Source organism: Mesorhizobium sp. B2-8-1 (assembly GCF_006440955.1).
Lineage (GTDB): Bacteria > Pseudomonadota > Alphaproteobacteria > Rhizobiales > Rhizobiaceae > Mesorhizobium.
The window spans coordinates 112,262-560,547 of record NZ_VFTX01000003.1; the positions used below are offsets into that span (position 1 = coordinate 112,262).

A 448,286-nucleotide genomic window follows, 5' to 3' on the forward strand; every position below is an offset into this window, starting at 1 on the left:
CCTATGCCACGCCTTGCGGACGATTGCGTGACAGGAAGGGGCAGCGGGCCGCCTTTCGGGGCTGGTAGAGAGACATTCGAGGTTGGCGGCGGCTCTATGAAATCGTTATCAACCCCTGGGGAAAACCATAACGGGGGCGAAGCTCCGTCGCGGAGCCTGGATCCATTCCGTGGCATTGGCGGCGGTGGAGCAGAATTGCGAACCGTTGCGGCGCCTGCCGAGTCGCGGCATGGATCCTCGCGCCGCGTCGCTACGCTCCTTGCTCCGACGAAGTGATCGGCTGGCGCCTGAGCGACGGCAACAAAAACCCGCCTTGCGGCGGGTGGCCGGCGCAAATCAGCACCATAGCGAGAATAGTAGCATAGTTGCCTTCAACCTGTCAAGAAAAAATTCCTATCGGGTCAAGTGGACGCCATCGCCCGCTTTCGAGCGACTGCGCCGCCCCTCACTGTCCTGCCGGACATCTCTCCCCGTAGAACGGGGAGAGAGGGGCTGTTATCGCCGGTTTCGCCCATCACCAACGCTGCAAAAAGGGTGCCGAGGTTGCGGCCAGCCCCTTCTCCCCGTCACTATACGGGGAGAAGTGCCCGGCAGGGCGATGAGGGGCGGCACTGACTTCGATAGTTGAGCAAGCTGGTCCGAAGCGAGGCAGCCCCGCAGCTCGCCCGTTCACTGCTGTTCGGCGTACATCACCCTGGTCGGGGCGTCGGCAACCGCCGGCGATAGGTTGCGCTGGATCAGCGCCTCGACATGGTCGTTGCGCTGGCGGGCGCTGTCGGCGCCCATCACCACCACGATCAGCTGGCGGCCGTCGGCTTCGTAGGAGGTGACGATGTTGAAGCCGGAAGCCCTGATATAGCCGGTCTTGATGCCGTTCACGCCGCGCACGCGGCCGAGCATGTCGTTGTGGCCGCGCACCAGCCGGCCGCGGAACATGAAGTCGCTTTCGGAAAAATAGTGGAAATGCTGGGGGAAGCGCTGGTGCAGCGCCATGCCGAGCACCGCCATGTCGCGCGCGCTGGTGACCTGGCCGTCGTCGGGCAGGCCCGAGGCGTTGCGGAAAATGGTGCTGGTCATGCCGAGCTGGCGCGCCTTCGACGTCATCATGGCGGCGAACTGCTCCTCCGAGCCGCCGAGATATTCGCCCACCGCCACCGCCACGTCATTGGCCGACTTGACGACGATGGCGCGGATGGCGGAGTCGACGTCGATCGTTTCCCCGCGCCGGAATCGCAGCTTGGTCGGCGGCTGCGAGGCGGCATGGTCGGAGACCGGGATCTGCGTTTCCTTGGAGACGCGGCCGCTCTCCATCGCCTCGAACAGGAGGTAGAGCGTCATCATCTTGGTCAGCGAGGCCGGATAGCGCTGCGCCCTCGAATTGACCTCGAACAGCTGCTTGCCGCTTCTGATATCGACGACGATGGCGGCGTATTTCTGCGGCGGCGCCGGCACGGCGAGCACAGAGTCCGGCGGTGTCGTGGTCGAGCAGCCCGCAGCCATCAGCAACAGGCCAAGGGCGACGAAAAGTCTCTGGACGAGCGGAAGGCGACGCAAGGGGGACAAGGACAGGTCTGTTCTGGCTGGGCTGTTGCTGAGATGCGGCGAAGCTAACGTAACCCGCCGGCTGCGTCCATTTGGTTAATAGCGGTAGCCCCAGCTTTGTCTGCTTTCGCAAGCTTGCGTTCCTAGGATGATGCAAAATGCCGGTCGCGGCGCTTGCGCAACCGGCGGCGAACGGTTCTTGTTGCGCCTTCGGATTCGATGAGAGCGCTATGGATACGGTTACCCTCAAGGCACGCGGCATTTCGGTTTCGCTGGACACCACGGTCGGCCATGTCGCCGACATGGTGATCGAGAATGGCGGGCGCCAATTGCGGCCGCTGCACCGCGCACCCTGGGTCGGCGCGCCACGCGAGACGCTGCCGGCCGACTTGCCCGAGGGCACGGTGCGGCTGTCCGGCGATTTCCTGTGCGCGCCGTTTTCGCGCAGCGACGTCGAGGAAGCACCGCTGCATGGCTGGCCGGCCAACAGCGCCTGGGACGTCACCGAAAGCAGCGCCGTGGACGGCGGCTGGCGAGCCGTTTTCCGGCTGCGCCGCAAGGTCATGGGCGCGACCGTCGACAAGATCCTGACGCTGCGCGACGGCCATGCCTTCCTCTATCAGGAACATGTGTTTTCCGGCGGCCACGGCGCGATCTCGGTCGCCCATCATCCGATGACAGCGATGACGGATGGCGGCCGGCTGGCCTTTTCGCCAAAACGCTTCGCGGCCTCGCCCGCCGATCCGCTGGAGACCGACCCCGCGCGCGGCCGCTTCCTGCTCGCCTATCCCGGACGCAGCAGCGATCTCGGCCATTTTCCCGCCGCCGACGGCGGCACGCTCGACCTGACGGATTACCGCATGGATGACTGGCGCGAGGATTTTGTCACGCTGGTCGAGGCCGATCATGGCGGGCCGGGCTGGACGGCCCTGGCGCGCCGGGCCGAGGACGACTTAATTCTGGTGCTGAAGAACCCGGCGGAGCTGCCGGTCACCATGCTGTGGTTCAGCAATGGCGGCCGCGACTACGCGCCCTGGAGCGGCCGGCATCTGGGCGTGCTCGGCATCGAGGACGGGCGCACGGCGATAGGCCATGCCGCCTCGATCGGCGACAACTGGCTGACGCGCGAAGGCGTGGCGACGGCGTTCGCGCTCGGCGAAGGCGCCAGCGTCTCCTTCCGCCATGTCATCGGCGCACTGCCGCTGGCGGGCGGCGAGCCGCCGCAAGAGGTCACCACGGCGGAGGGCCGCATGCGGCTCTTGGGCGGAGGCTCGGCGCGGGAGGTGCCGTTCGACAGCGGTTTCCTGCGCATCGGGCAGGCTGCGGCTGGTTGAGTGGATGCTTCGAACGTCGGCTTTTCGACACTTGACCACCGCACCTTACCCAAAATGCCGGTTTGAAATTTCCGCCGAGTGCGGCCAGAATAACGGTCGCTCCAACCATCAGGGGCAAGCGAGGCCGCCATGTCCGAAATCGCCCATCTCGCGGCCACCATCTTCAAGCGCGCCGGCAAGGCAAAGCGCTTCGTCGTCGCCATTGCCGGGCCCCCGGGGGCCGGCAAGTCGACATTGTCGGCGAGCCTGCACGATCTGTTGCCGGAAGGCGCCGTGGAGGTCGTGCCGATGGACGGCTTCCACTATGACGACGTCGTCCTCAACCGGCGCGGGCTGCGCACGCGAAAGGGGGCGCCGGATACGTTCGACTTCGGCGGCTTCGAGACGCTTCTGAAGCGCATCCGGGCGGGAGAGCCCGACATCGCCATCCCGGTGTTCGACCGCACCATGGAACTGTCGCGCGCCGCGGCCGCGATCATCGGCGCGGAGACCAAATTCATCCTGGTCGAGGGCAATTATCTGCTGCTCGACGAGGAGCCGTGGTCGCGGCTGGCGCCACTGTTCGATTTCTCCATCTTCGTCGAGGTGCCGCGCAACGAACTCGAGCGCCGGCTGATGGAGCGCTGGCACGAACATGGCCGCTCCGAGGAGGATGCGCGCGCCTGGATCGCCTCCAACGACATGCCCAACATCGAACGCGTGCTGGCGCGGCGCCGGGCGGCCGACCTGGTGATTGGTTAACCTGCTTAATTGTCGGTATTTTTCGACGGGAACCTTAAGGGGTTTCGCACCGTTATGGCGGGGAACCGATTGTCCTGCGTAAGGGGATTTTGCAATGGCAACCAAGGCAAGAAAACCCGCGACCGCCAAGACCAGGACGACGAAGACGACGCAGGCGAAAGCCGGCGCTGGTCCGGCGATCGCCGAACGTTCGAAGGACGCCAAGCCCAGCTTCGGCAAGGCCGCGCCTCGGAAGGTCGCGGCCGCGGCCGCAAAGCCGGCCAGCGCGCGCAAGCCGGCGCCAGAGAAATCCGGCGCCGTCCGCACCGTGGCAAGCGTCGCGGCCGGCGCGGTGGTGGCGACGGCGCGCGGCGCCGCTTCGCTGGCGGCTTCCGTGATGGGCAAGGGCGGCCCGAAAGCCAAGGCGAAATAGCCCAGCCGAGTTACATCGGCTGAGGCGGTGACGTCTCCGCCGCCCCAGGCGGTCAGGCAGCTTCAGCCCTTTGCCGGGATTGTCAGGCCCTTCTGCACCGCCGGCCGCGCCAGGCCGCGCTCCAGCCATGCCGCCACATGCGCGAAATCATCGAAGCCGACGAGGTCGCACGCTTCATAAAAGCCGATCAGGTTGCGCACCCAGCCGATGAGCGAGATGTCGGCGATGGTGTAGTCATTGTCCATGATCCATCTGCGACCCTTCAGCCTGCCGTCGAGAACGCCGAGCAGGCGGCGCGATTCATCGCGGTAGCGCTCCAGCGGCCGCTTGTCGGCAATCTCACGGCCGGCGAATTTGTGGAAAAAGCCGACCTGGCCGAAGATCGGGCCGACGGCCGCCATCTGGAAGAACACCCACTGGATCGTCTCGTAGCGCCGCGCCGCGTCCGCCGGGAAGAGCAGGCCGGTCTTGTCGGCGAGGTAGAGCAGGATGGCGCCGGACTCGAACAGGCCGATCGGCTTGCCGTCGGGACCGTTCGGATCGATGATCGCCGGTATCTTGCCGTTGGGATTGAGCGACAGGAATTCCGGCGTCCAGCTTTCGTTTTTGCCGATGTCCACATAATGCGGCTCGTAGGCCAGGCCGATCTCTTCCAGGGCGATCGATATCTTCACCCCGTTCGGGGTCGTCGCCGAATAGAGCTGGATCCGGTCCGGATGCCTGGCCGGCCAGCGGGCGGTGATTGGAAAGGCGGACAGGTCGGCCATCGAGAACTCCTGGGCGGGGATTTCGCACCGAGCGGCGCGGTCTGGGTGGGGTCGGCAAAGAATTAGGCGCACGCCCCGGCACGATCAATGCGGCGTCAGGCGTTTGGCCGTGCACGCACAGTCAACAAATCGAATGATGCCGGCATCGGGAGCCGGCAGATTGACCTGCCGAGCAGTGCATGATCGCCGGGATCAGATCGCCTTGAACGCCAGCACCGCATTGGTGCCGCCGAAGGCGAAGCCGTTGCTGATGGCGGCGCGCACCTTACGCTCGCGCGCGACGTTCGGCGTCACGTCGAGATCGCAATCGGGGTCGGCCTCGCGGAAATTCGCCGTGGGCGGCACCACGCCCTCGCGAATCGCCATCACGCAGGCGATCATCTCCAGCCCGCCCGAGGCGCCAAGGCAATGGGCATGCATCGACTTGGTCGAGGAGACGGAAAGCGAGCGCGCGTGCTCGCCGAAGACGCGCTTGATCGCGGCGGTCTCGATCTGGTCATTGGCCTTGGTGCCGGTGCCGTGCGCATTGAGGTAATCGATGTCCTCGGGATTCAACCCGGCGTCCGCCAGGCAGAAGCGCATCGCCGCTTCCGGCCCTTCTATGGTCGGCGCAACGATGTCGGAGGCATCGGCCGAGAGGCCGGCGCCGACGATTTCGGCGAGGATGTTTGCGCCGCGCGCCACCGCGTGATCGTAGCTTTCCAGAACCGCCATGCCGGCGCCTTCGCCGAGCACCAGACCCTGACGATCGGCCGAAAACGGCCGGCAGGTATCGGGCGACAGCACGCGCAGCGCCTCCCACCCCTTCAGCACGCCCCAGACCAGCGGCGCCTCGGTGCCGCCGGCGACCATGACGTCGGCGCGGCCGAGCCTGATCTGGTCGACCGCCGATGCGATGGCGTGGTTGGCCGACGAGCAGGCCGAAGTGACGCCGAACACCGGTCCGCGCAGGCCGAGATGCATGCTGACCTGGCCGGCGGCGGCGCCCGGCATGACCTTCGGCACCGTGAAGATGCCGGCGCGATTCTTGCCCTCGATCAGGATGGCGCGATAGTTCTCCTCGACCGTCTCGAAGCCGCAGACGCCGATGCCGATAACGGCACCCATGCGGTAGGTATTGTCCGCATGGGCGGCCAAACCGGACTGCTGTAAGGCTTCGCGGGCGGCAATCACCGCCAACAGGCTGAAACGGTCCATCGAGACCAGCTGCTTGCGCTCGATGCCATGGTCGGGCAGCCCCTTGATCTCGCAGCCGATCTTGACCTTCAAATCGTGCAGGAACGGGTTATCGATGGGGCCGATCGCCGAGCGGCCGGCGCGCATCTCGGTCCAGATCGCCGGCACGTCGGTGCCAAGCCCGCACAAACCGCCGATGCCGGTAATGACGACGCGCTTGTGCATCCGGTCAGGCTTTTTTCGCGATCAGCGCGCGAACGGCCTCGACCATGTCGCCAACATTCTTCAGGTTGCTCCAGGCATCGACCGTGTTCATCTCGATCTCGATGCCATACTGCTCCTCGAGATCGAAGATGATCTCGGTCAGTTCCAGCGAATGGATGCCGAGCGCCGTCAATTCGGTGCTGGTGGTGATCTCCTCGCCGCCCGGCTCGGCATGAGCCTTGATCTTTTCGATGATTTCGGTCGCCAGTTGGTCAGCCATTCGGTTTCTTCCCCACTTTGTCGTTTCCCGACGCCAACTGAACAGCGCCTTTTTGTCCTCGATATCAGGCCGCGACCGTCGCCTTGGACCCCCGCCAGGCGTCGCATGAGCGTACCAAGGTGGCTCCCTCTATAGAAACGGAAACGCCATCAAGCAACAAGCTATATATCGACAAAACCGCCGCGGTGCTTAACCTGACGGCGTGGATACGATCGAACATACCGGATTTTCGGCCCCGCCGGCGCAGCGGGCGGCCGGACTGGCGCAGCTCGTCTGCGCCAGTCAAGACGGCCGCACACGGCTGCGCCGCCTCTATCAGGACGGTTCCGCCAAGATAAGGATGCCGGCCGTTTCCGGCGGCCCGCTGGAAGCCGTGCTGATCAACACCGCGGGCGGGCTGACCGGAGGCGACCGCCTCGGCTGGGAGATCGACGTCGGCGCGCATGCCAGCGCCACGATAACGACGCAGGCCTGCGAGAAAATCTATCGCGCCGCTTCCGACCGGGCCGAAGTCAGCGTCCGGCTAACGGTCGGCGAAAACGGCCGCGTCGCCTGGCTGCCGCAGGAGACCATCGTTTTCGACCGATCGGCCTTTGCCCGCACGCTCGACCTTGATCTTGCCGCCGGCGCCGAGGCGCTGGTGCTGGAAGCCACCGTCTTCGGCCGGACGGCGATGGGCGAACGCGCGGTCCAGGGCGGCTTTCACGACCGCTGGCGCGTCCGCCGGGGCGGGGCTCTCATCCATGCCGAGGATTTCCGCATCGGGCCCGACATCGCCGCGACCCTGGCGCGCCCACCGATTGCCGGCGGCGCCGTCGCCATGGCGACGGTGCTATTGATCTCGCCGCGGGCGGAAGCGCTTCTCGATCCGGTTCGGGAGATCATCGGCGGCCAGGGCGGCGCCAGCACCTGGAGCGTGCAGGAATCTGGCAAGCTTCTTGCGAGGCTGTATGCCGGCGACGGCTACCGGCTGCGCCAGCATCTGGTTCCGCTCGTCGGCTTGCTCAACGGAAAGGCGGGGCTGCCCAAAATATGGTCACTGTGATCGTGTCCGCATCATTTCAGGGAAACGCATGAACCTGACGCCGAGGGAAAAGGACAAGCTGCTGATAGCCATGGCGGCGGTCGTGGCGCGCAAGCGTCTGGAGCGCGGGGTCAAGCTCAATCATCCGGAGGCGATCGCGCTGATCACCGACTTCGTCGTCGAAGGCGCCCGCGACGGCCGTCCCGTCGCCGAGCTGATGGAAGCCGGCGCCCACGTCGTCAGCCGCGCCCAGGTGATGGAAGGCATCGCCGAGATGATCCATGACGTGCAGGTGGAGGCGACATTCCCCGACGGCACCAAGCTGGTGACCGTGCATGAGCCGATACGGTGAGGAGACAGATATGCTTGAGCTGCGCCCGAACTGCGAATGCTGCGACAAGGACCTGCCGCCGGAGGCGACGGATGCGCTAATCTGCACCTTCGAATGCACCTTCTGCGCCGATTGCGTGGAAGACGTGCTCGGCGGCGTCTGCCCCAATTGCGGCGGCAATTTTTCGGCACGGCCGATCCGTCCGCCGGCAATGCTGAAGAAGTATCCCGCTTCGACCAAGCGCGTCCTCAAAGCCGAGAGCTGCGGTCCGCGCGAGGCCGCGTGACCTCTGCGCTCACCAACGAAAGGCAAGTAGAATGATCCCCGCCAAACGCCTGTGCCTCTCTGCGATTCTGCTCATGGCAGCCGCAATGCCCGCCTACGCCCATGTCGGGGCCGGCACGACCTCCTCCTTCGCGGCCGGCTTCATGCATCCGCTCTCCGGCCTCGACCACATGACGGTGATGGTCGCGGTCGGCCTGTGGGCGGCACAGAAAGGCGGCAAGGCGGTGTGGGCATGGCCGGCGGCCTTTGTGGGCGTCATGCTGGTCGGTGGCGCGCTCGGCATGCTGCATGTGCCGCTGCCCTTCGTCGAGCCGGGCATATTGGCGTCGGTGGTGGCGCTCGGATTGTTCGTGGCGCTGGCCGTCGATCTTCCTGTCACGGCCGGCGTCGCCATCATCGGCGCGTTCGCGCTGTTTCATGGTCACGCCCATGGCACCGAGGTACCGGAAAATGCCGCAGGGCTTGAATATATGGCCGGCTTTGCCGTCGCCACGGCGCTGCTGCACGCCGCCGGCATCGCCGCCGGGCTTGGCCTCGGCAGGCGGTTTCGCGTGCTCATGCGGGCCGCTGGTGCCGCCTGCACGGCGATCGGGCTCGGCCTCGTCCTCGGCGCCGTGTGACGAACGATGATCCCGGGTGAAATCATTCCCGCCGACGGCGACATCGACCTGAACAAAGGCCTGCCGACGGTTACGCTCAAAGTGGCCAACAGCGGCGACCGGCCAATCCAGGTCGGCAGCCACTATCATTTCTTCGAGACCAATGAGGGCTTGAAATTCGACCGCGAACAGGCGCGCGGCATGCGCCTCGACATCGCCGCCGGCACCGCCATGCGCTTCGAGCCCGGACAGGAGCGCGACGTTACGCTGGTGCCGCTGGGCGGCAAGCGCGAGGTCTATGGCTTTCAGCAGAAGGTGATGGGCAGGCTGTGAGGCCGAGGGCGTCTCATGCGCGGCGTGCAAAGAGGGCAAAGGGCTTTCGGGCGAGCACGAAAGCGAGTTGTGCCCTCGGCTCAATCGGACGGCTTGGCCGCCGCATAGATGACGATTTTTCCGGGGTCGTCGAATTCCACGGCGAGAACGTCCTGCGCAAGCACGCGTCGCGAGTCGATGGCATTGAACAGCAGCGCGTTGGCCTCGATCTCCTTGCGCAGCTCCGCAATGTCGTCCTGATGCTGCTTGACCTTGGTTTCGATCGCCGGCGGCGGACCGCCTTCGGTGCGCGCGGCATCGGTCAGGAACACGATATCGACCTTGTCGAGCTTGGATGTCTTGCGCACCGTGCCGATGTTTTCACGCGTCCGATCAATCGCCCTGGCAACTTTGCCGGCTTCGGCATCGCTCCTGGTTTCTTCCTGCTTGACGTCCGAGCCGATGATCCGGTTGACGGTCTCAGGGCTTTCGAGCCCTTGTGCGTGAAGGGAGGCTCCGGGGCTGCCCACCGCCAGGAATGCCATGGAGGCGAAGGCATAGAGCCGTCTCTTGCCGGGATTGATCGCCATCGCTCGCTCCTGGACGGGTTCATTTCGCGGCGCCGTTCAGCGCCGATGAAACGAAACGGCTCCTGCCCGGCCAAGGTTCCCTTCCAGATAGCGCGGGCGGACCGGACGACGGCCCGCCGTGCAGGCGCGCCGTCAGCTCGCCTTCTTGGTGATCAGGGTCAGGGCGCCGTTGGGCTCCATGCTGGCCGCGACCACCTGCGCCGAGGTCATTCCCTTGGCCTCGAGGGCGGATTTGACCTTGGGCGTGGCATCGATCGAGCTGCGCAGCTTCTGCAGGCCGGCATCGCCGCGCTGGGCGATCACCTGGTTGACCTGCGTCTGCGTGTCCTTCGGCAGTTCGGTGATGTCGACGATGTTGACGCTCTGGATCGTCGGCGCGGCCTGCTGCCCGCCGGGGGCGGGCGCGGCCGGCGCTGCCGGAGCGGGCTGCTGCGCGGGCTGCTGCTGGGCACTGGCGGCACCCGCCAGCATCAGGGTGGCGGCAGCGGCGAGAACTATCGTTTTGCGCATGGATTTTCCTTCCATCGATTTGGCAAACGGTCGTTTTGGGGTGACCCTCCAACCTCAACCGCCAAATGGGATCAGAAGGTGTCGACCAGCGGGTCATTGCGTGACCATTGGATGGCAGCAATGTGCAGCCCGGTTTCACCAGCACCGCAATTCGGGAGCAATCACTGATGGCCAGAATAACCCGCGCCGCCTATGCGCAGATGTACGGGCCGACGGTCGGCGACAGGGTGAGGCTTGCCGATACCGAACTCTTCGTCGAGGTCGAGAGGGATTTCACCATTCATGGCGAGGAGGTGAAATTCGGCGGCGGCAAGGTCATCCGCGACGGCATGGGCCAGAGCCAGGTTTCCCGCGCTGAAGGAGCGGTCGACACCGTCATTACCAATGCGCTGGTGATCGACGCCAGCGCCGGCATCTTCAAGGCCGATATCGGCCTCAGGGACGGCCGCATCGCGGCAATCGGTAAGGCCGGCAACCCGGACACGCAGGATGGCGTCACCATCATCATCGGCCCCGGCACCGAGATCATCGCCGGCGAAGGCAAGATCCTTACCGCGGGCGGCTTCGACGCGCATATCCATTTCATCTGTCCGCAGCAGATCGAGGAAGCGCTGATGTCGGGCATCACCACGATGCTCGGCGGCGGCACCGGCCCGGCGCACGGCACGCTCGCCACCACCTGCACGCCCGGGCCATGGCACATGGCGCGCATGATCCAGTCCTTCGACGCGTTCCCGATGAATATCGGCCTGTCGGGCAAGGGCAACGCTTCCCTGCCCGCAGCGCTCGAGGAGATGGTGCTGGGCGGCGCCTGCTCGCTGAAGCTGCACGAGGACTGGGGCACGACGCCGGCCGCGATCGACTGCTGCCTGTCGGTCGCCGACGACCATGACGTTCAGGTGATGATCCATACCGACACGCTCAACGAGAGCGGCTTCGTCGAGAACACGGTGGCGGCGATCGGGGGCCGCACCATCCACGCCTTCCACACCGAAGGCGCGGGCGGCGGGCATGCGCCCGACATCATCAAGGTCTGCGGCCTGCCCAACGTCATCCCGTCCTCGACCAACCCGACGCGGCCCTACACGGTCAACACGCTGGCCGAGCATCTCGACATGCTGATGGTCTGCCACCATCTGTCGCCGTCGATCCCGGAAGACATCGCCTTCGCCGAAAGCCGCATCCGCAAGGAGACCATCGCGGCGGAAGACATTCTGCACGACATCGGTGCCTTCTCGATCATCTCCTCGGACTCACAAGCGATGGGCCGCGTCGGCGAGGTGGCGATCCGGACCTGGCAGACCGCCGACAAGATGAAGCGCCAGCGCGGTTCGCTGCCGCAGGAGACCGGCAACAACGACAATTTCCGCGTCCGCCGCTATATCGCCAAATACACGATCAACCCGGCCATCGCGCACGGGCTGTCGAAGGAGATTGGTTCGATCGCCGTCGGCAAACGCGCCGACCTGGTGCTGTGGAACCCGGCCTTCTTCGGCGTCAAGCCTGATATGGTGCTGATCGGGGGCATGATCGCGGCGGCGCCGATGGGCGACCCCAACGCCTCGATCCCGACGCCGCAGCCGATGCACTACCGGCCGATGTTCGGCGCCTATGGCAAGGCGCGGACCAACTCGTCGGTAACCTTCGTCTCGAAGGCGGCACTGGAGTCCGGTCTGCACGGCCGGCTCGGCGTCGACAAGCAGTTCGTCGCGGTCGAAAACACGCGTGGCGGCATCGGCAAGCATTCGATGGTGCTCAACGACGCCACGCCGCATATCGAAGTCGATCCCGAGACTTACGAGGTTCGTGCCGACGGCGAACTCTTGACCTGCGAACCAGCGACGGTGCTGCCGATGGCTCAGCGATATTTTCTGTTTTGATAAGATCGCCGCGAGCCATTGCCCTCGTTAAATGCGGCGGTGAGTGGGTTGTGCCGACTGCCCGAATGGGCCCACTCGTTCTCCGCGGACTTGGAAATTGTGCACTTTGGGAGCAATATCTCCTCAATGAACAAGATATTTCGCAAACAGCAATTGACGCCCTACGAGGCCGACTATGCTCAGTGGTGCGCCGAGCAGGGCGCGTTGCTGCGCGAAGGTCGTCTTTCCGACCTCGATCGTGAGAATGTTGCCGAGGAGATCGAGAGCTTGGGGCGGAGCGACAAAAGGGAAATTGCGAGCAGGCTTGGCACTTTGGTCCTTCACTTGCTGAAATGGGAGTTTCAGTCTGAGCAGCGCAAAACGGGCTGGTTGCTGACAATTCGGGAGCAACGGCTTCGGATTGAGGGCCTGCTTGATGAAAGTCCGAGCCTCAAAAAATATCCTGCGCAGGTGCTCGATCGAGAGTTCAAGATAGCAAGATTAAAGGCATTGGACGAAACAGGCCTGAGAGATCGGGATTTCCCTGTCCATTGCCCCTATGGGATCAAGGAAATCTTGGACGATGATTATTTCCCAGGATCACCGTGGTCTTCAGACAACCTTATGCGCGAATAGACTGATAGTGGTGTGTTGACGGACGTTCCATCACCTGGCGAGCATTCGGCATGGCCACCGAAATAGCTTCGCCCCACGACATCTTCCCGCATATCCGCATCGTCATGGGCATGGTGATCGGGCTCGGCGTCGCGCGCCTGTTGTCGGGGGTGGCGCGCATCGTCCAGCATCCCGGCCAGTACCGGCTCTATACGGTGCATCTGGCCTGGGTCGCTTCGGTGCTGTTGATGCTGGTGCATTTCTGGTGGTGGGAGTTCGGCCTCTACGCCATCGAAACATGGACCTTCGGCAAGTACCTGTTCATCATCTTCTACGCCATCACCCTGTTCCTGCTCTGCGCGCTGCTGTTTCCGGATTCGATGCTCGACTACACCAGCTATGAGGATTTCTTCTATTCGCGCCGCGCCTGGTTCTTCGGCCTGCTGGCCGCGACCTACGTGCTCGACGTGATCGACACGCTGCTGAAGGGGCCGGAGCATTTCGCCCGCTTCGGCAACGAATATCTGTTCCGCACGCCAGTCTTCGTCGCGCTGTGCATCGCCGCGATCCTGGTGCGCGACCGCCGCTTTCACATCGCCTTCGTCGCCGCGGCGCTGATCTATCAGATATCGTTCATCCTGCGGCTGTTCGACACGATCGTATGACGGCCGCGGATGCTCTAGGCTGACCGGGAAAGGCAGGGTTCAACCATGTACAAGGCCGTCGGATCGCGTGGATCCCGGGTCAGCCGTGTTCTGTGGATGCTCGAAGAACTCGGGCAGGCCTATGAATTCGTCGAAATTCCCCTGCGCTCGCCCGAAGCCTATGCGCTCAACCCCTCGGGCAAGGTGCCGATCCTGATCGACGGCGAGCTGACGCTGACGGATTCGGCGGCGATCTGCGTCTATCTCGCCGATAAGCACGCGGATAAGGGCATGGGCGCCAGTCCCGGTCTCGCAGGCCGCGCCGAAATGGATTCCTGGATGCATTTTGCCCAGAGCGAGTTCGAGGCGCCGCTGTGGAACAAATTGCGCCACCGCTTTCTGCTGCCCAGGGAGGTCCGGGTCGACGTCGGCCCCGCGGCCGCTTACGATTTCGCCTCCGAGGTCAAGGCGCTGGAGCGCCGGCTGGGCGACAAGCCGTTCGCGCTCGGCGACCGGTTCTCGGCTGTCGACGTGCTGCTCGGCGACATGGGCGGCTGGGCCAGAGCCGGCCGCTTTCCAATAGAATCCGAACGCGTCAACGCCTATTTCGACCGCGTGCTTTCACGCCCTGCCCGTGCCCGGGCGCAAGCCAATGGCGGAGCCATGAAATGAAGCTCAACCTCAACACCGACTTCACGAAGTTCCCGCGCGCCATCTCGGTGCTGACCTCCGGCAATGCCGGCACCACGGCGCCATCCGGTCGTGCCGTTCTTGCCCATGACGAGCGGCATCTGCGCCGCCGGGCGATCGAATTGTCCGACGGCAGCAAGGTGCTGGTCGACCTGCCGGAGCCCGTCGCCCTCAACGACGGCGACCGGCTGGTGCTGGAAGACGGCCGCCATGTCGAGATCATCGCGGCGCCGGAGGAGGTCTATGATGTCCGCGCCCGCGACGCCGTGCATCTGGCCGAGCTTGCCTGGCATATCGGCAACCGCCATCTCGCGGCGGCGATAGAGGCGGAGCGCATCCTCATCCTGCGCGATCATGTCATCAAGCCGATGCTGCAAGGCCTGGGCGCCACGGTGAGCGAGGTTTCCGAACCGTTCAAGCCGGTGCGGGGCGCGTATTCCGGCGGCCATGACCACGGCCATGCGCACGCCCATAGCCACGCCGAAGCGCACAGCCACGGCGGGTCGCATTCGCACAACCATTCGCACGACCACCATGATCACCATGACTGATCAGCCATCCGGCATCGCCCTGCTGCGATTGATGGCATGGCTGTCGCCGGTCTTTCCGGTCGGCGGCTTTTCCTACAGCCATGGCCTCGAACGCGCCGTGCATGATGGGCTGGTGACCGATGCGGCGGGCCTCGCCGCTTGGCTTGAAACGCTGGTTGAGATGGGCTCCGCCTGGAACGATGCAGTGCTGTTCGCGGTGAGCTGGCGCAACGCCCGCGATGGCGGCCATCTGGCCGAAGTCGCCGCACTGGCCGAGGCGTTGGCCGGGTCGCGCGAGCGCCATGCCGAGACGATGCTGCAAGGTGCTGCTTTCCTGAAGGCCGCGGCGGCGTGGCCCAACCCGGTGCGGGCGCGCCTGCCGGCGGAGTGTGCCTATTGCGTCGCCGTAGGCGCGGTCGCCGGCGGAAACGGCATCGCCTTGCCGGACGCCCTGTCCGCCTTCCTGCAGGCCTTCTTCTCCAATCTCGTCCAGGCTGCAATCCGGCTGGGTGTCATCGGCCAGAGCGACGCCGTGATGCTGCTCGCCAGCTTCGAAGTACTGGCCCTTGCGACCGCCGCCCGCGCATCCCGCTCGACAATGGACGATCTCGGCGGTTGCGCCTTTGTCTCGGACGTTGTGGCGATGCAGCACGAAACCCAGTATTCGCGATTGTTCCGCTCATGATTGTCCTTGCCTTCGTCCTCTCATTCGTCCTGCTGGTGATCACCACGTTGCACGTCTATTGGGGCATTGGCGGGATCTGGCCGGGCAAGGATGCAGCGTCCTGCGCGCATGCGGTCGTCGGCTTTCGCGGCGTCGACGAGATGCCGGCGCCGTTCGCCTGCTTTGCCGTCGCCGCCTGCCTGGCGCTGGCAACGCTCTGGCCGATGGCTCTGGAGGGTGTGTTTGCCTCGCCCTTTCCCAGGGAAGGCCTCGCCGCCACCGCGCTGCTGATCGGGCTGGTGTTTCTCGGACGCGGCATTGCCGGCTTCACGCCCCGGTGGCGCCGGCTGGCACCGGAACAGCCTTTCGCGCGGCTCGATAGGAGCCTTTATTCGCCGCTGTGCCTGCTGATCGGGCTCGGCTTCGCAGTTCTCGCCATCACGGAGTTCCCGACATGACGCAGCCCAACGGTCCCCTTCGCATCGGCATTGGCGGCCCCGTCGGTTCGGGCAAGACGACGCTCACCGAGAAACTGTGCAAGGCGCTGCGTGAGGAATTCTCCATCGCCGTCGTCACCAACGACATCTACACAAGGGAAGACGCCATGATGCTGGCGCGGCTGCAGGCGCTGCCGGAAGAGCGCATCGTCGGCGTCGAGACCGGCGGCTGCCCGCACACCGCCATCCGCGAGGACGCCTCGATCAATCTGCAGGCGATCGCGGAGCTCAACCGCAAATTCCCCGATCTCGACATCATCTTCATCGAATCCGGCGGCGACAACCTTGCCGCCACCTTCTCGCCGGATCTCGCCGATCTCACGCTCTATGTCATCTCCGTCTGCCAGGGCGAGGAGATCCCGCGGAAAGGCGGTCCGGCGATCACCCGTTCCGATTTCCTGATCATCAACAAGAGCGACCTGGCGCCCTATGTGAACGTCAATCTCGACGTGATGGAGAGCGACGCCACCCGCATGCGCGGCAAGCGGCCGTTCGGCTTCACCGACCTGTCGCGCGGCAAGGGGTTGCGGGAGGTGATCGATTTCATCGTCGAGCATGGCGGCTTGAGGCTCGGGACCGCCGCAAGCACGGCGGCGTGAGCCGGCTGCACCAACCGAAACCGGTTGCGGGCACAAGCAGGGCACGGCATTGTTCCTAAAACCCGGAGGATTTTTCGATGAGCATCGCCCGCCTGCAAAAGGAACCGCTGACCAACCTGCCCTTCTACGAGGAGCGCGTCGATCTTGCCTGCGCCTTCCGCTGGACGGCGCGGCTCAACATGCACGAGGCGGTGGCCAACCATTTCTCGCTGGCGGTCAACGAGGACGGCACAAAATTCCTGATGAACCCCAATCAGGTGCACTTCTCGCGCATCAAGGCGAGCGACCTTTTGATGATCGACGCCAACGATCCCGAGACGCTGTCCGGCCCGAATGCGCCCGACCCGACGGCGTGGGGCCTGCACGGCGCCATCCACCGCAACGTCCGTCATGCGCGCTGCGTCATGCATGTGCATTCCATCCACGCCACCGTGCTGGCCTCGCTCGCCGATTCGAGGCTGCCGCCGATCGACCAGAATTCGGCGATGTTCTTCAACCGCCATGTGGTCGACGCCCATTATGGCGGTCTGGCCTTCGAGGAAGAGGGCGAGCGCTGCTCGCAGCTCCTGACCGACCCCAAGGTCAAGGTAATGGTGATGGGCAATCACGGCGTGCTGGTCATCGGCGACACGGTGGCCGACGCCTTCAATCGCATGTTCTATTTCGAACGCGCCGCCGAGACCTACATCAAGGCGCTGTGGACCGGGCGGCCGCTGCGCACGCTTTCCGACGCCATCGCCGAGAAGGCGGCACGCGAAATGGACGACTATCCCGGCCAGGCCGAGCGGCATCTCAGCGAACTGAAGGCGATCCTCGACGAGCAGGAGCCGGTCTATCGGAACTGAGGTTTAAAGCCCCAGTTCAGCCCGCAATTCCTCGGCGCTGTTGATGACCACCGCACCGGGCGGGCCGTCCATCGGTTTTTCCGGCCAGAAGATCGTCTTCATGCCTGCCGCCAGCCCCGCCATGGCGCCCGGCCAGCTGTCGTCGACCGCCACCGCGTTCGCGGGATCGACATCGGCCAGATAGGCGGCGCGCAGGAACGGCTCGGCTTGCGGCTTGCCTTCGCGCACGTCGTTGCGGCTGATGGTCTTCATGCCTGGATAGATCAGGCCGACCATGTGCAGATTGGCGTCGACGATCATGCGGTCGGAATTCGAGACCACGGCCTGCTGCACGCCAAGTGCGCGCAATTCGTTGAAGATCTCGATCGCACCGGGGCGCGGCTTCAATGTCGTGACAAGCGGCAGATAATGCTCGTATTTATGGACGATCCACTCGTCGAAGGGCAGATCCAGGCCGAACTCGTCGCGCATCATCAGGTAGACCGGCCAGGCAGCGACCCCGAGAACGCGCTCATGCAGGTCGGGCGGAGGCTGAAGGCCGACATTGCGCATCGCCGCCACCAGGGCTGCTTCGTGCAGCGGTTCGCTGTCGACCAGCGTGCCGTCCATGTCCCAGAAAACCGCTTTCGGTGTCATGCAACGCTCCTTTTGGCGTTCCCTTAAAGGGTTTACCCCGCGAGATAAACCATCCGGACGGCAGAACGTGCCACCTGTCGGAACGGAAATCCTCCTTTTGCCTGCCGTGGAATCCCCAGGCCGCCGATGATCCGGCCGATCCCACGCCCGCATGCGCAAGCAATTGCCCTGGCGATTTGACAATTGCGCAGCGCGCGGTTCCCTGCGAAAGTAGGCGCGACCGGTTCCATGACCGGCGGTTTCGGGAGGCAGGACGTGAACAACCGGCAGGAGGGCGGCAGCAACAGGTTGGACGATGCCGCGCGCGCGGGCTGGCTTTATTACGTCGCCGGTAACACGCAGGACCAGATCGCCGCCACGCTCGGCATCTCCAGGCAGACCGCGCAGCGGCTGGTGTCGCTGGCAGTGTCGGAAGGCCTGATCAAGGTGCGCGTCGACCATCCGATCGCCAACTGCCTCGACCTCGCCGCCCGCCTGAAGTCGCGCTTCGCGCTCGACCTGGTGGAGGTGGTGCCGAGCGACCCGACCTCGTCGTCGACGACGATCGGCATCGCCGAGGCGGCGGCAGCGGAAATCGAGAGGCGGCTGAGATCGCCGGCGCCGATCGTGCTGGCGATCGGCACCGGCCGTACGCTGAAGGCGGCGATCGAGCAACTGCCGCCGATGGAGTGCCCACAGCACAAGGTGGTGTCCCTGACCGGCAATATCTCGCCCGACGGTTCGGCCGCTTTCTACAACGTCATCTTCACCATGGCCGACAGGGTGAAGGCGCGGTCGTTCCCGATGCCGTTACCGGTCATCGCCTCCTCGCCGCAAGAACGCGAGATGCTGCTCAGCCAGCCGATGATCCAGCCGACGCTGGCGCTGGCCGCGGAGGCCGACGTCACCTTCGTCGGCATCGGCGACCTCGGCCCGAAGGCGCCGCTCTATGAGGACGGCTTCATTTCCGACGCCGAGCTGAAGGCGCTACAGAAGGCCGGCGGCGTCGCCGAAATTGTCGGCTGGGTGTTCGATCGCGACGGCCGCATGATCGAGGGCATCACCAACGACCGGGTGTCGTCGGCGGCCCTGCCGTCACGCGAGAAGTCGCTGGTCATCGCGCTCGCCATGGGTGAACGCAAGCTGCCGGGCATCCTGGCGGCCGTGAACCGCCGGCTGGTCAACGGCCTCATCACCGACGAACGAACCGCCGCCGCCCTGCTGGCGAGCGGATGAGCCAAAAGCCTCGAGGCAACATCGATTTGCGATAAAATCCGGGCGGGCTATCCATGCCGTCCGAAGGGGTCGTTGCCGTCGAGGAAGCCAAGGTCCCGCCGCAAGTGCGGTGACAGGTCCCTGATGTCGAGATGCGCCTTTTTCCTGGTCGCGAACCAGCCGAATCCGTCCGCAAGCCATGAAATCCAGCGATGATCCGGAGCGGGAGTGCATTTTTGCTGCGCCATGGTCATGATCGTCAACCTTCGCTATCTTCAACCCGAGTGACGGGCTGAGGATGAATGTCGGTCTTGCCGGCCGCCTTTGCCAATCGAACGTCGATAAGGACCCATAAGGAGGCTTTATGCCGGATCTCAGCTCGCGACAGGTTGCGCAGCTTCCGCCGCTGCAGGCGATCCGGGTGTTCGAAGCGGTGGCGCGGCATCTGTCCTTCACCAAAGCGGCCGAGGAACTGGCGATGACGCAGGCAGCGGTCAGCTATCAGATCAAGGTGCTGGAGGAGCGGGTCGGCGCGCCGCTTTTCCTGCGCCGGCCGCGACAGATCGAGCTCACCGAAGCCGGACAGCGCCTGGCGCCGGCGGTCAGCGAGGCCTTCGCCATACTCGGCCAGGCCTATGCGGCGGCGCGCGGCGGGGCGGACGGTCTGCTGTGCGTCACCACGGTGCTGACCTTTGCCTCCAACTGGCTGGCGCATCATCTGGGTTCGTTCCAGATCGCGCATCCCGCCCTTGCCGTGCGGCTCGACACATCCAGCCGCCTGACCGATTTCGCCCGCGAGGATGTCGACCTTGCCATCCGCTCGGGCGGCGGCAAATGGCCGGGACTGGAGGCCTACAAGCTGCTCGACGCCGATTTCACGCCGATGCTGAGCCCCAAGCTCGCCGCGAGCATCGGCGGCGTCAAGGAACCGGCCGATCTGCTCAAGCTGCCTATCCTCGATCCCGGCGACATCTGGTGGACGCAATGGTTCGAGGCTGCGGGCGTGCAAAGCCATGACCTTGCCAAGCGCCCCGGCAGCAGCATGGGCGCGCAGGCCTATGAGGCCAATGCGGCCATCGCAGGCCATGGCGTGGCGGTCCTGACCAGGGCGCTGTTCAAGGCGGAACTCGCCGACGGCCGCCTGATCCAGCCCTTCGACCTGGTCGGCGACGACGGCCACGCCTACTGGCTGGTCTATCCGGAGGCGCGCCGCAACGTGCCGAAGATCCGCGCTTTCCGCGACTGGATCCTGGCCGAGATCGCCTGCTGACCGGCTAACTCCAGGATCAAAACCGCGCTCCATCCAGATCGCCGTTGTCGCCCGGTCCGCGCCTGCGGGACGGCCATTTGCAACGCGCCAGGTCGGCGCTCCTCCATCGAGTGTGCGCTGCACCATCGAATCTGGCTTGACATAATTCATTCTTAGTGAGTAATTGCTCACAGCCAAGGCAAATGCTCATCTTGGTCCATGGGAGGAATTTGATGAAACTTCGTACGCTCATCCTGGGCTTGTGCTCGGCCAGCGCGCTCGCGTTCGCGGCACATGCCGAATCCATCACCATCGCCACCGTCAACAATGGCGATATGGTCCGCATGCAGAAGCTGACCGACGACTTCACCAAGGCGAACCCCGACATCCAGCTCAACTGGGTGACGCTGGAAGAGAACGTGCTGCGCGAGCGCGTGACCACCGACATCGCCACCAAGGGCGGCCAGTATGACGTGATGACCATCGGCACCTACGAGGTCCCGATCTGGGCCAAGCAGAGCTGGCTGTTGCCGCTCGACAAGCTCGGCGACGACTACGACGCCAAGGACATCATCCCGGCGATCGCCGGCGGCCTCTCGGTCGACGGCAAGCTCTATGCCGCGCCCTTCTACGGCGAAAGCTCCTTCGTCATGTACCGCAAGGACCTGATGGAGAAGGCAGGGCTGAAGATGCCCGACGCGCCGACCTGGGACTTCATCAAGCAGGCCGCCGACAAGATGACCGACCGCGCCAATGGCGTGAACGGCGTTTGCCTGCGCGGCAAGGCCGGCTGGGGCGAGAACATGGCCTTCCTGACCGCCATGTCGAACTCCTTCGGCGCGCGCTGGTTCGACGAGAACTGGAAGCCGCAGTTCGACCAGCCCGAATGGAAGAACACTTTGCAGTTCTATGTCGACCTGATGAAGGCCGACGGCCCCGAGGGAGCGTCCTCCAACGGCTTCAACGAGAATTTGGCGCTGTTCCAGCAGGGCAAGTGCGGCATGTGGATCGACGCCACCGTCGCCGCCTCCTTCGTCTCCGATCCCAAGGCCTCGCAGGTCGCCGACAAGGTCGGTTACGCACTGGCGCCTGACAATGGGCTCGGCAAGCGCGGCAACTGGCTGTGGGCGTGGTCGCTGGCCATTCCCGCCGGCACGCAGAAGGCCGATGCCGCCGAGAAGTTCGTGTCATGGGCAACCAGCAAGCACTATGCAGAACTGGTCGCCTCGAAGGAAGGCTGGGCCAACGTTCCGCCGGGAACGCGCTCCTCGCTCTATGCCAATCCAGAGTACCAGAAGGCGGCTCCGTTCGCCAAGATGACGCTGGACTCCATCAATGCTGCCGACCCGACGCATCCGACCGTCAAGCCGGTGCCCTATGTCGGCGTGCAGTTCGTCGCCATCCCCGAATTCCAGGGCCTCGGCACCACCGTCGGCCAGCTGTTCTCGGCAGCCCTTGCCGGCCAGTCGAGCGTCGACGACGCGCTAAAGCAGGCCCAGGACGCCGCAACCGCGGCGATGACCGAGGGCGGCTACATCCAGTAAGGCTCCTCCCGGTGCCTAAGGCCGGTCGCCGATCATGGCCGGCAACGGCCGCCCGAAACCCAGTTCGGGCGGCCACTTCCGACAGCTCGAGAAAATTCCGTCCGATCCTTGAAGGGTGACCGTCATGGCTACTCAGCAGACCCGTTCGCTTGCCCGTTTCATGATGGCGCCATCCGTCGTCCTGCTGCTCGTCTGGATGGTCGTTCCGCTGGCGCTCACGCTCTGGTTCTCCTTCCAGCAGTACAATCCGCTCAATCCGATCCGCGACGGCTTCGTCGGCTTCTCCAATTACGCGTTGTTCTATTCCAACCCGGCCTTCCTGCAATCGATCCTGAACACGCTGCTGATCGTCGTCAGCGTGCTTGTGATCACCGTGGTCGGAGGCATCCTGCTGGCGCTTTTGATCGACCAGCCGATGTGGGGCCAGGGCATCGTGCGCATCCTCGTCATCTCGCCGTTCTTCGTCATGCCGCCGGTGGCGGCACTGGTCTGGAAGAACATGATCATGCATCCGCAATACGGCGTCTTCGCCGACATAGCGCGGTTCTTTGGCCTCCAGCCCATAGACTGGTTCGGACAATATCCGCTGACCGCCATCATCATCATCGTCGCCTGGCAGTGGCTGCCTTTCGCGACGCTCATTCTTTTGACTTCGCTTCAGTCGCTGGACGGCGAGCAGAAGGAAGCCGCCGAGATGGACGGCGCCGGCTTCATCAGCCGCTTCATCTACCTGACGCTGCCGCACATGTCGCGCGCGATCACCGTCGTCATCCTGATCCAGACGATCTTCCTGCTTTCGGTCTATGCCGAGATCCTCGTCACCACCAATGGCGGCCCGGGATACGCCTCCACCAACCTGCCCTTCCTGGTCTACCAGAAGGCGCTGCTCGAATTCAAAATCGGCCAGGCCTCCGCCGGCGGCATCATCGCGGTCATTCTCGCCAACATCGTCGCCTTCTTCGCCATGCGCGCCGTCGGCAAGAACCTGGACAGATAAGGGAGGAAAAGATGGCACGCGCAGTCACAACCCGGCACAAGACGATCGCGACGGCTGCCGCCTGGATCGTCGCCTTGCTGATCTTCTTCCCGATCCTCTACACGATCATCACCTCGTTCAAGTCGGAACAGGAGGCGATCCAGGGCTTCAACCTGATCCCGTCCGGGACCTTCGAGAGCTATTCCGAGGTCCAGGCGCAGAACGGCTATTTCAAGTTCTTCCTGAACTCGGTGCTGCTCTCGGTCGGCTCGACCATCCTGGCCCTGCTGGTCGCCATTCCGGCGGCCTGGTCGATGGCGTTCTCGCCGACCAAGCGGACCAAGGACATTTTGATGTGGATGCTGTCCACCAAGATGATGCCGGCCGTGGCCGTGCTGTTTCCGATCTACCTGATCTTCCGCGACACCGGCCTGCTCGACAGCCGCATCGGCCTGATGGTGATGCTGATGCTGATCAACCTGCCGATCGTGGTGTGGATGCTCTACACCTATTTCCGAGAAATCCCCGGCGAGATCCTGGAAGCGGCGCGCATGGACGGCGCCTCGCTGTGGAACGAGATCATCTATGTGCTCACACCCATGGCGGTGCCGGGCATCGCCTCGACCATGCTGCTCAACATCATCCTGGCCTGGAACGAAGCGTTCTGGACGATCCGGCTGACCACGACGGAAGCAGCACCCTTGACCGCCTTCATCAGCTCCTTCTCCAGCCCGCAAGGCCTGTTCTGGGCGAAGCTCTCGGCCGCCTCGACGCTGGCGATCGCGCCGATCCTGATCATGGGCTGGTTCAGCCAGAAGCAACTGGTGCGCGGCCTGACCTTCGGTGCGGTGAAGTAGGGGCGGCGCCGTGAAGTAGCAGCGTGCGCCAGGCGGCGGACGGAAATCCACCGGGAGGAAAGCATGGGAAATATCACGCTCAAGAACGTCTCGAAATCCTTCGGCTCGACGTCGATCATTCCGAACATCGATCTCGTCATCGAGGACGGCGAGTTCGTCGTCTTCGTCGGCCCGTCGGGCTGCGGCAAGTCCACGCTGCTGCGCCTGATCGCCGGCCTGGAGGACACCAGCGGCGGCACCATCAACATTGACGGTCGCGACGTCACCGGCGAGGCGCCGGCCAAGCGCAAGCTTGCCATGGTGTTCCAGTCCTATGCGCTCTACCCGCACATGACGGTGGCCAAGAACATCGCCTTTCCGCTGAAGATGGCGGGTGAGGACCAGGCGACCATCGACAGGAAGGTGAAGGACGCCGCGCGCGTGCTCAACCTCACCAATTATCTGGAGCGCCGCCCCGGCCAGCTTTCCGGCGGCCAGCGCCAGCGCGTCGCCATCGGCCGCGCCATCGTGCGCCAGCCTTCGGCCTTCCTGTTCGATGAACCCTTGTCCAACCTCGACGCGGCACTGCGCGGCACGATGCGGCTGGAGATCAGCGAACTGCACCACCAGCTCAAGACGACGATGATCTACGTCACCCACGACCAGGTCGAGGCGATGACCATGGCCGACAAGATCGTCGTGCTGAATGCTGGAAATGTCGAACAGGTTGGCTCGCCGATGGAGCTCTACAAGACGCCGAAGAACCTGTTCGTCGCCGGCTTCATCGGCTCGCCGAAAATGAACCTGATCGAAGGCGCCCCGGCGGCGAAGTACGGCGCCAAGACCATCGGCATCCGGCCCGAGCACATGGCGATCTCGACCACGGCGGGCGATTGGAAGGCAACAGTCGGTGTCGCCGAACACCTGGGATCCGACACCTTCCTGCATGTCCAGGCCGACGGTGTCGGCCCGCTGACGGTGCGCGCCGACGGCGAACTCAGCGTCCACCATGGCGACAGCATTTATCTCACCCCCGACAAGGCCAAGCTGCATCGCTTCGGCCCCGACGGCAAGGCATTGGCGCCGTGAGGCTGAAAGGCAAATCGGCGCTGATCACCGGGTCGGCGCGCGGCATCGGCAAGGCCTTCGCCGAAGCCTATGCCCGTGAGGGCGCTATCGTGGCGATTGCCGACATTGACCTCGGGGCTGCGCAAAAGACGGCCGCCGGGATCGGCGGCAAGGCCTACGCGGTGAAGCTCGACGTCACGGACCAGGCCTCCATCGATGCCGCGGTGCAGGCGGTGGAAACCAGGACCGGCGGCCTGGACATACTGATCAACAACGCCGCGATCTTTGACCTTGCGCCGATCGTCGAGATCTCGCGGGCGAGCTATGAAAAACTGTTCTCGGTCAATGTCGCCGGCACGCTGTTCATGCTGCAGGCGGCGGCGCGCTCGATGATCACGCGGGGAAAGGGCGGCAGGATCATCAACATGGCGAGCCAGGCCGGGCGGCGCGGCGAAGCGCTGGTCGCGGTCTACTGCGCCAGCAAGGCGGCGGTCATTTCACTGACCCAGTCGGCCGGGCTCGACCTGATCAAGCACGGCATCAACGTCAACGGCATCGCGCCTGGCGTCGTCGACAGCGACATGTGGGACCAGGTCGACGCGCTGTTCGCCAAATACGAAAACCGGCCCAAGGGCGAAAAGAAAAGACTGGTCGGCGAAGGCGTGCCTTACGGCCGCATGGGCAGACCGGAGGACCTCGCCGGCATGGCCGTGTTCCTGGCCAGCGACGAAGCCGAATATATCGTCGCCCAGACCTACAATGTCGATGGCGGCCAGTGGATGAGTTGAGGCGGGGGCGGCCTCTTCTCCCCGTGCCTCCGCGGGGAGAAGAGGCCAACATCAAGGTGGCGGCCGCATCGCCTCGGAAGGCATGTGCCGCTTCCTACCCTCTCCCGGTGAAGGGGAGAGAAGGGTAACGAAGGCCGCAACCCGGCCAAAGGGTAAACAGATGACCGTGAAACTCTCTTCCGCCAATCTCGCCAACCTGCCCGCCAGGGTCGCAGGTCCGAAATACGACCGCGCAGCGCTGAAGGCCGGCATCGTGCATTTCGGCGTCGGCAACTTCCATCGCTCGCACCAGGCCGTCTATCTCGACGAGCTGTTCAATTCGGGCGTCGGCCACGACTGGGCGCTGGTCGGCGCCGGCGTGTTCGAGGGCGAGACGATCGGCCGCGGCAAACTGGAAGAGCAGGACTGGCTGACGACGGTGGTCGAGCAGGACGAGGGTCATATGAGCGCCCGCGTCACCGGCGCCATGATCGACTTCCTGACGCCGGGCGATGCCGCCGCCATCATCGAACGGCTGGCCGATCCGGCGATCAAGATCGTGTCGCTGACCATCACCGAAGGCGGCTATTTCATCGATCCTGCCTCCGGCGTGTTCAACCCGACGCATCCCGATATCGTCGCCGATGCGCAGCCGGGCGCGACGCCGAAGACCGTGTTCGGCATCATCCTCGCCGGCCTGGTGCGGCGGCGCGGCGATGGCATCGCACCGTTCACGGTGATGTCCTGCGACAACATTCCCCACAACGGCCATGTCACGTCGGATGGCGTCATCGGGTTGGCCCGCCTGATCGACGAGGATCTGGCGGCCTGGGTCGGCGGCAATGTCGCTTTCCCGAACGCGATGGTCGACCGCATCACGCCGGCCACGTCGGACCGCGAACGCGCGATCCTGGCCAAGGATTTCGGCGTCGAGGACAATTGGCCTGTCTTTTGCGAACCCTTCCGGCAATGGGTGCTGGAAGACCATTTCACCGACGGCCGGCCGCCGCTTGAAAAGGTCGGCGTGCAGTTCGTCAAAGACGTCGCGCCCTACGAGCTGATGAAGATCCGCATCCTCAATGGCGGCCATGCCACCATCGCCTATCCGGCCGGGCTGATGGACATCCATTTCGTGCATGAGGCGATGCAGGAGCCGCTGGTGCGCGGCTTTCTCGACAAGCTCGAGCATGACGAAATCATTCCGACCGTACCGCCGGTGCCAGACACGGTCCTGGAGGATTATTACCAGCTCATCGAAAAGCGCTTTTCCAACCCCAAGATCGGCGACACGGTGCGCCGGCTCTGTCTCGACGGTTCCAATCGCCAGCCGAAATTCATCATCCCGACCATCGCCGACCGCTTGAAGGCGGGAAAGAGCGTCGCCGGCCTGGCACTTGAATCGGCGCTGTGGTGCCGCTACTGCTTCGGCACGACGGACAGCGGCGCGGTCATCGAGCCCAACGATCCGAACTGGGACCGCTTGCAGGCGACGGCAAAGGCGGCAAAGGACGCGCCCGCCGCCTGGCTTGCGATGGAAGACATCTATGGCGATGTCGGGCGCGCCACCGCGTTCGTCGAGGCTTTCGCGCATGCATTGAACCTGCTGTGGACGGATGGCACGCGCGCCACGCTGACGCGCTACCTCGCCGGCAAGCTCTGAAACGGGATCATGGCGCCGGAACTGGTCATCTTCGACTGCGACGGCGTGCTGGTGGACAGCGAGGCGCTGTCGGTCTCGGCGCTGCTCGGCATGATTGCGCTTGCCGGCGGCAGCATTGGCGAAGACACGGCCTACGAGCATTTCCTCGGCAAGAGCATGAAGAGCGTGCGCGAGATCCTCGCCCGCGACTTCGGCCTTCCCATCACCGATCAGCACCTGACCACGATGCGCGTCGAATTAATGCGCAAATTCCGCGAGGAGCTGAAGCCGATCGCCGGCGTCAAGGAAGTGCTGCCGAGGCTTGGCTTGCCGTTCTGCGTCGCCTCCTCGGGCACGCTCGACCGCATCCGCTACGCGCTCGACGTCACCGGATTGCTCGGATTGATGGAGCCGCATCTGTTCAGTGCCGGCATGGTGGCCAGGGGCAAGCCGGCGCCCGACCTGTTCCTTCATGCCGCCGCCTCGATGCGGGCGCATCCGCGCAAATGCCTGGTGATCGAGGACAGCCCCGCCGGCGTCGCGGCGGCGCGGGCGGCTGATATGCGCGTGTTCGCCTTCACCGGCGGCGCGCATGCCGGCAACCCTGCCCTGAAAGCGCGGCTTGCGTCGAGTGAGCCGGACTTTATATTCGCTGACATGCTGCAATTGCCCGATCTGATTGCAGGCCTGGGAGCGAGAGACAGAGCATCTTGACGAAACAGTTCGTTTGCGCGGTCGATGTCGGCACCGGGAGCGCCCGCGCGGGCATTCTCGACACCAGTGGCACCTTGCTCGGCCGCGCCGAGCACCCGATCGCCATGCACCAGCCGAAAGCCGATCACGCCGAGCATGATTCTCGCGATATCTGGTCAGCCGTGTGCGCCGCGGTGCGTGCGGCCCGCGAAAAATCCGGTGTTGCCGCCGAGGACATTGCCGGCATTTCCTTCGATGCCACCTGCTCGCTGGTCGTGCGCGACAGGCAAGGCGGCCAGCTCAGCGTTTCGGTGACCGGAGAGGAGCGCTGGGACACCATCGTCTGGCTCGATCACCGCGCCATCGCCGAGGCCGACGAATGCACGGCGAGCGGCCATGAGGTGCTCAACTATATCGGCGGCGTCATGTCGCCGGAAATGGCGACGCCGAAGCTGATGTGGCTGAAGCGAAACCTGCCGAAGACTTGGAATGAAGCCGGCTATCTATTCGACCTTACCGACTTCCTGACCTGGCAGGCGACGGGGTCGCTGGCCCGCTCGCAGTGCACGCTGACCGCCAAATGGACCTATCTGGCGCACCGGGAACCCGCATGGCAGCGCGATTTCTTCGAACTCGTCGGCCTCGGCGACCTCTTCGAGCACGGCAATCTGCCCGAAAGGGCCAGTCCGGTCGGCGCTTACATCGGCTCTTTGAGCGCGCAAGCAGCGGCGGAGCTCGGCCTGACGGAGACATGCCGGGTCGGCGCCGGGGTGATCGATGCCTATGCCGGTGCGCTTGGCGTGCTCGGCGGGTTTGCCGGCGACGAGCGGAATATCGGCCGTCATTTGGCGCTGATCGCCGGCACATCCTCCTGCGTCATGGCGATGTCACCCGATCCGCAGCCCTTCGCCGGGGTCTGGGGGCCATACTACGGCGCCGCTCTGCCGAAGCTGTGGCTGTCGGAAGGCGGCCAGTCGGCCACCGGCGCCCTGCTCGACCACATCATCCGCTGGCACGGCGCGGGCGGCGAGCCGAACGCGGCTATGCATGCGAGGATTGCAAGCCGCGTCGCCGAGCTGCGCGCGGCGGAGGGCGACGCCCTTGCCGGCCGGCTGCATGTGCTGCCCGACTTTCACGGCAACCGCTCGCCGCTCGCCGACCCGCATGCGGTCGGCGTGGTCAGCGGGCTTACGCTGGATTCCTCCTTCGACAGCCTGTGCCGACTTTACTGGCGCACCGCCGTGGGCATCGCGCTCGGCGTGCGCCATGTGCTGGAAGCGCTGAACGAGAACGGCTATCTCATCGACACGCTGCATGTCACCGGCGGCCACACCAAAAATCCCCTCTTGATGGAACTCTATGCCGACGCCACCGGCTGCACGGTGGTCGAGCCGCTGGCGGACGAGGCGGTGTTGCTTGGCACAGGCATGGTGGCGGCGACGGCCGCCGGGCTTTTCCCCGACCTCAATGCGGCCTGTCTGGCCATGCAGCAGGGCGGCAGGACCCGCGCCGCCAACCCGGCCGCCGGCGCCCGCTTCGATCGCGACTACCGGATTTTCCTGGAGATGCACCGGCAACGCCAGGCGCTCGACGCGATCCAGTAGAACGCGCCTTACCGTGTCAACAAGGATAGGCCGGACTTGGCATCGAACAGGTGCATATCCGATTCGTCAAACGTATAGCGGACATCGCTGCGGATAGTTGGGCAGACGCGGCTGGGAACGAGTGCGCTGATCTCCTTGCCGCCAAGAGCGAATGTCACCAGTGCATCGTTGCCATGAAACTCGATGAGATCGGCCGTTCCCGCCAGGAAATTTCCGGCGCTGCCGGGGGTCGCGGGCTTGAGATCCGGAGGCCTGATGCCAAGCACCGCCTGCTCGCCATGTTGTAGCTTGAAGCGCGAGCCGTCGAGGGTGAAGACAGTTCCGCCATTGGTCAGCGTCCAGCCATTTTCTTTCCGGGCCACCGTCACATCGATGAAATTCATGTTCGGCGTGCCGATGAAGCCGGCAACGAACAGATTGCCCGGCCGCTCGTAGATTTCCGCCGGCGAGCCGACCTGCTCGATGACGCCGTCCTTGAGCAGCACGATGCGGTCGGCGAGCGTCATCGCTTCGAGCTGGTCATGGGTGACATAGACGGTGGTTGTCTTCAGCGACTGGTGCAGCCGCGCGATCTCGACGCGCATGTGGTTGCGCAGCTTGGCGTCGAGATTGGACAGCGGCTCGTCGAACAGGAAGACTTTCGGCGTCTTGATCATGGCGCGCGCGATCGCCACGCGCTGCTGCTGGCCGCCGGAAAGCTCGGCCGGCTTGCGGCCGAGATAGGGTTCCAGCCCGAGCGTCCTCGACACCGCTTCGACCCGCTTCTGGATCTCGGCCGCCGGCACTTTCTGGCGCCGCAGCCCGAAGGCGATGTTGTCGAAGATCGTCATGTGCGGGTAAAGGGCATAGTTCTGGAACACCATGGCGATGCCGCGGTCGCCCGGATCGAGATCGTTGACCACCTTGCCGCCGATCGAGACCTCGCCGCCGCTGATGTCCTCCAGCCCCGCCAACATGCGCAGCAAGGTCGACTTGCCACAGCCGGACGGGCCGAGGAACACGACGAACTCGTGCTCCTCGATCGAGAGATTGAGGTCGCGGATGACCGTCGTGGTGCCATAGGCCTTGTCGACATGGGAACAGGTGATCGCGGACATGGTCAGCCCTTTTCGCCGCTGAGCAGGATCTGCAGCTTGACGTCCTGCGGATGCGCTGCCGCCGCCCGCTCGAAAGCCTCGATGCTGTCGGAGAAGGGATAGGTGCCGGTGATCAGCGGCTTGAGATCGACCTTGCCGGAAGCGATGAGCTGCAAGGCGCGGTCGAAGATGTTGGCATAGCGGAACACGGTTTCGATGCGGACTTCCTTCGATATGGCCGCCGGCACGTTGAGCGCTACCGGCTCCACCGGCAGCCCGACGAGCACCACCGCGCCGCCAGGGCGCACGACGTCGAACAAATCAGCGAAGGCCTTGGGGCTGCCGCTGGCCTCGAAGACGATGTCCGCACCCCAGCCGTCGGTGGCCGCGCGCACCGCATCGACCAGCGGCTGCTCGCCCATGTTGACCGGAACGACGCCGGGATAGCGCCCGGCAATTTCGAGCTTGGGCGCGGAGAAGTCGGAAATCAGCACTTTCGAGCAACCACCGGCCAGGGCGGCCAGCGCGATCATGATGCCGATCGGGCCACAGCCGACGACAGCCGCCACGTCACCCGGAACGATGCGCGCGCGCGCCGCCGCCTGCATGCCGATGGCGAAAGGTTCGACCATCGCCCCTTCGGCGAAGGAGACGTTGTCGGGCAGCCTGTAGGTGAACGCCGCCGGATGCACGGCTCGCGGCGCCAGAATGCCGTGCACCGGCGGCGTCGCCCAGAAGGTGACGTCCGGGTCGACATTGTAGATGCCGAGTTTTGTCGCCCGCGACGACAGGTTCGGTACGCCCGGTTCCATGCAGACGCGATCGCCGACCTTCAGCGTCCGGACATTGGCGCCGATCTCGACGATCGTTCCGGACGCTTCGTGGCCGAGCACCATCGGCGCGCGCACGACATAACTGCCGATGGCGCCATGGGTGTAGTAATGCACGTCGCTACCGCAGACGCCGACCGTGTGGATGGCGATCCTGACGTCGTCCGGCCCGACCTCGAGCGGCAACGCGATTTCGCGCAGCGACAGCTCGCCCTTTTTCTCAAGCACCAGTGCCCGCATCGTGTCGTCCTCGCTTCAAGTCTTTTTTTGCCGGAAAACGGAATTCAGGAAGCCGCTGAGCACGCCGAGAAACAACAGCGGCGGCAGCGACAGAAGCACGACCGAGGCGTTCAGGATTCCCCATGGCACGTTCATGCCTTGCTGGGAGAGTTCCGAGGCGACGATCGGCAAGGTCTTGGCGTTGGAGCTCGACAGCATCAGCGCGATCAGGAACTCGTTCCAGACCAGCACGAAACTGAAAGCCACCGCACCGATCAGCGAACGCGCCGCGACCGGCAGCGCAATCCTCCAGAACACCGAATAGGCGCCGTAGCCATCGACGAAGGCGGCTTCCTCGACCTCCTTCGGCACGGCCTGGAAGGCAGGAATGGCGAGCCACATGATCACCGAGATGGTGAGCAGGCAATAGGTGACGATCAGCGCGGCGAGCGTGTCGTAAAGCCCGAGCTGAAGCCAGATCACCATCAGCGGGATGGCGACCGCCACCGGCGGCAGGAAGCGAAGCGACAAAACGAAGAACTGGATGTCGCCGGCCCAGCGGTTCGGGTAGCGCGCCACCGCGTAAGCCGCCGGCAGGCCGAGCACCACGCCGATCAGCACCGCGCAACCGCAGGCGACGACCGAATTGTAGAGGCCGGTCATGACGCTGTCGCGGCCGACGATATAGCTGATGTTGGCCAGCGTCGGCGTGAACACCAGGCGCGGGACGCGGGTGATGATGTCGACATTGTTCTTCAGCGAATTGAGCGCCGTCCAGAGCAACGGAAACACGGCCATGAAACCGGCAAACGCCAGCACGGTCTTGCCGATCAGGCGGCCAGGTCTCATGCGATATGACCTCATGCCTGCACCCGCCTCCACAGCATGGTGAAGGTGATGACCGTGGCGATCATCATCAGCACCGCCATCGCCGAGGCGTAAGAGACCTTGCCGGACTCGATGAAGCCTTGCGAGAAGGCGTACATGTCGAGCGTCTCGGTTGCCACGCCCGGACCGCCGCGGGTCATCACATAGATCAGATCGAAGGAGCGCAGCGATTCGATCATCTTGACGAACATCAGGCTGACCAGCGGCGCCTTCAGCATCGGCAAGGTCACATAGGCGTGGATCTGCCAGCGTTTGGCATGGTCGAGCCGGGCCGCCTCGATCGGCTGCGGCGGCAGCGTTTCCAGGAGCTTCAGCACGATGACGGCGAAGAACAGGCCCCATTGCCAGACATCGACCGATGCGACCGCCAACAACGCCGTCGACGGCTTGGACAGCGGATCGAAGATCAGCCCACCGGTCAGCAGCCGGTAGGGGTAAGTGGCGATGCCGTAGAGCGGATGGTAGGCGAACTTCCAGACGAAGGCCGCCGAGACGCGCGGCAGCAGGACCGGGATGATGAACAGCAAGCAATAGACGTTGCGAAGGCGCGGCGAGGCGACCTCGAACATCAGGACGCCCAGTCCGATGGCGACCGTCATTGTCGCGATGACCGTGACGAATTCCCATTTCACCGACACCCAGACGGCGTTGAGAAAGCGGCGGTCGGCGAACAGGTCGGCGAAGTTCGAGAACCAGACATAGGAATAGGCTGTCGAGCTGAGTTCACGGTTCTGCAGGGCGATGACGACCGCGTAGAGCGTCGGCACCATCGACAGCACCAGAAGGATGGCGAGTGTCGGCACGACGAAGGTGACCGGCAGGGATGAGCGTCGCGGCATCTGTCTAATCTCTGCTGCGTCTCGAATGATTGAGCATGACTGACCTTTCGCGCGAAGGCTGACTCAAACCGCAATGATGAACCAAGACCTGCGGCGCACAGGTTCCGGCGCTCCACCGAATGCCGTGGACCGCGCGCCGCAGGGGGAGGATGGCTTATTTCTTCACCAGCTCGTTGGCATAGGCCTCGAGTTCGTTGAGGCCGCCCTTGATATCGGTGCGGGTGCCGGTGACCAGTTCCTCGAGGATGATGCCCCAGCGGTCGCCGAGATCGGGCCAGCGCGGGTCCTGCCAGAAATTGACCGCCGTGACCTTGCCGGTTTCGGCCAGTGCCTGGCCGAGATCGGCGCCGTAGATGCCGGCGAATTCCTTGCTGGCGAGGATGCTGGTGCGGTTCAGCTCGCCGAACTGGTGGGCGTCGAGCCGGCGCTTCTCGTTTTCCTTCGATGTTGCCCAGGCGATGAACAGTCCGGCGCATTTCTTCGAGGCGTCGTCGGCATTGGCCTTCGCCGCGATGGCGAGGCCATGGCCGTAACCGCCGCCCGGCAGTGGCGACGGCGGCGGCAGGAAGCCGATGTTGCCGACGACCTGCGAGGTCTTCGGGTCGACCGCCATGCCCGACAGCGGCGTCGATTCGACCAGGATCGCGACCTGGCCCGACAGGAAGGCGCCGGTCGATTCATCCCAGCTGCCGGTCTGCGTGCCGGGCGCCGAATCCTTGAACAGTTTCAGGTAGGTCTCGGTCGCCTTGACCGCGGCATCCGAATTGAAGGCCGGCTTGTCACCGTCGAACCACTGGCCGCCATAGGCCTTGAAGAAGGGCATCCAGCGCCAGACATTGGCGCCCGAACCGCGCGCGCCGCGCAGCGCGATGCCATACATGCCCTTGTCCGGATTGGTCAGCTTCGGCACGTCGGCGATCAGCTCGTCGAGCGTCTTCGGCGGCTGGATGCCGGCGGCCTCCAGCACGTCCTTGCGGTAGACCATCAGGTCGCCGCCGCCGGTCAGCGGTGCGAACCAGACCTTGCCGTCATAGGTGGCGACCTTCTGGCGGCCGGGGTCGAAGTCGGCATAGTCGTAGTCGGCCGGATAATAGTCGGCCAGCGGCACGATCCATTTCGAGGAAGCGAACAGCGCGACATTGGCTTCGTCGACATAGTAGACGTTGTAGTTGCCGACCGTCGACGCGTCGGCGCGCGATTTTGCGCGGCGGTCGTTCTCGTTGAGGTAATCGATCTGGAAGCCGGCGCCGGCAAGCTTCTCGAACTCGGCCTTGGAGTCCTCCAGAAGCGTCAGGCCGTCACGTGGTTGCGCCAGCACCTTGACCGGCGCCGAGCAGACCGGCGCCTGCGCCAAAGCGATGGTTGAAACGGTAGCGGAAAGCATGAAAGCTGCACCAAGGCTGGCAGCGAGCCGAATTGGTTTCATTATTTTCTCCTCCAGGAACACGTCGCAGGAAGCGGACGTCCTCGGGTTGCGCGATCCTCACCATCGCCCGAGCGACTTGCCACCCATCGCCAAAATGCGGAGTTGCAGCGGCTCGCGCTAGAAGCCCCGTTGCAGAAGACCTGTACTTTTATGCATTGTGCGGCGCAAAAACCGGCATCCGGTTGCGGCCAATCTCACATGAGTATCGATCGGACTCGGGGGCGGTGGTTTTTAGGGCGTGCTTACGCGCGCATCGCCAGCCGCTGCCGCGACAGCTTGCGATAGGATGACGGCGTCATCTTGTGCTTGCGCATGAAGGCGCGGTTGAAATTGGAGATGTTCATGTAGCCGACCTGGAAACAGATGTCGGTGATCGGAATATCGGTATCGGCCAGCAGCTTGCAGGCCTGCCAGAGCCTCAGCTTGGCAAGGTGGTCACTGAAGGAATTGCCGGTGTTCTTCTGGAAGAAGCGCGAGAATGTGCTCTCGGTCATTCCCGCGAGCGCCGCCACATCAGGCAGCTTCAGATCCTCGGCGAAATGCTGGAACAGATAGGTCAGCGTGCGCTGGATGATGTCGAGCGAGGCGGCATCCAGAACCGGGGAGAAATCCGGCGAGGACAACAGCTCGTATTCGTCGGTCCTGGCGAGGAGATCGACGAGATTCAGGAACAGGCAGAACCTGGTTAGCCCGCTGGCCTCCCCCATCCGTTCCATCAGCTCGGCGCCTTCCAATGCCGTGCGGCCATGAAAAACCATACCGCGCAGCGACCGCTCCAGGAACGGCTCCAGTTCGCGCAGTTCGGGCAACAGGCCAGCCGAGCCGCGCAGCCTCTCGGCATCGAACTGGAGGACGATGTCGCGGCCTTCGATCAGCTCGCCCGGCTGCACCGCCGTCACCCAATCATGCGGCAGCCCGCCGCCGACGATGGTCAGATAACCCGGCCCGAACTCGCCGATGTGGTCGCCGACCAGCACCACACCGGAGGATTTTCGCAAGAGGTGGATTTCGTACTCCGGATGGAAATTCCAGACATTGCGCTCCCAGGGATAGTCGTCCAGCCGCCACAGGAAACTGTCGCTCGCCTCGGTGACGATATGTTCGAAGGCCGGCGCCGTGCGAAGCGTCGCAACCGGATTCCTTCTGCGCCTGAACTGCATCCTGCCTCCTGCAAATTTGGGTTCCGTGGCACCTCGCTCGTCCTTGCAATGCGTAGCAGCCTTGGGGCCATGTGTGAAATGGGCCGTCGGAGAGCGTCGGTCACGAGGCTTCAGCGTCATCGGCGATCCGACTGGATCAATCCGTTCCCGCCCCTCCTCCCTTGCCTTCATGTCGCGTTTCGTACAAAAGCTGACGTAAACGCCGCGAAACCGAAGGTCTCGCCGTTTGCAATGCGGCTTCCGGCTTTTTTGCCGATGCGCCGCAACCTTGAAAGAGCGGAATAATGTCTGCGATCGAAGCCGGCGCTCGCGCGCCGGAAAATCTTTGGCGTCAGGAAATCAGGGCGACTTTGGCGCTCGCCTGGCCCATGGTGCTGACCAATCTCGGCCAGACCGCCATGACGGCCACCGACGTCATGATGATGGGCAGGCTGGGTGCGGACACGCTGGCCAGCGGCGCGCTTGGCGCCAATCTCTATTTCATGCCGCTGATCTTCGGCCTCGGCCTGATGCTGGCGACCTCGCCGATGATGGCGACCGAGCTCGGCCGCCGCCGTCATTCGGTGCGCGACCTGCGCCGCACCGTGCGCCAGGGCCTGTGGCTGGCGATCCTCATCTGCATCCCGATCTGGATCTTCCTCTGGCACGGCGAGAACGTGCTGCTCGCCATGGGCCAGGAGCCCGCTCTGGCGCATAGCGCCGGCATCTACCTGCGCTGGCTGGAATGGGCGGTGCTGCCCTTCTACGGCTATATTGTGCTGCGTTCCTTCATCTCGGCGCTGGAGCGGCCGGGCTGGGCATTGATAATCGTCTTTGTCGCCGTCGCCTGCAACGCGCTCTTCAACTGGGTGTTCATGTTCGGCAATCTCGGTGTTCCGGCCATGGGCATATCAGGCTCGGGCCTTGCCACCTCGCTGTCCTCAACGCTGATGTTCGTCGGCATGGCCGCCGTGGTGATGTGGGAGAAGAAATTCAGGCGCTATCATCTGTTCGGCCGCTTCTGGCGGTCCGACTGGCCGCGCTTCAAGGGCCTGCTGCGGCTCGGCCTGCCGATCGCGGGCATCCTCGCTTTCGAGGTGACGATCTTCAACGCCGCGGCGCTGCTGATGGGCCTGATCGACGCGGATTCGCTTGCCGCGCACGCCATCGCCATCCAGATCGCCTCGATCTCCTTCATGGTGCCGCTCGGTCTCAACCAGGCGGTGACGGTGCGCGTCGGGCTTGCGCATGGCGCCGGCAATCCGGAAGGCGTCTCGCGCGCCGGCTGGACCGCCTTCGTCATCGGCGTCTCGTTCATGGCCCTGATGGGCCTGGTAATGATCCTGTGGCCGCATCTCCTGATCAGCGCCTTCATCGATCTGACCAATCCGGCCAATGCCAGGGTGATCACGCTTGCCGTATCGTTCCTGGTCTTCGCGGCCCTGTTCCAGGTCTTCGACGGCGCGCAAGCGGTTGCCGCCGGCATGCTGCGCGGCCTGCACGACACCAAGGTGCCGATGATCTATGCCGCCATCGGCTACTGGGGCGTCGGCCTGCCGCTGGGCGTGCTGCTCGCCTTCCCGTTCGGCTTCCATGGCGTCGGCATCTGGATCGGGCTGTCCAGCGGACTGGCGGTGGTGGCGGCGCTGCTTCTGGCGCGCTGGCTACGGCGGGATCGCCTCGCGCCGCCGCTGGTGTTCGAACACTGATGCAGAGGGCCGCCGGGTTGTCCGGTGGCCTTTCCGTCATTGTCGGCGTCAGCTGTTTTTGAGCGCCGGGCTGAACACCATCAGGCTCAGTATTTCGAACAGCACCTGGGCGCCGGCATGCGCGGTGTTGGTGGTCGCATCATATTGCGGCGCCACCTCGACCACGTCGCCGCCGACGATGTTGAGGCCTTTGAGGCCACGCAGCAGTTCGAGCACTTCCCGAGTCGTCAGGCCGCCGACTTCCGGCGTGCCGGTGCCCGGCGCGAAGGCCGGATCGACGCTGTCGATGTCGAAGGAGACATAGGTCGGTCCGTCGCCGACTATTCTGCGCGCCTTCTCGATGATGGCGGGGATACCGAGGCCGGTCACCTCCTCGGCATGGATCACGGTCATGCCGGATTCGTAGGTGAACTCCCACAGATATTCGGCCGAGCCACGGATGCCGATCTGGATGGTGCGCGTCGGGTCGAGCACGCCATCGAGCACCGCGTTGCGGAACGGGCCACCATGGTGAAACTTGGTCATGTCGAACAAGCCGCTTGTATCGCAATGGGCGTCGATGTGGATGAGGCCGACCGGGGCCTTCTTGCCGACGGCCTTCAGGATCGGATGGCTGATCGAATGGTCGCCGCCGACCGACAATGGAATGACGCCGGCATCGACGATCTGGTTGGTGCGGCGCTCGATGTCCTCATGGCAGGTCTCGAGTCGGTAGCGGCTCTGGAACGGCACGTCGCCGATGTCGGCGACCCTGAGCTCATGCGTCGGTGCGCATTCCAGCACGTGATTGTAGGGGCCGATGCGCTCGATGGCGCGCAGCGCCCGCGGCCCGAAGCGGGAGCCCGGCCGGTTGGTGACGCCGAGATCCATCGGCACGCCTGTTATCGCCACCTGCAAATCGCCGAAATCCGGGTTGTCGGCCGATATTTCGCGATAGGGTGCGGCGAGGAAGGTGGGGATACCGGAATAGGGCGCCAGCCGCGTGCCTGACTTGGAGAATATCTTGTCGGCGACCTTGCGGAACTTCGGGTCGAACATCTCGCCGCCATGGCTCTCGCCATATTTGCGGCGCAACGCGTCGAGCTTGCCGCTGTCATAACCCATGTCGGTTTTCTCCTGTCTGTTTCTCCGGAGTGTCCGGTAGCGCTTTGGAAAAATCAATTGCGTTCGGACGGGTTGGCTGCCGCAGGTCTTTCTTTTTGTCGGGCCAGCCTGAAACCGGGCAGCGCTTTTGCCAATTCGATGCTATGAGGCCTGTCGCGATCATGGGCGGCAGGCAGCGAAGGCGGTAACGAGACATGGCCAGGACCGATATTGCGCGGCGCGTCTACAACCATACCTGGAAGCTCGACCCGATCGTGCGCAGCCTGCTGGACACGGATTTCTACAAGCTTCTGATGCTGCAGATGATCTGGGGCATGTACCCCAAGGTCGACGCCACCTTTTCGCTGATCAACCGCACCACTTCGGTGCGGCTGGCCGAGGAGATCGACGAGGGCGAGTTGCGCGAACAGCTTGACCACGCCCGCACCTTGCGCTTCTCCAAGAAGGAGATGATCTGGCTGGGGGGCAACAATTTCTATGGCCGCAAGCAGATATTCGAGCCGGAATTCCTGGCCTGGCTGGAGAATTTCCGGTTGCCCGAGTACGAGCTTTCCAGGCGCGGCGGGCAGTATGAACTCTCCTTCAGCGGCCCGTGGATGTACACCACGCTGTGGGAGATTCCCGCACTCGCCATCATCAACGAATTGCGCTCGCGCGCCGCCTTGCGGTCGTTCGGGCCTTTCACGCTCGACGTGCTCTACGCCCGCGCCAAGGCCAAGATGTGGGCCAAGACCGAACGGCTGAAGGCGCTGCCCGGCATCCGTATTTCCGACTTCGGCACGCGCCGGCGCCATTCCTTCCTGTGGCAGCGCTGGTGCGTGGAAGCGCTGAAGGAAGGCATCGGCGAGGCTTTCACCGGCACCTCCAACGTGCTTCTGGCCATGGACAACGACCTCGAGGCGCTGGGCACCAACGCGCATGAACTGCCGATGGTGCTTGGGGCGCTGGCCAATTCGGAAAAGGAATTGAAACAGGCGCCCTACAAGGTGCTGCAGGATTGGCAGCGCTACTATGGCGGCAATTTGCTGATCGTGCTGCCCGACGCCTTCGGTACGGCTTCCTTCCTGCGCGACGCGCCGGACTGGGTGGCCGACTGGACGGGCTTTCGCCCCGACAGCGCGCCGCCGATCGAGGGCGGCGAGAAGATCCTGTCCTGGTGGCGCGAGAAGGGCAAGGACCCCAGGCAGAAGCTGCTGATCTTCTCCGACGGGCTCGAGGTCGAGACCATCGAGGAGACCTACCGCCACTTCAAGGGCAAGGTGCGCATGTCCTTCGGCTGGGGCACGAACCTGACCAATGATTTCGAGGGCTGCGCGCCTACGGCAACCGACAGCCTCGACGCCATATCGCTGGTCTGCAAGGTGACCGAGGCCAACGGCCGGCCAGCGGTCAAGCTCTCCGACAATCCGGCCAAGGCGACGGGCGACCTCAAGGAGATCGAGCGGTATCTGCGCATCTTCGGTGAAAAGGACCGGGTGGAGCAGTTGATCAAGGTGTGAGGGCACCACCGGTGCTTCCGGCATCGCCATACGAGACGGCAAAGTCGGATAGGCTGAGTTCCTTGGCGCCCTCCTCTGTCCTGCCGGACATCTCCCCCTCAAGGGGGGAGATCATGCGGTCATCTTCGTCTTCGCGAACCTCCGGCGTTGCAAGGGAAGCGCCGACAGAGAAACCGCCAATCTCCCCCCTTGAGGGGGAGATGTCCGGCAGGACAGAGGGGGGCGCCGTAGAGTGCCGTCGTCGGTCATTAGCATCTTTGCCTATCGCTCTATTGCTCCTCTCACCCACCCCAGCCTTCGCCCACGCCTCGGACCGCGGCCACGTCCTGCTTCTCCCGACCGGCTATTACCTTGTCGGCGGCGCTTTCGCCGTGGCCGCCAGCTTCCTCGTGCTGGCGCTGCTGCCGGCGCATCGGCTCGATCGTTTCTGGCGGCGGCGCCTGCCACTGTTCACACTGGGTGATGATGCCCGCACCGCTGCCAGCCTGATATCCTTTGCCGGCTTTGCATGTCTCATTGCCGCGGGTTTTCTCGGCAGCCGCGATCCGCTCTCCAACCCGCTGCCTCTGGTGATCTGGACACTGCTGTGGGCCGGCTTCACGCTCCTGCAAGGTTTCCTCGGCGACCTCTGGTCCTGGCTCAATCCCTGGTACGGGCCGGTGCGTCTCCTGTCGCGCCTGGCCGGCAGGGGCGGTGAAGCGGCCAGGCGCCTTCCATCATGGCTCGGATACTGGCCGGCTGTCCTCCTGTTCTTCGCTTTTGCCTGGTTCGAGCTCATCGATCCGGCGCCCGACGATCCGACACGGCTGGCCCGGGCCGCCGGCCTCTACTGGTTGTTCACCTTGCTGGCGATGCTGTCGTTCGGTTATGGGGCGTGGGCCCGTAGCGGCGAATTCCTCACCGTCTTTTTCTCGATGGTGGCACGCTTCGCGCCGCTCGTGCGCGACGAGCGCGGCCGGCTTGCGCTATGCTGGCCGGGCGCCAAGCTGCTGACCGCCGCGCCTTTGCCGGCAAGCGGCGTGGCCTTCCTGCTGCTCGCCCTGTCCTCGGTTTCCTATGACGGCCTGTCGAAGACCTTCTTCTGGCTGGGCCTGTTCGGCATCAATCCGCTTGAATTCCCCGGCCGCACGGCGGTGATCGGCAGTGGCAGTTTTGGCCTCGTCCTGACATTCATGCTGCTTGCGGCGGTCTTCCTGCTTGCCGTGGTCGTCGGCCAGAAGCTCGCCGGCGACGGCCACAGGCTTGGCGAGGCGACGGGGCTGCTGGTCTGGTCGATCGTGCCGATCGCGCTCGCCTACCACATCGCGCATTACCTGACGGCGCTGCTGGTCGACGGCCAGTATGCGCTTGCGGCACTGTCCGATCCGTTTGCGCTCGGCTGGAACCTTTTCGGCACCGCCGACATGCAGATCGAAGCCGGCATCATCGCCGGCGCGGGCTCGGCATGGTGGCTGTGGAACATCCAGGCCGGTGCCATCATTCTCGGTCATCTGCTTGCCGTGCTCGTCGCCCACGGCTTCGCCGCACGCCTGCATCCGGTTCCCGCCCGCGCCGCGCTCAGCCAGTTTCCGCTCACCTTGCTGATGATCGCCTACACCGTCTTCGGCCTCTGGCTGCTCGCCACGCCGACCGTTGGCTAGACGCGGTGGAAATAAACCGGGATCCCCCTGGGGAAACGGCATTGCCGTGTCCGGACTTTGGTGATTTAGTTTGTACACATGCAATTTCGGCCGTCCGCAGGACGCGGTCTGCTACGTTCCAGCCATTGGTCAAAACTCAAAAACAGGGGAACTGCCGTGACTGACAAGAATGGGTTTTTCGATCTCTCCAAGGCCGGTCTCACCCGCCGCACCGCGCTGAAGGGTCTGGCCGCCGGCGCCGGCCTGGCGGTCGCGCCCGGTTTCGTCCGCTACTCCCAGGCGCAAAGCTCCGCCCCGATCAAGATTGGCTTCCAGTCGCACCGAACCGGCATCGGCGCCGCCTATGGCCGCTGGTACGAGAAGACCACGGCCGCGGCGGTCAAGGCGATCAACGCGGCCGGCGGCATCAATGGCCGGCCGGTCGAGGTCATCATCGAGGATGACGGCACCGATCCCGGCCGCGGTGCCGAGGTGGTCGGCAAGTTCGCCACCCAGCACAAGACCGACATCGTCTTCGGCACCTTGTTCTCGCATGTCGTCATCGGCTCGGCACCCGCCGCCGGCGAAGCCAAGATGCCCTATTTCGTCGTCAGCGAAGGCCACCATGTCGCCTCGACCAAGCTCAACCGCTATGTCTTCCAGCCCGGCATCACCGACGTAAAGAGCCAGATCCAGTCGATGGCGCCGTGGATCGCGGCCAATGCCGGCAAGAAGGTGACACAGATCTTCCCCGATTTTGCTTTCGGCTACGACCACCGCGACTACCTCCCGCCGGCGTTGAAGGCGCAGGGCGCAGAGGTCATCGCGCAAATCGCCATTCCACCGACGGAGAGCTCCTTCACCAAATACTTCCCGCAGATCCCTGCCGAGACCGAGGTGATCTACCACGTCATGGTCGGCCCGGCGGTGCTCACCTTCGTCAAGGAGCTTGGCGAGTTCTACGGCTCCAACCGGCCGCAGCTGTTCGGCTTCATCGATTCGCTCGAAGCCGTCGACATCAACAGCCCCGGGCTCGAATTCCTGGACGGCAGTCATTTCTGGGAAGGCTCGCCGCGTTATGCCCAGGCAGACGATTCCGAGGCGCAGAAGACCTATCGCGCCGCCGTCGGCATCGACGACAATGGCGCGGCCGTCGGCGACCCCAAGGATGTCTCCACCGCCGCGCACATGTTCGGCTGCTGGGAGACGCTCTACGTCGTCAAGAAAGCGATGGAAGACGCCGGCTACAAGGGCCCGGAAGACCGCGCCAAGCTGGTCGAGGCGACCGAGGCGCTGACCGAATTCGCCGAAGGTCCGGAGCATCCGCAGGGGCCAAAAACCTTCAACGGCAAGATCCACCAGTGCTTCGGCATCCAGAACATCTCCAAGGTCGACGGCGGCAAGCTCAAGGTGGTGCACAAGACCAAGATCGAGGACGGGCTTTACGAGGCCGAGGGGGATTATACGACGCAGGCGTTGTAGGCTTAGCCATCTAACAAGCGTGAGCGCCAAGCCGCCCCCCTCTGTCCTGCCGGACCCGGCCCTTCGCTGTCGCTCCGGGCGTTCGTCGTTCGGAAAGCCAAGCAATTGGCTTTCCGTCCGCTGCGCGGACCACTTCTCACCCCCCTCAAGGGGCGCGATTGCGCTATCGGTGAGTGCCTAACCCATGCATTTCGGACCCCACCTCCTCCTTGCCGCCCTCGAAGGGCTCGTCACATCCGCCGTGCTGGCGCTGACCGCGCTCGGCCTGTCGCTGGTGTTCGGCGTGATGCGCGTGGTCAACGTCGCGCATGGCGAGTTCTTCATGCTGGGCGCCGTGCTCGCCTGGGCGATCACGACTGCGATCGGAGGCCATCCGGCGCTCGGGTTCCTGGCGGCACTTATCATCGCACCGCTGGTCGTCGGCGCCCTTGCACTGGTGGCCGAGCGGCTGGTGCTGCGCCGGCTGAACTACAATCCGGAAGCCACCATCGTCGCCACCATCGGCATGCTCTACATTATCCAGCAGCTGGCGCTGACCTTCTATGGTCCGGAAGCGCGCCCGGTAGAGCCGCCCTTCAGCTATCGCATCCTTCTGCCGTGGTTCGGCTATTCGGGCTACAAGCTGTCGATCATCGCGGCATCCGTCCTTCTGCTCGTCGTGACATGGCTGGTGCTGACGCGCACCAGGGTCGGCCTCGTCATGCGTGCCACGCAGTATGACAGCGAGACGGCACAGGCCTTCGGCATCCCTGTCGATCGTGTCTATGGCGGCGTCTTCGCGCTCGGCGCCATGCTCGCGGCCATTGCGGCGGTGCTGATCGTGCCGATCAGCCAGGCGCATTATCTGATGGGGCAGGACCCGCTGCTGCTTTCCTTCATCGTCGTCATCATCGGCGGCCTCGGTTCGCTGCGCGGAACCGTCATCGCCGCCGTGCTGATCGGCCTGTCCGACGGTATCATCTCGATGTTCTTCTCGCCGACGCTGGCCAAGATCATCGCCACGCTGCTGGTCGCCATGGTGCTGGTGTTCCGGCCGCAGGGCCTGTTCGGGACGACGACGCGATGAGCGAGACCTCGCCGGCAAAAGCCTATGGCCTGCATCTCGGCGTCATTGCGCTGCTTTTTGTCCTGAGCTTCGTGCTGCCGGATTATCATCACGGCCTCGTCGCTCGTATCATGGTGCTGGCGGTCTTCGCCATGGGCTACAACATGCTGTTCGGCTATGTCGGACTGCTCAGTCTCGGGCATGCCATGTTCTTTGCCGCCGGCCTCTACGGCGCCGGCCTCGCCGTCATCCAGCTTGGTTGGAGCGTACCGGCGGCTTTGTTGAGCGGCATCGCGTGCGGGGCGGTGCTGGCACTGGTGATCGGGCTCTTGGCGCTGCGTACCACGGGCGTCGCCTTCATGATCGTCACCATGATGTTCGCGCAGGTCTTTTATCTCCTCATCCTCTATTTTGCCGCGTGGACCGGCGGCGACCAGGGCATGGTGGTGCCGCAGCCGGCACGCGTCCTGAATTTCGGCGCGACATCGCTCGATCTCACCAATCCGACGGTGCGCTACATGAGCGCGCTGGCGCTGTTCTCGCTCGTGCTTCTGGTCACGCTGGCCGTCGTCCGCTCCCGATGCGGCCGCGTGCTGGTCGCCATCCGCGAGAACGAGGAACGGACGAAAATGCTGGGGTACGACACCTTCTCCAACAAGCTCGCCGCCGTGGTCGTCTCCGGCGCCATCTGCGCGGCGTCGGGCGCTGCCTATGCGCTGCTGTTCGGCTATGTCGGCTCGAGCTTCGCCTCGGTACAGTACTCGATCCTGCCGCTGCTGTGGGTGCTGCTCGGCGGCGCCGCCACCACGCTCGGACCGCTGATCGGCACGCTGTTCATGTACTATGTCATCGACGTCACCAGCGGCTTCACCTCCGCCTACCTGTTGATCGTCGGCGTCGCGTTGATCCTGCTGGTGCTGTTCTTCCCGAAAGGCATTCTGGGCAGCATCCGGCAGCGCTGGCTCGGATGGCTGCCATGACGCCGCTTCTGACCACCAAAGGCCTGTCGCGCAATTTCGGCGGCCTGCGCGCCGTCGACAGCGTCGATTTCACCTTGGTGCCGGGCGAAATCCGCGCCGTCATCGGCCCCAACGGTGCCGGGAAGACCACTTTCGTCAGCCTGATCAGCGGCCGAATCCCGCCCTCGTCCGGATCGATCGTTTTCGACGGCTCCGACATCACCGGCCTGCCGGCCTATGTCAGGGTCCGCCAAGGCATTGCCTACACGTTCCAGATCACCAGCATCTATGCCAACCTGTCCGTTTACGCCAACGTCGCGCTGCCAGTGCAACTGACGCTACGGCATGGCCACTCCAAGAGCGCGATACAGGCCGCTGTCATGTCGGCGCTCGCACGCACTGGGCTGGCCGACCGCGCCCATATGCCGGCCGGTCAATTGTCCTATGGCCACCAGCGCCTGCTGGAGGTGGCGATGGGCCTGGCGCTGAAGCCGCGCCTGCTGATCCTCGACGAGCCGACGCAGGGGCTCGCCGACAGCGAGATCGACAATTTCATCGCCCTGGTGCGCGAGATCGCCAGCGACGCCACCGTGCTCCTGATCGAGCACAACATGCCTGTCGTCATGCAGCTTGCCGACCGCATCACCGTTTTCAACGCCGGCAAGATCCTGGCAGAGGGCACGCCGGAGGCGATCCGCGAAAATGCGGCGGTGCAGGAAGCCTATCTGGGGACCGCCCCATGACCGAGACGAGCAAGACGCAAGCGTTGCGGATCGCGGGACTGGACTGCTTCTATGGCGAGATCCAGGTGCTCTATGGGCTCGACCTGGTGCTGAACAAGGGCGAGGTGCTGTGCCTGTTCGGCCGCAACGGCGCCGGCAAGACGACGACGCTGAAAGCCATCATGGGACTGGTCCGGGCGAGTGCCGGTTCGATCAGCCTCGCAGGCCAGGAATTGACCGGTCTGGCCGCCCACGAGGTGCCCAAAGCCGGCATTGCCTATGTGCCGCAAGGCAGGCGGCTGTTCGCCGAAATGACGGTGGCGGAGAACATCGAGATCGGGCTGATGGCGCGCGGCAAGGGGAAGGCCGTGCGCGAAAACGTGCTCAACCTGTTCCCGCTGCTGCGCCAGCGGCTCAGGCAGCGCTCGGGCACCTTGTCGGGCGGCGAGCAGCAGATGCTGGCCATGGCACGCGCGCTCTGCCTGGAACCGCAGGTGCTACTGCTCGACGAGCCGACCGAAGGGCTGATGCCGTCGATGATCGCAAAAATCCGCGAGACGGTGGCCAAGCTGCGCGAACTGGGCGTTTCCACCATCCTGGTGGAGCAGCGGGTCGATGCCGTGCTGTCGGTCGCCGACCGCGTCGCCTTCATCGAGAATGGCCGCAACCGTGAGACGGTCGACGTAGAGGCGTTGCGCGCCGACCCGTCGGCGGTCAGGCGCTATGTCGGCGTAGGCTGAGGATTTGCCCTCCCCTTGTGGAAGGTAAGGGCCTGGCGTCCTCGCCGGCTCACCCGAAGAACAGGAAGCCCGCCATCAAGAACGTGGGGATCAGCACCGCGCCCGACCATGCCATGTAGCCGAAAAAACCCGGCATGTTCACGCCGCGGTGCCGGGCAATGGCGTAGACCATGAAGTTCGGCGCGTTGCCGATATAGGTGTTGGCGCCCATGAACACCGCACCCGCCGAGATCGCCGCCAAGGTCGAAGCGAGCTCCGTCATCAGATGCCGGGGAGCGCCGCCGGCCAGCTCGAAGAACACCAGGTAGGTCGGAGCGTTATCCAGGAAGGACGACAGCGCTCCGGTCAGCCAGAAATAGGCGAGATCGTTGGGCATGCCCTGCGCTGACGTGACGAGCGCGACCAGCGGCGCAAGCGCGCCTTCGTGGCCGGCCCTCAGGATGGCGACCACGGGCACGATGCAGACGAAGATGCCGGCGAACAGTTTCGCCACTTCCGCGATCGGCCCCCAGTTGAAACCGTTCGCCTGCCGATACTCCTTGCGCGAGACGGCCAGCGAAACGAAGGCAAGCGCCAGGATGACGACATCGCGCACAAGGTTCTGCAACTCGAGGTCCACCCCCTGAATGGAAAGACTGATGCCGGGCTTCCATGTGGCCGAAAGCAGGATCGCACCGATCACGCCGGCCAGCAGCGGCAGGTTGGGCAGGCCGCGGATGCGCACTTTCGTGTCCGGCGTCGGGTCCTTGATCTTTGGCGCGCCCATTTCGCGGCGATGCAGCGTGGTGTCGATCGCCAGGAAGACGGCGAGCACGACGACGCTGACGAACAGGGTCTCGCGCCAGAGGTTGGCGGTGGTCCAGAAGAAATCGACGCCGCGCAGGAAGCCGACGAACAGCGGCGGGTCGCCGAGCGGCGTCAGCGAACCGCCGATGTTGGACACCAGGAAGATGAAGAAGATGATGACATGGGCGTTGAACGCCCGGTTGTCATTGGCGCGGATGAGCGGCCGGATCAGGATCATCGAGGCGCCGGTGGTGCCGATGACGGAAGCGAGCAGGGCGCCGATGAGCAGCAGCCCGGCATTGACCAATGGCGTGCCGTGGATGTTGCCGGCCACGAGAATGCCGCCCGAAATGGTGAACAGCGCGAACAGGAGAATGATGAACGACATGTATTCGGTGAGCAGCGCATGCAGCACCGCTTCCGTTGCCACCGTCGTGCCGAAGGCCGATGCGAGCGGCACCACCACGAGAGCCGCCCAAAATGCAGCAATCTTGCCGTAATGATGCTCCCAGACATGGTTGAAAAGCAGCGGTCCCGTGGCGATCGAAAGCAACAGCCCGGCAAAGGGCAGCGCCCACCACAGCGACATCGTCCGGCCTGGCAGGCCGTGCTCTTCCGCGGCGAAGGCCGTTCCCGGTAACAGCATCGCGACAGCCACCACGGCACTTGCCGTCAAAGCCGTCGCCCCTATCGACCCCTTCTCTTCTCCCACGATGAGGTCAGTCCGCCGCGTGGTCTTCGAGCGTCACGCCTGCTTGGCGCATCCTTGCCAACATCGTCTCGACCGAACCGTTGAGGTCGATCCCGCGGCAGGCATCGAGCCTGACAGTGGTCCTGAACCCCTGCTTGACCGCGTCGAGCGCCGAGAAGGCGACGCAGAAATCGGTCGCCAGGCCGACCAGGGTCAGAGTGTCGATGCCGCGCTCCCTGAGATAGCCGGCAAGGCCGGTCGGCGTCGTGTGGTCGTTCTCGAAGAAGGCCGAATAGCTGTCGATATCAGGCCGAAATCCCTTGCGGATGACGAGCTCGGCCTTGGTCCAGGCAAGACCCGAGTGAAAATCCGAGCCGAGGCTGCCCTGGATACAATGGTCAGGCCACAATGTCTGCTGGCCGTAGGGCATCTCGATGGTTTCAAAAGGCTGGGCGCCTGGATGGCTTGAGGCAAAGCTCGAATGGCCGGCTGGATGCCAGTCCTGCGTCAGCACGACATGATCGGTTCGCCGGATCAGGTCGTTGACCAGCGGCACGATCTCGTCGCCGCCGGTCACAGCCAACGCGCCGCCAGGGCAAAAGTCGTTCTGCAGGTCGATGACGACAAGCGCTTCTTCGGCCATGGGGTTCCTTCCTGTCGGTATCGGGCGCGGGCTCCCAAGGGGATCCCGGCGAAAGAAAGCCGCTGGCGCGACCGGAGGGAGAAACTTGACCAGATGGCGGGCCGCGTCAACCATTAGAGCGCCGGGCGCAACCCCGAACGCGCAAAGGGCGCCCCAGCACCTAGATTTTGCGGAGAACAAATGCGTGGCGGCGGCAGCCGTGCGGGTGCTGCGCAAACTCCGGCTTTGACAATTTCCGCCGACTTGATATCATTTGCATACGAATGAATTTAAGCCGGGCCCGGACGCCGGCAAGTTCCCTCGGAAAGGCCCTTTTTCTGGGAAGGCAAAGCGTGATCCGTTACGCGAAACCCACCACGGTCGACGAGGCGCTCGCCCTGCTTGGCGAAGCTTCGTGGCGCATCCTTGCCGGCGGCACCGACTTCTACCCGGCGCAAGGCAACAAGCCTTTCCGCGACAATGTGCTCGACATCAACGGGCTGGCCGCGCTGCGCGGCATTGCGGAAACGGAAACGCACTGGCAGATCGGGGCGCGCACCAGCTGGACCGATATCGTTCGCCATCCCTTGCCGCCGGCCTTCGATGCGCTGAAAGCGGCCGCGCGGGAGGTCGGGTCCGTTCAGATCCAGAATGTCGCCTCGATCGCCGGCAATCTCTGCAACGCTTCGCCGGCCGCGGATGGCGTGCCGGCGCTGCTGGTGCTCGACGCCGAGATAGAACTGCGCTCGGCGCAAGCGGTGCGCCACCTGCCGCTCCGGGAATTCATCCTCGGCAATCGCCGCACGGACCTGCGGCCCGGCGAGATGGTAACCGCCATCCGCGTGCCGAAAGCGGCCGGCGCGGGTATGTCGGCTTTCGTCAAGCTCGGCGCGCGGCGCTATCTCGTCATCTCGATCGCCATGGTGGGGGCACGCCTGGTCGTGCAGGACGGCATCGTCGAGCAAGCGGCGGTCGCCGTCGGTTCCTGCTCGGCTGTTGCAAAGCGGCTCGGCGGGGTCGAGGCGGCCCTGCGCGGACTGGCGGCGGATCATGGGCTGGCCACAGCGGTCCTCGCCGCGCCGATGGAAGAGCTGTCGCCGATCGGCGACGTGCGCGGCAGCGCCGAATACCGGCAGGACGCGGCGCGCGAAATCGTTGTCCGCGCCGTGCTGGCGGCTGCGGGGCCGGTGAATGGTGACAGGACGGCGGCGGCATGAACAAAGCACAGCCTGACATCAGCCAAGGTCGACCCGGCGGAGCCCTTTCCGACAGTGACGCAGGTCAGCCCGGCCTCGCACGCGCCGAGATTACCTTCGCGGTCAATGGCGCCGCCGTCTCGGTCAACGTGCCGCCGCTGCGCCGGCTGTCCTCGGTGCTGCGCGACGAATTGCTGCTGACCGGGACCAAGGTCGGCTGCGACGCCGGCGACTGCGGCGCCTGCACGGTGCTGGTCGATGGCGATCCGGTCTGCGCCTGCCTGATGCCGGCGGCGTCGGCCGCCGGAGCGTCGGTAACGACGGTCGAAGGGCTCGCCAATGGCCGGCTGTCGGCACTACAGGCCTCCTTCCTGGCGCATGGTGCGGCGCAGTGCGGCATCTGCACGCCGGGCCTGCTGGTGGCGGCGACGGCCCTGCTGGACAAGAAAGCCAGGCCGAGCGAGATCGAAGTGCAGGACGCGCTTGGTGGTGTCCTCTGCCGTTGCACCGGGTACCGGAAGATCGTCGCTGCTGTGATGGATGCCTCCGCCCAGGCTGCAAGCCTGGATTTCCGTCTGCCTCGGTCCGGTCACGCCATTGGCTCCTCCCCGATCCGGCTCGATGGCGTGCCGAAGGTGACCGGCGGTGAGAAATTCGGCGGCGATTCGTTCCCGGCCGATGCGCTGGCGGTGCTGGTAATCCGCTCGCCGCACTACCATGCCAGTTTCGCCTTCGGCGACCTCGACGGCTGGGCAAAAGCTCGTCCCGGCATCGCCGGCGTCTTCACGGCGGCCGATATCCCGGGAAAGAACTGTTTCGGCGTCATCGGTCCGTTTGCCGACCAGCCGGCTCTCGCCGAAGGCTTGGCGCGGTTTCGCGGCGAGGCGGTGGCGCTTGTTGCCGGCGAGCGCGAGGCGATGCTCGATCTCGACCTGTCGGATTTCCCGATCCGCTGGACCGAATTGCCACACCTGTTGCAGCCTTGCGAGGCACAGGCCGAAGGAGCGGCGCTGATCCATGCGAACCGTCCGGCCAACCTTCTGACCAAGGGCTTCGTCGAACGCGGCGATCCCGAGACGGCGCTTGCCGATGCCGCTGGCACCGTGACCGGTGCGATCGAGACGTCCTATGTCGAGCATGCCTATATCGAGCCGGAAGCCGGCCATGCCTATATGGATGGCGACACGCTGGTCGTCGTCGCCTGCACGCAGGCGCCCTATATGGACCGCGACGACACGGCGAAGGTGCTGGGCCTGCCCGTCGACAAGGTGCGCATCGTGCCGACCGCGACGGGCGGCGGTTTTGGTTCCAAACTCGACGTGTCCCTGCAACCGCTGATCGGCCTGGTGGCGATGAGGACCGGGCGGCCGGCGGCGCTTGCCTACACGCGCAATGAATCGATGATGTCGACCACCAAGCGCCACCCGGCGCAGATGCAAGCGACCATTGGCGCCGACGCCGAGGGCCATGTCACCGGCATGATTTTCTCAGGCGATTTCAACACCGGGGCGTACGCGAGCTGGGGACCGACCGTCGCCAACCGTGTGCCGGTGCATGCCTCGGGTCCCTATGCGACCCCGAACTACCGCGCCGAAGGCCGCGCCGTCCATACGCATGGGCCGATTTCCGGCGCTTTCCGGGGCTTCGGCGTGCCGCAGGCGACGATCATGCAGGAGACCTTGTACGACGAGCTGGCCGGCAAGCTCGGCATCGACCGGCTCGACTTCCGCTTGAGAAACTGCCTTCGTAACGGATCCGAAACAGTCACCGGACAGAGACTGGAATCGGGCGTCGGCATTGCCGAATGCCTCGATGCCCTGCGGCCGCATTGGGCGCGTGCAGTGGCTGACGCGGATGCCTTCAACAGTGCCAACGTGGATAAAAAGCGCGGCGTCGGCATCGCCTCCTGCTGGTATGGCTGCGGCAACACCTCGCTGCCCAATCCATCGACCATCCGGGTCGGCATCGCGGCGTCAGGCGAGATCATCCTGCACCAGGGCGCGGTCGACATCGGCCAGGGCTCCAACACCGTCATCACGCAAATCTGCGCCGACGCGCTCGGCCTGCCCTTGGAAAGGTTCCGGCTGAAAAACGCCGACACCGCGATCACTCCCGATGCCGGCAAGACCTCGGCCTCGCGCCAGACCTTCGTCACCGGCAAGGCGGCCGAGAAGGCCGGCCGCGCCTTGCGCGAAAAAATCCTGCGCTTTGCCAATGTCTCGGAAAAAGCGTCGCTTCAGCTCGAAGGTCCGGCGATCGTCATCCGTGAGGGCGAGGCGGTCCGCCGTGTCGATCTTGGCACACTCGAAGCGGATATCCACGGCTTCGTCTTCCGCGCCGAGGAGACCTACGACCCACCGACGCTGCCGCTCGACGCCAAGGGCCAGGGCAAGCCCTATGCGGTCTATGGTTACGGCGCGCAGATCGCCGAGCTCGAGGTCGACCTCAAGCTCGGCACGGTCAAGCTGGTCAAGATCACAGCCGCGCACGATGTCGGCAAGGCGATCAACCCGCTGCTGGTCGAGGGTCAGATCGAGGGCGGCATCGCGCAAGGCATCGGCATGGCGCTGATGGAAGAGTATATTCCCGGCCGCACCGAGAATTTGCACGATTATCTCATTCCGACCATCGGCGACGTGCCGCCGATCGAGACGATATTGATCGAGGTGCCAGACCCGGAAGGGCCATTCGGCGCCAAGGGCCTGGGCGAACATGTGCTGATCCCGACGGCGCCGGCGATCCTCAACGCCATCCGCCATGCCACTGGTGTGCTGGTCACCAGAGTTCCGGCGACGCCGGCCCGGATCCGCGCCGCCATCCGCGAGAAGGAGGCATGCCGATGAGCGAGCTTGCCGAACGCTTCGAAACCCATGATCCCGGCGAGAAGCTGGTGGCGGAGAAGATCCGCTGCGATGCCTGCCCTGTGATGTGCTACATATCAGATGGCCGCACTGGCGCTTGCGACCGCTACGGCAATGCCGGCGGCCGGATCGTGCGCATGGACCCGCTGACCATTCTCGATCATACCGCCGAGATCGGCGGCGCTATCGTGCCCTTCGTCGCCGAGGGCGAGGCCTGGGACGGCGAACTGGTCAACACCGGCCGCCGCTTCGTCACGGCGATCGGGGCAGGAACCACCTATCCCGACTACAAGCCGGCCCCCTTCATCGTCAGCCAGCAGGTCGAGGGCATCGATCTCGTCACCGTCGTCACGGAGGGCATCTTCTCCTATTGCGGCGTCAAGGTGAAGATCGACACCGACCGTCATATCGGACCCGAAACGGCTGTCGTGCGGTCGCAAGGCGAGGCGATCGGTCATGTCACGACGGGCGAATATGGCTCGCAGATGCTATCGCTGGGCGGCGTGCATCATCTGACCGGCGGCTCCAAGGCCGAAGGCCGCGCCACCTGCGATGCGCTGCTCGATCTGTGCAACCGCAAGCCGGTGGAACTGACCATCGATGGCGGCGCCACCATAACGGTCGAAGCCGGCAAACCGCCCGTCATCGACGGCAAGCAGGAGCACCGCATGCGGGTCGGCTGCGGCTCGGCGACCATCGGCATGTTCGCCACCCAATGGCGCGGGCTGGTCGACGAGGTGGTGGTGGTCGACGACCACATAACCGGCGTCGTCTCGGAGCATCAGGCCGGCAAGGTGCTGGGCTGGCAGGACACGGGGATAAAGATCATCGGCCGCCGCTCGACGCCTGGGCGCTATTTCAAGGTGTCCGAGCCCGGTCTCGGCTGGGGCGGCACCAGCATATCCGACCCGCTGTCGATCCTGGGCGAATGGAACGCCAAGAAGGGCGCGCGGCCCGGCCTGTCGCTGCTGATGGTTTCGACCACCGGCGAGCAGTTCGCCTATTACGAACTCGACGACCAGTTGAAGCCAGTCGAAAAGCCATTCCCCGAACGATTGCAGAAATCCGTGGGGCTGATCGAGGATAATTGCGAACCGGCGCTGTGCACCGTGCTGTTCATCGGCGGCGCCGGCGGTTCGCTGCGCGCCGGCGTCACCGAGAATCCCGTCAACCTGACGCGTTCCGTGCAGGGCCTGACCACCTATGTGACGGTCGGCGGCGCGCCGGTCTATGTCTGGCCGGGCGGCGGCATCACGCTGATGGTGGATGTGACGCGCGTGCCGGAAGGCGCCTTCGGTTATGTGCCGACGCCGGCGCTGGTGGCGCCGATCGAATTCACGCTGCGCCGCGACGATTATATCAGGCTCGGCGGCTACGAAGCCGAGATCCGCAGCGTCGAGGATGTCGTCGCCAAGGGTGGCGAGTACCTGAACGCGCGTCGGGGCGACGGTGCGCCGGCCGGCAACCCATGGCCGCCGCTGGCGCAATTGCGGCGCACGCCCGCGAACGGGGTCGCGTGACGATGAACGGCCCGCAAGCGCATTGGCTCGGGGATGGCAGGCGGCTGCACCTCAATCACGGGCCGATCGACCTGATCGTCGAGGCCTTTGGGACGCCAGGCGAATGCCGGCGAGCTTATGAGCAGGCCGTGGCGCGATTCCAGACCATCCTGCCGGAACTGGTGGAGGAATTGCCCGAGTTGCGCCGGCCGGCCACGTTGCGCCCCCGCGCCTTCGCCGGCTCGACGGCGCGGCGCATGGAAGCGGCAGTTACCCCATTGGCGGACGACTTCATCACGCCGATGGCAGCCGTCGCCGGTTCAGTAGCCGACGAAATACTTGCCGCACTGATTGCTGGGCGAAAACTCGATCGCGCCTATGTCAACAACGGTGGCGACAGCGCGCTTCATCTCGGTGCCGGCCAGTCGATCACTCTTGCCATTGCCGGCACCGGCCATGGCCTTGCCGACCGCATCGTCATCAGCGCCGAGGACGGCGTGCAAGGCGTTGCCACCAGTGGCTGGCGCGGGCGCTCGTTTTCCCTGGGCATCGCCGACGCCGTCACCGTGCTGGCGAGGACCGGCGCAGAGGCCGATGCCGCGGCGACGCTGATCGCCAATGCCGTCGACTTGGCCAACCATCCCGCTATTCGGCGTGTGCCCGCGCATGATCTGGCGCCGGACAACGACCTTGGCGACAGACTGGTGACGCAGGAGGTCGGGCCGCTTTCTGCCACAGAGATTGCCACGGCGCTGGACAGGGGACTTGCCGTCGCCGAAGATTTCCGCCGCAGGGGACTGATCGCCGCGTCGGCGCTGTTCCTCGCCGGCAAGACCCGCATCGAGGGCTCCATGGCGCTTGCCGCGCCCGACAAAAGTCCAGGGAAGGAAGTTGCCCATGCCTGAGTTTCCGCTCCGCAAGATCGTGGTGCTGACCGAAGAGATCTTTCATGAGGGCGGGCCGGCGCCCAAGGTGCCGCGCCGCCGTGCCGCCGCCATGGCGCTCGTGAAGAACCCGTTCGCCGGGCGCTATGTCGAGGAATTGCAGAGCGCCATGGACGATCTGAAGCCGCTTGGCCTCCTGCTCGCCGACCGGCTGATCGCGGCATTGGGTGGCGACGTGAAGCAGATCGACGGCTATGGCAAAGGCGCCATCGTCGGCACATCGGGCGAACTCGAGCATGGCGCGCTTTGGCATGTGCCGGGCGGCTACGCCATGCGCGAGCGGCTCGGCGACGCCAAGGCGATCGTGCCGTCGGCCAAGAAGGTCGGCGCCTTCGGCTCGCGGCTGGATGTGCCTCTCGGCCACATCAACGCCGCCTATGTGCGCAGCCATTTCGATGCGATGGAAGTCGGCGTCAGCGACGGACCGCGTCCCGACGAGATCCTGTTCTGCCTCGCCATGACCTGCGGTCCGCGCGTGCACAATCGCATGGGCGGCCTGGCCGCCGACGACATCAAGGCATGGGACGGGCTGCGGTGAGCGGCGAGGACAATCTGCTGAAGCTGGTCGAGGTCGAGGAGGCGGACGATCAGGACTACCACCTGCAGGAGCAGGTCGGCTTCATCCTGCGCAAGGCGCATCAGCGCCACGTCTCGATCTTCGCTGCCCATATCGGCGACCTGACGCCACCGCAATTCGCGGCATTGGCCAAGCTGCGCGATGTCGGCGAGACTTCGCAGAACCAGCTCGGCACGCTGATCGCCATGGATGCGGCGACGGTGAAGGGCGTGATCGACCGGCTGAAGGCGCGCGGCCTTGTCGAGCTCTCCAAGCACGAGGGCGACAAGCGGCGGCTGCTGGTCAATTTGACCGCCGAAGGGCGCGAGGCGATCGAACGCCTGATCCCGCTGGCGCGCGAGATTACCGAGGAAACCTTGGCACCGCTCACGGCCAGGGAGATCGCCACCTTCATGAAGCTGCTGGCGAAATTGGCGTAGGCCGGCGACGAGGTCCTTTCCTCTCCCTCCGGACGGGAACCACCTGGCCACCGCCGCCGACGGATATTGAAAGGGGACCAGGGCGCAAGAACCTTCCTGCACCGCCCCAAGGGTCGACTCCCACTCCGTCGAGCTTCGCTCGACACCTCTCCCCCGATCGACGGGGGAGAGGAAGGGGCGCCAAGCTGTCCTGGGACGAAGAACCTGGACCTTGGGCCGGCGCTTATCTCCGGCGAAATCTCAGAGGCCGTTGTCCTTCAGCACCTGGGCGGCGTTTTCCTTGGTGATCTTCTGCGTCGGCAAGGTGATGGTCTTCTCCACCTTCTCGCCATTGAGGAACTTGATCGCCTGCCGAAGGCCCTCGGCGCCCGGGGTGACATAGGTGAAGGTCGCCGTCAGCTCGCCCTTGTTCACCATCTGCACGCCTTCGTTGGGCAGGCCGTCGATGCCGATGAACTTGATGTCCTTCTCGCGGCCGACATCCTTGGCGGCAAGATAGGCGCCATAGGCCATCGGGTCGTTGTGGCCGTAGACGAGATCGATCTTCTCGTTGCTCTTCAGCGCGTTGGCCATCAGATTATAGGCCTGGTCCTGCTTCCAGTCGCCCGACTGCTGGTCGAGCAGGTACTTGATGCCCGGCTCCTTGTCGGTGAACTCATGGAAGCCGTCATGGCGGTCATGCGCCGGCTGGGTGCCCATGCCGCCCCAGATCTCGACGACATTGCCCGATGCCTTGCCCTTGCCGCCGAGCAGCTCGACGGCATATTCGCCGGCCGCGCGGCCGATCAGCTTGTTGTCGCCGCCGACGAACTGGGTGTAGTCCTTGGTGTCGACATTGCGGTCGAGCACGAAGACCGGGATCTTGGCGTCGATCGCCTGTTGCACGACGCCGGTCAGGCCGGCCGATTCCTTCGGCGACACGAGCAACGCATCGACCTCCTGGCGGATCAGGTTCTCGACATCGGCAACCTGCTTCTCGGTCTTGTCCTCGCCGTCGGTGATGATCAGCTCGACCTCGGGATGCTTTGCGGCCTCGGCCAGGATGTCCTTGTTGAACTGCGCGCGCCAAGGCTCGATGGTCGTCACCTGCGAGAAGCCGATCTTCCACTTCTTGTCCTGGGCCAAGGCGTGGCCGGTGGAGAGCAGCGCGGTGGTGGTCAGCAATGCCGCGCCAAGGGCGGCAAGCTTCAGCGTGTCACGTCGTTTCATTTCTTGTTTCCTCCGAGATTGAGAGACCGGGTCTCTTGCGACGGCCGTTTTGCCGCGGCCGTTTCCTTGTGCGCCGCTCCGGGCAGGCGCAGATAGGCTAGGAGATCACCGGCATTGCGCTCCTGCACGAGCACTGTGCCGATGATGATCATCCCCTTCAGCACCAGCTGAAGGTTCGAATTGATGTTGTGGAGCTGCAATATGTTGGACAGCAGCCCGAAGATCAGCACGCCGCAGAATGTCCCCGTGAGGCTGCCGCGCCCACCCATCAGGCTGGTGCCGCCGATGACCACGGCGGCGATGGCGTCGAGCTCCAGGCCGGCGCCGGCATCGGGCTTGCCTTGCCGGTACTGCGCGACATAGAGCACCGCGGCAATGCCGGCGAGCAGGCCCGAAACGGCGTAGGTGACGATCTTGACCCGGCCGGCGGCGATGCCGGAAAGCCTGGCCGCCTCCTCATTGCCGCCGATGGCGTAGACATAGCGGCCGAACGGCGTGAAGCGCAGCACCGCGCCATAGATCAGGATGGCGCCGAGGAAGAACAGGCCGGGCATCGGAATGACGCCGAACACCATCGAGCGCAGCAGCTCGAAATCCTCGGTGGCGTTCGAGCCGGTATAGACCGGCAGCACAGCATTGTTCTGGCCGGCGGTCAGCCGGGCGATGCCCAACGCCGTCACCATCATCGCCAGGGTGACGATGAAGGGCTGCAGCCGCCCGGCAACGATGATGAAGCCGTTGAGCGCACCGAACAGCAGGCCCACGCATGGCGCGACCAGCAGCACGCCGAGGACGCCGAATTTGGGCTCGACCTGCGGCAGCAGGTACCACAGGGAAAGACAGCACAGGACCACGCCGACGATTGCCGGCGTGACCAGGCCGCGGGCGCGGCCCAGCCTTGCGTCGCGCGAGGCATCGGCGCCGGCGCGCGACTTTTCGAGATTGAGGAAGATGAAGCGGGTGACGATGAAGCCGAGGCAGAGCGCCACCACGGCGACGGTGGGCACGCCAAGCACCACTCCCGGCGTCACGCCCGGAACCGTCAGCAGCATGGCGCAGACCACCGAACAGATTGCCATCAGCGAACCGACCGAAAGATCGATGCCGCCGGTGATGATCACCGCCGTCATGCCGGTGGCGATCAGGCCGGTGGTCGACACCTGGCGCAGCACGTCGAGCAGATTGCCGTAGGACAGGAAGATGTTGTTGCCCTTGGAGCTGACCGGCGAGCCCAGCACGCCGATCAGGAAGATGGCGATCAGGCCCCAATAGAGCTTGGTGCGGGACAGGAGTTTCAAGGCGGTCATGCGGCAGGTCTCGAAATCGTGCGGCGCGGCGCGGCGAGACGCATGATGGCCTCCTCGCTCGCCGCATCGCGGGAAAGGATGCCGGTCTGGCGGCCATCGGCCATCACCAGAATGCGGTCGGAGAGGTGCAGCAGTTCCGGCAATTCGGAGCTGATGACGGCAATGGCCAGCCCGTCGCGCGCAAGCTTGAAGATGAGATCGTAGATCTCGCGCTTGGCGCCGACGTCGATGCCGCGCGTCGGCTCGTCGAGAAGAAGCACGCGCGGCCGTGTCGCCAGCCATTTGCCGATGACGACCTTCTGCTGGTTGCCGCCCGACAGCGTGCCGGCTGGCTGGTCGATGTCCTCGCAGCGTATGCCGAGCGCCCGGACCGCGTGGCGCGCCAGCTCCTGTTCGCCGGCCAGCGAACGGATGCCGAAGCGCGCCAGCGATCCGACCAGCGGCAATGCGACGTTGTCTGTAATGGAAGCCTGGAGATGCAGGCCTTGCGTCTTGCGGTCCTCGGCCACCAGCGCAATGCCGAGGCGCCTGGCATCGCGCGGCGAGCGTATCTCGACCGGCGCACCGTCGAGCCGGATCTCGCCGCCGGTGCGGCCATCGCTCGAGCCGAAGATCGCCTCCAGGATCTCGGTGCGCCCTGAACCCAGCAGCCCGCCAATGCCAAGGATTTCGCCTTCGGCGAGTTCGAAGTTGACGCCGTCGATCACGGTGCGCCAGCCATGGGCGTCGGGTTTCGTCAGCGACAGGTTCTCGACGGAAAGCACGACTTCGCCGATGGAACGGCGCTCCTCTTCCGAGGAGGCCAGCAGGTCTCGCCCGACCATTGCCGAAATGATGGCGTTCTCGTCGAGCTCGCCCATGGGCCGCGTCAGCACGTGGCGTCCGTCGCGAAACACCGTGACCCTGCCCGCCAGGTGCATGACCTCGTCGATGCGGTGCGAGATGTAGACGATGGCGACGCCGCTGTCGGCAAGCTGGCGGATGATGCGGAACAGCCTCTGGCATTCGGCTGGAGAAAGCGCCGAGGTCGGCTCGTCCATGATCAGGATGCGCGCCGACATCGACAGCGCCTTGGCGATCTCGACCAGTTGCTGTTCGCCGACGCGCAAGGCGCCGACGCGGGCTTCCGGGTCGAGCTCGATGCCCAGCCGCTGCAGAAGAGCGCTGGCGGCGCGGCTGCTCGCCTTGCGGTCGACGATCAGCCCGGCGATCAGCTTCTCGCGCCCGAGAAAGATGTTGTCGGCGACGCTGAGTTCGGGGACCAGGTTAAGCTCCTGGTGGATGATGGCAATGCCGGCGGCCTCGGCGTCGCGCACGCCGGCGAAATTCGCGGCTACGCCGTCGACGCGAACCGTGCCTTCATAACCCGTGTAGACACCGGAAAGGATTTTCATCAGCGTCGACTTGCCGGCGCCGTTCTCGCCCATCAAGGCGTGGACCTCGCCGCGCCGCAGCTCGAAACCGACGTCGACCAAGGCGGCAATGCCGCCGAAGCTCTTGGATACGTGCTCAGCGCTTAGGACGACATCCGAACGATCCGCCGCAACATCCCGACGCGCGATGGAATTTCCGTGCTCCATGACAAAGGCGGCCTCCCTTCCGTCGTCGTCTGACCTCATGAACGCTATTCTAAACGTTTCGATCCTGTCAAGCTTCTATCTGGTCACGTGAGATTGGCTCATTTCAATTCTTGCGAAAAACCGCGATATTCCGTAGGTATGATGCATAGAGAGGCGGCGAAACGTTTCGAAAATGGCAAGGTCAAGGCAGACAAGGCAGCGAAAATCGACGGCGCCGACCATGCTTCACGTGGCCGAAGCGGCGCGCGTGTCGGTCGCCACGGTTTCGGCGCTGATCAACGGCACGGCGACCGTCAGCCCGGAGCTCAGCCAGCGCATCGAGCAGGCGATCCGCGATATCGGCTACAAGCGCAATGCGATCGCCCGCAGCCTGAAAATGGGCACCACGCGCACCATTGGATTGACTGTCCCGCACATCACCAATCCGTTCTTCACCGATGTCGTGTCAGTCATCCAGCAGGCCTTCGACCGCGCCGGCTATGCGGTCATGCTGTGCTGCACGGACGAGGACCTCAACACCCAGGACGACCAGATCAGGCTGCTGCTCGACCGCATGGTCGACGGGCTGATCGTGGCGCGCGTCGGCGATGGGACGATCCTCAAGCGCATCGTCGACGACGCCAACGTGCCGGTCGTCCTGCTTGACCGCATCTGCGACGGCGTCGACACGGATGCCGTGGTGCTCGACAACCAGCGCGCCGTGTTCGACGCCATCACCTACCTGATACATCTCGGGCACCGGCGCATCGGCTACATCACCGGAACGTCGGATATCTCACCGATGCATGATCGCATGGCCGGATATCGCGAAGCGCTTCAGGCAGCCGGCCTGCCGGTCGCCGAGGAGCTGGTACGTTCCGGCAATTTTCACGAGATCGACGGCTATAACGCGGCCATGCAGCTGTTGTCGCTGCACGACAGGCCGAGCGCGATCTTCTCCGCCAACAATCCGATGGTGATCGGCACCATGAAGGCGATCCGCGATATCGGCCTGTCCTGCCCGGAAGATGTTTCGATCGCCTGTTTCGACGATTTTCCGTGGTCGGACGTGTTTGTCCCGCAACTGACCACGGTGGCACAGCCGGTGCAGGCGATCGGCGAACAGGCGGCCAATTTGCTGCTCGACCGCCTTGCCGGAAATCGCGACGCGCCGCCGCGCAAGCTGGTGCTCAAGGGCCGGCTGATGATCCGCAATTCATGCCGACCGCTGGGAGCGGTGGCGCAGAGCGTGAGTGCGTAGAGCGGTTCAGCGGTTGAATCGCTATCGGCAAGCGCTGAGCTGGAAATCTCACGCCGCTTGCGTCAGCGATTTGTGGGCGTCGGCCAGGATTTCGAAGGACCTCACCCGAGCCGCATGATCGAATATCTGCGCGGTGACCATCAATTCGTCGGCGCCGGTGCGGCGAACGAAGGCGTCGATGCCTTGCCGCACCGTTTCCGGCGAGCCGACGACGGCGCAGGACAGCGCCTGGCCGAGCATGGACTTGGCCATCGGATCGAGGTCGCGGTCATAATTCTCGACCGGTGGCGGCAATTTTCCGGGGCGGCCGGTGCGCAGATTGACGAAAGCCTGCTGCAGCGAGGTGAACAGCAGCCGCGCCTCAGTGTCGGTGGGCGCCGCAAAGACGTTGAGGCCGAGCATGACATAGGGCTTGTCGAGCTGTTCCGACGGCTGGAAGCGCGAGCGGTAGATGTCCAGCGCATGGTCTAGCTCGGCCGGCGCGAAATGCGAAGCGAAGGCGTAGGGCAGGCCGAGCATGGCGGCAAGCTGCGCGCCATACAGGCTGGAGCCGAGGATCCAGACCGGCACGGTCTGGCCTTCACCCGGCACGGCGCGCAGCCGCTGGCCCTCTTCCGCCGGCAGGAAATAGCCCATCAGCTCGACGACGTCCTGCGGAAAATTGTCGGCACCGGCCTCGAGATTGCGGCGCAAGGCGCGCGCCGTGTTCATGTCCGTGCCGGGCGCCCTGCCGAGGCCGAGATCGATGCGGCCGGGGAACAAGGCGGCCAGCGTGCCGAACTGCTCGGCGATGACCAGCGGCGAGTGATTGGGCAACATGATGCCGCCGGCGCCGACGCGAATGGTCTTGGTGCCGCCCGCGACATGGGCAATGACGACCGAGGTGGCGGCACTTGCGATGCCCGGCATGTTATGATGCTCGGCCAGCCAATAGCGCTTGTAGCCCAGCCGCTCGGCATGGCGGGCAAGATCGAGCGAATTGGCCAGCGACTGCGAGGCATCGCTGCCTTCGACGATCGGCGACAGGTCGAGGACGGAAAGGGCTGCCATGTCAGGTCTCCACGAGGTTTATCTCAAGCACCCTGCCTCGAAGGCCGTGCGGTCGGGAATGAGGATGCCAAGCCGCCCCCGAGCGCATCGGCAAATCCGCTGGCCGCGGCCATGCGTTTCTGCTCGGCGGGGCTGCCGCGATGATGGACAGGAAATGCAATCCCGGATCTGTCGACGCCAAATGTTGGCGACGCGCCCAGCCGCGCATCGCGCAAGCCGGCATGGCCGATGCGAGCGAAACAGTCGTCGAGGTCGAAGGAAGCATCGCTCATGGGAAGGGCACCGGCCATTGGACCGGCCGGATATAGGCATTCGAGCCAGGCGCCGCAAACCAGACGCGCGGCTTTATGCCGGAGCCTTACCTTCCTCGGTGGCCTCATCTTCCACCGCCGAGAGATGTTGTGCCGCCAGGAAGTTGCCGACATGGCTCAGACCGTCGAAGTGATCGCAGAACACCTTGATGAGGACCAGCAGCGGCACCGCCATCAGCGCGCCGACAAAGCCCCATAGCCATGACCAGAAGGCAATGGCGATGAAGATCGCCACGGCGTTGATCTCGAGCCGCCGGCCGACAACCATCGGCGTTACGAATTGGCCTTCGACGATGTCGCACAAAAGCAGGAAGGCAGGCGCCAACAACGCATAGGAGATCGTGTCGAAGCTGATCAGCGCGATGATCGTGACCACGATGAGCGTGATCATGGCGCCGACATAGGGCAGGAAATTAAGCAGAGCGGCCGTGGCGCCCCAGACGAGCGGGTTGGGCATGCCGAGTGCCCACAGACCAAGGCCAATGATCGTGCCGAGGCCGATATTGATGATGGTGACGGTGAGCAGATAGTGCGAGATTTCCCGTTCCACGTCGTAAACGACCCGCAGCGCCCGCTTCTTCTCGGTAAGGCTGGCGAAGGACTGGATGATCTTTTCATAGAACATCGTGCCTGAAGCGAGCAGGAACAGCGACAGCACGAAGATGATGGTCAGGCTTGTTCCCGCCGAAAGAATGTTCGAGGCCGCCGACGACAGGAAGCCAGACTGGGCTACCGCGACTTTCTGTATGCCCGGCTCCTGCGACGTCTCGGTGAGGCCTTCGATCTGATGTGTAACCTCCATGATCCTCTCGAGCGGAGGCCGCAAATGCGCCAGCCGCTCGGTCAGCCGCTGGCCGATCGACGAGGTGTTGTTGATGAGATCGATCACCGGGCCGCTCAGCAGGTAGCCGGCGCTGGCGAAGAGGCAGAGGGACAGAAGCACCAGAAGCGTCGCCGAAATCACCTCGGGGATGCCGCGCTTGCGCAGAAGCCTGACGATCGGCGTCAGCGTCAATGCCAGCAGAAAAGCCAGTATGACCGGCATGAAGAAGGCACGGGCGAAATAGAGCGCGTAGATGGCCATGAAAATGAAGATGCCGACGAGCAGCGAGCGTATCATATGGGTGTCGGCGCGGGCGGCGATGCGCGCCTCTTCTGCTTCGGAAACGCCCGCGACCGAAGCGGTGGGGTCAGCTTTCATCACGGTCCCTCGGCGGCGCACCGCAATTGGCGCAACCGCTGAGAAAACGCCCCTGCCGGTCCAAAGTTCCGTTAGCCGGCGTTGACGGCGAGCCCACGAGGCCCGCCGTCGCGGTTACTGTTCCCGCGCAATTTTTCGCGGAAGTGCAATACTACGCGGCAGGCGCCGGGGCCGGGACGGCGTCAGCCGTTTCCTTGCGCACGATCGGCGCCACCCTGGTGCCGTAGAGTTCAATCGCCTTCATGACCTTGGCATGCGGCATGATGCCGATCGCCATCTGCAGCAAAAAGCGGTCATTGCCGAAGATCTTGTGCTGGGCGACGATCTTCTCGGCCACCTGCTCGGGATTGCCGACGAACAAGGCGCCGCCCGGGCCGCGTGACTGGTCGAAATGCGCCCGCGAGGTCGGACCCCAGCCGCGCTCGCGGCCGATGCGGTTCATCACCTCGGCCTGTGGGCCATAGAAATCGTCGGCCGCCTTCTCGGTCGTGTCGGCGATGAAGCCGTGGACGTTGATGCTGGTGGCAAGACCCTTCGGATCGGCGCCCGCGCGCCTGGCGGCCTCGCGATAGAGGTCAAACAGCGGCGCGAACCGCGCCGGCTCGCCGCCGATGATGGCGAGCGCCAGCGGCAGGCCGAGCGCGCCCGCGCGGGCGGCGGACTGCGGCGTGCCGCCGATAGCGATCCAGATCGGCAGTTTTTCCTGCAAGGGGCGTGGGTAGACGCCGCGATCGTTGATCGGCGCGCGCAGATTGCCGGACCAGGTGATCTTCACCTGATCGCGGATGGCGAGCAGCAGGTCGAGCTTTTCGGCGAACAGCTCGTCATAATCCTCAAGATTGTAGCCGAACAGCGGAAAGGATTCGATGAACGAGCCGCGCCCGGCCATGATCTCGGCCCGGCCGCCGGAAAGAAGGTCGAGCGTGGCGAATTGCTGGAAGACGCGGACCGGATCGTCCGAAGACAGGACAGTGACGGCGCTGGTCAGTTTTATGCGTTTGGTTTGCTCGGCCGCCGCGGCCAGAGCCACGACAGGCGCGGACGCGGCATAGTCCGGCCGGTGATGCTCGCCAAGGCCGAAAACGTCAAGGCCGACCTGATCGGCCAGTTCGATCTCCTCGATCAGGTTGCGCAGCCGCTCGTGCGGGCCGATTGCGCCGGGGCCCGGCTGCGGGCTGACGTCGGCGAAAGTGTAGAGACCGAGTTCCATCTGGTGTCATCCTGGCGTTTGATTTTCGCGCTAGAGGTAGCGATCAGCCCGTATCACCACCAGAGGGTCTGACTGCGAACAGTGCGTGTCCGTTTCGGCCGCGAAGGCGTCTCCCGGCTGCAACAGCACGGAATTTCATGGCTGGCATACCGTTTTGGCGCTTGAACTCCCGGTTTTCGCGCGTATGTAAGCGTCGCGAATTGACTTCAGGGAAGTGGACTTGGCTATCTACAGGGAAAAAGACATTTTCGAGCGGCGCAACGCCGCGAACGAGGCAAAGAAGGCGCTTCTGGAGCGCTTCAAGTCGAAGCCGGCGGCGGACGATCCCGCGGTGCTGGCGCGACAGGCCGAACGCAAGGCTATCCTTGCGGCGCGTGAGATACGCGAGGCCGAGAAGGCGAGGCTGAAGCAGGAAAGGCTGGCACGCGAGGCAATCGAGAAGGCCGAGCGCGAGGCCGCAGCCGAAGCCGCACGGGTCGCGGCCGAAGAGGCGGCGCAGGCGGAAGCCAGGATTCGGGAAGCCGAAGAGGCCGAGCGCATCGCGCGTCTGCTGGCCGACGAGGCCGAGCGCAAGGCGAAGCGCGACGCGCGCTATGCGGCGCGCAAGGCGCGCACCGGCAGGACACCGCCAGGCTTTACCGGCCGCTAGCCTCAGACCGCCGGAGCAACCTGCTTCGAGGATCAGGGTCGCTGCGAAGCGGCCCTGCATGCGTTTGTCCGCGCGCCAATTCGTGCGATTGCCGACGCCGTTCGTGATGCGACTTTCGCAAAATTGCTCTGTTTGCTTCGACGCAATTTCGGATGGAAAACCGCTTCGCTTCCTGGATTGCTTTATGCCGCGAATTTCAGCCCCATAATGCCGCAGACGATGAGCGCGATGCAGGCGAGCCTGATGACGGTCGCCGGCTCGCCGAGCAGCCAGATACCGAGCAGCGCCGTGCCGACCGTGCCGATGCCGGTCCACACCGCATAGGCGGTGCCGACGGGCAGCGCTTTCAGCGCCAGTCCAAGCAGCGTGAGGCTGACGATCATCGAGGCGACCGTGAGCACGGTCGGGACGAGGCGGGTGAATCCGTCGGTATATTTGAGGCCGATTGCCCAGCCGATCTCGAACAGGCCGGCGAAAAACAGAAAAATCCATGACATGGGGAACGCTCCATCCAAGCATCGCACCGACGTCCGTTCAGGACGATGCAATGCGCGATCGACCGAGCACCGCGGCAGCCGATGCCCTATCAGACAGTGGGCGGGTCGTCCCGACCGGATTTCAGGAGATGTGGGGTCGTCCCCGCACCAGATATAGGGTGTCTTAACGCCCGATCAACAAACTGCCGGCGGTGTTCCGAACGCCGCCGGCGAACTCCATCCGAGGCACGCGACTATTTTTCCTTGAGCCTCGTTGCCTTGACCGGCGGCGCCTTGAGCGTGGGAGCAGCGGCCGGCTTCTTGGCGTCCTTCTTTGGCTTGCGGGCCTCCTTGCCTGCCTTCATCGCACCTTTTGCCATGATTCGTTCCTCCAGTTGCGGGAAGTGAAGTGAAACAAGAGAAATGCCTCTAGGCAAGGGCCGTTCGCGGTCACGGCCGCGAAAACCGGCAACCTGTTTCGGCGGCCTTATGAATCCGAACCGGCGCGCAGCGACTTGAACGGACGGGGTGTTGGTGCGTCGCGATGGCCGCGGAATTTCGGCGGGCCCGCAGCATGATCTCAAGGAAATCGGCTCCCACTTTTCCTGCAATTACTCTAGACTTCGCGTGTCGGACAGGACGACAGGGAAGCAATGGCGGGGCATGGCGGCTCTCGAACGGTCATTTACGCGGCGCTCGCCGGCAATCTCGCGATCGCGCTGACCAAATTCGTCGCAGCCTTCTTCACCGGCAGTTCGGCGATGTTTTCGGAAGGCGTGCATTCGCTGGTCGATACCGGCAATGGCAGCCTGCTGCTTTATGGCATGCATCGCGCCGCACGCCCGGCCACCCGCGCGCATCCGCTCGGCCATGGCCGCGAGCTCTACTTCTGGAGCTTCATCGTGGCGCTTCTCGTCTTCGCGCTCGGCGCCGGCGTATCGTTCTACGAAGGCGTGACGCACATCATTGCGCCCGAACCGGCCGCCAATGTCAGGGTCAACTATATCGTGCTCGGCCTGTCGTTTCTGTTCGAGGGCAGTTCATGGCTGGTGGCGCTGAGGGAATTCCGCCGGCAGAAGGGCCAGCAGGGCTGGCTGCAGGCCGTGCAATCGAGCAAGGATCCAAGCGTCTACACAGTGCTATTCGAGGACAGTGCCGCGCTTCTCGGCCTGATCGTCGCCTTTGCCGGCATATTGGCGGCGGAGATTTTCGAGATGCCGGAACTGGACGGCGCCGCCTCGATCGGCATTGCGCTGATCCTGGGTGCGACCGCGGCCTTCCTGGCGCGCGAGAGCAAGGGGCTGCTCATCGGCGAGCCTGCTTCGCCCGCGGTGCAGAAAGAAGTGCTGGCGATCGCGCAGCAGGATCCGGCGGTGCAGCGGGCGAACGGCGTCCTGACGGTCCACCTGGGGCCGGAAGAAATCGTTGCCGGCCTGAGCATCGAATTCGAGGACCATCTGTCCGCGCCGGAAATCGAAGCCTGCGTCGAGCGCCTCGAAGCGCGGCTAAGGAAGGAAATGCCCGAGATCACCCGGCTGTTCGTCAAGCCGCAGACGACAGGCACCTGGGAACAGCGGCGCAAGCTGATCGAATCGGCATCCGAGTAGAGTTTTGAGCAGGTCTCGAAACCACATTCCACTCCTCGGGATTATGTCTTGGACCAGCGTCGCGTCGTTGCCTTGCGACGCTGCGCCGCTAAAATCAGCCGATCGAGTTTTGGAGGACTGATTATGAAGATCGACGGCGGCTGTCATTGTGGTGCCATCACCTATGAGGCGGAGGTCGAACCGGAAAAGACCTCGATCTGCCATTGTACCGATTGCCAACAGTTGACCGGTACGGCCTTTCGCGTCACCGTTCCGGCGCCTGAAGATCACTACCGGATCACAAAGGGTACACCGAAGGTCTACATCAAGACCGTGGCAAGCGGCGCCAAGCGCGTCCAGGCCTTTTGCGCCGACTGCGGTTCGCACCTTTACGCCACGTCGGTCGGAGATGGCCCAAAGGTCTACGGCATTCGAGTGGGAACCGCGCGGCAACGCCAGGATTTGATTCCGACACTGCAAAAATGGCACCGCTCGGCGCTTCACTGGCTACCTGAATTTCACGGCATGACCACAGTGGAGGAGCAGTAGCGCCGTCCGGTGCGGCGCCTCATTCGTCGCCTTCGACGACCCTCAGCCTGAGCTGGCCGGTCTTTGAATCGGCAACGCGTGGGGAATCGACAACGCGCGGGCCGGGTTCCGGCTTCGCAGGGGCTGGTGACGCCATGTCAGGGTCGGCATCGCCTCCGGGCTGCGCCCCAAACTCCAGAGCTTCGATCTTCTGGCCGCGTTTGGTCACCTTCGACGTCGAGACGAGGATGTCGTCTATATCCTTGGCCGACTGGGCAAAATGGCCCTGCAATTTGCGCACCCGCTCGTCGACGCGCGAAACATCCTCCATCAGCCGGATCACCTCGCCCTGGATCAGGTGTGCCTGCTCGCGCATACGGGCATCCTTCAGGATCGCCTGGATGACCTGGATCGACAGCATCAGGAGCGACGGCGAGACGATGACGACGCGGGCGCGGTGCGCCTTCTGCACCACCGCCTCGAAATTTTCGTGGATCTCGGCAAACACCGATTCCGACGGCACGAACATGAAGGCGGTATCCTGCGTCTCGCCCTGGATCAGATATTTATCCGCGATATCGCGGACATGCACCTCGATGTCGCGGCGGAAGGCCTGCGACGCGACCTTCTGCTGTTCGGCGCCTTCGGCGGCGCGGATGGCGTTCCAGGCTTCCAGCGGAAACTTGGCGTCGACGGCAAGCGCCGGCGCGCCGTTGGGCATCTTCACCAGGCAATCGGGACGGCTGCCGTTGGACAAGGTCGCCTGGAACTCGTAGGCGCCGTGCGGCAGACCGTCGGCGACGATCGCTTCCATGCGCGACTGGCCGAAGGCGCCGCGCGTCTGCTTATTGGAGAGGATCGCCTGCAATTGCACGACCTGGCCGGCGAGCGACTGGATGTTGCCTTGCGCGGTGTCGATGACGGCCAGCCGCTCCTGCAATTTGGCCAGGCTCTCATGAGTGGATTTGGTTTGCTCGGTCATGGTCTGGCCGAGGCGGCCGGTCATGGCATCGAGGCGCTGGCCGATCGATTGCGTCAGTTCCGCCTGCCGCGCGCCGAAGACTTCCGCGATGGCGCCCATGCGGCCCTGCATCTCGGCTTGGCTTTGCAATATGCCGGCCATCCGCGCCTCGGCGTCGCGGGCATGGTCGGCGGCTTCGGCAGCGGCCACGGCGCGCGCCTTGGCCGAGCGCCACAGCGCGACGACAAGCGCCACGAACAGGCCAAGAAACACAAAGGCCCCGAACGCCAGCGCATGGCCGAGCGTGATCGTGGTCGCGCCAAGCCGGGCGACAGGTTCCGAAAGGATGGATGTCAGGTCGTTCATGCACACAGCATAGACGATTCGGCCGGCCAGCACAGATCAAAACGTGAACGATCCCCCGGCGTACCGGTTGACGCCCTTTATTCAAGGTCTTAGGTGAGACGCCATGCCGATCAAGCCGCTCATCATCCTTCCCGACCCCATCCTGCGCCAGGTTTCCAAGCCGGTGGAGCGCGTCGACGCGCCCTTGCGCAAACTGGCCGACGACATGCTGGCGACCATGTATGACGCGCCCGGCATCGGGCTGGCCGCGATCCAGATCGGCGAGCCGCTGCGCATGCTGGTGATCGACCTCGCCAAGGAGGACGAGACGCCGGCGCCGCATGTCTTCATCAATCCCGAAATCCTGGAAAGCGCCGACCAGCGCTCCGTCTACGAGGAAGGTTGCCTGTCGATTCCCGACTATTATGCCGAGGTCGAACGCCCGGCTTCCGTGCGGGTCAAGTATCTCGACCGCGACGGCAAGCTGCAGGAGATGGAGGCCGAGGGGCTGATGGCAACCTGCCTGCAGCATGAGATCGACCATCTCAACGGCGTGCTGTTCATCGACCACATTTCGAAGCTGAAGCGCGACATGGTGGTGAAGAAGTTCAAGAAGCTGGCCAAGGACAAGGCTCCGGGCAAGCTGGTGGGATAGGGGACAATGCCCCTTCGCGTCATTTTCATGGGGACGCCGGAGTTTTCGGTGCCGACATTGCGCGCGATTGCCGATGCCGGACATGAGGTCGCGGCCGTCTACACCCAGCCGCCGCGAGCCGCCGGCCGGCGCGGCCTTGAGCTGACACTGTCGCCGGTACAGCGCGAGGCGGAACGGCTGGGCATCGAGACGCGCACGCCGACGTCGCTCAAGGGCGGGGCCGAACAGGCAGCTTTTCGCGCGCTGCAAGCTGATATCGGCGTGGTCGTGGCTTATGGCCTGCTTTTGCCCAGGGCGGTTCTTGAGGCGCCGCAACTGGGCTGCATCAACGGCCATGCCTCGCTGTTGCCGCGGTGGCGCGGTGCGGCGCCCATCCAGCGGGCGATCATGGCGGGAGACAGCGAAACCGGCATGATGGTCATGCGCATGGAAGAAGGCCTCGACACCGGCCCGGTGGGGCTGGTTGAAAAATGCGTCATCGAACCCGATATGACCGCCGGCGATCTGCATGATCGATTGATGAGCGTCAGCGCCGCACTGATCGTGGAAGCGCTGGCGCGGCTGGAAAGGAATGGCCTGGCCTTCACCGCCCAAGCGATTGAGGGGGTGACCTATGCCAAAAAGATCGGTAAATCCGAGACGCACGTGGATTGGACGCGACCCGCGGCCGAAGTCCACAATAACATTCGCGGCCTGTCGCCCTTCCCCGGCGCCTGGTGCGAGGTTGAAATTGGTGGCCGGGTGGAACGGCTGAAACTGCTTCGCTCGACGCTTGCGCAAGGTGTGGGCGAACCGGGAGGAATTCTCGACGACCGCCTGACGATCGCCTGCGGAGCGGGCGCGATCCGGCTGGTCGAAGTTCAACGGGCGGGCGGAAGGCCCGCCGCCGCGCAAGAATTCCTGCGCGGGACCAAGATCGAAAAAGGAATGAAATTGTCATGAGCATGATGTCGATACGCGCGGCGACGCCGCGGGATCGCGAGGCCATCCGCCTCGTCGAGGAACACGCTTTCGGCCAGCAGGCGGAGGCCGGGCTGGTTGACGCGCTGGTTTCCGGCGGCGACGCCGTTGTCGAACTGGTGGCGGAAGAAGACGGGCAAGTGGTTGGCCACATCCTGTTTTCGCGGCTTTTCGCCCGCACCGGCGGCAAGGATTTCCCGGCGGTGGCACTGGCGCCGCTGGCGGTGGAGCCCTCCTTTCACGGCACCGGCATTGGCGGCGCGCTGATCCGCGAGGCTCACATTCGCCTGCGCGACGCCGGCGAGATGCTGGCCGTGGTGCTGGGCGACCCCACCTACTACGGCCGTTTCGGCTACAGCCACGCGCGCGCCGAAGGATTCGAGAGCGAATACCAGGGCGAGGCGCTGCAGGCGCTGGCCTGGGGCGACGCTCCCGAAACCGGCCGGCTGGTCTACGCCTCAGCCTTCACCGCACTCGCCGCCTAGGCGTATAGCCGCCCGGCATGCCGCGTTTTCGCCTCGACATCGAATATGACGGCAGCCTGTTTGCCGGCTGGCAGCACCAGGCGGACCAGCCTTCGGTGCAGCAGGCGATCGAGCAGGCGATCGAAAAATTCTGCGGCCAACAGGTCCGCTTGCGCGCTGCCGGCCGTACCGATGCGGGCGTGCATGCGACGGCCCAGGTGGCGCATGTCGACCTGGCCAAGGCCTGGCCGGACGACAAGGTGCGCGACGCCGTCAACGCGCATCTGCAGGCCGCCGGCAACCGCATCGCGATCTTGAAAGCAACGACCGTCGTCGACGGCTTCGATGCCCGCTTCTCGGCCATCGGCCGTCACTACCTCTACCGCATCCTCAACCGGCGCGCGCCCTCGGCGCTGGAAAAGGGCAAGGTATGGTGGGTGCCGAAGCAGCTCGACGCCACTGCCATGCACGAAGCCGCCAAAGTGCTGCTTGGACGGCACGATTTCACCACCTTCCGTTCCACGCAATGCCAGGCCGAGAGCCCGGTGCGCACGCTCGACCGTCTTGACGTCAGCCGTTCGGGCGACATGATCGAAGTCAGAGCCTCGGCGCGTTCCTTCCTGCACAACCAGGTGCGCTCGATGGTCGGCTCGCTCAAGCGCGTCGGCGAAGGCGCATGGACGGCCGGCGATCTCAAGGCGGCGCTCGAGGCGCACGACCGCGCCGCCTGCGGCCAGGTGGCGCCGCCCGACGGGCTTTTTCTGGTCGGCGTCGATTATCCCGGATAGAGTCTCGAAAGGCTCTGAGCTCCGGTGTCCGGAACCGTGATGCCAAGCAGCGCCTGCAGCCCGAACAGCACGATCAGCGAAGCGATGAACATGCCAACGAAGACAGCGGTCCCGATTGCGGCCCCCCTGCCGATGGTCGCGTTGGTCATGCGCCAGGTCAGCACCATCGACAGCGCGAACAACAGCAGCGACACAAGGCTGGAGATCTGGCTTGCCGAGGTCAGGAAAAGCCTGATCAGCGCGGACGGCAGCATCAGCCAGGCGGTGATGGCCGAAGCCCAGTTCGAGGCCACGACATAGTGGACGAAGCGGCCGCCGATGCCGGCGCGCGGCGCGACCAGAGCGAGTGCGACCAGAGGCAGCACCCAGGAACCGATATCGACTGTCGCCAGCCGCAACAGCATGCTGAAGCGGCCCGCGAAGGCATCGGGATCGCCGATCTCGTTGGCGATGCCGACCCAGCCGACGATCAATGCCGGCGCCGCGACGACGATGGCGAAAAAGGAATTCCAGAAACCATCGGCAGACAGGTCGAGCAGACGCAGGCCATCGGCCCTGCCGAGCATCAGTCGCCAGGCGCCGGTCAGCGAAACTTGGGTCTCGTCCGCCGAAAGCATGCTGCTCAGTCCTGTCCGAACCAGTCTTCGATGAAGCGCTGATAGATTTGCGTCAGCGTCTCGAGATCGGCAAGGGCAACGCGCTCGTCGACCATGTGCATGGTCTTGCCGACCAGGCCGAATTCGACCACCGGGCAATAGTCCTTGATGAAGCGCGCATCCGAGGTGCCGCCGGAGGTGGATAGCGCCGGTTCTCTGCCTACCACCGCCTTGACCGAGCCGCTCAACGTCTCGATCAGCCTGTCGTCGCGGGTCAGGAAGACATGGCTCGGCCGGTCGCGCCAGACGAGTTCGTAGTCGACCGGCATCTCCTTGCCGGGCCGATATTTCCTGCGGCCCGCCGCCTGGTCGAGACGGTTGTGGATTTCGGCCTGTATGGTCTCGGCGGTCCAGCTGTCATTGAAGCGGATGTTGAAGGTGGCGGTTGCCTTGGCTGGAATGACGTTGGTGGCCGGGTTGCCTACGTCGATGGATGTCACCTCCAGATTGGTCGGCTGGAAATCCTTCGTGCCCTCATCGAAGACGGGATGCAGCAAAGCATCGACCAGGCTCATCAGCCCGCGTACCGGATTGTCGGCAAGCAAGGGATAAGCGACATGGCCCTGGCGGCCATTGACGATGACGTCGCCCGACAGCGAGCCGCGCCGGCCGATTTTTATCATGTCGCCGAGCGCAGCCGGGTTGGTCGGCTCGCCGACGATCGATGCATCCCATTTCTCGCCCCTGGAAGCCGCCCATTCGAGCAGCTTCGTGGTACCGTTGATGGCCGGGCCTTCCTCGTCGCCGGTGATCAGCAGCGAGACCGAGCCCTTCGGGCCGCCATTCGTCTCGACATGGCGCGCTATCGCGGCGATGAAACAGGCGATGCCGCCCTTCATGTCGACCGCACCCCGGCCATACATCTCGCCATTGGCGATCTCGGCGCCGAAGGGCGGATGCGTCCAGGCGGCTTCGTCGCCGACCGGCACCACGTCGGTGTGTCCGGCGAACATCAGATGCGGGCCATTGCCTGAGCGCCTGGCATAAAGGTTTTCGATATCGGGCGTGCCGTCTTCCGAAAAAATCGGGCGATCGACGAGGAAGCCGAGCGGTTCCAGCATCGTCTGCAACGCGGTCAGCGCACCGCCTTCGGCCGGCGTCACGGAGGCGCAACGGATGAGGGCGGCGAGGTTTGCGGCGGGATCGGTCGGCAGCGTCATGGCAAAAGCGATAGTCGAAAGCTGAAGGCCTGTCACGGCCAGACGTAGGGGCCAGTCCTATGACCGGCGATACCGCCGACATTATGGTTTTCATGTCGTATAGTCGTGGGCCCGGTGCGGAGCGACTGGATGGCAAACGGGGACAAGAGAATCGTCATTGCCGGCGCCGGCAGCATCGGCTGCTATGCCGGCGGCTGCCTGGCGCTCGCCGGGCGCCAGGTGATTCTGCTTGCCCGGCCGCGCATCGAGGCGGCTCTGCGGCAAGGCGGATTGCGGGTCAGCGACCTTGAGGGCCGCGACCGGGGCCTCGAGCGGCAAGCGCTTGCCGTCACCACAGATCCAGCCGCCGCCTTGCCGCAGGCGGACGTGATCCTGGTCACCGTCAAGAGCGGCGCGACGCGGGAGATGGCTGCGCTCATCGCCGCACATGCCCCGCCGGACGCCGTGGTGGTGAGCCTGCAGAACGGCATCGACAATGCCGACAGGCTGCGCGCCGGTGTCGACGGGCGAACAGTGCTGGCGGGCATGGTGCCGTTCAATGTCGTGCAATCGGCCGACGGCGAATTGCCGCTTCGTGTCCACCGCGCCAGCGACGGCAAGGTCATGATCGAGGACAGCGATGCCGGTCTGATCAGCCTTCTCGGCGTCGAAGGGTTCCGGGTTGAAGTCCATGCCGACATGAAAGCCGTGCTGTGGGGCAAGCTTTTGATGAATTTGAACAATGCGCTGGTGGCGCTTTCGGGCCTGCCGCTGGCGAGCGAGCTTGCCGACCGGCGCTGGCGGCTGATCCTGGCAAGACAGATCGACGAGGCGCTCCAGGCCATGAAGGCGTCGGGCATCGAGCCGGCGCGGATCGCCGGCTTGCGGCCGGCGCTGTTGCCGATAGTGCTCCGCCTCCCCGATTGGCTATTCAGGCTGCTGGCGCGGCGGATGCTGGCCATCGACCCGGAGGCGCGTTCCTCCATGTGGGACGATCTGCAGCGCGGCCGGCCGACGGAGATCGGCGATTTGCAAGGCGCCGTTCTTCGCCTGGCGCAAGAAGCGGGCACGCCGGCGCCGACGGTCCGACGAATCATCGCCCTGGTGCGTGAAGCGGAAGCGGCCGGCCGCGGATCGCCCGGTTTCGGCGCGGATCAGGTCGCCGCGCCTGAAGCGCGTCGCGTCTGAATGAATTCAGGCGACGCGGATCAGGCCTTCATTTTCATGCATACCGTCAGTAGCGCATCGCGATGATGGGCGCTCAGGGTTCGGCCGGTGCATTGGTGCGCTTGCCATAGCGGTTGGGTCCGGGCTTGCCCGGAAACAGGCAAAGCACGACGAAGGCGACGATCGAGACGACCGGCACGAACAGGATCAACGCCGCGATGCCGGGCTTGTCGAGGTCGTGCAGCCGCTTCACCGCCAGTGCGATGTTCGACCACAGCGAGGCGACGAAGGCGATGAAGAAGACGAACGACCACATGTTGCTCTCGGGCGAGCCTTCCGGCACCAGCGTGAAACGATAGAGCGGGAAGGCCTGGATGATGGCCACGAGCAGCCCACCAAGAAAATAGGCCGCGCGGCTGACGCGGCCCGATGTCTTGAAGAAAAGCCAAGTAAGGTTGGATCTGTCAGGCAAGCGGGTCCCGTCCATATTGATTGACACCCTGGGCGCCTTCGAGAACGCTGAGACCGATCAGCGTCCACCAGCCCGACTTGTCGCGGTCGTGCCAGCGTTTTCCATAGAGAGCAATCGCGAAATAGATCGACGCCAGCGCGACGAGCATGCCGATGATGCCGATCCTGCCGCCGCCTGCGGTCGTGAAGCGCGTGCCGAGAATCGCATCGAGAATGAAGGCAACAATACCGATGACGATGAATATATCGATGCCGGCCCAGAACTTGGCGTGATCGATGCGGCCGTCGAAGCTCGTCAGCAGACATCTCCAGTCCATGCCACCCTCCATGTTGAACCGGCGCGACCGATCGTCGCGCCGGCGGAAGGTGCGCCCGCTTTCCAAAAAGATCAATCGCGCAGCAATTCGTTGATCGAGGTCTTGGACCGGGTCCTGGCATCGACCCGCTTGACGATGACCGCGCAATAGAGGCTTGGGCCCGGCTCATTGTTCGGAAACGGCTTGCCCGGCAGCGAACCGGCTACGACGACGGAATTCGGCGGCACTTCGCCGTAGAAGATCTCGCCGGTGGCGCGGTCGACGATCTTGGTCGACTGGCCAATGAAGACGCCCATGCCGAGCACAGAGCCCTCGCGCACGATGCAGCCTTCGACCACTTCCGAGCGCGCGCCGATGAAGCAATTGTCCTCGATGATGGTGGGACCGGCCTGCATCGGCTCCAGCACGCCGCCGATGCCGACGCCGCCCGACAGGTGCACATTCTTGCCGATCTGGGCGCAGGAGCCCACCGAAGCCCAGGTATCGACCATGGTGCCCGAATCGACATAGGCGCCGACATTGACGAAGGACGGCATCAGCACGGCGCCCGGCGCGACATAGGCCGAGCGGCGCACGATCGACGATGGCACGGCGCGGAAACCGGCCTTCTCGAAATCGACGGCGCTCCAGCCGTCGAACTTCGACGGCACCTTGTCCCACCACACGGCCTGGCCGGGACCGCCCTTGATGATCTCCATCGGGTTCAGCCGGAAGGACAAAAGGACGGCTTTCTTCAGCCATTGGTTGACATGCCACTGGCCATCGGCCTGGCGCTCGGCAACGCGGGCGGTGCCGCGGTCGAGCAGATCGAGCGCCGACTGGATGGCGTCGCGTGTCTCGCCTCTGGTCGCCGTCGAAATCGCGTCACGTTCCTCGAAGGCCTTGTCGATGGTCTTTTCGAGGCTCGCCAGATCCGGCTTCGACATGAATTCGCTCCATTACCAGGCTGTTAAGGGACTGAGCCTTAACCTGTTTTGAAAATCGCGCGGACCCTATGTGAAGGCAGAGTAGGGGTCAATCGCGACTGCGCCATGGGACGGCGCAAGTGAATGAAATGGACGGACCTGACATCATGACACCCATGGAAAAGGCGGGCTGGACGCCGCTGCCGCATTCGGACGAGGATCTGGAGCGGGCCAGGAGCGTGCCGGACACGCCGCAGACGCGCGCCGAGACCTACCGCCTGGCGTGGAACGATCCCGACTTCATGACGCGGCGCGAATTGCGCGCGGTCAGGCTGCAGCTCGAACTCCTGAAGCCGGAGATGATCCTGGCCGAGCGCGGTATCCGCTCGACCGTGGTCCTGTTCGGGGGCGCGCGGCTGCCGGAACCCGGCGGCGAGGCCTGGGCGGCCAAAAACGAGACGCAGAAGAAGAACCTTGAGGAAAACAGCAAATATTACGAGGAAGCGCGCAAATTCGCCCGCCTCTGCTCGCAGCAATCGGCCAGTTCATACTACCGCGAATATGTCGTGGTGACCGGCGGCGGGCCCGGCGTGATGGAAGCGGGCAATCGCGGCGCCGACGATGTCGGCGCGCCCTCTATCGGCCTTAACATCGTTCTGCCGCACGAGCAGGCGCCCAATGCCTATGTGACGCCGGAACTCTGTTTCAACTTCCACTATTTCGCCATCCGCAAGATGCATTTCGTCATGCGCGCGAAGGCCGTCGCGGTGTTTCCCGGCGGCTTCGGCACGATGGACGAATTCTTCGAGACGCTGACGCTGATCCAGACCGGGCGCATGGAGCGCGTGCCGGTGATCCTGTTCGGCAAATCCTTCTGGAAACGGGCGATCGATCTCGACTTCCTCGCCGAGCAAGGTACGATCAGTCCCGGCGACCAGGACATCATCGATTTCGTCGACACCGCCGACGAGGCCTGGGGCATCGTCAGCCGGTTCTATAAGTTAGGGGAATAATGAGTAGTGAGTAGTGAGTAGTGAGTAGTGAGTAGTGAGTAGTGAGTAGTGAGTGAGAGAATAAGCCGCTTGCAGCCTCTACTCGCCGATCAATTTCCATTACTCACTACTCACTACTCACTACTGTCTTATCCCCACAACTATCTCCGTCAGAAACCCGGCCAAATCGTCGGTGACGAAGTCGACATCATCTTCCTGCGCCGGATCGCGCTCCCAGATTTCGGAGAATGTCGGCTCGAAATTGCGCGGCACCACCAGGACCGTCGTCATGCCCAGTGACTTCGGCACGGACAGGTTGCGCGCGAGATCCTCGAACATCACCGCATTGTGGCCGGTGACGGCGTGAAGTTCGGCGAATTTCTCGTAGGTCTGGCGCGCAGGCTTGGGGTTGAGCCCGGCAGCGACGATATCGAAGATGTCGTCGAAATGATCAAGGATGCCAAGCTGGCGCGCAGTGCGCTCGGCATGCCTGCGGTCGCCGTTGGTGAAGATGAACTTGCGGCCGGGAAGCTGGCGAATGGCGGTGCCGAGGACGGGATCCGGCACCAGCCAGGAATAGTCGATGTCGTGGACCTTCTCGAGGAAATCGTCGGGGTCTATGCCATGGCGCGTCATCAACCCGTTCAGCGTCGTGCCATATTCCCGATAAAGTTCTTTCTGCAGCTTGCGCGCGTCCTCGCGCGGCAGCGACAGCAGTTCCCCGACATAGGCGGTCATCTTGACGTCGATCTGCGAGAACAGATTCGAATGATGCGGATAGAGCGTGTTGTCCAGGTCGAACACCCAGTCGGTGACATGGGCGAAGCGAGCGGGGTCGGGGTGTGTAGCCATGCGCCCCTTATGGCACGAAACGGACGATCTTGAAGGGGCTTTATCCACAACTTCTACGCGCCGAAAGTGGCAGAACAGTCTCACCGTTCAAATTTTAGGCATCCTGGAAAGGTGGCCTTCAGGGCTTGCTGGCACAGAGGCGGTCCAGTGGGAGCCAGCGATGAGCAGTATAATTCTGAAGTCCGCCACCATTGCTTTCGTCTCCGTCGCGGTTTCGCTCCTTCTGACCCTGATCATCGTCCCCGCCATGGGATTCCCGGTCAACCGCATGATCTGGCTGACCTCGACATTGTGTCCGCTGGTTCTTGCATGGGCGGCCTGCGCAAGCACGTTCTGGCACAGCGACAGGCTGAAGTCGGCGCATCGCGACCTTGCCCGCACCCATGCCCAGCTTGCCGCAGCACATCGCCGGCTGGCGGAAAAGGCCAGCCGCGACGACATGACGGGCATGCTCAACCGGGAAAGCTTCTTTGCCGTGCTCAACGGATCCCGGCACAAGCCCGATCGCGGCGCCTTGCTGATCATCGATGCCGACCATTTCAAGATGATCAATGACAGCTTCGGCCATCTGACCGGCGACGACGCGCTGCTCCTGATCGCCAGCGCGATCAAGCGCGGGGTGCGGGACGGCGACGTCCTCGGCCGCATCGGCGGCGAGGAGTTCGGCGCATTGCTGGTCGGAGCCACGGAACGGGAAGCCAAGCGCGTCGCCGAGCACATCCGCCGCGAGGTCGAGCTGATCCGCTTCCGGCCCGTGGACGAGCGGACCATTCCGCTGACCGTCAGCATCGGCGGAACCCTCTGCGACGAAAGCGCCAGCGTGTCGGAGCTGATGCGGGCCGCCGACCGGCGCCTCTACCAGGCCAAACATCGGGGACGCAACCTGGTGATCCTCGACACCGACATCTCCGAGGCGGCCTGAACGGGCTGATCCAGCATATCGGCTTGTTAAGAAGTCTCTAACCCTGTTTGCACTCGGCTGCGCATTGTTCCGGCTTGCAACCAGTTTTGGCACGCTTCTGGCTTCGATGATGAAGCATGTGCCGTTCAGGGAACATGCCTGGATGTTCAGGGAACATGCCTGGATAGAGACCCCGTCGAGAGACCTGTCATGAGTTTCCTTATCAAGAAGATATCCCGCCGAATGATCATGCAGACGCTGATCGCGGTGCCTGCCCTGTCGCTGTTCCGCAAATTGCCCGATGCGGGTTCTTCCGAAGCCGCCCCCGATGAGATCGTCGAGGTCAATGGCTGGATCCTGAAGCGGAGCGACCTGGCATGATCTTCGACAGTTATGAGGCGTTTCGCGCCGCGAATTTCACGCCCAGGGTCTGCGTTCTCGGCTCCGGCCCGGCCGGCACCACGATCGCCAGAAAGCTCGGCGCCGCCGGCATACCGGTCGTGGTGCTGGAGGCCGGCGGCAGGGAGTTCAGCGACACCTCGCAGGATTTCTACCGCGGCACCACGGTCGGCGATCTCTATTTCGATCTCGATATCACCCGGCTGCGGTTCATGGGCGGCAGCTCGAACCACTGGGCCGGCTGGTGCCGCGTGCTCGACAAACAGGATTTCGAGCCGAAGGCGTGGGTGCCGGACACGGGCTGGCCGATCCGGCGCAGCGACATCGAACCCTATCTGCGCGAAGTGCGCGAAATCCTGGAACTGCCGGATTTCCGGCCGGACGCGCCGATCTCGGACGACATCCGCTGGGTGCAGCTGATCAAGAGCGGTGCGGTGCGCTTCGCTGAAAAATACGCCGACGAGCTCGACAAGAGCAGGAACATCGCTGTCGTGCTCAACACCTGCGCCGCCGAGCTTGCCGGCGACGGCAGACGCGTGACCGGCGCCAGGCTGTGGTCGCAGGGGCAGGATGCCGGCTTCTTTAGCGCCGATTATTTTATCGTCAGTACCGGGGGGCTGGAGAATTCGCGGCTGCTTTTATGGTCGAACCAGCGCTCCAATGGCGGCGTCGTGCCGAACGCGACGGCACTTGGCCGCTACTGGATGGAACACCCGACCTTCCAGGGCGGCAACGCCATCCTGTCCGACTATGGCGCATTCGAGGTCGATGCGGTGAACGAGGCCTTCTTCTCGCCGATGCCGGCCGCGATGGAGCGGCTGCGGATCATGAATTTCGGCATCAGGCTGATCGAGACGCCCTATCCCGGCGTCAAGGACCTGATCGCGAATCTCGCCTGTACGGCGCCCAACATGGCGGAGTGGCTATCGGGCAAACTCAACCAGAACCTGCGCTGCGCGGCCCAGCTCTATGTCGCCTGGGAGCAGGCGCCGCTGGCCTCGAACCAGGTCGAGCTGTCGAAGACCGTGGTCGACCACGCCGGCGTGCCGCGCATCGAGCTGCACTGGAAGAAATCGGACCTGGAACGCCGCACGCTGCTCGAAGGGCTGAGGCTTTTCGGGACGACGCTAGCCCAGAAGAACCTGGGCCGGGTGCGTATAGCCGACTGGATTTCGAATGGCGGCGACTACCCGACGGACGAGGAGACGGCCGGCCACCACCACATGGGAGGCACGCGCATGGGCACCGATGTCGCCACAAGCGTCGTGGATGCCAACTGCAAGGTGCACGGCATGGACAATCTCTATGTCGGCGGCTCCTCGGTGTTCTGCACCTCGGGCCAATGCAACCCGACGACGACGATCACGGCGTTGGCCTGCCGGCTCGGCGAGCATCTCGGCAAGGTGGTAGCCGCCTGAGGGTTCCGCAGTCCCCACTAAATCATCTCATCCCGACAAAGCCGCGTCACATAATGGCGCGGCCGCCGGAGCGGCTTAAAAGCCGTGGAGATGCGCACCGGCACGGCGGCGACGCAGCTTTCCTGGAATTGTCCTACGCCCGCCGCTCCGACCGGCCAAAACGCCGTTCGAGATAGGCCTGGCCGAACTCCAGCGTGATCGACAGGATCCAGTAGATCATCGAGGCGGTGATCAGCATCTCGATATGGCGGAACTCCGTCTGGCCCATGGTGCGGGCGAGATACATGATCTCCCAGACGCCGACGACCGACACCAGGGACGAGTCCTTCAGCATGGCGATGAACTGGTTGCCGGTCGGCGGGATGATGACGCGCATGGCCTGCGGCAGGATGACCAGCGCCATGGTCTGGCCGGGGCTCAGTCCAAGCGCAGTGGCGCCTTCGCTCTGTCCGCGCGGAATGCTTTCGATGCCGGCGCGGAAGATCTCGGTCATGTAGGCGCCATAACACAGCGACAACGCCAGAATGCCGGCCGGCACCGCGCCGATCACGTAACCGACCTGCGGCAGGCCGAGATAGATGATGTAGATCTGCATCAGCAAAGGAAGGCCGCGGAACAACGAGGTGTAGAAAGTGGCCAGCCCGTACACAATGCCGTTTCCGGTCAGTTTGGCGATGGCGCCGACAAGTGCGATGGCTGTCGCGATCAGGATCGAGATCGCCGAAATGTAGAGCGTGGTGGTGACGCCCTGGGTGATCAGGAAGCCGATCTTCCTGGCGATGAAGGCAAGCGACAGGTCGAAGGAATAGAAGAACAGCATCAGGAGCACGAACAGTTCGATCCAGACGCCGACGATCTGCTGCCGCCGGGGCAAAAGCAGCAGCAGCTTGCAATTCACCAGCACAATGAGCGCGATCAGCACTGCGGAAAGCGCGCGCGACAGGGCAGGGTTGGCCTGCAGCCAGCCGGATGCAACTGGAATCACCGAGCCGATCCAGCTTGACTTGATGCCCATCGCGTAAAGGCCGGCGGCCAACAGCGCCAGCACGAGCGCCCCCACTGCGCGGCGGGTGATCCCCGGATAGAAGAGCATCAGCCTGCCGATCATGCCGTCACCTTGTCTTTCGTGGCGGCATGACGTTCTCGCCACCAGTCCTGCGCCTGCAATTTCCAGTAGGTGAGCTGCGCGGCCGCCAGGCCGGCGGCGCCGCCGGCCCAGCTCAATCCGAATGGCGCGAACTGCCGGTACCGGTCCGAAACGCCCAGAATGCCTTCCGCAACGATTTTTCCGGCGATGGCCGTGGTGTTGAGACCATGGCCGCCGAAAGCCGTGCAATACCAGACGCCCGGCTGCAATTCGCCGATCTGGGGCATCAGGTGACGGGCATAGGACATCAATCCGGACCAGGCCAGTTCGGTCTTGAGGTCCGCAAGCTGCGGATAGGTACCGATCATCTCGCGGCGCAATTCGCGCGCCAGCGCGTAGGCAGAAGCGGCGCGCGTGGTGATGCGCCCGCCCCACAAAAGGCGATTGCCGCCATCGACCAGCCGATAATAGTCGCCGGCCCGTCGGTTGTCGCCGACCGCGTCCGTGGTCGCAACGGCTTGCGCGATCAGGCGCGGCGCCGGCTCGGAAACCATCACATAGGTCGCGATGGGCAGGAAGGCGCGGTGGAGCTGACTGAATACCGGGCCGGTGTAGCCGCCGGTAGCCAGCACGACGCGCGGTGCCCGAAGCGTGCCCTCTCGCGTGCGCAGCATCTTTTGCGGCCCCGACAGATCGCATTGCACGACTTCGGAGCTCTCATGGATGCTGCCGCCAAGCCGCTCGATCTCATCGGCCACGGAACGCAGATAATTAAGCGGATGGATGTGAAAGGCTTTCGGGTCGCGCAGGCCCTGGTAATAGCGAGCCGATTTCAGCACCGAACGGACGTCTTCTCTGCGCAGATATTGAAGCTGGTATCCGTGGTCGCGCGCCGTCTGGTCGGCATAGGCCTTGAGCGCGTCGCCATCGTCGTAGCGCAGGACGCTGACCAGCCCGTCGCGCGGCATGGCGGCCGATATGTCGAGCGCCTCGATGGTGTGACGCACGAATTCGACGCCCTCGATCGACAGCCGGTGCAGTTGCCGGGCGGCCTCCTTGCCGACACGCGCGGCAATGGTGTCGCCGCCGGTGGCGAAGCCAGGCGTCACGAAGCCGCCATTGCGGCCGGAGGCGCCGAAACCGACGACGTGGGCCTCCAGCACAGCGACGCGCAGCCCGGAGCGCGACAGCTGCAACGCCGTGGTCAGGCCGGCCAGTCCTCCGCCGACGACGGCCACGTCACAGTGCGCCTCGCCGCGGAGCGGGGGCCTGATCTTCCGGTCGATCATGGTGCGGGCGTAGTAGGTGTCCGGATAGGCCATCGGCGACTTTCAACTGCATCCCGCTCGTCAGGAAAAGCGCGTAGCGCTTTTCCCTGGGGAATTGCGCAAGAACAAAGGTTTAGAGAGGGGTGGCGATTGTTTCAAACGCTGCACCGCTCCGGCATCTGACACGTGATGCCCGCCGGTCGCCGAGCGGCGGCCGGCGGGCAATCCAACGTCATTTGGCGCTGTAGTCCTTGCCGTACCATTTCGTGGTCAGCGCGGCGAGCGTGCCGTCCTTCTTCAGCTCGGCGATGATGCCCGAAACCTTTGCGGTCCACTCGGGATCGTTCTTCTCGGCGATGACCACGAGCGGTTCCCGGAAGGCATATTCCCCTTCGAGGATCTTCACGGGATAGCCGTTCTTGATGGCGTTCTGCGCCGTCTGCTCCGGCGCGATCACGGCATTCAGGCGAACGCCGTCGCCAAGCCGCAGGTCATCGAAGGGAAGCATGGAATCGGCGAAGGTGCGGATCTCGCCGGGCTCCAGCTTGTATTCGACGGGAGGCAGGCCGGGCGCGTCGATCTCAAGCTTGCGGCGGATGAAATCCTCCGAGGTGGTGGCCGTCTCGACGCCGATCACCTTGCCGTTAAGATCGGCGACCGACTTCGCGGTGCTGTCCTTGTGCACGACGTAGACATAGGGGCTGTAGTAATAGATGCCGACAAAATCGATCACCTTGGAACGGGCCTTGGTCGGCGTGACCGAGCCGACGCCGAGGTCGTAGCGCCCTTGCCAGCGGCCGCCGGTCAGGGTCGCCCAGTCGGGCGTCTCGAACGAGACCTCGACCCCCAGCCGTTTGCCGATCTCGCGCGAGACATCGATGTCGAAGCCGGCGAGCTCGTTGCTGTCATTGAGAAAGCTTTGCGGCGGCCAGGCGGCGTTGGTGGCGACGACCATCGCCTTCTTCGACGTGACGCGATCCAAAGTTTCTCCGGCCATGGCCGCCGTCGTGATCGCGAATGTCGCGACGGCAAGAATGGCGAAATCGAGCAGTTTCTTCAAAGTTATCCTCCCTTATGGATGCAGCTGAAATGACGGTACCTGCGTCGGGCACCAGTGGTTGTTTCGATCGGCCTCGTCCGCGACGTCTCCGCGGCGTACCGTGGCGTTCGGCTTGCGGATGCAAGTCCAACGCGGCTCGGTGTCGATTTGCGTCCATCGCAGCCGAAGCTGTTCCCCCTCATGGACTGGCGTTTGTGACAGTTGACACTCAGGTCGCGAAAAGCAGGGTTCCACCCGGCGAAATGCCGGATAATGGCAGCCATGCAGTCATTACGTGCCGTGAGGCGGCAAAATGCCGGATATTTGCGCCTTGCGCAGCCTGCACCGGCGGTTCCTGAGGATTGTCGCGGCGGTGGTTCAGCCGATAGGATCGCGCCGAGCGATTGGACGGGTTCCAGGGCGGATCGAAGGAGAGGATTGATTGTGGAATTGACCGAAAAAGATCGCCAGCTGCTCGCGCTGATGCAGAAGAACGCGCGTGAGCCGGTCGCATCACTGGCGCGTCAGCTCGGCGTATCCCGGACTGCCTTGCAGGAGCGCATACAAAAGCTCGAGGCGGGCGGGGTCATCGAAGGCTACGCGGTGCGGCTGACCAAGGAGGCGGCACAGAATTCCGTCCACTGTTTCACCTTCGCCGCCCTGAACAACAAGAGCTACCCGGACGTCTCCAGAAAGATCAAGGCTATGCCTTCGATCCAGGCGGTCTATGCCATAACCGGCGAGTGGGACCTGATCATCCATGTCGCGGCCGAGACGCTCGAGAAGCTGAACCGGGAAGTGAATGCGCTGAATGAAATCAGCGGCATCGTAAAAACCGCATCGCATGTGGTGATGGAGACGAAGTTCAATCGCAACATCTATGCCGCACTGTAGGAAGGGCGAGGTTTCGCTCGCCCCTGCCCACCCAAATCCGGCTACACAGTCGCCGGGTCGAGTGCGGGCTCGCCCATGCGGCGAGCGACGATCGCCCCGAAATCGGCGGTCTGGAATGTGTCGCGCAGCGCGTCGAAGGACGGCAGCACGAAATAGACGCGCTGGAACTTGTCGATTTCGTAGCCCGTGCGCATCACCGTTTCCAGGTCGAAAGACGCATGGTGCGCATCCTTGCTTTCGACCGCGAACTGCAACTCCGTGAAGGATGACATCAGGCCGGCGCCGAAGGCCTTCAGCGGCTGACCACTTTCCTGCATGAGGCCGTATTCGGCCGTGTACCAGTAGAGCCGGCTGATCATTTCGTCGCCGCCGAGCGCGATGATGTCGCCGGCCTTCTGGCCATACATCTGCATGAAGTCGGCGAAGACCGGCTGCGACAGCACCGGCACATGGCCGAAGAAATCATGGAACATGTCGGGTTCGACGATGTAGTCGAGCTCCTGCTGCGTCCGCAGCCAGTTGGTGACGGGGAAACGGCGGCTGGCGAGATGGTCGAAGAAGGGCGCGGCCGGGATGAGCCCTGGCACGGCGACGATCTCCCAGCCAGTCAGCTTGCGCAACTTGGCACTGACTTCGTCGAAGTCCGGGATGCGGTCGAGCAGGCCGAGCTTGTCGACGCCGTCGAGATAGGAATGGTGGGCGAGCTTGCGCGTCAGTTTCGTCTGGCGGTCGCACAGCGTGCGCCACACCGCCTGTTCCTCGGCGCTGTAGTCATAGCCTTGCGCCACGGTGAAATCGGCACGGCAGACCGAGTAGTCGCCGCGCAACCCTTGAGCCGCGCAGTCGCGGGCATATTCGGCAACGCTCATTGTCGTCATGGTTTTCTCCTCGCCAATCTTGAATTCCGGATGTGCCCGAAGTTAACCGGACTTGCGGAGGCAAATCGGTTTTGGTGATGGCCGGAATGAGGATTTTTGGATAACATCCACTCGGAATATGCCATAGCGGAGTGAAAATGCCTCAATTCGACGATTTCGAGATCAAGATGCTCGATATCCTCCAGCGCGACGGACGCAAGCCGGTCTCCGAACTGGCGCAGGAGATCGGCCTGTCGACGACACCTTGCGCGCGGCGCTTCGAGGCGCTGCAGGAGGCCGGCATCATCAAGGGCTTTGCCGCCGTGCTCAGCCGCCGTGCCGTCGGCCTGACGGTCGAGGTGTTCATCCAGGTGCGGCTGGTCAGCCACAGCGACGGTTCGCCCGAGAGTTTCATCGCCGCGGTCCAACGCATGGACGAGGTATCATCCTGCTGGACGATGACCGGCGACCACGACTTCCTGCTGCATGTCATGGTGCCGTCGGTCGACGAACTCAACGCCTTCGTCATGCACCGGCTGATGCGGCTCGACGGTGTGCGCGACGTCCACACGCAGCTCGTGCTGCAGAACATCAAGGGACCCGGCCACGTGCCGCTCGGACATCTGCGGCGGTGATGGCGCCGGCCAGCATGGGCGGATCACCCATGAAGAGGTCCCGCCATGAAACTCGTTCTCCATGCGCTGGTATACGGAGATGGACGGCGGCTCTGGTCCGCGAGTCTGGGGATTTCTGACGCGCGATGGCCGGATGAAAGATGGCCGATTTCCGGAGCGCGCCACAGACGCGGAAGAGCAATCGATGGTTCGAACGGACGGCATGGAAACCTGCCGTGCTCGCGGCCATGCATTCGCACCGCGCCTGACTTTTTAACGCTGGCCGTTATCAGGCTGCGCGCTACTTCCTGGAAGCAGAGGTGTCCGGCAGGAGGAAGAGATGCAGCTTGTCACCCATAAAAAGACGAAAGAGGGCCGGCTGATGCCTTGGGGAAAAGGCACCGTCGTCAGCGGCGCCAGGGGCTATGTCTTTCTCGCCGGCAATACGGGCACGGCCGAAAATTACGACCCGTCGACGGGCAAAGGTGGCGCCGTCGGGGACGCGGCGACGCAATGGCGCTCCATTTTGACGACCATCAAATCGGACCTGGAGGAGCTTGGCAGCTCGCTCGAGCATCTCGTCAAGATCACCCAATATATCAAAGGACCATTTCCGGACGGCGGCGTTCTGAGTTCCCCCAATTTCCGGCTGGACGTCATGGACGAATTCTTCGCCGCGCACTGCCCGAAGCACTGCAGCTACAACAATCCGCCGCCCTCGGAGGTAATCGGGGTTGCCGCACTTGCGCATCCCGATCTCGTCATCGAGATCGTGGCGGTCGCCGCTCTGCCGGATTAGCGCCGGGCGCGACAGCCCACAAATATCAGGGCACGATCAGCGTGCCGGCGCCGTGCTCGGTGAACAGTTCAAGCAGCACCGAATGCGGCGTCTTGCCGTTGAGGATGACGACGCCTTCGACGCCGCGCTCGATCGCCTCGATGCAGGTCTCGACCTTCGGGATCATGCCGCCCGACACCGTGCCGTCCTTGATCAGCGCCTTGGCCTCGGCGACCGTCAGCTCGTCGATCAGCTTCTTGTCCTTGTCGAGCACGCCCGGCACATCGGTGAGGAACAGAAGACGCGAGGCCTTGCAGGCGCCGGCGATGGCGCCGGCAAAGGTATCGGCATTGATGTTGTAGGTGTGACCATCGCGGCCGGGCGCCACAGGTGCCAGCACCGGGATCATCTCGGAGCGCGCCAGAAGGTCGAGCAGCGTGCGGTCGACCTCGACCGGCTCGCCGACGAAGCCGAGATCGAGCACGCGCTCGATGTTGGAGTCCGGGTCGATCATGGTCTTGCGCGCCTTTTCGGCGAACACCATGTTGCCGTCCTTGCCGCACAGGCCGATCGCCCATTCGCCCTCGGCGTTGATGAGCGCGACGATCTCCTTGTTGATAGAGCCCGCCAGCACCATCTCGACGATCTCGACCGTCTTCTGGTCGGTGACGCGCAGGCCGCCCTCGAATTTGGATTCAATGCCCATCTTGTTGAGCATGGCGCCGATCTGCGGCCCGCCGCCATGGACGACGATCGGGTTGACGCCGGACTGTTTCAACAGCGCGATGTCGCGCGCGAAGGCTTTGCCGAGTTCGCTGTCGCCCATGGCGTGGCCGCCATATTTCACCACCACCGTCTTGTTCTCGTAGCGCTGCATGTAGGGCAGCGCCCGCGACAGCAGGGCGGCCTGCATTTCGGCGGTGGCGGCGATGTCCGTCATCGGCGTGGTTCCCTGGCTTTTGATTTCATGCCTGTCGTTGCCCCAAAACCGCTGCGCATTTTTGGCGACATGCATCAGGTAAAGACGGCGGCGTCTTAGCGGGAATTGACGCGGGCCGCAAACGGCTTTGCTGTCATATTCGGGCGGCTCACGACCTCGTCATCACTTAAGGCACCATAAGCGGCGCCCTGCGGCCAAGCCAACCGGAGATCTTCTCCATCTGCGCGGCCAGGGACAAAAGCGTCTCCTCGTCACCGGGGCGGCCCGCGGCCTGGACGCCGAGCGGCAGGCCGGCTTCGGTGACGTAAACAGGGAGCGCGATGGAAGGCTGGCCGCTGACATTCTGGATCGCCGGCCAGTGAGTGAACCACAGGCTCTTGTCCATCAACTGGCCGAACAGCGGTTCGATCCTGAGCAGCGCCGTGAGGCGAAGCTTGTCGAGCATATTCTCGATGAGCTCGTCGGCACCCTTCGGGTCCATCGCGCCGCAAGCGAGCGGCGGGTGGGCGATAACAGGCATCAGCACGGCGTCGTAACGCGCCGTCTCCGCAATCAGTTGCCGCGAGGCGGCATGCAGCCGCTGCAAGCCGGCATAGGTCTCGCCGGCCGAGACCATTTCGCCCAGTCGGCCGAGCACCCGCGTCGCGCGCTCGATGTCGCCGGTGACGGTGCGGCCGACGCGCACCGCCTCGGCCCGCAACATGCCTGCGACAGCCGAGGCAACCGTTCTGCAGAAATCGGCGAAGAAGTCGCGACCGATGGAGGGCAAATCGATTTCCTCGACGCTGTGGCCGCCCTCGCGGGCGAGCGCCACCGCGGTATCGAGCGCTTTCAGCGTCTCGGCCGAAATCGGCAGGCCAAGCGGAGAGTTCCGGTACATTGCGAGCTTGAGCTTGCCGGGATCGCGGGCGGCAGCCGCGGCGAACGCACCCTTCGGCGGCGGCGCGACATAGGGTGCGAGCGGGTCGGGGCCATGGGTGAGGTCAAGCAGCAGGGCGCAATCGCGCACCGAGCGGGTGACGGCATGGTCGACCACCATGCCGTACCAGCTTTCGCTCACCAATGGCGACAGCGGGACGCGGCCGCGCGAGGTCTTGAGACCGACCAGCCCGGTGCAGGCAGAAGGCACGCGGATCGAGCCGCCGCCATCTGAGGCATGCGCCACCGGCACGACGCCGGCGGCGACCAGTGCCGCAGCGCCGCCGGACGAGCCGCCGCTGGTGTGGCCGGTGTTCCAGGGATTGCGGGTGATGCCGAAGGCTTTTGATTCGGTCATCAGCCGCAGCCCGTGTTCGGGCGATGTCGAGGTGACGATGGGTGTCAGTCCGGCGGCGAGATAGCGTTCGGTCAGCACCGAACTGACCTCGGGCATCCAGGCGGGGATGCGGCTGCCGCCATGCGACGGCACGCCCTTGATGGCGATGCCGAGATCCTTGATGGCGAAGGGCACGCCGGCCAGCGGTAGGGAACGATCGATGCCCTTCGCCCGGCTGCGCGCCGCATCGTAGAGTGTCTCGGCCGTGGCATTGATTTCAGGCCGGCTGGCCTCGGCGCGCGCGATCGCCGCGTCGACCAGTTCGACCGGCGAAACCTCGCCCTTGCGCACCAACGTGGCAAGGCCGGTGGCGTCTTCTTCCCACAGCACTCGTTCGACCGACATGCGCGCTCCCCCGATCCAGGCAAGGTAACCAGCGGCCAATCCGTTGGCAATCGAGCGATGGAACGAGTGCGGCGCGGTGCGGAAAGCTTTGGGTGTACGGAAATTTGCGCCGTTGCAAATACATCGCAATCCCCTAATTTGCCGACATGACGCCACAGGAGATCAGCAATCTGATTGTCCGGACTTCGATGAAGGACCGGGCTTCGTTCGATCTGTTGTACCGGCAGACCAGCGCGAAACTTTTCGGTGTTTGCCTTCGTGTATTGAAGGACCGGGGAGATGCCGAAGAGGCGCTTCAGGAGGTCTTCGTCAAGATATGGACGAAGGCGGACCGTTTCGCCGTCTCGGATCTAAGCCCGATTTCCTGGCTGGTGGCCATCGCGCGCAACCATGCGATCGATCGTATCAGGGCGCGGCGGGAACCTGCCGCCTATATCGATGCCGCGCTCGATGTGGCCGATCCGGCGCCGGGACCGGAGGCCATGACCGTGGCAGGTGGCGAGTCCGAGCGCATCTACCATTGTCTCGAGGAATTGGAGAAGGGCCGGGCAGCGGCTGTCCGGGGCGCCTATCTGAACGGCGAGAGCTATGCCGAACTGGCGGAGCGCCATGGCGTGCCGCTGAACACGATGCGAACCTGGCTGCGGCGCAGCCTGCTGAAGCTCAGAGAGTGTCTGGAAAGATGACGCTGGTAGACGACGACGGACCGGAACGTGGAGGCGACGACCTGTTCGCCGCCGAATATGTTCTTGGCGTCCTGACAGCGGAAGAACGCCAGATCGCGTCCCGCCGCATCGATGGCGACGCCGCATTCGCTCGGCTTGTCGATGCCTGGGAGGCCCATTTTTCGCCCTTGGCCGTCGCCTATCCCGGGACAGAACCTCCGATCAGGGTCAAGGAGGCGATCGATCGCCGGCTGTTCGCCTCGCAGCCTCGCGCCGGCCTATGGTCGAGCCTTGCCTTCTGGCGCGGCCTTGCCGCCGCCGCCATCGCGGCGCTGGCGATCTACATCGCCTTGCCTTTCATCAACCCGCCGCTCCAACAACCACAGCTTGTCGCCTCGCTGGCCGCCGAAGGCAGCGACGTCAGATACCTCGTCGTCTATGACGCGGCGCATCATGAAGTCGGCCTGTCGCACGTTTCCGGTGAGCGGGCCTCCGGCAAGGACTTCGAACTGTGGGTCATCGTGGGCAAGAACGCGCCGGTTTCGATGGGCGTCATCCCGGCCGGGAAGGCTGCGCATGTGACGGTTTCGCCGGCCGTGCAGCAGAAACTTGCGCAGGGCGCCGTGCTGGCGGTCAGCCTCGAGCCTTCAGGCGGTTCGCCGACCGGCCAGCCGACGGGACCGGTGGTCGCGGCAGGCGACCTGAAGGGCATCTGATGGCTCCCCGCCCGGACCGTCGCCTTACAAAATAGTGAAGTCTATTTTTGCATGGATAACCGCGGACCAAATTCCCGCAGTTGGATCAGCCTATCTACTGAAATCACCGGGCGTCATTCGGAATAAAAGAATTCTTTCATAGAAAGCGAAACTAAGTTTTGCATGGCCCGTATCTCCTCGCGTTCCCAATGATGGGGAAAACAACCCGAGGAGACTTACATCATGCGTAAACTCGCCACCCTTTTGCTCGCCGGTACGATCGGCCTCTCAGCGCTCGGCACCATCGCCTATGCCGCCAATCCGATGGTCGGGGGCGCACCCATGTACGCCAAGAAGAACATCATCGAGAACGCCGTCAATTCGAAGGACCACACGACGCTGGTCGCTGCCGTCAAGGCAGCGGGCCTGGTCGACACGCTGCAGGGTGCCGGGCCCTTCACCGTCTTCGCTCCCACCAACGAGGCCTTTGCAGCACTTCCGGCCGGCACGGTCGAAACGCTGCTCAAGCCCGAGAACAAGGACAACCTGACCAAGGTCCTTACGTGCCATGTGATCGCGGCGAAAGCGATGGCCGCCGACGTCGCCAAGATGGCCAAGGCCGATGGCGGCGCGCATGTGGTCAAGACCGCCGGCGGCTGCGAGCTGACGCTCAAGGCCGACAAGGGCAAGGTCACCGTCACGGACGAGAACGGCAATGTCGCCCATGTGACGATTGCCGACGTCAGGCAGTCCAATGGCGTCATCCACGTCATCGACAAGGTTCTTTTGCCGAAGATGTAACAAACGGCTCGCTGCCGGCGAACAGGCAGCAGGGCTCTCCTGCCGGTGCGCGGCTTCGTACACGCGTTGCGCCGGCAGGCGTCCGCTACGCACTGTGGCTCCATCCAGGAGGCTGGTGCGGGTAACGTTCGGCCCTCAACGGCTTTTGATTTTCAGCCGAGCGTCGAATGTGGCAAACAGACAGCAGGAGGATAGGCCATGAACCGTCGCGACTTTCTCTTGAGCGGCGCCATCGGCGTAGCCGCCGGCACGGCATCTCTGCTGCGCATGGGCGGATCGCAGGATGCACGTGCGGCGGAGACCTTCGAAGTCACCAAGACCGATGCCGAATGGCGCGCGATCCTGTCTCCCGCGGCCTTCGACGTGCTGCGCAAGGAAGGCACCGAATATCCCGGCACCAGCCCATTGCTCAACGAGCACCGCAGGGGCGTCTTCGCCTGCGCCGGCTGCGACCTGCCGGTTTACTCCTCCGAGACGAAGTTCGATTCCGGCACCGGCTGGCCGAGTTTCTGGCAGGAGATCGCCAACGCCGTCGGCAAGACGCAGGACCGGTCGCTCGGCATGACTCGCACCGAAGTCCACTGCCGCCGCTGCGGCGGCCATCTGGGCCATGTCTTCGACGACGGCCCGCCGCCGACCGGGCTGCGTCACTGCATCAACGGCGTGGCGCTGAGCTTCAAGCCCGCCACAGCCTGAGACCATGCGGCCGCGATATGAAAAAACTCCGGGCTTGCGACCCGGAGTTTTTTAGCGGTCAGTCATTTCGGGCGTGGACTGGAGGAGCTTCCCGAAACGGCTGCCCGTGTTTCCTTGCTTCCAGCGCGATTCAGGACGCAAATCGTTTCTCCGGTATTGCCCTGGTGTCAGTGCCCGCCGCCACCACCGCCGGCGGCCGCCGGTTTGCGGATCATCATGGTGAACAGGCCAAGCGTCGCGAACAGCACCGTCAGCATGTAGAACACGTCCATGAAGGACAGCAGCGCCGCCTGCTGCTGGACCATGCCCGACAATTTCGAGATCGCCGCGCTGGCCGCATCCAGGCCGGCGGTCTGCTCGAAATTGAGCGTCATGTTCTGAAGCTTCTGCTGCGCGGCCGCACTTCCCCACTGCACGTGCTCGGAGAGCCTTGCATAGTGGAAAGCGTTGCGGTCGATCAGCACCGTGTTGATCAGGGCGAGGCCGACGGCACCGCCGAGATTGCGGGTCAGGTTGAACAGGCCCGATGCATTCTTCAGCCGCTCGGGCGGCAGCGTGCCGAGCGCGATGTTGTTGATCGGCACCATGCACAGCATCATCGAACAGCCGCGCAGGATCTGCGGGATGAGCAGCTCGTAGAAATCCCAGTCGGCGGTCAAATGCGTCATCCACCATGTTCCGGTGGCAAAGCCGAAGAAGCCGATCATCATCATCAGGCGCGGGTCCATCTTGTTCGACAGGATGCCCGAGATCGGTGCGGTGAAGAACATCGCCAGGCCGCTGACGAACAGCGCCTCGCCGATCATCATGGAATCGTAGCCGCGGATGCGTCCGAGGAACACGGGGTAGAGATAGGTGAGACCGTAAAGCCCGATGCCGATGACGAAGGAGAACAGCGAGCCGAAGGCGAAGTTGATATTGCTGAACGCCTTGAGATCGACGATCGGCTCCTCGGCGGTGAACACCCGCCAGAAGAACAGCACCGCGCCGAAGGTCATGACGACGGCGCAGATGAACACCGCCTGATCCTGCAGCCAATCATTGTTCGGGCCTTCCTCGAGCACATATTCCATGCAGCCGAGGAACGCCGCCATGCCGGCAAGGCCCCACCAGTCGAACTTCGAGAACAGCTTGAGGTTGGGCTTGTCGAAATCGATCAGCGACCAGGCCGCCGTCGTCACCAGGATGCCGGGCACGACATTGACGAGGAACAACCAGTGCCAGGACATTGCGTGGCTGATATAGCCGCCGACGGTCGGACCGATGGTGGGCGCCAGGGTGGCCACCAGGCCGATCATCGGCGACACGACGGCACGGCGCGACGGCGGGAAGATGGTGAAGGCGGCCGCGAAGACGCTGGGGATCATGCCGCCGCCGATAAAACCCTGGATGGCGCGGTAAACGATCATCTGGTCGATGTTGGTGGCGGTCGCGGCGAGCGCGCTTGCGGCGGTAAAACCCGCCGCCGAAATTGTGAACAGAACACGCGTCGACAGCATCCGGCTGAGAAAGCCGGACAGGGGGATCATGACCACCTCGGCGATCAGATAGGCCGTCTGCACCCAAGGGATCTCGTCGGAACTGGCGCTCAGGCCAGCCTGGATCTCGGCCAGCGAGGCCGAGACGATCTGGATGTCCAGGATGGCCATGAACATGCCGAACACCATCGCCAGGAAGGCTATGACGCGCCGCGTCGAGATGGTGTCAGGCACTGCCGGCCTCGCCGGCGGCGCTCCTGCGGTCAGGGTTGCGGTGGCCATGGCGTTGCTCCCCGGAGCGCGCTCAGTTGGTCGCGGCCGGCGCGGTGCGGCTGTCGACGGCGACAACGACGCTCAAGCCGGCGCGCAGCCTGCCGCTCTTCAGGGCATCGGCCGGCACGTCGATGCGGACCGGGACGCGCTGCACCACTTTGGTGAAATTGCCGGTGGCGTTTTCCGGCGGCAGCAGCGAGAACACGGCGCCCGAGGCCGGCGCCAGCGAGGAGACAGTGCCCTCGATGGGCTCGCCGTCGATGGCATCGACCGAAATCCTGACCTTTTCGCCGGGCACCAGCCGGGCAAGCTGGGTCTCCTTGAAGTTGGCGACGATGTAGAGCTTGTTCATCGGGACGATGACGGCGAGCTTCTGGCCGGGGCTCACGAGGTCGCCCTGCTCGACGGAACGGTTGCCGACGACGCCGTCATAGGGCGCCTTGAGCACAGTGAAGGACAGGTCGCGCGCGGCCTTGTCGCGGCTGAGCTGCAAGGATGCCAGCGTGCTTGCCGATTCAGCACGCTGCGCCTCCAGCACGCCGATATTGGCCTGTGCTGCGGCGATCTGCGCGTCGGCGCCGACGAGAGCGGCGTTGGCCTGGTCGAGCGCCGTCTGGGCGTCGTCGAGTTGCGCCTGCGTACCGACATGGGTCTTGAGCAGTTGCGCGGCGCGCTGCTGGGCGCGCGCGGCATTGGCCGCCGCGGCCTGGTCGGCGGTCTTGGCGGCCTGCGCCTGCTGCAAGGAGGCCTGCGCCGCCTTGGTCTGCGCATCGATGCGATCGAGCGTCCTGGCCAGCGTGGCGATCTGCGCCTCGGCCTGGGCGACCGCTATTTTGTAATCACCGTCATCGACCGTCAGCAGGGGATCGCCGGCCTTGACCTGCTGGTTCTCGCTGACCTTGACCTGATCGACATAGCCGGAGATCTTGGGCGAAATGAAAGCCATGTCGGCCTGGACATAGGCGTCGTCGGTCGAAATCATGAAACGGCCGGTGGTCCAGTAATCGTAGCCGTACCAGGCGCCGGCGCCGAGCAGTGCGACGCCGATGATCGGCAGCAGGAAAGAGCGCACGGAACGCTTCTTCTTCGCCGGAGTTTCCGCCAGAGGCGGCGCGGCGACTGGGTGGACGGGAACTTCCGGTGCTTCCGTCGCCGGGGCGACCTTGGCGTTGGGGAAAGGACGGACTTCGGCGGTGGACGGCGCGTTCGAGGACATGACATCTCTCTAAGTTATAATACTGAACCGTTCGGTTCGATCCGGCCGTTGACATAGCGCCTAAAGAGGACCATATCAAGAGGCAATCGAACCGCTTGGTTCGAATTATTTTCGAGGTGTGACTTTAATGGCCGACACAACGCCCGACGTCGAAAACGACAATTGCGGCGACCTGCTGGACGGCTTGCGCCGCGGCCGCCCGGCAGCCGGACAGGATCCGGTCAAGCGCAGCCAGATCATCGATGGCGCCCGCCGGGTCTTTATCGACAAGGGCTTTGAGGCGGCCTCGATGAACGACATCACGCGGGAAGCCGGCGTTTCGAAAGGCACCATCTATGTCTACTTCGCCAACAAGGAAGAGCTCTTCGAGGCGCTGATCGAGGAAGAACGCGGCACGATCTTCAAGAACATGTATGACGTGCTCGACCGTGCCGACGACCTGCGCGAGACGCTGGTGAAATTCGGCAAGGTCCTGTCCATGAAGATCACCTCGGCCAAGGTCATCCAGGCCCAGCGCACGGTGATCGGCGCCTCCGACAGGATACCCGACATGGGCGCGCGGTTTTACGAACGCGGCCCCAAACGCGGCCACGACAAGGTCGTGACCTTCCTCAAGGCCGCCATCGACCGTGGCCTGCTCAAGATCGACGATGTCGACCTTGCCGCCTATCAGTTCACAGAACTCTGCCTGGCCGGTCTTTTCCGGCAGTGCATCTTCGCCTATCGCGCCAAGGCTCCGAACCAGGACGAAATCGACCATATCGTCAGGTCGGGCGTCGACATGTTCCTGAAGGCCTATGGCACCGAAATGCTTGCCGCGGAGGAAAGCCACAAGATGATCGCCCTGGAGGCGAAGGCTTAACCCGGCTTTTTGTGCCGCTAGCCGCCATTGGCCGCGAGCACGATCGCGGCGCGCAGCTCCTCCAGGCCCGCGGCCTTTTCCGATGACGTCGCCAGCACGAAAGGAAACGCCGCCGGTCGCTTCTTGATCTTGGCAAGCGTCTCCTCAATCAGCCGTGGCACGCCGGCGGCCTTGATCTTGTCGGTCTTGGTCAGCACGACCTGGTACGAAACCGCCGCCTTGTCGAGCAGCGATAGCACCTCGTCGTCCTTGGCCTTGATGCCGTGGCGGGCGTCGATCAGCACATAAACCCGCTTCAGCGTGACACGGCCCTTGAGATAGTCGAAGACCAGCTTCGTCCAATCGTCGACCTTTTCCTTGGGCGCGGTGGCATAGCCGTAGCCCGGCATGTCGACCAATGCCATTGGCGGCAGGTCGGCGCCCTCCCCCGAAAATCCGTCCGGCACGAAATAATTGAGTTCCTGCGTGCGCCCCGGCGTGTTGGAGGTGCGCGCCAGGCCCTTCTGGTTGACCAGAGCGTTGATCAGCGACGACTTGCCGACGTTGGAGCGGCCGGCAAAGGCGATTTCCGGCGGCCCTTCCGGCGGCAGGAACTTCATGGCGGGCACACCGCGGATGAAGATCCACCCGCGGGTAAACAGGTCCGTGCCGATCGTGGTGCTGTATTGAGCGTTCAAGCTGCTGTCTCCAGAAGAGAAATATCGGCGCCCCTGATGGCATCGAGGTTGCGGCTGATCTTGTCCACCGGCCAATCCCACCAAGCCACCGCCAGCAGCCGCCGGATCGTCCTGTCGTCGAAACGCATCTTGACGACCTTGGCCGCGTTGCCGGCGACGATGGCATAGGGCCGCACGTCGTGCGTGACCACGGACTTCGCCGCGACGATGGCGCCATGGCCGATTTGCACCCCCGGCAGGATCACTGCCTCCATGCCGATCCAGACATCGTTGCCGACCACCGTGTCGCCGCGCACCTCCTTCGACCATGTGGCGGGGTCGAAACCCTTTTCCCAGCCATGGCCGAAAATGTTGAACGGATAGGTCGAAAAACCGGACATGGCGTGGTTGGCGCCGTTCATGATGAAGCGGGCACCTTCGGCGATGGCGCAGAACTTGCCGATGATCAGCCTGTCGCCGATGAAGGGATAGTGGTGCAGCACGCATTTCTCGGCGAATTTATCCGGCCCTTCCGGATCGTCATAATAGGTGAAGTCGCCGATCTCGATGTTGGGCGCGCTCACCAGCGCCTTGAGGAAGCCGACGCGCGTGTGCATCGGGATCGGGTGCTTGATGTCGGGATTGGGTCCGGTCATGGCGGTTCGTCCGGGAATTGGCTGGCGGACGCGTCCCGCGTCGGCGCACACCTCGTCAAAGTAGCGTAATCCGCCGTATAGCACCAATCGCCCCGGGAGCGAGTCTTCGATGGTGGACAAGCGCATTTGCCGGATCGGACGGTGCCGCGCGTTTGCAGTTTCGCCCATCGCGGGCGGGCGTGGACCGATGCCGGCGCACAAGAAAAAACCCGGACGAGCCGGGTTTTTTGAATCGTGAGCCGGCGCCTCTATTCCGCTGGCGACGGTTTCTTGCGGAACAGCGCTAGCAGATTGTCCCACAGTTCGATCTTGGCGCCCTGGCGCTTCATGATCACGCCTTGCTGGAGGATCGACAGCGTGTTGTTCCAGGCCCAGTAGATGACCAGGCCTGCCGGGAACCCAGCCATCATGAAGGTGAAGATGACGGGCATCCAGGTGAAGATGGCTGCCTGCGTCGGATCCGGCGGCGTCGGGTTCATGCGCATCTGCAGGAACATGGTGACGCCCATGATCAGCGGCCAGACGCCGATCATCAGCATGTGCGGAAGCGTGATCGGAACAAGGCCGAACAGGTTGAAGATCGACGTCGGATCGGGCGCGGCCAGATCCTGGATCCAGCCGAAGAACGGCGCATGGCGCATCTCGATGGTGATGTAGAGCACCTTGTAGAGCGAGAAGAAGACCGGGATCTGCAATGCCACCGGCCAGCAGCCGGCGAGCGGATTGATCTTCTCGGTCTTGTACAGCTCCATCATCGCCTGCTGCTGCTTCATCTTGTCGTCCGCGTATTTCTCGCGGATCTCGAGCATCTTGGGCTGCACCTTCTTCATGTTCGCCATCGACGCGTAGGACTTATTGGCGAGCGGGAAGAAGATGGCCTTGACGATGACGGTGGTGGCGAGGATCGCCAGGCCGAAATTGCCGAGGAATTTGTAGAGCGTGTCGATGAGCCAGAACATCGGCTTGGTGATGAAGTGGAACCAACCCCAGTCGATCAGCAGGTCGAACCGCTTGATGTGGCGGTCTTCGGCATAGGCATTGATCTTGGCGACTTCCTTGGCGCCAGCAAAGACCTCGGTCTCGACGGTTGCCGACTGGCCGGCCTCGACATTGATCGGGTCGGTGAGGAAGTCGGACTGGTAGCGGTGGCGGCCGTCCACGAAATAGCCGAAGCGCGGCTGGAACGGCTGCTTCTCGCTCGGAACCACCGTCACCGCCCAGTATTTGTCGGTGATGCCAAGCCAGCCGTCCGTCGACTTGCCCGGCTTGACTTCCTTGTCCTTCTCGATGGACGCGTATTTGTGTTCCTGCAGGCCTTCCGCACCGGTGAAGCCGATCAGGCCTTCATGCAGCACGTAGGTGCTGGCGACTGCCGGCTTGTCGTAGCGCGTGACGCGGCCGTAATTCGACAGCGTAACCGGGGCCGAACCCGAATTGCGCACCTCGTCGGAAACGGTGAACATGTAGTCGCTGTCCACAGAGAAGGTGCGCTTGAAGGTCAGCCCCTTGTCACTGGTGTAAGTCAGCGTCACCGGCGTCGACGGGGTCAGCGTCGGATTGCCTTCGACGTTCCACACCGTATCCGCGCCCGGTACCGTACCCGTCTTGTCGTTGCCGACGAAGCCGATCTCGGCGAAGTAGCCGCTGGGCAACTCCGAAGGGTTGAGCAGTTCGATCTCGGGCGAATCCTTGTCGACGGTTTCGGTGTAGTGCTTGAGCTTGAGGTCGTCGAGACGGGCGCCGGTCAGGTTGATCGAGCCTTCGAGGCTCGGCGTGTCGATCTTGACGCGCTTCGAAGCCGCCAGCGCCTGGTCGCGGCTGGCCGCGGTGACGGTGTCGCCGCCGGGCGCGTTGGGGATGGCACCGGGAGCGGTGCCGGCCGGCGCCGGCGTTGCCGCGCCCGGATTGGCTGTCTCTGCCGCCTTCTTCTGCTCTTCCACGCGCTGCTGCTCGACGCGCGCCGCCTCGCGCTGCTGTTCGACGCGCGGGTTCATGTAGAAGACCTGCCACAGGGTCAGGATCAGCACCGACAGCGCGATGGTGATGAAGAAGTTTCGGTTGTTTTCCATCGAGAGCCCTTGGCCTATCGTGTTCCGCGAAGTCGGCGGGAGAGTTCGGCCTTCAACTGGCCGAACGGGGCGCGGAGCGCATCATCGCGCCCGACGATGACATAATCATTGCCGGGCATCATGTCATCGGCCGCATGGGTGCGCACGGCCTCTTTCAGCCGCCGCCTGACGCGGTTGCGCACGACCGCGTTGCCGACCTTCTTGGTGACGGTGTAGCCGACGCGCGGCGCGCCGCCATCGCCGCGGTCGAGGACCTCGACGAGGAAAAACCGCCCGCGACGTTTTTCACCACGGCGGACGGCCAGGAATTCCGCGCGTTTCAGAAGCCGCTTGGGATTTTGTCCCACTGGCTTGCCGGTTGCGGGCAACGATCTTGTCTCGCTCAGGCGCTGAGCCGCTTGCGGCCGCGGTTGCGGCGAGCTGCGACGACGCCGCGACCACCCTTGGTGGCCATGCGGGCACGGAAACCGTGCCGGCGTTTGCGGACGAGTTTGGACGGTTGGTAGGTACGCTTCATTTGTTTTAATACCGCGGGGTGCGGCCCTTCTTGATTCTGTCACTCTGTAACAGGAGCTTTGCCGGGCCGGCTTTGGCGCGATCGAAACCGCGCCGGGACGAATGGCCCGAGCGTGAGCGGGCTTATAGAAAGAAGGGTTTTGGAAGTCAATCCGGTGCCGGGCCGGTGCCGGGCCGGTGTCGCCGGGCCCGGGATGCGCACTTTCGGCGGCAATTATATCTCTCCGACCAAGGGGGAAATTGGCAAAAAAGCCGCAATCGCCTAATCTGGGCTGATCAAGCGATTGTGAAGACAGGACCGCATGAGCGAAACCACGCAAGCCGAAGAAGGGACAGGACCGGCGCCAGCCGTCCGCAGCGTACCCTTGTCGCGCGGCCTGTCGACAAAACTGCTGCTGTTGACCATCGTTTTCGTGCTTTTGGCCGAAGTGCTCATCTTCCTGCCCTGGATCGCCAGCTACCGGCTGGCCTGGCTCAAGGAGCGGCTGAGTACCGCCGCGGCCGTATCGATCGTGCTGGTGCAGGGCGAACCGACCTCGCTGTCGCGCACGGCGCAGAACGACGTGCTTATGGCGATCGGCGCCAAGGCGATCGCGGTGCGCGACGGCGGCGTGTCGCGGCTGCTTGTGGTGGCCGACATGCCGCCGCAGGTCGACGAGCACATCGACCTCGCCAGCGTCGGCATGGTCAAGGGCATGACCGGCGCGCTCGACACGCTGTTTTTCGGCGGCAACCGGATGCTGCGCGTCTTCGGGCCGGTCGGCGACAGCGACAAGGAGTTCGAGCTGATCATGCCGGACTACAGCCTGCGCAAGGCGATGCTTATCTATTCGCGCAACGTCGCCTTCGTCTCGCTGCTGATCTCGCTGTTCACGGCCATGCTGGTCTATGCCGCGATCGACCTGATCATGATCGGACCGATCCGCAACATGACGCGCTCCATGCTGTCCTTCTCGCAGGCCCCCGACGACCCCAGCCGGATCATTCATCCCGCCGCCCGCGCCGATGAGATCGGGGTGGCCGAGCGCGAGCTGTCGCAGATGCAGGAGCGGCTGCAGAAGATGCTAACCGAGCAGAAGCACCTGGCCGACCTCGGCCTCGCCGTGTCGAAGATCAACCACGACATGCGCAACATCCTGGCCTCGGCGCAGCTAATTTCGGACCGCCTGCGCCAGGTCAAGGATCCGACCGTGCAGGCCTTCGCGCCGAAGCTCCTGCGTGCGCTCGACCGTGCGGTCTCCTACTCGGAAGGCGTGCTTCATTACGGCCGTACGCAGGAGCCGCCGCCTTCGCGCCGGCGCGTGCGGCTGCGCCAGCTGGTCGAGGACGTGCACGGCCTGCTCGACATCGAGGAAGGCATCGAGTTCATCAACGCGGTCGAAAAGGCGTTCGAGGTGGACGCCGATTCCGACCAGTTGTTCCGCGTGCTCACCAATCTGTGCCGCAACGCCGTGCAGGCGATGGCGGCGGACACGGAGAGCGCCGTGGTGCGCCGGCTGGCGGTTTCGGCCGAGCGCATGGGCAGCGTCAGCCGCATCGTCGTGACCGACACCGGTCCCGGCCTGCCGCCGAAGGCGCGCGAGAACCTGTTCGCGGCGTTCCGCGGCTCTGCGCGCAGCGGCGGCACCGGGCTTGGTCTGGCGATCGCGCATGAACTGATCCGCGCGCATGGCGGCACGGTGGAGCTGGTCGAATCGATCGGCGGGCGCACCACCTTCGCCGTCACCATTCCCGACCAGCCGGTGCGGCTCGACCAGGCCCGCAACGGGCTGCGCCGCCCGGCCTGACAGGCTTGGGCGCTGTTTCGCCCGCAAACCGGTCCGGCCCCCTTCGCCCTGAATGCCGCTTCGAACAACCCGATTTCCGGCCGGATCCAGCGGATGACGCATCGACGACAAAACTTTTGCCGGATCGGCTTGCTTTTCGCGAATTCAGTCGCTAGGGAACTGCACACATTCGCGGCCGGTCCTCGAGGATCGGATCGCGGGGTCATGGAAAGCATGACCTGATGCGCGCCCGTAGCTCAGCTGGATAGAGCACCAGACTACGAATCTGGGGGTCAGGAGTTCGAATCTCTTCGGGCGCGCCATTTTATCCTATTGAAATCAATAGACTTCCAGGCGTTTCCAGCGCGACGCCACTGGCTTGATTTTCGGAATTCAGCCGGTTTTGGCAAGACGGCGGCAGCCGGTGCCAAAATCGCACTATGGGCTAAAGTGCCCTACTTGGAACGGCACAGTCTCTGCCAAGCATTCGAAAATTTGCTGAGTTTCCTGGCGGTGCACGTGACAGACTCACATTCCGGGGCCGCGCTGGCGTAGTTCGGGATTGAAATCATTGTAGTTCTTCTTTCCGATCTTTCAGTGCGCGCCACCCGCCTCGATATGGCCCGGGTTGCGCAACAGCAGCGTGGCGAAGAACGCGACGACAAGGGCTGCTCCGAGTAGATAGAACGCGTCGCTGAAAGCCATGATGAAAGCCTGCTTGCGCACCATCTGTCCGATGGCGATGACGGCCTTGTGCATCGCGGCTGCGCGATCGCCGGCGCCATGCGCCAGGAAGTACCGGGTCAGATGCTCGATGCGCGCGCGAGTGCTCTCTTCGAACAGCGACACCGACCGCACCAGCACGTTGGAGTGGAACTGCTCGCGCTTGGTCAGAAAAGTCTGCAGCATGGCGATGCCGACGGCGCCGCCGAGATTCCGGATCATGTTGAACAATGCGGAGGCAGAGCCGGCGTTCTCCTGTTCGATGCCGGCCGTAGCGACCGCAGCCAGGGGTACCATGACCAGGGCCTGACCGACGGCACGGACGACATTCGGCCAAAAGAACTGCTCCGACGCGTAGGTCGCCGTCATTTCGATGTTCATGAAATTGCTCGCCGCGAACAGCGCAAAGCCGAAGGCGACGATAATGCGCATGTCGAAACGCTTCATCAACTGCGGCACCAGCGGGATCAGCACCAGTTGCGGCAGGCCTGTCCAGGCCAGCACCATACCGATCTGCTGGGCGTTGTAGCCCTGGATGCGCGCGAGATAGACGGGCAGGATGAACACCGCCCCGTAGAGCGCAATTCCGAGCAGGAAGCTGGCCAGGATGGAGAAACCGAAATTCCAGCGGGCGAACAGTCTGAGGTTAAGCAAGGGCCTTTCGCTTCTCAACTCGATCCACAGGAAAAGCGAGAGGCCGACGAGGGCGATCAAGGACAGCCGCACGATGAACGGCGAGCCGAACCAATCGTCCTTGTTGCCCTCCTCGAGCACGGTCTGCAAGGCGCCGAGCCCGATCGCCATGGTGATGATCCCGGCCCAGTCGCCCTGGCGCAGCAGCGAAAGCTGCATCGGCGCCCTTTCGAGCGACATCCACAGCATGCCGACCATCAGCGCGCCGGGGACCAAGTTGACATAGAAGATGAACTGCCAGCCCCAGTTCTCGGTGAGATAGCCACCGATTGTCGGTCCGATGGCCGGTGCGAAGGTCGCCGACAGCGCGAACAGGGCGAATCCGATCGGCTGCTTCGCCTTGGGCAGGAGGGTTATGGTGATGGTGAAGGCGACCGGGATCAGCACGCCGCCGCAAAAGCCCTGCAAAGCACGCAGAACAATCATCTGCTGAAGGTTTTGCGCGAAGGCGCAGGCAACAGAGAAGGCGAGAAACAGGATTGCATTGGCCAGAAGATAGACGCGGATGGAAAAGACCCGCGACAGCCAGCCGGTGAGAGGAATGACGACGATCTCGGCCACCAGGTAGGCGGTCGATATCCAGCCGCCGTCGTCGATGCCGGCGCCGATGGCGCCCTGAATGTCGGCGAGGGATGCGTTGACGATCTGGATGTTGAGGACCGCCATGAAGGCGCCGAGCGTCGAGCCAATGACGGCGATCCAGGTCTTGAGCGAGGCGGAAGAGGCATCGGTCGGCGCCAGGCTCGATGCTTTGGCTGCCATCGGCGCAGGCGTGGGGTTGGTGGTGAGGGTTGCGGGCACGGCTGAATTCCTTGTTTGACGAAGCGCGCGTGAGACATTGGCGCGGCTGCCAGCATGCGAGGTCCCGGAGAACCTCGCGCAGCCGCTACGAGTTACCAGCCGGCGATGATCCGGCGGCCGCTGTCCGGTTCACCCCGTTCGGCCAGGATGGTTGCCTTCGTGTCGATCGTCGGTTCGGCCGACATGCCGGCGCGCAGCTTGCCGGCGAGCCTGCCGTCGTTGATCGCGATCTTCACCGGGATGCGCTGCACGATCTTGGTGAAATTGCCGGTGGCGTTATCCGGGGGCAGCAGCGCGAACTCGAGACCGCTGGCCGGCGACACACTGTCGACGCGGCCCTTGAGTGCCACGCCGGGAAAGCCGTCGACGGCGATCTCGACCGGCTGTCCGCTCTGCACATGGGTGAGCTGTGTTTCCTTGAAATTGGCTACGACATAGACCGCATTCAGCGGCACCACCGCCATGAGCAGCGTGCCGGCCTGCACATACTGGCCGACGCGAAGCGAACGGGCCCCGACGGTGCCGTCGACGGGCGCTGTGATCGTGGTGTAGGAGAGATTGAGTTTCGCCTGACGCAGGGCGGCCTGGCTGCTGTCGCGCTCGGCCTCCGCCTTGCCGCGCTCAGTCGTGAGCACGTCGATTGCTTTGCGGGCAGCAACCAGTGCGGCGCGATCCCGCTGGAGTTGGGCTTCGTTTTCGCCAAGGGAGGCTTCGGCCTGCTGGGCGCGTTGGCTGGTGCCGTAGCCGCTTTTCAGCAAGGTTTTATAGCGATCACCCTCCTGCTGCGCGAATTTGAGCTTCGCCTCGGTTGCGGCGACGTTGGCCTTTTGCTGTTCGACCACCGAATGCTGCAGGCCGATCTGGGCGTCGAGGTTATGCAGCGTCGCTTCGGCTGCTTCGACATTGGCTTGCGCTTGGTCGAGCGCGGTCCTGAAGTCGCGGTCGTCGATGCGGGCCAGAACCTGGCCCGCCTTGACGTGAGTGTTGTCCTCGACCAGCACCTCGGCGATGTGGCCCGAGATCCTCGGCGCGACAGTCGTATAGTCGGCCTTGACATAGGCATCGTCGGTCGATTGCAGATACTGCCCGACCGTCCAATAGTCATAGCCGTAGAGCGCAGCCGCGGTCAGGCCGGCCACCAGACCCAACCCGACAACGGTGCGTTTGATCATCGTCTTGCGGGACCGCCGCGCGGGTTTTACCTCAACCGGGTATTCCAAGGTGGCGGGGTTGACGCTTACGGTCATCGTAATCTCCTCTCACAGTCGGGCCGAGTGGCCGATTGGTGCAAGGACGATGCAACGGCAATCTTGATGTGATAATCGAGGAAAGAACGGAAGGATCATCCATTAAGAGCGGATAATCGAAATGGACAGGCTCACGAGCTTGACGGTGTTTGGCCGCGTTGTGGAATGCGGAGGCTTTTCCGCGGCGGCCCGACGCCTCAACATGTCGACGACGATGGTCAGCAACCACGTCCAGGCGCTGGAGGAAAGGCTCGGCGTTCGGCTTCTCAATCGCACCACCCGCAAGGTGAGCCTGACCGAGATCGGCCAGGCTTACTATCAGCGTTCCTCGCAGATCCTCGCCGATCTGGAGGAGGCGGACCGCGTCGCGGGAGCACTTCAGGCGACGCCGCAAGGCACGCTTCGCCTTCATTCCAGCATGAGCGTCATCCGTTTTCTGGCGCCGATCGTTTCCGAATTCGTCAACCTTTATCCGGCTGTTTCGGTCGATCTCACCGTCGGCGAAAGAATGGTCGACATGGTGGAGGAGGGCTTCGACCTTGACGTGCGTTCGCTGCCGCTTCCCGATTCAAGCCTGATCGTCCGGCGGCTGACCTCATGGCGCAACATCGTCTGCGGTTCGCCCGGCTATTTCGAACGCCATGGAACACCGCGTCGGCCCGATGACCTCGCACGCCACAATTGCATGCGCCATGCGTCATATCCTTTCGGTAACGAGTGGCGTTTCGAGGACCCCGACGGCGAGCCCGTTTCCGTCCGCGTCGATGGCAACTTATTGACCAACAGCCAGGAGACGCTCAGACGCCTTGCTCTCGACGGCCGCGGTCTGTTCATACCGCCGCCCTTCCTCGTGGCCGACGACCTGAGCGCCGGGCGCCTTGTCCGGGTGCTGGAGGAATATTCAGGAGTCGAGTTCGCGATCAACGCGTTCTATCCGCATCGTCACCATGTCTCGGCCAAGGTCAGGACTTTCATCGATCTGTTGGCCGAGCGCTTTGCCGAACACCGCAGATGGATGGAATTGAAGTACTGAACAGCAGTCCACCGTCCGCGCCGGAAAGTCGGCGGGCTGATGTCCCTTCTGATCTTCTGGCCGGCCACATGCGGGCAAGGGCCGGAGCGATTGCCAGCACCGACATGGCAAAATCCTCGATCCGGGAGGGGTCAGCGCTGAGGCAGCGCACCCGCTCATGATCCTATTATCCGCTCTTGGCGGATGATCCTTCCCAATCTTCGATGATTATCATGAGTGGGCCCAAGATGCATCGTCTTGGCGAACAGGCAAGGACCTGTTCTTGAACCCAAGTCCAGAACTCAACCTTAGGAGATTTCCATGAAAAAGATCGCTCTTGCCACCGCCGCGTTCCTGGCCATCACTGGCGCCGCACTCGCCGAGAACCCGAATGTCGGCGGTTCCGACATCAATGCGATTGCCCGGGAACAGCTCGACAACACCCACACGTCCTCGATCGCGCATAGTGCAGCCTACGAACTGCTCAATGCGGGCTCCAATGCGGCCATCGCGCAGGATCAGGCGGTCGAGCGTCGCCGGGACCTTTTCGGCAACCGTTAGACACCGGCTCCGGCCGCCGAACCCCCAAAGCAGCGGGCTCATTCGCCGCCTTCGCCTCGGGGTTCGACCGGTCGCGAAAAAAGGAGAAATGCGATGGACGCAGTCGTCAACGGCGCCGCCTTGGAGCGGGCCGAAACAAGGAGTGCACCGCGGCGGCGTGGAGTCGAGGCTCTACAGATTCTGATGGCGCGCGTCGCGGCGATCTTGGTCTGGGTCGAAGCCGGTATGGAAAGGCGCCGGAGCCGCCGCATGCTGATGGAACTCACGGACTCGCAATTGCAAGACATCGGTCTTTCTCGCGCCGACGTTGCCGGCCGAGACTGGAAAACCGATCCTTTCCGCCCTGTTCCAGCCGATGGTCGCTAAATAACCATGACAGGCATCAAGCACCCACCGGGACAAACCGGAAAGCCTTACCTTCATCAACAGGAGAAAGAACATGCAGTTCATGGTCTTGACACGTCGGCGGACGGAAAGCTTCAACGACGCGGACTACACGCCCGAGAGACTGGAAGCCGAAGCCGAAGGCGTTCGCCGACTTTTCATGGCGAGCACCGTGCGACAAATCTGGAACCGCGGCGACATGGGCGGCGCTTGTCTTCTCATGGAGGCCGAAACGGAGGAAGAGGTTCGCTCGGTGCTCAATGCCCTTCCGCTGTTCAAAAGCGGCATGCAGGAAACGGCCTCCATTGTTCCGCTACGGCCATATAGAGGCTTTGGGCCGCGGCAATAGAAGATGTCACAAGGCATGCATGGCATATGGGACCTCGGCCAAGCGATCCCTGGCTCCGCAGAGCTTCATTCCCCGCGCGTGCCTGGGAAAAGAACCGTCAGTCTTTGCTCGGCCGCCGCCCAAGCCCGCAGGTGGTAGCTGCGCAGCACGAACACGCTTGCAGCGAAGGCGAGCATCCCGGCTGCCACACCGAGAGCCATTCCGGCGCCGGCTGCCGCTGTGGCGGCTATGCCCGTAAAGACACCTGCGATGGCGCTGCTGATCACGCTCACCATTCCGGCCGTGGTCATGAAATACTGCAACGGCGATGGGCTGAGCCCCTTGTCCACGAGCACCGCCGAGCGATCGTCATGCGTGGAATGAACGAGGTAGCTTTGCATGGCGGGCGCGACTTCGACGTAGTAGTGCCGGATCCGCGCCATTCCACGGGCGTGCACCATGTCCTCGATGGCGACCTGCACGGCGCGGACGAAGGTGACCAGGCCGATGAAGAAAACGCAGGGCAGCAAGATCAGGCTGAACAGCACGAACGGCGTGCCCATTTTCGTGACCTGCGCGACGAATGACAGCGCGATCGCCGCGCTTGAGACCGACGAACAGATTGGCGCGCTGATTTGCCTCCTGAATCGTGGCCGCGCGGGCGGTCTGCAGCACAAAGTGCTCGGTTGTCATGCATTGCAGGACTACCCGCGCGTCGTTGCCTTCTTCCGCCATCCCATCCGTCCTCCGGTCGGCTCGACCACAGCGCCGCCGAAATCGCTCAGGATCGGCAAGCCGCCTTCAGTCGCGCATATGCGGGCCTGGCGGCCTTCCGTAGCCGCCCATGGAGCCACGCCGGCCCGAGAGGCTGGGTCATTCCACGCGCTCGAACACATCCAGGCTGGTCCCGAAGGCGCGCCATGCCCCAACTCTGACCATCCTGGCAGGCGCCCCTTCCGCCGATGCGGTAAGGGTCTGCCCTGCAACGGTATGCCAAAGCATCTCGAGCTTACTTTCCCGCAGAATACCGGTGTAGCTCACGGCCGCAGGCCCGGCCTTGCCCTGTCCCGCAGCCGTGAAGCCGATTACGTCGCCGCAAGCAGCGCCATGGATCGAAAGTTCCTGACCAAAGAAACTGCTGTCTTCCAACGCCGTCCTGAACGTGCCGCGGATGACGCCTTCCGCATCGTGCTCGATGATGACGGTCGAGCCGTATTGGTTTCGCCAAGTCCCGATCCAATCTGGCATGGAGCACTCCACGAGCGGTTCGGGATCAACGTGCAGGGCCCGCCCGTGTTCCGAGGCTGCCTGCGCCGCTCGGCGTCGAGGCCAACCTCTGGGCAGCGTCGCCGGGCCGAGTGCGGCGCTGATGCCGCAACAGCGCCAATTCCGGCTCCCGCGTCAGCTGACGTCGATGACGACCATCAGCCCGCCGCCGCCCTTTTGCTCGACATTGTTGTTCGTCGTGTGGTGCGGAATGTGGCAGTGGATGAGCCATTTGCCGGGTCGCCGCGCCGTCCAGACGACATCATAGCGCTGGCCCGGACCGACATTGATGGTGTCGGCGAGGAAGCGGGCCGAAGGGGGAATGGTCTCGCCGTCGCGCGCGACGACCTCGAATGGTCCGCCATGAATGTCGATCGCCGGACCACGATGGGATACGCAGTAGACCGACAATGTGGATCATACTTGAACGGATGCCACTTTCCGGCGCCGCGATTGCGAGACGGTGAGCCAAAGGGCTGAGACGAGGAAATAGAAGGCGCCGAAGCCAGCGTAGCCTGCGATGTTGGCGATCGAGGGCGGTGCGGACATCTGCGCTTGCGCGATGAAGAATGCGCCGGCGACAGCCGATTGGCCTCCGCTCAAGATCATGACCCATTGGCCTCCGGCGGTTTTCAAGCGCCGGATTGCGGTTCCGAGCTGCAGCAGACCGGAGAAGATTGCCCACGCGCCGAAAACGCCGAGAACCCAATTCATGTTCATCGCCAGCGCCATGATGACTGCAAGGGCGACCACCGAACTGACTGCAACGTTGAATGCTTGCGTAGGATTGACGGCAAGCCCGCCGTTGCGGGAAGCATCGACATAATTGGCGGCTGCATCCCAGGCAGGATAGGCAATAAGCAAGACAGCCGCGATGGACGCCGACTGCCGGCCGACCGTCAAAGCGACCACGACCCAGACGACGGAAAAGGCCGCACGGGCGAGGTAATACAGCTTGAGCCACTTGTGCTGGTCATTTGAAGCAACCTCAACGCGATCGCGTCTCATTGGATATCCTTCGGGTATGGTTCAATGTTTGTCCGATGCACCTCGGCGACCACAGGTGGCCGAGGCGCTTGTCAAAGAGGGCTGTTTCACCCTCATAGCCTTCACTATCCGCCCGCCTTCCTCCGAGAGGCGGCGCCAGGTGCAGGCCACAGCCGTCGGCGAATGCGCCGCTCCCGGTGCATGGGAAACGCTCCGGCATTTCGGACGAGCGGTAGGCCTTCACTGTCGCGTTCGTCCGCGCCGAACCGCTCAGCGTATCTTTCGCCAGCGCCGCCGTGACGATCGACAGCCTGCGAACGAGCGGCGACCTGGCTCACATGGGCGGGACCACGCCATTTTTGCCGACGACGACCTGATGACCGATCGTTCCGCTTGCGGCCTTCTCGCCCGCTATGAAGACGACGGCACCCGGGACCAGATCATCCTGGGTTGCCGGAGCGAGGGTCACGACGGGGGTGCCATCCGGGATCGCGATCTTCTTTTCCTTGCCTTGGTAGGAAACGGTCACGGTGCGCCCGTCGACGTCCTTGACGGCATCGGCGACTGTTGCATTGGTCATGCTGCTGTCAGGCTTCAGATCCCACCCGTAGCTTCCCTCACCTGCGCCTTTCAGCGCGGGCGGGAAGATCAGGACTTCCAGAGCGCCGTCACCGCCCTTGTCCTTCGGCAGCGAGGCAATTCCGACGAAATCGCCTGGCTTGATATCGGCCACCTTCGCAGCAGCGACGGCGGATATCTTCCAGCCATCAGCCAGGACAACGTCAACAGTCTCGCCTTCCCGCGTGTTGACCCTCAGCGTCGAAGCGCTGAAGCTCACCACGCTGCCCCTGATGTGGATCTGCTCGGCCTCCCGGCTTTGAGCCTGAGCGGGCGCCGTGATGGCGTAGGTCGCCGGGATACCGATGACCAAGAGAGCCGAGAGGAGTTTGTGAAACATAGGGAATTTCTTTACCTACTAGTTGGTAGTTTACCGCGGCGCATTTGTCGATGCTCTTGTCGGGGCGACCCGTCGCTTAGCCGCCCGGCACTGATATCATTCGGGCTTCAGCCTCCGCAGGGTCGGGTCGAGAATTGTAGCGAAGACGCCAGGCTTTCCGTATGCCCGAGCCGATAGCATGGCGCCATGAACGGTGGCCATGAGCGCCTCTGCCTCCACCCGCGCCGGACCAGAGATTTTCAGGGAGCCTTGCTGTTCGCCGCGTTCGATGACCGACGTCAGCCACGCCGAGAGAAACTGAAAATACGCCCGTACCTCCGAGACGACCTCGTTCGGAAGCGCTGGAAGTTCGCTTGCCAGCAGCGCACATACGCAGAACGGGATGCTTGCATCCTCGATGCATCTGGCCCAATAACCCGCGTAGGCCTGAACGAGTTCGAGCGGTTCAGGCACGCTGCGCTCGAGATCGGCCATGCCGGCTTCGGCGTTCTCGCGGTAACGCGACACAAGCGTACGCACCAGATCGACCTTGCTGGGGAAGTGGTGGTGGATGCTGGCCTTGCGTATGCCGACCACGGCCGCGATGTCTGCGTAGCTGAATCCATTATAGCCGCCGGCGATGATCAGCTTTTGTGCGGAGGCCAAAATCTCGTCAGATGTCGTTGAAAAGTTGCTCATGCGATCTGTCTACCTTCTAGTAGGCAGACTGTCAAGCAGACGGATACCCCGCGCAATTAACGGGAGAGCGTCGCGCGGCAATCCCGAGCTTTTCCTGCAAAGCAGTCAACCAGCAGGCTGCCCGGCCGGCTGAGGATCAACGGCTATTTCGCAATTTTTCGATCACGGTCGAGCATTAATGTTTTCGGCAACACGGGACATTGCCCGGCCGCCCTCGTACCAGCCTTTGGAGCGGTTCACGATCCAGACCACGGTGAGCATGACCGGCACTTCGATCAGCACGCCGACGACGGTGGCGAGCGCCGCCCCCGACTGAAAGCCGAACAGGCTGATGGCGGCGGCGACCGCCAGTTCGAAGAAATTCGAAGCGCCGATCAGGGCCGAGGGGCCGGCGACGCAATGCTGTTCGCCCGAGACACGGTTGAGCAGGTAAGCGAGCCCTGAATTGAAATAGACCTGGATCAGGATCGGCACGGCCAGCAGCGCGATGATCAGCGGCTGCGCCAGGATCTGCACGCCCTGAAATCCGAACAGCAGCACAAGCGTGGCAAGCAGGGCTATGAGCGAGAGCGGCTGAAGCCGCTCGAGAAATCGCTTCAAGGCGGCTTCGCGGCCCGCGGCGAGCAGCCGCCGACGCAGGAGTTGGGCGCCGATGACCGGCACGACGATGTAGAGCGCGACGGAGAGGACGAGGGTATTCCAGGGTACGGTGATGGCCGAGAGGCCGAGCAGCAAGCCGACGATCGGCGCGAAGGCGAAGATCATGATGGTGTCGTTAAGTGCGACCTGGCTCAGCGTGAAATGCGGTTCGCCTTTCGTCAGGTTCGACCACACGAAGACCATCGCCGTGCAGGGCGCGGCCGCCAAGATGATAAGGCCGGCGATATAGCTGTCGATCTGGTCGGCCGGCAGATAAGGCCGAAAGAGATACCCTATGAACAGCCAGCCGAGCGCCGCCATCGAGAACGGCTTCACCGCCCAATTGACGAACAGTGTCACACCGATTCCGCGCCAATGCTCCTTCACATGGCCGAGCGCGGCGAAGTCGATCTTGACCAGCATCGGCACGATCATCAGCCAGATCAGTGCCGCGACCGGCAGGTTGACCTTGGCAATCTCGGCCTCGCCGACGGCGTGGAAGACGCCTGGCATGAGACGGCCGAGCGCGATGCCGGCGAGGATGCACAGCGCCACCCACACGGTCAGGTATTTCTCGACGAAACCAATGCCGCCGCCCGCGCTCAAAGCGTGATCGTTCATGATACTTTCCTTGCTCAGCCGGCTTTCGGAAGGTTGAGTATCGCCTCGGCGATGATCGACCTTGCCGAATTGCCCGTGCAGAGGAAAAGAACGTTGTATGGCTCGCTCATGGCGGATGCCTCCTTCTAACACTTGCAGGTGACCGCCTGGATCACGGGCCGACAGAGTTCCGGCGCGCCATTGCAGCAGTCTTCCATGAGATAGGCGAGCAGATCGCGGAATCCGGTCATGTCGGCAACATAGCGGATTGTGCGACCATCGCGCTCGGCGCGGACGAGGCCGGCATGGTCAAGAACCTTGAGGTGCGCCGACATCGTGTTCTGCACGATGTCGAGGCGATAAGCGACCTCGCCGGCGGGGGTCCCCCCGGCGCCCGCCTGGACAAGCAGGCGAAAGACCTCGAGCCTTGTATCCTGGCCGAGTGCCGCCAAAGCGAGGAGAGCTGATTTTTTATCCACGTATCTATAAATCCAGAACTAAGGCTTCGTAGTGCCGACATATGACAGCCGGATGACAATAGGCAAGCGCGCTCATCGCGTTTGAAGCTGGGGCAGAAGTTCGGGAACCGCAAAGCGGGCGCCGACCAAATCTCGGATATTCATTGCCGCGATCATTCCTGAGACCGGCGACAAAAGATGCGTGACTTTCGAGACAGGCATTCGGTTCGCTCAACCCACTCGTTGCGGCGTCCGCCGCCAGCCGTTAAACAGAGACTGACACACGAGCGTGAGAAGCAGCCGTGAGCGAGCCGACGCAGCGAATGGTCGAGACCAACGGCATCCGCCTCAACGTCGCGGAGCAGGGCGATGGCCCTTTGGTGCTCTTGTGCCACGGCTTTCCCGAATCCTGGTATTCGTGGCGCCATCAATTGAGTGCGCTCGCGGCGGCGGGCTTTCACGCCGTCGCCCCCGACATGCGGGGCTATGGCAAGAGCGATCGGCCGGAGGCGGTCGAACAGTATACGCTCTTCCATCTGGTCGGCGACATGGTGGGCCTTCTAGATGCCCTCGAAGCGCCCACCGCCATCATCGCCGGCCACGACTGGGGCGCCGTCGTCGCCTGGCACGCGGCGCTGATGCGCCCGGACCGGTTCCAAGCCGTCATCGGCCTCAGCGTGCCGTTCCGACCGCGCGCCAAGATGCGCCCGACCAGCCTGATGCCGCGAACGACGGACTCGCAATTCTACCAGCTCTATTTCCAGCAACCCGGCATTGCCGAGGTCGAACTGGAACGGGACCCCCGGACCACGGTGCGGGCCATGCTTTACGCCGCATCGGGGGATGCCTCGGGCACGAGCGCGGGTGGAATCGGCATGGTTCCATACGGCGGAGGCTTTCTGCAAGCCGTCGAGGCGCCGCCGGGCCTGCCGCCCTGGCTCAGCCAAGGCGACCTCGATTTCTACGCCGGCGAGTTCCAGCGCACCGGTTTCGCCGGAGGTCTCAACTGGTACCGCAATATCGACCGGAACTGGCAGCTGATGGCGCCCTTTGCGGGCGCGCGTATCAAGGTTCCCGCGCTCTATATAGCGGGCGACCGCGATCTGGTGGTCGCCTTCCCCGGAATGGATCAGCTGCTGGCCAATCTCGGAAATTTCGTCCCGCAACTCCGCGATATGTTGATGCTGCCCGGCTGCGGGCACTGGACGCAGCAGGAACGCCCGGACGAGGTCAACGCCGCGATGATCCATTTCCTCCGGAGCGTGCGGGAACAGCGCTGATCCGAGGACACGACCGGAGCGGAAATCATGGAGATGAGCGTAAAGAGATTTTTTGAACGCTATCAGCGGTTTTTCAAGGAGTCGCTTGGCGGCGGCATGGATATGGATGAGGCGGCGTCGCTCTACACGTCGGAGTTCATAGCCGCCTCGCCTGCCGGCGTCGTGACCGGAAAGAACGACGATCAACTCAAGCAAGTCATGACCCAGGGCTATGCCCACTACCGGGCAATCGGAACGAAAGAGATGCGGATACGCGACATCGGCATCTCGCCGATCGACGAGCATCATTGCGTTGCCCATGTTGCATGGACCGCGACCTACGCCCGCAAGGGCCAAGCGGATGTCGGGATAGATTTCGACGTTCACTACCTTGTCCGGAAACTCGACGGGGAGCCGAAGATATTCGGATGGGTGTCGGGCGATGAGCAGGCGCTGTTAAGGACGCACGGCATTATCTGAGGTCCGCCGCTCCCATTCCCGGTTGTGCTCAGCCCCGTCCTCGGCTTCTGTGTGGTGGCCATCATTGGCTGTGTTTTCGAAGCGCGTCGACAATGACCTTGAAGGCCGGCGAGTTCTGGCGACTGCTCGGATAGTATAGGTAATAGCCGGCGAATTTCGGCGACCAATCGTCGAGCACGAGTTGCAGCCGGCCGGCGGCAACATGCGCCGTGACCAGATCCTCGGGCACATAGGCAAGCCCGTAGCCGGCAATGGCGGCGTCGACCATCGGCAGGGTCGAGTTGAACACGAGCTGGCCATCGACGCGCACGCGCAGAGCCTGGCCGGCCTTCTGGAATTCCCAGGCATAGAGGCCACCGGCGCTGGTCATGCGCAGGTTGATGCAATTGTGGCCGATCAGGTCCTGCGGCGCCTTCGGCACGCCACGTCCGGCGATGTAGGCCGGCGACCCTACGGCAACAAGCCGCCAGTCCGGCCCGATGCGCACGGCGATCATGTCCTTCTCCACGCTTTCGCCAAGCCGCACGCCAGCATCGAAACCATCCTCGACAATGTTGCGCAATCCGTTGTCCCGGCTGAATTCGAGCTTGATGTCAGGATAGTCGGCAAGGACGGGCCGCAGTTTCGGCCAGACCAGCTGCTCGAGCGCATGATCGGAGACGGTGATGCGCACGGTCCCCGAGGGTTTGTCGCGATAGGCCGTCAGCGCCGCGATGTCGGTTTCGATATCGACGATGCGCGGTGCCAGGGATTGACGCAACCGCTCCCCCGCCTCGGTCGTCGAGACACTGCGCGTCGTTCGCGCCAGCAGCCGCAGGCCCAGGCGCGTTTCGAGCCGCTTGATGGTGTGGCTGAGGGTCGATTGAGTAATACCGATCTTGGCGGCGGCCTTGGTGAAACTGCGCTCCTCGGCCACCATCAGGAACCACAGAAGATCGTTGAAGTTTTCGCGCATGGCCTTCTGCCCCGCTGAATACGGCCCGACGTTATTTATGGCCTGCATCGATAAGTTCAAGCGACTTTCAGCCGCTAATCATTCCAATAGTCCGGCGCTATCTCCTGTCGCGAACAGGCCGCCGATGCGTTTTCCGGCGGCCGGCTTTTTGTGCGTGGTGACGGCTGATGGAAACGACTTACGACGACAGGCTGGTGAAGCCTCGGGCAGCATGGGGTGCGGTGTTCTCGATGACGCTTTGCGTCGCCGTCCTCATCGCTTCCGAGTTCATGCCGGTCAGCTTGCTGACGCCGATCGCCGACGGGCTCGGCATCACCGAAGGCCGGGCGGGACAGGCGATCTCGGTCTCCGGCATCTTCGCGGTCCTCACCAGCCTGTTCATCGCCGGCCTGACGCGGCATATCGACCGCAAGCTGGTGCTGACGTCGTTCTCGCTGCTGCTCGCCGTGTCCGGCTTGGTGGTGACCTTTGCGCCCAACTATGCCGTGCTGATGATCGGCCGCGTCTTGCTCGGCATTGCCATCGGCGGTTTCTGGTCGATGTCCACCGCGATCGTGATGCGCCTCGTGCCGGAGGACTCCGTGCCCGAGGGCCTGGCGATGATCAACGCCGGCAACGCCGTCGCGGCAACCATATCGGCGCCGCTCGGAAGCCTGCTCGGCGATTATGTCGGCTGGCGCGGCGCGTTCTTCCTCGTGGTGCCGTTGGCCCTCTTTGCCCTTGTCTGGCAAAGCCTCAGCCTGCCTGCGCTGCCGCCACGCGGCCGCAAGGCGTCGGGCAATGTCTTCCGGCTGCTGCTGCGCCGTCAGGTCGCGCTCGGCATGGCCTCGATCCTGTTGCTCTTCATGGGCCAGTTCGCGCTCTTCACCTATCTCAGGCCTTTCCTGGAAACCGTGACCGGTGTCGGCGTTTCGGCGCTCTCGGCGATCCTGCTCGTGATGGGACTAGCAGGCGTCGCCGGCACCTGGACCATAGGCCGGCTGCTCAAGACGCGGCTCTACAGCATCGTCATCATCATTCCGCTGGCCATGGCGCTGCTGGCCGTCGCATTGATCGTGCTTGGATCGATGCCGATGGCCGTCACCGCGTTGCTCGTCGGCTGGGGCTTTTTCGGAACCGCGGCGCCGGTCGGCTGGGGCACCTGGCTGAGCCGCGCGCTGCGCGACGATGCCGAAGCCGGCGGCGGCTTGCAGGTCGCCGTCATCCAGTTCGCCATCACGCTCGGCGCGGCGGGCGGCGGCCTGCTGCTGGACACGCTCGGCTGGCGAAGCCCCTTCGCACTTGGCGCGGTGCTGCTTGTGGGATCCGCGCTGGCCGCGGCGGCAGCCGCCCATGACCACTGCAAGGGCGCACCATGACACGCAGCCACATGACGCGCCGCGCCGCGGTTGCCGCCGCACTGGCAGCCGCGTTCGCGCCCTCCGCCGCGCCAGGCCAAGCCCGCGGAACGGACGGACAGGAGAAACCGTTGATGAGGATTGCTATTGAAGTGGACGCGATGCGCCTGACGGCCTCCCTGTTCGACAATCCGAGCGCGCAGGATTTCGCCGCGATGCTGCCGCTCGACCTGACACTGGAAGACTACGCATCCGTCGAGAAGATCGGCTACCTGCCGCGCAAATTGCGGATCGAGGGCAGCGGCCCGTTCGACAGTGAGGCCATCGGCGACATCGCCTACTACGCGCCCTGGGGCAATCTCATCTTCTTTTATGGCCCCTACCGGTATTCGCGCGGCCTGATCCGGCTCGGCCGGCTCGACAGCGGTATCGCACCGCTGCTGCGCGGCGGACGCTTCAACATACGCATAGAACGCCTGACATAGGCTCAAGGAGAAAACGATGCTCGGAACAGTTCTCTACGGTGCCGGCGACATCCGCTGCGAGGAAGTGGCGGAGCCCGAAATCCTTCATCCCACCGACGCCATCCTCAAGCTCTCGGCCACCTGCATCTGCGGCTCCGACCTGTGGCCCTATCGCGGGCTCCAGCCGCTGAACGAACCGATGCATATGGGCCACGAATATTGCGGCGTGGTGGTGGAAGTGGGCAGCGCGGTGAGAACGGTGAAGCCCGGCCAGTTCGTCGTCGGCTCGTTCTGCACCTCCGACAACACCTGCCCGCATTGCCGCTTCGGCTTCCCCTCGTCCTGCGAGCAGCGCGAGTTCATGAGCCGGGCGCAGGCGCCGATGCTGCGCGTGCCGCTTGCCGACGGCACGCTGGTCGCCACCCCCGGCATGCCCGAGGACGACCTGATCCCGAGCCTGCTGGCGGCATCGGATGTGCTTGGCACCGGCTGGTATGCCGCCGACGCCGCGCGCGTCGAGCCCGGCGCGACCGCGGTCGTCGTGGGTGACGGCGCGGTCGGGCTGATGGGCGTGCTCGCGGCCAAGCAGATGGGCGCGGAGCGCATCATCGCCATGAGCCGCCACAAGACGCGCCAGGATCTCGCGCTCGAATTCGGCGCCACCGATATCATTTCGGAGCGCGGCGATGACGGCGTGGCGCGGATCAAGGAGCTGACCCGCGGCGTCGGCGCGGAATCCGTGCTGGAATGCGTCGGCACGCAGGAATCCATGATGCAGGCGATCAACTGTGCCCGCCCCGGCGGCTCGATCGGCTTTGTCGGCGTGCCGCATGGCGTCCAGCTCGACGGCCAGGGCCTCTTCTTCGCCCAGAAGAGCCTGCTCGGCGGCCCCGCGCCCGTGCGCCGTTTTCTTCCGCATCTGATGGATCTGGTGCTGGAGCGCAAGATCAATCCCGGCAAGGTCTTCGACCTGACCCTGCCGCTGGCCGATGTCGCCGAGGGCTACCGCGCCATGGATGAGAGGCGGGCGATCAAGACGCTGCTTCGTCTGTAAGCGCCGCACTGCGTTCAGCCCACAAATGCAGGGGAGCAAACCTTAAGGAGACCAAAATGAAGAAAATCCTGACAGCAACGGCCGCGAGTGTGGCGGGAACCATGCCCGTGCAGGCGCAGGGCATCGAAATCCGGACAAACGGCAGCACGCCGGCGGTGATCGGAGCGGCAGAAAACTTTACCGGGCAAGCGGTCATCACTGCGCTGTTTCCCGCCACCGAGATAACGCGCGCAAGCACGGGGCTGGTGAACTTTGCTCCCGGAGCGCGCACCGTCTGGCACACCCATCCTGCCGGTCAATTGCTGATCGTCAGATCAGGCCAAGGCTGGATTCGCGAAGACGGCAAGGAGGCCCTCGTCATCAATCCAGGCGACGTCGTCTGGATTCCCGCCGGGGTGAAGCACTGGCATGGCGCAACCGCCACCAGCCCGATGGCCCATATCGCGTTGAGCTACATGCATGACGGCAAGAATGTCGACTGGCTGGAGCCTGTCTCCGACGAGCAATACCGCTGACCGTACGCAGGAACGAAAGGCATCATCATGAAACCTTCAACCATTCTCGCACTCGCTTTGTCGATGGGGGCTGCCGACGCTGCGGCGCAGACTGGGTCGCAGACCGGCAGCCTGCCTCCAGAGGATTTGCAGGCCGTCTCGCCCGCCCTTGCGCGCTATGCGACGGACAAGCTTGCCAATGACGTTTGGAAGCGCCCCGGCCTGTCGCGGCGCGATCGCAGCATCGTCACCATCGCGGCGGTGGTCACCCGCAACCAGGGCATACTCCTGCCGGAGCAGTTGAGCCTCGCCCTCGACAGTGGCGTGAAGCCGGCCGAGATCTCGGAGATGATCACGCATCTTGCCTTCTATGCCGGGTGGGGCAACGCGATGGCAGCCACGGCGATCGCCAAAGCGGTGTTCGAGGCACGCGGCATCGGGCCGGACCAGCTCCCCAAGGCTGTCGTCGATTTGCTGCCGCTCGACGAAAAGGCGGAGGCCGATCGTGCCGCACGGGTCGAGCAAGGCACGGGACCGGCGTCGCCGGGCCTGGTGCGCGACACGACGGAAGTGCTGTTTCGCGACTTGTGGCTGCGTCCCGACCTCGCGCCGCGCGACCGCAGCCTGGTGACGGTCAGCGCACTGGTCGCCGCCGGGCAGGTGGAGCAGATTCCCTACCATCTCAACAGGGCCATGGATAATGGACTGACGCGCGCCGAGGCCTCGGAGGTGATCAGTCATCTCGCCTATTACGCGGGATGGCCAAACGCTTTCTCGGCAGCCCCGGTCGCACGCTCCGTATTCGAGAAGCGCTCCGCCGACTGATCATTTTCGACCGTAACGACCCTGCCGTTCGAGCCGCGCGGCCTGACGCGGCCAAGTGGCGATGCGGCGAGCATCTGGAGACTGCCCAGCGCAAATTCAGGGCGGTCTGGCGGATCGAGGCCGAAAGCCGACGCGGGCGGCATGACCTGACATTGCGCTCAGCCGGCGCGCGATCCCGGCGCTTCCGGCCGGAGATAGACCGTCAGGCAGCAGCAACAGATCGCCAATCCGGCGATCGGGTATTTCAGGGCGACGACCGCCGCCAAGCCGAAAAGGCACAGCGTCACCATCGAGCGGATGCGCATGACCTTGCGCACCTTGAGCGGAACGGTGTCGGCCGGCATCGGGTCGATGAGTTCCCGGATCAGGAGAATGTAGGTCAGATTCACCAGGAAGAAGACGACCGCGTAGAACGCCACCGGCTGCGGGGCCAGCTCGCTGACCGCCATCCACGCGGTTGCCAGCGGCAGCAGCGACACCGAGAACAGGTGCGCGAAATTGTACCACATCAGGCTGGTCGTCGCCGCCGTGGCATGGCGCAGGAGATGATGGTGGTTCGCCCAGACGATGGCGATGAAGAGATAGCTCACGCCGTAGCTCAGCCATGTCGGCCACAAGGCCAGCAACGCAGTGAAGGTCGGCACCTCCGGTGGGCGCAGGTCAAGCACGAGCACGGTGATAAGGACGGCGAACACGCCATCCGAAAATGCGCTCAATCGCTCAAGCCCTGTCGAGGGAAGCACCTGGAGTGTCCTTGTCGAGGTTCGTCCGGCCTATGGTAGCATCGCCACCCGCAATATCCATGGCTGCCCAGTCGAGATCGCTAACGCGTTGCTTCGCGCCAAGTCCAACCCCGCTCACGACGCCTTGGCCAGAAAGCTCTGGTAATCCGATTTGGCCTGCAGCAGGCGCAGCACGTTCTCGCGCGAGCCGCGCACATGGGCGCGCGCCAGGGCGCCGGCGCGCTTGGCGTCGCCGGCGCAGATCGCCTCGACGATCTCGGCATGCTCGTCGCGGGCGATCTTCCATTCGTCGAGCCACAGCAGTTCCGTCCAGACATAGTGCTGGCATTTGTCGAGGATGCCGCACAGCATGCCGTGCAGCATGGCATTGCCGCTGATTTCGGCGATGACGCGGTGCAGATCGATGCCGACTTCAAGCTCCTGGAATTTTTCCCTTGTGGTTCGATCCGCAATGGCGGCCAGCCTCTCGCATTCGGCCAGCATGGCGCGCAGCCGCGCCTTGTCTTTCTCGGTGGCCGCAGCCGCCGCCAGTTCGGTGGCGTGGCCGTCGAGCAGTTCGCGGATGTCGAAGGCCTCGCGGAACATGTTTATGTCGAACTCGGTGACGGCGTAGCCCTGCCGCGGCCGGCCGGTGACCAACCCGTCGCGCTCGAGGCGGTTGAAGGCCTCGCGCACGGGCGTGCGGCTGACATTCAGCTTTGCCGCAATGTCGCTCTCGGTGACGCGCGCGCCCGGCGGGATCTGGCCGGTCACGATCATTGCCTTGAGCGCGGAATAGACCGAGTCGCGCAGCGTGTTTTTTGTTTCCTTGGCCAAGTTCCGTATCCAGTCTCCGGTCCGTGCCGGAAATCGATGTGTTTCGCGCGTAGCTGTATTCAAAATCGGCGCGTTTTGCCATTCCCCGGCCCCGGGTCGGTGGCCCCAAGGCCCCGGCGAGCGGTGTTGACTTCGCTGATCCCCGAGCTACACTCAAAATTGTATACAAAATCGCATGCGAAATCAAAAACAATGGGAACACCGGTTGGAGAACCGAAATGAACAGCACCAAAGGCATTAGCGTCGTTGCCATAGCGGGCCTCATGGCCACGGTCACGGCGCCCGCCGCGGCAGGCGACACCATTACCGTCGCCTCATGGGGCGGCACCTATCAGGAGGCGCAGGCCAAGGCCTTCTTCAAGCCGACCGCCGATGCGCTCGGCATCACCATCAAGGAAGACACGACCAACGGTCTCGATGACGTGCGCCTGCAGGTGACAGGCAACGCGGTGAAGTGGGACATCACCGAGCTCGGCGCCGACGAATGCGCGCGCGGCTCGAAGGAAGGGCTTTTCGAAAAGCTCGACTACAACCTCATCGACAAGAGCGGCATCAATCCCAAGCTCGTGCATGACGACTGGGTCGGCATCTCCTACACCTCCGTGGTACTCGTCTACCGGACCGACGTATTCGGTGACAAAGGCCCCAAGACCTGGGCCGACTTCTGGAATGTGGAGAAGTTTCCCGGACGGCGCGCACTGAGCAGCAGCCAGGCGACGGAGACGCTTAGCGTTGCAGCCCTCGCCGAAGGCATTCCGATCGACAAGGTCTATCCTGTCGACATCGACGGCGCGCTGAAATCGGTCGACAAGATCCGTGGCCATGTCGATGCCTGGTGGACTTCCGGCGCGCAGGCCATGCAACTGGTGAAGGACGGCGAGGTCGACATGGCAAGCATCTGGAACGGCCGCGCCGGCACCTTGAAGAAGGAAGGCGCGCCGGTCAGCTTCTCCTTCGACCAGGGCGTACTCACCGCCGACTGCATGGTCATTCCCAAGGGCGCCAAGAACAAGGAGGTCGCGATGAAGGCGCTGGCGATGTTCGTCAGTCCGCAATTACAGGCCAATCTGCCGCTTTATGTCGACAACGGACCGGTCAACGAGAAGGCGTTCGAGACCGGGAAGATCCCGCCGGAGCGGATCAAGGACATCAACTCGTCGCCTGAGAACGTCAAGAAGCAGGTGCTGCAGGACGCCGAGTTCTGGCGCGACAACCTCGTCGAGGCGACGGAGAAGTTCAACAATCTGATCCAGCAATAGACCGGAAACCCTGACATTGCGGGGCCGCCTGGCCCTGCTTCTTGGAGTCCTGCCTAGGAGAAAACAATCTTGTCCATTGCGCCATCCGCGCTGCCGATCGGCATGCGCGCGATAGAGAAACGTTTTGGCTCCGTATCGGTGCTGCGCGACCTCAATCTCGACGTCGCGGCCGGCGAATTCCTGACGTTGCTCGGCCCTTCCGGCTCCGGAAAGACGACGCTGCTGATGATCCTGGCGGGATTCGTCAGGGCCAATGCCGGCTCAATCAAGGTCGGCGACGAGGAGATCATCACCACGCCGCCGCACAGGCGCAATATCGGCATGGTGTTCCAGAACTATGCCCTGTTCCCGCATATGAACGTCTTCCACAACATCGCCTTTCCGCTGAAGCAGCGCCGCGTTCCGGCCGCCGAGACGGTGGAACGCGTCGAGAAAGCGCTGGAGTTGGTGAAGTTGCAGGGCCTCGGCGAACGGCGCGTCGACCAGCTCTCCGGTGGCCAGCGCCAGCGCGTGGCGCTGGCGCGCGCCATCGTGTTCGAGCCGCGCATCGTGCTGATGGACGAGCCGCTGTCGGCGTTGGACAAGGGCCTGCGCGAGCACATGCAGATCGAACTGCGCGCCCTGCATCGGCGGCTTGGCATGACGACTGTCTATGTCACGCACGACCAGCGCGAGGCGATCACCATGTCGGATCGTATCGCCGTCATGAATGCCGGGCGCATCGAGCAGCTCGACAAGCCCGAAATTCTCTACGCCGCGCCGCGCACCCGGTTCGTCGCCGGCTTCATCGGGGAATCGAATTTCATTCCCGTCGAATGCCGCAGCGGTTCGGTCTGGTACGAGGACAGGCAAATCCACACCGCGGCGCCGGCGCCGGCATCGGGCCAGCAGCTGATGGTGGTGCGGCCGGAAAAGCTGCGGCTGCTGGCAAATGCAGAGCCGGCCAAGGGCGTCAACGTGCTCAGCGCGACGCTCAGTGACGTGATTTATCAGGGCGACAGCTTCGTCTGCTACGCCGTGCTGCGCGACGGCAGGCAGCTGACATTGCGCGACTATTGCCGCAGCGACGTGCTGGCCAGGTTGCCGGCCGCCGGGCAGCCGATCGCGCTTGGCCTTGATGCGCAGGATACGATCCTGGTGGCGGCGGACTGATGAGCGTGCAAACCGCCGCGATGGACGAGGCAATTGGCGCCATGACCCAGGACCTGAACGCGCATGCGTTGCGCGCCGATGCGTGGCGCGAGCAGTTTCGGCTGCTGGCGCTGCTGGCGCCAAGTCTGTTCCTCGTCTTTGCCATCATCATCGTGCCGATCGGCTGGCTGTTCTGGCTGTCGCTGTTCGACGAGGCCGGCGTCTTGAGCGCCGCCAACTATGCGCGCTTCTTCGAGCAGGCCTCCTACATCAAGACCTTCCTCACCACCTTCAAGGTCGCCTTCATCGTCACCGCCGCCTGCGTGCTGCTGGGCTATCCCTTGGCCTACATGCTGTCGCAACTGCCGCGCCGGGCGGCGTCGATCTGCCTGATCTTCGTCATCCTGCCGTTCTGGACATCGGTGCTGGTGCGCACCTATGCCTGGCTGGTGATCCTGCAGCGCAAGGGGCTGATCAACAGTTGGCTGATCGACCTCGGAGTCATCAGCCAGCCGCTGCCGCTGGCCAACAATTTTTCCGGCGTCGTCATCGGCATGACGCATATATTGCTGCCGTTCCTGGTGCTGCCGCTCTACGCCTCGATGAAGACCATCGACACCGACTGCCTGCGCGCCGGGATGAATCTGGGCGCCGGCCCCGTCGCCACCTTCCGGCAGATCTTCTTTCCGCTGTCGCTGCCCGGCCTCGCCTCGGGCGTGGTCATCGTCTTCGTGCTGTGCCTGGGCTTTTTCGTCACGCCGGCGCTGATGGGCGGCGGCAAGGTCGTCATGTGGGCGATGCGCATGGAACAGACCACCAGCCTCTATTCCAACTGGGGCGCCGGCGCGGCGCTCGGCGTCGTGCTGCTCGTGGTCACGCTGGCGCTGCTCGGCCTGTTCCAGTGGCTGCTCGGCGCGCGCGCCACAGGTGTGTGGAGTTCGCGATGAGCGGAGATGTCGGCCTGCCGATCTCGCACCGGCAACGTCTGTGGCTCTATGCGCTGGGCGGCCTCGTGCTGCTGTTCCTGATCGCGCCGTCGGTCATCATCGTCATCATGTCGTTTTCGGATTCGACGCTGCTGCAGTTTCCGCCGCAGCAATGGTCGCTGCGTTGGTACCAGACCTACTTCCAGTCGCTGGAGTGGCGCGACGCGACGGTGGTCTCGGTCAAGGTGGCCGTTATGACCGCGCTGGTGGCGACGCCGCTCGGCACGGCCGCCGCCTATGCCATCAACCGGGGCACCCTGCGCTTCAACGGCACCATCAACGCGCTGATGACCGCGTCGCTGATCGTGCCGGTGATCTTGATCGGCATCGGCACCTTCTTCCTCTATGCGCGCATCGGGCTCAACAACACGCTGACCGGCCTGGTCATCGCGCATACGGTGCAGGCGCTGCCGCTGGTGGTGCTGACGGTGCTGTCCGGCTTGCGCTCCTATGACATGAACCAAGAGCGCGTGGCGCGCAGCCTCGGCGCCGGACGCGTCGCCGCCTTCTGGCAGGTGACCATGCCGCAGATCCGCTTCTCGATCGTTTCGGGCGCGCTGTTTGCCTTCATCACCTCCTTCGACGAAGTGGTGGTTTCGCTGTTCATATCGGGCGGCGAGACGACGACCTTGACGCGCCGCATGTTCAACGCCCTGCGCGACCAGATAGACCCGACGATCGCTGCCATCTCGACCTGCCTGATCGTGCTGTCGGTCGTGCTCTTGTCGGTGGCGCAGATCTTCGGCAGACGGCATTGATTTCACCGGACCAATTGGCTTCAAGTGACCAGGAGATATTCGGACAGAATGCGTGATTTCCAGTTTCCCGGCCGCTCGCCGGTCCGTGCCACCGAAGCGATCGCCGCGACCTCGCATCCGCTTTCGACGCTTGCAGCCATTGACATGCTGCGCGCCGGCGGCAATGCCATGGACGCCGCTGTCTGCGCCGCCGCCGTGCAGGGCGTGGTCGAGCCGCAATCGACCGGCATAGGCGGCGACTGCTTTGTCCTCTATTGCCCCGCGGGGCAGGGACACGTGCTGGCTTTCAATGGCTCCGGCCGGGCGCCCGCCAAGGCGACCGTGGACTGGTATCGCGACAAAGGCTTCAGCGAACTTCCCAAACAGGGACCGCATGCCGTGACCGTGCCCGGCGCGATCGACGCCTGGTGCAGGCTGCTGGAAGACCATGGCAGCAAGGACCTTGCAGAGGTGTTGGCGCCGGCGATCAACTATGCCGAGAACGGCTATGTCGTGCATGACCGCGTCGCCTTCGACTGGGCCGAACCGGAGACCGACCTGTCGGCCGACGAGCACGCCGCGCGCATTTTCCTGCCGGGCGGCGAGGCGCCCAGGGCCGGCGACGTGCACCGGCAGCCGGAGCTTGCCGCCACCTTACGCATCATTGCCAGGCATGGCCGCGCCGGGTTCTATGAAGGCACCGTGGCCGACGACATTGTGAGCCGGCTCAGGGCGTTGGGCGGACTGCATTCGCTTGAGGATTTCGCTTCGACCAAGGGCGATTATGTAGCGCCGGTCAGCGTCTCCTATGGCGGCCACGAGATCCACCAGATGCCGCCGAACAACCAGGGGCTGACGGCGCTCGTGATGCTGAATGTGCTGTCGGGGTTCAAGCTCGGCGGCCTCGACCCCAACGGCGCCGAGCGCCTGCACTTGGAGATCGAAGCGGGGCGGTTGGCCTACCGCGACCGCGACCGTTTCCTCGGCGACCAGGACCATGTGCCGGTGCCGGTAAAAGAGCTTCTGTCGGCCGCCTATGCCGAGCGGTTGCGTGCCGAGATCGACCGCCAGCGTGCCATGACGCACCTGCCGGATGTGCAGCTGCCCGGCAGCGACACGGTCTATATCTCCATCGTCGACCGCGACCGCAACGCGGTCTCCTTCATCAACTCCACCTATTATTCCTTCGGCAGCGGCGTCGTCGGCCCTAAGACCGGCGTGGTGCTGCAGAACCGCGGCTCGAGCTTCCGCCTCGACCCGGCGCATCCGAACGCGATCGCGCCCGGCAAGCGGCCGATGCACACGATCATGCCCGGCATGGCGACGCGGAACGGCCGCGTGGTGATGCCGTTCGGCGTCATGGGCGGCGGCTACCAGCCGTTCGGCCACGTCCATCTTTTGACCAACGTGCTCGACTTCGGCATGGATCCGCAGCAGGCGCTCGATGCGCCGCGAGTGTTCTACAATGACGGCATGGTGGAGGCCGAGCGCGGTGTTCCCGCTGATGCGATCGAAGGCCTGCGCCGCCGCGGCCATGCCATCACCCAGCCGCACCATCCGCTCGGCGGCGGCCAGGCGGTGCTGATCGACTGGGAAAAGGGAACGCTGACCGGGGCGTCGGATCCACGCAAGGACGGAATGGCGCTTGGGTATTGATGGGATCGGGACAGCCGTCGCGGCCCGGATTTGGCTGCAGTTGCCGCAGCAAGCGTCGGCGCCGCCCCACATGAGCAGCATACCCTCACCCCGCCACCAGGTGACCGCCTCCGACATCGCTCAGCGCCAGCCTCTGCGGGCTCTCGCCCAGCCTCCGCGTCGCACTCGGAATCTCCTGGTCCAGCCTTGCGAACCGGCTCCTGCGCTTCGCCGGATCGGGCACCGGCACAGCTTCGATCAGCCGCCTGGTGTAAGGGTGGCGCGGGTTGGAGAAAACCTGGTCGCGCGTGCCCATCTCGACGATCTGGCCGAGATACATGACGGCGACGCGGTCGGAGATGTTTTCGACTACGGCCATATCATGGGAGATGAAGAGGTAGGCGGCGCCGAATTCGCGCTGCAATTCCTTCAACAGGTCGAGCACGCGCGCCTGCACGGAAACGTCGAGGGCCGAAACGCTTTCGTCGGCGATGATCAGCTTCGGCCTTAGCGCCAGGGCGCGGGCGATGCAGACACGCTGGCGCTGGCCGCCGGAGAATTCGTGGGGATAGAGCTCCATCTGGCCGGCCGACAGGCCGACACGCTCGAATAATGCCGCCACCCGCTCCCTGCGCTCTTCCTTCGAAGCGACGCCATGGATGACCAGCGGCTCGGCGACGAGATCGCCGACGCGCATGCGCGGGTCGAGCGAAGCGTAGGGGTCCTGGAAGATCATCTGCACGTCGCGGCGCACCGCCTTGCGCTCGTCGCGGCCGAGGCCCGACAGGTTGCGTCCGCCGATGACGATGTCGCCGGTATAAGGCACCAGTCCGGCCAGCGCCTTGGCGGTGGTCGACTTGCCGCAGCCGGATTCGCCCACCAGCGCCAGCGTTTCGTTGGGCGCGATCGAAAAGCTGACGCCTTCGACGGCATGGACGCGCCGGTTGACCCGGCCGAAGAAGCCGCCACGCAGGTCGAACCGGACATGCAGATCGGTGACATCGGCGACGTTCGCCGGCGCAACCGGCTCGGCAATCTCTTTCGATTTCTGGCGGCCGGCGCCAGTGCCGATGCGCGGCACGGCGGCGAGCAGCTCGCGTGTGTACTCGGCTTGCGGCCTGGCGAAAATGTCCGATGTCTTGCCTTCCTCGACCATGCGGCCATGCCGCATGATGATGACGCGGTCGGCCATTTCGGCGACCACGCCCATGTCGTGGGTGATGAGGATGACGCTGGTGCCGTGCTGGCGCTGCAGGTCGCGCAGCAGTTCCAGAACCTCGCCCTGCACGGTGACGTCGAGCGCAGTCGTCGGCTCGTCGGCGATCAGCACGTCGGGTTCCAGCGCCAGCGCCATGGCGATCATCACCCGCTGGCGCATACCGCCGGACAGCTCATGCGGAAACTGTTTCAGCCGGCTTTCGGCTTCCGAAATGCGCACTGCCTTCAACGCCTCGCTGGCGCGGCTTCGGGCCTCGGCGGGCGAGAGGCTGGTATGCGCCTCGATGGATTCGGTGAGCTGGCGGCCGATCGACAGCACCGGGTTCAGCGAGGTCATCGGCTCCTGGAAGATCATGGCGATGCGGTCGCCGCGGATGCGGCGCATCCGGCGCTCGTCGAGCGCTGTGAGATCGGTGTCGCCCGCATCCCCGCCAAGAAGGCGGATCGTGCCCGAAGATATGCGCGCGGCGGGCCGCGGCAGTAGTTGCATGATCGCCAGCGCGGTCATCGATTTGCCGGAGCCGGATTCGCCGGCGATGCAGAGCGTCTCGCCGCGTGAAAGCGTCAGAGAGAGGTTGGAGACGACGTCGCGCTCGCCGTCCTCGCCACGCACGGAGACGGAGAGATTGGCGATGTCGAGAATGGTTTCGGTGGCTGATGTCATTGCAGACGCAAACCTGCAAGGGATTTATTCTGTGGCGCCCCCCACCCGGACCTTCGGTCCGACCTCCCCACAAGGGGGAGGTAGGGCGCCGGTTTTTTACTCTCCCCCTTGTGGGGAGGGTCGCTGCGAAGCAGCGGGGTGGGGGTGCAGCGCCGACCGAACATCATTCGAACACGCAGCGCGGGAAGTAGAACGACACCACCCAGTTCGGCATGTCGACGATCTCGCTGATCCTGAGATCGCCACAGACCGAGGCCAGCATATAGGCCTCGACCGGATCGATCTGGTAACGGCCGGCGAGCAGGTCGATCATCTGGGCGACCGCCTCTTTCGCGCCGGTCATCAGGTCCGGGCCGATGCCCGTGGTCACCTCGTAACCCTTGGTGTCGAGGTGGCGCGTCACCGGGCCGGGCGTGGTGAAGCGCGGCATCTTCAGCCTGGCGTCCTTGACAAGGTCGAGCTTGAGCACGACGTCCATCGGGCTTTCGATCGCCGTGCCGCAGACCTCGCCATCGCCCTGCGCGGCATGCGTGTCGCCGACCGAAAACAGCGCGCCGGCCACCTCCACCGGCAGATAGAGCGTTGTGCCGGCGGCGAGGTCGCGAATGTCCAGATTGCCGCCGACGCGGCGGGGCGGCACCACCGAGTGATGGCCCATCTCGCCCGGCGCGTTGCCGATGGTGCCGGCGAAGGGTTTCAGCGGCACGCGGCCGTTCTTGCCGAACAAGGCCGGCTCCAGCGAGGCGGCATCGTATTTCCAGATGTTGAGCGCCGGCTGCTTGAAGTCGTCGGCGAGCAGGCCGAAACCTGGAATGTTCGCCGTCCAGCCGAAGCCGGACGGTTTGAACATCTCGATCGTCACCTTCAGCGCGTCGCCCGGCTCGGCGCCCTCGACGAAGATCGGCCCGGTGACAGGGTTGATCCCGGCGAAGTCGAGCTTGGCGATGTCGGCGACGGTGCTGTCGGGCTTGAGCTGGCCACCGGAGGAATCGAGGCACTGAAACTCGATGGTCGAGCCGGGCGCCACGCGCTGCGCCGGGGCAAAGGAATTGTCCCAGCCGAAATGGTGATGGCGTCCGTGGATGGTGTAGTCGCAGTTATTGCACATCTTTTACGTACACATTGTCGTAGTTGATCGGGATATGGACCGGGTCGACATAGAGGTTGTCGGTGCCGCCCATGCGCGCGGACTTCATGGTGAAGCGCTGCTCGTTGAAGACCGGCGCCCAGGGCGCGTCCTCCATCACCTTGTCGTAGATGGCGCTCCACATCTTGTCGCGCTCGGCGGCTTTAGCCGGGTCGACCACCGAGTCGGCCTCGGCCGCCTTGGCGTCGAGGTCCTTGTTGCAATACCACGACCAGTTCCAGCCGCCAGGCACCGCGCCAGCACAGCCGAGGATCGGACCGTAGAAGTTCGATGGGTCCGGGAAGTCGGCGATCCAGGCCATGCCGCCCGACCAGATCATCGGCGCGCCGGCCTTGTCGCCGCCGGCGGCGATGACGTTTGCCTGGGCGAGCGACTGGATGCTGGCCTTGATGCCGATCGCCGCGAGGTCCTGCTGGATCGCCTGCGCGATGCGCGGATTGGGATCGGTGTTCATGGCGAAAAGCTGCGTCTCGAAGCCGTCGGGATGGCCGGCTTCGGCCAGCAGCGCCTTGGCTTTGGCGACGTCATAGGGATAGCCCTTGTACGCCTTGTCGTAGCCCGGCATCGAGGGCGGCAGCGGCTGGTTGGCCGGCACGGCACGGTTGTTGATGATCTGGACGACACGCGCCTTGTTGATCGCCATGTTGACCGCCTGGCGCACCTTCACATTGTCGAACGGCGCCATGGTGGTGTTCATGGTGACGTAGCCGGTGTGCAGCTGCCCGCCCTCGACGACGCGCGCCTTCTGCTCGGGATCGGCCATCACCTCCTGGAACTTGGCCGGCGGAATGCCATCGCCGGGCACGTCGATCTCGCCCTTCTGAAGGCGCAGCAGCGCCACGATCGGCTCTTGGCCGATCTCGAAGGTGATCTTGTCCAGATGCGGCAGTCCCTTGTGCCAGTAGTCCGCGTTGCGCTCGAAGACGATGCGCTGGCCGAGCGTCCACTCGGCGAGCTTGAAGGCGCCGGTGCCGACCGGATGCTTGCCGAAATCGGCGCCGTATTTCTCGACCTCTTCCTTCGGCACGACATGCGAGAAGTTGATGGCCATGACATGCAGGAAGGTGGCGTCGGGCCGGGTCAGCTCGAACTTGACGGTATAGGGATCGACGACGGTGACGCCGGACAGGCTTTCGGCCTTGCCGGCGGCGACATCGTCATAGCCCTTGATCGAGCCGAAGAATCCGGCGCCGGGGCTCTGCGTCTTCGGATTGGTGACGCGGTCGAGCGAGTATTTCACGTCCTCGGCGGTCATTTCGCGGCCATTGTGGAATTTCACACCATGGCGCAGCTTGAAGGTGAAGGTCTTGCCGTCGGGCGAGATCTCGTAGCTTTCGGCGAGGTCGGGCTTGAGATTGGTGGTGCCCGGCTCGTAGTCCATCAGCCCGTCGAACAGGCTCTTGATCATCGACCAGTTCTGCCAGTCATAGCCGATCGCCGGATCGAGGGTCGCGACATCGTCCTTGTAGGTGATGGTGATGGCGCCGCCCTGCTTGGCGTTGGGGTCGACGGCGTCCTCGGCGCGGACGCTCGTCATGCCGAGCATCAGCGCCAGCGCCGATGCGGCCACGGTTGATGCGAGAAGCTTTTTCATTGTTATGTTCCCTTTCTCTGTTGGTTTTCTGGTTTTCATCTGAGCTTGATGCGGGGATCGATGAACGGGGCGATGATGTCGGCCAAGAGATTGCCGAGCACGATGGCGAAGGCCGACACCAGCGTGACGCCCATGATGATCGGAATGTCGACGCGCTGGATCGCCTGCCAGGCGAGCTGGCCGATGCCTGGCCAGCCGAACACGCTTTCGACCACCACGATGCCGCCCATGAAGATGCCGATGTCGATGCCGATCATGGCGATGACCGGCAGGATGGCGTTGGGGAGCGCATGGCGGAACAGGATGGCGCGGCGCGCAAGGCCCTTGGCGCGCGCGGTGCGCACATAATCCTGGCGCAGCACGTCGATCATCGAGGAGCGCATCATGCGCGCGTACCATCCGGCGCCGAGTATGCCCATGGTGAGCGAAGGCAGCACCAGATGGCGCCAGGTGCCGTAGCCGCCGATCGGGAACCAGCCCAGCCGCACGGCGAACACGTAAAGCAAAAGCAGGCCGACGACGAATTGCGGCGCCGAGACGCCGACGAAGGAGGCGACCATCAGCGTCTGGTCGGTGGCGGTGCCGCGCTTGACGGCGGCGATCAGGCCCATGCTGAGCCCGATCAGCAATTCGCACAGGATGGCGCCGACCATCAGGAGCAGGCTCGCCGGCAGCCGCGAGACGATAAGCTCGGTGACCTCGGAGCGCTGGATGTAGGAGCGGCCGAGATCGCCGCTGGCGAGCTTCGTGAGATAGTGCCAGTACTGGACCACGAAGGGCTGGTCGAGGCCGAGCTGCTGGCGGATGTTCTCGACCGTCTGCGGCGTGGCGCTGCGGCCGGCGATCTGGCGCACCGGGTCGGCAGGCAGCAAATAAAGCAGCGCGAAGGTGATCAGCGAGACGCCGAGCAGGATGAGCAGCGACTGGATCAGGCGGCGGCCGAGATAGGCGATCATGCCCGGCCCCTTTGCGTCGGATCGAGGATGTCGCGCAGCGCGTCGCCGATCAGGTTGAAGGCCAGCGCCAGCGCCAGGATCGCCGCACCCGGGAAGAACACCAGCCAGGGTGCCGCCTGGAAGTAGGTCTGGTTCTCGAAGATGATGTTGCCCCAGGAGGCCGTCGGCGGCTGCACGCCGATGCCGAGGAAGGAGAGCGTCGCTTCCAGCAGCACCGTGGTGGAGATGCCGAGCGTGCCCCAGACGATGATGGTGGGCAGAAGATGCGGCAGGATGTGGCGAAACAGGATGCGCGGCGCGCTCGCCCCGATGGTGCGTTCGGCATCGATGAACTCGCGTTCGGCGAGCGAAGAGGTTTCGGTGTAGATGACGCGCGCGGTCTGCACCCAGTTGACCAGCGCGATGACCAGAGCGACGATCCAGAGACTTGGCTCGAACACTGCCGCCAGGCAAATGGCGAGCAGCAGCGCCGGAAACGCCATCATCAGATCGGTGAAGCGCATGAGAGCGCTGCCGATCCAGCCGCGGAAATAACCCGCCGTGACGCCGACTAGCGTGCCGATCAACAGCGCCACGCCATTGGCGGCGATGCCGATGATCAGCGAGGTGCGGGCGCCGTAGAGAATGCGGGTCAACAGGTCACGGCCGAGCAGGTCGGTGCCCAGCCAGAATTTTGCGCCGGGCGGCAAGGGCGAGCCTTCCAGCGTCAGCCCGTCGAACATCTGCTCATTCGGATCATAGCCGGTCAGCCAAGGCGCAAGGATCGCGCCGGCGAGGACGATGGCGACGATAACCAGGCCAAGCACTGCCAGGCGGCGTTTGACCAGCCGACGCCAGACGCCGGCGCGCGGCTTGACCGGCATGCGTGCGGCCGCCGGGAGGTCAGGCGCGATGGGAGTGGTCATCGCCGCCTTCCTCACCCGTTACTTCCTCACTCATCATTGCCACGATGCGGCGCGCCGCATCCTCCACGCTGATCTGCCAGCTCATCGCCAGCGAGCGAAGCTGCGCATAGGCGCGATCGTCGTCGGCGCCTTTCGACAGTGCCGCGACCGCGCGCACGATGGTCTGGCGCTCGGCGACGCGCTGGCGCAGCGTGGCGATCTCGCCGGCCAAATGTTTTCGCGCCTCGAAACTCTGCCTTGCGATCAGCAGCGCGCTGTAGACGCCGGCGGTGCCGACCGGCTTCAGGAGCTGCGCATCGGCCTTGTGCGAGAGAGCCCATTCGATGCGGCCGGGCGCCTCCGAACCGATCAGCGCCACCAGCGGCATCGGCGCCTCGCCGGCCTTCCACGGGAATTGCTCGTCGAAACCGAGATCGGCGTCGAAGAACACGAAATCGGCAGCCAGCGCTTCAGGCGGCAGTTCGGGCCAGCAGTCGACGGTGACCAGGCCGATGGCGGACAACTGCCTGGTGATGGCCTGCACGGTCGGGTGCGGGCGATGCAGGATGAATGCCCTGGCGCCGCCGAGATTCGGGATGCGCGATGGCCTGGTCACGACACCACCCTCAGGCGCGGCCGGCCGAATGTTTTGGCCGGGTCATAGCGTGACAGATACGGATCCGGCGCGACCTCGTGCTGCCGGCTGACGACCTCGAAGAAGCCGTCGGCGATCCGGCCGATGATTACCGGCAGCGTTGCGTGCTGGGAATGAGCGTCGATAGCAATCGGGCCGAGCCGGGTGGAGAAGCGCCGTTCGGCGAAGGCCTTGGAAAATTCCGCCGGACCGGCGTCGGGATCACGCGAGAGCACGTCGGCCATCACTTGCACGGAGGCATAGGCGGAGGCCTCGAAAGACGAGGCGAAGGCCGCCGGGCGAGGCGCGAAATACGGCCCGACCGACAAATGCCCCTTGCCGGTTTCGCCGATCGCCGGCAGCTCACCCTCGGTGAGGTTGCAGGAGATGACCGGGCACACCTCGGGGCTGAAGGCCGAGTCCTCAACGCCCAGGTCGCGGTAGGCCGCCAGGAAGGCGTAGGAGGAGGTGCCGATCAGGTTGTTGAGGACGAAGTTCGGCCGCGTCGCCCGGATCTCGGCGATCAACCGCGACACGTCGGTCTCGCCTATGCGCAGATAGCGCTCGCCCAGAACCTTGCCGCCGGCATCCGCGATCAGGTCGCGCGCCACGCGGTTCATCTCCCAGCCCCAGATGTAGTTCGAGCCGAGCAGGAAGCCGTTGGCGCCGAAGCGGGGCACGACATGGGCCATCAGCGGCACCAGATGCTGGTTTGGGCAAGCGTGCATGTAGACGACGTGCTCGTTGGCCTCGAAGCCTTCATAGGGGCAGGCGTACCAGAGCATGCCGCCGGCTTTTTCCAGCACCGGAATGGTCTCCTTGCGACTCCAGGAAGTGACGCAGCCGACGACATGGCGGGCGCTGCTGGTCTTGAAGATGTCCTCGCAGAGCGTCGCATAGCGATCGGCATTGCTTTGCGGGTCACGCTCGACGGGCATCAGTTCGATACCCGAGCCGCGGTCGGCATTGGTGTCGGCGATGGCGCGCATGGCGCCCATCCGGCACGCATCGGAGACGAGCTGGTAGCTTCCCGAGCGGGAATAGAGGATGCCGATCTCGATACGCCGTTTCAAACAGATCCCCAAAATAACAATGCCCCGCAGCCACCGCCGGAGGGCGAGGCATACGAGGCATTCTTGCCGCCCGGCGATCAGGGCCGGTATTTTCAGCCTAAACTATTCCGTGCCACCACGCAGTCAAGCGGGAAAGTGGGTAGTGTCTCAGTTTGAAATTAGACGCCGCGCTTGTCGCGATCCTAGCCAAACTCCTATGGAAAAGCGGCGCGATTGAAAAGAACATGTGACCTTTTGGACCGGTCGGAATCAGGCCGCCTTGCGCCGTATGAGAGATGCTAGGACGGTACGCATTCCTGAGTATGCCGGGCCGCCGATTGTCACTTCCCAGTCAGTGCCGCGTTTACGGGGAAACTTAGCACTGCGTAGCGCTTCACGGAATGCTGTCGGCTCAACGCCTACGGTTTGAGCCATTTCTTCAGCGGTTGTGTATTTGGCTATCATGAAATCTCCTGTGCTTTCCTCTAGGCATATAGGGATTCAGAGCGGAATGCGCCAGCAGACCGGCCAGATCGCAACCGGGACACTACGGGAAAGTGCGTTCGTCAGCTCAACCGCGGCGCTGCGGCCCGTTTGGCGCGGCGGCTAGGCTACCGTGCTCGCCGTTCAGAAAATTTTGAGAGAATATTCCGGGCTTCCGGGCGAACCGGGAACGCGGTTCTTTGATAATATCCCTAGAGTTTCTGATGATCTGGACAAGGCTTGGCGTTCCGCCCGGCTTGTGACTTCGCAACCGCAGAGATCCATCATGTCCGATTTCAGGAACACCTTGTCGTCTTCCCTCTCGTCATATTTCAACCGCCGCGCGGGTCTTGGCTTGCTTTTCGCTTCGGCGGTCGCGGTCGCCGGGCTGATTGCGCCCAGCGCTTCGTTCGCCGAGGACAAGAAGGCGATCAAGGTCGGCATCATCAGCGGCGAGGACGAGGATGTCTGGCGCGTCGTCGTCGCCCAGGCGGCGCAAAAGGGCCTCAGCATCGAAACCGTGGTCTTCAACGATTACACCCAGCCCAATGAGGCGCTGGAACGCGGCGAGATCGACGCCAATGCCTTCCAGCACCAGCCCTATCTCGACAACCAGATCAAGACACAGGGCTACCACATCGTGCGCGTCGGCTATACCGGCGTCTGGCCGATCGGCCTCTACTCCAAGAAATATACGAAGATCGCCGACCTGCCCGAGGGCGCGGTGATCGGCGTGCCGAACGATCCCTCCAATGAAGGCCGGGCGCTGCGCGTGCTGCAGAACGAGGGCGTGATTAAACTGAAGGACGGCACCGGCATTCTCGCCACCACCGCCGACATCGCGGAAAACCCGAAGAAGGTCGAGATCAAGGAGCTTGACGCCGGCATTGTCGGCCGCTCCGTCGAGGATCTCGATGCCGCCGTGGTCAACACCGACTGGGCGCTGAAGAGCGGCCTGACACCGGAAAACCGTATCGCGCAGGAGCCTATCGCCGACAACCCCTACCGCAACTTCATCGCGGTCAAGGTTGGCAATGAGAACGAGCCCTGGGTGAAGACGCTGGTCGCCTCCTACCAGAACGAGGCGGTGAAAGCCGAGTTCGACAAGGTCTACAAGGGCACCGGCCTCAGCGCCTATTGAGGCTGTTAGTGCATTTGACATGAAGGCGGTCCGCGCGGTGCGCGGGCCGCGATCGTATTCGGGATCCGCGCATGAACCAGCATTTCTCAGCAACCGCAGAAGCCATGGAGGGCACAGGCCCACCGCCGCAAGACGTGGTGCGGCTCGTCGACCTGAAGCGCCGCTTCGGCGCGACGGCGGCACTCGACGGCATTTCGCTGACGGCGCGCAAGGGGGAGATCCTCGGCATCATCGGACGCAGCGGCGCCGGCAAATCGACGCTGATCCGCTGCCTGAACGGACTGGAGCGGCCGGATTCCGGCGAGGTTTTCATCGAAGGCCGCGAGATCAGCCGGCTCGGCGAGCGCGACCTGCAGCCGCTGCGGCGGCGCATCGGCATGATCTTCCAGCATTTCAACCTTTTGTCGGCCAAGACCGTCGAGGACAATGTGGCGCTGCCGCTCAAGATCGAGGGCCGCCCGAAGGCGGAGCGGCTGCGCCGCGCCGCCGAACTGCTTGAACTGGTCGGCCTGTCGGAGAAGGCAAAGGCGTATCCGGCATCGCTGTCGGGTGGGCAGAAGCAGCGCGTCGGCATCGCCAGGGCGCTGGCCGCGCGGCCGGCGCTGCTGTTGTCGGATGAAGCCACCTCCGCGCTTGACCCGGAGACGACGCGGTCCATCCTCGCCTTGCTGAGGGACATCAACCGGCAGCTTGGCCTGACCATCCTTTTGATCACCCATGAGATGGAGGTGATCCGCTCGATCGGCGACCGCGTGGCGGTGATCGACGCCGGGCGCTTCGTCGAGCAAGGCCCGGTCTGGTCGGTGTTTGCCGAGCCGCGGTCGCCGATCACGAAAAGCCTGCTTGGCGCCATCCGGCCGCAACTGCCGGCCGAGCTCTTGGCCCGGCTGCTGCCCGCGACCGGCGCGGAGACGATCCTGCGCGTGGATGTGGCCGGGGAGGCCGCGCAAAGCCCGCTCTTGTCCGATCTCGCGACGCTCGTGCCTGGCACGTTCCGCCTCGTCCATGGCGGCATCGACCATATCCAGCAGCAGCCGGTGGGCACACTGTTCCTGTCTGTCCCCGGCAGCGATGCAAGCCATCTCGCGCGAGTGATCGCATTCCTGAAATCGCGCCAGGCGCGGGTGGAGGTGCTTGGCCATGTCGCCGATCCTGTTTGAGCTTCTGCTGCGGTCGATCTGGGAGACGGTGCTGATGACGGCCGCTTCCGGCCTCATCTCGCTGGTTTTCGGCCTGCCGCTTGGTCTCGCCTTGATCGCCACCGAACGCGGCGGCATCGCCGAAAGCCTGTGGGTCAACCGCGTGCTCGGCGCAGTCATCAACGGCTTCCGGTCGGTGCCGTTCATCATCCTTTTGGTGGCGCTGATCCCGGTGACGCGGCTGATCGTCGGTACCTCGATCGGCACCTGGGCGGCGATCGTGCCGCTGTCGATCGCCGCCACGCCCTACTACGCGCGCATCGCCGAAGTGTCGCTGCGCGAGGTCGACCATGGCCTGATCGAGGCGGCGCGCGCCATGGGCGGCAACCGCTGGACGATCATCCGCGAGGTGCTGGTGCCGGAAGCGCTGCCAGGCATCGTCGCGGGCTTCACCGTGACGCTGGTGACGCTGGTCGGCGCCTCCGCCATGGCCGGCGCGATCGGCGCCGGCGGCCTCGGAGACCTCGCCATCCGCTACGGCTACCAGCGGTTCGAGACGTCAGTGATGATCGCCGTGGTGATCGTGCTGATCATCCTGGTCTGCGGCATCCAGTGGGTGGGCGACCGGCTGGTGGCGAAGCTGGACCGGAGGGGGTGAGCGGCTGAGCTACGCGATGATGTCTTCGATAAGCGTTTGAAGCGGCGCCTCGGAACCACCGAAGCTGTCAATCATCGCCTGAATAACGCGATCTCGCTCCAGGATATCGGCGTTGAATGTGAAGCCCGCATGTTCAGCAAGCATCGCAAGGAAGGTGAGTTGGGTACGGCCGTTGCCTTCGCGAAAGGGATGAACGGCATTGATCTCCGCAATGACGTGGGCCACGTGCCTCGCAAAACCGAGGCTGTCTAGGTCTGCCAAGGAGTCGGGGTCGCCAAGTTCACGGAACACCCGAACCATCTCGCTGGCGATGTGCTCGGGATAGCAAAACCAGCTGCCACCCTTGCCCATCCGGATGGTGCGCGGCTGACCGGCCCAAGCATACACGTCTTGGAACAGGTGCCGATGCAGGTGGAGATAGTGACGGTAGTCGAGTTCGCCTGCCGGAAGGGGCTCGTCCGCGCGAGTCAGGAACAAGGCGAGCTCGACCTCATCGAGCTCTGCCTGCTCGCGGATATCAAGCAGATTCATAAGCACGGTCGTGCCGGGGTAGCAGAGTGGATCGAACTCGGCAGCGTAGACCAACGGCCTATTTCTTTTTGCGGATTTCTTCTTTGATCAGCGAGCGCCGCTCGTCACCGGACAACCCTTGCCGCACACTATGGTTGAGTATTTTCGCCATGCGGGACGACAACTTCATACCTTCGACAGCGCTGATTTTCTCGCCATGCGCTCTCGTCAGCACGAAATGACCCGTCTTGGCTGAGCGGCCGGTTCTTGAATTAAGATACTTCATTCGCAAATCATATCATGGACCCGCAGGAGAGGCCAAAACGATTTCCGAGCAAGCCGGACCAGGCCGCGGCCTTACTCCTCCGGGTCGAACAAGGCGCCAGCGAGTTCATGCGGCGCCGAACAAATCCCTGGCCTGTTCAGCCGTATAATAACCAAGCCTGACGTCCTGAGCCACCAGTTCCGGATCGCGCTCACGCGGATCGCCGTAGCCGCCACCACCCGGCGTACCGACGCGGACGCGGTCACCGGCCTTGAGCGCGATGTCCTGCTCCTTGGAGAGGTGCGGCGGCACATGTTCCTTCCCGTCGCGGATGACGGCCACCGTGTTGGGCTCGCCATCCCGGCCGCCGAGCGCGCCTTGCGGGCCGAAGCGGCCATGGTCCATGACAAAGGAGGCGCGGGCTTCTCCACGCAGGATCTCGACCTCGTAGGCAAGGCCAAAGCCGCCGCGATGTTTGCCGGCGCCGCCCGAGCCCTCGCGCAACGCATAGTGACGGTAAAGCACCGGAAAGGCCTGCTCCATGATCTCGACCGGCGGCGACTTGGAGATGCCGATGGTCGAGCAGCCATTGGTCAGCCCGTCATGGCCGGCATTGCCGCCATAGCCGCCACCAGAGATCTGGTACATGACATAGTCGCGGCCGCGCGCCGGATCGTTGCCGCCGAGCGCGAAATTGCCGCTGGAGCCGGCGGGCGCCGCCGTTACCTTGTCGGGCAGCGCCTGCACCATGGCCGCAAACACCGCCTCGGCGATGCGCTGCGACACTTCCGCGGCGCAGCCCGAGACCGGGCGGGGATATCTGGCATCCAGGAAGGTACCCTCCGGCCGCTTGACCTCGAGCGGCTCGAAGGCGCCGGCGCTGATCGGCACATCGGGGAAGATATGGCGCATGGCGAGATAAACCGAGGACAAGGTGGTCGCCAGCACGCTGTTCATCGGCCCCGCGCAGGGCTTTGACGAGCCGGCGAAATCGAAAGTCAGGGTGTCGTCCTTCTTCTCGACGGTGAGCGCGATGGTCAGCGGCTCGTTGACCACGCCGTCGGAATCGACGAAGGCCTTCGAGCGGTACGTCCCGTCGGGAATGGCCGCTATGTTGGCGCGCATCTGCTCGGCGGCGCGGCGGCGCAGTTCTGCGATCGCCTCGACAACGGTTTCGTCTCCGTAACGATCCAGAATTCCATTGAGCCGATCCTGGCCGATCAGCAGTGCGGCAGCCTGCGCCCTGATGTCGCCGATGCGCTGGTCGGCGACGCGGATGTTCGAACAGATGATGGCGTAGATCTCCGGGTCGAGTACGCCTTTCTTGAACAGTTTGACCGGCGGCAGCCGCAAGCCTTCCTGCTCGACCGCCGTCGCCGAAGCCGAGAAGCCGCCGGGCACCGAACCGCCAATGTCGGGCCAATGACCGGTGTTGGACAGCCAACAGAAAATCTTGCCGTCCCGGTAGACCGGCATGACGAAGCGCACGTCCATCAGATGCGTGCCGCCGAGATACGGGTCGTTGACGATGTAGATATCGCCCGGCTCCGGGGCCAGGCAGCGGCCGTCGGCGATCATCTCGATCACCGTCCTGGTCGAATATTGCATGACGCCGACGAATACCGGCAGGCCCTGGCTGCCTTGCGCGATCAGCGAGCCGTCGACGGCCGAATAGATGCCGTCGGAGCGGTCATTGGCCTCGGCGATGACAGGTGAGAAGGCGGCGCGGGAAAAGGTCAGGTCCATCTCATCGCAGACCTGCTGCAGGGCTGCCTGGAGAACCGAGAGCGTGATGGCGTCGAGCTTTTGCATCTCAGGCCTCGCCAATGTCGATGATGATGTTGCCGTCGGCGTCCGAGCGGGCACGGTCGCCGGGTTCGAGCACCGTGGTAGCGTCCATCTGTTCGAGGATCGCGGGCCCTTCGATGATCACATCGAGCGGCAGTTCTTCGCGTGCGTATACGGGCGTGTCATGCCAGCGCCCGCTGTACCAGACCGGCCGGATCTCGCGCCGGGCCTCGTCGAGCGTCTTTGCCCGCCCGGCGGGGTCGATCAGCCGCGACAGATCGATCGCCGGCCTGACACCCGTCACCGAGGTGTTCAAGTTGACCAGATTGGCGCGGATTTCCGGCAGCTCGACCTTGAAGCGCGCGAAATAGGCCTTTTCGAACAGCGCCTGCAGCTCCTGCCGGGTCACCGACGAGGACGGCAGCGGCACGTTGATGATGTGGGTCTGGCCGACGAACTGCATGTCGGCGGAATGGGTGACGCGGATGGTCTGCGGTTTCACCGCCTCCTTGGCGATCAGCTCCTCGCCTTCGTTTCGATGCCGTTCCAAAACCCGATGGAGCTGGCTTTCATCAAGAACGCCTACCGGCCGGTTGATGGTGTTGACGAAATCATGGCGCAGATCGGCGACGACGCAGCCGAGCGCATTGGTGATGCCGGGCCGTGCCGGCACCAGCACCCGGGGCAGTCCAAGTTCGCGCGCCAGAGCGGTGGCGTGCAGCGGGCCGGCGCCGCCGAAGGCGAACAGCGCGAAATCGCGCGGATCGTGGCCGCGCGACACCGACACCATGCGGATGGCGCCGGCCATCTTCATGTTGCCGAGCCTGAGCACCGCGCCGGCTGCTTCGACGCCGGACAAGCCCGTCGCCTTGCCGATCCTGTCGGCGAAAATTCCGGTGACACGCTCTGATGTGACCGGATTGTCGACGGCAAGCAGCTTCTTCGACGCCAGCCGGCCGAGCACCAGATTGGCGTCGGTGATGGTCGGCTGCAGGCCGCCGCGGCCGTAGCAGATCGGGCCTGGATTGGCGCCGGCACTTTCCGGGCCGATCTGGATCAGGCCTGCCGCGTCGACGCGCGCGATCGAGCCGCCGCCGGCGCCGACCGTGTGCACCGCCACCATCGGCACATGGATGGGCATGGCGTATTCGATCTCGATCTCGTTCGAAACCGCCGGTTCGGCGTTGCGGATCAGCGCCACGTCGGTCGAGGTGCCGCCCATGTCGTAGGTGACGAGATTTTCGAAGCCGGCGCGCTTGCCCGTGTAGGCGGCGGCGATGACGCCCGAGGCCGGGCCGGACATCACGGTCTTGGCCGATTCACGTGTGACGAAGCGGGCCGAGATCATACCGCCATTGCCGTTCATGATCAGGAAGTCGCGGGCGTAGCCTTTGTCGGCGAGTTCCTTGCGCAGCCGCTCGACATAGCGCTCGAGGATCGGCTGCACCGAAGCGTTGACCGAGGCGGTGACGCCGCGCTCGAATTCGCGCGCTTCCGACAGCAGCGCATGACCCGCGGTGATGTAGTCGTTCGGCCAGAGTTCGGCGGCGATCTCGGCGGCGCGCCGCTCGTGCGAAGGGTTAGCGTAGGAATGCAGGAAGTGGATGACCAGGGATTCGCAGCCGGCATCGATCAGCGCCTTCACCGCCTCGCGCATTTCGGCTTCGTCGAGTGGCATGCGTACCGCTCCCGACGCCTCGACGCGCTCGGACACTTCGAGCCGCAGGTTGCGCGGGATGACCGGAACAAAGGTGCCGGTCATGCCATAGGGCTGCGGCCGCGTGCGCCGGCCGAGCTCGATCACGTCGCGAAAGCCGCGCGTGGTGATCATGCCGGTCTTCGCCAGCCGGCGTTCGAGCACCGCGTTGGTGGTTGTCGTCGTGCCATGCACGATAAGATCGATGCCGTCGATCGGAAAGCCGGTGGTATCGAGTGCCGAAACGACGCCGAAGGCCTGGTTGTCGACGGTCGTGGGCGTCTTGGCGATATGTACCCGCCCGCCATCCTTGCCATCAATCAGAAGCAGATCGGTGAAGGTTCCGCCGACGTCGATGCCGGCGACGACACTGCCCAGGGAATCCGGCGGCTGCACCGAAAAATTCTCTTTCATTGTCGAAACCCGAAATGCTGGGACTACGGATATGTCACAGTTTGGAAAGGTGTTTTACGGCGGCATCTTGACGCAAATATCGTTTGTATACTAATAAATTCCGGACACAAGAGCTTACCGCTTTGGAGTGTGCGAGCAGCACGCCGGAACCTGAACGGTCCGGGCGCGCAGGAATAAGGTTTGGCGCCCGCGTTCGTGAGTTGGGCCAGAAGGTTGGATTTGATGAACACCACATCCGCGTTCAACACCGCCGGCGCCCGCCCGCTGCAATTTCCGATTCCAGCCAATGTCTATGCCGAAACCGTGGTCTCGGTGAAGCACTACACCGACCGGCTGTTCTCGTTCCGCATCACCCGTCCGCAGTCGCTGCGCTTCCGTTCCGGCGAATTCGTCATGATCGGCCTGCCCAATGCCGAGAAGCCGGTGTTCCGCGCCTATTCGGTGGCCAGCCCGGCCTGGGACGAAGAGCTGGAATTCTTTTCCATCAAGGTACCGGACGGCCCCCTGACCTCGGAGTTGCAGAAGATCCAGGTCGGCGACACCGTCATCATGCGCCAGAAGTCGACCGGCACGCTGGTGGTCGACGCGCTGACGCCGGCCAAGCGGCTGTTCATGATCTCCACCGGCACCGGCATCGCGCCCTTCGCCAGCCTGCTGCGTGACCCTGACACTTATGAAAAATTCGAGCAGCTGATCCTGACCCACACCTGCCGTGACAATGCCGAGCTGACCTATGGCCAGGAACTGGTGGCGACGCTCGAAAGCGACCCGCTGATCGGCGAACTGACCGGCGGCCGTGTCACGCTCTACAACTCCACGACCCGCGAGGAGTCGGCGCGCATGGGCCGTATCACCGCGCTCATCGGCTCCGGCAAGTTCTACGCCGACCTCGGCATCGAGAAGCTCAATCCCGAGACCGACCGCATCATGATCTGCGGCTCGATGCATATGCTAAAGGACGTCAAGGAAATGGCCGAGAGCCTCGGTTTCCAGGAAGGCTCGCTCAGCCATCCCTCGACTTTTGTCGTCGAGCGCGCCTTCGTCGGCTGAGGCCTGCTCTTCCCGGCGATCGACCTTTTGACCTTCTGGTCAAAAATTAGCTGCTTTCGCGGCCTTTTTCAGCTATCCCTCGCTTGAGGACTCGTGAAGCGCGGCTTCGCGGGCTATCTTCGTGCGTGTCGCCCAAAAGTGCCGAGCGGTTTGGGAAGACGATACACACCAAGACATAGGCGCAGTCGCTGAGTGAAAGGGCAGGAGATGAGCAGCACAATCCGCGAGGCCGAGGCCAAGGTGATGCCGCTGCCGGCGCGCGCCGCCGCCAACACCGCCCTCCCGCTGGATCATCGCATCGCGCGCAATCCCGGCATGAAGCTCGACCTCGGCTTTCTGGAGTCGGTGCGCAGCGTCAACCGCTCGGCGCTGGAACGGCGCGTCGCCAGCCTGACCAAGCGGCGCTCGATCAAGGCCGACGACCAGGCGGCCTGGCTGCTGCGGGCGATAGCCTGCATGGACCTGACGACGCTCAACTCGAACGACACGGAAGAGCGCGTGCGCCGGCTTTGCGCCAAAGCGATCAATCCGCTGCGCCGCGACATCGCCGAGGGCCTGGGCATTGCGGGCGAACCCATCCGCCCGGCCGCCGTCTGCGTGTATCATCCGTTCGTCGCCACCGCGGTCGACGCCGTGCGCGGCACCGGCATCCATGTCGCCGCCGTCTCCACCGCCTTCCCGCATGGTCTTGCGCCACTGTCGACCCGCCTCCAGGAGATCGAGGCCTCGGTGCGCGACGGCGCCGACGAGATCGACGTCGTCATCCCGCGCGGCCTGGTGTTCGGGGCCAAATGGCGCGAGCTCTACAACGAGATCGTCTCGATGCGCGCTGCCTGCGGCGATGCGCATCTGAAGGTCATTCTCGGCACCGGCGACCTCGCCACGCTGCGGAATGTGATGCTGGCCTCTATGGTGGCAATGATGGCGGGCGCCGATTTCATCAAGACCTCGACCGGCAAGGAAAGCGTCAACGCCACGCTGCCCGTCGGCCTTGCCATGGTGCGCGCCATCAGGGCCTATTTCGAGGAAACCGGCTATCTCATCGGCTTCAAGCCGGCCGGCGGCATTTCTACCGCCAAGGTGTCGCTCGACTGGCTGGTGCTGATGAAGGAAGAACTCGGCCGGCCGTGGCTGGAACCGGATCTGTTCCGCTTCGGCGCCTCGAGCCTGCTGACAGACATCGAGCGGCAACTCGAACATCACCTGACCGGGCACTATTCGGCCAATCACCGCCACGCGATGGCTTGAGTCAGGGCTCGAACGTGGAGCCCTACGGCGCCCCCCTCTGTCCTACCGGACATCTCCCCCACACGGGGGGAGATCACGCGCTTCCTTGTTTTCGTCCATTTTCAACGTCGCAAGGGCAGCGACACGCTGAAACTGCCAATCTCCCCCCTTGTGGGGGAGATGTCCGGCAGGACAGAGGGGGGCGCGACAGAGCGCTTGCCGAGGCAATTATCTGGAGGGCCCCATGAACATTCTCGAACGCTATCACGCCATGGAATACGGTCCGGCGCCGGAAGCCCGCAACGAGGCCGACGCCTGGCTTGCCGCGCGCGATTTTTCCAAGGCATTGTTCATCGACGGCACCTGGAAGGCGGCTGGCGGCGGCAAGACCTTCGAGACCAGCGAGCCTTCTTCCGGCAAGCTGCTGGCCAAGGTCTCGGATGCCGGAGCCGCCGACATCGACGCCGCGGTCGCGGCGGCCACCAAGGCGCTGCCGAAATGGTCGGCCCCCTCGGGCTATACCAGGGCAAAAGTGCTCTATGCCATCGGCCGCGCCATGCAGCGCCACCAGCGCCTGTTCGCGGTGCTTGAGACAATCGACAATGGCAAACCGATCCGTGAGAGCCGCGACATCGATGTGCCATTGGCGATCCGCCACTTCATCCATCACGCCGGCTGGGCGCAGGCGCTGGACAAGGATTTCCCCGGCCACAAGGGCGTCGGCGTCGTCGGCCAGATCATCCCTTGGAACTTTCCGCTGCTGATGCTGGCCTGGAAGATCGCGCCGGCGCTGGCCGCCGGCTGCACGGTGGTGCTGAAGCCGGCCGAGTTCACGCCGCTGACAGCCATCCTGTTCACCGAAATCTGCGAACGCGCCGGCGTGCCGAAAGGCGTCGTCAACATCGTGCAGGGCGGCCCGGAAGCGGGTGCGGCCATCGTCAACCACCCCGGCATCCAGAAGATCGCCTTCACCGGGTCTTCGGAAGTCGGCAAGATCATACGCAAGGCTACCGCCGGCTCGGGCAAGAAGCTGTCGCTGGAGCTTGGCGGCAAGTCGGCCTTCATCGTGTTCGAGGATGCCGATCTCGACAGCGCCGTCGAAGGTCTGGTCGACGGCATCTGGTTCAACCAGGGACAGGTCTGCTGCGCCGGTTCGCGGCTGCTGGTGCAGGAGGGCATCGCCGACGCCTTCATCGCCAAGGTCAAGGTCAGGATGAGCCGGCTGCGCGTCGGCAGCCCGCTGGACAAGAACACCGATATCGGCCCGCTGGTCGATCTGACGCAGCTCGATCGCGTCAAGGGCCTGGTCGCCGAGGGCGCAAAACAGGGGGCGGTCTGCTGGCAGCCGGATGCGGCGCTGCCCTCATCCGGCTATTACCATCTGCCGACCCTCGCTACCGGCGTTTCGCCGGCTAATATTCTCGCCCAGGAAGAAGTATTCGGCCCCGTTCTGGCGACCATGACGTTCCGCAACACCGAGGAAGCGATCGAGCTCGCCAACAACACCCGCTATGGCCTTGCCGCTTCGGTGTGGAGCGAAAACGTCAACCTCGCTTTGCACGTCGCACCGCAATTGAAGGCCGGCGTGATCTGGGTCAACGGCACCAATATGTTCGACGCCGCCTGCGGCTTCGGCGGCTACCGCGAGAGCGGTTTCGGCCGCGAGGGCGGGCGCGAAGGCATGTTCGAATATCTCACGGCAAAGCTGCCGCTCGGCCCGGTCATCAAGCCGGCGACAGTCTCGGCACAACCCGTTGAACAGGCCGATGGCGCAGCAATCGACCGGACGGCAAAACTGTTCATCGGCGGCAAACAGGTTCGGCCCGATGGCAACTACTCGCTGGCGGTTGTCACCGCCAAGGGCAAGCTTGCCGGCGAAGTCGGCTTGGGCAACCGCAAGGATATACGCGATGCCGTCTCCGCGGCGCGGGCCTGCAAGAGCTGGCCGGAGGCGACCGCCTACAACCGCTCACAGGTGCTCTACTATCTGGCGGAAAACCTCTCCGGCCGGGCGGAGGAGTTCGCCGCCCGTCTCGTCCAGCTCACGGGCGCGACCGCCAAGGCGGCACGCGAGGAGGTCGACCAGTCGATCGAGCGGTTGTTTCTCTATGCCGGACTTGCCGACAAGTTCGAGGGGCGCGTGCACCAGCCACCGGCACGGGCGGTGACGCTGGCGCTGCATGAGCCGGTTGGCGTCGTCGGCATCGTCGCGCCCGACAATCAGCCGCTGCTCGGGTTCATCTCACTGGTCGCGCCGGCGCTGGCAATGGGCAACACGGTGGTCGCGGTGCCTTCGGAGCGCCATCCGCTGCTCGCCACCGATCTCTATCAGGTCATCGAATATTCCGACGTGCCTGCCGGCGCCATCAACATCGTCACCGGACGCACGGCCGAACTTGCCGGCGTGCTGGCCAAGCATGACGATGTCGATGGGCTCTGGCTGTTCGCCGATGGAGACACCTGCGCCAAGGCGGAGGTCGAGTCCGTCGGCAACCTCAAACGTATCTGGAGCGGCAATGGCCGTAGCCTCCACTGGGCCTCGGAAGAAGCCGCTGGCGATACTTTGCTGCGCCGCGCCGTCGAAGTGAAGAACGTCTGGGTGCCCTACGGCGACTGACGTTCCATGCTGTCACGATGGAGATCGGGTTCGGGCTTGACGCTCGGGCTTATGTTCTTTAACGAGAAAAAACATCTTTATCTGTGAACTGACAGAGCAGGCCACATCATGGCCTGTGACTGGCACATGACGCCTTCGCAGGCCGCCGATAAAGGCAGTTAACCCAGAAGGAGAACAGCATGGCGGATCTGGCAGGCAAGGTCGTCGTCATCACGGCAGCGGCGCAAGGCATCGGCAAGGCAAGCGCGCTGGCCTTCGCCAAGGCAGGTGCCGTGGTCCACGCCACCGACATCAACGAGACGCTGCTGGCGGAACTCGCCAAGACCGCAGGAATCAAGACCCGCAAGGTCGACGTGCTCAATGACGAGGCGGTCAACACCGCCTTCGCCGGGATCGGCCGCGTCGACGTGCTGTTCAACTGCGCCGGTTTCGTCCACTCCGGCTCGATCCTGGAGATGAAGGACAGCGATCTCGATTTCGCTCTCAACCTCAACGTCCGCGCCATGATCCGCACCATCCGCGCCGTGCTGCCCGGCATGCTGGAGCGCGCAGACGGGTCGATCATCAACATGGCCTCGCTGGCGAGCTCGCAGAAGGGCGTGCCGAACCGTTTCGCCTATGGTGTCACCAAGGCTGCGGTGATCGGCCTGACCAAGGCAGTCGCGGCCGACTATGTCGGCAAGGGCATACGCTGCAACGCCATCTGCCCTGGTACGGTCGAGAGCCCGTCGCTGCAGGATCGCATGCACGCGCAGGGCGATTATGAAGCCGCGCGCGCCGCCTTCATCGCGCGCCAGCCGATGGGCCGGCTCGGCACGCCGGAGGAAATCGCCGATCTGGCCGTCTATCTGGCCGGCGCCACCTACACATCCGGGCAGGCCTACAATATCGATGGTGGCTGGTCGATCTGACCGGATCGAGGAGTCTGAAAATCCCGCTCACCGGCGATCACTATATGGTGTCCGCGCTTGCCCTGGATCAGGCCGGTGGTACGGTCCGCCGGCTTCCCCAACGGGAGCCATTCGTTTCGGTGAAGAGTTTGCAAAAGGCCGCGAGGCCGCAACCAGGAGAAGGGTTTAAATGAAACTGCTGCGCTATGGCGAGGTGGGGAGCGAACGTCCCGGCCTGCTCGATGCGGATGGGACGATCCGCGACCTCTCCGCCCATGTCGCCGACATTGCCGGCACCACGCTTCACCCGGCCTCACTGGAGATGCTGTCCAAGCTCGACGCAAAGTCGCTGCCGGCGGTTTCCGGCAAGCCGCGGCTCGGCGCCTGCGTTGCCGGCACCGGCAAGTTCATCTGCATCGGCCTCAACTATTCCGATCACGCCGCCGAGACCGGCGCCACCGTGCCGCCGGAGCCGATCATCTTCATGAAGGCCAGCTCGGCCATCGTCGGACCGGACGATGACGTGCTGATCCCGCGCGGCTCGGAAAAGACCGACTGGGAGGTCGAGCTCGGCGTGGTCATCGGCAAAACGGCAAAATATGTCAGCCAAGCCGATGCGCTCGATTATGTCGCCGGCTACTGCGTCGCGCACGATGTCTCCGAGCGCGCCTTCCAGGCCGAGCGCCAGGGCCAATGGACCAAGGGCAAGAGCTGCGACACGTTCGGCCCGACCGGCCCATGGCTGGTGACCAAGGACGAGGTCTCGGATCCGCAGAACCTGAAGATGTGGCTGACCGTCAACGGCAAGACCATGCAGAACGGCTCGACGAAGACCATGGTCTACGGCGTCGCCTATCTTGTGTCCTATCTCAGCCAGTTCATGTCGCTGCATCCCGGCGACATCATTTCGACAGGCACGCCGCCCGGCGTTGGATTGGGCATGAAGCCGCCGGTGTTCTTGAAGGCCGGCGACGTGGTGGAGCTGGGCATCGAAGGGTTGGGCCAGCAGAAGCAGACGTTCAGGGCTGACGCATAACTTTCACGAGTCGCGCCGCCCCTCATCTGGCTGCCGCCATCTTCTCCCCGTAAAACGGGGAGAAGGACGCTGTCGTTGCTGCTTTCGCCAATCGCCGGCGCTGGAGCTATCTTCCTTCTCCCCGTCACTATACGGGGAGAAGGTGCCGGCAGGCGGATGAGGGGCAGCGCCAACCTATGTTGCGATACTACTTCAGCACCTTCCCATCCGCGCCAAACCGATAGGTCTTCGCCGGATCCGGCGTTGCATAAAGTGTCGCCCCCGGCTCGGCGTCATAAACACCGAAAATGCGCACGGTGATCGGCCCGGCCTTCTCGCAGTCGAGATAGAGATTGGTGTCGGCGCCGAGGTGCTCGGCATGCACTACCGTGCCTTTCCAGGCGCCGGATTTCGGGTCGACAGTCAGATGCTCCGGCCGCACGCCGATGCTCTTGGCGGTTTCCCCAAGCCTGGCGCCGTCGATGAAGTTCATCTTCGGCGAGCCGATGAAGCCCGCGACAAATTCGTTCGCCGGCGAATTGTAGAGTTCCATCGGTCCGCCGATCTGCTCGATTTTCCCGGCATTGAGCACCACGATCTTGTCTGCCAGCGTCATCGCCTCGACCTGGTCGTGGGTGACGTAGATCATCGTCGCCTTGAGGCGGCGATGCAGCTGCGCGATTTCCAACCGCGTATTGACGCGCAGTGCCGCGTCGAGATTGGACAAAGGCTCGTCGAACAGGAACAGCTTTGGCTCGCGCACCACGGCGCGGCCGATGGCGACGCGCTGACGCTGGCCGCCGGAGAGTTCCGCGGGACGCCTTTCCAGATAAGGCTCAAGCGACAGCATGGACGAAGCGATGCCGATGCGGCGGTCGATCTCGGCCGCCGGCGTGCCGGCCTGCTTGAGGCCAAGGCCCATATTGTTCTTCACCGTCAGGTGCGGATAGAGCGCATAGGTCTGGAACACCATGGCGATGCCGCGCTTGGCCGGCGGCGTGGCCGAGACATCCGCGCCATCGATGACCACCCGGCCCGAGGTCGAATCCTCCAGCCCGGCGATCACCCTCAGCAAAGTCGACTTGCCGCAGCCCGAGGGGCCGACGAAGACGACGAATTCGCCATCCGTTACTTCGAGGTCGATGCCCTTCAGCACCTCGACCGGGCCGAAAGCCTTCTTCACGTTTTCGATCTTCAGCGAGCCCACGGCAGTCCTCCAAATTGATAAGTGGGCGCCAGGGCACCCCCCTCTGTCCTGCCGGACATCTCCCCCTCAAGGGGGAAGATTGGCAGCTTTGACGCTGACACACTCTTGTTGACGTTTGTGATCGGCGAAGGCCATGCCGACAGCTGATCTCCCCCCTTGAGGGGGAGATGGCCGGCAGGACAGAGGGGGGCGCCGTAGAGCGCAACCCCTGCCGATAGCTCCCTTTTCACAATCGCACCGCCTTCCCGCTGCGCACGCTCTCATCGGCGGCAAGGCAGACGGCGAGCGATTTCACGGCGTCGTCCATATGGCGGGTGAGATCGATATCCTCGCGGATCGCCTTGAGGACAAAAGCCTGTTCGAGATCGCAGAGATCCTGGTGGCCGGGTTCACCCTCCATCGACAGCATCTCGTCCGGCTTGGTGAACGTGCCGTCCGCGCCGGTTTTCGCACTGTGCAGGCGGATGGTCGACGTCTTGGTGTGGGTGTCGATGTCATCGGACTTAACGCCTTCCTTCATGACGATCGACACGCAGCCCGTCGGCGAGATGACATCTTTGACAAAGAACGCGGTCTCCGAAATCATCGGTCCCCAGCCGGCCTCGTACCAGCCGACCGAGCCGTCATCGAACAGCACCTGGAGGTGGCCGTAATTGTACATCGTGGGCGCCACCTCCTCGGTCAGCCGCACGCCCATGCCGCGCACCTCGACCGGCCTGGCGTCGGTGATCTGCAGCATGACGTCGAGATAATGCACGCCGCAGTCAACGATCGGCGAGGTCGTGCGCATCAATTGCTTGTGCGTCTCCCAGGTGTGGCCGGAGGATTGCTGGTTGAGGTTCATGCGGAAGACATAAGGGCCGCCGAGCTTGCGCGCCTCGGCGATCAGCCTGATCCAGGACGGGTGGTGGCGCAGGATATAGCCGATCACCAGTTTCCTGCCGTTGGCCTTAGCGGCCGCGACGACGCGGTTGGCGTCAGCCACCGTCGTCGCCAGGGGCTTTTCGACGAAGACATGGCAGCCGGCCTCGAACGCCCTAACCACATAGTCGGCGTGGCTGTCGGAATAGGTGGCGATGCAGGCGACATCGGGCTTTTCGTCGCGCAGCGCATCGTCGAAGGAGCGCCTGATGCCGTAGCCCGACAGCCCATCCGGCAGCGGCACGTCAGAGCGGTTGATCAACGCGGCGATCTCGAAGCCCGGATTGGTGTGATAGGCGAGCGCATGGCTGCGGCCCATATTGCCGAGGCCGGCGACGACGACACGAAGGGGGGATTCAGAGTTCACGGAGCTGCTCCAGATATCCTGATTTCTCTTGAGAGGGTGTCACCCCACCCGGCGCTACGCGCCGACCTCCCCATCGAGGGATGGTAGGACGTCGGCGTGACCCCCGCCACGCTCAAAGAGGCTTCTCCGAAACGTGTCCCTTGGCCGTCGTGAATGAAGCCGTGACCTTCGACCTCCCCTTGATGGGGAGGTCGGCGCGAAGCGCCGGGTGGGGTGAAGGCTCCAACAGAGATTTGTCCGCTCACTTGACGGCTCCTGACGTAATGCCGCGGATCAGCTGCCGCGAGAAGATGACGTAGAGGATCAGCACCGGCATGATCGCCAGCGAGAGCGCGGCCAGGATGGCGTTCCAGTTGGTGACGAACTGGCCGAGGAAGAGCTGCGCGCCGAGGGTCACAGTCTTGGTCTCTTCCGACGGCGCCAGGATCAGCGGGAACCACAGATCGTTCCAGATCGGGATCATGGTGAAGACGGCGACTGTCGCCATCGATGGCCGCACCAGCGGCAGCACCAGCCGGAAGAAGATGGTGTATTCCGACAGGCCGTCGATGCGGCCGGCGTTCTTCAGGTCGTCCGACACCTGCCTCATGAATTCCGACAGAATGAAGACGGCCAGCGGCAGGCCTTGCGCGGTGTAGACCAGGATCAGCGCCGTCAGCGTGTTGACCAGCCCGCTCGCCACCATCAATTGCAGGATGGCGACGGTGGCCAGCCGGATCGGGATCATGATGCCCAGCGCCAGATAGAGGCCCATCAGCGTATTGCCGCGAAAACGGTATTCCGACAGGGCGAATGCCGCCATGGCGCCGAACAGCAGCACGAAGAACAGCGAGGCGACCGTGACGACGAGGCTGTTCTGGAAGTAGTGGATGAAGTCGCCCTGGCCGATCACCGTGGTGTAGCCGATCAGGTCGAAGGTCTTTGGCGTCGGCGGCGTCAAAGGCGCGCCGAAAATGCCGGCGCGGGATTTGAACGAATTCATGATGACAAGGATCACCGGGAACAGCGCGATCGCCGTGTAGGTCAACAGGACCGCATGGGCGCCGATCGTGCGGGGCAGCGAACGGGTGGCGGTGCTCATTGGATGGTCTCCTGAGGAGCTACTTTGCCGAGGAACAGCACCCAGCCACCCCCCTCTGGCCTGCCGGCCATCTCCCCCGCAAGGGGGGAGATTGGCAGCTTTGGCGCCGACACATCTCCTGCATCGCTGGTGGCTGGCGAAGGCCGTGACAACAGCTGATCTCCCCCCTTGCGGGGGAGATGTCCGGCAGGACAGAGGGGGGTGCTCGAGCTCGACATATCGCCCCCTAAAACTGATATCGACGCAGGCGCGTCTGGATGAGGAAGAGGTAGACGCAGACACCGCCGAGGATGATCAGGAACATGATCGTGGCGATGGTCGCGCCCATATTGGGGTCGCCGACCTGCAGCTGGAAGCCGAAGAATGCGCGGTAGAGGAAGGTGCCGAGAATGTCGGTCGAATAATTCGGCCCGGCGAGCGCGCCCTGCGCGGTGTAGATCAGGTCGAAGGCGTTGAAATTGCCGACGAAGGTCAGGATCGAGATGATGCCGATCGAGGGCAGGATCAGCGGCAGCTTGATCTTCCAGAACTGCGACAGGCCGGTGATGCCATCGCATTCCGCCGCCTCTATGACCTCATTGGGGATCGACAGCAGCGCGGCGTAGATCAGCATCATGGGGATGCCGACGAACTGCCACACCGAGACCAGGCTAAGCGCGGTCAGCGCATACTGCTCCTTGCCTAGCCACGGCGTGAACAGGCTTTTGAGGCCGACCAGATCCATCATATGCGGCGCTACGCCCCACAGCGGCGACAGGATCAGCTTCCAGGCGAAGCCGACGATGACGAAGGACAGGATGGTCGGCACGAAGATCGCCGTGCGGTAAAAGGCCGAAAAGCGCAGCCTGGGACTGGACAGAAGTGCGGCCAACAGTACGCCGATCGGATTCTGCACCAGCATGTGGATGATGAAGAACCAGACATTGTTGCGCAGCGCATTCCAGAAATTCACCGACCAGTTTGGATCGCCGAACAGGGTGCGGAAGTTTGCCAGCCCGACGAAGACCTGGGATTGCTCGATGTTGCGGAACAGCGACAGCTGCAAAGTGCCGGCGAGCGGCAGGATCATGATCGCCGTATAGACGAGCACCGCCGGCGCCAGGAAGACGGCGATATGCCAGCGGATCGGTCTTTTCGGTCGTGCTTGTGCGGCCATGAGTTCGGTCCCCACCGATCAGGTCTGGGAAAATGCTTTCGACAACAGCGCTGCCCCTCATCCTTACCCTCTCCCGGTGAAGAACGGAGAGAGGAGGTCGCCAGCGTTGCGGCAACTCCCTTTCTCACCGTCACTGTACGGGGAGAAGGTGCCGGCAGGCGGATAAGGGGCGGCGCCGTCCTTCGCAGTCGATGCTATCGAAAAACGCTGGGCCGTCCACTTGGAACGGCCCAGCTCATTGCCCGAGCCTTACCTGGCGGGCTTGTACCAGCTGTCGAGGCCGTCCTGCAGCTTCTTGGCAGCGGCTTCCGGCGTATCGGTGCCGTTGATGACATTGGCCGATTCGACCCAGGTCTCGTTCTCGAGGTTCGGCGTGCCGCGCGACAGGATCTGGTAGGTCGAACGGATCGTCGACTTGCACTTGCCGCGCCAGGAGACGAATTCCTGCGCCAGCGGGTCTTCCATCTTCACCGGCGAGGAGTTCAGGCTGAAGAAGCCCGGCAGCGCGTTGGCGTAGATGGTGGCGAAATCCGGCGAGGCTACCCAGGACAGGAAGGTCTTGGCGGCGTCCGCATGCTTTGAGCCCGCGTTCAGGCCCATGCCGATGTCGGTATGGTCGGAGATGTAGCAGGTATCGCCGGCCTTCTCGACCGGCGGCGGGAAGGCGCCCATCTTGAACTGGGCCTGGGTGTTGAACAGGCCGATTTCCCACGAGCCGGCCGGGTAGATGGCGGCGCGGCCGAGCGTGAACAGGTTCTGGCTGTCCGGATAGGTCTGCGCCTCGAAGCCGTCGCCGAGATAGGGCTTCCACTTGGCCAGTTCCTCATAGGGCGCGACCCAGTCCTTGTCGGTCAGCTTCTGCTCGCCCTTGATGAGGGCCGCGCGGCCTTCCTCGCCCTTCCAGTAGTTGGGGCCGATGTTCTGGTAGCCCATGGTCGCGGCTTCCCAGAGATCCTTGGTGCCCATCGCCATCGGGATGTAAGTGCCGTCGGCCTTGATCTTGTCGAGCGCGGCGAAGAACTCGTCACGGGTCTCCGGCACCTTGATGCCGAGCTTGTCGAAGGCGTCCTTGTTGTAGATGAAGCCATGGATGACCGACGCCATCGGCACGCAGAAGGTCGCCTTGCCGTCGTCGGTCTGCCAGGCGGACTTGGCCACCGGCGAGAAGTTGTCCATGCCCGGCAGCGAGGAGAGGTCCGCGAGATTGCCCTTCTTGAACAGCTCGAGCGACTTGTCGAACGGGCGGCAGGTGATGAGGTCGCCCGCCGAACCGGCGGCGAGCTTGGCGCCGAGAGCCGCGTCATATTCGGTCGGCGCCGAGGGCGCGAACACCACCTTGATGCCGGGGTTCTTGGCTTCGAAAGCCGGGATCAGCTTGTCCTTCCAGATGGCAAGGTCGTCGCCGCGCCAGCTTTCGATGTTGAGCGTTACGTCCTCGGCGTAAGCCACCCCGGCGGAGCCGAGAATGCTGGTGCCCAGAAGCAGTGCCGTCAGTAGTTTCGTTGTCATGCTCAGTCTCCCTGTTGACCTTTTTCAGGTTCGGTTTTGATGAGAACAGAGGCGTTGCGCCCCTTGCTCCCCTCGCAAGCCTGTTTCACCCCGATGGACACCGGGATGAAACAGGCTCTATTTCTTTGTTCGAGCATGATCTTTTCCGAAAAGCGGTCTCCACTTTTCGGGATCATGCCCCAGCGCGGAAAGGGCCGGCCGCAGCTTCTGGCCGGCCTCTTCCAGTATCTTCTGCGCCGTGTCGGCGCTGTCGGCGCCGGCGGCAAGCAGAATGGCGGTCTTGACCGCACCGCCGCTCTTTTCGAGCAGGCGGGCCGCGTCGTCGCGGCTGCCGCCGCTGATGGCCGCGACGATCCGCGCCGCGCGGTCGCGCAGCTTGCTGTTGTCGGCCATGAGATTGACCATGTAGCCGTCATGGACATGGCCGAGATGGATAGCGGCGAGCGTCGACAGCATATTGAGGGCAATCTTCTGGGCCGTGCCGGCGCCCATGCGCGTCGAGCCGGCGATCACTTCCGGCGGCGTTTCGAGCAGGATGGCGGTTCCAGACAGACGCAGCAGAGCCGAGTCCCGGTTGTTGGCGATGCCGATGGTGGCCGCACCGCGACGGGCGGCTTCCTCGATCGCCCGCAGTGCATAGGGCGTCGTACCACTGGCCGAGATTGCGATCAGGCAGTCGCCCTTGCCAATGCCGGCGTTGGCGACCGCTGTCGCGGCCTCCTCTTTATCGTCTTCGGGGCCGCCGGCCAGCGTTCTGAAGGCCTCATCGCCGCCGGCGATCAGGATGGCGATGCGGTCGCGACGGATGCCGAAGGTGCCAGGCAGTTCCAGCGCATCGGCAAGCGCCATCAGGCCGGAGCTGCCGGCCGCGGCATAGGCGAGCTTGCCGCCGCCCTTCAGGCTACCGGTGATGATCTCGGCCGCTTCGGCGATGGAGGGAATGGCGTTGCGCACGGTCTTCGCCGCCTCGACCTGCGCATCGGCCAGCGAAGCAAGGATCGCTTCGGGAGCCTGGATATCCAGCCCCTCGGCATTCCTGTGCAGCGCTTCGGTGCGCGTTTCGGCCATCCCAATTCCTCCAATTCGGAAAACAATACCAAAAAAATACCACTTGTCCACACGCATTAACGAATTCGCCGCACCGAAATCGCTGGCGCAGGTAAATGGCCAAGTTTTTCAGTGAAATACGCTCTAATCTTTTTGCAGCGGAAATTAACCCTTGGCTATTGGTATTTTATTGGTATTATCGGCCTGGAGGAGAAATCACGTGAAATTCGTGCTTGGCATCGATGGCGGCGGCACCAGCTGCAGGGCGGCCTTGGCAATGGCGGACGGCACGGTGCTCGGCCGCGCCAAAAGCGGCGCCGCCAACATCCGCACCGACCTGACCGGCGCCCGGTCGAACATCGTCGAGGCGGCGCGGCAAGCCTTTGTCGCGGCTGGCCAGGATCCGGACCTGATCCCGCAAACACCGGCCATTCTCGGCCTCGCCGGCGCCAATGTCGGCACCTACCGGCAGCAGCTCGAGGCGATCCTGCCGTTCAGCACCAGCCGCGTCGAAACCGATGCCGAAATCGCGCTGGAAGGCGCGGTCGGTTCCGGCGACGGCGCCATGGCGATCCTCGGCACCGGCACCGCCTACATGGCGCGCAAGAACGGCAAGTCGCGTGCCATCGGCGGCTGGGGCTTCCAGGTCGGCGACCAGGGCAGCGGCGCCCGCATCGGCCGCGACCTGCTCGAACAGACCCTGCTTGCCCATGATGGCGTGCGAGCGCGCACGCCGCTGACCGATAGCATGATGGCCGTGTTCCGCGACAATCCGGAGGATGTGGTCGAGTTCACCACCAATGCCAAGCCCGGCGATTTCGGCGGCTTCGCCCCCAAAGTGTTCGAACATGCCGAAAAAGGCGACGCGGTCGCCAACTGGATCCTCGACAAGGCGGTCGCCGATGTCGAGGCCTCGCTTGGCGCGCTGGAGTTGGCGGCAGACGCGCCGCTCTGCCTGCTCGGCGGGCTGGCGCCGCTCTACGCGCCGCGCTTGTCTGCACGCTATCGGGCGCTGCTTCGGGAGCCGCTCGACGATGCGCTCGGCGGCGCCGTGCAGATGGCGGTCCGCCTGTTCGCGCCGAGGGGAGCGGCTCGATGAGCGACGCCGCCGACCAGATCTTCGCCGCGCTGAAACAGTCCTCGCAAAGCGGTGCGCCGCTCTACCTACAACTGCGCAAAAGCATTGAGGATGCCGTCAATCGCGGCCTGATCGGGCCCGGCGACGCGCTGCCTTCCGAGCGCGACATCGCCATCAAGGCCGATATTTCGCGCGTCACCGTGCGTAAGGCGGTGCAGGACCTCGTCAAGGGCGGCATCCTGGTCCAGCGCCACGGCTCCGGCACCTTCGTGGCGCCGCGCATGGAGCGGGTCGAGCAGTCGCTGTCGCGGCTGACCTCCTTCACCGAGGACATGGCGCGGCGTGGCATGGTTGTGCGCTCGGCCTGGCTCGACCGCGGCCTTTACGCGCCCTCGCCCGACGAGATGATGGTGCTCGGCCTTTCGTCGAACGAACTGGTGGCGCGCGTGGCGCGCCTGCGCATCGCCAACGACACGCCGCTGGCGATCGAGCGCGCCTCGCTGTCGGCCAGCGTGCTGCCGGACCCCGCTGGAATTGGCTCCTCGCTCTACGCAGCCCTGGAATTGACCGGCAACAGGCCGGTGCGCGCGGTGCAGCGCATCTCGGCCGCCAATCTCGGCGACGGCGACGCGCGCCTGCTCGAAGTGCCGCCGGGCATTGCCGGCCTGCACATCGAGCGTATTTCCTATCTGGCGAGCGGCAAGGTGATCGAGTTCACCCGCTCCATCTACAGGGGCGACGCTTATGATTTCGTCGCCGAACTGCGGCTGACAGGGCCGAGCGAAGAGGGCCGACCATGACGACCGAGCCTAACAAATCGACGGAGCCGACCCATATGCGGCGCGAGATCGAGGAGATCCCGCAAGCCGTCGCCCGCCTGCTCGACGGTTCCGGTGCCGTACTTTCCGAAGCCGGCCGCGGCATTCGCGAGCGCGACCCGCATTTCGTCGTCACTGTGGCGCGCGGCTCGTCCGACCATGCCGCTACTTTCATGAAATACGCGGTCGAACTCACCGCCGGTCTTGCGGTGGCTTCGGTCGGCCCTTCCATCGCTTCGATCTATGGCCGCAAGCTCAGGCTCGGCGGCTCCGCGTGCCTGGCCATCTCGCAGTCGGGCAAGAGCCCCGACATCGTCGCCATGGCCGAAACCGCACGGGCAGGTGGCGCGCTGACCATCGCCGTCACCAACACCGCCGATTCACCGCTGGCGCGCGCCTCGGACCATGCGATCGACATCCTGGCCGGGCCCGAGCGCAGCGTCGCGGCGACCAAGACCTTCGTCAATTCCGCCGTCGCCGGCCTTGCTCTGATGGCGCATTCCACCGGCGACGAAGCGCTTCTCAAGGCGCTTGCCCGCTTGCCCGAGCATTTCGGCAAGGCGATCGCTTGCGACTGGATGAGCGTGCTCGTCGAAACGATCGAAAAGCAGAAGTCGCTGTTCATCCTCGGCCGCGGCCCATCCGCGGCGATGGCTAACGAAGCGGCGCTGAAATTCAAGGAAACCTGCGGCATGCATGCCGAGGCCTACAGTGCTGCCGAAGTCATGCATGGCCCGCTGGCGCTGATCGGCCCCGATTTTCCGGTGCTGGCCCTGGCCGCGCGCGACGCATCCGAACCGTCCGTGGCCGAAGCCGCCGACAGCCTGGCGGCCAAGGGGGCGCCGGTCTTCGTCACCTCGATGCTGGCGAACAAGGCCACACGCCTGCCGCATGTCGCCACCGGCCATCCACTGACCGATCCGCTGACGCTGATCGTGTCCTTCTACGTGTTCGTCGAGGCCCTTGCGCGCCACCGCGACCTCGACCCGGATACGCCGCGCAACCTTCGCAAGGTGACGGAGACCGTATGAGCGACCGTTTCGCCCTGACTGGCGCCCGTATCTTCGACGGCGACGACTGGCATGACGGTCATGCCCTCGTCGTGCGCGACAGCCTGGTCGAGGCCATCCTGCCCACCGGCGCGCTTGCCGCGGATATGCGCCGCGTCGACACCGGCGGCGGCATGCTGACGCCGGGCTTCGTCGACATCCAGGTCAATGGCGGCGGCGGCGTCATGCTCAACGATCACCCCGATGTCGCCTCGATCGAGACCATCTGCCGGGCGCATGCGCCGTTCGGCACCACGGCGCTGCTGCCGACGCTGATCACCGATACGGCTGATATCACCGCCGCGGCGATTGCCGCCGGCGAGGCGTCGGCACTGCGGAAAGTGCCGGGGTTTCTCGGGCTGCATCTGGAAGGTCCACATCTGTCGATCGCCCGCAAGGGCGCGCATGACCCGGCGCTGATCCGGCCGATGACGGACAAGGACGAGACGATGCTGATCGCGGCAAGAGCCAAGCTCCCGGTGCTGCTCACCACGATCGCACCCGAATCCGTCGAGGCGACCCGCGTGACGGCGCTGGCCAAGGCCGGCATCATCGTCAGCCTCGGCCATTCCGACAGCGGCTACGCCACGGCCAAAGCATTCAGCGAGGCCGGCGCCAGCGTGGTCACGCATCTGTTCAACGCCATGAGCCAGATCGGCAACCGGGAGCCGGGACTGGCCGGCGCCGCCATCGACATCGGCGGCCTGTCCGCGGGACTGATCGCCGACGGCATCCATGTCGATCCCGCCACCATCGCAATAGCGCTGCGGGCCAAAGAGGGGCCGGGCAGGATCGTGCTGGTCACCGACGCCATGGCGACGATCGGCACCGACATGACCTCCTTCACGCTCAACGGCCGCACCATCTACCGCAAGGACGGCAGCCTGCGGCTTGCCGATGGAACGCTGGCCGGCGCGGATCTCGACATGATCTCGGCTGTGCGTTTCACCCATCGCAGCGTGGGCGTGGAGCTTTCCGAGGCCTTGCGCATGGCCTCTCTCTATCCGGCGCAGGCGATCGGCCAGTCGCACCGGCTCGGCCGCTTCGCCAAGGGCACCGCCGCCGACATCGTTTCGCTTTCGAACGATCTCGACATCAAAACCGTCTGGATCGGCGGAGACAGGGTTTTTTCGACCAGCGCCGGCGGGCAACGGTGAAAGCCGGCCATGGCTGACGTCGATTGCGTCGTCGCCGGAGCCGGCGTCGTCGGGCTCGCCATTGCCAGGGCGCTCGCCTTGTCGGGCCGCGAAGTGCTGGTGGTCGAAAAGGCCGCTTCGATCGGCACCGTCACCAGTTCGCGCAATTCGGAAGTCGTTCATGCCGGGCTGTATTACGCGCCCGGAAGCCTGAAGACGCGTTTCTGCGTCGAAGGACGCGAACGGCTCTATGCCTATTGCCGCGAGCGTGGCATCGGCCATCGACGCACCGGCAAGCTGATCGTCGCCGTCGGACCGGGCCAGCTGCCTCGGCTCAATGCAATCCGGGCCAATGCGGAACAATGCGGCGTCGACGACCTCGATTTGCTGACCGCCGCGCAAGCAGAAAGCCTCGAACCGGCGCTGAGCTGCGCCGGGGCGCTGCTGTCGCCGTCGACGGGTATCGTCGACAGCCGGGGGCTGATGCTGTCGCTGCGCGGCGACGCGGAGGCGGCCGGTGCGTCGTTCGCCTTCCTGACCGCCGTCGCAGCGGCGACGGTCGAGGCCGACGGGATTCGTATCACCACGCGCGATGGCGACGGCGAGACGTTCGCGTTGAAAGCCGGCGCTTTCGTAAATGCCGCAGGGCTCGACGCGCAGGCGCTGGCCGGTAGCATCGAAGGGTTCCCGCCAGAGCTCGTGCCGCCGCTCTGGCTGGCGCGCGGCAACTACTTTTCGCTTTCGGGCCGCTCGCCATTCTCGCGGCTGATCTATCCAGTGCCGGTCAATGGCGGCCTGGGCGTGCACCTGACACTCGACCTCGGCGGCAGCGCCCGCTTCGGCCCCGACGTCGAATGGATCGACCAGGCGGCCTATGCGGTCGATCCCGGCCGCGGCGCGGTCTTCTATGACGAGATCCGGCGCTATTGGCCGGATCTGAGGGACGGCGCCCTGCTGCCGGCCTATGCCGGGATCAGGCCGAAACTGTCGGGCCCGAACCAGCCGGCGGCCGACTTCATGGTGCAGGGGCCGGCCGACCACGGCGCGGGCCGGATCGTCAACCTGTTCGGCATAGAGAGCCCGGGCCTGACGGCAAGCCTGGCGCTGGCCGAGCATGTCGTCGGTCTCTTGTTCCCCCGATAGTGCCCAGGCGACCGCACGAAACTGTCGCGATGCTCCCCGTCCAAACAAGCGGGATGAGGTATCCTTGCCTGGATCGACTTAGCTGGCGGGACTGCTTATGGAAAAAAGGTCCTTGTAGGTATCGCGCAGCAGATTCTTCTGCACCTTGCCCATGGTATTGCGCGGCAATTCGTCGACGAAGACCACGCGCTTGGGATGCTTGTATTTCGCCACGCGCGCGGCAATGGCATTGAGTATCTCGGCAGCGGTGACGGTCGAAGCCGGCAAGCGAACCACGACGGCCGTCACGCCTTCGCCGAAATCGGGATGGGCAACGCCGATGACGGCACTTTCCAGGACGCCGTCAAGCGCGTCGATCTCGCTCTCGAGCTCCTTGGGATAGATGTTGTAGCCGCCCGAGATGATCAGGTCCTTGCCGCGGCCGACGATGTGGACATAACCGTCGGGGTCGATCATGCCGAGATCGCCTGTGATGAAGAAGCCGTCGTCGCGGAATTCCGCTTTGGTCTTTTCCGGCATGCGCCAGTAGCCGGAGAAGACATTCGGCCCCTTGACCTCGATCATGCCGACCTCGCTTTGGGCAAGCGGCCTGCCAGTGTCGGGGTCGGCGATGCGCAACGACACGCCGGGCAAGGGAAAGCCGACGGTGCCGGCGCGGCGCTCGCCATCATAGGGGTTCGAGGTGTTCATATTGGTCTCGGTCATGCCGTAGCGCTCGAGAATGGCGTGGCCTGTGCGCTCGCGCCAGGCCCTGTGCGTCTCGGCCAGCAGCGGCGCGGAGCCGGAAACGAACAGGCGGATGTTTCTTGCCGCCTCGCGGGTCAACCCGTCCTGCTGCAAGAGCCGGACATAGAAGGTCGGCACGCCCATCAGCGCCGTGGCGTCCGGCCAGAGCGAGACGATGCGCCCTGCGTCGAATTTCTGCTCGAACAGCATCGAGGCGCCGGCCATCAGGATGACGTTGGTGGCGACGAACAGCCCATGGGTGTGGAAGATGGGCAGTGCGTGGATCAGCACATCGTCCGATGTGAAGCGCCAATAGTCGACCAGCACGCGCGCATTCGAGGCGAGGTTCTCGTGGCTGAGCATGGCCCCTTTCGAGCGGCCGGTCGTTCCCGACGTGTAGAGGATCGCCGCAAGATCGTGGGGACCGCGCGCGACGTCGTGAAAGTCGGGCGATTGCCGCGACGCCTGGTCCGCCAGCGATCCTTGCCCCTTGCCGTCGAGGGTGATGGCAAGGGCTCCGCATTTTTGCGCCAGGGCTTCGATGTCGGCTGCCCGTGCCGGATCGCAGACGACCAGCCGGGGCTCGGCGTCGCCGAAGAAATAGGCGAGTTCGGCCAGCGTATAGGCGGTGTTGAGCGGCAGGAAGACGGCGCCGGCACGCAGGCAGGCGAGGTACAGCAGCATAGCTTCCGGGCTCTTCTCGACCTGCACCGCGACCCGGTCGCCGGGCTCGACGCCAAGTTGCAAAAGCGCGTGCGCCAGTTGCGCCGAGCGCGCCAGCATGTCGCCATAGGTCAGCACGCGGCCGTCATCCGTCCGCATCAACAGGCGTCCGGGCTTCGGCATCCGGGACCGGAAAATGTCGAACAGATGATTGCTCATGAGGTCTTCCTGCGTCTGGCGGCGAAAGGCATGCATCGGACGGAGCCGGGCCTGTCTTCCGGTTCGGCCGCTTTGCACGGCGCCAGACTGTTGGTGGTTCTTGCCGACCCGTCAAGCCCGCAAGGGCGGCTCCACGCGGCGGCCATGATCATGTCGCCGGGCGAAAGCGGAAGGCTTTGGCGGTAAAAGGCTGGGGCGGCAAAGGCTTGGGGCGCGATGCGGCGCTAACGTGGCGTGCGCTCGGCCCTGGCGCTGGCCGGCTCTGATGCTTCGACCTGCTTGAAGCGCTCCATGCACATCGCTGCCGTCAGGCGATAGTGATTGAGCAGGGCTTCGACCGCGGCGTCGGCATTACCGTCCAGCGCATTTTCCGCGATCAGGCGGTGCTCTGCAAAATCGTCGCGCTGGATGCCTTCGCCGTTACTGGCCATTCGGCGGTAGCGGTAGGCGTGATCGGAAAGCTGGTCGCAAAACCCCACCAGCCATCGCGACCGGCAGGCCGAGATCAGCGCACGGTGGAAAGTGCGGTGCAGTCTCTCCCAGTCCGGATTGAGCGAGGACAGATCCGTTGGCATGAGACGTGAGGTGCGCCCCAACCGATGCAACGCCAGAACCAGCTGTTCTTCCCATTCGGCGGTGCGGTGGGCGATGGATTCGCGAAGCGCCCGTTCCTCGAGCCAGCAACGGGTACGCGTCAATTCCTCGAGCTCTGCCGCGCTGACCGGCATGATGAAGAAGCCTCGCTGGTCATGCCGACCGAGAAGCCCTTCCGAGGCCAGGCGATTGAGAGCCTCACGAACCGGGGAAGCGCCGGCGCCATATTTGGAAACAACCCACTCAACCCGCAGCTTGCTCTCGGTTTCAAAGGCGCCCCGCAGAAGATCGGCACGGAGTTGATGATAGACAGTGCTGGCGAGCGTACTCTTCGAGCCTGTGCCGTCGTCATTCAGATTGGCAGCTGCGTATGTCAAAATCGGCTCCTTGTCCCCAAATCTGGTCCTGGGCAATTCGAGTCCGAGAAACAGTTCCCTTTCCGTACACGTACCCTACCGCGCGCGCCTCGACGCGCTCAAGCGGGAGATCGCGTCATTGTACTTTAGAACAAAGAAATATGCACGATCCTATATCTGGTCGAACGAAATCGTGTTCGGCTACAACCGGCGGAAATTTAACGTGTTTATATGCAGGATCACCTGTTCTTCCGTGCCTCCGCGCGAACCTCTTTTCCGTCGCGCGCAAAAGACACCGAACAGTGGGACCGAATCAGGCCTTTTATCCTGCCCATCGCTTTTGTCGCGGGGCCAGCCGCAGCGAAGCGCGCAGTGCAGGTCCCCAGGATTGACCACGTGGGGAGATCCTGGCCTCCATCGGTTCTTGTGCGGTGCTTTTAGCCGGCTGCCTTGTCGGCCGCCGTCCTGATCGCCTCTATATTTGCCCGGTACGCTTCCACGCTGCCGCCCTTGAAGATGGCGGCGCCGGCCACCAGCACATCGGCGCCGGCGGCGGTCACCAGCGGCGCGGTTTCGGGCGAGACGCCGCCGTCGATCTCGATGCGGATCGGCCGGCCGCCGATCAGCGCCTTGACCCGCCTCACCTTGTCGACGATTGCCGGAATGAAGGCCTGGCCCCCGAAACCCGGGTTGACGGTCATGATCAGGATCAGGTCGAGCCTGTCGAGCACGTATTCGATCGCACTTTCCGGCGTTGCCGGATTGAGCGAAACGCCGGCCTTCTTGCCGAGATTCCTGATCGTCTGCAACGAGCGGTCGAGATGCGGCCCGGCCTCGGCATGCACCGTCATGCCGTCGCAACCGGCCTCGGCGAAGGCGGCCAGATAGGGATCGGCCGGCGCAATCATCAAATGGCAGTCGAAGAAAGCCTTGGTGCGATCGCGGATCGCCTTGATCACCGGCGGGCCGAAGGTGATGTTGGGGACGAAATGGCCGTCCATCACATCGAGATGGATCCAGTCGGCGCCGGCTGCCGTAACGGCTTCGACCTCGTCGCCCAGCTTCGAAAAGTCCGAAGCCAGCACCGAAGGTGCGATCAAGGTTTTTTTCGTCATGATGACGGGGCCTTTCCGAGCGCCTTTTTCATCTGATCACTGCCTAAAGCGCAGCCGCTGACTTGTCGAGGGTGCGAGCTTGGCGGTTCCACAGCTGGGGTAGTGCGGCGTCCTCTTCGTGTTGCAGCTTCAGCCTGCCCGGCCACGAAGAACCCCGCCGGATTGCTCCGGCGGGGCTTCCGATGTGCCTTCAGGCGATGGTTACTGCTGCTGGAGATTCAGGATTCTGTTTGGAGCCGTATCCTGCTGCTGTTCGGACTGCGGCCTGCGCCGTGGCAGAACCTGCTGCAGCAGCATGCCCGGGTTGAGTTCCAGCGAGGGCTGCCCGCGCACCGGCCTGCAGTTTGGATAACGGCCGATCATGCCTTCCGGGCAACGCCGCCTGAAGATCGGCTGGCACTGGCCGTTGACCATTTGCGAGCCCGGCGCGCATTCGCTCTCTTGCCTGGACCGGCGGCATGCGCCGTCGATCACCCGGGTTCCACGCGGACAGACACACTCGCCGCGCTTGTTGTGGATCTGGCCGCGAATGTCGCACTGCTCCACATCGGGCTGCTTGCGCCGGCACACTCCATTGCGCAGCTCGGTCCCCCTCGGGCAGACGCAGTCGCCGTCCGCGCCGTGGACCTGGCCACGGATGGTGCACTGCTCGGGCTTCGGCCTGTCGCGTACGCAGGCGTTGGCATCCCGATCGAGATGCGTGCCCTTGGGGCAGGTGCAGCCATGGCCGTTCGATGTCGGCACCGATCCCGGTATCGCGCAGCCCGGCCTGGATGTCTTGACGCAGGCGCCATTCTCCAGCTCGGTCCCGCGCGGACAGACGCAGCGTCCATCCTCTGTGCGGACCTGGCCCTCGAGCAGCACGCAACGCTTTGGCTCCTTCGGCGGGATGATGACGCCGCCGGACGAGCACTGGCCGTTGCGATAGGTGGTGCCTTGCGGGCAGACGCACCGGCCGGCGTCGTTCATGACGAAGCCTGCCGAGCATTCCTTCTTCGTCTCATGGCTGATGGCGAAGGGATGGCAGGCATAGGCCTTGCCGCGATCGGCTTGGGTGTTGGCCTGGTCGCGGGAAAGCACATCGCCCCCGCCCTGCACCCGCGTATGGGGAGAAAGCACGCCGACGCAGTTCTGGCCGTTGACGCTGCCTTGCAGATTGGCCAGGCGGCTGTCGTCGGGGATGACCACGGTAACCTTGTGGACACGGCTTTCGCCGGCGCCAAGCGTCAGGTCGGCGATGCAGGATGCAGGCAAGGCCGCCGGTTCCGGCGAGCAGCCGAAGGGCGGCTCGATCGAGGTGATCGCGACGCCTTCCAGCCGGCCGAGGCCTTCGACGCCGATCGCATCGCCGATGCGGACCGGGCCGGAAAATTCCGCCGGGCCGTCGTTGGTGATGGTGATCTCGAACGAGCAGGGTTCTCCGAGCCGGCACTCGCGGTCGCCGGTCTTCTCGACGCGGATGGACGAGACCCCGCCGCCCTTGGCGCAGGCCCGGCCGACCGGATGGACGACGTCCTCGCCCTGCGCCGGGCCGTAGGAGCCTCGCGCGCAATTCTCGAACTCGCCGTTGGCCGAAACCGTCACGTCGAAGTGCCTGCTGGTTCCGGGTGTCATGACGGCGCCTGGAATCTGGCACGCCAGCGTGTCGGCCGGAACCGGCCCGCATGCCCATTCCGCGCCGTCTGATGTGACGGTCTGGATCTGGACGGGCGCGCCGCCCGACACCAAAGTGGCGGCATCGTTGACCCGCACCGGACCGGTGGGGGCAGCCGTGCCGGCATTGCTGACGGTGATGCGGCAGGAGACGAAAGCGGCACCCGCCAGCGAACCGCCGCATGTCTTGGTGATACGCAGGACAGGCTGGCCGCCATTGGGACGAGGGATGCGTTGCTTGGCGCAGGCCCGGTTGTTGGTGAGGTCGGTTTCGCCGGGGATCGGTTTCACCTCGGCGCAATTCTCGACCGTGTCCGACCGGTAGCCGGCCGGCACCACCGCCTTGACGACGATCGCCGTCAAAGCTCCCGGCGGCAGCGAGATGCCGGCATTGTCGCAACGGAACTGGCCGGGGCCGTTCGGACCGCATGTCCAGGGTGGGCTCGGGCCAAAGGTCGAGGAGGCCGGCGCGCCCCCGGGATAGGTGTCGACCACGGTCAGCGGCCCGTTATAGGTCGAGGTGCCGTTGTTGATGATGTCGATGACGAAGCTGCACACGCCATCGGCGGTGCAGGCTTCCGCGCGGGCACGCTTTTTCAGGATCAGGTCGGCCTTCTTCTCGACCGGCGGCCGGCAGTCGCGATCGCGATCGCCACGCCGGCAGATCGGGATCGAGGCGCAGCCACGGTCGTTGGCCTGGCTGCCGAACAGCGGCTTGCCGCTGGCGGCATAGTTATAGGTGGCACAGTTGCGCAAGCTGCTGCCTTGCCAGCCGCCAGCCGGCTTGAAGCCGAACTCCAGGTCGATGAAAGCCCCCGGATTGAGCGTGGTCACCGGATGGGTGCACATCATCGGGGTGGCGCCGGGCACACAGGTCCAGGGCGGATTGGGTCCCGAATCGAGCGTCGAGCCCGCCGGCAGCGTCACCTCGTCGAGCACGATCTTGCCGTTGTAGGGCGCGTCGCCGACATTGGTGACCCGGATGCTGAAGTCGCAGCCGCCGCCCATCGTGCAGCGCGTGACATCGGCGCGTTTCTCGACCTTCAGGTCCGGTTCCCTGTCCTTGGGCGGACATCTCTGGTCGCGCGGGATGACGATGTCGATGGTCTGCGTGCAGCAGAGCCCCCAACCCTCTTTCGGCCCGGCATAGGTCTCGATGCCGGTGACGACGAGGTGGATGACGTCGCCGGGCGAGGCGCCGACGATCTTCCAGTTCAGCACACCGCCGCCGGCCGGCACCTTCTGTGTGTCGGGGACGATGGTGATGCCTGGCGTGGCGGTCGAAAGCTGCACCCACCTGCCGCCCATCTCGGGACCGACAGGCATATGGTAGATGAACGCGCCGCCGCCGGGCACGCAGTCGACCGTGCCGCGCTCCACCTTGAAGCATTCCTTGCCGGGAGGTGGCGGTGGCGGATTGCACTTGGTCAGGTCGACCCGGATCGAGGTTTTTTCGCCGGTGAGAAAATTGCCGTCGTCCGGCTTGCCCGGATCCTGTGAGGGAATAATGGTTCCCGTGCCGGTGCCGACGGTGACTTTGATCAGGCCCTGATTGTCGACCGTCGCCGGCGCGGGGAACGCCGCGTGGTCGATCCTGGCGGTGATGCGGAACGTGATGACGCGTTCGCCCAGTGCGCCCAAGCCGTCGAGGTCGGAAGCGGAAATCCGGAAATCCGAAACCGTTGCCGTGTCGTTGGGGCCGGCCGAATTGCTGATGACGGCGCCAGGCAGAGGTCCGCCCGACGCATCGGTGCCGTCACCGGAGACCTGCATGTTGACGATCTGCAAGCCATGCGGGAGCTGGTCCTTGAAGTCGAGCCGGACCGTCTGCAGCGAAGCCGCAAACCCCGGGCTGGCGAAGCCTTGCGGTGCGCCGCGCAGGCCGAAGCTCAAAGTGTAGAAGACATAGTCGCAGCTTCGCTGGCCGCCGGTCTTGGTGAAGAACGGCACGGCTCGTCCGGGCTCCGGATTGATGATGCGCGGATTGTCGAGCTTGAATTCCTTATCCGGGCTGGCGGCCTGGACGGTCTTGGCCGGAGCCGTGTCTTCGGCAAGTGCCGGCAGCGCCGGCAGCATGGCGACCGCGATACCGGCCGCCACCAGCCAGCGCGCAGCGCGCCTGGCAAAAGACAGGCGCCTCGTGTTCATGACGGTTGATTTGTCGGCGACGCCCAGCGGGGAGAGTGCGAGATTGTTCATCGTCCCCTCCTCAGCGTTCGCAGCTGACGGCTGGCGTTCTGAGCGGCAAGGTCATCTTGCAGCAAGGGTAGTAGCCGCCCTTGTCCTTGTCGGACTTCCTGTAGAAGCAGAGCCCGACATCGACCGTGTCGCCCGGATGGTGGCCGGTGATGCCGATCGTGTAGGGCTTGCCCGGCGCATGTGACATGGGCGAGGTCACCCCGACGCCTGGCGTCCTGGATTGGGCTTTGATCGAATCGCCGCCGAAGCCGGCATGGTCATGAAGGTAGAGGTCCGCCTCGAGCCCGTGCGGCGTGCAGAAATACCTGACATCGTCGACATCGAGACAGGAGGGCAGGTTGCCGGGCGGCGGGAAGTCCGGCGGATAGAACGGTGGCAGATAGCCGCCCGGGATTTCCTCATAGTAGCCGGCGCGGCCCTCGCAGGGATGCCAGACGGCGACGTCGCCGACATGGCCTTCCACTTCCGGGTCCTCGAAATAGCCGTCGAAGTCGACGAACCAGGAGCCGAAAGGCGGCACATTGGCCGGCTTGACCAGTTCCCTGGGCGTGATCTGCACTCCGTGCACGGCGAGCGGCCCGCCAGCGGCGAGCCGCTCGGCAAGGGCCGGATTGTCGCGCAATTTGTCGCCAGTGTTGACCAGCGTCCGGGTGCAGGCCGAGGTGTCGAGATCGCCTTCGGCGTCGTAGCCATATTGCAGGTCCAGCCCGCCGGCCGACTGCCTGAAACCTTGCGGGAAGCCGACGGCATATTCCTGCGGCGCTTCCACCCAGACCGATTCCGTTGCCGGATCGTCCGGGTTTTTTCTGAAGTAGCGGATGACCTCGCCCTTGCCGGAATCGGCGAACTGGCTGTAGTCGTAGCGGTTCTCGACCGGGCCGCGCTGGGCCAGGTACATGAAGCCGCTATCGTCGAAGGCGATGTCGGTGACGGCATAGTCCTTGTCGGCCTTGACCGTCAGCTCCCAACGGGAATCGCCGGCGAAGCGGCCGTCGCGGGCAATGCCCACCGACCAGATCTCGACCTTCTCGCCGACGGAATAATAGAGCCGGCCGCCATGATAGGCGACGGCCCAGACACGGCGCTCGTCCTGGGTGTAGCCCCAGGTCTCGGGGTCTTCCGTGTCGAAGGCCGCGCCCTGTATGTCCATGACGGCGCCATCGTCGGTGACCGGAGCCAGGCCATGCGCCGGGCGCCCGGCGACGCCATGGTCGAACGTGTCGACCAGCGCGCCATTGGCGTCGATGCGATGGATCAGACCGGTATCGAGGTCGGAGGCGAAGACCTGGTGGTGGATGGGGTCGAAGGTGAGATTGCCGATGCCGGGCCCGCTGTTGGTGTCGATGTCGGCGAATTTGGCGACCTGGCCGGTGATGCCGTCGACCTTCCAGATGGTGCCCGGCCCGCCGCCGTTCTCGGTGCCGAACTGGCCCTCCATGAAGGCAGCGCCTGCCATGCCGCGGCGCTGCCGCTCCGGACGGCTGTCATCGTCGGCGTCAGGCGTGACGATGCGAATGCCGTGCAGCGAGGTGGCGCCGGCATAGAGATTGGGAATGCCTGACGGGACGCCATCACGCATGCCGTCATCATAAGTGAGACCGAACACCTGGCCGATCTGGCCTGATGTCACCTCGAAAGGCGGCGGCGTGTGGACGAGTTGGCCGGAGGCCGGCCCGCCCAGGCTTGAAACGTCGAAAACGCGCAAGGTGGCTCGCGCCGTGTCGATGAAGGTCTCGTCGACTGGATCGACGCCGGGCGGCAGGCCCCCCTTTTCGGAATCTGAAGAGTCGAAATCGGGAATGACGGTGCCGGAAAAGCCGGTGACCGCCATCGAGCCGGGATAGATGATCCGGGTTTCCTGCGCCCGCGCGGGGCCGCCAAGCCATAGGCCGGCGGTCAGCGCCAGGACAAGAAAGGCGCTGGCGGCCTTCGCCACGCCGCCCAAACGGCCGGCACGAGAGGGCGCGAACCGGCGGTGATCGCGAGACATGGAACTCCCCCCGAAGTCTAACGGAGAACCAACCGATCCTGCCGCGCAAACCAGCGCAAGGCGCGGCGTTCCAGCACGTTCGTCCCCGATCGAATTGTCTGCTTTCCTCATAATTACGATACGCCTGCTCCTGTGCAGGGTCAACGGAACCAGCGGAAAGCCAAGCGCATCGACCCTGTCGCGAAGACGATGGTCGCGCCGAGCTCCTGTTGGTCGGGGAGGCCATGGCGTCCCTGGGGTGCTGGTCATGGTGGCTCCTTTCCCGTGGCCGCATCATGCGGCGCCTGAGCGTCAGTCGCACGCGGAGGCGGAAAGGTTCACTGTGGGGCCCGGCTATTCTTTCACACGTCGCGAAGCGGGCGGACGCGATGCCTCGGGCGCAGGCGTAATCGGGCCGTTTCGCCATCCGCTGTCGAGGATGGTGGAAGCCTTGCGCAGAATGCTTGCGCCCGATGCCGCCTGTTCTTATATACGCGCCAAGCCGTCCAGCGCCGCAACAGCGGTTGCCGAACGGGATTTCTTGTGAACAGGGGCTTTCGTCGGAACGCCTTACGGGTCCTGAGAGCCTGCTTAGCGGAGAGACTAGAAAAATGGCAAAAGTAATCGGTATCGATCTCGGCACCACCAACTCCTGCATCGCCATCATGGACGGCAAGGAGCCGAAGGTGATCGAGAATGCGGAAGGCGCGCGCACGACGCCTTCCATCGTCGCCATCTCGGGCGACGGCGAACGTCTCGTCGGCCAGCCGGCCAAGCGCCAGGCGGTCACCAATCCTGAAAACACCATCTTCGCGGTCAAGCGCCTGATCGGCCGCCGCTATGACGATCCGGTGACGGAAAAGGACAAGAAGCTTGTCCCCTACAAGATCGTCAAGGGCGACAATGGCGATGCCTGGGTCGAGGCCGGCGGCAAGAAGCAGTCGCCCAGCCAGATCTCGGCCATGATCCTGCAGAAGATGAAGGAAACGGCGGAAGCCTATCTCGGCGAGAAGGTCGAGAAGGCGGTCATCACCGTTCCCGCCTATTTCAATGACGCCCAGCGCCAGGCGACCAAGGACGCCGGCAAGATCGCCGGCCTCGAAGTGCTGCGCATCATCAACGAGCCGACCGCGGCTGCCCTCGCCTACGGCCTCGACAAGAAGGACGGCAAGACCATCGCCGTCTATGACCTTGGCGGCGGCACGTTCGACATTTCGGTGCTCGAAATCGGTGACGGCGTGTTCGAGGTGAAGTCGACCAATGGCGACACCTTCCTCGGCGGCGAGGATTTCGACATGCGCCTCGTCGAATATCTGGCGGCCGAGTTCAAGAAGGAACAGGGCATCGACCTGAAGAACGACAAGCTTGCCTTGCAGCGCCTCAAGGAGGCTGCCGAGAAGGCCAAGATCGAGCTGTCGTCGACGACGCAGACCGAGATCAACCTGCCGTTCATCACCGCCGACGCCACCGGGCCCAAGCACCTGACGCTGAAGCTGACGCGCGCCAAGTTCGAAAGCCTGGTCGAAGACCTCGTCCAGCGCACCATCGATCCGTGCAAGGCGGCGCTCAAGGATGCCGGCCTGAAGGCTGGCGAGATCGACGAAGTGGTGCTGGTCGGCGGCATGACCCGCATGCCCAAGATCCAGGAGATCGTGAAGCAGTTCTTCGGCAAGGAGCCGCACAAGGGCGTCAACCCCGATGAGGTCGTCGCACTCGGCGCCGCCATCCAGGCCGGCGTGCTGCAGGGCGATGTCAAGGACGTGCTGCTGCTCGACGTGACCCCGCTGTCGCTCGGCATCGAGACGCTGGGCGGCGTGTTCACCCGGCTTATCGAGCGCAACACGACGATTCCAACGAAGAAGAGCCAGGTGTTCTCGACGGCTGAGGATTCGCAGTCGGCCGTGACCATCCGGGTCTTCCAGGGCGAGCGCGAAATGGCCGCCGACAACAAGGCGCTCGGCCAGTTCGACCTGGTCGGCATTCCGCCGGCCCCGCGCGGCGTGCCGCAGATCGAGGTCACCTTCGACATCGACGCCAACGGTATCGTCAATGTTTCGGCCAAGGACAAGGGCACCGGCAAGGAGCACCAAATCCGCATCCAGGCCTCGGGTGGCCTTTCGGACGCCGACATCGAGAAGATGGTGAAGGATGCCGAAGCCAATGCCGACGCCGACAAGAAGCGGCGCGCGCTGGTCGAGGCCCGCAACCAGGCCGAGGCGCTGGTGCATTCCTCGGAGAAGTCGCTGAAGGAATATGGCGACAAGGTCTCGGAAGCCGACCGCACGGCGATATCGGACGCGATCGCGGCGCTGAAGACCGCTACCGAGGGTGACGACGCAGCGGAAATCGAAGCCAAGAGCCAAGCGCTCGCGGAGGCTTCGATGAAGCTCGGCCAGGCCATGTACGAGGCCTCGCAGAAGGAAGCGGCGGAAGCCGACGCCAAAGCGGACGCCGCCAAGGACTCGGATGTGGTCGATGCCGATTTCGAGGAAATCGACGAGGACGACGACAAGAAGAAGTCGGCCTGAACCGGCTGACGGCAAGATAAAGCGGAAAGCCCGGCGCAAAGCCGGGCTTTTTTGCAACCCTGGCAGAAAAAGTGCGGAAAAAATCGTCGAAAAGCACGAACAGCTCCGCGCCGGCCCTAGCATCCGGGCTGCGCCGATCCTAAATCGTGGCAACGTGCCGGCAAACGACGCAACACTGCATGAAGACGTTGAGCATCCGGACAGCGGGAAAAAATGAAAGCTGATTTCTACGAAACGCTGGGCGTGCACAAGGGTGCCGACGACAAGGAACTGAAGAGCGCTTTCCGCAAGCTCGCCATGCAGTTCCACCCCGACCGCAATCCGGGCGACCATGCCTGCGAGCACAAGTTCAAGGAAATCAACGAAGCCTACGAGACGCTGAAGGATCCGCAGAAGCGCGCGGCCTATGACCGTTTCGGTCACGCGGCCTTCGAGCAGGGCGGCATGAACGGCGGCGCACACGGCTTCGGCGCCGGCGGCTTCGCCGACATTTTCGAGGACATTTTCGGCGACATGATGGGTGGCCGCCAGCGCCGCTCTTCCGGCGGCCGCGAGCGCGGCGCCGACCTGCGCTACAACATGGAAATCTCACTGGAAGAGGCCTTTGCCGGCAAGACCGCGCAGATCCGCGTGCCGGCCTCGATCTCCTGTTCGGAATGTTCGGGAACCGGCGCCAAGCCCGGAACCCAGCCGGTCACGTGCTCGATGTGCAACGGCCACGGCAAGGTGCGCGCCACGCAAGGCTTCTTCTCCATCGAGCGCACCTGCCCGCAATGCCAGGGCCGCGGCCAGACGATCAAGGATCCGTGCCCGAAATGCGCCGGCCAGGGCCGCGTCACCGAGGAGCGGTCGCTGTCGGTCAACATCCCAGCCGGCATCGAGGACGGCACCCGCATCCGGCTTGCCAATGAGGGCGAAGCCGGCTTGCGCGGCGGGCCGTCGGGCGACCTCTACATCTTCCTCGCGGTCAAGCCGCACGAATTCTTCCAGCGCGACGGCGCCGACCTCTACTGCAAGGTGCCGATCTCGATGACGACTGCCGCCCTTGGCGGCTCGTTCGAGGTGACGACGCTGGACGGAACGCAGACCAAGGTGAAGGTGCCGGAGGGCACCCAGAACGGCCGCCAGTTCCGCCTCAAGGGCAAGGGCATGCCGGTGCTGCGCCAGCCCAATGTCGGCGACCTCTACATCCAGACGGCGGTCGAGACGCCGCAGAACCTGTCGCGCCGCCAACGCGAGCTGCTGGAGGAATTCGAACAGCTCTCCTCACAGGACAATTCCCCCCAGTCGAGCGGCTTTTTCGTCCGCATGAAGGACTTTTTCGAGTCGTTCGGCGAGCGTTGATCGACGGCCTGTGCGCGTGTGGCTTGCCTTGCCGGTGTCGGCGCTGCGCCTCACCTGCCGGGCGGCCAACACGCGCCGTGAAAACCGCAGTAGGCGCGCATTTTTAGACGCGACGAAAACTATCTTATCCACGACATAGGCATGACCCTGCCTTGCCTTGGGCGGCTTAGGTGTTAAGTAGCTCTCAGGGGAGCGCTGAGGAGAGCTTGCATGACACGTGGTCCGGGACTGCGGAAGGCGCTTGCCGAAAAGTTCGACGACGAGCTGAAGTTCTTCAAGGGCTGGATCGACAAGCCGAAGACGGTCGGCTCGATCGTGCCGACCAGCTCCATCACCGCTCGCAAGATGGCTTCGATCGTCGACCCGAAGTCCGGCCTGCCCGTGCTCGAGGTCGGCCCCGGCACCGGCGTCATCACCCGCGCCATACTGGCCCAGGGCGTGAAGCCTGAAAACCTCTACGCGGTCGAATATTCCACCGATTTCGTGCGCCATCTGCGCCGGCTCTATCCCGGCGTCAACGTCATCGAGGGCGACGCCTTCAATCTCAACGCCACGCTTGGCGACAAGAGCGGGATGATGTTCGATTCGGTGGTCTCGGGCGTGCCGCTGCTCAACTTCCCGGTCGCCCAGCGCATCGCCTATATCGAAAGCCTGCTTGACCGCATTCCGGCCGGCCGGCCGATCGTGCAGCTGACCTACGGCCCGATGTCGCCGATCCCGCCCGGCCGCGGCGACTATACGGTCAAGCATTTCGACTTCATCATCCGCAACATCCCGCCGACGCAGCTGTGGATCTACCGGCGCGAGGCGCATTAGGGATTGCGAAGCCGACCGTGAATGTCTTCGAAAGTCGTCATCCTGCGGCTTGTCCCGAGGATCTGCCGCATAGCGGTATCAGATGCGGTGGGCATGGGGACGAAAATGTCTGACTTGGATGCGTTGGCAGATCCTCGGGGCAAGCCCGAGGATGACGCTTTGCCTGATCTGCATTGATTTGAGCGGGCTCTGGCTGTACCTGTCCGGGAACAAGGTTGGCCAATGGCAGTGATCCCAAAAATCCTCGTCTTTGCCGGCTCGGTCCGGGCCGCGGCCTTCAGTGGCAGGACCGCCGACGTGGCGCAGAAGGAACTTGCGGTGCAAGGCGCCGAGGTCACTCGCATCTCGCTTGGCGACTATCCCTTGCCGATCATGGATGAGGATCTGGAGAAGGAAAAAGGCGTCCCCGAAAACGCCCTGAAACTTGCCCGGATGATCATTGCCCATGACGGGCTGCTGATCGCCACGCCCGAATATAACGGCTCCATTCCGCCGCTGCTCAAGAACACGATCGACTGGGTGAGCCGGGTGCGCAAGGATGGCGGCCGTGCGGTGAGGCCGTTTGCCGGCAAGGTCGCCGGCCTCAGTTCGTCTTCCAGCGGACACTTCGCCGGGATACGCTGCATCAACCATCTGCGCGCCGTGCTGGTGCGTTGCCAGATGGAGGTGGTGACGCCGGAATGCTCGGTGCCGGAAGGCGGCAACGCCTTCGACGAGGACGGGCGTTTCAAGGACGAACGACTGCACCGAACCATGGAGCACCTATGCCGCACGCTGATCGAAACCTCGCGCATGCTGTCGACCCGGGTCGAGCCGTGATCGCCAACGCCATGCAGACCGACACAATGCGCGAAAGGCTGATCGTCGGCCTCGACGTGCCGAGCTTGAAAGAGGCCGAGAAGGCGGTCCGCGAACTCGACGGCGTCGTCTCCTTCTACAAGATCGGCTATCAGCTCGCCTTCGCCGGCGGGCTCGATTTCGCCAGGGAGCTCGCCAGCGCGGGCAAGAAGATCTTTCTCGACATGAAGCTGCTCGACATCGACAACACTGTGGCCAAGGGGGTCGAGAACATCGTCAAGATGGGCATGACCATGCTGACGCTGCATGCCTACCCGAAGACCATGCGGGCGGCGGTCGAGGCGGCGAGAGGCAGCGAGCTTTGCCTGCTTGCCGTCACCGTGCTGACCTCGATGGACGAACAGGACGTGATCGACGCGGGCTACGAATACGACCCGCACACGCTGGTGCTGAGGCGCGCGGAACAAGCGCTGCATGCCGGCATGGGCGGCATCGTCTGCTCGGCCGCGGAAACAGAGGCGGTGCGCCGCATCGTCGGGCCCGACATGGCGGTGGTAACGCCAGGCATACGCCCCGCCGGCAGCGACCATGGCGACCAGAAGCGCGTGATGACGCCGGCGGATGCCATCCGCAGCGGCTCCAGCCATCTGGTCGTCGGGCGCCCGATCGTCGCCGCGGCGGACAGACGCGCGGCGGCTGAAGCCATCCTCGACGAAATGCGCTCGGCATAATTTCCAACGAACGGCTTCGGAGAAGAGGGATGCCCAAGGGATACTGGATCGCCCGCGTCGATGTGCGCGACGCGGAAGGCTACAAGGATTATGTCGCCGCCGCCAAGCCGGCCTTCGAGCGCTTCGGCGCGAAATTCCTGGCGCGCGGCGGCGAGCATGAGAAGGCAGAAGGGGCCGGCCGCGCGCGCAACGTCGTCATCGAGTTCGAGACGCTTGCCGCCGCGCATGACTGCTACCATTCACCTGAATACCAGCGCGCCGCCGCCATTCGCCAGAAGGTCGCCGACGGCGAGATCGTGCTGGTCGAGGGCGTCTGAGGCTATCCCGGCCGGCATCAGTGCCGGCCGCGGCCTTTGCACGAGTTCCTGAGCTTCACATCCCGCAGCCTGGCCCAGCAGGCGGCGCCCCGACCGGCTATACTTGAGCGATGACCGGCGCAGCCGTTCGACAACGGCCGCGACATGGCCGGCGCACAACGCATTCAGCAATCGACGCTCGAACAGCCCTTAGCACGGGTAGTTGCGATGCCGCTGATCACCAGTTGACATGCAGGTGTTTACCTGCATATTATAGCTTTATATCAGAGTGAACCCGATGGACGCGGACAAGGTTTTCAAGGCGCTGGGCGACCCGACACGCAGAAGGCTGCTTGATCTTCTGTGCGAGAAGAACGGGCAGACGCTGGGCCAGCTTTGCGAACATCTCGATATGGCCAGGCAATCCGCCACCCAGCACATCGACCTGCTGGAGGCGGCCAATCTGGTGAGCACGGTCAAACGCGGCCGCGAGAAGCTGCATTTCATCAATCCCGTGCCGCTGCACGAGGTCTACGAGCGCTGGGTGCGCAAATTCGAACGCCAGCGGCTCAGCCTGCTGCACGACCTGAAACAGGAACTCGAAGGAGAAGACAAATGACCGCAGAGACGACCAGCTTTGTCTACGTGACCTACATCCGCTCGACGCCGCAAAAAGTGTTCGAGGCCATAACCAGGCCCGACATCGCACGGCGTTACTGGGGCCATGAGAACGTCTCGGACTGGAAGGCGGGATCGAAATGGGAACATATCCGCGCCAATGACGAGCGCACCGTCGAACTGGTCGGCAAGGTCGTCGAGATCTCGCCGCCGACCCGTCTCGTGATGACCTGGGCAAACGCTTCGCAGGCCGACGATCCGTCGAAATACAGCCGGGTGACGTTCGCCATCGAGGAATACGACACGATGGTGCGGCTGACCGTCAGCCATAACGAACTCGAAGCCGGCAGCGGCATGGCGAAGGGCGTCAGCCAGGGATGGCCGGCGGTGCTGTCCAGCATGAAATCCTTCCTGGAAACCGGCAGCGGCATCGATATTTTCGCCAAGCCGAAATCGGCCTGACCAGCAAATCCGACTGCGGGAAAACGACAATGACCAAACGCTATAGCGGCGGATGCGCATGCGGTGCGATCCGCTATGAAACGAGCAGCGAACCCATCTTTCAAAACCACTGCCAATGCCACGAGTGCCAGAAGCGAAGCGGCACGGGCCACAGCTCCTATCTGACTTTCCCCCGGCGAGCCGATGTGACGATCACGGGCGAAGCGAGCACCTGGCGGGTGGCGGGCGACAGCGGCAACGAAAAGATCCACGCCTTCTGCCCGACCTGTGGAACGCCGGTCTACCTGACGCAGGTCGCAAGGCCGGACCTGATAGCGGTTCACGCGACCAGCCTTGACGATCCCGGCCAGTTCAATCCGCAGGTGGTCACATATGCCATCCGCGGCCATGCCTGGGACAGGATAGATCCTTCCTTGCAGGCATTCGAGCGAATGCCTTTGGGATAGCGTACGGCAGGCAATCTTGCCGCGCTTTAACGGGTCATTCGGTTCGCCGCGGTTTCGGCCATGGCGTCGGCAAGCTCCAAGCCCCATTGAGACCGGCAATAGGCGCGGAAATCGAAGCAAGGCAGGCCGGGGCAGACCTCGAATTCTATGAGGTGAACGGTATCGTCGGGCTCGATCCGGAGATCGATGGAAAACACGTCGCGCAGGCCGAGCCCGCTCATCAGCCGCTCGGCGATGGCGCGGACTTTTGCATCGGCGACCGGCTGGCTTTCGGCGACCGGAAGCAGAAGCGGCTCGGCGTAGTTGCCCGCCGCCTTCGCCGCCTCGCCGGTCTCGCCGTAAAGCGCCAGGCTGTCTTCCATGGTCTGGAAATCGCCGCCGGACTCGACGAAAGCGACGCCGAGCGCTTCGACGCCGGTGTCCGGCCTCAGGCCCAGGAAACTGGCGCGCGCATTGCGGCCGCCGACATAGGGCTGGACGACGGCGTCGTCGCGATAGGCGGCGAAAACACGCCGGCTAAGCTCCAGTGCGTGGCCGAGATCGCCGCAGCGCGAATCCGGCCAGATGCCGATCTTGGCGCCGAGCCGGTTCGGCTTGACGAACCAGCCGGCGGCGGAAACCGGCGGCTCGACCAGCCATTGTCCGTTGCGCGCCAGGCCGGCCCGCGGCACAGGCAGGCCGAGCGCGCCGAGCACGGCGCCGGAGCGAAACTTGTCCTGGCAGAGCGCGAACAGCGAGTCCTCGGCGCCGATCGTCTTCAGGCCGTTCAGCCTGGCAAGCGCGGGCGCCGTGCCGCCCCGGAAATAGGCGATGCCGTCGGTCAGCGTCCAGACCAGCGTGGCCGCCGGATCGGCCTTGGCGAGCATATCGGCGGCATCGTCCAGCTCCACCGCCGCGAAGCCGAGATCGCGCCGTTTGAAGGTAGAAGCGAGCGCGTCGAACTCATGCGCGAGATCGGTCGATTGCGCCAGGTAAGAAGCGATTTCGGCGGCACGCTCCGGCGCGTGGCCTTCGGCGAGGAGCTGCTCGAGGCAGGCCTTTTCCGGCTCATGGACGAGGATCAGCCTGGGGCTGGACATGATATGATTCCCAATGGTGCAATTCCACACCATCGCATGGCGAAGACGCCAGGCTTTCGCGAAACCGACGCGGGCCGGACGCCTGCGTGACAGCCGGCCGAATGATCCCGTCAGACGCGGTGCATCGGGGTAGCGAGACTCAAGTCAGGTCGAGCCGGCATCACCTGAATATAGAGATGCCTAGGCGATCAGCACGCGAGGCTCGAACCGGCCATTGACCTCGATGTCGAGGAGGAAGGTCATGCCTGCCTGCGGGTCAAGCTGACGCTGCTTGTCGTCCTTGCCGTGCCAGGCCGATGTAACCGCCAGCCGGCTGGCGTTCTTGCCGACAAAGGCCGGGCAGGAAGGCTGCGTCACCGGCATGGCGATCGTGCGCACCAGCTTGCCGTCCGGGGCGTAGCCCTTAACCACCTTGCCGCCCCAGACGGCATTCCACAGGATGCCGTCGCGGTCGAGCACGGAGCCGTCGACGAAGCCCTTGGCCGACCGGTGATCAACGAACACTTTCGGCTCGCCCGCCGGCAGGCCGGTCGCCGGATCGCAAGCGACGCGCATCAACAGGCCGGTCGAGGTGTCGGTGTAATAAGCGAGCGCGCCGTCCGCGGAAAAACAGATCGAGTTCGACACGGTGATGTCGGAGAACAGCTTGCGCAATTCGCCCTTGAAGAACCAGTAGATCGCGCCGGCGCCCTTCTCCTCGCCCTTGCCCATCGTGCCGGTCCAAAGGGCGCCGCAGGGATGGACGCGGGAATCGTTGGAACGGGTGACCGGATTGTCGGCCTCGACAAGTGTGTGCAGCGTCATCCTGCCGGTGGCGACGTCGCGGACAAAAAGCCCGGTTTCGGTGGCGATCAGCTGGCGCTTGTCGTCGATGATGGCGATAGCGCTGGCCATCCGGCCAAGCTCGTGCACCTGGGCCGCGCCGCCGGACAGGCGCTTTTCCAGGAGATGGCCCTTGACTATGTCGAACCAGTAGAGCGTGTCTGTGGCGGGGTCGTAGCTCGGCCCCTCGCCGAGCTGGCAGACATGGTCGGAAAAAACCGAAACGATCGCTTCGCTCATCCTGCGTCTCCGCCGAACACCGCGTCCCAGGCCGTCACCGCCGCCTGGGCCCGCGCGGCCACGTCTTCGACGCTCATGCCCGGCTTGAACAGGCTGGAACCAAGCCCGAAAACCGTGACGCCGGCCGCCTTGTAGCCGGCAAAGTCCTTCTCTGAGACGCCGCCGACCGCGCCGACCAATGTCGAAGCCGGCAGCACCGCGCGGATGGCGGAAATACCGGATGCGCCGAGCACGCTTGCCGGGAAGAATTTCAGCGCCGAGGCGCCGAGCCGGATCGCCAGGAAGGCCTCCGTGGGCGTGAACACGCCGGGCATGGTGACCATGCCGTATTGCATGGCGCGTTCCATCACCTCGGCATCGATATTGGGACTGACCAGCAGCCGGCCGCCGGCTTCGTGCAAGCCATCGACATCGGCCGGCGTCAGCACCGTGCCGGCGCCGACCAGCGCGGCCGGCGGCAGCGCCTTGAGGATGGCGGCGATGGACGCGAACGGATCGGGTGAATTGAGCGGCACCTCGATCGCCTCGATGCCGGCATCGAAGACCGCCTGGCCGATCGCCACCGCCTCGGCAGGCTTGAGGCCGCGCAGGATGGCGACCAGCCCGCGCTTGAGCTTCGGGAACGCAGCGGTCTGGTTCATCAGGCAACTCCGGTTCTGGCGATCATGCCGTTTTCGCGCGCCGCCTCGACCAGGCCGGCACGCACCGCCTCATCCGCGTCGACGGTCCGCACGCCAAGCCCGGCAAGGCCGAGCGCCTGCCGATAAAGCGCCGCAAGCGCGCCGGAGGCAATCAGCACCACCGATGTGGCGCCCGCGGCCTGGCGGCGCCTCGCCGAGGCGATCTCGCCGCCGATCAGCAGGCCCGACAGGCAGGCCGCGGCATCGTCGGCCTTCATGTCCTGGAGCAGACCGGCGGCGCGGATCGAGAACAGTTTTGCGGTGACGTCGCCACCTTCGGTCAACGCCGCACCACACCAGCGGCGGAAGAAAGGGTTCTGCGGGTCGACCGGCTTGGGATGCTCGCCGAGCGAATGGCGCAGGATCGAATGCGCGGCCAGCACCGAGAACAGCTCGCCGGTCGGCCATGTGCCGAAGCCGGCAACGGCGCCGTCCTCAACCAGAACCCATTTCGAATGGGTGCCCGGCATGCAGACGATTTCACGCCCCTTTGCCGGCAAACCGGCGCCGGCAAGCTGTGTCTCCTCGCCGCGCATGACGTCTGGCGCATCGGCCAGGCGTTGGGCAAGGCCGGGCACGATACGAATGTCGCGGCTCTCCCCCGGGATGCGGGCCGCGCCGGCCAGGATGGCGCCGATCGGCGCCGGCACGGTGACATAGGGCGCTTCGAGCCAGCCCTGGCGCGAGCCTGCCATGCCGCAGATGATGACGGGCAGCGTTTCCGGCGCGCCCATGGCGGCGAGATGACCCTCGAGAACCCGGGAAAAGCCCTTCTCGCGCGCGGTGATCAGTCCGTCGTCGCCGCGACGCTCGGCAAGCACCTTGCCGCCGCCGTCGATCAGCCAGGCACGAAGCCGGGTCGTGCCCCAATCGAGCGCCGCGACCGCCGGCACATTGCCGACAAATCGGGGGCCGGCAAACCCGGGGCTCACAGGAAACCTCCGTCGACGATCAGCATTTGCGCGGTCAGCATGCGCGAGGCGTCCGAGGCCAGGAACAGCACGGTGCCGACCAAATCGTCCGGCCGCATGACGTCCTTGATGCACTGCTTGGCGACATGAGAGGCAAGCGCCTGCTCCGTCACCCAGCGTTCCTGCTGCCGTTCCGTGATGACCCAGCCGGGCGCGACGGCGTTGACGCGGATACGGTCGGGCCCGAGCTTGCCGGCCAAACCCTTGGTGAGGCCGAGTATGCCCGCCTTGGCGGCGGTGTAGGCCGGCATGTCGGGGTGGTTGATCAGGTAGGAGGTCGAGGTGAAATTGATGATCGAGCCGCCGCCGGCCCGCTTCATGCCCGGCGCCACCGCCTGCGCGGTGAAGAAATGCGGTCTGAGGTTGATCGCCTGGTTGTTGTCCCAAAACTCCACCGTCACGTCTTCGACGGCGTGGCGTTCGTCCCAGGCGGCATTGTTGACCAGCACGGTGACGTCGCCATGCGCTTCGGCCGCCTTCGCGGCAGACGCCCGGAGCGCTTCGATGTCGCGCAGATCGGACTTGAGGTAGAGCGGCCGGCGGCCGAGCTCTTTCTCGATGCGGTCGGCAAGCGCGGTGCTGGGCTTGTCGGCGATGTCGATGAAGGCGACCTTGGCGCCCTGGCGCATGAAACCCTCGGTCAATGCCGCGCCAATGCCGGAGCCGCCGCCGGTGATCAGCACCGAAGCGCCTTCGAGGTCGGCAAAACGTGCCGATGGCATCATGGTTTTCGTCTCCCGGGTTGACCGGCGCGCATCCTAGCCAGACCGATCCGGCGGGCAAGGGCGAAAAGACGGATTTTGAGGCTTATGTCTGACAAAAAGCCTGGAGACCACGCACAGGCACGGCCGGTCCTCGATCGAGGACCGGTCAATCGCCCGGTCAGATTGCCTTGGCGCGCAAGGCGCCGCGGAAGGAATCGCGGAGATAGCCGAGCGTGGCGTCGGCATCGGCCGGCTTGCCGAACAGATAGCCCTGCCCACCGGCGCAGCCGAACTGGACGAGGCGGTCGGCCTGCGCCTCTTCCTCGATGCCTTCGGCGACGACATCCATGCCGAGCCCTTCGCACATTGCGAGAATGGCGCGGATGATGTGCTCCGACGGGCGGTCATCGAGAATGGAGGAGACGAAGGCGCGGTCGATCTTCAACTTGTCGAAATGGAATTCGCGCAGCCGCCCGAGCGAGGACTGGCCGGTGCCGAAATCGTCGAGCGAGACGCGGATGCCGACGCGGCGCAGGTCCTCGACGATCTGCGCGGCCGAGGCCGGATCGTTCATCAGGCCGGTCTCGGTAATCTCGATCTCCAGCCGGCGCGGATCGAAGCCCGTACGGTCGAGGATCGCCAATATGTGCAGGCCGGTGTTCTGGTCGACGAGCTGCGAGGGCGACAGGTTGAACGACAGGAACAGGTCCTTCGGCCAGCTTCTCGCCGCCTCGGTCGCCTTGCGCAGCACTAGCTGCGACAGCGGGCCGATGATGCCGCGCTCCTCGGCGATCGGAATGAAGACGGTCGGCGGCACCGAGCCGAGATCGCGGTCGGTCCAGCGCGCCAGCGTCTCGAAGCCGATGGTGCGGCGCGTGGTGAGGTCGACGATCGGCTGGAAATGCGGCTCCACCTCGCCGGCCGAGACCGCGCGGCGCAGCGCCTGCTCGATGCGGGTGACGCGCTTGGCCGCCTCTTCCATTTCGCGGGTATAGACGACGACCCGGCCGCGGCCGGATCGCTTGGCATGGTAAAGCGCCGTTTCGGCCTTGTTGATGAGGATCTCGGTGGTCTCGTCGCCGGAATAGAACAGCGAACAGCCGACGGAGGCCGACAGCCTCGCCGTGCGTTCGCCGACATCATACGGGGCCGACAGGATTTCGATCAGCATGCGCGACTTTTCGGCCGCCGCCTCCTCGCTGAACACCAGCGGGTAGAGGAAGGCGAATTCGTCGGCGCCGATGCGGCAGACGGTGGAATGACCGTCCATCGAGGCGCGCAGCCGCATCGCCACCTGGATCAGGATGTCGTCGCCGGCCTTGTGGCCGAACAGATCGTTGATCGGCTTGAAGCCATCAAGGTCGAGAATGCCGACGGTGAAGGGCGCGGGATCGTCGGCACGGTCGCTGATCAGGCGATCGACCTTGTCGAAGAAGCGGCGATGGTTGCCAAGCCCGGTCAACGGATCGGTGAATGCCAGATCCGTGCTCTCCCTGTTTGCCTGACCGGTGCCAAACGAAGTTTGCATCGGTGTCCCTGTTTCTCGAAGTCGGAATTTATTTCCGAGACTGGCAGCAAACCCTTTAGGAAACGTATCGGAAAAATCGATTTTTCGCCGCTGGAGTGCGTTGCCCTCCGCAAAGCCGTCCGGGCTCAACGGCGTCGTCGCTCACGCGGATTCTCAGCCGGCGGGGCGAACGCGATAGAGCTCCAGCGGCGCGCCCTGGGTCTCCGCCACCGGTTCCAGCCAATCCGGCACGCTGCCATGCATCAACCCGGCCAGAAAGCCGTCAGGCGCCTTGGTTGCGAGAAGCCTGGTTTCGGGATTGCCGCGGCAGAGCGCGACAATCCCGACGCGATGGTTTGCCACGACGGCTTTCGCGTCAGTGGCCGAGCCCAGCAAGGCATCGAATACGAGCAGGTTTCCGGCGACGTTGCGGTGGTAGGGCCCAGCGAGCGCGCGATGACCGGTAAAGGCCAGGATCGGCGAGCCGAGATTGGAGATGGCCAGCACCGTGGTGTGAGGCATGCGGGCGAGCGCGGCGAACGAGGCCTTGCTGTTGCAAGGTGCATCGATGCCGGCGTCGGTGACGGCCGCACCGGTCTGGAAGGCGCTCGATGCCGCCTCGGCAGCGCTGGACCAAACCGCATTGACCGAGATCAGCCAGGCTGCGGCCATACGGAGCACGGAGCCACCGGACGGACTGTTTTCGGCGCGCTGCCGCCATTTGGCGATCCAGGCGCAAAGCGGGATCACCGCGAAGGCGATGGAGAAGGTCGAGCCGCGGACCTCCCAGGCGCTGACCAGGAAAGCCACCACCAGCAGCGCGCCGACGAGACTGTCCTGCCGCCGCCAGCCGCCCTTGCCGAGACGCAGCGCCATCAGGACGATCGCCACCAGCGGCGTCGCGAAGCGCGCCACCGCTCTGGCCGGGTCAGCCGCGACGAGCTGGAATATCGACTGCGCTTCGTCGATATGACCGAGCCACATCTGCTGGAGGCGCGGGTCGAGGCCGGCATACGGGGCAGCCAGGCATTGCGGGAACAGAAACATCACGACAAGGACAAGCACGAACGCCAGCAGGCCGAGCGAGACCAGGCGACGGCCGTACGTCGCATTGGCGGCGCCCCATGAGGCAATGACCGCAAGGCCGGCGCCGGCAAGCGCGGCAACCACGAACTGCACGGTCGAGAAGGTGTCGCACTGGGTCTGTCCCCATGCCGACGCCGGTATGGTGGTGATGAAAACAAGGGCCGAGACGGCGGTGACGCCCAAGCCAAAATCCCTGGCGATCAGCCTTTCGCCGCCACCGCTGACGAGGAACAGCAGGGCGACGATGGCGCCCAGGGTTCCAGCATAGGGGGCGCTTTCCATGCCGATCGCCAATGCCAGCGTGGCGCACGCGCCGGCAAACAGGGCGGCGGGCCGGTGGCGAGGTGCTTCGAGCAGCAAAGCCAGACCGGCCAAGGTCAGCATCAGCTGGACATTGTGGTGATCGAGTGCGCCGGGCGAGAAGATTCCGAGATAATACAAGGCCGCTCCGCCGACCACCGCAGCGGGCAGGACCGCGTGCTCGCCGGCGAAAGCGCGCGCGGCGCGCATGATGGAGAACAGCGCGAGCCAGAATTGCAGGAGAGGCCAAAGCACCTGCACGACCTGCTCGCCCAAAGCGGCACTGCCCGTCAGGGCCGACAGGGCAAGCATGCCGAGCGCCAGCGGCGCGTCGAGCAGCCGCGACCAGTGCATGACGAAGCCACCCTCCAGCCCCATCCTGTACTGGTGCAGGTCGAACCAGCCCTGGCCGGCCAGGAGGTCGCGAACCTCCACCAGTTGCAGCAGGCTGTCATTGTCGCCGGCCGGGTTGGCCAGTTGCGGGAATCCGGCATAGAGATCGAGCGCCAGCAGCAGCAAGGCGGCAAGCAACGCAAACGCTATGTCGGCCTTCCAGGTGGAAGCGCCGTTGCTGGCTGTGCTCATCCCCATCGCCTCTGGCAGGAATGCCGGGCTTTTTCGGCCAATCGACACTCGTAAAGTCGGCCTTAAACCTAGCCTTAACGGCTTCAATAAATAGTAAAACCGCCTGAATGCGCCTGACTTTCGGCGCGAACCGCGCGTGGCGGCGAGGCACCCGGAGAGGAAAATGCCGCAAGAGCTTCGCTACGAACCCTCCATCGCCGTGCTGCTGCCTTGCTACAACGAGGAATTGACGATCGCCGAGGTGGTGCGGCGCTTCCGCGAGACGCTGCCTTTGGCGACGATCTATGTCTACGACAACAATTCGCGCGACCTGACCGCGCTCAGGGCCCGCGCGGCCGGCGCCATCGTGGTGCGCGAACCGCGCCAGGGCAAGGGCAATGTGGTGCGGCGCATGTTCGCCGACATCGACGCCGACATTTACCTGATGGCCGACGGCGACGGCACCTATGCGCCGGAAGACGCGCCGCAATTGATCAACACGCTTCTGACCGAGCGCTCCGACATGGCGGTGGGCACCCGGCGCGGCGTCACCGACGATGCCGGCAGGACTGGCCATGCCTTCGGCAACCGCGTCTTCAACAGCCTCTATAAAGGGCTGTTCGGCAGCGATTTCACCGACATCTTCTCGGGCTACCGCGTCTTCACCCGGCGCTTCGTCAAGAGCTTCCCGGCCGTCTCCGGCGGCTTCGAGATCGAGACCGAAATGTCGGTGCATGCCTCGCAGCTCAAATTGCCCGTCAGCGAGATCGCGCTCGATTACGGCAAGCGGCCGGACGGCTCGTCGTCGAAGCTTTCGACGTTTCGCGACGGCGCCAGGATCCTTTGGATGTTCGCCATGCTGATGAAGGAAACGCAACCGCTGCGTTTCTTCGGCGCCTTCGCCCTGGTCTTCCTGGCGTCGAGCCTGTTCCTGATGGCGCCGGTGCTGGTCGAATTCGCCGAGACCGGGCTGGTGCCGCGCATGCCGACATGGGTGCTGTCGGTCGGCCTGCTCTTGCTCTCGATGCTGGCTGGTGTGACTGGGGTGATCCTCGATTCGGTGTCGCGCGGCCGCGCCGAACAGAAGCGCATCTTCTACCTGTCGATGCCTTCGGGCCGCATAGAGCGGCGCGAGCGCGCCAGCGAGCCGACTGCCGCGAAGGCCGGCCCAGGCAAGACGCCTCGCGCCGCATGAAGCGGTGAGCCGTCTTATCCGCTTCCTCTTTGCCGGCGGCATCGGCTTCGTCGCCGACGCGGCCGCCCTCTGGCTGCTGCTTGCCGTCACGCCGCTCGGCCCTTTCAGCGCCCGCATGCTGTCCATCGGCTTTGCACTCTGCGTCACCTGGCAGATAAACCGGCATCTGACCTTCTCGCCGTCGAGCCGCGGCTTGGTGCGGGAAGGTGCCCGCTATGGCAGCATCGGCATAGCCACCAGCATCGCCAACTATCTGGTCTACTGCGCCATCCTTGTCGTCCTGCCGACAACCCCGCCATTGGCCGCCCTTGCTTTCGCTTCGCTGGCCGCCATGGCGCTGTCCTTTCTCGGCTATTCCAGGCTGGTCTTCGACCGCTAGAGGCGTGGCCCGATTGGCAGAAGGCGCCGGGACCCTTATATCGCTCTCTCATCGACCGTGCTGGGGACCTGCCATGAAGCTGAAAATCGCCGTCCAGATGGACCACATCTCCACCGTGTCGATCGCCGGAGACACTTCGTTCGCGCTGTCGCTGGAGGCGCAGCGGCGCGGCCATCAGCTCTACCACTACACGCCCGACCGGCTGTCGCTGCGCGACGGCAAGGTGTTCGCCCGCATCGAGGAGATGCAGGTACGCGACGAGAAGGGCAGCCACTATTCGCTGGGGGAGAAGGTGCGAACCGACCTGTCGGAGATGGACGTGATCCTGCTGAGACAGGATCCGCCCTTCGACATGAACTACATCACCACCACGCACATACTGGAGCGCATCCACCCCAGGACGCTGGTGGTCAACGACCCGGCCTGGGTGCGCAACAGCCCGGAAAAGATCTTCGTCACCGAGTTTTCCGACCTGATGCCGGAAACGCTGATCACCAAGGATCCCCAGGAGGTCGCCGCCTTCCGCAAGGAATTCGGCGACATCATCGTCAAGCCGCTCTACGGCAATGGCGGCGCGGGCATCTTCCACCTGCTGGAGGCCGACCGCAACCTCGCCTCGCTGCTCGAAATGTTCGGCCAGTTGTTCCGTGAGCCCTACATCGTGCAGCGCTACCTGAAGGACGTGCGCAAGGGCGACAAGCGCATCATCCTGATCGACGGCGAACCGGTCGGGGCCATCAACCGGGTGCCGGCCGAGCACGATTCCCGCTCCAACATGCATGTCGGCGGCCGCGCCGAGAAGACCGAGCTGACCGAGCGCGAGCGCGAGATCTGCGCCCGCATCGGGCCGGCACTGAGGGAACGCGGCTTCATCCTCGTCGGCATCGACGTCATCGGCGACTACATGACCGAGATCAACGTGACCTCGCCGACCGGCGTGCGCGAAGTCAAACGCTTCGGCGGCGCCGACATCGCCAGCCTGTTCTGGGACGCGGTGGAGGCCAAGCGGAAATAGCCGTTTTCACTTTGTATTAACCATGTTCCGTTTTTGCAACCGGAGACAATCGCGCCGCAACTTAAGCGATTGCGTGTTCCTGTAATGTTCTTGATTTGGCCGAGGAACTGTGATTGTCTCCGGCCCAGGCCCTTCGCGGCCTGATTGCAAAAGGCTTGGGGCAAGCCCAGATCCGGGGGCAAGACATGGTGGCGCGGGTTCGCACGGTTGCTTTCCAGGGCATCGAGGCCGTGCCGGTCGACGTGCAGGTGATGATCGCGCCCGGCAAGGTCAACATGCACATCGTTGGCCTGGCCGACAAAGCGGTGGCCGAAAGCCGCGAACGGGTGCAGGCGGCACTGCATGCTTCCGGCCTGTCGATGCCGTCCAAGAAGGTCACTGTCAACCTAGCGCCCGCCGACCTGCCCAAGGAGGGCAGCCACTACGATTTGCCGATCGCGCTCGGCCTGATGGCGGCGCTTGGCGCCATTCCGGGCGACATGCTGGCCGGCTATGTCGTGCTTGGCGAACTATCGCTCGACGGCACTATCGCCGCCGTCGCCGGCGCCTTGCCGGCCGCGATTGGGGCCAATTCTGAAGGCAAGGGCCTGATCTGCCCCTTCGCCTGCGGCCCGGAAGCCGCCTGGGCCGGCAAGGACTTTGACATACTCGCGCCGCGCAGCCTGATTGCCATCGCCAATCATTTCCGCGGCACGCAGGTGCTGTCCCGGCCGGAGGCCGGCATCCATGCCGCGGCGCGCGACCTGCCCGATCTTGCCGATATCAAGGGCCAGGAAACCGCCAAACGAGCGCTGGAGGTGGCGGCGGCCGGTGGGCACAACCTGCTGATGGTCGGCCCGCCCGGATCGGGAAAATCGATGCTGGCGCAGCGGCTGCCGTCGATCCTACCGCCGCTGGCGCCGAAGGAATTGCTCGAAGTGTCGATGATCGCCTCCGTCGCCGGCGAGCTCGGCGAAGGCAAGCTGACCGACCGGCGGCCGTTCCGCGCGCCGCACCATTCGGCCTCGATGGCGGCGATGGTCGGCGGCGGCATCCGGGCGCGGCCGGGCGAAGTGTCGCTTGCGCACCACGGCGTGCTGTTCCTCGACGAATTTCCCGAATTCACGCCGCAGACGCTCGACGCGTTGCGCCAGCCATTGGAGACCGGCGACTGCATGATCGCGCGGGCCAATCACCGCGTCACCTATCCGGCGCGCATCCAGCTTGTGGCGGCGATGAACCCGTGCCGATGCGGCATGGCCGGCGAACCGGGCTATCGCTGCCTGCGCGGCGATCGCTGCCGCACCGACTACCAGGCGCGCATCTCGGGCCCGCTGCTCGACCGCATCGATCTCAGGATCGAGGTGCCGGCGGTCTCGGCCAGCGACCTGATCCGGCCCGACCGGGCGGGGAAGAGCGCCGACGTGGCGCTGCGCGTGGCGCGTGCCCGCACCCTCCAGCGCGAGCGCTTCGAACGGCTCGGCGTCACCAGCGCCACCACAAACGCGCATTGCGCGCCCGCGGTCATCGAGGAGATCGCCATGCCCGACGCATCGGGCCTGTCGCTGCTCAAGGACGCCAGTGAAAAGCTCGGCTTCTCGGCGCGGGCCTATCACCGCGTGCTGAAGGTGGCGAGAACACTGGCCGATCTCGACGCCAGCGAGACCGTCGGCCGCATTCATCTCGCCGAAGCGATTTCCTACCGGATGAGTTCGGAGCGGGTGGCGCAGGCGGCGTAGTAGGCGCTTCTCGAGAAGAGGGGAACGGAACGCCGGCGGCTCCAAATCTCCGGTTCAGGCCGCTCCCTTTGCCTTCAGTTCCAATCTCCGCGCGTGCAGCACCGGCTCGGTGTAGCCGTTGGGCTGGATGCGGCCCTTGAAGACGAGATCGCAGGCGGCCTGGAACGCGACGGAGCCGTCGAAATCGGCGGCCATCGGCCGGTAGAGCGGGTCGCCTTGGTTCTGCTGGTCGACGATATCAGCCATGCGCCTCATCGTTTCCATCACCTGGTCGGCCGTGCAGACGCCATGGTGCAGCCAGTTGGCGATGTGCTGCGAGGAGATGCGCAGCGTGGCGCGGTCCTCCATCAGGCCGACATCGTTGATGTCGGGCACTTTCGAGCAGCCGACGCCCTGGTCGATCCAGCGCACGACATAGCCCAGAATGCCTTGCGCATTGTTGTCGAGCTCCGCCTGGATGTCGGCCGGCGACCAGTTGGGCCGCACCGCGACCGGCACCGACAGGATGTCGTCGAGCTTGGCCTTCGGCCGGCTCTTCAGCGCCGCCTGGACGGCGTGGACATCGACCTTGTGATAGTGGGTGGCGTGCAGCGTCGCCGCAGTCGGCGAAGGCACCCAGGCGGTGTTGGCGCCGGCCCTGGGGTGGGCGATCTTCTCGGTGAGCATCGCCGCCATCAAATCGGGCATCGCCCACATGCCCTTGCCGATCTGGGCATGGCCGGCAAGCCCGCATTCCAGCCCGGTGTCGACATTCCAGGCCTCGTAGGCGGAAATCCAGGCGGCCTGCTTCATGTCGCCCTTGCGGATCATCGGGCCGGCTTCCATCGAGGTGTGGATCTCGTCGCCGGTGCGGTCGAGGAAGCCGGTGTTGATGAACACGACGCGCTCCCTGGCGGCGCGGATCGCCTCCTTGAGATTGACGGTGGTGCGCCGCTCCTCGTCCATGATGCCCATCTTGATGGTATTTTTGGCCATGCCGAGCAAGGCCTCGACGCGATCGAATATCTCGACGGCGAAGGCGACTTCCTCGGGTCCATGCATCTTGGGCTTCACGACATACATCGAGCCCGCGCGGGAATTGGCGCGGCGGCCGTTCGGCCCGATATCGTGCAGCGCGATCAGCGCGGTCAGCGCGGTGTCCATGATGCCTTCCGGCACCTCGTTGCCGTCTCGGTCCGTTATCGCCGGATTGGTCATGAGGTGGCCGACATTCCTGACCAGCATCAGCGAGCGGCCGGGCAGCGTCACCGTGCCGCCATTGGGCGAGGTATAGGACCGATCGGGGTTGAGCTTGCGGACAAAGGTCCGGCCGCCCTTGGTGATCTCTTCGGCCAGGTCGCCTTTCATCAGGCCGAGCCAGTTGCGGTAGACGACGACCTTGTCCTGCGCATCCACCGCCGCGACCGAATCCTCGCAGTCCTGGATGGTGGTCAGCGCCGATTCCAGGATGATGTCGGCGATGCCGGCCGGATCGGTGCGGCCGATCTGGTTGTCGCGGTCGATCAATATCTCGATATGCAGGCCGTTGCTGACCAGCAGCACGGCTTGCGGGTTGGCGGCATCGCCGCGATAGGCGACGAACTGCCTGACGTCGGCAAGGGTGGTCGAGCCGGCGCCGGCGCTGAGCCGCAGCGCGCCATTGGCCAGCGAAAGGCCGTTGACGCCGGCCCATTTGCCCGATGTGAGCGGCACCGACTGGTCGAGGAAGTCCTTCGCCCAGGCGACGACTTTCGCACCACGCGCGGGGTTGAAGCCCTTGCCCTTCCCGGCGCCGTCCGTCTCGGGAATCGCGTCGGTGCCGTAAAGCGCATCATAGAGCGAGCCCCAGCGGGCATTGGCGGCGTTGAGCGCATAGCGCGCATTCATCACCGGCACCACAAGCTGCGGCCCGGCGACGACGGCGATCTCGGGATCGACCTTTTCGGTCGTCACCGAGAAGGACGGGCCTTCGGGGACGAGATAGCCGATCTCCTTCAGGAAGGTTTTGTAGGCTTCCATGTCGACCGGCGCGCCATTGGCGCGATACCAGTCATCGAGCTTTTCCTGGATAGCGTCGCGCTTTGCCAGCAGTGCCCGGTTCTTCGGCGCGAGGTCGTGGACGATGGCCGAAAAGCCATTCCAGAATTTATCCGGATCGATGCCGGTGCCCGGAGCGGCCTCGTTGACAACGAAGTCATGAAGTTCGCGGGCGATCCGCAATCCGGCGATTTCGACGCGATCGGTCATCAGGCTGCTCCAGATGAAAGGCTTTCGCGGGCCTTTGGCATGTTGGGAGTGCAGGGTCAATTCAGCTTAGGGTGAGGCAAGGCAGGTAGGCGCGGTTTTTAGGCTTGGTGCCGGCGGCGACGCTGCCAATCTCCCCCCAAGTGGGGGAGATGCCCGGCAGGGCAGAGGGGGGCGCGAAGGAATGCCGACCTCGGCAAGTTTCGGTATTTCGTGCAGTCGGTCGACGTCGAGTATGAGCGGGCGCTGCTCCGAGACGCTGGCGGGACAGCGCCCCCCTCTGGCCTGCCGGCCATCTCCCCCACAAGGGGGGAGATTACACCCTCCATCACACCGCGATCCGTGGCCTGCCCGAAGCCACCGCCACCACATGTGCCTCGATGAACATACGCTGGGCTTCGACGGTGGAGACGCGGAATTCGGTCGCGACATCGATCTCGGCGCTGTCAGTGCCGGCATCCCTGGCGCGCTGCGCAGCGATGCTGCGCACATCGGCCTCGGCGGCCGCGATCGCCGCCGCCTCGTCGAGGAAATCGCGCACGGTTTCGCCCGAGGCAAGACGGAACAGACCTTCCTTGGGCTGGCTGACGCGCGCCTCCGCCGATACCCGGACCTGGCCGACAACGGCGCCGAGCGCGTTGGCGACGTCGGTGTCATCAGGCACCACGCAGTCATTGCCGACCAATGGCGGGAGTCCGGCATAGTGCAGCGGCGCGGAGGCACCGAGGCCGATCACCGGCCGGTCGAGCGCGACGCTCAGGCGCGCAATGCCGGGATGCGCGTCGACGGCGCGCTGCACCAGCGCATGCGCAACGGTGGCCGCGCCGTCGAGCCCGTCCTCGGCGAAGGCGGTTTGGAGGATATATTCGGCCGACCAGCGCGTCAGCGCCGCCAGCACGCGCTCCGAAATCGCCTCGGGAGAGGCCGCGATCGCCTGGCCGCGGCCGTCGCGCTTGCGGGCAAACAGCTCTGCGCCGAGGCGGGCGGCCGCGGCATCCCAGTTCGCCTGCTTGCCAAGCACATGCGCCGCATCCGACGGGGTGAAACCTGAAATGTGCACCAGCCCGCGCGACACCAGGCGGTTCAGGGTAGCGTTCTGGGCATTCGAGGTCAAAAGCCTGTCGAGGGGCAAGGGCATTGCGCCGATCGCTTCATAGAGCCTTGCTTCCGGAGCCGTCAGCCCGGCGGCAAGACGGTCGGGCACGCCGGTGCGCACCGCGAAGCGGCCGTCCATGCGGCCGGTGTTCGGCGCGCGCAGCTGGCGCTCGAGTTCCGCCAGAACGGCCTCGCGATGCACCATGCCGGCCAGCGCCAGCGGCACCAGCCGGCGCGGTCCAAGCAGGAGCCTGGGGTTGAGAGCGCCGTCTTCCAACGCTACTTCGGAATCGCCGCCGAGGCCGAAGGTGCGCATGGCGACGGCCTCGACCATGGTGCGGAAGCCGCCGACGGTGGCGCCTTCCGGATCGAGCCGCGGCCGTCCCTTGTCGAGCACGGCAACGTCGGTGGTGGTGCCGCCGATGTCGGAAACCACCGCGTTTTCCAATCCGGTCATGTGGTGCGCGCCGACCAGGCTGGCGGCCGGGCCGGAGAGAATGGTCTCGATCGGCCGCTGGCGGGCGAACGCCGCCGACACCAGCGCACCGTCGCCGCGCACCACCATCAGGGGCGCGGCGATGCCGCGCGCCTCGAGAAAGCCTTCGGTCGCCGCCACCAGCCGGTCGATCATCGAGATCAGCCGGGCGTTGAGCAGCGTCGTCAGCGCCCGGCGCGGGCCGCCGAGCTTGGCCGACAATTCATGGCTCGCGGTGACCGGCAGGCCGGTTTTCTCCCGGATCAGCTCGCGGGCGGCGATCTCGTGCGCCGGGTTGCGGGTGGCGAAATAGGCGCAGACGGCAAAGCCCGAGACCGAGCCGCCGAGTCCGGGCAGCGCCGCCTCGAGGCCGGACAGATCGAGCTTGGCGGTATTGCCGTGCACATCGTGGCCGCCGGGGCAGAACACGACCGGATCGGTGCCCAATGCCGCCTTCAGCCCATCGCGGGCAAGGTCCGCCTCGGAAAAGCCGATCATCACCAGCGCGACGCGGCCACCCTGGCCCTCGACCAGCGCGTTGGTGGCAAGCGTCGTCGACATGGAGACAAGCTTGATGGCGGCCGGATCGGTGACCGCTTTTTCCAGAACCGCGTCGACGGCGCCGGAAATGCCAACGGCGAGATCGTGCCTGGTGGTCAGAGCCTTGGCCTTGGCCAGCACCTTTCCCTTGTTCGGCCCGCTCTGCGGGCCTTCGGTTTCGGACCACAGCACGGCATCGGTGTAGGTGCCGCCGGTGTCGATGCCGAGGAAAAGAGGTTTTGGTTTGGTCTTGGTCATGTCTGATGATGGCCCGAGCAGATAGGAATGCTTCTCGCCCTTAACCTATAGCGGCCGGACGATAAAGCTGAGAGCGCTGGGCCACGGGAGGAGTTCGATCTCCCCCACGAGGGGGGAGATTGGCAGCTTCAATGGCAGGGTCAACCTACCCCACGAACCCAACCTTTTTATGCGACCCATCGCAATACGGCTTGTTCGCCGAATGGCCGCAGCGGCATAGGAAGGCGCGTTGCGTGCGGTCGACCGTGTGGCCGGTGCCGGTGACGATTTCCATATTGCCTTCGAGCTTGAGCGGCCCGTCTTTCGTCGGCGTAACCTTGAGTGGCCCGTCGCGCGCCTCCAGCGCCGGCGTGTCCTTCAGCGTCGGCTCGCCGGTGGCGGCAAAACCTGATTTGTTGTGGCTGCCGTCGCAGAACGGCTTGTTCTGCGACGCGCCGCAGCGGCAGAGCGTGGCGCGGTGTAACGTCTCGCCGTCGAGCATAATCTCGGCGTGGACGGCCAGCGGGCCATTTTCCCTGATGCGCACGGTGTTGACCACCGGCGGCCTTTCCTGCGGCCCGCCATCCTTCCTGACATAGGTAATGGCGCCTGACGGGCAGCTTTCGGCAATGGCGACGATCTTCTCGACGGTGGCCGCGTCGGGATGGATCCACTCTCCCGGCGCGTTCGGCACGAAGACATGCGGATCGCCCAGCACGCAATTGCGCGAATGGATGCAGCGCCGGCCGGCAAAGCCGACGTCTATCTTCTCGCCCTCGACCGGACCTGCCATCGCCTTGCTCCTGTTGCCTGACGCACGCCGCCTGGATGCGGCGTGCTTTGGGTGCTGTTCTTGCAGGCTATGCCCCAGGCAGGAAAAGCGTCAAGCTGGCAAGCCGGTCAGGGAACCAGTTCGATCTCCTCGGTCTCGCCGCCGCTGCAGGTATAGCAGCAATCGTCGCATTTTTCCTTGTCGCCGGGGCCGACGCCCCAATAGGTGCCTTCGTCGCCGTCGACCCAGGCGCCGTAGCAGATCGATTCGCCCTCGTCGCAAGAGACCGGCAGTTGCCTGGTCTCGCCGTCATCGAGGTAGAAATCCTTGCCGTTGCCCGGCCACACATAGTCGCGGTCCTGGCTGTAGAGCTCGAGGCGCATGGCATTGGGATGGCTGTTCTTGATGGCGAAGGTGACGTCGCCGGCATGGGCCGACGGCACCAGCAGTATGGCAAGAGACAGCGCGGCCAGCGAGCGGCGCGCATAGGCGTAGAACATGATATCCCCCAAAAATAAACGGCCCACCCGGCCGCCTTGCGGGCATTGCACGAGGCGAGCGATCGCTAAAGGGGGCGACCGCGACAATCCCGGACTAATTTTGGGGAGATTGGCGCTACTCCACCAGGTCGACGGTCTCGGTCGAATGGTGCACGCAGATGAAACAGCAATCGTCGCAGGGCCGGTCGTTGTCCGGGCCGACGCCGGCCGAGATGGCGTCATTGCCGTTGACCCACGCGCCGTAGCAGATGCGTTCGCCCTCATTGCACGAAATCGGCACCGATTTGCGTGAGCCGGGATCGATCAGGAACACCTTGTCGTCGCCCGGCCAGACCGTTTCGCGGTCGCGGCTGAACAGTTCGACCGCAACGGCCTGCCCGCGCTGGTTCTTGACGAAGAAAGCCATGTCGGCAGCCCCGGCCGAGGTGGTGAAAACCAATGCCGCGAGTGTGGCCGCGCGAAAGAGCGTCACGATTGGACCTTTCGAATCATGCCGGCAGACTCGCATGGCCGCCGCGAACTAGGAAGCCGCCTCCGCCGCGATCTGGCGTCCCAGCCGCAGCGTTTCCCGCACCAGCAGGTGAAGATCGTCGCGCCGGGTCCGGTGGTTGGTGATCGCCACGCGCAGGCAATGCTGGCCTTGCACCGTCGTGTCCGACAGTGCCGCAATGCCTTGTTCCTGCAAACGCAGCATGATCTCCGTGTTGAACCGCTTAAGCTCCTCGCCGGACGCCCCGGCAAGCCGATGCCGGAAGCAGACGATGTTGATCGTGGTCGGCGCCATCAGCACCAGCGACGGCTCGTCCTCGATCAGTCCGGCGAGATAGGCCGCTTGCGCGATGTTCTGGTCGATCAGGCGGCCGAATTTGTCGACGCCATGCTCCTTCAGCGCCATCCATATTTTGAGCGCGCGAAAGCCGCGCGACGTCTGCAAACCATAGTCGTGCAGCCATTCGCCGGAGGCGAGACCACGCGGCGTCGATTCCAGATATTCGGGCGTCACGGCGAAGGTACGGCGATGCGCGACGGCGTCCCTGACCAGGGCGCAGCCGGCCTCGAACGGCGCGTGCAGCCATTTGTGCGGATCGAGCGCGATCGAATCGGCCCATTCGATGCCGGCGACGCGATGGGCGTTCTGAGGAGCGATGGCGACCAGGGCGCCGATGCAGCCATCGACATGGAACCAGAGCTCTTCCTCATGCGCCAGCTTGGCAAGCGCCCGCAGGTCGTCGATCGCTCCGGTGTTGACCGTGCCGGCATTGCCGATGACGCAGGCCGGTTTGAAGCCCGCCTGGCGGTCCTCGGCAATTGCCGCCCGCAAGGCAGCGATGTCGATGCGCAGCCCGGCATCGGTCGGTATTCGCCGCAAGGCCCGGTTGCCGAGGCCGAGCGCCTCCATGGCTTTGCGGTGACAGGAATGGAGCTGGTCCGAGCCATAATAGCGCAGGGGCTTCTCGATGGCGGCAACGCCATGCTCGCGCACGTCGATGCCGGCCTTGACGTTGCGCGCCACCGTCAGCCCGATCATGTTGGCCATCGAACCGCCGCTGACCAGCGTGCCGCTGGCCGAGACGGGAAACCCCAGCATTTGCTTGCACCAGTTGACGACCTGGCAGTCCATCAGCCCGGCGGCATGGTTGCCGCCGCCGAGGTTGGAACCCTGGATCGCCGCCAGGAAATCGCCGAGCGCGCCGGTGAAGTTGCTCGAGCCCATGTACCAGGCCCAGAAGCGAGGATGGATGTTGCCCATCGGGTATGACATCACGGTGCGGGAGACCTCGCCATAGACGGCGGCCAGCCGCGCCGGCGTTCGCGGCAGGGGTGCGGCGAAGACCTCCCTCACGTCAGCCGGCACCTCCCGCCAGACCGGACGGTCGCGCACGTCGCGCAGATAGTCGACGGCATCGTCGATGACCCGGTGCGACAGGGCCTGCACATCGGCCCAGTCCAGGGGGTCAAGCGTCTCCTCGGCCACAGTGCCAGGGGTTTCCTGCGCGACGTCCATGACAGCCTCCCGTCAAGTCGCCGGGAACTGGCAGCCGGGCGTCGAGCGCGACAGCGCCGTCTCGTCGGCGTCCATCTCGGCATCGATGCCGTCGAACAGCGGCGTCGTCATGTAGCGTTCGCCGGTGTCGGGCAGCATGCACAGGATCACCGATCCGGCCGGCGCCTCCTCGGCGACCTGCCGCGCCACGGCGAAGGTGGCGCCGCCGGAAATGCCGGTGAAGATGCCTTCCTTCTGCGCCAGCGCCTTGGCCCATTTGATGCCCTCGGGCCCGGCAATCGGCATCACCTCGTCATAGAGGCCGGCATCGACCGCTTCCTGCAGCACGTTGGGGATGAAATCAGGCGTCCAGCCCTGGATCGGATGCGGCTCGAAGGCCGGATGGCTGGCGGCGGGCGCCCCGTCGGCGCCGCGCTGCTGCGCCTTGCCGCTGCCGATGAGCTGGGCGTTGGCCGGCTCGGACAGGATGATACGGACATCCGGCCGCTCACGGCGCAGCACGCGCGCCACGCCGACCACGGTGCCGCCAGTGCCGTAGCCGGTGACGAAGCAATCGAGCCGCGAGCCGGCGAAATCATTGATGATCTCGCGCGCCGTCGTCGCCTCGTGGATGGCGGCGTTGGCCCTGGTTTCGAACTGTCGCGCCAGGAACCAGCCATTGGCCTCGGCCAGCTCCACGGCCTTCTTGTACATGCCGAACCCCTTTTCGGCGCGCGGCGTCAGCACCACCTTGGCACCCAGCATGCGCATCAGCTTGCGGCGCTCGACGGAAAAACTGTCGGCCATGGTGACGACCAGCGGATAGGCTTTCTGCGCGCAGACCATGGCGAGCCCGATGCCGGTGTTGCCGCTGGTCGCCTCGACGATGGTCTGGCCCGGCTTCAACGCGCCGCTGCGCTCGCCCTCCTCGATGATGTTGAGCGCCAGCCGGTCCTTCACCGAGGCAGCCGGGTTGAAGAACTCGGCCTTGACGTAGATCGTCGCGTGGGCCGGGCCAAGATTGTTGATGCGGATGACCGGCGTGTCGCCGACCGTGTCCAAAATGCTGTCGAACAGGCGGCCGCGGCCGGCCGTGGTTCTGATTCTTGCTTGCTGCAACATATCTGTCTCCTCGTCTGTGTTGGTACCTTGCGGTCACGGGCCGGTTACAAACCGGCGGCTTGGGCGGCGAGGTTTCGAGACCTTGCCGCGCTAGGGTCGCTCGACGTGCCGGCAATGCGGCTGCCCGCATCCCGGCGCGCAACTCGCAACCGGGTGCGTTCATGCCGTGTTCGGTGATAAACGAGGGCCGACCGGCCAACGTGGGAGGAAGCGTGGGAGCAAGCGTGGAAATGCACGTGGAATCCGCTCGACCGAGCCTGGATCGCGGCAAGCCCGCTCTTGCCGTGCGCCTGCTCGGGCCGTTCGCGGTCGTGCGCGATGGCGTGCGGGCCGAATTGCCGGCATCGCGCAAGCTGCGCGCGCTGCTTGCCTATCTGGCGCTGGCGCCGCATCCGGTGGGACGCGCTCGGCTGTGCGAGCTCTTGTGGGATGTTCCGAACGACCCCAGGGGCGAGTTGCGTTGGTGCCTCAGCAAGCTTCGCACCGTCCTCGACGAGCCGGGGCACCGTCGGGTCGAGACACAGGACGACACGGTCGCATTGCGCCTCGACGGCTGTTTCGTCGACGCGCTGGAGGTTAGCGCCGCCGCCGCGCAAGGGATCGCCTCGCTCGACGCGGAGCGCCTGCGATCGCTGTCGGAGCTGTTCGCCGGCGACTTTCTCGACGGTCTGGAGCTCGACCGCAGTCCGTTTTTCGAGAGTTGGCTGATCGCGCAGCGCCGCCGCTTCCAGTCGTCTCACGCCGCCGTGCTGGAGCACCTCGTCGCGGCGCTTCCGCCCGGTTCGGAGGCGGCAGCAGCCGGTCTTGACCGGTGGGTGGAGCTGGCGCCGTTCGACGGCCGCGCGCATCTGGCGCTGCTCACGCATCTGGCCGGGCGCGGCGCCATCGGCGCGGCCGAGCAGCACCTGACGGCGACGGCGCAATTGTTCCAATCGGAAGGGTTGGACTTCGGACCGGTGCGCGCGGCCTGGCAGGCGCTGCGCGACAAGCCAGCGGAAGATCGGCCAGCGGAAGATCGGCCGTCGATAGATCGGCCGGCGGTAGATCGGCCGGCTGTAGATCGGCTTGCGGCGCAGCCCGCCGGCATCGCGGCATCGCCGCCGTCGCCCGCCCCAGTGGGCGTGGAGCCCAGCCACGCCTCGCTGGCGGTGATGCCGTTCGTCGAGACTGCCGGCCCTTGCGGCACGCGCGGCGGGATCGCCGACGGCCTGACCCATGACATCATCACGCGTCTGGCCAAGCTCAGGGATTTCTTCGTCATCGCGCGCGGCTCGGTCTTCGCGCTCGCCGAGAAAAACATCGCGCCGCAGGAAGCGGGGCGGCAGCTGAATGTGGACTATGTCGCCACCGGCACGGTGGGCACCGTGGCCGGCCGCGTCATCATCGCCGTCGAGCTCATCGAGGTTCGCACGGCCAGGATCGTCTGGGCCGAGAGCTTCGAGCGCCGGGCCGACGACCTCTTCGGCGTGCTCGACGATATCGGCAACGCGATCGTCTCGTCTATCTCGGCCGAGATCGAGACGGTCGAGCGCAACCGCGCCATGCTGAAGGCGCCCAACTCGCTCAACGCCTGGGAGGCCTATCACCGCGGCCTCTGGCACATGTATCGCTTCACCCAGCCGGAAAACGAGTTGGCGCAGCATTTCTTCAGCGTGGCGACGGCGCTCGACCCGACCTTCGCCCGCGCCCATGCCGGCCTGTCCTTCACCCATTGGCAAAGCGCTTTCCAGCGCTGGGGCGACCGCGACCACGAAAGCGCGCTAGCCTACGAGACAGCGGGGCACAGTCTCCTGGTTGACGAACAGAACCCTGCCGCGCACTGGGCGATGGGCCGGGCGCTGTGGCTGCGCGGCGAACAGGACGGGTCGCTCTTCGAATTGGAACGGGCAGTGGAGCTCAGCCCCAATTTCGCGCTCGGCCACTATGCGCTGTCCTTCGTCCACTCGCAGTCAGGCGATCCGCAGTCGGCGATCGGCTCCTCCGACCATTCGCGCCATCTCAGCCCTTTCGACCCGCTGCTGTTCGGCATGCTGGGCGCGCGCGCCATGTCGCATGTGCGGCTCGGCCAGTTCGAGGAAGCGGCAGAATGGGCGCTGAAGGCGGCGGCGCGGCCCAATGCCCACGCCATCATCCTGGCGATAGCAGCACACTGCCTGGCGCTGGCCGGGCGGCTCGACGAGGCACGCAATTTCGCCGCCGCCCTCCGCAAGGCGCTGCCGGACTACCGCGCCGACGATTTCATCGGCACGTTCCGTTTCGAGGCGGACGCGGAGGCATTGTTCCGGCAAGGCGCAAAGCGGATCGGATTGAACTGAACCCGCGCAATTCCCGCCGATTAACGATTTCGGAAGGGGTTGTTTAACCGTTCGTCGCTATGTCAGCGCCCGGGAGGGGCATGACAGAGAGTGTATGATGAGCGACAGCCCTGACAAGCGCAATGAATGGCGCGCCATTCTTTACGTACAAGCCCGCGTGGCGGTCCTGTTCGTCCCGGTCGTCGCCAGCCTGCTGATCATCGCCGCACTTGCCGGCAACGACCGCAAATCCGTTCCCGCCGTCGACCGGACGGTGACAGGCTCCGTGCGATAAACGGTTCGGCAGCCTTTCAGCCCTTTAAGAACCTCTGGCCTTCGGCAGATGGTCGGGCTGCCGGAAGGGGCCATGGCTGGACCGCAGCGAAGCGGCCGCCAGGGTTGAAGTGGTTTGTTTCGGGGACTGACCGGAAGGGGAGGTTCTTCTTGGATCTCTGAATCAGACCGAGCGGTTCGAAGGGAATTTGAAAGCCCTGATCGCAGTTTCGTGTGCGGCTACTCAAAACGTTCGTCCCAATCACGATACTGTTGCCGTTCATATCTCTGATATTCGGCTGCTTGTTGCTCCAGGCGGGCTTTTGCTTCGTTGATTTCATCAAGAGGTATGTCTTTATGCCTCCCATGAAGTTGATCGAGCAGGGCGGCACGAGATCTGACGAGCGCTGCACGTGACCCTGACCAACTTGTTGGCTCTATCCGATCTACAAAGATGTGAAATATCCTTAACCGGTCTTCTGCACAATCTATCAATGACAAGGCTAGCGGGGACCAACCCTTTGTATTTTCATCCCGATCATGATCAAAAACGACGCAATGATGTGCAATAAAAGGACCACGGGTAGCGAAATCCGCCGAGCACCAAAGAACTACGGCTTCAGGTGGCGCAGAATTTATCGGCCGCTGATGATAATCCCAAGCAGTCGCGCTGATAATGGCGCCAGCGGTTCGATATCCACCATCATTGTCTGGTTTGAATATCTCGTCTAGAAGTGCAGGCGCATGATGCTTGAACATAGGATTTAGAAGACCAGGTAGACGATAATATTCATGTCGACTGATCTTTCTTTGAAGTTTACGCACTATTTCCAAAGCGTCTGCTTCAGCATCGCCCCCTTCGAAGGCAAAGCTGCAAACCGTTTCGAAATAATGGTCGTCTCGTATGTCTTGATCTAAGTCGAGACTGCAAAGGAATCGCCTGCAAGTATTCCGAAGTTCCCGTCTGTAATCTTCGGACTTGTCGTCGGCAAGATGAATGACCATTGCGAGAACATGCGCTGCATATTTTTGACCATCTCTGGCTGCGGAAATCGCAAGAACTAGGCGACAAATTTGCTCTGCGGATAGTGTCTCCGTGACCATCCCTCCGCCCAAACTATCAAAGCGAAAGGTAGCGGTTAATGCCAAATCGGCGGATAAGATCAGTCGTTCGACGGCGTCTTCATTCAGCTCGACACTTGTCTGCAGTGTTGGAAAGTACGGACCCCAGAGTACGTCGCTCACGGCCACATCCATAAATTTGGAAATGGCCGAGGCGTGCGTTTTTCCGGCGCCATGTAGAAAGGGACGTATGAACCCAAAATTCAGATCACGAGAACCGGAGCGGCAAATCGCTTGTTTGATTTCCTCCAAGTAAGAAACGGGATCACTAATTGTCTCTCCCACACCCACACCAAAGCTCCAACCGTCCCCCTGAAAGTTAATGGTCAGGTCTGAGGCCAACTCTGAAAGTGCATCTCGGTCTGCCCCTGCCCGTTGTCCGAGTTGGCGCATAGTTTCCGACCAGGACCGATATTGCTCTGAGGGAGTCAAATCACTGCCCGGCGCTAGATCATCCACCAGAAATTGGCCCCCCGTCAGTACTTTCGCTCGTATTTCCGTCACAAGGTCGATTGGTGCTAACGCAGTCTCAAGCACAAGCAAGCGTTCGGACGCCTTTCCACTCGCCCCCTTACGGATGGTTGTTTTCACAGCACGCCAGCCCTCAGGCCATCCGTCAATCGAGAAGAAAACATTGGCCGCGACTTCAAGCTTTTCTGATAGACTGGTGCGCGACCAAAGCCCCAGAAATTTGTCGGCGAATGTCGATCTTACCTTTGCACCAACAATGGTCCTCGCAATTCCAAACTCCATAGCTATCTCAACGAAACCCGAGAACCACTTTTGCACATCGTCCTTGGTTCTCGGGTGCCAGCCATAGCTCCTAGTGCGAGCGCCGAAATCGAACGTCTGTGAGGGCATGAAGTTTGAGGTCTTGAGGGCTGCGCCGAGAAACGTAAGCCCAAATTCACGCTCACTGATCTCCTCTGACGAGAGATAGCGTCGGACCAGCGCTGCCCGCGCTTGATGAGGAGTTTCCGTTCCTGAAAACTGAACGTAAAACAGCGATTTAACCGCCTGGTTGGCAGAGTTCTGATTGTATCCTGGCCCCTCCGCTTTCGCGAATAGCATTAATGTGGCAACACACTTTTCGAAAAGATGGGGCTCATAGGCGGCTGACTTGAGCACTCGAACAAATTTTGAACGCGCAGCATTTCTAGTAGAAAGAAAATCGGGATTTTCTGTAGCTTGAGCAATTGCGGCTACTGCTGCGCTCGGATCGACCGCAGCGATGTTCCCGAACATCTCTTGGCCCAATTCGTTCAGTGTGTCAGGCTTTCCAAGCAAGCCATCTCGGCCTAGCCACTCGGATGCTATCGTTATGGCCACCTTTTCGTCGTGCAGATACCCCAGCCTCCTAGAGAACGATCGAGCTATTCTTTTGCTCGCCTTGTCGACAAAAGTTCTTTGGAGCGTTTGAATGGGGAAGTTCTGAAATGCCCTTTGCGCGAGGCGATTGGCAATCGCTGGTGGAAGCACGGCCCGCCATCGGCCTCGCTGCTGAACTAACCCGCGCCTTCTCAGCTCCTCAACATGAGCATACAGCCGGTTAAAGGACGTTCCAGCAAGGGCCGCCAGCATAGGTAGCTCTGCATCGTCTCCCCCCTCCAGCTCCCCTTCGAACGAATAGAGCATCGAACAGACCTCTGCGGCCCTGAGCAATTCGTTGTCTTCGGCCTTCGTTTGTTGGAAGAGGCGGATAAAAAGTTGCTCGTCTTCAGGCTTCGACAGTTGCCCCCCAATGGATGACGTTTCCGCGAGAGCAAAGGCGACACGAACATTCCCCCCTGAAAAATCCGAGATCGTTTCGACGTCTTGGCGTGTCAGGTTCGGATACCTGTTGCTGACCAACTGCCTTATCAACTCATCAGAGCACGGCTCTAGCCGATAGGAACTCGTACCCTCCGGAATATGTTCTCGAAGATCGTATTCAACAGTCACGAGCGAGAGCACGCTGTTTGGCTGCTGTACTTTCTCGGTAAGGCGTTGATGAAGATCGAAGCCGCAATTGTCGACGACTAGCAGGCCACGGTCCTCTCTAGCGTGCAGCGCTTCCACTAGGTGTATTGGAACTGGGCGCGGATCGTCGGAAAGGTCCGTATACAGGACCTCGTTCCGGTTGAGGGGCGGGCTTGACGTAATCAGCCTTTCGTCGAAAAGAGCTTGCACAAGGCGGGTCTTGCCTACACCGGATAATCCGGTGATACGAACGGACGCCCTTTCCTTGTTGAGATCGCACCGGATGCGATCGATTGCGGCGGCAACCGTGATGCCATCGCTTGCGTCCGGGACAAGCACCTTGGCCTTTTCATCGAGCATATATGTTGCGTTCACATCGGTCTCACGATGAGCCCAAGCGCCAAAGGATTGCCATCCCTGCGCGCTGCGCCCGCAGAGTTCACGCACCCACGCAACAAGTGAAGGATATTTTTCAATCCAGGTGGCAATTCGTCTGCGATCATAAAACTCGACTGTTACTTTACCTGCCAATCCAGCTTCCGACAGACATTTATTCATTGTCGCCAATCTGCGCTTGGTGCGCTATCCGCGACTGACGATTTCGAGGAAACTATTACGTAGGCCCCTTTCCTTACCGCGAGTTCCGAAATAGATGGCCGAATTGCCCCCCTTGGCATCATTTCCTCGACGATATCGGCGCTCGCAAAATTTTCAGTCTTGACCTGAAAACCTGTCTGAGACGCGGGTATGTTTCCGGAGATTTTCTCTAGAGCTCCAAGGGCAACTCGTACGTCGATACCACCGTCTTCGGCACGCTGGTCGCCGCCCCATGTCACGGCATTGGTTGAGAATCCCGCTGACCTCACGTCCGCTTGTGCAAGGCGAGCAACGAGCTCGCGAAGGTCGGAGTCTGAAAGATTTTGGACATCGTCTGCGCTTACGTTGAGATAACTGCTCATGCCGACACTTTACCTATGAAAGTAAGCACAACATACCCGTAGCAGATATCGGATTATACCTGGGTGGTGGACAACCAGGCGGCCCGACGAATCGGCGGTACGAAAAAAGCCCGGACGAGCCGGGCTTTTCCTTAGAGTCTCTGAACCGTCGAACGGTTCGAAACGGGAATTTGGTGCCCAGAAGAGGACTCGAACCTCCACTCCTTGCGGAACACGGACCTGAACCGTGCGCGTCTACCAATTCCGCCATCTGGGCTGGTGCGGGCTCAATAAGCGGGCAAGCGGTGTGTGTCAACGCGGTTTTTTTTCGAGGGCTGCCGCGCGCCGGCTCAGTTTCGGGCGTTGGCGCCGCCCCTCACCTGCCTGCCGGCATCCTCTCCCCGTATAGTGACGGGGAGAGGGGCGCTTTCATCAACGGTTTCGCCAATCACCAGCGTTGCGGCCAGCCCTTTCTCCCCGTCACTATACGGGGAGAAATGTCCGGCAGGACAATGAGGGACGGCGCCGACTTTGACAATTTGGTGACCGGGACGCTTGCCGGTCAGCCCTCCAGCACTTCCTTTGACGCCACGGTGGAATCGGCATTGAGCGTGTAGATGACCGGCACGCCGGTGCCGAGCTCCAGCTTGACGATCTCCTCGCCCGACTTGCCGTCCAGCGCCATAATCAGCGCGCGCAGCGAATTTCCGTGGGCGGCGACCAGGACCGTGCCGCCGCGCAGCACATGCGGCTGGAGGTCGTGCAGGTAATAAGGCCAGACGCGGGCGCCGGTGTCCTTCAGGCTTTCGCCACCGGGGGGCGGCACGTCGTAGGAGCGGCGCCAGACATGCACCTGCTCCTCGCCCCATTTCTTGCGCGCGTCGTCCTTGTTGAGGCCGGAGAGGTCGCCATAGTCGCGCTCGTTCAGCGCCTGGTCGCGGACGGTTTCCAGGTCGCTCTGGCCGACGGCGTCAAGAATGTGCTGGCAGGTTTTTTGCGCCCGGACCAGCGCCGAGGTGAAGGCGATGTCAAACTTCAGGCCGCGTGACTTGAGCTTCCGGCCGGCTGCCTTGGCCTCGGCGTGGCCCTGTTCGGTCAGGTCGACGTCGCGCCAGCCGGTGAACAGGTTCTTCAAATTCCATTCGCTCTGGCCATGGCGCACGAGCACGAGGGTTCTCGACATTTTTGCTCCTATGGGATCTGAGCAATTCCAGCAGAAGTGGGAAGCGGTTTTCTGTCCGGAATTGCATGTGGATGAAGATGGTCCGGGGTCGTTTCAGGCAAGCCCGAGCACGTCCCGCATCGAGTAAAGGCCGGGCTTCCTGCCATGCGCCCACAGGGCTGCCTTGACGGCGCCGCGGGCGAAGATGGTGCGGTCCTCGGCATGGTGGGCGAGCGTGATACGTTCGCCGGTGCCGGCCAGGATCACGCTGTGGTCGCCGACCACCGAGCCGCCGCGCAGGGTTGCGAAGCCTATCGAGCCCGGCTTGCGCACGCCGGTGTGGCCGTCGCGGACGCGCACATCGTTGCCGGCAAGCGGCACGCCACGCCCCGCGGCGGCGGCTTCGCCCAGCAGCAGAGCGGTGCCGGACGGCGCGTCGACCTTGTGCCTGTGATGCATTTCGAGGATCTCGATGTCGAAATCCCCGGCGTCGAGGGCGCGCGCGGCCTGTTCGACCAGCACCGCCAGGAGATTGACGCCGAGGCTCATATTGCCCGACTTGACGATCGTCGCATGGCGCGCCGCGGCGGCGATCCTGGCATTGTCGTCGACCGAGCAGCCGGTCGTGCCGATGACATGGACGATGCGCGCCTGCGCCGCATAGCCGGCGAATTCGACGGTCGCAGCCGGGGCGGTGAAATCGAGCACGCCGTCCGCCCCGGCGAAGGCCGGCAGCGGATCGTCCGATATCGGCACATTGATGATGCCGATGCCGGCAAGCTCGCCCGCATCCTTGCCGAGATAGGGCGATCCTTGCCGCTCGATCGCGCCGGCGACGCGTGCGCCCGGCATTGTGTGGATGGCGCGGATCAGCGTCTGGCCCATGCGGCCGGCGGCGCCCACCACCACCAGGCCCATATCGCCCGCGGGTCTGTCGGCTGTCGGCGTTTCACTCATCTCGCGCTCCCGGCGATGCCCTGCGTCTCGATAGGTTGCGTCGGCCCTGGCGCCGGAGTTTGGATCGGCGCGCCGTCATCGACAAGCCCCAGGCCCTTCCTGCCCTGCACCCGGTGGAAGCGGGAATAGACGCTGTGCGGGTCGGCCATCAGCGAGGCATGGGTGCCCTGTTCGACCAGATGACCCTGTTCCAGCACGATGATGTGGTCGGCATTGACCACCGTCGACAGCCGGTGGGCGATCACGATGGTGGTGCGCCCCTCCATGACGTGGGTCAGCGCTTCCTGGACCTTGGCTTCCGCCTCATTGTCGAGCGCCGAGGTCGCCTCGTCGAGCAGCAGGATCGGCGCCTGGCGGACGATGGCGCGGGCGATCGACACACGCTGGCGCTGGCCACCCGACAGCGACGCGCCGTTTTCGCCGACGGGCGTGTCGTAGCCGAGCGGCTGCTGGCGGATGAAGCCGTCGGCCTGGGCCAGTCGCGCGGCCTGCTCGATCTCGGCGTCGGTGGCGGAGAGCCGGCCATAGCGGATGTTGTCGCGGATGGTGCCTTCGAACAGATAGGGCTGCTGCGAAACATAGGCGATGGAGCTGCGCAGCGACTGCTTGGTGATTTTCGAAATGTCCTGGCCGTCGATCTCGATCGTACCCGCCTCGACGTCGTAGAAACGCTGGAGCAGGGCCACCAGCGTCGTCTTGCCGGCGCCGGAGGCGCCGACGATGGCGGTCATCTTGCCGGCGGCGGCGACGAAGCTGAGGTCCTGCAGGACCGGTGCCTCCTCGACATAGCGGAAGCTCACATTGTTGAAGCGCACTTCGCCCGTGGTGAAATTCGCCTCGGCGGCTCCCGGCGCGTCGCCCTGCTGCGGCTCGAGATCGAGGATTTCGTAGATCATGCGCGCATTGACCAACGCGCGCTCCATGCCGACCTGCATGCGCGCCAGCCGCCTTGCCGGGTCGTAGGCCAGCATCAGCGCGGTGATAAAGGAGAAGACGGCGCCCGGCGGCTGCCCGAGGACGAGCGCACGATAGCCGGAGTAGGCGATGACGCCGGTGACGGCGAGACCGGCCAGCATGTCGGAAATCGGCGACAGCCGTTCCGAAACCCGGGCGATCTTGTTGCCGCGGTGCTCGGCGCTGTTGGCGAGCTGGCTGATGCGCCGCGACAGCTCGTCCTCCATGGTGAAGGCCTTGACGATGGCGATGCCTTGCGTGGCTTCCTGCATGGCGCCGATCAGCCGCGAGTTGATCTGCACCGATTCGCGGGTGATGCGGCGCACCCGGCGCATCAGATAGACAACGGTGTAGATGAGCGGCGGCCCGATCACCAGCGAGCTGAGCGACAGGACCGGATCCTGGTAGATCATGACGCCGAGCAGCCCGAACAGCGTCACCCCGTCGCGCGCGATCGACGTCAGCGTCATCGACAGCAGGTCGCGAATGCCGTTGACGTTCTCGTTGACCTGCGCCGCCAGCCGGCCCGATCTCGTGTCGTTGAAGAAACCGACGCCGAGCTTCATCAGGTGATCGAAGATGCGGCGCTGGTAGCGCGCAACCAGATTGTTGCCGACGGTCGCCAGCGTCACCGCCTGGCCGTAGCCGGCGAAACCGCGCACGAGAAAGGCGCCCATGACGCCGGCGCAAATCCACACGATCAGATCGCCGCGCCGCTCGTAGAAGATCTGGTTGACGACAGGGCTCATGATCCAGGCGGTGAAAGCGGTCGTGGCGGATACCGCCAGCAGGCAGGCGCCGGCAAAGATGTAGGACCAAAGGTAGTCGCGGCCGTTCTCGGCGATGATACGGCGCAGCACCGCCCAGACCTCGCCGGGAGTGGCTTTCTGCTTATGTGGAGCTTGGAGTGTCAAATCGGGAGCGCTTCGTGGTTTCCGCTTGGCAAGACCGGGCTGCACACAGCATCCCTTCTGGCGCCCCTCTTAGCGCCAAGCGGCCGGCTTGCCTATGCCCGCGGCTGATTAACTTCGTCGCGGGGACCGGACGGACGCCTGGTCCGTCATGCGACCCCCCCTAGGCCTGCCAGCGGCGGCCCGCGGTCTGCACGCCGAACAGCGAAGGGTTCCTGGCATAGGCGGCGAGGCCCAGAAGTGCCGCCAGCGGATGGGTGATGACATAGACGGGCATGGTGCGCATCAGTTCGCTGTGCGGGGCCTTGTCCTCGAAGGCGGCGCGGAAATTGCCCTGTTTCAGCGCCGGCACGATCTTCTGCGCGATGCCGCCGGTGAGAAAGACGCCGCCACGGCTCATGAACACCAAGGCGAGATCGCCGGCGGTGCGCCCAAGACAGGTGACGAAGATCTCCAGCGCTTCCTGCGCGACCGGATCGGTCCTGGCAAGTGCCGCTGCGGTTATTTCGGCCGGCGTGGTGAAGGGCGACGGTTTGCCGTCCGCCTTGGCCACCGCCCGGTAGACGTTGACCAGGCCGCGTCCGCACAGGATCTGCTCGCCCGAAATGCGGCCCTCGATCTTCTCGATATGCGGGAAGACCTCGAAATCCCTGCTAGAACGCGGGCCGATGTCCATGTGGCCGCCCTCGCCGGGCACCGGGATCCAGTGGCGCAGCGCGTGCACCAGCCCGGCGACGCCGAGCCCGGTTCCGGGACCGAGCACCACGCGGCCTGCATTGGGCTCCGGCGTGCCGCCGCCGATCTTTTCCATGTGCTCTTCGCCGAGCGCCACGACGGCCAGCGCCTGCGCCTCGAAATCGTTGAGCACGACGATGTCGCTGAGGCCGAGGCTGGCGAACATCTGCCGGGGCTTGACGATCCACGGGCAATTGGTGAGCTCGATCTCGTCGCCGTCGACCGGGCCGGCCACCGCCAGCACCGCCGAATTGGGGCGGACCGAGGAGCGGTCGAGCACCGCCGCTTGGATCGCCTCGTCGATTGTGTTGTAGCTGGCGGTCTGGACGATCGCCGGCTCGCCGGCTTCCGAATTGGCGTCGAGCACGACCGAGAAGCGCGCATTGGTGCCGCCGATGTCGCCGATCAGGATCGGGAACCGCAGCGCCGTGTCGTCGTCGCCTGTGTTTGGCATGCTTTCTCGTCCGTCCCCGGCGCCCGACGGCCCATTGCCGTTCTCCCGTTGACTAGCGCATGAGTTTGAAAAGGGAAACGGTTTTCGAAACCGATGGTGCGCACGACCGATTTATGAAGTCGAACGGCCGCGACTAGGCTGCCGCCTTGTGCTCCTCGCGGGCAGCGGACCAGACCTCGCGGGCCGCATCGGCGTTCATGGCGGCAATTCCCAGGCCGACAATCAGGTCGGGCCACGCAGAATGCCAGATCACGGCGGTGAGAAGGCCCGCGGCGATTATGGCGACGTTGGCAAAGGCGTCGTTTCGCGCGGAGAGGAACGCGGCCTTTGTCAGGCTGCCGCCGTGATGGCGGAAGCGCGCCAGCATGAACGCGCAAGACAGGTTCACGGCCAAAGCCCCGGCGCCCGCAAGCGACAGCGGCAGCGGCGACGGCGCGACCGGCAGGTTGAACTTCACCCAAGCCGTCCAGAGCGTTGCCAAGGCAGGCACCAGAAGAATCGCCGCCAGAGCCATGCCGACCCTTGCGCGGCTGCGTGCGCCCCAGCCCAGGGCAACGAGAATAAGCAAATTGAGCGAGGCATCTTCCAGGAAATCGACACTGTCCGCGAACAGCGACACGGAGCCGATCGCGGATGCCACGGCGAACTCGACGATGAAGTAGCCCAGGTTCAGAAGGGCCACCCACCGGACGACGCGGCGAAGGCCTATATCCTGCGTTTGCAATGCCGGCCCTCCTGCTCGCGGGGTAACGAATGAACGGCGGCGAAGCGCCGGGGCGTCAACTGACGCGGTCAGTTTCCCGGCCGTGGCCGCGGCACCGGTACGCCGATCTCGGGCGTCGCGGTGAAGGCGTTCACCATGCCTGGCAGGCCGGCCGTGCCGCTGGCCGCGGTGGCGGGCAGCGACGGCGCTTCGGGTTCGGGCGCGGCGACCGCGACCGGTACGGCGCCGCCGTGATAGGTGGCGGCCTCGACCGAAGCCGGCCCGGGCGCGTCGAGCACGGCGCGGCATTCTCTCGGCAGGTTCGCCATGGTCATCAGGTCGCGCGCCTTGGGCGCATCCGGGTTCTTGTTGGGCCGCCACGGTTCCTGCGTGAACCACCAGGCCAGCGGCTTGCCGCAGCCGTCGTCGGCCGGGGTCGCTTCCTGCGCCTTGCAGTTGGGCGAGCCCGGCTGGCAGCCGATGCGCATGTGGAAATGATAGTCGTGGCCCCAGAACGGCCTGATCTTGCGCAGCCAGGAGCGGTCGCCCCTGACGGTGTCGCAGAGCTTCTTCTTGATGCCGGGATTGACCAGGATGCGCTCGACCTCGGGATAGCTCGCCGCGCGCTTCAAAAGCCGCGTATGCGCTGGCGTCCACAGCGCGTCCTTCACCAGATGCGTCCTTTCGTCGACCATCAAGGTGGCGCTCATCGTCTCGCGCCGCGCCATCGACAGCGGACGGCTGGGCATCGGCGTCAGCCAGATGTCGGCATCGAGCCCGATCTGGTGCGAGGCATGGCCGGTCAGCATCGGGCCGCCGCGCGGCTGCGAAATGTCGCCGATCAAAAGGCCCGGCCAGCCGTCGGCGACGGCATCGCGCGACAGTTTCTCGACCAGCGCGATCATCGCCGGATGGCCCCAGCGGCGATTGCGCGACGGCCGCATCACCTGCCAGGTCGGGCCGTCCATGGGGATGGCGACGCCGCCGGCAAAGCAGCCCTTGGAGTAGAAGCCGAAGGATTGCGGGGCGGTCGCAGCCGGCAGTTTCATCGCGCCGAACAGGTCCTTTGCCCGTTCCTCGGCCATTGCCGGCCGCACGGCGAGACTTGTGAGGGCGAGCAGGCCAAAAGCCGCCGCCAGCTGTGAACGCTTGCCGAGCCGCATCGCTGTCTCCATGAACCCCCCCGCCGCAAACCCAAGCCCGAATCATAGCACGCAATGGACGTTGCTTCGATCGCCGGAGCGGTTCCGTTTTTCACAAACCGGTCAACCGCCCTGTTTTCTTTTCCGAGGCATTCCGACCGAACCGTGTCACGTGCTTCCCGGCATGCGTCAGCGCTTCATCGGGCTGCGCGGCGCGCCGTCGCGCCAGTCGCCGCTTGCCCACATATGGTCGAAGGCGGCGCGGTAGCCCGGGAAGCGGAACCGGTAGCCCGCCGCCTTGAGCGCCGCGTTGGCGACGCGCTTGTTCTCGCCATAGAAGGACCGCGCCATGGGCGAAAGTTGGGCGGCCTCGAAGGGAATTTCGGGCGGCGGCGTGATGCCCATCAGCGCGGCGGCGTAGCCCACGACGTCCTGCGGCGGCGCGGGCTCATCGTCGGTGACGTTGAAGATGCCGCCTGTATTATCCCCGATGAGATGCCACAGCGCGCCGGCTATGTCGTCGCAATGGATGCGGTTGAACACCTGGCCGGGCTTGACCAGCCGCCGCGCGGTGGCGTTTTCCAGATTGACCAAGGCGTTGCGGCCGGGACCGTAGATGCCGGAGAGCCGCAGCACCGCCACCGGCCGGCCGATCTCGCGGCCAAGCCGCAGCCAGTCCTGCTCGGCCGCCACGCGCATCGCCGAGCGTTTCGACACCGGCCGGCATTGCGCCGTCTCGTCGACCCAGGCGCCGCCATGGTCGCCATACACGCCGACGGTGGAGAGATAGCCGATCCATTCGAGCGCAGGCATCCGCACGATCGCCTCGCGGGCGGCATTCAGCACGGGATCGCCGGCCTCCTCGGGCGCGATCGAGATCACCAGATGGGTTGTTGTCGCCAGCGCGGCGCCGATTTCGCCGGTCAGCGCGCCATCGAACAGCAGCGGCGCGATGCCGGCCTGGCGGAGCGCCTCGAATTTCTCCGCGGAGCGCGTCGTGCCGCCGACCGTCCTGGCAGGCTCCCGGTTGGCGCGCGCAAAAGCCTTGCCCGAATAGCCGGCGCCGAAGATGAATATCCGCTTTTCGCTCATGCAGGCGCCCTGGCTGGAACCGGCCGCGCCCATTCCTCGCGCACGGCCGCGTCGCTCTCGGTTTTCAGGCCGGTCGCGGCGCGTTCGCAATATTCGGCTTCGGGCACCAGCCGCGCCAGCGCCCATATTGCCGCGCCCCGCACCAGCGGCGAGGCGTCTGCCAGCAAGGCGCGCACGGCGCCGGCAAGCCCGGCATCGCGGGAATTGCCGGCGGCGATCAGCACGTTGCGGACAAAGCGGTCGCGGCCGATGCGCTTGACCGGCGAACCGGAAAAGAAGGCGCGAAACGCCGTGTCGTCCAGCCGCAGGAGATCGGCCAGCGCCGGCTCGCGTAGATCGTCGCGCGCGGCGAGCTTGGCCTCGGACGCCACCTTGGCGAACTTGTTCCATGGGCAGGCGGCGAGACAGTCGTCGCAGCCATAGATGCGGTTGCCGATCGCCTCGCGGAATTCATGCGGGATCGGCTCCTTGTTCTCGATGGTGAGATAGGAGATGCAGCGCCGCGCATCGAGCCGGTAGGGCGCCGGGAAGGCGCCGGTCGGGCAGGCGTCGAGGCAGGCGCGGCAGGAGCCGCAATGGTCCTCCTCCGGCATGTCGGGAACCAGTTCGGCCGTTGTGAAAATCGTGCCGAGGAACAGCCAGGACCCGTGCTGCCGGCTGACCAGGTTGGTGTGCTTGCCTTGCCAGCCGAGCCCGGCGGCCTCGGCCAGCGGCTTTTCCATGACGGGGGCCGTATCGACGAAGACTTTGACGTCACCTCCCGCCCGCGCGACGATCTTGCCGGCGATTTCCTTCAGCCGGCCCTTCATCACGTCATGATAGTCGCGGTTTTGCGCGTAGACCGAGATCGCGCCCCGGTCGCGCCTGGCCAACAGGTCGCGCGGATCGTGGTCCGGCCCGTAATTCATCGCCAGCACGACGATCGAACGCACCTGCGGCCACAGGCTTGACGGCTCGCTGCGGCGTTGCAGCGTCTCGGCGATCCAGCCCATGGAGCCGTGGAACCCCTCCGCGACGAAGGCAGCGAGCCGGGCCGGCGCCAGCGGGATCGCATCGGGGGTGGTGACGGCGACCGCCTCGAAACCGGCGCGCCGCGCCTGCGCGTCGATCAGCGCGCGCAGTTTTGCGGCGTCAGAAGTCGAGGTCCGCATAATGCGACACCGGCGACAGGCCGCGCACCCGGTCGGTCAACAGCGGCCGGAACGAAGGCCGCGACTTGACCCGCGTGTACCATTCGCGCGCGGCGGTGTGCTCGCGCCAGTCGATCTCGCCGAGATAGTCGAGCACCGAAAGGGTGGCGGCGGCGGCGAGATCGGCATAGGTGACCCTCGAGCCGGCCAGCCAGTGGCGGGTGCCGGCGAGCCAGTTGGTGTATTTCATGTGCTGGCGGATGTTGGCCCGCGCCGCGCGGATGGCGGCCGAATCGGGCGAGCCGCCGCCGGCGGTTTCCGGCATGACCGGCTTCAGCACGCGCTCGCGCACCAGATGCCGGGTGACCTCGCTCTCGGCCTTGTGGAGATACCAGTCGGTGAGCCGGCGGATCTCGGCGCGCTGCATCGGGTCCTCGGCGAACAGGCGCTTGTCGCGCTTCAGGACGCCGCGCGTCTCGTCGAGATATTCCGAGATGACCGTGGCGCCGACGATCGGCACGTCGCCCTCGGCCAAAAGGATCGGCAGCGTGCCGGCCGGGTTCAGCGCCAAGAACTCCTTGCGCCGCGTCCACGGCTTCTCCTCGATCAGCGCCAGCTCCTCGCCATACTCGCCGAAAGCGAGGCGCACGAACCGGCAGGAGGCGAACATGGGATGATGGAAAAGCGTCAGCATGGTTCCGCGATGATAAAGCGCACTGGTGGTTTGGATTTGAAGTTCCTGTCCCCTCAACGGCATCCGCGTTCAGGAACTTCAAATCCAAACCACACCAGAACTAAAGTTGGCAGTGTGGCTCAGAATCCGGAATTCGCGCATCGCGCTCCTCCCGGGTGTGGCGAATTCCGGATTGCCACACTGGCGAATCGCCGGGCGCACCGGTAAGTCTTGGCCGCCCGGTAAGCGGGCCGTCAGGGTGTTGCGACCTATAGGGGGAGTTCGGCGCCATGACAAGCAAGCCCTGTCAGCCCATCCAGCGAATGCCGAGGTAGCCAATGGAAAGCCAGACAATCGTCGAAGCCCTGCTGCTCGGTCTGCTGGAGGGATTGACCGAGTTCATTCCGGTGTCCTCGACCGGGCATATCCTGCTCGCCGGCCACTTTCTCGGCTTCCACTCGACGGGCAAGGCCTTCGAGATCCTGATCCAGCTCGGCGCCATCCTGGCCATTCTGAGCGTCTATTTCCGGCGGTTGTGGCAGATGCTGCTCGACCTGCCGCATGACCGGCTGACGCGGCATTTCGTCATCGGCATCCTCATCGCCTTCCTGCCGGCGGCCATCATCGGCGCGCTGGCGCATGATTTCATCAAGACCATCCTGTTCGAATCGCCGCGGCTGATCTGCATCATGCTGATCATCGGCGGCGTGGTGCTGCTCGCCGTCGACCGCATGAAGCTGAAGCCTATGTACCGCGACGTCGAACGCTTCCCGACGCGGCTTTACCTGCAGATCGGGCTGTTCCAGTGCCTGTCGCTGATCCCCGGCACCTCGCGCTCGGGCTCGACCATCGTCGGCGCGCTGCTGCTTGGCGTCGACAAGCGGGCGGCGGCGGAATTTTCCTTCTTCCTCGCCATCCCCACCATGGTCGGCGCCTTCGCCTTCGACCTGTTCAAGAACCGCAACGTGCTGACGTCGGCCGACCTGCCGATCATCGCCGTCGGCTTCGTCGCCGCCTTCGTCACCGCGCTGCTGGTGGTGCGCCTGCTGCTCGATTACGTCTCGCGCAAAGGCTATGCGCTGTTCGGCTGGTGGCGGCTGGTGGTCGGCATCGTCGGGCTGGCCGCGCTGATGATCTGGGGGTGACCTCGTCATCCACGGGCGAAGCAAGGAGCGCAGCGACGCCGCGCAGGCCCGTGGATGACGAAGGTGAAGGCCTTCGCGGGCCCCCTTCATGCGAACCTCCTGCGGAGCAGCGCACAAGTCCTGCGGATTCCAGAACACTCCGCTGCGTAAGCTCGCCCTATCATCCCTCAGGCAGTGGCGTCCGGCGAGCCGCATTCGCCCCCGCGCACGCGGTCGGCCGGGCGCCCAATGAGAGGGAACGACGATGAAATTCATGCTGACCGACAGGAAACTGCACCCGCGGGCCAAACCCGTCGCCGAGGATTTCAGGAGCGGCGCCATCAACCGTCGCGAATATTTTGCGCTGATGGCCGGGCTCGGCGTCAGCGCCGCCGGCGCTTTTGCCCTGGGCGGGCTGGCGCCCACGCCCGCCCGCGCGGCGGAGCCCAAGAAGGGCGGCGTGCTGCGCGTCGCCATGAACGTCAAGGGTTTCAAGGACCCGCGCACCTTCGACGGCGTCGAAATGTCCAACGTCGCGCGCCACTGCAACGAATATCTCGTGCGCTGGAACACCGATTTCTCGTTCGAGCCCTGGCTGCTCGAAAAATGGGAGATGAGCGACGACGCCAAGACGCTCACCTTGCATGTGCGCAAGGGCATCACCTGGTCGAACGGCGATGCCTTCAACGCCGACGATGTCGTCCACAACCTCACCCGCTGGTGCGAGGCCGGCGTTGCCGGCAATTCGGTCGCCGCGCGCATGGGCGCGCTGGTCAATGCCGACACCAAGAAGGTGGTCGATGGCGGCATCGAGAAGGTCGACGACCACACCATCAAGCTCAACCTGCCCAAGCCCGACATTTCGCTGATCGCCGGCATGGCCGACTATCCCGCTTTGATCATGCACCGCTCCTATGATGGCGACGGCGATCCGCTGAAGGCACTTTCGATCACCACCGGCCCTTGCGAGCTGGTGAAGTGGGATGCCGAGACGGGAGCCGAGGTGAAGCGCAAGGACAAGCCGTGGTGGAAGGGCGAATTCCACCTGGATGGGATTCAGTGGATCGATTACGGCTCCGACCCCAACGCCATGCTGTCGGCGTTCGAATCCGGCGAGATCGACACCGACCACGAGACCGCCTCCGATGCCGTCTCGCAGACCGAGCAGATGGGCCTGAAGAATTCCGAGATCGCCACCGGCTCCACCATCGTCGCCCGCTTCAACGTCGCCAACGCGCCCTATGACGACATCAAGATGCGCCGCGCCGCCCAGCTCGCCGTCGACAACTCGGCCGTCCTGGCGCTCGGCCTCGGCGGCCGCGGCAAGCCCGCCGACAACCACCATGTCGGCCCCATGCATCCCGAATATGCCGATATCGGCCCGGCCAAGCGCGACGTGGACGCCTCGAAGAAGCTGCTGGCCGAGTCCGGCAAGGCCGACCATGAATACGACCTCATCTCGGTCGACGTCGAATGGCAGAAGAGCACCGGCGACGCCATAGCGGCGCAGATGCGCGAGGCCGGCCTCAAGATCAAGCGCACCGTGCTGCCCGCCGCCACCTTCTGGAACGACTGGAGCAAATATCCCTTCTCCTGCACCGAGTGGCTCGGACGCCCGCTCGGCGTCCAGGTGCTGGCGCTGGCCTATAAATCGGGCGCCGCCTGGAACGAAAGCGCCTACGCCAACAAGGAGTTCGACGAACTGCTAGACAAGGCGCTTGCCACCCCCGACGCCGCCCAGCGCAAGGAGATCATGGCCGGCATCGAAAAGAATTTGCGCGACTCCGGCATCATCATCCAGCCCTACTGGCGCTCGGTCTACCGCACCTACCGCAAGGGCGTCGAAGGCTGCGAGCAGCATCAGGCGCTGGAGCAGCATTTTGAGAAGGTGTGGCTGGAGGTGTGAGGCCAGCGCCGACCTGATTTCCTCGCCCCCACTGCGTGGGGCGAGGAACCAGCGCCATCCTGCCGCCCCATCAGCATCTCCAGTGCTAGCCGCTCGACCGTCAGGTAAGGCGGCGCCAACGCTGGTTCTTCCTTCTCCCCTTGTGGGGTCCGAAGGACGGGGCGAGACCCGTGGCTCGCCCCAGGGCGGTGGCCTCGCGAAGCGAGGTCGGATGAGGGGTGCTTAAGCTTGGCGCGGACGTCGACAATCAACCGAACCAGAAAACCCCAACGCCTCACCCCGCTGGAACACCCCTCAACCGTCTCGGCGCTGCGCGCCGATCCACCTTCTCCCACAAGGGGAGAAGGCAAAGCTGGCCGCAACGCCGGCTTCATCCCTGCAACGTTGGCGATTGGCGAAAGCGGCAAAAACAGCATCCTTCGCCCCGTTTACGGGGAGAAGCTGGCGGCAGCCCAGATGAGGGGCAGCGCCGGCGCCTGAAATTAAAGCGCGCCCCAACGGCAGTGAGCGGCATCCAGAGCACAAAAGGTCTTCGGCACGCTGACCATGACCAATGCCGCCGCCCAAAGCGAGATGCCACGGACATAAGAGGACACGCTGGTCACCAGCCCCGCCGCATTGCCTGATATCAGCAGCGTCTCGCCGGCGAAGAAGGCAGAAAGTCGGCCGCGACGCTGTCATCGCCTACCCCGCTATCCGGATCGAACTATTGCCTACACGTCTAAGCCTTGCTCTTCGCTCTCTATCTTCTCAGCCACCTCGTTAGCCTTTCTAGAGAGACTTACGAATGAGCCTACGTAGACGGCCAGGCCGGCTAATGGTCCAGCAAGACTTGTGACCAAAGCCGCCAGAGCAATTTTGACGCCGGCCTTGGTACCTTCTTCCACTCCATCTAATGCACCTTTATATGCCCGTTTCGAAACATCGGCTGCACCTCGCGAGAGAATTCGCTTACTATCTCCTCCCAAATGCTTGAATGCCTTCAGAACGGAAGCCGAGAAATTTCTTACATCCAACAGATGAAGAGAGATAAGATCAGCTCGTTTTTTAACGGCCATAGCCGTGACAATATCGTTAGACGATTCACCAATAACAAGCTCAACCTCGGCAATATCGATAAGGGCCGCCTCCAGAGCATCTATTGCCGACCCATCGACAACATCCGAGGCTCTAGCTTCATTCATTACCTGCTTGGCGTTGTCATAGGCAGGGAGTGCCGACCCATCCGCCACCTTCTGTGCGATCCGAGCGGCTTCGATCTCGATAATTTCGGGAAAAAGCGCTCGAAGATCCTCTAGACTCGCAGCGAGGTCGCGCAATAGGGATTGCGCATCGGTCATTAACTCATCTTTGGCTTGTTCCGTATCAAACGTCGCCAAGTCTGCTTCGATGGTCCTACTTCTCATAAGAAGTATGCCGGGAGATACGTCTTCAATCTTTTTCCCAAGTGACGAAACCAACCGCTCTACCGATTCGACTACGTGAGCCGGTGCTTGCGTGCGGCGCATCCTTTCAGCTGTCCGCTTCGCTTTTTCAACAGTTTCGCGCCAAATATCTTGACTAATTGCGGAGCCTCCGAGACGGGAAACCGTCGGATAGGCAAATATTAAGCCGGCTCTTTCGCCAAATTGATGTGGAGCGGGTCGTTGCGTGAGTACAGTTGCGTCGCTGTAAACGTCTTCCGATGGACCCACAGAAGGGCCCCTTCTTTCTAGCAAGTTCCGGACAAAGAGTTCTAGATCAATGCTTATCTCAACCGACGGTCTATCCCACCAAGCATCACTTTGATTATATATAAAAGTGTCAAATACTTCTGCCAAATCGGCGCTCAGACCTAAGCTTCTATTGCCGTTGAGCCAACTCTCATATAAATGGACCCAAATCGACCAGTGAGCTCCAAGGGAATGAAGCATACTTTGGAAAGACTTCCAAATGTCCATAAACCAGATTGGTTGACCTTCTGGCCACAACTTTATGGATGCTAAATTCCTAGGAACCAAATCCGCTTCGATTAACTTATTGCAGTCTGAATTGATTGCGCTCCAAAGGTCATCGGCTCTCCGCTTCCCTTTCTCACCTAAGGAACGTACCGCCCAATCTACGGTGTTAGGTGCCATTTTTTGACCCCTCGCCGTTGTCGCCCAAAATATAGCGCCACCGGCTTCAAAAGCCACGCGTGGAAGCCCCTTTATACTAGCCAAACTATCAAGACTTTCGCGAGCCCGAGCTGCAAGCTTCGTATTCTGGTTCCCATATCGGGACGTAAACCGCGCGATATGCATGGATCTGAACAGCGCGATTAGGAACTTCTCCACGCCACTCGATTTGCCTACCTTCGAAAGGCCAATATCGCTCACGTTTGGCAAGACTCTCAGCGCAGTTCTAACGGATATAACTTGACCCCAGGACTGAGGCTTTCCAGATAACAAATGAACTAGATCATCGTCGTCCTTGATAACAAGGCGGCTATTTTTTCCACCTGTTGTAGCGCTATCCATAAGATCTAAGTAACTACGACCCATAGCAACAGCTAATCTAACAACTGTTTCCTTTTGCGGTCGCGTCAGACCGTTTTCTATATTTGCAAGAGTCCTTTGCGTAATTCCAGCGCGATTAGAAAATTCAACACGACCCATTTTATGAGTCATACGATGGGATTTTATAATATCTCCCAACGCGCTAAGGTCGTTCTTTTCCATGGGTCCCCCTTCAGGCACCATGGCAGCAGAATCCGCCGAACACAATCTCTTGGCTTAGGATGGCGCTGACTGTTACCCAATAGAGCCGATCCGCCATAAAGAGTCATATATGGCGGGTTCAAGGTTCGATCTGCTACCGCTCTGGGCGCCAGCTCATTTCACGGGCTCGAAATATATGCCTGCGGTACACTCATCAGATATTGCAGAACTAGCTCTGCTCATCTTCGCAATATCGGTGTTAATTTTTTCAGAGATCGCTGCGGATGTGGGAGAGCCATCGCCTGCGCCCGAAGATCGCCCCGCGCCGCCACCTCCCGAGTAGCCCCCACTGCGCAGCTTCAGCGCCGCGCTGGCGGGGGGGCCCGCTGCCTCCGGCAACTCCCCGTTTTCAAAGTCTGCCATCAATCCACCGGCTCGATGACTTGGCGCGCTATGCGCGCCAACCGCCATTCTCAATCCCCCATCTTCAGCGCCTGGATAAACGCCTCCTGCGGGATATCGACCTTGCCGAACTGCCGCATCCGCTTCTTGCCCTCTTTCTGCTTGTCCAGCAGCTTGCGCTTGCGGCTCACGTCGCCGCCGTAGCACTTCGCGGTCACGTCCTTGCGCAGGGCGGAGATGGTTTCGCGGGCGATGACCTTGCCGCCTATCGCCGCCTGGATCGGGATCTTAAACAGATGGTGCGGGATCAGCTCCTTCAGCTTCTCGCACATCTGGCGGCCGCGCTTTTCCGCCGCCGTGCGGTGGACCAGCATGGAGAGCGCGTCGACCGGCTCCTCATTGACCAGGATCGACATCTTCACCAGGTCGCCCTCGCGATAGTCGGTAAGGTGATAGTCGAACGAGGCATAGCCCTTGGAGATCGACTTCAGGCGATCGTAGAAATCGAAGACCACCTCGTTGAGCGGCAGGTCGTAGGTCAGCATGGCGCGCTTGCCGACATAGGAGAGGTCGGCCTGGATGCCGCGCCGGTCCTGGCAGAGTTTCAAGATGCCGCCGAGATAGTCGTCGGGGGTCAGGATGGTGGCGCGGATCCACGGTTCCTCGATGGCCGAGATCTTCACCACGTCGGGCATGTCGGCCGGGTTGTGCAGTTCCTTGACCGAGCCGTCGTTGAGCAGCAGCCGGTAGACGACCGATGGCGCCGTGGCGATCAGGTCGAGGTTGAACTCGCGCTCCAGCCGCTCCTGGATGATTTCCAGATGCAGCAGGCCGAGGAAGCCGCAGCGATAGCCGAAGCCGAGCGCCGCGCTGGTTTCCATTTCGTAGGAGAAGGAGGCGTCGTTGAGGCGCAGCTTGCCGACGGCGGCGCGCAGGTCCTCGAAATCCGCGGCGTCGACCGGGAACAGACCGCAGAACACCACCGGCTGCGCCGGCTTGAAGCCGGGCAGTGCGTGCGCGGTCTGGCGTTTGTCCTCGGTGATGGTGTCGCCGACGCGGGTGTCGGCCACTTCCTTGATCGAGCCGGTGAAGAAGCCGAACTCGCCGGGGCCGAGCTCCTCGACATTGATGCGGGCGGGCGTGAACACGCCGGTGCGCTCGACCAGGTATTTGGCGCCGGTGCCCATCATGCGGATGGTCTGGCCCTTCTTCAGCACGCCGTCGATGACGCGCACCAGCACGATGACGCCGAGATAGGCGTCGTACCAGCTGTCGACCAGCATCGCCTTCAAAGGCGCGGTCGCGTCGCCCTCGCGCGGCGGCGGCAATTGGTGGACGATAGCCTCCAGCACATCGGGAATGCCAAGCCCGGTCTTGGCCGAGATCAGCACGGCGTTGGAAGCGTCGATGCCGATCACCTCCTCGACCTGCTCGCGGATGCGCTCGGGCTCGGCGGCCGGCAGGTCGACCTTGTTCAGCACCACGACGATCTCGTGGTTGTTGTCGATGGCCTGGTAGACATTGGCGAGCGTCTGCGCCTCGACGCCCTGAGAGGCGTCGACCACCAGCAGCGAGCCTTCGCAGGCGGCGAGCGAGCGCGACACTTCATAGGCGAAGTCGACATGGCCGGGCGTATCGATGAGGTTGAGGATATAGTCCTCGCCATTGTTGGCGCGGTATTTCAGCCGCACCGTCTGCGCCTTGATGGTGATGCCGCGCTCGCGCTCGATGTCCATCGAGTCCAGCACCTGCTCCTTCATGTCGCGCAGCTCCAGGCCGCCGGTCAGCTGGATCAGGCGGTCGGCAAGGGTGGATTTGCCATGGTCGATATGGGCGACGATGGAGAAATTCCTGATGTGGTCGAGGGGCGTGCTCATGCCGCGCGCTTTAGCAGGGGCGGCTTGCTGCGGCAAGGCTTGCGGCGCAAGGCGCCCCCCGGTCATCACAAAGCGGTGAGCCGGGCGGAAAAGCCCGAAACGGCCGGCGGGCACGGCCGGGTGCTTAAACTTTGAACGATCCTCTTAGACCCCGGTTTTCCGGCGCATGTTAGTTCCTGCGCAGGTAACCGTCTTTTGGGGTAAGAAAAAATGCCGGGGCTTGCAGGAAGGTTCGCCCGCTCTCGCAGCGGCTCGATGATGCCGCTGGTCTTCATCAGCCTGGTGCCGCTGGTCACCGTCGTCGGCTTCTCGGTCGACTATACATCGGCGGTCCAGACCCGGTCCAACATGCAGCAGGCGCTCGACGCGGCGACGCTGGCCATCACCACGCTGCCGAAGACGACGACGCTGGCGACCCGCCAGCAGATGCTACAGGACACCTTTGCCGCCAATGGCGGGCAAGGCACCGCCACGCTGGTGAGCTTCACCATCGCGGCCAACGGCACCGCCACGGCGCAGGCCTCGGCGAGCTTCGCCATGCCGACCGACTTCATGCAGATCGCCAGGATCAACACCGTGCCGGTCGGCGTCACCTCGGCGGTCAACAAGGCGGCGGCCCTGGTGCAGACCACCTTCAAGATCGAGAAGGCGTCGGGCTGGTGGGACAAGACGATGTATCTCTACGGCACGCGATTCGGCTCGACCACGAAGCAGAAGCTGATGCAGATCAGCTATGTCTACAACAAGGGCGGCGACCCCAAGGGCTATGGCACCACCACCGTCTCCACCGTGAGCGGCACCACGCTTACCCAGGTGCAGCAGCAGGTGTGCAACACCACGGCGGTCGCCAATTTCAACAACACGCCCTCCGGCGCCATCACCAGCACCGACGGCAACGGCGTCATGCGGCAGACCGTCTGCACCACCACGCCGGCCAACAGCACCGGCGCGGTCATCGACGTCAGCCAGATGGACCAGCTCTATCTGGAGATGAACGTGCCTTCCGCCGCGACGGCCAAACCGGCCCAGCCGACCACGCTCAGGTCGAACGACCCGAACACCTCGAACCGGCTCTATATCGGCACCAGCCCGACCGACATGCCCGAAATCGCCACGGGCCAGACCGTCGATATCTTCACCGCCGTGCCGTGCGGCCAGACGGGCTACCAGGCCTGGGAAGACGGCGGCTCCGCCGTGCCGGCGCCTGTCGTCAACGCCGACTTCTTCTACACCGTGATGGGCAAATGCGACTTCAACCAGCGCCCCTCGCAAACGGTGCTGACGCAGTGACACTGCGGCTTCTTCCTTCTCCCCTTGTGGGAGAAGGTGGCCTCGCGAAGCGAGGTCGGATGAGGGGTGTTCCAGGCAACGCCAACGCCTCACTCCGCTGGAACAGCCCTTTTGCGCTCGGCCTCGTCCCGTCCGCCGGGGCTATAGACGGATCGCAGCGTTCGACTAGTCTGGCGCCATGCCGCACCAACCCGTCACCCCCGCCAAGCGCAACTTTGCTCGCTCGCTCCGCCGTGACATGACGGAAGCGGAAGACAGGCTTTGGCAGGAACTGCGAGACCGCAGACTGGACCGGATCAAATTCAGGCGCCAGGTTCCTTTTGGAAAATACATTGCCGATTTCGTTTGCCTCGAAGCCGGGCTGATTATCGAGATCGACGGCAGCCAACACGCGGACTCGGATGCTGACCGGATCCGCAAGGCCGAGCTGGAGGCTAGGGGTTTTCGCGTTCTGCGCTTCTGGAACGACGATGTCCTGAAAGAGATGAATGCCGTTTGCGACACGATCATCGCCTATGTGCGGGACAGAAGTCTGCAGCCCTGGAGATAGTGGCGCCGTTTTCCCTTCTCCCCTTGTGGGGTCCGAAGGACGGGGCGGGACGCGTGGCTCGCCCCCGGGCGGTGGCCTGGCGAAGCGAGGTCGGATGAGGGCTGTTCCAGGAAACGCCAACGTCTCACTCCGCTGGAACACCCCTCAACCGTCTCGGCGCTGCGCGCCGATCCACCTTCTCCCACAGGGGGAGAAGGAAGAACCCGCTGGCGCTCAATCACAAACCGGTGAGCGCTGTAACGAAGCGATAATTGGCGGCGAAGTGGGGACATGAGCGGCGCATCGCGGCGCCGTCGCCCACGGAGCAATTCCATGTCGCAAGCCAAACGCAGCAGGTTCCTCGCAATGTCCAGCCTGGGCGCGCTTGCGCTCGCGGCGTCGCTCGGTGCGGCCGCGGCGCAGCCGCTTACCGTGGTCGAGCTGTTCACCAGCCAGGGCTGTTCGTCCTGCCCGCCGGCCAATGCCAATTTGATCAAGGTCAAGAACCAGCCCGGCGTGCTGGCGCTGTCCTTCAACGTTACCTACTGGGACTATCTCGGCTGGAAGGACATTTTCGGCCGGCAGGAGTTCACGCAGCGCCAGGTGAGCTACGAGCCGCCGCTCGGCCGTGACGGGCCGTTCACGCCGCAGGTGGTGGTCAACGGCCATGCCGATGCGGTCGGCGCCGCGCCCGGCGAGATCGAACGGCTGATTGCGGCCAGCGGCCGCATCAAGGGACCGTCGCTGTCGCTCGATGGCGGCAAGGCCAGCATCGGCGCGGGGAGCGTGCCGGGCGGCAAGGCCGACATCTGGCTGGTGCGCTATGCCAGGGGCGTCGTCGAGGTGCCCGTGGCGCGCGGCGAGAATACCGGCCGCACCTTGCCGCACGGCAATGTCGTGCATGCGCTGAAGAAGCTCGGAAGCTGGACCGGAGAGGCCACGACGCTCGACGTGCCGGCGGCCGCCAACGGCCTCAGCACCGCGGTGCTGGTGCAATCGCCCGGCGGCGGGCCGATCCTGGCCGCCGCCGCCGATTAGCTTACCTCCGGGAACTTCCCGGTTGCGGGGAGAGACCATCAGAAATTGCGCAACGCCGCGCCTGCGGCGCCGCAACAGCCGGCCGCCGCGAGGGCGCGCCACCCAACCAAGGAGACCATCATGACCGTTCTTTCCCGCCTGACGCTGCCGGCGCTTGCGCTCGCTTTGTGCTCGACGGCATTGCTGGCCGGCGGCATCGCCCGGGCCGACGAGGCCACCAACGCCATGAAACCCGCCGCTGACGCGATGAAACCGGCAACCGATGCGATGAAGCCGGCCGACCCGATGGCCACCAATGCCATGAAGCCCGCCGCCGATGCGATGAAACCGGCGGACGCCGTGAAGCCGGCGACTGACGCGATGAAGCCGGCGACGGATGCGATGAAGCCTGCCAACTAGGTCAAGCCGCGGCGGAGAGTTACGCACCCGCTGGGGCCGCACGAGAATGTGAGCCTCCGCCGCAACTCGCGCATCGCGCCGGCTCCGCTAATTCAATAGACTGGACCCTATGCAAGCCATGAGGAGTGCAACCATGACCGACATCAAGAACCGTTCGAGCGGCTTCGTCCGCGGCGCGCTCGCAGCTTTCGCGCTCGCCGTCGCGGGCGCCGCCTTCTGGCTCACCCCAGCGGTTTCGGCGGAGGATGCCGTGGTGATCCCGCCGCCGGCGCTGGATGAAAAGGCAGCGGGCGGCAGCGAGACGGCAGTCTTCGCCGGCGGCTGCTTCTGGGGCGTGCAGGGCGTGTTCCAGCACGTCAAGGGCGTCACCAAGGCGGTCTCGGGCTATACCGGCGGCGCCAAGGACGACGCCGTCTACGAGACCGTGGGCACCGGCCGCACCGGCCATGCCGAATCCGTCGAGATCACCTACGATCCCTCCAAAGTCACCTATGGCCAGCTGCTGCAGGTGTATTTCTCGGTCGCCCACAATCCGACCCAGCTCAACTACCAGGGTCCGGACCAGGGCACGCAGTACCGCTCGACTATCTTTGCGGAGAACGAGGCGCAGAAGAAGATCGCGCAGAGCTACATCGCCCAGCTCGACCAGGCCAAGCTGTTCGGCAAACCCATCGTCACCACGATCGAAACCGGCAAGACCTTCTATCCGGCCGAGGAGTACCACCAGGATTTCCTGACGCTCAACCCGACCTATCCCTACATCGTCTACAACGACCTGCCAAAGGTGGCGAATTTGAAGACGCTGTTCCCGAAGCTTTACAGCGACAAGCCGGTGCTGGTGCTGTCGGCCAGCAATTGAGTCTTCGCAGGGTGAGAAGAACGACAGGTCGGCGGGACGGCGCCCCCCTCTGCCCTGCCGGGCATCTCCCCCACGAGGGGGGAGATCGGCGGCCTCGCCGTCCCGCCCCGCTGTCAACGTTAGAAATTGGCGAAAGCCGTCGCGACATCCAATCTCCCCCCTCGTGGGGGAGATGGCCGGCAGGCCAGAGGGGGGCGCGAGGGATCGCGGCCTCCTGCGAAGAAGGCTACACCCTCTTCCGCCACGGCAGGCTCCAGCGCGCCTTCTCCAGCGAGGCCTTGGCTTCGACCGTGGCCGGGGCAGCCTGGGCTTCGCGGTATTGCACCGAGCCCCGCGGCGGATAGGGCAGGCTGTCGTTGAGCTCCAGCCTGTCGAGCTGGCTGAAATCGGGGAAAGGCAGTTTTTCCTCCTCGCGCCAGGCGCTGACCCGCTTTTCCGCGGCGATGCGCTTTTCCTGGTCGAGCGGCAGGTCGGCGGCGCTGTATTCCAACTGCGCCGGGAAGGCGAACTGGGCGCCGGCCTCGTCCATCACCGCGATCATCGACAGCAATATGTCCTCGCGGATGGCGAGAAACTCCGAGCCATCCGCGGTCGTGATGTAGGTGAAGACCTCGATGTCGAGTGAATAGGGGCCGAAGCCGACGAAGCGCACGCGGCACGGGTCGTCGATGACGCGCGGATGAGCGATCAGGAGCTTGCGCAGCGCCGCCAGCGTGTAGCGCAGCTGGTCGGGCGTCGTCTCGTAGCGCAATTGCAGCGTGGTGGCGAAGCGGGTGCGGTCGCGATGGGCGTAGTTCTCGATCTGCATGCCGGCGAAGTCGGAATTGGGCACCGAGATCACCGTGCGGTCGACCGAGCGGATGCGGGTCGAGCGCATGCCGATATGCTCGATGGTGCCGGACTGGCTGCCGAACTTGCAGAAGTCACCGACGCTGACCGGCCGGTCGGCATAGAGCGTCAGGCCGGAAAGAAAATTCTGCAGCGTCGGCTGCGCCGCCAGCGCCACCGCCAGGCCGCCAATGCCGAGGCCGGCCAGCACGCCCTGATAGGGGATCGCCAGCACCTCAGCCAGGAGCAGGAAGGCGACCACCAGGGCGGCGATGCGCGCCACGCCGGTCAGCAGCGAGATCAGCGTCTCGTGGTAGCCGGGCACGTTGAAGGTGGCGCGGTAGCGCTCGGCGATCTTGCCGATCAGGTGCCAGACGACGGGAACCGCGCCGATCAGGATCAGGCTCCAGGCCGCCGCCTTGGCGGATGCCGCGATCACCTGCGGCAAGCCGAGCGGCCGCAGCGCAAACAGCAGGAACAGGCCGAGGAAGATCGAGCGCACCGCCCATTCGACGACGCGGAAGAAGCCGGCCCGCCCCGAACTCCTGCCGCGGCGGGCGAAGAACACGATGACGGCGTTGGCAAGGAAGCCGAAGGCGATGCCGGCAAGCACGGCAATGCCGAGCCCCAGCCATTGCCAGCGTTCGATCGGCCCGGCGCGGGTCAAAAGGGCAGGGCTGATCTCACGGGCAAGGCCCCTCGTGGCGAAGAAGGGATCGTTGCTGGCGAAGGCGGTGAATTCCGGCGCCACCGGCGCATCCTCGATATCGGCATAGAGCGTGCGGATGTTGGCCAGCGTTTCCGGCGTGAATTTCCACAGCTTGCCGCCTTTCTCGGTCCCCACCGGAGCGACGACGATGTTGCCGGCCGGGTGCTCGAAATACACATAGGGCGTGTTGCTTTGGGGATCGTCGGGAATTTCCTGCCAGTAGACGTAGCCGATGCGGTCGATGACTTTCTTGAGATAGCTCTCGAGCAGAACCGCCTCGTCGGACCGCACCGCCGGATTGTAACCGCGCATGTCGAGCGCCGTTTGCGTCGAACCGCCATTCTGGTCGGCGATGCCGCCGAGCAGCATCTTGAACGTGTCGCGCGGCGAGGCGAGCTTGGCCGGATCGTCGACCATGTCGGGGGCTTCGCCACGCGCCGCCTGGAACTCGGCGAGCTTGGCCTGCAGCACGGCGAGCTGCGGCCCGACGATGAACCATTCGCCGGCCTTGCGGCGGAAGGTGACGTCGAAGAAAACCTTGCTGCCATATTGCTGCAGCCTGGCTGTCACCTCGTCGCCGGGGATCGCATCATGCGGCAGGTTCCACAGGCGCAAGGTGGCGTTGTCGATCACCGAAAACAGGAGCTTGGTGTAATCGGGCATGTTGAGGCCGCCGCGATCGGCCTCCGTGACGTCGACAAGGCCGGCCGCCAGCGCGGCAAGGCCCATGCCGCCGCCGGTGGCGCGCGGCACATTGTCGGCGCCGCTCTCGTTCATGGTCTGCAGGAATGAGCGCATCGTCGTCATCGGGCTGGTCTGGTCGACCTTGAGGGTCTCGGCGGCGTCGACGCGCACGCCCGTCCACCATTCGGCGGTGGCGGATTCGAAACGGCCCATGAAGCTGGCGCCGTCCGGCGCCATGACGAAGCTGAACTCGCCCTGGCGACTGCCCTCGAACCAGCGGCCGAACAGCTTTTCGCCTTCGGTCTTGGCTTCGATGCGGCCGCCATACAGGGGATAGACGCCCTTCACCTCGGCGCCGTCCTGCTCGAAGGTGATCTGGGCGCCGCCGCCGCGCCATTTGGTGTCCCAGACACCGGCCCAGTTGGCCGTCTGCTGGGCATGAGCGGGCTGAATGACAGGCAGCAGGCCGGCCAGCGCAAGCGCGGCGATCAGCGTGACCAGGCGGATCAGGACCAGAGCAATTCCAGGAAAGCGGCGTAGCGATTTTCCCAGGAAAACTGCGTAGCGCTGCCGCGCCTGCGGATCGTGTTCTATCGAGGCAACCGGGACACCGCGCATTGCATTGCCCTTCTTCTCGGACCGCTGCCATCAGGCCGCAGCATGTCGCGGAAGGTTATTCCGCGTGAAGATGAATATTGTCTTTCCGGCAGGCGACAGGCGGCAGGCGGAGGCGATGATTTCGCGCCGTCGCCTGGCCCTTCAATCGTAGGTCAGGTCCCTCGCCTTGCCGCCGAACACGCGGTAGGCATAGAAGGAATAGAAGATGATGATCGGCAGCACGACCACGGTGCCGGCCAGGATGATGGCCAGGCTTTCGGGTGCGGAAGCCGCCTGCCAGATGGTCAGCCTGTCGGGCACCACGAACGGATAGAACGACCAGGCGAGCCCGGCAAAGCCCAGCGCGAAGATGGCGGCCAGCGTCAGGAACGGCGTCAGCGAATGGCGGTCGTCGGGCCTGGGCAGATGAGAGGTCTGCCGCCACAGCCACAGGAACAGCAGCGCCGACAGGATCGGCAGCGGCGACAGATAGAGCATTTCGGGCAGGACGAACCATTTGGCGAAGATGCGCGGGCTGGCGAAGGGCGTGGCCAGCGACACGGCAGCCATGCCGAGCGCGGTCAGCACCAATGTGGTGCGCAGCCAGCGCACCGCCTTCTTCTGCAAGTCGCCTTCGGCCTTGTAGATGACCCAGGCCGCCCCCATCGCGGCGTAGGCCGCCGCCAGGCAGAACGCCACCAGCACGCCGAACGCCATGCCGCCCAGGCCGAAGTCGAGGCCAAGCACATAGACGCCCAGCATATAGCCTTGCGCCAGCGAGGCGATGAGCGAGCCGAGGAAGAAGATGCGGTTCCAGCGATGCTTGCGCTCCGTCGCCACCTTGGCGCGGAAGTCGAAGGCGACACCGCGCAGGATGAGGCCGACCAGAAGCACGAACACCGGGATATAGAGCGCGCTGAGGATGACACCATGCGCCATCGGGAAGGCGACCAGCAGAAGGCCGACGGCCAGCACCAGCCAGGTCTCGTTGGCATCCCAGAACGGGCCGATGGCGGCGATCATGGTGTCCTGCTCGGCGTCCTCGGCCGCCGCGAACAGGATGCCGATGCCGAGATCGAAGCCGTCGAGAATGACATAGATCAGGATGGCGAGGCCCATCAGGCCGGCGAAGATGAGGGGGAGCAGGGTCGGCCAGTCATAGGTCATTTCTCTGTCTCCTACTCGCCAGCCGCGGGCTGCGACATCGGCTTGTTGAGCACGCCCGGCAGCGGCGAGGTGTCGCCGTCCTTGGCCGCCTTCAGCGCCAGGTGCACCAGAACGCCGAGATAGGCGATCAGCAACAGCACGTAGAGAGCGAGATAGACGGCCAGCGTCAGCGCCACATGGCCGCCGGCCACCGGGCCGACGGCGTCGGCGGTCCTCAGCACGCCCGTCACCAGCCAGGGCTGGCGGCCGATCTCCGTCGTATACCAGCCGGCGAGCGTCGCCACCCAACCGGAGATGGTCATCGGCACCATGAGCAACGCCAGCGGCCTCGGCAGGCTATGACGGCGCTTGAGGAAGAAGGCGGCCGACCAGGAGACGGCGAGCATCAACAGGCCGGTGCCGACCATGACGCGAAAACCCCAGAACACCGGGAAGACGGGCGGATGGTTGCCGGGATAGTCGTTGAGTCCCGGTACCACGCCCCTGGCACTGTGCCGCAGGATCCAGCTCGCCCCGTTGGGAATGGTCACCTCGAACCTGTTTTCCCTGGCCGCTTCATCCGGAATGGCAAACAGCACCAGCGGCACGTTGGGGCCGGTGTTCCAGTTGGCCTCCATGGCGGCGATTTTCTGCGGCTGGTGCTCGAGCGTGTTCAGGCCGTGCTGGTCGCCGGCAAGGATCTGGATGGGAATGAGGATGGCGGCGGTGAAGACGCCGGTGCGCAGCGCCTTCCACATCGATTCCGAGCGGTCGCCCTTGAGGTAGCGCAGCGCCGACAGGCCGGCGATGAGAAACGATACCGTAAGCCCGGAGGCGAGCAGCATATGGACGAGACGGTAGGGCATGGAGGGATTGAAGAGGATCGCCCACCAGTCGACGGCGTGGGCGACGCCGTCGCGCATCTCGAAGCCGACCGGCGTCTGCATCCACGAGTTCAGCGCGATGATCCAGAAGGCCGACACGGTGGTGCCGCCGGCCACCAGCACGGTCGCCAGCGTGTGGATGCGGTTGGAAACGCGGCGGAAGCCGAACAGCATGATGCCGAGGAAGGCTGCCTCGAGGAAAAAGGCGGTGAGGATTTCGTAGGCCAGCAGCGGCCCGGCGATGTTGCCGACCGTTTCCATGTAGCCCGGCCAGTTGGTGCCGAACTGAAAGCTCATGGTGACGCCGGAAACCACGCCCATGGCGAAAGACAATGCGAACACCTTCACCCAGGTGAAATAGGCGCGCATCCAGGCCGAATCATTGGTCGCGTTGTAGCGGAGCTTGAAGAAAAGCAGCACCCAGCCGAGTGCGATGGTGATGGCTGGAAACAGAATATGAAACGAAATATTCGCACCGAACTGAATGCGCGAAAGGATGAGCGGGTCCATGGCGGGCTCCGGCTGCTTCTAATAAGCGGAGAATAGGCTTGTAGGGCCGGCCGGTCAAAGCGGCGTCCCGCCGCGAGGCGGAACGCCGCAGCGCCATGCGGCGGCAATGTCGAGAACTGTCAGCAACGGCATTGACTTGCGGTTGCATGCGGCGACATTCGTCCTATATCTGGGGTCCTCTTTCAAGCAGCCGTTTTCAGCCATGCAGCCTGTCATCTCCATTTCCGGGGTCACCAAGACCTACGCCACCGGCTTCAAGGCGCTGAAGGAAATCAATCTCGACATCGAGCGCGGCGAGATTTTCGCGCTGCTTGGCCCCAACGGCGCCGGCAAGACGACGCTGATCTCCATCGTCTGCGGCATCGTCAACCGTTCGTCTGGCAGCGTCACGGTGGATGGCCACGACATCACCAGAGACTATCGCGCCGCGCGCGGCCTGATCGGGCTGGTGCCGCAGGAGCTGACCATCGACGCCTTCGAGAGCGTCTGGGCGACGGTCAACTACAGCCGCGGCCTGTTCGGCAAGCCGGCAAACCATGCCTTTGTCGAGAAGGTGCTGCGCGACCTGTCGCTGTGGGACAAGAAGGACGCCAAGGCGATCACGCTTTCGGGCGGCATGAAGCGGCGGCTGATGATCGCCAAGGCGCTGTCGCACGAACCGCGCGTGCTGTTCCTCGACGAGCCGACGGCCGGCGTCGACGTCGAACTGCGCCAGGACATGTGGGCGATGGTGCGGCGGCTGCGCGAGGACGGGGTCACCATCATCCTCACCACCCACTATATCGAGGAGGCCGAGGCGATGGCCGACCGCGTCGGCGTCATCAACCGAGGCGAGATCATCCTGGTCGAGGGCAAGGCCGAACTGATGCGCAAGCTCGGCCGCAAGCGCCTGGTGATGGAACTGCGCAGCCCGCTCGGCGCCATTCCGGACGCCTTCTCGCACTACGCCCTGGAATTGTCGCCGGATGGCGGGCAGATCACCTACACCTATGACAACCAGAGCGCCCGGCCGGGCGTGGCGTCGCTAATCCGCGATCTCGAGGCCGCCGGCATCCAGTTCCGCGACCTGGACACGCAGAACAGTTCGCTGGAGGAGATCTTCGTCAATCTTCTGAGGCAAGAGCCATGAACCTGCGCGCGGTATGGGCGATCTACCGGGTGGAGATGGCGCGCGCGCTGCGCACCGTTTTGCAGAGCATCGTCTCACCCGTGCTGTCGACGTCGCTGTATTTCGTCGTCTTCGGCTCGGCCATCGGTTCGCGCATCACCGAGATCGACGGCATCAGCTACGGCGCCTTCATCGTGCCCGGGCTGATCATGCTGTCGCTTTTGACGCAGTCGATCTCCAACGCCTCCTTCGCCATCTACTTCCCGAAATTCGTCGGCTCGATCTACGAGCTGTTGTCGGCTCCGGTCTCCTATCTCGAGATCGTCCTCGCCTATGTCGGGGGCGCCGCCACAAAGTCGATCATCCTCGGCCTGATCATCCTGGCGACGGCCTCGCTGTTCGTGCCGCTCTCGATCCAGCATCCGTTCTGGATGCTGGCCTTCCTGGTGCTGACGGCGGTGACCTTCAGCCTGTTCGGCTTCATCATCGGAATCTGGGCCAGGAGCTTCGAGCAGTTGCAACTGGTGCCGCTGCTGATCATCACGCCGCTGACCTTCCTCGGTGGCAGCTTCTATTCCATCAACATGCTGCCGGGCGCCTGGCGCACGGTGACGCTGTTCAATCCGGTCGTCTATCTGATCAGCGGCTTCCGCTGGAGCTTTTTCGGAAAATCGGACGTTTCGGTCGGCATCAGCCTCGGCATGACCGTGGTTTTTCTGCTGATCTGCGTGGCGACCGTCGCCTGGATATTCAGGACCGGCTACCGGCTGAGGAATTGAGGGGCGAAGCCACGCTGAGCCGCGGTCAGAGCTAGATCGCCTTCACCAGCCGCAGCAGGCCCAGCATCTCGACATAGGTTCCCTTACGGAAGGCGACGTAGACCGGCTCCTCGATGCCGTGGAAACGACGCTTGAACGCCGCCTGCCCCTGCAGGTTGAAGCGGCGGCGGTTGACCCAGGGCGAATCATAGGCGCGCTGGAAGGCGTTGCGCCAGAAATCGCTTTCGGCGAATCCGCTGAGGCCGACGTCGACCAGCGGCGACAGCCCGAGCGTGACGACCGAAATGCCTTCCTCGCGAAAGCGGTCGACGGCGAATTTGGTCAGGCCGACCTCCGCATGCGGCGAGGCGTCGATGTGCTTGCGCTTGAAGGCTGTGGTGTAGCCGATGACCTTGCCGCCGCGAAACAGCGGATCGAAGTCGAGCAGGGCGACCAGTTCGCCATCGGGGCCGTGCAGCACGAAGCGGCGCATGTCGACGCCCACATGATCGGCGAAGTGCCGGTTGAGGAAGCCCATTTCCCAACGCTTGACGATGCGGTCGCCGCGCCAGTTCGCCGAAAGCCGGGAGATCTCGTCGAGAAAGATCGTCCGCTTGTCCTCGGCGAACGAAAAGCCCTTCTTCAACAGCCAGCGCTCGGAGTAGCGCACGGTTTCGTTGCGCTTGCCGGAAAAATCGTGTTCGGGCAGCGGCAGACGGGTGTCGATGCCCAGCCGGTTGACCTTGTAGCCGAGCCCGGCCAGCACCCGCGCCGACTGTTCGCCGATCTGCACGAACCAGGGGCTGCCGGCGGTCTCGACGAAGCGCCTGATATAGTCGGCCCGATGGGCCGGATCGGCGACCGGGTCACCGAGCGCGAAATGATGCTTCATCTTGGTGCCGAAAGCGATGTAGCCGTCGGCATCGCCGAAATAGGAGAGCCTGCCTTGCACGGCGGAGGAGTAGGCGAGTGAGAAGTCGCCGTGGCGGCGCACCAGCGCCAGCCGTTCGGCATGGGTGAACGCCTGGCGCTCGACCTTTGGCGAGGCACGCTCGAGGATTTTGTCGAGATAGATCCGCAAGGAGGGCATGGGTCGAGATTCCGCGTGCATCTGCGGCGCGCACCCGGGTACGCTATACGCCGTGGCGCCTTGATTTTGCACAGGAAGCCGAAAAAAGCGTTTCGAGGACTTCGGATTCCTGTACCGGTAACAGAGATCCGCCAGCCCCCGGATCTCGAATCAATCACATTGCCGCGACCTGATTATCGCCGATCTCGCGTATATGCCATATAGGACGCAACCGCGGTGCGGCGCATGGCCTCGAAATCCGGGGCCGATCTGCTGTATGGATCATGCGCGGGAGGGCGTTCTGCCGGTGTCGGCGGAAGCGCCACAAGGGTGGAATGGGGTTCGTGAGCGAATGGCAGATACGACAATCAGACCGGCAGCGCACCAGACGGTAACCATCGAACCGGCGATCGTCATCGGCGCCGGCGCCGCCGGTCTCGCGGCAGCGCAGGCGCTGGTCAAGGCCGGCGTGGCGACGGCGATCCTGGAAAAGGAGAGCCGGTTGGCCGAGCCATGGCATCGGCGTCACCAGCAGCTGCGCCTCAATACGCACCGCGACCTTTCGGCACTTCCCGGCCTTGCCTATCCGAAGGGCACGCTCGCCTTCCCCCACAGAACCGCCGTCATCCGCTATCTGAACGATTTCAGCGAGGCGAACCGGCTGCCGGTGGAGCTCGGCGTCGCCGTCGAGGCGGTCCTGTTCAGGGGCGACCACTGGGTGATAGAGACCAGCGCCGGGATGCGCCTAGCGCGCCACGTCGTGATCGCCACCGGCCGCGACAGACAGCCGTTCATCCCCGACTGGAAAGGAATGCGGGATTTCGCCGGCCGCATCATCCATTCGGCGGATTTCGGCGACGCGAAGGACTATGCCGGCAAGAAGGTGCTGGTCGTCGGCGCCGGCAACTCGGGTATAGACGCGCTCAACCACCTGGCGCAGGCAGGCGCCGCCTCGCTGTGGCTGTCGGCCCGCAACGGTCCGTCGGTCCTGCCCAAGCGCATCGGCAAGATTGCCGTGCACCGGCTGTCGCCGCTGATGGCGCGGTTGCCTTTGCGGGTCGCCGATGCGGTGATCGCCTTGACGCAGCGCCTGGTTTTCGGCGACCTGACGAAATTCGGCGTGCCGCCGGCACCGGTGGGCGGCGCCAGCCGCCTGACCACCGACTACACAGCGATCGCCGCCGACGAGGGCGCGATCGACGCCATCCGCTCGGGCAGGATCACCGTCGTGCCGGGGGTGCGAGAATTCACCCGCGACGGCGTCATCCTGGCCAATGGCAGCCTGATCGATCCCGACATCGTCATTGCCGCGACGGGATACCGCACCGGGCTTGAGCAGATGGTCGGCGATCTCGGCGTGCTCGACGGCAAGGGCGTTCCGCTGTTCAATGGCGGGGATGCCGATCCGAAACTGCCTGGCCTCTGGTTCACCGGCATGCGGCCGAGCATCCGCGGCTGCTTCGCCAACGCCGCCATCCAGGCCAAGGCGATCGCCGAGCGGATTGCCCGGCGGATCGCCAATTCCGGCCCCTGAACCGGGCTGGAGGTTCGTTTTACGCGTCGGACGGAACCCCACTTTCCTGGAATTGCCCTCTAAATCGCGATCTTGCCGCCGCCTTGCCTGGTAATGGCGACGACCGCCGGCCGCACCGGCATGTCCGGCTTGAAATCGGGCCAGCGCGTCGACGGATCCTCATAATAGGACGGGCGGCCGAACGCCTCCCAATCCTCGCCGCCGTCGCCTGGATGCTGGACGGCGACGAAGGCGGTCTGATCGTCGGGCGCAAACAGCGGCCCGCACATTTCAGCGCCGATCGGCACGCGGAAAAACAGCTTTGACGTCGCGCGCGCCGGCCCTTCGGTGTCGACCGCCCACAGGCCGTCAGTGCGGCCGGTAGCCTTCGGCCCTTGGCCGTCGGTGGCGACCCACAGGCGCCCGGCTGAATCGACCGCGCAATTGTCGGGCATGCCGAACCAGCCATTGGCCGTGGTGGCGGTGGAGAAGGTGGCGCCGACATCGGCAACCGCCGGATCGCCGCATTTCAGGAGCACCTCCCATCTGCCCCTGGTGCCGGCGAAATCGCCGCCGTCCTCCGATATCTCGATGATATGGCCGAAGGCGTTGTCGGCGCGCGGGTTGGCGGCGTCGACCTGGTCGGCCTTGCGCTTGGAATTGTTGGTCAGCATGACATAGACCTTGCCGTTGACACGATTGGGCTGGATGTCCTCGGGGCGGTCCATCTTGGTGGCGCCGAGCAGGTCGGCGGCACGCCGCGTCTCGATCAACACGTCGGCCTGGCCGGCAAAGCCGTTCTCGGCCGTCAGCGGGCCCTGGCCGAAGACGATCGGCAGCCATTCCACCGTACCGTCCGCGGCGAATTTGGCGACATGCAGCGTGCCGTCATCGAGCAGGTTCATGTTGGCGGCGCGGTCGTCCGGATCGAAACGGCCCGCGGTGACGAATTTGTAGACGTACTCGAAGCGCTCGTCGTCGCCGAGATAGAAGACGACGCGGCCATCCTTGGCGATGATCGATTCGGCGCCTTCATGCTTGAAGCGGCCCATTGCGGTGCGCTTCCTCGGCGTGGATGTCGGATCGTTGACGTCGACCTCGACGATCCAGCCGAAACGGTTGGGCTCGTTCGGCTCCTTGGCGAGGTCGAAACGATCGTAATGCGCGCCCCATTCATAGGCGCCTTCCGGAATGCCGAGGCGCTTGTAATTGGCGGCTTCCTTATGGCCTTCCGGCAGTTCACCGGAGAAATAGCCGTGGATGTTCTCCTCGGCCATGACATAGGTGCCCCAAGGCGTGACGCCGCCGGCGCAGTTGTTGAATGTGCCGACGACCTTGGTGCCGGATGGGTCGGCATTGGTCTTGACGCGGTCATGACCGGCGACCGGGCCCGACAGCGCCATTTCGGTGTTGGAGGTGATGCGGCGGTTCAACTTGCCGTCGCGCACCACCTGCCACTTGCCGCCTTCCTTGCGGATCTCGACGATGGTGCCGCCATGTGCCGCCATCTCGACATCGACCTGCTCCTTCGAGAGCGGCGCGAGTTCGGCCGCCTTCTTGCCGTCCTTCTCGACGATCCTGACGATGCCCGGGAACATCAGATGCGGATTGGTGTATTCGTGGTTGACGACCAGCAGGCCGTGCTCGGCGGAGCCACCGATCCCGATATAGCCGACATAGTCATTGTTGTAGCCGAATTGTCTTGCCTGGGCCTCAGCCGACTGCCTGGCCGGGTCGAACTCCGGCGAATCGGCAAACAGCGGATCGCCCCAGCGCAACAGCACGTCGGCATCGTAGCCCGGCGCGACATGGTGCTTGTCGTCGATACCGGCTTCGAGTTCCTCGAACGAGAAGGCGGAGCCCTCGGCGGCACGCGCATCGTCGGCGGCCACGAGCGCCAGCGGGCTGACGGTGGCGGCGATGGCCGAGACGGCCAGCGAGCCCTTGAGGAAGGCGCGGCGGGAGAACCGCTCGGCAATGATTTCGCCCATGGTGCGGTTTTCGGTGGGGTTGGTCGCCGGACCGTCGTTTTCCTCAAGCAGGCTGGTGCGGAATCGGGCGTCGGGCGAGCGATGGTCGGTCATGGTCTGCCTCTGGCTGGATGGCTGGAGCGTGTCACGCGTTTCGACCCCTTATAGACGATCGGTCACACTTTCGTGACATTCGTGCACCCGCCAGCTTGACCGCGAACCTCGCGCCACATCCGGTTTGAAACTCGGACCAAGGTCCTAAACCGATCGGGCGAAGGTCCGGATTGCCGCGGCATCGGTCGTGGGCCACTTACACGAACACGCCATGTCGCCGATGGTCGCGTACCTGCACGAGATGGCCTCTGAATTTTGCCGGTCCGATCAAGTGAGGGACTGATGCGCAGCTCGATCATGGCTCATTGTTGCTGGCTGGCCCTGAGAGCAGTGCCGGCACTGGCGCTGACCATAGCCCCCTATCACCTCGATTTTCACGGTTCCGCCGCAGGCATTGTCGCGTCCAGCGCCCAAGCCAAGCCTGGCGGGAACAGCGGCAATGGCGGTGGTGGCGGTAACGGCAATGGCGGCAATGGAAATAACGGCGGCGGCAACAATGGCAACGCCGGAGGCAACAATGGCAACGCCGGAGGCAACAATGGCAACGCTGGCGGCAACGGGAACAATGGCGCCGGCAACAACGGCAAGGGGAAGGGTGCCAACAGCTCCGGCAAGCATGTGAACGCAACAACCGGCGATCGTGTCGAAATAGACGACAACAAGATCGTGGTGCAGCACCCTAACGGCTTCGGGGAAGAGATCGAGAAGGGTCGCTTCAAAATGACCGACGCTCTGGGCCGCACGATCGTCGAGCGCCCTGCGACGGCGGCGGATATAAGCCGCCTCAAGGGGTTGTAGAGCGGGCAATAGGCATCGCCCGCTTTACGTGTCACCTCCGCCGCCCCCCGGCGGAGGTGACCTTGTCGCTCCGGCCCCGTATAGGGGCCGTCTTTTTTGCCCTGGAGCGTTCCGCTGCTGCACCGCGCTTCAGGTTTTCATTTATGCGTGTCGTTATCCCAAACCGGGGATCCCTTGCGGCCGACCAGGATTAGCTGCCGGCCCGATCCCGCGCTTCGCGCATCAGCAGCGCCGCCTCGGTGCGATTGCGGACGTTGAGCTTGGACAGCACACCGGTCATGTGATGCTTGACCGTTTTTTCCTGCAGTGCCAGCCGCAGCGCCACTTCCTTGTTGCTCAGCCCTTCCGCCACCAGCTGCAGGATCTCGGCCTCGCGTCCGGTGAGCTGACGCAGGCGATCCGTCCTGCCGTTGGCCGGCTGCAGCGATTGCAGGTCCGAAAGCAGGCGAGCCGACAGGGTCGGCGACACATAGGTCTCGCCGGCCGCGACACCATGGAGGATTTCGGCCAGCATGCGCGAGCCGACCCCCTTCAGCACATAGCCGCGCACACCGGCATTCAGCGCCCGCGCCACGTCGGCATTGGCCTCCGAGACCGTCAGCATGACGATCTTCTGTCCGGGATTGGCACCCAGTATGCCGGCCACCGACGCAAGGCCGTCACCCGGCATGCTGATGTCGAGCAGCAGTATGTCGGGCTGCAAAGTCGAGGCGATGCGTTCGGCATCCTGCGCCGTGGCGCCCTGGGCCACCATTTCGAAGCCGCCGATCTCCGACAGGCTGCGGGTAACGCCTTCGCGAAACAGAGGGTGGTCGTCGACAATGGCGACACGGATGGTACCGATCATGGTTGATCCTCGACGGCTAGCGTAATCATCAATCGTGTTCCCTGCGGCCCGGTCGTGGTCTCGAACTGGCCACCAATGCTTTCGATACGTTCCCTGATGCCGGCGAGCCCCAGGCCTTCGGCCCGCCTCGGGTCGAATCCGGGCCCGCCATCCGACACTTCAACGAAGAACTTGCCGCCTGTCATCCCGGCCTTCACCTCCTGATCCTTGCCCTGCCCATGACGGTAGGCGTTGTTCAGCCCCTCCTGGACGAAGCGATAGATGCTGATCTTCTCCGAAGCGCCCAGTTCGGGCAACTGCCTGGATAGGGTCAGCGCCACGGAACTGCGGGTCCTGCGTTGATGCTCGTCGACGGCAAGACGCAGAATGTCGCCGGTCGCGGCCGTTTCTATCTGCGGCAGGACAAGGCCGTTGCAGATGCCGCGGATTTCACGCATCGCGTCGTCCAGCGCCATGCGGATCATGGCGATCTCGGCGTTGCGGCTGTCGCTGGAGGCACCCTCGCCGGAAATGGCGGGGCTATCCACACGCAGCGCCGCCAGCGCGACGAGCTGGGCCGGCCCGTCATGAAGGTCGGCACCGATGCGACGCAGGTATCGTTCATTGAGCGCCGTGGCACGGCGCGACGCCTGCTGGACGCGCAGGCGCAGCGCCCGGTTTTGCGAAACCAGCGCCTGCAGCTCGGAGACCTGGCCCTGCAGAACGCCGCGCTGCTTGTCGATGGTGCGGCTGCCACGTATGACGATCCCCGACAACAGCAGCAGCGCCGTCAGCGTGGCGCCGGCCACGATCAGCCAGCTCGACAGCAAGGCGGAAGCCAGAGCCGCCTGGAAATCGTCGGCGATCTCGTAGAATTCGGTGACGGCGACCACCTCGCCCGACCAGGGTTCGCGGACTGGATTGTAGATTTCCAGCAGCGGCACGCCCGCGGCCCTCTCCTCCTTGTCGTCCTCGTCGCCTAGCTCGTTGAACTCGGCGACGACATTCCCGGCGAAGGCGGCACGCAGGTTGGCGCTCGGGCCGAACTGCCGGCCGATCAAGGCCGTGTCCTTCGAATACAGCACCGTGCCGTCCCGACGCCACAGCTTGAAGGAAAACAGCCGTTTGCCGAGCGCGCCTTGGCCGAGGGTCTCGTCAAGCGCCCGTTTGACGGCGTCATCGAGCTGATGGTTCGTGCGCAGATCGGGGAGCAGCGGAGCGATCACGCTGTCGACATAAAGGGCAGTCGTGGCCGCCGAATTGTGGAGCACGCTTTCGCGGATTTGCGCGGTGACCCAGAAGCCGACCACCAGCATCACCGCAAGCAGCCCGAAGCCGCCGGCAATGATGAACTGCAGCGCCAGCGTAAGCCCGTTCCAGCGCCGCGACAAGGTTTCGAGAAATCGCACGCCACGCTCCTCGCCCCCACCCGCAGGGGCAGGGTAGTGGCCGCGACTTTGGCGCTTCGGTCCTGCCGACACAAGAGCCTGGTCCCACGGCAGTTGCTTGACGTCGCGACGCGCTTGCGAAACAAGGCACGGACGACCGGCATCAATATCGAGGGCAGCGTGAGTTTTTCGGGGTTACTTCAGCTCGGTCTTTCGACCGTGATCTTTCTGCTGGCGGCGGCGGCCGCCAAGCAATGGGGGATGGCGCCCAGCCTGGGCAAGATCGTGCTGACGCTTGCGCTCTATTCGCTGGGCAACCTGATCATGCTGCGGCTGATTCGCGAGTTCGGCATGTCGGTGTCGTTCAGCCTGTCGGCGGTCATCCAGCTGGTATCGGTCAATCTGGTGGCGCTGATATTCTTCGGCGAGCGCATCAATACGCTGCAGGCGGCCGGCATCGTGCTGGCGATCGCCGCCGTGGCGCTGATCACGCTCGGGCCCTATGTGCAAGGGCGATGACCGGCAAACCATGGTTGCGAAACGAGGTCCGATGAGAACTGCGGCAAAGGCTCTGCTGAGTCGGGTCGAATTCCCGGTGCTGCTGGCCGGCCTTGTCGTCGCCGCCGGCCTGTGGGGCTTCGTGGAGTTGATGGAGGTGGCACGGGCCACCACGCCGCACGCCTTCGACGCTGAAATCATGCTTGCCTTCCGCCAGGCCGGCCAACCCGGTATCCCGATCGGCCCGCCATGGATGGAAGGGGCGATGCGCGACATCACGAGCCTCGGCAGCACCAGCGTGCTGGTGCTGATCACGGCGGCGACGATCATCTATCTGCTGTTGATCCGCAGGCCCGGGACCGCGCTTCTCATCTTCGTCGCCGTGGCGGGCGGCCAGATGCTGTCGAGCCTCCTGAAGCTCGGCGTCGACCGGCCGCGGCCCGAACTCGTCTCGCATCTGGTCAACGAGACCTCGCTTTCCTTCCCGAGCGGCCACGCGATGCTTTCGGCGGTGACCTATCTCACATTGGGCTCGCTTGCGGCGCGCTTCCTGCATGGCCGGACGACGAAGATCTATGTTCTGGCGCTCGCCGTGCTGACGACGGTGCTGGTCGGCATCAGCCGCATCTATCTCGGCGTCCACTGGCCGTCGGACGTGCTGGCCGGCTGGTGCGCGGGCTTTGCCTGGGCCATGCTGTGCTGGTTGGCGGCAAGGGTCCTGCAGCGGCGCAGGGTGGTGCGTGACGACGTCTGACGACGCTCGACCGGGAAGCGGTCAGATCAGCCGGTTGATCAAGTGTCCGCAGCCCGTTAGCAGAAGGACCACCGATACCAGGCATGCCGATGTCGTCAATGTCTTGAAAATGGTCAACCACGTTATCCCCTGCCCCAGATGGAACACCATAGCTCTCAATGTTCGGGATGTATCCGAAAAACGCTCGACAGCGATGATGATCAAGGCTCAAGCGTGCATGCTGATGCTTGAAACATCATAATGGTCGTATTATACATCATATCCGCAGACTCAGACGGGGATCCCGGCCGATGATCACTGCCGCGCAGATGCGCGCCGCGAGGGCGCTGGCCGGCATCGATCAGAAGACGCTCGCCGAGCGCGCCGGCGTTTCGCTTCCCACCATCCAGCGCATGGAAGCGAGCGACGGCGTGGTCAGGGGTGTGGTCGATACGCTGATGAAGGTCATCCAGGCCCTCGACGAGGCCGGGGTGGAGCTGATCGGCGAGAATCAACCCAGTGAGCGCGGCGGCCGGGGCGTGCGCCTCAAGCCTGCCGTGCCGCCCAATCCGAAAGCTGAGCCGGCATAAGTCGCGACGGCGACCGCCGACAGTCCTGCCGACGATCCCGCCGCCTTTCAGGTGCGGAAGCAGTCCATGGACGAGATCGGGCAGACACTCAACGAAACCGCGCGCAAACCGACCCATGGGCCGGCAAAGCCGACTTTTTCCGAACTGTTCACACCGAAACTGGTGACGGTCTGGCGCGAAGGCTACAGGCTCGAACATCTCAGGGCCGATGCCATTGCCGGGCTGACCGTCGCCATCGTCGCCTTGCCGCTGTCGATGGCAATCGCCATCGCATCAGGGGTGACGCCGGAGCGCGGGCTCTACACATCGATCATCGGCGGCTTCATCATCTCGGCGTTCGGCGGCAGCCGTTTCCAGATCGGCGGCCCCGCGGGCGCCTTCATCGTGCTGGTGGCGGCGACGGTCGCGCGGGTCGGCGTGGACGGGCTGTTGCTGGCGACGATGATGGCCGGCATCTTCCTCATCGCCATCGGCTATCTGCGGCTCGGCACCTACATAAAGTTCATTCCCTATCCGGTGACGGTCGGCTTTACCGCCGGTATCGCCGTCATCATCTTCTCGGGCCAGATCGTCGAACTGTTCGGGCTGAAGCTCGCCGGCAAGGAGCCAGGCCCGCTGGTGCCGAAGCTGACGGCGATCGGCGAGGCGGCCGGCACGATCAATCTCGCGGCGACCTTCGTGGCGGTGCTGACAATCGCAACCATCGCTTTCCTGAAGCGCTGGCGGCCGAAATGGCCGGCGATGTTGATCGCCATCGGTCTGGCGTCGCTCGCGGTGGCGCTGTTTGCGCTGCCGGCCGAGACGATCGGCACGCGCTTTGGCGGGATCCCGCGCAGCCTGCAATGGCCGGCGCTTCCCCCCGTCAGCCTCGACAGGATGATCGACGTGCTGCCGGACGCCATCGCCTTCGCGTTGCTAGGCGCCATCGAATCCTTGCTGTCGGCCGTCGTCGCCGACGGCATGACCGGCCGCCGGCACCGTTCCAACTGCGAACTGGTGGCGCAAGGCTTCGCCAACATCGCCTCGGCCCTGTTCGGCGGCATCTGCACCACCGGCACCATTGCCCGTACCGCCACCAATGTGCGGGCCGGCGCGCACGGGCCGGTTTCGGGCATGATCCACTCCATGATCCTGCTCGTCCTGATGCTGGCGGCAGCGCCGCTCGCCAGCTACATCCCGCTCTCCGCCCTCGCCGGCGTGCTGGCGGTGGTGTGCTGGAACATGTTCGAGAAGCAGGCTTTCGCCACGCTGCTGCGCGCCTCGCGCGGCGATGCGCTGGTGCTGATGGCCACCTTCCTGATCGTGGTCTTCCGCGACTTGACCGAAGGCATCGTTGTCGGCTTCGCGCTGGGCTCGATCCTGTTCATCGACCGCATGGCGAAATCCATCGCCGTCGAGGCCGACCAGACGCTGGTGCCTGAGGACGTCGCCGACCGCGAGAGCGTCTATGATTCCAGGGACGCGACCGACGCCGACACCGTCGTCTACCGCATCACCGGCGCATTCTTCTTCGGCGCCGCTTCGACCGTCGGCGCGGTGCTCGACCGCATCGCCGACCAGCGCAAGAACTTCATCCTCGACTGCTCGGCGGTGCCGTTCTTCGATTCGACCGCGGCCAATGTCATTGAGGGTGCGGCGCACAAGGCCAGGCGCGCCGGCGTGCGCTTTGTCATATCTGGCGCTTCGCCGCAGACAAGACGCACGCTGATCAACCACGGCCTCAAGCGCCCGCTGGTGACCTACGCCGCCTCGATCCGGGCAGCGCAGGCGCAGTTGGAGGGGAAGAGGGCAGCGCAGTAGCTTGCATTCTGCTTTCTTCCAACGCGCCGGGAAGCACCTCTCATGGATTGAGCGATCGTGAACCGCTGACAAACGGACTTCCCCGGACGTAAAATCGCAGCAGGCGGTCGGCATCCTTCGAAATGCCGATCCGAACGCTCTGCCCGATTTCGCCGGGGTCGCGGCCATCGCTTGCAAGCCATAGAGGGCCTTCCCGGCAAAGATCGAGCCCGTCGAGCGAACGGTCGATCCGCAACGCCATGGCGAGCCTTCCCGGTCCTCGCGCCAGGTCACGCAGGCGCTCGATGCCGCGATTGAGCCGCATGATCGAAATGCCGTCGAGCGGCTCGAGTGCCCTGATCAGGACGCCGGTTCCGATGCCGGGCATCTCGCTCGAGACATTCAGCATGTATGAGATGCCGTAGGCGAGATAGACATAGGCATGCCCGCACTCGAGGAACAGCGAGCGATTGCGCGGGGTCATTCCCCTGAAGCCGTGCCCGGCAGCATCGCCGGCGACATACGCCTCGGTCTCGACGATGCGGCCGCTGGCAATGCCTTCGGGCAATTCCCGGACCACGATCTTGCCGATGAGATAGCGCGCGAGAGCGGCCGTATCGTGCGGCAGTTCCGAGCGGGCGAGCGGGCGGCGGACGACCATCCTCATGGCGGCTGGTTTTAGATCCGCCCGGCCCATGTGGCAAAGACTCTCGTGAGTCCGCTCGGGATATCTGGCTTCTCAATCGAGCTTCAGCGCCGCGACTTCGCCCTCGTTCATCAGGGGGGCATAGAGGATCGACTTGCCGTCGGTGCGGATGCCGGTGCGCGAATGGAGGGCCAGCCCCTGCCCGCGAGCCATCCAAGGCGAATGACCGCATGACCGGCGATTAATGCCCTCGCGTCACCTCGCCGCCAATTCCTCCGCGGGCGGAGCGCCGGCAAGATCGTCGCGCGCCTTGCGGGCCAGCTTCTTCGTCGAGCGCCTGGGACTGTCGCCGAACAGTTCGGCCGCCTCGGCAAGGCAGGATTTCCTCAGGCTCTTTTCGGAATGCTTCAGGAGTTTGCCAAGGAGTTTCGTATCCCCGGGCGGTCCAAGCGGCTCGCCGCCGGCCTCCAGCATCGCCCGCATGACGAAGACGTCGTGCAGTTCGCCGAGTTGCTCTGCGAGCTTGTCGACCGCCTTGCGACGAGCCTTGATTGGCGTCGGCCACAGGCGGCCGAGCAGCGACAGATGCATGCTGTGGGTCTTGGCCGCCTTGCGCAGGTCGTGGAAATCCTCGGCCCCGCCGCTCGAGGCCGCCTTGTCCAGTGCTTTGCGCGCGCGCCGCAATGTGGCGCGGGCGCCCTCGGCCAGAATGTCGGCGGCCCGCTCCGGCTGGTCCGGCAAGGACAGGCTGTCGACGCGTTCGAGGCCCTCCTGGCAGGCGGCGATGGCAGCTTTTATGGCCGCATCGAGACCGGCGCCGGCATGAAGCGCGTGCTGGCGCATCACCAGGCGATCGCGGGCGGGGCCGAGGCCGTGACCGGCGCTTTGCCCCGGAAAGGCGTCGGCCAGGCGGTCGATCGTCTCGATCAAGGCGGTCGCCTCGCGCGGTCCGGCGAGCAGTGCCGAGACCTGCTTGTAGCACTCGTTCTCCGTACGGCAGAATGTTTCGTCACCGGAACGAACGAGCTGTAACAAGGCGCGCACGCTCTTCAGTCGTTTGCGGGATTTGTGCAGTCCCTGCTCCGGCTTGTGACGCGCCGTGTCGAGATGAGCAAGCGCCTTGCCGATTTCCTCGGCCAGGATACGCCTGACCTCGCCGGTCAGCGGCAGGCGCGGATCAATGCGAAAGCTCATGCGGCGATCTCCGGAATCCCCCCGAGGGCGAGCGACGCGTTGTAGAACTTCTGTTCGCCAGTCACTTCGCGGCCGAGCCAGTCTGGCAGCAGTTCATCCGGAACATCGTCCGGCGTCTCGAGTTCGGCCATCACAAGCCCCGCCAGCGCGCCGCCGAAGACATCGACTTCGTAGAGATAGCCGCCATGCCTAACATGATGACGTGTCTTCTCGATGACACGCCCGATGGCGAAGCCGAGCATCTCCACGGCGTCGGCCAGCGGAATGGGATATTCGAATTCGTCGCGCTCCCGCGCCGTGCTGCCGAATTTGAGCGTCAACCTGGCCGAGGCGCCGTTGCTGATGCGCACGCGCACCGTGCGTCCTGGCGCGGCGGCGAGATAGAACTGGAGGATGCGGACGTCCGTCTCGACCAGATCCCGCCATGCCGTGCCGGAGACCAGGAACTTGCGCTCGACTTCCTTGCCCATGGCCGCGCACTAAAGCCCGCGCGGGCCGGCATGGCAAGCCATGTCCGGGATCGGATTTGACTTTAATCAATCGATTGATTAAAGTGTGCCGCATGATCAAGCCGCCCGAAGCCCGAACTCCTCGCCGCGAGCCGCCCGCCGCGGAGATGACACGTGAAGCCCTGGTCCGCGCGGCGCTCAAGCTGTTCGGACGACAAGGCTTCGACGGCACCTCCACGCGCGAGATCGCGGCGGAAGCCAAGGCCAATATCGGTTCCATCGCCTATCACTTCGGCAGCAAGGAGGGGCTGCGCCTCGCCGCCGCCGACCATATCGTGGAGACTATACAGTCGGTCGCCGGCCAGGCACTCGGCGAGGCGCGGGCGCCGGCAATCGCGAACCCCGAGACGGCGCGGGCACAGCTGTTCGCGGCGCTGGAGCGGATGGTGGCATTCGTCGTGGCCCAGCCGCAAGCCGGTGAGATCGTGCAGTTCGTGCTGCGCGAGCTCTCGCATCCGACCGCGGCGCTCGACCGCATCTATGACGGCGTGTTCGAGCCGACGCATCGGCGCCTGTGCCTGCTCTGGGAACAGGCGACCGGCGAGGCGGCCGAGAGCGAGGCGACCCGGCTCACCGTGTTCACGCTGATCGGACAGGTCATCTATTTCCGCATCGGCCGCGAGGCGGTCATGCGCCGCATGGGCTGGCGCGAGATCGGCGCCGCCGAGGCCGCCAAGGTGGCGGCCGTCACATCGGACAACCTCAGCGCCATACTGGCCGCCCGGAAGGGATCGAGACGATGAGCTTTCTTTGTTCGCTGCCGCTTGCCGCTCAACTCTTCGGCGCCTGCGCACCGGCTTCTCCGCTGGCCGTCGGCTATGTCGAAGGCGACTATGTGCTGCTGGCGCCGATCGAGGTGGCGCAGGTCGAGACCGTCGCGGTCAAGCGCGGCGATCGCGTCACATCGGGCACCACGATCGTGACGCTGGAAAACGCCGACGCGAAAATCGCGGTCGCACAGGCCACGGCAAGTCTCGCCCAGGCGCGGGCGCAGCTTGCCGATCTGCAGGTGGGCAAGCGGCCGGAAGAAATCGCCGCCCTCAAGGCCCAGGTCGACATGGCCAAGGCGCAGGCTGACGATGCCAGACGCAAATACGACCGCGCTGCCGACCTCTTCAAGCGCGGCACCGGCACGCAGGCCGACTACGACACCGCCTCGGCCACGCTGGAGACGGCCAACGCGCAGGTCGGACAGGCGCAGGCCAATCTCGCCGCCGGCGGCCTGCCGGCGCGTCCCGAGACGATCAAGGCCGCCGAAAGTCAGGTCAAGCAGGCACAGGCCGCGCTCGACCAAGCGGCGTGGCGGCTATCCAAGCGCACCCTGGCGGCCCCTTCTCCGGGCCGCGTCAGCGACGTCATTCGCAATCCGGGCGACACGGCAGGGCCGACCGCGCCCGTCATCTCCGTGCTGCCCGACGGCGCGGTGAAGCTCAGCGTCTATATACCCGAAGCCGCCTTCTCCTCGGTCAAGGTCGGCACTTTGCTCCGCGTCCATTGCGACGGTTGCGGCCCGGATGTGAAGGCGCGCGTCAGCTATGTCTCGCCCGATCCGGAATTCACCCCGCCGGTGATCTATTCGCTGGAGAACCGGCAGAAGCTGGTCTACCTCGTCGAGGCGCGGCCGGAGGGCGGCGCCGGCGCCTTGCAGCCGGGCCAGATCGTCGACGTCGAGCTGGCGGTTTCAGGAAAATGAACGTCATCGACGTGCACGGCCTGGTCAAGCGCTTCGGCGACAAAACCGTCGTCGACCATGTCACGATGACGGTGGCGGAAGGCGAGATCGTCGGCTTCCTCGGCCCCAACGGCTCGGGCAAGACCACCACCATCCGCATCATGTGCGGCCTGCTGACCCCGGACGAGGGCGAAGGCACGGTGCTGGGTTTCGACATCCTCACCGACAGCCTGCGCATCAAGCGCGAGGTCGGCTACATGACGCAGAAATTCTCGTTCTACGAGGATCTGACGATCGGCGAGAACCTCGAATTCGTGGCGCGGCTCTACCGGCTGAAGCCGGTCGAGGAGCATGTCGCCAGGACCCTGGAGGAGCTCGGCCTGACGACACGCCGCAACCAGCTCGCCGGTACGCTATCGGGCGGCTGGAAGCAGCGGCTGGCGCTGGCCGCCTGCATCATGCACAAGCCCAAGCTGCTTCTGCTCGACGAGCCGACGGCCGGCGTCGACCCCAAGGCGCGGCGCGAGTTCTGGGACGAGATCCACCGGCTGGCGAGCGGCGGGCTGACCGTGCTGGTCTCCACCCACTACATGGACGAGGCCGAGCGGTGCCATCGCATCAGCTATATCTCCTACGGCAAGATGCTGGCGACGGGCACCGTCGCCGAGGTGGTCAGGAATGCCGGCCTGACCACTTTCGTCCTGCAGGGCCCGCGCCTCGACCAGGTGGCGCAAGCGCTCGAAGGCCGGCCGGGCGTCGACCAGGTGGCGCCGTTCGGCGCGACGCTGCATGTCGTGGGAGCCGACAGGAAGAAGCTGGAGACGGCGCTGGCCGATGTCGAGAAGGAGCACAAGGGCGTGACGGTGGCGCCGGGCGAAACCAGCCTCGAGGACGTCTTCATCCAGTTCATGTCCGGCTCGAAGGACAACATGGCATGAACGCGGTCTTCTCCTTCGCCCGGCTCGGCGCGCTGCTGATCAAGGAGTTCATCCAGATGCGCCGCGACCGCATCACCTTCGCCATGATGCTGGGCGTGCCGCTGATCCAGCTGGTGCTGTTCGGCTACGCCATCAACAACGACCCGAAGAGCCTGCCGGCGGCACTCGTGGCGACGAGCAGCGATCCCTATACGCGCGCCATGGTCTCGGCGCTGCAGACCACCGGCTACTACCGTTTCGACCATGTGGCGCAAAGTGCCGAGGAGGCCGAATTCCTGATGGCGCGCGGCGACGTCGCCTTCGTCGTCACCATTCCGGCCGATTTCGCGCGGCGGGTGGAGCGCGGCGACAATCCGCAGATCCTGATCGAGGCCGACGCCACCGACCCGGCGGTTGCCAGCGGCGCCATCTCGACGCTCAGCACCGTCGCCGGCCAGGCGCTGCTCAGAGCGCAAGGCATGCAGGAGGCCGCCGCCGAGGCCGCCCGGGGCCAGCTCGATGTGGTCGTGCACCGGCGATACAATCCGGAGGGCATCTCGCAATACAACATCGTCCCCGGCCTGCTCGGCGTCATCCTGCAGATGACGATGGTGATGATGACCTCGATCGCGCTGACACGCGAGACAGAGCGCGGCACGATGGAGAACCTGCTCGCCATGCCGTCGAGCCCGCTCGAGATCATGCTGGGCAAGGTGCTGCCCTATCTGGCGGTCGGCGCGGTGCAGGTCGTGGTGGTGCTGGCGGCGTCGAAGCTTCTGTTCGCCATTCCCTTCACCGGATCGATGACGCTGCTCTTGTCGGCGGTGCTGGTGTTCGTGCTGTCCCTGGTGCTGCTCGGCTACACGATTTCGACCGTCGCGCGCACGCAGATGCAGGCCTTGCAGCTCACCTTCTTCTTCTTCCTGCCGTCGATCATGCTTTCAGGCTTCATGTTTCCCTATCGCGGCATGCCGGGCTGGGCGCAGATCTTCGGCGAGATCTTTCCCCTGACGCATTTCCTGCGCATCACCCGTGCCGTCATGCTGAAGGGCGCGCAGCTGCCGGCGGTGGCCGTGGAGATCGGCTGGCTGGTGGTGTTCGTGGCGCTGTTTGCCGGCGTCGCCCTGGTCCGCTTCCGCCGCACGCTGGACTGAAAAACAGCCCCTGAGAGGGTCCAGGGTTCCATCGAGCCCTGGACCCTCCCGTTGGAACCATGCTTCTGCCCCGGCGTTGTCGATCAGCCTCGCCGCTGCCACTTGCGGGCCAAGACGGCCCCCTCAGTGCAAGCGAAGCCCTTGGCATCTCGAGTCCGGCCGGATCATCTGGCGGGATGCGGAATGCCATCAAAACAACGGGATAGAGCGCAGACTTGCAAGTGTATTGCGCTCTATCGACCAGCAATGGAGGCAATGATGAGACTGTATCTTTCCGCCACCGCGGCCGGGCTTCTGCTAGCCGCCGGCATCGGTGCCGCCGCTGCTCAGGACGTGATCATCGAGCCGCAGCAGGAGACCGTTATCCGCGAATATGTGCACAAGAAGCCGATCGCCTCGGTCGACCTGCTGGGCGTCCAGCTGGCCATCGGCTCGACCTTGCCGGACACTGTTGAGCTGCATGCGATCGATGTTCCTGATGTGCAGTACCGCTATGTCGTCGTCAACGGTCAGACCGTCCTCGTCGATCCCGGAACCCGTCGCATCGTGAAAGTCATCGACTGACGGCACCGTCATCAGCTGACGGGCACTGGGCAATTCCAGGAAAAGTGCGCAGCGGTTTCCATCCGGAATTGCGAAACAACAAGGCTGCCCGCCCTGCCATGCAGGGCGGGCGTCAAGCGGCAGCAGCCATGATCTTGGCATAGGCGTCGAAATCGACATTGCCGCCAGACAGCACCACGGCCACGCATTTGCCGGCCAAGTCGATCCTGCCCGACGAGAGCGCGGCGAGCCCGACGCAGCCGCCGGGCTCCACGACGAGCTTGAGATGGGCCATGGCGTCGCGCATGGCCTGCTTCGTCGCCTCCTCCGAGACGGCAATCCCGCCGGCCAGCGTCCTGCGATTGATCTCGAAAGTGAGCGCGCCCGGCTCGGCGACGAGAAGTGAATCGCAGATCGAGGTGTGGCCGGGCTCATTCGCTACCCTGGTGCCCTTGGCCAGCGACCGGCTGGTGTCGTCGAAAAATTCCGGCTCTGCCGCCCAGACGGCGGTGGCGGGCGAACCGTCCTTGACCGCGATCGAAATCCCGCTGCTCAGCCCGCCGCCGCCACAGGGAACGATGACGGCGTCGAGGCTCACGCCAAGCGCCTTGGCCTGACGCAGCAGTTCGAGGCCGATCGTGCCCTGGCCGGCGATGATGGCGGGATCGTCATAGGGCGGCACCAGGACCATGCCCTTCTCCACGTAAGGCCGCACCACGGCCACGCGGTCTTCGCGGACGCGATCGAAGGCGACCACTTCGGCGCCCATCTTGCGGACATTGCCGATCTTCATGGCCGGTGCGTCCGACGGCATGGCGATGACCGCCCTGACGCCGAACATGGCGGCGGAAGCGGCAACGCCTTGCGCATGATTGCCCGAGGAAAAGGCGACCACGCCGCGGCCACGCTCCTCGGCCGATAGCGAGGACAGCTTGTTGTAGGCGCCGCGGAACTTGAACGAGCCGGTACGCTGCAGCGTTTCCGGCTTGAACAGGATGCGGCCGCCGAAGCGGCTGTTGAGCTCGGGCGATTCGATCAGCGGCGTCTCGACGATAAGGCCGGAGAGCCGGGCGGCGGCGGCGTGGATATCGGCGATGCCGGGAGGCGTGGTCATGGCGGGTCCTGTAAGATGTGGTCCGGCCATGGTGCACGCAAAGGGCCGCGCGAGGCCAACAAAAAAATGTAACCCTCACAAGGTTTGAGATCACGACGGCCGGCAGTGCTGGCAGTCACCTGCCTGCCGGTCCGTCCAGTTCAACCCTCACCCCAACAACGTCCGCTGCCGCTTGTTGCCGCCGGCCTTGCGCCAGGCGTTGAAGCGATGGGTGGCGGCGGCAAAGGAAATCTTCATCTGCTGGGAGACCGAATAGCGCGACTTGCCTTCGTCGAACATGCGGTAGCAGCACTCGACGCCTTCCTCGGTCAGCTTGCCGTCGAGGGTCTTGTTGTGCGGGTTGGCGGGATCGAACTTCTCGATCTGCTGCTCGACCAGACCTTTCAGGCGCTGCAGATCGGCCTCGATGCTGGCTATGAGGTCGAGGACGGGTTTCGGGTCGAAGTGATGGGCGTGCGGCTTTGCAGTCATCGGCGGCTTCCTCGGTTGTTGGCTTGAGTTTCGTCATATAAGTGAACATTTGCCGATAATGAAGAGGCGGCGCCGAATGGCGGCTTCAACAAATCTTGACCACTGCCCAGGCGCACGATTGACCGATGCGGCAGCAAACTTTAGTTTAGAACAATTCTAAACTAGGGTGATTTCCTCATGCTTTCCCGTGTTTTCGGCTTCGGCCGCCGCTCCTTCGATTCGCTCTCCGAACAGGAGATCCTGGCGCTTGCCATCTCGTCGGAAGAAGACGACGGGCGCATCTATCGCGCCTATGCGGATGGGCTGGCGGAGGATTTTCCGCAATCGGCCAAGATGTTCGAGGACATGGCCGAGGAGGAGGACGGTCATCGCGACGCGCTGATCGAGCTTTTCCGCAGGCGTTTCGGGGAGCGCATTCCGCTGATCCGGCGCGAGCATGTGAAGGGCTATTACGAGCGCAAGCCCGACTGGCTGGTCAAGCCGCTCGGCATCGAGCAGGTACGCCGCCAGGCCGAGGCGATGGAGCGGCAGGCCTATCTGTTCTATGTCGAGGCGGCCAGGCGCACCACCGATGCCTCGACCAGAAAGCTGCTCGACGAACTGGCGGCGGCGGAACAGAGCCATGAGAGCATGGCGCAGCGGCTGGAGCAGCAGCACGTGCCGGGCACCGTGAAGGTCGAGGAGGCGACGGCCGAGCAGCGCCAGTTCATCCTCACCTATGTGCAGCCGGGACTGGCCGGACTGATGGACGGTTCGGTATCGACGCTGGCGCCGATCTTCGCCGCCGCTTTTGCCACGCACGACACCTGGCAGACGCTTCTCGTCGGCCTCGCCGCCTCGATCGGCGCCGGCATCTCGATGGGCTTCACCGAGGTCGCCTCCGACGACGGCAAGCTGTCGGGCCGCGGTTCGCCGGTCAAGCGCGGCCTGACCGTGGGCATCATGACGACGCTCGGCGGCCTCGGCCATGCACTGCCCTACCTCATCCCGCATTTCTGGACGGCGACAGCGGTTGCCGCCGTGGTGGTGTTCTTCGAACTCTGGGCCATCGCCTTCGTCCAGAACCGCTACATGCAGACACCCTTCCTGCGCGCGGCCTTCCAGGTGGTGCTCGGCGGCGCGCTGGTGTTCGCGGCGGGCGTGCTGATCGGGAACGCATAGGGTTCTTCCTTCTCCCCCTTTTGGGAGAAGGAAGGACCTGCCGATTACCCGTTCACCGCCCGGCTATCCACCGGCGCCTGTTGCCTTTCACTCAAGCCATAATCGCGCACGACGTGCGCGATGCGCAGGCGGTAGCCGGCAAAGATGCCGCCGCGCCCGGCCTGCTGGGCCTGCCGGTGTTCTTGCGTGTTGCGCCAGGCCTTCACCGCTTCCTCGTCGCGCCAGAACGATAGTGACAGGATGCGGTCCGGATTGGCGAGGCTCTGGAAGCGCTCGACCGAGATGAAGCCATCGATGCTTTCAAGCAGCGGCCGCAACTGCGCGGCGATGTCCAGATAGGCATCGCGCCTGCCCGCAGCCGGCTCGACCTCGAAGATGACGGCGATCACGGCAGCACCAGCTTCGCGTGCGGGCCGGACGCCAGTTTCAGGAACATGCGGTCCTCCTTGAGGATGAATTTTTCACGGCGGGCGAATTCGTAGTTTGCCTTGCCGGCCGGGTCGGCGGCAAGCCGGGCCCTATAGGCTTCATAGGCAGCCAGGCTTTCTATGTTGTAGGCGGCATAGGCGGTCGTGGCCGAGCCTTCATGCGGCGCGTAGTAGCCGATCAGGTCGGCGCCGCAGCGCGGAATGGCCTGGCCCCAGTTGCGGGCATATTCCTCGAACGCGGCCTTGCCGAACGGATCGATCTCGTAGCGGATGAAGCAGGTGATGGTCATTTCGGTCTCCCTGAATTTGACGCACAGATAATTCGATCTCTGTCGAAACGTCGCCTACGCCGGTGTGCTAAGCAGTTTCCTGTCAGGAGCATCGTCAGCGCTCCTTGAGCTCAGCGAAGGATAGTGATTATCTGGCGAGAATGCTTCGATAGGGATGAAACTATGCGCGAAGGACCCGACATTGCCCGCATCGCCAGCCTGATCGGCGACCCGGCCCGCGCCAACATGCTCAACGCACTGATGGGCGGCACGGCGCTGACGGCAAGCGAACTGGCGCTTGAGGCCGGCGTCTCGATGCCGACCGCCTCCTCGCATCTGTCGAAACTGATGGAAGGCGGGCTGCTGACCGTGGCAAGCCAGGGCCGGCATCGCTATTACGGGCTCGCCGGGCCGCAGGTGGCTGAAATGATCGAAGCCATCGCCGGCGTCGCCGAAACCATCGGCCCCAGGCGCGTGCGGCCGGGCCCGCGCGACGGGGCGATGCGCGTGGCGCGCGTCTGCTACGATCATCTTGCCGGCGAGCAGGCGGTGGCGATGCTCGACCGCCTCATCGACCGGAGACTGCTGCTGCGAGACCACGGCGAAATCCGCTTGGCGCCTTCGGCCGCCTCGCATTTCGCGGCGCTAGGGATCGATGTGGAGGCGAAGGCCCGGCGGCCGGTGTGCCGCGCCTGCCTCGACTGGAGCGTACGGCGCTCGCATCTCGCCGGCACGCTGGGCGCCGCCATCCTCGACAAGATCCTCACCGAGAAATGGGCGCGCCGGGAGAAGGACAGCCGCGCCGTGATTTTTTCGCCGCCCGGCAAACAGGCGTTCGAGAAGGTGTTTTTGGCTTGAGCTATCGGCGCTGTTGCCAGCATCGATTCGTCGGCGGGACAGGCGCGAAGGATCGCCGCGCTGCAAATGCGGGCAGGATTACCCCCGCTTCAACACCTTCCCCTTCTTGAAGAAATCCTTCCACGGATCGGCTTCCGCGAGTTGCTTCAGCGTCGTCTTGTCGCCGATGGGGAATGCGTTCGGCGGCAGGCCGGCCTCGATCTCGGCCCAGGTCACCGGCATCGACACCGTGGCACCCTTCTTGGCCCGCGACGAGTAGGGCGCCACCGTGGTCGCGCCGCTGCCATTGCGCAGATAGTCGACGAATATCTTGCCGGTGCGCGCCTTCTTGGACAGCGTCGCTGTGTAGCGGTCGGGCGCGCCCTGTTCCAGCGCGCGCGCGAAATCATGGGCGAAGCCTTTCACCTCCTCCCAGTTGGCCGACGGCTTCAGCGGCACGACGACATGAAAGCCCTTGCCACCCGACGTCTTGACGAAATTGGGCAGCGACAGCTCGTCAAGCTTGCCCCTTATGTCGAGTGCCGCCGCCCGCACCGCCTTCACGTCGACGCCTTCATCGGGGTCGAGATCGAAGACGATCTGGTCAGGTCGTTCGAGCTCGTCGATGGTGCAACCCCAGATGTGGATCTCGACCACGCCGAGCTGGACAAGTGCCGCGACGCCGTCGAAGTCACGGATAAACAGGATTTCCTCGCCATCCGTGGGATCCCTCGTTTTCTCGATCTTGTCATGCATGCCTGGCGAGGCATGCTTCTGGAAGAAGCGCTGGCCGCCGACCCCGTCGGGGGCCCTGACCAGGCTGAGCGGGCGGTTGACCACGAATTGTTTCATGCGCGGCCACACCAGCGCGTAATGATCGAGCAGCCCCTGCTTGGATATCTTTTCGTCGGGCCACAGCAGCTTTTCTGGGTGGGACAGCTTCACCGTGGTGGTTGCCGCCCTTGCCGGCGTTGCGCCGCTTGACGCCGGCTTGGCCCGGGCCGTGCTTTTGCCTGTCGGTGCCTTCGGCTTTTCCTGCACGACTTCCTCCGCCGGCTTGTCCTCGCGCAGCCCCTGGAACGAGGCGTGGCGTACTATACGGTCGGAGGTCCAACTGCGGAACTCCACTTCGCCGACAAGCTCCGGCTTCACCCAGACCAGGCCCTTGCCCCTCGGCACGGCCTTGTCGAAGGGCGACGACTTCGTTTGCAGCGCATCGAGCTTCTTCTTCAGGGCATTGGCGCCGCCGGTCGAGAAGCCGGTGCCGACGCGGCCGGCATAGTGCAGCTTGCCGGCCTCGAAATAGCCAAGCAGCAGCGAACGCAGCCCGCGCCCGGTCTTGTCGGACGGCAGGTAGCCGGCGATGACGAACTCCTGTCGCAGCGTGCATTTCGACTTCACCCAGGACGGCCCGCGCCCGCTGCGGTAGACCGCGTCGGCGCGCTTGGAGACGACGCCCTCCAGTCCCATGCGGCAGGCATGCTCGAGCATGACCTTGCCGGGCTCGGCGAAATGGTCGCTGAATTGGACCGCCGAATCCTCCGGCTGGCCGGCCAGCAATTCCTGCAAGGCCTGCTTGCGCTCGACCAGCGGCTCGCGGCGCAGGTCCCGCCCATTCAGCCGCATCAGGTCGAAGACGTAGTAGATGAAGCGATCCGTGCGCTTCGCCGACAGGTCGGCCTGCAAAAGCGCGAAGGAAGAGACGCCGCTGTCGGCCAGCACCACGATCTCGCCGTCGATGATGGCGTCGCTGCATTTCAATCCGGCGAGCTCGGCGACGATCGCGTCGCCGAATTTCTTCGTCCAGTCGAGGCCGGTGCGGGTGAGCAGCCGCACGTCCGTGCCGGCGATCTGCGCCTGCATGCGATAGCCGTCGAACTTGACCTCATGCAGCCAGTCCTCGCCCGGCGGCGCTTCCCGCTCGAGCGTGGCCAGTTGCGGCTCGATGAAGTCGAGGCGCTTTGCGTGTCCGGCCTTGGCCTGGGCGGCGGCCGGTTTGTTGGAGTGCCAGACTTTCGCCTTCTCCCCTTTCGCGGCCTTGCCCGCCCCGACCTCCTCGATCGTCAGGCCCGACTTCACCGATTTCGGCGCTTCCTCCAGAATATCCTCGCCCGGGCGCGCCGCGCCATCGTCCGACTTGATCAGCAGCCAGTTGTCGCGCTTCTCGCCGGGGCGCGGTCTCAGCCGCACCAGGTGCCAGCGGCCGTGCAGCTTGTGGCCGTTGAGCTCGAAGTTGATATGGCCCTTCTTCATCGCCTTGGCCGGATCGCCCTCGGGCACCCATGTGCCCTCGTCCCAGACGATGACCGAGCCGGCGCCATATTCGCCCTTGGGAATGGTGCCCTCGAACGGCGCATAGTCGATCGGATGGTCCTCGACATGCACGGCGAGCCGTTTCTCGTGCGGATCGAGGCTGGGCCCGCGCGTCACCGCCCAACTCCACAGCACACCGGCATGTTCGAGGCGCAGGTCGTAATGCAGCCTGGTCGCGGCGTGCTTGTGGATGACGAAGATGCCGCCGGCCTCGCTCTTCTTGCCGCGGGCGACCTTGCCGGAGGGTTCGGCGGTTTTCCTGAAATCGCGCTTGGCATGATATTGTTCGAGGCTGGCCATCGCTACGTGTCCTCACGCCGATTTGCGCTTGGGCGCGGCTTCTTTAGGCTTGCCGCGTTTGGCCGCCGGCTTGGCTTTCGCCGAGGCCTTGCCGCGACGTTCGCCCGATCCGCCATCCGACGAAAGGCTCTTCTTCAGCGCATCGAAAAGATTGACGACATTGGACGGCTTGGGCGCCGCCTTGGCCTTCGGCGCCTTGCGGCCCGCCTTCTTGGCGCGGATCAATTCGAGCAGCGCATCCTCGTATTTGTCCTCGAATTTCGAGGGATCGAACTTCGCTTTCTTCTTGTCGATGATGAGCTCGGCCAGATCGGTCATCTCCTGATCCGTCTTTACCGATTCGATGTCGCCGAAGACGGTGTCCGGCTGGCGCACCGTGTTGTCGTAGCGCAACGTCGTCAGCACCATGCCCTTGCCGAGCGGTTCGATGAGCACGGGACGTTCGCGCCGATAGAGCACGATGCGCGCCAGGCCCGCCATCTTCTTGCCGGCCATCGCGTCGCGGATGACGGCGAAAGCGTCCTGCGAGACCTTGTCGGCCGGCGCGACGTAATAGGGCGTATCGAGATAGATCTGCTCGATGGAGGATTTGTCGACGAAGCCGTCGAGGCTCATTGTGTGCGAGGACTCGATCTGGATGGCCTCGATCTCGTCCTCTTCGATGTGGATGAACTTGCCATCGTCGTCCTCGTAGCCCTTTATCTCGTCGCCATCCTCAAGCGGCTTGCCGGTTTCGGCGTCGACATAGATCCGCTTCACCGTGTTGCCCGTCTCACGGTTGAGGATGCGAAAAGAGACCTTCTCGGCATGGGTGACGACATTGGTCAGTTCGATGGCGCAGGTGACCAGCGAAAGCTTCAGATAGCCTCTCCAGGCGGGACGCGGCGCCATGATGATTTCCTGTAGAGAAAGACCTGGCTGGAACGGACGACGACCCCAACGGTTCCAATCCGGTCGAGCCAAGGCCGGCGCGATTGCCACCGGCCCCGGCTCTTTCAGCCCCTATTCGGCGGCCTGCAGGTTGATCTTGCTTTCCGCTATTTCGGTCAGCTTTCGATCCGTCGCCTGCTCTTCCTTGAGGTTCTTGGCCAGCACGTTGGCGCAGTCGCTGCGGCCAAGCTGCTTGGCCCAGGCGATCAAAGTGCCATAGCGGGTCATCTCATAGTGCTCGACCGCTTGCGCCGAGGCGATCAGCGCCGCATCCAGCACCTCCTTGTCGTCGACGTCGCCGCTGACGTCGTCGGCTTCCTCGAGGATGCCGTCTATGGCCGGGCAGTTGACCTCCTTGGCCTTGACGCCGTGCAGTTCGAACACCTGCTCTACGCGCTCGACATGGCCCCTGGTCTGCTCGAGATGTTTCTCGAAGCCGGCCTTCAGCTGCGGATCCGTCGCCTTGTCGATCATCTTCGGCAATGCCTTCTCGATCTGCTTTTCGGCATAATAGATGTCGCGCAGCGTGTGCACGAAGAGGTCGTCCAGGGTTTTGATGTCCTTCGAAAAGAAGCCCATGATTGCGGCCCTTCCTTTGCTCTTGCGGTTGCGGGTTAGCGTGGGGCCGCAGGTCGGCGGCCCCATGGGCCGGCCATGCCGGCTCGAAGAATCAACGTCTCGTCCCAGGCCGGGTTCCGGACTTGCGGCGGCGAGCAAGGAAAATTCTCCCGCCAGGGCGAAAGCTGAAACGCAACCGCACCCAGGCGACATCCAAACGAAACATATGTGATGCAAAAGTCACACACGCCGAAATGGCGACAAACGGCGTGGAAAGACCCCGAATCAGCCGCATTCCGGCCATGAAGCGACGGGTTTTCGACCAGAAATTAACATCGCGTTCACCGACTATTCACGCCTCGACGCTATGATTTCCGCAATTCGGAAGGGACACCCGAAAGTCGGGACAGGGACAGGTAAAATGAACTTCCTCACGCACCTCATCGGCTATGCCGCAGCCATCCGCGAATTCGTCGCGCCGACCTATCGGCCCGAGCGCTACTACATGCGCGGGCCGGGCCCGGCCTGCGCTCGTCGCGGCACCTCGCTGGGCGCGCACTGACCATGACTTTCGAGAGCCGACACAACAGCCGCATCTGCAGGCCTGACGCCGAGTCGCGCGCCACCACCTATCGCGCCGAGCGCCCGACCTTCGCCGATCGGCGGCGTGCGACATCGCCGCGGCTTTGAGACCGCCTTCGCCGGCTTTATGTCTCAAGACACAGGCCGCCGAGGCCTGCGTGAGCGACCTTCTCCAGTCCAGTCGGCCCCAGTCCAGTCGGCCCCAGTCCAGTCGGCCCCAGTCCAGTCGGGTCCAGTCCAGTCGGGTCCAGTCCAAGCCGTCCTTCTGAATACCCTTCGATGCAACCCAGCCGCTGACCGTCTTCGACGGCGTCGGCTCCAGCCGGGATGATCGTGCGCTACCGCGGCCGGCTCGTGCCGTCCGGAGCACACGGCTCCAGCACAATCGTGCCGCCGGCCACCTTGCCGAGTTCTCGGCAACCCTGGTCTGTGCACAGTGTCCAACCATCACCGGTCGCGCCGGAGGCGGCGAGCATAAGGCTTCGCTGCGGCCCGGCCTTCGGCGCATAGGCCCACCAGCCGTCTCGCAGCACCGCGCCCTCGGGTGGTTCCATGCCGGCGCCCGAGCCCTTTATGCGCGCCTCGGTGACTTGCAGGCCGGAAGGCATCACCTTCCAGTGCTCCTCCCAGCGCGTGCGCTCCACCGAGTGCGTCCAGGACAGGGTGAAGGCGGCGGCCGCGAGCGTCACCGTCTTGCCGGCGGCAAGGATACACAGGCTCATGCTTGGGCCGCCGCCCGCCGCGCGCGCCAGAAGTGCCAGCCGATCCAGGCAAACGACAATGCCCAGCCCGTCTCGTCGGTGAGCGGGATCGCCGCGACCAGCAGCACGCCGGCACAGAAGGCGACGAGCCGTTCCCACCACGCCATGCGCCTGGCAAGGAAGCCGACGGCGGCGGCGCCCCACAGCACGATGCCCATACACGCCTTGACGACGATGTAGGCGACCTCGACGGGGTAGCCGAACTGGGCGGCGATCGGGCCTGGATCCTGCAGCATGAGCGCCGGCGTGTAGACCGCCATGAACGGCACGACGAAACCGGCAATGGCAAGCTTGGTCGCCTGGATGCCGATCTTGAGGCCGCTTTCCCTGGCCATCGGGGCGGCCGCGAAGGCGGCCAGCGCCACCGGTGGCGTAAGATCGGCCATGATGCCGAAGTAGAAGACGAACATATGGCTGACCACCAGCGGCACGCCGAGCGACAGCAGCGCCGGGCCGGCCAGCGAGGAGGTGATAATGTAGTTGGGAATGGTCGGGATGCCCATGCCGAGCACCAGGCAGGTGAGCATGGTCAGCACCAGAGACAGGAACAGATTGTCCTGGCCGATGGAGATGATCCAGCCGATGAAGGTGGAGGCGATGCCGGTGAGCGTCAGCGTGCCGATGACGATGCCGACGATGGCGCAGGCGATGCCGACCGGCAGCGCGTTCTTGGCCCCTTCGGCGAGTGAATCCACGCAGATCCGCAGCGTTTCGCGCCCGCCCTTGAAGGCGAAGCAGGCGACGACGAGAGCGACGATGACGAGGCCGAGTATGTTGACGCCGAAGCGCATGAACGAGGCGGCGGCGAGCCCGAGCGCCAGCCAGAAGACGACGCGGAAGGCGAGCGGTCCGATCAGGGCCGCCAGTGGCGTGCCGAGGATGAGCACGATGGTCAGCGCCAGCCCCATCGTGCCGGCGAAGATCGGTGTGTAGCCGGCAAACAGGAGATAGATGAGGGCCGCCAGCGGCAGCACCAGCGGCCAGTGCTGGCGCACGGCATCCCAGGGATTGGGCAGTTCGGCCTTGGCCATGCCGTGCAGGCCGGCCTTGCCGGCTTCCAGATGCACCTGCCAGAAACAGGCGCCGAAATAGAGCAGCGCCGGGATGATCGCCGCCTTGACCACTTCGGCATAGGGGATGTTCAGCGTCTCGGCCATGATGAAGGCGACCGCGCCCATCACCGGCGGCATGATCTGGCCGCCCATCGAGGAGGTCGCCTCGACGGCACCGGCGAAAGCCGAGCGGAAGCCGAAGCGCTTCATCAACGGGATGGTGAACTGGCCGCTGGCCACGACATTGGCAACGCCGGAGCCGGAGATGGTGCCCATCAGCGCCGAGGACAAAACGCAGACCTGCGCCGGGCCGCCGCGCCACGAGCCGACCAGGCCGAGCGCGAAATCGTTGAACAGCGCGATCATGCCGGCGCGTTCGAGGAAGGCGGCGAAGACCACGAAGATGAAAATATAGGCGGCCGAGACATAGACCGGCGTGCCGTATATGCCTTCGGTGCCATAGGCGAAAGTGTCGACGAGCTGGGCGAAATCGTAGCCGCGATGGATGAAGGGCGGCGGCAGATGGTTGCCGACGAAACAATAGGCGAGAAAGATGAAAGCGATGATCGCCAGCGGCAGTCCCATCAGCCGCCGGGCCGCCTCGAAGACCAGCACCACCAGCACCGCGCCGACGACAAGATCCGGCGTGGTGAGGAAACCGGAGCGGCGGATGAGGTCGGTGTAGAACACCCAATTGTAGAGACCGGTGCCGAAGCCGAGCACGCCGAACGCCCAGAACACGGCCTTGGCCGGCAGGCTTCGGGCGCGCAGGTTGGCGATCAGGCCAAAGCCGAGCAGCAGCAGGAAACCGACATGCATGGCCCGCACCACCTGGCTCGGGATGCTGCCATAGGCGGCGACGTAGATCTGGAACACGGAAAAGGCAACGGCGATGAGGAAGGCAGCCTTGCCGGCGATGCCGTCGCCAAAGCCCGGCGGCAAGCCTTCGACCTGCTCTTCGGCGACGGGGAGATGGAAGGTGGAGGATTTGCCGTCGGCTGCTTCGCTCATCCGACGCACTCCAAAATGAGCGAATGACAGTGCGAGGCGCCCCCCTCTGCCCTGCCGGGCATCTCCCCCTCAAGGGGGGAGATCGGCAGTATCGGTGTCGGCGTTCTTTCAGCAACGTCAGCAGTTGGCGAAGGAGGTGACGACGGCCAATCTCCCCCCTTGAGGGGGAGATGTCCGGCAGGACAGAGGGGGGCGCGTCGCGAAGACATCTCAGATAGTCCTCGCCTACTTCAGCAACCCCTTCTCCTTGTAGTACCGCTCAGCGCCCGGATGCAGCGGCACCGGCATGCCGTCGAGCGCCTTTGCAGGATCGATCGCCTTGGCGGCGGCGTGGGCGGCGGCTAGTTGGTCGAGATGCTCGAACAGCAGCTTGGTCATCTGGTAGGCCGTCTCGTCGGAGACATCGGCGCGGGTGATGAGGAAATTGCCGACGGCCGCGGTCGCGACGTCCTCGGCCTGGCCCTCATAGGTGCCCTTGGGGATAACCACCGACAGATAGGGGGCGCCGATCTTGGCGACATCCTCGGCCGGCACGGCGACGACGTTGATCGGCACCGAGGTGGCGAGATCGCGGATCGAGGCGACCCCGAGGCCGGCCGACTGCAGCGTGGCATCGAGCTGGCGGTTCTTGATCAGCTCGACCGATTCGGCGAAGGGCAGGTATTCGACCCGGCCGAGATCCTCGTATTTCAGCCCGGCGGCGGCAAAGATGGCACGCGCATTGAGCTCGGTACCGGAGGCCGGCGCGCCGACCGACAGGCTCTTGCCCTTGAGGTCGGCCAGCGTCTTGATGCCGGATTCCTGGCTGGCGACGATCTGGATGTAGTTGGGATAGATGGCGGCGATGCCGCGCAATTTGTCGAGCTTGCCGGGGAAGCCGGCCTCGGCATTGCCTTCGGCGGCCATCTTGACGGAATCGCCGAGCGCGAAGGCGATCTCGCCCTTGCCCTGCTGCAGCAGATTGAGGTTCTCGACCGAAGCCTTGGTGGCCTGCACCTGGGTGCGGGCGCCTGCGATGCCCTTGCTGTAGATTTCCGACAGCGCCACGCCGAGCGGGTAGTAGACGCCCGACGTGCCGCCGGTCAGCACGTTGATGAATTCCTGTGCCCTGGCCGAGGCAATGCCAAGCCCAAGCGATAGCGCCATTGCGCCGGCTGCAACGAACTTCGTTCTGAAATGGAACATCCGGTTTCCTCCCTGAAAATATTGGCTGCCGCACCACCTCCTCGATGCGAACCGGCCAAGTTTAGACGGCGGGCCGCAAATGCCAACCCGCAATTGCATTCATTAGACGAACGGTTGAATGGATGCGGAAACAGCTCCCGGCTTGCGCGGGACGCGACCGTGGTCGAAAGATTTTTTCCGGCACCTGTCGAAATCGGCCCTTGTCGCGCGACATATGTCCGGCTCGCAAGGACGCGGCCTATGAAACCACGGGAGAAGACCCATGCGATACATGCTTTTGATCAACAACGACGAAGCCGCACTGGCGAACACGCCGATCGAGAAGGCCCAACAGATGAGCGCGGCCTATGGCGCCTATACCGAAGCGTTGAAGAAATCCGGCGCGTGGCTGGCCGGAGAAAGGCTGCGCCCGACTCAGGCAACCACCTCGGTGCGGATCACCGACGGCAAGACCAACGTGATCGACGGCCCCTATGCCGACACCAAGGAGCAGCTTGCCGGCTTCTACATGATCGAAGCGGCCGACATCGATACCGCCATCGAATGGGCGGCGCGCTGCCCGGCGGCCAGCACAGGCACGGTCGAGTTGCGGCCGATTTGGGAAATGGCCGAATACATGCCCAAGAAATGACGATGTGATGGACAGCAGCTCGCAGATTGCCCGGGCAGCCGCCGAGGCCGCCGCCCGGCAAAGCTACGGCAAGCTGGTCGCCTGGCTCGCGGCGCCCACGCGCGACGTGGCCGCCGCCGAGGACGCGCTGGCCGACGCCTTTGCCGCGGCGCTCGAACGCTGGCCACGAACCGGCGTGCCCGAAAAGCCGGAGGCCTGGCTGCTTGCCGTGGCAAGGCGGCGGCGTGTCGACGCGGTGCGGCGGCGGCTCACCAGCGAAGCCGGCCGCGACCATCTCAAGCTGATTGCCGAGGAGGCGGAGGCGTGCATGACCGACCAGGACCTGCCCGACGAGCGGCTGCGGCTGATGTTCGCCTGCGCGCATCCGGCGATCGAACCTGGCGTGCGCGCGCCATTGATCCTGCAGGCCGTGCTTGGCTTCGACGCCGCAACGATCGCCTCCGCCTTCCTGGTCCCGCCGGCGACAATGGGCCAGCGCCTGGTGCGGGCCAAGGCCCGCATTCGTGAAGCCGGCATTCCGTTCCGCGTACCGGAGCGAGCCGAACTCGGCGAGCGCCTGGATACCGTGCTGGAGGCCATATACGCGACCTTCGCCGAGGGCTGGTCCGACCCGGCGGGCACAGAGACGCGGCGCCGGAACCTGGCCACAGAAGGGATCTGGCTCGGCAGGCTGGTGGCCTCGCTGCTGCCGGACGAACCGGAGGCGCTGGGCCTGCTTGCGCTGATGCTGTTCGCCGAGGCGCGCCGTACCGCGCGCCGCGATGGGTCCGGAGATTATGTGCCGCTCGCCGAGCAGGATCATGCGCTGTGGGATCATGCCCTGATCGACGAGGCGGAAGTCCTGCTCGGCCGCGCCGCCTCCATGGGCGCGATCGGCCGCTACCAGCTCGAGGCGGCCGTGCAGTCCGTCCACGCGGCGCGGCGGCTGAGCGGCGAGACCGACTGGGTGGCGATCCGCGAATTCTACGACGCGTTGCTTTCGATCGCACGATCGCCCGTGGTGGCGATCAACCGCGCGGTGGCGATCGCCGAAGCCGAGGGCGCCGTGGCGGGGCTGGCGGCGTTGTACGTGCTTGGCGACGACAAGCGGCTCAATGATTACCAGCCCTATTGGGCCGCCCGCGCCGGCCTTCTGGCCAGGCTCGGCCAGGTGCCGCAGGCGGTCGAGGCCTATGACCGCGCGATCGGCCTCGAAAGCGATCCGGCGGTACGCCGCTTCCTGCAGGTAAAACGCGCGACGCTCAGGCATTGAAATGCCCGACGGCGGTGCTTTGCCGGCGACCCGTTCAGCCCGGCCACATTTCGTGCGAGGCGTTGAGCGTCTTCATCAGCGGGTGCTCGCGAAGCCTGGCCCACAGGCGTTCGATGTCGGGCCAGGCAGTGCGTGCCTTGCCGCTGTCGGGATGCCAGGCCACCAGCATGGCCAGATAGATATCGGCCACCGACATCGCCTCGCCTGCCAGCCAGTCGCGGCCGCGCAAGGCGGCATCGACGACGGCAAAGCCGCGGTCCATCTCGGCCACGGCCGCCTGCTTGACGGCCTTGGCGCCGTCGGCGTCGGCCGTGTAGCGTGGCGCGTAGTAGAAACGCAGCACCGCCGGATAGAGGGCGGACGACATGAACGCCATCCAGCGCAGGAAGTCGGCGCGGGCCGGTTCATCGGCCGCCGGCGCCAGTCCGGCCCGCGGATGGCGTTCGGCGAGCAGGATGCAGATGGCCGCCGATTCGGTCAGCGAGCGGCCGTCCGGCAAGGTCAGCACCGGCACCTGGTTCAGCGGGCTGATGTGGAGGAAAGCGGGATCGGGCCGATCGGATTTCGGTACGTCGATCTGCTCGAACGGCGCATTGGCCAACACCAGGGCCGCCTCGACAACGAAGCCGCCGCTGCCGGGACGGGTGTAGAGCTTGTACATGAGGTCCTCCGCCGGCCCTGCTAGGGCCGGGGGCGATATGAACCGGAAGCAGGGCGCTGCTCAAGCCCGTGGCATCCGCCACGGCGGGTTTTTTCAGCGGGCCAGGCTAAGCACCTTTGTGTTAGGCGCTCGGCAGGGGGCGTGTCGAAACTTGACAGGCGACGCGTCGTATCGCTTCGCCCAACGAAGACCCTAAGCGCCCAGCCCTTCGAACAGGATCGTCGACAAATAGCGCTCGGCGAAGGACGGGATGATCACCACCAGGTTCTTGCCCTTGTTCTCCGGCCGCGAGCCGACGACGATCGCCGCCTGCAAAGCGGCGCCCGAGGAGATGCCGACCGGCACGCCTTCCAGCCGGGCGACGAGGCGGGCATTGGCGACCGAATCCTCGTTCGAGACCGTGACGATTTCGTCATAGATGGTGGTGTCGAGGATTTTTGGCGCGAAGCCGGCGCCGATGCCCTGGATCTTGTGCGGGCCAGGCTGGCCGCCCGACAGCACCGGCGAGGTTTCCGGTTCGACCGCGACGACATGCAGCGAAGGCTTGCGCTTCTTCAGCACCTGGCCGACGCCGGTGATGGTGCCGCCGGTGCCGATGCCGGAGACGATGATGTCGACCTCGCCATGGGTGTCGTTCCAGATCTCCTCGGCAGTCGTCGTGCGATGGATCTCGGGATTGGCCGGGTTCTCGAACTGCTGCGGGATGATGGCGTTGGGGATGGTGGCCGCCAGTTCGTCGGCCTTGGCGATGGCGCCCTTCATGCCTTTCGGCCCTTCGGTCAGCACCAGTTCGGCGCCGAGCAGCGCCAGCATCTTGCGGCGCTCGACCGACATGGTCTCGGGCATGGTGAGGATCAGCTTGTAGCCCTTGGCGGCGGCGGCGAAGGCAAGCGCTATGCCGGTATTGCCCGAAGTCGGCTCGATCAGCGTCGTCTTGCCGGGAGCGATCTTGCCCGATGCCTCGAGCGCCTCGATCATCGCCACGCCGATACGGTCCTTGACCGAGGCGATCGGGTTGAAGAATTCAAGCTTGGCGATGAGATGGGCAACGATGCCCTTCTCCTTGGCGAATTTGTCGAGCCGCACCAGTGGCGTGTCGCCGATCGTATCGGTGATGGAATTGTAGATGCGGCCACGGCCGGGAACACGAGCGGAGGCGGCGGACTTGTTCATTGGTTTGGCTCCCAGAATGTCAGGCGGATGGAACTGATCTCAGACGGATGGCCGCCAAGATAGGCCTTCCACGGACGCAAGATAGACCGTCGCCCGAAAATATCCGAGTGGGGCCCGTGTCTAAAACGCCTCGGCCTCGGAAAAGCGTTCCCGCAAAAGCCAGTCCGGCGGAATGCCTTGGCAAAAATGGCCCTATTGGCGGGCGGCGATCGCCGCCGCCGCGCCGACCATGAAACCGGCCGCGGTGCGGTTCAGCGCCTTCAGGGCGCGCGGCGAGCGCAGGAACCAGCGCGCCTTGGCCGCCAGCGCCAGATAAGGCACCAGCACCACGAACAGGACGAGGACGGTGAGTGCGGCGAGGATGCCGTAATCGGCCAGCGTGATGGTCTTGAGGTCGACGATGGTCGGCGTGATGGCGAGATAGAAGATCATCGTCTTCGGATTGCCGAGCGTCACCGTCAGGCCGGCGAGGAAGCTCGACGCTAGCCCGCCCTTGCCTTTCCTGGCCTCGACCGTCTCGGGCGTGATGCCGGCGGTCCAGAAGCGCCAGCCGAGGAAGGCGAGATAGGCGACGCCGGCCCATTTGACGGCGAGGAACACCAGGCCGAAGGTCTGCGCGACAAAGGCAAGCCCAAGCACCACGGCGGTGAGATAAAGGAGGTCGCCGAGCATCAGGCCGAAGGACATGGCCAGCGACGAGCGGAAGCCGGAACCGAGCGCGCGCGCCACAAGCGCGGTGATGCCGGGGCCGGGAATGGCCGCGGCCAAGCCGAGGGCGGCGCTGTAGGCGAGAAAGCCGGTGAGGGTCATGGATCGAGCCTTGCGTCCGCGAAACTGCTGGGACGGCGCCTTGTCGCACAGAGTTTCGCGGGCGGGAATTGCCTGGAGCCGGATTTGGTTGCACCAGGCATGCCCCGTGCTCGAGGCCTCCCAGCGGATCAGGACCGGCCGTCGCCGTAGGTCACGCGCCAGATGGTGCCGTTGCCGTCCTCGGTGACGATCAGCGCGCCGTCGCTCGCCACCGCCACGCCGACCGGCCGGCCCCAGACCTCGCCGCCGGAGGTGACGAAGCCGGTCATGAAATCCTCATATTCGCCGGTCGGCTTGCCGTCCTTGAACTTGAGCCGCACCACCTTGTAGCCAGTCCTGTTGCCGCGATTCCACGAACCGTGCAGGGCGACGAAGGCGTCGCCCCTGTATTCGGCCGGAAAACCGGATCCTGCGCGGACATTCCTGCCGTCGTAGAAGGCGATGTTGAGCGGCGCCGAATGCGCCTGCATCAGAATGTCGGGGACGGTGACCTTGCCGGCAAGGTCGGGACGCGCGCCCTTGTGGCGCGGATCCTCATTGTCGCCGATATAGTACCAGGGCCAGCCGTAGAAGGCGCCTTCCTTCACTTCGGTCGCATATTCGAACGGCACGTTGTCGCCGAGCGCGTCGCGCTCGTTGACCACGCACCACAGCGCGCCCGCCGCCGGCTGGATGGCCATGCCCGAACAGTTGCGCAGGCCGGTGGCGACGATGCGCCCATTCCTACCGTCCGGGTCGAAAGCCCTGACGTCGGCGCGGCCTTCCTCCGCGCCCCAGGTGGCGCCGAGCGGCTTCGACCTGGCCCAGGCGTCGAGCCCGCCCCGCGGTTTTTTTGCCATGTCCTGGGCGGCGTTCGAACCGGAGCCGACCGAGAGATACAGCGTCTTGCCGTCCGGCGAGAACGCGACGTCGCGGGTCCAGTGATGAGTGGCCGGAATATCGCGGACGACGGTTTCCGGCTCGCCGGAGGCCTTCAGGTCGCCATCGCGGTAGGGAAAGCGCACGATGCTGTCGCTGTTGGCGACATAGATCCACTGCGGGCTGTCCCCTGGCGGATAGAAGGCGATGCCGTAGGGCCGGTTGAGATTGCGGGCGAAGATGCCGTCCCTGACAGGTTTCGCGCTGCCCTCGCCGAGACGGTAGACGCGGATCTGGTTGGCCTCGCTGTCGGCGACGAACAGGTCGCCATTGGGCGCGACACGCACGACGCGCGGATTATCGATGCCCGACGCGATCAGTTCCGCCGAAAAACCCGCCGGCAGCCGCGGCTCGGCGCCTCGAGGCCTTTGCACCGGACCGGCGCTGTTCGAAGCGGATCTGGTGACATAGGGCCGGGGCTGGTCTTGCGGCCTGATCAGCCGGCGCACGCCCGGCTCGTCGGCACGCCAGTCACCGAATGCGGCCGCGCCCTTCAGCACCGGCTCTGCCTGCTGGGCCAATGCCGTCGCGGCGAAGAGCAAGGCAGCAGGGAGCGCCACCGCGCCGGCAAGTCGGATCATCCCAGTCTCCAGCTTCTCGCTTCTTCATGCATGTCGTTGTCCCAAGACCGAGGTCACATGCACCAAGGGAACGGGCGGGCTCGGCAGTCGTTCCGGACGACACGGGGAGTTGAAGGAATTCGGGTCAGGTATCCGCGTCGAGATCGGCGTCGAGGTTCTTTTCCAGTTCGACGAGGTCGGCCGGCAGCGGCATGCCCATGGCGCGGATTTCGCGCAGCTTCTCGCGCAATTGCTCCTGCACTTCGCGCACATCCTCAGGCTGGTTGACCATCTCCTCCAGCAGCAGGCTGATCTGGGCCTTGAACGATTCCAGCGCCATCTTTTCTCTCCTCGGCCGGCTGGATCGATCCCAGCTCTCAGCGCAGCATGCGCGATATCAGCTGCGCCGTATAGTCGACCATCGGGACAATGCGGGCATAGTTGAGCCGGGTCGGGCCGATGACTCCGAGCGCGCCGACGACGCGGGCGTCCTTGTCGCGGTAAGGCGCCACGACCAGCGACGAGCCGGAGAGCGAGAAAAGCTTGTTTTCCGAGCCGATGAAGATGCGCACGCCCGGTCCCGCCTCGGCGAGGTCGAGCAGCTGGATCAGCCCGTCCTGCGTCTCCATGTCCTCGAACAGGTGGCGCAGGAGTTCGATGTCGGCCTGGGCGGTGACGTTTTCGAGCAGATTGGCGCGGCCGCGCACGATCAGGCGCGCCGGCAGGCCGCTTTCCGCGCCGGCCCACACCGCCAGCCCTTTCTCCACCAGGTCCTGCGACAGCGTGTCGAGCGCTGCCCTTGTCTCTTCCTTGATACGCTCGACCTCCGCCCGCGCCTCGGCCAGCGTACGGCCGCGAATATGGGCGTTGAGGAAATTCGAGGCCTCGTGCAATTGCGAGACGGTGATGCCGGCCGGCAGATCGATGACCCGGTTCTCGACGTCGCCGTTCTGCGACACCATCACGGTCAGCGCCTTGGTCGGTTCGAGCTGGATGAACTCGATGTGCTTAAGGGCCACCTCGTTCTTGGCGGCCAGCACCAGGCCGGCGCCGCGCGACATGCCCGACAGCATCTGGCTGGCCTCGGTCAGCATGTGTTCCAGGGTAGCGCCCGAGCCGGAGGCTCGCACCTGCGCCTCGATGCTGCGCCGCTCCTCGTCGGAGAGGTCGCCCAGTTCCATAAAGGCGTCGACGAAGAAGCGCAGGCCGGCCTGCGTCGGCAGACGGCCGGCCGAGATGTGCGGCGCGTAGATCAGGCCGAGATGTTCGAGGTCGCTCATCACGTTGCGGATGGTGGCGGGCGACAGCGAGGACGGCAGGATGCGCGACAGGCTGCGCGATCCCACGGGCTCGCCGTCCCTCAGATAGGAATCGACGATGCGCCGGAAGATGTCGCGCGAACGCATGTCGAGCGCCTGAAGTGCGGGCGCCTGAAGTGCCGGCGTGTGAAGAGCGAGCGACTGCGAAGCGGGATCGACTGCCTTGGTCATTGCGGCCATAACCTCCGGTTCAAGGTTATAGACTTCGCGGCGCTGCGCGCAACCCGGTGTCGTGTTGCGCGATCACCCCGGTGTCGCCGCGTTTGCGGCCGCCGGTCCATTTTCCTTTACGCCGTGCCCCGCATGCGTCTAAAAGCCGGCCAAGATTCAAAAAAGCTGACAAGAAAGCAGGCCGAATGCGCCCCTCCAAACGCCAGTTCGACGAAATGCGCGCCATCTCCTTCGAGCGCGGCATCTCCAAACATGCCGAAGGCTCGTGCCTGGTGAAGTTCGGCGACACGCATGTCTTGTGCACGGCAAGCCTGGAAGAAAAGGTGCCGGGCTGGATGCGCAATTCCGGGAAAGGCTGGGTGACGGCCGAATATGGCATGCTGCCGCGCTCGACAGGCGAGCGCATGCGCCGCGAGGCCTCCGCCGGCAAGCAGGGCGGGCGCACGCTGGAGATCCAGCGGCTGATCGGCCGCTCGCTGCGCGCGGTGGTCGACCTGCAGGCGCTGGGCGAGCAGCAGATCACCGTCGACTGCGACGTCATCCAGGCCGATGGCGGCACCCGCACCGCCTCCATCACGGGCGGCTGGGTGGCGCTCTACGATTGCTTGCGCTGGATGGAGGCCCGGCAGATGGTGAGCGTCGCCAAGGTGCTGAAAGACCATGTCGCGGCGATTTCCTGCGGCATCCATGACGGCCAGCCGGTCATCGACCTCGACTATATCGAGGATTCATCGGCCGGCACCGACGCCAATTTCGTCATGACCGGCAAGGGCGGCATCGTCGAGATCCAAGGCACGGCCGAGGGCGAGCCCTTTTCGGAAGGGCAGTTCGCCGAGCTGATGGGCCTGGCCAAGAAAGGCATCCAGAGGCTGGTGAGTTTGCAGCAGATGGCGGTGGTTTAGGCTTTCAATGTCGAGCCCAGGCGCCCCCCTCTGGCCTGCCGGCCATCTCCCCCGCAAGGGGGGAGATCGGTTGTCACCTCTGCCTTCGCCAATCTCCGGCATTGCAGGACGAGCGCTTTCGGCAACGCCGCCAATCTCCCCCCTTGCGGGGGAGATGGCCGGCAGGCCAGAGGGGGGTGCCTCGTGATCCCCTCTGCAATTCTTGAATCCGCTCTTTACGTCACCGACCTCGCCGCTGCCGAAGCCTTCTACACCGACATCCTCGGCCTCACTCCTCTCGGCAAGGTCGAGGGCCGCCATCTGTTCTTCCGTTGCGGAGCCGGCGTGCTGCTGGTCTTCAACGCCGAGGCGACCAGGATCCCGCCTGCGCCCGACGCGAGGCTGAAAGTGCCGCCACACGGCACATCGGGCGAAGGCCATCTCTGCTTTGCGGCGACCGCCGATGAAATCAGCCGCTGGAAATCCCATCTGAAGGCGAAGAACATCGCTGTCGAAAGCGAATTCGAATGGCCGCAAGGCGGCCGCTCGCTTTATATCCGCGATCCCTCCGGCAATTCGATCGAATTCGCCGAGCCGAGAATCTGGGGACTTTGATGCATTCTCTCGACGGAAAAAAGATCGTCGTCGCCAGCCACAATGAAGGCAAGCTGCGCGAATTCGCCGATCTGATGGCGCCATTCGGATTCGAGGCGAAATCGGCGAAGGACTATGGCTTGCCCGAACCCGAGGAGACCGGCACAACCTTCGAGGAGAACGCCTATATCAAGGCCTTCGCCGCGGCCAAGGCGACGGGCCTGCCGGCGCTGTCGGACGATTCGGGCCTGTGCGTCGACGCGCTTGACGGCGCGCCCGGCGTCTACACCGCCAACTGGGCCGAAACGCCTGATGGCAGCAGGGATTTCGGCATCGCCATGCAGCGCACCGAAGTGGCGCTGCAGGAAGTCGGCGCCGCCTCGGCCGAGCAGCGCAAGGGTCGCTTCGTCGCCGTCATCTGCCTCGCCTTTCCCGACGGCGAGGCCGAATATTACCGCGGCGAGGCCGAAGGCACGCTGGTCTGGCCGCCGCGCGGCGAGCTCGGATTCGGCTACGACCCGGTGTTCCTGCCCGACGGCTTCGAAAAGACCTTCGGCGAGATGACCGCCGAGGAAAAACACGGCTGGAAACCCGGCCAGGCCACGGCGCTGTCGCACCGCGCCCGCGCCTTCCAGAAATTCGCCCAAGCCCGATTGGGTCTGGCCCGGTTAGGCTCGGCATGATCAGGCCCGGCGCCACCATGCCGCTCGACCGCAGCCCCGGTTTCGGCGTCTATGTGCATTGGCCGTTCTGCGCGGCCAAATGCCCCTATTGCGACTTCAACAGCCATGTCCGCCACCAGCCGGTCGACCAGGAGCGCTTTGCCGCCGCCTTCGAGGCGGAACTGGCGACGATGCGCCAGCGCACCGGCCCACGCGAGGTGACCAGCATCTTTCTCGGCGGCGGCACGCCGTCGTTGATGAAGCCGGAAACGGTGGCCAGGGTCCTGGACGCCGTGGCGAAGAACTGGACGGTGCCCGACGGCATCGAGGTGACGCTGGAGGCCAATCCCTCCTCGGTCGAAGCCGAACGCTTTCGCGGCTATCGCGCTGCGGGCGTCAACCGGGTCTCGCTCGGCGTGCAGGCGCTGAACGACAAGGATTTGCGCTTCCTTGGCCGGCTGCACAATGTGGACGAGGCGCTGCACGCGATCGGGCTCGCGCGGGAGATATTCCCAAGGCTCTCCTTCGACCTGATCTACGCACGGCCAGGCCAGACGCCGGAGGCCTGGGCATCGGAGCTCGAACAGGCGATCGGCCACGCCGCCGACCATCTGTCGCTCTATCAGCTGACCATCGAGGAAGGCACGCCGTTCCACGCGCTGCACGCGGCGAAGAAATTCATCATCCCCGACAACGACCACGCCGCCGACCTCTATGCGCTGACGCAAGAGGTGACATCGGCCCATGGTTTGCCGGCATATGAGATCTCAAACCACGCCCGGCCGGGTGCCGAAAGCCGGCACAATCTGACCTACTGGCGCTATGGCGAATATGTCGGCGTCGGCCCCGGCGCGCATGGCCGCTTCGTCGAGAACGGCCACCGCGTCGTGACCATCGCGGAGAGGATGCCGGAAACCTGGGCCAATCTGGTCGAGGCCAAGGGCCATGGCGTCACCGGAGGCGAGACCCTGACGCGCTCCGAAGAGGCTGACGAGTTCCTGCTGATGGGACTGAGGCTGGCGGAAGGCATCGACCTGTCGCGCTACGAAGCGTTTTCCGGGCGCGGCCTGTCGAGCGCACGGCTGTCGGTGCTGCAAGGCGAAGGGCTGGTGGCGCCGATCGGCAACGCCCGCCTGCGCGCCACGCCCGCCGGCATGATCGTGCTCGACGCCGTGGTGGCCGATCTGGCACGGTAGGCTGGGATGCTGCTCCCAATCTCGAAGCCAAGATTACGCTTCTGGAGGCGGCTGTTTCGCGGTATCTGAGTTGAGACCCGACCGGTGAGGCTATCCGAATGAACCTGCCGCTCTCCTGGCAATTCTGGGCGCTGTTGTCGGCGACTTTCGCGGCGCTGACGGCGATCTTCGCCAAGGTCGGCATCGAGACCATCAATTCCGATTTCGCCACCCTCATCCGGACAGCCATCATCCTGGTCGTGCTTGCGGCGATCCTCGCCGCCAGCGGCCAATTCCAATCGTGGGCCTCGATCTCCGGGAAGACCTGGCTTTTCCTTAGCCTGTCGGGACTGGCGACCGGAGCCTCGTGGCTCTGCTATTTCCGCGCGCTGAAAATCGGCAATGCGGCGCAGGTGGCGCCCATCGACAAGCTAAGCGTCGTGCTTGTGGCGGTGTTTGGCGCGGTCTTTCTCGGCGAGCGGCTCACCGGTGCGAACTGGCTTGGCGTCGCCCTTATCGCGGCGGGCGCGGTGCTGGTCGCTTATCGAGGGTAGTGCTGCGCCGTGGCGGGCGTTCTTGGTTTCGAGACGGGTGATGAAAATATCGAAGCGATTGGGCATCGTCCGGTCAGTGCTCCGTCGTGCTGTCGGGTTCGTTGTCGGGTAGCTTGATCTCTGGTGGCGGGCGGCGCGCGGGCCCCTGCTTGCCGTCCGTGGTGGCGGGCGGCTTCCCGTCTCCTTGCGCGGCAAAGCGCTTGCGGCCTGCATAGTAGGGCTCGAAAGCGTCCTGTATGGTCAGTCTGTCCATCCTGTCCTCCCGGGGGAATCAGGGGCTAAATCTGCGAACGACGGTTTCGTTCCCTACTGTGGCGAAGGAATGGCGCTCGCCTTGCATTACAGCGGCTTTTGCAACCCGGCGCGGGCCGTGCCAAACAGGGCGGATGATTTCGGAACGTCCTTCGCGGCTCCATCTGGACGCGGGCGCGCCGCTGACGGAGAAGGCACCGGTGACTGGCGAGACGGGAAAGCGCAGCTATGTGATCGGGCAGACCGAGATCGCGGCCCGGCCGCTCGAACCCGCGCTCTATCTGGTGGCGACGCCGATCGGCAATCTCGCCGACATCACGCTGCGCGCGCTTGAGACGCTGGCCGCCGCCGACATGGTCGCCTGCGAGGACACGCGCGTGTCGCGCGTGCTGCTCGACCGCTACGGCATCCGCCGCCGCACCACGGCCTATCACGAGCACAATGCCGGCGAGGCCGGGCCAAAATTGATAGTGGCGCTCCAGTCGGGGCAGAGCGTGGCGCTGATCTCGGATGCCGGCACGCCGCTGGTTTCCGATCCCGGCTACCGGCTGGTCGGCGAGGCGCTCGACCAGGGCATTCGCGTCGTGCCCATCCCCGGTCCGTCCGCGCCGCTTGCCGCGCTCACCGCATCCGGCTTGCCTTCGGATGCCTTCCTGTTCTCCGGCTTCCTGCCGGTCAAGGCGGGGCAGCGGCTGGCGCGGCTGGACGCGCTTAAAGCGGTGCCGGCGACGCTGATCTTCTTCGAATCGCCGCGCCGGCTGGCCGAGTCTCTCGGCGCGATGGCCGAAGCGCTTGGCGGCGAGCGCAAGGCAGCGATCGGCAGGGAATTGACCAAGACCTTCGAGGAGATGCGCACCGGCACGCTGCGGGCGCTGGCCGACCACTATGCGGCGGCCGATACGCCGAAGGGCGAGATCGTGGTGTGCGTCGGTCCGGCCGAGGCCAGGGCGGACGAGCCGGCCGATATCGACCGGATGCTGTTGTCGCTCGCCGCCGAAATGCCGGCTTCGAAGGCGGCGGCGGAAGCGGCGAAGATGACCGGCGGCCAGAAGCAGGCGCTTTACCGGCGGCTGCTGGAACTCAGGGATGCCTCTGGAGAGGACCGTGGCTAGGCTCCCGAGCGTCAGCCGTCAAAAGGCCTACCGGCGCGGCCATCGCGGCGAATGGCTGGCGGCGGCGGCGCTGGTGCTGAAAGGCTACCGGATCCTGGCGCGCCGCCATCGCACCCGTTTCGGCGAGATCGACCTGATCGCGCGGCGCGGCGACCTGGTGCTGTTCGTCGAGGTCAAGGCGCGCCGCACGCTGATGGAAGCGATGGAGGCGATCGCCCATGAATCGGAGCGCCGCATCGAAGGCGCCGCCGACATCTGGCTGTCGCGCCAGCCGGATTACGGCAGGCTGTCGATGCGGTTCGACATGATCGCCGTGCTGCCATGGCGCTGGCCGGTGCATGTCCCGAACGCGTTTTACGGGCGCAATTGAGGGCTGCGTCGCTCGGGTTCAGTGTTCGACGGGCCATTCGCCCGCGCCAAGTGCCGCGATCGCCGCGATTATGCGCCGGAACGCCTCGGCGGCAGCCGGCACGGTGGTGCGGGCGCGCAGGAAACTGTGCACGAGGCGCTTCTCCTCGTGCCAGCTCGCTTTGCCGCCGGCGGCCAGGATGCGGTCGCGATAGGCCTCGCCGTCCGACGACAGCGGGTCGCATTCGGCGGTAACGACAATGGTGGGCGGCAGGCCGGAGAAGTCGGCGGCGCGCAGCGGCGAGAAGGTCGGATCGTCCGGCGCCTGTCTCTTGGCCGAGCGGACGTGGCGGTAGAAAGCGACGTCGCCGGTCGACAGAAGCGGCGCCTCGGCATGCTCGATGTAGGAGCGGGCAGTCTCGTCGCCGCCGAGGCCGGGATAGATCAGCACCTGGCCGGTCGGCCTCTTCGCGCGAGCGCGCGTCGCGTGACTGACCGCCGCCGCCAGATTGCCGCCGGCGCTCTCGCCGGACAGCAGCAGTGGCCCGTTCGCTCTAGCCGCCGCCCATTCGAAGGCGGCCAGAGCGTCGTCGAAGGCGGCGGGGTGGAGATGTTCGGGCGCCAGCCGATAGTCGACCGAGAGCACGGCAAAGCCGGTGCCGGCGCAGATCTCGGCGCAGATGTCGTCATGGCTGTCGAGCCCGCCCAGGATGAAGCCGCCGCCATGGTAATAAAGCACCGTGGCCCGCGCGGCCGTGCCTGCCATCCCATAGTGCCGCACCGCGATGTTCCGGCCGGGGGCGGCGATGAGGTCGTCGCTCGCCGTCACCCCCGGCGGATAGGGCTGGCGAAGCGCCCGGCACATCCTGTCATAGATCGCACGCTGCTTGGCGATCGGCAGGTCGATCGTCTCGGGCGGATACCAGGCGTTGATGCCGTCTATATAGGCCCACAGCGCAGGGTCGAGCCGCGTCGCGTATTTGCTGCGACCGGTCATTTCAGTGCTGCCCACGGTTTCGGAAGGCATTGCCTCAAAGCTCGCTGTAAAGCCTGGCCGCGTTTTCAAAGCTGAAGCGCAGCGGCACCGAGCCCTCGACCTGCCAGACGGCGACGCTCTCGCCAGCCAGCAGCAGGCAGGCGCCGTCGGTGTCGGTGACGGCGCCGCCATAGAGCCGGTTGGCGAGGTTGAGGATTGCGGTCTGGTGCATGGCGGCACTGCCGCTGCCGCAGGCGTCCTTGACCAGCAGCACGCGAAAGCCGCGCGCCACGGCGTCCTTCACGGTGGCATCGATGCAGGCCTCGGTCCACACGCCAGATATGACCAGCCATTCGACGCCGGAAGCCTTGAGCCGATCGGCGGCCGGTCCCGCGCGGAAGGCGCTGGCCTCGGCCTTGATCAGCAGCGCCTCGCCATCAGCAGGCGCCACCTCACGGCAGATCTCGGTCAGCGGATCGCTCTTGTCGGAGAAGGCCGACTTGCCGTCGGTTCCAACAGGGTGAAAGGGCCGCTCCGGCTTGTCGAGATCGACAATGTAGGCCCAGTGATAGAGCGGCACATTGTTCTGCCGCGCCGCCGCCTGCAGCCGCTGGACGTTGGCGAGAATCTTGTCAAAACCCTCGACCAGGTAGCGCGGGTCCTGCCGGTGCTCTTCCTGCAGGTCGATGAAGACAGCGGCCACGGTGCCGCGCTTGACGGAGATAGGGCTTTTCATGCGGATGCGCCTAGCCCCCAAGATACTTCCAAACGCTGGAGGGACAGAGGGGGGCGCCAAGGAATGAGGCGCTCGTTCTGCAGCTGCGATGCGTCGCCGAGGCGGGCAGTGGATGTCAAACCTGCTTCTCCAGAAACTCATCCTCATAGGGGAAGCGCGACAGGAGCTCGGTGCCGGTCTCGGTGATCAGGATTTCATCCTCCAGCTTGACGCCCTCGCGGCCGCCCTTCTCGCCAATATAGCTTTCCACGCTCACCACCATGCCTGGCACGATATGGCCGTCGCGGCCATAGGTTTCGTAGTCCATGGCGTGCGCGATGAAGGGTGTCTCGCCATGCATGCCGACGCCGTGCATGACCGAGGTGTAGCGCTGGTCGACGAAGCGGTCGGGGATCTTCCAAGCCTTTTCGGCGATCTCGCGGAAAGCCATGCCGGGCTTCACGATCGAGATATTGTGCTGAACCTGGTCGTGCGCCATGCGGTAGAGCGATTTCTGATAGGGGGTCGGCTTGCCGGGCCCGCAGCGGAAGGTGCGCGAGAAATCCGAATAATAGCCATAGCAGCCGATCGTGTCGGTATCGAGCGCCAGCAACTCGCCCGGCCGGATTTTTCGCCCGCTGGCCTCGTTGAACCAGGGATTGGTGCGCTGGCCGGACGTCAACAGCCGCGTCTCGATGAACTCGCCGCCCTGGCGGATGACCTCGCCATACATGATGGCGAACAGCTCGTTCTCGGAAACGCCGGGCTTGATCGCCTCGCGCACCGCATAGACGGCGGCTTCCGCGCCGGCCATCGACACCTGCAGGCATTTCACTTCCTCCGGGGTCTTGACCGCGCGCACCGCCAGGATCTCGCCCTGGCAGTCGCGGACGTCGCAGCCGCGCTTCTCCAGCGCCAGCGCCTGCAGATGGCTGCAACGGTCGAGCCCGAGTTTCATCGAGCCGCCGCCATGCTGCTTCAGGAGTTCGGCGATCTCGTCGGCGAAGGGACCGGCGGTCTCGTCGTCGCGGCCCGATACCGACGACCAGACGAGCTTGGAAGGACGCGCCTCGTCGATCGTGTCGAGCACCATCGAGACATGGTAGCTCTGCGGATATTCGAACAGCACGATCGGCCCTTCGGTCGGAATGAAGAAATAACGGGTCGAGTTGCGCAGAAAATAGCCGAACATGTTGCGCGAGCCGGTGGCGTAGCGCTGGTTGTAGGGGTCGAACAGCACCACGCCGCCATAGCCGGCCTCGCGCATCCAACCGCGCAGCTTGGCCAGCCGGCCTTTACGAAGGGCGTCGGCATCGATGAAGGACGGCTCGGTGTCGGACAGCCACATGCCGCCCGCCGGATCGGCCGCCGCGGGGTGGCGCATGCGGTCCTTGAAGTCGACGTCTTCAGTGCTGTCGGGGTCGAATACGACGATGCTCATGGGGGCTGACCTTGGGTGGTTTGCAAGATCAGACCATGGCGCAGGAGATAACGAGGGATTGTGCGGAAAACCGCGCTTGTTGTGCGAGATGCCGCTGGGGTAATAAGAGATGCAGGTGCCAAGCGCCCCCCTTCTGCCCTGCCGGGCATCTCCCCCTCAAGTGGGGAGATTGGCAGCTTTGACCTCGTCGCTTCTTCGGTGAAAATTGGCGAAAGCTGTTGTGACGTTCAATCTCCCCCCTTGAGGGACCCTCGTATGGGAGATGGCCGGCAGGACAGAGGGGGGCGACGTCTCTCAGCGCCAGCAAGACCTCTAATGCCGTCGCGCCAGCTTCGGAGGATGGCCGTGCTCCTCGCGAAAGGCGCGCGCGAAGCTCGACATCGAGGCAAAGCCGCAGGCGAGCGCCACGTCGCGCACGGCGAGCGTCGAGTGCGCCAGGAGATCGGCGGCGCGTTTCAGCCTGAGCCGCCGGTAATAGCCGCTGGGCGAGATGGCGAGTTCGGAGCGGAAGGAGCGTTCGAGCTTGTCGGACGACACGCCGAGCCGCGCGGTGAGCTCCGCCATGCCGAGCCGCTCCTCGACCGCGTCCTCCATGATGGCGATGGCCGACAGCACCAGCTCGTTCCGCACGCCGGTACGGAGGCGCAGCGGCATCAGCTTGCGGTCGACGCTGGAGCGCAGCTGGCTGTGCACGAACCATTCGGCGACGCCGGCCGCAAGCTCGGCGCCGTAGTCGCGGGTAATGATCTCCAGCATCATGTCGAGGCTGCCGACGCCGCCGGCCGAGGTGAAACGCTTGCGGTCGATGACATAGAGGTCGCGCCTCAGCTCGACATTGGGAAAGGCCTCGGTGAAGGCCGCCTGGCTGGTCCAGTGCAAGGTGCAGGCATGGCCGTCGAGCAGGCCGGCGCGGGCGAGGAAGAAGGCGGCGTCCGCCACCGCGCCGATATGGGCGCCACTGCGCAAGCTGCGGCGGATCCAGCTTGCCGCATCCTCGGCAACGAGATGATCGGCATCGCCGCCTGAGCAGACGACGATGCGGTCGACCTTCGGCGCATCCCCGGCATAGAAGCGCGGCTGGATGACGACGCCGTTCGAGGCCTCGACCGCGCCCTGGGTAGCGCCGACGATGATCCAGCGATAGCATTCCCGCTTCGCCAGCACATTGGTCGCGCGCAGCGGCTCGATGACCGAGCTGAACGCCATCATCGGAAAGCCGGGGAAGACCAGCACCGCGAAAGTGAGGGGCGTATCGGGAGATGTGTCGCGCGTGGGCATGGGGCGCTACAATTCGGGCAGATGGGGTTTGGGGTCAACGGGGTTGTGGCTGGCTTTCTGCGAAGTTGGCGCTGGCTTTGTAGACTGGCTCGTCTCAGCGGGGGCGCCGCCGCTCAGCCCCCCAGCGCCTGCTCCAGGTCCGCGATCAGATCGTCGCCATCCTCGATGCCCGCCGACAGCCGCACCAGCGAATCCGATATGCCGATCTCTTCGCGCTTTTCCGCCGGGATCGATCCATGCGTCATCAGCGCTGGATGCTCGATCAGGCTCTCCACGCCGCCGAGGCTTTCGGCCAGCGTGAACAATTGCGTGCGTTCGAGGAAGCGTTTCGTGCCGGCGAGGTCGCGGTCGAGCACGGCTGATATCATGCCGCCGAACGCATGCATCTGCTGGACGGCGACGGCATGCTGCGGATGGCTGGCCAGACCGGGATAGATGACCCGGCGCACATCCTTGCGGGCTTCCAGCCACTGCGCGATCTTGAGGCCGTTCGACGAGTGCCGCTCCATCCTCAGCGCCAATGTCTTGAGGCCGCGCAGGGCGAGAAAACTGTCGAACGGGCCCGAAATGGCGCCGATGGCGTTCTGCAGGAATTTCAGGCGATCGGCCAGATCCTTGTTGTCGCCGACAACAGCCACGCCGCCGACCATGTCGGAATGGCCGTTGAGGTACTTCGTCGTCGAATGCACCACGACGTCGATGCCGAGCTCCAGCGGCCGCTGCAAATAGGGGCTGCAGAATGTGTTGTCGGCGACCGAGAGGATGCCCTTGCGCCTTGCAAGGGCTGCGACGCCTTCGAGATCGACGATGCGCAGCAGCGGGTTGGTCGGCGTCTCGACCCAGAGCATTTTCGTCTCCGGGCGGATTGCCGCCTCTATAACCGCAAGGTCGGTGCAGTCGACGAAGCTCACCTTGAGATCGGCGGAGCGCTTGCGCACACGCTCCATCAGGCGGAAGGAGCCGCCATAGATGTCGTCGGTGGCGACGATGTGGGCGCCGGAATCGAGCAGTTCCAGCACGGTGGCGATCGCCGCCAGCCCGGAGGCGAAGGCGAAGGCAGCCGAGCCGCTTTCGAGATCGGCCACCGCGCGCTCGAAGGCAAAGCGCGTCGGATTCTGGCTCCGGGCATATTCAAAGCCCTTGTGCACGCCGGGCGACTGCTGGCCATAGGTCGAGGTGGCGTAAATCGGCACCATCACCGCTCCGGTCAGCGGATCGTGGCTCTGGCCGCCATGGATGGTGCGGGTGGAGAAGGCCAGGCGGTTCTTTCCGGATGCGGTCATCGTGCACGGCGCCTCAAATGGTTGATCAGGTCGATGCGGGTTATCAGGCCGACGAACTCGTCGCCGTCGAAGATGATGGCGACCTCGTTGCGGTCGAATACCGGCAGCAGCGCGTCCAGCGTCTGGCTGGCCTGCAAAGTATGCAGATTGGAGGTCATCGCCGTGCGTACCGGCGCGTTGAAGCGCTCCCAGCGGCCCTCATAGGGGCCGTCGACCTTGGCCAGAATGTCGCTTTCGTCGACGATGCCGACCAGCTTGCCGTCGTCGAGCACCGGCAGCTGCGAGACATCGGAGCGGCGCATGCGGCCATAGGCGTTGAGCAGGCTCTCGTCCGGACCGACATAGACGGTGTCGCCGGTGCGGTGCGTGCGCATCACCAGGTCGCGCAGGTCGCCATGCTGCTCGTGCTCGGCCAGCCCCTGCTCGGCCAGCCAGAAATCGTCGAAGACTTTCGACAGATATTTGTTGCCGCTGTCGCAGACGAAGGTGACGACGCGCTTGGGCGACGTCTGCTCGCGGCAATAGCGCAAGGCGGCCGACAGCAGCGTGCCCGAAGACGAGCCGGCCAGGATGCCTTCCCGGGACAGGAGATCGCGCACCGCCAGCATGCTCTGCTTGTCCGATATGGAATAGGCCTTCTTGACCAGCGACAGCTCGGCATTGGGCGGCACGAAGTCCTCGCCGATGCCTTCCACAGTCCAGCTGCCGGCCTCCACCATCTTGCCGGTCTTGATCAGCGGCGCCAGCACCGAGCCGACCGGATCGGCCAGCACCATTTCCGTCTTCGGCGATGCCTTGGCGAAGAACCGGCCAAGGCCGGTCAGCGTGCCGCCGGAGCCGACGCCGACCACCACCGCGTCGACATCGCCGTCGAGCTGCGAAAAGATTTCCGGACCGGTGGTGGTTTCGTGCGCCTCAGGGTTGGCCGGATTGGCGAACTGGTTGGCGTAGAAGGCGCCGGGCAGCTCGGCCGCGATCTTTTCGGCCATGTCCTGATAATATTCGGGGTGGCCCTTGCCGACGTCGGAGCGCGTCATGCGCACTTCCGCGCCGAGCGCGCGCAGGTGCTGGATCTTCTCGCGCGACATCTTGTCGGGCACGACCAGGATGATGCGGTATCCCTTGGGGATGCCTACCTGCGCGAGGCCTAGGCCGGTATTGCCGGCCGTCGCCTCGACGATCGTGCCGCCTTGCTTCAGCCTGCCCTCCTTCTCGGCCGCCGCGATCATCGACAGCGCGATACGGTCCTTGATCGAGCCGCCGGGATTCTGGCTTTCGAGCTTGATGAACAGCCGGCACTTGCCGATGTCGAATTGGGTCAGCTCGACCACGGGGGTCTGGCCGATCAGGTCGAGCACCGATCCGTAAGGCGGCCGCAGGCGCGACGTTGCGTTTTCCGAAGCGGCGCTTTCCAAAGGGGCGCTATCCGAGGGCGCGATCTTGTGCCTGCTCATATCGATGCTCCATGATCAAGCGGCCGCCTCGTGCAGGGCGGCAGCGTATCCTCTTTTCCAGCCCTTTGCAGTGGGAAAGAAGATAGATCGTGCCAATCGACCGGCTAGATGGAGAATGAAATTCCGGGTTGCGACGCGCAACGGCTGCAGGACTGTGCGGCACGTCCCCCCTCTGGCCTGCCGTAGAGCGCCGACGTCAACACTTTACCCCAGCAGCTGCTTGCTCAGCCTCGCACACTGGACGCGAATATCCGGAATGGCGTCGATCTCGAAGAAGGTGCCTCTGGTCAGCGGGCCGACGGCGAGGATTTTCCTGGACACCGTGCCGTCCCCGGCGATGATCTCGCAATTGGCCGTCACGTCGAGGCCGATGCGCAGCGGATCCGGCCGCGCCAGCCCGCGGTGGACCAGCGAGCGCACCACGCTGTTCGACGAGGCCGAGATGTCCCTGACGATACCGGAGCAATCATAGATGCGGGCGACCTCGAACCTCTCCAGCCGCTTGGTGTGGCGCGACTGGACCTGGACCGTGAACTCGCCGCCCGCCGCGATGTCGACGACACGGCCGGCGACGAGGCGGATGCGGCCGGACTGCACGGCTTGCGTGACGCGGGCATGGACCTCGGGCGCCATGCGGTGGCGGTGGATGTCCCACCACGCCTTGGTGTGCTCGACGAAACGACGCTTGGCGGAGGCCGGCCAGTTCTGCCAGATCTTCTGGTTGAACGGGCGAAGGCCGTCGACGACGTCGCGCCAGTCGATGCCGGCCTTCTGGTTTTCCCGGATCAAATCGCGGAACCAGCCGACGAAATAGGAAAGCTGGGTGCCGAGCGGGATATCGGCGACGTCGAGCTTGATCGGATTGCCCTTGCGGTGCGGCGAGGGCAGCAGGCCGCGCCGCGACACCGCGACGATCTCGGCGCGGTGGCCGCGCTGTTCGAGGGCGAGGAACGCGTCGACCATGCTGAGGCCCGTTCCCAGCACCATGACGCTCCGGTCGGGATCGAGCGCGGTGTCGGCCTCAGACCCCATCCGAACCGCATGGCCTTGCCCCATGGCCGGCACCTCGTCATGGCCGGTGGCGAGCACCGCCAGATGGGCGACGACGCTGGTGCCGTTGGCGAGCGCCACTTCCACCCCCGAGGCCGTGGGCGAGATCGACAGGCTTTCCTCATGGATCAGCCGGAGGCGTCCGGTCTCCCTCTCGCGCGCCTCCAGATCGTCCAGCAATTCGCCGAGATAGCGGGCATAGATGCTGCGCGGCGCGTAGACCGGCGCCTGCTCGGGTGTTGCCAGGCCGCGTTCCAGCAGCCAGCGCCAGAAATTGCCGGGATCGTCGGCATAGGCGCTCATACCGGCGGCGCTGACGTTCAGCACATGCGCGGAGAGCAATGTGGAATAGGCGATGCCCTGGCCGAAATGCGGGCGCTTCTCGATCAGCGTGACGCGAAGGTCGGGATTGGGCTGTCTCAGCAGATGCGCGGCGAGCACGACCCCGCTGGCGCCGCCGCCGACGATGATGATCGAGTTGCCGCGGCCGCTCATGCCAGCCCCGTGCGACGCGCCGGCGTCAGGCCTTCACCGCAACCGAGAGGTCGTCGAGGCCCCTTGCGACCCCAAGGTCGTCGAGGCCGATGTCGCGCATCTCGGCGAGGCTGCGCTGGTCGAGCACCTCGGCGATCGCTTGCCGGACTTCCAGCATCAGATGTCGAACCTGGCATGTCGCCTCGTTACAGTCTTCACAGCGCTGGTATTGGGTACGGCTGGCGCAAGGGATCGGCGCCAGCGGGCCGTCGAGCACACGCACGACATGGCCGACCCTGATTTCCTCCGGTGGCCGCGCCAGGCGATAGCCGCCATCCTTGCCTTTGCGGCTCTGCACGAAACCGGCATTGCGCAATTCGCCCAGGATGGCGTCGAGAAACTTCTTCGGGATGCTGTTGCCGGTCGCGATGTCGTTGACGAAGGCAAGCTGCCCGGCCGGCATCCGCGCCAGATGGACGAGCGCCTTGAGGCCGTACTTGCCTTTCTTGGTGAGCATGATCCGAACGTTTCTCTGTCATGCGATGGCTCGAGGCCATCCTTTGCGAAACGCCTGGCGTGCCTCCCGCCGCGCTCAAGCATCCATGACACATAAATTCTACCAACATGATATACAAGCCAATCGCAATTGATCTTGCTTGATTTTCAAGCCATTGCGGCCATTTTGGACCTGACTTGTGATGCCGGGGACACAAACCGTGGCGCGACGGCCTGAGACCGGTGCCGCCGGCGATCGCCGCGATACGGGTGGGTATGATCTCTCATCGCCGCCTCCAGATTCTATGTCCATAAGTTTACTATACTTAAACGCGAACAGGCGGAACATGTTTTTAAATTCCCATCCGTCTGAAGCATGGATTTGCCTTTCAAACGGCTGCAGCGTGAATTCTCGTTCGCGATCGGAGGCCGTAGCGGTGGCTGGAGCTTCCCGAACGTGATGATCTCGCCACTCTTGAAGCGCCATAGCCGCCAAATCCGCCTGGGGACCTCGGCACCGGCAGCTTTTTCCAACAAATCCAACCCTGCTAGAAGAATTTAACTCTACAAGAACCATAGAATTAGAGGACTATCGTGAAGCAATCCGGTTTTCCCCTGTTTCATGGAGCCCTTGATGTCCACCGCCATTTCGCGACGCATCCTTCTCCTATCTACGGCCGCACTTGCCGGCGCCGCCTTCCTCGGCCCGGCTTTTGCCGACGACCTCAAGATCACCATCGGCTACCAGACGGTGGTCGAACCCTCCAAGGTGCCGCAGGCCGATGGTGCCTATGAAAAGGCCGCCAAGGCGGCCATCGACTGGCGCAAATTCGATTCCGGCGCCGATGTCATCGCCGCGGTCGCATCCGGCTCGGTCGACATCGGCTATGTCGGTTCGAGCCCGCTGGCGGCGGCGGCGAGCCGCGAATTGCCGGTCCAGACCATCTTCGTCGTCGGCCTGATCGGGCCATCCGAGGCCCTGGTCGCACGCAACGGCGCCGGCATCGAGAAGGTCGCCGACCTCGCCGGCAAGAAGGTCGCCGTGCCCTTCGTCTCGACGACGCATTACAGCCTGCTTGCCGCGCTGAAACATGAGAATGTCGACCCGAAATCGGTCGAGATCCTCAATCTCAGGCCGCCGGAAATCGCCGCTGCCTTTTCGCGCGGCGATATCGATGCGGCCTATGTCTGGGATCCGGCGCTCGGCCAGGTCAAGACATCAGGCAAGGTGGTGCTGGATTCCTCCCAGGTCGCCGCCTGGGGCGCGCCGACCTTCGACGCCTGGATCGTGCGCACCGACTTTGCCGAAAAGAACCCGGAAGCGGTGCGCGACTTCGTCAAGGTGACGGGTGCGGCCTATGCCGAGTACCTGGTCAAGCCCGATGCCTGGTCGGCAGCGTCGCCGCAGGCGGCCGAGATCGCCAAGCTGACCGGCGCCAAGGTCGAGGAAGTGCCTGAACTGCTCAAGGGCTATGTCTTCCCGACACTCGAAGAACAAGCCTCCGACAAGTTCCTCGGCGGCGGCACGGTCAAGGCGATCGCGGCCGCGTCCGCCTTCCTCAAGGAGCAGGGCAAGGTAGACGCCGTGCTGCCGGACTATTCGAAATATGTGACATCGAAATACGTCACCGAGGCGCTGGCCTCGAACTGACCCGAGCGTTGGAGCGCCCCATGCCACGACGGGCAGGTGGCGCCCCGATGAGACGCGCGCGGCTTTCCTGACGCCGCGTGTCGCCTGTCCCGGAGCCGCTGACGAGGCGCGGCTTCGGGCAGGCGGACTTCAACGAACTCCCTGCGAGGGCTCATGTCGCATCTCGTGCTCGACAGAATCTCGATCCACTATGACGGCCAGCCCGCACCCGCCGTCGAGCGGGTATCGATCGACGTCGCCAGCGATGACTTCGTCATCCTTGTCGGCCGTTCCGGCTGCGGCAAGACCTCGCTGCTCAATGTCGGCGCCGGCTTTGTTGCGCCGGCACGCGGCACGGCCGCGATCGACGGCCGGCCGATCGCAGCACCCGGTTCGGACCGTGCGGTGGTGTTCCAGAACGACGCGCTGTTTCCTTGGCTGACGGCGCGCGAGAACGTCGCCTTCGCGCTCAGGCTGCGCGGTGTCGGGCCATCCGAGCGGGCGCGCCGCGCCGACGAATTGCTCGGCCTGGTCAAGCTCGCCGATGCCGGCGACAAGCGCATCTGGGAACTGTCCGGCGGCATGCGCCAGCGCGTCGGCCTTGCCCGGGCGCTGGCTGCCGGGCCGCAATTCCTGCTGCTCGACGAGCCGCTCGGCGCGCTCGATGCGCTGACGCGCGAGCGTATGCAGACGACGCTGCTCGACCTGTGGACGGCAAGCAAGGTCGGCGTGCTGATGGTCACGCACGGCATCGACGAGGCGCTGGTGCTCGCCACCCGCATCGTGGTGCTGGCGCCCGGGCCGGGCCGGGTGGTGCGGACCTTGGAGCCGGGCTTCTCCAGGCGCTACGCAGCGGGCGAGGCCATCCGCGCCATCAAGGCCGATCCTGGCTTCGCCGCGGCGCGCGGCGAACTGACCGACGCCATCTTCGAGGGAGAGGCGGCATGACCATTTTCTCCTCCTACACCGAACGCTCCGGCTCCAGGACCGAAGAGGCCGACGGCCTGTCGGTGCCATGGTCGCGCCCGGTCCCGAAGCGCAAGGGCGTTTCGGCGCGCATGGTCAGCGCGGCCACCATTCTTCTGGTGCTGGCGCTTTGGACGCTGTCGGCCCGCCTGCAACTGGTGTCGCCGGTATTCCTGCCCTCGCCTGTCGCGGTGTGGAACAAATTCATCATCGTCGCCCGCGATGGCTTTGTCGACGCAACGCTCGTCCAGCATATCGCCGCCAGCCTGGGGCGGGTGTTCGCCGCGCTCGTCGCGGCGCTCCTCGTCGGCGTGCCGGTTGGCCTCGCCATCGGCATCAGCACCGTCGGCCGCGGCATTTTCGATCCGCTGCTGGAATTCCTGCGGCCGATCCCGCCGCTCGCCTATCTGCCGCTGGTCATCATCTGGTTCGGCATCGGCGAGCCGTCCAAGGTCCTGGTGATAGCCATCGCCATGCTGGCGCCGGTGGCCTTGTCGACCGCGTCCGGCGTCCGCGGCGTCTCGCAGGAGCGCATCAACGCCGCGCGTTCGCTTGGCGCGACGAGGCGCCAGGTGGTCCGCCACGTGATCCTGCCCAGCGCGCTGCCGTCGATCCTGACCGGACTGCGCATCGCGCTCGGCGCCGGGTGGTCCACGCTGGTAGCCGCCGAACTGGTGGCGGCGACGCGCGGGCTTGGCTTCATGATCCAGTCGGCGGCGCAGTTCCTGGTCACCGACGTGGTGGTCATGGGCATTTTGGTGATCGCGGCCATCGCCTTCGTGCTCGAATTCGCCATCCGCAGGATCGAGCGCGCGCTCGTGCCGTGGGCGGGACGCGAATGATCGGGAAACGGAGATGACGATGACCCATTCCACCGCCATGCTGTTCGCCCATTTCGGCACCTGGCTGCTGGGCCTGACATCCGATGGCAAGGCGATAGAGGAGGACAAGGCGACAAGGGAGGACGGTCCGCGCTCGCCGGCGCCCGTCCGGCTCCCGGCCGGGCGTGACCGCCTGCCGCCGCGAGACGAAAGCTTCTACTGGACCTGGCAGTACTGGTCGCAGTGAGAGCGGCTCAACCGCGCGAACGGTTCGCCCACACGAGCCCGGCGAGACCGACCAGCATGACGACGATGCCGATGGTGAGCCATTGCGACTGGCCGGTCATGAAGCTGCCGCCGATCGCGCCGATGCCTTGCAGCGACCACAGCGCGCCGACGGCCAGCACAATCAACGCCAGCAGATTTTTGATCAGTCTCATTGCCGGATTCTCCCTTCCGAAGTTGATCGGTCGCGTCTTCGCCGTCGCGATGAAAGAGGCAAAGGAATCGGTTCGGCAGCAGCATCTTCTACTTGGATGTTGCCGCTCGATCTTGTCAAACAAGACATGGATATCCGCTGGAACATCATCGTGAGTTGATCGCTGACCGCCGGGAAATCACTGACAGACTGTTACCGGGCGACTCCAAACGTGTGCCGGCGCCATGGAACCGCCAGATGATCGCCGCATTTCGTGCCTTATTGTCTCCGTAACGGCTGGGGCCTGTCAAAAACGGAGCCTTCCCCCAAATATGAATAACAACAACCGGACCGCGCTTGCCGCGGTGACGATCGCTGCTGGCCTGATGGTCGGCGCCTCCGCCACTCCAGCCGCCTCCGCCGCCGGTCAATGCGGCCGCGCTTCCTGGTACGCCCTGCACTCCAGGACCGCGTCGGGCGAACGGATGAACCCTTCGGCCTTGACCGCCGCACACCGCACGCTGCCTTTCGGCACCAAGCTGCGGGTCACCAACCAGAACAATGGCCGCAGCGTCGTGGTGCGCATCAACGATCGCGGACCGTTCATCCGGGGACGCGTGCTCGACCTGTCGAAGGGTGCCGCCGGCCAGCTCGGCTTCATCGGTTCGGGCCACACCGCGGTCTGCATGGCGCGCGTCTGACCACCACTGCCCGGCCCGAGGGCCGGGCCGCCTGGCGGGCCTTCGCACCTGCACAATGAGCCGGCTTGTACCGTCCAAGGCTGATTTCCAACGCTTTGGACCAAGAATGCGTATAGATCACGCCACGTGACGTATTGCATCGCAGCAATTAGTTGTTAACTTTCCCGCGAGACAGTTAGGGCCAGGCACTGCTCGCCGCCCCTTCGGTCGCAGGCCGCAGCGGGGTAAACGGATGTTCTACCAGCTCTATGAAATGAACCACGCCGCCCTGCAGCCGGCCCGTCTCTATGCCGATGCGGTGCGGCTGTTCTATTCCAACCCGCTCAATCCGTTCTCGCACACGTCCTGGGGCCGCTCGATCGCGGCGGGCGCCGAGTTGTTCGAGCGCACCACGCGCCGCTACGGCAAGCCGCAATTCGGCCTCGACAAGACGGTGGTCGACTGGAAGAGCGTGGCAGTGACCGAGAAGATCGTCTGGTCACGACCGTTCTGCAACCTGGTGCATTTCGAGCGCGCCGTGCCCGCCGGGCGGCGGCGCGATCCGAAGCTTCTGATCGTGGCGCCGATGTCGGGCCACTATGCGACGCTGCTGCGCGGCACGGTCGAAGCCATGCTGCCCCATGCCGACGTGCACATCACCGACTGGATCGACGCCCGCATGGTGCCGACGGCCGACGGCCAATTCGATCTCGACGACTATATCGACTATGTCGTCGACATGCTGCATGTGCTGGGCCCCGACACGCATGTGATGGCTGTTTGCCAGCCTTCCGTGCCGGTGCTGGCGGCCGTGGCGCTGATGGAAACGCGCGGCGACCCCTTCGTTCCTGCGACGATGACCCTGATGGGCGGGCCGATCGACACGCGCCGCAACCCGACCGCGGTCAACCTTCTGGCCGAGGAGAAGGGCATAGACTGGTTCCGCGACAATGTCGTGATGCGCGCGCCCTGGCCGGTGCCGGGCTTCGGCCGCGAGGTCTATCCAGGCTTCCTGCAGCTTTCGGGCTTCATGAGCATGAACCTCGACCGCCACATCATCGCCCACAAGGACTTCTTCATGCACCTTGTGAAGCATGACGGCGACAGCGCCGAGAAGCACCGCGACTTCTACGACGAGTATCTGGCGGTGATGGACCTGACGGCGGAGTTCTACCTGCAGACGGTCGACACGGTGTTTGTCCGGCACGCCTTGCCCAAGGGCGAGATGACGCATCGCGGCACGCCGATCGATCCCTCGGCCATCCGCAATGTCGCGCTGTTCACGGTGGAGGGCGAGAACGACGACATTTCGGGCCTTGGCCAGACGCGGGCGGCGCATGATCTGTGCGTCAACATTCCCGCCGACAGGAAGGCGCATTACATGCAGCCCGCGGTCGGGCACTACGGCGTCTTCAACGGTTCGCGCTTCCGCGCCGAGATCGTGCCGCGCATCGTCGACTTCATCACCAGCTATGGCCGCCAGAACCGGGTCGCCGTGAAACCGAAGCTGGTCCGCACCGCCAAAAGATAGGCAGCCTGCATTGCCGGCCCGATAGCGCCGGACAGGCCGGGCAGGCCTGTCGCACGGGTGCCGCTGCCATGCGTCTCGCGGGTAACCATGTCGCAAATCACCCAATCGTGGTAATTGACACGGACTGTAGATCGCCCTTAACCTTTCATTAATAACAAGGGCGAGCGGGGACAATGAATTCCTCACCAATGGCGCGAGCGCTTCGTGCGTGCGCAGTAGCCGGACTGGCGACAATGATGGGAGGCTGGGTGGCACCGGCCCTGGCGGCCGGAGCGATGACGACCGGCGGCGTCGCGTCGCAACCGATCGGCCATTATGATTTCTGCAGGCTCAATGCCCGCGAATGCGCGATCCGTCCCGGCAATCTTGCGCCGGCCGCGATGACGGACAGATTGTGGCGCAAGCTGGCCAAGGTCACCGCCAGGGTGAATGCCGCCGTCAAGCCGATGAGCGACATGGACATCTATGGCAAGGACGAGGTCTGGGCCTATCCCGCCAAGGGCGTCGGCGACTGCGAGGACTATGTGCTGGAAAAGCGGCGCCTGCTGTCCCGGATGGGTATATCGCTTGCCGATCTTCTCATCACCGTGGTGCGCAAACCCGACGGCGAAGGGCACTCGGTGCTGACGGTGCGCACCGACAGGGGCGACTATGTGCTCGACAATCTGACCGACAAGGTCAAGGCCTGGGACGACACCGGCTACCATTTCCTCAAGCGCCAGGCGATCGACAACACCGGCCGCTGGGTCTCGATCCGTGGCGGCCAGCAGGTGCTGGTCGGGTCCGTGGAGTAGGGACTGCGGCGGGCGGCGCGCCCAACCGCCGGATGTCGGCCCCGCCCCTCATTGCCCTGCCGGGCATTTCTCCCCGTATAGTGACGGGGAGAAAGACGCTGTCATCGACGATTTCCCCAATTGCCGACGTCGCAAGAAATACGCCAAGGGCGCGGCTGTCTCCCTTCTCCCCGTCCTATACGGGGAGAAGGTGCCGGCAGGCGGATGAGGGGCGGCGCCGACGTTGCAGTCACGCGCCTCGCGCACTCCCCAAAAAAATTCCCACACCCTCCATGAACCATTTCGGCCCGGCCGGCGACACACAGCCGTGAACCGAAACCAACCATGGAGACTTCAAATGACTGCTTTCCTGCGTAACACCCTTCTCGCCGCCGTCGCGGTGTCGGGCATGGCCGGATCCGCTCTGGCCGATCAGACCATTCGAAGCTGCGCCAACACCAATCTCAACGACCTGTGGAGCGGCCGCTGTTGCGGCGCCGCCGGCGCATCGGACTGCCTTGGCGGCGGCAATGGTGGCCGCGGCCATGGTGATCACGGCCGCGGTGGCAATGGCGGCAGCACGGCCGGCAAGAACTGATCTCATCACGGCGGCCCGCCGGCTGCTGCTGGCGGGCCGCCGTTTCGCGATCGGGAGCTCAGCCGCCGCGAGAGCCGGGCAAACCCGGCCTACCGCCGTCGTCCCAGCGCCGCTCGGATAGAGAAGGTTATGCCGCGCAGTTCCTCCTCGTCGAGCTTTTCGATGTTCTCGGCCAGGAGGTTGGCAAGCTCGGTCGCGGCCGGGCTCAGGCCCGACGTGTCGAGCCTGACGCGCGGATGCGAGCCTTCGGCCAGTCGCGCCAGTTCCTCCGCGTCGTCCCAGATGATGTTGAAATAGCCGATGATCTTCTGGATCAGCGTCCAGGTCGGCGCGCCGCGCCTTCCATGCTCGAGCGCCGACAGATAGGCGGCGCTGACGCCGATGGCGGCGGCCATGTCCTTCTGGGTGACGCCGCGCTCGGCCCTCAGCGCCCGCAGCCTCTCGCCGAACGGGGTCACGACCCCATCCTCACGACCGGACCCGCCGCAGCCTGACATAGAGCGCGCCCGAGCCGCCATGATTGCGCGCGGCGTGGTCGTGACTGGAGACCAGCGGCCGGAACGCGGGCGTCGACAGCCAAGCCGGCACCGCGCGGCGCAGCACGCCGTCGCCGCCCGACGACGAGCCCTTGCCGGTGATGACCAGGACGTAACGAATGCCGCCGGCATGGGCGCGGTGCAGGAAGGAGAACAGCAGCGAATAGGCTTCGTCCTGCGTCATGCCGTGCAGGTCGACCCGGCCTTCGATGGGCAGCCGGCCTTTCGACAATTTGTCCAGCGTCGGCTCGTCGAGTGCATGGGAGACATGCTGGGCCTTCGGCTTAGGCGCGCCGGCCGGACCGGCAACGGGCCGGGCTTGTTGCGTCGGCGCCGGCTTCGCCTCGATGCCGAAATCCGGGACAGGCACGGCGGCCTTGCCCTTCAGCGGCTTGGCCGTGCGCGCCACCAGGTTCCACAGCACCCGGTCGTCCTCGCTCAACCTGTCGCTGCGGCGGGTCATGGCTTCGACCCCGAGACGAGCGGGCGCGGCACCAGTGCGTAGAAATCGGCCGGATTGCGCACCACGCCGGCGATCTCGCCGGCGGCGTCGCCCGAGCCGGCGAAGAGATCTCCGCGCGCCGGCCCGGTGATGGCGGAGCCGGTGTCCTGCGCGATCATCAGGCGCCGGAACGGTTTTGCCTCGAAGGCCGTCAGCGATGGCGCGTCGATGTAGAAGGGCGTGCCGAATGTGTGCAGCAGCCGGTCGACGGCGATCGAGCGGCCCGGCGTCAACGGCACCTTGGCGGCGGCGATCGGCCCGAGCGTTGCGTCCTCGACCGCGGCCTCGCGGAAGAAGATATAGGAACGGTTCTGCCACAGGATCTCGTCGACGCGGCCGGGATGCGCCCTGAACCAGGCGCGGATCGACTGCATCGTCACGTTTTCCAGCGGGATCTCGCCGAGCTCGCTCAACACCTTGCCGGGCCCGGTGAAGCGCTGGCCGGACTTGGCCGCATAGGTGACGCGGCACAGCCGGCCGTCGGTCATGAGAAGCCGCGCCGCGCCCTGCACATGGATGAAGAATGCATCGACCCTGTCGGCCAGCCAGGCGATCTCCAGTCCCTTGCCGGCGAGCGCGCCGCGCTCGATCGCGCCGCGGTCGAAATATTCGGCCGGCCCGTCCGGCGTCCGGCGCGCGAAAGCGAGATAGGGGTCCATTCCGTCGGGCCGGTTGGCGTCGTCGACATCGACGAGATCGGCGGGACGCGACAGAAGCGGCACGGCAAAACGCTCCGTGCGCACCGGCGAGGCCTCGACCTCCGGTTCGTAGAAGCCGGTAACGAGGCCGGCGCCGGTCTCTGGACTCACCAGCATGGGGACGAAATGACGCTCGAAGAAGGCGCGGGCCTCCGACCGGCTGGCAGGAGGGGCCGCGCGCGCCTCGGCATAGGCACCGGCAAAGGCGTCGAAGTCGACGCCGAGCGCGCCGCTGCGATAGGGCTTGGCCAGGACATGGAAGGCAGAGCGGCGAAAGGCCTCCAAGGCCGCCAGATGGTCGTCGTCATCCCAGCCGGGCAGAGCGCCGAAGGATCTTTCGCTGAATGCCTGATGGAAGGACACGACAGGCCCGCCGCGGTCAGGGATTCAATCTTCTTCTTCGGTGGCGACGAGCTTCCAGTTCGGGTCGCGCGAGCGCGTGTCGCGGGCGAAGGTCCAGACGTCCTTGACCTCGGCGACGGTTTCGGGGTCGCCGTCGATGACCGCACCGGCCTTGTCGCGCGTCGCCGAAATCAGCTCGCTGATGATGCGCAGCGTGACATGCGCCTCGCCGCCCTTCATCTCGGCCGAGACGATGTCGGCCTTGTCGATGCCGACGAAGGAAGACTGGATCTTTTCCGACCGCGCCTCGCGCTCGCCGATCGCGGCGACGAAACCGTCATAGACATCGCGCGACAGAAGGTTCTTCAGCGTTTTGCGATCGCCGTCGGCATAGGCCATGACGATCATCTCGTAAGCCATCTTGGCGCCGTCGACGAAACCCTTCGGGTCGAAGGACGGATCGTTGTCCTTGATCGTGCGCAGGCCCTTGTTGAGGTCGGTGCCGGGCTTGGCAAAGGCGTCGATGGCCGCATAGACCTCGCCGGCCGGCTCGCCGGGCTGGCGCTTGCGCGGCAGCGACACGACATTCTCGGACTTCTGCGCATCCTTGTCGCCGGTGCGGGCGGCGGTATAGGGATCGAAAGGCGGCCGTTCGCTGCCGGTACGACGGCCCAGCACATTGCGCAGCTGGAAAAAGATCACAACTGCCGCAATCAGAAAGAAAATCGTGCCGAAGTCGAAGAAACCCATATCTTCCGCCAATCAATCCTGCCCTCGGCCGGACCGCCCGGCCAACAGGGCAGCGGTCGCATAGCGTTCAACATGCAAACCATATAGAACGCAAGGCGCAATCATTCAAATCAAAGGCAGCCATACCTATCTAACAGCCTCGGCGCCAGCGGCCGGTGGCCGCTGGCAGGCAAAACAGACCAACGCCAGAACGATCGGAAGGATCGGCAAGACTTGCGCATTTCGTTATTTCCCGTTTTTCTTCTGGCGCTTCCGCTGCTGGAGATCGCCGGCTTCGTCATAGTCGGGCGCCAGATCGGCGCGCTGGCGACGGTCGGCCTGGTGCTCGCCTCGAGCATCGCCGGGGCGCTGCTGCTCAGGCATCAGGGTTTTGGCGTCATGAGCCGCATCAGCACCGAGATGGGCGCCGGCCGCGATCCGAGCCGCCAGCTCGCGCACGGCGCCATGATCGTGCTCGCCGCGATCCTGCTGATCATCCCGGGCTTCATATCGGACATTTTCGGCATTCTCCTGTTCCTGCCGCCGGTGCGCGATCTTGCCTGGCGCAGGCTCAAGGGCCGCATCGTGGTGGCGACGAATTTCTCGGCCGGCGGCTTTCGCGGCCGGCCGCGCGACAGGGTCATCGACCTCGACGACGGCGATTATTCGCGCGAAGACGATTTCAAGCGCGGGCCGGACCACAATTCGCCATGGCGCCGCCTGAAGGACGACTGAGGCTATATTGATGTTCAGGTGATGCCGGCCTGACCTGAATCTCGACGCAGTCTGGATCCCCTCCGGTCGCAAGGCGGCAAACCTTGTCTTGTCATGCCGGCCATGGTAGCGAACGCCCGATTTCAATTCGGTCAGCAATGCTGCCCAGGCAAAAGGACACAAGGCTCATGGCCAGCAAAGATGACGCGCCGGTCGGCGCCAACGGAAACGGCAACACGGCGCAGCCCTCGCTCAACGTCCTTGCCCAGTATGTGAAGGACCTTTCCTTCGAGAGCCCCGGCGCGCCGAACTCGCTGCGCGGCCGCGACAAGGCGCCCGGCATCGCCATCAACGTCAACGTCAACGCCAATCCGCTCTCCGACAAGCAATTCGACGTCAACCTGACGCTGAACGCCAAGGCCTCCTTCGACCAGGAAGTGCTGTTCAACGTCGAGCTGGTCTATGGCGGCGTTTTCGCCATCAGTGGCTTCCCGCAGGAACACATGCTGCCGATCCTGTTCATCGAATGCCCGCGGCTGCTGTTCCCGTTCGCCCGGCAGATCATCGCCGAGGCAACGCGCAATGGCGGCTTCCCGCCGCTGATGCTCGACCCGATCGATTTCGCGCAGATGTTCCAGCAGAAGCTGGCGGAGGACCAGGCAGCGTCGAAGGTCCAGGTGAGCTGATTCCGGCTCGTACGGATATTGCAGAAAGACCCGGCCTCGCGCCGGGTTTTTCGTTTTAGAGGCTGGTGTGGCCGGTTTGGCCGCAGAGCCCCCGACCTCGTCATCCTAGGGTCTCCGCGACGTCGCTTCGCTCCTGCTCCGCCGTAGGATGACGAAGGCGAGGAGAACGGCGCGCTTAGGCGCCCATCACCTTCAGCCACAGCGCCTTCTCACCCAGCGTGGCGACCATGCCGGCATGCGCAGCGCGCTCGGCTTCGCTCAGCCGCGGGGGCAGGGCGATCGGCCGTGCGCCGACCGAGATATCGATGTCTGCCACTTCGCCCGCGCCGTTCATCTGCACTGAAACGGTGTCCAGGATCAGAGCCGTCTGCTTGCCGCCGATCAGCTCGATATAGACTTCGGCCAACAGCTCCGAATCCAGCAAGGCGCCGTGCTTGGTGCGCCGCGCATTGTCGATGCCATAGCGCCGGCAGAGCGCGTCGAGCGAATTGGGACCCATCGGATGCCTGCGCCGCGCCAGCGCCAGCGTGTCGACGACGCGCCCGATGTCGACGGCCGGATGGCCGAGCCGGCCGAACTCGACATTGAGGAATCCGATGTCGAAGGTGGCATTGTGTGCGACCAGCTTGGCGCCGTCGGTGAAGGCGATCCACTCCTCGACGATCTCGGCGAAGGACGGCTTGCCTTGCAGGTCCGCCATGCTGATGCCGTGCACGGCCTGCGCCTCGGCATGGATCGAGCGGCCCTGCGGGTTGATGTAGTGGTGGAAGGTCTTGCCGGTCGGAAAGCGGTTGACCAGCTCGACGCCGCCAAGCTCGATGATGCGGTCGTCGCGCATGTCGAGGCCGGTGGTTTCCGTATCGAAAATGATCTCACGCATCGAATCAGTCGCTCCTGGTGAGCAGAATCGTGAGAGCGGAACAAAATGGCAATGGGCAATGACTTTTTTCCTTCTCCCCCTGTGGGAGACGGAAAAGAGGCGCCGATCTAACCTCTCAAATCCGCGATGATAGCTTTGACCTCAGCCCGCGCGGCATCCAGGCCCCGGCTGGTATCGATGACGAAGTCGGCCTGGCGGCGCTTTTGCGCATCCGGCACCTGGCTGGCCAGGATGGAGGCGAGTTTCTCTTCGCTCATGCCGGGCCGCGCCAGCACGCGCTGGCGCTGGACTTCGGCCGGCGCGGTGACGACGACGACCTTGTCGACGCGGTCGCGGCCGCCGGTTTCGAACAGGAGCGGAATGTCGAGGACGGCAAGCGGCGCGCCGGCGGCGCGGTTGCGCGCCAGGAACGCGTCGGCGTCGGCGCGCACCAGCGGATGGATGATCGCTTCCAGCCTTTTCAGCGCGGCCGCATCGCCAAGCACCCGAGCGCCGAGCTTTGCCCGGTCGACGCCTCCGGCGCCGGTGGTTCCTGGAAACGCGGCCTCGACCAGGGGGGCTGCCTTGCCGGCATAGAGGCGATGCACCGTCTCGTCGGAATCGTGGACCGGGATGCCGGCCTCGGCAAACATTTTCGCGGTGGTCGACTTGCCCATGCCGATCGAACCGGTGAGGCCGAGCACGATCATGGTTTTGGCGCCAGATCGGCTTCGACGAGCGCGCGCAATTCGGGTGTGACCTGGGGCCGCACGCCGAACCAGCGCTCGAAACCCGGCACCGCCTGGTTGAGCAGCATGCCGAGGCCGTCCACCGTCTTCAGCTTGCGCGCGCTTGCCGCCGCAAGCAGCGGCGTCTCGAGCGGCACATAGACGATATCGGTGACGATCGCGTGGTCCGGCAAAAGGGCCGGGTCGGCGGCCAGACCCTCATTGCCTTGCATGCCGAGCGCCGTGGTGTTGATGAGCAGGCCGGCATCGGCAAGCAGTTCACCGGTCGCCGCCATGCCATGCGCCGAGACACCGGCGCCGAACCGGTCGCGCAATTCCACCGCCCGGGCAAGCGTGCGGTTGACGATGCGGATATCGCGGATGCCGCGCTGCTTCAGCGCGTGGGTGACGGCGCGCGAGGCGCCGCCGGCGCCGAGCACCACCGCCGGGCCATTGGACGCCCAACCCGGCGCATGATCGTCGAGATTGGCGGCGAAGCCATGGCTGTCGGTGTTGCCGCCCCACAATTGGCCGCCCTCCAGCCACAGCGTGTTGACGGCGCCGATCTGCTGGGCTGCCTCATCACGGCGCTCGATCAGGGCGAACGCCGCCTCCTTGTGCGGGATGGTGACGTTGCCGCCGAGATAGCCGTTCGCTTGCAATGTGCTCAGGAATTCGGCGAAATCCTGCGGCGCGACATCGATCGCCTGGTAGCTGCCGTCGATGCCGTATCTGGCCAGCCAGTGGCCGTGGATCTTCGGCGAGCGCGAATGCTTGATCGGGTGACCGGTGACGAAGGCCTTTTTGGTCGCCTCAGCCATCGATCGCTCCCAGCGTGCGCAGTTCGGCCAGCAGCGGCAGCAGCGGCAGGCCGACGATTGTGAAGTGGTCGCCCTCGATCTTCTCGAAGAGCTGGATGCCTTCGCCTTCGACCTGGTAGGCGCCGACGCTCGACAGCGCCCTTGAGCCGACGCGCGCCAGGTGGCGGCCGATGAAGGCCGGATCGAGCTTGCGCATGGTGAGGCTGGCGATGCCGACATGGCGCCACAGCACCTCGCCGTCGCGGACCAGGACCGCGGCGCTGTTGAGCTGATGGGTCCTTCCCGACAGCGCCAGCAGATGGCGGCGCGCCCCTTCCATGTCGGCCGGCTTGTGGAACACCTCGTCGCCGAGCGACAGCGTCTGGTCGCAGCCGAGCACCAACGCGCCGGGCCTGCGCTCGCTTACTTCGGTGGCCTTGGCTTCGGCCAGCACCAGCGCGACATCCTCGGGCGAGGCGCCGCTGCCTTGCAGGGGCGCCTCGAGCGCGCGCTCGTCGACATCAGGCGCAACCGCCTCGACGTCGATGCCGGCACCGAGGAGCATCGCCTTGCGGAACGGACTGCCGGAGGCGAGGATGATTTTTTCGGTCATGCTGGTTCACCCAGGATTGGCGTTCCGTCGCGCACCCCTCACTTATCTCACCTGCACCTACCGCGTCTTCCCCCGCAGGGCAACGATTGCCGCCGCCGTTTCCTCGATCGAGCGGCGGCTGACGTCGATCATCGGCCAGCCATGGCGGGTACAGATCTGGCGGGCATAGGCGAGCTCCTCGTTGATGGCGGCGCGGTCGACATAGTCGCCTGGCACATAGGCGCTGCTGTTGCCGAGGATGCGGTTCTGGCGGACATGCGAGATGCGTTCAGCGGTGGCGACAAGGCCGACGATCAGCGGCGTCCTGGCGTTGACCAGGCTTTCGGGCACCGGCACGCCGAGCACGATCGGAATGTTGGCGGTCTTGATGCCCCTGTTGGCGAGATAGATGCTGGTCGGCGTCTTGGACGTGCGCGAAATGCCGACCAGCACGATGTCGGCATCGTCCATATTGGCCGGCAACTGGCCGTCATCATGTTCCATGGTGAAGTTGAGTGCGTCGATGCGGCGGAAATATTCGGCATCGAGGACGTGCTGGGCGCCGACGCGGCGGCCGGCGGGCGTGCCCAGATAGGACTGGAAGACGGTGAGCACCGGCTCCAGCACGGAGACGCAGGGCAGGCCCATGGCGGCGCAGCGCTCGTCGATGCCGCGCGCCAGCTTCTGGTCGACGACGGTGTAGAGAATGATGCCTGGCTCCTCCTCGATGTCCTCGAACACCTTGGCCACCTGTTTTTCGGTTCGGATGAGCGGGTAGATGTGCTCGATGGCGCGCGCATCCTTGTATTGCGCCGAAGCCGCACGGCCGGCCGCGAGCAGCGTTTCGCCGGTGGCGTCGGAGATCAGGTGCAGGTGGAAGAAGCTCTGGGGTTTGTTCACAGGGTTTTACCTAGGGCTGTGGGCGGATGTGGATAAAGCAGGGTTCGGAAAACCCGCCGGCCGGAGCGACTGTATCAGATGCCGGTTTGTCCACAATTCGATGCGCTGTAGGCTTCGTCGGGCGGCTGGGGACAAGTCCGTGGACGAAGATTTCTGCCTTTTGTCTGTCCACAGGACGTACCTGCAGGATCGCTGCTCTAGCGTGTTGAGTCCAATGGAAGATTCCGGCTCGTCCCCAGAACCATGCAAGGGGCGATTGGAAATGCGCGACAATATGCTTGCTGGTGTTTTGACGGCCAAAGCGGGACAGGTGACAACCACCACAACCAACAGACTCTTAGAATCAGAAGATTCTTTAAAATAAGATATTTGATTAAAGGGAAGCCGGGAGAGGCGAGCGCTCTATGCCTGCAAGACGGATCATGCTGGACGTGCTGAAGGGTGAGACGGTGTTTCCGCCGCCGCTCTGGATGATGCGCCAGGCCGGGCGCTATCTACCGGAATACCGCGAGACGCGCCGACGCGCAGGTTCATTCCTCGACCTCTGCTATGATCCCGACCTTGCCTTCGAGGTGACCATGCAGCCGATCGAGCGCTTCGGCTTCGACGCTTCGATCCTGTTCTCCGACATCCTTGTCGTTCCGCATGCGCTTGGCCGCGACGTGCGCTTCGAAGAGGGGCGAGGGCCGCTGCTGACGCCGATCACGGCGGCTGAAATCGCGGCCCTGGACAGCACGGTGTTTCACGTGAATCTCGAACCGGTCTACGAGACGGTTCGCCGGTTGCGGACGAAACTGCCCGATGAAATCACGCTGATCGGCTTCTGCGGCGCGCCATGGACGGTGGCGACCTACATGATCGCCGGGCACGGCACGCCGGACCAGGCGCCGGCGCGGCTGTTCGCCTATCGCGAGCCGGCGGCGTTTCGTCGGCTGCTCAAGGTGCTGGCCGATCATTCGGCCGCCTATCTCATCAGGCAGATCGAGGCCGGCGCCGATATGGTACAGATATTCGATTCCTGGTCCGGCGTGCTCGACGATGCTTGTTTCGAGCTGTTCTGCGTCGAGCCGGTGGCCGAGATCGTCAGGCAGGTTCGAGCGGTCCATCCCGATGTGCCGATCATCGGTTTTCCCAAGGGCGCCGGCGCGCGCTACCGGAGCTATCGCGAGAAGACCGGCGTCACGGGGCTGGGGATCGACTGGACGGTGCCGCTGGAGACAGCGAAGGCGTTGCAGCGGGAAGGGGCCGTCCAGGGCAATCTCGATCCGCTGCGGCTGGTCGCCGGCGGCAAGGTGCTGGCCGACGGCGTCAGCGCGATCCTGGAGAGCCTGGGAAGCGGACCGTTGATCTTCAATCTTGGCCACGGCATTACCCCGGAAACGCCGATTGCGCATGTCGAGGCGATGGTGAAACTGGTGAGGAGCGCGACACGCTGATGGCCGGGATGAGCAACACCAACAGCACGGGCCAGGCGATGATGCGCATGGTGATCGGCATCGTGGCCCTGGTCGTGCTCACCGCGCTGCTGTTTCTGGCGGCCCCAGACGGCTTCTATCTCTGGGCCAAGGCGATCCACGTTCTTGCCGTCATCTCGTGGATGGCGGGCATGCTCTATCTGCCGCGGCTGCTGGTCTATCACGCTGATGCCGAGAAGGGTTCGGTGCAGTCGGAGACTTTCAAGGTGATGGAGCGCCGGCTGCTGCGCGGCATCATCAACCCGGCGATGATCGTCACCTGGGTATTCGGCCTATGGCTGGCCTGGAAAGGTTTCGGTTTCCAGGGCGGCTGGCTGCACGGCAAGATCGCGCTGGTGCTGGTTCTGTCGGGCATCCACGGCTATCTGGCCGGCGCTGTGCGAAAATTCGCTGAGGATCGTAACGAAAAACCCGCGAGGCACTGGCGGATCGTCAACGAGATCCCCACATTGCTGATGATCGCTATCGTGATCCTGGTCGTCGTCAAGCCGTTCTGAACCTTCAGACCTCTCTCACGACCTGCTAAAAGGCGGCTTGCTCTTTCAGCCGGCCGACGATAAAAGACGGGTCTTCCTTCCCGTCATGCGCCGCCCTTCATTGCTTTTGGCCGCGCCCGGCATTTATCGCATCCCGCCGATTTCCTCCCAAAAGCCTACCCAGAGTCTATCCTAATGCAAGAAATGAAACTCACCGAGTTCAAGAACAAGAAACCGCCAGAGCTGATCGCCTATGCCGAATCGCTCGAGGTGGAGAACGCCAGCGTCATGCGCAAGCAGGAGCTGATGTTCGCAATCCTCAAGAAGCTGGCCGCCCAGGACATCGAGATCATCGGCGACGGCGTGGTCGAAGTCTTGCAGGACGGTTTCGGTTTTCTGCGCTCGGCCAACGCCAATTATCTGCCGGGTCCCGACGACATCTATATTTCGCCCTCGCAGATCCGGCGCTTTTCGCTCAAGACCGGCGATACGGTCGAAGGGCCGATCCGCAGCCCGAAAGAGGGCGAGCGCTATTTCGCGCTGCTCAAGGTCAACACGATCAATTTCGACGATCCCGAAAAGATCCGCCACAAGATCCACTTCGACAATCTGACGCCGCTTTATCCGACCAAGCGGCTGAAGATGGAGATCGACAACCCGACCTCCAAGGATATCTCGCCGCGCGTGATCGATCTGGTGGCGCCGATCGGCAAGGGCCAACGCGCGTTGATCAACGCGCAGCCGCGTACCGGCAAGACGGTTCTCATGCAGAACATCGCCCACTCGATCACCGCCAACCATCCGGAATGCTACCTGATCGTGCTTCTGATCGACGAGCGGCCGGAGGAAGTGACAGACATGCAGCGCTCGGTGAAGGGCGAGGTGATCTCCTCGACCTTCGACGAGCCGGCGGTGCGCCACGTGCAGGTCGCCGAAATGGTCATCGAGAAGGCCAAGCGGCTGGTCGAGCATGGCCGCGACGTCGTCATCCTGCTCGATTCGATCACCCGCCTCGGCCGCGCCTACAACACCGTGGTGCCGTCCTCCGGCAAGGTGCTGACCGGCGGCGTCGACGCCAATGCCCTGCAAAGGCCGAAGCGCTTCTTCGGTGCCGCCCGCAACATCGAGGAAGGCGGTTCGCTGACCATCATCGCCACCGCGCTGATCGATACCGGCAGCCGCATGGACGAAGTTATCTTCGAAGAGTTCAAGGGCACCGGCAACTGCGAAATCCAGCTCGACCGCAAAGTGGCCGACAAGCGCATCTACCCGGCCATGGACATTCTGAAGTCGGGTACCCGCAAGGAAGACCTGCTGGTGCCGCGCGCTGACCTGCAGAAGATCTTCGTGCTGCGCCGCATCCTGGCGCCGATGGGAACAACCGACGCGATCGAGTTCCTCATCGACAAGCTGAAGCAGACCAAGACCAACGCGGACTTCTTCGATTCGATGAATACGTAGTTCGCAGAGCGAACTCCACTTCTTCGTGATCCTCGGGCTTGACCCGAGGATCCATGCCATGGCCTCGGCCAAAGAGCGCGGCGGACTGGATCTTCCACCTGTTGCAGCGCTCGAAAGTCACGGCATGGATCCTAGGGTCTCCGCGACGGAGCTTCGCCCTAGGATGACGAACTCTGTGGTCTTCGTCGCAATAGCCCTTCCAATTCATCCGGATCGCTCACCGCCGGCAAACACACCTGCCCCGTGCACAGCCACGCGCCCGGCCTGTCGGAGGGAGGCAGGATCCCGCCCGGCAACAGCGTTCGATTCGCCTGCGTGCCGATCGCCACCACAATATCCACCCGACGCGGATCGGGATTGCGATTCGCTACCGGAACGAGCGTCGGATTCGCCAGATCGTCCACAAGCACCAGCTTTAGCGGCTCTATGGCGAGCGCCGAGGCGTTGACGATGCCGGCCTGTCCATAGGCCTGGTGCGCCGCGCGGCCGGCGGCATGTTCGGCGACTTTCGTCGCTTTCTCCTGCAGGTCGAGATCGCCGGTCAGCGCGGCGAGCCGGACCAGCGCCTCGATGACCTGGCCGGTGGCCGACGCAATAGCCTCGTCGACATCGCCCCTGATGCGGATCGGCACGTCGGTGCTATCGGATGCCGTGAGATAATAGCCGGTGCCGTCGGCATCGGCGTGCCAGCGGTCGAGCTGCTCGACGAATTGCCGGGCCCGATCGGCGTAGCTCCAATCGCCGGTGGCTTCGAACAGGGCGATCGCCGCATTGGTCATCGACGCATAGTCGCTCGACAGGGCCGGGAACAGTTTCTTGGCGCCGAGCATGGAATGCGGCAGCCGTCCGCCCTCGGCCGAAGAGGCGATCTGGTCGAATGCGGTCTTGGCCGCGTCGATCCAGTCTTGCCGCGCCAGCGAGCGGCCGGCCTCGGCAAGTGCTGCGATCATCTGGCCGTTCCAGTCGGCGAGGACCTTGCCGTCGCGGCCTGGCCTGACGCGCCGTTCACGGACTGCCAGCAGCCTTGCCTTGAGAGCGGCCAGAAGCGGCTGCTCGGCAATGCCTTGCACCTGCTGGGCCTGCGTCTGGTGGACAACGGGCTTGCCTTCCCAACCGGGTGGGCTGGAGAGCATGAAGTTGTTGAAAAACAACGGTGAATCGTCGCCGAGCGCGGTCTCGATCTCTTCCCGGCTCCAGGTGTAGAAAAGGCCCTCCTCGCCCTCGCTGTCGGCATCCAGACTGGCGGCGAAGGCGCCGCCATCGACGCGCATCACACGCAGCAGCCAGTCGACGGTCTCCTCGATTCGGACCCGGAACAAATCCTTTCCGCCCGCGGCATGGGCCCAGTTGCAAAAACGGATGAGTTGCGCGTTGTCGTAGAGCATCTTTTCGAAATGCGGCACCAGCCATTGCGCGTCCGTGGAATAGCGGCTGAGACCGCCGCCGACGTGATCGTAGATGCCGCCGGCCAGCATCCGTTCGAGGCTCAGGAGGACATCGTCGCGGTGACCGGCATTGCCGTCGCGCAGCCACGACAGCCACAGTGTCCGCATGAATGGCGCATTGGGGAATTTCGGCGCGCCGCGCAGGCCGCCGAGATCCTTGTCGATCATGCCGTCTATGCCTCTGGCGAGCGCGGCAAGCGTGTCGCGGTCGAGCGCGGTGCGGGCATGCGCGCCGGCGAGCCGGGTTTCGACATGCGAAGTCAGCCCGTCGGCGCTCTGGTTCAGGCTGCCTCTTTTCTCGCGCCAGGCCTTGTCGATCGCCTCCATCACCTGGATGAAGCCCGGGCGGCCATAGCGCGGCTCGCGCGGGAAATAGGTGCCGCCCCAGAACGGCTTGCCGTCCGGCGTCAGGAACATGGTCAGCGGCCAGCCGCCCTGCTCGCCCATCGAGGACAGCGCCGCCATGTAGATCTGGTCGATGTCGGGACGCTCCTCACGGTCGACCTTGATATTGACGAACAGACGGTTCATGACGGCGGCGACGTCATCGTTCTCGAAGCTTTCATGGGCCATGACGTGGCACCAGTGGCAGGCGGCATAGCCGATCGACAGCAGGATCGGCCGATTCAGCGCCCTCGCCTCGTCAAGCGACGCCGGCGACCAGGCCCGCCAATGCACCGGATTGCCGCTGTGCTGCTGCAAATAGGGGCTGGCTTCGTCGGCAAGCAGATTTTGCGCAGGCAGTGTCACGATGAGCGGTCCGGCGAAACAGGGGTTGGATAGTGAAGCTAGGGCGGTCCAACAAGGCGGGCAAATGATTTCGGCCGACACCATCGTCGCGCTTTCCAGCGGCCGCCTGCCCGCCGGCGTCGCCGTCATCCGCATTTCGGGGCCAAAGACTCGATTCGTTGTCGAAACGATCGCCGGCGGTATGGTTAAGGGCCGCGTAGCCAGCCTGCGCAAGCTGCGGGCGCCCGATGGCGGCGTGCTCGACAGTGGCCTGGTGATCTTTTTCCCCGGCCCCGGCAGCTTCACCGGCGAGGACGTGGCGGAATTCCAGGTGCATGGCGGCCGCGCCGTGGTGGCGAGGCTGTTGGAGACGATCGCCGGTTTCGAAGGCGTCAGGCACGCCGAAGCGGGCGAGTTTACGCGCCGGGCCTTCCTCAATGGCAAGGTCGACCTGGTAAGGACGGAAGCGCTGGCCGATCTGGTCAACGCCGAGACCGAGGCGCAGCGGCGCTTCGCGGTGCAGAATGCCGAGGGCGCGCAGGCCGAGCTTTATCTGAGCTGGCGGCGGCGGCTGATCCATGCGCGCGCCATGATCGAGGCCGAGATCGACTTTGCCGACGAAGACGACATTCCCGGTTCCGTTTCGGATACGGTCTGGTCTGATGTTTCGGCGGTGATTGGGGAGATCGAGCGCCACATTGCCGGGTTTCGTGCCGGCGAAATCATCCGCGACGGGTTCGAGGTTGTTATCCTCGGCGCCCCGAATGCCGGCAAGTCGAGCCTGTTCAACGCCTTGGCGCGGCGCGATGCAGCTATTGTAACGGATGAGCCGGGCACGACGCGGGACCTGCTCGAGATCGTGCTTGACCTCGAAGGCCTGCGGGTCAGGCTGACCGACACCGCAGGCCTGCGCGATGCGGCCGGCAAGGTGGAAGCGATCGGTATCGAGAAGGCGCGAGCCAAGGCGCATGGCGCCGACCTCTTGCTCATCCTCGAGGATATGGCCGACCCGCATCCCGTTGCTCTTCAACGCGAGGGGATCGCGACCTTGCGCGTGGGCACCAAGCTCGATTTGGTGCAGGAAAGAGCCCCCGCCGGGCATACAGGCGGTTATGATCGCGTCATTTCGACCAAGAACGGGACGGGCGTGACGGAACTGCTGGCCGAAATCGCCAGGCTCGCGGCCGCGCAGGTCGGCGAAGCCGGCGACATCCTGCCCTCACGGCTTCGCCACGTTGAATTGCTAGGCGAAGCCAACCGCTTCCTGCTGCGCGCGGCCGAGAGTCCGGACGCCGGGCAGGAACTGCGCGCCGAGGATCTGCGGCTGGCCGCCGACCGGCTCGGCCGGATCGTCGGCGCGGTCGATGTCGAGGACATGCTGGATGTGATTTTCTCGCAGTTCTGCATCGGGAAATGATTCACGTGGAACATTGTCGGGGCGCGGACGCCGTCAAGCCTCCCTTCTCCCCGTCACTATACGGGGGAAGGTGCCGGCAGGCGGATGAGGGGCAGCGCTGACCTCGGCTTCTATCACGACGGGCCCGGCCGATGACTCACGTGAAACAGAAGGGCTCTCCGACCGACGTTGTTTCACGTGAAACGGCTGCGCCGGGGTCAATCGCCAGCGTCGGCGCTACCCCGCACTTGCCTGCCGGCATTCTCTTATCCGGCATTCTCTTACAAGGACGGGGAGAGGGCGCGCTGTTATTTCCAGTTTCGGCAATTATCAGCCTTGTAAATGAAGGTGCCGGCTTTGCGGTCAGCGCTGTCTCCCTGTGCCAGGGAGAAGTGCCGACACGGCGCCGGGGGGCGGCGCCGGCGGTCGATACACGTGACTCACGTGAAACACTACAATGAGGCTCGCCGTCCTGTTTCACGTGAAACTCCCGCGAAGTTTCTTGACACCGTCCCGCTGCGGGGACATCTCTCCACCAAACTTCGAATCCAGGGCGTTTTGAAATGACCGATCACTATGATGTGGTTGTGGTGGGTGGCGGCCATGCGGGCAGCGAGGCGGCCAGCGCGGCTGCGCGTGCGGGCGCCAGGACAGCGCTGGTGACGCTGCGTTTCGACACGATCGGCGTGATGTCCTGCAATCCGGCCATTGGCGGGCTCGGCAAGGGCCATCTGGTGCGCGAGATCGACGCCATGGACGGACTGATGGGCCGGGTGGCGGATGCCGCCGGCATCCAGTTTCGCCTGCTCAACCGGCGCAAGGGGCCGGCCGTGCGCGGCCCGCGCACCCAGGCCGACCGGAAACTTTACCGGCTCGCCATGCAGGAGGCGGTCAGGCAGCAGGGCGGTCTCGATGTGATCGAGGGCGAGGTGCTCGACTTCGACATCGACGATTCGGGATGCCTGCGCGCCGTTCTCCTGGCCGATGGCCGGCGCCTTGCCAGCGGCGCGGTGGTCCTGACCACCGGAACCTTCCTACGCGGGCTGATCCATATCGGCGAGAAGAAGATTGTCGCCGGCCGCATGAACGAACAGGCGAGCCTAGGGCTGTCGGCGACGATGAGCCGCGCAGGCTTCAAGCTCGGCCGGCTGAAGACCGGCACGCCGCCGCGCCTCGACGGGCGCACGATCGACTGGGCGTCGCTGGAAAACCAGGCGGCGGATGACGAACCGGTGCCGTTCTCGCTGCTGACCGACCGCATCGAGACGCCGCAGATCGAATGCGGCATCACGCGCACGACCGCGGCCACGCATGAACTGATCCGCGCCAATCTCGGGCGCTCGGCCATGTATTCGGGCTCGATCGAAGGCGTCGGGCCGCGCTACTGTCCGTCGATCGAAGACAAGATCGTCAAGTTCGGCGACCGCGAAGGCCACCAGATTTTTCTAGAGCCGGAAGGCCTGGACGACGACACGGTCTATCCCAACGGCATCTCGACCTCGCTGCCGGAGGAGGTTCAGCTCGAAATCTTGAAGACCATCCCGGGGCTGGACCGAGCGGTGATGCTGCAGCCCGGTTATGCCATCGAATACGACCATGTCGACCCGCGCGAGCTTCATCCGACCTTGGAGACGAAGCGCGTCGGGGGCCTGTTTCTAGCCGGGCAGATCAACGGCACGACCGGCTATGAGGAGGCCGCCGCGCAAGGTCTGCTGGCGGGCCTCAATGCCGCAAGGCGGGCGTCGGGCAGCGAGCAGGTCGTGCTCAGCCGCACCGAAGCCTATATCGGCGTCATGGTCGACGATCTGACCAGCCGCGGCATCAGCGAGCCTTACCGCATGTTCACCTCGCGCGCCGAATTCCGGCTTTCGCTGCGCGCCGACAATGCCGACGAGCGGCTAACGCCGCTGGCTGCAAGGCTGGGTATAGCGTCAGCCCGGCGGATGCAGCGGTTCGGCGAGGTGGAGCAGCGCCTCGCCGAAGCGCGCCGGCTGGCGCTCGGCGTAAAGCTGACACCCAACGAGGCGGCGCGCCACGGGCTGGAGGTCAATCGCGACGGCGTGCGCAGATCCGCCTATGAACTGCTCGCCTATCCCGGCGTCGACGTGGCTTGGCTGGCCCGAATCGATAGGAATTTCGGGACGATCGACGCCAGGACGGCGGAGCGCCTCGAAACGGAAGCGAAATATTCGGTTTATCTCGATCGCCAGAAGAGCGACGTCGCCCAAATCCGGCACGAGGAAAGCCGGCTCATCCCCGAGTCGCTCGACTTCGCCGAGGTGCCGGGACTATCGAACGAGCTGAAGCAGAAGATGCATGCGCGGCGACCGCGTTCGGTTGCCGACGCGCAGCGCATGGAAGGCATGACGCCGGCGGCGCTGGCCATCATCGTCGCTCATATCAGGCATTCCGAGAGCGCGCAAAGGGACGTCGCGTGAGCGCTGGCTCCTGGGAGAGCCTGCGCAACGCCGCCGGTCCGGTTTCACGTGAAACATTCGATCGCCTCGTGGTGTTCGAAGGGATGTTCCAGAAATGGAACCGCAGCATCAATCTCGTCGCGCAGTCGACGGCCGGCGATGTCTGGCAACGCCACATACTGGACAGCGCGCAGCTCTGGCGAATCGAGGACAAAGCGCGGCGATGGGTCGATATCGGCTCGGGCGGCGGATTTCCGGGACTGGTCCTGGCGTTCCTGCTTGCCGAGCGTGACGGCGCCAGCATCGACCTGGTCGAAAGCAATCGCAAGAAAGCGGGATTCCTGCAAGCCGTCGTCGGCCAGTTCGGCCTGCCGGCGCGTGTCGTGGCGCGCCGCATCGATGACAGCCATGCGCTTGTCGCGGCACCGGAAATCGTCACGGCGCGGGCGCTGGCGCCGCTTTGGACCTTGCTTGAGCTGGCGGGACCGTGGCTGACATCAGGCGCGCGCGGGCTGTTCCACAAAGGCCGGGATTACCGCGCCGAAGTGCAAGAAAGCGTTAACCGCTGGAGCTTCGATCTGGTAGAACATCCAAGCATGACCGACCCTGGCGGCGTCATCCTTGAACTGTCCAATGTGCGACCTGTCTGAACAAAGACCTGTCCGAATCCGTGTTGGCGACCCAAAATGAATTCCTGGCATAGACCCATGATGAAGAACGGCCCTCGAATCATCACCGTAGCCAACCAGAAGGGCGGTGTCGGCAAGACCACCACTGCCATCAACCTGGCCACCGCGCTGGCGGCGATCGGCGAGAAGGTGCTGATCGTCGACCTCGATCCGCAAGGCAATGCCAGCACCGGGCTCGGCATCGACCGCAAGGACCGCACGGTGTCGTCCTATGACGTGCTGACCGGCGAGCTGGAGCTGGAGGAGGCGGCGATCCCGACGGCGGTGCCCGGCCTGTCGATCGTGCCGTCGACCCTCGACCTGCTCGGCATCGAGATGGAGATCGCCTCGGCGCCGGACCGGGTGCTGCGGCTGCGCAACGCCCTGCGCGCCGCATCGGCGCGTTCGGCCGGGTTTGGCTATGTGCTGATCGACTGTCCGCCGTCGCTCAATCTCTTGACCTTGAATTCGATGGCGGCGGCCGATTCCGTTCTGGTGCCGCTGCAATGCGAGTTCTTCGCGCTGGAAGGTCTCAGCCAGCTGCTCGAAACCGTCGAGCAGGTGCGCCGCTCGATCAACCCGGATCTCACCATCCAGGGCATCGTGCTGACCATGTATGACGGCCGCAACAACCTCGCCAACCAGGTGGTGCAGGACGTGCGCGAGCATATGGGCGACAAGGTCTACGAGACCATCATCCCGCGCAATGTGCGGGTCTCTGAAGCGCCGTCCTACGGCAAACCGGCGATCCTCTACGACCTCAAATGCTCCGGCAGCCAGGCTTATCTGCAGCTTGCGTCGGAAGTGATCCGCCGCGAGCGTAAATTGCGCGCCGCTTAACAAGCGGCCGCGCATGGCAAAAGCCGATTCGATACCGAAACAATCTGGAACCGAAATGAGCGAAGACCTTTCGAGAAAGAGACTGGGCCGCGGGCTGGCAGCGCTGATCGGCGAGATCGACCGTCCGAGCGCGCCGGAGAAGCCTGGGATGAGTGCCGACGGCAAGGTGCCGATCGAGTTCCTGACGCCCAATCCGAAAAACCCGCGCCGGCATTTCGGCGACGCCGAGTTGACCGACCTGGCGCAATCGATCCGCGAGCATGGCGTGGTGCAGCCGGTGGTGGCGCGGCCTTCGCCGTCGCAGGCCGGGCGCTACGAGATCATCGCCGGCGAGCGGCGCTGGCGTGCCGCGCAACGCGCCGGATTGACCGAGATCCCGGTCATCGTGCGCGAGGTCAACGACCGCACGGCGCTGGAACTGGCAATCATCGAGAACGTCCAGCGCGCCGACCTCAACCCGGTCGAGGAAGCGCTCGGCTATCAGCAGCTCATCGACGATCACGGCTACACCCAGGCCGATCTCGGCCAGGTCATCGGCAAAAGCCGCAGCCATGTCGCCAACACGCTGCGGCTGCTGAAGCTGCCCGACGTGATCCGCGACATGCTGGTCGACGGGGCCTTGTCGGCGGGCCATGCCCGCACGCTGGTGACGGCGGAGGACCCGGCGGGGCTTGCCAAGCGCATCGTCGAGGAAGGGCTCTCGGTGCGCCAGGCCGAAGCGCTGGCGCAGATGCCGGCCGGTCCGACCCCGGCGAAGCCGAAGCAGGCGAAAAGCGCGCCGGAAAAAGACGCCGACACGCTGGCGCTGGAAAAGCTGATGACCGGCACGCTCGGCATGATCGTGACCATCGACCACACGAACAAAGGCGGCGAGATTCGCGTGGCGTACCGGACGCTGGAGCAGCTTGACGAGCTGTGTCGGAGATTGAAACAAGAGCGGTAGTTAGCCGGCGAACTTCAACAAAGCGGAAGCTACAACGCAGGGAAAACGAGGGCTGGCTGTCCGCCAGCCCTTTCGTTTGAAGCGCTGGCGATTGCGAAAAAGCAGCGCCATCGGTATCTGTCGCCAGCCGCGCTCGCGGCTTGACAGTGCCCGGCAACGGCGTAACCTCTATTAGACAAGACTTAAATTCATTGCCCTAGCGTGCCGGTCAGTCGCGGCGAGGGCTATCTGCCATTCCTGCAACAGGCGTGAAATGGCACCGCCTCGCCAAAGCAATATGCCGACGCGCGCCTGACGCAAATGGGAGGTGCAAATGGCAGTCCGTTGGCAATTGTCCGGAAGTTACTTCGAAAACTGTAGCTGCGATGTCGTGTGTCCTTGCCTGCTGTCCACCAACGCGCAGCTGACATCAAGGCCGACGAAAGGTTTTTGCGACGTCGGTCTGGTCTTTCATATCGATACGGGCAGTTACGGCGACGTTCGGTTGGATGGGCTCAGCGTCGCCATGGTTGCCCACACGCCGGGTCCGATGGCAGACGGCAACTGGACGGCCGCCGCCTATATCGACGAACGGGCCGATGACAGGCAGACAGAGGCGCTAGGCGCCATCTTCACTGGCGTCGCGGGCGGCCCCATGGCGGTGCTGGCACCCTTGATCGGCACGAATCTCGGCGCCAAGAAGGTGCCGATAAGCTACCGGATAGACGGCAAGAAGCGGTCGGCGGAGATTGCCGGCGTCATGCGAATGGCGGTCGAGCCGCTGCCGACGATGCGCGAGGACGGGCAGATGTGGGCGGCCACTGGCCATCCCGTCAATCCCGACTGGCTCGCCTTGGCGATGGGGGCGGAAGGCAGTACATTCAGCGACCATGGCATGAGCTGGGACAATTCCCGCCGGAACGGACATTACGCCCCGATCAACTGGTCCGGCCAGCAGTAGCCGTTGGCCGCAGAGTACGGGACGTACTTCGTCCATGGTGCAGACGTTGCAGCGATACATCATTCTCGCGCTGCTGATCGCTATCGCGGCGGCGGCATGGACCTTGCTCATCCGGCAGCAGACGGGCATGGACGCGGACATGCGCATGGAAATGTACTCGCTCACCATGGGCATGAAGGCGCCGCTGTTTCTTGCCGTCTGGATGATCATGATGATTGCCATGATGTTTCCGACGGCCGCCCCCATGATCCTGACATTTCACCGGGTCCAGGCCGGCAAACGGGGCCGGGGCGAGACCTTTGTTTCGAGCTGGGTGTTCGTGGCCGGGTACATGCTGGTCTGGGGCGTGATGGGCGTTATCGCCTTTGCCGGCGCGGCGGGTGCGGAGGTGCTCGCCGGGCATGTGGGATTGTCAACGGCGACGGCCGCGCGTTTCGGCGGCGCGCTGCTGATGCTTGGGGGCGCCTATCAACTTTCCCCGCTGAAGGATCTGTGTCTGGCCAAATGCCGCACGCCGATCGGCTTCATCCTGACCTCATGGCGCGATGGTTACTGGGGCGCGGTTCGCATGGGCCTGGAGCATGGACTTTTCTGCCTCGGCTGCTGCTGGCTTTTGTTTCTCGCCCTCTTTCCTCTCGGGATCATGAACGTTGCCGCAATGGCCGTGGTCACCTTGCTGATATTCGCGGAAAAGACCCTGCCGTCTGGAAATGGGATCGCGAAGCTGTCGGGGATCGCTCTGCTGCTCTATGGCGCGGCGGTGCTGGTCTTTCCACAGGCGCTGCCGACCTTTGAGCCGGTAGGCGCCATGACAATGAATTGATCAAAGGAGGGAATTGACCAACGGAGGCAGGCGCCCGGTGCCGAAAGGGCCTAACGCTGTGCCAGCCTCGCGCTTTCCACCGCGATCCCGAGCAGCGCCTGCCTTGCCAGCGCCACCGACAGGTCCGGCCTTCGCCGCGTCTGCAGCACGGCGGTCTGCAGCCGGGTCAGCGCGCGGCCGAGCGCCTCGACGCTCCAGCGTTCCAGCGCCTTCTCCACCAGCTTGCGGCGCGAGAAGAAAACCGGCGGGCGCGCCGCCGCCACCACCGACGCGGCATTGCGGCCGCCGGCCTCCATCTGGCCGCGCATGGACTGCATCGCCTGAAACTGCCGCATCGCCGAGGACAGCACCAGGAAGGGTTGGCCGCCTGCCTGGCAATGGCGGGTGAAGGCGGTGTCGAACTCGCCGACCTTGCCTTCGAGAAGCGCGTCGACGGCATCGTCGAAGGACGCGCCGGAAACGTCGCCGGACATCGCCCTGACGTCGTCGAGGCCGATTTCCTTCTGGCCATGGACATAAAGCAGCAGCTTGTCGATCTCGCCGCGCGAGGCCAGCCGGTCGCCGCCGAGATTGCGGCGCAGCGCCTGTCTTGCCTCAAGCGTCATCGTCGCGCCGGTCTTGCGCAGCTCATCGTCGATAACGGCATCGATGTCCCTGGCCTCGTCGGCATAGCAGGGCAGCGCCATGGCGTTGTCGGCCGCCTCGACGACGGCGCGCAGCCCGACGCCCTTCTTGAGATCGCCGGCCTCGATGAGGATGATCGCGTCCCGTACGGGCTCCGCCGTCAGCGCCTTGACGTCGTCGGCCAGCGCCTTCTGGCCGCCGGCATTGCGCACCCACAGCAGGCGGCGGTCGGAAAACATCGGCACGGTGCGCGCCTCGTCGAGCAGCCGGCCCTCGTCGCGCTCGACTTCGGAGCCGTCGAGCCTGACCACCGAGAAGGGGTCGTCGAGCGGCAGGCCGGTCGCGGCGGCAAAAGCCTTGGCGCGCTCCGAGACGAGGCCCCGATCGGGGCCATAAAGCAGGACGATCGCCATGCGCGGGTCCGGCTTCGCGAGCCAGGAATCCACCTCGTATGCTTTCTTCTGTGCCATCGAGGGTGGTTAGCATGATGTTGGGGCGGAGTGAACGCTTTCCAGTTCACCTCGGAAGAACTGCTTCGAGGGAAGATCGACCCCCACTCCGTCGAGCTGCGCTCGACACCTCTCCCCCGATCGACGGGGGAGAGGAAGGGCGCCACGTTTGGCGGACCCGCGATTCTCCTCTCCTTCCGCAGGCGTGAAGTGGGCGCGGCAGCCAAGCTTGCCAAACAATCACCTTATCTGGCGACAAACCTCACGCGACCTTGCGCCTAGTTGCGCGGCGCCGCCCAACATCGACAAGAAATTTCGCCGACATATCTTCATCTTGGTGCGCGGCAGGCTGTATCGGCCGGCTTGGCCGGCCCGATGCCCGGAGGCTTGCCCGGTGAATTCGCACTGGCGGCGCGGATATGCAAATATCGGTGCCGGGCGACATGGAGGACGAAGGTCATGGCCGATGCTGGGATGTTGCGCTTCCATGTTCCGGAGCCCGAGGTGCGGCCGGGCGGCACGCCTGATTTCTCCAACGTGACCATCGCCGCCGCCGGCTCGGTGCCGCGCCCCGAAATCGACGTCGATCCACGCGCCATCCGCGACATGGCCTTCTCGATCATCCGGGTGCTGAACCGCGCCGGCGAGGCGGTGGGGCCGTGGGCGGGGCTGCTCTCCGACGAGGAACTGCTCGAAGGCCTGCGCCACATGATGACGCTGAGGACCTTCGATGCGCGCATGCAGATGGCGCAGCGGCAGGGCAAGACCTCCTTCTACATGCAGCATCTGGGCGAAGAGGCGGTGAGCTGCGCCTTCCGCAAGGCGCTCGCCCCCGGCGACATGAATTTCCCGACCTATCGGCAGGCCGGGCTGCTCATCGCCGACGGCTACCCGATGGTCACGATGATGAACCAGATCTATTCCAACGAGGCCGACCCGCTGAAGGGCCGGCAATTGCCCATCATGTATTCGTCCAAGGAGCACGGCTTCTTCTCGATCTCGGGCAATCTGGCGACGCAGTATATCCAGGCGGTCGGCTGGGCGATGGCCTCGGCGATCTCGAACGACTCAAGGATCGCCGCGGCCTGGATCGGCGACGGCTCGACGGCGGAATCCGACTTCCATTCGGCGCTGGTGTTCGCCTCGACCTACAAGGCGCCCGTGGTGCTCAATGTCGTCAACAACCAGTGGGCAATCTCGACGTTTCAAGGCATAGCGCGCGGCGGCGCGGGCACTTTCGCCGCGCGCGGGCTGGGTTTCGGCATCCCGGCGCTGCGCGTCGACGGCAACGACTATCTCGCCGTCCACGCCGTGGCGAAATGGGCGGCCGAGCGCGCGCGCAGCAACCTGGGGCCGACGCTGGTCGAATATGTCACCTACCGCGCCGGCGCGCATTCGAGCTCGGACGATCCCTCGGCCTACCGGCCGAAGACCGAATCCGATGCCTGGCCGCTCGGCGACCCGGTGGTTCGGCTGAAGAACCATCTCATCCGGCTCGGCGTCTGGTCGGAGGAGCGGCACAAGCAGGCCGAAGCGGAAATCCTCGACACGGTGATCGCGGCGCAGAAGGAAGCCGAAAGCCACGGCACGCTGCACGCCGGCGGCAAGCCGTCGACGCGCGACATGTTCGAGGGCCTCTATGCCGAGATGCCGCCGCATCTGCGGCGCCAGCGCCAGCAGGCGGGGGTCTGAGCCATGCCGAGGCGGACCATGATCGAGGCCATTCGCGACGCGATGGACGTGTCGATGGGGCGCGACGAGAAAGTGGTGGTGTTCGGCGAGGATGTCGGCTTTTTCGGCGGCGTGTTCCGCTGCACGCAAGGCCTGCAGGCGAAATACGGCAAGAGCCGCTGCTTCGACGCACCGATCAATGAATCCGGCATTGTCGGCTCGGCCATCGGCATGGCCGCCTATGGTCTGAAGCCGTGCGTGGAGATCCAGTTTGCCGACTACATGTACCCGGCCTACGACCAGCTGACCCAGGAAGCCGCGAGGCTGCGCTACCGCTCGAACGGCGACTTCACCTGCCCGATCGTGGTGCGCATGCCGACCGGCGGCGGCATATTCGGCGGCCAGACGCACAGCCAGAGCCCGGAAGCGTTGTTCACCCATGTGTCGGGGCTGAAGACTGTCGTGCCCTCGAACCCGCATGACGCCAAGGGACTGCTGATCGCGGCGATCGAAGATCCCGACCCGGTCATCTTCCTCGAGCCGAAGCGGCTCTACAACGGTCCGTTCGACGGCCATCACGACCGTCCGGTGACGCCGTGGTCGAAGCACGAGCTGGGCGAGGTCGCCGACGGCCACTACATCGTGCCGCTCGGCAAGGCCGCGATCCGCCGGGCCGGCTCCGCCGTCACGGTGCTGGCGTACGGCACAATGGTCTATGTCGCGCAGGCGGCGGCCGAGGAGACCGGCATCGATGCCGAGATCGTCGATCTCAGGACGCTGTTGCCGCTCGACCTCGACACCATCGTGGCGTCGGTGAAGAAGACCGGACGCTGCGTCGTGGTGCACGAGGCGACGCTGACCTCCGGCTTCGGAGCGGAGCTGGTCGCGCTTGTGCAGGAAAACTGCTTCTACCATCTGGAGGCACCGGTGGCCCGCGTCGCCGGCTGGGACACGCCCTATCCGCATGCGCAGGAATGGGACTATTTCCCCGGTCCGGCCCGCGTCGGCCGGGCGCTTACGGAAACATTGGAAGCCTAGAACGGGGAGGCCCGACATGGGCGAACACATCATCAAGCTGCCCGATGTCGGCGAGGGCGTCGCCGAGGCGGAACTCGTCGAATGGCATGTCAAGGTCGGCGACATCGTGCGCGAGGACATGATGCTTGCCGCCGTGATGACCGACAAGGCCACGGTCGAGATCCCTTCCCCCGTCGACGGCGAGATCCTGTGGCTGGGCGCCGATATCGGCGACACGGTGGCGATCGGCTCGCCCATCGTGCGGCTGAAGGTGGCCGGCGAGGGCAATGTCGTTGGCGGTGCGATGCCGGCGGAAGTGACGGCTGAAAGTATCTCCGATGATACGGGGGCTCGCCCGGTCTCGGACCTGGAGCCGTCATCGCCCAATCTGTCGCCGTCATCCTCGGGCTTGTCCCGAGGATCCGCCGTCCCACAGGGATATGACGCGACCAGTTCCGGAAGGTCGGTAGATCCTCGGGACAAGCCCGAGGATGACGGCGCCAGGTCCAAGGTCAACAGCGCGCCGCGTGCGCAAGGTGAAAGGCCGCTGGCCTCGCCGGCCGTGCGGCTGCGTGCGAAGGAAGCGGGCATTGACCTCAGGCAGGTCCAGGGAAGCGGCCCGGCCGGCCGCATCGGCCATGAGGACATCGAGGCGTTCCTGGCGCGCGGGCCGCACATGGCCAAGGCATCCGGCCTCGCCCGCAACGATGCCGTCGAGGACATCAAGGTGGTGGGCCTGCGGCGCAAGATCGCCGAGAAGATGACGCTGGCGGCGTCGCGCATCCCGCACATCACCTATGTCGAGGAGGTCGACGTCACCGCGCTCGAGGATCTGCGCGCCGCGCTCAACAAGGAGAAGCGGGCGGCCAAGGGGGTAGAAAGGCCAAAGCTGACGCTGCTGCCGTTCCTGATGCGCGCGATGGTCAGGGCGATCGCGGACCAGCCCAACCTCAATGCGCTGTTCGACGACGAGGCCGGCATCATCCACCAGCATGGCGGCGTCCATATCGGCATCGCCGCGCAGACGCCGTCGGGACTGGTGGTGCCCGTCGTCAAGCACGCCGAAGCGCTGGACATCTGGGAATGCGGCGCGGAGGTCGCCAGGTTGGCCGAGGCGGCCAAGTCGGGAACCGCGACGCGCGACGAGCTCTCCGGTTCGACCATAACCATCACCTCGCTCGGCGCCATGGGCGGCGTGGCGACGACGCCGGTCATCAACCACCCGGAAGTGGCGATCCTCGGCGTCAACAAGATGATGGTGCGGCCGGTATGGGACGGCACCCAGTTCATCCCGCGCAAGATGATGAACCTGTCGTCGAGCTTCGACCATCGCGTCATCGACGGCTGGGACGCGGCGGTGTTCATCCAGCGCATCAAGACGCTCCTGGAAACGCCGGCGCTGATTTTCGTGGATTGAGGGTGGATCATTCGAGATGATGGCGGGAGAGCGCCCCCCTCTGCCTTGCCAGGCATCTCCCGCACAAGGGGGGAGATCAGATGTCACGCCGGCTTTCGCCAATCACCAGCGCTGCGGGATTGAGCGAGGCGCCGAAGCCTCCAATCTCCCCCCTCGTGGGGGAGATGTCCGGCAGGACAGAGGGGGGCGCGAAGAATCTCGACGGAGCGTTTCCTCGGATCGAAGGGTCACGTCATGAAAGAAATCTCCTGCAAGCTGCTGGTCATCGGCGCCGGGCCGGGCGGCTATGTCTGCGCTATTCGTGCCGGGCAGCTCGGCGTCGATACCGTCATCGTCGAGGCCGGCAAGCCGGGCGGCACCTGTCTCAATGTCGGCTGCATTCCCTCCAAGGCGCTGATCCATGCAGCGGAGGAGTTCGAGAAGGTCGCGCAGATGGCGGGCGGCAACAGCCCGCTCGGCATTTCGTTGGCCGCTCCGGCGCTGGATCTGGGCAAGACGGTCGCCTGGAAGGACGGCATCGTTAGTCGGCTTAACAGCGGTGTCGCCGGCCTGCTCAAGAAGGCCGGGGTGAAGACCGTGCAGGGCTGGGCGACGTTTCGAGACGGCAAGACCGTCGCGGTCGAGACCGAGACGGGAAGCCAGGTGATCCGCGCCGAAGCGGTGGTGATCGCCACCGGCTCGGCGCCGGTCGAATTGCCGTTCCTGCCGTTCGGCGGGCCGGTGATCTCGTCGACGGAAGCGCTGGCGCTGAAGGAGGTGCCGCAGCGGCTGGCGGTGGTCGGCGGCGGCTATATCGGCCTGGAGCTCGGCACTGTCTTCGCCAAGATGGGCGCGGCGGTGACCGTGGTCGAGGCCTTGCCGCGCGTGCTGGCGCAGTATGACGCCGAACTGACGCGGCCGGTGGTCAAGCGGCTGGCGGCGCTCGGCATCGAAATGATGCCAGGCGCCAAGGCCAAGGGCCTGTCGACGAAAGGCGATGCGCTGCTGGTCGAGACCCCGGACGGCAAGGATGCGAGGATCGCCGCCGACAAGATCCTGGTCACGGTCGGCCGCAAGCCGGTGACGGAAGGGTGGGGGCTCGACCAGATCGACCTCGACATGGCGGGGCGATTCATCCGCATCGACGAGCAGTGCCGCACCTCCATGCGCGGCATCTTCGCCATTGGCGACGTCACCGGCGAGCCGATGCTGGCGCACCGGGCGATGGCGCAAGGCGAGATGGTCGCCGAAATCGTCGCCGGCCATAAGCGCAGCTGGGACAAGCGGGCTATCCCGGCCGTCTGCTTCACCGATCCGGAGCTGGTCACCGTCGGCCTGTCGCCCGAAGAGGCCAAGGCGCTCGGCGGCGAAATCAAGATCGGGATGTTTCCCTTCGCCGCCAATGGCCGCGCGATGACCAGGCTTGGCGAGGATGGCTTTGTCCGCGTCGTCGCCCGCGCGGACAATCATCTTGTGCTGGGCATCCAGGCGGTCGGGCAAAGCGTGTCGGAACTGTCGACGGCCTTCGGCCTGGCGCTCGAAATGGGCGCGCGGCTGGAGGACATCGCCGGCACCATCCATGCCCATCCGACACAGGGCGAAGGCTTCCAGGAAGCGGCCCTGAAGGCGCTGGGACACGCGCTGCATATTTAGAGCGCGACAGCAAAAACTGGTGATGTTGGCGGGGCACTGCCCCCCTCTGCCCTACCGGGCATCTCCCCCTCAAGGGGGGAGATCGGCCGTCACCTCTGCCTTCGCCAATTTCCCAACGTAGCCAAGTGAGCGGGGCGCCGAAACTGTCAATCTCCCCCCTTGAGGGGGAGATGTCCGGCAGGACAGAGGGGGGTGCTAGCCCGCCACCGGTGCGCAATTCCGGACTGAAAACCGTTTCCCGGAATTGCTCTAATTCGCCGCGCTCATCGCCTTGTCGAGCGCTGCCTTCACGTCCGCCGGCCAGGTCTTCACCGGGGGCATGGCGTCCGGCTCGCCATTGTCGCCGCGGCGGGCGAAATAGAGCTTGTGCTGGGCCGGGTCGACCGCCATGAAGCCGTCATTGCCGCCGCAATCGTGCGGCACGCAACCGCTGGCGTAGAAGGCGCCGGACGCGGTCTTTTCAGTGCCGCCGCCGACCAGCAGGCTGGTCGCCATGTCGGGCATGTCCTTGCCGAGCAGCGCCTCGGCCGCCTTGTAGACGGCCTCATTGTGGAAGGCGTCGATGATGTTGTCGTATTTCGACGGATCGATGTCCTTCCAGTCGGTGCCGGGTTCGGGCATGTAGGTCAGATTGCCCGCGATCGTCAGCCCCGATGTCGGCGACCACTGCAATGCCGGTTTCGAATCGCCGGGCAGGAGATAAGGCACGAAATAGATGGCGCTGTCGGAGACGGCCGTGGGCGGCGCGCCGCACTCGTCCTGCTCGACGGTGGTGCTCTGGATCTCCGCGCCTTCCGGTTTCCAGACGATCACCGTCGCCGGCCCGCACTGGTTGCCGCCGTCGCCGACGTCGAACAGCGCCACCTTGACGCCGCCGACCTCGACGATCTTGTCGAAGAAGACGTCGTAATTGCCGGCCAGCTGCTTGCCGTCATAGGCAAGCACCTTCTCGCCATACTGTTCCTGCTGGGTGATGGTGAACTGGCCGCCCTCGAACGGCACCGGCGCCTGTTTGTCGTCGTCGGAAACGTCGGCGGCTCCCTGATCCGTGGCCGGCGTCTCGCTTGCCGCCGGTGGCTGCGCCTCTGGCGTCTCGGCCTGCGCATGCGCGCCGGCCATCGTCGCCACGGTCATGGCCAGGGCGCAGGCGCTGGCAAGAAGCGGGCGTGTCATGACTGTTCCTCCTTCAGCCGCCGCAAGCCCGGCCAGCGACGGCCGGGCCGATGTCGTCAGCCGCGCCGTTCAGGCCCAGGGGCGCAGCTCGGCGTTCTTCTTCTCGAACGAAGCGATGGCGCCGGCCTTCTCCATCGTCAGGCCGATATCGTCGAGGCCGTTCAGCAGGCAATGACGCTTGAAGTCATCGAGGTCGAACTTGACCACGCCGCCGTCGGGCCCGCGGATCTCCTTGGCCTCGAGGTCGATCGACAGAGTGGCGTTGGAGCCGCGCGAAGCGTCGTCCATCAGCTTGTCGAGATCCTCGGGGCTGACGGTTATGGGCAGCACGCCGTTCTTGAAGCAGTTGTTGTAGAAGATGTCGGCGAAGGAGGTCGAGATGACGCAGCGTATGCCGAAATCGAGCAGCGCCCACGGCGCGTGCTCGCGCGAGGAGCCGCAGCCGAAATTGTCGCCGGCGACGAGGATCTGCGCCTTGCGGTAGGCCGGCTTGTTGAGCACGAAATCCGGATTCTCCGAACCGTCGTCCTTGTAGCGCATCTCGGCGAACAGGCCGCTGCCGAGCCCGGTGCGCTTGATCGTCTTGAGATAATCCTTGGGGATGATCATGTCGGTGTCGACGTTGACGATCGGCATGGGCGCGGCGACGCCGGTGAGCTTGGTGAATTTTTCCATGGTCTTTGCCCGTCTTCCTGGCATTGCGGGGGATTGCTGGCGCCCGGTTTACACAAAGCCGGCGACAAATAAAAGGCAGGTGTTCGCGCGCGTCGGCACGGGTGCCGCACAAACGGCTTCGAATTCGCGGCCCGATGGTGCAGTCTGGATGTGATGGCTGAAAAAATTCTCTATGCCCGCGAACCCGCGCTCAATGTCGCCGAATTCCGCCGCGTGCTGGTGGACTCCGGCCTTGGCGAGATCCGTCCCGTCGATGATGCCGACAGGCTGCGGGCGATGCTGTCGGGCGCCAATCTGGTGCTGACCGCGCGGCTGGATACCGAAGGCAAGCCGCTGGTCGGCGTCATCAGGGCCGTGACGGACTTCTCCTGGGTCTGCTACATCTCCGATCTCGCCGTTTCCGGATCGGCGCAGGGGCTCGGCATCGGCAAGGGACTGATGGACGAGGCGCGGCGGCAGCTCGGCCCGTCCGTCGCCATCAGCCTGGTTTCCGTGCCCGACGCCGCCGGCTTCTACGAACGCATCGGCATGATGCGCATGGCCGACGCCTTCTGGTTCTCCCGCACGCGCTGACATTTTTCTCCTGTGGCCGGATCCAGCAGCCGTTGGCATGACATGTCGCCTTGACATGCAACCAAATGGTTGCATATTAGAGCCATGAGCATGGACGCCGTCTTTCGCGCTTTGGCCGACCCGACCCGCCGGCAATTGCTGGACAGCCTTCATGACAGGAACGGGCAGACGCTGAACGGGCTGTGCGCTGAGATGGATATGACCCGCCAGGCGGTGACCAAGCACCTGGCGATCCTCGAGGAGGCGAACCTTGTCACCACAATCCGCAAGGGGCGCGAGAAGGAGCACTACCTCAACCCGGTTCCGATCAACGAGATCGCCGAGCGCTGGATCGGCAAATTCGAGCGGGGGCGGCTCTCCGCCCTCGGCGATCTGAAGAGACGCCTCGAAAGGGAAGACTGATGAGCAACGCCTTCGTTTATGTGACCTACATCCGCACCACGCCCGACAAGCTTTGGCAGGCGCTGACCGAACCGGAATTCCACGAGCAATATTTTCTCGGCGCCCGCATGCAGAGCGACTGGAGAAAGGGCTCCGCGTGGAAGATGGTCTATGCCGACGGCCGGGTGACCGACAGCGGCGAGATCCTCGAGATCGATCCGCCAAGGCGCCTGGTGATCAAATGGCGCAACGAGTTCATGCCGGACGTGAAGGCCGATGGCTACACCACCTGCACCTTCGTCATCGAGCAGGAGGGCGACATGGTGAAGCTTGCCGTCACCCATGCGGCCGACGGCCCGCACAAGCTGCTGGAGCATGTCGGCAAGGGCTGGCCGCTCGTCCTGTCGAGCCTGAAAAGCCTGCTCGAAACCGGGCAGGGCCTGTCTCGGCCGGCGTCGAAAGGCTGAAAATCATCGGTTCCGAGCCGAAACAATCATCCGGAGGCATCCATGATGCATGTTCCAGTGCCAACTTCAGCCGTGCAGAGCATGACCAATGGCGAGACCGTTATGGCCCAGGCCGAGATCGACGCGCCGGCAGAGCGCGTCTTCCGCGCGCTGATCTCCGACGAGGTCGAACAATGGTGGGGGTCCGCCGACACCTACCGGATGGTGAAATGGTCGGCAGACCTTCGCGCCGGCGGCCGATGGGCCGTCACGGTCCGTGAAGCCGACGGCAGGGAGCTGCCGGCCAACGGGGAATTCCTCGATATCGAGGTGCCGCGGCGGATCGTGCAGACAAGGCTCTATGCCTGGGACCATCCGACGCTTGGCCGCCGGCAAACGACGGTCGCCTGGCTGCTGGAACCAACCGCCGCGGGCACGCGCCTCACCATCTGCCATGGCGGCTTCGCCGGGCTGGCCGAAGCGGCGGCCGAACATGCCGAGGGCTGGGGACGCGTGCTGGGCTGGCTACAGGCGTATTTGGGTGCGGGAAGCCGAGTGGCGGCTTAGCCGACTGGTGGCGGTGCAGACCCTTTTGATGTCAGCGTCAAAGAGGGACCTTGACTCGGCTCAAATCACATTCAACTCGCGGAACGCCCGCCCTTCGGCAACGCGTTCGTAGCCAAAGGGGGAGCAATCGATCGTGCGGTAGCCACCATGGACGATCAGCTCGGCCAGCGCCTTGCCCACGGCGGGCGCCTGCTGCAGGCCGTGGCCGGAAAAGCCGTTGGCGAAGAGGAAATTGCCGACTTCGGGATGTGGGCCGATCACCGCGTTCTGGTCGAGCGTGTTGTAGTCGTAATGACCGGCCCAGGCGCGCGTCGGCTTGATCGCCTCGAAGGCCGGGATGCGGGTCGCCAGCACCGGCCAGATCACCTCTTCGAACAGCGGCCAGTCGACGTCGAAATCGGCGGGATCGGCCGGGCCGTCGCCCTCCTCCGGCTCGGCGCCGCCGGTGAGATAGACCGAGCCTTCCGGCCTGACATAGATGCCGGACGGGTCGACCAGCAGCGGCATGTCGGCATATTTCTCGCGCGCCTCGAAGACGAAGACGTTGCGCTTGCGCGGCTCGACCGGCAGCGCCAGCCCGGCGAGTGCGGCGACCTTGCCGGCGTTCGGCCCTGCGGCATTGATGAGGATGCCGGCCTCGAGCCGTTCGCCATTGTCGAGGCTGACGCCGGTAACGCGGTCACCCTGCCGCTCGATGCCGGTGACCGAAGCATTGATGAAGTCGATCTTCTTCTCACGCAACGCCTTGCGGAACAGCATCAGCATCGCATGCGCGTCGAACCAGCCCTCGCCGCTGCGGCCATAGGCGCCGGCGGTGATGCCCTCGGCCGACAGCCAAGGGAAACGGCGCACGAGTTGTTCGGCGTCCTCCAGCAAAATGTCGGCGCCTTCGGCAAGCTGTGCCTCGTGGTTGGCCCTGAGGATCGGCAGCCCGGCCTCGCCGGCGAGAATGAGATAGCCGCCCTCGCGAAAACCGATGTCGGCGTCGGCGCCGAATTCTTCCTTCAGCCGGCGGAACAGTTTCAGCGTGAATTGCGACAGGCGGATATTTTCCGGAATGGAGAATTGCTGACGGATCGAGGCCATGGATAGCGTTGTCGCCGCGTGGGAAAATTGCGGGTCGCGCTCGATCAGCGCGATCGAGCCGGAAAAGCCCTCCTCGCGCAGATAATAGGCAATCGAGGAGCCGACGATGGCTCCGCCGATGATGACGATGTCGTAGCGCACTTTTTTCTCCGATCCGCTGCCGGCGTCCTTACGCGACCGGCAAAACAATCTCGAAGCGCGTGCCGCGCTCGGAGTCAACCGGCCTGATCGTGCCATCATGCGCTTTCAGGAGGGCCAGCACGATGCCGAGCCCATGCGGTCCCCCCGGTAGAGCACCGCGCGATGCCGCCTGTTCCCTTGCCTCAACCCGCGGCAGGCGGCATAGATCTGGCATGACGACCGATCTCTACCGCCCGCGCCGCTCGGTGCTCTATGTTCCCGCCTCGAACGACAAGGCGCTGGCCAAGATGGCGCAGCTTGCCTGCGATACCGTCATCATCGACCTGGAGGATGCCGTCGCCCCGGCCGAGAAGGTCGCGGCGCGCGAAAAACTGGCCGGCATCTTCAGCAATCGTCCTGATACCAACCATAGTGGCTGGCGCTGCGAGATGGTGGTGCGCATCAATGCGCTCTCGAGCGAATGGGGCGGCGCCGACCTGCTGGCGGCGGCCAAGGCGGAGCCGGACGGCATCCTGCTGGCCAAGGTCGACACGCCCCGCGACGTGCTCGAGGCGGGTGACGTGCTCGACGACAATTCCGCCCCCGACAGCGTGAAACTATGGGCGATGATCGAGACGCCGAAGGCTGTGCTCAATGTCGGCGCCATCGCCGAACTTGGCCGCGATCCTGCCTCGCGGCTTAATTGTTTCGTTGCCGGAACGAATGACCTGACCAAGGACACCGGCATTATGGCGACGTCGGACCGGCGTTATCTCCTGCCGTGGCTGATGCAGATGGTGCTGGCGGCGCGTGCCGGCGATCTCGATATCGTCGACGGCGTCTTCAACGATTTTCGCGCGCTCGATGCTTTCAGCCGCGAATGCACGGAAGCGGCCGCCATGGGCTTCGACGGCAAGACGCTCATCCATCCCGCCCAGATCGAGGCGGCGAACCGTGCCTTTGCGCCATCGGCGGAGGCGGTGGCCAAGGCCCGCGCGGTGAAGCAGGCCTTTGCGCTTCCGGAAAATGCCGGCAAGAACGTGATTGCGCTGGAGGGAAGGATGGTCGAACGGCTGCACCTTGCGCAGGCCGAAAAACTGCTGGCGAAGGCGGCGGCCGTCGGCGCATGATGTGCCGTGTTGGATTGCCGATCGCGGGCGATGGACTGACGACAGGAATTGAATGATGAAACTCTACCGCTTTCTCACCGCTCCGGACGACGCCAGCTTCTGTCACAAGGTGACGGCGGCGCTGAACAAGGGCTGGCACCTGTTCGGCTCGCCCACCTACGCCTACGACAAAAAGACCAAGACCATGCGCTGCGGCCAGGCCGTGGTGAAGGATGTCGAGGGCCAGGAATACGGGCCGGACACCAAGCTCAGCGATTGGTAGCCCCTCGCATCCACAGCCACGCCGCCAGCCAGGCGATCGATGCCGCAAGCATCGCCAAGCCCAGGTCAAGAGCCAGCTCCGGAACGAACGCACGAAGCGCGATCGGCACCGCGCCAATGAGATAAAGAGCGAGAGGAATGCGCGGCACGCCTCTTGCAACGGCGAGAGAGATTACAAACGCGAGCGTTCCAACCAGAAAAAGAACCGAACTGGCGACCAGAGCCAGACCGAGCGGTCCGGCTCGCAGCTCGACGATGGTGGTGAGCGGAAGCTTCGAAAATACCAGATTGATCACTGCTTCCACGCCTACCAAACTTGCCAACGCAACGAAGTTGATGACAAACGCGATAGTGCCGAACAGCCCCGCGCGCCGGCCAAACGCAAGAAACAGGCCCACGACGAGGCCAAGCGCCAATATCTCGGCGACGGGCGCGAGAAGTTGCGTCAGATCAGTGGTCGCGATGAGCAAGCTGCGTTTAGCCGCGTTGACCAGAAGAATAAGCGCGCTTCCCATCCCGGCGACGGCGGCAAGCCGATAAAGCGTGAGGCTGGGCACAGTCGCGCTCGACCGAACAATCGCGAAATTCTCCTGCTGAAGTTCTTCGGCTGGACTCTGATGCGAAATGACCGATTGCGGGCGGGGTGGGGCTGTTCTGGCGAGCATGTTCGTCTCCTCAGCTGGGAGTTCGGGAGCCGCGAAGACCGTAGGCCTGTTCCGATCCCATCAGTAATCACTGCTTACATCCTCTGGCCGGGATTGTAAACGGCGATTACATAAATCGCGGAATCATGCTACAGAGGCGGGGAGCTGCTCCACGGAACGAAGGGAAAGAGATGGCAAAAGCCAAGGCGCCTCATCGCACTGGTTACCACCATGGCAATTTGCGGGAGGTCCTGATCGATGCCGCGGTTCAACTGGTCGAGGAAGGCGGCCCCGACAATGTGAGCGTGCGCGAAGCCGCAAAACGTGCCGGGGTTTCCCCCGGCGCGCCATTCCGTCACTTCAGCAACAAGACCGCGTTGATGACGGCTGTCGCGGAGCAGGCAATGAGCCGATTCCGCTCGGAGATCACGAATGCGGTCGAGAAGGTTGCGACGGACGATCCGATCGAACGCTTTGCCGCTGTTGGAATCGCCTATTTGCGCTGGGCAATTCGAAACCCCACCCACTTCCAGATCATCTCGACACGCAATCTTATTGATTGGGATGCTTCGGAGTCGCTGCGTCACGATAATGAAGCGGTGCGTTCGCTGATGGAAGCGTCAATGGCAGAAGCACAGCGGCGAAACATGCTCCGGTCGGACGACATGGCAGAGACCCAGATAGCCGCGAGGGCGCTCGTCTACGGGCTCGCACGCATGTACATTGATGGACATTTTGCGCAATGGGCAGTGGCAGGACATACCGGGGAGCAGACTGTGCAGAACGTATTAAAACATTTCGTCACACTCATTGTGAAATGACGGCCTGACGTAGAACCGGTCACTCGGCTGCCTCTTCGATCTTCTCCATATCGTCGTCCGAGAGGCCGAAATGGTGGCCGATCTCGTGGATCAGCACATGGGTGACGATGTCGCCCAAAGTCTCCTCGTTCTCGGCCCAGTAGTCGAGGATGGCGCGGCGATAGAGCGTGATGCGGTTCGGGCCTTCGCCGGTCTGCGGGTTCCAGCGCTCGGCGATGCCGCGTCCCTCGAACAGGCCGAGCAGGTCGAAGGGCGTTTCCAGCGACAGGTCGTCCATGATCTCGTCGGTCGGGAATTCGGCGATCTGGATGACGATCTCGCCGGTCAGCTTGCGAAAATCCTCGGGCAGATGGGCGTATGCCTCCAGCGCCAGGAACTCGATCTCGTCCATCGACGGCGAAAGCTGGTCGTGCCAAACGCGGGTCTTGTAGATGCGGGCCATGCTTTGTCCTTTGATCCCGGCATATAGGCTTTTGGGCCACAATCGGCAAATGACGCGGCGGCCAACCCCAGGATTGCTTACGGCACCGGGAGCCGTTTCGCATGGCTTGAGGGGCGGTCGGCTGTCCGACCCATGTTGGCCCTCTTATCGGAGAGGAATAAATTCCCCCATGAGTCTGCTTGACTCTTCGGGTCGCCTCTGGAATCTATAAGAACATAACAGGAACAATTGTGAGTGGACACTGACCGTCATGGCGATGAGCGCCGTGGCGCGGGAGACTGTTTTTGCCCTGCGCCGCCAGATCGCGAAGATCGAGGGAACGCTGCCCGAGCGCCTGCAGGCGCCGGCCGGCGCGGTTTCCGACGCCGGCATGGCCGCCGCGGACCGCACCGTGGTCCGGCGCGGCATCGCCGTGGCCAAGCCGGATGCTTTCCTGCGCACCGGCATCGGCCGGCTCGATGCCGCCCTCAGTGGCGATTGGGGCGGTCCTTTGGGCAGCGATTTGAGCGGCGGCCTGCCGAAAGCGGCCTTGAGCGAAATCCATGGCGTCGAGACCCGCGATGCCGGAGCCGTCGCCGGCTTCGCCCTGTCGCTCGCCAGCCTGATCCTCAAGCCCAGCCTGATTCTCAAGCCCAGCCTGGTTCTCAAGCAAGGGCCGCGATTGCCGGTGCTGTGGATCGGCACCCAGGAGGTTTTTCGCGAGGCGGGCTTTCCCTATGCCCGGGGCCTTCACGCCGCCTTCGGCATCGAGCCGGAGCAATTGCTGTTTTCCGAGGCGCCAAGGCTCGCCGATGCGCTGTGGGTCGCCGAGGAGGCGGCCCGCATGACGGCGCTCGCCGCCGTCATCCTTGAAGTCCGCGGCAATCCGCAGCGGCTGGACCTGACCGCGACGCGCCGGCTGCACGCCCGCGCGCAGAGCGCCGGCCGGCCGGTCTTCCTGCTGCGGCAGGCGGCCGAACCCGAACCGACGGCGGCGCCCGTCCGCCTCATCGTCTCGCCGGCGCCGGCAGGGCCGCGCGACACGGTCGCCGGGCCGCTTGCCGGCTCGATCGGCCGCCCCGCCTTCACCATCAGCATCGGCAAGAGCCGCACGGCCCTGCCAGGACAATTCATATTGGAGTGGAACCCCGATGAACGCATATTCGATGAAAGACGGATTGGGGAAGAACGAGCAAAGAATCCTGTCCCTGTGGTTTCCCTATCTCGCGGCCGAACGGATCCTGCGGCAGCGCCTGGGGCGGTCCTGGCGTTCCCGGCCATCGGATCACCGGCCGCTGGTGATCAGCCATCGCGACAGCAACGCGCAGCGCATCTTAGCCCTCGACGAGCGGGCTGAGGCGCTGCATCTGAAGCCCGGCATGGGCATCGCCGATGCGCGCGCCATGCATCCGTCGATCGACATAATGGAGGCCGATGCCGAAGCCGACCGGCGCCTGCTCGAAGGCCTTGCGGACTGGTGCGACCGCTATACCCCGCTGGTGGCGCTCGACGGGACCGACGGCCTGTTCCTCGACGTCACCGGCTGCACCCATCTTTTCGGCGGCGAACGCGCCATGCTGGACGAGATCCTGTCGCGCTTCTTCCATCAGGGCTTCGACGTCCGTGCCGGCCTTGCCGCGACACCCGGCGCCGCCTGGGCGGCGGCGCGGTTCTGCGGCGACCGCATCGTTGCCGGCGGCGAGGAGGAAGCGCTCCTGGGGCCCTTGCCGCTGGCGGCGCTACGCATCGCGCCGGAAACCCGCGCCAGCCTGGAAAGTGTTGGCCTGCGCACGGCGGGCGCGGTGATGGCCGCGCCGCGCGCGCCGCTCGCCCGCCGCTTCGGTGCCTCCCTGCTCTTGCGCCTCGACCAGGCGCTCGGCCGTCTCGACGAGGCGGTGTCGCCGCGCCTGCCCGTCGCGCCGCTTTCGGTCGAACGCCATTTGGCCGAGCCCGTCACGCTGACAGAGGACATAGAACGGCTGGTGGGCATGCTGGCGACGACCCTGAAGATCGACCTTGAGCGGCGCGGCGAAGGCGCGAGAAGCCTGGCGCTGCTCTTGTTCCGCGTCGACGGCGCCGTCAGCCGCATCGCGCTCGGCACGTCGCGACCGATGCGCGAACCCCGGCTGATCCAGAAATTGTTCCATGAGCGGCTGGCCGCCCTCGAGCAGCATATCGATGCCGGCTATGGCTTCGACCTGGTGCGGCTTTCGGTGCTGGCGGCGGCGGCCTTCGACATGCCGCAGGCCGACCTGACAGGCGAAACGACCGACGACGGCGCCGATATCGCGCTGTTCGCCGACCGCATCCGCGCCCGGCTCGGCGAGGGCGCGGTTCTCAAGCCGGTCGCCGTGGAAAGCCATCTGCCCGAGCGTGCCGTCGCCACCATCCCCTTCACGGAAACCCCGCGCCGCATCACGCCGCCGAAGAAACCGGACAGGATGCAGGCGCCGATGACCATCTTCCCGCCGGAGCGGCCGATCCGGCTTTTCCGCTCGCCCGAGCCGATTGAGGTGCCGGCCACCGAAATGCCCGAGGGACCGCCGCTGAATTTCCGCTGGCGGCGTGCGCTCTACAGGGTCGCCCGCGCCGAAGGCCCTGAACGCATCGCGCCGGAATGGTGGCGTGAATTTTCGAGCGACGAAGCGGCGTCGACACGCGACTATTTCCGCATCGAGGATGCCGACGGCCGCCGCTACTGGCTCTACCGGCAAGGTCTCTATGGCGGCTCTGAAATCCCGCCGCGCTGGTTCCTGCACGGGGTCTTCGCATGAACGCGCTGACCGCCATTCCCTATGCGGAATTCGGCATCCAGTCGAATTTCTCGTTCCTGCGCGGCGCCTCCAAGCCGGAGGAGCTGGTGGTCGCGGCCAAGCTCATGGGGTTCTCCGCGATCGGGCTCGCCGACCGCAACACGGTGGCGGGTGTGGTGCGCGCCTGGCAGCAGGCTAAGGTCGAGACGCTTGCCTACCACCCCGGCAGCCGGCTGGTTTTTTGCGACGACACGCCTGATATTCTCGCCTATCCGCAGAACCGCAAGGGCTGGGGGCATCTGTGCCGCATGCTCACGCAAGCCAATCTGCGCGAGGAGAACGAAAAGGGCGCGACCCTTCTGCGGCGCGACGACCTTCTCGAATGGGGGGATCTGATGTCGCTGTCGGTCCTGCCCGACCTGGCGGCGGGGGCCGAGGGCACACTAGCCCTGCTTGGCGAGCTCAAGGACCGTTTCGGTAAAAACCTGCGGCTTGGCGTTTCGCCCGATTATGCGGGAAACGACCGCTTCAGGATCGAGCAGGCGGCGGCGATGGCGGAGCTGGCCGGCCTGCCCTTGATGGCGACCAACGACGTCCTCTACCACACGGCCGAGCGGCGCCCGCTGCAGGACGTGCTGACCGCGATTCGCCTCAACATTCCCGTTTCGGAGGTCGGGCTGGAACTCACGGCGAATGCCGAGCGCCATCTGAAGCCGCCGCTGGAGATGGCGCGCCTGTTCCGCAGGCACCCGGAGGCACTGGCCGAAACGCTGCGCTTCGCGCAGGAGCTGACCTTCTCGCTCAGCGACCTTCAGTACAATTACCCCGACGAGCCGACGCAATCAGGGCTCGGCCCGCAGGCGGAGCTGGAAAGGTTGGCGCGGGAGGGGGCGGCCAGGCGCTATCCCTCGGGCGTGCCGCAATCGGTGACGAGGCGCATCGAGGAAGAGCTCGCCCTTATTGAGCGCCTGAACTATGCCCGTTATTTCCTGACCGTCCACGACATCGTCAAATTCGCCCGCAGCCAGGATATTCTCTGCCAGGGGCGCGGTTCGGCCGCCAATTCGGTCGTCTGCTTCTGCCTCGGCATCACCGAGGTCGGGCCGGAGCGAATCGACACGCTGTTCGAACGCTTCATTTCCGAGGAGAGGAACGAGCCGCCCGACATCGACGTCGATTTCGAGCATGAAAAGCGCGAGACGGTCATCCAATATATCTACGAGAAATACAGCTCCAAGCGCACCGCGCTGGCCGCCGCCGTCATCAGCTATCGCGGCCGCTCGGCGCTGCGCGAAGTGTCGAAGGCGATGGGCCTGTCCGAGGATGTCAGGGCATCGCTCTCCGGCTCGATCTGGGGCTGGTCGACCTCGGAGCTCGGCGAGAAGGAAGCCCGGGCCGGCGGCCTCGATCGCGCCGACCCCATATCGCGGCACGTGATGGAGCGTGCCAACGAGATCATGGGCTTTCCCCGTCACCTCTCCCAGCATGTCGGCGGCTTCGTCATCACCAGGGACCGGCTCGACGAGATCGTGCCCATCGTCAAGACGGCGATGGAGGAACGCAAGATGGTCGAATGGGACAAGGACGATCTCGACGCGGTCAAGATCCTCAAGGTCGACGTGCTGGCGCTCGGCATGCTGACTTGTCTCAAACGCGCCTTCACTCTGCTGACGGACCATTATCCGCAGGCGCGAGACCCTTACGGGCAGCCCTATGTCCTTGCCACCCTGCCGGAAGAGGCGAAGCCGGTCTATAAGATGATCGGTCGCGCCGACACGATCGGCGTCTTCCAGATCGAATCGCGCGCGCAGATGTCGATGCTGCCGCGTCTCAAGCCAAAAGAATTCTATGACCTTGTCATCGAGGTGGCGATCGTGCGGCCCGGCCCGATCCAGGGCGACATGGTCCACCCCTATCTGCGCCGCCGGCAAGGCAAGGAGCAGCCCGAGTATCAGAAACCGGAGCTGGAGGCGATCCTCCACAAGACGCTGGGCGTTCCTCTGTTCCAGGAACAGGCGATGAACATCGCCATCGTGGCCGGTGGCTTCAAGCCTGGCGAGGCCGACGAGTTGCGCCGCGCCATGGCCACCTTCAAGCGCACCGGCACGATCGGCAATTACCGCCGGCGCATGATCGACGGCATGGTCGGCAAGGGCTACACCCGGGATTTCGCCGAACGCTGTTTCAAGCAGATCGAGGGTTTTGGCGAATACGGCTTTCCCGAAAGCCATGCCGCCTCCTTCGCGCTGCTGGTCTATGCCTCCTGCTGGTTCAAGACCTTCTATCCCGACGTGTTCTGCGCCGCGATCCTGAATTCACAGCCGATGGGATTTTACCAGCCGGCCCAGCTTGTTCGTGATGCGCGCGACCATGGCGTCGACATCCGCGAGGTCGACGTCAATTTCTCGGTCTGGGACTGCACGCTGGAACAGGCGGCTTTCGACCCGGCCCGCATCCTGCCGCGCCATGCCGACATGCGCGGCGTCATCGCGACGCAGCACGCGGTGCGGCTCGGCTTCAGGCAGATCAAGGGACTTTCCAAGGAGCGCATGGACGCCTTCGTCGAGCGACGCGGTTCAGGCTACATATCCGTCCGGGATGTCTGGCTGCGCTCCGGCCTCGATGTCGCCGAGATCGAAAGACTGGCGCAGGCCGATGCCTTCCGCTCGCTCGGCCTCGACCGCCGCGCCGCACTTTGGGCGGTGCGCGCCCTCGACGGCAAGAGTGCCGCCGAAAAGCTGCCGCTTTTCGACCAGCCGGCGCTGCGGCTACGCGAGCTGGAGCCGGAGACGAAGCTGCCGAAAATGCCGCTCGGCGAGCATGTCATCCACGATTACCGCTCGCTCGGCCTGTCCTTGAAGGCGCACCCGGTCGCCTTCCTGCGCGAACGGCTCGACCGGGCCGGCGTGACGCCCAATGCCAGGCTGTGCTCGGTGCGGGACGGACGGCGCGTCTCGGTCGCCGGGCTCGTTCTGGTGCGGCAGCGCCCCGGCAAAGGCAATGCGGTCTTCCTGACGCTGGAGGATGACGAGGCCGTCGCCAACGTCATCTTCTGGCAGCGGACCTTCGACCGCTTCCGGCCCATCGTCATGGGCGCGCGCTTCGTCAAGGTCACCGGCAAATTGCAGTCGGAATCGGATGTCGTCCACATCGTCGCCGAGAAGATCGAGGATCTGACGCCCTGGCTGACGGTGCTGCTGGAAGAGGCAGCGCCAGCCGTGCCGGCCGGGCAGGACATCGCAAGGCTGTCGGACAAGGCGGAAAAGGTCATGCCCAGGGGGCGCAATTTTCAGTAGGCACATTCCAGTGCCTTCATCATCCACGGGCGGAGCAAGGAGCGAAGCGACGCGGCGCGAGGATTCATGCCGCGACGTCTCCGCACCGCAGCGGTGCGAAACTTGACGCTGGCGGGCGAGCCCCCCTCTGGCCTGCCGGACCCGGCCCTTCGCTGTCGCTTCGGGCGCTCCTCGTTCGCAAAGCCAAGCAATTGGCTTTGCGTCCACTTCATGGACCACTCCTCGCCCCCACAAGGGGGAGATTGGCAGTTTCAACGCTCCGCCTGCAACAATGGAGATTGGCGAAGGCGGAGATGACATTCGATCTCCCCCCTTGAGGGGGAGATGCCCGGCAGGGCAGCGGGGGACGCCGTAGAATGCCGACCTTGATAATTTTCACGTCGAGCCGGCCGGCCCGCCCAGCCGTGGCGGCAGCACGTCTTCCGCCGAGATGCTCCGTGCCTCCGAAGGCAGCATGATCGGGATGCCGTCGCGCACGGGATAGGCGAGCTTGGCGACCCGCGAGATCAGTTCGCCGCGCTCGGGATCCCAGGCCAGCGGGCCCTTGGTCAGCGGGCAAGCCAGCAGCTCCAGCATCCTGGGGTCGACATTCGCTCTCTTTCCGTCACGCCCATCCACCGCCATCGTGTCCTCTCTCAACATTCTACTGCAGGCTCGAGCCAAAATCCTCGTTCTCGCGCGCCAGCGCCATTTCGGTGATGGCGATCAGCGTTTCGGCGCGGGTCTTGAGATCGGCCGCTTCGAGCAGCGCCTGCTTCTCGGCCGGTCCATAGGGCGCCATCATCGACAGCGCGTTGACCAGCATGGCGTTTTCGGCCCGGCTGACGCTTTCCCAGTCGGCCTCCAGGTCGTTAGCCTGCAGATAGGAGCGGAACGCCCGCAGCAGCGCCGGCCGGTCGACCTCGGCGGCTGCCTGGTCGTCGTCGAGATCGGCGAGAAAGGGGGCGATCTTGCCCTGGCGGAACGGCGTCTTGACCGTCAGTTCATGGGTGACACGGAACCGGCACACGCCCTGCAGTGAAATCAGGTAGCGGCCGTCGCCGGTCTCGGAAAGCGCTATGATGCGGCCGGCGCAGCCGACATTGCAGAGTTCCGGCTCGCCATCGTCGCGCAAGGCGCCGTCGAGGCTGGGCTGGATGACGCCGATCAGCCGGGAGCCGGCGATCGCCTCGTCGACCATCTGCAGGTAGCGCGGCTCGAAGATGTTGAGCGGCATGCGGCCGCCTGGCAGCAGAAGCGCGCCCTCGAGCGGAAAGACCGGGATGGTCGACGGCAGATCCCTGGCGAGCCGGTAGTGAGCGTTTCCCGCTTGCACCTCGTTCCTCCGATCGCTTCGCCTGGGAAGCGCCTCCATGCCGCGATCCGCCTGTCGCTGCCCGGGGTTGTTGGCTTCCCGAGGGAAAGGCGGGCCGGATTCGTCCTATCTGGCGCGGCCGGCGCCAGGTGCAAGCCCCGCGCGACCATTCGGACGCGCCGGCTCAGGAAAACAGCAGCGACGACAATTTGCGCCGCGCGGCAAGCGTCGCCTCGTCCGTCATGCCCCAGGCCTCGAAGAAGCGCAGCAATTGCGCCTTGGCGCCGTCCTCGTTCCAGCCGCGGTCAGCCTTGATGATGGCCAGGAGATTGTCGGCGGCCGCATCGCGCTCGCCCCTGGCGTTCTGGACCATGGCCAGATCGAAGCGGGCCTGATGGTCGCCGGGATTCTCAGCCAGCCGGCGCTCGAACTCCGCCGGGTTGCCGAGTTCGGACGCTTGCGCGGCCAAGGTCATCCTGGCGCGCAGCGCGGCCAGCGGCGGCGCATCGGCCTTGGCCTGCGGCGCCCGCGCCAGCATCGCCTCGGCGCCTTCGGTATCACCGGCCTCGAACAGCAATTCGCCTAGCCCCGCTATCGCCTCGATCGTCTCCGGCGCCTGCTCGAGCACGGCGTCATAGATGTCGGCCGCCGTCTGCACGTCGCCGGCAGCGCGCGCCTCGGCCGCCGCCGCCAGCGCCTCGGTTACATCAGCCGCACCATTGCCCTTGCCGCCGACCTTGTCGATGAACTGGGTGATCTGGCTCTCGGGGATGGCGCCCATGAAGCCATCGACCGGCTGGCCGTCCTTGAAGGCGATGACCGCGGGAATGGACTGGATGCCGAGCTGGCCGGCGATCGAGGGATGGTCGTCGATGTTCATCTTGACCAGCTTGACCTTGCCGCCGGCGGCGCGGACCGCCTTTTCCAGTTGCGGCGTCAGCTGCTTGCACGGCCCGCACCACGGCGCCCAGAAATCCACCAGCACCGGCTGGCGGCGCGATTCCTGGATGACATCGGCGGCAAAGGCCGCGGTGGTCGTATCCTTGATGACGTCGCCGGCGGGGGCGGCGCCGGCCGCAGGTTTCTGCGGTTCCGCGCCGCCGCCATACTGCACCGTCGTGGCATACTGGCCGCCGCTGTTGCCAAAGGAGCCGCCAAACGGATTGTTGTCACTCATGTCGTCGCCCTTTCGGTGGCGCCAGCGGATCGGCGCACTGTCCTTGGTTGGAAACCGGTTTCGCCATCCATGTGGCGATCATGCCGAGACTTTCAAGATAGCAGCATCGTGCCCGGTTGCCTCGACGAATCTGACGAGGTCGCCCGATGCGATCGACGTCGTCGCCTCATTGGTCAGCGGATGCGCGTTGATCACCGCATGCCGCATCAGCGCCTCGTCGAGCACGACCCTGACCCTGTGCTGCGTGTCGTTGATCAGGCCAAACACCGTGACTGCGCCCGGGGCGACGCCCAGAAGCTCCATCAGCATCTCCGGCTTGCCGAAGGAAACGCGGCCGGCGGCGCCGATCACATGATGGATCTGCTTCAGGTCGACGACAGCATCCTCGCCGACCGTGACCAGGAAGAAGGCGTCCTTCTTGTCCTTCAGGAACAGGTTCTTGGTGTGGCCGCCGGCGATTTCGCCGCGCAGCGCCTGCGAATCGGCGACCGTATAGAGCGGCGGATGGCGTTTCGTCGAAACGGCGATGCCGAGTTCGGCAAGAAAGGCAAAGAGCTCGGCTTCGGTCCTGGGCATGGGGTTCTCGTCTTCGGCTGGTTTCCAGCCATGCCGTTTACGGCCAATGACATGGTCGAGACAAGACCGCCGCGCGACGCGGCGCCGAATCCTTCCGCCTCCCGCCGGCGGCCCGCCGGCCTCGTCCGGCGCATTGAAAAAAGCCTGCGATTTCCCTGTTGCAATCGCCGCGCTCTTCAGCCATATAGGCCCGGCTTGCGGCCCAAAGCCGCGCGAGCGGGTGTAGCTCAGGGGTAGAGCACAACCTTGCCAAGGTTGGGGTCGAGCGTTCGAATCGCTTCACCCGCTCCAATTTCCTTCAGGGGAATCAAGCAATTAAGAGGCGCCCTTCGGGGCGCCTTTTGCTTACATGGCCTTGCAAACCGACAATGTAAGCTCATTGTAAGCAAAGAGACTCGAAATCTCGGTCGCAAAATCGTGCTTCGGAATGGTTCGACCACCTCGCGCCTGAGGCGTGGGTGATGTTGGCTTGGTTGGCGTTCACCCGACGAGGCGGTTACCCCTTTCCATTGGTAGCAGGGGAAATCGCTACAATTGCAGGAAAGGCAACCACAATGATCTAAGTGGGTGTCGCACCGAGAACGAGATTCTTATGCAGCCTGATTCAATGCAGGATCTTGCTATCGCCTGTTTGGGCCGCCAGAAACGGTAGTCATTTATTCTTTTTGAGAAGTTGGCTCAGTGAACTGACGCCCTCGCGCTGCAGTACAGTGGAGAGTTTCGCATCACCACGAATGCCTTCCGCAAATTTCTCGCCATATGTCTCTCGTAGAGTGTCGACCCTGGTATTACCGTGCTTCTCGCTTATCTTTCCGTCGCGGTCACGGTGGCGACCATCCAAACCCGGCTCACGCATATCGTTATGCTCCATTTAGTGCCGACCTGTGCATCAAGCACAACTAATAGTACCACAAAGCGCTAAAAAATCAATCCTTCCCTGTCACGCTGATACCGCAGTCCGTCCTGAACGCAAAGTTGTTATAATCTAACGATTCTGGGCGACAGGACACGTAATATCGGTTCCGACACGCCCCAGGTCCCCCGCTTCGAATCGCTCTCTAGCCTGGGCGCTGGCAAAGATGATACCGACAAACACCGTGCGCTCATAAAATCGCAGAGACCAAGCCGACTCGATTCCCGGCGTATCGTCAACAACAGCGTACCTGTAATCGAGGATGTCAGGCTCTGCGTAGGCCGAGATCATCCGGTCAATCACGTCCAGGGGTACCGGCACTTTCAAAACGTCGACGAAGACCTCACCGTCCCTCACTGCGGATCGAATGCCGTGATGATGGCTGAGGCCCCTGAGGACCTTGCGCAAGGTTTGCACCACCCTGGGATCCTTGCCAGGGTAGATCATGTAGCGTTCCTGATCTTCGTGCATGACCGGCCGCATTTGGGCAATCAGATCCATCGCACGCCTTCTACCGTCAACTTCCTGCGGCTTCGACCGATCTTTCCGTCCCACAGTTCCTGCATCGGCGGGTTAGCGTCGCCGGCGATCGTCACCACGTTACGAAAATGCGCGTCATCGTCAGACGTCCCATTGTTGCAGGAAGCGCATGCCAGGATGATGATCCTCTGAACCCGGCTTGCTGATTTGGAGGGAGGATAGAGACCGCTTGGAATAACATGCTCCCTGGTCATCAAGCCGAACTCGCCACACAAAGCGCATCGCCCTGGTCTTGTCTTGCCCATCACCATCTACCTTGGCCAATCAGGTATGATCAGAACGAACTCTGGTCTAGCGGGCCGGCACTCGCTCCTGACAGATCGTGACCCAGCTCAAGGTGAAGGTCCTCGCTTCTGTCCGGATCTAGAGCCCACGCGGCTGTATGAGGCATGTCGGCCTTCCGCGTAGCCACTTGGTCAAGTACCTCGACAAGTTGCTCGACACCGGCCCCACGCCCGCGTGGGGAAACGGCGTATCGGTACCCGTATCCAATGCCGATCTTTCTAATGAACAGCTCTTTTTCGGGCACTTGGCTCGAAACACTTGAAAGCAGCATTAGGCGCAGCACTCTAAGAGCCATAGGGCTTTGCTTTCGAGATCGTTTGGATACGGGTCGGCAGGGTCGTTTTAATGGCAGCGACGGTATTGCGACAATGCAATTAGTGAACCTAGGCCTAAAACACCCCGGAAGGAGTGCCCTTGTGGAAAACTCTACGCTGAACGTCGAAGAGATGCTCCTGGCGATCAGGCAGACCCAGAAGGCTTTGAAGCGCGGGGACGCGCTGCTCTCAAAAGTTGCCAGAGCAGGTCTCAGGGTACCTGATGTTCTGGCTTCGATGGTCGAGCCCACACTGAAGCTCCAGGCCGCGATGCGAACGGAGCTCATCGAGCTAGAAAGGGCCTTCGACGAGGCCATGCGCGGAGAAGATTAGCATATCCGAGGATGAGAACGTTTCCGCCGGCTCGAACCAACACACTGAAAATGAATGTTATTCGTCTTGCGGGGTATCCTATGTACCACCTACCCGCTAACAGCTCGAGGGTGAACTCGGCCGCCATCTTCGTATTTATACGTCAGACAACGTGGTCACCGTGAGGATTCAGAAGACAATGGATCAGGAATTTGGCAAGAGGCAAGACGGGCGCGATGTTGGGGATGGGACCGCCGAGTACCCACTTCCCGAGAGGCATTCCCGCTTCGCCTAGAGGCAAGAGAATGGTGCGGTAGTCAGGTATGCTCGGATATCGCAAACGACCCTTTATTCAGGCGCATAGCCTGCTCCAAAAGCTGCGCGGCGATCAGTCGAACCTCGCCGTTCTTAAAGAGTTGCAAATCTTGCTCCTGCAAGAGGTTATGCGTGCAGAAAAACAAATCCGTTCGCTGAAGGTGGCGTTGAAGCCCCTCGTGATGAACAAATCCGCTGCTCGGGCGAAAGCAAGCACCAAGCGCATTGAAGCCCTCCGAGATACCATCTTCATTTGGAAGTGTTTTGGCGACGCAATCGCTTTCATCTACCTCGATAAATATGCCCTGAAGCACACCTTTTATAGCACCGAGTATTTTAAGCCAAAAAACGAGGCTGGATTTTTGTTCGGCAAGGAAGGCTTGCCCAACGAGCTTGCGGTGATGTTTTCCGCTCTAGAGCACAACGTACCGACGATGCTCTGCGACCTAACAAATACGATCCGCCACGGCGATATCTGTATGATGGGTGAAAGCGACCCCTACCTAGTCGAAGTGAAGTCTTCGAAAGGCTTGGACCGCAGGGGCAGAAAGCAGAGGAAGAACCTCGAAATCCTACGCGAATTTTATGAAACGGATCGATCTAGCCGTCTGCGCGGGATGGCGGTGACCAGGGAGAGCCAAACGATTCCGGAATGGGACTATGCGGCGGAGCTCAACACTTGCATCGCCGACGCGTTAGAGCATGGGATCGGGACGTGTCTTCCAGAGCCTGGCCTTCATTACATCGTGCTGCGAACCAGAGACGCTAAAGTGGATGAGGCATTGGCCGCCGTCAAACTGGAAGCGCCATTGATGTACATGATGAACGCGGAACGGCGGGATAGGACCTGGGCTCCTTATTACCCTTTCACGCTGACAATCAATGACAGAGATCACCTGTGGGCATTTTTGCGCGGCGACGTCTACATCATTGTCTTGGTGGGGACGAAATATCTCGAAAGCATAGCCAAAGATTTGGGGTTCGAAGCCGTTTTCGACATTAATGGTGGCAGTTACCCCCTCACCGTAACGTTCGGCCCGGAAGAGAAGATGCAATTCTCCGAATATCTGCTTGCGAGGATCGGCTTTGACTGTGTCTCGCCGAGTTGGCTCATCAGAGAGTCTATTGAGAGGTTTCGGCTCCTCAGCGCGGCTCATGCAAAGGAGTTTAGAACGTGGGCGCCATCCGAACCCAATGACCCTATCATCGACGAGAAGAGCGGGTCTGACAAGATTGAGGTGCGGCAATCTCCCCTTTATACAATCGTCGTGCCTTCTAAATTGAATTAGGCTGCGGAAAAGCGCCCATGCAGACCGCCTGTCACTGATACCCGAACTTTCTATAGAAATCTCGGCGCGGCTACGTATCAAGTCGCGGTCCCTGCAATGCCCGAATCCCTATTCGTCAATCATTTTTCAGATAGCTTCAACTTGGCCTTTATCCATCCGGTTTGATCAGATTCCCACGGACCGGACTAGCGCGGTCGGCCAGTGTAGGCTTAAGGCTGCGGTTGTTGAAGTTGCCGGCTTCATGACGCAAAACCTAGGGAATGACAGTTCGAAAAAGGGCAAACCGTCTTCAACTGCCGCCGCTTGTTGCAGGCGAATGGCGCGGTGAAATCGTCGGCTCAGCCAACATCAATTTTGGCCAGTCCGTGCAGCCCGGACCACCACGCCAATCAGTCGAGTTCAGCTATGTCATCCTGGCCGCGTCGCTCATCATGCCGAACGCAGCATTCAGATGGCCTGGCGTCGTCATGATCATGGCCCCCACTCCCATGAAGACGGAACATCCTGACGCGGGCGCACTTTTTGAATCCGATCAGCTGGCGTCGCTGAGCCTCTCTCTTGAAGTCACCAGGGCGCAATTTTCGGACATGCTGCCACGCTTCGAAGCGAGACGATTCAGGGAGTTTCACTTCACGGTAGAGGAAAAGGAGGGAGGCAATAGATGGCCGGTGCGAAGCTGGGGCATGGGAACCGCCGCGCTTTGATTTACCTGCTTACGATACTCCCAGGTTGCTACGAAACCGCAGCAACCGCCTTTCAAATGGTCTTCCAGCTGGCGGGCATGGGTTCGGTCGCCTTGGTATCCCTATAGGCGTCGGGTTCCGCTAATTCCTCGCCCAATGCTGCAATAACAGATGCCATGCGACCACGCACTCGTGGAGGAAGATGCATCAGCCCCTCGATCAGGCGCCGGCCTTCCGCGCTTGCAATGAAGTCGATGCGCTCGTCGACAGGCAGTGGCGAAGCTTCACGGCTGGTCTCATTCCCAGGCAGGCCTTCGAAGAAGCGACTGACGGGAACGTCCAAGGACCTGCCGATCTCATAGAGCATGGAAGCACTCACGCGATTCCTCGCGTTCTCATACTTCTGGAGCTGCTGGAAGCTGATACCGATGGATCGGGCAAGCTGTGCCTGCGAGACATCCGACTGGACGCGAACGATCGCGATCTGCCTGCCGACATGCTGATCGGCGGGATGAGGCGCGCTCTCCGCTCCGGCCCTTGCCCACACCTCGAATCTGGTGCGCTTCGACTCCGGAAAAGTCTTCTGATGCTGCATCTATCACTCCAAACTGGAGAGTTTGTCGCGGTACGCTTTTGCGAACCCACCAAACCTTCAAATGATCGGGGAGTGCAAAACCTTCCTAGTCGGCTCTGTGGCCTTTGGTTTCGGGTAATCCGGATTACCCGAATGGTCATAGAGTTTGATGCCGTTTTGGCGGCACCAATCGCCAGTAGGGTCTTGCAGCCCAGAGATCCTCGTCTCATCTGCGAGACGATCGCCACCGCCACAAACGCAGATACATATTATAGTTGATAAACTCAAAGTGTGTAAGTTGCCAAGTCTGCGCACATGGACATGCGCAAACTCGTGGGCCGAAACTTCGGTCGCTTGCGTCGGGAGAAGGGCCTGACCCAGGAAGAGGTGGAGGCGCGTTCAGGGTTCAGCCAGCAATATCTAAGCGGTTTGGAACGCGGTCGTCGCAACCCGACGGTCATCACGCTCTATGAGTTGGCTCAGGCAATACATGTGAGCCATGTTCAACTTGTCGAACCCGACGTTGATGAGACTTAGATAGCTGCAATAGCAAACCGATTCGCTTCTTGTGAGACGCGCTTTGCGAAAGCGCTCGTAGTCAGTTCCCCGGCCTTGAGATGGCTTGTGTCCTGACCGTCGATCTGGCGACGCATGGTAGCAATGTGCCGCCGCCACCTGGCTCTCCAATGAGCTTGCCGTGCCAACATTGTCCTGGCTGATTCTGGTTTATGATTTCAGTTGCCCGTGGCCAGAAGTTCGAGGCCTACTTGCAACCGATTTCGTCCAGCCGGTCGGCAGGGCCGGCACGCGAGGCCTCGAATGACTAGCGACATCTCATTGACGTCGACTTTCGAGAGCCGGCCACGAGCGAGTTGCGACTCTCGAATGACTTGCTTACTCGCGTTGACGAATGGCGTCGAAATCAGCCAGATCTTCCCATCAGATCAGCAGCTTCCTGCGGGTTGGTGGAGGCTGGCCTATGGTTTTAATGACTCTGCGGTCTGAAATGGGGCCGTACGCGGACTGACCGCTTTGGCGGCATAGATCAGAAAGCTGCCGTTGACTTGGCCGTCAGCTAACGGCGGATTCCGACCGCATTTCGGTCGTTGAGCCATTTGTGGACAATGACCGAAAGCGGCCATCAGACGTGCGCGAACTTAGGTAAGGGGCGGCAAGCGAATTTCAGCGGCGTCTGTAAGACATAAAGCGACGTTGGACCTGAAGTCTGGTCAGCGGCACGCTCCATCTAAGCACCTCCCAGGATCCGTTCAGCGCCGCGATGGCCCGCCGAGATGGCGGTCGTACGTGCTATAGGTTAACGACCTGTAAGATGCCACGACCCGCACCTTCGTACGGGTCACGCTTTCGATGGAGGAAGCCCGGCCATGCCTGAATGGGACGAATATAGGATTGCAATCCCGAAGGATGGCGAGCGAGCGGACAACGTGTCCGAGCTAATGGAAGTACACCACGTGGTTCACGCTCCCGCAGCAAGAGCCATTCTCGAACATGGCAGCATCCGCGCAGGGATCGTCTATGACGAAAGTCGGATGAAGCAGACCCGGAACGTGGTCGTTTGGCTCTCGGCGAACCAATGGACGTACGGTTCGATCTACGGCTCTGTTCAATTCACTTTCCCATGGCTGCCGCTGATTGCGGGAAAGCGCTTCTATTGGGTTGAAGCCATGCGCTACGGCAACCCTGCCTACAGGATCCTGATCACGGACAAGGATCTGAGCTCGCTCAAGTTCCTGACCCCATACGATCCATCGGTCGATCGAGGACCACTTCGAGTAAGAAACGGAACTTGGTACTGGAATTCCCGCGATACATCCGAGTTCATGGTGGACCGAGATTTGGATCTCTCTGAGTGCATCGACTTCAAGGGGGTTCAGCACAAGCGTGACGGATGCAGGCTGTACGGACCCGGCTGCTCAGAGCGGAATAACTCTCATTTCATCACTGGAGGACGGATGCTCGCCTTCCTGCTCGCCAGCGGAAATCATGCGGTGGATCCTGCTCTGCGCATTCTGCCCGAAGGATTGTCGAGGAGCCTCTCCCCGAGCGTAGACCAGGGGGCGAGCAGCATCTGGTTTGATCTGGTCGTTAACGGCGCTACCCGTTTTGAGGGCAAAGTTAGAAAGCCGGAGCGGTCAGTGCCCATGGTGCGCGGTGCTCTGGCGCTGCTGGGCGCTGGCCGGCCTGATGAAGCACGCGGCCTCGTTTCACTGCTGGAGGATGAAACGGTGTTCGAGGCAGCCCTGACTGCTATCGTGAACGATCACTTCGGCATAGATGACTGGCGCTTGATACCCTAGCCTTAGGAGGCCGGTCCCCGACGAGCACACATGTCGGTGCAGGGCGTGCACGGAGCGAAAAGAACATGTTGAACAGCGTCGGGCTTCGGTGGATCACTGACGACGCAGCGGAGCACGAGTCTTTGAGGCCCGAGCATGCCGTCGGCCCGTACCTGACCGTCACCGATTCCGATATCGATAGCTTTAACGATGCGTTCTCGGACGAGATAGACTCGGATTTTGCATCGAGCATCTGCTGCTGCGACGCCTGCTTCGACGACTTCAGGGACCATTGGCCGGACGTGCCGTTTCGCAGAATGGAGTTCCAGACACAGTCCATGAGCGTGTTCTACGCGGTCGACAACACCCGCCTGCCCGGTACCTGGAGTCCGGCGGAGATCTCGACTCTGCGCCATTTTGTTCGATGCGAAAGGTGCGGTGAATACGTGGCGGGCAACATCTGGATCTACGAGCACACCTTCAGCAACGTGGCGGAGATAGAAAGCCAGATCGACCAGCTGCTAACGATCGGGGACGAAACGCCTTTCCTGCTGCTTGAGCAAGAATTTGCCCGCCGCGTACTGGCGCACATCCGGAGTTCCGTCGAGAGTGCCGGTACATTGGCTGCCGGCACGCCGCTGTTCCGTGCACGTACGGCGGCGAGCATATCTTCTTCAGGTCAGGACGCCGGCGATCTCCAGGCCTACGCACCGCCGCCGACCCGGCTAGTCGGCGAAGGACGCTTCAACCATGCCGGCACGCCGATGCTCTATCTGGCGAGTTCGCCCGAGGTCGCCGGCGCTGAAATCGGCGCACCCGGAGAGCCCTGTCTGATAGCGGAGTTGGTGACGTCCCGTCCGCTCGTTCTTCTCGATCTCGTCGACATCGACGAGGAAGCTCCGGGGTACGAGCTGATGGCGCCGCTGGCGAGCTCCGCACTTCTGGCCGCACCCCGAAGCGGGGAGGGCTGGCTGAAGAAGCAGTATGTCTTCTCCCGGTTCGTCGCCGACTGCGCCCGTGCGGCCGGCTATGGAGCGATCCGGTATGCGTCGACCAAGAACATCGACGGGACCAACATCGTGATCCTCGTTCCTCCTCTTCGCATCGAGGAGATCGTCTCCCTGGCCGGCGTAGAACAGTCGCTTGGGCTCGCTGTCCCGGAACGCTACTGAAGACCGGAATGCGCTGCGCCGGCTGGTTCCGACGACTACAGCAGAGCCGCCATGAACCTCAGACCGTCACGAGACATTTCGAAACGGATGCCGGGGTATCGCGGCGAGGCCTGTTCTTCCCAATTTATGTTCATATGCTTGACGTCACTGCCTGCAATGGCATGCCACTGCCCTAGGGTCGGCAAAGGAGGTCTCCATACTATGACCACGTCCCACAACTGTTCTTCGTCGGTTCGGTAAGACACCAGTTCCCGACTGAGCAGAAAAGCCTCCGGCAGACGGCTCGAAAGCGATGTCGCGTTCCAGAACTCCATCGAAATCAGCTGGCGGGCCGACAGTCGGACGGGAGCGCCGTATTCGAACTCGGGCAGGGGTTCCGTGCTCTGCGGCCTCGTCAGTTCATCGTGCAGCAGCCGGCTCAAGAGCAGGAGGTCACTGCCGTTGGTACAGCGAATTTCTCGCCGGACTAACCAGTCGTGGAGATGCTGGGGGGTATCCAGCGGTGCATGCGGCATCATGTCGGGGAAGGTATCTTCATACTGCTCGCCGCGTCCGAACTGGACCGAGGCATTCTCCCGTTCGTAGAGAGGCACGGGTCGCGTCATGTTGCTGCGGGCGATGAACAGCTCGAACAGTATCCAGCCCCGACGGCGCATGGCTTCGCGATCGTCGGCATGGTCTTGGCCGGTTCTGCTGACCAAACATATGTTATCGCACTGCGCGACGGTTTGTCGGATGGAGTTCAGCCCGGCGGTGAAGAGTCTGTTCTCGTCGGCGTTGCGCGGGCGCTGGGGCAGACTCATGTAGTCGTACCAGAAGCATGTCCCGGCTTCATGATAGTGATAGTCTTCGGCAAGGTTCCGCAATGCCCGGAGTTGCCATCCCGACGGGTCGGGATGGTCCGGGCCGTCCCAACGGTGCGTCACGAACATCGGCGTCCTGCGCAGGGGCTTCGCGGCGATCAGCTCGGGGTAGGATCGCACTATCGTCTGGAAGCTTGGCAGTCTTGCACTCGCGCCCTGCAGCTCGCTCCACTTGCGGAACGCCTCCAAGTCGATGAACAAACCGGCATCCGGATTGAGCATAGGTCATGCAGTCCTTGACGAGCCCTCTGTGGCCGATATGCGACCTGATGGCTCCTGTTCCTAACGAACCGCGGCCCTTCGGTCGAGACCGGAGGCATGAACAAGCAGCCGACCCGTCGTTCGGCTAGCACACGCCTCAGGAGCCACCGCGACCGCCATGCTGCCGACTAGCTGCATGGCGTTGAGCACTGCCGCCGCAAAGAAAGGCGGTCGGTTACGACGATTCGGTGCGGCTGGCCGTTGAGATCGAAGAAGACGCGGACCTCGCAGCCCAAATTGAACAACTGCGATGCTGGATGGCGGCATGTCTGTTGGTTTCCTCTGAACAGATGATGCGTCAGTATGAGTCCGCTTCCGCGTGAGGACACCTAAAAGCGGTCTGTCTGCTTCCCACGCCATTTCAGCCGCCTGCCGCACCCTTGAGGGGACGTCGGCTTTTAGGAAATCGAAGAGGGGTCGTGGAGGGGCGGAATTGGGCGCATACCAGACATTGATTAGCTGACGGTGAGGCGCGCCGCTGTCTCATCCCTTCCACATGGTGGATCGGAGAACGACCTGCATATGCAATGCGAGGTCGAGTTCGCCGCGCGCCTCGATCTCTAAGAGATATCGGGCCTTGGCCAGGCGATCCCCCTCCCCGACGGCAGGATAGCCGCAGATGGCGAGCAGAGCCCTCTCCTCTTCCCGGCTGGCTCTGGCGAGATCGCCGGTGCCACCGCCTATCTCGTGCAGAGCTTTGCCGAACTCAACATAGGCTGCCTTGTGCGCCTCAATCAGCGCTCGCAGATAACTGGACGGCTCTTGGTCTCGGCTCGGCGGCTTTGCGCCAAGCGCCGTTGCCGTCATCGACGAGGCGACGACTGCGCTGCCGGAGTGGAGGAGCAAGGCGCGGCGATTGATCCTAGACATGGCAACCTCTCCCATTTGCTTTGATGGCGATCAGGCCAGTGGCGTAAGAACCATGAGACCGTAACACGACGGTTTGCGTATTCGTGTCAGGATGGCCAGATTTCTCGCCGTCGAGAGCCTGTGCGGCTGGGCGATGCACAGCGCCCGCATCTCGGAAAGGATGCCGCCTCCGACCGCCCTGCGGAAGCTTCGATTTGCGCGCGGCCTTGTCGCGTCCGCGCGCTTTCATTGTGGCGGTGAAGCCTATGTATCCGCCGTACGGAGGATGGCGCCTGCCGACAAGCCTGCGCTCGGCTGCCACCCTATCGCCGGCGCTGGCGACGTTGGCTCTGCCCGCCGGGGTGAAACCCCTCTGCTGCAGCGAGCCGCTCGCCGATAGCGGGCCACGGCGCGCGCGCCGTCAGGCCAGGTCGGCGAGGTTTCTAACGTGATCTATTCAACAGCTCATTGTCTACCGACGAGCGGCAACCCCAAGAACAGTCTTTGACCACGCCCTCCTTTCCCGGCCCCAGCCCCCACAAAGCCAGCCCGGCGGCCGCACATCGCACTAAGCTGCGGACGAAGAACGAAAATCGACGATATTGAGAGGTGCAGGGAAAACCCGCACCTCGCGAAAATGGCGAATAGCCTATTGAAACAACACGACCGGACGACGCCGCACCTCGCGGCCTTTTATCTCGCCATCGCTCTCGGTCTCATTCCGCCGCCTTCCCTCGACAGATCCAAACCCTCGCTCCGCCACGAGGCAATGTCCGGCTGACCCCTGTTGCGCGAGGAACTGCGAAAGGAAGCCGATCACTTCTAGAGCGTCCCCGTGGCGCTCACCGGGAGCGCCGCCGCATCTCCAGCCGATCTGCAGCCGCCTTGATGATGTAAGCGCATCCCTGGCACGATCGAGGGCAAGTTGGAGTTGCTCGATTTGACCTCAAATGGCACTGGCCAGCCCGTCATATCGACACTGCGAAGGCGTGCCAAAAAGCAGCCTGGCTGAACAAATGGAGGTAAGCCGACGTGTGGCAGAAAGACATTCTTGTGTTGCCTGACGATCTGATTGCGTTCGCCTGGTCTGCGCCGATGCGGGACTTGGCGGCGAAGCTCGAACTGTCCGACGTCGGGCTGAAGAAGCTGCTGACGCGATGTGGCGTTGCGTCGCCGCCGCAAGGATATTGGAACAAAATCCGTGCCGGAAAGAGTGTGCCAGCGGTACCCAAGGCGCCACCACGGCGCCCGGGTGAAATGGGCCGAGCAAGTGTCGACGCCCGCTTCAAAAAGGTGCTGTCGATTGCAGCCCCTCTTCCATCCAACGGGCCGTTTGCATCCGCTCTGGTTCCAGAAGACCTCGACGAACTCCACGCACAAGAGTTGAAGGCGATTGGCAAAGTATCCGTCCCGCAGACGTTGGACAGGCCCCACGAAGGGCTCGTTCAACTGCTCAAGCAGGAGCAGCGTCGCCGCGATAAAAATGCAAAACGCGAGTGGACCTTCGACGAACCCAAGTTCGACAATCCACTGGGCAAGCGGCGGCTGAAAATCTTCAATGCGCTGTTTTTGGCGCTCAGCAAGCGCGGCCATGACGGTGATGCCTACGAGCGCGATGGAGAAATTCACGCGCGAGCAGCAATCGGCGACACCTATCTTGGTCTGGACATAGGAATAGTCGGCAGCCACCGCACCGTGCGTCAGCAGGGGTACGTGCGGCCGGCGCCAGACCTGCCAGCATCTACCCCGCTCGCGCTGCGGATCGATCCGGGTTTCGACCGCAAGAATACAGTTTCTTGGCAGGATGACGGTGACACCAAGCTTGAATCTAAGATTGCTGAAATCGCGGCTACGATCATCGTGGCGGGCGAGAAGAAGTTCCGACTTGGCCTGCGGGAAGCCGAGGAGCGTGCAGAGCGGGAGCGGATTGAAAAGGAGAAGCAGCGCCAGGAATGGCTAGTTCAACTCAACCAAAAGCGCCTGCAAAACCTGCGGACCAGCGGGGAGCTGCTACGTCAGGCTGAAGATATTCGCGCGCTTGTTGAGCGCGTCCGTCGCGCGATCGATGAAGGTTCGGCTGATATCGATGCCTCGGCACTGGAAGCATGGCAACGTTGGGCACTGGCAGAAGCAGACAGGATCGATCCAGTGCGGTCTGGTCAGATTTTAACGCATCTCAACGAGCCGTCGCTATAGTAAGTCGACCTACGCGTTACTGACCGACTGCCCGGCTGCAGGCGAATATGGCGGGGAGCGATTTTGAAATAGCGAAGTGACGAGACGCGCGACGCCATGGATCTTACACTACGAAGTTTGCACCTTAGCATTTTCAGATCGCGCAAATGATGATCGAAGAACGCAAATATCCCGGTGAGCTTGCATCCCCGCAGCAGCTTCACGAACTGGCGGAAGAATACCGCAAGGCGGCACACTTGCTCCTTCAACAAGGCCGGCCCGGCAAACCGTTGACACGCGCGCCGTTCAGATTGTCGGCAATCCATGCGATCGAACTCTATCTGACCGCGCTCTTGCTCCACTGTGGGCACAATCCCAATCAGATCCGCAAAATGCAGCACGATCTGTCGGCGCGAACAGAACACGCGCTGGAAGCCGGGCTGCGCCTTCGGACGAAAACCGCCACGCATCTTCAGTCCCTCAGCCAGAACCGGGAATATCTCGTCACCCGTTACGGCCCTGAACTGGCGGCAACCGCCTCGCAGATAAACCGCCTTACCGCCACCCTTGAAGAGGTGGCGGCAAAGGTCACGATATTGATCGCGCTGCCCCCTAGAACGCCGCGGAAATCAGAACTTGATGCGGGCGGCGAGGCTCAAGACCGGAATTCGGCAGCCTCTCTGTCGGCTTCGGTTGCCAATCCAATGACATGATGCACGAGGAATACGAAGCTCGCCGCCCATAACGCCGCGAGATCTCCGGAGGCTCCGGCCGAACTAGCCCGGCGCGCCAACCCAGCCATCACTGCTGGCTCCAATGGCAGATGCGGACCGTCCCGCCGACATGGAGAGCCTGCCGCGATAAGATTGCTTGCTTTGCCCCTGCGTACCGGAGCATTTTCGGGAAGGTAATCAAGTCTCGTGGGTGCTTTTGCGCGATTTGTCGTGAACGGATTAGGAAGAAACAAGACTTCTCGAAGAAGGTACTCGGATGAAAAGTTTTAAGCAATTTCTGAGGGACGCAAATGGCTTGGAAGGCGAAATGAAAGAAGTGGACGTATTTTACCACTTTGCGACCGATGACCAGGTTGCGAAGGATACCATCCTGAAGCTACTAACGGAGGCTATACCCTTTGTAGATCTTGGAAAGGGGCGATCGATAGTGCATCATAAAGCACATGTACCCAACACCGAGGATCACCTTCATTTTGTGGTAAACGGAAATAAGTTTGCCGCCGTCAATAAGAGTGGAACGGCACATGACCGTAGCCACGGTATCAAACTTCAGAACTGGGCACTTAAGGGAGCGGCGAAGCACTATCCCGATTTCACAATGCCGAAGAATGGGCTCATCGAAACTTTGTACGGTCAATCTGATAATGAGCTCTTGCTTGAATCGGATCGGAGACCAAAGGTTTTGCTCTCTAGGGCGCGGCGCGTCTTGGCCGAACTGGCGGTGGATTGAGCGTTCGCCATGCGATCAGGTTTGCGGTCAGGATTTGAGCTGCATCGCCTGTGCGATTGCGGCCAGTCCAAGACTGTCGACCCATGCGGTCTATAGGCTGTCCAGTCCGGCGACAGGCCCGTTCCAGAGGCAACGTAAAGATCGATCACGGCGCGATGCGTCACCTGTCAGCCCTCGAGCTTTTGAAAGTCCACCGCCAATACCAATTGTGAAGGCACATAATGCCAAAGCCGACCCCATATTTACCGTCGATCGACGAAGTTGTCCGAATGGCGCCGGAACTCAATGCATGGGCAGAGATGGCGGCGCGGGCGTTCGGCCTCTATGAGGGGATAAATGAAGCCATAAAGATGGCTCGGGACAAGGATGGATCTGTCGCGCACTACGCGGATGAAATCCGGCAGCAGATGATTCTAATGGCACTCATTAGATCCTTCGCCTTGATGGACCGAGGTTCCAAGGTGTCTCTGCAGTCGGCGTACCAGTTCCTGCTGATGCCAGATTCTTTCCAACTAATCGCGCGCCGCTACGCTGACAGCGAACCGAAAAGCAGCTTCTATGGCGCAATGCCAGTTTGTCAGAGCGCAATATCTAGATTTCTAGAAGCCTACCGGAGTGTCGACTTTGCCGGCTTTCAGAGAATCCAGTCCTTCCGAAATTCGGGCATCGCTCATGTTTCCTGGCCCGATGCCGAAAAAGCGAAGGTAACCTTTTCGGATGTCGAGAAACTGGTGTTAGGCTGCTGCGAAATGGCCGGCCAACTAACACTGATGACGTCGGCCCGAAATGACTGGCCGATAGAGCATTTAGAGGAAGCGAGATCGACTTCGTATAGACTTTGGCTGGCCACCATAACGGCTCAATCGAATGGGATGCTCGACCTTTGATGACACGCTCGAAAAAGCTGCTGCAGCGAGAGAAGTTGCCAATGAGAGCAGATGAGCGGCTGTCGATTGAGTTATAGCGAACCTAGTGGCGATCCTCGACCAGGCGGATGATGCACTCGCTGATCAGGAGCTTCCGAATCCTGCGGTCGGCGGCTACGTATCCTTCCGAAAGGATAGAGTCATATGCTTCGTATTCTCGTCGATACCAGCGTGTGGTTGGATCTCGCAAAGGACTGGCGGTCGCAGTCCGTCCTGACGACAGCGCGCGAGCTTTTCAGTGCCCGCGCGATCGACTTGGTCGTGCCGGACATCGTGAGGGAAGAGTTCGCCCGCAACAAGGACAGAGTGGCTGCCGAGGCAAGGCGCAGCTTACAAAGCCACTTCCGCCTCGTCAGGGACGCTGTGGACCGTTTCGGAGAGGACGCATACAAGATGGAAACGCTACGGTCCCTGAACGAGGTAGACCAGCGGATCGCCATGAAGGGGGAGGCTGTCAACGATTCCATCGACTGGATCGAACAGCTCTTGTCGTCCGGCCTAAGGAAGCCCGCGACGAAGGCCATCAAGGAGCGAGTTACCGAACGCGCGCTGGCTGGTCTCGCACCCTACCACCGTTCCAAGAACAGCGTTGGTGACGCGATCCTGGTTGAGACCTACGCCCAGATGGTCAAGGCGGGTCGCAAGGAAGAGCGCTTCGCCTTCGTCACCCACAACACGCGGGACTTCAGCGAACCCGGCGACGACCAGCGAAAGCCGCACCCCGATCTCGCCGGCCTGTTCGATGGAAAGCGATCCACCTACTGGACCTCGCTCGTCGATCTGATCAAAGCCGAGCATCCCGGCTGGCTAGAGGACACCGACGCGGAATTCAACTGGACAGAGGAGCCGAGGCGCCTGTCGGAAATCCTCGAGGCGCTGCACGTGCTGGACAGGCAGGTCTGGTACAACCGCCATTGGAATACGCGTATCGCCATCGAAGAGGGGAAGACTCGGATCGTTGGCAGGAAAGAATGGGAGGCTGCTGAGCCTCCGAAGCGCAACAACGAGGTCATTATCGACAGCATCTGGAAGGGTGCGTTAGAGTCCGCGCGCAAGGTCGAGGAGGAGATCGGTCTGGACAACCTTGGACCATGGACGGATTTCGAATGGGGGATGGTGAACGGCAAGCTGTCGGCCCTGCGGTGGGTACTTGGCGAGGACTGGGACCAGCTTTATACGTAAGACCCGCGTCCCATTTTCCCGATTGAGAACGCGCCGAATTCATACTCGCTGCGCTTGGAACACCTGGAACATTTGGAACACGCAAAACAGGACGGGATTCTTCATTCCGTGTGGCGGCTGGACCCATCGATCGACGATGGCAGAGAGAGTGTTTGTGTCTGGCCATGGTTCGGTATCAAGATGTAGAGACCGACCTTGACAAATCACGCTAAACGAGTCCGCAGCTGCGATTCTTAACTTGACATTAATGCGCGAACGGCCACATTAGCGTTGAAAAGCCGCTCTGCTCAGCCGAACTGTCACCGGATGGTGTGCGTGCCTGACGATCGTCAGGATAGGCGAGCAGAGCGCACCCCTACTTGAACTCCCAGACATCTTCAATCTTAGCCGCGATCATTCGTCGCCACCGATCGGTGTCTTTACGATTATCCCGATAAGGACGCGCAATCGCGCCAGTACACATATCGGCAAGTTGAACCAGCTCATCGCTTTGCGAATCCGAAAATCGGACGGACTTGATAGCGCCCTTCTCGGTATGCCGTCGCAGGTAGGCAGAGAGCTCCTGCTTGAAGATTCGTTCCCCGGAGCCATCGATGACAACTTTGGCATCCTTGAGAAGGCCATTGTCGAATTTCAGCATCGACTTAACGAAGAAGCTATAGAAAGCCTCCTTGCTCGACCGCAGGTATCCGCTGTGTATTCGTTCCTTCTCTACAACGACTGCCCTGACGCAGAACGCGAATGGTGCGACGGTCCTGAAGAATAGGTCTCTTATCTCCGGTCGGCTTTTGCTGAACTTGAACTCCGGAAACACCCGATGGGCAGTCGCTGCCGCTTTGATCGCAGCCTGAGCGTCGATTGCCACTTGCTTATCCGCGAAAGCAACCATTGCCACGACGAATGCCGCTGACGATCCTCTCGCAACCTTGAAGCCGGGGTCTCCCGACTCGTCGATAAATACCAACATCGTTCCAGATGAAAGGACATTGCCTTTGAATCAATGGCAACAAGCGATCATTTTGAGCAGGCTGTTTGTTTTCTCGGGATAACCGCCACCATCCGACTCGACAACCGCCGACTTTGAGCATTTTGCGCGTTAGTCTAGTTTCGCGGTTCAACGCTTCCCACGAATCAGCGCCGGGTCTAGCTCGGCGCGATGGGGCTTGCGTGGGCGAGGGGCTGGAAAATGAATCCCGTTGAAATTGAAGAGGCCATTTCGGCGCTCGCGAGCGCGCCATTTGAACCCGACGAATTCCCCTATGCCTTCCTGGAGGCATTCGGAAACAAGGAAACCACGCTCAAAAAGCTGCGCAGTGGCGTATCCAACAAGTCCGATCTTGGCGGCGTGCTGCAAACCAACAACATTCACATTGCCGTCTCTCCGCGCGGTGATGTCACCCGAACCCTGGTCGCGCTCAAGGCAAGCCCCGCGACCGCGCGCGCCAAGGCGAGGTTCATCCTCGCGACCGATGGCGACATGTTCGAGGCCGAAGATCTGATCGGCGGTGATACCATCGCCTGCGCTTATCCCGAATTTCCCGATCATTTCGGTGTGTTCCTTCCGCTTGCTGGCATCACCACGGTTAAGCAGCTCCGCGACAGCTCTTTCGACATCAAGGCGACTGGCCGACTCAACCGCCTCTATATCCAGCTCCTCAAGGACAACCCCGATTGGAGCACGGCCGAGCGTCGCGGCGACATGAATCACTTCATGGCCCGGCTCATATTTTGCTTCTTTTCCGAAGATACCGACATCTTCGAAGCGCCTGACTTGTTCACAGGCACGATCGAGCAGATGAGCGCGGGGGATTCCTCAAACACCCACGAAGTTATCAGCACGCTTTTTCGCGCCATGAACATAAAGAGCGCGGATCGCGCCCAAGCCAAACTGCCTCGATGGGCCGATCGGTTCCCTTACGTGAACGGCGGCCTATTTTCAGGCAACGCCGCCGTGCCAGTCTTCACCCGAATCGCGCGCTCCTATCTGATCCATATCGGCCGGCTCGACTGGAAGAAGATTAACCCCGACATCTTCGGCTCGATGATCCAGGCCGTAGCCGACGACGAGGAACGTGGCGCACTTGGGATGCACTACACTAGTGTGCCCAACATCCTTAAGGTCTTGAACCCGCTCTTCCTCGACGATCTGCGTGAGAAGCTGGAGGAAGCCGCCGACAATACCCGCAAGCTGCTCAATCTGCGGAATCGCATGGCCCGCATCCGCGTGTTCGATCCGGCCTGCGGCTCGGGCAATTTCCTGGTCATCGCCTACAAGGAAATGCGAGCGATCGAGGCCGTCATCAACGATCGGCGCGGGGAGCCCGATCGGCGCACCGAGATTCCTCTCACCAATTTTCGCGGCATCGAGCTGCGGGATTTTCCGGCCGAGATCGCGCGCCTGGCGCTGATCATCGCCGAGTATCAATGCGACGTGCTCTATCGCGGCCAGAAGGAGGCGCTACGCGACTTCCTGCCGCTAGATGCGCAGAACTGGATTTATTCCGGCAACGCGCTTCGGGTGGACTGGCTCAGTATCTGTCCCCCCACCGGAACGGCGGTGATCCACCAGGCCGATGATCTGTTTCACACGCCGCTCGACCAAGCCGAGATCGACTTCGAGAACGAGGGCGGGGAAACTTTCATCTGCGGCAACCCACCATATAAGGGCACGAAAAACCAGACAAACGAGCAGAAAGACGATTTGCGCAGTGTGTTTGAGGGTTATACCGACACCTACAAGTCGCTCGATTATGTCGCGGGGTGGTTTTTCAAGGCCGCCCTGTATGGGCAGGAGACTGTCTCAAAGTCCGCCTTCGTTTCTACAAACTCTATATGCCAAGGGGGGCAAGTGCCGCTCCTTTGGCCGCTGGTATTTCAGCGGGGGAACAAAATACTCTTCGCTCACACCTCCTTCCTGTGGAGGAACCTCGCAGCGCATAATGCAGGTGTGACGGTTGCCATCATAGGCTTTGGCGTTTCGACCGATCAGCGACGTTTGATCTATACTGAGGAGAAGGGCGGGTTAGTTTCCGTTCGTGAAGCGACCAACATCAACGCCTATCTCGTTCCGAGCCGCGATATCATCGTCGAAGGGTCCACTCGGCCTCGCAATGGCTTGCCAAGAATGAGCCTTGGCAATCAGCCCTACGAAGGCAATTTCTTGATCCTGGAGCATCACGAGTTCAGCGAGCTTTCGGAAGCGGAGCTGGCATATTTTACAAAGAATTTTTACGGCTCGTCGGAGTTCATTCGGGGCGGCCGGCGCAAATGCCTGTGGTTGACCAATGAAGTTCGAGAACAAGCGCTCACGGTTAAGAGTATAAGTGAACGGGTAAAGAACGTCCGCGCGTGGCGTCTCGCAAGCACCCGTCCGGCCACTAGAGCCATGGCTTCGCGTCCGCATCAGTTTTGCGAGATGAACATCGGAAGAAGCCAGACCATCATTATTCCTATTCGGAGTTCAGAAAGCCGTGAGTATCTACCGGTTGGCCTATTGGATAACAATTGCGTCGTCAGCAACCTCGCTTACGCACTCTATGACGCACCTATTTGGTGCCTGGCCATCATCGCATCGAAGCTGCATCTTTCGTGGATCGCTACAATCTGTGGGCGCATGAAGAGCGACTACAGCTATTCTAACAAGATGGGTTGGCACACATTCCCGGTCCCCCCGCTCTCCCAGAAGAACAAGGCAGATCTGACGCGCTGCGCCCAGGACATTCTGCTGGCACGAGAGGCTCATTTTCCGGCGACGATCGCCGATCTCTATGATCCCGAAAATATGCCCGCCGATCTGCGTGCAGCCCATAGTCGCAACGACGAGGTTCTGGAACGCATCTATATTGGCCGACGCTTCAAGAACGACACCGAACGCCTGGAAAAGCTCTTCGAGCTCTACACGAAGCTGACGGCCGGAGGTCAGGCAGGACCTAAGGTAGGGGCGGTGTGACTGGGTTCAATCGTATGACAGTGGTCGCTGCCGCCGAGGTCATTTCCGCCTTTAACTCCCACGACGATATGGAGGTTCTGGAGGTCGAATGGGGCGTTTCGGGTCGATATGGCACGGGCAGCAAATCGGCGCGGGTCGCGGGACTTTCGAAGATAACCGTCGAAGAAAATCCGGAAGTCATGACGGCCGCAGGGCGGGTCAGTCTGGCGCGAGCGCTTATTGAGAGAGCCATCAAAGCGCCATCTAAGGTGAAAAGCTCCGAAAGTTGGAATAAGCTCGTCGCTGGGCTTCGTTTTGATGGCTTCGAAATCGTCGAGACCATCACCGAAATGCCGCCGCAGAGACCATGGGGGTCTTCCAGCACAGAAACAATAGTCGAACTGAGGCGCATGCTTCCCTCGGACGTTCCGGAGGCCGACTTCCGCGAAGCGGAAAGCGAAGTCGAGATGCTTCTCGATCGCCACGGGTTTGACGTAGCCAAAGGACATCTGAAGCGGGCGATCTCTGCTTTCAGCGGCGGAGCATGGTCCTCTGCGAACGGCGAGTTACGGAACTTTTACGAGAGCTACCTGAACGAGATAGCGGACAAGCTCGGCTATGCGGGATTCGACAACAGCAAGGCGAAGCGTGACTTTCTCGGAGGGGGAGCGAACCCTCCGTTCCTTCTCGCCGACTACAATGAATGGGACAGCCAGAAGACGCAGTACGTTCAGGCGTTGATGAATAGATTGCACCCCCATGGAGGGCATCCTGGCTTGTCCGAGGAGGAAGACGCGACGTTCCGTCTTCAGATCACGCTGGTAACTGCACGCTTGTTTCTTCGGCGGTTCGACCAAAGGGCCGCCGCTTGATGGCTAAGAATTCTAACTATAGCCAAGGGGGAGACGCGCAGGCGATCGGCCACATTGCGAAAAGCTACTACGGCAGCTATCGCAACATGTTTCAGGTGCATGGCTGGGACGTTCCAGGCGACAAGATGATGACATCAGCGCCGTCATTGATTGTCAGGGAATACGGCAGCGTGCAGCGGTTCGAGGAGCTGCATGCGCCTGGTGATCTTATGTCCCCGATGGAGGCTATCTATTCCGATCCGCCTAATGTTTGGCTGACCAGCTTTTACGGCTTCCGTCCCGAAGAATGGGGTCTCTTGGGCTTCACCGATGAAGGGCGCAGGCGGAGTTTCATCGAGGGCAGCAGACCCGGCGTGCTCGTTGTTGTATACGGAGCTGGCCAAGCCGAGAAAGACGACCTCTATCAGATCATCGGCATACAGCAGTGCTCCCATCAATTGGGACATACGCGCCAGTTCATGGCCCCTGCCGCGTGGGATGCCAAGCAGCGAGATCCTGAGCGAGCCGACAAATGGAACTATGCCGTTAAGGCAACCCGAGCTTGGCGGGTCACTCCAGAATCCCGAATTTATGTTCGGGACTTCGCGCCAAAGGCTACCGAGACGGAAGCGTGGCAGCATATTGGAGCACGCGGCGTTCCACTTTCCAGGCAGGAGGCGCTGAACATCCTGAAGCTCGATCTTCAGGAAGTCGAAGTCTATGGAGAGAACCCGATTATCGGATCATCTCCAGGCAGCGCGAAAGAAATACTTGCGCCGAGCAAGGCCGGTCCGGTTTCTCAGAACGCCTTTGTGACGCGGGAGTCCGAAGGGCCAAAACATCTCTATGTTTTGAAGCTTCAGGGCGACACGGATGCCTTCCTCGGCGAGCCCGCGAGCGGAAAGATCGTAGTGAAGGCGGGTTTCTCAAGAAGCCCGCAGACACGCTGTGATGACCACAACCGCACCTTGCCCAAATGCGCCTTCCGCTGGGAGGTGCTTTACTCCGGGGTAAAGTCGGGGTTTGAACCACATCCGAGTTCTAAACATGCGAACGCCGGCGAGCTTGCTATGCAGCAGATTCTCTGTAGATCGCCTACCGGTACGTCGCTTGGCGGCGAGTTCTTTCTGGCCGATACGAATCTTGTCGCAGAAGCTTGGACCGAAGGCAATTTGAAGGCGGGGGCCTACACATGAAGCAGCTAAAATCCGTGCCATCGGTATCCGTGACCTACGCGCGCAACGGCAGCTCGACCAAGGCAAATGAGCTCGGGATGCGGCCCATGCAAGAAAAGGCCTTTGAGAAGCGCGGCGAGCAATACCTGCTGATCAAGTCGCCACCAGCGTCGGGCAAAAGTCGGGCGCTGATGTTCATCGCTCTCGATAAGCTGGCCAATCAGGGACTGAAACAGGCCATCATCGTCGTGCCAGAAAAGTCGATCGGCTCTAGCTTTGCCGACGAGCCGCTGACTAGGTTCGGCTTCTGGGCCGATTGGCATGTCCAGCCGAAATGGAACCTGTGCAATGCGCCCGGATCAGACAATGGCGGCAAGGTCAATTCTGTCGCTGCCTTCCTGCAAAGCAGCGACAAGGTGCTGGTATGCACCCACGCCACCTTCCGCTTTGCCGTGGACAAGCTCGGGGTAGATGCGTTCGATGATCGTCTGATTGCGATCGATGAGTTCCACCACGTCTCCGCCAATCCCGACAACAAGCTCGGCCAGCATCTCAGCCAGTTCATGGCCCGCGACCGTGCGCATGTCGTGGCCATGACCGGGTCCTATTTTCGAGGCGACTCGGATGCCGTGCTCGCGCCGGAGGACGAAGCTAAGTTCGATACCGTGACCTACACATATTACGAGCAGCTGAATGGCTATGAATACCTGAAGCAGCTCGACATAGGCTACTTCTTTTATTCGGACGCCTATACCGACGACATCCTGAAGGTGCTTGACCCTACTGAAAAGACGATCGTGCATATCCCGAACGTCAATTCGCGCGAGAGCACCAAAGACAAGATCAAGGAGGTCGAACACATCATCGAGGAACTGGGCGAGTGGCAGGGTGCTGACCCTGTCACTGGATTCCAGCTGGTAAAGCGGACCGATGGCCGAATTCTACGTATTGCCGACCTGGTGGATGATGATGCGGCTAAACGTGATCGAGTTTCGGCAGCTCTCAAAGACCCCGTGCAGAAGAACAATCGCGATCATGTGGACATCATTATCGCGCTCGGCATGGCCAAGGAAGGATTCGACTGGATATGGTGCGAACATGCCCTCACGGTTGGTTATCGATCGAGCCTGACCGAGATAGTGCAGATCATCGGCCGCGCGACGCGTGATGCTCCGGGCAAGGAGCGTGCACGGTTCAGCAACCTGATCGCCCAGCCCGATGCCTCGGATGAAGCCGTCAACGAGGCCGTAAACGATACGCTCAAGGCGATCGCCGCCAGCCTGCTTATGGAGCAGGTGCTGGCACCGCGCTTTGAGTTTAAGCCGAAAAACCCCGGCAGCGGCCCGACACCCGGCTTTGACTATGGGGAAGAGGGCTACAAACCCGACCAGTGCAACGTCGGATTCAACGAGGAAAGCGGTCGATTTCTGGTCGAGATCAAGGGTCTCGTTGAGCCCAAGAGCAAGGAGGCCGCCCGCATCTGCCAGCAGGACTTGAACGAGGTTATCGCTGCCTTTGTTCAGGATCGCAACACCGTTGGCAGGGGCCTGTTCGACGAAGAGATGGTGCCCGAAGAGCTGACCCAAGTGCGGATGGGCAAGATCATCAAGGATCGCTATCCGGAGCTTGATGAAACCGATCAGGAGGCCGTACGACAGCACGCCGTTGCCGCGCTCAACCTGACGCAGAAAGCCAAGGAAGTGGCTTTGGCCTCCGATAGTGAACCGGGACCGAATACCGCGTTCGTGCAGGGAGTCCGGAAATACGCCATGGATGTGCGCGAGCTCGATATCGACCTGATCGACAGCATCAATCCGTTCGGGGAGGCCCGCGCCATCCTCGCCAAAACGATGAGCGAAGAGAGCTTGAAACAGGTTCAGGCGATCATCAACGCCAGGAAGATCAGCCTCACGCTGGACGAGGCGAGGGAGCTCGCCAAGCGCGCCCTGAAATTTAAGCAGGAGCGCGGCCGGCTTCCCGATATCATCGCTGCCGATCCGTGGGAAAAGCGTATGGCCGAAGGTGTGGCGTTCCTCGCCCGCATGAAAGCTGAGGCCGCCCGTGGCTAGGTTCACCGATGAGGATGATGCCCTTCTAGCCGAGCTCGGAGTCGAGAGCGAAGAGAAGCAGCAGGGAGCTCATACGCCCCGCGAAGAGCGCATCATTGCCGGTTTTGAAGAGATAACACGCTTTGCCGAAGAGCATGGCCGGTCACCTCAACATGGTGAAAACCGCGACATCTTCGAGCGGCTTTATGCCGTGCGGCTCGATCGGTTGAGAGAAATTGAGCAATGCCGGACCTTGCTCCTCCCGCTCGACCATCACGGCTTGTTAGCCGGTGACGGGCATATTCACGCCGCCGTTCCCGACGATCTTGATGATGATGCACTTCTGGCCGAGCTCGGCGTCGAGGCCGAAGCTTCGCCTGATATCACCGAACTGCGGCATGTCAGATCGGCTGAGGAAAAGCGCGCTGCCGAGGACATCGCAAACCGCGACCGCTGCGACGATTTTGAGAAGTTCAAGCCGCTCTTCGAAAAAGTGCAGCGCGAACTCGACAGCGGCGAGCGCCAGACGCGTCCCTTCGAGCTCAAGGCGGAAATCCGTCCCGGCGCTTGGTTCATCGTCGGCGGTCAGAAGGCCTATGTCGCTGAGGCGGGCGAAACTTTCGCCAATGCCCAGGGACGCACTGATGCTCGGCTGCGGGTGATCTTCGACAACGGCACCGAAAGCAATCTCTTGATGCGCTCATTGCAACGCGCGCTCAACAAGGACGAGGCTGGTCGCCGGATCACCGACCCGGCCGCCGGACCTCTGTTTTCCGGAGAGCAAGCCGACGATGATGAGGCCAGCGGTACCATCTATGTGCTCAGGAGCACATCGGACCATCCGATGGTGAGCGCCAATCGAGACTTGGTGCACAAGATCGGCGTCACCAATCTTGATGTGGAGCAGCGCGTCGCTGGCGCGCGTCTCCAGCCTACCTTTCTTATGGCTGATGTTGAGATCGTGGCAACCTATCGCCTATTCAACATTAGTCGCACCCGGTTGGAAAACCTGATTCACCGTGTCTTTGACCCAGCTCGCCTAGAGATCGAGATCATGGATCGGTTCGGGCGGCCGGTTGTGCCTCGCGAATGGTTTCTTGTACCGCTCTTTGTCGTCGATGAGGCAGTCGAAAAGATCAAGGACGGGACGATCACCGAGTATGTCTATGATCCCGGCAGCGCCTCGCTGAAGCGGAGAGCGTGAGCGCACCCCGCGTGACCGCGGCTCTTTGGATCAGTTCAGGCGCAGCCAGCGTTCCGCGCATCCTTGCTTTCGGAGGACGGGACCAAGTGGTAGAGCCGCATCTTGGGATGCCCCGGCACCTTGACCGACTTAGACGACTTTCCATCCCCCGTCAGTTTCAGGATTTCCTTGGCTGCGAGTAACCTTCGCCACCATCGAGCTATTCGAAGCCGGCGCAGGCTTCCTTTGAAGCCATCTGGGGTAAGATAGATGACCACTGGCCCCCTTCCCGCTTTTTCCAACCAACGCAGTCACGGGCGTTTTCAGAATCGCACCCTGTTCAGCCGGTTCCCAGTTTTGTTCTGAAGTGGTGGAAGTTTGGCGCTCCCGGCTCTACCATCGGTGCGCAAAAAACGCCCGCTCCGACCTTCTCTAGTGGGGATGGGACGCTCGCCGGGCCCATTTGGCTAGCCTTTCACAGTTGAGCCTTCTCCGCCGGTTTCTAGGAGAGAGGCGATTTCCTCGCACGTCCGTGTGGCGGCTAGTTTGAGTGCCTCATCGATATGAACATAGCCTTGAGTGACGCCCCGCGCGGCGTGGCCGAGCAGCGCAGCAATCGTCAACTCGGAAAATCCTAAATCGCCAGCCACGCTGCCAAAGGTGTGCCGCAGCGTGTGCGGAGTGACGCCCTCGATGTTGGCGCCGGCGCACAACCGAGCAAGACAGCTTTTCGTTGCCGTAAAGTGACCATCGCCGATATCAGATGGAAAAACGTAAGGGCAGTGCCTGCGCACCGGCTGGCTGCCTGCGAGATCAGCGGCTCTCGATCCGATCGCTCGTACCTGACCATCGCTTTTGGTATCAGGGAAATGGACATAACCCTGATCGGCGTGCAACCAGGCTCGCTTCATTCCTTGAACTTCCGATATCCGAAATCCCGTCAGCAGCATCAGTCGCACTCCGGCCAGGCCGACGGGGTGTTCGTCATTCCTTTCGGCGAAGCGCATTGCCTCGCCCAGCCTTTTGATCTCAGTGACGCTCAGGCGGCGTTCCTTTTTCTTTCCGGCGCGCTTGCGCACGCCCACTGCCGGGTTCGAGGTGATGACGTCCAGCCGCACTGCATGCGCAAAGAGGCTCTGGAGTGTCGAAACTGTTCGCGCCGCGACACCGGCGCCGCCGGTGGTAGCTCCGCCCCGGCCAACGCCGCGCGGTTTCGCGGTCCTGCCACCCGCGATGTCCGACTGCATTGCCTCGATGTCTCCGAGCTTGAGCGCGCGCACTTGCCGCCGGCCGAGCAGCGGCTTGATGTGGGTTTCAATACGGCTGCGATCCATCGCCAACGTGGACGTCTTGATGGGACGATGACGGCGCCCCAGAATGCGCCCAGCTTCTGCTTCTGCGAGATACCAGTCACACACCTCCGTGACTGTGATCGCCTCGCGCAAACTGGCGTTCTCTGCGGCCGGATCCGAGCCGCCGGCTACAGCGCCCAGCTTGACTTTGGCCTGATCGCGGGCTTGCTCGACCGTCATTACGCCGTAGCGGCCGATCGCCATACGACGGGTGCGGCCCTCAACATTGCGGTACTGAACGATGAAGGTTTTCAGGCCCGAGGGCACAACGCGGAGGCCAAAGCCTCGTATCTCGCCATCCCACAGGAACGTCTGTCCTCGTACGGGCGGCGTGTGCGCGTCCACGGCGCGTTTGGTCAGTTTTCCCATTGTTGGCAGCTCGCTGGTTGCTCGACCCTGCTTACATTATCACAACCGCACCAGATTGTAAGCGCAATGTAAGCAATTGAAATAGCAAGGGGGGCGCTCGTCGGATATCAGCGCGAAGCTATAGCTAGTCAACATGCCGAATAATCAACGGCTTAGCGTAGCATAGCGCGGGTCTGGATAGGTCAGCGCAGACGGAAATCGACGTTGCCAAGGTTGGGGTCGAGCGTTCGAATCGCTTCACCCGCTCCAATTTCCTTTAGGGAAATCAAGCAGTTAAAAGAAAGCGCCGCCTAGTGCGGCGCTTCTTTTTTGCGCGTAGGTCATTGATATCTCCCATGACTTGGCGAGCCAGGGCACGATCTTTGTCGGCTCGCCATAGCTCTGGTCTGTCAGCGAATCGACAAGCTGACGAACGTCAACCGATCCACAGCCGTAGTTGCTTTGCTGCGGATCGATGCAATCCGCCTGACTCGGCCTGCCGCACCATCTCCGCTACGCACTGGCCAGAGCGATCGCGATACCCTGTCCGACACCGATGCACATCGTTGCCAGGGCCAGTCGTGCTTTTCGGGACCGCAACTCGAGCGCGGCAGTGCCGGTGATGCGAATGCCCGACATCCCAAGCGGGTGCCCGAGCGCGATCGCTCCGCCGTTCGGGTTCACATGCTCCGCGTCCTCGGGGATCCCGAGTTCGCGGAGCACGGCGATGCTTTGGGAGGCAAATGCTTCATTCAGCTCGATGATATCGAAGTCCGAAGGCGCGATGCCGAGGCGCGCGCAAGGCTTGCGTGTCGCCGGAGCCGGGCCGATCCCCATGATCCGTGGGGCAACCCCGGCCGTCGCGACGCCCAGAATCCGGGCGATCGGTGTGAGCCCGAATGCCTTGACGGAGGCTTCGGACGCGATGATCAGCGCTGCCGCTCCGTCGTTCACGCCAGAAGCGTTGCCCGCTGTGACGGTGCCACCTTCCTTTTTGAACGGCGCTGGAAGCTTGGCGAGCGACTCGGTTGTCGTTCCGGTGCGTGGATGTTCGTCGCGATCGACCACGATAGCATCGCCTTTGCGCTGGGGTACGGTCACCGGAGTGATCTCCAGCGCCAGCCGGCCATTTTCCTGAGCGGCGGCGGTCCTGGCCTGGCTGCGTGCGGCGAAGCCATCCTGATCGGCGCGGCTGACCTTGAAGGCTTCCGCAACGTTTTCACCCGTCTCCGGCATCGAATCGACGCCGTACTGCTTCTTCATCAATGGATTGACGAAGCGCCAACCGATCGTGGTGTCGTAAATCTCGGCGTTGCGCGAGAACGCCTCGCCCGCCTTCGGAAGCACGAACGGCGCGCGGCTCATGGATTCGACGCCACCGGCGATGATCAGGTCGGCTTCGCCGGCCTTGATGGCCCGTGCAGCGATGCCCACGGCGTCCATTCCAGAACCGCACAGGCGGTTGACGGTGCTGCCGGGGACTTCGATCGGCAGTCCAGCCAACAGCGATGACATGCGCGCGACATTGCGGTTGTCCTCGCCTGCCTGGTTGGCGCAGCCAAAGATGACCTCATCCACCGCGGACCAGTCCAGGCCTGGATTGCGGTGCCGCAGCGCTCGCAGCGGCACCGCGCCGAGATCGTCGGCCCGGACCGAGGACAGCGAACCGCCAAACCTGCCGATCGGGGTGCGGATGTAGTCGCAGATGAAGGCCTCGGTCATTCAGAGCTCCGGTGCCGCCAAGGATTTGATTTCGCCATCGACCTTAAGCTCTGCGCCGGTCAGCGCCTGCAATTCATCGAAGCTCATCGCAAGCAGCTTCTCGCGCAGCACGAAACGACAATCGATGATGTCTATGACCGCAAGGCTCGTGTAGACCCTCGTCACGCAGCGCACGCCGGTCAGGGGAAGGCTGCAGGCTTTCACCAGTTTCGGACGACCGTCCTTGGTGACGTGATCGGTGATGACGGCCACGCGTTTTGCTCCGTGCACCAGATCCATGGCACCACCGACCGCTGGTATGCCCTTGGGTCCTGTGCTCCAGTTCGCAAGGTCACCGGTCTCGGCCACCTCGTAGGCGCCGAGAATGGCAACGTCGAGGTGTTCGCCGCGCACCATCGCGAAGCTGTCGGCATGGTGAAAGAACGAAGCGCCCGGATTGAGCGTGACCGCCTTCTTCCCCGCATTGATCAGATCCCAGTCCTCGTCGCCTGCCGCCGGGGCTTCGCCAAAATTGAGGATGCCGTTTTCGGTGTGGAAGATCGCCCGACGCCCAGGCGGCTGAAAGCTCGCCACCATCTCGGGAAAGCCTATGCCGAGGTTCACATAAGCGCCGTCCTCAATGTCCTGCGCGGCGCGCCATGCAATCTGCGCGTTGGTCAGCTTGACTGTCATGCGCATGCGACCCCTTGGCGGATAAGCGCCTCTTCCTGCATCGGGTTCGAGACCTCGATCACCTGGTCCACGAAGATCCCGGGCGTCACGACCAGCTCGGGATCAATCGCACCCGGCTGGACGATCCGGCGCGCCTGAACGACGGTCGTGCGTGCGGCCATCGCCATCAGCGGCGAGAAGTTGCGTGCCGCCTTCCTGTAGGTGAGGTTACCATGAGGGTCGGCAAGTTCCGCCTTGATGAGGGCCACATCCGCCTTCAGCCAACGTTCCTGCACATAGTGGCGCCCCTCGAACTCGGCCACAGGCTTGCCGGCCGCGAGATCGGTCCCGTAGCTCGTCGGCGTGTAGAAAGCCGGGATGCCCGCGCCACCGGCGCGGATTCGTTCGGCCAGGGTCCCCTGTGGAACCAGTTCGAGCGCGATTTTCCCGGCGAGATACCGCTCGGTGAATGCCCGCGGATCGGACGAGCGCGGGAACGAGCAGATCATCTTGGCGACCATGCCATTGTCGATCATGGCGGCGATGCCGATCCGTCCGTTCCCTGCATTGTTGTTGACGAGCGTAAGGTTTTTCGGGGCGCCGGTAGCGCGAAAACGGTCAATCAGGGCGTGGATCAGCTCTATCGGAGCACCTGCGCCGCCGAAGCCGCCGATCATGACGGTCATGCCGTCTTCGACGATTGCCACTGCTTCCGCGAGGCTCGCGATTGTCTTGTCCACGTAACCAGCCTTTCCCGGCACCAAGATCGATTTCGCCGCCACACGTATCGGCAGACGAGATCTTTCGGCAAGCCGGCTTGTGCGATATCATTCGTTTGTTGACATATCGCACAAGGTGAATGGATGCCCATTTCCGAACGGGACACGATGGGTGGCTTGGCCAAGGGATTGTCCGTCATAGAGACGTTCACGGTGGAACGGCCACGGCAGTCGATCACGGACGTCGCGAATGCATCCGGTCTCGACAGGGCGACAGCCAGACGCTGTCTCCTTACGCTTTCCCATCTCGGCTACGCAGACTACGACGGAAAGTTCTTCACGCTCACGCCGCGCGTGTTGAGGCTCGGGACAGCCTGTCTGGCAACCATGCCGCTGCCGCATCTGGTGCAGCCTTTGCTGGATGGCCTTTCGGAGCGGCTCGGCGAAAGCTCGTCCGTCTCGATTCTGGACGGCACCGACGTCGTCTATGTCGCGCGCGCGGCGCAGCGAAAGGTGATGTCGATCGCGCTGATGCCCGGCTCGCGGCTTCCGGCATACTGCACTTCCATGGGGCGCGTGCTCCTGGCAGCCATGCCTCCGGAACGCGCTGCACATCTTCTATCTTCCCATGCCCTGCCGGCGCGGACTGCTCACACCTTGACCGACCCCGACACCATCCTTGCGGAGTTAGGGCGGGTGCGGACGCAAGGGTTCGCGTTGATCGATCAGGAGGTCGAGCTCGGATTGCGCTCGATCGCCGTGCCGTTGATGACCGTGCGCGGGACGGTGATCGCAGCCGTGAACGTCGGCGTTGCGGCGACACAGGTGAGTGTCAGCAATCTCGTTGCGCTCTACCTGGAGCCGTTGCGTGCACTTCAAGCTGAGCTGCGGGCAGTGCTGCGTTAGGGCGCTGCCATGGAGGGAATTAGCGTCCAAGTCGCTCGAAGTAGGAGAGCATGTTCCACCCATGATCTTGTCGACGCCCGCTTCATCGTAGCCGCGGCGGGCGAGCTCATGGAAGATCGAGGTGGCGGATCACGCCGAACACATCCTCGTCCGGAACATCCGCGAGAAGGCGGTCTCCAGCGCCTGCAGCCTTGGGCGTGAGGCGATATTCGACCCGGGCAGCAAACCCTGAACGCAATGGGCGAGGCCTTCAACCCCGAGGATTTCCATCGAGTGGTTTTCGGAGGGTGGAGCCGGACATTCGCGGCCGTCGAGACGGAGATCGCGAAACTACATTCTCGGTTCAAAGCGCGACGTTTCTTCGCGCAAGTGACCGGCCTCTCACGCACCGCCCTGTCGCTGATCCGCGGCGGCATTCTTTGCGGCCATAGCCGATCCGTTGTAGGCGTGCATCTGCGCCAGCTTCGCCATGCGCTGGGCGGCCTCCGCGAGCGCTGCGCAATGCTGCTTGAAGTTTTGCTCTATGATCTGACCGTAGGGTCCCGTAAGTCCCACCGCGTATATCACCTCACCGCTCGTCGGCCTTATCGGAAATGCGATCGAGCCAAGGCCCGGAACATGCTCGGCAAGGTCCATGGCGTAACCCTGCTCCCGAACCTCGGCCAATTCCCTGGTCAACTCCGCGATCTTCGTTTTCGTCCGATCGGTATAGCTGCGCAGCTCCGTCGCCAGGATCCTCTTCACGGTCTCCTGCGGATGAAACGCAAGGATCGCCTTGGCCGAAGCGGTCGCATTTACAGGCATGGCCATGCCCGGCATGACATAGGTCCGGACCGGAGTGTCAGGCGCGACGCAGGTGACCGAGCGCACTTCGGTACCGTCGAACTTCGACAGGAACGCCGACTGGCCGGTGCGGTCGGCCAAATCCTGAAGCGGTCGCTGCGCGAGCGTCGTCAGCCAGCCGCTATCCGGAGACATCTGTAGCAGCTGCAGCAGGCGATCGCCGAGACGGTATGTCCGATTGCGAACGCTCTCGGCGGTGATCATCCCGCTTTCGATCAAGGCATGCAGCAGCCTGTTGATCGTGGTTTTGGGCAATCCAAGCGTCGTTTCGAGTTCGATCGCCGTCAGGCCATGCTCGAACGGCGCGACCGTCTCCATGATCGAGATGTAGCGCTCGAGGGGGCTGTCCTTGGCGCTCGGCTTCTTCGACTTCGTATTCAAGGGCACCTACGCCGATCTGACAATTGCAACTGCAAGAAGGTTATCGTTCAAAACAGACATGAGGGGCAAGGTCGGTCCCTTGTTATTCGCCGCGCCTTGAGCCCGGGGCTCCGTAGAATAGCCGAACGGCCGCACGCCCTCGATCGGTCGGGCTCCGTTAGTAACCCGAATCCGGAAATGTCCTCGCAAATTCCGAAATTCGGTATTATCCCCATTTTATGGTCCTCTCGATTGACTCGCAAGCCAAATCCTGATTATCGGAATAAATACCGATTTTCGGAGGAACTTGAAATGGCTGAACTCCCGCGTGTGACTTACTCGAACATCGGAGTGGATTTTTCCCCGGTTCACGCTCACCTCGACGCAATGATCCCGGATTTCGAGAAGAACACACTGGGCCGCGAGTGGTCGACGCCGTTTGCGACTGGCGCTCGGAAAGAGATCCTGAGCCCGATCGACAAGAAGATCTCTCTCGGCAAGTTCCCGGTTTCAACCCCGTCAGACGTCAAGTCCGCGATCCAGGCAGCCCGGGCCGGGGCGAAGGTCTGGAACCGTTCAACGCTGGACGATCGCCTTGCATTCGGCGCCCGCTGGCGAGAGGCGCTGGCGGAGCGGAAGTATGACCTTGGTTTGGCAGCGCTATACGAGATCGGAAAGTCCCGCCTCGAGGCGGTCGGCGAAGCCGAGGAATGCCTCGACATGGTCGAATACTACGCATCGGAGATGAAGGCGAACAACGGGTTCGTCCGGCCGATGAACATGTTGGTCGAAAACGAGACCGCTACCAGCGTCATGAAGCCCTATGGCGTCTTCGCGGTCATCGCTCCTTTCAACTTTCCGCTCGCCTTGTCGATCGGCATGGTCTCGGGTGCGCTGTTGACAGGCAATGCGGTGGTCTACAAGCCGTCGCCGGGTTGCGCGCTGACCGGACTGCTGATTGCCGAAACGCTTCGCAAGGCGGGATTGCCCGAAGGTGTTTTCAACATCGTGCTTGGCGATGGAGAGGTGGGGCGCCTTCTTGCCACCGACAACGGCATCGACGGCGTTGCATTCACGGGCTCCCATAAGACCGGCATGAGCATCTTCCGTCATATGGCAACGCTGCCCCACATGAAGCCCGTCATCGCCGAAATGGGTGGCAAGAACCCTGCCTACGTGACCAGCAAGGCCGATCTCGACCGTGCGGCGCAGGGAGTGGCGCGCTCCGCTTTTGGCCTGCAAGGCCAGAAGTGCTCCGCATGCTCGGTCGTGTATGTCGACGAGAAGGTCAAGGCGGAATTCATCGAGAAGCTGGTAGCATTCGCCGCAAAGCTGGTGGTCGGAGATCCTCGCAAGGCCGAGACCTTTATGGGCCCTGTCTATGGCGACGCCACAGTCGCCCTTTTCCAGGCCGCACTGTCGGAAGTCGAGGGCAAAGGCAAGGTGCATTTTGGGGGCGCCGCCCTGGGCCAGGGCTTTGCGGACAACTACGTCCTGCCGACGGTCGTCGAACTTGATGGTCCGGGCCGGCTGACCCGCGACGAACTCTTCATGCCTTTCGTGGTCGTCCGCGGTTTCGATAGTCTCGATGCCGCGATCGAAGAGGGCAACGACATCGCCTACGGACTATCCGCCGGCATCTTTACCAACGACCAGGAAGAGTTGCGTCACTTCCTCGACACCGCCGAAGCAGGGGTTCTCTACGCCAACCGTGCGAGCGGCGCGACGACGGGTGCATGGCCAGGCGCGCAGCCATTCTGCGGCTGGAAGGGCACCGGGGTCAGCGGCAAGGGCGGTCTCGGCTCGTGGTTCCTGCCACAGTACCTGCGCGAGCAGAGCCACACGATCATGACCAGGTGATCGAAAGAGGTCGCGCTCTTCGCCGCGGCCATCCAAGGCTGTCTCCTTCATCGGTTTACAAGATTATGCGCCACTATCCAGATTCAATGTCGAAATCCCGCGAGATGTTCGAACGGGCCCGCAAGGTCATGCCGGGAGGGAACACCCGGACAACGGTCTTCATCGACCCGTTTCCGATCTATGCCCAGCGCGGCGAGGGCTGCCGCGTCTGGGACGTCGATGGAAACGTCTACTACGACTGCATCAACAATTTCACGGCCATGATCCATGGCTACGGCCATCCCGCCGTCACGGCGGCGGTGGTGGACCAGATGCCCCGGGGATCGGCTTTCGGAGCGCCCACCGAGAGCGAACTTGATCTTGCTGAACTGCTGGTGGAGCGCCTCCCGTCGGTCGAGCAGGTTCGCTTCGCCAACTCCGGCACGGAAGGCGTCATGATGGCGATCAAGGCGGCTCGGGCGTTCACTGAGCGGCCGAAGATCGTCAAGATCGAAGGTGCCTACCATGGCTCCTACGACTTCGCGGAAGTCAGCCTGGACAGCTCGCCCGCCAACTGGGGCGACATGCCTGCCTCGACGGCATACGCGAAAGGCACGCCGAAGGGAGTTCTCGACGACGTCATCGCGGTGCCGTTCAACGATACGGAGGCGCTGCGTGCCGTCTTCGACGCGCATGGAGACTCGATAGCGGGTGTTCTGATCGACCCGATGCCGAACCGCGCCGGACTTATTCCCGCGCGGAAGGATTATCTCGACGCGATGGTCGAGATCGCTCATGCCGCCGGCTCGCTGGTGATCTTCGACGAGGTGATCTCGCTCCGCCTTGGCTATTCGGGGGCGCAGGGCCTGTGGAGCATCACGCCCGATCTGACGGCTCTCGGCAAGATCATCGGCGGAGGGTTCCCGGTCGGCGCCGTCGGCGGCCGCGCCGACGTGATGGCGGTGTTCGATCCAACGCGAGGCAAGCCTGCATTGCCGCATGGCGGCACCTTCACCGCGAACCCGGTGACGATGCGAGCCGGTCTGGCGGCGATGCGCGCGTTGACCCCGGCCAGCTTCGCGCATCTGGACGCTATCGGCAGCCTGCTTCGCGACGGCATCACGGCCTCGCTTGCTCGCCACGGCCTCAACGGGCAGTGCGTCGGTCTCGGCTCGCTCTTCAAAGTCCATTTCACGGCGTTGCCGATCACGGACTATCGGTCGGTCTATCCGGGTGCGTCCGAACGCACGAAGCTCGACCTGTTCCACAAGGGTCTGCTCGACCGCGGCGTGCTTTCGGCGAGTTACGGACTCTTCGCGCTTTCCACCTCGATGACCGAGGAAGACGCACGCGAAATCCTTTCCGCAATCGACGGCGCCCTCGCAGCAATCGCAAAGCAATGACGTAGCGCGTCCGGCGCCGGATCCATCCGGCACGGGACGACGCAGCAACAGATGGAAGTCACATGACAGCTTCTCCTCACGTCGTCGTCATCGGTGCGGGCACCCTCGGCATGTGCTCTGCGCACGCGCTCGCGGAACAGGGCGCTCGCGTCACCGTCATCGACGCACAATCCATTGCGTCAGGATCCAGCGGCCGCTCGGTCGGGGTCGTTGGTACACAGCTGACGGATCCGTTCGAGATCCAGCTGCGCATGCAATCCGTGCAGCGCATCCGCCGGTGGCAGGAGCGCCTCGGTCTCGGCTTCAGCCCTATCGGCTATCTGCGTCTGGCGCGCACCTCCGAGCAGATGGAACTGTTCGCCCGCTCGGTGGAGATCCAGCGCAATGCCGGCTTCAGGTCCAGGGTTTACCAGGCGAACGAGCTCCAGCAGCTCGTGCCGCACTTGAGTTCAGATGGGCTCGAAGGCGGCATCTTCGGGCCGGACGACGGCTTCCTCGACCCCCACGAAATGTGCACGTTGCTGGCGCAAGAGGTGAAGAAGCTCGGCTCCGAGGTTTTCCAGTTCCGCAAGCTGCTTGGTGTCGCGCGGACATCCGGTGGCTATCGGTTGGACACCAGCAAGGGTCCGATCGGCTGCGACTTCATCGTGAATGCGGCAGGCGCCTGGGCGCCACGCGTTGCCGGGATGCTTGGACAGACGCTTCACATCCACCCCGAGCGCCACGAGGCGCTGACAATCCACCTGGACGCGCCGCTTCCCTACACAATGCCGATGGTCATGGATCTGGTGAACGGGCAGGGCACCGGACTCAACTTTCGGCACGAGAAAGCGAGCGAGCTCATCGCCGAGATACACAAGGTAAGCTCGCCCTCGCCCGAGGATCCGGACAATTACAACGAGCAGTGCGAGGAAGGGTCCAAGGTCATGCTGGCCGAGATGCTGATCGAGCGCGTGCCTGATCTGCCGGGCGCCCGGCTCGGCCGGGGCTGGGCAGGTCTCTACCCTGTCACCGCCGACCACCGTCCCTATGTCGGACCAGTCGATCAGTCCGAGCCCGGTCTGATCACTGCGGCCGGTGCGGGCGGCTACGGGATACAGCTCGCGCCGGTGATAGGCCTGATCGTCGCGGACTGGGTGCTCAAGGGCTCTCCCGCATCGATCCCAGGCACCGAGAGTCTCGCTCCAACTCCGGAAAGAAACGTCCCCGCCGTACATACTGCGGCGGCTTGACCAGTAGGACACCGGCGTTAGCGCAAGGACAAAGAAGCCATGCCCGAGGCAGAAAACATCGTCCGCATCAAGAACATCAACGTGATCTATGGCGGCCATCACGCCGTGAAAAACGTCTCGCTCGACATTACGCGCGGCGAGGTCGTGGCGATCGTCGGACCCAGCGGCGCGGGGAAGAGCACGCTGCTGCGTGCGATCAACATGCTCGAACAGCCGTCATCCGGTACCCTCGAAGTGGGCGCCATCCGGTTTTCGGTCGACCGCAATCTGTCCGCCGGAGAGCTGTTGAGGCTCCGACGTTCCACCGGGATGGTTTTCCAGTCCTTCAACCTGTTTCCGCACATGACCGTGCAGCGCAACATTTCGCTGCCGCAGATGCGGGTTCTGGGGCGCACCAGGGAGCAGGCGGACGCGCGCACCGCCCAATTGCTCGAACGCGTACACCTTACGGACAAGGCGCACTCCTACCCGGCGCGCCTGTCGGGTGGCCAGCAGCAGCGTATCGCGATCGCACGCGCCCTGGCTCTTGACCCCAAGGTGATGCTCTTCGACGAACCCACGAGCGCCCTGGATCCCGAACTCGGGCTTGAGGTGTTGGCCGTGATGCGCGAGCTCGCCCAGGAAGGCATGACAATGATCATCGTCACGCACGAGATCGCCTTTGCCGCAGACGTCGCCGACCGCGTGATCGTCATGGCCAATGGCGAGATCATCGAGCAGGGTCCGCCTGATGCCGTGATCCGCAACCCGTCGTCGCCGCGCACGCGGCAGTTCTTCCGTGCCGTGGTCGATCGCAGATGATCGACCTGCTGGTTTCACTGCTCAGAGGCGTTCCGGCCACGCTGCTGGTGACCTTCGGCGCTTTCGCAGTCGGGGCCATCGCAGCCGTGCCGCTGGTGCTGATGCGACGTTCCCGGTGGCTCCTTCTAAGCATGCCGGCGCGCATATACATCGACGTTGTACGGGGAATCCCGCCGATCGTCTGGCTGTTCATTATCTTCTTCGGATTGGGCAGCGGAGTGATCGTTCTCAGTTCCTATCAGGCTGCCATCCTGGGTATGGGGCTGGTATCAACGGCCTATCTCGCTGAAATCTACAGGGGTGGCTTCCTGGCCCTCTCGAAGGGCCAGCGGGAGGCGTCCACGGCGCTCGGTATGACGCGCCTGGATACGCTGCGCTACATCCTGGCGCCGCAGGTCCTGCGCGTCTCGGTTCCGCCCATGGCGACCTTTCTTGTCAGCCTGCTCAAAGACACGACCGTGGCCTCCACGATCGGTGTCCGCGACGTGATGATGTACGCGTCGCAGCAGGCTCAAGGCGGAGGCGGCAGCTTCATGCCGTTCATTTTCGCGGCGCTTCTCTACATCGCGCTGTCGATACCCGTTGTCGTGCTGGCACGCGCCGTTGACGAGCGGCTGCGCTCAAGGGGGCAAGCGAAATGAGCGAGATGCTGGCCAACTGGCTGGACTGGTCCCCCCAGCTTTTCCAAGGAGTTCTTGTCAGTCTCCAGTTGGCGGGCCTGGCGCTGCTGTTCGGATTGCCTATCGGTCTCGTTCTTGCGCTTGCCTCCTCCTCTGGAAACAGGCTCGTCCGCTATTTCGCGGTGGTACTGGTCGAGATCGGGCGCGGCGCGCCCGCACTCGTCGTCCTGCAGATGGTCTACTATGGATTGCCTGCTTCCGGGATGACCGTAAGTGCCTTCACCTCTGGCGTGATTGCGTTGGCGCTAACGACAGGCGCCTACACCAGCGAGATCCTTCGGGCCGGTCTGAACGCGGTTCCGCATTGTGAGATCGAGGCGGGCCTGGCGCTCGGCATGACCCGCCGGGACATCCTGCGCTTCGTGGTGGTCCCCCAGGGAATCCTGTTCGCAATACCCGCGCTGATGGGCTTTGCCATTCTCATCTTCCAGGCGACGGCCCTTACATACACGATCGCCATCCCCGAACTTCTGGCGCGCGCCTATCGCGTGGGTGCGGCCACCTACCTCTACCTCGATGTCCTGATCCTGGCGGGCCTGTTCTACCTCGCCATCACCGTCCCGTTCGGGTGGCTGGTCTCGTACACCGAACGTAGGCTGGGCAGCCATCTCGGCTGACCTGCAATCAAAAACCATCAATGTCAGAGGAGAGCAAAGTGAAAAATTGGAGTAAGATCATCTCGGCCGCAGCCATCGCCACGGCCTTGGGTGCCAGCGTCGCGTCCGCACAGGATTGCAAGCCGCAGCATGCTTTCGAAACCGTGTCGGCGGGCAAACTCACCGTCGCGCTCACCAACACCGCTCCGTATTCGCTCGAAAAAGACGGCGGCATCGCGGGTATCGACGGCGATCTCGTGAAGCGTTTTGCCAAGGAGAACTGCCTGGAGATCGCTTATGAGATCTTCACATATCCAGGCGCGGTTTCCGCAGTTCAGTCGCGGCGCGCGGACATCGCGCTTGGCGGCTTCTATCGTACCGCCGCCCGCGCGAAGGTCGTCGCTCTGTCCACGCCGGTCTATCTCGACCAACTGTCCGTCACCTCGACCGACGGCATTGATACCGTCGACGGTCTGCTGGGCAAGAAGGTCGGCACCGTGGAAGGATATCTGTGGGTCCAGGACATGGAGAAGCTCTACGAAGGCTCCAAGACCTATCCATCGTCGCTGAACCTCGCCCAGGATCTTCATGCCGGTCGTATTGAGGCGGCGCTCGACGGCTTCGGCTCCGCTGTCATTCAGAACGAAGGGCAGAACTACAAGGTGCATGTCCTGAAGCCGGATCCGCGCATCGATGCGACCATGAACCCGTCGCAGACCGCCTTCCTGCTGGACAAGAGCAATGAGGGCTTCGTTAAGGCGGTCGACGCTTCGCTCGATGTCTACCGCAAGAACGGCGCTATCGCCGAAGCGCTCAAGGCTTACGGGCTGGATCCGTCGGCCGCAGATGTCGGTGAAGCCCGCGTCATCGAGTAAGCCGCTGGCATGAAGGGCCGCCTGCCTGCCCCCGCTTCTAGGAAGAAAACCGGATGCGGCGGGCGGCCTGTACGTTTGCTGCGCGGCTGCGATCCGCGAGCAGAATTTCGTAGTGCACCCCGAGTCTGAGACACGAAAAGGGTAACAGTCCTTCACTAAGGAGAGCTGATGAGGAAAGGAGACCCGTGGTGCAGTACAGCGCACCACAGATCCCTCCGGTCACATAAGGTTACAGCGAGGAACGGTACCGGTTCAGGCTCGTTAGCCCTGCATCCAATCCAATCATGGAGAAAAACGATGCAGGATATTTCCGGCAAGCGCGTCGCCATCCTTGCGACGAATGGTTTTGAACAGTCCGAGCTTGAGGTGCCGCTGAACAAGCTGCGCCAGGCCGGCGCCGAGGTCGAAATCGTGTCGCTCGAAAGCGGCAAGATCAAGGGCTGGGACCACAGGGATTGGGGCCGCGAAGTTCCGGTCGACAAGACCTTGGACGAGGCCCGTGCCGATGCCTACGATGCGATCGTTCTGCCCGGCGGCGTCATCAATCCCGACCTGTTGCGGGTCGAGCGCAAGGCGCTGGATTTCATCAGTTCGTTCTGGACGGCCAACAAGGTCGTCGGCGCGATCTGCCATGCGCCCTGGCTTCTGGTCGAGACCGGGATCATCAAAGCCCGCCGCGTCACATCCTACAAGTCGATCAAGACCGACGTGATCAATGCCGGCGGCCTGTGGCAAGACAGCGAGGTCGTCACCGACCAGGGGCTGGTCACCAGTCGCAATCCCGGCGATCTCGACGCCTTCTGCGACAAGCTCACGGAAGAGATCAGGGAAGGGCGGCACGACAGGCGGGCCGCGGCTTAGCGCCGAACCTTGTTCACCAGCCGCGCCGCGAAGGATCTCGGCATGGGTTGTTCAGGCGCTCTTCGCCCCCTCCGCCTTGCGCAGCGACGCCTGATGCACCAGCGACGTCCAGCTGTTGGTCGAGGCAAGGTGGCAGTAGAGCAGGCTGAGCGCGCCTGACTTTCTCAGGTCGAGGAAGGCCTCGTCGCTCAATCTGTTGAAGGCGGCCTCGTCTACCACCTGGAAATCGGTGAGGTTCAGCACCTCGCCTCCTTCCAGCGTCACCTTGCTCTGGCGCGGCGCGAACAGGGCATGCGCGTCGATCTTGTCGACCATCTCGCGGGTCGCCCTGAAGTCGATCTGGAACTGGTTGCAGAAGGCGAGCGCCTGCTTCGTCGCCTCGGTCGCCTCGTTACCGCTGAAGAAGGGCAGCACCTTGTCGTCGCGGAACGGCGCCAGCAGCTGGTCGATGACGCGCTCGCTCGCCCGGTCGACGCACAGCGTAAGCCGGCCGGGCTGCTTGGGATCGTCGGCGAGAATGAAGGGATAGCGGCGGACATAGGCGGGGATGTAGTGCGGCCCGGCCCAGTTGCCGTCGGGTTCGACGAACAGGTTCTCGTCCTGGCGCAGGCCGGTGATGATGACGGGCGCCTTGGCGGGGCCGATGAAAACGATCGGGTAGGAGCGCATCGCCGCCGGCATTTCCGAGGCCACCACCGGGATGGCATGCGCCGAGCGGGCGAAGGAGAAATCGCTGCGCGCCGTCAGGCCGAGTGAACCGTGCCGCGCCGGATTGAGCGCCTCGGGCCTGGAATAGAACAGCGGCAAGGCCTCGCCCGCCGTTTCCGTCTTCGCACCGCTGTCAGCCATGTGTCCGTTTTCCTCCTCGCGCCGGCCAACCAGGCCGGCCCGTCCAGCATTGAATTCCCAAAGCGGGATCTGTTCTTGTCGCGCCGGCCTTGCTTCGAAGCAATTCCGCGCAGGGACAAAGTACTACAGCGTCGCCGGCGCGCATAAAAGGACACGCGCTGCTGTATTTTGGCGTTTGCGCCCTAATCGCCTTGCGGGACGCCCGCAACCATGCCGGCCTATGGACAGCCTGCCGCGAAGCGGCGACAGTGGCATCACATGGCAAAATTCCGGGAAGCCGTGGGAGTCTTCCGTCCGGGATTGCAAGGATACGAGGAGCCGATGTCGCTTCAGCCATCCGGAGGGAACCATGACGGGCTTTGTCGACCGCGAACACGCCGCGCAGCTGATGCAGCGCGCCGGCCTGCAGGCGCTGGTGCTCTCAGCGCCCGAGGCCTTCCACTATGCGACCGGCGCGTCGATCGGCCCGGCGGGGCTGTTCCGGCGTGCCGGCGCCGGCTTCGTTGTCATCCCGGCCCGGCAGGACCTGCCGATCGGCGTCGTCGTCGCGGATTTCAGTGCGGGACAGTTGCGGATCGCCGCGCCCGAAGCGGTTGTGCGTTCGCACCCGATCTGGATCGAATTCGCGCCGGTCGAGACGGGAACCCGCGGCCCGTTGGCGGAGCGTATCGAGGCTGGCCTTGTCTCGCTTGGCCGCGCGCCGGATTTCGCGCGCCCCGCCACCTTCGATCTCGCCGGCTCGGTGCGCCAGCTGCAAGCCTTGCTTGCGGAATTCGGACTGGAGCGCGCAACGCTGGGCATCGATCTCGGCTTTGTTCCAGCCGCCGATTTTTCCGCCATGCAGGCGCTGCTGCCGCAGTGCCGGATGATCGACGGCTCGCCGGTGCTGGATCGGCTGCGGGCGATCAAGTCGCAACGCGAGATCGAGCTCCTGCGGCAAGGCATTATCCTGTCTGAAGCAGGGCTGGAGCGGCTGCAGGTCGATGCGATGGCCGGCATGCGCCAGGCCGATCTCATCGCGCTCTACCGGCAAGGCGTGGCCGCGGCGGCGGTGGGCCTCTCCCATCCGGTCGCGACGGCGGAATATGTGACGCTCGGCGCCCGGGCCAAGGGTGCCGATGCCAAGGCAATGCCCGGCGATCCGCTGAAATGCGACATGGTCTGCACGGTCGGCGGGTATGCGTCCGACATGTCGCGCAACTTCACTTTCGGTCCCGCTTCCGCCGACCAGGTCGAACTGCACGCGATCGCCGAGCGCGCTTTCGAGGACGGGCTGGCGGCACTCGTGCCGGGAAATTCGCTCGGCCATGTGCACCGCGCCGCCACCGACAGCCTGACGCGGCAAGGCCTGCGCTCCTACCGCCGTGGGCATTTCGGCCACGGTGTCGGGCAGTCTGTGTTCTCGGAGCAATGGCCGTTCATTGCGGCCGACAGCGATGTCCTGGTCGAAGCCGGCATGGTGCTGGCCTTCGAGATCCCGCTCTACATCGACGGCCTCGCCAGCTTCAACCTGGAGGACCAGTTCCTGATCACGCCGGATGGGCCAGCCGCGATGAACCGGCTGCCGAGGCGATTGGAGAGGATAGGATAGCGAGGGCGGGATCGTGACGGTGTCACTGTCAGCGCCCTACGGCGCCCCCCTCTGCCCTGCCGGGCATCTCCCCCTCAAGGGGGGAGATCGATTATCGCTCCCGCTTTCGCCATTTTTCAACGTTGCAAGAACAAGATGAGCCGGCGCCGAAACTTCCAATCTCCCCCCTTGAGGGGGAGATGACCGGCAGGACAGAGGGGGCGCCACAGAACTCGGCGATGGGTGCCCTGCCGCGAGCGATTAACCGCTCACCGGCGGCCGCCTGTCCCTCCACGGCATTTCCCGCTCGAGCTGCGCCGACGCGGCCAGCACCGCTGCCTCGTCGCCATAGCGGCCGACAAGCTGCACCCCGATCGGTACGCCGTCTTTCGACCAGCCGAGCGGCAGCGAGATGGCCGGCTGGCCTGAGATGTTGAAGGGGAAGGCGAACGCCGCATCCGTCCATTTGGCGTTGTAGCGGTCGATGTCGGTCTCCGACATGTCGTAATAGCCGAACGGACGCGGCAGTTGCGTCAGCGTCGGGGTGATGAAGAGATCGTAGGGCGAAAGGTCGCCGACGATGTCGCGGCCGACCTGCCTGAGCTGCTCGACATCGGAAATGTGCCTGGTGCCGCTGGTCGCACGGCCGCGTTCGATGATCGCCCAGGTCACCGGTTCGACATCATCAGGCGTCACCGGCCGGCCGATCACCGTTTCATGATAGTCGAAGGTCGCCGCCGTCTGTACGCAGGTCATGTTGGTGTAGGTGGCCCACATGGCATCGGCATCGAGCGGCATGTCGTGTTCCTCGACGTCATGTCCCAGCCGCTCCAGCGCCGCCACGGTGGCCAGCACGGCCGCCTTCACGTCCGCATCGATGGCCGTGCCGTTGGGCGGGGTGACGGTGAAGCCGATGCGCAGCTTCTTCGGCGCCAGTGACGACAGGCTGAGCCAGGAGGCGTCGGGGATCGGCGGCGTATAGGGGTCGCCCGGCAAGGCGCCGGCCACCGCGTCGAGATAGGCCGCCGTGTCGCGCACGCTGCGCGAGCAGCACAGGAAGTAGGCGCCGCCATACCAATAGTCGCCGAACGGTGCCAGGCTGACGCGGCCGCGCGACGGCTTCAGCCCGACGATGCCGCAGCAGGAGGCCGGAATGCGGATCGAGCCGGCGCCGTCGCTGGCCTCGGCGATCGGCAGCATGCGCGAAGCGACGGCCGCCGCCGCGCCGCCGCTCGAGCCACCTGGCGTGATGCCTTCCTTCCACGGGTTCTTCGTCGTGCCGTAGAGCTTCGGTTCCGTCGTGATCGACCAGCCGTTTTCGGGCGCGTTCGACTTGCCGACTAGCACCAGCCCGGCCGCCTTCATGCGGCGCACGACTTCGGTGTCGAAATCGGCGACGACATCTTTCAGGTAGAGGCAAGAGTTGGTGTTCGGCGCGCCGGTCCAGGACGAGGCCAGTTCCTTGAGCAGGAATGGCACGCCGGCGAAAGGTGCTGATCTGTCGACCGTCTGCGCCTGGGCACGCGCCATGTCGTAGAGGCGATGGATGACCGCGTTCAGCGCCGGGTTGAGCTGCTCGACCAGCGTGATCGCCGCCTCGACCAGTTCCGCAGGTGAAACCTCGCCCCGATGCACCAAGTCGGCAAGGTCCAGCGCATCGGAGTTCGCATAGGTTTTCAGCAGGCTGTCGGTGACCATATCTCTCCTCCTAGTCTTTGCCTCGCGCCGCGCCCGAGCTATCGCTTCGGGCCGACGTTGGCGCCGCCCCTCATCCGCCTGCCGGCACCTTCTCCCCGTCATGACGGGGAGAAGGAAAGCGCTCTGATGCTGGCGACCGCCTCCCGTTCTTCTCGGGAGAGGGCTGAGTGAGGGGCACCGACCTGAAACTGCTGCCCCCAGCAGCGCGCTTGTCTCACGCCAGCTCGACGGTGCGCCCCAATTCGATGCTCTGTTCCGCGGCGAGCACGATGCGCAGGCTGTTGACGGCGGCGTCCATCTGCTCGGTCAAATCGAGATCCTCGCGGATGGCGCGCAGGAAGAAGGCCTGCTCGCGGTCGCAGAGCTCCTGGTGGCCGGGCTCGTCTTCCATGCTGACGATCTCGTCGGGTTTCGCAAAGTTCTTGTCGGCGTCGACCGCCGCATAATGGATCTTCAGCGCGTCGGTCTTGGTGTGGCGGTCGATGTCGGCCGAGTTCGACACCTCCGCCGCTTCCGCTGCGCTGCTCGTCTGCTGGCCGGCGACGATCGACACCGCGCCCTTCGGCCCCACCACGTCCTTCACGAAATAGGCCGTCTCGCTCATCATCGGGCCCCAGCCTGCCTCGTACCAGCCGACCGAACCGTCATCGAAGGTGACGTGGAGATGGCCGTAATTCTGCTTGTCGGCTTCCGCCCAGAGCTTCGCGCCGATGCCGTGCACGCGCACCGGCCTGGCGCCCGTGAGCTGGCACATGACGTCGACATAGTGCACGCCGCAATCAACGATCGGGATCAGCGAATCGATCAGGTTCTTGTGCCAGTGCCAGGCGCTGCCGCTGCTCTGCTGGTTGAGGTTGAGGCGCATCACCAGCGGCTTGCCCAGCGTCTTGCCGACCTCGATGAATTTTATCCAGGACGGGTGGACGCGCAGGATGTAGCCAAGCACCAGCTTGCGGTTCTTCGCCCGCGCTGCCGCGACGACCTTTTCGGCATCCTCGATGTTGGTGGCGAGCGGCTTTTCCATGAACACGTGGCAGTTGGCCGCTATCGCCTTCAGCGCGTATTCGGCATGGGTGTTGGGCCAGCTGTTGATCGACACGGCGTCCGGCCTGGTCTCCGCAAGCGCCCGGTCGAAACCCTCGTAGAGCGGATAGCCGGCAAGTTCGGCGGGGATTTTCTTGTTGCTCTTGATCGAGCGGCTCATGATGCCGACGATCTCGAAGCCGTCCGAGCGGTGATAGGCGCTGGCATGCGAGGCGCCCATATTGCCGAGACCCACAACCAGCACTTTTATTTTGTCGGCCAATTCAGCCTCCCAATTTTTTGATAGGACCTGGCGAGCTGCTGCCGCGCCTGGGCATCCAGAACAATCACTTCAGGTTGGCGCCGCCCCTCATCCGCCTGCCCTTTCCTCTCCCCTGTCCGGAGGGAGAGGAAAGGAGCCAAGACAGGGCAATGAACGACCTCTTTTGCAGCCCTTACTTCACCGCCGAATCGAACAGATGCGCCTTGATCTTCTCGACATCGAGCGCGGCAAAGCCCTCCGTCAGCTTGACGCCGTCGGCATCGGCCTTGACCTTGGCCTTGTCGAAGTCGTTGGCGGCCGGGATCAGCTCGTTGGTGCAGACGTCCTCGGCCTTCACCGGATTGGTGATCTGGCCGATCTTGTGGATCTCGTCGAAGAAGCCTTGCCAGCTCGCCATGTCGTGCGAGCCCCAGCCGCCGCGCTTGTCCATGTCGCCGCGGAAGACGTTGATCTGCTGCAGGATCGAGGTGGTGCCGAGCTCGGGGCCGAGGTTCTTGGCCAATGTCGGGAACTGCTCGAACACCGCTTCGACCGCCGCGCGCGGGTTCTGGTAGCCGAACTCCAGCCCCATCGCCCAGCCGCGCAGATATTTTTCCAGGAACGCCTTCTTGTCGGGATCTTCGAGATCGGCGGCGCGCACGACGAAGGTGTTGGCCGGCAGCTTGGAATTCTTCACGCCGAGCCAGTATTCGAAGTCGAGGCCCTTGGCGATCCATTCGGCGCGCAGCCCCTCCCACGACAAGGCAGCGTCGCCCTGGCCGCCGGCGAGCGCGGTGCCCCAGGTCGGCCAGCCGGCCTCGACATACTTGACCTTCTTGATGTCGACGCCTTGCGCGGCGAGCAGCGGATCGGTGATCGACTGCCAGGCGGCGGAGCCGAGCAGGATGGTCTTGCCTTCGAGCTTCTTCAGGTCGTTCGTGCCCTCGCCCTTGCGGAAGGCGATGGAGAACGTGTCGCGCGCGCCCATGTGGAACACCGACTTCAGCTTCATGCCGTTCTGGATGGCGAAGGAGAACACGCCGGGCGAGGGAAAGCCCATATCGGCCTGGCCGACATCGACGAACTTCACCGTCGCCGTGCCGTCCGACGGGCCTGGCTGCATGTCGGTGCTGAGCCCGTCGAAATAGCCTGCCTTCTTGGCTGCCCAATAAGGATAGTCGTCGAGCACTTCGAGCGTGCCGCGCGGCGAGATCCAGGTGAATTTTTCATAGGCCGCCGCCCTGGCCTTCAAGCCCGATGCACCGAGCGCGGTGGCGGTCACGACGCCGGCTGCCGTCACCTGCAGGAAGGTGCGGCGGCTGATGCCCGTTCTTGTCGCCGTCTGGAATGAGTTCTGGTCGGTCATGGCATTCCCCTTTTGTTGATTGACCTTCTTGTTGATCGATGGCCTTTCGCCCGCTCCTCGCCCGCTCCGGGGCGTTCATGATCTCGTGCTCAAGCCTCCCAGCTCGCCCATTTCTTGCCGATCAGGAAGAACAGCACGTAGATCAGGATGCCGAGCGTCGACAGGATCAGCACCACGGCGAAGAATTGCGGCATCTGGATCATCGACGAATAGGTGGTGAGCCGGTTGCCGAGGCCGAAGCCGCCGCCGACCATCTCCGCGCCGACTGCGGTCAGCAGGCCGAAGATGGCGCCGATCATCAGCCCGACCAGGATCATAGGCAGCGCCATCGGCGCGCGGATCTTCCAGAATATCTGCAAGGTGCTGGCGCCATAGGAGCGCGCCAGCGCGATCTTGGCGCTGTCGACGCGGCGAAAGCCGGTGGCCGCGTTTATCATCACCATCGGCCCGGCGGCGAGCGCCACCGCGATGATGCGCGGCGTGTAGCCGAAACCGAAGCGAAGGATCAAAAGCGGCACCAGCGCCAGCATCGGCGTGGTGACGAGAAGCAGGATGTAGGGCGCGACGATCTTTTCGGTGAAGGGGAACTGGGTGATGACGGCGGCCAGCACCAGGCCGACGACGGCGCCGATGGCGAAGCCGGAAACCAGCTCGACCAGCGTATAGCCGAGATGCGGCGCAATCAGCGGGAACTCGTCGAACAGCGCGTAGGCGATCGAGCTTGGCGGCGGCATGATGTAGAGCGGCACATGGAACAGGCGCAGCGCCAATTCGATGCCGCCGATTATGATTACGGCGACAGCTATGATCGCCGCCACCTCCTTGCCCGACTTGATGCCGGGGCCGCTGGCGAAGGCCGAGAGATTGGTCAGGCTGACGTCCTGCCCATCGCCGGACTTGGCACCCGATTTGGATTTGGAGAATTCCGGGATGGCGTCGCTCACGGCCTGATCCTCACGATCTCGGCGCTGGCGCGTTCCTGTTCCGGTGCCTTGGGCCTGGCGCGCTCGCCGACGATGTCCATCTTGATCCGGTTGGTGAGGTCGAAAACCTCTTTCGTCGCCATGATCTCCAGCGAGCGCGGTCGCGCGAACGGCACGCGATACTCCCTGGCGACGCGGCCGGGCCGCGCGCTCAGCACCACCACGCGGTCGGAGAGAAAGATTGCTTCCTCAATGCTGTGGGTGATGAAGACGATGGTGGTCTTGGTGTCGAGCCAGATCTCCTCGACGAGACGGTTCATCTCCTCGCGGGTAAAACTGTCGAGCGCGCCGAACGGCTCGTCCATCAAAAGCACGGAGGGTTTTGGCGCCAGCGCCCGCACGATCGCGGCGCGCTGCTGCATGCCGCCCGAAAGCTCGCGCGGGAACTTGCCGCCGAAACCGTCGAGCCCGACGCGGTGGAGCAGATGCGCGATCCATGCGCGGTCTGGTTTCTCGCCCTTGATCTCGAAGGGAAAGCGGATGTTGGCATCGAGATTGCGCCAAGGCAGCAGGTTCGCTTCCTGGAACACGATGCCGATGTCGGGATGCGGCCCGGTGATCTTGACGCCGTCGAGCCGGATCTCGCCGCCGGTCAGGCTGTGCAAGCCCGACATCGACCACAAAAGCGTGGTCTTGCCGCAGCCGGACGGGCCGACGATCGAAACGATTTCATTGGCGTGGACGTCGAGGCTGCAGCGGTCCAGCGCCAGGAGGTCGCCGGATGCGGTGTGATAGATCTTGGTCGCTGCCTGCACACCAAGCTTCGGCGCTGTTGTTTCGCCCGCGTTCATCCGCCCCTCGGAGAGTGCGTCCAATCGACTGCCAAAGTCAGTGTGTAACTATCCTACTTTGGTGTCAAGCGAAGAGCGCGATCGTTCCGTCGTTGAGAGCCGCCTATTCCTCTATATACCTGCTTTCGCTGTCTTTTCTTTATCTTGAAATGCGTGTTGCTTTCCTACATACTCGGGAAAAGTGGCACAACAAGCGGGCGTTGCAGATGGGCAAAGCCGGGTGACATGCCGCAACGGCACGCAGCAGTTGCAGCGGGGCCGTGCACATGGAACGACAGCGTGCAAGCATGGTAAGAGGTCGACAAGGGACCAGGGAAGGCCACTTCATGACCGAAGCTGACAGCCGGGAAAACCTGATGACGGATGGCGAGGCGGACGGGGGTGAGCCTGTGCGGCGCATTCCCGACATCATCTCGCTGGTCAAGGATACCTATGCCGAGCTGCGTCCGGCCGAGCGCCGCGTCGCCGATGTCGTGCTCGACGACGTCAAATACGCGGTCGATGCCTCCAACGCCGCCCTTGCCCAGCGTGCCGGCGTCAGCGAACCGACGGTGACCCGCTTCTGCCGCGCCATCGGCTGCGAGGGCGTGCGTGATTTCAAGCTGAAGCTGGCGCAGAGCCTCGTCGTCGGCGCGCTCTATCTGGACACTTCGCCAGCCAGGGAGAACGACACCGGCATGCCGTTCTGGAACGCGGTGTTCGGCGAAGCGCGGCGGGCGCTGCAGGAGGCCGAGCGGCAGCTCGATCCGGTCCAGCTGCAGAAGGCCGCCGAGCTGATCGCCAAGGCGCGCCAGGTTACGGTATTCGGACTGGGCGGCAGTTCCTCGGCGCTGGCGCAGGAAACGCAGTACCGGCTGTTTCGCTACGGCATATCGATCAGCGCGCAATGCGACCCTTATCTCATGCGCATGACCGCCTCGACCTTGAAGCCCGGCGACCTGGTGATCGCCATTTCGGCGACGGGGCGCACGCGCGAGGTGATCGAGGCGGTCGAACTCGCCAAGCACTACCGCGCCAATGCCATCTGCGTGACGGCGCCCGACACCGAGCTCGCGCGCGTCGGCGACGTCAGGCTGACCGTAGCGGTGCCGGAATATCCCGATACGCTGAAGCCGACGGCATCGCGCTTCGCCTTTTTGGCCATGATCGACCTCATGGCGGTGGCTGCCGCCTACAAGCTCGACGGCTCGGCCCGCGAGACGGTCCGCCGCATCAAATACAATGCCCAGATCCACCGCACCGGCAACGAGATGGAGCCGCTCGGGGATTAGGACGTTTTTTCCTTCTCCCCTTGTGGGAGAAGGTGGATCGGCGCGCAGCGCCGAGACGGTTGAGGGGTGGGTGACGGAGTGCCGGCCGTGCCGAGCTGGAGCACCCCTCATCCGACCTCGCTCCGCGAGGCCACCTTCTCCCACAAGGGGAGAAGGGAACACCGGACAGCGCCAACGCGAAAAAGAGGGAAACAAATGCTCGAAATAGCACCATCGCAACAGGCAGCCGCATGGCTCGGCGCTTTCGACAAGGCGCTCGAAGCCGGTGACATAGCGGCCGCGGCCAACCTGTTCGTCGACGATTGCTACTGGCGTGACCTCCTGACCTTCACCTGGAACGTCACCACGATGGAAGGGCGCGAGGCGATCGCCGACATGCTGAAGGCGACGCTGGCAGCGACGCGGCCGGCAAGATGGCAGCTCACCGGCGAAGCCACCTCGGACGAGGGGATAATCGAGGCCTGGTTCACCTTCGAGACCGCCGTGGCCTCGGGCCAGGGCATCATGCGCCTGCGCGACGGCCGCTGCCGGACATTGTTCACGGCAATGACCGACCTGAAAGGATTCGAGGAGCGCAAGGGCGCGACGCGGCCGCTGGGCGTGCGCCACAAGGCCGACCCGGAGCGCGAGACCTGGTCGGAGGCGCGCGCGCGCGAGACCCGCGAGCTTGGCGCTTCCGAGCAGCCCTATTGCCTGGTCATCGGCGGCGGCCAGGGCGGCATCATGCTGGGCGCGCGGCTCAGGCAGCTCGGCGTGCCCTCGATCGTCATCGAGAAGAATGCCCGGCCGGGCGATTCCTGGCGCAAGCGCTACCGCACCCTCGTGCTGCACGATCCGGTCTGGTACGACCATCTGCCTTACATTCCGTTTCCCGACAATTGGCCGGTCTTCACGCCCAAGGACAAGATGGGCGACTGGCTGGAAATGTACACGCGCGTCATGGAGCTCAACTATTGGGTCGCCACCAGATGCGTCAGCGCCAGCTATGACGAGGCCGAGAAGGTCTGGACCGTGGTCGTGGACCGCGTCGGCCAGCACATCACGCTGAAGCCCAAGCACATCGTCTTCGCCACCGGCGCCTACGGTCCGGCGCGGCCGATCGACCTGCCGGGCGCCGACCGGTTCAAGGGCGAGATCCTGCATTCCAGCCAGTATTCCAGGGGCGAGAAGTTCCGCGGCAAAAAGGTCGCCGTCATCGGCGCGGCGAGCTCCGGGCATGACGTCTGCGTCGATCTCTGGGAAAGCGGCGCCGAGGTCACCATGATCCAGCGTTCGCCGACGACCGTGGTCAAGTCGGACACGCTGATGGAAGTCGGTTTCGAGATCTTTTCGGAGAACGCGCTGGCGCGCGGCATCACCACCGAAAAGGCCGACATGATCGTCGCTTCGACGCCCTTTGCACTGGTGCCCAAGGGCCAGCGGGCGCTCTATGACGTTATCCGCACGCGCGACGCGGCTTTTTACGAACGCCTCGCCGCCGCCGGCTTCGCCCTCGACTTCGGTGACGACGAGACCGGCCTGCTGATGAAGGCCTACCGCACCGGCTCCGGCTACTACATCGATGTCGGCGCTTCGGACCTGATCATCGACGGCAAGATCGGCATCCGCAGCGGCGTGGCGATCAAGTCGCTGACGGCGAAAGGCATTCTCTTCGAGGACGGCAGCGAACTTGAAGCCGACGCCATCATCGCCTGCACCGGCTATCAGTCGATGAACGAAACCGTGGCGCAAATCGTCTCGCGCGAGGTCGCCGACAGGGTCGGCCCGTGCTGGGGCCTCGGCTCCGGCTTCAAGGGCGACCCCGGGCCATGGCAGGGCGAATTGCGCAACATGTGGAAACCGACGGCACAGGAAGGGCTGTGGTTCCACGGCGGCAATCTGGCGCTCTCGCGCTTCTATTCGAAATATGTGGCGCTGCAGATCAAGGCGCGGATGGAGGGGATTCATACGCCGGTTTACGGGGCGGTCAGCAACGCGCGACGGTGAAGCGGAAGCGTTGCTTCGAGGGAAGGTCGACCCCCACTCCGTCGAGCTTCGCTCGACACCTCTCCCCCGATCGACGGGGGAGAGGAAGGGCGCGAGCTTATGCCGGGAGGCTCCCTTCTCTCCCTCCGGAGGGGGGAGAGGTGGCGCTGCGGAGCAGCGACGGAGTGGGGGAAGCCATTCGCCAAACGCGCAGCCGCGGCAAGACAGGCGGCGCAGTGCTACCGAGATCAATCAATCATGCCGGTGCCCAAAGTGCCTGGCCGCGATCTCGACATGCGTATGCCCCACATGCGCCTCGAAACGCTCGGTGTCGCCGAGATCGTTCATCATCTCGTTCGGCCACCAGGCGCCGCCGATGGCGATGCCTTCGCAGACCAGCCGCTGGTCGGCGACCAGCGAGGCGCCGACCGCGTCGATGAAGGTGAAGCGGCCGGAATGCTGCCGCAGCAGCGCGACGTCGCCGGCGGTTCCGACCTTGAGCGTGCCCAGATCAGGCCGCGCGATCGCCTGCGCCGGCGCTTGGGTGGCGGCGCGCAACACCTCGACCAGCGGCATGCCGAGCGCCAGCAGCTTCGACATGCACACCAGTATGTCGAAGGCCGGACCGTCGACGCAGTAGAGATGCACGTCGCTCGAGATGACGTCGGGCGCCAGCCCTTCGGCCAGCATGGCGCGAGCGACCTCGAAGTCGAACGAGCCCATGCCGTGGCCGAGATCGAAGATGACGCCACGCTCGCGCGCCAGCCGCATGTCGGGCCGCACGGCGCCGGAGGCGAAGACCGGCGCGTTCGGAAACGGTCGGAAGCAGTGGGTGAGAATGTCGCCCCTGCGCAGGCGCGGCAGCACTTCCGAGCGCCCGGGCGGCGGTTCGTCTATGTGCGCCATCAGCGGCAGACCGGATTTGTCGGCCGCCTCCAGCGCCAGATCGACCGGCGCGATGCCGCTGGTGCCGCCGGCATGCTTGCCGGAGCGGACCTTGACGCCGACGACGACGTCCGCGTGCTCGCGCACCGCCGCCACCACCTCACGCGGTTCGCAGAGCCTGAGATCGCTGCACTCGCCGACCGAGACGGTCTGCGAGAAGCCGAAAATGCCGGCGAAGGAGATGTTGACATAGGCCAGGATGCGCACCTTCGAGCGCTCCATGACATGGCGGCGGAAGCCGAGGAAATTGCCGGCGCCGGCACTGCCGGCATCAATGAAGGTGGTGGTGCCGCTCTTGGCCGCCAGCCGGTCGGCATCGACGCCGAGCGAGGTGCCGCCCCAATAGACGTGGCTGTGCAGGTCGACGAGGCCGGGCGCCACGATGCAGCCCTTGGCATCGATAACGCTGGCCGCCCGGTCGGCGGGAATGTCGGCGTCGATGGCGGCGACGCGGCCATTGGCGATGGCAAGATCGCGCGGCGCGTCGAGCCCGGCCGCCGGATCGATCAGCCGCCCGCCCTTGAACAGAAGATCAAATTGCATCGGGCGCGCCTCTCCGCTTCGTTCCATCCTCGCCGACGGCCGTCAGAGCGGCCGGTAGGCGACGGCTTCCACTTCGATCTTGATGTCGATCATCAGCCGCGATTCGACCGTGGTGCGGGCCGGCGGGTTCTTCGGGAAATGCCTGGCATAGACGGCGTTGAAGGCGCCGAAGTCGCGCGCGTCCTCCAGCCAGACGGTGGTCTTGACCACATCGTCCATGGTGCAGCCGGCCAGCGCGAGCGCCGCTTTGACGTTGGAAAGCACCTGCTCCGTCTGTTCGGATATGCCGCCCCTGACCACGATGCCGTCGCCGCCGACCGGCACCTGGCCCGAGATATAGACGAAGTCGCCGGCCCGCACCGCGGGTGACAGCGGGACATGCGACGTTCCAAAACATTGCTTGGGCAAGAGCGGACCTCCTCTGATGCTATGACGGGACACGATGGGAGCGCCCGCTTCGGCCGAGATTTACCCCGATCGAGGCGATCCCGATAGAGGTCTTGTTGGAAAGCAACATTCCTGGAAATCCATGTTGCTTTATTACAGAAGCGCTTGCATCGTGCGCGCTCGCCGGCCGGGCCTGAAACGGACGGGCGCATTTCCAGAGCGGAGAACCGAGAATGACCTTCGACAAGAACCCGTTTCCATCAGGTGATGCCGACCGCCACGCCCTCTGGGAGATGCTGGTGCGGCGCGACATCGATGCCTTCATCGGTCAGGACTGGTCCATGGTCGAGGACGATTTCATCGCCGAAAGCTTCTTCGGCATGCATGCGCATTTTCTTGCCAACGCCGACGCCTGGCGGCTGCAGTTCCCGCGGCTGGAGATCTATCGCGACGAGTGGCTGCGCCAGGCCAAGGAAACGGCGGCGACCAAATTCGCCGAGCCGCTGCGCGAGGCGCTGTTCCGCGTCACCAATCTGCGCGACATTGATGTCGACGGCGACCGCGCCGTGCTGCACAAGAAATTCGACGGCACCGTCGCCAAGGCGGATGGCGGCGTCGATCGGCTGAAATGGCAGACGCTGTATTTCTGCAGGAAGGTCGGCGGCAGCTGGAAGATCGCGGGCTTCGTCGGCTACATGCCCTATCCGCTGGGAGGCTGATAGCGCCTGTTGTCGAGGGCGGGTCGGTTTTTGCAACCGATCCGACGATCAGTAGAGCGTCACGAAGGGCGGGAACAGCAGCCCGCTCTCCCGGAGATATTCGATCAGCTCGATGGCCGGGAAAATGGCCAGGAAATAGAGCCCGTCATAGAAGGTGCGCTTCAGCGCGCGCGTCGAGAATTGCAACTCGTCATTGTCGCGGTAAAGCAGCGGGTTCGGCCAGAAGCGCGGCGTGGCCTTGGTGTAGGCGAGATAGGCCGGGCCGAATTTGCCCAGGAGGTATTCGGCTTCCTTGCGCGCCGTGACGCGGAAGATGAGGAAGCTGGCAGCGCCCAGCGCCACGGCCGCCAGAACCGAGCCGTAGAGCAGTCCGATACCGACAGCGCCCACCGTCGAGAAGAAATAGAGTGGGTTCTGACTTATCGAGAACGGTCCGATCGAGACCAGTTCCTCGTTTTTCTTGCCGCCGACATAGAGGATGCTCCAGAGCCGGCCGGCGACGCAGGCGAGCACCAGACAGAAGCCGAGGAATTCGAGCGTCTCGTGGCCTTGCGAGCCCTCGTTGAGCCCAGGCTTGGTGAGGAACAGAAGCAGGACCGCGAGCACCGCCGCCACTCGCACGAAAATCAGCCGTTTGCGCTGGACGAAGGCCTCTGAGACCGGCTTGAGGGAAGCGTAGGTCATTCGTGTTTTCCTGGGGCGCTGGCGAGGCCCGCGTGCACTCGGGCACGCCATTGATGGCGGATACAAGGCAATCGCTTTCTATCAAAGCAGCGCACGACGTTCGTAAAGCCTTTTTGCGCCAACCAGGTCCAACCTTACGAATTTGTATGCCGGCGGACAGGCTGGAGTGAAGTCGCTTCCATATCATTGCGATGCCGGTCCGCCATGGGCCGACATCAACTATGGCCGCCGGACCACCGGCATCGGACAGGGACTGGTTTCATGAGAAGATTTGCACTTGCCATTGCGGTGGGCAGCCTCGCTGTCTCGGCTTCGATCTCGCCCGTTTTCGCCGCCACCGCACCTTGCGAGGACACACTGAAGGCTCTTCGCGCGGCGGAGGCTACGGTTAAGCTCGGCGCCTCCGACAAGGCGAAGGTCTCGGAACTGGAGAGCCAGGGCATCGAACGCTGCAATGCCGACGATGATAAGCGCGCCGACGACTTCTTCGCCCAGGCCATGAAGGTCATAGGCAAGTAAGTCCGCGAATCACAAACCGCAGGACATCCGCCATGCTCACTTCCAACGCGCAAAAGCCCGCCGGATCGACCCACAACAGGGTCCCGGACGTCACCGCCGATTTCTGGCTGATCAAGCTGATGGCGGTGACCATGGGCGAGACGGCGGCTGACTATCTCGCCGTCAACCTTGGCCTTGGGCTGACCGCCACGTCGTTGATCATGACCGGCGTCCTAGTCGTTGCCCTTGCCCTCCAGTTCGCCCAGAAACGCTACGTGCCCTGGGCTTACTGGCTGGCGGTGGTGCTGATCAGCGTCGTCGGCACGCTGATATCAGACAATCTGGTCGACAATTTCGGCGTGCGTCTCGAAACGACCACGATCGCCTTCACCGTCATGCTCGCCGCCACATTCGCTGTTTGGTATGCAAGCGAGCGGACGCTGTCGATCCACACCATCTTCACCACCCGGCGCGAGATCTTCTACTGGCTGGCGATCCTGTTCACCTTCTCGCTCGGCACCGCCGCCGGCGATCTCGTCGCCGAGAGCTTCGACATGGGCTACCTGACGACCGGCCTGCTGTTCGGCGGCGTAATCGCGGTCATCGCGGGTGCCTATTACCTGCTTCATCTGGACGGCATTCTCGCCTTCTGGCTCGCCTATATCCTGACGCGGCCACTTGGCGCCTCCTTCGGCGATCTGCTGTCGCAGCCAGTCGAATATGGCGGCCTCGGTTTCGGCACCACCTTCACCAGCCTGATCTTCCTCGGCTGCATCATTGCCCTGGTTCTCTACATGACGCTGAAGAAGACCGCAGACGATGCCGACGAGATCTTGCTGGAATCGGACTGACGCCGGACAAGCGCAGCCGAGCTTGCCGGCCACGTGCCATCCTAGGAACGGACCCACGCCGGTGCTAGCCTGTTCCCAACATCGGCAATCAACCGGAACAGCGATGCGACTTCTTCTTGTCGAGGATGACCACAGGACGGCTGACTACATCGTCAGGGGCCTGACCGAGGCCGGCCATGTCTGCGACCTATTGCGCAACGGGCACGACGCGCTCTTCGCCGCGACCAGCGGCGGCTATGACGTGATCGTGGCCGACCGGATGATCCCAGGCCTCGACGGCCTGTCGATGGTTAAGGCGGTCCGTGCGGCGGGCGTGCGCACGCCGGCGATCTTTCTCACGTCCGTCGGCGGCATCGACGACCGTGTCGAGGGCCTCGAGGCTGGCGGCGACGACTATCTGGTCAAGCCTTTCGCCTTTTCCGAATTGCTTGCCCGCATCAATGCGCTCGGCCGCAGGCCGGCCGCACTGGAGCAGAAGACCGTTCTGCGGGTAGCCGACCTCGAAATGGACCTGATCATGCGCCGCGTTGCCAGGCAGGGCCAGCCGATCGACCTGCAACCGCGTGAGTTCAGCCTGTTGGAAGTGCTGATGCGCGGCGAGGGCCGGGTGATCACCCGCACCATGCTCCTGGAGCGCGTCTGGGATTTCCATTTCGATCCCAGGACCAGCGTCGTCGAGACCCATATCAGCCGCTTGCGGGCCAAGATCGACAGGCCTTTCGAAACCCAGCTCATCCATACGGTCCGCAATACCGGCTACAGCCTGCACGCACCGCTTTCACCATGACCGCAACATGGTCCCGGCTGCCGCGCAGCACGCCGTTCCGGCTCGCCTTGACGTTCGCCCTCCTGTTCATGCTGGCTTTCGTGCTGTCCGGCGCCATCGTCTACCGGATGATGAGCGCCGATCTTGCGGGACGGCTCGACGAAACCATCAGGGAAACCTACTCGGTCGTCGCCGCAACGTATACCGAGAGCGACCTCGAGGACCTGATCGCCACGGTCGAGAGTCATTCGCAGCTCAGCTCCAAGAAGGAACAGCTCTTTTCGCTGACCGACGCGGCCGGCAACCGTCTGGCCGGCAACTTCACCGCGGCTGGAGTTCCCGACGGGTTCTCGATGCTCGACGCAAAAATGCCCGGTGTGCCGGCCGGTGCCCAATACCGTGCCTATTCCGGCTCGATTGGCGGCAACAATCTGACGATCGCCTTCAGCCTGTCCGAGACGGAGGAACTGGAAACTATCATACTGATGAGCTTCGGCTGGGCGACGCTGATCATCGCCGGGCTGGCGGTGGCCGGCGGCGCCTTGCTCGCCTCGCGCGTTCAGCGCCGGCTCGACGGCATTGCCGCCACTATGGTGGATGTCTCGCATGGCCGGCTGGATACCCGCATTCCACTGACCGGCAATGGCGACGACATCGACGTCGTGTCCAATCAGGTCAATGCGGCTCTTGATCGTCTGTCGGCGCTGGTCGAAGGCATGAAGCAGGTCAGCGCCGACATTGCGCACGATCTGAAGACGCCGCTCAATCGGCTGCAGATGATTCTGGAGGGCGCGGCCGACAAGGCGGCGCAGGATCAGGATGTCTCCGGCGACCTGGCCGACGCGCGCGCGGAGGGTCACCAGATCAACGAGACCTTTGACGCGCTGCTTAGAATTGCACAGATCGAGGCTGGCGCGCGCAAGGCGCGCTTTACCGATGTCGATCTCGGCGAGATTCTGCAAACCATCGCCGAGATCTACACCGAGGTGGCAGAGGACGACTGCAAGTCGCTGTCGTCGCAGCGGCTGGACGGGACGACGGACCGGATCCATGGCGATCGCGAGCTGCTGATGCAGATGTTCGCCAACCTGGTCGAGAATGCGCTGCGCCATTGCCCGCCCGGCACCGCGATCAAATTGTCGGCCGAACGCCGGGACGAGCATATCCTGGCCAGAGTCGCCGACAACGGTCCTGGCATCCCGGCGTACGAGCGTGAAAAAGTGTTCCAGCGGCTCTACCGGCTGGACCACAGCCGCTCGACGCCAGGCAGCGGCCTCGGCCTCAGCCTCGTTAGGGCCATCGCCGACCTGCACGGCGCATCGATCACGCTTGAGGACTGCCGGCCGGGTCTCGCCGTGATGGTGAGTTTCCCGCTGGCGTCGGGTTAGCCGGCGATAGACCTGGATCCTCTGTCCGTCATCCCGGTCTTACGGATCCGTAAGGCGCCGGCCAGCTGCCCGACAACTCGCCTCGCTAGGATCGACCGATCTTCTCTCGATCCGGGGGAAGCGGGGCGGCAACTGTAATCGTTCCGACCCCTCGATGCCGAACCACTTCGGCACCACAACAAGCGTTAGGAGAAAAGACCATGAGGAAATTCGTCATCGCCGCCGCGACAGTGCTGGCGGCCGCATCCTCGACGGCAGCCCTTGCAAGGACGGTTACCAGCACCATCGTCAATGTCGATGCAAAGGGCGACGCCATCACGCTGGCCGACGGCAAGACGCTGAACCTGCCGGAGGGCATAGAGGTCGAGACGCTGAAGCCCGGCAAGAAGGTGATCGTCACCTATTCGACGAAATCCGGCAAATCGCTGGTCTCGAACATCCAGCCTGCCAAGTAAAGGCGGCACGACCGGGCCGCCTGCGGCCCGGTTTTTCACCGGTGATCACCGATCGATCCGCGTCGACAGGATGATCGATGACGACGTCCGTTCGACGCCTTCGAGGGCGCCGATCTGGTCGAGCAGCGTGTCCAGGTCCTTGATCGACGGCGCGTCGGCGATGACGATCATGTCGAAATTGCCGCTCACCGAATGCAGCGTCCTGACCGGCGCCAGGGCTCGCAGGCTGCGCACCACCTTGTCGGCGAGCTTGGGCGTTACGGTGAGCAGCACATGCGCCCGCACCAGTCCCTGTTCATAATCGGGCGCAAGCTTGACGCCGTAGCCGGCTATGATGCCGCGCTGCTCCAGCCGTTCGATGCGGCTCTGCACCGTGGTGCGCGACACGCCGAGCCGGCGCGCCAGAGCGGCGGTCGAGGCGCGGGCGTTCTCGCGCAACAGGACAAGCAGGGCCTGGTCGGCATCACTCAGCATTTCAACGAACCTGGTCGGCATATCGGCAAAAAGGGTACTTCATTTCGTACAATTCCACGCTTCCTTTCGTCCGGCAAGCCGCGATTGTAGCGGGACAAATCAACTGTCGGGCGAGGGAACCGGGTCATGAAGAAAATTGTTGTCGTCGGCGCCGGCAAGATCGGCTCGACCATTGCCGAGATGCTGTTTTCAACCGGGGACTATCACGTCACTCTCGTTGACCGCTCGGCCGCGCAGCTTGCCGCGGCCGAACTGCCTGACGGGGTCGAGACGCTGGAACTCGACATCGCGGCCGCGGGCACGCTGGAAGCTGCGCTCGCCGGAAAATTCGCGGTGCTCAGCGCCGCTCCCTTCCATCTGACCACGCGCATCGCCGAAGCCGCCGCAAGCGCCGACGTGCATTATCTCGACCTCACCGAGGACGTCGTCTCGACCCGGCGCGTGAAGGAACTGGCGCGTTCGGCCAACAACGCCTTCATCCCGCAATGCGGGCTGGCGCCGGGCTTCATCTCGATCGTCGCCAACGACCTCGCCAGCCGTTTCGATACGCTGGAGAGCGTGCGCATGCGGGTCGGCGCGCTGCCGCAATATCCTTCGAACGCGCTGAACTACAATCTGACCTGGAGCACCGACGGCGTCATCAACGAATATTGCGAGCCCTGCGAGGCGATCGTCGAGGGCGAGCTGGTCGAGGTGCCGCCGCTGGAGGAGCGTGAGGAATTCTCGCTCGACGGGGTGACCTACGAGGCCTTCAACACCTCCGGCGGGCTCGGCACGCTGGCCGAGACGCTGAAGGGCAAGGTGCGCACGCTCAACTATCGCACCATCCGCTATCCCGGCCACGCCGCCATCATGAAGGCGCTGCTCAACGACCTCGGCCTGCGCCACCGCCGCGAGGTGCTGAAGGACATTTTCGAAAGCGCGCTGCCAGCGACGCTGCAGGACGTGGTCATCGTCTTCGTCACCGTCTCGGGGCGCAAGAACGGCCGCCTGCTGCAGGAGACCTACGCCAACAAGATCTATTCGAAGCGGGTCGGCCAGACGGTGCGCAGCGCCATCCAGATCACCACGGCATCGGGAATCTGCGCCGTGCTCGACATGCTGGCCGACGGCACCTTGCCGGCGACTGGCTTCGTCAAGCAGGAGGACATCGCGCTCGACGCCTTCCTCGCCAACCGCTTCGGCCGTGCCTACGCCCAGCACGAGATGGTCAGCCGGCTGGCGAGCTGACGCGCCCCAGCGGACGGCCAAGGCCCTCGGGACAACGGCCAGGTCCGTCTGGCCTATGGCCGTGCGAGGCCTTTGCCCGCAAAGTGGTTGCGAACACCCCTTGCGAGGATGCCATGCGAAAGCTGATCTCCACCGGTTCGCCCTTCGAGAAGACCGCCGGCTATTCGCGCGCCGTGGTGCAGGGCGACTGGTGTTTCGTGTCCGGAACGACCGGCTATGACTATGCCTCGATGACGATGCCGGAAACGGTCGAGGCGCAGACGCGCAATTGCCTGGCAACCATCGCCAGTGCCTTGCGGGACGGCGGCTTCGACATGGAAGATGTGGTGCGCGCGCATTACTATATCACCGACCAGGCCTTCGTCGACGTGGTGTTCCCCATTCTCGGCGAAGCGTTCGGCGAGATCAGGCCGGCGGCAACGATGATCGTGTGCCAGCTCAACAGACCGGAGATGAAGATCGAAATCGAGGTGACGGCGCTTCGGCGCACAGACTGAGGAGGCCAATGCCATGGCAGTGCGGCGTATCGTAGCCAATATCGAAACAAAGGACGCGGCATCGGCGAGGCGCTTCTACCATGACGTGCTCGGCCTCGATGTGCTCATGGATCAAGGCTGGATCGTCACCTACGGGTCCGAGGAAAGGATGCAGGTACAGGTCAGCTTCATGGCGCAAGGCGGGTCGGGCACGCCGGTGCCGGACCTGTCGATCGAGGTCGACGACGTTGATGCCGCACTCGACGCCATGAAGGCAGCCGGCTTCGCCATCGAATACGGGCCGGCCGACGAGCCCTGGGGCGTGCGGCGCTTCTATGTGCGCGACCCTTTCAACCGGCTGGTCAACATTCTCTCGCATCGGTGAAACATCTGCAAAGCGCCGAGGCGACTGCTGACCTGGACATGCTGGCGGGACAGCGCCCCCCTCTGGCCTGGCGGCCATCTCCCCCTCAAGGGGGGGAGATTACGCACTTAGCCGCCTTCGCCAATTGTTCTTCCTTGCGTCGCAACCGCTTGGCGGTTAGCAAGGCCGCGGTCGCACAGCGCCGCGCGCCTCATTGGCGCGCGAAGGATGCTGTGCAAATCGAAACGCATTCTTTCTGGGACGGCTCTCCATGGCTTCGAAACATCTCTTCCTGCTTCCCGGCGACGGCATCGGCCCCGAGGCCATGGCCGAGGTCAAGAAGCTGATAGCGGCCATGAACGAGAAGCTCGGCAGCGGCTTCGCCACCGACGAGGGGCTGGTCGGCGGCTGCGCCTACGATGCACATGGTGCCGCGATTTCCGATGCCGACATGGAAAAGGCTGTTGCCGCCGACGCCGTGCTGTTCGGGGCCGTCGGCGGTCCGAAATGGGATGCCGTGCCTTACGAGGTTCGCCCCGAGGCCGGCCTGCTGCGCCTGCGCAAGGACATGGAGCTGTTTGCCAATCTCAGGCCCGCGATCTGCTATCCGGCGCTGGCGGCGTCCTCCTCGCTGAAGCAAGAGGTGGTCGAAGGCCTCGACATATTGATCGTGCGCGAACTGACCGGCGGCGTCTATTTCGGCGAGCCCAAGCAGATCATCGATCTCGGCAACGGCCAGAAGCGCGGCATCGACACCCAGGTCTACGACACATTCGAGATCGAGCGCATTTCGGGCGTCGCCTTCGAATTGGCGCGCACGCGCAAGAACCATGTCACCTCGATGGAAAAGCGCAACGTCATGAAGTCCGGCGTGTTGTGGAACGAGGTCGTCACCCAGACCCACAAGGCCCGATATTCCGACGTCAAGCTCGACCACATGCTGGCCGATGCCGGCGGCATGCAACTGGTGCGCTGGCCCAAGCAGTTCGACGTCATCGTCACCGATAACCTGTTCGGCGACATGCTGTCCGATATCGCCGCCATGCTGACCGGCTCGATCGGCATGCTGCCTTCCGCCTCGCTCGGCGCGCCTGATGCCAAGACCAAGAAGCGCAAGGCGCTTTACGAGCCGGTGCACGGTTCGGCGCCCGATATCGCCGGCAAGGGCATCGCCAACCCGATCGCCATGATCGCTTCCTTCGCCATGTGCCTGCGCTATTCCTTCGCCATGGTCGATGAAGCCGACAAGCTCGAAGCGGCAATCGCCGCCGTGCTCGACGACGGGCTGCGCACCAAGGACATCCTCTCCGCCGGCATGACCGAGGTCGGCACCGTCGAGATGAGCGACGCGATCATCGCCAAGTTCCTGGGCTGAGCCCATGATGATCGCCGTCCGCTGGGCGACGACCGGCGACGCGACGGCGCTCGCCACGATGCTGTGCGACATGGCGGTGTACTACCGGCAGCCGCCGCTCGACCACGAGCGCGCCTTGTCGGCGGCACGCAAATGGCTGGATGAGGAAAGCCCGGCCTATCCGCATTTCGCGCTGGCCTTCATCGGGGCCGAGATCAGCGGCCTGGCGTCGGTAGCGATCGCGCATCCCGGCATCGACCTCGAGCGGCTATTGTTCCTCAAGGATCTGTTCGTGCGCGACAAGGCTCGCAACGCTGGGGTCGGCCGGGCGCTGGTCGGCTTTCTCGCCGACCATTGCCGGCGCAACGGCATCGGCCGCATCGACCTGACCACCGAGGACTGGAACGAAGGCGCGCTGCGCTTCTACGACCGGCTTGGCGCCGAACGCCACGGCCAGAAGATCTTTCTCAGGCTTTCGGGCGAGGCGCTGGGGGCGGTCAGACCCTGACGCCCGCCGGCACCGGTCCCCAAGGATTTTCGCCCAGCTGAGGCGGCATAAGCCCGAAGACTAGCACGGCGATGCCGCCAATGAGCGGGACGAAGCAAAGCAGGGCAAACCAGCCGCTCAGGCCGGCGTCATGCGCACGCCGTACGAGGAGCGCAATGCAAGGCAGGATCAATCCCGAAAAGAAAACCAGTAGGGGTATGAACCCTATGAACCCCATCGGCGTCCTGTCCGCGTTGGTTTCGAAGCCGTTGATCGCCAGTTCAACAAGTATCCCGAAGCCGAAAAGCGCGAGCACCCCGAGGGTGTAGAATAGCCAGAAGGCCCAGAATTCCTTGCGGCGGGAGCGTCCGGTGAAATTACCATAATCCGCGATCACCGCGCGCCAGAAATAAGCCCACAGCCCTGTGGAGTAGGCGGGACGGCTTCGGGCAGAACGGCTGGTCTGCCGTGGCTGACTGGTGGTTGACGACGATGCGGCCGAGGCCGTGGCGACAATGTTGTGCGCCGTGCCGTCGCCCGGCTGGAACTCGACAAGGGTACCCTTGCCGAGGGGCAGTTCCAGGCTGAAATCGATACGGGAAAAGATGTAGCGTTTGCCGTCGGTTCCGTTGATGTAACCGTAGTCCTGGCCTTCGTCATAGTGGAACACCGTCCCGCGCATGCTCTGCCCCATTTCACATTGCGTCGCGAGACGCTACTTAAAGTTGCACGTAATTGCAATACGCACGCAGGGCTACGTTCTGGCGCCCGCCGGCACCGGTCCCCACTGGTTCTCCCGGGCCTGGGTCGGGATGAGCGCGAAGACCAGGATGATCAGGCTGCCGATGGTGGGGATCAGGATCACCAGGAAAAGCCAGCCGGTCAGGCCGATATCGTGCAGACGACGCACGGTCATGCCGAGGCCAGGCAGAAAGGTCGCAAGTAGGAAAAGGCCGAACAGGCCAATCGTCACCGCCGGCATTTCAGCGTCGTCGAGATTGCCCATCGCGGCATCGGCGAAAATGCCGATGCCGGTCACTGCCAGCAGCGCGACGAACCAGAACAGGCAATAGGCCCAGTATTCCTTGCGGCGGGCGCGGCCGGTGAAGTTGAAATAATTCTCGGTGATGCCGCGCCAGAAATAACCCCACAGGCCGGGCTCGGCCGGCCCGGTGCTGGCGGCGCGGCCAAAATGCCGCGGCTGTGCGATTTGAGCAGCGGAAGAGACGGACGCACCGGTTCGCGCATGGGCGCCGGCGGCCACGCCGGTTGGAGGCGCGGATTGGGCGCCGGCCGGGAAGATGTCGCGCGCCTGGCCGCCGCCGGGCTGGAATTCAACGGCCGTGCCTCGGGCAATTGCGATTTCGCGGCGCAGATCCTCACGCGCGAAAGTATAGCGCTCACCATCCGCCCCGGTGATGAAGCCGAAGCCCTGGGTCTCGTCATAGTGAAGAACTTCGCCGCGCATGCCCCGATCCCCCGAACGCCCGACCAGACTGTTCAAAGTTCCGGCGGATCGCAAGGGGCAGCATGAAAATGCGACGGCTGGCGCGGCAGCCATCGTGACGACATGGCCGGGAGATCTCAGCTCGGCCGCTTCTTCGCCTTCTTGGGTTTCGGCGGTCCGGCGTTGTCGAATTTCGGCTTGCCCGGCTTTTTCGCCCAGGGCTTCGCGTCAGATGCGGCGGGGCGCTGGTCGCCAGCCGGCGCGCGCTTCTCGAATTTGCGCTTCGGCGCGTTCGGGTCGAACGGCGCCTTGCCGCGATGCGGTTTCTTGTCCGGACTTGGCGGCTGGTAGCCGGCGCGCGACAGGTCCGGCATGCCGTCCAGCCGTTTCACCACGATGTTACCCTGCAATTTGCGGTCGGGACCAACGGCGGCGAGGAAACGGTCGGCCCAGTCGGCGGCGATCTGCACGAAGGTCTCTTCCGGCTGCATCTTGATGGCGCCGATCTCGCGCTTGGTGATGCTGCCGGTGCGGCACAGCATCGGAATCAGCCAGCGTGGCTCGGCATTCTGCCGGCGCCCGACCGACAGCGAAAACCAGACGCTGGCGCCGAAATCGTCGCGGCGGCTGGGCGCCTCGTCGCGGCGCGCGAAGTTTTCGCCCGCCGGTCTTTCACGCGACGGCGTGAACGGCGCGACGTCCATCAGATCCTCTGGCGCCGAGCGGCTCGAGCGGCACAGCCGCACGAAGGCGGCCGTCACCTGCTCGGCGCCGCGCTTGGCGAGAAGCGCGTCGATGAAGCCGCGTTCGTCGTCCTTCACCGGTTCGTCGAAGGCGGGATCGGCAAGGATGCGCTCGTCGTCGCGGCGGATCACGTCGTCGGCGGATGGCGGACTTGCCCATGTCGCGGTCAGCTTTGCGCTCGCCAGCAGGCGTTCAGTGCGCCTGCGGGCGCTGTTGGGCACGATCAGCGCGCTGACGCCCTTGCGACCCGCGCGTCCGGTGCGGCCGCTTCGGTGCAGCAGCGTTTCCGGGTTGGTCGGCAGGTCGGCGTGGATGACCAGCTCCAGATTGGGCAGGTCGATGCCGCGCGCCGCGACGTCGGTGGCGATGCAGACCTTGGCGCGGCCATCGCGCATCGCCTGCAGCGCGTGGCTGCGTTCGTTCTGGCTGAGCTCGCCCGAGAGCGCGACGACGGAAAAATTGCGGTTGTTGAAGCGTGCGGTGAGATGGTTGACGGCGGCACGGGTGTTGCAGAACACCAGCGCGTTTTTCGCTTCGTAGAAACGCAGCACATTGATGATGGCGTTCTCGCGATCGGCCTGGGCGACGCCGAGCGCCCGGTATTCGATGTCGAGATGCTGCTTCTCCTCGCCGGCGGCCGAGATGCGCACGGCGTCACGTTGATAGCCCTGGGCGAGGGTTGCGATGGAGCGCGGCACGGTGGCCGAAAACATCAGCGTGCGGCGCTCGGCGGGGGCGGCGTCGAGGATGAATTCCAGGTCCTCGCGAAAACCGAGATCGAGCATCTCGTCGGCTTCGTCCAGCACCACCGCCTTCAGCGCCGACATGTCGAGCGAGTTTCGCGTGATGTGGTCGCGCAGCCGCCCGGGCGTGCCGACGACGATATGGGCGCCGCGTTCCAGCGCGCGCCGTTCGGTACGCATGTCCATGCCGCCGACGCAGGAGGCGACCGTGGCGCCGGTCAGCTCGTAGAGCCATTCCAGTTCGCGCGTCACCTGCAGCGCCAGCTCGCGCGTCGGCGCCACCGCCAGCGCCAGCGGGGCCGCGGCATGGGCAAAGCGGTCGGCGCCGCCCAGGAGCGTCGGCGCCATGGCAAGGCCGAAGGCCACCGTCTTGCCGGAGCCGGTCTGCGCCGACACCAGCGCGTCGGCCTGGCCAAGTTCCAGGACCGCCTTCTGCACCGGCGTCAGCTCGGCATAGCCGCGTTTTTCCAGCGCCTTTGCCAGCGCAGGAACAAGTGCTTCGAAGTTGGACATCTCACTCTTTCGGAATTCAGGGCTTGCGCTCATCATGGAGCACATACAGGGCTGGCGCAGCGCCAGCCAGACGATCTCGCCCGTTCGTACTTGCTGGCGCCGCTCTTGTACAGGGCAGGCGGCCCCGCCTTCCCTTCTCCCGCAAGGAGGGAAGGAAGAAACACCACTGATTGACTCCTGCCGCAAACCGCGTAAAAGCCCGCTTCGAACGGGATCGTTTTTCGATGCGCGGCCTTTTGATGGCTCTTCTTGCATTCGATGCCCCCAGCCGCAATGAGCATCATTGCGCCGGGCGTTTCGGCGCGTCCCCCCGTTCCAGCAAAGTAACGGCCAAAACCACCACCAAAACGGTGTGATTCCCTTGGCCTGACCACCCTCTCCCGGGTTCGGCCCGGGGGACGGAACCCGCACCTGGCCGGCGGGTTTTCTCCAACAACCAAGCGGAGAGGGATAGGAGATCTTTATGAGTTTCAAGGTTGCGGTAGTTGGCGCCACGGGCAATGTGGGCCGCGAAATGCTCAACATACTGGAAGAGCGCGGTTTTCCGGTCAGCGAAGTGGTGGCGCTTGCCTCGCGCCGCAGCCAGGGCACGGAAGTGTCGTTCGGCGACCGCACGCTGAAGGTCCGCGCACTCGACACCTACGACTTTTCCGACACCGACATCTGCATCATGTCGGCCGGCGGCAATGTCTCGAAGGAATGGTCACCCAAGATCGGCAAGCAGGGCTGCGTCGTCATCGACAATTCCTCGGCCTTCCGCTACGACGCCGACGTGCCGCTGATCGTCCCGGAAGTGAACCCGGATGCGATCTCGCTGTTCACCCGCAAGAACATCATCGCCAACCCGAATTGCTCGACGGCGCAGCTCGTCGTGGCGCTGAAGCCGCTGCATGACGCGGCCACCATCAAGCGCATCGTCGTGGCCACCTACCAGTCGGTGTCGGGCGCCGGCAAGGAAGGCATGGACGAGCTGTTCACGCAGACCCGCGCCGTGTTCGTCGCCGACCAGGTCGACGTCAAGAAGTTCACCAAGCGCATCGCCTTCAACGTGATCCCGCATATCGACGTTTTCCTCGATGACGGCTTCACCAAGGAAGAGTGGAAGATGGTCGCCGAGACCAAGAAGATGCTCGATCCCAAGATCAAGCTGACGGCGACCTGCGTGCGCGTGCCGGTGTTCATCGGCCATTCGGAAGCGGTCAACATCGAGTTCGAGAACCCGATCACCGCCGACGAGGCGCGCGACATCCTGCGCGAGGCGCCGGGCTGCCAGGTCTTGGACAAGCGCGAGGACGGCGGCTACATCACGCCGCTGGAATCGGCCGGCGAGGACGCCACCTTCATCTCGCGCATCCGCGAGGATTCGACCATCGACAACGGCCTGTCGATGTGGATCGTTTCCGACAATCTGCGCAAGGGCGCCGCCCTCAACGCAGTGCAGATCGCCGAACTGCTGGTCGAGCGCGGCCTGATCCAGCCGAAGAAGAAGGCAGCCTGACGGCTGTTTGGCTTTCGCTCGCGGGCCGCACCGCCGCTGCCGCGGCTGGCCCTCCGCGAGGGCGCCGGACGACCGGCGGCCCGCAGTCGCGGGCTCGGCCTTCGGCCGTTAGCTCACCTTCCCCCCGTCCTTATATGGGGAGAAGGTGCCGGCAGGCGGATGAGGGGGCGCCGGCCTATGTCCGATTTTCCGCCGCCAGTTCCCGCAGCAACCTCATCGCTTCCTCGGCCCGGTTGACCGGCACGAACAGATGGTCATGATAGAAGGCGGAGACGGGATTGACGCCCATGCCGGCGGCGGCGAGGCGTGCGGTGATGGCGGCGAGGAAGCCGACGGCTTCCAGCGACGAATGGATGTTCAGCGTTATCATGCGGCAGCGGAAAACGGCTCCCAGCCCGGCTGCCTGCGCCTCGTCTTCGGGCAGGATCAATGTCGTGCCTTCGCATTCGCGAAACAGCATGACCGCTTCGAGTCCTTCCGGAACCGATACACCCGCCGGCAGCGTGGCGAAGACATGGATGCCGGCAATCAATTGCGGCGTCATCGACGCCAGCAATGTCTTCAGATCTGTCTCTCCGGCCATATTGCCTGCTCTTGGTCTGAGGGGCCACGCCCGCCGGCTCTTCATATACGCGACCGAAGCGCGCCGATAGCCACGCCGGCGCGCTGCACGGACAACCCGGCGAGAGAACTGCGCTGCGGCGTGAGAACATCAACGATTTCAAATGCTTGCTGGAGATCGGCATGGCCTTGGCAGGCGCGGCGAAGCACCGGCCTTCAATGTCTAGGGATCAAATCGGCCGCCTGGGAGTTAGGAACATGGCGGCGAGGACGGCGATCCCCGTGAGAGAGGAACGACAATGAAGAAAATCATGACCATTCTGGTGCTGACGGCAGCGCTTGGCGCCTGTTCGCAGACGGAAAAAGGCGCGGCCGTCGGCGGCCTGGGCGGAGCAGCGGTCGGCGCGGCGGTGGCGGGCGATCCCGTCCAGGGCGCCGTGGTCGGCGGCGCGGTCGGTGCCGTGGCCGGCGCGCTGATCGGGCGGGCCAGCGAACCGGGCCGCTGCCGTTATCGCGACAGCCGCGGCCATGTCTATGTCGATCGTTGCCCGAGCGGCTATTGAGCGGCAGCATCCGCACAATGAATTCGAAATAGAAAACGGCGGGCTAAGGGCCCGCCGTTTCGAAAAAGACGATCGGTGATCGATTACTCGGCCGTGGCGGGCTCCGCCTCGGCCGGCGCGGCCGCAGCCGCCGCGACGGCGGCAGCGGCGTCGTCCTGCGCCTTCTTCAGAAGCGCGGCGCGCTCCTGTGCCTTCTTGCCGGGCTCGGCCTTTTTCGGATTGGAACGGGCGTCGCGCTTGGCGAGGCCGGCCTCATCGAGGAAGCGCAGCACGCGGTCGGTCGGCTGGGCGCCGTGCGACAGCCAGTGCTTGACGCGCTCGGCGTCAACCTTGACGCGCTCGCCGTCCTTCGGCAGCAGCGGGTTCCACGAGCCGAGCGACTCGATGAAACGGCCGTCGCGCGGCGAGCGCGCGTCGGCGACGACGACGTGGTAGTAGGGACGCTTCTTCGAGCCCGCGCGGGCCAGTCTGATCTTCAGTGCCATTTCTTATCTCCTAAAAGCTCTGATTTCGTTGGTAGGGTTGCGGCTAAATCTTTGTCTTCAGCCGGTTTTCGTCACGCCGTTGGCAGCGGCGATCTGTTCGTGGTGGCGGATCACTTCGCGGACGACGAAGTTGAGGAATTTCTCCGCGAAATCCGGGTCGAGATGCGCATCGTCCGCGAGCTGGCGAAGACGGGCGATCTGCTGCTGCTCGCGCGCCGGATCGGCCGGCGGCAAGCCATGCTCGGCCTTGAGCAGGCCGACCGCCTTGGTGCAGCGGAAGCGCTCGGCCAGCATGTGGATGAGGGCGGCATCGATGTTGTCGATCGAAGCACGGTAGCCGGCCAGGATGGTGCGGGCGTCCGCCATGTCCTTTTCCTCGTTCATCGCGTCCTCACTTCTTCTTGCCGAGGCCAGGCAGGCCACCGCCGCCGAGACCGGGAAGCCCGGGAAGCTTCATGCCGCCGGGCAAGCCGGGCAGGCCACCGCCGCCGGGAAGGCCGCTGGGCAGGCCCTTTATGCCGGCGGCCTGCGCCTGCTTCTGCAAGGCTTCGAGCTGCTTGGGATCCATCTTGGAGAGGTCAGGCATGCCGCCCATGCCACCGGGCATCATGCCGCCGAGGCCCATCTTGGAGGCGAGCCCGCCCATCATGCCGCGCATCAGGCCGCCGCCTTTGCCCTTGCCGCCCATCGCCTTCATCATGTCGGCCATGCCGCGATGCATCTTCAAGAGCTTGTTGATCTCGGCCGCGTCGGTGCCGGAGCCGGCGGCGATGCGCTTCTTGCGCGAGTGCTTGAGAATGTCGGGGTTGGCGCGCTCGGCCTTGGTCATCGAGGAGATGATGGCGAGTTGGCGGCCGAACATCTTGTCGTCGAGACCGGCGGCGGCCATCTGGTCCTTCATCTTGCCCATGCCGGGCATCATGCCCATGATGCCGCCCATGCCGCCCATTTTCGACATCTGCTGAAGCTGCTGGGCGAGATCGTTCAGGTCGAACTTGCCCGACTGCATCTTTTTGGCCATCGCCGCCGCCTGCTCGGCATCGATGTTCTCGGCGGCTTTTTCGACAAGCGAAACGATGTCGCCCATGCCGAGAATGCGGTCGGCGATGCGCTTGGGATGAAATTCCTCCAGCCCGTCCATCTTCTCGCCGGTGCCGATCAGCTTGATCGGCTTGCCGGTGACGGCGCGCATCGAGAGCGCGGCGCCGCCACGGCCGTCGCCGTCCATGCGGGTCAGTACCAGCCCGGTGATGCCGACGCGCTCGTCGAAGCTCTTGGCGAGGTTGACGGCGTCCTGGCCGGTCAAGGAGTCGGCGACCAGCAGGATCTCGTGCGGGCCCGACACCTTCTTGATGTCGGCCATCTCGACCATCAGCGGCTCGTCGATATGGGTGCGGCCGGCAGTGTCGAGGATGACCACGTCGTGACCGCCGAGCCTGGCCGCTTGCACGGCGCGTTTGGCGATATCGACCGGGTTCTGGCCGGCCACGACAGGCAGCGTCGCCACCTTGACCTGCTCGCCGAGCTGGCGCAACTGCTCCTGCGCGGCGGGGCGCCGCGTGTCGAGCGAGGCCATCAGGACCTTCTTGTTCTGACGCTCGGTGAGCCGCTTGGCGATCTTGGCCGAGGTCGTCGTCTTGCCGGAACCCTGCAGGCCGACCATCATGACGACGACAGGCGCCGGTGCGTTGAGGTCGACGGCGACGCCTTCGGCGCCGAGCATGTCGACCAGCTCGTCATGCACGATCTTGACGACCATCTGGCCGGGCTTGATCGACTTCAGCACCGCCGCGCCGACCGCCTTCTCGCGCACCTTGTCGGTGAAGGAGCGCACCACTTCCAGCGCCACGTCGGCCTCGAGCAGCGCACGGCGCACCTCGCGGAGCGCCGCCGAGACATCCGCCTCCGACAGCGCGCCGCGGCCGGTCAGGCCGTTCAGGATGGAGCCAAGGCGCTCCTGAAGTGATTCAAACATTCTGTTTCCTTTTCCCTGGCAACCGGATGGTGCCCGAGAGGTAATGCGTTCGCGCCAAGTGTCCAAGTCTCGTGGCAAGCAAAAGCCAAAACCAAAAAGCACCCGGGGGCGCACAGCGCTGCCGGGTGTTGGCCTCCAGGATCTGTTTACAGCACTTGGCCTCAAAGAGGCTTCGGCGTCCTGGTCGGCTTGCTCGGACGGATACTCGTCGCGGAATTCGGGGCTGTAGACAGGAAAACGGCCGCGGAGTCAAGACAAGGACCGTTCCGCCGGTCTCCCCGCGCAGCAATCAGGTCGCCTTCGTTCCGTCTGCAGGTTCGGCCGAGACGCTCAGCGGCGAGCGCGGATGCAAAAGCAGCAGGGCCGTCAGCAGGCTGCAGGCGATGCCAATCATGGCGATGAGGACCGCGTCCGACGTCGCCCAGCCCGGCCCTTCGAGTGGTCTGGCGGTAAACAAGGCGAAGGAATTGTAGCTCTCCTGATGCGAGATCAGCAGGAAGCCGGTCAGATTGTTGCCGAGATGGGCGCCGAGGGCCGCGCCGAGATTGCCGGTGGCATAGACGACGAGCGTCAGAAGCAGTGCAAAAGCGGCGATCGAGACCAGCACGCAGGCGTTGATGGCGGCCGAGGCGTTCGCGCTCCAGTGCAGCGAGGTGAACAGCAGGCCCGGCAGCAGCGCCCAGACGAACGGGCTCCTGAACCGGTAGGCAAGACCGCGCAGCAGGTAACCTCGGAACAGCACCTCTTCCGATGACGTCTGCAGAAAAGTGAGCGCCAGGATCGGGATCAGGAACAGCAGCCAGGACGACAGGGCGATCGAGCCGCGCGCGATCTCGGGCTGCATCAGGTAGAGCAGGACCTCGGACACGAGCGACGTGACCAACACCGCGACCAGTCCCTTGATGAAACCCGAGCGCGAAATGCGACGGCTGTTGCCGAGGAGCGCCGACAGCTTCTCGCCATGCACCCAGCGCATGGCGATCCACAAGCCGATCCAGATGCCGGCGAAAGACGCGAGCGCGGTGAGAATGCCGATTGGCGACGCAAGGAAACCCTGCATGCCGCCGGCGGGCGCAGCCGCGCCTTGCGCTGTCCGCCAGGCGAAAAAGGCATAGGTGCCGCCCAGCAGCACGACCCCCGTCGACGCGGCCCAGAACAGGACGACGATCCCGGTCCCGAGAAGCAGGCGCGGCAGGGTCGTCTTTTCGTTGGCTGTGTTTCGATAGTGCTCGAAGGCGGCAGGGTCCGATATCACGCTCTCTCGCAAGCTGGTGCTTCGCGTCGCATGATCTATGGGATCGGGCGGTTCTGCGCAATCATTCCTATTCGCTACGCCCCGCCAGCCTTCGGCGCATTCGCGCCGCCCTCGCCTGCCTGCCGGCAGGCGAAAGGCATGCTCCGATGATTAACCCCGTGTCCTATCCGCCTCAGCGGACCACATAGACGATGCGCCGCGTCTGCGGGTCGATCAGCGCCGGCTGGCCGTTCACATAGACGTAGCGGTAGTCGTAATCGGGGATCTCGCGCAGTTCGACACTCTCGGGCAAAACGGCCCCGGTGACCACCTCGCCCTCAAGATAGACAGGGTCGACGCGATGCGTGTCGACATAGGTCCTGACTTCGGCGGGAGGCTGCGGGATGGCGTCCTCGACCGGCTCGCCGGCGATGATCGAGCCGGTGTAGTCGGTGGAATAGCCCTCGGGCGGCGACACGACGGCGACGCTGGAGCCGAGCGGACGTCGCGTCAACACGACCCGGTTGCCGCCGAAATCAGCCGTCACATAGTCCGAATAGACCCAGCCCTGGCCACCGGCTTCGGCGATGGTGCACCATTTGCTGTTTTCGATACAGCCATTGAGCGTCGCCGACTGGCCGGCGGCGAGCACGCCGATGACAGGATATTGCGGGCCCGGGCCAGCGCGGACATTGAGATCGGTGATTGCGGAGACGGGGGTGTCGGCCATGGCGGCGCCCGAGAAGAGCGTGAGCATTCCGGCGACCGCGGGAAACAATACGGATTTCATGGTTTCTCTCCGTTTCATGGTCCCTCGGCAGCGAAAACGGGAGAGCGGCGCATGCGTTCCAGCTAAAATGTTGAAGCCAACTCACGATTTGTTCCCGTTTCTTGCGGCAGGCCGGTCAGAAGGTCGTGAACGAAGGCCAGTTTGCGCGCCGCGACATCCGAGATGACGAAGGGGTAGAGGTCGGGCAGACCCATGCAGCGATTGATGGAATTGGAGGCTTCCGACAGCACCAGCCAGCGCGACAGGATCTTTTCGAACGGTTCGGGAGCGGGTGTCGGTTCGGACGGCGCTGGTTGTAGCATGCCCCCGGTATCGCCTTGGGGCAATTCGTTGGCTTCCACCGTCTCCAGCCGGCCGAGCGGGAAGTTCAGCGCATGGACCATTTCCAGCGTGTCGGTGATATGCAGGTGGTGGGCCCAGCTTTCGGCCCAGTCCTCCCAGGGATGGGAGGTGGCGTAGGACGAGATGTGGCGTTGCTGCCAGTCGGGTGGGGCACCATTGGCATAGTGGTTCTTCAATGCCTGCTCGTAGCCGGTGCGCTCGTCGCCGAACAGCGCGCGGAAGGCGTCAAGCCTTTGCGGATTGTCGCGGATCAGCCGGTCCCAGTAGTAGTGGCCGAGCTCGTGGCGGAAATGGCCGAGCAAGGTGCGATAGTTCTCGCCCATCTCAACGCGCCGCCTTTCGCGCTCGGCGGAGTCGGCTTCGGCGACGTTGAGGGTGATCAGGCCATTGTCGTGGCCGGTCAGGATGCGCTCGCCGCCCGGGCCGCCGCCGATCGGATCGGCAAGGAAGTCGAAGGCAAGGCCGGCCTCGTCGGCGGGGTTCTGCTTGGGCGTCACCGGCAGTCCGAAAGCCAGCAGCGAATAGACCGCGCGCTTCTTCGCGGCCTCGACCCGTATCCAGCGGCGGCGGTTGCCGTCGACGGAGAGGTCCGGGATCAGCTGGTTGAGCGCGCAGGCGCGGCAGAAGGGCTGTCCCGGCTCGGCCATCCAGTTGCAGGCGCATTCGTCGGCGTTGGCGCATGGGGAGCCGCCGTCGGCACCGGACAGGGCAAAGCAGGCGCGCTGCGGATCATAGAGCACGGCACTGGAGCAGTTCAGGCACCGGGCGTTCTCGAAATAGAGACGATGGCCGCAATGAGGACAGTCGAAGAGTTTCATCTCGGTCTCGGACCAGGGAACAGGGGAAGGCGCGTCGTGCAAAACGCCGGCCGACAGACGTCGTTCCCGACTGTGACGTCATTGAGCAACATGGCGCAAGGATCGTCAGGCCATGGGTGGTTCTTGCCACAATATTTGCTTGATCGTAGGCAAATTCCCTTCCATTGGCCAGCTTGCGCGCGCGACAGTGACAAGTGCGCGTTTCACTGGCAAATTCCGGCCGGGACGTGATTCAGGCAACCAGGAGAGAACAACATGGCATTTCTTGCCAAGGGTAAGATGTTTGCAGCGGCCACTGTGGTGGCGATGCTTGCGCTGGCGACGGGCGCGCAGGCGGCGGCCAGCTGTGGCAAGACCGGAGCCGGCTTCGATGCCTGGAAGCAGGACTTCGCAGCGGAGGCTAGGGCCGAGGGCGTGGGTTCGAGAGGACTGGCGGCCCTGGCCGGCGCGACCTACGCGACCAGGACCATTTCCGCGGACCGCGCCATCCACAAGGCTTTCAGCGGCTCGGTGGAAGCCTTCATGAAGCGCCGCGGCGGGGCGGCGATCATTTCCAGGGGCCGGGCGCTGAAGAAATCGAATGCGGCGCTGTTCGACAAGATCGAACGGACCTACGGCGTCTCGCCGGGCGTGCTGCTTGCCATCTGGGGCATGGAGACGGGCTTCGGCGCCTCTATGGGTAACCAGAACACGGTGTCCGCCATTTTGACGCTTGCCTATGACTGCCGCCGTCCGGATTACTTTCAGCCGCATGCCATTGCGGCGCTGAAGCTGGTCGATCGCGGAACGTTGACTGCCTCGTCGGTCGGGGCCATGCATGGCGAGATCGGCCACACGCAGTTCCTGCCCGGAAATGTCCTGAAATATGGAGTGGGCAGCGGAAACCTGCGCGACAAGAGCACCGCGCTGGCTTCCACGGCCAACTTCCTCAAGGCGCATGGTTGGCAGGCCGGCGCGAGCGCTCAGGCGAATATGGGTGCAATTGCCGGCTGGAACTCGGCGAGTGTCTATCAACAGGCCATCGCCCGTATCGCCACCGCAATCGATGGCGAGTGATCGTTAGGGCAGTTCACCGTTTCACGGAAACGGCGAACCGGTCTATGTCTTTGCTTTTTTGCGTAATTCCCAAGGGAAAGCGCTACGCGCTTTCCCGGGAAAACCGTACACGCTTTTCCTGGAATTGCTTTTCAGCAGAAAGCCCGGCCGCGTTGCCGGGTTTCCTGTTCGCTGACCGGTAGAGCGGTCAGTCCCGGCGGTTGCGCGCCGCCAAGGTCCGCAGCCTCAGCGCATTGAGGCGGATGAAGCCGGCGGCGTCCTTCTGGTCGTAGGCGCCGCGGTCGTCCTCGAAGGTCACCAGCGCGTCGGAATAGAGCGTCTTCTTCGACTTGCGGCCGGTAACGATGACATTGCCCTTGTAGAGCTTCAGACGCACCGTACCTTCGACATCCTCCTGGCTCTTGTCGATCATCGTCTGCAGCATCAGCCGCTCGGGCGCGAACCAGAAGCCGTTGTAGATGAGTTCGGCGTAGCGCGGCATGAACTCGTCCTTGAGGTGGGCAGCTCCCCTGTCGAGCGTGATCGATTCGATGGCTCGGTGGGCAGCGATAAGGATGGTGCCGCCGGGGGTCTCGTAGACGCCGCGCGACTTCATGCCGACGAAGCGGTTCTCGACGAGGTCGAGCCGGCCGATGCCGTTGTCGCGGCCGAGATCGTTGAGGGCGGCGAGCATGGTTGCCGGCGACAGCTTCTTGCCGTCGAGCGCGACCGGATCGCCCTTCAGGAACTCGATCTCGATCTCGGTGACCTTGTCCGGCGCGTCCATGGGCGAGACGGTGCGCTGATGGACGAATTCCGGCGGCTCGCTCCACGGGTCCTCAAGCACCTTGCCCTCGGAAGAGGAATGCAGGAGATTGGCGTCGACCGAGAACGGCGCGTCACCCTTCTTGTCCTTCGGCACCGGAATCTGGTGCTGCTCGGCGAAGTTGATGAGGTCGGTGCGCGACTTGAACGACCAGTCGCGCCAGGGCGCGATGACCTTGATATCGGGATTGAGCGCATAGGCCGAAAGCTCGAAGCGCACCTGGTCATTGCCCTTGCCGGTGGCGCCGTGGGCGATCGCGTCGGCGCCGGTCTCCTTTGCGATCTCGACGAGGTGTTTCGAGATCAGCGGCCGGGCGATCGAGGTGCCGAGCAGATAGGTCCCTTCGTAGACGGCGTTGGCGCGGAACATCGGGAAGACGAAGTCGGCAACGAATTCCTCGCGCACGTCGACGATGCGGATGTCCTTGATGCCCATCATCTCGGCCTTGCGGCGCGCCGGCTCCAATTCGCCGCCCTGGCCGAGGTCGGCGGTGAAGGTGACGACCTCGGCGCCGAGCTCGGTCTGCAGCCATTTCAGGATAATGGATGTGTCGAGGCCGCCGGAATAGGCGAGCACGACCTTCTTGACGTCTTTTGTTTTCGACATTTGCTGTTTCCGCGACAAGAGTTCTCGGCCGGCGAGGTATCACGCCGTTTCCGGTCACTGCAAGGGATGAACGGGGCAAGGCGCGGAGAAACAGGCATCCGGGACAGCTGGATCATTCTTTCCGTCGCACAGCCGCTGGCAACGGCAGTAGCCATTCGTTATAGCAGCGTCTTTAGAGCCAACGGACTGCCCATGTCCTTCATTCCCAACACCGCAACGCTGATCCAGTTCGCCATCGCCACGTTCATCCTGGCGATCACGCCCGGACCGGACATGACGCTGTTCGTCTCGCGCACACTGAGCCAGGGCCGCGCCGCCGGCTTCGCCTCGATGGCGGGGGCGCTGTGCGGCACGCTGATCCACACCACCTTGGTGGTGGTCGGTGTCTCGGCGCTGATCGTCGCCTCGCCGATGGCCTTCTTCGTGCTGAAGATCTTCGGCGCCGGCTATCTCGTCTTCCTGGCCTGGCAGGCGATCACCAAGGGTTCGGCCTTCTCGCCGGAGAAGAAGACGGGCCCGCAAATCTCGCTGTTCCGGAGCTGGATGGTGGGGCTGGGCGTCAACCTGCTCAACCCGAAGATCATCCTGTTCTTCATGACCTTCCTGCCGCAATTCGTCTCCGCGCATGATCCGCACGCGCCGGGAAAGCTGTTCTTCCTCGGCGCCATGTTCGTGGTGCTCTCGACCCCGGTGACGACCCCGATGGTGCTGGCGGCGGAGAAATTCTCGGCGGCGATGAAGGCCAGCCCGCGCGTGACGCGGGTGGTCGACTATCTCTTCGCCGGCGTGTTTTCCGCGTTCGCGCTCAAAATCCTGACTGCCCAGGCGAAGTAGGATTTTGCTGTTCGCTGCTGATCTCTTCCGAACCGGAGGTCAGCAAAGCTCCCTGCTTACGCGGGCGCTCGGTTCGAGGTCAGGGTTCGGCTTTCCACCAGCTTCCGGCCCAGCGCCCGGCGCTGAGCCAATAGAAAATGCCCCCGACCATGCCGCCGCCGATGACGGCGGCCATGGCGCGCGGCTCGGTGACGGCGAATGGCGTATCGCCCATCTGGTCGGCGAAGCCGAGGAAGACGGCGGCGACGATCGCACCGGCCAGCGCATAGAACAGCCAATCGCGCCGGCCGAGAATCTCGGCGATCAGAATCACGAGGGCCGCCGGCATGAAGGCGAAATAGGCGGCAAACAGCGCGACGAAGGGGATCGAGAAATAGAGCGAGGCGGTCGCCGCCGGCTCCGCATGCGCCGGCGTGTAGCCGAGGGAGGCCAGGAACAGGACATTGAGGAACGCGCTGGCCGCCAGCGCGGCGACGGCATAGCCGAACAGGATGACGGCAAGGCGCACGATATAGGCGACGAGACGGGTCATTGCGAATCCCGGCGTAAGGGATGGCCGGACTTGCGCCCGGCCAGAAACCAGTAGACCGAACCGGCGGCAATGCCGGCGGTGGCCAGGAAGCCGAGAAAGCCCGGGTTGAAAACAAACCCTCCGGCCGAGCCCGGGACAAGAACCCCGAATGCGATGGACGTGATCGCGCCCGTGGCCGCGAAGTAGAACCACCCCCGAAGCGACAAGCGTTCGGCCATGAAGATCGCGGGGCCGACGATCAACAACGCGCAGACCGCCACTGTCACTACCGCGAGCGGGAAGGAAACCAGCCAGTCGAATGCGAAAACGATGGACCAGTTGCCATATTCGAGCCCTTCCAGAAGAGCGATCAGCAGCACAGGCACCAGGATCGAGGTCAGCACGGCGGCGATATAGCCGACTGCTATGAAGACGAAGCGCTTGAGCCCGGCGACGAGACGCCTCACGCCTCGCCGTGCCCCGCGATCATCATGGCTTCCAGCGCCAGCCGGTCGACTTTGCGCATGCGCTCCGATTCCGATTTGAGCTGGCCGCAGGCGGCGAGGATGTCGCGGCCGCGCGGCGTGCGGATCGGCGAGGCATAGCCGGCGTTATTTATGTAGTCGGCGAATTTCTCGATCGTCTCCCAGTCCGAGCACTGGTAGTTGGTGCCGGGCCAGGGGTTGAACGGGATCAGGTTGATCTTGGCCGGAATGCCCCTGAGCAGCTTGACCAGCGCCTTGGCGTCGTCGAGGGAATCGTTGACGTCCTTCAGCATCACATATTCGAAGGTGATGCGCCTGGCGTTCGACAGGCCGGGATAGGCGCGGCAGGCGGCGATCAGCTCCTTGAGCGGATATTTCTTGTTGATCGGCACCAGAAGGTCGCGCAGATCGTCATTGGTGGCGTGCAGCGAGATGGCGAGCATGACGCCGATCTCCTCGCCGGTGCGGAAAATCTCCGGCACCACGCCTGAGGTCGACAGCGTGATGCGGCGCTTCGACAGCGAAAGGCCGTCGCCGTCGGAAGCGATCAGCAGCGCCTTCTTGACCGCCTCGAAATTGTAGAGCGGCTCGCCCATACCCATCATGACGATGTTGGACACTTTGCGGCCCTCGGCCGGCACGATGGCGCCGTCGGGCGTGTCGCGGTCGGGGAAATCGCCGAGCCGGTCGCGCGCGGTGAGCAACTGGGCGAGGATTTCCTCGGCCGTCAGGTTGCGCACCAGCTTCTGCGTGCCCGTGTGGCAGAAGGAGCAGGTCAGCGTGCAGCCGACCTGCGAGGAGATGCAGAGCGTGCCGCGGCCTTCCTCGGGGATGTAGACAGTCTCGATCTCGACCGGGCGACCGGCGCCGCGCGGCGGGAAGCGGAACAGCCATTTGCGCGTGCCGTCGGCGGAGACCTGCTCCTCGACGATCTCGGGCCGCGCCACGGTGAAATGCCTGTCGAGTTCGGCGCGCAGATCCTTGGAGATGTTGAACATGCCGGCGAAATCGGAGACGCCGCGCACATACATCCAGTGCCAGAGCTGCTGTGCACGCATTTTTGCCTGGCGCTCCGGCACGATGCCGGACGCGATGAGCGCCTCGCCCAGTTCGGCGCGCGTCAGGCCGATCAGCGACGGCTTTTCCGGCTGTATCGCGCGGGCGCGCAACGCGTCGCGGGCGCCTTCGGCGGTGAGGTCGAATGAAAGGGTCATGGTTGCACTGATATAAGCGGTTTGCGGCCGATTTCATCCATCGGCCTGATATGAAGCGCGGCCCATAGCACAGCTTGGCGGCGGAGTCATGCGATGGCGAGGCGATCCGTGCGCCGACCGATTGACAGATGCGCCGGCCGGTCAGACCTGCGGTCCGTGCTTTTCGCCCGAAAACGGATCACTTGATCGTGTTGAAGTAGCGGTTCTCACCGCGCGTTCGAACCCTGAATGGGGCAACCATGCCCCGACAAATGGGAGTATGCACGATGAACTCTATCAAGCTCGCCGTCATTGCCAGCTTCGTCGGCCTTTCCGCCTCGCAGGCATTTGCCGAAGACGCGATGGGCACAATGACAATGATGAAGGCAGGGCAAGTCACGGCAATCATGCCGGACGGGCATATGGGCACCATGACGCCGGACGCGAAAATGAGTGCCGAGATGATGAAGATGGCAAAGCCGATCAAGCACTGCATGATGATGATGACCGACGCCAAGGGCAAAGCCTTCATGATCGACACGTCGACCAAGAAGGCTCAGGCGGAATGCGAAAAAATGGCCATGTGAGGCCTGCCGTCGATCGATATTCCCGCCGGCTCGAAGGTCGGCGGGAGCCCATCCGAGCCTTGTTCCCGCAGACCACTCCAGCACACGCAGGTCGAGATATCCACCTGTCGGTGTTGAGGGTGTCTCATGATCAATGCGGAAACGACGATCATTGCGCCGAACCGGCATAACTTCCTTGTTCATGGTGCCAAACCGCAGCCATGGACTTTTGCTCCACGTCCGTCTTCCATTTCACGTTTGATGCGAACGCTTGATCGAGGCCATGCCTGTGTTAGGGCTGGGGCTCCGTCGAGAGGACAGACATGGCCGGTACAGTGCGAAAATACCCCTTGCTGCGGCGTTCGCGCGCGATGTGGGGCTCTCGCCGGGTGTGGCAGCCGCGGCTGGTGTTCTGGGCCGGCGCGATCTGCATCGGCGTGATCAGCGTGCTGTTCGCGGTGCTCGCCGACAAGGCGCAGGTGCTGTTCCATGCCATGACCGGCGATGACGGCGGCTGGCGCTTCTACCTACCTTTGGCGATCACGCCGCTCGGCTTCGTGCTGTGTGCCTGGCTGGCGCAAGCCTTCTTCCCGGGCTCGCAAGGCAGCGGCATTCCGCAGGCGATCGCGGCGCGGCATCTGCGCGACGACGACGACCGTGGCCACATCCTGTCGCTGAAGCTGGTCGCGGGCAAGATCGCGCTCACCCTGGTCGGCCTGTTCTGCGGCGCTTCGATCGGCCGTGAGGGACCGACCGTGCAGGTCGGCGCGTCGTTGATGCTGCAGGCGGCACGCTGGGGCGGCATGGCGCAGGCGCGCGGCCTGATCCTGGCCGGCTCGGCCGCCGGCATCGCGGCCGCCTTCAACACGCCGCTGGCCGGCATCGTCTTCGCCATCGAGGAAATGGGCCGCACCTACGAAGCGCGGACCAACGGGCTGGTGCTGACGGCGGTGATCCTGGCCGGCATCGCCTCGCTCGGCCTGCTTGGCAACTACACCTATTTCGGTGTCTCGAAGGAGACGATCTCGTTTGCCGCCGAGTGGCCGCTTGTGATTGCCTGCGGCGTCGTCGGCGGCGGCCTCGGCGCGCTGTTCTCGCTCCTGGCGCTGAAGGCGACGCGCCGGATCCGGCGCTGGAACACGGGGCAGCCCTTGCGGCGCGTCCTGCTGGTCGCCGCCATCTGTGGGCTCGGCGTCGCGGCGATCGGCATCGCCTCGGGCGGCCTGACCTTCGGCACCGGCTACGCGCAGGCGCGCGGCGCCGTTGAAGGCACGCCGCTGCCCTGGTTCTTCTTCGCCGAGAAGTTCCTTGCCGGGCTGCTGTCGATGGTCTCGGGCATTCCGGGCGGCATCTTTGCGCCTTCGCTTTCGGTCGGCGCCGGCATCGGCAGCTCGCTCGGCCTCGTCTTCGGCGCCAGCACGGGTGCGGCCGCGTTGCTCGGCATGGCCGGTTATTTCGCCGGCGTCGTGCAGGCGCCGATGACGGCCTTCGTCATCATCCTGGAGATGACCGGCAATCACGACAATGTCATCGCGCTGATGCTGGCCTCGATGCTGGGCTACGGCACGGCGCGCATGATCTCGCGCGAGCCACTCTATCACGCGCTGTCGCGCGTCTTCATCGCGGAAGCGATCCGCCGGCGCAGGGCGGAGGCGGCGCCGGAACCAGGTCCGGCGTGAAAAACAAAGGCCGGACTCAAGGGTCCGGCCTCTCTGTTCAAAGCGAAATTTCGACTATTTGCAGTTGGCGATCGACGACAGCGCCGCCGAGATGCCTTTCAGCGAGAAGACGTAGGAGGTGGTGTTGCCGCGGCCGGACTTGGCCTGCACCTTCATGTCGGTGCCGGATTTCATGGCGGCGATCAGCACCGGCTCCTCGGCGGCGTTCTCGACCCAGGCCGACTTGCCGCGCGTGAACATCGAAAACGTCTTCTTGTCGATGGTGACGGTGGCCTTGGAGTTTTCCTGGAAGGTGTAGCCGGCGATGAATTGCGGCTCGTAGGACACCTGCTGGCCGGGCCGCTGGCTGACGAAGAAGAACATGTCGCCATGGTCGAGCGTCGGCGGCTGCTTGTCGGTCGGCACGGTGAGGACATAGCAGACCTTGCCGCCCGATGCCTGGTAGCTGTAGGTGCCCCAGGCATTGTGCTGGCCGATCTTGGTCGCCTGCTGCGCCATCGCCGGCGCTGCGAAGGCCACCAGGACCAGGCTCGAAACTGTAGCAATCAATCCGCGCATCGTTTTTCCCGTATTCCAAATGGTGCGGAGGCGGGCCGCGTGGCGTCCTGCCGTCGCTTCATTTTGATTTAATCTGGGTTACCAAACGGTGAATTACCTCTGAGAAAAGGACGCTCACCCCAGGAAACCGCCGCCGTCTTCGCGCCGCCGCCTTTTAAGCGGCTGGCGCGATGTCCCTTCGGCGACTTGGAGGGCATGAAAGCGGCAAGAGTTTGACTTTTCCACAAGGCCTCTGAACGCTGGTGTCCAGCGCGCGCGAAGGCCGGTTCCAGGGCTCAGCCCTTGTCCGATATGGCGTCCTTGGCGGCCTGCCGGTGCGCCGGCGTGATATGGGCGCTGACGGCGGTGATCGCGGCGGTGAGCACGGCGATATCGTCGGTGAAGCCGAGGCCGAGGACGAAATCGGGGACCATATCCACCGGCAGGACGAAATAGCCGAGTGCCGCCACCAGGATGCCTTTTGCACGCAGCGGCGTGTTCTTGTCCATGGCGCAGTAATAGGCCGCGACGACATCTTCCATGAACGGGATCTGCCGCGCGGCCTTCTTGGCCGTGCGCCAGAATTTCTCGCGCACCTCGCCCTCACCGCCCAGCCTGTCGCCAAAGCCGAAGAAATCAAAACCGGATTTTTGCGCCATCAATTTCTCCTTGCGGGCTCATGCGCTTGCCTGCGCATGGCCGCGGGGCAAAATGTGGTGAAACCCGACGCTTGCTGCAAGAGCTTGGGAGATCGCTGGCCTGAAAATCGGAATCAGTCTTTAGCGTGCTGTCCTGCGGATCAGGTGATGCCGGCCTGGCGGACACTCCGCTGGCAGTCGTCCTCCCTTGGAGTTCGGCGGCAAACGCACCTCCCGTCGTCATTCTAGGGCGAAGCAAGGAGCGAAGTGACGCGGCGCAAACCCTAGAATCCATGCCGCGACTCAAGAGCGACGCAGCGGTGCTGAATTCTGCTCGACTGCACCCCTTGGTCAACGTCGCGGCATGGATCCTCGGGTCTGCGCGTCCGCTTCGCCCGTGGATGACGAAGCCGGGGTTGCCGCACCTATGAATTACCCTAACCAACAAAGCGGTTCATTTTCTTCGCCAACTCGATGTCAAGCGTCGTGACGCCGCCGGCATCGTGCGTGTTCAGCGTCACGTCGACGGTTTTGTAGACATTCGACCAGTCGGGATGATGGTCCATCTTCTCGGCAGCAAGCGCGACGCGGGTCATAAAGGCGAAGGCTTCGGAGAAATTCCTGAAGGTGAACGTCCGTTTGATGGAAGCGCCATCCGCAGCCAGCGACCAGCCTTCGAGGTCTGTCAGCGCCGCGATGATGGCTTCCTTGCCAAGTTTCTCTCTCGTCATGTCCGGTTCCTGTGCTATTTCGAAGATGACTTTCACCATAGCGCCGGATCGATGAGCACGAAGCCCATAAAATCCATTCTGTTCGTCTGCCTGGGCAACATCTGCCGCTCGCCGCTGGCGGAAGGCGTGCTTCGTTCCGTGCTGACGGAACGTGGACTGGGCCGGGACATAGTGCTCGATTCGGCCGCAACCAGCGACTGGGAGGCGGGCTCCGCCCCTGATCGGCGTTCGATCGCCATCGCGTCGCGCCACGGCATCGACATATCGGAACTGCGGGCACGCAAGATCGCGCCCGAGGATTTCTCGCGTTTCGACCTGATCTTCGGCATGGACAGGTCGAACGTCGCCGACCTGAAGACGCTGGCGACCGCCGGCGTGCGCGACCGCATCCACCTGTTCCTGGAATTTGCGCAGGGAAAGGCGCGCGACGTGCCGGATCCCTATCACGACGGCGAGGAAGCCTTCGCCGAGGTCTACCGCATGATCCGCGAAGCGTCGGAGGCGCTGGCGACGCGGCTTGCCGCGCGCGTATCGGCGCCCGACAGCGGCCAGGCTTCCTCGACGATGTAGGGGCCGCCGCCGACCGAATCGCGCGACGACATCAAGACGAACCGGCTGATGCGGAACGGCAATGTCGAAAAATTGCCGCGCGCCGAAAGATATTGGGCGACGTCCAGCGGGCTCGAATTGCGCAGGCGGGCCAGTGTGACATGCGGCATGAACTTGCGCGGATCGGCCGGAATGCCGAGCCGCTGGCAGATGCGCTCGATTTCAGCCTGAAGCGCCGAGAGATCCGGCGAGGCAGAGACCCCGGCCCATACGGCATGCGGTTTCTTCTGGCCGAAAGCGCCGACGCCCGACAGCGTCAGCGGGAAGGAGGGGCGGTGGACGCGGTCGAGCGCGTTGGCGATCTCGTCGGCGACATGGCCTTCGACATCGCCGATGAAGCGCAGCGTCAGATGATAGTTCTCGACGTCGATCCAGCGGGCCCCGGGCAGGCCGCCCCTGAGCAGGGACAGCGAAAGGGCGGCGTCACGCGGAATTTCGAGGGCGGTGAAAAGACGCGGCATGAAGAGCCTCCCTTCCTCGAATCGAACTGTGCCCCCAGCGAATCATCGATAATCAAACGGGGCAAGAGGTTTGTTGGTCACAGGTCTCGTCAAAAAGATTTCCCCAACGGAAAGGGCCTATCCCGTCTTACGATCCTCCCGGCACCGCCGCGATGGCCTTCTCGACCGCAGGCAGGATGCGCTCGACCATCTGGGCGACCCCCTTGGCGTTCGGATGCAAGCCATCCTCAAGCTGCAAGGCGGACTGGCCGGCTACGCCGTCGAGAAAGAACGGGTACAAGGTAACGCCGTATTTTGCAGCCAGTTCCGGGAAGATGGCGTCGAAGGCGTTCTGATAGTCGGCGCCGAGATTGGGCGCTGCGCGCATGCCGGCCAGCAGAACGGCGATCTTGCGCTCTTTCAACTTGGCCAGCATCGTATCCAGGTTCTTGCGGGTGATGTCGGGCGAAACGCCGCGCAGCATGTCGTTGGCGCCGAGTTCGAGGATGACAAGCTGCGTGCCGTCCGGCACCGACCAGTCGAGCCGCGCCAGCCCGCCGCTGGAGGTGTCGCCGGAAACGCCGGCATTGGCGATGGTTACATCCCTGCCCCTGGCGCGCAGCGCCGCCTGCAGCCTGTCGGTAAAACCCTCGTCGGGTCCGAGGCCGTAGCCGGCCATCAGGCTGTCACCGAAACCGACGATCTTGAAAGGCTCGGCGCGTGCCGACGAGATGGCGCCGCAAATGGCGAGGAAAACGATCAGGCCTGCGGCAATTCTGCGTTGGAAAGACATGCGGCAGGTCCCATATGACAGAGAATTCTTCCGGCGACGGCCCGCAGGCGGAGCCCTCATCCCCATATAGGACGCTTTCATTTTGACAGAAGCCGTCATCGAGCTGAAAGACGTATCGCTGACATTGGGCGAAGGCGCCTCGTCCGTCCATGTGCTGAAGGGCGTCAGCCTCGATGTGGCGCGCGGCGAGGCGACCGGCATCATTGGACCGTCGGGGTCGGGCAAGTCGACGCTGCTCATGGTTCTCGCAGGTCTGGAAAGGGTCGATTCGGGCACGGTACGAATCGCCGGCGAGCTGCTCGACGGCAAGAGCGAGGATCAGATCGCATCGTTTCGGGGGCGAAACATCGGCATCGTGTTCCAGTCCTTCCATCTCATCCCCAATATGACGGCGCTCGAAAATGTCGCCGTGCCGCTGGAGCTGGCCGGTCATGCCGATCCGTTCTCGGTGGCGGAACGCGAGCTGGCGGCCGTCGGTCTGAGCGACCGCGTGACGCACTATCCCGGCGAACTTTCGGGCGGCGAGCAGCAGCGCGTCGCGATCGCCCGGGCGCTTGCGCCATCGCCGCGCATCCTCATCGCCGACGAGCCGACCGGCAATCTCGACCAGGCGACCGGTAGGCAGGTCGCCGACCTTTTGTTCGCCAAGGCGGCCGAGCGCGGCATGACGCTGGTGCTGGTCACGCATGATCCGGCGCTCGCGGCGCGCTGTTCGCGCCAGGTCTCTATGCGCTCCGGCAGGATCGAGGCGCCGGCGCCGACCAAGGCCATCGCCTGATGTCGCCGGCGCGGACGTTAAAACTCGCCGTCCGCTTCTCCTTGCGCGAGATGCGCGGCGGCCTGTCCGGTTTTCTGATCTTTCTTGCCTGCATCGCGCTCGGCGTCGCGGCGATCGGCGGCGTGAATTCGGTGGCCCGCTCGGTCAGTGCCGGCGTCGCCAACCAGGGCCAGACGCTGCTTGGCGGCGATCTGCGCTTCCAGCTTAACCAGCGCGACGCAAGCGAAGCCGAACGCGGCTTCCTCGATGGGCTGGGCACGATGTCGAGAACCGCCAGCATGCGTTCGATGGCGCGGCTTGCCGACGGCTCCGATCAGGCGCTGGTCGAGGCCAAGGCCGTCGACGAGGCCTATCCGCTTTACGGTGCGCTGGAAACCGAGCCGGCGCTGACGAAGCAGGAACTGTTTGGCGAACAGTTCGGTGTTTTCGGCGCGGCCGCGCCCGACCTGCTGTTCGAGCGGCTGCATGTGAAGCTCGGCGATCGGCTGAAGCTCGGAACCGCCACCTTCGAACTGCGCGCCAGGCTGGTCACCGAGCCCGATGCCGTGTCCGAAGGTTTCGGTTTCGCGCCGCGCCTGATGATCTCGACCGAGGGCCTGGTCGCGACAGGGCTGGTTCAGCCGGGCAGCCTCGTCGAGAATTCCTACAAGATCCGGCTGGCCGCCGACGCCGACGAGGCGCGGCTCAAGGCCATCCAGGACAAGGCTGCCAAGGATTTCCCGGAGTCCGGCTGGTCGATCCGCACGCGCAGCAATGCGGCCCCGGCGCTCTCTTCCAACATCGAACGCTTTTCGCAATTCCTGACCCTGGTCGGGCTGACGGCGCTGGTGGTCGGCGGCGTCGGCGTCGCCAACGCGGTGCGCGCCTATCTCGACGGCAAGCGCGGCGTCATCGCCACCTTCAAGAGCCTGGGCGCATCGGGCGGCTTCGTCTTTGCCGTTTACCTCGTGCAGATCCTGGTGATCGCGGCCCTCGGCATCGCCGCAGGTCTGGTGCTCGGCGCACTGATGCCCTTTGCCGCGAGCGCCGCGCTTCAGTCGGTCGTTCCGGTGCCGGCGCAAGGCGGCTTTTATCCCGGCGCTCTCGGCATGGCAGCGCTGTTCGGGCTGCTGGTGACGCTGGCCTTCGCGCTGCTGCCACTCGGTCGCGCCCGCGATGTGCCGGCGACCGCGCTGTTCCGCGAGATGGGACTGGAAGGCCGCGGTTTTCCACGCCCTGTCTATGTCGTTTCGGCGCTCGGCATCGCAGTGCTTCTTGCAGCGCTCGCCATCCTGTTTTCGGGCGACCAGCGCATCGCTTCGATTTTCGTCGGAGCCACCATCTTCGCCTTTCTGGTGCTGCGTCTGGTCGGCGCGCTTGTGCAATGGGCGGCAAGGAAGTGCCCGCGCGTGCGCTTCGTGGCGCTCAGGCTCGCCGTCGGCAACATCCATCGGCCGGGCGCGCTGACGCCGTCGGTGGTGCTGTCGCTGGGGCTTGGGCTGACGCTGCTGGTGACGCTGGCGCTGATCGACGGCAATCTGCGGCGGCAGATCTCCGGCAGCCTGCCGGAGCGGGCGCCGAACTTCTTCTTCGTCGATATCCAGAGCAGCGATGTCGACGGCTTCTCCAGTCTGATCAGCAAGGAGGCCCCGCAGGGGACGCTTGCCAAGGTGCCAATGCTGCGCGGCCGGGTGATGGCGCTGAACGGCGTTGCCGTCGACAAGGTCAGGGTGCCGGCGGAGGGCGCCTGGGTGCTGCGCGGCGATCGCGGCCTGACCTATGAGGCCAAGCAGCCGGACAACGCGACGCTGACCGAGGGCAGCTGGTGGCCGGCCGATTATACCGGCGAGCCGCTCGTCTCGTTTTCCGACAAGGAAGGCAAGGAAATCGGGCTGAAGCTCGGCGATACCGTCACCGTCAACGTGCTCGGCCGCAATGTCACGGCCAGGATCGCCAATTTCCGCCAGGTCGAATGGGAGACGATGGGCATCAACTTCGTCATGGTGTTCTCGCCCAACACATTTGCCGGCGCGCCGCATGGCTGGGTGGCGACGCTGACCGAAAAGAGCGTCACCGCGGCTGATGACGCCCGCATCCTCAATGCCGTCACCCGCGCCTTCCCGGCAGTCACTACGGTCCGCGTCAAGGACGCGCTCGACATCGTCAACCGTCTGGTCGGACAGCTCGGCGCGGCGATCAGGGCGGCGGCCGGCGTGGCACTGATCGCGTCGGTGCTGGTGCTGGCCGGCGCGCTCGCCGCCGGCAACCGGGCGCGCATCCATGACGCGGTGGTGCTGAAGACGCTCGGTGCGACGCGGCTGACGCTGATATCGGCCTTCTCGCTCGAATACATGCTGATCGGCCTCGCTACGGCGGTCTTCGCGCTCGCCGCCGGCAGTGCCGCCGCATGGTTCGTCGTCGCCCGCATCATGACATTGCCGTCGCATTTCATGCCGGAAGTGGCGGTGGCGACCATTCTCTTTGCGCTGGTCATCACCGTCGGCATCGGTCTCGCCGGCACCTGGCGGGTGCTCGGCCACAAGGCAGCGCCCGTGCTGCGAAACCTCTGAGTCCGCATCGGTTCCACCCCGCCGACGGCCGGCATTTGGTTAAATCGACGTAATGTTTCGCGGCCAAAGGGCTGGAAAACCGCGCCATGCGTGCCTCACGAAGCATTACACCCGGTTACGGTCTTGTTCTTGACGCGAATAACCATCATATTTCGCCGCAGGCATGCTGGAGTCCCGCCAGCGGCGCCTGGGTCCGGGTGGACCCGACACCGGACGGGGCAGAAGCAATAGAGGACCACAATGGCTGAACCCATTCGCAACTATCAGACGCGCGCCGTGCCCGGCGCCGCCGTCGACATCGATCAGGGCCTGCGCGCCTATATGATCAAGGTCTACAATTTGATGGGGCTTGGTCTCCTCATCACTGGTCTTGCCGCCGTCGGCACGATCATGCTGGCCACAACCACCGATCCGGCCTCGGCTGTCGCGACGCTGCCGAGCGGCGAGATGCTGACCTCGTTCGGCTACGCGATCTTCGGCTCGCCGCTGCGCTGGCTGGTGATGCTGGCCCCGCTGGCCGCCGTTCTGTTCCTGTCGTTCCGCGTCCAGTCGATGAGCGTGTCGGCGGCGCAGACGACGTTCTGGGTCTATGCGGGCCTGGTCGGCCTGTCGCTGTCGTCGATCTTCCTGGTCTACACCACCGCCAGCATCTCGCAGACCTTCTTCGCCACCGCCGCGGCCTTCGGCGCGCTGTCGCTGTTCGGCTACACGACCAAGCGCGACCTGACGGCGATGGGCTCGTTCCTGATCATGGGCGTGTTCGGCATCATCATCGCGATGGTCATCAACATCTTCCTGCAGTCGTCGGCGCTGTCCTTCGCCGTCTCGGCGATCGGCGTGCTGGTCTTCGCCGGCCTCACCGCCTACGACACGCAGAAGATCAAGGAGATGTATTTCGAGGGCGACGCCTCCGACGTCGCTGGCCGCAAGGCCATCATGGGCGCGCTGACGCTCTATCTCGACTTCATCAACCTGTTCATGTTCCTGCTCCAGTTCATGGGCGACCGCCGCTAAGGGCTGGTCCGCGTCATGGTCTGACTGGACCATCGGGTTTGGAAGGGGCGGCCCAACGGCCGCCCTTTTCTTTTGCGCCGACCTTTGCTGTTATTGCAGGCAGACAAAGAGGCCTGCATAAAGAATGAGCACTATCGTTATACGGGCCGCACGCGCGGCCGACCTCGACACCATTACGCAAATCTATGCCGACGCTGTGACCCGCGGCACGGCGAGCTACGAGCTGGAGCCGCCAGGTCGCGCCGAAATGGGCACGCGATTCGACACGCTCCAGGCCGGCGGCTTCCCTTACCTTGTGGCGGAAAAGGATGGCGCCGTGCTCGGCTATGCCTATGCCGGTCCCTTCCGGCCGCGCCCGGCCTATCGCTTTGTCGTCGAGGACTCCGTCTATGTCGCGCCTGATGCCAAGGGCCAGGGTGTCGGCCTCAAACTGATGCAAAGCCTGATCGCGGCCGCCGAGGCTGCGGGCTTTTGCCAGATCGTCGCGGTGATCGGCGATGGCCATCCCGACAGCGCTTCCGTCAAGCTGCACGAAAAGCTCGGCTTTCGTCATTCCGGCCGCCTCGAAGGCTCCGGCTACAAGCACGGCCGCTGGCTGGACACGGTGTTCATGCAACTGGCGCTGAACGGCGGGGCATCCGCCCCGCCCGATCCGGAATCATTGCCGGAGCGGAAATTCCGTCAAGAAAAGTAATGGCTTAGATGAGCCCAAGACTGAGGCCAACCGAAGCAATTGCGCCGCTGTTTCAGGCCTCGACCAGCTTCAACTTGCTGTCGAAGACGCCGAGCACACGGCCAAGCTCCTGCCCGCGCTTGAGGATGCGGCCGCCCGCGGCGATGACGGCGAAGGCGCCTTGTTTGCGTGCCAGCTTCGGGTCCTTGACGATCTGGAACAGCGGCACCTCGCTGGCCCGGCGGAACACCGAAAACACGGCCCTGTCGGTGAGATGATCGATAGCGTAGTCGCGCCATTCATTGGCGGCGACCATGCGCCCGTAGAGTTTCAGGATCTGGTCCAGTTCGCGCCGCTCGAAGCGCACCGGCTGGTCGAGGCGCGCACGGCGTGCCTCGTGGAGCGGGATCAGTATTGCGGATGCGTCGCCATCCTCCGTCCCGCCGCCATGATCGGTCATGCCTCGATCCTTCAAAAATGAATCTTTGCCAACCAAAATTGGCGCTTTCGCCATCGAATTGCAAGTGCCGGCGAAGCGGTGCGGACCCGCGCCATTTCCGTCGCGTCCAGTCACGTTTGCAAACGACATGTTGGAATTGGTGATGCTCCGCCACATTCTCGCCGTTTTTTATCCGCGCTCATGCCCCAATGTCCGACGAATTTACCGGCGTTGCCTGAGACGGTTCGGTCCGGCACCGGCTCGTAAACCCCAAGCCCCCCGCCCACGGGTCTGCGTCGGATCGAACCAACCTCGGTTTTTCCTCGGAAAGACCGGGTGCGACGATCCCAAAACCTAAATGACCGACGTCAGAAGCAAGCTGACGTCGGTTTTTTCATGTCTGGATCGCCGCTAAGGTGGATTTCCCGCCATAGGACGGTTTTCAGGCCGATCCGGTGCGACCGGCAGGATCGATGCGCGCCGAAATCTTGGCATGCCGTCCGCGCTTGCCAACGCTATCGCCACTTAATAAGGTGTTAAGTGAAACGGGAGCGGCAATGCCACGCATATCGGACTCCACGGTGAAAGAGGTGAATGGCACGGTCGCGGCCACCCCTGAGGCGGGCGGCGTCGGTCCCCGCATCAAGGCGCTGCGCATGGCAAGGCGCGTCTCGCTGCGCCGGTTGGCCGACATGACCGGCACGACGGCGAGCTTCATCAGCCAGCTCGAGCGCAATCTGTGCGGCGCCAACACAGGCACGCTGCTCAGGATCGCCGCCGCTCTCGATCTCGGCATCAACGACCTGTTCGAGGGCAGCAGCCGTCCGTTGCACAAGGTGCTGAGGCGCGCGGAACGACCTGTCGTTCCCGTCGGCGTGCGAGGCCGCAAGATGCTTTTGTCGCGGCGGCCGATCCATCAGTTCGAGGTTTATGCGGGGCATTTCGAGGTCGGCGGCTCGACCGGCGACGACGCCTATGTGCATGGCGGCGAGCATGAGATGTTCGTGGTGCTCAAGGGAACTGTCGAACTGACGCTTGCCGACGAGCGCCATCTGATGCGCGAAGGCGACAGCGTCGAATACGCGACCTCGGTGCCGCACCGCACGGTCAATGTCGGCGACACGCCGGCGGAGGTGCTCTGGATCATCGCGCCGCCGACCGCAGGCGCGCTGGAACTCGATCAGTACAGGCCCGGAAACCGCTCGCATCCGGGTGAATGAGAACAAATGCGAGCTCTGGAATGGGAGAGTTGAACATGAGAGTGAAATTTGCACATGCGGCGTGCCTGGGCGTGCTTCTGGCGGCGACGGCCGCGCTCGCGCAATCGAAGCCGGTTGCCGGAGAGGTGGCCGAAGGCTCGCTGAAGGGCAAGACCCTGACTTTCGTGTCCTATGGCGGCATCTACCAGGACGGCCAGGCGGCAGCGCTCAAGGAGTTCGTGGACAAGTCGGGCGTCAAGCTGCTCAATGACGGCCCGACCGAGATCGCCAAGCTGCAGGCGCAGGTCGAGTCCGGCAATGTGACATGGGACGTTGTCGATACCGACGATCTGCCGCCTTATGTCTATTGCGGCAAACTGTTCCAGAAGCTGGACTTCACCAAACTCGACGTCTCGAAAATTCCCGAGGGCCAGGTCGGCGAGTGCTCGGTGCCGGCGATGAACTACGGCGTCGTGCTGATGTACAACACCGAAAAGTACAAGGACAATCCGCCCAAGAGCTGGGCCGACTTCTTCGACACGCAGAAATTCCCCGGCGTGCGCGGAATCGACGGCTCCGGCAGCCCGACCGGTGGCTTGCTGGAACAGGCGTTCAAGGTTGCCGGCGGGGACCCCAAGGCGATGACGGTGGCCGATATCGACAAGGCCATCGATGTGGTTCGCAAGCTGGGCCCCGATACCATCTTCTGGAAGACGGGTGCAGAATCGCAGCAACTCGCCGAATCCGGCGAGGCCGACATGCTGATGATGTGGACAGGCCGCGCCATGACCGCGGTCAAGAACGGCGCCAAATACGCACCGGCCTGGCAGGACTGGCTGGTGGTGATGGATCAGATGACGATCCCCGTCGGCGCCAAGGACACGGAGGCATCCTACGCGCTGCTCAACGCCTATCTTGGCAAGCACGCGCAGGAGGTGTTGACGGAGCAAACGTCTTACACGCCGATCAACAGTGAAGCGCAGCCCAAGGTCGACGCTTCCGTCTCCGCTTTCCTGACCAACACGCCCGAACGCCAGAAGCAGGGCTACAAGCAGAACTTCAAGTTCTGGGTCCCGAACTTCGCGGTGGCGCAGGAGAAGTGGTCCGCGCTGATGTCCGGCAACTGACCGGCTGAGGGAGACCAAGGCCGTGAGCGTGTCCAAGCCAGCCATTCCGGCCGCCGAAAGGCGCCGGGCATGGCGGCCGTTCGCGCTCGCGCTGCCGGCGCTGGTCCTGCTCTTCGCGGTGATTGGCTATCCGCTGCTCACCATCGTCGTGCGCAGCCTGTCGGAGCCGCAGTGGGGCCTGCAGAACTATATCTGGTTCTTCGGCGCGCCCGTCAACCTAGCCGTGCTCCGGCGGACCTTCCTCATTTCAGCATGGGTCACGCTGGTCTGCGTGGTTTGCGCCTATCCCTATGCCTATCTGATGACCGCGGTCCGACCACGCGTGCGCTTGGTGCTGCTGCTATGTGTGTTGATCCCGTTTTGGGTGAGCGGCGTGGTACGCACTTTGTCCTGGGTGATACTGCTGCAGGATTCGGGGGTCATCAACTCGATCCTGCGGGCGCTCGGGTTCGGTGGCATCAGGCTGATCCGCACTCAGACGGGCGTGGTCATCGGCATGGCGCAGGTGCTTTTGCCTTTCATGATCCTGCCGCTCTATTCGGTCATGAAAGGCATCGATCTCAGGCTGATGCAAGCCGCGCGGAGCCTCGGGGCGAGACCCTCGCGCGCGTTCCTCACGGTGTATCTGCCGCTGTCGCTGCCTGGCGTCTATGCCGGTGCGATCATCGTCTTCATCCTGGCGCTCGGCTTCTACATCACGCCGGCCCTGCTCGGCGGACCGCGCTCGACGATGCTGTCGACGCTGGTGCAGACACAGGTGCTCAGTCTCCTGCAATGGGGCAGGGGCGGCGCCATGGGCGTGGTGCTGCTCGTCACGACCTTCGTGCTGCTGGCGCTTGCCGCGCCCGTGATGCGGTCCAGCCATCGGCAAGCGGGGCGGCCCTGATGGAGATGAAGCCGCTTACCCGCCTCATGCTGGGCCTTGTCTGCCTGCTGGTAGCCATATGGTTGGTGGCACCGACGCTCGTCGTGGTGCCGATGTCATTCAACGAGAACAAATCGCTGGCATTTCCACCCCAGGGCTTCTCCTGGCAATGGTACGAAAATTTTGTCACCAATCCGGATTGGTCGACCAGCTTCCTCAACTCACTGAGGGTCGCATCGATCGTTGCGGTTCTGGCAACGGTGCTCGGCACCCTTGCCGCCTTCGGCCTCGACCGCATGCAGGCGCGGCCGGCAAACCTCCTGCGCATGCTGATGCTGACGCCGATGGTGGTGCCGGGCGTGGTCCTGGCCATCGGCATCTACGCCGTCTATCTCGACACGCGGCTTGTCGGCACGCTGCTCGGCTTCGTGCTGGCGCACACCATCCTTGCGCTGCCTTTCGTGCTGATCGCCGTTTCGGCCAATCTCGAAGTGTTCGACAAGCGGCTGGAGACAGCCGCGGCGAGCCTGGGCGCAGGTTCGCTCACCACGTTCCGCACGGTGACGCTGCCGCTGATTGCCCCTGGGGTACTGTCCGGCCTGCTGTTCGCCTTCGCCACCTCCTTCGACGAGATCGTCGTGTCGCTGTTCATCACCAATCCCTATCTCAAGACGTTGCCGGTGCAGATCTTCGCTTCCATCACGCGCGACGCCGATCCGACGGTCGCGGCCGTCGGCACGATCCTCTTATGCGCAACGACACTGCTGATCGGCGGCGGCATGCTGCTTCTTGGCCGTGAGCGGAAGGGAGGCTTATGAATCGGAAAGCGGAAAATCGTGGTGCGGCGATCGACCTGGAGTCGGTAAGCAAGGCCTATGGTTCCTTCAAGGCGCTCGACGGCGTGTCGCTGCGAATCGAGCCGGGTGAATTCATGACGCTGCTCGGCCCGAGCGGCTCAGGCAAGACGACGACGCTGAACGTGATCGCCGGCTTTACCGACCTGACCAGCGGCAAGCTGCTGGTCGGGGAAAAGAGCGTGGTCGGCGTGCCGGCGCACAAGCGCAACATCGGCGTGGTCTTCCAGCACTATGCACTGTTCCCGCACATGACGGTCGGCCGCAATGTCGCCTATCCGCTGAAGCTGCGCGGCGTCACCGGGGCAGAACGCGAACGCCGCGTCCGCCACGCGCTCGACATGGTCAAGATGGCCGATTTCGGCCATCGCTTTCCAAGCGAGCTTTCGGGCGGCCAGCAGCAGCGCGTGGCGCTGGCCCGCGCCATCGTCTTCGATCCGCCGCTGCTGCTGATGGACGAGCCGCTCGGCGCGCTGGACAAGAAACTGCGCGAATGGCTGCAGCTCGAGATCAAGCGCATCCACCGCGAACTCGGCACCACCTTCGTCTATGTGACGCACGACCAGGAGGAGGCGTTGGTGCTCTCCGACCGCATCGCCGTGTTCAACCGCGGCGGCATCGAGCAGATCGGCACCGGCCGCGAACTCTACGACGAGCCGGCGACGCTTTTCGTCGGCAAGTTCATCGGCGATTCCACCGTGCTGCGCGGCCCCGCCGCCACTTCCGGCAAGGAGACGGCGATCGAGATATCAGGCCAGAGAGTGGCGACCGCCAAGCGTCTCGCCAATGGCGGCAAGCCGGTGATGCTGCTGCGTCCCGAAAAGCTGGCGCTTGCGCGTCGCGGCGGCGGCGGGGATGGCCGCAACCGGCTCGCCGGGCGTATCGGCGAGGCCATCTATCTCGGCTCCGGCTCCAAATACGAGGTGGAGCTCGCCGACGGCTCGAAAGCCATCGTGCGATCGACGCTCGAGGCGGACACCTTTGCCATTGGAGACGAGGTCGACGTGCTCTTCGCCGGCGGCGACGTGAAGCTGCTCGCCGATGACGACAAGGCCGACCTGACGCTTACCTGAAACAGAGCGACCTCGCCGTTCCATGGAAAACGACGGGGCCGCCTCCTCTCTTGGTTTTGAACGCAGTTCCGGACGGGAAACCGCTCCACACTTTTCTGGAATCGCACGGAGAACGGATCACAAGATGCAAGCCCAGCGCAATGGCGACGTGTCGTTCTGGTATGCCGACATAGGCGGCCCGCCGGCCAGCCGCCCGCCCCTGCCCGGCGACATCGAGGCCGATGTCTGCATCGTCGGCGCCGGCTATACCGGACTGTGGACGGCCTATTATCTGAAGAAGGCAGAGCCCGCGTTGCGCATCGCCATCGTCGAAAAGGAGTTCGCCGGCTTCGGTGCCTCGGGCCGCAATGGCGGATGGCTGTCCGGCGGCTTCAGCTGGTCGCGCGAGAAATATGCAAAAACCTCCTCGCGCGGGGCGGTGATCGACATGCAGCGCGCCATGTCCGGCACGGTCGACGAGGTGATCGCGATTGCCGCTGCCGAAGGGATCGACGCCGACATCCGCCGCGTCGACAACATCACCGTCGCCACCAACGCCGCGCAGCTTGAGCGCGCCAAAGCCGAGTACGAAGAGGCCCGGCACTGGGAAATGCCGCCGGAGCGGTTGGCCTTCCTCGGTGCGCAGGAAGCGCGCGAGCGCATCGCCATCGACAATGTATTGGGCGCCTTCGTCGTGCGCGACGTCGCGCGCGTGCAGCCGGCCAAGCTGGTGCAGGGTCTGGCGGCGGCGGTCGCGCGGCTCGGCGTCGCCATCTACGAACAGACGCAGGTGCTGGCGCTCGAGAAGGGCAAGGTCACCACCGACCGCGGCGTCGTGCGCGCCGAAAAGATCGTGCGCGCCACCGAGGGCTTCACCGCCGGCATTGCCGGCTACGAGCGTCTCTGGCTGCCGCTGAACAGCGCCATCGTGGTGACCGAGAAGCTGCCGCAGAAGCTCTGGGACGAAATCGGCTGGAGCGGCTACGAGGTGCTGGGCGATGCCGCGCATACCTACTGCTATGCGCAGCGCACGCGGGAAGGCCGGATCGCCATGGGCGGCCGGGGCGTGCCCTACCGCTTCGGATCGCGCACCGACACGCGCGGCAAGACACAACAGGCGACCATCGACCAGCTGCACGAGATCCTGACCAGGCTGCTGCCGCAGACCAAAGGCGTGCGGCTCGACCATGCCTGGTGCGGCACGCTCGGCGTGCCGCGCGACTGGTGCACGACGTGCGGCTTCGATCGCGAAAGCGGCATGGGCTGGGCCGGCGGCTATGTCGGGCTCGGCGTTTCCAGTTCGAACCTGTCCGGCCGCACCTTGCGCGACCTGGTGCTCGGACACGACACGGAGCTGACCCGGTTGCCCTGGGTCAACCGCACGGTGAAGAAATGGGAGCCGGAGCCGCTGCGCTGGCTCGGCGTCCACGCCATGTACCAGCTCTACCGCATCGCCGACCGGCGGGAGGCAAACGGCCTGGGGCGGACGTCGCGCCTCGCCGCTTTCGCTGATCGCCTGACCGGCCATTGAGGCAGGTCACTCAAACGCGATTCCGTTTGGTCGACAGGCAGGAATGGAGACCGACAGCGCGTCGCATCATTTCCGTTTTCGGCGGCGCGCTTCAGAGCCTTCGATCGAACGGCGCATCGGAACCGGGGCGGTGAATGAAGGCGGCGCCCAGGATGGGCCCTGGCAGGCCGTCCTTGCCGACGGACTGCAAAAGCACGGCGCAGCCGCCCTTCTTGGAAATCTCACTCATCGGCAATTCGTAGCGCTGCGCCTTGCCGTGCCAGATGCCCGCTGTCTGGATGCCGGTCACCGCGTTCCAATAGGTCATCTTGCGGCCCGTGTTCTCGCCCTGGCCGATCGTGACCGTCTGCGGCGGCTCGAAATAGACGATGACGACATGAGCATCGCTGGGACCGGTCCCGCCATCGCCGGCATCGATCATGACGCGGTCGCTGGTCCGGCTGACCTTGATGGCGACCCGCATGTCTTCGCCGATCCTTGCCATGCGGGCGAGTTGGCCATCGACCTCGCCGCGATTGGCGCCGTTCACATGGACCCGGCCGTTGATGACCGCCTGCGGCGTATAGACTGAGCGGTTGCCGAAGGCCCGCATATACTCATATTGCCGCTCGGTGTTTTCCTTGCTGCTCAGCGTGTCCCGCCAGCCGAGATAATCCCAATAACCGACGTGATAGGAGAGCGCGACAAGATCCTGCCTGGCGGCAAGTTCGGAGAAGAAGGCGTCGGCAGGCGGGCAGGAACTGCAGCCTTGGCTGGTGAACAGCTCGACCACGCCCACGGGCCTGTCGCCCTGGGGCTTGTCGGCCGGGAGCCTGCCGGACTCGCCGGCGTGCCCGGCACCGGCAAACGCCGAGAAGGCCAGCGCGAACGCTGCCAGCCACAATGATCTACGCGAGGCCATGACCATTCCAATTCCCGCCGGTGATGCCGGCTTTGTTTTGATTGGCTGAAATATGTGGCAGAACCGGAAGTCAACGGGAAGTCACGTTGCGGTGAAATTTTGCCATTGCAAGCCTGGGTAGGGCGGCAATAGGAGAAGCCCACTGCATTTCAACCGGCGGTTCGATTCGGGGGCGGGATCATCATCATGTGGCAAAGTTTCCTGGCTCCAGTCGATCTCTATTGCGAGCGAACGGGTCCTGAACTTTGGGCCGAGCCGGTGAATGCTTTGACCAACCTGGCTTTCATTGCCGCGGGACTATGGGGCGTCCGCGAAGTGCGGCGATGCAGGACCGGCATTTTCGCCGAGGTCCTGGCCTGGTGGGTGGTGGCGATCGGCGTCGGCTCGACGATCTTTCACATCTTCGCTACCAAGGGAACGGTCTGGGCAGACGTGGTGCCGATCGCCGGCTTCACGCTGGCCTACACGCTGTTCAACCTGCGCCGCTTCCTGCGCCTGGAATGGGGCAAGGCGATCGCGATCTTCGTCGTTTTCTATGCCGTTGTCGGAGCGATGACTCTGGCCGTACCGGATTGGCTGCGCCAGGCGTCGAACGGCACCACAGGCTACCTGCCGCCGTTCCTGGCGCTCGCCTTCTTCGGTGTCTGGGTGGCGGCCAGCGGCAATCGCGCCGGCTGGTATAATCTGGCCGGATCGGCGATCTTCGTGCTGTCGGTCATCTGCCGCATGGTCGATCCGCTGGTCTGCACCAGCTTCCCGCTCGGCACGCACTTCCTCTGGCACCTGCTCAACGGGCTGATGCTGGGCGTGCTGCTGGCCGCCGCGGCGCGCTACGGCGCGCCACAGCGAGGCAGTAGGCAGTAGGTCCTATTTCCTACTGCCTAAGCCCTACTCCCTTGCCGCTACGCGGCAAGATCGCGCAACACGTACTGCAAAATGCCGCCGTTCTTGAAGTAGTCGAGTTCGTCAAGCGTATCGATGCGGCAGATGATCGGCACCTTCTTCACCGTGCCGTCGCCATAGGTGATCCTGGCTTCCATCTTCTGGCGCGGCTTGAGGGCGTCCAGGCCGTCGATCTCGACCAGCTCATCCCCTTTCAGGTTGAGCGAAGCCCATGAGGTGCCTTCCTCGAAGACGAAGGGGATGACGCCCATGCCGACCAGGTTGGAGCGGTGGATGCGCTCGAAGGACTGGGCGATGACCGCGCGGACACCAAGGAGATTCGTTCCCTTGGCCGCCCAGTCGCGCGACGAGCCGTTGCCGTATTCGACGCCGGCGAAGATGACCAGCGGCACGCCTTCCTTCTTGTATTGCATCGCCGCGTCGTAGATCGATTCCTCTTCCTTCGACGGGTAATGGATGGTGTGGCCGCCTTCCCTGCCATTCTCGCCCAGCATGTGGTTGCGGATGCGGATGTTGGCGAAGGTGCCGCGCATCATCACCTCATGGTTGCCGCGGCGCGTGCCGTACTGGTTGAAGTCGGCAACGCCGACGCCATGCTCGGTAAGGTATTTGCCGGCCGGCGATGCGGCCTTGATCGAGCCCGCTGGCGAAATGTGGTCGGTGGTGATCTTGTCGCCGAACAAGCCCAGCACGCGGGCGCCCTTGATGTCGCCGATCTTGCCGAAGCCCGTGGTCATGCCGGCGAAATAGGGCGGGTTCTGCACATAGGTGGAATTGTCGTCCCAGGCATAGGTCTGGCCTTCCGGCGCCTTGACGTTCTGCCAGTTCTCATCGCCCTTGAAGACGTCGGCATATTTGCGGGCGAACAGCTCGCGCGTCACGTTCTTCTCGATGAATTCCTGGATTTCCGCCGAGCTCGGCCAGATATCCTTGAGGTAGACCGGCTTGCCGTTCCTGTCCTCGCCGAGCGGCTCGGTAGTCAAGTCTTTCGTCACCGTGCCGGCCAGCGCGTGCGCCACGACCAGCGGCGGCGAGGCGAGATAGTTGGCCTGCACGTCGGGCGAGACACGGCCCTCGAAGTTGCGGTTGCCGGAAAGCACCGCGGCGGCAATCAAACCCTTATCGTTGATGGTCTTGGAGATCGGCGCCGGCAGCGGGCCGGAATTGCCGATGCAGGTGGTGCAGCCGAAGCCGACCAGGTTGAAGCCGATCTGGTCGAGCTCCTTCTGCAGGCCGGATTTCTCGAGATATTCGGCGACCACCTGGCTGCCTGGCGCCAACGAGGTCTTCACCCAGGGCTTCTGCTTGAGGCCGAGGCGATTGGCGTTGCGGGCGAGCAGGCCGGCGCCGATCAGCACGCTCGGGTTCGAGGTGTTGGTGCAGGAGGTGATGGCGGCGATGACGACGTCGCCATGGCCGAGATCATGGCCGGTGCCTTCGACGGCGTAGCGCTTCGAGATTTCAGCCGCCTTCTTGTATTCGGTGTCCATAGCCTTGACGAAGCCGGCCGGGATGCCTTCCAGCGCGACGCGGCCCTCTGGGCGCTTCGGGCCGGCCATCGACGGCACGACGTCG

General features: G+C 64.0%; 435 protein-coding genes, 3 tRNA genes and 2 pseudogenes (1 of these 440 cut by a window edge). 232 read left to right on the plus strand and 208 right to left on the minus strand.

All coding sequences use genetic code 11. The annotated features are described in order from the left end of the window. Positions 1-669 precede the first annotated feature (669 nt). On the minus strand, positions 670-1,500 hold the full coding sequence (locus FJ428_RS08885; protein WP_224519056.1) for a D-alanyl-D-alanine carboxypeptidase family protein: 831 nt from the start codon (positions 1,498-1,500) through the stop codon (positions 670-672). A gap of 272 nt (positions 1,501-1,772) precedes the next feature. Here FJ428_RS08885 and FJ428_RS08890 point away from each other — a divergent pair, with 272 nt between their 5' ends. The 3 genes from FJ428_RS08890 to FJ428_RS08900 all read left to right on the plus strand — a co-directional run bounded on the left by FJ428_RS08890 (position 1,773) and on the right by FJ428_RS08900 (position 4,029). Next, entirely contained in the window at positions 1,773-2,876 is a 1,104-nt protein-coding gene (locus FJ428_RS08890; RefSeq protein ID WP_140879312.1) for a hypothetical protein, read from the plus strand. Between the two features lie 129 nt (positions 2,877-3,005). Next, a complete protein-coding gene (locus FJ428_RS08895; RefSeq protein ID WP_140655359.1) occupies positions 3,006-3,617 on the plus strand; it encodes a nucleoside triphosphate hydrolase in 612 nt (203 codons plus the stop codon). A gap of 94 nt (positions 3,618-3,711) precedes the next feature. After that, complete coding sequence (locus FJ428_RS08900) at positions 3,712-4,029, plus strand: hypothetical protein (protein ID WP_140559001.1); 318 nt, start codon at positions 3,712-3,714, stop codon at positions 4,027-4,029. 62 nt (positions 4,030-4,091) lie between these two features. Here the strand turns inward: FJ428_RS08900 and FJ428_RS08905 are convergent, their stop codons facing one another. The 3 genes from FJ428_RS08905 to FJ428_RS08915 form a co-directional block, all read right to left on the minus strand. Continuing rightward, positions 4,092-4,796 (minus strand): glutathione binding-like protein, encoded by a 705-nt coding sequence (locus tag FJ428_RS08905; protein ID WP_140879313.1) that lies wholly within the window; start codon positions 4,794-4,796, stop codon positions 4,092-4,094. 192 nt (positions 4,797-4,988) lie between these two features. Continuing rightward, positions 4,989-6,197 (minus strand): beta-ketoacyl-[acyl-carrier-protein] synthase family protein, encoded by a 1,209-nt coding sequence (locus FJ428_RS08910; RefSeq protein ID WP_140563585.1) that lies wholly within the window; start codon positions 6,195-6,197, stop codon positions 4,989-4,991. Positions 6,198-6,201: 4 nt separating this feature from the next. After that, the gene (locus FJ428_RS08915) at positions 6,202-6,456 is read right to left on the minus strand and encodes an acyl carrier protein (RefSeq protein ID WP_140491308.1); all 255 of its coding nucleotides are present in this window, start codon (positions 6,454-6,456) and stop codon (positions 6,202-6,204) included. A gap of 202 nt (positions 6,457-6,658) precedes the next feature. Here FJ428_RS08915 and FJ428_RS08920 point away from each other — a divergent pair, with 202 nt between their 5' ends. From FJ428_RS08920 to FJ428_RS08940, 5 genes are read left to right on the plus strand one after another with little or no spacing between them, the layout of a single operon-like run. After that, entirely contained in the window at positions 6,659-7,501 is an 843-nt protein-coding gene (locus tag FJ428_RS08920) for an urease accessory protein UreD (protein WP_140493415.1), read from the plus strand. Between the two features lie 28 nt (positions 7,502-7,529). Then, positions 7,530-7,832: an urease subunit gamma gene (locus FJ428_RS08925; protein ID WP_140729614.1), complete on the plus strand. Its 303-nt coding sequence runs from the start codon at positions 7,530-7,532 to the stop codon at positions 7,830-7,832. A gap of 10 nt (positions 7,833-7,842) precedes the next feature. Beyond that, positions 7,843-8,097 (plus strand): DUF1272 domain-containing protein, encoded by a 255-nt coding sequence (locus FJ428_RS08930; protein ID WP_140524172.1) that lies wholly within the window; start codon positions 7,843-7,845, stop codon positions 8,095-8,097. A 31-nt stretch (positions 8,098-8,128) separates the two neighbouring features. Then, positions 8,129-8,716, plus strand: coding sequence for a HupE/UreJ family protein (locus FJ428_RS08935; RefSeq protein ID WP_140879314.1), 588 nt, complete (start codon positions 8,129-8,131; stop codon positions 8,714-8,716). A gap of 6 nt (positions 8,717-8,722) precedes the next feature. Further along, the gene (locus FJ428_RS08940; RefSeq protein WP_140491317.1) at positions 8,723-9,028 is read left to right on the plus strand and encodes an urease subunit beta; all 306 of its coding nucleotides are present in this window, start codon (positions 8,723-8,725) and stop codon (positions 9,026-9,028) included. A gap of 80 nt (positions 9,029-9,108) precedes the next feature. Here FJ428_RS08940 and FJ428_RS08945 read toward each other — a convergent pair whose 3' ends face one another. Together FJ428_RS08945 and FJ428_RS08950 are read right to left on the minus strand one after the other, a co-directional pair. Then, positions 9,109-9,597: a hypothetical protein gene (locus FJ428_RS08945; RefSeq protein WP_140491319.1), complete on the minus strand. Its 489-nt coding sequence runs from the start codon at positions 9,595-9,597 to the stop codon at positions 9,109-9,111. Between the two features lie 132 nt (positions 9,598-9,729). Continuing rightward, complete coding sequence (locus FJ428_RS08950) at positions 9,730-10,107, minus strand: hypothetical protein (RefSeq protein WP_140514392.1); 378 nt, start codon at positions 10,105-10,107, stop codon at positions 9,730-9,732. Positions 10,108-10,271: 164 nt separating this feature from the next. Here FJ428_RS08950 and ureC point away from each other — a divergent pair, with 164 nt between their 5' ends. From ureC to FJ428_RS08995, 9 genes are all read left to right on the plus strand, one after another. Further along, positions 10,272-11,987 (plus strand): urease subunit alpha, encoded by a 1,716-nt coding sequence (gene ureC / locus FJ428_RS08955; RefSeq protein WP_140563962.1) that lies wholly within the window; start codon positions 10,272-10,274, stop codon positions 11,985-11,987. Positions 11,988-12,113: 126 nt separating this feature from the next. Then, positions 12,114-12,602 carry a DUF29 domain-containing protein gene (locus FJ428_RS08960; protein WP_140491324.1) on the plus strand — a complete coding sequence of 163 codons (489 nt, stop codon included), beginning with the start codon at positions 12,114-12,116 and terminating at the stop codon, positions 12,600-12,602. 50 nt (positions 12,603-12,652) lie between these two features. Further along, positions 12,653-13,246 (plus strand): hypothetical protein, encoded by a 594-nt coding sequence (locus FJ428_RS08965; protein ID WP_140491326.1) that lies wholly within the window; start codon positions 12,653-12,655, stop codon positions 13,244-13,246. 45 nt (positions 13,247-13,291) lie between these two features. Then, a complete protein-coding gene (locus FJ428_RS08970) occupies positions 13,292-13,897 on the plus strand; it encodes a glutathione S-transferase family protein (RefSeq protein ID WP_140879315.1) in 606 nt (201 codons plus the stop codon). Next, the gene (ureE, locus tag FJ428_RS08975) at positions 13,894-14,466 is read left to right on the plus strand and encodes an urease accessory protein UreE (protein ID WP_140879316.1); all 573 of its coding nucleotides are present in this window, start codon (positions 13,894-13,896) and stop codon (positions 14,464-14,466) included. Before FJ428_RS08970 ends, ureE begins: the two co-directional genes overlap by 4 nt. Beyond that, on the plus strand, positions 14,459-15,130 hold the full coding sequence (locus FJ428_RS08980; protein ID WP_140879474.1) for an urease accessory protein UreF: 672 nt from the start codon (positions 14,459-14,461) through the stop codon (positions 15,128-15,130). The genes ureE and FJ428_RS08980 overlap by 8 nt, the downstream gene beginning before the upstream one ends. Next, positions 15,127-15,567, plus strand: coding sequence for a DUF3995 domain-containing protein (locus tag FJ428_RS08985; protein ID WP_140879317.1), 441 nt, complete (start codon positions 15,127-15,129; stop codon positions 15,565-15,567). Before FJ428_RS08980 ends, FJ428_RS08985 begins: the two co-directional genes overlap by 4 nt. Next, positions 15,564-16,205, plus strand: coding sequence for an urease accessory protein UreG (gene ureG, locus FJ428_RS08990; protein ID WP_140491334.1), 642 nt, complete (start codon positions 15,564-15,566; stop codon positions 16,203-16,205). The genes FJ428_RS08985 and ureG overlap by 4 nt, the downstream gene beginning before the upstream one ends. A 77-nt stretch (positions 16,206-16,282) precedes the next feature. After that, on the plus strand, positions 16,283-17,050 hold the full coding sequence (locus FJ428_RS08995; RefSeq protein ID WP_140491336.1) for a class II aldolase and adducin N-terminal domain-containing protein: 768 nt from the start codon (positions 16,283-16,285) through the stop codon (positions 17,048-17,050). 3 nt (positions 17,051-17,053) lie between these two features. Here the strand turns inward: FJ428_RS08995 and FJ428_RS09000 are convergent, their stop codons facing one another. Next, complete coding sequence (locus tag FJ428_RS09000) at positions 17,054-17,686, minus strand: HAD family phosphatase (protein ID WP_140491338.1); 633 nt, start codon at positions 17,684-17,686, stop codon at positions 17,054-17,056. Positions 17,687-17,941: 255 nt separating this feature from the next. Here FJ428_RS09000 and FJ428_RS09005 point away from each other — a divergent pair, with 255 nt between their 5' ends. Next, complete coding sequence (locus FJ428_RS09005; RefSeq protein ID WP_140491340.1) at positions 17,942-18,901, plus strand: sugar-binding transcriptional regulator; 960 nt, start codon at positions 17,942-17,944, stop codon at positions 18,899-18,901. A 47-nt stretch (positions 18,902-18,948) separates the two neighbouring features. Here FJ428_RS09005 and FJ428_RS09010 read toward each other — a convergent pair whose 3' ends face one another. Then, positions 18,949-19,134 (minus strand): hypothetical protein, encoded by a 186-nt coding sequence (locus FJ428_RS09010; protein ID WP_140514372.1) that lies wholly within the window; start codon positions 19,132-19,134, stop codon positions 18,949-18,951. Between the two features lie 110 nt (positions 19,135-19,244). Between FJ428_RS09010 and gcvA the strand changes: the two genes are divergently transcribed. From gcvA to FJ428_RS09055, 9 genes are all read left to right on the plus strand, one after another. Further along, positions 19,245-20,150, plus strand: a complete 906-nt coding sequence (gene gcvA, locus FJ428_RS09015) for a transcriptional regulator GcvA (protein WP_140524183.1) — start codon at positions 19,245-19,247, stop codon at positions 20,148-20,150. A 212-nt stretch (positions 20,151-20,362) separates the two neighbouring features. Next, a complete protein-coding gene (locus FJ428_RS09020) occupies positions 20,363-21,673 on the plus strand; it encodes a sugar ABC transporter substrate-binding protein (protein WP_140491344.1) in 1,311 nt (436 codons plus the stop codon). Positions 21,674-21,797: 124 nt separating this feature from the next. Continuing rightward, positions 21,798-22,670, plus strand: a complete 873-nt coding sequence (locus tag FJ428_RS09025; protein ID WP_140491346.1) for a sugar ABC transporter permease — start codon at positions 21,798-21,800, stop codon at positions 22,668-22,670. A gap of 11 nt (positions 22,671-22,681) precedes the next feature. Continuing rightward, a complete protein-coding gene (locus FJ428_RS09030) occupies positions 22,682-23,506 on the plus strand; it encodes a carbohydrate ABC transporter permease (RefSeq protein WP_140491348.1) in 825 nt (274 codons plus the stop codon). Between the two features lie 63 nt (positions 23,507-23,569). Next, positions 23,570-24,574 (plus strand): ABC transporter ATP-binding protein, encoded by a 1,005-nt coding sequence (locus tag FJ428_RS09035; protein ID WP_140551584.1) that lies wholly within the window; start codon positions 23,570-23,572, stop codon positions 24,572-24,574. Next, complete coding sequence (locus tag FJ428_RS09040; RefSeq protein ID WP_140879318.1) at positions 24,571-25,341, plus strand: L-iditol 2-dehydrogenase; 771 nt, start codon at positions 24,571-24,573, stop codon at positions 25,339-25,341. Before FJ428_RS09035 ends, FJ428_RS09040 begins: the two co-directional genes overlap by 4 nt. 160 nt (positions 25,342-25,501) lie before the next feature. Continuing rightward, positions 25,502-26,980: a mannitol dehydrogenase family protein gene (locus FJ428_RS09045; protein WP_140879319.1), complete on the plus strand. Its 1,479-nt coding sequence runs from the start codon at positions 25,502-25,504 to the stop codon at positions 26,978-26,980. 9 nt (positions 26,981-26,989) lie between these two features. Then, complete coding sequence (locus FJ428_RS09050; RefSeq protein ID WP_140491356.1) at positions 26,990-27,673, plus strand: HAD family hydrolase; 684 nt, start codon at positions 26,990-26,992, stop codon at positions 27,671-27,673. Next, entirely contained in the window at positions 27,670-29,256 is a 1,587-nt protein-coding gene (locus tag FJ428_RS09055; protein WP_140554608.1) for an FGGY-family carbohydrate kinase, read from the plus strand. The genes FJ428_RS09050 and FJ428_RS09055 overlap by 4 nt, the downstream gene beginning before the upstream one ends. A gap of 8 nt (positions 29,257-29,264) precedes the next feature. Here FJ428_RS09055 and ugpC read toward each other — a convergent pair whose 3' ends face one another. The 6 genes from ugpC to FJ428_RS09085 form a co-directional block, all read right to left on the minus strand. Then, on the minus strand, positions 29,265-30,353 hold the full coding sequence (gene ugpC, locus FJ428_RS09060; RefSeq protein ID WP_140491360.1) for a sn-glycerol-3-phosphate ABC transporter ATP-binding protein UgpC: 1,089 nt from the start codon (positions 30,351-30,353) through the stop codon (positions 29,265-29,267). A 2-nt stretch (positions 30,354-30,355) separates the two neighbouring features. Beyond that, positions 30,356-31,402: an NAD(P)-dependent alcohol dehydrogenase gene (locus FJ428_RS09065; protein WP_140879320.1), complete on the minus strand. Its 1,047-nt coding sequence runs from the start codon at positions 31,400-31,402 to the stop codon at positions 30,356-30,358. A gap of 15 nt (positions 31,403-31,417) precedes the next feature. Beyond that, positions 31,418-32,230 (minus strand): carbohydrate ABC transporter permease, encoded by an 813-nt coding sequence (locus tag FJ428_RS09070; protein WP_140491365.1) that lies wholly within the window; start codon positions 32,228-32,230, stop codon positions 31,418-31,420. A gap of 11 nt (positions 32,231-32,241) precedes the next feature. After that, positions 32,242-33,108, minus strand: a complete 867-nt coding sequence (locus FJ428_RS09075; protein ID WP_140879321.1) for a sugar ABC transporter permease — start codon at positions 33,106-33,108, stop codon at positions 32,242-32,244. A gap of 154 nt (positions 33,109-33,262) precedes the next feature. Continuing rightward, complete coding sequence (locus tag FJ428_RS09080) at positions 33,263-34,534, minus strand: extracellular solute-binding protein (RefSeq protein ID WP_140879322.1); 1,272 nt, start codon at positions 34,532-34,534, stop codon at positions 33,263-33,265. Positions 34,535-34,776: 242 nt separating this feature from the next. Beyond that, on the minus strand, positions 34,777-35,694 hold the full coding sequence (locus FJ428_RS09085) for an AraC family transcriptional regulator (RefSeq protein ID WP_140554613.1): 918 nt from the start codon (positions 35,692-35,694) through the stop codon (positions 34,777-34,779). A gap of 284 nt (positions 35,695-35,978) precedes the next feature. On the opposite strand from FJ428_RS09085, the gene FJ428_RS09090 reads away from it, so the two are divergent. Continuing rightward, complete coding sequence (locus tag FJ428_RS09090) at positions 35,979-37,382, plus strand: MATE family efflux transporter (RefSeq protein WP_140491373.1); 1,404 nt, start codon at positions 35,979-35,981, stop codon at positions 37,380-37,382. 48 nt (positions 37,383-37,430) lie between these two features. On the opposite strand, the gene speB is transcribed toward FJ428_RS09090, so the two are convergent. Then, positions 37,431-38,486 carry an agmatinase gene (gene speB, locus FJ428_RS09095; protein ID WP_140491375.1) on the minus strand — a complete coding sequence of 352 codons (1,056 nt, stop codon included), beginning with the start codon at positions 38,484-38,486 and terminating at the stop codon, positions 37,431-37,433. A gap of 194 nt (positions 38,487-38,680) precedes the next feature. Here speB and pncB point away from each other — a divergent pair, with 194 nt between their 5' ends. From pncB to FJ428_RS09135, 7 genes are all read left to right on the plus strand, one after another. Next, positions 38,681-39,985 carry a nicotinate phosphoribosyltransferase gene (gene pncB / locus FJ428_RS09100; RefSeq protein ID WP_140514349.1) on the plus strand — a complete coding sequence of 435 codons (1,305 nt, stop codon included), beginning with the start codon at positions 38,681-38,683 and terminating at the stop codon, positions 39,983-39,985. A gap of 200 nt (positions 39,986-40,185) precedes the next feature. Further along, positions 40,186-41,625, plus strand: a complete 1,440-nt coding sequence (locus FJ428_RS09110) for a hypothetical protein (protein ID WP_140514347.1) — start codon at positions 40,186-40,188, stop codon at positions 41,623-41,625. Between the two features lie 156 nt (positions 41,626-41,781). Then, on the plus strand, positions 41,782-43,086 hold the full coding sequence (locus FJ428_RS09115; RefSeq protein ID WP_140514345.1) for an ABC transporter substrate-binding protein: 1,305 nt from the start codon (positions 41,782-41,784) through the stop codon (positions 43,084-43,086). Between the two features lie 184 nt (positions 43,087-43,270). Further along, a complete protein-coding gene (locus tag FJ428_RS09120; RefSeq protein WP_140554619.1) occupies positions 43,271-44,152 on the plus strand; it encodes a branched-chain amino acid ABC transporter permease in 882 nt (293 codons plus the stop codon). Continuing rightward, the gene (locus tag FJ428_RS09125) at positions 44,149-45,111 is read left to right on the plus strand and encodes a branched-chain amino acid ABC transporter permease (protein ID WP_140563625.1); all 963 of its coding nucleotides are present in this window, start codon (positions 44,149-44,151) and stop codon (positions 45,109-45,111) included. Before FJ428_RS09120 ends, FJ428_RS09125 begins: the two co-directional genes overlap by 4 nt. Next, complete coding sequence (locus tag FJ428_RS09130) at positions 45,108-45,833, plus strand: ABC transporter ATP-binding protein (protein ID WP_140514343.1); 726 nt, start codon at positions 45,108-45,110, stop codon at positions 45,831-45,833. The genes FJ428_RS09125 and FJ428_RS09130 overlap by 4 nt, the downstream gene beginning before the upstream one ends. Beyond that, positions 45,830-46,552, plus strand: coding sequence for an ABC transporter ATP-binding protein (locus FJ428_RS09135; RefSeq protein WP_140514341.1), 723 nt, complete (start codon positions 45,830-45,832; stop codon positions 46,550-46,552). Before FJ428_RS09130 ends, FJ428_RS09135 begins: the two co-directional genes overlap by 4 nt. 49 nt (positions 46,553-46,601) lie before the next feature. Here FJ428_RS09135 and FJ428_RS09140 read toward each other — a convergent pair whose 3' ends face one another. Both FJ428_RS09140 and pncA read right to left on the minus strand, forming a co-directional pair. Next, positions 46,602-47,984: a sodium:proton antiporter gene (locus FJ428_RS09140; protein ID WP_140583056.1), complete on the minus strand. Its 1,383-nt coding sequence runs from the start codon at positions 47,982-47,984 to the stop codon at positions 46,602-46,604. 73 nt (positions 47,985-48,057) lie between these two features. Next, a complete protein-coding gene (pncA, locus tag FJ428_RS09145) occupies positions 48,058-48,672 on the minus strand; it encodes a bifunctional nicotinamidase/pyrazinamidase (protein ID WP_140514339.1) in 615 nt (204 codons plus the stop codon). A gap of 332 nt (positions 48,673-49,004) precedes the next feature. On the opposite strand from pncA, the gene FJ428_RS09150 reads away from it, so the two are divergent. Genes FJ428_RS09150 through FJ428_RS09175 form a run of 6 tightly spaced genes read left to right on the plus strand, consistent with a single transcriptional unit; the run spans position 49,005 to position 56,147 of the window. Next, positions 49,005-49,868, plus strand: coding sequence for a xanthine dehydrogenase family protein subunit M (locus FJ428_RS09150; RefSeq protein WP_140554622.1), 864 nt, complete (start codon positions 49,005-49,007; stop codon positions 49,866-49,868). Then, positions 49,865-52,690 carry a molybdopterin-dependent oxidoreductase gene (locus FJ428_RS09155; protein WP_140879323.1) on the plus strand — a complete coding sequence of 942 codons (2,826 nt, stop codon included), beginning with the start codon at positions 49,865-49,867 and terminating at the stop codon, positions 52,688-52,690. The genes FJ428_RS09150 and FJ428_RS09155 overlap by 4 nt, the downstream gene beginning before the upstream one ends. Continuing rightward, positions 52,687-54,228, plus strand: a complete 1,542-nt coding sequence (locus FJ428_RS09160; protein ID WP_140879324.1) for a 6-hydroxynicotinate reductase — start codon at positions 52,687-52,689, stop codon at positions 54,226-54,228. The genes FJ428_RS09155 and FJ428_RS09160 overlap by 4 nt, the downstream gene beginning before the upstream one ends. 2 nt (positions 54,229-54,230) lie before the next feature. Then, the gene (locus FJ428_RS09165) at positions 54,231-55,112 is read left to right on the plus strand and encodes a UPF0280 family protein (protein ID WP_140879325.1); all 882 of its coding nucleotides are present in this window, start codon (positions 54,231-54,233) and stop codon (positions 55,110-55,112) included. Further along, positions 55,105-55,689 (plus strand): amino acid synthesis family protein, encoded by a 585-nt coding sequence (locus FJ428_RS09170; protein WP_140662415.1) that lies wholly within the window; start codon positions 55,105-55,107, stop codon positions 55,687-55,689. Before FJ428_RS09165 ends, FJ428_RS09170 begins: the two co-directional genes overlap by 8 nt. Beyond that, positions 55,686-56,147, plus strand: a complete 462-nt coding sequence (locus FJ428_RS09175) for a MarR family transcriptional regulator (protein WP_140493433.1) — start codon at positions 55,686-55,688, stop codon at positions 56,145-56,147. The genes FJ428_RS09170 and FJ428_RS09175 overlap by 4 nt, the downstream gene beginning before the upstream one ends. A gap of 240 nt (positions 56,148-56,387) precedes the next feature. Here FJ428_RS09175 and FJ428_RS09180 read toward each other — a convergent pair whose 3' ends face one another. Genes FJ428_RS09180 through FJ428_RS09190 form a run of 3 tightly spaced genes read right to left on the minus strand, consistent with a single transcriptional unit; the run spans position 56,388 to position 60,243 of the window. Then, a complete protein-coding gene (locus FJ428_RS09180; protein WP_140551609.1) occupies positions 56,388-57,356 on the minus strand; it encodes a substrate-binding domain-containing protein in 969 nt (322 codons plus the stop codon). Then, positions 57,353-58,663 (minus strand): ABC transporter permease, encoded by a 1,311-nt coding sequence (locus FJ428_RS09185; protein WP_140559058.1) that lies wholly within the window; start codon positions 58,661-58,663, stop codon positions 57,353-57,355. Before FJ428_RS09185 ends, FJ428_RS09180 begins: the two co-directional genes overlap by 4 nt. Further along, positions 58,660-60,243 (minus strand): sugar ABC transporter ATP-binding protein, encoded by a 1,584-nt coding sequence (locus tag FJ428_RS09190; RefSeq protein WP_140879476.1) that lies wholly within the window; start codon positions 60,241-60,243, stop codon positions 58,660-58,662. The genes FJ428_RS09185 and FJ428_RS09190 overlap by 4 nt, the downstream gene beginning before the upstream one ends. A 220-nt stretch (positions 60,244-60,463) precedes the next feature. On the opposite strand from FJ428_RS09190, the gene FJ428_RS09195 reads away from it, so the two are divergent. Further along, positions 60,464-61,483 carry a LacI family DNA-binding transcriptional regulator gene (locus tag FJ428_RS09195; protein WP_140491411.1) on the plus strand — a complete coding sequence of 340 codons (1,020 nt, stop codon included), beginning with the start codon at positions 60,464-60,466 and terminating at the stop codon, positions 61,481-61,483. 48 nt (positions 61,484-61,531) lie between these two features. Here the strand turns inward: FJ428_RS09195 and FJ428_RS09200 are convergent, their stop codons facing one another. From FJ428_RS09200 to FJ428_RS09215, 4 genes are all read right to left on the minus strand, one after another. Beyond that, positions 61,532-62,533 (minus strand): LLM class flavin-dependent oxidoreductase, encoded by a 1,002-nt coding sequence (locus FJ428_RS09200; RefSeq protein WP_140662420.1) that lies wholly within the window; start codon positions 62,531-62,533, stop codon positions 61,532-61,534. Positions 62,534-62,556: 23 nt separating this feature from the next. Continuing rightward, positions 62,557-62,805: a hypothetical protein gene (locus FJ428_RS09205; RefSeq protein WP_140655300.1), complete on the minus strand. Its 249-nt coding sequence runs from the start codon at positions 62,803-62,805 to the stop codon at positions 62,557-62,559. 73 nt (positions 62,806-62,878) lie between these two features. Then, the gene (locus tag FJ428_RS09210) at positions 62,879-64,045 is read right to left on the minus strand and encodes an AI-2E family transporter (RefSeq protein WP_140514329.1); all 1,167 of its coding nucleotides are present in this window, start codon (positions 64,043-64,045) and stop codon (positions 62,879-62,881) included. Positions 64,046-64,196: 151 nt separating this feature from the next. After that, positions 64,197-65,255 carry an LLM class flavin-dependent oxidoreductase gene (locus FJ428_RS09215; RefSeq protein ID WP_140491419.1) on the minus strand — a complete coding sequence of 353 codons (1,059 nt, stop codon included), beginning with the start codon at positions 65,253-65,255 and terminating at the stop codon, positions 64,197-64,199. A gap of 220 nt (positions 65,256-65,475) precedes the next feature. Between FJ428_RS09215 and FJ428_RS09220 the strand changes: the two genes are divergently transcribed. Beyond that, positions 65,476-65,904 carry a DUF6481 family protein gene (locus FJ428_RS09220; RefSeq protein ID WP_140491421.1) on the plus strand — a complete coding sequence of 143 codons (429 nt, stop codon included), beginning with the start codon at positions 65,476-65,478 and terminating at the stop codon, positions 65,902-65,904. A gap of 182 nt (positions 65,905-66,086) precedes the next feature. Here FJ428_RS09220 and sugE read toward each other — a convergent pair whose 3' ends face one another. Together sugE and FJ428_RS30875 are read right to left on the minus strand one after the other, a co-directional pair. Continuing rightward, positions 66,087-66,401: a quaternary ammonium compound efflux SMR transporter SugE gene (gene sugE / locus FJ428_RS09225; RefSeq protein ID WP_140491423.1), complete on the minus strand. Its 315-nt coding sequence runs from the start codon at positions 66,399-66,401 to the stop codon at positions 66,087-66,089. A 233-nt stretch (positions 66,402-66,634) separates the two neighbouring features. Next, positions 66,635-66,760: a hypothetical protein gene (locus tag FJ428_RS30875; RefSeq protein WP_140491427.1), complete on the minus strand. Its 126-nt coding sequence runs from the start codon at positions 66,758-66,760 to the stop codon at positions 66,635-66,637. 273 nt (positions 66,761-67,033) lie between these two features. On the opposite strand from FJ428_RS30875, the gene FJ428_RS09235 reads away from it, so the two are divergent. Continuing rightward, entirely contained in the window at positions 67,034-67,987 is a 954-nt protein-coding gene (locus FJ428_RS09235) for a cation diffusion facilitator family transporter (RefSeq protein ID WP_140524219.1), read from the plus strand. A 123-nt stretch (positions 67,988-68,110) separates the two neighbouring features. Continuing rightward, positions 68,111-68,515 carry a GFA family protein gene (locus tag FJ428_RS09240; RefSeq protein ID WP_140491431.1) on the plus strand — a complete coding sequence of 135 codons (405 nt, stop codon included), beginning with the start codon at positions 68,111-68,113 and terminating at the stop codon, positions 68,513-68,515. Between the two features lie 19 nt (positions 68,516-68,534). On the opposite strand, the gene FJ428_RS09245 is transcribed toward FJ428_RS09240, so the two are convergent. Continuing rightward, positions 68,535-69,821, minus strand: a complete 1,287-nt coding sequence (locus FJ428_RS09245; RefSeq protein ID WP_140491433.1) for a DNA recombination protein RmuC — start codon at positions 69,819-69,821, stop codon at positions 68,535-68,537. Between the two features lie 103 nt (positions 69,822-69,924). On the opposite strand from FJ428_RS09245, the gene def reads away from it, so the two are divergent. The 4 genes from def to truA are packed head-to-tail and all read left to right on the plus strand — an operon-like array spanning position 69,925 to position 72,667. Continuing rightward, positions 69,925-70,455 carry a peptide deformylase gene (gene def, locus FJ428_RS09250; protein ID WP_056573548.1) on the plus strand — a complete coding sequence of 177 codons (531 nt, stop codon included), beginning with the start codon at positions 69,925-69,927 and terminating at the stop codon, positions 70,453-70,455. 6 nt (positions 70,456-70,461) lie between these two features. Beyond that, entirely contained in the window at positions 70,462-71,397 is a 936-nt protein-coding gene (fmt, locus tag FJ428_RS09255) for a methionyl-tRNA formyltransferase (RefSeq protein ID WP_140559062.1), read from the plus strand. Then, complete coding sequence (locus FJ428_RS09260; RefSeq protein ID WP_140514323.1) at positions 71,394-71,900, plus strand: N-acetyltransferase; 507 nt, start codon at positions 71,394-71,396, stop codon at positions 71,898-71,900. The genes fmt and FJ428_RS09260 overlap by 4 nt, the downstream gene beginning before the upstream one ends. Before the next feature lie 17 nt (positions 71,901-71,917). Then, positions 71,918-72,667, plus strand: coding sequence for a tRNA pseudouridine(38-40) synthase TruA (truA, locus tag FJ428_RS09265; RefSeq protein ID WP_140559063.1), 750 nt, complete (start codon positions 71,918-71,920; stop codon positions 72,665-72,667). Here the strand turns inward: truA and FJ428_RS09270 are convergent. Further along, positions 72,655-73,284: a transporter gene (locus FJ428_RS09270; protein WP_140559064.1), complete on the minus strand. Its 630-nt coding sequence runs from the start codon at positions 73,282-73,284 to the stop codon at positions 72,655-72,657. The genes truA and FJ428_RS09270 overlap by 13 nt on opposite strands. A 5-nt stretch (positions 73,285-73,289) precedes the next feature. Next, positions 73,290-74,483 carry a succinyl-diaminopimelate desuccinylase gene (gene dapE / locus FJ428_RS09275; RefSeq protein WP_140559065.1) on the minus strand — a complete coding sequence of 398 codons (1,194 nt, stop codon included), beginning with the start codon at positions 74,481-74,483 and terminating at the stop codon, positions 73,290-73,292. Positions 74,484-74,612: 129 nt separating this feature from the next. Between dapE and FJ428_RS09280 the strand changes: the two genes are divergently transcribed. Next, on the plus strand, positions 74,613-75,650 hold the full coding sequence (locus tag FJ428_RS09280) for a 2-dehydropantoate 2-reductase (protein WP_140655286.1): 1,038 nt from the start codon (positions 74,613-74,615) through the stop codon (positions 75,648-75,650). Positions 75,651-75,723: 73 nt separating this feature from the next. Here FJ428_RS09280 and FJ428_RS09285 read toward each other — a convergent pair whose 3' ends face one another. The 3 genes from FJ428_RS09285 to dapD form a co-directional block, all read right to left on the minus strand. Continuing rightward, positions 75,724-76,101: a DUF805 domain-containing protein gene (locus tag FJ428_RS09285; protein ID WP_224519055.1), complete on the minus strand. Its 378-nt coding sequence runs from the start codon at positions 76,099-76,101 to the stop codon at positions 75,724-75,726. Next, positions 76,094-76,417 (minus strand): DUF805 domain-containing protein, encoded by a 324-nt coding sequence (locus FJ428_RS09290; RefSeq protein ID WP_140559068.1) that lies wholly within the window; start codon positions 76,415-76,417, stop codon positions 76,094-76,096. The genes FJ428_RS09285 and FJ428_RS09290 overlap by 8 nt, the downstream gene beginning before the upstream one ends. Positions 76,418-76,488: 71 nt before the next feature. After that, entirely contained in the window at positions 76,489-77,343 is an 855-nt protein-coding gene (gene dapD, locus FJ428_RS09295) for a 2,3,4,5-tetrahydropyridine-2,6-dicarboxylate N-succinyltransferase (protein WP_140491451.1), read from the minus strand. A gap of 146 nt (positions 77,344-77,489) precedes the next feature. Between dapD and FJ428_RS09300 the strand changes: the two genes are divergently transcribed. Beyond that, positions 77,490-78,335, plus strand: a complete 846-nt coding sequence (locus FJ428_RS09300; protein ID WP_140491453.1) for an LOG family protein — start codon at positions 77,490-77,492, stop codon at positions 78,333-78,335. A gap of 120 nt (positions 78,336-78,455) precedes the next feature. On the opposite strand, the gene FJ428_RS09305 is transcribed toward FJ428_RS09300, so the two are convergent. Next, entirely contained in the window at positions 78,456-79,166 is a 711-nt protein-coding gene (locus tag FJ428_RS09305; protein WP_140491455.1) for a pyrimidine 5'-nucleotidase, read from the minus strand. Between the two features lie 160 nt (positions 79,167-79,326). Here FJ428_RS09305 and FJ428_RS09310 point away from each other — a divergent pair, with 160 nt between their 5' ends. From FJ428_RS09310 to FJ428_RS09315, 3 genes are all read left to right on the plus strand, one after another. Next, complete coding sequence (locus FJ428_RS09310) at positions 79,327-80,088, plus strand: GGDEF domain-containing protein (RefSeq protein ID WP_140491457.1); 762 nt, start codon at positions 79,327-79,329, stop codon at positions 80,086-80,088. 189 nt (positions 80,089-80,277) lie between these two features. After that, on the plus strand, positions 80,278-80,448 hold the full coding sequence (locus tag FJ428_RS30250; RefSeq protein ID WP_181165184.1) for a hypothetical protein: 171 nt from the start codon (positions 80,278-80,280) through the stop codon (positions 80,446-80,448). Further along, positions 80,445-81,884, plus strand: a complete 1,440-nt coding sequence (locus FJ428_RS09315; protein ID WP_140762975.1) for a GMC family oxidoreductase — start codon at positions 80,445-80,447, stop codon at positions 81,882-81,884. The genes FJ428_RS30250 and FJ428_RS09315 overlap by 4 nt, the downstream gene beginning before the upstream one ends. A 133-nt stretch (positions 81,885-82,017) precedes the next feature. On the opposite strand, the gene FJ428_RS09320 is transcribed toward FJ428_RS09315, so the two are convergent. The 3 genes from FJ428_RS09320 to FJ428_RS09330 form a co-directional block, all read right to left on the minus strand. Next, complete coding sequence (locus FJ428_RS09320; RefSeq protein WP_140559070.1) at positions 82,018-82,992, minus strand: amino acid ABC transporter permease; 975 nt, start codon at positions 82,990-82,992, stop codon at positions 82,018-82,020. Continuing rightward, positions 82,989-84,293: an FAD-binding oxidoreductase gene (locus tag FJ428_RS09325; RefSeq protein ID WP_140559071.1), complete on the minus strand. Its 1,305-nt coding sequence runs from the start codon at positions 84,291-84,293 to the stop codon at positions 82,989-82,991. The genes FJ428_RS09320 and FJ428_RS09325 overlap by 4 nt, the downstream gene beginning before the upstream one ends. Before the next feature lie 178 nt (positions 84,294-84,471). After that, entirely contained in the window at positions 84,472-85,236 is a 765-nt protein-coding gene (locus tag FJ428_RS09330; protein ID WP_224519058.1) for a transporter substrate-binding domain-containing protein, read from the minus strand. Positions 85,237-85,551: 315 nt separating this feature from the next. On the opposite strand from FJ428_RS09330, the gene FJ428_RS09335 reads away from it, so the two are divergent. Then, positions 85,552-86,172, plus strand: a complete 621-nt coding sequence (locus FJ428_RS09335) for an Lrp/AsnC family transcriptional regulator (protein ID WP_224519054.1) — start codon at positions 85,552-85,554, stop codon at positions 86,170-86,172. Between the two features lie 41 nt (positions 86,173-86,213). On the opposite strand, the gene phhA is transcribed toward FJ428_RS09335, so the two are convergent. Then, on the minus strand, positions 86,214-87,050 hold the full coding sequence (phhA, locus tag FJ428_RS09340; RefSeq protein ID WP_140655275.1) for a phenylalanine 4-monooxygenase: 837 nt from the start codon (positions 87,048-87,050) through the stop codon (positions 86,214-86,216). 137 nt (positions 87,051-87,187) lie between these two features. On the opposite strand from phhA, the gene FJ428_RS09345 reads away from it, so the two are divergent. Beyond that, a complete protein-coding gene (locus tag FJ428_RS09345) occupies positions 87,188-87,664 on the plus strand; it encodes an Lrp/AsnC family transcriptional regulator (protein ID WP_140491470.1) in 477 nt (158 codons plus the stop codon). Positions 87,665-87,983: 319 nt separating this feature from the next. Beyond that, positions 87,984-88,442, plus strand: coding sequence for a RidA family protein (locus FJ428_RS09350; protein ID WP_140524234.1), 459 nt, complete (start codon positions 87,984-87,986; stop codon positions 88,440-88,442). A gap of 25 nt (positions 88,443-88,467) precedes the next feature. On the opposite strand, the gene argB is transcribed toward FJ428_RS09350, so the two are convergent. Next, a complete protein-coding gene (gene argB / locus FJ428_RS09355) occupies positions 88,468-89,361 on the minus strand; it encodes an acetylglutamate kinase (RefSeq protein ID WP_140491474.1) in 894 nt (297 codons plus the stop codon). Between the two features lie 166 nt (positions 89,362-89,527). Further along, positions 89,528-91,021, minus strand: coding sequence for an amidase (locus tag FJ428_RS09360; RefSeq protein WP_140524235.1), 1,494 nt, complete (start codon positions 91,019-91,021; stop codon positions 89,528-89,530). Between the two features lie 146 nt (positions 91,022-91,167). Here FJ428_RS09360 and FJ428_RS09365 point away from each other — a divergent pair, with 146 nt between their 5' ends. The 4 genes from FJ428_RS09365 to msrB all read left to right on the plus strand — a co-directional run bounded on the left by FJ428_RS09365 (position 91,168) and on the right by msrB (position 93,878). After that, entirely contained in the window at positions 91,168-91,707 is a 540-nt protein-coding gene (locus FJ428_RS09365; RefSeq protein WP_140491478.1) for a sigma-70 family RNA polymerase sigma factor, read from the plus strand. Then, positions 91,704-92,402, plus strand: coding sequence for an anti-sigma factor (locus tag FJ428_RS09370; protein ID WP_140514302.1), 699 nt, complete (start codon positions 91,704-91,706; stop codon positions 92,400-92,402). The genes FJ428_RS09365 and FJ428_RS09370 overlap by 4 nt, the downstream gene beginning before the upstream one ends. 222 nt (positions 92,403-92,624) lie before the next feature. Then, on the plus strand, positions 92,625-93,182 hold the full coding sequence (locus FJ428_RS09375; RefSeq protein ID WP_140879326.1) for a fasciclin domain-containing protein: 558 nt from the start codon (positions 92,625-92,627) through the stop codon (positions 93,180-93,182). A 198-nt stretch (positions 93,183-93,380) separates the two neighbouring features. Continuing rightward, positions 93,381-93,878: a peptide-methionine (R)-S-oxide reductase MsrB gene (gene msrB, locus FJ428_RS09380; protein ID WP_140879327.1), complete on the plus strand. Its 498-nt coding sequence runs from the start codon at positions 93,381-93,383 to the stop codon at positions 93,876-93,878. A 167-nt stretch (positions 93,879-94,045) separates the two neighbouring features. Here msrB and FJ428_RS09385 read toward each other — a convergent pair whose 3' ends face one another. Together FJ428_RS09385 and FJ428_RS09390 are read right to left on the minus strand one after the other, a co-directional pair. Next, entirely contained in the window at positions 94,046-95,638 is a 1,593-nt protein-coding gene (locus FJ428_RS09385; RefSeq protein ID WP_140879328.1) for a DHA2 family efflux MFS transporter permease subunit, read from the minus strand. Positions 95,639-95,660: 22 nt separating this feature from the next. Continuing rightward, positions 95,661-96,845 carry an HlyD family secretion protein gene (locus FJ428_RS09390; protein ID WP_140563669.1) on the minus strand — a complete coding sequence of 395 codons (1,185 nt, stop codon included), beginning with the start codon at positions 96,843-96,845 and terminating at the stop codon, positions 95,661-95,663. A gap of 127 nt (positions 96,846-96,972) precedes the next feature. Between FJ428_RS09390 and FJ428_RS09395 the strand changes: the two genes are divergently transcribed. Next, complete coding sequence (locus tag FJ428_RS09395) at positions 96,973-97,707, plus strand: TetR/AcrR family transcriptional regulator (protein ID WP_140491491.1); 735 nt, start codon at positions 96,973-96,975, stop codon at positions 97,705-97,707. Positions 97,708-97,724: 17 nt separating this feature from the next. On the opposite strand, the gene yihA is transcribed toward FJ428_RS09395, so the two are convergent. The 5 genes from yihA to rpmH form a co-directional block, all read right to left on the minus strand. Then, positions 97,725-98,384 (minus strand): ribosome biogenesis GTP-binding protein YihA/YsxC, encoded by a 660-nt coding sequence (yihA, locus tag FJ428_RS09400; RefSeq protein WP_140879329.1) that lies wholly within the window; start codon positions 98,382-98,384, stop codon positions 97,725-97,727. Further along, positions 98,381-99,019, minus strand: a complete 639-nt coding sequence (locus FJ428_RS09405; protein WP_140625223.1) for a CatB-related O-acetyltransferase — start codon at positions 99,017-99,019, stop codon at positions 98,381-98,383. The genes yihA and FJ428_RS09405 overlap by 4 nt, the downstream gene beginning before the upstream one ends. A gap of 248 nt (positions 99,020-99,267) precedes the next feature. Continuing rightward, on the minus strand, positions 99,268-101,088 hold the full coding sequence (gene yidC / locus FJ428_RS09410; protein WP_140554640.1) for a membrane protein insertase YidC: 1,821 nt from the start codon (positions 101,086-101,088) through the stop codon (positions 99,268-99,270). Between the two features lie 14 nt (positions 101,089-101,102). Continuing rightward, positions 101,103-101,456 carry a ribonuclease P protein component gene (gene rnpA / locus FJ428_RS09415; protein ID WP_140514294.1) on the minus strand — a complete coding sequence of 118 codons (354 nt, stop codon included), beginning with the start codon at positions 101,454-101,456 and terminating at the stop codon, positions 101,103-101,105. Between the two features lie 14 nt (positions 101,457-101,470). After that, a complete protein-coding gene (gene rpmH / locus FJ428_RS09420) occupies positions 101,471-101,605 on the minus strand; it encodes a 50S ribosomal protein L34 (RefSeq protein WP_008833937.1) in 135 nt (44 codons plus the stop codon). A 301-nt stretch (positions 101,606-101,906) separates the two neighbouring features. Here rpmH and FJ428_RS09430 point away from each other — a divergent pair, with 301 nt between their 5' ends. Both FJ428_RS09430 and FJ428_RS09435 read left to right on the plus strand, forming a co-directional pair. Continuing rightward, the gene (locus tag FJ428_RS09430) at positions 101,907-103,391 is read left to right on the plus strand and encodes a HAMP domain-containing sensor histidine kinase (RefSeq protein ID WP_140685602.1); all 1,485 of its coding nucleotides are present in this window, start codon (positions 101,907-101,909) and stop codon (positions 103,389-103,391) included. Positions 103,392-103,616: 225 nt separating this feature from the next. After that, positions 103,617-103,693: transfer RNA gene (locus FJ428_RS09435), tRNA-Arg, on the plus strand. Between the two features lie 271 nt (positions 103,694-103,964). Here the strand turns inward: FJ428_RS09435 and FJ428_RS09440 are convergent. Next, the gene (locus FJ428_RS09440; protein ID WP_140879477.1) at positions 103,965-105,548 is read right to left on the minus strand and encodes an MDR family MFS transporter; all 1,584 of its coding nucleotides are present in this window, start codon (positions 105,546-105,548) and stop codon (positions 103,965-103,967) included. 131 nt (positions 105,549-105,679) lie between these two features. Next, the gene (locus FJ428_RS09445; RefSeq protein ID WP_140879330.1) at positions 105,680-106,834 is read right to left on the minus strand and encodes an HlyD family secretion protein; all 1,155 of its coding nucleotides are present in this window, start codon (positions 106,832-106,834) and stop codon (positions 105,680-105,682) included. A gap of 121 nt (positions 106,835-106,955) precedes the next feature. On the opposite strand from FJ428_RS09445, the gene FJ428_RS09450 reads away from it, so the two are divergent. The 4 genes from FJ428_RS09450 (at position 106,956) to FJ428_RS09465 (ending at position 109,140) form a co-directional block, all read left to right on the plus strand. Then, positions 106,956-107,867 carry a LysR family transcriptional regulator gene (locus FJ428_RS09450; protein WP_140524242.1) on the plus strand — a complete coding sequence of 304 codons (912 nt, stop codon included), beginning with the start codon at positions 106,956-106,958 and terminating at the stop codon, positions 107,865-107,867. A 300-nt stretch (positions 107,868-108,167) separates the two neighbouring features. Beyond that, the gene (locus tag FJ428_RS09455; RefSeq protein WP_140554644.1) at positions 108,168-108,407 is read left to right on the plus strand and encodes a DUF680 domain-containing protein; all 240 of its coding nucleotides are present in this window, start codon (positions 108,168-108,170) and stop codon (positions 108,405-108,407) included. 93 nt (positions 108,408-108,500) lie between these two features. Further along, entirely contained in the window at positions 108,501-108,773 is a 273-nt protein-coding gene (locus tag FJ428_RS09460; RefSeq protein WP_224519053.1) for a DUF1127 domain-containing protein, read from the plus strand. Positions 108,774-108,846: 73 nt separating this feature from the next. After that, complete coding sequence (locus FJ428_RS09465) at positions 108,847-109,140, plus strand: muconolactone Delta-isomerase family protein (protein ID WP_140547678.1); 294 nt, start codon at positions 108,847-108,849, stop codon at positions 109,138-109,140. A 65-nt stretch (positions 109,141-109,205) separates the two neighbouring features. Here FJ428_RS09465 and FJ428_RS09470 read toward each other — a convergent pair whose 3' ends face one another. The 9 genes and pseudogenes from FJ428_RS09470 to FJ428_RS09510 all read right to left on the minus strand — a co-directional run bounded on the left by FJ428_RS09470 (position 109,206) and on the right by FJ428_RS09510 (position 114,726). Then, positions 109,206-109,682 carry a hypothetical protein gene (locus FJ428_RS09470; RefSeq protein WP_224519052.1) on the minus strand — a complete coding sequence of 159 codons (477 nt, stop codon included), beginning with the start codon at positions 109,680-109,682 and terminating at the stop codon, positions 109,206-109,208. A gap of 310 nt (positions 109,683-109,992) precedes the next feature. Beyond that, entirely contained in the window at positions 109,993-110,367 is a 375-nt protein-coding gene (locus FJ428_RS09475; protein ID WP_140879331.1) for an avidin/streptavidin family protein, read from the minus strand. Between the two features lie 153 nt (positions 110,368-110,520). Then, positions 110,521-110,754, minus strand: a pseudogene (locus FJ428_RS09480) (multicopper oxidase domain-containing protein); the annotation flags it as partial. A 48-nt stretch (positions 110,755-110,802) separates the two neighbouring features. After that, a complete protein-coding gene (locus FJ428_RS09485; RefSeq protein ID WP_140879332.1) occupies positions 110,803-111,393 on the minus strand; it encodes a DUF308 domain-containing protein in 591 nt (196 codons plus the stop codon). A gap of 313 nt (positions 111,394-111,706) precedes the next feature. Next, a complete protein-coding gene (locus tag FJ428_RS09490) occupies positions 111,707-112,330 on the minus strand; it encodes a hypothetical protein (RefSeq protein WP_140879333.1) in 624 nt (207 codons plus the stop codon). Between the two features lie 96 nt (positions 112,331-112,426). Beyond that, the gene (locus FJ428_RS09495; protein WP_140559083.1) at positions 112,427-113,008 is read right to left on the minus strand and encodes a TetR/AcrR family transcriptional regulator; all 582 of its coding nucleotides are present in this window, start codon (positions 113,006-113,008) and stop codon (positions 112,427-112,429) included. Positions 113,009-113,170: 162 nt separating this feature from the next. Next, the gene (arsB, locus tag FJ428_RS09500; RefSeq protein ID WP_181167276.1) at positions 113,171-114,235 is read right to left on the minus strand and encodes an ACR3 family arsenite efflux transporter; all 1,065 of its coding nucleotides are present in this window, start codon (positions 114,233-114,235) and stop codon (positions 113,171-113,173) included. Positions 114,236-114,300: 65 nt separating this feature from the next. After that, positions 114,301-114,378 (minus strand): annotated as a pseudogene (locus FJ428_RS09505) (arsenate reductase ArsC); the annotation flags it as partial. A gap of 15 nt (positions 114,379-114,393) precedes the next feature. Beyond that, positions 114,394-114,726, minus strand: coding sequence for a metalloregulator ArsR/SmtB family transcription factor (locus tag FJ428_RS09510; protein WP_140554651.1), 333 nt, complete (start codon positions 114,724-114,726; stop codon positions 114,394-114,396). Positions 114,727-115,028: 302 nt separating this feature from the next. Here FJ428_RS09510 and FJ428_RS09515 point away from each other — a divergent pair, with 302 nt between their 5' ends. Together FJ428_RS09515 and FJ428_RS09520 are read left to right on the plus strand one after the other, a co-directional pair. Continuing rightward, positions 115,029-115,985, plus strand: a complete 957-nt coding sequence (locus tag FJ428_RS09515) for an alpha/beta hydrolase (protein WP_263486742.1) — start codon at positions 115,029-115,031, stop codon at positions 115,983-115,985. Between the two features lie 27 nt (positions 115,986-116,012). Further along, on the plus strand, positions 116,013-116,444 hold the full coding sequence (locus FJ428_RS09520; protein ID WP_140879335.1) for a nuclear transport factor 2 family protein: 432 nt from the start codon (positions 116,013-116,015) through the stop codon (positions 116,442-116,444). Between the two features lie 61 nt (positions 116,445-116,505). On the opposite strand, the gene FJ428_RS09525 is transcribed toward FJ428_RS09520, so the two are convergent. After that, positions 116,506-117,399 carry a LysR family transcriptional regulator gene (locus tag FJ428_RS09525; RefSeq protein WP_140554653.1) on the minus strand — a complete coding sequence of 298 codons (894 nt, stop codon included), beginning with the start codon at positions 117,397-117,399 and terminating at the stop codon, positions 116,506-116,508. Between the two features lie 167 nt (positions 117,400-117,566). Between FJ428_RS09525 and FJ428_RS09530 the strand changes: the two genes are divergently transcribed. From FJ428_RS09530 to FJ428_RS09550, 5 genes are all read left to right on the plus strand, one after another. Beyond that, positions 117,567-118,757: an MFS transporter gene (locus FJ428_RS09530; protein WP_140879336.1), complete on the plus strand. Its 1,191-nt coding sequence runs from the start codon at positions 117,567-117,569 to the stop codon at positions 118,755-118,757. 113 nt (positions 118,758-118,870) lie between these two features. After that, positions 118,871-119,221: a cyclophilin-like fold protein gene (locus FJ428_RS09535; protein WP_318012490.1), complete on the plus strand. Its 351-nt coding sequence runs from the start codon at positions 118,871-118,873 to the stop codon at positions 119,219-119,221. Positions 119,222-119,237: 16 nt separating this feature from the next. Continuing rightward, positions 119,238-120,254, plus strand: coding sequence for a zinc-dependent alcohol dehydrogenase family protein (locus tag FJ428_RS09540; protein WP_140563695.1), 1,017 nt, complete (start codon positions 119,238-119,240; stop codon positions 120,252-120,254). 56 nt (positions 120,255-120,310) lie between these two features. Continuing rightward, positions 120,311-120,769 (plus strand): cupin domain-containing protein, encoded by a 459-nt coding sequence (locus FJ428_RS09545; protein WP_140563697.1) that lies wholly within the window; start codon positions 120,311-120,313, stop codon positions 120,767-120,769. Between the two features lie 63 nt (positions 120,770-120,832). After that, a complete protein-coding gene (locus tag FJ428_RS09550; RefSeq protein ID WP_348641189.1) occupies positions 120,833-121,573 on the plus strand; it encodes a carboxymuconolactone decarboxylase family protein in 741 nt (246 codons plus the stop codon). A gap of 158 nt (positions 121,574-121,731) precedes the next feature. Here the strand turns inward: FJ428_RS09550 and FJ428_RS09555 are convergent, their stop codons facing one another. Both FJ428_RS09555 and FJ428_RS09560 read right to left on the minus strand, forming a co-directional pair. Further along, positions 121,732-122,289, minus strand: a complete 558-nt coding sequence (locus tag FJ428_RS09555) for a TMEM175 family protein (RefSeq protein WP_246670963.1) — start codon at positions 122,287-122,289, stop codon at positions 121,732-121,734. A gap of 141 nt (positions 122,290-122,430) precedes the next feature. Next, positions 122,431-123,132, minus strand: a complete 702-nt coding sequence (locus FJ428_RS09560) for a GntR family transcriptional regulator (RefSeq protein WP_181165185.1) — start codon at positions 123,130-123,132, stop codon at positions 122,431-122,433. 218 nt (positions 123,133-123,350) lie between these two features. On the opposite strand from FJ428_RS09560, the gene FJ428_RS09565 reads away from it, so the two are divergent. The 5 genes from FJ428_RS09565 to ggt all read left to right on the plus strand — a co-directional run bounded on the left by FJ428_RS09565 (position 123,351) and on the right by ggt (position 128,901). Next, entirely contained in the window at positions 123,351-124,391 is a 1,041-nt protein-coding gene (locus tag FJ428_RS09565) for an ABC transporter substrate-binding protein (protein ID WP_140514265.1), read from the plus strand. 69 nt (positions 124,392-124,460) lie between these two features. Continuing rightward, complete coding sequence (locus tag FJ428_RS09570) at positions 124,461-125,543, plus strand: ABC transporter ATP-binding protein (RefSeq protein WP_140554658.1); 1,083 nt, start codon at positions 124,461-124,463, stop codon at positions 125,541-125,543. Further along, positions 125,543-126,469 carry an ABC transporter permease gene (locus FJ428_RS09575; protein ID WP_140554659.1) on the plus strand — a complete coding sequence of 309 codons (927 nt, stop codon included), beginning with the start codon at positions 125,543-125,545 and terminating at the stop codon, positions 126,467-126,469. The genes FJ428_RS09570 and FJ428_RS09575 overlap by 1 nt, the downstream gene beginning before the upstream one ends. Then, positions 126,466-127,266: an ABC transporter permease gene (locus FJ428_RS09580; RefSeq protein ID WP_140491547.1), complete on the plus strand. Its 801-nt coding sequence runs from the start codon at positions 126,466-126,468 to the stop codon at positions 127,264-127,266. Before FJ428_RS09575 ends, FJ428_RS09580 begins: the two co-directional genes overlap by 4 nt. 48 nt (positions 127,267-127,314) lie before the next feature. After that, positions 127,315-128,901 (plus strand): gamma-glutamyltransferase, encoded by a 1,587-nt coding sequence (gene ggt, locus FJ428_RS09585; RefSeq protein WP_140879337.1) that lies wholly within the window; start codon positions 127,315-127,317, stop codon positions 128,899-128,901. A gap of 85 nt (positions 128,902-128,986) precedes the next feature. On the opposite strand, the gene FJ428_RS09590 is transcribed toward ggt, so the two are convergent. The 7 genes from FJ428_RS09590 to FJ428_RS09620 all read right to left on the minus strand — a co-directional run bounded on the left by FJ428_RS09590 (position 128,987) and on the right by FJ428_RS09620 (position 137,050). Then, complete coding sequence (locus FJ428_RS09590) at positions 128,987-130,762, minus strand: ABC transporter ATP-binding protein (RefSeq protein ID WP_140879338.1); 1,776 nt, start codon at positions 130,760-130,762, stop codon at positions 128,987-128,989. A gap of 163 nt (positions 130,763-130,925) precedes the next feature. Further along, positions 130,926-131,870: an acetamidase/formamidase family protein gene (locus FJ428_RS09595; protein ID WP_140491553.1), complete on the minus strand. Its 945-nt coding sequence runs from the start codon at positions 131,868-131,870 to the stop codon at positions 130,926-130,928. Then, entirely contained in the window at positions 131,860-133,503 is a 1,644-nt protein-coding gene (locus tag FJ428_RS09600; RefSeq protein WP_140879339.1) for an ABC transporter substrate-binding protein, read from the minus strand. The genes FJ428_RS09595 and FJ428_RS09600 overlap by 11 nt, the downstream gene beginning before the upstream one ends. A gap of 35 nt (positions 133,504-133,538) precedes the next feature. After that, the gene (locus FJ428_RS09605) at positions 133,539-134,459 is read right to left on the minus strand and encodes an ABC transporter permease (protein WP_140491557.1); all 921 of its coding nucleotides are present in this window, start codon (positions 134,457-134,459) and stop codon (positions 133,539-133,541) included. Beyond that, positions 134,456-135,322 carry an ABC transporter permease gene (locus FJ428_RS09610; protein ID WP_210241474.1) on the minus strand — a complete coding sequence of 289 codons (867 nt, stop codon included), beginning with the start codon at positions 135,320-135,322 and terminating at the stop codon, positions 134,456-134,458. Before FJ428_RS09610 ends, FJ428_RS09605 begins: the two co-directional genes overlap by 4 nt. Before the next feature lie 19 nt (positions 135,323-135,341). Continuing rightward, complete coding sequence (locus FJ428_RS09615; RefSeq protein WP_140879341.1) at positions 135,342-135,959, minus strand: ANTAR domain-containing protein; 618 nt, start codon at positions 135,957-135,959, stop codon at positions 135,342-135,344. Next, complete coding sequence (locus FJ428_RS09620) at positions 135,956-137,050, minus strand: transporter substrate-binding protein (protein ID WP_140879342.1); 1,095 nt, start codon at positions 137,048-137,050, stop codon at positions 135,956-135,958. The genes FJ428_RS09615 and FJ428_RS09620 overlap by 4 nt, the downstream gene beginning before the upstream one ends. Positions 137,051-137,798: 748 nt before the next feature. Here FJ428_RS09620 and FJ428_RS09625 point away from each other — a divergent pair. From FJ428_RS09625 to FJ428_RS09635, 3 genes are all read left to right on the plus strand, one after another. Continuing rightward, positions 137,799-138,653 (plus strand): MetQ/NlpA family lipoprotein, encoded by an 855-nt coding sequence (locus FJ428_RS09625; protein ID WP_140491565.1) that lies wholly within the window; start codon positions 137,799-137,801, stop codon positions 138,651-138,653. A 71-nt stretch (positions 138,654-138,724) separates the two neighbouring features. Beyond that, positions 138,725-139,813 (plus strand): methionine ABC transporter ATP-binding protein, encoded by a 1,089-nt coding sequence (locus FJ428_RS09630; protein WP_140491567.1) that lies wholly within the window; start codon positions 138,725-138,727, stop codon positions 139,811-139,813. Further along, positions 139,794-140,450: a methionine ABC transporter permease gene (locus FJ428_RS09635; protein WP_140491569.1), complete on the plus strand. Its 657-nt coding sequence runs from the start codon at positions 139,794-139,796 to the stop codon at positions 140,448-140,450. The genes FJ428_RS09630 and FJ428_RS09635 overlap by 20 nt, the downstream gene beginning before the upstream one ends. Before the next feature lie 9 nt (positions 140,451-140,459). On the opposite strand, the gene FJ428_RS09640 is transcribed toward FJ428_RS09635, so the two are convergent. The 4 genes from FJ428_RS09640 to FJ428_RS09655 all read right to left on the minus strand — a co-directional run bounded on the left by FJ428_RS09640 (position 140,460) and on the right by FJ428_RS09655 (position 145,123). Then, on the minus strand, positions 140,460-141,035 hold the full coding sequence (locus tag FJ428_RS09640) for a Fic family protein (RefSeq protein ID WP_224519051.1): 576 nt from the start codon (positions 141,033-141,035) through the stop codon (positions 140,460-140,462). A gap of 4 nt (positions 141,036-141,039) precedes the next feature. Beyond that, entirely contained in the window at positions 141,040-141,246 is a 207-nt protein-coding gene (locus tag FJ428_RS09645; protein ID WP_140491571.1) for a hypothetical protein, read from the minus strand. A gap of 105 nt (positions 141,247-141,351) precedes the next feature. Beyond that, positions 141,352-143,037, minus strand: coding sequence for a hydantoinase B/oxoprolinase family protein (locus FJ428_RS09650; RefSeq protein ID WP_140491573.1), 1,686 nt, complete (start codon positions 143,035-143,037; stop codon positions 141,352-141,354). A gap of 1 nt (position 143,038) precedes the next feature. Beyond that, positions 143,039-145,123, minus strand: a complete 2,085-nt coding sequence (locus tag FJ428_RS09655) for a hydantoinase/oxoprolinase family protein (RefSeq protein WP_140524293.1) — start codon at positions 145,121-145,123, stop codon at positions 143,039-143,041. A gap of 222 nt (positions 145,124-145,345) precedes the next feature. On the opposite strand from FJ428_RS09655, the gene FJ428_RS09660 reads away from it, so the two are divergent. From FJ428_RS09660 to FJ428_RS09685, 5 genes are all read left to right on the plus strand, one after another. Further along, on the plus strand, positions 145,346-146,173 hold the full coding sequence (locus FJ428_RS09660; protein WP_140563719.1) for a ferredoxin--NADP reductase: 828 nt from the start codon (positions 145,346-145,348) through the stop codon (positions 146,171-146,173). 207 nt (positions 146,174-146,380) lie between these two features. After that, a complete protein-coding gene (deoC, locus tag FJ428_RS09665; RefSeq protein WP_140563721.1) occupies positions 146,381-147,421 on the plus strand; it encodes a deoxyribose-phosphate aldolase in 1,041 nt (346 codons plus the stop codon). Positions 147,422-147,644: 223 nt separating this feature from the next. Beyond that, the gene (locus tag FJ428_RS09675) at positions 147,645-150,017 is read left to right on the plus strand and encodes an aldehyde dehydrogenase family protein (protein ID WP_140879343.1); all 2,373 of its coding nucleotides are present in this window, start codon (positions 147,645-147,647) and stop codon (positions 150,015-150,017) included. A gap of 179 nt (positions 150,018-150,196) precedes the next feature. Continuing rightward, the gene (locus tag FJ428_RS09680; protein ID WP_140625250.1) at positions 150,197-150,928 is read left to right on the plus strand and encodes an SDR family oxidoreductase; all 732 of its coding nucleotides are present in this window, start codon (positions 150,197-150,199) and stop codon (positions 150,926-150,928) included. A gap of 169 nt (positions 150,929-151,097) precedes the next feature. Further along, complete coding sequence (locus FJ428_RS09685; protein ID WP_140514225.1) at positions 151,098-151,943, plus strand: fumarylacetoacetate hydrolase family protein; 846 nt, start codon at positions 151,098-151,100, stop codon at positions 151,941-151,943. A gap of 187 nt (positions 151,944-152,130) precedes the next feature. On the opposite strand, the gene FJ428_RS09690 is transcribed toward FJ428_RS09685, so the two are convergent. The 6 genes from FJ428_RS09690 to FJ428_RS09725 all read right to left on the minus strand — a co-directional run bounded on the left by FJ428_RS09690 (position 152,131) and on the right by FJ428_RS09725 (position 159,231). Continuing rightward, positions 152,131-153,129 carry an ABC transporter ATP-binding protein gene (locus FJ428_RS09690; protein ID WP_140879344.1) on the minus strand — a complete coding sequence of 333 codons (999 nt, stop codon included), beginning with the start codon at positions 153,127-153,129 and terminating at the stop codon, positions 152,131-152,133. Between the two features lie 226 nt (positions 153,130-153,355). Continuing rightward, positions 153,356-154,417: a Gfo/Idh/MocA family oxidoreductase gene (locus FJ428_RS09700; protein WP_140728777.1), complete on the minus strand. Its 1,062-nt coding sequence runs from the start codon at positions 154,415-154,417 to the stop codon at positions 153,356-153,358. A 241-nt stretch (positions 154,418-154,658) separates the two neighbouring features. Continuing rightward, the gene (locus tag FJ428_RS09705) at positions 154,659-155,498 is read right to left on the minus strand and encodes a carbohydrate ABC transporter permease (protein WP_140728776.1); all 840 of its coding nucleotides are present in this window, start codon (positions 155,496-155,498) and stop codon (positions 154,659-154,661) included. Between the two features lie 226 nt (positions 155,499-155,724). Then, entirely contained in the window at positions 155,725-156,654 is a 930-nt protein-coding gene (locus FJ428_RS09715; RefSeq protein WP_140524307.1) for a sugar ABC transporter permease, read from the minus strand. Positions 156,655-156,903: 249 nt separating this feature from the next. Beyond that, entirely contained in the window at positions 156,904-158,163 is a 1,260-nt protein-coding gene (locus FJ428_RS09720) for an ABC transporter substrate-binding protein (RefSeq protein ID WP_140879345.1), read from the minus strand. Positions 158,164-158,280: 117 nt separating this feature from the next. Then, positions 158,281-159,231 (minus strand): N-acetylmuramic acid 6-phosphate etherase, encoded by a 951-nt coding sequence (locus FJ428_RS09725; RefSeq protein ID WP_140816586.1) that lies wholly within the window; start codon positions 159,229-159,231, stop codon positions 158,281-158,283. Positions 159,232-159,430: 199 nt separating this feature from the next. Between FJ428_RS09725 and FJ428_RS09730 the strand changes: the two genes are divergently transcribed. Genes FJ428_RS09730 through FJ428_RS09750 form a run of 5 tightly spaced genes read left to right on the plus strand, consistent with a single transcriptional unit; the run spans position 159,431 to position 164,434 of the window. Further along, positions 159,431-160,309, plus strand: coding sequence for an N-acetylglucosamine kinase (locus FJ428_RS09730; RefSeq protein WP_140491607.1), 879 nt, complete (start codon positions 159,431-159,433; stop codon positions 160,307-160,309). After that, positions 160,306-161,088, plus strand: coding sequence for a GntR family transcriptional regulator (locus FJ428_RS09735; RefSeq protein WP_140491609.1), 783 nt, complete (start codon positions 160,306-160,308; stop codon positions 161,086-161,088). The genes FJ428_RS09730 and FJ428_RS09735 overlap by 4 nt, the downstream gene beginning before the upstream one ends. Then, positions 161,085-162,137 carry an SIS domain-containing protein gene (locus tag FJ428_RS09740; RefSeq protein ID WP_140879346.1) on the plus strand — a complete coding sequence of 351 codons (1,053 nt, stop codon included), beginning with the start codon at positions 161,085-161,087 and terminating at the stop codon, positions 162,135-162,137. Before FJ428_RS09735 ends, FJ428_RS09740 begins: the two co-directional genes overlap by 4 nt. Further along, positions 162,134-163,312, plus strand: a complete 1,179-nt coding sequence (gene nagA / locus FJ428_RS09745) for an N-acetylglucosamine-6-phosphate deacetylase (RefSeq protein WP_140879347.1) — start codon at positions 162,134-162,136, stop codon at positions 163,310-163,312. Before FJ428_RS09740 ends, nagA begins: the two co-directional genes overlap by 4 nt. A gap of 9 nt (positions 163,313-163,321) precedes the next feature. Next, positions 163,322-164,434 carry an NAD(P)/FAD-dependent oxidoreductase gene (locus FJ428_RS09750; protein ID WP_140879348.1) on the plus strand — a complete coding sequence of 371 codons (1,113 nt, stop codon included), beginning with the start codon at positions 163,322-163,324 and terminating at the stop codon, positions 164,432-164,434. Between the two features lie 78 nt (positions 164,435-164,512). On the opposite strand, the gene FJ428_RS09755 is transcribed toward FJ428_RS09750, so the two are convergent. The 5 genes from FJ428_RS09755 to FJ428_RS09775 all read right to left on the minus strand — a co-directional run bounded on the left by FJ428_RS09755 (position 164,513) and on the right by FJ428_RS09775 (position 174,198). Then, positions 164,513-166,042: a malonyl-CoA synthase gene (locus FJ428_RS09755; RefSeq protein WP_140879349.1), complete on the minus strand. Its 1,530-nt coding sequence runs from the start codon at positions 166,040-166,042 to the stop codon at positions 164,513-164,515. 224 nt (positions 166,043-166,266) lie between these two features. Beyond that, complete coding sequence (locus FJ428_RS09760; protein WP_140514205.1) at positions 166,267-167,013, minus strand: GntR family transcriptional regulator; 747 nt, start codon at positions 167,011-167,013, stop codon at positions 166,267-166,269. 416 nt (positions 167,014-167,429) lie between these two features. Continuing rightward, positions 167,430-168,107 carry a ribulose-phosphate 3-epimerase gene (gene rpe / locus FJ428_RS09765; protein ID WP_140491619.1) on the minus strand — a complete coding sequence of 226 codons (678 nt, stop codon included), beginning with the start codon at positions 168,105-168,107 and terminating at the stop codon, positions 167,430-167,432. Positions 168,108-168,308: 201 nt separating this feature from the next. After that, complete coding sequence (locus FJ428_RS09770) at positions 168,309-171,959, minus strand: hypothetical protein (RefSeq protein ID WP_140879350.1); 3,651 nt, start codon at positions 171,957-171,959, stop codon at positions 168,309-168,311. A 10-nt stretch (positions 171,960-171,969) separates the two neighbouring features. Continuing rightward, on the minus strand, positions 171,970-174,198 hold the full coding sequence (locus tag FJ428_RS09775) for a hypothetical protein (RefSeq protein ID WP_140879351.1): 2,229 nt from the start codon (positions 174,196-174,198) through the stop codon (positions 171,970-171,972). 341 nt (positions 174,199-174,539) lie between these two features. On the opposite strand from FJ428_RS09775, the gene dnaK reads away from it, so the two are divergent. The 9 genes from dnaK (at position 174,540) to FJ428_RS09820 (ending at position 181,967) form a co-directional block, all read left to right on the plus strand. Continuing rightward, a complete protein-coding gene (dnaK, locus tag FJ428_RS09780; protein WP_140514198.1) occupies positions 174,540-176,456 on the plus strand; it encodes a molecular chaperone DnaK in 1,917 nt (638 codons plus the stop codon). A 213-nt stretch (positions 176,457-176,669) separates the two neighbouring features. After that, positions 176,670-177,800, plus strand: a complete 1,131-nt coding sequence (dnaJ, locus tag FJ428_RS09785; protein ID WP_140879352.1) for a molecular chaperone DnaJ — start codon at positions 176,670-176,672, stop codon at positions 177,798-177,800. A gap of 210 nt (positions 177,801-178,010) precedes the next feature. Next, positions 178,011-178,616, plus strand: a complete 606-nt coding sequence (gene pmtA, locus FJ428_RS09790; protein ID WP_140582727.1) for a phospholipid N-methyltransferase PmtA — start codon at positions 178,011-178,013, stop codon at positions 178,614-178,616. Between the two features lie 222 nt (positions 178,617-178,838). Next, on the plus strand, positions 178,839-179,435 hold the full coding sequence (locus FJ428_RS09795) for an NADPH-dependent FMN reductase (RefSeq protein WP_140879353.1): 597 nt from the start codon (positions 178,839-178,841) through the stop codon (positions 179,433-179,435). After that, the gene (pyrF, locus tag FJ428_RS09800; protein ID WP_181165186.1) at positions 179,432-180,145 is read left to right on the plus strand and encodes an orotidine-5'-phosphate decarboxylase; all 714 of its coding nucleotides are present in this window, start codon (positions 179,432-179,434) and stop codon (positions 180,143-180,145) included. Before FJ428_RS09795 ends, pyrF begins: the two co-directional genes overlap by 4 nt. A gap of 29 nt (positions 180,146-180,174) precedes the next feature. Then, the gene (locus FJ428_RS09805; protein WP_140491638.1) at positions 180,175-180,462 is read left to right on the plus strand and encodes a DUF1330 domain-containing protein; all 288 of its coding nucleotides are present in this window, start codon (positions 180,175-180,177) and stop codon (positions 180,460-180,462) included. A 277-nt stretch (positions 180,463-180,739) separates the two neighbouring features. After that, positions 180,740-181,060, plus strand: coding sequence for a helix-turn-helix domain-containing protein (locus FJ428_RS09810; RefSeq protein ID WP_140491640.1), 321 nt, complete (start codon positions 180,740-180,742; stop codon positions 181,058-181,060). Then, positions 181,057-181,521: an SRPBCC family protein gene (locus FJ428_RS09815; RefSeq protein WP_140514194.1), complete on the plus strand. Its 465-nt coding sequence runs from the start codon at positions 181,057-181,059 to the stop codon at positions 181,519-181,521. The genes FJ428_RS09810 and FJ428_RS09815 overlap by 4 nt, the downstream gene beginning before the upstream one ends. Positions 181,522-181,550: 29 nt before the next feature. Beyond that, a complete protein-coding gene (locus FJ428_RS09820) occupies positions 181,551-181,967 on the plus strand; it encodes a GFA family protein (protein ID WP_140514192.1) in 417 nt (138 codons plus the stop codon). Positions 181,968-181,993: 26 nt separating this feature from the next. Here FJ428_RS09820 and FJ428_RS09825 read toward each other — a convergent pair whose 3' ends face one another. The 7 genes from FJ428_RS09825 to FJ428_RS09855 all read right to left on the minus strand — a co-directional run bounded on the left by FJ428_RS09825 (position 181,994) and on the right by FJ428_RS09855 (position 189,941). Beyond that, a complete protein-coding gene (locus FJ428_RS09825; RefSeq protein WP_140879354.1) occupies positions 181,994-183,046 on the minus strand; it encodes a D-alanine:D-lactate ligase-like protein in 1,053 nt (350 codons plus the stop codon). Between the two features lie 180 nt (positions 183,047-183,226). After that, a complete protein-coding gene (locus FJ428_RS09830) occupies positions 183,227-184,108 on the minus strand; it encodes an SMP-30/gluconolactonase/LRE family protein (protein ID WP_140879355.1) in 882 nt (293 codons plus the stop codon). Continuing rightward, a complete protein-coding gene (locus FJ428_RS09835; protein WP_140491649.1) occupies positions 184,105-184,749 on the minus strand; it encodes a 2-dehydro-3-deoxy-6-phosphogalactonate aldolase in 645 nt (214 codons plus the stop codon). The genes FJ428_RS09830 and FJ428_RS09835 overlap by 4 nt, the downstream gene beginning before the upstream one ends. After that, entirely contained in the window at positions 184,749-185,720 is a 972-nt protein-coding gene (locus tag FJ428_RS09840) for a 2-dehydro-3-deoxygalactonokinase (protein ID WP_140491651.1), read from the minus strand. The genes FJ428_RS09835 and FJ428_RS09840 overlap by 1 nt, the downstream gene beginning before the upstream one ends. Beyond that, entirely contained in the window at positions 185,717-186,484 is a 768-nt protein-coding gene (locus FJ428_RS09845) for an SDR family oxidoreductase (protein WP_140491653.1), read from the minus strand. Before FJ428_RS09845 ends, FJ428_RS09840 begins: the two co-directional genes overlap by 4 nt. 157 nt (positions 186,485-186,641) lie before the next feature. After that, complete coding sequence (locus tag FJ428_RS09850; RefSeq protein WP_140491655.1) at positions 186,642-187,991, minus strand: EAL domain-containing protein; 1,350 nt, start codon at positions 187,989-187,991, stop codon at positions 186,642-186,644. 153 nt (positions 187,992-188,144) lie between these two features. After that, positions 188,145-189,941 (minus strand): GtrA family protein, encoded by a 1,797-nt coding sequence (locus tag FJ428_RS09855; RefSeq protein WP_140628520.1) that lies wholly within the window; start codon positions 189,939-189,941, stop codon positions 188,145-188,147. 163 nt (positions 189,942-190,104) lie between these two features. Here FJ428_RS09855 and FJ428_RS09860 point away from each other — a divergent pair, with 163 nt between their 5' ends. From FJ428_RS09860 to FJ428_RS09875, 4 genes are all read left to right on the plus strand, one after another. Beyond that, complete coding sequence (locus tag FJ428_RS09860; RefSeq protein WP_140879356.1) at positions 190,105-191,115, plus strand: glycosyltransferase; 1,011 nt, start codon at positions 190,105-190,107, stop codon at positions 191,113-191,115. Between the two features lie 4 nt (positions 191,116-191,119). Beyond that, positions 191,120-191,494 (plus strand): GtrA family protein, encoded by a 375-nt coding sequence (locus FJ428_RS09865; protein ID WP_140514183.1) that lies wholly within the window; start codon positions 191,120-191,122, stop codon positions 191,492-191,494. Between the two features lie 73 nt (positions 191,495-191,567). Then, on the plus strand, positions 191,568-192,509 hold the full coding sequence (gene gshB, locus FJ428_RS09870; RefSeq protein ID WP_140514181.1) for a glutathione synthase: 942 nt from the start codon (positions 191,568-191,570) through the stop codon (positions 192,507-192,509). Positions 192,510-192,694: 185 nt separating this feature from the next. Then, positions 192,695-194,227: a YifB family Mg chelatase-like AAA ATPase gene (locus FJ428_RS09875; RefSeq protein ID WP_140879357.1), complete on the plus strand. Its 1,533-nt coding sequence runs from the start codon at positions 192,695-192,697 to the stop codon at positions 194,225-194,227. A gap of 54 nt (positions 194,228-194,281) precedes the next feature. On the opposite strand, the gene FJ428_RS09880 is transcribed toward FJ428_RS09875, so the two are convergent. From FJ428_RS09880 to FJ428_RS09915, 7 genes are all read right to left on the minus strand, one after another. Further along, positions 194,282-196,453 carry a malate synthase G gene (locus tag FJ428_RS09880; protein ID WP_140879358.1) on the minus strand — a complete coding sequence of 724 codons (2,172 nt, stop codon included), beginning with the start codon at positions 196,451-196,453 and terminating at the stop codon, positions 194,282-194,284. Between the two features lie 325 nt (positions 196,454-196,778). After that, a complete protein-coding gene (locus FJ428_RS09890; RefSeq protein WP_140879359.1) occupies positions 196,779-198,818 on the minus strand; it encodes a hydantoinase/oxoprolinase family protein in 2,040 nt (679 codons plus the stop codon). Positions 198,819-198,963: 145 nt separating this feature from the next. After that, the gene (locus FJ428_RS09895) at positions 198,964-199,590 is read right to left on the minus strand and encodes a CDGSH iron-sulfur domain-containing protein (protein WP_140879360.1); all 627 of its coding nucleotides are present in this window, start codon (positions 199,588-199,590) and stop codon (positions 198,964-198,966) included. Between the two features lie 107 nt (positions 199,591-199,697). Continuing rightward, on the minus strand, positions 199,698-200,069 hold the full coding sequence (locus FJ428_RS09900; protein WP_140559118.1) for a hypothetical protein: 372 nt from the start codon (positions 200,067-200,069) through the stop codon (positions 199,698-199,700). 115 nt (positions 200,070-200,184) lie between these two features. Next, complete coding sequence (locus FJ428_RS09905; protein ID WP_140524348.1) at positions 200,185-200,541, minus strand: hypothetical protein; 357 nt, start codon at positions 200,539-200,541, stop codon at positions 200,185-200,187. Between the two features lie 48 nt (positions 200,542-200,589). After that, the gene (locus FJ428_RS09910) at positions 200,590-202,074 is read right to left on the minus strand and encodes an aspartate aminotransferase family protein (RefSeq protein ID WP_140879361.1); all 1,485 of its coding nucleotides are present in this window, start codon (positions 202,072-202,074) and stop codon (positions 200,590-200,592) included. A 12-nt stretch (positions 202,075-202,086) separates the two neighbouring features. Next, positions 202,087-203,175, minus strand: a complete 1,089-nt coding sequence (locus FJ428_RS09915) for a pyridoxal-phosphate dependent enzyme (protein ID WP_140685309.1) — start codon at positions 203,173-203,175, stop codon at positions 202,087-202,089. Between the two features lie 230 nt (positions 203,176-203,405). Here FJ428_RS09915 and FJ428_RS09920 point away from each other — a divergent pair, with 230 nt between their 5' ends. Together FJ428_RS09920 and FJ428_RS09925 are read left to right on the plus strand one after the other, a co-directional pair. Then, on the plus strand, positions 203,406-205,490 hold the full coding sequence (locus FJ428_RS09920) for a transcriptional regulator (RefSeq protein ID WP_140514440.1): 2,085 nt from the start codon (positions 203,406-203,408) through the stop codon (positions 205,488-205,490). Between the two features lie 97 nt (positions 205,491-205,587). Beyond that, positions 205,588-205,764 carry a hypothetical protein gene (locus tag FJ428_RS09925; RefSeq protein ID WP_181165187.1) on the plus strand — a complete coding sequence of 59 codons (177 nt, stop codon included), beginning with the start codon at positions 205,588-205,590 and terminating at the stop codon, positions 205,762-205,764. 218 nt (positions 205,765-205,982) lie between these two features. Here the strand turns inward: FJ428_RS09925 and FJ428_RS09930 are convergent, their stop codons facing one another. The 11 genes from FJ428_RS09930 to FJ428_RS09985 all read right to left on the minus strand — a co-directional run bounded on the left by FJ428_RS09930 (position 205,983) and on the right by FJ428_RS09985 (position 219,695). After that, the gene (locus FJ428_RS09930; protein ID WP_140879362.1) at positions 205,983-209,354 is read right to left on the minus strand and encodes a hypothetical protein; all 3,372 of its coding nucleotides are present in this window, start codon (positions 209,352-209,354) and stop codon (positions 205,983-205,985) included. Between the two features lie 599 nt (positions 209,355-209,953). Beyond that, positions 209,954-210,038 (minus strand) — tRNA-Leu (locus FJ428_RS09935). A gap of 285 nt (positions 210,039-210,323) precedes the next feature. Then, a complete protein-coding gene (locus FJ428_RS09945; RefSeq protein WP_140879363.1) occupies positions 210,324-210,944 on the minus strand; it encodes a 2,3-bisphosphoglycerate-dependent phosphoglycerate mutase in 621 nt (206 codons plus the stop codon). 93 nt (positions 210,945-211,037) lie between these two features. Beyond that, the gene (gene dapB, locus FJ428_RS09950; protein WP_140554689.1) at positions 211,038-211,880 is read right to left on the minus strand and encodes a 4-hydroxy-tetrahydrodipicolinate reductase; all 843 of its coding nucleotides are present in this window, start codon (positions 211,878-211,880) and stop codon (positions 211,038-211,040) included. Further along, positions 211,877-213,748 carry an ABC transporter ATP-binding protein gene (locus FJ428_RS09955; RefSeq protein ID WP_140563776.1) on the minus strand — a complete coding sequence of 624 codons (1,872 nt, stop codon included), beginning with the start codon at positions 213,746-213,748 and terminating at the stop codon, positions 211,877-211,879. Before FJ428_RS09955 ends, dapB begins: the two co-directional genes overlap by 4 nt. Positions 213,749-213,908: 160 nt before the next feature. After that, entirely contained in the window at positions 213,909-214,934 is a 1,026-nt protein-coding gene (locus tag FJ428_RS09960) for a glucokinase (protein ID WP_140625274.1), read from the minus strand. A gap of 133 nt (positions 214,935-215,067) precedes the next feature. Further along, complete coding sequence (locus FJ428_RS09965; RefSeq protein ID WP_140524360.1) at positions 215,068-215,658, minus strand: cation transporter; 591 nt, start codon at positions 215,656-215,658, stop codon at positions 215,068-215,070. 68 nt (positions 215,659-215,726) lie between these two features. Next, positions 215,727-216,812 carry a penicillin-insensitive murein endopeptidase gene (gene mepA, locus FJ428_RS09970; RefSeq protein ID WP_140879364.1) on the minus strand — a complete coding sequence of 362 codons (1,086 nt, stop codon included), beginning with the start codon at positions 216,810-216,812 and terminating at the stop codon, positions 215,727-215,729. A 156-nt stretch (positions 216,813-216,968) separates the two neighbouring features. Beyond that, a complete protein-coding gene (locus tag FJ428_RS09975; protein ID WP_140879365.1) occupies positions 216,969-217,871 on the minus strand; it encodes an SDR family oxidoreductase in 903 nt (300 codons plus the stop codon). Then, positions 217,868-219,022 (minus strand): tRNA epoxyqueuosine(34) reductase QueG, encoded by a 1,155-nt coding sequence (gene queG, locus FJ428_RS09980; RefSeq protein ID WP_140879366.1) that lies wholly within the window; start codon positions 219,020-219,022, stop codon positions 217,868-217,870. Before queG ends, FJ428_RS09975 begins: the two co-directional genes overlap by 4 nt. Continuing rightward, positions 219,003-219,695, minus strand: coding sequence for a glutathione S-transferase family protein (locus tag FJ428_RS09985; RefSeq protein WP_140491712.1), 693 nt, complete (start codon positions 219,693-219,695; stop codon positions 219,003-219,005). The genes queG and FJ428_RS09985 overlap by 20 nt, the downstream gene beginning before the upstream one ends. 317 nt (positions 219,696-220,012) lie before the next feature. Here FJ428_RS09985 and FJ428_RS09990 point away from each other — a divergent pair, with 317 nt between their 5' ends. Together FJ428_RS09990 and FJ428_RS09995 are read left to right on the plus strand one after the other, a co-directional pair. After that, positions 220,013-220,819 (plus strand): undecaprenyl-diphosphate phosphatase, encoded by an 807-nt coding sequence (locus tag FJ428_RS09990; RefSeq protein WP_140524368.1) that lies wholly within the window; start codon positions 220,013-220,015, stop codon positions 220,817-220,819. 244 nt (positions 220,820-221,063) lie between these two features. Next, positions 221,064-222,704, plus strand: a complete 1,641-nt coding sequence (locus FJ428_RS09995) for an ABC transporter substrate-binding protein (protein WP_140879367.1) — start codon at positions 221,064-221,066, stop codon at positions 222,702-222,704. A 713-nt stretch (positions 222,705-223,417) separates the two neighbouring features. Here FJ428_RS09995 and FJ428_RS10000 read toward each other — a convergent pair. Together FJ428_RS10000 and lepA are read right to left on the minus strand one after the other, a co-directional pair. After that, the gene (locus FJ428_RS10000; protein WP_181167262.1) at positions 223,418-225,403 is read right to left on the minus strand and encodes a helix-turn-helix transcriptional regulator; all 1,986 of its coding nucleotides are present in this window, start codon (positions 225,401-225,403) and stop codon (positions 223,418-223,420) included. 452 nt (positions 225,404-225,855) lie between these two features. Then, positions 225,856-227,661 carry a translation elongation factor 4 gene (gene lepA, locus FJ428_RS10005; RefSeq protein ID WP_140514160.1) on the minus strand — a complete coding sequence of 602 codons (1,806 nt, stop codon included), beginning with the start codon at positions 227,659-227,661 and terminating at the stop codon, positions 225,856-225,858. Positions 227,662-227,871: 210 nt separating this feature from the next. Between lepA and FJ428_RS10010 the strand changes: the two genes are divergently transcribed. The 5 genes from FJ428_RS10010 (at position 227,872) to msrA (ending at position 231,776) form a co-directional block, all read left to right on the plus strand. After that, entirely contained in the window at positions 227,872-228,951 is a 1,080-nt protein-coding gene (locus FJ428_RS10010; protein ID WP_140879369.1) for a TadE/TadG family type IV pilus assembly protein, read from the plus strand. 178 nt (positions 228,952-229,129) lie between these two features. Continuing rightward, complete coding sequence (locus tag FJ428_RS10015) at positions 229,130-229,501, plus strand: endonuclease domain-containing protein (RefSeq protein WP_140491726.1); 372 nt, start codon at positions 229,130-229,132, stop codon at positions 229,499-229,501. Positions 229,502-229,813: 312 nt separating this feature from the next. Then, a complete protein-coding gene (locus FJ428_RS10020) occupies positions 229,814-230,518 on the plus strand; it encodes a DUF1223 domain-containing protein (RefSeq protein WP_140879370.1) in 705 nt (234 codons plus the stop codon). A gap of 120 nt (positions 230,519-230,638) precedes the next feature. Continuing rightward, a complete protein-coding gene (locus tag FJ428_RS10025; RefSeq protein WP_140728750.1) occupies positions 230,639-230,917 on the plus strand; it encodes a hypothetical protein in 279 nt (92 codons plus the stop codon). Positions 230,918-231,050: 133 nt separating this feature from the next. After that, positions 231,051-231,776 (plus strand): peptide-methionine (S)-S-oxide reductase MsrA, encoded by a 726-nt coding sequence (gene msrA / locus FJ428_RS10030; protein WP_140879371.1) that lies wholly within the window; start codon positions 231,051-231,053, stop codon positions 231,774-231,776. A 226-nt stretch (positions 231,777-232,002) separates the two neighbouring features. Here msrA and FJ428_RS10035 read toward each other — a convergent pair whose 3' ends face one another. The 3 genes from FJ428_RS10035 to FJ428_RS10045 all read right to left on the minus strand — a co-directional run bounded on the left by FJ428_RS10035 (position 232,003) and on the right by FJ428_RS10045 (position 237,134). Continuing rightward, positions 232,003-234,615, minus strand: coding sequence for a mechanosensitive ion channel family protein (locus FJ428_RS10035; protein WP_140580284.1), 2,613 nt, complete (start codon positions 234,613-234,615; stop codon positions 232,003-232,005). Between the two features lie 141 nt (positions 234,616-234,756). Beyond that, positions 234,757-235,761: a cytochrome d ubiquinol oxidase subunit II gene (locus FJ428_RS10040; protein WP_140524385.1), complete on the minus strand. Its 1,005-nt coding sequence runs from the start codon at positions 235,759-235,761 to the stop codon at positions 234,757-234,759. Positions 235,762-235,772: 11 nt separating this feature from the next. Next, complete coding sequence (locus FJ428_RS10045) at positions 235,773-237,134, minus strand: cytochrome ubiquinol oxidase subunit I (RefSeq protein ID WP_140524387.1); 1,362 nt, start codon at positions 237,132-237,134, stop codon at positions 235,773-235,775. Positions 237,135-237,336: 202 nt separating this feature from the next. Here FJ428_RS10045 and FJ428_RS10050 point away from each other — a divergent pair, with 202 nt between their 5' ends. Continuing rightward, positions 237,337-238,263 carry an ABC transporter ATP-binding protein gene (locus FJ428_RS10050; RefSeq protein ID WP_140491739.1) on the plus strand — a complete coding sequence of 309 codons (927 nt, stop codon included), beginning with the start codon at positions 237,337-237,339 and terminating at the stop codon, positions 238,261-238,263. Continuing rightward, a complete protein-coding gene (locus FJ428_RS10055; RefSeq protein ID WP_140491741.1) occupies positions 238,260-239,021 on the plus strand; it encodes an ABC transporter permease in 762 nt (253 codons plus the stop codon). The genes FJ428_RS10050 and FJ428_RS10055 overlap by 4 nt, the downstream gene beginning before the upstream one ends. A 31-nt stretch (positions 239,022-239,052) precedes the next feature. Here FJ428_RS10055 and FJ428_RS10060 read toward each other — a convergent pair whose 3' ends face one another. Then, entirely contained in the window at positions 239,053-240,090 is a 1,038-nt protein-coding gene (locus FJ428_RS10060) for a phosphatidylglycerol lysyltransferase domain-containing protein (RefSeq protein WP_140879372.1), read from the minus strand. A 331-nt stretch (positions 240,091-240,421) separates the two neighbouring features. Between FJ428_RS10060 and FJ428_RS10065 the strand changes: the two genes are divergently transcribed. Continuing rightward, positions 240,422-241,603 (plus strand): NAD(P)/FAD-dependent oxidoreductase, encoded by a 1,182-nt coding sequence (locus FJ428_RS10065; protein WP_140879373.1) that lies wholly within the window; start codon positions 240,422-240,424, stop codon positions 241,601-241,603. Positions 241,604-241,662: 59 nt separating this feature from the next. Here FJ428_RS10065 and FJ428_RS10070 read toward each other — a convergent pair whose 3' ends face one another. Next, on the minus strand, positions 241,663-243,666 hold the full coding sequence (locus FJ428_RS10070; protein WP_140879374.1) for a PhoX family phosphatase: 2,004 nt from the start codon (positions 243,664-243,666) through the stop codon (positions 241,663-241,665). Between the two features lie 330 nt (positions 243,667-243,996). Here FJ428_RS10070 and FJ428_RS10075 point away from each other — a divergent pair, with 330 nt between their 5' ends. Further along, the gene (locus FJ428_RS10075; RefSeq protein ID WP_318012489.1) at positions 243,997-244,464 is read left to right on the plus strand and encodes a hypothetical protein; all 468 of its coding nucleotides are present in this window, start codon (positions 243,997-243,999) and stop codon (positions 244,462-244,464) included. Positions 244,465-244,654: 190 nt separating this feature from the next. Here the strand turns inward: FJ428_RS10075 and FJ428_RS10080 are convergent, their stop codons facing one another. Together FJ428_RS10080 and FJ428_RS10085 are read right to left on the minus strand one after the other, a co-directional pair. Continuing rightward, on the minus strand, positions 244,655-245,311 hold the full coding sequence (locus FJ428_RS10080) for a response regulator transcription factor (RefSeq protein WP_140491751.1): 657 nt from the start codon (positions 245,309-245,311) through the stop codon (positions 244,655-244,657). Further along, a complete protein-coding gene (locus FJ428_RS10085) occupies positions 245,308-246,699 on the minus strand; it encodes a sensor histidine kinase (protein ID WP_140491753.1) in 1,392 nt (463 codons plus the stop codon). The genes FJ428_RS10080 and FJ428_RS10085 overlap by 4 nt, the downstream gene beginning before the upstream one ends. A gap of 159 nt (positions 246,700-246,858) precedes the next feature. Here FJ428_RS10085 and FJ428_RS10090 point away from each other — a divergent pair, with 159 nt between their 5' ends. From FJ428_RS10090 to FJ428_RS10105, 4 genes are all read left to right on the plus strand, one after another. Beyond that, positions 246,859-247,197 carry a hypothetical protein gene (locus tag FJ428_RS10090; RefSeq protein WP_140493450.1) on the plus strand — a complete coding sequence of 113 codons (339 nt, stop codon included), beginning with the start codon at positions 246,859-246,861 and terminating at the stop codon, positions 247,195-247,197. A 31-nt stretch (positions 247,198-247,228) separates the two neighbouring features. Beyond that, positions 247,229-247,930 carry a phosphatase PAP2 family protein gene (locus FJ428_RS10095; RefSeq protein WP_140879375.1) on the plus strand — a complete coding sequence of 234 codons (702 nt, stop codon included), beginning with the start codon at positions 247,229-247,231 and terminating at the stop codon, positions 247,928-247,930. 290 nt (positions 247,931-248,220) lie between these two features. Continuing rightward, entirely contained in the window at positions 248,221-248,499 is a 279-nt protein-coding gene (locus tag FJ428_RS10100) for a helix-turn-helix transcriptional regulator (RefSeq protein ID WP_140491757.1), read from the plus strand. Positions 248,500-248,565: 66 nt separating this feature from the next. Further along, the gene (locus FJ428_RS10105; RefSeq protein WP_140524399.1) at positions 248,566-250,299 is read left to right on the plus strand and encodes a SulP family inorganic anion transporter; all 1,734 of its coding nucleotides are present in this window, start codon (positions 248,566-248,568) and stop codon (positions 250,297-250,299) included. A gap of 40 nt (positions 250,300-250,339) precedes the next feature. On the opposite strand, the gene FJ428_RS10110 is transcribed toward FJ428_RS10105, so the two are convergent. From FJ428_RS10110 to FJ428_RS10120, 3 genes are all read right to left on the minus strand, one after another. Further along, a complete protein-coding gene (locus tag FJ428_RS10110; RefSeq protein WP_140524445.1) occupies positions 250,340-250,939 on the minus strand; it encodes a DNA-3-methyladenine glycosylase in 600 nt (199 codons plus the stop codon). 240 nt (positions 250,940-251,179) lie between these two features. Beyond that, positions 251,180-252,118 (minus strand): CHAD domain-containing protein, encoded by a 939-nt coding sequence (locus FJ428_RS10115; protein WP_140524401.1) that lies wholly within the window; start codon positions 252,116-252,118, stop codon positions 251,180-251,182. Further along, complete coding sequence (locus tag FJ428_RS10120) at positions 252,115-252,588, minus strand: CYTH domain-containing protein (protein WP_140662566.1); 474 nt, start codon at positions 252,586-252,588, stop codon at positions 252,115-252,117. The genes FJ428_RS10115 and FJ428_RS10120 overlap by 4 nt, the downstream gene beginning before the upstream one ends. Before the next feature lie 92 nt (positions 252,589-252,680). Here FJ428_RS10120 and FJ428_RS10125 point away from each other — a divergent pair, with 92 nt between their 5' ends. The 5 genes from FJ428_RS10125 to FJ428_RS10145 all read left to right on the plus strand — a co-directional run bounded on the left by FJ428_RS10125 (position 252,681) and on the right by FJ428_RS10145 (position 256,934). After that, on the plus strand, positions 252,681-253,370 hold the full coding sequence (locus FJ428_RS10125; protein ID WP_140563811.1) for a CerR family C-terminal domain-containing protein: 690 nt from the start codon (positions 252,681-252,683) through the stop codon (positions 253,368-253,370). After that, positions 253,367-254,320 (plus strand): HlyD family efflux transporter periplasmic adaptor subunit, encoded by a 954-nt coding sequence (locus FJ428_RS10130; protein WP_140524405.1) that lies wholly within the window; start codon positions 253,367-253,369, stop codon positions 254,318-254,320. Before FJ428_RS10125 ends, FJ428_RS10130 begins: the two co-directional genes overlap by 4 nt. Continuing rightward, complete coding sequence (locus FJ428_RS10135) at positions 254,317-255,237, plus strand: ABC transporter ATP-binding protein (protein WP_140491769.1); 921 nt, start codon at positions 254,317-254,319, stop codon at positions 255,235-255,237. The genes FJ428_RS10130 and FJ428_RS10135 overlap by 4 nt, the downstream gene beginning before the upstream one ends. Beyond that, the gene (locus FJ428_RS10140; protein ID WP_140559144.1) at positions 255,234-256,370 is read left to right on the plus strand and encodes an ABC transporter permease; all 1,137 of its coding nucleotides are present in this window, start codon (positions 255,234-255,236) and stop codon (positions 256,368-256,370) included. Before FJ428_RS10135 ends, FJ428_RS10140 begins: the two co-directional genes overlap by 4 nt. A gap of 258 nt (positions 256,371-256,628) precedes the next feature. Continuing rightward, on the plus strand, positions 256,629-256,934 hold the full coding sequence (locus FJ428_RS10145) for a DUF1236 domain-containing protein (protein ID WP_140491773.1): 306 nt from the start codon (positions 256,629-256,631) through the stop codon (positions 256,932-256,934). A 112-nt stretch (positions 256,935-257,046) separates the two neighbouring features. Here the strand turns inward: FJ428_RS10145 and FJ428_RS10150 are convergent, their stop codons facing one another. Both FJ428_RS10150 and FJ428_RS10155 read right to left on the minus strand, forming a co-directional pair. Then, entirely contained in the window at positions 257,047-258,027 is a 981-nt protein-coding gene (locus FJ428_RS10150; RefSeq protein WP_140491775.1) for a threonine/serine dehydratase, read from the minus strand. Between the two features lie 147 nt (positions 258,028-258,174). Next, complete coding sequence (locus FJ428_RS10155; RefSeq protein ID WP_140491777.1) at positions 258,175-258,498, minus strand: hypothetical protein; 324 nt, start codon at positions 258,496-258,498, stop codon at positions 258,175-258,177. Positions 258,499-258,675: 177 nt separating this feature from the next. Between FJ428_RS10155 and mbfA the strand changes: the two genes are divergently transcribed. Next, positions 258,676-259,659 (plus strand): iron exporter MbfA, encoded by a 984-nt coding sequence (mbfA, locus tag FJ428_RS10160; RefSeq protein ID WP_140491779.1) that lies wholly within the window; start codon positions 258,676-258,678, stop codon positions 259,657-259,659. A 44-nt stretch (positions 259,660-259,703) separates the two neighbouring features. Here mbfA and FJ428_RS10165 read toward each other — a convergent pair whose 3' ends face one another. Together FJ428_RS10165 and FJ428_RS10170 are read right to left on the minus strand one after the other, a co-directional pair. Next, on the minus strand, positions 259,704-260,048 hold the full coding sequence (locus tag FJ428_RS10165) for an antibiotic biosynthesis monooxygenase (RefSeq protein ID WP_140554710.1): 345 nt from the start codon (positions 260,046-260,048) through the stop codon (positions 259,704-259,706). Further along, positions 260,045-260,377 (minus strand): NIPSNAP family protein, encoded by a 333-nt coding sequence (locus FJ428_RS10170; protein ID WP_140491782.1) that lies wholly within the window; start codon positions 260,375-260,377, stop codon positions 260,045-260,047. The genes FJ428_RS10165 and FJ428_RS10170 overlap by 4 nt, the downstream gene beginning before the upstream one ends. Positions 260,378-260,539: 162 nt before the next feature. Between FJ428_RS10170 and FJ428_RS10175 the strand changes: the two genes are divergently transcribed. Beyond that, positions 260,540-261,214, plus strand: a complete 675-nt coding sequence (locus tag FJ428_RS10175; protein WP_140554711.1) for a winged helix-turn-helix domain-containing protein — start codon at positions 260,540-260,542, stop codon at positions 261,212-261,214. Between the two features lie 78 nt (positions 261,215-261,292). Here FJ428_RS10175 and ligD read toward each other — a convergent pair whose 3' ends face one another. The 3 genes from ligD to FJ428_RS10190 form a co-directional block, all read right to left on the minus strand. Further along, positions 261,293-263,806, minus strand: coding sequence for a DNA ligase D (gene ligD, locus FJ428_RS10180; protein WP_140649522.1), 2,514 nt, complete (start codon positions 263,804-263,806; stop codon positions 261,293-261,295). 12 nt (positions 263,807-263,818) lie between these two features. After that, positions 263,819-264,697: a Ku protein gene (locus FJ428_RS10185; protein WP_140649511.1), complete on the minus strand. Its 879-nt coding sequence runs from the start codon at positions 264,695-264,697 to the stop codon at positions 263,819-263,821. Between the two features lie 111 nt (positions 264,698-264,808). Further along, complete coding sequence (locus tag FJ428_RS10190) at positions 264,809-265,315, minus strand: ferritin-like domain-containing protein (protein WP_140491790.1); 507 nt, start codon at positions 265,313-265,315, stop codon at positions 264,809-264,811. Positions 265,316-265,715: 400 nt separating this feature from the next. Between FJ428_RS10190 and FJ428_RS10195 the strand changes: the two genes are divergently transcribed. Then, positions 265,716-265,856, plus strand: a complete 141-nt coding sequence (locus FJ428_RS10195) for a hypothetical protein (protein WP_013892047.1) — start codon at positions 265,716-265,718, stop codon at positions 265,854-265,856. A 358-nt stretch (positions 265,857-266,214) separates the two neighbouring features. Here FJ428_RS10195 and FJ428_RS10205 read toward each other — a convergent pair whose 3' ends face one another. The 3 genes from FJ428_RS10205 to FJ428_RS10220 form a co-directional block, all read right to left on the minus strand. Continuing rightward, positions 266,215-266,598, minus strand: a complete 384-nt coding sequence (locus FJ428_RS10205) for a DUF1850 domain-containing protein (protein ID WP_140491792.1) — start codon at positions 266,596-266,598, stop codon at positions 266,215-266,217. Then, positions 266,595-268,700: a TRAP transporter permease gene (locus FJ428_RS10210; RefSeq protein WP_140879376.1), complete on the minus strand. Its 2,106-nt coding sequence runs from the start codon at positions 268,698-268,700 to the stop codon at positions 266,595-266,597. The genes FJ428_RS10205 and FJ428_RS10210 overlap by 4 nt, the downstream gene beginning before the upstream one ends. A gap of 225 nt (positions 268,701-268,925) precedes the next feature. After that, a complete protein-coding gene (locus FJ428_RS10220; protein ID WP_140879377.1) occupies positions 268,926-269,885 on the minus strand; it encodes a TAXI family TRAP transporter solute-binding subunit in 960 nt (319 codons plus the stop codon). Between the two features lie 262 nt (positions 269,886-270,147). Here FJ428_RS10220 and FJ428_RS10225 point away from each other — a divergent pair, with 262 nt between their 5' ends. Further along, positions 270,148-270,516, plus strand: coding sequence for a YciI family protein (locus tag FJ428_RS10225; protein ID WP_140491798.1), 369 nt, complete (start codon positions 270,148-270,150; stop codon positions 270,514-270,516). 7 nt (positions 270,517-270,523) lie between these two features. Next, positions 270,524-271,768, plus strand: coding sequence for an RNA polymerase sigma factor (locus tag FJ428_RS10230; RefSeq protein ID WP_140554717.1), 1,245 nt, complete (start codon positions 270,524-270,526; stop codon positions 271,766-271,768). A 34-nt stretch (positions 271,769-271,802) separates the two neighbouring features. Here the strand turns inward: FJ428_RS10230 and FJ428_RS10235 are convergent, their stop codons facing one another. The 6 genes from FJ428_RS10235 to hrcA all read right to left on the minus strand — a co-directional run bounded on the left by FJ428_RS10235 (position 271,803) and on the right by hrcA (position 277,380). After that, the gene (locus FJ428_RS10235) at positions 271,803-272,429 is read right to left on the minus strand and encodes a glutathione S-transferase family protein (protein WP_140554718.1); all 627 of its coding nucleotides are present in this window, start codon (positions 272,427-272,429) and stop codon (positions 271,803-271,805) included. A gap of 192 nt (positions 272,430-272,621) precedes the next feature. Continuing rightward, positions 272,622-273,602 carry a cysteine synthase A gene (cysK, locus tag FJ428_RS10240; protein ID WP_140879378.1) on the minus strand — a complete coding sequence of 327 codons (981 nt, stop codon included), beginning with the start codon at positions 273,600-273,602 and terminating at the stop codon, positions 272,622-272,624. Positions 273,603-273,794: 192 nt separating this feature from the next. After that, a complete protein-coding gene (locus FJ428_RS10245) occupies positions 273,795-274,412 on the minus strand; it encodes a LysE family translocator (protein ID WP_140514131.1) in 618 nt (205 codons plus the stop codon). Positions 274,413-274,540: 128 nt separating this feature from the next. Next, on the minus strand, positions 274,541-275,911 hold the full coding sequence (locus FJ428_RS10250) for a sorbosone dehydrogenase family protein (RefSeq protein ID WP_140879379.1): 1,371 nt from the start codon (positions 275,909-275,911) through the stop codon (positions 274,541-274,543). Positions 275,912-276,035: 124 nt separating this feature from the next. Further along, positions 276,036-276,230, minus strand: a complete 195-nt coding sequence (locus FJ428_RS10255) for a hypothetical protein (RefSeq protein WP_140524420.1) — start codon at positions 276,228-276,230, stop codon at positions 276,036-276,038. A gap of 37 nt (positions 276,231-276,267) precedes the next feature. Beyond that, complete coding sequence (gene hrcA / locus FJ428_RS10260) at positions 276,268-277,380, minus strand: heat-inducible transcriptional repressor HrcA (protein ID WP_140524421.1); 1,113 nt, start codon at positions 277,378-277,380, stop codon at positions 276,268-276,270. A gap of 185 nt (positions 277,381-277,565) precedes the next feature. On the opposite strand from hrcA, the gene rph reads away from it, so the two are divergent. From rph to FJ428_RS10290, 5 genes are all read left to right on the plus strand, one after another. After that, positions 277,566-278,282 (plus strand): ribonuclease PH, encoded by a 717-nt coding sequence (rph, locus tag FJ428_RS10265; protein WP_140524423.1) that lies wholly within the window; start codon positions 277,566-277,568, stop codon positions 278,280-278,282. 183 nt (positions 278,283-278,465) lie between these two features. Beyond that, complete coding sequence (locus FJ428_RS10275) at positions 278,466-278,876, plus strand: VOC family protein (protein WP_140554721.1); 411 nt, start codon at positions 278,466-278,468, stop codon at positions 278,874-278,876. Further along, positions 278,876-279,538: an RdgB/HAM1 family non-canonical purine NTP pyrophosphatase gene (gene rdgB, locus FJ428_RS10280; RefSeq protein ID WP_140554722.1), complete on the plus strand. Its 663-nt coding sequence runs from the start codon at positions 278,876-278,878 to the stop codon at positions 279,536-279,538. The genes FJ428_RS10275 and rdgB overlap by 1 nt, the downstream gene beginning before the upstream one ends. Beyond that, positions 279,535-280,713 carry a radical SAM family heme chaperone HemW gene (hemW, locus tag FJ428_RS10285; RefSeq protein ID WP_140491825.1) on the plus strand — a complete coding sequence of 393 codons (1,179 nt, stop codon included), beginning with the start codon at positions 279,535-279,537 and terminating at the stop codon, positions 280,711-280,713. Before rdgB ends, hemW begins: the two co-directional genes overlap by 4 nt. A 98-nt stretch (positions 280,714-280,811) precedes the next feature. Next, positions 280,812-281,246: an EamA family transporter gene (locus FJ428_RS10290; protein WP_140491827.1), complete on the plus strand. Its 435-nt coding sequence runs from the start codon at positions 280,812-280,814 to the stop codon at positions 281,244-281,246. A 73-nt stretch (positions 281,247-281,319) separates the two neighbouring features. Here the strand turns inward: FJ428_RS10290 and FJ428_RS10295 are convergent, their stop codons facing one another. Next, positions 281,320-281,499 carry a hypothetical protein gene (locus tag FJ428_RS10295; protein ID WP_140491829.1) on the minus strand — a complete coding sequence of 60 codons (180 nt, stop codon included), beginning with the start codon at positions 281,497-281,499 and terminating at the stop codon, positions 281,320-281,322. Between the two features lie 199 nt (positions 281,500-281,698). On the opposite strand from FJ428_RS10295, the gene rsmI reads away from it, so the two are divergent. Continuing rightward, entirely contained in the window at positions 281,699-282,610 is a 912-nt protein-coding gene (rsmI, locus tag FJ428_RS10300) for a 16S rRNA (cytidine(1402)-2'-O)-methyltransferase (protein WP_181167264.1), read from the plus strand. Further along, positions 282,603-282,980, plus strand: a complete 378-nt coding sequence (locus FJ428_RS10305; RefSeq protein ID WP_181165189.1) for a YraN family protein — start codon at positions 282,603-282,605, stop codon at positions 282,978-282,980. The genes rsmI and FJ428_RS10305 overlap by 8 nt, the downstream gene beginning before the upstream one ends. A gap of 18 nt (positions 282,981-282,998) precedes the next feature. Here FJ428_RS10305 and FJ428_RS10310 read toward each other — a convergent pair whose 3' ends face one another. From FJ428_RS10310 to FJ428_RS10345, 8 genes are all read right to left on the minus strand, one after another. Then, a complete protein-coding gene (locus FJ428_RS10310) occupies positions 282,999-283,955 on the minus strand; it encodes an alpha/beta hydrolase (RefSeq protein ID WP_140491833.1) in 957 nt (318 codons plus the stop codon). Positions 283,956-283,989: 34 nt separating this feature from the next. Further along, a complete protein-coding gene (locus FJ428_RS10315) occupies positions 283,990-284,670 on the minus strand; it encodes an isochorismatase family protein (protein WP_140879380.1) in 681 nt (226 codons plus the stop codon). Positions 284,671-284,785: 115 nt separating this feature from the next. Beyond that, positions 284,786-286,090 (minus strand): Xaa-Pro peptidase family protein, encoded by a 1,305-nt coding sequence (locus tag FJ428_RS10320; RefSeq protein WP_140879381.1) that lies wholly within the window; start codon positions 286,088-286,090, stop codon positions 284,786-284,788. A gap of 312 nt (positions 286,091-286,402) precedes the next feature. After that, the gene (locus FJ428_RS10325; protein ID WP_140879382.1) at positions 286,403-287,368 is read right to left on the minus strand and encodes a GlxA family transcriptional regulator; all 966 of its coding nucleotides are present in this window, start codon (positions 287,366-287,368) and stop codon (positions 286,403-286,405) included. A 113-nt stretch (positions 287,369-287,481) separates the two neighbouring features. Beyond that, complete coding sequence (locus tag FJ428_RS10330) at positions 287,482-288,651, minus strand: PLP-dependent aspartate aminotransferase family protein (RefSeq protein WP_140554727.1); 1,170 nt, start codon at positions 288,649-288,651, stop codon at positions 287,482-287,484. Continuing rightward, positions 288,648-290,105, minus strand: coding sequence for a pyridoxal-phosphate dependent enzyme (locus FJ428_RS10335; RefSeq protein WP_140759059.1), 1,458 nt, complete (start codon positions 290,103-290,105; stop codon positions 288,648-288,650). The genes FJ428_RS10330 and FJ428_RS10335 overlap by 4 nt, the downstream gene beginning before the upstream one ends. Before the next feature lie 204 nt (positions 290,106-290,309). After that, positions 290,310-291,650, minus strand: coding sequence for an FAD/NAD(P)-binding protein (locus FJ428_RS10340; protein ID WP_140670528.1), 1,341 nt, complete (start codon positions 291,648-291,650; stop codon positions 290,310-290,312). 25 nt (positions 291,651-291,675) lie between these two features. After that, positions 291,676-292,146, minus strand: a complete 471-nt coding sequence (locus FJ428_RS10345) for an Rrf2 family transcriptional regulator (RefSeq protein WP_140649490.1) — start codon at positions 292,144-292,146, stop codon at positions 291,676-291,678. A gap of 612 nt (positions 292,147-292,758) precedes the next feature. On the opposite strand from FJ428_RS10345, the gene tauA reads away from it, so the two are divergent. The 4 genes from tauA (at position 292,759) to FJ428_RS10365 (ending at position 295,788) form a co-directional block, all read left to right on the plus strand. Further along, the gene (tauA, locus tag FJ428_RS10350; RefSeq protein WP_140879383.1) at positions 292,759-293,775 is read left to right on the plus strand and encodes a taurine ABC transporter substrate-binding protein; all 1,017 of its coding nucleotides are present in this window, start codon (positions 292,759-292,761) and stop codon (positions 293,773-293,775) included. A 153-nt stretch (positions 293,776-293,928) separates the two neighbouring features. Then, a complete protein-coding gene (locus FJ428_RS10355; protein ID WP_140879384.1) occupies positions 293,929-294,702 on the plus strand; it encodes a taurine ABC transporter ATP-binding protein in 774 nt (257 codons plus the stop codon). Further along, positions 294,699-295,562: an ABC transporter permease subunit gene (locus tag FJ428_RS10360; protein WP_140879385.1), complete on the plus strand. Its 864-nt coding sequence runs from the start codon at positions 294,699-294,701 to the stop codon at positions 295,560-295,562. The genes FJ428_RS10355 and FJ428_RS10360 overlap by 4 nt, the downstream gene beginning before the upstream one ends. Positions 295,563-295,581: 19 nt before the next feature. Next, a complete protein-coding gene (locus FJ428_RS10365) occupies positions 295,582-295,788 on the plus strand; it encodes a hypothetical protein (protein WP_140728731.1) in 207 nt (68 codons plus the stop codon). Positions 295,789-295,795: 7 nt separating this feature from the next. Here the strand turns inward: FJ428_RS10365 and FJ428_RS30255 are convergent, their stop codons facing one another. Next, positions 295,796-295,981, minus strand: a complete 186-nt coding sequence (locus FJ428_RS30255; protein WP_181167265.1) for a hypothetical protein — start codon at positions 295,979-295,981, stop codon at positions 295,796-295,798. A gap of 310 nt (positions 295,982-296,291) precedes the next feature. On the opposite strand from FJ428_RS30255, the gene FJ428_RS10375 reads away from it, so the two are divergent. From FJ428_RS10375 to FJ428_RS10395, 4 genes are all read left to right on the plus strand, one after another. Further along, the gene (locus FJ428_RS10375) at positions 296,292-296,660 is read left to right on the plus strand and encodes a septal ring lytic transglycosylase RlpA family protein (RefSeq protein ID WP_140491856.1); all 369 of its coding nucleotides are present in this window, start codon (positions 296,292-296,294) and stop codon (positions 296,658-296,660) included. A gap of 232 nt (positions 296,661-296,892) precedes the next feature. Continuing rightward, entirely contained in the window at positions 296,893-298,170 is a 1,278-nt protein-coding gene (locus FJ428_RS10380; RefSeq protein ID WP_140524467.1) for a polyhydroxyalkanoate depolymerase, read from the plus strand. A 173-nt stretch (positions 298,171-298,343) separates the two neighbouring features. After that, positions 298,344-298,964, plus strand: coding sequence for a transglutaminase-like cysteine peptidase (locus tag FJ428_RS10385; RefSeq protein WP_140491861.1), 621 nt, complete (start codon positions 298,344-298,346; stop codon positions 298,962-298,964). Positions 298,965-299,301: 337 nt separating this feature from the next. Beyond that, positions 299,302-299,541, plus strand: a complete 240-nt coding sequence (locus FJ428_RS10395; RefSeq protein ID WP_140491863.1) for a hypothetical protein — start codon at positions 299,302-299,304, stop codon at positions 299,539-299,541. Between the two features lie 89 nt (positions 299,542-299,630). Here the strand turns inward: FJ428_RS10395 and FJ428_RS10400 are convergent, their stop codons facing one another. The 4 genes from FJ428_RS10400 to FJ428_RS10415 are packed head-to-tail and all read right to left on the minus strand — an operon-like array spanning position 299,631 to position 302,369. Then, a complete protein-coding gene (locus FJ428_RS10400; protein WP_140491865.1) occupies positions 299,631-299,999 on the minus strand; it encodes a helix-turn-helix transcriptional regulator in 369 nt (122 codons plus the stop codon). Positions 300,000-300,009: 10 nt separating this feature from the next. Continuing rightward, entirely contained in the window at positions 300,010-300,540 is a 531-nt protein-coding gene (locus FJ428_RS10405; RefSeq protein WP_140491867.1) for a Smr/MutS family protein, read from the minus strand. Next, positions 300,537-301,640, minus strand: coding sequence for a murein transglycosylase A (locus FJ428_RS10410; RefSeq protein WP_140662598.1), 1,104 nt, complete (start codon positions 301,638-301,640; stop codon positions 300,537-300,539). Before FJ428_RS10410 ends, FJ428_RS10405 begins: the two co-directional genes overlap by 4 nt. Positions 301,641-301,664: 24 nt before the next feature. After that, positions 301,665-302,369 (minus strand): Tim44/TimA family putative adaptor protein, encoded by a 705-nt coding sequence (locus FJ428_RS10415; RefSeq protein ID WP_140514105.1) that lies wholly within the window; start codon positions 302,367-302,369, stop codon positions 301,665-301,667. 213 nt (positions 302,370-302,582) lie between these two features. Between FJ428_RS10415 and FJ428_RS10420 the strand changes: the two genes are divergently transcribed. Further along, on the plus strand, positions 302,583-303,083 hold the full coding sequence (locus tag FJ428_RS10420) for an FxsA family protein (RefSeq protein ID WP_140491873.1): 501 nt from the start codon (positions 302,583-302,585) through the stop codon (positions 303,081-303,083). A gap of 167 nt (positions 303,084-303,250) precedes the next feature. Then, positions 303,251-303,748 (plus strand): protein-export chaperone SecB, encoded by a 498-nt coding sequence (secB, locus tag FJ428_RS10425; RefSeq protein WP_140491875.1) that lies wholly within the window; start codon positions 303,251-303,253, stop codon positions 303,746-303,748. Between the two features lie 175 nt (positions 303,749-303,923). Here secB and dnaQ read toward each other — a convergent pair whose 3' ends face one another. From dnaQ to FJ428_RS10450, 5 genes are all read right to left on the minus strand, one after another. Further along, complete coding sequence (dnaQ, locus tag FJ428_RS10430) at positions 303,924-304,628, minus strand: DNA polymerase III subunit epsilon (protein WP_140514104.1); 705 nt, start codon at positions 304,626-304,628, stop codon at positions 303,924-303,926. Between the two features lie 107 nt (positions 304,629-304,735). Beyond that, a complete protein-coding gene (gene coaE / locus FJ428_RS10435; protein ID WP_140670543.1) occupies positions 304,736-305,317 on the minus strand; it encodes a dephospho-CoA kinase in 582 nt (193 codons plus the stop codon). After that, positions 305,314-306,156 (minus strand): shikimate dehydrogenase, encoded by an 843-nt coding sequence (locus tag FJ428_RS10440; RefSeq protein WP_140879386.1) that lies wholly within the window; start codon positions 306,154-306,156, stop codon positions 305,314-305,316. The genes coaE and FJ428_RS10440 overlap by 4 nt, the downstream gene beginning before the upstream one ends. Further along, entirely contained in the window at positions 306,149-306,748 is a 600-nt protein-coding gene (locus FJ428_RS10445; protein WP_140879387.1) for a Maf-like protein, read from the minus strand. Before FJ428_RS10445 ends, FJ428_RS10440 begins: the two co-directional genes overlap by 8 nt. A gap of 57 nt (positions 306,749-306,805) precedes the next feature. Next, positions 306,806-307,627, minus strand: a complete 822-nt coding sequence (locus FJ428_RS10450) for a pyruvate, water dikinase regulatory protein (RefSeq protein WP_140491905.1) — start codon at positions 307,625-307,627, stop codon at positions 306,806-306,808. A 404-nt stretch (positions 307,628-308,031) separates the two neighbouring features. On the opposite strand from FJ428_RS10450, the gene hemE reads away from it, so the two are divergent. The 3 genes from hemE (at position 308,032) to rho (ending at position 311,039) form a co-directional block, all read left to right on the plus strand. Beyond that, entirely contained in the window at positions 308,032-309,063 is a 1,032-nt protein-coding gene (hemE, locus tag FJ428_RS10455) for a uroporphyrinogen decarboxylase (protein ID WP_140879388.1), read from the plus strand. Continuing rightward, positions 309,063-309,599 carry a protoporphyrinogen oxidase HemJ gene (hemJ, locus tag FJ428_RS10460; RefSeq protein ID WP_140524481.1) on the plus strand — a complete coding sequence of 179 codons (537 nt, stop codon included), beginning with the start codon at positions 309,063-309,065 and terminating at the stop codon, positions 309,597-309,599. The genes hemE and hemJ overlap by 1 nt, the downstream gene beginning before the upstream one ends. 174 nt (positions 309,600-309,773) lie before the next feature. Continuing rightward, the gene (rho, locus tag FJ428_RS10465; RefSeq protein ID WP_140491913.1) at positions 309,774-311,039 is read left to right on the plus strand and encodes a transcription termination factor Rho; all 1,266 of its coding nucleotides are present in this window, start codon (positions 309,774-309,776) and stop codon (positions 311,037-311,039) included. Between the two features lie 158 nt (positions 311,040-311,197). Here the strand turns inward: rho and FJ428_RS10470 are convergent, their stop codons facing one another. Continuing rightward, a complete protein-coding gene (locus FJ428_RS10470) occupies positions 311,198-313,234 on the minus strand; it encodes a thioredoxin domain-containing protein (protein WP_140879389.1) in 2,037 nt (678 codons plus the stop codon). Positions 313,235-313,298: 64 nt separating this feature from the next. Here FJ428_RS10470 and mnmE point away from each other — a divergent pair, with 64 nt between their 5' ends. The 7 genes from mnmE (at position 313,299) to FJ428_RS10505 (ending at position 321,240) form a co-directional block, all read left to right on the plus strand. Further along, complete coding sequence (mnmE, locus tag FJ428_RS10475; RefSeq protein ID WP_140879390.1) at positions 313,299-314,630, plus strand: tRNA uridine-5-carboxymethylaminomethyl(34) synthesis GTPase MnmE; 1,332 nt, start codon at positions 313,299-313,301, stop codon at positions 314,628-314,630. Between the two features lie 542 nt (positions 314,631-315,172). Then, a complete protein-coding gene (gene mnmG, locus FJ428_RS10480) occupies positions 315,173-317,047 on the plus strand; it encodes a tRNA uridine-5-carboxymethylaminomethyl(34) synthesis enzyme MnmG (RefSeq protein ID WP_140879391.1) in 1,875 nt (624 codons plus the stop codon). Further along, positions 317,044-317,676 carry a 16S rRNA (guanine(527)-N(7))-methyltransferase RsmG gene (gene rsmG, locus FJ428_RS10485; RefSeq protein ID WP_140514096.1) on the plus strand — a complete coding sequence of 211 codons (633 nt, stop codon included), beginning with the start codon at positions 317,044-317,046 and terminating at the stop codon, positions 317,674-317,676. The genes mnmG and rsmG overlap by 4 nt, the downstream gene beginning before the upstream one ends. Positions 317,677-317,733: 57 nt before the next feature. After that, the gene (locus tag FJ428_RS10490; protein WP_140491929.1) at positions 317,734-318,534 is read left to right on the plus strand and encodes a ParA family protein; all 801 of its coding nucleotides are present in this window, start codon (positions 317,734-317,736) and stop codon (positions 318,532-318,534) included. A gap of 55 nt (positions 318,535-318,589) precedes the next feature. Next, complete coding sequence (locus FJ428_RS10495; protein WP_140491933.1) at positions 318,590-319,477, plus strand: ParB/RepB/Spo0J family partition protein; 888 nt, start codon at positions 318,590-318,592, stop codon at positions 319,475-319,477. A 313-nt stretch (positions 319,478-319,790) separates the two neighbouring features. After that, positions 319,791-320,417 carry a DUF1326 domain-containing protein gene (locus FJ428_RS10500; protein ID WP_140491936.1) on the plus strand — a complete coding sequence of 209 codons (627 nt, stop codon included), beginning with the start codon at positions 319,791-319,793 and terminating at the stop codon, positions 320,415-320,417. 34 nt (positions 320,418-320,451) lie between these two features. Next, positions 320,452-321,240, plus strand: a complete 789-nt coding sequence (locus FJ428_RS10505) for a DUF2182 domain-containing protein (RefSeq protein ID WP_140514094.1) — start codon at positions 320,452-320,454, stop codon at positions 321,238-321,240. A 50-nt stretch (positions 321,241-321,290) separates the two neighbouring features. Here the strand turns inward: FJ428_RS10505 and holA are convergent, their stop codons facing one another. Next, the gene (gene holA / locus FJ428_RS10510) at positions 321,291-322,334 is read right to left on the minus strand and encodes a DNA polymerase III subunit delta (RefSeq protein WP_140524492.1); all 1,044 of its coding nucleotides are present in this window, start codon (positions 322,332-322,334) and stop codon (positions 321,291-321,293) included. A gap of 438 nt (positions 322,335-322,772) precedes the next feature. Between holA and FJ428_RS10515 the strand changes: the two genes are divergently transcribed. The 4 genes from FJ428_RS10515 (at position 322,773) to lpdA (ending at position 328,050) form a co-directional block, all read left to right on the plus strand. Continuing rightward, complete coding sequence (locus tag FJ428_RS10515) at positions 322,773-324,005, plus strand: 3-methyl-2-oxobutanoate dehydrogenase (2-methylpropanoyl-transferring) subunit alpha (RefSeq protein WP_140514092.1); 1,233 nt, start codon at positions 322,773-322,775, stop codon at positions 324,003-324,005. A 3-nt stretch (positions 324,006-324,008) separates the two neighbouring features. Beyond that, a complete protein-coding gene (locus tag FJ428_RS10520) occupies positions 324,009-325,022 on the plus strand; it encodes an alpha-ketoacid dehydrogenase subunit beta (RefSeq protein WP_140879392.1) in 1,014 nt (337 codons plus the stop codon). 16 nt (positions 325,023-325,038) lie between these two features. Next, positions 325,039-326,418, plus strand: a complete 1,380-nt coding sequence (locus tag FJ428_RS10525; RefSeq protein ID WP_140879393.1) for a dihydrolipoamide acetyltransferase family protein — start codon at positions 325,039-325,041, stop codon at positions 326,416-326,418. A gap of 234 nt (positions 326,419-326,652) precedes the next feature. Beyond that, positions 326,653-328,050, plus strand: coding sequence for a dihydrolipoyl dehydrogenase (lpdA, locus tag FJ428_RS10535; RefSeq protein ID WP_140662625.1), 1,398 nt, complete (start codon positions 326,653-326,655; stop codon positions 328,048-328,050). A 249-nt stretch (positions 328,051-328,299) separates the two neighbouring features. Here the strand turns inward: lpdA and FJ428_RS10540 are convergent, their stop codons facing one another. Together FJ428_RS10540 and leuD are read right to left on the minus strand one after the other, a co-directional pair. Beyond that, complete coding sequence (locus tag FJ428_RS10540; protein ID WP_140879394.1) at positions 328,300-329,223, minus strand: hypothetical protein; 924 nt, start codon at positions 329,221-329,223, stop codon at positions 328,300-328,302. A 69-nt stretch (positions 329,224-329,292) separates the two neighbouring features. After that, a complete protein-coding gene (gene leuD, locus FJ428_RS10545) occupies positions 329,293-329,898 on the minus strand; it encodes a 3-isopropylmalate dehydratase small subunit (RefSeq protein WP_140491959.1) in 606 nt (201 codons plus the stop codon). Positions 329,899-330,051: 153 nt separating this feature from the next. On the opposite strand from leuD, the gene FJ428_RS10550 reads away from it, so the two are divergent. From FJ428_RS10550 to FJ428_RS10565, 4 genes are all read left to right on the plus strand, one after another. After that, complete coding sequence (locus tag FJ428_RS10550) at positions 330,052-330,471, plus strand: GNAT family N-acetyltransferase (RefSeq protein WP_140524498.1); 420 nt, start codon at positions 330,052-330,054, stop codon at positions 330,469-330,471. A 90-nt stretch (positions 330,472-330,561) separates the two neighbouring features. After that, on the plus strand, positions 330,562-330,873 hold the full coding sequence (locus tag FJ428_RS10555; RefSeq protein WP_140514430.1) for a metalloregulator ArsR/SmtB family transcription factor: 312 nt from the start codon (positions 330,562-330,564) through the stop codon (positions 330,871-330,873). Next, positions 330,873-331,319, plus strand: a complete 447-nt coding sequence (locus FJ428_RS10560; protein WP_140628335.1) for an SRPBCC family protein — start codon at positions 330,873-330,875, stop codon at positions 331,317-331,319. Before FJ428_RS10555 ends, FJ428_RS10560 begins: the two co-directional genes overlap by 1 nt. Before the next feature lie 42 nt (positions 331,320-331,361). After that, positions 331,362-331,865, plus strand: coding sequence for an SRPBCC domain-containing protein (locus tag FJ428_RS10565; protein WP_140628332.1), 504 nt, complete (start codon positions 331,362-331,364; stop codon positions 331,863-331,865). Positions 331,866-331,925: 60 nt separating this feature from the next. Here the strand turns inward: FJ428_RS10565 and FJ428_RS10570 are convergent, their stop codons facing one another. Continuing rightward, positions 331,926-333,092: an FAD-binding oxidoreductase gene (locus FJ428_RS10570; protein WP_140879395.1), complete on the minus strand. Its 1,167-nt coding sequence runs from the start codon at positions 333,090-333,092 to the stop codon at positions 331,926-331,928. 212 nt (positions 333,093-333,304) lie between these two features. On the opposite strand from FJ428_RS10570, the gene FJ428_RS10580 reads away from it, so the two are divergent. Then, positions 333,305-334,201 carry a CoA ester lyase gene (locus tag FJ428_RS10580; protein ID WP_181167266.1) on the plus strand — a complete coding sequence of 299 codons (897 nt, stop codon included), beginning with the start codon at positions 333,305-333,307 and terminating at the stop codon, positions 334,199-334,201. A gap of 55 nt (positions 334,202-334,256) precedes the next feature. Continuing rightward, the gene (locus FJ428_RS10585) at positions 334,257-334,463 is read left to right on the plus strand and encodes a DUF1737 domain-containing protein (RefSeq protein WP_140493464.1); all 207 of its coding nucleotides are present in this window, start codon (positions 334,257-334,259) and stop codon (positions 334,461-334,463) included. On the opposite strand, the gene FJ428_RS10590 is transcribed toward FJ428_RS10585, so the two are convergent. Beyond that, positions 334,450-335,127, minus strand: coding sequence for a hypothetical protein (locus FJ428_RS10590; protein WP_210240103.1), 678 nt, complete (start codon positions 335,125-335,127; stop codon positions 334,450-334,452). The two genes, FJ428_RS10585 and FJ428_RS10590, sit on opposite strands and share 14 nt — an antisense overlap. A 170-nt stretch (positions 335,128-335,297) precedes the next feature. Between FJ428_RS10590 and FJ428_RS10595 the strand changes: the two genes are divergently transcribed. Then, complete coding sequence (locus tag FJ428_RS10595; RefSeq protein WP_140514082.1) at positions 335,298-335,927, plus strand: TetR/AcrR family transcriptional regulator; 630 nt, start codon at positions 335,298-335,300, stop codon at positions 335,925-335,927. A 19-nt stretch (positions 335,928-335,946) separates the two neighbouring features. Here the strand turns inward: FJ428_RS10595 and FJ428_RS10600 are convergent, their stop codons facing one another. Beyond that, complete coding sequence (locus FJ428_RS10600; RefSeq protein ID WP_140554748.1) at positions 335,947-336,369, minus strand: metallopeptidase family protein; 423 nt, start codon at positions 336,367-336,369, stop codon at positions 335,947-335,949. Positions 336,370-336,619: 250 nt separating this feature from the next. Here FJ428_RS10600 and FJ428_RS30645 point away from each other — a divergent pair, with 250 nt between their 5' ends. The 3 genes from FJ428_RS30645 to FJ428_RS10615 are packed head-to-tail and all read left to right on the plus strand — an operon-like array spanning position 336,620 to position 342,397. After that, positions 336,620-337,705 (plus strand): hypothetical protein, encoded by a 1,086-nt coding sequence (locus FJ428_RS30645; RefSeq protein WP_140879398.1) that lies wholly within the window; start codon positions 336,620-336,622, stop codon positions 337,703-337,705. Beyond that, on the plus strand, positions 337,647-339,122 hold the full coding sequence (locus FJ428_RS10610) for a DUF6504 family protein (protein WP_140628317.1): 1,476 nt from the start codon (positions 337,647-337,649) through the stop codon (positions 339,120-339,122). The genes FJ428_RS30645 and FJ428_RS10610 overlap by 59 nt, the downstream gene beginning before the upstream one ends. Further along, complete coding sequence (locus FJ428_RS10615) at positions 339,119-342,397, plus strand: error-prone DNA polymerase (protein ID WP_140759103.1); 3,279 nt, start codon at positions 339,119-339,121, stop codon at positions 342,395-342,397. Before FJ428_RS10610 ends, FJ428_RS10615 begins: the two co-directional genes overlap by 4 nt. Before the next feature lie 375 nt (positions 342,398-342,772). Here the strand turns inward: FJ428_RS10615 and FJ428_RS10620 are convergent, their stop codons facing one another. From FJ428_RS10620 to FJ428_RS10635, 4 genes are all read right to left on the minus strand, one after another. Further along, positions 342,773-343,021 carry a Trm112 family protein gene (locus tag FJ428_RS10620; protein WP_140879399.1) on the minus strand — a complete coding sequence of 83 codons (249 nt, stop codon included), beginning with the start codon at positions 343,019-343,021 and terminating at the stop codon, positions 342,773-342,775. 19 nt (positions 343,022-343,040) lie between these two features. Continuing rightward, positions 343,041-343,712, minus strand: a complete 672-nt coding sequence (locus FJ428_RS10625; protein WP_140514078.1) for an LON peptidase substrate-binding domain-containing protein — start codon at positions 343,710-343,712, stop codon at positions 343,041-343,043. Between the two features lie 163 nt (positions 343,713-343,875). Continuing rightward, a complete protein-coding gene (gene trxA, locus FJ428_RS10630; RefSeq protein WP_140514077.1) occupies positions 343,876-344,868 on the minus strand; it encodes a thioredoxin in 993 nt (330 codons plus the stop codon). Positions 344,869-344,946: 78 nt separating this feature from the next. After that, complete coding sequence (locus FJ428_RS10635) at positions 344,947-345,444, minus strand: prolyl-tRNA synthetase associated domain-containing protein (protein WP_140524511.1); 498 nt, start codon at positions 345,442-345,444, stop codon at positions 344,947-344,949. A gap of 216 nt (positions 345,445-345,660) precedes the next feature. Between FJ428_RS10635 and FJ428_RS10640 the strand changes: the two genes are divergently transcribed. Further along, positions 345,661-345,735, plus strand: a tRNA-Gly gene (locus FJ428_RS10640). A gap of 361 nt (positions 345,736-346,096) precedes the next feature. Here FJ428_RS10640 and FJ428_RS10645 read toward each other — a convergent pair. Together FJ428_RS10645 and FJ428_RS10650 are read right to left on the minus strand one after the other, a co-directional pair. After that, positions 346,097-346,300, minus strand: a complete 204-nt coding sequence (locus tag FJ428_RS10645; protein WP_140879400.1) for a hypothetical protein — start codon at positions 346,298-346,300, stop codon at positions 346,097-346,099. 129 nt (positions 346,301-346,429) lie between these two features. Then, a complete protein-coding gene (locus FJ428_RS10650) occupies positions 346,430-346,858 on the minus strand; it encodes a hypothetical protein (protein WP_140879401.1) in 429 nt (142 codons plus the stop codon). Between the two features lie 740 nt (positions 346,859-347,598). On the opposite strand from FJ428_RS10650, the gene FJ428_RS10655 reads away from it, so the two are divergent. The 3 genes from FJ428_RS10655 (at position 347,599) to FJ428_RS10665 (ending at position 350,116) form a co-directional block, all read left to right on the plus strand. Then, positions 347,599-347,829, plus strand: coding sequence for a hypothetical protein (locus FJ428_RS10655; protein WP_140879402.1), 231 nt, complete (start codon positions 347,599-347,601; stop codon positions 347,827-347,829). Positions 347,830-348,131: 302 nt separating this feature from the next. Further along, a complete protein-coding gene (locus FJ428_RS10660; protein WP_140879403.1) occupies positions 348,132-349,412 on the plus strand; it encodes a hypothetical protein in 1,281 nt (426 codons plus the stop codon). A 260-nt stretch (positions 349,413-349,672) separates the two neighbouring features. Beyond that, entirely contained in the window at positions 349,673-350,116 is a 444-nt protein-coding gene (locus tag FJ428_RS10665; RefSeq protein ID WP_224519129.1) for a hypothetical protein, read from the plus strand. A gap of 52 nt (positions 350,117-350,168) precedes the next feature. Here the strand turns inward: FJ428_RS10665 and FJ428_RS10670 are convergent, their stop codons facing one another. Beyond that, positions 350,169-350,690, minus strand: a complete 522-nt coding sequence (locus tag FJ428_RS10670) for a helix-turn-helix domain-containing protein (protein ID WP_140879404.1) — start codon at positions 350,688-350,690, stop codon at positions 350,169-350,171. Positions 350,691-350,984: 294 nt separating this feature from the next. On the opposite strand from FJ428_RS10670, the gene FJ428_RS10675 reads away from it, so the two are divergent. The 3 genes from FJ428_RS10675 to FJ428_RS10685 all read left to right on the plus strand — a co-directional run bounded on the left by FJ428_RS10675 (position 350,985) and on the right by FJ428_RS10685 (position 354,138). Next, positions 350,985-351,206 carry a helix-turn-helix transcriptional regulator gene (locus tag FJ428_RS10675; RefSeq protein ID WP_140879405.1) on the plus strand — a complete coding sequence of 74 codons (222 nt, stop codon included), beginning with the start codon at positions 350,985-350,987 and terminating at the stop codon, positions 351,204-351,206. 848 nt (positions 351,207-352,054) lie between these two features. Next, complete coding sequence (locus FJ428_RS10680; protein ID WP_140879406.1) at positions 352,055-352,987, plus strand: hypothetical protein; 933 nt, start codon at positions 352,055-352,057, stop codon at positions 352,985-352,987. A gap of 65 nt (positions 352,988-353,052) precedes the next feature. Beyond that, positions 353,053-354,138, plus strand: coding sequence for an RES family NAD+ phosphorylase (locus FJ428_RS10685; protein WP_140879407.1), 1,086 nt, complete (start codon positions 353,053-353,055; stop codon positions 354,136-354,138). A gap of 35 nt (positions 354,139-354,173) precedes the next feature. On the opposite strand, the gene FJ428_RS10690 is transcribed toward FJ428_RS10685, so the two are convergent. Then, entirely contained in the window at positions 354,174-355,223 is a 1,050-nt protein-coding gene (locus FJ428_RS10690) for a hypothetical protein (RefSeq protein ID WP_140879408.1), read from the minus strand. Between the two features lie 522 nt (positions 355,224-355,745). After that, on the minus strand, positions 355,746-356,132 hold the full coding sequence (locus tag FJ428_RS10695) for a hypothetical protein (protein WP_140879409.1): 387 nt from the start codon (positions 356,130-356,132) through the stop codon (positions 355,746-355,748). Positions 356,133-357,143: 1,011 nt separating this feature from the next. Between FJ428_RS10695 and FJ428_RS10700 the strand changes: the two genes are divergently transcribed. The 5 genes from FJ428_RS10700 to FJ428_RS10720 all read left to right on the plus strand — a co-directional run bounded on the left by FJ428_RS10700 (position 357,144) and on the right by FJ428_RS10720 (position 361,858). Next, the gene (locus FJ428_RS10700; RefSeq protein ID WP_140879410.1) at positions 357,144-358,307 is read left to right on the plus strand and encodes a hypothetical protein; all 1,164 of its coding nucleotides are present in this window, start codon (positions 357,144-357,146) and stop codon (positions 358,305-358,307) included. Between the two features lie 146 nt (positions 358,308-358,453). After that, on the plus strand, positions 358,454-358,999 hold the full coding sequence (locus tag FJ428_RS10705; RefSeq protein WP_224519128.1) for a hypothetical protein: 546 nt from the start codon (positions 358,454-358,456) through the stop codon (positions 358,997-358,999). Positions 359,000-359,276: 277 nt separating this feature from the next. Then, positions 359,277-359,750 (plus strand): hypothetical protein, encoded by a 474-nt coding sequence (locus FJ428_RS10710; protein WP_140879411.1) that lies wholly within the window; start codon positions 359,277-359,279, stop codon positions 359,748-359,750. A gap of 221 nt (positions 359,751-359,971) precedes the next feature. Continuing rightward, the gene (locus tag FJ428_RS10715; RefSeq protein WP_140879412.1) at positions 359,972-360,637 is read left to right on the plus strand and encodes a sensor domain-containing protein; all 666 of its coding nucleotides are present in this window, start codon (positions 359,972-359,974) and stop codon (positions 360,635-360,637) included. 183 nt (positions 360,638-360,820) lie between these two features. Beyond that, on the plus strand, positions 360,821-361,858 hold the full coding sequence (locus FJ428_RS10720; protein WP_140879413.1) for a PIN domain-containing protein: 1,038 nt from the start codon (positions 360,821-360,823) through the stop codon (positions 361,856-361,858). A gap of 355 nt (positions 361,859-362,213) precedes the next feature. Here the strand turns inward: FJ428_RS10720 and FJ428_RS10725 are convergent, their stop codons facing one another. Continuing rightward, on the minus strand, positions 362,214-362,825 hold the full coding sequence (locus FJ428_RS10725; RefSeq protein ID WP_140879414.1) for a DUF3800 domain-containing protein: 612 nt from the start codon (positions 362,823-362,825) through the stop codon (positions 362,214-362,216). A gap of 219 nt (positions 362,826-363,044) precedes the next feature. On the opposite strand from FJ428_RS10725, the gene FJ428_RS10730 reads away from it, so the two are divergent. Genes FJ428_RS10730 through FJ428_RS10750 form a run of 5 tightly spaced genes read left to right on the plus strand, consistent with a single transcriptional unit; the run spans position 363,045 to position 371,064 of the window. Next, positions 363,045-365,807, plus strand: coding sequence for a DNA methyltransferase (locus tag FJ428_RS10730; protein WP_140879415.1), 2,763 nt, complete (start codon positions 363,045-363,047; stop codon positions 365,805-365,807). A 14-nt stretch (positions 365,808-365,821) separates the two neighbouring features. Next, entirely contained in the window at positions 365,822-366,658 is an 837-nt protein-coding gene (locus FJ428_RS10735) for a hypothetical protein (protein WP_224519127.1), read from the plus strand. Then, positions 366,658-367,833: a hypothetical protein gene (locus FJ428_RS10740; RefSeq protein ID WP_140879417.1), complete on the plus strand. Its 1,176-nt coding sequence runs from the start codon at positions 366,658-366,660 to the stop codon at positions 367,831-367,833. Before FJ428_RS10735 ends, FJ428_RS10740 begins: the two co-directional genes overlap by 1 nt. Further along, the gene (locus tag FJ428_RS10745) at positions 367,830-369,881 is read left to right on the plus strand and encodes a DEAD/DEAH box helicase (RefSeq protein ID WP_140879418.1); all 2,052 of its coding nucleotides are present in this window, start codon (positions 367,830-367,832) and stop codon (positions 369,879-369,881) included. Before FJ428_RS10740 ends, FJ428_RS10745 begins: the two co-directional genes overlap by 4 nt. Then, entirely contained in the window at positions 369,874-371,064 is a 1,191-nt protein-coding gene (locus FJ428_RS10750) for a GIY-YIG nuclease family protein (protein ID WP_140879419.1), read from the plus strand. The genes FJ428_RS10745 and FJ428_RS10750 overlap by 8 nt, the downstream gene beginning before the upstream one ends. A gap of 446 nt (positions 371,065-371,510) precedes the next feature. Here the strand turns inward: FJ428_RS10750 and FJ428_RS10755 are convergent, their stop codons facing one another. The 4 genes from FJ428_RS10755 to FJ428_RS10770 all read right to left on the minus strand — a co-directional run bounded on the left by FJ428_RS10755 (position 371,511) and on the right by FJ428_RS10770 (position 375,856). Continuing rightward, on the minus strand, positions 371,511-372,764 hold the full coding sequence (locus tag FJ428_RS10755; RefSeq protein WP_181167269.1) for a site-specific integrase: 1,254 nt from the start codon (positions 372,762-372,764) through the stop codon (positions 371,511-371,513). Between the two features lie 492 nt (positions 372,765-373,256). Then, entirely contained in the window at positions 373,257-374,465 is a 1,209-nt protein-coding gene (gene pcaF / locus FJ428_RS10760) for a 3-oxoadipyl-CoA thiolase (RefSeq protein ID WP_140879421.1), read from the minus strand. Next, complete coding sequence (locus tag FJ428_RS10765) at positions 374,466-375,137, minus strand: 3-oxoacid CoA-transferase subunit B (protein ID WP_140580235.1); 672 nt, start codon at positions 375,135-375,137, stop codon at positions 374,466-374,468. Further along, positions 375,134-375,856, minus strand: a complete 723-nt coding sequence (locus FJ428_RS10770; RefSeq protein WP_140879422.1) for a 3-oxoacid CoA-transferase subunit A — start codon at positions 375,854-375,856, stop codon at positions 375,134-375,136. Before FJ428_RS10770 ends, FJ428_RS10765 begins: the two co-directional genes overlap by 4 nt. A 123-nt stretch (positions 375,857-375,979) precedes the next feature. Between FJ428_RS10770 and FJ428_RS10775 the strand changes: the two genes are divergently transcribed. Further along, complete coding sequence (locus FJ428_RS10775) at positions 375,980-376,741, plus strand: IclR family transcriptional regulator C-terminal domain-containing protein (RefSeq protein ID WP_140879423.1); 762 nt, start codon at positions 375,980-375,982, stop codon at positions 376,739-376,741. A gap of 381 nt (positions 376,742-377,122) precedes the next feature. Here FJ428_RS10775 and FJ428_RS10780 read toward each other — a convergent pair whose 3' ends face one another. Continuing rightward, on the minus strand, positions 377,123-377,965 hold the full coding sequence (locus FJ428_RS10780) for an IclR family transcriptional regulator (protein WP_140554757.1): 843 nt from the start codon (positions 377,963-377,965) through the stop codon (positions 377,123-377,125). A gap of 96 nt (positions 377,966-378,061) precedes the next feature. Here FJ428_RS10780 and FJ428_RS10785 point away from each other — a divergent pair, with 96 nt between their 5' ends. The 8 genes from FJ428_RS10785 to FJ428_RS10820 all read left to right on the plus strand — a co-directional run bounded on the left by FJ428_RS10785 (position 378,062) and on the right by FJ428_RS10820 (position 386,231). After that, the gene (locus tag FJ428_RS10785) at positions 378,062-379,804 is read left to right on the plus strand and encodes an aldehyde dehydrogenase family protein (RefSeq protein ID WP_210242247.1); all 1,743 of its coding nucleotides are present in this window, start codon (positions 378,062-378,064) and stop codon (positions 379,802-379,804) included. 86 nt (positions 379,805-379,890) lie between these two features. Beyond that, positions 379,891-381,186: an aspartate aminotransferase family protein gene (locus FJ428_RS10790; RefSeq protein WP_224519126.1), complete on the plus strand. Its 1,296-nt coding sequence runs from the start codon at positions 379,891-379,893 to the stop codon at positions 381,184-381,186. Between the two features lie 62 nt (positions 381,187-381,248). Further along, positions 381,249-382,418 (plus strand): FAD-binding oxidoreductase, encoded by a 1,170-nt coding sequence (locus FJ428_RS10795; RefSeq protein WP_140879424.1) that lies wholly within the window; start codon positions 381,249-381,251, stop codon positions 382,416-382,418. A 39-nt stretch (positions 382,419-382,457) separates the two neighbouring features. After that, positions 382,458-383,219 carry an amino acid ABC transporter ATP-binding protein gene (locus tag FJ428_RS10800; protein WP_263483292.1) on the plus strand — a complete coding sequence of 254 codons (762 nt, stop codon included), beginning with the start codon at positions 382,458-382,460 and terminating at the stop codon, positions 383,217-383,219. Beyond that, the gene (locus FJ428_RS10805; RefSeq protein ID WP_140492029.1) at positions 383,216-383,860 is read left to right on the plus strand and encodes an amino acid ABC transporter permease; all 645 of its coding nucleotides are present in this window, start codon (positions 383,216-383,218) and stop codon (positions 383,858-383,860) included. The genes FJ428_RS10800 and FJ428_RS10805 overlap by 4 nt, the downstream gene beginning before the upstream one ends. Beyond that, complete coding sequence (locus tag FJ428_RS10810) at positions 383,857-384,516, plus strand: amino acid ABC transporter permease (protein ID WP_140492032.1); 660 nt, start codon at positions 383,857-383,859, stop codon at positions 384,514-384,516. The genes FJ428_RS10805 and FJ428_RS10810 overlap by 4 nt, the downstream gene beginning before the upstream one ends. A gap of 38 nt (positions 384,517-384,554) precedes the next feature. Continuing rightward, complete coding sequence (locus tag FJ428_RS10815; RefSeq protein ID WP_181167270.1) at positions 384,555-385,370, plus strand: transporter substrate-binding domain-containing protein; 816 nt, start codon at positions 384,555-384,557, stop codon at positions 385,368-385,370. A 297-nt stretch (positions 385,371-385,667) separates the two neighbouring features. After that, entirely contained in the window at positions 385,668-386,231 is a 564-nt protein-coding gene (locus FJ428_RS10820) for a type 1 glutamine amidotransferase domain-containing protein (RefSeq protein WP_140879426.1), read from the plus strand. Positions 386,232-386,282: 51 nt separating this feature from the next. Here the strand turns inward: FJ428_RS10820 and FJ428_RS10825 are convergent, their stop codons facing one another. Beyond that, a complete protein-coding gene (locus FJ428_RS10825) occupies positions 386,283-387,080 on the minus strand; it encodes a SapC family protein (RefSeq protein ID WP_140879427.1) in 798 nt (265 codons plus the stop codon). A gap of 349 nt (positions 387,081-387,429) precedes the next feature. On the opposite strand from FJ428_RS10825, the gene FJ428_RS10830 reads away from it, so the two are divergent. After that, complete coding sequence (locus FJ428_RS10830) at positions 387,430-388,671, plus strand: Xaa-Pro peptidase family protein (protein ID WP_140879428.1); 1,242 nt, start codon at positions 387,430-387,432, stop codon at positions 388,669-388,671. A 240-nt stretch (positions 388,672-388,911) separates the two neighbouring features. Here FJ428_RS10830 and FJ428_RS10840 read toward each other — a convergent pair whose 3' ends face one another. The 5 genes from FJ428_RS10840 to FJ428_RS10860 all read right to left on the minus strand — a co-directional run bounded on the left by FJ428_RS10840 (position 388,912) and on the right by FJ428_RS10860 (position 394,773). Further along, positions 388,912-390,348 carry an amidase gene (locus FJ428_RS10840; protein WP_140879429.1) on the minus strand — a complete coding sequence of 479 codons (1,437 nt, stop codon included), beginning with the start codon at positions 390,346-390,348 and terminating at the stop codon, positions 388,912-388,914. A gap of 214 nt (positions 390,349-390,562) precedes the next feature. Beyond that, a complete protein-coding gene (locus tag FJ428_RS10845; RefSeq protein WP_140879430.1) occupies positions 390,563-391,654 on the minus strand; it encodes a Gfo/Idh/MocA family oxidoreductase in 1,092 nt (363 codons plus the stop codon). A 172-nt stretch (positions 391,655-391,826) separates the two neighbouring features. After that, positions 391,827-392,999 (minus strand): ABC transporter substrate-binding protein, encoded by a 1,173-nt coding sequence (locus FJ428_RS10850; protein WP_140554766.1) that lies wholly within the window; start codon positions 392,997-392,999, stop codon positions 391,827-391,829. An 89-nt stretch (positions 393,000-393,088) separates the two neighbouring features. Beyond that, the gene (locus FJ428_RS10855; RefSeq protein ID WP_140879431.1) at positions 393,089-393,943 is read right to left on the minus strand and encodes an ABC transporter permease; all 855 of its coding nucleotides are present in this window, start codon (positions 393,941-393,943) and stop codon (positions 393,089-393,091) included. Further along, on the minus strand, positions 393,940-394,773 hold the full coding sequence (locus FJ428_RS10860) for an ABC transporter ATP-binding protein (RefSeq protein WP_140563894.1): 834 nt from the start codon (positions 394,771-394,773) through the stop codon (positions 393,940-393,942). Before FJ428_RS10860 ends, FJ428_RS10855 begins: the two co-directional genes overlap by 4 nt. Before the next feature lie 326 nt (positions 394,774-395,099). On the opposite strand from FJ428_RS10860, the gene FJ428_RS10865 reads away from it, so the two are divergent. Further along, the gene (locus FJ428_RS10865) at positions 395,100-396,044 is read left to right on the plus strand and encodes a MurR/RpiR family transcriptional regulator (protein ID WP_140563895.1); all 945 of its coding nucleotides are present in this window, start codon (positions 395,100-395,102) and stop codon (positions 396,042-396,044) included. A 195-nt stretch (positions 396,045-396,239) separates the two neighbouring features. Further along, entirely contained in the window at positions 396,240-398,030 is a 1,791-nt protein-coding gene (locus FJ428_RS10870; protein WP_140650092.1) for an NAD(P)/FAD-dependent oxidoreductase, read from the plus strand. Between the two features lie 231 nt (positions 398,031-398,261). Here the strand turns inward: FJ428_RS10870 and FJ428_RS10875 are convergent, their stop codons facing one another. Continuing rightward, positions 398,262-399,497: an amidohydrolase/deacetylase family metallohydrolase gene (locus tag FJ428_RS10875; protein ID WP_140650094.1), complete on the minus strand. Its 1,236-nt coding sequence runs from the start codon at positions 399,495-399,497 to the stop codon at positions 398,262-398,264. A gap of 42 nt (positions 399,498-399,539) precedes the next feature. Continuing rightward, positions 399,540-399,905, minus strand: coding sequence for a RidA family protein (locus FJ428_RS10880; RefSeq protein ID WP_140524551.1), 366 nt, complete (start codon positions 399,903-399,905; stop codon positions 399,540-399,542). A 212-nt stretch (positions 399,906-400,117) separates the two neighbouring features. On the opposite strand from FJ428_RS10880, the gene FJ428_RS10885 reads away from it, so the two are divergent. Then, on the plus strand, positions 400,118-400,603 hold the full coding sequence (locus FJ428_RS10885) for a hypothetical protein (protein ID WP_140662655.1): 486 nt from the start codon (positions 400,118-400,120) through the stop codon (positions 400,601-400,603). A 48-nt stretch (positions 400,604-400,651) separates the two neighbouring features. Here the strand turns inward: FJ428_RS10885 and FJ428_RS10890 are convergent, their stop codons facing one another. Beyond that, complete coding sequence (locus FJ428_RS10890; protein WP_140625358.1) at positions 400,652-401,287, minus strand: isoprenylcysteine carboxylmethyltransferase family protein; 636 nt, start codon at positions 401,285-401,287, stop codon at positions 400,652-400,654. A gap of 261 nt (positions 401,288-401,548) precedes the next feature. Here FJ428_RS10890 and FJ428_RS10895 point away from each other — a divergent pair, with 261 nt between their 5' ends. The 5 genes from FJ428_RS10895 (at position 401,549) to FJ428_RS10915 (ending at position 405,245) form a co-directional block, all read left to right on the plus strand. Continuing rightward, complete coding sequence (locus tag FJ428_RS10895; RefSeq protein ID WP_140514048.1) at positions 401,549-401,806, plus strand: hypothetical protein; 258 nt, start codon at positions 401,549-401,551, stop codon at positions 401,804-401,806. Between the two features lie 32 nt (positions 401,807-401,838). Then, positions 401,839-402,636 (plus strand): hypothetical protein, encoded by a 798-nt coding sequence (locus FJ428_RS10900; RefSeq protein WP_140492106.1) that lies wholly within the window; start codon positions 401,839-401,841, stop codon positions 402,634-402,636. Between the two features lie 103 nt (positions 402,637-402,739). Next, positions 402,740-403,423, plus strand: coding sequence for a winged helix-turn-helix domain-containing protein (locus FJ428_RS10905; protein ID WP_140492109.1), 684 nt, complete (start codon positions 402,740-402,742; stop codon positions 403,421-403,423). Further along, a complete protein-coding gene (locus FJ428_RS10910; protein ID WP_140559206.1) occupies positions 403,420-404,790 on the plus strand; it encodes an ATP-binding protein in 1,371 nt (456 codons plus the stop codon). The genes FJ428_RS10905 and FJ428_RS10910 overlap by 4 nt, the downstream gene beginning before the upstream one ends. Positions 404,791-404,990: 200 nt before the next feature. Beyond that, positions 404,991-405,245, plus strand: coding sequence for a DUF1344 domain-containing protein (locus FJ428_RS10915; protein WP_140492115.1), 255 nt, complete (start codon positions 404,991-404,993; stop codon positions 405,243-405,245). Positions 405,246-405,290: 45 nt separating this feature from the next. On the opposite strand, the gene FJ428_RS10920 is transcribed toward FJ428_RS10915, so the two are convergent. Beyond that, positions 405,291-405,719 (minus strand): Lrp/AsnC family transcriptional regulator, encoded by a 429-nt coding sequence (locus tag FJ428_RS10920; RefSeq protein ID WP_140559207.1) that lies wholly within the window; start codon positions 405,717-405,719, stop codon positions 405,291-405,293. Positions 405,720-405,845: 126 nt separating this feature from the next. Between FJ428_RS10920 and FJ428_RS10925 the strand changes: the two genes are divergently transcribed. The 5 genes from FJ428_RS10925 to FJ428_RS10945 all read left to right on the plus strand — a co-directional run bounded on the left by FJ428_RS10925 (position 405,846) and on the right by FJ428_RS10945 (position 409,651). Further along, positions 405,846-406,949, plus strand: a complete 1,104-nt coding sequence (locus FJ428_RS10925; protein ID WP_140524555.1) for a saccharopine dehydrogenase family protein — start codon at positions 405,846-405,848, stop codon at positions 406,947-406,949. 113 nt (positions 406,950-407,062) lie between these two features. Then, positions 407,063-407,446, plus strand: coding sequence for a RidA family protein (locus tag FJ428_RS10930; protein ID WP_140524557.1), 384 nt, complete (start codon positions 407,063-407,065; stop codon positions 407,444-407,446). Positions 407,447-407,459: 13 nt separating this feature from the next. Beyond that, positions 407,460-407,810: a VOC family protein gene (locus FJ428_RS10935; RefSeq protein WP_140559208.1), complete on the plus strand. Its 351-nt coding sequence runs from the start codon at positions 407,460-407,462 to the stop codon at positions 407,808-407,810. 250 nt (positions 407,811-408,060) lie between these two features. Further along, positions 408,061-409,164 (plus strand): 3-isopropylmalate dehydrogenase, encoded by a 1,104-nt coding sequence (gene leuB / locus FJ428_RS10940; protein ID WP_140514043.1) that lies wholly within the window; start codon positions 408,061-408,063, stop codon positions 409,162-409,164. 4 nt (positions 409,165-409,168) lie between these two features. Continuing rightward, positions 409,169-409,651, plus strand: coding sequence for a GNAT family N-acetyltransferase (locus FJ428_RS10945; RefSeq protein WP_140559209.1), 483 nt, complete (start codon positions 409,169-409,171; stop codon positions 409,649-409,651). Here the strand turns inward: FJ428_RS10945 and FJ428_RS10950 are convergent. The 3 genes from FJ428_RS10950 to FJ428_RS10960 form a co-directional block, all read right to left on the minus strand. Next, positions 409,641-410,312: a DUF805 domain-containing protein gene (locus FJ428_RS10950; protein ID WP_140514041.1), complete on the minus strand. Its 672-nt coding sequence runs from the start codon at positions 410,310-410,312 to the stop codon at positions 409,641-409,643. The two genes, FJ428_RS10945 and FJ428_RS10950, sit on opposite strands and share 11 nt — an antisense overlap. Before the next feature lie 72 nt (positions 410,313-410,384). After that, complete coding sequence (locus FJ428_RS10955; RefSeq protein ID WP_140492138.1) at positions 410,385-411,098, minus strand: DUF805 domain-containing protein; 714 nt, start codon at positions 411,096-411,098, stop codon at positions 410,385-410,387. Positions 411,099-411,214: 116 nt separating this feature from the next. Next, positions 411,215-413,077 (minus strand): DEAD/DEAH box helicase, encoded by a 1,863-nt coding sequence (locus FJ428_RS10960; protein WP_140879432.1) that lies wholly within the window; start codon positions 413,075-413,077, stop codon positions 411,215-411,217. 463 nt (positions 413,078-413,540) lie between these two features. Between FJ428_RS10960 and FJ428_RS10970 the strand changes: the two genes are divergently transcribed. Continuing rightward, positions 413,541-414,575 carry an aspartate-semialdehyde dehydrogenase gene (locus FJ428_RS10970; RefSeq protein ID WP_140492147.1) on the plus strand — a complete coding sequence of 345 codons (1,035 nt, stop codon included), beginning with the start codon at positions 413,541-413,543 and terminating at the stop codon, positions 414,573-414,575. 175 nt (positions 414,576-414,750) lie between these two features. Here FJ428_RS10970 and FJ428_RS10975 read toward each other — a convergent pair whose 3' ends face one another. Further along, complete coding sequence (locus FJ428_RS10975; protein ID WP_140879433.1) at positions 414,751-415,158, minus strand: ACT domain-containing protein; 408 nt, start codon at positions 415,156-415,158, stop codon at positions 414,751-414,753. A 277-nt stretch (positions 415,159-415,435) separates the two neighbouring features. Between FJ428_RS10975 and FJ428_RS10980 the strand changes: the two genes are divergently transcribed. Next, positions 415,436-415,699, plus strand: a complete 264-nt coding sequence (locus FJ428_RS10980; protein ID WP_140492153.1) for a glycine zipper domain-containing protein — start codon at positions 415,436-415,438, stop codon at positions 415,697-415,699. Between the two features lie 83 nt (positions 415,700-415,782). Here the strand turns inward: FJ428_RS10980 and rpsP are convergent, their stop codons facing one another. The 6 genes from rpsP to FJ428_RS11010 all read right to left on the minus strand — a co-directional run bounded on the left by rpsP (position 415,783) and on the right by FJ428_RS11010 (position 421,343). Continuing rightward, positions 415,783-416,184, minus strand: coding sequence for a 30S ribosomal protein S16 (gene rpsP, locus FJ428_RS10985; RefSeq protein WP_140492156.1), 402 nt, complete (start codon positions 416,182-416,184; stop codon positions 415,783-415,785). Between the two features lie 57 nt (positions 416,185-416,241). Continuing rightward, entirely contained in the window at positions 416,242-416,568 is a 327-nt protein-coding gene (locus FJ428_RS10990; RefSeq protein WP_140492160.1) for a chorismate mutase, read from the minus strand. A 7-nt stretch (positions 416,569-416,575) separates the two neighbouring features. Beyond that, positions 416,576-418,159: a signal recognition particle protein gene (gene ffh / locus FJ428_RS10995; protein ID WP_140879434.1), complete on the minus strand. Its 1,584-nt coding sequence runs from the start codon at positions 418,157-418,159 to the stop codon at positions 416,576-416,578. 289 nt (positions 418,160-418,448) lie between these two features. After that, the gene (locus FJ428_RS11000; protein WP_140524570.1) at positions 418,449-419,414 is read right to left on the minus strand and encodes a type II CAAX endopeptidase family protein; all 966 of its coding nucleotides are present in this window, start codon (positions 419,412-419,414) and stop codon (positions 418,449-418,451) included. A gap of 172 nt (positions 419,415-419,586) precedes the next feature. Then, on the minus strand, positions 419,587-420,183 hold the full coding sequence (locus FJ428_RS11005; RefSeq protein WP_140559212.1) for a DUF1236 domain-containing protein: 597 nt from the start codon (positions 420,181-420,183) through the stop codon (positions 419,587-419,589). 62 nt (positions 420,184-420,245) lie between these two features. Further along, a complete protein-coding gene (locus FJ428_RS11010) occupies positions 420,246-421,343 on the minus strand; it encodes a putative zinc-binding metallopeptidase (protein ID WP_140524572.1) in 1,098 nt (365 codons plus the stop codon). Positions 421,344-421,598: 255 nt separating this feature from the next. On the opposite strand from FJ428_RS11010, the gene FJ428_RS11015 reads away from it, so the two are divergent. Further along, positions 421,599-422,399, plus strand: a complete 801-nt coding sequence (locus FJ428_RS11015) for a lytic transglycosylase domain-containing protein (RefSeq protein WP_140492175.1) — start codon at positions 421,599-421,601, stop codon at positions 422,397-422,399. A gap of 187 nt (positions 422,400-422,586) precedes the next feature. On the opposite strand, the gene FJ428_RS11020 is transcribed toward FJ428_RS11015, so the two are convergent. Continuing rightward, positions 422,587-423,810, minus strand: a complete 1,224-nt coding sequence (locus FJ428_RS11020; protein WP_140492178.1) for an argininosuccinate synthase — start codon at positions 423,808-423,810, stop codon at positions 422,587-422,589. 192 nt (positions 423,811-424,002) lie between these two features. Here FJ428_RS11020 and FJ428_RS11025 point away from each other — a divergent pair, with 192 nt between their 5' ends. Continuing rightward, entirely contained in the window at positions 424,003-424,644 is a 642-nt protein-coding gene (locus FJ428_RS11025) for a LysE family translocator (protein WP_140728696.1), read from the plus strand. 79 nt (positions 424,645-424,723) lie between these two features. On the opposite strand, the gene FJ428_RS11030 is transcribed toward FJ428_RS11025, so the two are convergent. The 3 genes from FJ428_RS11030 to rlmN are packed head-to-tail and all read right to left on the minus strand — an operon-like array spanning position 424,724 to position 426,854. Beyond that, positions 424,724-425,176: a hypothetical protein gene (locus FJ428_RS11030; RefSeq protein WP_140492184.1), complete on the minus strand. Its 453-nt coding sequence runs from the start codon at positions 425,174-425,176 to the stop codon at positions 424,724-424,726. Beyond that, positions 425,173-425,622, minus strand: a complete 450-nt coding sequence (locus tag FJ428_RS11035) for a hypothetical protein (protein ID WP_140685371.1) — start codon at positions 425,620-425,622, stop codon at positions 425,173-425,175. The genes FJ428_RS11030 and FJ428_RS11035 overlap by 4 nt, the downstream gene beginning before the upstream one ends. Beyond that, the gene (rlmN, locus tag FJ428_RS11040; protein WP_140685372.1) at positions 425,619-426,854 is read right to left on the minus strand and encodes a 23S rRNA (adenine(2503)-C(2))-methyltransferase RlmN; all 1,236 of its coding nucleotides are present in this window, start codon (positions 426,852-426,854) and stop codon (positions 425,619-425,621) included. The genes FJ428_RS11035 and rlmN overlap by 4 nt, the downstream gene beginning before the upstream one ends. 266 nt (positions 426,855-427,120) lie before the next feature. On the opposite strand from rlmN, the gene FJ428_RS11045 reads away from it, so the two are divergent. Continuing rightward, positions 427,121-427,420: a hypothetical protein gene (locus FJ428_RS11045; protein WP_140554786.1), complete on the plus strand. Its 300-nt coding sequence runs from the start codon at positions 427,121-427,123 to the stop codon at positions 427,418-427,420. A 302-nt stretch (positions 427,421-427,722) separates the two neighbouring features. Then, entirely contained in the window at positions 427,723-429,078 is a 1,356-nt protein-coding gene (locus tag FJ428_RS11050; protein WP_140685373.1) for a chloride channel protein, read from the plus strand. Positions 429,079-429,132: 54 nt separating this feature from the next. Here FJ428_RS11050 and FJ428_RS11055 read toward each other — a convergent pair whose 3' ends face one another. From FJ428_RS11055 to FJ428_RS11065, 3 genes are all read right to left on the minus strand, one after another. Continuing rightward, positions 429,133-429,636: an invasion associated locus B family protein gene (locus FJ428_RS11055; protein ID WP_140492199.1), complete on the minus strand. Its 504-nt coding sequence runs from the start codon at positions 429,634-429,636 to the stop codon at positions 429,133-429,135. Between the two features lie 275 nt (positions 429,637-429,911). Beyond that, the gene (locus tag FJ428_RS11060) at positions 429,912-430,274 is read right to left on the minus strand and encodes a YkvA family protein (protein WP_140685374.1); all 363 of its coding nucleotides are present in this window, start codon (positions 430,272-430,274) and stop codon (positions 429,912-429,914) included. Between the two features lie 416 nt (positions 430,275-430,690). Then, positions 430,691-430,984 carry a 4a-hydroxytetrahydrobiopterin dehydratase gene (locus FJ428_RS11065; protein ID WP_140685375.1) on the minus strand — a complete coding sequence of 98 codons (294 nt, stop codon included), beginning with the start codon at positions 430,982-430,984 and terminating at the stop codon, positions 430,691-430,693. A gap of 51 nt (positions 430,985-431,035) precedes the next feature. Here FJ428_RS11065 and FJ428_RS11070 point away from each other — a divergent pair, with 51 nt between their 5' ends. Beyond that, complete coding sequence (locus FJ428_RS11070; protein ID WP_140685376.1) at positions 431,036-431,554, plus strand: low molecular weight protein-tyrosine-phosphatase; 519 nt, start codon at positions 431,036-431,038, stop codon at positions 431,552-431,554. On the opposite strand, the gene thpR is transcribed toward FJ428_RS11070, so the two are convergent. Together thpR and FJ428_RS11080 are read right to left on the minus strand one after the other, a co-directional pair. Then, a complete protein-coding gene (thpR, locus tag FJ428_RS11075; RefSeq protein WP_140524588.1) occupies positions 431,458-432,054 on the minus strand; it encodes an RNA 2',3'-cyclic phosphodiesterase in 597 nt (198 codons plus the stop codon). The two genes, FJ428_RS11070 and thpR, sit on opposite strands and share 97 nt — an antisense overlap. 127 nt (positions 432,055-432,181) lie before the next feature. Next, positions 432,182-432,826: an arylesterase gene (locus FJ428_RS11080; protein WP_140685377.1), complete on the minus strand. Its 645-nt coding sequence runs from the start codon at positions 432,824-432,826 to the stop codon at positions 432,182-432,184. A gap of 82 nt (positions 432,827-432,908) precedes the next feature. Between FJ428_RS11080 and FJ428_RS11085 the strand changes: the two genes are divergently transcribed. The 4 genes from FJ428_RS11085 to FJ428_RS11100 all read left to right on the plus strand — a co-directional run bounded on the left by FJ428_RS11085 (position 432,909) and on the right by FJ428_RS11100 (position 437,861). Continuing rightward, positions 432,909-433,604 carry an ABC transporter ATP-binding protein gene (locus tag FJ428_RS11085; protein ID WP_140879435.1) on the plus strand — a complete coding sequence of 232 codons (696 nt, stop codon included), beginning with the start codon at positions 432,909-432,911 and terminating at the stop codon, positions 433,602-433,604. Then, positions 433,604-436,153, plus strand: coding sequence for an ABC transporter permease (locus FJ428_RS11090; RefSeq protein WP_140879437.1), 2,550 nt, complete (start codon positions 433,604-433,606; stop codon positions 436,151-436,153). The genes FJ428_RS11085 and FJ428_RS11090 overlap by 1 nt, the downstream gene beginning before the upstream one ends. Before the next feature lie 240 nt (positions 436,154-436,393). Then, on the plus strand, positions 436,394-437,167 hold the full coding sequence (locus tag FJ428_RS11095) for a Bax inhibitor-1/YccA family protein (protein WP_140492223.1): 774 nt from the start codon (positions 436,394-436,396) through the stop codon (positions 437,165-437,167). A 124-nt stretch (positions 437,168-437,291) separates the two neighbouring features. Then, positions 437,292-437,861 carry a GNAT family N-acetyltransferase gene (locus FJ428_RS11100; protein WP_140628263.1) on the plus strand — a complete coding sequence of 190 codons (570 nt, stop codon included), beginning with the start codon at positions 437,292-437,294 and terminating at the stop codon, positions 437,859-437,861. 52 nt (positions 437,862-437,913) lie between these two features. Here the strand turns inward: FJ428_RS11100 and FJ428_RS11105 are convergent, their stop codons facing one another. Next, entirely contained in the window at positions 437,914-438,300 is a 387-nt protein-coding gene (locus FJ428_RS11105) for a DUF2794 domain-containing protein (protein ID WP_140514020.1), read from the minus strand. A 536-nt stretch (positions 438,301-438,836) separates the two neighbouring features. Between FJ428_RS11105 and FJ428_RS11110 the strand changes: the two genes are divergently transcribed. The 6 genes from FJ428_RS11110 to FJ428_RS11135 all read left to right on the plus strand — a co-directional run bounded on the left by FJ428_RS11110 (position 438,837) and on the right by FJ428_RS11135 (position 444,907). Then, entirely contained in the window at positions 438,837-439,499 is a 663-nt protein-coding gene (locus FJ428_RS11110) for an XRE family transcriptional regulator (protein WP_140879439.1), read from the plus strand. A gap of 35 nt (positions 439,500-439,534) precedes the next feature. Next, the gene (locus FJ428_RS11115; protein ID WP_181165196.1) at positions 439,535-440,605 is read left to right on the plus strand and encodes an extracellular solute-binding protein; all 1,071 of its coding nucleotides are present in this window, start codon (positions 439,535-439,537) and stop codon (positions 440,603-440,605) included. Positions 440,606-440,627: 22 nt separating this feature from the next. Beyond that, positions 440,628-441,491, plus strand: coding sequence for an ABC transporter permease (locus FJ428_RS11120; protein WP_140879440.1), 864 nt, complete (start codon positions 440,628-440,630; stop codon positions 441,489-441,491). Beyond that, a complete protein-coding gene (locus FJ428_RS11125) occupies positions 441,491-442,288 on the plus strand; it encodes an ABC transporter permease (RefSeq protein ID WP_140514017.1) in 798 nt (265 codons plus the stop codon). The genes FJ428_RS11120 and FJ428_RS11125 overlap by 1 nt, the downstream gene beginning before the upstream one ends. Next, positions 442,285-443,397: an ABC transporter ATP-binding protein gene (locus FJ428_RS11130; RefSeq protein WP_140662687.1), complete on the plus strand. Its 1,113-nt coding sequence runs from the start codon at positions 442,285-442,287 to the stop codon at positions 443,395-443,397. The genes FJ428_RS11125 and FJ428_RS11130 overlap by 4 nt, the downstream gene beginning before the upstream one ends. A 124-nt stretch (positions 443,398-443,521) precedes the next feature. Beyond that, a complete protein-coding gene (locus FJ428_RS11135; RefSeq protein ID WP_140625375.1) occupies positions 443,522-444,907 on the plus strand; it encodes an FAD-binding oxidoreductase in 1,386 nt (461 codons plus the stop codon). Positions 444,908-444,998: 91 nt separating this feature from the next. On the opposite strand, the gene FJ428_RS11140 is transcribed toward FJ428_RS11135, so the two are convergent. Then, positions 444,999-445,814: a thioredoxin family protein gene (locus FJ428_RS11140; RefSeq protein WP_140580207.1), complete on the minus strand. Its 816-nt coding sequence runs from the start codon at positions 445,812-445,814 to the stop codon at positions 444,999-445,001. A gap of 180 nt (positions 445,815-445,994) precedes the next feature. Between FJ428_RS11140 and FJ428_RS11145 the strand changes: the two genes are divergently transcribed. Further along, positions 445,995-446,672, plus strand: a complete 678-nt coding sequence (locus FJ428_RS11145) for a ceramidase domain-containing protein (RefSeq protein WP_140879441.1) — start codon at positions 445,995-445,997, stop codon at positions 446,670-446,672. 38 nt (positions 446,673-446,710) lie between these two features. Here FJ428_RS11145 and acnA read toward each other — a convergent pair whose 3' ends face one another. After that, a protein-coding gene (gene acnA / locus FJ428_RS11150) for an aconitate hydratase AcnA (RefSeq protein ID WP_140879443.1) crosses the window boundary here: on the minus strand, positions 446,711-448,286 show its 3' portion. It continues 1,115 nt past the right edge of the window; only the last 1,576 of its 2,691 coding nucleotides appear in the window; its start codon lies beyond the right edge, outside the window — the gene reads right to left on this strand; it ends in the stop codon at positions 446,711-446,713.

What these genes read in the sequence shown, in the direction of transcription:
- FJ428_RS08950 (WP_140514392.1), bottom strand. Translation starts at nt 10,107, where the DNA reads ATGCGCAAAACGATAGTTCTCGCCGCTGCCGCCACCCTGATGCTGGCG.
- FJ428_RS10725 (WP_140879414.1), bottom strand. Translation starts at nt 362,825, where the DNA reads ATGTTGGTATTTATCGACGAGTCGGGAGACCCCGGCTTCAAGGTTGCG.
- FJ428_RS11100 (WP_140628263.1), top strand. Translation starts at nt 437,292, where the DNA reads ATGAGCACTATCGTTATACGGGCCGCACGCGCGGCCGACCTCGACACC.
- FJ428_RS09740 (WP_140879346.1), top strand. Translation starts at nt 161,085, where the DNA reads ATGACGACCGAGCCTAACAAATCGACGGAGCCGACCCATATGCGGCGC.
- FJ428_RS09830 (WP_140879355.1), bottom strand. Translation starts at nt 184,108, where the DNA reads ATGAGCGAAGCGATCGTTTCGGTTTTTTCCGACCATGTCTGCCAGCTC.
- FJ428_RS10155 (WP_140491777.1), bottom strand. Translation starts at nt 258,498, where the DNA reads ATGACTGCAAAGCCGCACGCCCATCACTTCGACCCGAAACCCGTCCTC.
- FJ428_RS11080 (WP_140685377.1), bottom strand. Translation starts at nt 432,826, where the DNA reads ATGTCTTTCCAACGCAGAATTGCCGCAGGCCTGATCGTTTTCCTCGCC.
- FJ428_RS09125 (WP_140563625.1), top strand. Translation starts at nt 44,149, where the DNA reads ATGAGCGAGACCTCGCCGGCAAAAGCCTATGGCCTGCATCTCGGCGTC.
- FJ428_RS10070 (WP_140879374.1), bottom strand. Translation starts at nt 243,666, where the DNA reads ATGACCGACCATCGCTCGCCCGACGCCCGATTCCGCACCAGCCTGCTT.
- FJ428_RS09960 (WP_140625274.1), bottom strand. Translation starts at nt 214,934, where the DNA reads ATGCCAAACACAGGCGACGACGACACGGCGCTGCGGTTCCCGATCCTG.
- FJ428_RS10050 (WP_140491739.1), top strand. Translation starts at nt 237,337, where the DNA reads ATGCAGCCTGTCATCTCCATTTCCGGGGTCACCAAGACCTACGCCACC.
- pmtA (WP_140582727.1), top strand. Translation starts at nt 178,011, where the DNA reads ATGACACGTGGTCCGGGACTGCGGAAGGCGCTTGCCGAAAAGTTCGAC.
- FJ428_RS10415 (WP_140514105.1), bottom strand. Translation starts at nt 302,369, where the DNA reads ATGGGTTTCTTCGACTTCGGCACGATTTTCTTTCTGATTGCGGCAGTT.
- mnmE (WP_140879390.1), top strand. Translation starts at nt 313,299, where the DNA reads ATGATTTCGGCCGACACCATCGTCGCGCTTTCCAGCGGCCGCCTGCCC.
- FJ428_RS10970 (WP_140492147.1), top strand. Translation starts at nt 413,541, where the DNA reads ATGAGTTTCAAGGTTGCGGTAGTTGGCGCCACGGGCAATGTGGGCCGC.
- FJ428_RS10035 (WP_140580284.1), bottom strand. Translation starts at nt 234,615, where the DNA reads ATGCGCGGTGTCCCGGTTGCCTCGATAGAACACGATCCGCAGGCGCGG.
- FJ428_RS10910 (WP_140559206.1), top strand. Translation starts at nt 403,420, where the DNA reads ATGACCGCAACATGGTCCCGGCTGCCGCGCAGCACGCCGTTCCGGCTC.
- FJ428_RS09530 (WP_140879336.1), top strand. Translation starts at nt 117,567, where the DNA reads ATGGAAACGACTTACGACGACAGGCTGGTGAAGCCTCGGGCAGCATGG.
- FJ428_RS10925 (WP_140524555.1), top strand. Translation starts at nt 405,846, where the DNA reads ATGAAGAAAATTGTTGTCGTCGGCGCCGGCAAGATCGGCTCGACCATT.
- FJ428_RS10170 (WP_140491782.1), bottom strand. Translation starts at nt 260,377, where the DNA reads ATGACCATCACCTGCTTCATCCGCTACGAGATCGATCCGTTCGGCAAG.
- FJ428_RS10375 (WP_140491856.1), top strand. Translation starts at nt 296,292, where the DNA reads ATGAATAACAACAACCGGACCGCGCTTGCCGCGGTGACGATCGCTGCT.
- FJ428_RS09795 (WP_140879353.1), top strand. Translation starts at nt 178,839, where the DNA reads ATGGCAGTGATCCCAAAAATCCTCGTCTTTGCCGGCTCGGTCCGGGCC.
- FJ428_RS08910 (WP_140563585.1), bottom strand. Translation starts at nt 6,197, where the DNA reads ATGCACAAGCGCGTCGTCATTACCGGCATCGGCGGTTTGTGCGGGCTT.
- FJ428_RS09850 (WP_140491655.1), bottom strand. Translation starts at nt 187,991, where the DNA reads ATGCAAACTTCGTTTGGCACCGGTCAGGCAAACAGGGAGAGCACGGAT.
- FJ428_RS09660 (WP_140563719.1), top strand. Translation starts at nt 145,346, where the DNA reads ATGAACACCACATCCGCGTTCAACACCGCCGGCGCCCGCCCGCTGCAA.
- FJ428_RS10065 (WP_140879373.1), top strand. Translation starts at nt 240,422, where the DNA reads ATGGCAGATACGACAATCAGACCGGCAGCGCACCAGACGGTAACCATC.
- FJ428_RS09880 (WP_140879358.1), bottom strand. Translation starts at nt 196,453, where the DNA reads ATGACCGATCGCGTCGAAATCGCCGGATTGCGGATCGCCCGCGAACTT.
- FJ428_RS09525 (WP_140554653.1), bottom strand. Translation starts at nt 117,399, where the DNA reads ATGCGCGAAAACTTCAACGATCTTCTGTGGTTCCTGATGGTGGCCGAG.
- FJ428_RS09385 (WP_140879328.1), bottom strand. Translation starts at nt 95,638, where the DNA reads ATGGCCACCGCAACCCTGACCGCAGGAGCGCCGCCGGCGAGGCCGGCA.
- FJ428_RS09045 (WP_140879319.1), top strand. Translation starts at nt 25,502, where the DNA reads ATGACCGTGAAACTCTCTTCCGCCAATCTCGCCAACCTGCCCGCCAGG.
- FJ428_RS09440 (WP_140879477.1), bottom strand. Translation starts at nt 105,548, where the DNA reads ATGGCAGCCAAAGCATCGAGCCTGGCGCCGACCGATGCCTCTTCCGCC.
- FJ428_RS10800 (WP_263483292.1), top strand. Translation starts at nt 382,458, where the DNA reads ATGCCCGAGGCAGAAAACATCGTCCGCATCAAGAACATCAACGTGATC.
- FJ428_RS10225 (WP_140491798.1), top strand. Translation starts at nt 270,148, where the DNA reads ATGCGATACATGCTTTTGATCAACAACGACGAAGCCGCACTGGCGAAC.
- FJ428_RS10045 (WP_140524387.1), bottom strand. Translation starts at nt 237,134, where the DNA reads ATGGACCCGCTCATCCTTTCGCGCATTCAGTTCGGTGCGAATATTTCG.
- FJ428_RS10445 (WP_140879387.1), bottom strand. Translation starts at nt 306,748, where the DNA reads ATGACCGAAAAAATCATCCTCGCCTCCGGCAGTCCGTTCCGCAAGGCG.
- fmt (WP_140559062.1), top strand. Translation starts at nt 70,462, where the DNA reads ATGCCCCTTCGCGTCATTTTCATGGGGACGCCGGAGTTTTCGGTGCCG.
- FJ428_RS10230 (WP_140554717.1), top strand. Translation starts at nt 270,524, where the DNA reads ATGGACAGCAGCTCGCAGATTGCCCGGGCAGCCGCCGAGGCCGCCGCC.
- FJ428_RS10365 (WP_140728731.1), top strand. Translation starts at nt 295,582, where the DNA reads ATGACCCATTCCACCGCCATGCTGTTCGCCCATTTCGGCACCTGGCTG.
- rpsP (WP_140492156.1), bottom strand. Translation starts at nt 416,184, where the DNA reads ATGGCACTGAAGATCAGACTGGCCCGCGCGGGCTCGAAGAAGCGTCCC.
- FJ428_RS09430 (WP_140685602.1), top strand. Translation starts at nt 101,907, where the DNA reads ATGAGCGAAACCACGCAAGCCGAAGAAGGGACAGGACCGGCGCCAGCC.
- FJ428_RS10130 (WP_140524405.1), top strand. Translation starts at nt 253,367, where the DNA reads ATGAGCTTTCTTTGTTCGCTGCCGCTTGCCGCTCAACTCTTCGGCGCC.
- FJ428_RS11090 (WP_140879437.1), top strand. Translation starts at nt 433,604, where the DNA reads ATGTCGCCGGCGCGGACGTTAAAACTCGCCGTCCGCTTCTCCTTGCGC.
- hemW (WP_140491825.1), top strand. Translation starts at nt 279,535, where the DNA reads ATGATCAGGCCCGGCGCCACCATGCCGCTCGACCGCAGCCCCGGTTTC.
- FJ428_RS10650 (WP_140879401.1), bottom strand. Translation starts at nt 346,858, where the DNA reads ATGGATCTGATTGCCCAAATGCGGCCGGTCATGCACGAAGATCAGGAA.
- FJ428_RS10025 (WP_140728750.1), top strand. Translation starts at nt 230,639, where the DNA reads ATGACCGTTCTTTCCCGCCTGACGCTGCCGGCGCTTGCGCTCGCTTTG.
- FJ428_RS09320 (WP_140559070.1), bottom strand. Translation starts at nt 82,992, where the DNA reads ATGATCGGCAGGCTGATGCTCTTCTATCCGGGGATCACCCGCCGCGCA.
- FJ428_RS10685 (WP_140879407.1), top strand. Translation starts at nt 353,053, where the DNA reads ATGTTGAACAGCGTCGGGCTTCGGTGGATCACTGACGACGCAGCGGAG.
- phhA (WP_140655275.1), bottom strand. Translation starts at nt 87,050, where the DNA reads ATGACGACAATGAGCGTTGCCGAATATGCCCGCGACTGCGCGGCTCAA.
- FJ428_RS09855 (WP_140628520.1), bottom strand. Translation starts at nt 189,941, where the DNA reads ATGAGCACAGCCAGCAACGGCGCTTCCACCTGGAAGGCCGACATAGCG.
- FJ428_RS10850 (WP_140554766.1), bottom strand. Translation starts at nt 392,999, where the DNA reads ATGACCGACCAGAACTCATTCCAGACGGCGACAAGAACGGGCATCAGC.
- FJ428_RS10660 (WP_140879403.1), top strand. Translation starts at nt 348,132, where the DNA reads ATGCTCGGATATCGCAAACGACCCTTTATTCAGGCGCATAGCCTGCTC.
- FJ428_RS10540 (WP_140879394.1), bottom strand. Translation starts at nt 329,223, where the DNA reads ATGACACGCCCGCTTCTTGCCAGCGCCTGCGCCCTGGCCATGACCGTG.
- FJ428_RS09495 (WP_140559083.1), bottom strand. Translation starts at nt 113,008, where the DNA reads ATGAGCAACTTTTCAACGACATCTGACGAGATTTTGGCCTCCGCACAA.
- FJ428_RS10495 (WP_140491933.1), top strand. Translation starts at nt 318,590, where the DNA reads ATGAGCGAAGACCTTTCGAGAAAGAGACTGGGCCGCGGGCTGGCAGCG.
- FJ428_RS09475 (WP_140879331.1), bottom strand. Translation starts at nt 110,367, where the DNA reads ATGCCAGATTGGATCGGGACTTGGCGAAACCAATACGGCTCGACCGTC.
- FJ428_RS10875 (WP_140650094.1), bottom strand. Translation starts at nt 399,497, where the DNA reads ATGCAATTTGATCTTCTGTTCAAGGGCGGGCGGCTGATCGATCCGGCG.
- FJ428_RS09920 (WP_140514440.1), top strand. Translation starts at nt 203,406, where the DNA reads ATGCACGTGGAATCCGCTCGACCGAGCCTGGATCGCGGCAAGCCCGCT.
- FJ428_RS09245 (WP_140491433.1), bottom strand. Translation starts at nt 69,821, where the DNA reads ATGAACGACCTGACATCCATCCTTTCGGAACCTGTCGCCCGGCTTGGC.
- FJ428_RS10335 (WP_140759059.1), bottom strand. Translation starts at nt 290,105, where the DNA reads ATGAGCAGGCACAAGATCGCGCCCTCGGATAGCGCCCCTTTGGAAAGC.
- lpdA (WP_140662625.1), top strand. Translation starts at nt 326,653, where the DNA reads ATGAAAGAAATCTCCTGCAAGCTGCTGGTCATCGGCGCCGGGCCGGGC.
- coaE (WP_140670543.1), bottom strand. Translation starts at nt 305,317, where the DNA reads ATGATCGTGCTCGGCCTCACCGGTTCGATCGGCATGGGCAAGTCGACC.
- dapB (WP_140554689.1), bottom strand. Translation starts at nt 211,880, where the DNA reads ATGAGTGAAACGCCGACAGCCGACAGACCCGCGGGCGATATGGGCCTG.
- FJ428_RS10100 (WP_140491757.1), top strand. Translation starts at nt 248,221, where the DNA reads ATGATCACTGCCGCGCAGATGCGCGCCGCGAGGGCGCTGGCCGGCATC.
- FJ428_RS10250 (WP_140879379.1), bottom strand. Translation starts at nt 275,911, where the DNA reads ATGATCCGACTTGCCGGCGCGGTGGCGCTCCCTGCTGCCTTGCTCTTC.
- FJ428_RS10740 (WP_140879417.1), top strand. Translation starts at nt 366,658, where the DNA reads ATGGCTAAGAATTCTAACTATAGCCAAGGGGGAGACGCGCAGGCGATC.
- FJ428_RS09110 (WP_140514347.1), top strand. Translation starts at nt 40,186, where the DNA reads ATGTCCGGCAGGACAGAGGGGGGCGCCGTAGAGTGCCGTCGTCGGTCA.
- FJ428_RS09020 (WP_140491344.1), top strand. Translation starts at nt 20,363, where the DNA reads ATGAAACTTCGTACGCTCATCCTGGGCTTGTGCTCGGCCAGCGCGCTC.
- FJ428_RS09895 (WP_140879360.1), bottom strand. Translation starts at nt 199,590, where the DNA reads ATGGCAGGTCCGGTCGAGGGCGAGAAGATAGACGTCGGCTTTGCCGGC.
- FJ428_RS10915 (WP_140492115.1), top strand. Translation starts at nt 404,991, where the DNA reads ATGAGGAAATTCGTCATCGCCGCCGCGACAGTGCTGGCGGCCGCATCC.
- FJ428_RS10080 (WP_140491751.1), bottom strand. Translation starts at nt 245,311, where the DNA reads ATGATCGGTACCATCCGTGTCGCCATTGTCGACGACCACCCTCTGTTT.
- FJ428_RS08940 (WP_140491317.1), top strand. Translation starts at nt 8,723, where the DNA reads ATGATCCCGGGTGAAATCATTCCCGCCGACGGCGACATCGACCTGAAC.
- FJ428_RS10990 (WP_140492160.1), bottom strand. Translation starts at nt 416,568, where the DNA reads ATGAACGAGGAAAAGGACATGGCGGACGCCCGCACCATCCTGGCCGGC.
- FJ428_RS11015 (WP_140492175.1), top strand. Translation starts at nt 421,599, where the DNA reads ATGGCATTTCTTGCCAAGGGTAAGATGTTTGCAGCGGCCACTGTGGTG.
- FJ428_RS09140 (WP_140583056.1), bottom strand. Translation starts at nt 47,984, where the DNA reads ATGCTGTTACCGGGAACGGCCTTCGCCGCGGAAGAGCACGGCCTGCCA.
- msrA (WP_140879371.1), top strand. Translation starts at nt 231,051, where the DNA reads ATGACCGACATCAAGAACCGTTCGAGCGGCTTCGTCCGCGGCGCGCTC.
- FJ428_RS10755 (WP_181167269.1), bottom strand. Translation starts at nt 372,764, where the DNA reads ATGGGAAAACTGACCAAACGCGCCGTGGACGCGCACACGCCGCCCGTA.
- deoC (WP_140563721.1), top strand. Translation starts at nt 146,381, where the DNA reads ATGAGCAGCACAATCCGCGAGGCCGAGGCCAAGGTGATGCCGCTGCCG.
- FJ428_RS09605 (WP_140491557.1), bottom strand. Translation starts at nt 134,459, where the DNA reads ATGATCGCCTATCTCGGCCGCCGCCTGATCCAGTCGCTGCTCATCCTG.
- FJ428_RS09030 (WP_140491348.1), top strand. Translation starts at nt 22,682, where the DNA reads ATGGCACGCGCAGTCACAACCCGGCACAAGACGATCGCGACGGCTGCC.
- FJ428_RS10860 (WP_140563894.1), bottom strand. Translation starts at nt 394,773, where the DNA reads ATGAACGCGGGCGAAACAACAGCGCCGAAGCTTGGTGTGCAGGCAGCG.
- FJ428_RS09465 (WP_140547678.1), top strand. Translation starts at nt 108,847, where the DNA reads ATGCAGTTCATGGTCTTGACACGTCGGCGGACGGAAAGCTTCAACGAC.
- FJ428_RS10560 (WP_140628335.1), top strand. Translation starts at nt 330,873, where the DNA reads ATGAGCAACGCCTTCGTTTATGTGACCTACATCCGCACCACGCCCGAC.
- FJ428_RS10115 (WP_140524401.1), bottom strand. Translation starts at nt 252,118, where the DNA reads ATGAGCTTTCGCATTGATCCGCGCCTGCCGCTGACCGGCGAGGTCAGG.
- rpe (WP_140491619.1), bottom strand. Translation starts at nt 168,107, where the DNA reads ATGACGAAAAAAACCTTGATCGCACCTTCGGTGCTGGCTTCGGACTTT.
- FJ428_RS09945 (WP_140879363.1), bottom strand. Translation starts at nt 210,944, where the DNA reads ATGTCGAGAACCCTCGTGCTCGTGCGCCATGGCCAGAGCGAATGGAAT.
- FJ428_RS10125 (WP_140563811.1), top strand. Translation starts at nt 252,681, where the DNA reads ATGATCAAGCCGCCCGAAGCCCGAACTCCTCGCCGCGAGCCGCCCGCC.
- FJ428_RS10890 (WP_140625358.1), bottom strand. Translation starts at nt 401,287, where the DNA reads ATGACCTACGCTTCCCTCAAGCCGGTCTCAGAGGCCTTCGTCCAGCGC.
- FJ428_RS09070 (WP_140491365.1), bottom strand. Translation starts at nt 32,230, where the DNA reads ATGAGACCTGGCCGCCTGATCGGCAAGACCGTGCTGGCGTTTGCCGGT.
- FJ428_RS09335 (WP_224519054.1), top strand. Translation starts at nt 85,552, where the DNA reads ATGGCAGCCATGCAGTCATTACGTGCCGTGAGGCGGCAAAATGCCGGA.
- ggt (WP_140879337.1), top strand. Translation starts at nt 127,315, where the DNA reads ATGCGTGATTTCCAGTTTCCCGGCCGCTCGCCGGTCCGTGCCACCGAA.
- leuB (WP_140514043.1), top strand. Translation starts at nt 408,061, where the DNA reads ATGGCTTCGAAACATCTCTTCCTGCTTCCCGGCGACGGCATCGGCCCC.
- thpR (WP_140524588.1), bottom strand. Translation starts at nt 432,054, where the DNA reads ATGCCGCGTCTTTTCACCGCCCTCGAAATTCCGCGTGACGCCGCCCTT.
- FJ428_RS10615 (WP_140759103.1), top strand. Translation starts at nt 339,119, where the DNA reads ATGAACGCGCTGACCGCCATTCCCTATGCGGAATTCGGCATCCAGTCG.
- FJ428_RS10220 (WP_140879377.1), bottom strand. Translation starts at nt 269,885, where the DNA reads ATGTTCCATTTCAGAACGAAGTTCGTTGCAGCCGGCGCAATGGCGCTA.
- FJ428_RS09170 (WP_140662415.1), top strand. Translation starts at nt 55,105, where the DNA reads ATGCCTGAGTTTCCGCTCCGCAAGATCGTGGTGCTGACCGAAGAGATC.
- FJ428_RS09350 (WP_140524234.1), top strand. Translation starts at nt 87,984, where the DNA reads ATGCAGCTTGTCACCCATAAAAAGACGAAAGAGGGCCGGCTGATGCCT.
- ureE (WP_140879316.1), top strand. Translation starts at nt 13,894, where the DNA reads ATGAAGCTCAACCTCAACACCGACTTCACGAAGTTCCCGCGCGCCATC.
- FJ428_RS08930 (WP_140524172.1), top strand. Translation starts at nt 7,843, where the DNA reads ATGCTTGAGCTGCGCCCGAACTGCGAATGCTGCGACAAGGACCTGCCG.
- FJ428_RS09490 (WP_140879333.1), bottom strand. Translation starts at nt 112,330, where the DNA reads ATGTTTCACAAACTCCTCTCGGCTCTCTTGGTCATCGGTATCCCGGCG.
- FJ428_RS10255 (WP_140524420.1), bottom strand. Translation starts at nt 276,230, where the DNA reads ATGGCGCTGGAATCGTTCAAGGCCCAGATCAGCCTGCTGCTGGAGGAG.
- FJ428_RS08925 (WP_140729614.1), top strand. Translation starts at nt 7,530, where the DNA reads ATGAACCTGACGCCGAGGGAAAAGGACAAGCTGCTGATAGCCATGGCG.
- FJ428_RS10520 (WP_140879392.1), top strand. Translation starts at nt 324,009, where the DNA reads ATGCCGAGGCGGACCATGATCGAGGCCATTCGCGACGCGATGGACGTG.
- FJ428_RS09290 (WP_140559068.1), bottom strand. Translation starts at nt 76,417, where the DNA reads ATGGACTGGAGATGTCTGCTGACGAGCTTCGACGGCCGCATCGATCAC.
- FJ428_RS10960 (WP_140879432.1), bottom strand. Translation starts at nt 413,077, where the DNA reads ATGTCCAACTTCGAAGCACTTGTTCCTGCGCTGGCAAAGGCGCTGGAA.
- FJ428_RS09720 (WP_140879345.1), bottom strand. Translation starts at nt 158,163, where the DNA reads ATGACAACGAAACTACTGACGGCACTGCTTCTGGGCACCAGCATTCTC.
- FJ428_RS11095 (WP_140492223.1), top strand. Translation starts at nt 436,394, where the DNA reads ATGGCTGAACCCATTCGCAACTATCAGACGCGCGCCGTGCCCGGCGCC.
- FJ428_RS10955 (WP_140492138.1), bottom strand. Translation starts at nt 411,098, where the DNA reads ATGCGCGGCGAAGTTCTTCACTATGACGAGACCCAGGGCTTCGGCTTC.
- FJ428_RS08970 (WP_140879315.1), top strand. Translation starts at nt 13,292, where the DNA reads ATGTACAAGGCCGTCGGATCGCGTGGATCCCGGGTCAGCCGTGTTCTG.
- FJ428_RS10975 (WP_140879433.1), bottom strand. Translation starts at nt 415,158, where the DNA reads ATGGCCGGAGAGACAGATCTGAAGACATTGCTGGCGTCGATGACGCCG.
- FJ428_RS09875 (WP_140879357.1), top strand. Translation starts at nt 192,695, where the DNA reads ATGGTGGCGCGGGTTCGCACGGTTGCTTTCCAGGGCATCGAGGCCGTG.
- rph (WP_140524423.1), top strand. Translation starts at nt 277,566, where the DNA reads ATGCGCCCCTCCAAACGCCAGTTCGACGAAATGCGCGCCATCTCCTTC.
- trxA (WP_140514077.1), bottom strand. Translation starts at nt 344,868, where the DNA reads ATGAGTGACAACAATCCGTTTGGCGGCTCCTTTGGCAACAGCGGCGGC.
- FJ428_RS09655 (WP_140524293.1), bottom strand. Translation starts at nt 145,123, where the DNA reads ATGAAAGAGAATTTTTCGGTGCAGCCGCCGGATTCCCTGGGCAGTGTC.
- FJ428_RS10675 (WP_140879405.1), top strand. Translation starts at nt 350,985, where the DNA reads ATGGACATGCGCAAACTCGTGGGCCGAAACTTCGGTCGCTTGCGTCGG.
- FJ428_RS10945 (WP_140559209.1), top strand. Translation starts at nt 409,169, where the DNA reads ATGATGATCGCCGTCCGCTGGGCGACGACCGGCGACGCGACGGCGCTC.
- FJ428_RS11135 (WP_140625375.1), top strand. Translation starts at nt 443,522, where the DNA reads ATGCAAGCCCAGCGCAATGGCGACGTGTCGTTCTGGTATGCCGACATA.
- FJ428_RS08945 (WP_140491319.1), bottom strand. Translation starts at nt 9,597, where the DNA reads ATGGCGATCAATCCCGGCAAGAGACGGCTCTATGCCTTCGCCTCCATG.
- FJ428_RS10735 (WP_224519127.1), top strand. Translation starts at nt 365,822, where the DNA reads ATGACAGTGGTCGCTGCCGCCGAGGTCATTTCCGCCTTTAACTCCCAC.
- FJ428_RS09975 (WP_140879365.1), bottom strand. Translation starts at nt 217,871, where the DNA reads ATGAGCGAAAAGCGGATATTCATCTTCGGCGCCGGCTATTCGGGCAAG.
- FJ428_RS30875 (WP_140491427.1), bottom strand. Translation starts at nt 66,760, where the DNA reads ATGGCAAAAGGTGCGATGAAGGCAGGCAAGGAGGCCCGCAAGCCAAAG.
- FJ428_RS09165 (WP_140879325.1), top strand. Translation starts at nt 54,231, where the DNA reads ATGAACGGCCCGCAAGCGCATTGGCTCGGGGATGGCAGGCGGCTGCAC.
- FJ428_RS09390 (WP_140563669.1), bottom strand. Translation starts at nt 96,845, where the DNA reads ATGTCCTCGAACGCGCCGTCCACCGCCGAAGTCCGTCCTTTCCCCAAC.
- gcvA (WP_140524183.1), top strand. Translation starts at nt 19,245, where the DNA reads ATGCCGGATCTCAGCTCGCGACAGGTTGCGCAGCTTCCGCCGCTGCAG.
- FJ428_RS10330 (WP_140554727.1), bottom strand. Translation starts at nt 288,651, where the DNA reads ATGACCGCATCCGGAAAGAACCGCCTGGCCTTCTCCACCCGCACCATC.
- def (WP_056573548.1), top strand. Translation starts at nt 69,925, where the DNA reads ATGCCGATCAAGCCGCTCATCATCCTTCCCGACCCCATCCTGCGCCAG.
- FJ428_RS10895 (WP_140514048.1), top strand. Translation starts at nt 401,549, where the DNA reads ATGAGAAGATTTGCACTTGCCATTGCGGTGGGCAGCCTCGCTGTCTCG.
- FJ428_RS11020 (WP_140492178.1), bottom strand. Translation starts at nt 423,810, where the DNA reads ATGTCGAAAACAAAAGACGTCAAGAAGGTCGTGCTCGCCTATTCCGGC.
- FJ428_RS11130 (WP_140662687.1), top strand. Translation starts at nt 442,285, where the DNA reads ATGAATCGGAAAGCGGAAAATCGTGGTGCGGCGATCGACCTGGAGTCG.
- argB (WP_140491474.1), bottom strand. Translation starts at nt 89,361, where the DNA reads ATGACGGACATCGCCGCCACCGCCGAAATGCAGGCCGCCCTGCTGTCG.
- FJ428_RS10580 (WP_181167266.1), top strand. Translation starts at nt 333,305, where the DNA reads ATGACGACCGATCTCTACCGCCCGCGCCGCTCGGTGCTCTATGTTCCC.
- FJ428_RS09540 (WP_140563695.1), top strand. Translation starts at nt 119,238, where the DNA reads ATGCTCGGAACAGTTCTCTACGGTGCCGGCGACATCCGCTGCGAGGAA.
- ligD (WP_140649522.1), bottom strand. Translation starts at nt 263,806, where the DNA reads ATGGCCAGCCTCGAACAATATCATGCCAAGCGCGATTTCAGGAAAACC.
- FJ428_RS10105 (WP_140524399.1), top strand. Translation starts at nt 248,566, where the DNA reads ATGGACGAGATCGGGCAGACACTCAACGAAACCGCGCGCAAACCGACC.
- FJ428_RS11025 (WP_140728696.1), top strand. Translation starts at nt 424,003, where the DNA reads ATGTCCTTCATTCCCAACACCGCAACGCTGATCCAGTTCGCCATCGCC.
- FJ428_RS10320 (WP_140879381.1), bottom strand. Translation starts at nt 286,090, where the DNA reads ATGAGCATCGTCGTATTCGACCCCGACAGCACTGAAGACGTCGACTTC.
- FJ428_RS10055 (WP_140491741.1), top strand. Translation starts at nt 238,260, where the DNA reads ATGAACCTGCGCGCGGTATGGGCGATCTACCGGGTGGAGATGGCGCGC.
- FJ428_RS09805 (WP_140491638.1), top strand. Translation starts at nt 180,175, where the DNA reads ATGCCCAAGGGATACTGGATCGCCCGCGTCGATGTGCGCGACGCGGAA.
- FJ428_RS09405 (WP_140625223.1), bottom strand. Translation starts at nt 99,019, where the DNA reads ATGACCGGACCCAATCCCGACATCAAGCACCCGATCCCGATGCACACG.
- FJ428_RS10645 (WP_140879400.1), bottom strand. Translation starts at nt 346,300, where the DNA reads ATGCGTGAGCCGGGTTTGGATGGTCGCCACCGTGACCGCGACGGAAAG.
- FJ428_RS10205 (WP_140491792.1), bottom strand. Translation starts at nt 266,598, where the DNA reads ATGAGCCTGTGTATCCTTGCCGCCGGCAAGACGGTGACGCTCGCGGCC.
- FJ428_RS10930 (WP_140524557.1), top strand. Translation starts at nt 407,063, where the DNA reads ATGCGAAAGCTGATCTCCACCGGTTCGCCCTTCGAGAAGACCGCCGGC.
- FJ428_RS09770 (WP_140879350.1), bottom strand. Translation starts at nt 171,959, where the DNA reads ATGAACAATCTCGCACTCTCCCCGCTGGGCGTCGCCGACAAATCAACC.
- FJ428_RS10790 (WP_224519126.1), top strand. Translation starts at nt 379,891, where the DNA reads ATGTCGAAATCCCGCGAGATGTTCGAACGGGCCCGCAAGGTCATGCCG.
- FJ428_RS09325 (WP_140559071.1), bottom strand. Translation starts at nt 84,293, where the DNA reads ATGGCCTATCCGGACACCTACTACGCCCGCACCATGATCGACCGGAAG.
- FJ428_RS09635 (WP_140491569.1), top strand. Translation starts at nt 139,794, where the DNA reads ATGTCGCCGATCCTGTTTGAGCTTCTGCTGCGGTCGATCTGGGAGACG.
- FJ428_RS09240 (WP_140491431.1), top strand. Translation starts at nt 68,111, where the DNA reads ATGAAGATCGACGGCGGCTGTCATTGTGGTGCCATCACCTATGAGGCG.
- FJ428_RS10830 (WP_140879428.1), top strand. Translation starts at nt 387,430, where the DNA reads ATGACGGGCTTTGTCGACCGCGAACACGCCGCGCAGCTGATGCAGCGC.
- FJ428_RS09260 (WP_140514323.1), top strand. Translation starts at nt 71,394, where the DNA reads ATGAGCATGATGTCGATACGCGCGGCGACGCCGCGGGATCGCGAGGCC.
- FJ428_RS10405 (WP_140491867.1), bottom strand. Translation starts at nt 300,540, where the DNA reads ATGACCCGCCGCAGCGACAGGTTGAGCGAGGACGACCGGGTGCTGTGG.
- FJ428_RS10000 (WP_181167262.1), bottom strand. Translation starts at nt 225,403, where the DNA reads ATGGAAAAGAACGACCTTAGCGCGTTGGGAGATATTATAAAATCCCAT.
- FJ428_RS09675 (WP_140879343.1), top strand. Translation starts at nt 147,645, where the DNA reads ATGAACATTCTCGAACGCTATCACGCCATGGAATACGGTCCGGCGCCG.
- FJ428_RS10020 (WP_140879370.1), top strand. Translation starts at nt 229,814, where the DNA reads ATGTCGCAAGCCAAACGCAGCAGGTTCCTCGCAATGTCCAGCCTGGGC.
- rho (WP_140491913.1), top strand. Translation starts at nt 309,774, where the DNA reads ATGCAAGAAATGAAACTCACCGAGTTCAAGAACAAGAAACCGCCAGAG.
- FJ428_RS08980 (WP_140879474.1), top strand. Translation starts at nt 14,459, where the DNA reads ATGACTGATCAGCCATCCGGCATCGCCCTGCTGCGATTGATGGCATGG.
- FJ428_RS10715 (WP_140879412.1), top strand. Translation starts at nt 359,972, where the DNA reads ATGCCAAAGCCGACCCCATATTTACCGTCGATCGACGAAGTTGTCCGA.
- FJ428_RS10395 (WP_140491863.1), top strand. Translation starts at nt 299,302, where the DNA reads ATGACTGCTTTCCTGCGTAACACCCTTCTCGCCGCCGTCGCGGTGTCG.
- FJ428_RS10290 (WP_140491827.1), top strand. Translation starts at nt 280,812, where the DNA reads ATGAACCTGCCGCTCTCCTGGCAATTCTGGGCGCTGTTGTCGGCGACT.
- FJ428_RS08895 (WP_140655359.1), top strand. Translation starts at nt 3,006, where the DNA reads ATGTCCGAAATCGCCCATCTCGCGGCCACCATCTTCAAGCGCGCCGGC.
- FJ428_RS10310 (WP_140491833.1), bottom strand. Translation starts at nt 283,955, where the DNA reads ATGACCGGTCGCAGCAAATACGCGACGCGGCTCGACCCTGCGCTGTGG.
- FJ428_RS11070 (WP_140685376.1), top strand. Translation starts at nt 431,036, where the DNA reads ATGAGCACGAAGCCCATAAAATCCATTCTGTTCGTCTGCCTGGGCAAC.
- FJ428_RS09485 (WP_140879332.1), bottom strand. Translation starts at nt 111,393, where the DNA reads ATGAGACGCGATCGCGTTGAGGTTGCTTCAAATGACCAGCACAAGTGG.
- FJ428_RS11045 (WP_140554786.1), top strand. Translation starts at nt 427,121, where the DNA reads ATGAACTCTATCAAGCTCGCCGTCATTGCCAGCTTCGTCGGCCTTTCC.
- FJ428_RS09120 (WP_140554619.1), top strand. Translation starts at nt 43,271, where the DNA reads ATGCATTTCGGACCCCACCTCCTCCTTGCCGCCCTCGAAGGGCTCGTC.
- ffh (WP_140879434.1), bottom strand. Translation starts at nt 418,159, where the DNA reads ATGTTTGAATCACTTCAGGAGCGCCTTGGCTCCATCCTGAACGGCCTG.
- FJ428_RS09645 (WP_140491571.1), bottom strand. Translation starts at nt 141,246, where the DNA reads ATGAAGTATCTTAATTCAAGAACCGGCCGCTCAGCCAAGACGGGTCAT.
- FJ428_RS10145 (WP_140491773.1), top strand. Translation starts at nt 256,629, where the DNA reads ATGAGACTGTATCTTTCCGCCACCGCGGCCGGGCTTCTGCTAGCCGCC.
- FJ428_RS09065 (WP_140879320.1), bottom strand. Translation starts at nt 31,402, where the DNA reads ATGCGGGCACTGGTGCTTGAGAAAAAGGGCGAGCTGTCGCTGCGCGAA.
- FJ428_RS10095 (WP_140879375.1), top strand. Translation starts at nt 247,229, where the DNA reads ATGAGAACTGCGGCAAAGGCTCTGCTGAGTCGGGTCGAATTCCCGGTG.
- FJ428_RS09610 (WP_210241474.1), bottom strand. Translation starts at nt 135,322, where the DNA reads ATGCCGGTCAAGCCGCGCGCCGGCGTCTGGCGTCGGCTGGTCAAACGC.
- FJ428_RS10705 (WP_224519128.1), top strand. Translation starts at nt 358,454, where the DNA reads ATGATGATCGAAGAACGCAAATATCCCGGTGAGCTTGCATCCCCGCAG.
- FJ428_RS10745 (WP_140879418.1), top strand. Translation starts at nt 367,830, where the DNA reads ATGAAGCAGCTAAAATCCGTGCCATCGGTATCCGTGACCTACGCGCGC.
- FJ428_RS10620 (WP_140879399.1), bottom strand. Translation starts at nt 343,021, where the DNA reads ATGGCGGTGGATGGGCGTGACGGAAAGAGAGCGAATGTCGACCCCAGG.
- FJ428_RS09155 (WP_140879323.1), top strand. Translation starts at nt 49,865, where the DNA reads ATGAACAAAGCACAGCCTGACATCAGCCAAGGTCGACCCGGCGGAGCC.
- tauA (WP_140879383.1), top strand. Translation starts at nt 292,759, where the DNA reads ATGTCCACCGCCATTTCGCGACGCATCCTTCTCCTATCTACGGCCGCA.
- dapE (WP_140559065.1), bottom strand. Translation starts at nt 74,483, where the DNA reads ATGACGCTGCCGACCGATCCCGCCGCAAACCTCGCCGCCCTCATCCGT.
- FJ428_RS10120 (WP_140662566.1), bottom strand. Translation starts at nt 252,588, where the DNA reads ATGGGCAAGGAAGTCGAGCGCAAGTTCCTGGTCTCCGGCACGGCATGG.
- FJ428_RS09195 (WP_140491411.1), top strand. Translation starts at nt 60,464, where the DNA reads ATGCTTCACGTGGCCGAAGCGGCGCGCGTGTCGGTCGCCACGGTTTCG.
- FJ428_RS09135 (WP_140514341.1), top strand. Translation starts at nt 45,830, where the DNA reads ATGACCGAGACGAGCAAGACGCAAGCGTTGCGGATCGCGGGACTGGAC.
- FJ428_RS10775 (WP_140879423.1), top strand. Translation starts at nt 375,980, where the DNA reads ATGCCCATTTCCGAACGGGACACGATGGGTGGCTTGGCCAAGGGATTG.
- FJ428_RS10720 (WP_140879413.1), top strand. Translation starts at nt 360,821, where the DNA reads ATGCTTCGTATTCTCGTCGATACCAGCGTGTGGTTGGATCTCGCAAAG.
- FJ428_RS10040 (WP_140524385.1), bottom strand. Translation starts at nt 235,761, where the DNA reads ATGACCTATGACTGGCCGACCCTGCTCCCCCTCATCTTCGCCGGCCTG.
- FJ428_RS10765 (WP_140580235.1), bottom strand. Translation starts at nt 375,137, where the DNA reads ATGACAGTCAAGCTGACCAACGCGCAGATTGCATGGCGCGCCGCGCAG.
- FJ428_RS09130 (WP_140514343.1), top strand. Translation starts at nt 45,108, where the DNA reads ATGACGCCGCTTCTGACCACCAAAGGCCTGTCGCGCAATTTCGGCGGC.
- FJ428_RS09810 (WP_140491640.1), top strand. Translation starts at nt 180,740, where the DNA reads ATGGACGCGGACAAGGTTTTCAAGGCGCTGGGCGACCCGACACGCAGA.
- secB (WP_140491875.1), top strand. Translation starts at nt 303,251, where the DNA reads ATGGCCAGCAAAGATGACGCGCCGGTCGGCGCCAACGGAAACGGCAAC.
- FJ428_RS09345 (WP_140491470.1), top strand. Translation starts at nt 87,188, where the DNA reads ATGCCTCAATTCGACGATTTCGAGATCAAGATGCTCGATATCCTCCAG.
- gshB (WP_140514181.1), top strand. Translation starts at nt 191,568, where the DNA reads ATGAAGCTGAAAATCGCCGTCCAGATGGACCACATCTCCACCGTGTCG.
- FJ428_RS09300 (WP_140491453.1), top strand. Translation starts at nt 77,490, where the DNA reads ATGACACCCATGGAAAAGGCGGGCTGGACGCCGCTGCCGCATTCGGAC.
- FJ428_RS10010 (WP_140879369.1), top strand. Translation starts at nt 227,872, where the DNA reads ATGCCGGGGCTTGCAGGAAGGTTCGCCCGCTCTCGCAGCGGCTCGATG.
- FJ428_RS10340 (WP_140670528.1), bottom strand. Translation starts at nt 291,650, where the DNA reads ATGAGCGGCCGCGGCAACTCGATCATCATCGTCGGCGGCGGCGCCAGC.
- FJ428_RS08900 (WP_140559001.1), top strand. Translation starts at nt 3,712, where the DNA reads ATGGCAACCAAGGCAAGAAAACCCGCGACCGCCAAGACCAGGACGACG.
- FJ428_RS09185 (WP_140559058.1), bottom strand. Translation starts at nt 58,663, where the DNA reads ATGACCGCCTTGAAACTCCTGTCCCGCACCAAGCTCTATTGGGGCCTG.
- FJ428_RS09360 (WP_140524235.1), bottom strand. Translation starts at nt 91,021, where the DNA reads ATGTCGGTCGAACGAGTGCTGTGGGAAGAAGACGCCACCGGCCTTGCC.
- pncB (WP_140514349.1), top strand. Translation starts at nt 38,681, where the DNA reads ATGGCCAGGACCGATATTGCGCGGCGCGTCTACAACCATACCTGGAAG.
- FJ428_RS10805 (WP_140492029.1), top strand. Translation starts at nt 383,216, where the DNA reads ATGATCGACCTGCTGGTTTCACTGCTCAGAGGCGTTCCGGCCACGCTG.
- FJ428_RS09010 (WP_140514372.1), bottom strand. Translation starts at nt 19,134, where the DNA reads ATGACCATGGCGCAGCAAAAATGCACTCCCGCTCCGGATCATCGCTGG.
- FJ428_RS09035 (WP_140551584.1), top strand. Translation starts at nt 23,570, where the DNA reads ATGGGAAATATCACGCTCAAGAACGTCTCGAAATCCTTCGGCTCGACG.
- FJ428_RS10710 (WP_140879411.1), top strand. Translation starts at nt 359,277, where the DNA reads ATGAAAAGTTTTAAGCAATTTCTGAGGGACGCAAATGGCTTGGAAGGC.
- FJ428_RS10385 (WP_140491861.1), top strand. Translation starts at nt 298,344, where the DNA reads ATGAATTCCTCACCAATGGCGCGAGCGCTTCGTGCGTGCGCAGTAGCC.
- FJ428_RS10245 (WP_140514131.1), bottom strand. Translation starts at nt 274,412, where the DNA reads ATGACCCTCACCGGCTTTCTCGCCTACAGCGCCGCCCTCGGCTTGGCC.
- FJ428_RS10175 (WP_140554711.1), top strand. Translation starts at nt 260,540, where the DNA reads ATGCGCGAAGGACCCGACATTGCCCGCATCGCCAGCCTGATCGGCGAC.
- FJ428_RS09205 (WP_140655300.1), bottom strand. Translation starts at nt 62,805, where the DNA reads ATGAGCGATGCTTCCTTCGACCTCGACGACTGTTTCGCTCGCATCGGC.
- FJ428_RS09550 (WP_348641189.1), top strand. Translation starts at nt 120,833, where the DNA reads ATGGGGGCTGCCGACGCTGCGGCGCAGACTGGGTCGCAGACCGGCAGC.
- FJ428_RS10440 (WP_140879386.1), bottom strand. Translation starts at nt 306,156, where the DNA reads ATGGCTGAGGCGACCAAAAAGGCCTTCGTCACCGGTCACCCGATCAAG.
- FJ428_RS09330 (WP_224519058.1), bottom strand. Translation starts at nt 85,236, where the DNA reads ATGGCCGGAGAAACTTTGGATCGCGTCACGTCGAAGAAGGCGATGGTC.
- FJ428_RS30250 (WP_181165184.1), top strand. Translation starts at nt 80,278, where the DNA reads ATGAGTTTCCTTATCAAGAAGATATCCCGCCGAATGATCATGCAGACG.
- FJ428_RS09000 (WP_140491338.1), bottom strand. Translation starts at nt 17,686, where the DNA reads ATGACACCGAAAGCGGTTTTCTGGGACATGGACGGCACGCTGGTCGAC.
- FJ428_RS10015 (WP_140491726.1), top strand. Translation starts at nt 229,130, where the DNA reads ATGCCGCACCAACCCGTCACCCCCGCCAAGCGCAACTTTGCTCGCTCG.
- FJ428_RS09915 (WP_140685309.1), bottom strand. Translation starts at nt 203,175, where the DNA reads ATGTTGCAGCAAGCAAGAATCAGAACCACGGCCGGCCGCGGCCGCCTG.
- FJ428_RS09455 (WP_140554644.1), top strand. Translation starts at nt 108,168, where the DNA reads ATGAAAAAGATCGCTCTTGCCACCGCCGCGTTCCTGGCCATCACTGGC.
- FJ428_RS10840 (WP_140879429.1), bottom strand. Translation starts at nt 390,348, where the DNA reads ATGGTCACCGACAGCCTGCTGAAAACCTATGCGAACTCCGATGCGCTG.
- FJ428_RS10865 (WP_140563895.1), top strand. Translation starts at nt 395,100, where the DNA reads ATGACCGAAGCTGACAGCCGGGAAAACCTGATGACGGATGGCGAGGCG.
- FJ428_RS09685 (WP_140514225.1), top strand. Translation starts at nt 151,098, where the DNA reads ATGAAACTGCTGCGCTATGGCGAGGTGGGGAGCGAACGTCCCGGCCTG.
- FJ428_RS08985 (WP_140879317.1), top strand. Translation starts at nt 15,127, where the DNA reads ATGATTGTCCTTGCCTTCGTCCTCTCATTCGTCCTGCTGGTGATCACC.
- FJ428_RS10950 (WP_140514041.1), bottom strand. Translation starts at nt 410,312, where the DNA reads ATGCGCGGGACGGTGTTCCACTATGACGAAGGCCAGGACTACGGTTAC.
- FJ428_RS09210 (WP_140514329.1), bottom strand. Translation starts at nt 64,045, where the DNA reads ATGAAAGCTGACCCCACCGCTTCGGTCGCGGGCGTTTCCGAAGCAGAA.
- FJ428_RS30645 (WP_140879398.1), top strand. Translation starts at nt 336,620, where the DNA reads ATGGCGATGAGCGCCGTGGCGCGGGAGACTGTTTTTGCCCTGCGCCGC.
- FJ428_RS10360 (WP_140879385.1), top strand. Translation starts at nt 294,699, where the DNA reads ATGACCATTTTCTCCTCCTACACCGAACGCTCCGGCTCCAGGACCGAA.
- lepA (WP_140514160.1), bottom strand. Translation starts at nt 227,661, where the DNA reads ATGAGCACGCCCCTCGACCACATCAGGAATTTCTCCATCGTCGCCCAT.
- FJ428_RS10235 (WP_140554718.1), bottom strand. Translation starts at nt 272,429, where the DNA reads ATGTACAAGCTCTACACCCGTCCCGGCAGCGGCGGCTTCGTTGTCGAG.
- FJ428_RS09545 (WP_140563697.1), top strand. Translation starts at nt 120,311, where the DNA reads ATGAAGAAAATCCTGACAGCAACGGCCGCGAGTGTGGCGGGAACCATG.
- FJ428_RS09375 (WP_140879326.1), top strand. Translation starts at nt 92,625, where the DNA reads ATGCGTAAACTCGCCACCCTTTTGCTCGCCGGTACGATCGGCCTCTCA.
- cysK (WP_140879378.1), bottom strand. Translation starts at nt 273,602, where the DNA reads ATGAACAAGTCCGCCGCCTCCGCTCGTGTTCCCGGCCGTGGCCGCATC.
- FJ428_RS09190 (WP_140879476.1), bottom strand. Translation starts at nt 60,243, where the DNA reads ATGGAGCACGGAAATTCCATCGCGCGTCGGGATGTTGCGGCGGATCGT.
- FJ428_RS09845 (WP_140491653.1), bottom strand. Translation starts at nt 186,484, where the DNA reads ATGATGCCATCGGCACGTTTTGCCGACCTCGAAGGCGCTTCGGTGCTG.
- dnaK (WP_140514198.1), top strand. Translation starts at nt 174,540, where the DNA reads ATGGCAAAAGTAATCGGTATCGATCTCGGCACCACCAACTCCTGCATC.
- sugE (WP_140491423.1), bottom strand. Translation starts at nt 66,401, where the DNA reads ATGTCATGGATTTTTCTGTTTTTCGCCGGCCTGTTCGAGATCGGCTGG.
- FJ428_RS09725 (WP_140816586.1), bottom strand. Translation starts at nt 159,231, where the DNA reads ATGGCCGAAACGCGCACCGAAGCGCTGCACAGGAATGCCGAGGGGCTG.
- FJ428_RS10820 (WP_140879426.1), top strand. Translation starts at nt 385,668, where the DNA reads ATGCAGGATATTTCCGGCAAGCGCGTCGCCATCCTTGCGACGAATGGT.
- FJ428_RS09565 (WP_140514265.1), top strand. Translation starts at nt 123,351, where the DNA reads ATGAACAGCACCAAAGGCATTAGCGTCGTTGCCATAGCGGGCCTCATG.
- FJ428_RS08905 (WP_140879313.1), bottom strand. Translation starts at nt 4,796, where the DNA reads ATGGCCGACCTGTCCGCCTTTCCAATCACCGCCCGCTGGCCGGCCAGG.
- truA (WP_140559063.1), top strand. Translation starts at nt 71,918, where the DNA reads ATGCCGCGTTTTCGCCTCGACATCGAATATGACGGCAGCCTGTTTGCC.
- dnaJ (WP_140879352.1), top strand. Translation starts at nt 176,670, where the DNA reads ATGAAAGCTGATTTCTACGAAACGCTGGGCGTGCACAAGGGTGCCGAC.
- FJ428_RS09520 (WP_140879335.1), top strand. Translation starts at nt 116,013, where the DNA reads ATGGAGATGAGCGTAAAGAGATTTTTTGAACGCTATCAGCGGTTTTTC.
- FJ428_RS11060 (WP_140685374.1), bottom strand. Translation starts at nt 430,274, where the DNA reads ATGGCGCAAAAATCCGGTTTTGATTTCTTCGGCTTTGGCGACAGGCTG.
- hemE (WP_140879388.1), top strand. Translation starts at nt 308,032, where the DNA reads ATGCCTGCAAGACGGATCATGCTGGACGTGCTGAAGGGTGAGACGGTG.
- FJ428_RS09630 (WP_140491567.1), top strand. Translation starts at nt 138,725, where the DNA reads ATGAACCAGCATTTCTCAGCAACCGCAGAAGCCATGGAGGGCACAGGC.
- mnmG (WP_140879391.1), top strand. Translation starts at nt 315,173, where the DNA reads ATGACCGATCACTATGATGTGGTTGTGGTGGGTGGCGGCCATGCGGGC.
- FJ428_RS08890 (WP_140879312.1), top strand. Translation starts at nt 1,773, where the DNA reads ATGGATACGGTTACCCTCAAGGCACGCGGCATTTCGGTTTCGCTGGAC.
- FJ428_RS10810 (WP_140492032.1), top strand. Translation starts at nt 383,857, where the DNA reads ATGAGCGAGATGCTGGCCAACTGGCTGGACTGGTCCCCCCAGCTTTTC.
- FJ428_RS09590 (WP_140879338.1), bottom strand. Translation starts at nt 130,762, where the DNA reads ATGACATCAGCCACCGAAACCATTCTCGACATCGCCAATCTCTCCGTC.
- FJ428_RS11010 (WP_140524572.1), bottom strand. Translation starts at nt 421,343, where the DNA reads ATGAAACTCTTCGACTGTCCTCATTGCGGCCATCGTCTCTATTTCGAG.
- holA (WP_140524492.1), bottom strand. Translation starts at nt 322,334, where the DNA reads ATGGCACAGAAGAAAGCATACGAGGTGGATTCCTGGCTCGCGAAGCCG.
- pcaF (WP_140879421.1), bottom strand. Translation starts at nt 374,465, where the DNA reads ATGACCGAGGCCTTCATCTGCGACTACATCCGCACCCCGATCGGCAGG.
- FJ428_RS10515 (WP_140514092.1), top strand. Translation starts at nt 322,773, where the DNA reads ATGGCCGATGCTGGGATGTTGCGCTTCCATGTTCCGGAGCCCGAGGTG.
- FJ428_RS11140 (WP_140580207.1), bottom strand. Translation starts at nt 445,814, where the DNA reads ATGGTCATGGCCTCGCGTAGATCATTGTGGCTGGCAGCGTTCGCGCTG.
- FJ428_RS09215 (WP_140491419.1), bottom strand. Translation starts at nt 65,255, where the DNA reads ATGGAACTCGGTCTCTACACTTTCGCCGACGTCAGCCCGCAGCCGGGC.
- FJ428_RS09370 (WP_140514302.1), top strand. Translation starts at nt 91,704, where the DNA reads ATGACGCTGGTAGACGACGACGGACCGGAACGTGGAGGCGACGACCTG.
- FJ428_RS10380 (WP_140524467.1), top strand. Translation starts at nt 296,893, where the DNA reads ATGTTCTACCAGCTCTATGAAATGAACCACGCCGCCCTGCAGCCGGCC.
- FJ428_RS09580 (WP_140491547.1), top strand. Translation starts at nt 126,466, where the DNA reads ATGAGCGGAGATGTCGGCCTGCCGATCTCGCACCGGCAACGTCTGTGG.
- dnaQ (WP_140514104.1), bottom strand. Translation starts at nt 304,628, where the DNA reads ATGCGTGAGATCATTTTCGATACGGAAACCACCGGCCTCGACATGCGC.
- FJ428_RS10600 (WP_140554748.1), bottom strand. Translation starts at nt 336,369, where the DNA reads ATGGCCCGCATCTACAAGACCCGCGTTTGGCACGACCAGCTTTCGCCG.
- FJ428_RS11005 (WP_140559212.1), bottom strand. Translation starts at nt 420,183, where the DNA reads ATGAAATCCGTATTGTTTCCCGCGGTCGCCGGAATGCTCACGCTCTTC.
- FJ428_RS10185 (WP_140649511.1), bottom strand. Translation starts at nt 264,697, where the DNA reads ATGGCGCCGCGTCCCGCCTGGAGAGGCTATCTGAAGCTTTCGCTGGTC.
- FJ428_RS11030 (WP_140492184.1), bottom strand. Translation starts at nt 425,176, where the DNA reads ATGACCCGTCTCGTCGCCTATATCGTGCGCCTTGCCGTCATCCTGTTC.
- FJ428_RS09775 (WP_140879351.1), bottom strand. Translation starts at nt 174,198, where the DNA reads ATGACCAGCACCCCAGGGACGCCATGGCCTCCCCGACCAACAGGAGCT.
- FJ428_RS09025 (WP_140491346.1), top strand. Translation starts at nt 21,798, where the DNA reads ATGGCTACTCAGCAGACCCGTTCGCTTGCCCGTTTCATGATGGCGCCA.
- rpmH (WP_008833937.1), bottom strand. Translation starts at nt 101,605, where the DNA reads ATGAAGCGTACCTACCAACCGTCCAAACTCGTCCGCAAACGCCGGCAC.
- FJ428_RS10550 (WP_140524498.1), top strand. Translation starts at nt 330,052, where the DNA reads ATGGCTGAAAAAATTCTCTATGCCCGCGAACCCGCGCTCAATGTCGCC.
- FJ428_RS10060 (WP_140879372.1), bottom strand. Translation starts at nt 240,090, where the DNA reads ATGCCCTCCTTGCGGATCTATCTCGACAAAATCCTCGAGCGTGCCTCG.
- rlmN (WP_140685372.1), bottom strand. Translation starts at nt 426,854, where the DNA reads ATGACCCTTTCATTCGACCTCACCGCCGAAGGCGCCCGCGACGCGTTG.
- FJ428_RS10635 (WP_140524511.1), bottom strand. Translation starts at nt 345,444, where the DNA reads ATGCCCAGGACCGAAGCCGAGCTCTTTGCCTTTCTTGCCGAACTCGGC.
- mepA (WP_140879364.1), bottom strand. Translation starts at nt 216,812, where the DNA reads ATGGAGACAGCGATGCGGCTCGGCAAGCGTTCACAGCTGGCGGCGGCT.
- FJ428_RS10695 (WP_140879409.1), bottom strand. Translation starts at nt 356,132, where the DNA reads ATGTCTAGGATCAATCGCCGCGCCTTGCTCCTCCACTCCGGCAGCGCA.
- FJ428_RS10595 (WP_140514082.1), top strand. Translation starts at nt 335,298, where the DNA reads ATGGCAAAAGCCAAGGCGCCTCATCGCACTGGTTACCACCATGGCAAT.
- FJ428_RS10900 (WP_140492106.1), top strand. Translation starts at nt 401,839, where the DNA reads ATGCTCACTTCCAACGCGCAAAAGCCCGCCGGATCGACCCACAACAGG.
- msrB (WP_140879327.1), top strand. Translation starts at nt 93,381, where the DNA reads ATGAACCGTCGCGACTTTCTCTTGAGCGGCGCCATCGGCGTAGCCGCC.
- FJ428_RS09680 (WP_140625250.1), top strand. Translation starts at nt 150,197, where the DNA reads ATGGCGGATCTGGCAGGCAAGGTCGTCGTCATCACGGCAGCGGCGCAA.
- FJ428_RS11115 (WP_181165196.1), top strand. Translation starts at nt 439,535, where the DNA reads ATGAGAGTGAAATTTGCACATGCGGCGTGCCTGGGCGTGCTTCTGGCG.
- FJ428_RS09305 (WP_140491455.1), bottom strand. Translation starts at nt 79,166, where the DNA reads ATGGCTACACACCCCGACCCCGCTCGCTTCGCCCATGTCACCGACTGG.
- FJ428_RS09445 (WP_140879330.1), bottom strand. Translation starts at nt 106,834, where the DNA reads ATGACCGTAAGCGTCAACCCCGCCACCTTGGAATACCCGGTTGAGGTA.
- FJ428_RS08935 (WP_140879314.1), top strand. Translation starts at nt 8,129, where the DNA reads ATGATCCCCGCCAAACGCCTGTGCCTCTCTGCGATTCTGCTCATGGCA.
- FJ428_RS10190 (WP_140491790.1), bottom strand. Translation starts at nt 265,315, where the DNA reads ATGGGCTTCTTTTCGAAGGACATCAAAACCCTGGACGACCTCTTCGTG.
- FJ428_RS09080 (WP_140879322.1), bottom strand. Translation starts at nt 34,534, where the DNA reads ATGAAACCAATTCGGCTCGCTGCCAGCCTTGGTGCAGCTTTCATGCTT.
- FJ428_RS09280 (WP_140655286.1), top strand. Translation starts at nt 74,613, where the DNA reads ATGGCAAACGGGGACAAGAGAATCGTCATTGCCGGCGCCGGCAGCATC.
- FJ428_RS09200 (WP_140662420.1), bottom strand. Translation starts at nt 62,533, where the DNA reads ATGGCAGCCCTTTCCGTCCTCGACCTGTCGCCGATCGTCGAAGGCAGC.
- FJ428_RS09595 (WP_140491553.1), bottom strand. Translation starts at nt 131,870, where the DNA reads ATGTGCAATAACTGCGACTACACCATCCACGGACGCCATCACCATTTC.
- FJ428_RS10935 (WP_140559208.1), top strand. Translation starts at nt 407,460, where the DNA reads ATGGCAGTGCGGCGTATCGTAGCCAATATCGAAACAAAGGACGCGGCA.
- FJ428_RS11065 (WP_140685375.1), bottom strand. Translation starts at nt 430,984, where the DNA reads ATGACGAGAGAGAAACTTGGCAAGGAAGCCATCATCGCGGCGCTGACA.
- FJ428_RS10670 (WP_140879404.1), bottom strand. Translation starts at nt 350,690, where the DNA reads ATGCAGCATCAGAAGACTTTTCCGGAGTCGAAGCGCACCAGATTCGAG.
- yidC (WP_140554640.1), bottom strand. Translation starts at nt 101,088, where the DNA reads ATGGAAAACAACCGAAACTTCTTCATCACCATCGCGCTGTCGGTGCTG.
- dapD (WP_140491451.1), bottom strand. Translation starts at nt 77,343, where the DNA reads ATGTCGAAGCCGGATCTGGCGAGCCTCGAAAAGACCATCGACAAGGCC.
- FJ428_RS09900 (WP_140559118.1), bottom strand. Translation starts at nt 200,069, where the DNA reads ATGTTCTACGCCTATGCGCGCCGCTCGCTGGCCGCGCTGTCTCTTGCC.
- hrcA (WP_140524421.1), bottom strand. Translation starts at nt 277,380, where the DNA reads ATGACCAAGGCAGTCGATCCCGCTTCGCAGTCGCTCGCTCTTCACACG.
- FJ428_RS10795 (WP_140879424.1), top strand. Translation starts at nt 381,249, where the DNA reads ATGACAGCTTCTCCTCACGTCGTCGTCATCGGTGCGGGCACCCTCGGC.
- FJ428_RS10325 (WP_140879382.1), bottom strand. Translation starts at nt 287,368, where the DNA reads ATGCCCACGCGCGACACATCTCCCGATACGCCCCTCACTTTCGCGGTG.
- FJ428_RS10195 (WP_013892047.1), top strand. Translation starts at nt 265,716, where the DNA reads ATGAACTTCCTCACGCACCTCATCGGCTATGCCGCAGCCATCCGCGAA.
- rdgB (WP_140554722.1), top strand. Translation starts at nt 278,876, where the DNA reads ATGCATTCTCTCGACGGAAAAAAGATCGTCGTCGCCAGCCACAATGAA.
- FJ428_RS09075 (WP_140879321.1), bottom strand. Translation starts at nt 33,108, where the DNA reads ATGCCGCGACGCTCATCCCTGCCGGTCACCTTCGTCGTGCCGACACTC.
- FJ428_RS09995 (WP_140879367.1), top strand. Translation starts at nt 221,064, where the DNA reads ATGAAATTCATGCTGACCGACAGGAAACTGCACCCGCGGGCCAAACCC.
- FJ428_RS09735 (WP_140491609.1), top strand. Translation starts at nt 160,306, where the DNA reads ATGAGCGACGCCGCCGACCAGATCTTCGCCGCGCTGAAACAGTCCTCG.
- FJ428_RS10680 (WP_140879406.1), top strand. Translation starts at nt 352,055, where the DNA reads ATGCCTGAATGGGACGAATATAGGATTGCAATCCCGAAGGATGGCGAG.
- FJ428_RS09925 (WP_181165187.1), top strand. Translation starts at nt 205,588, where the DNA reads ATGAGCGACAGCCCTGACAAGCGCAATGAATGGCGCGCCATTCTTTAC.
- FJ428_RS10150 (WP_140491775.1), bottom strand. Translation starts at nt 258,027, where the DNA reads ATGACCACGCCTCCCGGCATCGCCGATATCCACGCCGCCGCCGCCCGG.
- mbfA (WP_140491779.1), top strand. Translation starts at nt 258,676, where the DNA reads ATGCTTTCCCGTGTTTTCGGCTTCGGCCGCCGCTCCTTCGATTCGCTC.
- FJ428_RS10345 (WP_140649490.1), bottom strand. Translation starts at nt 292,146, where the DNA reads ATGCTCACCAAGAAAGGCAAGTACGGCCTCAAGGCGCTCGTCCATCTG.
- FJ428_RS10140 (WP_140559144.1), top strand. Translation starts at nt 255,234, where the DNA reads ATGAACGCGGTCTTCTCCTTCGCCCGGCTCGGCGCGCTGCTGATCAAG.
- FJ428_RS09535 (WP_318012490.1), top strand. Translation starts at nt 118,871, where the DNA reads ATGAGGATTGCTATTGAAGTGGACGCGATGCGCCTGACGGCCTCCCTG.
- FJ428_RS09650 (WP_140491573.1), bottom strand. Translation starts at nt 143,037, where the DNA reads ATGCAAAAGCTCGACGCCATCACGCTCTCGGTTCTCCAGGCAGCCCTG.
- FJ428_RS09395 (WP_140491491.1), top strand. Translation starts at nt 96,973, where the DNA reads ATGGCCGACACAACGCCCGACGTCGAAAACGACAATTGCGGCGACCTG.
- FJ428_RS09600 (WP_140879339.1), bottom strand. Translation starts at nt 133,503, where the DNA reads ATGAAAAAGCTTCTCGCATCAACCGTGGCCGCATCGGCGCTGGCGCTG.
- FJ428_RS09090 (WP_140491373.1), top strand. Translation starts at nt 35,979, where the DNA reads ATGTCTGCGATCGAAGCCGGCGCTCGCGCGCCGGAAAATCTTTGGCGT.
- FJ428_RS08995 (WP_140491336.1), top strand. Translation starts at nt 16,283, where the DNA reads ATGAGCATCGCCCGCCTGCAAAAGGAACCGCTGACCAACCTGCCCTTC.
- FJ428_RS09985 (WP_140491712.1), bottom strand. Translation starts at nt 219,695, where the DNA reads ATGCTGACGCTTTTCCATCATCCCATGTTCGCCTCCTGCCGGTTCGTG.
- FJ428_RS10500 (WP_140491936.1), top strand. Translation starts at nt 319,791, where the DNA reads ATGGCAGTCCGTTGGCAATTGTCCGGAAGTTACTTCGAAAACTGTAGC.
- FJ428_RS10730 (WP_140879415.1), top strand. Translation starts at nt 363,045, where the DNA reads ATGAATCCCGTTGAAATTGAAGAGGCCATTTCGGCGCTCGCGAGCGCG.
- FJ428_RS09835 (WP_140491649.1), bottom strand. Translation starts at nt 184,749, where the DNA reads ATGAACCAGACCGCTGCGTTCCCGAAGCTCAAGCGCGGGCTGGTCGCC.
- FJ428_RS30255 (WP_181167265.1), bottom strand. Translation starts at nt 295,981, where the DNA reads ATGAGACTGATCAAAAATCTGCTGGCGTTGATTGTGCTGGCCGTCGGC.
- hemJ (WP_140524481.1), top strand. Translation starts at nt 309,063, where the DNA reads ATGGCCGGGATGAGCAACACCAACAGCACGGGCCAGGCGATGATGCGC.
- FJ428_RS10355 (WP_140879384.1), top strand. Translation starts at nt 293,929, where the DNA reads ATGTCGCATCTCGTGCTCGACAGAATCTCGATCCACTATGACGGCCAG.
- FJ428_RS10110 (WP_140524445.1), bottom strand. Translation starts at nt 250,939, where the DNA reads ATGGTCGTCCGCCGCCCGCTCGCCCGCTCGGAACTGCCGCACGATACG.
- FJ428_RS09715 (WP_140524307.1), bottom strand. Translation starts at nt 156,654, where the DNA reads ATGGCCGCACAAGCACGACCGAAAAGACCGATCCGCTGGCATATCGCC.
- FJ428_RS11055 (WP_140492199.1), bottom strand. Translation starts at nt 429,636, where the DNA reads ATGCGCGGATTGATTGCTACAGTTTCGAGCCTGGTCCTGGTGGCCTTC.
- FJ428_RS10980 (WP_140492153.1), top strand. Translation starts at nt 415,436, where the DNA reads ATGAAGAAAATCATGACCATTCTGGTGCTGACGGCAGCGCTTGGCGCC.
- FJ428_RS09315 (WP_140762975.1), top strand. Translation starts at nt 80,445, where the DNA reads ATGATCTTCGACAGTTATGAGGCGTTTCGCGCCGCGAATTTCACGCCC.
- FJ428_RS08960 (WP_140491324.1), top strand. Translation starts at nt 12,114, where the DNA reads ATGAACAAGATATTTCGCAAACAGCAATTGACGCCCTACGAGGCCGAC.
- FJ428_RS09470 (WP_224519052.1), bottom strand. Translation starts at nt 109,682, where the DNA reads ATGGGCACGCCGTTCGTGCTGTTCAGCCTGATCTTGCTGCCCTGCGTT.
- FJ428_RS10525 (WP_140879393.1), top strand. Translation starts at nt 325,039, where the DNA reads ATGGGCGAACACATCATCAAGCTGCCCGATGTCGGCGAGGGCGTCGCC.
- FJ428_RS11105 (WP_140514020.1), bottom strand. Translation starts at nt 438,300, where the DNA reads ATGACCGATCATGGCGGCGGGACGGAGGATGGCGACGCATCCGCAATA.
- FJ428_RS09050 (WP_140491356.1), top strand. Translation starts at nt 26,990, where the DNA reads ATGGCGCCGGAACTGGTCATCTTCGACTGCGACGGCGTGCTGGTGGAC.
- FJ428_RS11050 (WP_140685373.1), top strand. Translation starts at nt 427,723, where the DNA reads ATGGCCGGTACAGTGCGAAAATACCCCTTGCTGCGGCGTTCGCGCGCG.
- FJ428_RS10565 (WP_140628332.1), top strand. Translation starts at nt 331,362, where the DNA reads ATGATGCATGTTCCAGTGCCAACTTCAGCCGTGCAGAGCATGACCAAT.
- FJ428_RS10665 (WP_224519129.1), top strand. Translation starts at nt 349,673, where the DNA reads ATGACAGTTCGAAAAAGGGCAAACCGTCTTCAACTGCCGCCGCTTGTT.
- FJ428_RS10885 (WP_140662655.1), top strand. Translation starts at nt 400,118, where the DNA reads ATGACCTTCGACAAGAACCCGTTTCCATCAGGTGATGCCGACCGCCAC.
- ugpC (WP_140491360.1), bottom strand. Translation starts at nt 30,353, where the DNA reads ATGTCCGCGATCACCTGTTCCCATGTCGACAAGGCCTATGGCACCACG.
- FJ428_RS10870 (WP_140650092.1), top strand. Translation starts at nt 396,240, where the DNA reads ATGCTCGAAATAGCACCATCGCAACAGGCAGCCGCATGGCTCGGCGCT.
- FJ428_RS09160 (WP_140879324.1), top strand. Translation starts at nt 52,687, where the DNA reads ATGAGCGAGCTTGCCGAACGCTTCGAAACCCATGATCCCGGCGAGAAG.
- FJ428_RS10585 (WP_140493464.1), top strand. Translation starts at nt 334,257, where the DNA reads ATGAAACTCTACCGCTTTCTCACCGCTCCGGACGACGCCAGCTTCTGT.
- FJ428_RS09990 (WP_140524368.1), top strand. Translation starts at nt 220,013, where the DNA reads ATGGAAAGCCAGACAATCGTCGAAGCCCTGCTGCTCGGTCTGCTGGAG.
- leuD (WP_140491959.1), bottom strand. Translation starts at nt 329,898, where the DNA reads ATGGAAAAATTCACCAAGCTCACCGGCGTCGCCGCGCCCATGCCGATC.
- FJ428_RS09235 (WP_140524219.1), top strand. Translation starts at nt 67,034, where the DNA reads ATGGCGGGGCATGGCGGCTCTCGAACGGTCATTTACGCGGCGCTCGCC.
- FJ428_RS09270 (WP_140559064.1), bottom strand. Translation starts at nt 73,284, where the DNA reads ATGCTTTCGGCGGACGAGACCCAAGTTTCGCTGACCGGCGCCTGGCGA.
- ureG (WP_140491334.1), top strand. Translation starts at nt 15,564, where the DNA reads ATGACGCAGCCCAACGGTCCCCTTCGCATCGGCATTGGCGGCCCCGTC.
- FJ428_RS10135 (WP_140491769.1), top strand. Translation starts at nt 254,317, where the DNA reads ATGAACGTCATCGACGTGCACGGCCTGGTCAAGCGCTTCGGCGACAAA.
- FJ428_RS11110 (WP_140879439.1), top strand. Translation starts at nt 438,837, where the DNA reads ATGCCACGCATATCGGACTCCACGGTGAAAGAGGTGAATGGCACGGTC.
- FJ428_RS10690 (WP_140879408.1), bottom strand. Translation starts at nt 355,223, where the DNA reads ATGCTCAATCCGGATGCCGGTTTGTTCATCGACTTGGAGGCGTTCCGC.
- FJ428_RS09890 (WP_140879359.1), bottom strand. Translation starts at nt 198,818, where the DNA reads ATGACCAAGACCAAACCAAAACCTCTTTTCCTCGGCATCGACACCGGC.
- FJ428_RS09625 (WP_140491565.1), top strand. Translation starts at nt 137,799, where the DNA reads ATGTCCGATTTCAGGAACACCTTGTCGTCTTCCCTCTCGTCATATTTC.
- nagA (WP_140879347.1), top strand. Translation starts at nt 162,134, where the DNA reads ATGAGCGACCGTTTCGCCCTGACTGGCGCCCGTATCTTCGACGGCGAC.
- FJ428_RS09860 (WP_140879356.1), top strand. Translation starts at nt 190,105, where the DNA reads ATGCCGCAAGAGCTTCGCTACGAACCCTCCATCGCCGTGCTGCTGCCT.
- FJ428_RS09815 (WP_140514194.1), top strand. Translation starts at nt 181,057, where the DNA reads ATGACCGCAGAGACGACCAGCTTTGTCTACGTGACCTACATCCGCTCG.
- FJ428_RS09365 (WP_140491478.1), top strand. Translation starts at nt 91,168, where the DNA reads ATGACGCCACAGGAGATCAGCAATCTGATTGTCCGGACTTCGATGAAG.
- FJ428_RS09515 (WP_263486742.1), top strand. Translation starts at nt 115,029, where the DNA reads ATGGTCGAGACCAACGGCATCCGCCTCAACGTCGCGGAGCAGGGCGAT.
- FJ428_RS08965 (WP_140491326.1), top strand. Translation starts at nt 12,653, where the DNA reads ATGGCCACCGAAATAGCTTCGCCCCACGACATCTTCCCGCATATCCGC.
- FJ428_RS10295 (WP_140491829.1), bottom strand. Translation starts at nt 281,499, where the DNA reads ATGGACAGACTGACCATACAGGACGCTTTCGAGCCCTACTATGCAGGC.
- FJ428_RS08885 (WP_224519056.1), bottom strand. Translation starts at nt 1,500, where the DNA reads ATGGCTGCGGGCTGCTCGACCACGACACCGCCGGACTCTGTGCTCGCC.
- FJ428_RS09575 (WP_140554659.1), top strand. Translation starts at nt 125,543, where the DNA reads ATGAGCGTGCAAACCGCCGCGATGGACGAGGCAATTGGCGCCATGACC.
- FJ428_RS09180 (WP_140551609.1), bottom strand. Translation starts at nt 57,356, where the DNA reads ATGAAACGACGTGACACGCTGAAGCTTGCCGCCCTTGGCGCGGCATTG.
- queG (WP_140879366.1), bottom strand. Translation starts at nt 219,022, where the DNA reads ATGCGGACCTCGACTTCTGACGCCGCAAAACTGCGCGCGCTGATCGAC.
- FJ428_RS10825 (WP_140879427.1), bottom strand. Translation starts at nt 387,080, where the DNA reads ATGGCTGACAGCGGTGCGAAGACGGAAACGGCGGGCGAGGCCTTGCCG.
- FJ428_RS10315 (WP_140879380.1), bottom strand. Translation starts at nt 284,670, where the DNA reads ATGAAAAGCCCTATCTCCGTCAAGCGCGGCACCGTGGCCGCTGTCTTC.
- FJ428_RS10590 (WP_210240103.1), bottom strand. Translation starts at nt 335,127, where the DNA reads ATGCTCGCCAGAACAGCCCCACCCCGCCCGCAATCGGTCATTTCGCAT.
- FJ428_RS09910 (WP_140879361.1), bottom strand. Translation starts at nt 202,074, where the DNA reads ATGGACGTCGCGCAGGAAACCCCTGGCACTGTGGCCGAGGAGACGCTT.
- FJ428_RS09820 (WP_140514192.1), top strand. Translation starts at nt 181,551, where the DNA reads ATGACCAAACGCTATAGCGGCGGATGCGCATGCGGTGCGATCCGCTAT.
- FJ428_RS08915 (WP_140491308.1), bottom strand. Translation starts at nt 6,456, where the DNA reads ATGGCTGACCAACTGGCGACCGAAATCATCGAAAAGATCAAGGCTCAT.
- FJ428_RS10920 (WP_140559207.1), bottom strand. Translation starts at nt 405,719, where the DNA reads ATGCTGAGTGATGCCGACCAGGCCCTGCTTGTCCTGTTGCGCGAGAAC.
- FJ428_RS10490 (WP_140491929.1), top strand. Translation starts at nt 317,734, where the DNA reads ATGATGAAGAACGGCCCTCGAATCATCACCGTAGCCAACCAGAAGGGC.
- FJ428_RS10505 (WP_140514094.1), top strand. Translation starts at nt 320,452, where the DNA reads ATGGTGCAGACGTTGCAGCGATACATCATTCTCGCGCTGCTGATCGCT.
- pncA (WP_140514339.1), bottom strand. Translation starts at nt 48,672, where the DNA reads ATGGCCGAAGAAGCGCTTGTCGTCATCGACCTGCAGAACGACTTTTGC.
- FJ428_RS11125 (WP_140514017.1), top strand. Translation starts at nt 441,491, where the DNA reads ATGGAGATGAAGCCGCTTACCCGCCTCATGCTGGGCCTTGTCTGCCTG.
- FJ428_RS09085 (WP_140554613.1), bottom strand. Translation starts at nt 35,694, where the DNA reads ATGCAGTTCAGGCGCAGAAGGAATCCGGTTGCGACGCTTCGCACGGCG.
- speB (WP_140491375.1), bottom strand. Translation starts at nt 38,486, where the DNA reads ATGGGTTATGACAGCGGCAAGCTCGACGCGTTGCGCCGCAAATATGGC.
- FJ428_RS10210 (WP_140879376.1), bottom strand. Translation starts at nt 268,700, where the DNA reads ATGAGCGAAGCAGCCGACGGCAAATCCTCCACCTTCCATCTCCCCGTC.
- FJ428_RS09450 (WP_140524242.1), top strand. Translation starts at nt 106,956, where the DNA reads ATGGACAGGCTCACGAGCTTGACGGTGTTTGGCCGCGTTGTGGAATGC.
- FJ428_RS09750 (WP_140879348.1), top strand. Translation starts at nt 163,322, where the DNA reads ATGGCTGACGTCGATTGCGTCGTCGCCGGAGCCGGCGTCGTCGGGCTC.
- FJ428_RS09705 (WP_140728776.1), bottom strand. Translation starts at nt 155,498, where the DNA reads ATGAGCACCGCCACCCGTTCGCTGCCCCGCACGATCGGCGCCCATGCG.
- FJ428_RS09755 (WP_140879349.1), bottom strand. Translation starts at nt 166,042, where the DNA reads ATGAGCAATCATCTGTTCGACATTTTCCGGTCCCGGATGCCGAAGCCC.
- FJ428_RS10905 (WP_140492109.1), top strand. Translation starts at nt 402,740, where the DNA reads ATGCGACTTCTTCTTGTCGAGGATGACCACAGGACGGCTGACTACATC.
- FJ428_RS10555 (WP_140514430.1), top strand. Translation starts at nt 330,562, where the DNA reads ATGGACGCCGTCTTTCGCGCTTTGGCCGACCCGACCCGCCGGCAATTG.
- FJ428_RS09825 (WP_140879354.1), bottom strand. Translation starts at nt 183,046, where the DNA reads ATGTCCAGCCCCAGGCTGATCCTCGTCCATGAGCCGGAAAAGGCCTGC.
- FJ428_RS09460 (WP_224519053.1), top strand. Translation starts at nt 108,501, where the DNA reads ATGGACGCAGTCGTCAACGGCGCCGCCTTGGAGCGGGCCGAAACAAGG.
- FJ428_RS09310 (WP_140491457.1), top strand. Translation starts at nt 79,327, where the DNA reads ATGAGCAGTATAATTCTGAAGTCCGCCACCATTGCTTTCGTCTCCGTC.
- FJ428_RS11145 (WP_140879441.1), top strand. Translation starts at nt 445,995, where the DNA reads ATGTGGCAAAGTTTCCTGGCTCCAGTCGATCTCTATTGCGAGCGAACG.